This is a genomic window from Streptomyces sp. V1I1, from assembly GCF_030817355.1.
Classification (GTDB): Bacteria; Actinomycetota; Actinomycetes; order Streptomycetales; family Streptomycetaceae; genus Streptomyces.
This window is the reverse complement of the sequence record NZ_JAUSZH010000001.1, coordinates 6,582,501-7,034,914: the sequence shown is the minus strand read 5'-3', so window position 1 is coordinate 7,034,914 and position 452,414 is coordinate 6,582,501. Positions and strand designations below refer to the sequence as shown.

404 protein-coding genes, 8 tRNA genes, 2 rRNA genes, 18 pseudogenes and 1 riboswitch (2 of these 433 cut by a window edge) are annotated in these 452,414 nt (G+C 70.4%); of the genes and pseudogenes, 154 read left to right on the top strand and 278 right to left on the bottom strand.

What is annotated here, in order from left to right:
* The 3 genes in view from QFZ67_RS32980 to ribD are tightly spaced (each overlapping or abutting the next) and all read right to left on the bottom strand, a layout consistent with a single transcriptional unit that may run on beyond the window.
* Window positions 1–214: the 5' end (the start) of a nicotinamide mononucleotide transporter family protein gene (locus QFZ67_RS32980; protein ID WP_307664689.1), read on the bottom strand. Its footprint begins 440 nt before the window's first position; the window shows 214 of its 654 coding nt (coding positions 1–214); its start codon is at window positions 212–214; the stop codon falls past the left edge of the window.
* Entirely contained in the window at window positions 211–819 is a 609-nt protein-coding gene (locus QFZ67_RS32975; protein ID WP_307664688.1) for a riboflavin synthase, read from the bottom strand. Before QFZ67_RS32975 ends, QFZ67_RS32980 begins: the two co-directional genes overlap by 4 nt.
* Window positions 820–1,905, bottom strand: coding sequence for a bifunctional diaminohydroxyphosphoribosylaminopyrimidine deaminase/5-amino-6-(5-phosphoribosylamino)uracil reductase RibD (gene ribD, locus QFZ67_RS32970; RefSeq protein ID WP_307664687.1), 1,086 nt, complete (start codon window positions 1,903–1,905; stop codon window positions 820–822).
* 153 nt (window positions 1,906–2,058) lie between these two features.
* A riboswitch (FMN riboswitch) is annotated at window positions 2,059–2,189 on the bottom strand.
* A 213-nt stretch (window positions 2,190–2,402) separates the two neighbouring features.
* Here ribD and QFZ67_RS32965 point away from each other — a divergent pair.
* The gene (locus QFZ67_RS32965; protein WP_373430156.1) at window positions 2,403–2,789 is read left to right on the top strand and encodes a hypothetical protein; all 387 of its coding nucleotides are present in this window, start codon (window positions 2,403–2,405) and stop codon (window positions 2,787–2,789) included.
* A gap of 43 nt (window positions 2,790–2,832) precedes the next feature.
* Here QFZ67_RS32965 and QFZ67_RS32960 read toward each other — a convergent pair whose 3' ends face one another.
* The gene (locus tag QFZ67_RS32960) at window positions 2,833–3,996 is read right to left on the bottom strand and encodes an ROK family transcriptional regulator (RefSeq protein WP_307664686.1); all 1,164 of its coding nucleotides are present in this window, start codon (window positions 3,994–3,996) and stop codon (window positions 2,833–2,835) included.
* An 89-nt stretch (window positions 3,997–4,085) separates the two neighbouring features.
* Between QFZ67_RS32960 and QFZ67_RS32955 the strand changes: the two genes are divergently transcribed.
* Window positions 4,086–5,300, top strand: coding sequence for an MFS transporter (locus tag QFZ67_RS32955; protein WP_307664685.1), 1,215 nt, complete (start codon window positions 4,086–4,088; stop codon window positions 5,298–5,300).
* 136 nt (window positions 5,301–5,436) lie between these two features.
* On the opposite strand, the gene QFZ67_RS32950 is transcribed toward QFZ67_RS32955, so the two are convergent.
* On the bottom strand, window positions 5,437–6,720 hold the full coding sequence (locus QFZ67_RS32950) for an alginate lyase family protein (protein ID WP_307664684.1): 1,284 nt from the start codon (window positions 6,718–6,720) through the stop codon (window positions 5,437–5,439).
* 236 nt (window positions 6,721–6,956) lie between these two features.
* Between QFZ67_RS32950 and QFZ67_RS32945 the strand changes: the two genes are divergently transcribed.
* Complete coding sequence (locus QFZ67_RS32945) at window positions 6,957–7,634, top strand: DUF5995 family protein (RefSeq protein WP_307664683.1); 678 nt, start codon at window positions 6,957–6,959, stop codon at window positions 7,632–7,634.
* Between the two features lie 75 nt (window positions 7,635–7,709).
* On the opposite strand, the gene QFZ67_RS32940 is transcribed toward QFZ67_RS32945, so the two are convergent.
* The 7 genes from QFZ67_RS32940 to QFZ67_RS32910 form a co-directional block, all read right to left on the bottom strand.
* The gene (locus QFZ67_RS32940) at window positions 7,710–9,416 is read right to left on the bottom strand and encodes an NAD(P)/FAD-dependent oxidoreductase (RefSeq protein WP_307664682.1); all 1,707 of its coding nucleotides are present in this window, start codon (window positions 9,414–9,416) and stop codon (window positions 7,710–7,712) included.
* 54 nt (window positions 9,417–9,470) lie between these two features.
* Window positions 9,471–10,334, bottom strand: a complete 864-nt coding sequence (locus QFZ67_RS32935; RefSeq protein ID WP_307664681.1) for a carbon-nitrogen hydrolase family protein — start codon at window positions 10,332–10,334, stop codon at window positions 9,471–9,473.
* Between the two features lie 167 nt (window positions 10,335–10,501).
* Window positions 10,502–10,957 (bottom strand): Lrp/AsnC family transcriptional regulator, encoded by a 456-nt coding sequence (locus tag QFZ67_RS32930; protein WP_307664680.1) that lies wholly within the window; start codon window positions 10,955–10,957, stop codon window positions 10,502–10,504.
* Window positions 10,958–10,967: 10 nt separating this feature from the next.
* Entirely contained in the window at window positions 10,968–12,434 is a 1,467-nt protein-coding gene (locus QFZ67_RS32925) for an amino acid permease (protein WP_373430155.1), read from the bottom strand.
* A gap of 245 nt (window positions 12,435–12,679) precedes the next feature.
* Window positions 12,680–13,048, bottom strand: coding sequence for a DUF742 domain-containing protein (locus tag QFZ67_RS32920; protein WP_307664679.1), 369 nt, complete (start codon window positions 13,046–13,048; stop codon window positions 12,680–12,682).
* Window positions 13,049–13,051: 3 nt separating this feature from the next.
* A complete protein-coding gene (locus QFZ67_RS32915; protein ID WP_307664678.1) occupies window positions 13,052–13,504 on the bottom strand; it encodes a roadblock/LC7 domain-containing protein in 453 nt (150 codons plus the stop codon).
* Complete coding sequence (locus tag QFZ67_RS32910; RefSeq protein WP_307664677.1) at window positions 13,497–15,908, bottom strand: nitrate- and nitrite sensing domain-containing protein; 2,412 nt, start codon at window positions 15,906–15,908, stop codon at window positions 13,497–13,499. The genes QFZ67_RS32915 and QFZ67_RS32910 overlap by 8 nt, the downstream gene beginning before the upstream one ends.
* 150 nt (window positions 15,909–16,058) lie before the next feature.
* Here QFZ67_RS32910 and QFZ67_RS32905 point away from each other — a divergent pair, with 150 nt between their 5' ends.
* Window positions 16,059–17,096, top strand: a complete 1,038-nt coding sequence (locus tag QFZ67_RS32905) for a GDSL-type esterase/lipase family protein (protein ID WP_307664676.1) — start codon at window positions 16,059–16,061, stop codon at window positions 17,094–17,096.
* Window positions 17,097–17,143: 47 nt separating this feature from the next.
* The gene (locus tag QFZ67_RS32900; RefSeq protein ID WP_307664675.1) at window positions 17,144–17,542 is read left to right on the top strand and encodes an ATP-binding protein; all 399 of its coding nucleotides are present in this window, start codon (window positions 17,144–17,146) and stop codon (window positions 17,540–17,542) included.
* A gap of 158 nt (window positions 17,543–17,700) precedes the next feature.
* On the opposite strand, the gene QFZ67_RS32895 is transcribed toward QFZ67_RS32900, so the two are convergent.
* The 4 genes from QFZ67_RS32895 to rpe all read right to left on the bottom strand — a co-directional run bounded on the left by QFZ67_RS32895 (window position 17,701) and on the right by rpe (window position 22,172).
* Complete coding sequence (locus tag QFZ67_RS32895; protein WP_307664674.1) at window positions 17,701–18,516, bottom strand: RNA polymerase sigma factor SigF; 816 nt, start codon at window positions 18,514–18,516, stop codon at window positions 17,701–17,703.
* 200 nt (window positions 18,517–18,716) lie between these two features.
* Entirely contained in the window at window positions 18,717–20,159 is a 1,443-nt protein-coding gene (locus QFZ67_RS32890; RefSeq protein WP_307664673.1) for a GuaB1 family IMP dehydrogenase-related protein, read from the bottom strand.
* A gap of 216 nt (window positions 20,160–20,375) precedes the next feature.
* On the bottom strand, window positions 20,376–21,410 hold the full coding sequence (locus QFZ67_RS32885; protein WP_307664672.1) for a sugar-binding transcriptional regulator: 1,035 nt from the start codon (window positions 21,408–21,410) through the stop codon (window positions 20,376–20,378).
* A 75-nt stretch (window positions 21,411–21,485) separates the two neighbouring features.
* On the bottom strand, window positions 21,486–22,172 hold the full coding sequence (gene rpe / locus QFZ67_RS32880) for a ribulose-phosphate 3-epimerase (protein ID WP_307664671.1): 687 nt from the start codon (window positions 22,170–22,172) through the stop codon (window positions 21,486–21,488).
* Between the two features lie 134 nt (window positions 22,173–22,306).
* Between rpe and QFZ67_RS32875 the strand changes: the two genes are divergently transcribed.
* Window positions 22,307–24,502: an MMPL family transporter gene (locus tag QFZ67_RS32875; RefSeq protein ID WP_307664670.1), complete on the top strand. Its 2,196-nt coding sequence runs from the start codon at window positions 22,307–22,309 to the stop codon at window positions 24,500–24,502.
* A 339-nt stretch (window positions 24,503–24,841) separates the two neighbouring features.
* Entirely contained in the window at window positions 24,842–26,068 is a 1,227-nt protein-coding gene (locus tag QFZ67_RS32870; protein WP_307664669.1) for a branched-chain amino acid ABC transporter substrate-binding protein, read from the top strand.
* Between the two features lie 543 nt (window positions 26,069–26,611).
* Here QFZ67_RS32870 and QFZ67_RS32865 read toward each other — a convergent pair.
* Together QFZ67_RS32865 and fmt are read right to left on the bottom strand one after the other, a co-directional pair.
* Window positions 26,612–28,045, bottom strand: coding sequence for an RsmB/NOP family class I SAM-dependent RNA methyltransferase (locus QFZ67_RS32865; RefSeq protein WP_307664668.1), 1,434 nt, complete (start codon window positions 28,043–28,045; stop codon window positions 26,612–26,614).
* A gap of 122 nt (window positions 28,046–28,167) precedes the next feature.
* The gene (gene fmt, locus QFZ67_RS32860; RefSeq protein ID WP_307664667.1) at window positions 28,168–29,112 is read right to left on the bottom strand and encodes a methionyl-tRNA formyltransferase; all 945 of its coding nucleotides are present in this window, start codon (window positions 29,110–29,112) and stop codon (window positions 28,168–28,170) included.
* Between the two features lie 250 nt (window positions 29,113–29,362).
* Here fmt and QFZ67_RS32855 point away from each other — a divergent pair, with 250 nt between their 5' ends.
* Window positions 29,363–29,899: a hypothetical protein gene (locus QFZ67_RS32855; RefSeq protein WP_307664666.1), complete on the top strand. Its 537-nt coding sequence runs from the start codon at window positions 29,363–29,365 to the stop codon at window positions 29,897–29,899.
* A 275-nt stretch (window positions 29,900–30,174) separates the two neighbouring features.
* Here the strand turns inward: QFZ67_RS32855 and QFZ67_RS32850 are convergent, their stop codons facing one another.
* The 14 genes from QFZ67_RS32850 to pyrR form a co-directional block, all read right to left on the bottom strand.
* Window positions 30,175–32,319 (bottom strand): primosomal protein N', encoded by a 2,145-nt coding sequence (locus tag QFZ67_RS32850; protein ID WP_307664665.1) that lies wholly within the window; start codon window positions 32,317–32,319, stop codon window positions 30,175–30,177.
* A gap of 102 nt (window positions 32,320–32,421) precedes the next feature.
* Complete coding sequence (gene metK, locus QFZ67_RS32845) at window positions 32,422–33,645, bottom strand: methionine adenosyltransferase (protein ID WP_307664664.1); 1,224 nt, start codon at window positions 33,643–33,645, stop codon at window positions 32,422–32,424.
* A gap of 243 nt (window positions 33,646–33,888) precedes the next feature.
* Complete coding sequence (gene coaBC / locus QFZ67_RS32840) at window positions 33,889–35,091, bottom strand: bifunctional phosphopantothenoylcysteine decarboxylase/phosphopantothenate--cysteine ligase CoaBC (protein ID WP_307664663.1); 1,203 nt, start codon at window positions 35,089–35,091, stop codon at window positions 33,889–33,891.
* 112 nt (window positions 35,092–35,203) lie between these two features.
* Complete coding sequence (gene rpoZ, locus QFZ67_RS32835; protein ID WP_005319902.1) at window positions 35,204–35,476, bottom strand: DNA-directed RNA polymerase subunit omega; 273 nt, start codon at window positions 35,474–35,476, stop codon at window positions 35,204–35,206.
* Window positions 35,477–35,519: 43 nt separating this feature from the next.
* Window positions 35,520–36,083, bottom strand: coding sequence for a guanylate kinase (gmk, locus tag QFZ67_RS32830; RefSeq protein ID WP_307664662.1), 564 nt, complete (start codon window positions 36,081–36,083; stop codon window positions 35,520–35,522).
* 38 nt (window positions 36,084–36,121) lie between these two features.
* Complete coding sequence (locus QFZ67_RS32825; protein ID WP_307664661.1) at window positions 36,122–36,445, bottom strand: integration host factor; 324 nt, start codon at window positions 36,443–36,445, stop codon at window positions 36,122–36,124.
* Window positions 36,446–36,712: 267 nt separating this feature from the next.
* On the bottom strand, window positions 36,713–37,552 hold the full coding sequence (gene pyrF / locus QFZ67_RS32820; RefSeq protein ID WP_307664660.1) for an orotidine-5'-phosphate decarboxylase: 840 nt from the start codon (window positions 37,550–37,552) through the stop codon (window positions 36,713–36,715).
* Entirely contained in the window at window positions 37,549–38,658 is a 1,110-nt protein-coding gene (locus QFZ67_RS32815; protein ID WP_307664659.1) for a quinone-dependent dihydroorotate dehydrogenase, read from the bottom strand. Before QFZ67_RS32815 ends, pyrF begins: the two co-directional genes overlap by 4 nt.
* Before the next feature lie 55 nt (window positions 38,659–38,713).
* Window positions 38,714–42,022 carry a carbamoyl-phosphate synthase large subunit gene (carB, locus tag QFZ67_RS32810; protein ID WP_307664658.1) on the bottom strand — a complete coding sequence of 1,103 codons (3,309 nt, stop codon included), beginning with the start codon at window positions 42,020–42,022 and terminating at the stop codon, window positions 38,714–38,716.
* Complete coding sequence (gene carA / locus QFZ67_RS32805; RefSeq protein WP_307664657.1) at window positions 42,015–43,151, bottom strand: glutamine-hydrolyzing carbamoyl-phosphate synthase small subunit; 1,137 nt, start codon at window positions 43,149–43,151, stop codon at window positions 42,015–42,017. Before carA ends, carB begins: the two co-directional genes overlap by 8 nt.
* On the bottom strand, window positions 43,148–43,720 hold the full coding sequence (locus QFZ67_RS32800; protein ID WP_307664656.1) for a hypothetical protein: 573 nt from the start codon (window positions 43,718–43,720) through the stop codon (window positions 43,148–43,150). The genes carA and QFZ67_RS32800 overlap by 4 nt, the downstream gene beginning before the upstream one ends.
* Complete coding sequence (locus tag QFZ67_RS32795; protein ID WP_307664655.1) at window positions 43,717–45,003, bottom strand: dihydroorotase; 1,287 nt, start codon at window positions 45,001–45,003, stop codon at window positions 43,717–43,719. Before QFZ67_RS32795 ends, QFZ67_RS32800 begins: the two co-directional genes overlap by 4 nt.
* 2 nt (window positions 45,004–45,005) lie before the next feature.
* Complete coding sequence (locus QFZ67_RS32790; RefSeq protein ID WP_307664654.1) at window positions 45,006–45,986, bottom strand: aspartate carbamoyltransferase catalytic subunit; 981 nt, start codon at window positions 45,984–45,986, stop codon at window positions 45,006–45,008.
* Window positions 45,987–46,104: 118 nt separating this feature from the next.
* Window positions 46,105–46,683, bottom strand: a complete 579-nt coding sequence (gene pyrR, locus QFZ67_RS32785; RefSeq protein WP_307664653.1) for a bifunctional pyr operon transcriptional regulator/uracil phosphoribosyltransferase PyrR — start codon at window positions 46,681–46,683, stop codon at window positions 46,105–46,107.
* A gap of 233 nt (window positions 46,684–46,916) precedes the next feature.
* On the opposite strand from pyrR, the gene bldD reads away from it, so the two are divergent.
* A complete protein-coding gene (bldD, locus tag QFZ67_RS32780) occupies window positions 46,917–47,417 on the top strand; it encodes a transcriptional regulator BldD (protein WP_266489365.1) in 501 nt (166 codons plus the stop codon).
* 144 nt (window positions 47,418–47,561) lie between these two features.
* Here bldD and nusB read toward each other — a convergent pair whose 3' ends face one another.
* The 15 genes from nusB to QFZ67_RS32705 form a co-directional block, all read right to left on the bottom strand.
* Window positions 47,562–47,990, bottom strand: coding sequence for a transcription antitermination factor NusB (nusB, locus tag QFZ67_RS32775; RefSeq protein WP_307664652.1), 429 nt, complete (start codon window positions 47,988–47,990; stop codon window positions 47,562–47,564).
* A 2-nt stretch (window positions 47,991–47,992) separates the two neighbouring features.
* The gene (gene efp / locus QFZ67_RS32770; protein ID WP_307664651.1) at window positions 47,993–48,559 is read right to left on the bottom strand and encodes an elongation factor P; all 567 of its coding nucleotides are present in this window, start codon (window positions 48,557–48,559) and stop codon (window positions 47,993–47,995) included.
* A 59-nt stretch (window positions 48,560–48,618) separates the two neighbouring features.
* Window positions 48,619–49,725, bottom strand: a complete 1,107-nt coding sequence (locus tag QFZ67_RS32765) for an aminopeptidase P family protein (RefSeq protein ID WP_307664650.1) — start codon at window positions 49,723–49,725, stop codon at window positions 48,619–48,621.
* Between the two features lie 102 nt (window positions 49,726–49,827).
* Window positions 49,828–50,802, bottom strand: a complete 975-nt coding sequence (locus tag QFZ67_RS32760) for an AAA family ATPase (protein WP_307664649.1) — start codon at window positions 50,800–50,802, stop codon at window positions 49,828–49,830.
* 122 nt (window positions 50,803–50,924) lie between these two features.
* On the bottom strand, window positions 50,925–51,365 hold the full coding sequence (gene aroQ, locus QFZ67_RS32755) for a type II 3-dehydroquinate dehydratase (RefSeq protein ID WP_307664648.1): 441 nt from the start codon (window positions 51,363–51,365) through the stop codon (window positions 50,925–50,927).
* A complete protein-coding gene (gene aroB, locus QFZ67_RS32750) occupies window positions 51,362–52,453 on the bottom strand; it encodes a 3-dehydroquinate synthase (protein WP_307664647.1) in 1,092 nt (363 codons plus the stop codon). Before aroB ends, aroQ begins: the two co-directional genes overlap by 4 nt.
* Entirely contained in the window at window positions 52,450–52,935 is a 486-nt protein-coding gene (locus tag QFZ67_RS32745) for a shikimate kinase (RefSeq protein ID WP_373430251.1), read from the bottom strand. The genes aroB and QFZ67_RS32745 overlap by 4 nt, the downstream gene beginning before the upstream one ends.
* Window positions 52,936–52,973: 38 nt before the next feature.
* Window positions 52,974–54,158 carry a chorismate synthase gene (gene aroC, locus QFZ67_RS32740; protein ID WP_307664646.1) on the bottom strand — a complete coding sequence of 395 codons (1,185 nt, stop codon included), beginning with the start codon at window positions 54,156–54,158 and terminating at the stop codon, window positions 52,974–52,976.
* Between the two features lie 112 nt (window positions 54,159–54,270).
* Complete coding sequence (locus tag QFZ67_RS32735) at window positions 54,271–54,414, bottom strand: hypothetical protein (RefSeq protein WP_307664645.1); 144 nt, start codon at window positions 54,412–54,414, stop codon at window positions 54,271–54,273.
* Complete coding sequence (locus tag QFZ67_RS32730; protein WP_307664644.1) at window positions 54,411–55,250, bottom strand: shikimate dehydrogenase; 840 nt, start codon at window positions 55,248–55,250, stop codon at window positions 54,411–54,413. Before QFZ67_RS32730 ends, QFZ67_RS32735 begins: the two co-directional genes overlap by 4 nt.
* The gene (gene mltG, locus QFZ67_RS32725) at window positions 55,247–56,977 is read right to left on the bottom strand and encodes an endolytic transglycosylase MltG (RefSeq protein WP_307664643.1); all 1,731 of its coding nucleotides are present in this window, start codon (window positions 56,975–56,977) and stop codon (window positions 55,247–55,249) included. Before mltG ends, QFZ67_RS32730 begins: the two co-directional genes overlap by 4 nt.
* A 105-nt stretch (window positions 56,978–57,082) precedes the next feature.
* A complete protein-coding gene (gene ruvX / locus QFZ67_RS32720; RefSeq protein ID WP_307664642.1) occupies window positions 57,083–57,547 on the bottom strand; it encodes a Holliday junction resolvase RuvX in 465 nt (154 codons plus the stop codon).
* A gap of 4 nt (window positions 57,548–57,551) precedes the next feature.
* Entirely contained in the window at window positions 57,552–60,221 is a 2,670-nt protein-coding gene (gene alaS / locus QFZ67_RS32715) for an alanine--tRNA ligase (protein ID WP_307664641.1), read from the bottom strand.
* Window positions 60,221–60,571, bottom strand: a complete 351-nt coding sequence (locus QFZ67_RS32710) for a DUF6167 family protein (RefSeq protein WP_307664640.1) — start codon at window positions 60,569–60,571, stop codon at window positions 60,221–60,223. The genes alaS and QFZ67_RS32710 overlap by 1 nt, the downstream gene beginning before the upstream one ends.
* A gap of 6 nt (window positions 60,572–60,577) precedes the next feature.
* Window positions 60,578–61,015, bottom strand: a complete 438-nt coding sequence (locus QFZ67_RS32705) for a DUF948 domain-containing protein (protein WP_307664639.1) — start codon at window positions 61,013–61,015, stop codon at window positions 60,578–60,580.
* Window positions 61,016–61,173: 158 nt separating this feature from the next.
* On the opposite strand from QFZ67_RS32705, the pseudogene QFZ67_RS39190 reads away from it, so the two are divergent.
* Window positions 61,174–61,825, top strand: a pseudogene (locus tag QFZ67_RS39190) (AAA family ATPase); the annotation flags it as partial.
* Window positions 61,826–61,977: 152 nt separating this feature from the next.
* On the opposite strand, the gene rpsD reads toward QFZ67_RS39190, so the two are convergent.
* Complete coding sequence (rpsD, locus tag QFZ67_RS32690; protein WP_307664636.1) at window positions 61,978–62,592, bottom strand: 30S ribosomal protein S4; 615 nt, start codon at window positions 62,590–62,592, stop codon at window positions 61,978–61,980.
* 188 nt (window positions 62,593–62,780) lie between these two features.
* Here rpsD and QFZ67_RS32685 point away from each other — a divergent pair, with 188 nt between their 5' ends.
* The gene (locus QFZ67_RS32685) at window positions 62,781–63,539 is read left to right on the top strand and encodes a hypothetical protein (protein ID WP_307666057.1); all 759 of its coding nucleotides are present in this window, start codon (window positions 62,781–62,783) and stop codon (window positions 63,537–63,539) included.
* Window positions 63,540–63,627: 88 nt separating this feature from the next.
* Here the strand turns inward: QFZ67_RS32685 and QFZ67_RS32680 are convergent, their stop codons facing one another.
* The gene (locus tag QFZ67_RS32680; RefSeq protein ID WP_307664635.1) at window positions 63,628–64,977 is read right to left on the bottom strand and encodes a replication-associated recombination protein A; all 1,350 of its coding nucleotides are present in this window, start codon (window positions 64,975–64,977) and stop codon (window positions 63,628–63,630) included.
* A 45-nt stretch (window positions 64,978–65,022) separates the two neighbouring features.
* The gene (locus QFZ67_RS32675; protein ID WP_307664634.1) at window positions 65,023–65,655 is read right to left on the bottom strand and encodes a vitamin K epoxide reductase family protein; all 633 of its coding nucleotides are present in this window, start codon (window positions 65,653–65,655) and stop codon (window positions 65,023–65,025) included.
* A 137-nt stretch (window positions 65,656–65,792) separates the two neighbouring features.
* Between QFZ67_RS32675 and QFZ67_RS32670 the strand changes: the two are divergent.
* Window positions 65,793–66,185, top strand: a pseudogene (locus QFZ67_RS32670) (ATP-binding cassette domain-containing protein); the annotation flags it as partial.
* Window positions 66,186–66,200: 15 nt separating this feature from the next.
* Here QFZ67_RS32670 and hisS read toward each other — a convergent pair.
* Entirely contained in the window at window positions 66,201–67,463 is a 1,263-nt protein-coding gene (gene hisS, locus QFZ67_RS32665; RefSeq protein WP_307664633.1) for a histidine--tRNA ligase, read from the bottom strand.
* Window positions 67,464–67,475: 12 nt separating this feature from the next.
* Entirely contained in the window at window positions 67,476–68,183 is a 708-nt protein-coding gene (locus QFZ67_RS32660; RefSeq protein ID WP_307664632.1) for an MBL fold metallo-hydrolase, read from the bottom strand.
* 143 nt (window positions 68,184–68,326) lie between these two features.
* On the opposite strand from QFZ67_RS32660, the gene QFZ67_RS32655 reads away from it, so the two are divergent.
* On the top strand, window positions 68,327–69,118 hold the full coding sequence (locus QFZ67_RS32655; protein WP_307664631.1) for a peptidylprolyl isomerase: 792 nt from the start codon (window positions 68,327–68,329) through the stop codon (window positions 69,116–69,118).
* Between the two features lie 175 nt (window positions 69,119–69,293).
* A complete protein-coding gene (locus tag QFZ67_RS32650) occupies window positions 69,294–70,523 on the top strand; it encodes a DUF349 domain-containing protein (RefSeq protein WP_307664630.1) in 1,230 nt (409 codons plus the stop codon).
* Between the two features lie 77 nt (window positions 70,524–70,600).
* On the opposite strand, the gene QFZ67_RS32645 is transcribed toward QFZ67_RS32650, so the two are convergent.
* The 15 genes from QFZ67_RS32645 to pgsA form a co-directional block, all read right to left on the bottom strand.
* Window positions 70,601–73,162 (bottom strand): bifunctional (p)ppGpp synthetase/guanosine-3',5'-bis(diphosphate) 3'-pyrophosphohydrolase, encoded by a 2,562-nt coding sequence (locus QFZ67_RS32645; protein WP_307664629.1) that lies wholly within the window; start codon window positions 73,160–73,162, stop codon window positions 70,601–70,603.
* A gap of 258 nt (window positions 73,163–73,420) precedes the next feature.
* Window positions 73,421–73,963, bottom strand: coding sequence for an adenine phosphoribosyltransferase (locus QFZ67_RS32640; RefSeq protein ID WP_307664628.1), 543 nt, complete (start codon window positions 73,961–73,963; stop codon window positions 73,421–73,423).
* Window positions 73,960–75,072 carry a protein translocase subunit SecF gene (gene secF, locus QFZ67_RS32635; RefSeq protein WP_307664627.1) on the bottom strand — a complete coding sequence of 371 codons (1,113 nt, stop codon included), beginning with the start codon at window positions 75,070–75,072 and terminating at the stop codon, window positions 73,960–73,962. Before secF ends, QFZ67_RS32640 begins: the two co-directional genes overlap by 4 nt.
* A 1-nt stretch (window position 75,073) precedes the next feature.
* Window positions 75,074–76,831, bottom strand: coding sequence for a protein translocase subunit SecD (gene secD / locus QFZ67_RS32630; RefSeq protein WP_307664626.1), 1,758 nt, complete (start codon window positions 76,829–76,831; stop codon window positions 75,074–75,076).
* A 146-nt stretch (window positions 76,832–76,977) separates the two neighbouring features.
* Complete coding sequence (gene yajC, locus QFZ67_RS32625) at window positions 76,978–77,475, bottom strand: preprotein translocase subunit YajC (RefSeq protein ID WP_307664625.1); 498 nt, start codon at window positions 77,473–77,475, stop codon at window positions 76,978–76,980.
* A 166-nt stretch (window positions 77,476–77,641) separates the two neighbouring features.
* Window positions 77,642–78,721 carry a Holliday junction branch migration DNA helicase RuvB gene (gene ruvB, locus QFZ67_RS32620; protein WP_307664624.1) on the bottom strand — a complete coding sequence of 360 codons (1,080 nt, stop codon included), beginning with the start codon at window positions 78,719–78,721 and terminating at the stop codon, window positions 77,642–77,644.
* A gap of 31 nt (window positions 78,722–78,752) precedes the next feature.
* Complete coding sequence (gene ruvA, locus QFZ67_RS32615; protein ID WP_307664623.1) at window positions 78,753–79,376, bottom strand: Holliday junction branch migration protein RuvA; 624 nt, start codon at window positions 79,374–79,376, stop codon at window positions 78,753–78,755.
* On the bottom strand, window positions 79,373–79,903 hold the full coding sequence (gene ruvC, locus QFZ67_RS32610; protein ID WP_307664622.1) for a crossover junction endodeoxyribonuclease RuvC: 531 nt from the start codon (window positions 79,901–79,903) through the stop codon (window positions 79,373–79,375). The genes ruvA and ruvC overlap by 4 nt, the downstream gene beginning before the upstream one ends.
* Before the next feature lie 168 nt (window positions 79,904–80,071).
* The gene (locus tag QFZ67_RS32605; RefSeq protein WP_307664621.1) at window positions 80,072–80,824 is read right to left on the bottom strand and encodes a YebC/PmpR family DNA-binding transcriptional regulator; all 753 of its coding nucleotides are present in this window, start codon (window positions 80,822–80,824) and stop codon (window positions 80,072–80,074) included.
* Window positions 80,825–80,887: 63 nt separating this feature from the next.
* Window positions 80,888–81,487 carry a pyridoxal 5'-phosphate synthase glutaminase subunit PdxT gene (gene pdxT, locus QFZ67_RS32600; protein WP_307664620.1) on the bottom strand — a complete coding sequence of 200 codons (600 nt, stop codon included), beginning with the start codon at window positions 81,485–81,487 and terminating at the stop codon, window positions 80,888–80,890.
* On the bottom strand, window positions 81,487–82,401 hold the full coding sequence (gene pdxS, locus QFZ67_RS32595; RefSeq protein ID WP_307664619.1) for a pyridoxal 5'-phosphate synthase lyase subunit PdxS: 915 nt from the start codon (window positions 82,399–82,401) through the stop codon (window positions 81,487–81,489). The genes pdxT and pdxS overlap by 1 nt, the downstream gene beginning before the upstream one ends.
* A 161-nt stretch (window positions 82,402–82,562) precedes the next feature.
* A complete protein-coding gene (locus tag QFZ67_RS32590; RefSeq protein ID WP_307664618.1) occupies window positions 82,563–83,108 on the bottom strand; it encodes a hypothetical protein in 546 nt (181 codons plus the stop codon).
* Between the two features lie 328 nt (window positions 83,109–83,436).
* Entirely contained in the window at window positions 83,437–84,597 is a 1,161-nt protein-coding gene (locus tag QFZ67_RS32585) for a glycosyltransferase family 4 protein (protein WP_307664617.1), read from the bottom strand.
* The gene (locus tag QFZ67_RS32580) at window positions 84,594–85,490 is read right to left on the bottom strand and encodes a phosphatidylinositol mannoside acyltransferase (RefSeq protein ID WP_307664616.1); all 897 of its coding nucleotides are present in this window, start codon (window positions 85,488–85,490) and stop codon (window positions 84,594–84,596) included. Before QFZ67_RS32580 ends, QFZ67_RS32585 begins: the two co-directional genes overlap by 4 nt.
* Entirely contained in the window at window positions 85,490–86,155 is a 666-nt protein-coding gene (pgsA, locus tag QFZ67_RS32575; protein ID WP_307664615.1) for a phosphatidylinositol phosphate synthase, read from the bottom strand. The genes QFZ67_RS32580 and pgsA overlap by 1 nt, the downstream gene beginning before the upstream one ends.
* 264 nt (window positions 86,156–86,419) lie before the next feature.
* Between pgsA and QFZ67_RS32570 the strand changes: the two genes are divergently transcribed.
* Both QFZ67_RS32570 and QFZ67_RS32565 read left to right on the top strand, forming a co-directional pair.
* A complete protein-coding gene (locus QFZ67_RS32570; RefSeq protein ID WP_307664614.1) occupies window positions 86,420–88,627 on the top strand; it encodes an elongation factor G-like protein EF-G2 in 2,208 nt (735 codons plus the stop codon).
* Window positions 88,628–88,793: 166 nt separating this feature from the next.
* Window positions 88,794–90,449, top strand: coding sequence for a hypothetical protein (locus QFZ67_RS32565; protein WP_307664613.1), 1,656 nt, complete (start codon window positions 88,794–88,796; stop codon window positions 90,447–90,449).
* 22 nt (window positions 90,450–90,471) lie between these two features.
* On the opposite strand, the gene QFZ67_RS32560 is transcribed toward QFZ67_RS32565, so the two are convergent.
* Window positions 90,472–91,029 carry an HIT domain-containing protein gene (locus tag QFZ67_RS32560; protein WP_307664612.1) on the bottom strand — a complete coding sequence of 186 codons (558 nt, stop codon included), beginning with the start codon at window positions 91,027–91,029 and terminating at the stop codon, window positions 90,472–90,474.
* Window positions 91,030–91,096: 67 nt separating this feature from the next.
* Between QFZ67_RS32560 and QFZ67_RS32555 the strand changes: the two genes are divergently transcribed.
* Window positions 91,097–91,762, top strand: a complete 666-nt coding sequence (locus QFZ67_RS32555) for a potassium channel family protein (protein WP_307664611.1) — start codon at window positions 91,097–91,099, stop codon at window positions 91,760–91,762.
* A gap of 100 nt (window positions 91,763–91,862) precedes the next feature.
* On the opposite strand, the gene thrS is transcribed toward QFZ67_RS32555, so the two are convergent.
* From thrS to QFZ67_RS32540, 3 genes are all read right to left on the bottom strand, one after another.
* Window positions 91,863–93,839 carry a threonine--tRNA ligase gene (gene thrS / locus QFZ67_RS32550; protein WP_307664610.1) on the bottom strand — a complete coding sequence of 659 codons (1,977 nt, stop codon included), beginning with the start codon at window positions 93,837–93,839 and terminating at the stop codon, window positions 91,863–91,865.
* Between the two features lie 526 nt (window positions 93,840–94,365).
* On the bottom strand, window positions 94,366–95,586 hold the full coding sequence (locus QFZ67_RS32545) for a hypothetical protein (protein ID WP_307664609.1): 1,221 nt from the start codon (window positions 95,584–95,586) through the stop codon (window positions 94,366–94,368).
* Window positions 95,586–96,152, bottom strand: coding sequence for a DUF4365 domain-containing protein (locus QFZ67_RS32540; protein ID WP_307664608.1), 567 nt, complete (start codon window positions 96,150–96,152; stop codon window positions 95,586–95,588). Before QFZ67_RS32540 ends, QFZ67_RS32545 begins: the two co-directional genes overlap by 1 nt.
* Window positions 96,153–96,324: 172 nt before the next feature.
* Between QFZ67_RS32540 and QFZ67_RS32535 the strand changes: the two genes are divergently transcribed.
* Window positions 96,325–97,050: a 3'-5' exonuclease gene (locus tag QFZ67_RS32535; protein WP_307664607.1), complete on the top strand. Its 726-nt coding sequence runs from the start codon at window positions 96,325–96,327 to the stop codon at window positions 97,048–97,050.
* Window positions 97,051–97,120: 70 nt separating this feature from the next.
* Here the strand turns inward: QFZ67_RS32535 and QFZ67_RS32530 are convergent, their stop codons facing one another.
* Window positions 97,121–98,791 carry a carbohydrate binding domain-containing protein gene (locus tag QFZ67_RS32530; RefSeq protein WP_307664606.1) on the bottom strand — a complete coding sequence of 557 codons (1,671 nt, stop codon included), beginning with the start codon at window positions 98,789–98,791 and terminating at the stop codon, window positions 97,121–97,123.
* Between the two features lie 364 nt (window positions 98,792–99,155).
* Here QFZ67_RS32530 and QFZ67_RS32525 point away from each other — a divergent pair, with 364 nt between their 5' ends.
* Window positions 99,156–101,465, top strand: a complete 2,310-nt coding sequence (locus QFZ67_RS32525; protein WP_307664605.1) for a glycosyl hydrolase family 18 protein — start codon at window positions 99,156–99,158, stop codon at window positions 101,463–101,465.
* Between the two features lie 67 nt (window positions 101,466–101,532).
* Here the strand turns inward: QFZ67_RS32525 and QFZ67_RS32520 are convergent.
* Together QFZ67_RS32520 and QFZ67_RS32515 are read right to left on the bottom strand one after the other, a co-directional pair.
* A tRNA-Val gene (locus tag QFZ67_RS32520) sits at window positions 101,533–101,604 on the bottom strand.
* Window positions 101,605–101,643: 39 nt separating this feature from the next.
* Window positions 101,644–102,090, bottom strand: a complete 447-nt coding sequence (locus QFZ67_RS32515; protein WP_307664604.1) for an SRPBCC family protein — start codon at window positions 102,088–102,090, stop codon at window positions 101,644–101,646.
* 91 nt (window positions 102,091–102,181) lie between these two features.
* Between QFZ67_RS32515 and QFZ67_RS32510 the strand changes: the two genes are divergently transcribed.
* Entirely contained in the window at window positions 102,182–104,908 is a 2,727-nt protein-coding gene (locus QFZ67_RS32510; protein WP_307664603.1) for an SCO7613 C-terminal domain-containing membrane protein, read from the top strand.
* A gap of 57 nt (window positions 104,909–104,965) precedes the next feature.
* Here the strand turns inward: QFZ67_RS32510 and QFZ67_RS32505 are convergent.
* Together QFZ67_RS32505 and QFZ67_RS32500 are read right to left on the bottom strand one after the other, a co-directional pair.
* Window positions 104,966–105,037: transfer RNA gene (locus QFZ67_RS32505), tRNA-Val, on the bottom strand.
* A gap of 54 nt (window positions 105,038–105,091) precedes the next feature.
* A complete protein-coding gene (locus QFZ67_RS32500) occupies window positions 105,092–105,571 on the bottom strand; it encodes a TIGR02611 family protein (protein WP_307664602.1) in 480 nt (159 codons plus the stop codon).
* A gap of 190 nt (window positions 105,572–105,761) precedes the next feature.
* On the opposite strand from QFZ67_RS32500, the gene QFZ67_RS32495 reads away from it, so the two are divergent.
* A complete protein-coding gene (locus QFZ67_RS32495; protein WP_003959770.1) occupies window positions 105,762–106,175 on the top strand; it encodes an SsgA family sporulation/cell division regulator in 414 nt (137 codons plus the stop codon).
* A gap of 189 nt (window positions 106,176–106,364) precedes the next feature.
* Window positions 106,365–106,925: a CGNR zinc finger domain-containing protein gene (locus QFZ67_RS32490; protein WP_307664601.1), complete on the top strand. Its 561-nt coding sequence runs from the start codon at window positions 106,365–106,367 to the stop codon at window positions 106,923–106,925.
* Between the two features lie 3 nt (window positions 106,926–106,928).
* Here QFZ67_RS32490 and QFZ67_RS32485 read toward each other — a convergent pair whose 3' ends face one another.
* Together QFZ67_RS32485 and QFZ67_RS32480 are read right to left on the bottom strand one after the other, a co-directional pair.
* Window positions 106,929–107,081 carry a hypothetical protein gene (locus tag QFZ67_RS32485; RefSeq protein ID WP_215095580.1) on the bottom strand — a complete coding sequence of 51 codons (153 nt, stop codon included), beginning with the start codon at window positions 107,079–107,081 and terminating at the stop codon, window positions 106,929–106,931.
* A gap of 106 nt (window positions 107,082–107,187) precedes the next feature.
* Window positions 107,188–107,631: a hypothetical protein gene (locus QFZ67_RS32480; protein ID WP_307664600.1), complete on the bottom strand. Its 444-nt coding sequence runs from the start codon at window positions 107,629–107,631 to the stop codon at window positions 107,188–107,190.
* A 167-nt stretch (window positions 107,632–107,798) separates the two neighbouring features.
* Here QFZ67_RS32480 and QFZ67_RS32475 point away from each other — a divergent pair, with 167 nt between their 5' ends.
* On the top strand, window positions 107,799–108,323 hold the full coding sequence (locus tag QFZ67_RS32475; RefSeq protein WP_307664599.1) for a DsbA family protein: 525 nt from the start codon (window positions 107,799–107,801) through the stop codon (window positions 108,321–108,323).
* Here the strand turns inward: QFZ67_RS32475 and QFZ67_RS32470 are convergent.
* The 3 genes from QFZ67_RS32470 to QFZ67_RS32460 are packed head-to-tail and all read right to left on the bottom strand — an operon-like array spanning window position 108,320 to window position 111,089.
* A complete protein-coding gene (locus QFZ67_RS32470) occupies window positions 108,320–109,159 on the bottom strand; it encodes a GNAT family N-acetyltransferase (protein WP_307664598.1) in 840 nt (279 codons plus the stop codon). The genes QFZ67_RS32475 and QFZ67_RS32470 overlap by 4 nt on opposite strands.
* A gap of 43 nt (window positions 109,160–109,202) precedes the next feature.
* The gene (locus QFZ67_RS32465; RefSeq protein WP_307664597.1) at window positions 109,203–110,033 is read right to left on the bottom strand and encodes an aminotransferase class IV; all 831 of its coding nucleotides are present in this window, start codon (window positions 110,031–110,033) and stop codon (window positions 109,203–109,205) included.
* A complete protein-coding gene (locus QFZ67_RS32460) occupies window positions 110,034–111,089 on the bottom strand; it encodes a chorismate-binding protein (RefSeq protein ID WP_307664596.1) in 1,056 nt (351 codons plus the stop codon).
* Window positions 111,090–111,234: 145 nt separating this feature from the next.
* Here QFZ67_RS32460 and QFZ67_RS32455 point away from each other — a divergent pair.
* From QFZ67_RS32455 to QFZ67_RS32435, 5 genes are all read left to right on the top strand, one after another.
* Window positions 111,235–111,307 (top strand) — tRNA-Gly (locus tag QFZ67_RS32455).
* A gap of 33 nt (window positions 111,308–111,340) precedes the next feature.
* Window positions 111,341–111,414 (top strand) — tRNA-Cys (locus QFZ67_RS32450).
* Window position 111,415: 1 nt separating this feature from the next.
* Window positions 111,416–111,487 (top strand) — tRNA-Val (locus tag QFZ67_RS32445).
* Between the two features lie 20 nt (window positions 111,488–111,507).
* Window positions 111,508–111,579: transfer RNA gene (locus QFZ67_RS32440), tRNA-Val, on the top strand.
* 33 nt (window positions 111,580–111,612) lie between these two features.
* Window positions 111,613–111,687, top strand: a tRNA-Val gene (locus QFZ67_RS32435).
* 60 nt (window positions 111,688–111,747) lie between these two features.
* Here QFZ67_RS32435 and QFZ67_RS32430 read toward each other — a convergent pair.
* The 6 genes and pseudogenes from QFZ67_RS32430 to QFZ67_RS32405 form a co-directional block, all read right to left on the bottom strand.
* Window positions 111,748–111,873 (bottom strand): hypothetical protein, encoded by a 126-nt coding sequence (locus QFZ67_RS32430; protein WP_307664595.1) that lies wholly within the window; start codon window positions 111,871–111,873, stop codon window positions 111,748–111,750.
* A pseudogene (locus QFZ67_RS32425) lies at window positions 111,845–112,476 on the bottom strand (MFS transporter); the annotation flags it as partial. The pseudogene QFZ67_RS32425 and the gene QFZ67_RS32430, both read right to left, overlap by 29 nt.
* 134 nt (window positions 112,477–112,610) lie before the next feature.
* Window positions 112,611–112,901 carry a zf-TFIIB domain-containing protein gene (locus QFZ67_RS32420; RefSeq protein ID WP_307664594.1) on the bottom strand — a complete coding sequence of 97 codons (291 nt, stop codon included), beginning with the start codon at window positions 112,899–112,901 and terminating at the stop codon, window positions 112,611–112,613.
* Window positions 112,902–112,969: 68 nt separating this feature from the next.
* On the bottom strand, window positions 112,970–113,935 hold the full coding sequence (locus QFZ67_RS32415; protein ID WP_307664593.1) for a phosphotransferase family protein: 966 nt from the start codon (window positions 113,933–113,935) through the stop codon (window positions 112,970–112,972).
* Between the two features lie 538 nt (window positions 113,936–114,473).
* Window positions 114,474–114,680: a hypothetical protein gene (locus tag QFZ67_RS32410; RefSeq protein WP_307664592.1), complete on the bottom strand. Its 207-nt coding sequence runs from the start codon at window positions 114,678–114,680 to the stop codon at window positions 114,474–114,476.
* Between the two features lie 188 nt (window positions 114,681–114,868).
* A complete protein-coding gene (locus QFZ67_RS32405; RefSeq protein ID WP_215095562.1) occupies window positions 114,869–115,126 on the bottom strand; it encodes a hypothetical protein in 258 nt (85 codons plus the stop codon).
* Window positions 115,127–115,358: 232 nt separating this feature from the next.
* Between QFZ67_RS32405 and QFZ67_RS32400 the strand changes: the two genes are divergently transcribed.
* Entirely contained in the window at window positions 115,359–116,555 is a 1,197-nt protein-coding gene (locus tag QFZ67_RS32400) for a serine/threonine-protein kinase (RefSeq protein WP_307664591.1), read from the top strand.
* Between the two features lie 10 nt (window positions 116,556–116,565).
* Here QFZ67_RS32400 and QFZ67_RS32395 read toward each other — a convergent pair whose 3' ends face one another.
* From QFZ67_RS32395 to QFZ67_RS32355, 9 genes are all read right to left on the bottom strand, one after another.
* A complete protein-coding gene (locus tag QFZ67_RS32395) occupies window positions 116,566–117,384 on the bottom strand; it encodes an RNA methyltransferase (protein WP_307664590.1) in 819 nt (272 codons plus the stop codon).
* Between the two features lie 70 nt (window positions 117,385–117,454).
* Entirely contained in the window at window positions 117,455–118,693 is a 1,239-nt protein-coding gene (cobA, locus tag QFZ67_RS32390) for a uroporphyrinogen-III C-methyltransferase (RefSeq protein WP_307664589.1), read from the bottom strand.
* Window positions 118,694–118,843: 150 nt separating this feature from the next.
* Window positions 118,844–122,137 (bottom strand): nicotinate-nucleotide--dimethylbenzimidazole phosphoribosyltransferase, encoded by a 3,294-nt coding sequence (gene cobT, locus QFZ67_RS32385; protein WP_307664588.1) that lies wholly within the window; start codon window positions 122,135–122,137, stop codon window positions 118,844–118,846.
* A gap of 333 nt (window positions 122,138–122,470) precedes the next feature.
* Window positions 122,471–123,715, bottom strand: a complete 1,245-nt coding sequence (gene cbiE / locus QFZ67_RS32380) for a precorrin-6y C5,15-methyltransferase (decarboxylating) subunit CbiE (RefSeq protein ID WP_307666056.1) — start codon at window positions 123,713–123,715, stop codon at window positions 122,471–122,473.
* Between the two features lie 103 nt (window positions 123,716–123,818).
* A complete protein-coding gene (locus tag QFZ67_RS32375) occupies window positions 123,819–124,466 on the bottom strand; it encodes a GNAT family N-acetyltransferase (RefSeq protein ID WP_307664587.1) in 648 nt (215 codons plus the stop codon).
* Between the two features lie 147 nt (window positions 124,467–124,613).
* Entirely contained in the window at window positions 124,614–125,474 is an 861-nt protein-coding gene (locus QFZ67_RS32370; protein ID WP_307664586.1) for a MetQ/NlpA family ABC transporter substrate-binding protein, read from the bottom strand.
* Window positions 125,475–125,542: 68 nt separating this feature from the next.
* Window positions 125,543–126,214, bottom strand: coding sequence for a methionine ABC transporter permease (locus tag QFZ67_RS32365; RefSeq protein ID WP_307664585.1), 672 nt, complete (start codon window positions 126,212–126,214; stop codon window positions 125,543–125,545).
* Window positions 126,211–127,293, bottom strand: a complete 1,083-nt coding sequence (locus tag QFZ67_RS32360) for a methionine ABC transporter ATP-binding protein (RefSeq protein WP_307664584.1) — start codon at window positions 127,291–127,293, stop codon at window positions 126,211–126,213. The genes QFZ67_RS32365 and QFZ67_RS32360 overlap by 4 nt, the downstream gene beginning before the upstream one ends.
* A gap of 413 nt (window positions 127,294–127,706) precedes the next feature.
* A complete protein-coding gene (locus QFZ67_RS32355) occupies window positions 127,707–128,354 on the bottom strand; it encodes an HAD-IA family hydrolase (RefSeq protein ID WP_307664583.1) in 648 nt (215 codons plus the stop codon).
* Window positions 128,355–128,424: 70 nt separating this feature from the next.
* On the opposite strand from QFZ67_RS32355, the gene QFZ67_RS32350 reads away from it, so the two are divergent.
* Entirely contained in the window at window positions 128,425–128,784 is a 360-nt protein-coding gene (locus tag QFZ67_RS32350) for a hypothetical protein (RefSeq protein WP_307664582.1), read from the top strand.
* Window positions 128,785–128,786: 2 nt separating this feature from the next.
* Window positions 128,787–129,224, top strand: a complete 438-nt coding sequence (locus QFZ67_RS32345; RefSeq protein WP_307664581.1) for a hypothetical protein — start codon at window positions 128,787–128,789, stop codon at window positions 129,222–129,224.
* Here QFZ67_RS32345 and QFZ67_RS32340 read toward each other — a convergent pair.
* The 3 genes from QFZ67_RS32340 to QFZ67_RS32330 all read right to left on the bottom strand — a co-directional run bounded on the left by QFZ67_RS32340 (window position 129,221) and on the right by QFZ67_RS32330 (window position 131,540).
* Complete coding sequence (locus QFZ67_RS32340; RefSeq protein ID WP_307664580.1) at window positions 129,221–129,724, bottom strand: GNAT family N-acetyltransferase; 504 nt, start codon at window positions 129,722–129,724, stop codon at window positions 129,221–129,223. The genes QFZ67_RS32345 and QFZ67_RS32340 overlap by 4 nt on opposite strands.
* Window positions 129,725–129,760: 36 nt before the next feature.
* Window positions 129,761–130,291 (bottom strand): sigma-70 family RNA polymerase sigma factor, encoded by a 531-nt coding sequence (locus QFZ67_RS32335; protein ID WP_307664579.1) that lies wholly within the window; start codon window positions 130,289–130,291, stop codon window positions 129,761–129,763.
* Between the two features lie 91 nt (window positions 130,292–130,382).
* Complete coding sequence (locus QFZ67_RS32330) at window positions 130,383–131,540, bottom strand: glycerophosphodiester phosphodiesterase (protein WP_307664578.1); 1,158 nt, start codon at window positions 131,538–131,540, stop codon at window positions 130,383–130,385.
* Window positions 131,541–131,771: 231 nt separating this feature from the next.
* On the opposite strand from QFZ67_RS32330, the gene QFZ67_RS32325 reads away from it, so the two are divergent.
* Window positions 131,772–132,461: a 1-acyl-sn-glycerol-3-phosphate acyltransferase gene (locus tag QFZ67_RS32325; protein ID WP_307664577.1), complete on the top strand. Its 690-nt coding sequence runs from the start codon at window positions 131,772–131,774 to the stop codon at window positions 132,459–132,461.
* Between the two features lie 82 nt (window positions 132,462–132,543).
* Here the strand turns inward: QFZ67_RS32325 and QFZ67_RS32320 are convergent, their stop codons facing one another.
* From QFZ67_RS32320 to QFZ67_RS32300, 5 genes are all read right to left on the bottom strand, one after another.
* A complete protein-coding gene (locus QFZ67_RS32320) occupies window positions 132,544–134,091 on the bottom strand; it encodes an MFS transporter (protein WP_307664576.1) in 1,548 nt (515 codons plus the stop codon).
* Window positions 134,088–134,639, bottom strand: a complete 552-nt coding sequence (locus QFZ67_RS32315; protein WP_307664575.1) for a TetR/AcrR family transcriptional regulator — start codon at window positions 134,637–134,639, stop codon at window positions 134,088–134,090. The genes QFZ67_RS32320 and QFZ67_RS32315 overlap by 4 nt, the downstream gene beginning before the upstream one ends.
* Window positions 134,640–134,780: 141 nt before the next feature.
* On the bottom strand, window positions 134,781–135,614 hold the full coding sequence (locus QFZ67_RS32310) for an alpha/beta fold hydrolase (RefSeq protein WP_307664574.1): 834 nt from the start codon (window positions 135,612–135,614) through the stop codon (window positions 134,781–134,783).
* Between the two features lie 173 nt (window positions 135,615–135,787).
* Window positions 135,788–137,215, bottom strand: a complete 1,428-nt coding sequence (gene argH / locus QFZ67_RS32305; protein ID WP_307664573.1) for an argininosuccinate lyase — start codon at window positions 137,213–137,215, stop codon at window positions 135,788–135,790.
* 77 nt (window positions 137,216–137,292) lie between these two features.
* The gene (locus tag QFZ67_RS32300; protein ID WP_307664572.1) at window positions 137,293–138,486 is read right to left on the bottom strand and encodes an argininosuccinate synthase; all 1,194 of its coding nucleotides are present in this window, start codon (window positions 138,484–138,486) and stop codon (window positions 137,293–137,295) included.
* Between the two features lie 230 nt (window positions 138,487–138,716).
* On the opposite strand from QFZ67_RS32300, the gene QFZ67_RS32295 reads away from it, so the two are divergent.
* The 5 genes from QFZ67_RS32295 to QFZ67_RS32275 all read left to right on the top strand — a co-directional run bounded on the left by QFZ67_RS32295 (window position 138,717) and on the right by QFZ67_RS32275 (window position 142,653).
* Entirely contained in the window at window positions 138,717–138,842 is a 126-nt protein-coding gene (locus tag QFZ67_RS32295; RefSeq protein ID WP_307664571.1) for a hypothetical protein, read from the top strand.
* 43 nt (window positions 138,843–138,885) lie between these two features.
* Entirely contained in the window at window positions 138,886–139,470 is a 585-nt protein-coding gene (locus QFZ67_RS32290) for a pyridoxamine 5'-phosphate oxidase family protein (protein ID WP_307664570.1), read from the top strand.
* A 131-nt stretch (window positions 139,471–139,601) separates the two neighbouring features.
* Window positions 139,602–140,969 carry a ferredoxin reductase family protein gene (locus QFZ67_RS32285; protein ID WP_307666055.1) on the top strand — a complete coding sequence of 456 codons (1,368 nt, stop codon included), beginning with the start codon at window positions 139,602–139,604 and terminating at the stop codon, window positions 140,967–140,969.
* 38 nt (window positions 140,970–141,007) lie between these two features.
* Window positions 141,008–141,877 (top strand): FMN-binding protein, encoded by an 870-nt coding sequence (locus QFZ67_RS32280; protein WP_307664569.1) that lies wholly within the window; start codon window positions 141,008–141,010, stop codon window positions 141,875–141,877.
* Complete coding sequence (locus tag QFZ67_RS32275; protein ID WP_307664568.1) at window positions 141,877–142,653, top strand: FAD:protein FMN transferase; 777 nt, start codon at window positions 141,877–141,879, stop codon at window positions 142,651–142,653. The genes QFZ67_RS32280 and QFZ67_RS32275 overlap by 1 nt, the downstream gene beginning before the upstream one ends.
* 20 nt (window positions 142,654–142,673) lie before the next feature.
* Here the strand turns inward: QFZ67_RS32275 and QFZ67_RS32270 are convergent, their stop codons facing one another.
* From QFZ67_RS32270 to argC, 6 genes are read right to left on the bottom strand one after another with little or no spacing between them, the layout of a single operon-like run.
* Window positions 142,674–143,210, bottom strand: coding sequence for an arginine repressor (locus QFZ67_RS32270; protein WP_307664567.1), 537 nt, complete (start codon window positions 143,208–143,210; stop codon window positions 142,674–142,676).
* Window positions 143,211–143,217: 7 nt separating this feature from the next.
* A complete protein-coding gene (locus QFZ67_RS32265; protein ID WP_307664566.1) occupies window positions 143,218–144,414 on the bottom strand; it encodes an acetylornithine transaminase in 1,197 nt (398 codons plus the stop codon).
* Window positions 144,411–145,310, bottom strand: coding sequence for an acetylglutamate kinase (gene argB / locus QFZ67_RS32260; RefSeq protein ID WP_307664565.1), 900 nt, complete (start codon window positions 145,308–145,310; stop codon window positions 144,411–144,413). Before argB ends, QFZ67_RS32265 begins: the two co-directional genes overlap by 4 nt.
* A gap of 6 nt (window positions 145,311–145,316) precedes the next feature.
* Window positions 145,317–146,471 carry a bifunctional glutamate N-acetyltransferase/amino-acid acetyltransferase ArgJ gene (gene argJ, locus QFZ67_RS32255; protein ID WP_307664564.1) on the bottom strand — a complete coding sequence of 385 codons (1,155 nt, stop codon included), beginning with the start codon at window positions 146,469–146,471 and terminating at the stop codon, window positions 145,317–145,319.
* Window positions 146,468–146,590, bottom strand: a complete 123-nt coding sequence (locus tag QFZ67_RS32250; protein WP_307664563.1) for a hypothetical protein — start codon at window positions 146,588–146,590, stop codon at window positions 146,468–146,470. The genes argJ and QFZ67_RS32250 overlap by 4 nt, the downstream gene beginning before the upstream one ends.
* A complete protein-coding gene (argC, locus tag QFZ67_RS32245; protein WP_307664562.1) occupies window positions 146,587–147,615 on the bottom strand; it encodes an N-acetyl-gamma-glutamyl-phosphate reductase in 1,029 nt (342 codons plus the stop codon). Before argC ends, QFZ67_RS32250 begins: the two co-directional genes overlap by 4 nt.
* A gap of 270 nt (window positions 147,616–147,885) precedes the next feature.
* Between argC and QFZ67_RS32240 the strand changes: the two are divergent.
* The 4 genes and pseudogenes from QFZ67_RS32240 to QFZ67_RS32225 form a co-directional block, all read left to right on the top strand.
* A pseudogene (locus QFZ67_RS32240) lies at window positions 147,886–148,017 on the top strand (AraC family transcriptional regulator); the annotation flags it as partial.
* A complete protein-coding gene (locus QFZ67_RS32235; RefSeq protein WP_307664561.1) occupies window positions 148,014–148,430 on the top strand; it encodes a VOC family protein in 417 nt (138 codons plus the stop codon). The pseudogene QFZ67_RS32240 and the gene QFZ67_RS32235, both read left to right, overlap by 4 nt.
* 134 nt (window positions 148,431–148,564) lie before the next feature.
* Window positions 148,565–148,810 (top strand): hypothetical protein, encoded by a 246-nt coding sequence (locus QFZ67_RS32230; RefSeq protein ID WP_307664560.1) that lies wholly within the window; start codon window positions 148,565–148,567, stop codon window positions 148,808–148,810.
* Between the two features lie 282 nt (window positions 148,811–149,092).
* Window positions 149,093–151,492 carry an excinuclease ABC subunit UvrA gene (locus QFZ67_RS32225; protein WP_307664559.1) on the top strand — a complete coding sequence of 800 codons (2,400 nt, stop codon included), beginning with the start codon at window positions 149,093–149,095 and terminating at the stop codon, window positions 151,490–151,492.
* A gap of 9 nt (window positions 151,493–151,501) precedes the next feature.
* Here QFZ67_RS32225 and QFZ67_RS32220 read toward each other — a convergent pair whose 3' ends face one another.
* Both QFZ67_RS32220 and QFZ67_RS32215 read right to left on the bottom strand, forming a co-directional pair.
* The gene (locus tag QFZ67_RS32220) at window positions 151,502–152,212 is read right to left on the bottom strand and encodes an AAA family ATPase (protein WP_307664558.1); all 711 of its coding nucleotides are present in this window, start codon (window positions 152,210–152,212) and stop codon (window positions 151,502–151,504) included.
* Window positions 152,213–152,285: 73 nt separating this feature from the next.
* Window positions 152,286–153,815, bottom strand: a complete 1,530-nt coding sequence (locus QFZ67_RS32215; protein WP_307664557.1) for a SpoIIE family protein phosphatase — start codon at window positions 153,813–153,815, stop codon at window positions 152,286–152,288.
* Between the two features lie 220 nt (window positions 153,816–154,035).
* Here QFZ67_RS32215 and QFZ67_RS32210 point away from each other — a divergent pair, with 220 nt between their 5' ends.
* Both QFZ67_RS32210 and QFZ67_RS32205 read left to right on the top strand, forming a co-directional pair.
* A complete protein-coding gene (locus QFZ67_RS32210; RefSeq protein WP_307664556.1) occupies window positions 154,036–154,245 on the top strand; it encodes a YdeI/OmpD-associated family protein in 210 nt (69 codons plus the stop codon).
* A gap of 148 nt (window positions 154,246–154,393) precedes the next feature.
* Entirely contained in the window at window positions 154,394–156,613 is a 2,220-nt protein-coding gene (locus QFZ67_RS32205; protein WP_307664555.1) for an NADP-dependent isocitrate dehydrogenase, read from the top strand.
* Window positions 156,614–156,764: 151 nt separating this feature from the next.
* Here the strand turns inward: QFZ67_RS32205 and QFZ67_RS32200 are convergent, their stop codons facing one another.
* The gene (locus tag QFZ67_RS32200; protein WP_307666054.1) at window positions 156,765–158,423 is read right to left on the bottom strand and encodes an IclR family transcriptional regulator C-terminal domain-containing protein; all 1,659 of its coding nucleotides are present in this window, start codon (window positions 158,421–158,423) and stop codon (window positions 156,765–156,767) included.
* 163 nt (window positions 158,424–158,586) lie between these two features.
* On the opposite strand from QFZ67_RS32200, the gene QFZ67_RS32195 reads away from it, so the two are divergent.
* From QFZ67_RS32195 to QFZ67_RS32180, 4 genes are all read left to right on the top strand, one after another.
* Window positions 158,587–159,369 (top strand): CoA transferase subunit A, encoded by a 783-nt coding sequence (locus tag QFZ67_RS32195; RefSeq protein ID WP_307664554.1) that lies wholly within the window; start codon window positions 158,587–158,589, stop codon window positions 159,367–159,369.
* Window positions 159,369–160,016, top strand: coding sequence for a CoA transferase subunit B (locus tag QFZ67_RS32190; RefSeq protein ID WP_307664553.1), 648 nt, complete (start codon window positions 159,369–159,371; stop codon window positions 160,014–160,016). Before QFZ67_RS32195 ends, QFZ67_RS32190 begins: the two co-directional genes overlap by 1 nt.
* Before the next feature lies 1 nt (window position 160,017).
* A complete protein-coding gene (locus QFZ67_RS32185) occupies window positions 160,018–161,208 on the top strand; it encodes a thiolase family protein (protein ID WP_307664552.1) in 1,191 nt (396 codons plus the stop codon).
* Window positions 161,209–161,302: 94 nt separating this feature from the next.
* On the top strand, window positions 161,303–162,487 hold the full coding sequence (locus tag QFZ67_RS32180) for a 4-hydroxybenzoate 3-monooxygenase (RefSeq protein ID WP_307664551.1): 1,185 nt from the start codon (window positions 161,303–161,305) through the stop codon (window positions 162,485–162,487).
* 32 nt (window positions 162,488–162,519) lie between these two features.
* On the opposite strand, the gene QFZ67_RS32175 is transcribed toward QFZ67_RS32180, so the two are convergent.
* Window positions 162,520–163,899, bottom strand: coding sequence for an aromatic acid/H+ symport family MFS transporter (locus QFZ67_RS32175; RefSeq protein ID WP_307664550.1), 1,380 nt, complete (start codon window positions 163,897–163,899; stop codon window positions 162,520–162,522).
* A 319-nt stretch (window positions 163,900–164,218) separates the two neighbouring features.
* On the opposite strand from QFZ67_RS32175, the gene QFZ67_RS32170 reads away from it, so the two are divergent.
* Window positions 164,219–164,572: a YciI family protein gene (locus QFZ67_RS32170; RefSeq protein WP_307664549.1), complete on the top strand. Its 354-nt coding sequence runs from the start codon at window positions 164,219–164,221 to the stop codon at window positions 164,570–164,572.
* Window positions 164,573–164,580: 8 nt separating this feature from the next.
* On the top strand, window positions 164,581–165,807 hold the full coding sequence (locus QFZ67_RS32165; RefSeq protein WP_307664548.1) for an RNA polymerase sigma factor: 1,227 nt from the start codon (window positions 164,581–164,583) through the stop codon (window positions 165,805–165,807).
* Between the two features lie 78 nt (window positions 165,808–165,885).
* Here QFZ67_RS32165 and QFZ67_RS32160 read toward each other — a convergent pair whose 3' ends face one another.
* Together QFZ67_RS32160 and QFZ67_RS32155 are read right to left on the bottom strand one after the other, a co-directional pair.
* Window positions 165,886–166,461: a histidine phosphatase family protein gene (locus QFZ67_RS32160; RefSeq protein WP_307666053.1), complete on the bottom strand. Its 576-nt coding sequence runs from the start codon at window positions 166,459–166,461 to the stop codon at window positions 165,886–165,888.
* Window positions 166,462–166,581: 120 nt separating this feature from the next.
* Window positions 166,582–168,021 (bottom strand): PLP-dependent aminotransferase family protein, encoded by a 1,440-nt coding sequence (locus QFZ67_RS32155; RefSeq protein WP_307664547.1) that lies wholly within the window; start codon window positions 168,019–168,021, stop codon window positions 166,582–166,584.
* Here QFZ67_RS32155 and QFZ67_RS32150 point away from each other — a divergent pair.
* Together QFZ67_RS32150 and QFZ67_RS32145 are read left to right on the top strand one after the other, a co-directional pair.
* The gene (locus QFZ67_RS32150) at window positions 168,020–168,916 is read left to right on the top strand and encodes a DMT family transporter (protein WP_307664546.1); all 897 of its coding nucleotides are present in this window, start codon (window positions 168,020–168,022) and stop codon (window positions 168,914–168,916) included. The genes QFZ67_RS32155 and QFZ67_RS32150 overlap by 2 nt on opposite strands.
* Before the next feature lie 68 nt (window positions 168,917–168,984).
* Window positions 168,985–169,176 carry a DUF1918 domain-containing protein gene (locus QFZ67_RS32145; RefSeq protein WP_307664545.1) on the top strand — a complete coding sequence of 64 codons (192 nt, stop codon included), beginning with the start codon at window positions 168,985–168,987 and terminating at the stop codon, window positions 169,174–169,176.
* 39 nt (window positions 169,177–169,215) lie between these two features.
* On the opposite strand, the gene QFZ67_RS32140 is transcribed toward QFZ67_RS32145, so the two are convergent.
* Window positions 169,216–170,475, bottom strand: a complete 1,260-nt coding sequence (locus QFZ67_RS32140; RefSeq protein ID WP_307664544.1) for a glycoside hydrolase family 10 protein — start codon at window positions 170,473–170,475, stop codon at window positions 169,216–169,218.
* Between the two features lie 171 nt (window positions 170,476–170,646).
* Between QFZ67_RS32140 and QFZ67_RS32135 the strand changes: the two genes are divergently transcribed.
* Together QFZ67_RS32135 and QFZ67_RS32130 are read left to right on the top strand one after the other, a co-directional pair.
* Window positions 170,647–171,507, top strand: a complete 861-nt coding sequence (locus QFZ67_RS32135) for a 3-hydroxybutyryl-CoA dehydrogenase (protein ID WP_307664543.1) — start codon at window positions 170,647–170,649, stop codon at window positions 171,505–171,507.
* Window positions 171,508–171,692: 185 nt separating this feature from the next.
* Window positions 171,693–171,950, top strand: a complete 258-nt coding sequence (locus tag QFZ67_RS32130) for a hypothetical protein (RefSeq protein WP_307664542.1) — start codon at window positions 171,693–171,695, stop codon at window positions 171,948–171,950.
* 10 nt (window positions 171,951–171,960) lie between these two features.
* On the opposite strand, the gene QFZ67_RS32125 is transcribed toward QFZ67_RS32130, so the two are convergent.
* The 10 genes from QFZ67_RS32125 to infC all read right to left on the bottom strand — a co-directional run bounded on the left by QFZ67_RS32125 (window position 171,961) and on the right by infC (window position 183,004).
* Window positions 171,961–172,491, bottom strand: coding sequence for an NUDIX hydrolase (locus tag QFZ67_RS32125; RefSeq protein WP_307664541.1), 531 nt, complete (start codon window positions 172,489–172,491; stop codon window positions 171,961–171,963).
* Window positions 172,492–172,542: 51 nt separating this feature from the next.
* On the bottom strand, window positions 172,543–173,883 hold the full coding sequence (locus QFZ67_RS32120; RefSeq protein WP_307664540.1) for a transcriptional regulator: 1,341 nt from the start codon (window positions 173,881–173,883) through the stop codon (window positions 172,543–172,545).
* Window positions 173,884–174,178: 295 nt separating this feature from the next.
* A complete protein-coding gene (locus QFZ67_RS32115) occupies window positions 174,179–175,291 on the bottom strand; it encodes a PP2C family protein-serine/threonine phosphatase (RefSeq protein ID WP_373430154.1) in 1,113 nt (370 codons plus the stop codon).
* 195 nt (window positions 175,292–175,486) lie between these two features.
* Complete coding sequence (pheT, locus tag QFZ67_RS32110) at window positions 175,487–178,003, bottom strand: phenylalanine--tRNA ligase subunit beta (protein WP_307664538.1); 2,517 nt, start codon at window positions 178,001–178,003, stop codon at window positions 175,487–175,489.
* Window positions 178,003–179,127, bottom strand: a complete 1,125-nt coding sequence (pheS, locus tag QFZ67_RS32105) for a phenylalanine--tRNA ligase subunit alpha (protein WP_307664537.1) — start codon at window positions 179,125–179,127, stop codon at window positions 178,003–178,005. Before pheS ends, pheT begins: the two co-directional genes overlap by 1 nt.
* Before the next feature lie 166 nt (window positions 179,128–179,293).
* The gene (locus QFZ67_RS32100) at window positions 179,294–180,415 is read right to left on the bottom strand and encodes an ATP-binding protein (protein WP_307664536.1); all 1,122 of its coding nucleotides are present in this window, start codon (window positions 180,413–180,415) and stop codon (window positions 179,294–179,296) included.
* Window positions 180,416–180,514: 99 nt separating this feature from the next.
* Window positions 180,515–181,351, bottom strand: coding sequence for an RNA methyltransferase (locus tag QFZ67_RS32095; protein ID WP_307664535.1), 837 nt, complete (start codon window positions 181,349–181,351; stop codon window positions 180,515–180,517).
* A 158-nt stretch (window positions 181,352–181,509) separates the two neighbouring features.
* Window positions 181,510–181,902: a 50S ribosomal protein L20 gene (rplT, locus tag QFZ67_RS32090; protein WP_307664534.1), complete on the bottom strand. Its 393-nt coding sequence runs from the start codon at window positions 181,900–181,902 to the stop codon at window positions 181,510–181,512.
* Between the two features lie 109 nt (window positions 181,903–182,011).
* Complete coding sequence (rpmI, locus tag QFZ67_RS32085; protein WP_142216133.1) at window positions 182,012–182,206, bottom strand: 50S ribosomal protein L35; 195 nt, start codon at window positions 182,204–182,206, stop codon at window positions 182,012–182,014.
* 123 nt (window positions 182,207–182,329) lie between these two features.
* Window positions 182,330–183,004: a translation initiation factor IF-3 gene (infC, locus tag QFZ67_RS32080; RefSeq protein WP_307664533.1), complete on the bottom strand. Its 675-nt coding sequence runs from the start codon at window positions 183,002–183,004 to the stop codon at window positions 182,330–182,332.
* Between the two features lie 350 nt (window positions 183,005–183,354).
* Here infC and QFZ67_RS32075 point away from each other — a divergent pair, with 350 nt between their 5' ends.
* Entirely contained in the window at window positions 183,355–183,717 is a 363-nt protein-coding gene (locus QFZ67_RS32075; RefSeq protein ID WP_307664532.1) for a DUF1844 domain-containing protein, read from the top strand.
* A gap of 7 nt (window positions 183,718–183,724) precedes the next feature.
* On the opposite strand, the gene QFZ67_RS32070 is transcribed toward QFZ67_RS32075, so the two are convergent.
* Window positions 183,725–184,456, bottom strand: a complete 732-nt coding sequence (locus tag QFZ67_RS32070; RefSeq protein WP_307664531.1) for an SseB family protein — start codon at window positions 184,454–184,456, stop codon at window positions 183,725–183,727.
* 23 nt (window positions 184,457–184,479) lie between these two features.
* On the opposite strand from QFZ67_RS32070, the gene QFZ67_RS32065 reads away from it, so the two are divergent.
* The gene (locus QFZ67_RS32065) at window positions 184,480–185,067 is read left to right on the top strand and encodes a serine hydrolase (protein ID WP_307664530.1); all 588 of its coding nucleotides are present in this window, start codon (window positions 184,480–184,482) and stop codon (window positions 185,065–185,067) included.
* Here QFZ67_RS32065 and mycP read toward each other — a convergent pair.
* On the bottom strand, window positions 185,054–186,244 hold the full coding sequence (mycP, locus tag QFZ67_RS32060; protein WP_307664529.1) for a type VII secretion-associated serine protease mycosin: 1,191 nt from the start codon (window positions 186,242–186,244) through the stop codon (window positions 185,054–185,056). The two genes, QFZ67_RS32065 and mycP, sit on opposite strands and share 14 nt — an antisense overlap.
* Window positions 186,241–187,026 carry a hypothetical protein gene (locus tag QFZ67_RS32055; RefSeq protein ID WP_307666052.1) on the bottom strand — a complete coding sequence of 262 codons (786 nt, stop codon included), beginning with the start codon at window positions 187,024–187,026 and terminating at the stop codon, window positions 186,241–186,243. Before QFZ67_RS32055 ends, mycP begins: the two co-directional genes overlap by 4 nt.
* 628 nt (window positions 187,027–187,654) lie before the next feature.
* Between QFZ67_RS32055 and QFZ67_RS32050 the strand changes: the two genes are divergently transcribed.
* Both QFZ67_RS32050 and QFZ67_RS32045 read left to right on the top strand, forming a co-directional pair.
* Window positions 187,655–188,038, top strand: coding sequence for a hypothetical protein (locus tag QFZ67_RS32050; protein WP_307664528.1), 384 nt, complete (start codon window positions 187,655–187,657; stop codon window positions 188,036–188,038).
* A gap of 226 nt (window positions 188,039–188,264) precedes the next feature.
* Window positions 188,265–189,467 carry an amino acid deaminase/aldolase gene (locus QFZ67_RS32045; RefSeq protein WP_307664527.1) on the top strand — a complete coding sequence of 401 codons (1,203 nt, stop codon included), beginning with the start codon at window positions 188,265–188,267 and terminating at the stop codon, window positions 189,465–189,467.
* Window positions 189,468–189,517: 50 nt separating this feature from the next.
* On the opposite strand, the gene QFZ67_RS32040 is transcribed toward QFZ67_RS32045, so the two are convergent.
* The 4 genes and pseudogenes from QFZ67_RS32040 to QFZ67_RS32025 form a co-directional block, all read right to left on the bottom strand.
* Window positions 189,518–190,483, bottom strand: a complete 966-nt coding sequence (locus QFZ67_RS32040) for a DUF2510 domain-containing protein (protein ID WP_307664526.1) — start codon at window positions 190,481–190,483, stop codon at window positions 189,518–189,520.
* A 48-nt stretch (window positions 190,484–190,531) separates the two neighbouring features.
* Window positions 190,532–191,314: a 3-oxoacyl-ACP reductase gene (locus tag QFZ67_RS32035; protein WP_307664525.1), complete on the bottom strand. Its 783-nt coding sequence runs from the start codon at window positions 191,312–191,314 to the stop codon at window positions 190,532–190,534.
* Window positions 191,315–191,318: 4 nt separating this feature from the next.
* Complete coding sequence (locus tag QFZ67_RS32030) at window positions 191,319–192,728, bottom strand: aldehyde dehydrogenase (RefSeq protein ID WP_307666051.1); 1,410 nt, start codon at window positions 192,726–192,728, stop codon at window positions 191,319–191,321.
* A pseudogene (locus tag QFZ67_RS32025) lies at window positions 192,695–194,060 on the bottom strand (glutamine synthetase family protein). The gene QFZ67_RS32030 and the pseudogene QFZ67_RS32025 overlap by 34 nt, the downstream one beginning before the upstream one ends.
* 57 nt (window positions 194,061–194,117) lie before the next feature.
* Here QFZ67_RS32025 and QFZ67_RS32020 point away from each other — a divergent pair.
* The 3 genes from QFZ67_RS32020 to QFZ67_RS32010 all read left to right on the top strand — a co-directional run bounded on the left by QFZ67_RS32020 (window position 194,118) and on the right by QFZ67_RS32010 (window position 197,239).
* A complete protein-coding gene (locus tag QFZ67_RS32020; protein ID WP_307664524.1) occupies window positions 194,118–194,867 on the top strand; it encodes a FadR/GntR family transcriptional regulator in 750 nt (249 codons plus the stop codon).
* A gap of 202 nt (window positions 194,868–195,069) precedes the next feature.
* Entirely contained in the window at window positions 195,070–196,515 is a 1,446-nt protein-coding gene (gene eat, locus QFZ67_RS32015; RefSeq protein ID WP_307664523.1) for an ethanolamine permease, read from the top strand.
* Window positions 196,516–196,558: 43 nt separating this feature from the next.
* Window positions 196,559–197,239 carry a gamma-glutamyl-gamma-aminobutyrate hydrolase family protein gene (locus QFZ67_RS32010; protein ID WP_307664522.1) on the top strand — a complete coding sequence of 227 codons (681 nt, stop codon included), beginning with the start codon at window positions 196,559–196,561 and terminating at the stop codon, window positions 197,237–197,239.
* 251 nt (window positions 197,240–197,490) lie between these two features.
* Here QFZ67_RS32010 and QFZ67_RS32005 read toward each other — a convergent pair whose 3' ends face one another.
* On the bottom strand, window positions 197,491–198,429 hold the full coding sequence (locus QFZ67_RS32005) for a LysR family transcriptional regulator (RefSeq protein WP_307664521.1): 939 nt from the start codon (window positions 198,427–198,429) through the stop codon (window positions 197,491–197,493).
* Window positions 198,430–198,499: 70 nt separating this feature from the next.
* On the opposite strand from QFZ67_RS32005, the gene QFZ67_RS32000 reads away from it, so the two are divergent.
* Window positions 198,500–199,684, top strand: a complete 1,185-nt coding sequence (locus QFZ67_RS32000; RefSeq protein WP_307664520.1) for a TDT family transporter — start codon at window positions 198,500–198,502, stop codon at window positions 199,682–199,684.
* 33 nt (window positions 199,685–199,717) lie between these two features.
* Here QFZ67_RS32000 and QFZ67_RS31995 read toward each other — a convergent pair whose 3' ends face one another.
* The 5 genes from QFZ67_RS31995 to QFZ67_RS31975 form a co-directional block, all read right to left on the bottom strand.
* The gene (locus QFZ67_RS31995) at window positions 199,718–200,977 is read right to left on the bottom strand and encodes a S8 family serine peptidase (RefSeq protein ID WP_307664519.1); all 1,260 of its coding nucleotides are present in this window, start codon (window positions 200,975–200,977) and stop codon (window positions 199,718–199,720) included.
* Between the two features lie 235 nt (window positions 200,978–201,212).
* Entirely contained in the window at window positions 201,213–201,938 is a 726-nt protein-coding gene (locus tag QFZ67_RS31990) for a helical backbone metal receptor (protein WP_307664518.1), read from the bottom strand.
* A gap of 10 nt (window positions 201,939–201,948) precedes the next feature.
* Window positions 201,949–202,539 (bottom strand): helix-turn-helix domain-containing protein, encoded by a 591-nt coding sequence (locus QFZ67_RS31985; protein WP_373430250.1) that lies wholly within the window; start codon window positions 202,537–202,539, stop codon window positions 201,949–201,951.
* Between the two features lie 249 nt (window positions 202,540–202,788).
* Window positions 202,789–204,600, bottom strand: coding sequence for an ABC transporter permease/substrate binding protein (locus QFZ67_RS31980; protein ID WP_307664517.1), 1,812 nt, complete (start codon window positions 204,598–204,600; stop codon window positions 202,789–202,791).
* A complete protein-coding gene (locus QFZ67_RS31975; RefSeq protein ID WP_307664516.1) occupies window positions 204,593–205,729 on the bottom strand; it encodes a glycine betaine/L-proline ABC transporter ATP-binding protein in 1,137 nt (378 codons plus the stop codon). Before QFZ67_RS31975 ends, QFZ67_RS31980 begins: the two co-directional genes overlap by 8 nt.
* Before the next feature lie 287 nt (window positions 205,730–206,016).
* On the opposite strand from QFZ67_RS31975, the gene QFZ67_RS31970 reads away from it, so the two are divergent.
* The 5 genes from QFZ67_RS31970 (at window position 206,017) to QFZ67_RS31950 (ending at window position 210,989) form a co-directional block, all read left to right on the top strand.
* On the top strand, window positions 206,017–206,922 hold the full coding sequence (locus QFZ67_RS31970; RefSeq protein ID WP_307666049.1) for a 5'-3' exonuclease: 906 nt from the start codon (window positions 206,017–206,019) through the stop codon (window positions 206,920–206,922).
* A 51-nt stretch (window positions 206,923–206,973) separates the two neighbouring features.
* Window positions 206,974–207,816 carry a siderophore-interacting protein gene (locus QFZ67_RS31965; protein WP_307664515.1) on the top strand — a complete coding sequence of 281 codons (843 nt, stop codon included), beginning with the start codon at window positions 206,974–206,976 and terminating at the stop codon, window positions 207,814–207,816.
* A 332-nt stretch (window positions 207,817–208,148) separates the two neighbouring features.
* A complete protein-coding gene (locus QFZ67_RS31960; RefSeq protein WP_307664514.1) occupies window positions 208,149–208,733 on the top strand; it encodes a sigma-70 family RNA polymerase sigma factor in 585 nt (194 codons plus the stop codon).
* Window positions 208,730–209,476 (top strand): anti-sigma factor, encoded by a 747-nt coding sequence (locus QFZ67_RS31955; RefSeq protein ID WP_307664513.1) that lies wholly within the window; start codon window positions 208,730–208,732, stop codon window positions 209,474–209,476. The genes QFZ67_RS31960 and QFZ67_RS31955 overlap by 4 nt, the downstream gene beginning before the upstream one ends.
* Window positions 209,477–209,618: 142 nt before the next feature.
* Window positions 209,619–210,989 (top strand): deoxyribodipyrimidine photo-lyase, encoded by a 1,371-nt coding sequence (locus QFZ67_RS31950; protein WP_307664512.1) that lies wholly within the window; start codon window positions 209,619–209,621, stop codon window positions 210,987–210,989.
* A 10-nt stretch (window positions 210,990–210,999) separates the two neighbouring features.
* On the opposite strand, the gene QFZ67_RS31945 is transcribed toward QFZ67_RS31950, so the two are convergent.
* Window positions 211,000–212,289, bottom strand: a complete 1,290-nt coding sequence (locus tag QFZ67_RS31945; RefSeq protein WP_307664511.1) for a cyclopropane-fatty-acyl-phospholipid synthase family protein — start codon at window positions 212,287–212,289, stop codon at window positions 211,000–211,002.
* A gap of 188 nt (window positions 212,290–212,477) precedes the next feature.
* On the opposite strand from QFZ67_RS31945, the gene QFZ67_RS31940 reads away from it, so the two are divergent.
* Window positions 212,478–214,022 (top strand): amino acid permease, encoded by a 1,545-nt coding sequence (locus QFZ67_RS31940; protein ID WP_307664510.1) that lies wholly within the window; start codon window positions 212,478–212,480, stop codon window positions 214,020–214,022.
* Window positions 214,023–214,121: 99 nt separating this feature from the next.
* On the opposite strand, the gene QFZ67_RS31935 is transcribed toward QFZ67_RS31940, so the two are convergent.
* Window positions 214,122–214,754: a TetR/AcrR family transcriptional regulator gene (locus QFZ67_RS31935; RefSeq protein ID WP_307664509.1), complete on the bottom strand. Its 633-nt coding sequence runs from the start codon at window positions 214,752–214,754 to the stop codon at window positions 214,122–214,124.
* A gap of 161 nt (window positions 214,755–214,915) precedes the next feature.
* On the opposite strand from QFZ67_RS31935, the gene QFZ67_RS31930 reads away from it, so the two are divergent.
* From QFZ67_RS31930 to QFZ67_RS31905, 6 genes and pseudogenes are all read left to right on the top strand, one after another.
* Window positions 214,916–215,746 (top strand): urea amidolyase associated protein UAAP1, encoded by an 831-nt coding sequence (locus tag QFZ67_RS31930; protein ID WP_307664508.1) that lies wholly within the window; start codon window positions 214,916–214,918, stop codon window positions 215,744–215,746.
* Window positions 215,743–216,337, top strand: a pseudogene (locus QFZ67_RS31925) (urea amidolyase associated protein UAAP2). Before QFZ67_RS31930 ends, QFZ67_RS31925 begins: the two are co-directional and overlap by 4 nt.
* On the top strand, window positions 216,334–219,858 hold the full coding sequence (locus tag QFZ67_RS31920; RefSeq protein WP_307664507.1) for a 5-oxoprolinase/urea amidolyase family protein: 3,525 nt from the start codon (window positions 216,334–216,336) through the stop codon (window positions 219,856–219,858). Before QFZ67_RS31925 ends, QFZ67_RS31920 begins: the two are co-directional and overlap by 4 nt.
* Window positions 219,859–220,053: 195 nt before the next feature.
* Window positions 220,054–221,733: an allophanate hydrolase gene (locus QFZ67_RS31915; RefSeq protein ID WP_307664506.1), complete on the top strand. Its 1,680-nt coding sequence runs from the start codon at window positions 220,054–220,056 to the stop codon at window positions 221,731–221,733.
* Between the two features lie 167 nt (window positions 221,734–221,900).
* Window positions 221,901–222,317: pseudogene (locus QFZ67_RS31910) on the top strand (LLM class flavin-dependent oxidoreductase); the annotation flags it as partial.
* A 159-nt stretch (window positions 222,318–222,476) separates the two neighbouring features.
* On the top strand, window positions 222,477–222,872 hold the full coding sequence (locus tag QFZ67_RS31905) for a nuclear transport factor 2 family protein (RefSeq protein WP_307664505.1): 396 nt from the start codon (window positions 222,477–222,479) through the stop codon (window positions 222,870–222,872).
* Between the two features lie 76 nt (window positions 222,873–222,948).
* Here QFZ67_RS31905 and QFZ67_RS31900 read toward each other — a convergent pair whose 3' ends face one another.
* The 12 genes from QFZ67_RS31900 to QFZ67_RS31845 form a co-directional block, all read right to left on the bottom strand.
* Window positions 222,949–225,780 carry an RNA helicase gene (locus QFZ67_RS31900; RefSeq protein WP_307666048.1) on the bottom strand — a complete coding sequence of 944 codons (2,832 nt, stop codon included), beginning with the start codon at window positions 225,778–225,780 and terminating at the stop codon, window positions 222,949–222,951.
* A 94-nt stretch (window positions 225,781–225,874) separates the two neighbouring features.
* On the bottom strand, window positions 225,875–226,789 hold the full coding sequence (locus QFZ67_RS31895; protein ID WP_307664504.1) for a diacylglycerol kinase: 915 nt from the start codon (window positions 226,787–226,789) through the stop codon (window positions 225,875–225,877).
* A gap of 44 nt (window positions 226,790–226,833) precedes the next feature.
* A complete protein-coding gene (gene tatC, locus QFZ67_RS31890; protein WP_307666047.1) occupies window positions 226,834–227,733 on the bottom strand; it encodes a twin-arginine translocase subunit TatC in 900 nt (299 codons plus the stop codon).
* A 101-nt stretch (window positions 227,734–227,834) separates the two neighbouring features.
* A complete protein-coding gene (gene tatA, locus QFZ67_RS31885; protein WP_215091382.1) occupies window positions 227,835–228,128 on the bottom strand; it encodes a Sec-independent protein translocase subunit TatA in 294 nt (97 codons plus the stop codon).
* 215 nt (window positions 228,129–228,343) lie between these two features.
* Window positions 228,344–228,541, bottom strand: a complete 198-nt coding sequence (locus tag QFZ67_RS31880; protein ID WP_307664503.1) for a hypothetical protein — start codon at window positions 228,539–228,541, stop codon at window positions 228,344–228,346.
* Between the two features lie 18 nt (window positions 228,542–228,559).
* Entirely contained in the window at window positions 228,560–228,814 is a 255-nt protein-coding gene (locus tag QFZ67_RS31875) for a hypothetical protein (RefSeq protein WP_307664502.1), read from the bottom strand.
* Between the two features lie 15 nt (window positions 228,815–228,829).
* A complete protein-coding gene (locus QFZ67_RS31870; protein ID WP_307664501.1) occupies window positions 228,830–229,786 on the bottom strand; it encodes a YafY family protein in 957 nt (318 codons plus the stop codon).
* A gap of 17 nt (window positions 229,787–229,803) precedes the next feature.
* Window positions 229,804–230,760, bottom strand: coding sequence for a YafY family protein (locus QFZ67_RS31865; RefSeq protein ID WP_307664500.1), 957 nt, complete (start codon window positions 230,758–230,760; stop codon window positions 229,804–229,806).
* A gap of 115 nt (window positions 230,761–230,875) precedes the next feature.
* Window positions 230,876–231,250, bottom strand: coding sequence for an FKBP-type peptidyl-prolyl cis-trans isomerase (locus QFZ67_RS31860; protein ID WP_307664499.1), 375 nt, complete (start codon window positions 231,248–231,250; stop codon window positions 230,876–230,878).
* A gap of 71 nt (window positions 231,251–231,321) precedes the next feature.
* A complete protein-coding gene (locus QFZ67_RS31855; protein WP_307664498.1) occupies window positions 231,322–232,263 on the bottom strand; it encodes an FKBP-type peptidyl-prolyl cis-trans isomerase in 942 nt (313 codons plus the stop codon).
* Between the two features lie 110 nt (window positions 232,264–232,373).
* Window positions 232,374–233,735: a Pup--protein ligase gene (gene pafA / locus QFZ67_RS31850; protein ID WP_215091400.1), complete on the bottom strand. Its 1,362-nt coding sequence runs from the start codon at window positions 233,733–233,735 to the stop codon at window positions 232,374–232,376.
* A 9-nt stretch (window positions 233,736–233,744) separates the two neighbouring features.
* Window positions 233,745–235,013 carry an MFS transporter gene (locus QFZ67_RS31845; protein ID WP_307664497.1) on the bottom strand — a complete coding sequence of 423 codons (1,269 nt, stop codon included), beginning with the start codon at window positions 235,011–235,013 and terminating at the stop codon, window positions 233,745–233,747.
* Between the two features lie 135 nt (window positions 235,014–235,148).
* Here QFZ67_RS31845 and QFZ67_RS31840 point away from each other — a divergent pair, with 135 nt between their 5' ends.
* Together QFZ67_RS31840 and QFZ67_RS31835 are read left to right on the top strand one after the other, a co-directional pair.
* Window positions 235,149–236,234, top strand: a complete 1,086-nt coding sequence (locus QFZ67_RS31840; RefSeq protein WP_307664496.1) for a LacI family DNA-binding transcriptional regulator — start codon at window positions 235,149–235,151, stop codon at window positions 236,232–236,234.
* Window positions 236,235–236,301: 67 nt separating this feature from the next.
* Window positions 236,302–237,357 (top strand): hypothetical protein, encoded by a 1,056-nt coding sequence (locus QFZ67_RS31835; RefSeq protein WP_307664495.1) that lies wholly within the window; start codon window positions 236,302–236,304, stop codon window positions 237,355–237,357.
* A gap of 75 nt (window positions 237,358–237,432) precedes the next feature.
* Here QFZ67_RS31835 and prcA read toward each other — a convergent pair whose 3' ends face one another.
* The 5 genes from prcA to arc all read right to left on the bottom strand — a co-directional run bounded on the left by prcA (window position 237,433) and on the right by arc (window position 243,157).
* Complete coding sequence (prcA, locus tag QFZ67_RS31830) at window positions 237,433–238,206, bottom strand: proteasome subunit alpha (protein ID WP_307664494.1); 774 nt, start codon at window positions 238,204–238,206, stop codon at window positions 237,433–237,435.
* A gap of 62 nt (window positions 238,207–238,268) precedes the next feature.
* A complete protein-coding gene (gene prcB / locus QFZ67_RS31825; protein WP_307664493.1) occupies window positions 238,269–239,114 on the bottom strand; it encodes a proteasome subunit beta in 846 nt (281 codons plus the stop codon).
* 146 nt (window positions 239,115–239,260) lie between these two features.
* A complete protein-coding gene (locus QFZ67_RS31820; protein ID WP_215091412.1) occupies window positions 239,261–239,479 on the bottom strand; it encodes a ubiquitin-like protein Pup in 219 nt (72 codons plus the stop codon).
* 137 nt (window positions 239,480–239,616) lie between these two features.
* Window positions 239,617–241,128: a depupylase/deamidase Dop gene (dop, locus tag QFZ67_RS31815; RefSeq protein ID WP_356228988.1), complete on the bottom strand. Its 1,512-nt coding sequence runs from the start codon at window positions 241,126–241,128 to the stop codon at window positions 239,617–239,619.
* A 262-nt stretch (window positions 241,129–241,390) separates the two neighbouring features.
* Window positions 241,391–243,157: a proteasome ATPase gene (arc, locus tag QFZ67_RS31810; RefSeq protein WP_307664492.1), complete on the bottom strand. Its 1,767-nt coding sequence runs from the start codon at window positions 243,155–243,157 to the stop codon at window positions 241,391–241,393.
* A 253-nt stretch (window positions 243,158–243,410) separates the two neighbouring features.
* On the opposite strand from arc, the gene QFZ67_RS31805 reads away from it, so the two are divergent.
* Window positions 243,411–243,722, top strand: coding sequence for a ferredoxin (locus QFZ67_RS31805; protein WP_307664491.1), 312 nt, complete (start codon window positions 243,411–243,413; stop codon window positions 243,720–243,722).
* 4 nt (window positions 243,723–243,726) lie between these two features.
* On the opposite strand, the gene QFZ67_RS31800 is transcribed toward QFZ67_RS31805, so the two are convergent.
* The 3 genes from QFZ67_RS31800 to QFZ67_RS31790 all read right to left on the bottom strand — a co-directional run bounded on the left by QFZ67_RS31800 (window position 243,727) and on the right by QFZ67_RS31790 (window position 246,784).
* Window positions 243,727–244,296 carry a hypothetical protein gene (locus tag QFZ67_RS31800; protein WP_307664490.1) on the bottom strand — a complete coding sequence of 190 codons (570 nt, stop codon included), beginning with the start codon at window positions 244,294–244,296 and terminating at the stop codon, window positions 243,727–243,729.
* 184 nt (window positions 244,297–244,480) lie between these two features.
* On the bottom strand, window positions 244,481–245,368 hold the full coding sequence (locus QFZ67_RS31795) for a tRNA (adenine-N1)-methyltransferase (protein WP_142216178.1): 888 nt from the start codon (window positions 245,366–245,368) through the stop codon (window positions 244,481–244,483).
* Between the two features lie 165 nt (window positions 245,369–245,533).
* Window positions 245,534–246,784 (bottom strand): site-2 protease family protein, encoded by a 1,251-nt coding sequence (locus QFZ67_RS31790; protein ID WP_307664489.1) that lies wholly within the window; start codon window positions 246,782–246,784, stop codon window positions 245,534–245,536.
* 108 nt (window positions 246,785–246,892) lie between these two features.
* On the opposite strand from QFZ67_RS31790, the gene QFZ67_RS31785 reads away from it, so the two are divergent.
* Both QFZ67_RS31785 and QFZ67_RS31780 read left to right on the top strand, forming a co-directional pair.
* A complete protein-coding gene (locus tag QFZ67_RS31785) occupies window positions 246,893–247,753 on the top strand; it encodes a RecB family exonuclease (protein ID WP_307664488.1) in 861 nt (286 codons plus the stop codon).
* 14 nt (window positions 247,754–247,767) lie between these two features.
* The gene (locus tag QFZ67_RS31780; RefSeq protein ID WP_307664487.1) at window positions 247,768–248,439 is read left to right on the top strand and encodes a response regulator transcription factor; all 672 of its coding nucleotides are present in this window, start codon (window positions 247,768–247,770) and stop codon (window positions 248,437–248,439) included.
* A 77-nt stretch (window positions 248,440–248,516) separates the two neighbouring features.
* On the opposite strand, the gene QFZ67_RS31775 is transcribed toward QFZ67_RS31780, so the two are convergent.
* From QFZ67_RS31775 to metH, 3 genes are all read right to left on the bottom strand, one after another.
* Window positions 248,517–250,112: an ABC transporter substrate-binding protein gene (locus QFZ67_RS31775; RefSeq protein ID WP_307664486.1), complete on the bottom strand. Its 1,596-nt coding sequence runs from the start codon at window positions 250,110–250,112 to the stop codon at window positions 248,517–248,519.
* 440 nt (window positions 250,113–250,552) lie between these two features.
* Window positions 250,553–251,254 (bottom strand): HAD family phosphatase, encoded by a 702-nt coding sequence (locus tag QFZ67_RS31770; RefSeq protein ID WP_307664485.1) that lies wholly within the window; start codon window positions 251,252–251,254, stop codon window positions 250,553–250,555.
* A gap of 97 nt (window positions 251,255–251,351) precedes the next feature.
* Window positions 251,352–254,864, bottom strand: a complete 3,513-nt coding sequence (gene metH, locus QFZ67_RS31765) for a methionine synthase (RefSeq protein WP_307664484.1) — start codon at window positions 254,862–254,864, stop codon at window positions 251,352–251,354.
* Between the two features lie 237 nt (window positions 254,865–255,101).
* On the opposite strand from metH, the gene QFZ67_RS31760 reads away from it, so the two are divergent.
* The 6 genes and pseudogenes from QFZ67_RS31760 to QFZ67_RS31735 all read left to right on the top strand — a co-directional run bounded on the left by QFZ67_RS31760 (window position 255,102) and on the right by QFZ67_RS31735 (window position 261,325).
* Entirely contained in the window at window positions 255,102–255,866 is a 765-nt protein-coding gene (locus QFZ67_RS31760; RefSeq protein ID WP_307664483.1) for an IclR family transcriptional regulator, read from the top strand.
* Window positions 255,867–256,098: 232 nt separating this feature from the next.
* Entirely contained in the window at window positions 256,099–256,887 is a 789-nt protein-coding gene (locus QFZ67_RS31755) for an MIP/aquaporin family protein (RefSeq protein ID WP_307664482.1), read from the top strand.
* Between the two features lie 35 nt (window positions 256,888–256,922).
* Complete coding sequence (glpK, locus tag QFZ67_RS31750; RefSeq protein ID WP_307664481.1) at window positions 256,923–258,458, top strand: glycerol kinase GlpK; 1,536 nt, start codon at window positions 256,923–256,925, stop codon at window positions 258,456–258,458.
* A 6-nt stretch (window positions 258,459–258,464) separates the two neighbouring features.
* Complete coding sequence (locus QFZ67_RS31745; RefSeq protein ID WP_307664480.1) at window positions 258,465–260,075, top strand: glycerol-3-phosphate dehydrogenase/oxidase; 1,611 nt, start codon at window positions 258,465–258,467, stop codon at window positions 260,073–260,075.
* A gap of 72 nt (window positions 260,076–260,147) precedes the next feature.
* Window positions 260,148–260,618, top strand: a pseudogene (locus QFZ67_RS31740) (LLM class flavin-dependent oxidoreductase); the annotation flags it as partial.
* 35 nt (window positions 260,619–260,653) lie between these two features.
* Window positions 260,654–261,325, top strand: a complete 672-nt coding sequence (locus QFZ67_RS31735; RefSeq protein WP_307664479.1) for a FadR/GntR family transcriptional regulator — start codon at window positions 260,654–260,656, stop codon at window positions 261,323–261,325.
* A gap of 80 nt (window positions 261,326–261,405) precedes the next feature.
* Here the strand turns inward: QFZ67_RS31735 and QFZ67_RS31730 are convergent, their stop codons facing one another.
* The 5 genes from QFZ67_RS31730 to QFZ67_RS31710 form a co-directional block, all read right to left on the bottom strand.
* Window positions 261,406–262,434, bottom strand: a complete 1,029-nt coding sequence (locus QFZ67_RS31730; RefSeq protein WP_307664478.1) for an ABC transporter permease — start codon at window positions 262,432–262,434, stop codon at window positions 261,406–261,408.
* Window positions 262,431–263,945, bottom strand: a complete 1,515-nt coding sequence (locus tag QFZ67_RS31725) for a sugar ABC transporter ATP-binding protein (RefSeq protein ID WP_307664477.1) — start codon at window positions 263,943–263,945, stop codon at window positions 262,431–262,433. The genes QFZ67_RS31730 and QFZ67_RS31725 overlap by 4 nt, the downstream gene beginning before the upstream one ends.
* Before the next feature lie 2 nt (window positions 263,946–263,947).
* Entirely contained in the window at window positions 263,948–264,985 is a 1,038-nt protein-coding gene (locus QFZ67_RS31720; RefSeq protein ID WP_307664476.1) for a sugar ABC transporter substrate-binding protein, read from the bottom strand.
* 69 nt (window positions 264,986–265,054) lie between these two features.
* On the bottom strand, window positions 265,055–265,804 hold the full coding sequence (locus QFZ67_RS31715; RefSeq protein WP_307666045.1) for an SDR family NAD(P)-dependent oxidoreductase: 750 nt from the start codon (window positions 265,802–265,804) through the stop codon (window positions 265,055–265,057).
* Between the two features lie 98 nt (window positions 265,805–265,902).
* Window positions 265,903–267,222, bottom strand: a complete 1,320-nt coding sequence (locus QFZ67_RS31710; RefSeq protein ID WP_307664475.1) for an enolase C-terminal domain-like protein — start codon at window positions 267,220–267,222, stop codon at window positions 265,903–265,905.
* 255 nt (window positions 267,223–267,477) lie between these two features.
* Between QFZ67_RS31710 and QFZ67_RS31705 the strand changes: the two genes are divergently transcribed.
* Entirely contained in the window at window positions 267,478–268,473 is a 996-nt protein-coding gene (locus QFZ67_RS31705) for a PAC2 family protein (RefSeq protein WP_307664474.1), read from the top strand.
* 53 nt (window positions 268,474–268,526) lie between these two features.
* Here QFZ67_RS31705 and QFZ67_RS31700 read toward each other — a convergent pair whose 3' ends face one another.
* Entirely contained in the window at window positions 268,527–269,501 is a 975-nt protein-coding gene (locus tag QFZ67_RS31700; protein WP_307664473.1) for a superoxide dismutase, read from the bottom strand.
* A 260-nt stretch (window positions 269,502–269,761) separates the two neighbouring features.
* Between QFZ67_RS31700 and QFZ67_RS31695 the strand changes: the two genes are divergently transcribed.
* Both QFZ67_RS31695 and QFZ67_RS31690 read left to right on the top strand, forming a co-directional pair.
* Complete coding sequence (locus QFZ67_RS31695) at window positions 269,762–271,522, top strand: S8 family peptidase (RefSeq protein WP_307664472.1); 1,761 nt, start codon at window positions 269,762–269,764, stop codon at window positions 271,520–271,522.
* A 24-nt stretch (window positions 271,523–271,546) separates the two neighbouring features.
* Window positions 271,547–272,074, top strand: a complete 528-nt coding sequence (locus QFZ67_RS31690; RefSeq protein WP_307664471.1) for a hypothetical protein — start codon at window positions 271,547–271,549, stop codon at window positions 272,072–272,074.
* Window positions 272,075–272,145: 71 nt separating this feature from the next.
* Here QFZ67_RS31690 and mshC read toward each other — a convergent pair whose 3' ends face one another.
* The 4 genes from mshC to QFZ67_RS31670 form a co-directional block, all read right to left on the bottom strand.
* Window positions 272,146–273,375 carry a cysteine--1-D-myo-inosityl 2-amino-2-deoxy-alpha-D-glucopyranoside ligase gene (gene mshC, locus QFZ67_RS31685; RefSeq protein WP_307664470.1) on the bottom strand — a complete coding sequence of 410 codons (1,230 nt, stop codon included), beginning with the start codon at window positions 273,373–273,375 and terminating at the stop codon, window positions 272,146–272,148.
* 129 nt (window positions 273,376–273,504) lie between these two features.
* Entirely contained in the window at window positions 273,505–274,323 is an 819-nt protein-coding gene (locus QFZ67_RS31680) for an SCO1664 family protein (RefSeq protein WP_307664469.1), read from the bottom strand.
* On the bottom strand, window positions 274,287–274,877 hold the full coding sequence (locus QFZ67_RS31675) for a DUF3090 domain-containing protein (RefSeq protein ID WP_307664468.1): 591 nt from the start codon (window positions 274,875–274,877) through the stop codon (window positions 274,287–274,289). Before QFZ67_RS31675 ends, QFZ67_RS31680 begins: the two co-directional genes overlap by 37 nt.
* A gap of 106 nt (window positions 274,878–274,983) precedes the next feature.
* Window positions 274,984–275,682 (bottom strand): histidine phosphatase family protein, encoded by a 699-nt coding sequence (locus tag QFZ67_RS31670; protein WP_307664467.1) that lies wholly within the window; start codon window positions 275,680–275,682, stop codon window positions 274,984–274,986.
* A 59-nt stretch (window positions 275,683–275,741) separates the two neighbouring features.
* Here QFZ67_RS31670 and corA point away from each other — a divergent pair, with 59 nt between their 5' ends.
* A complete protein-coding gene (corA, locus tag QFZ67_RS31665; RefSeq protein ID WP_307664466.1) occupies window positions 275,742–276,734 on the top strand; it encodes a magnesium/cobalt transporter CorA in 993 nt (330 codons plus the stop codon).
* A 13-nt stretch (window positions 276,735–276,747) separates the two neighbouring features.
* On the opposite strand, the gene QFZ67_RS31660 is transcribed toward corA, so the two are convergent.
* Complete coding sequence (locus tag QFZ67_RS31660; RefSeq protein ID WP_307666044.1) at window positions 276,748–277,533, bottom strand: ferritin-like domain-containing protein; 786 nt, start codon at window positions 277,531–277,533, stop codon at window positions 276,748–276,750.
* Window positions 277,534–277,799: 266 nt separating this feature from the next.
* Window positions 277,800–278,849: an LLM class F420-dependent oxidoreductase gene (locus QFZ67_RS31655; RefSeq protein WP_307664465.1), complete on the bottom strand. Its 1,050-nt coding sequence runs from the start codon at window positions 278,847–278,849 to the stop codon at window positions 277,800–277,802.
* A gap of 130 nt (window positions 278,850–278,979) precedes the next feature.
* Here QFZ67_RS31655 and QFZ67_RS31650 point away from each other — a divergent pair, with 130 nt between their 5' ends.
* Window positions 278,980–279,963 carry an aldo/keto reductase gene (locus tag QFZ67_RS31650; protein WP_307664464.1) on the top strand — a complete coding sequence of 328 codons (984 nt, stop codon included), beginning with the start codon at window positions 278,980–278,982 and terminating at the stop codon, window positions 279,961–279,963.
* Entirely contained in the window at window positions 279,960–282,251 is a 2,292-nt protein-coding gene (locus QFZ67_RS31645; RefSeq protein WP_307664463.1) for an ATP-dependent RecD-like DNA helicase, read from the top strand. The genes QFZ67_RS31650 and QFZ67_RS31645 overlap by 4 nt, the downstream gene beginning before the upstream one ends.
* 171 nt (window positions 282,252–282,422) lie before the next feature.
* On the opposite strand, the gene QFZ67_RS31640 is transcribed toward QFZ67_RS31645, so the two are convergent.
* On the bottom strand, window positions 282,423–283,085 hold the full coding sequence (locus QFZ67_RS31640) for a hypothetical protein (protein ID WP_307664462.1): 663 nt from the start codon (window positions 283,083–283,085) through the stop codon (window positions 282,423–282,425).
* Window positions 283,086–283,132: 47 nt separating this feature from the next.
* Between QFZ67_RS31640 and QFZ67_RS31635 the strand changes: the two genes are divergently transcribed.
* The gene (locus QFZ67_RS31635) at window positions 283,133–283,321 is read left to right on the top strand and encodes a DUF5703 family protein (RefSeq protein ID WP_005319466.1); all 189 of its coding nucleotides are present in this window, start codon (window positions 283,133–283,135) and stop codon (window positions 283,319–283,321) included.
* 119 nt (window positions 283,322–283,440) lie between these two features.
* Here QFZ67_RS31635 and QFZ67_RS31630 read toward each other — a convergent pair whose 3' ends face one another.
* The 3 genes from QFZ67_RS31630 to QFZ67_RS31620 form a co-directional block, all read right to left on the bottom strand.
* Entirely contained in the window at window positions 283,441–284,463 is a 1,023-nt protein-coding gene (locus tag QFZ67_RS31630; protein WP_307664461.1) for a chaplin, read from the bottom strand.
* Window positions 284,464–284,606: 143 nt separating this feature from the next.
* Window positions 284,607–284,840: a chaplin gene (locus tag QFZ67_RS31625; RefSeq protein WP_307664460.1), complete on the bottom strand. Its 234-nt coding sequence runs from the start codon at window positions 284,838–284,840 to the stop codon at window positions 284,607–284,609.
* Window positions 284,841–285,006: 166 nt separating this feature from the next.
* Window positions 285,007–286,341 carry a M20/M25/M40 family metallo-hydrolase gene (locus QFZ67_RS31620; protein ID WP_307664459.1) on the bottom strand — a complete coding sequence of 445 codons (1,335 nt, stop codon included), beginning with the start codon at window positions 286,339–286,341 and terminating at the stop codon, window positions 285,007–285,009.
* A gap of 185 nt (window positions 286,342–286,526) precedes the next feature.
* Between QFZ67_RS31620 and QFZ67_RS31615 the strand changes: the two genes are divergently transcribed.
* A tRNA-Leu gene (locus tag QFZ67_RS31615) sits at window positions 286,527–286,614 on the top strand.
* Here QFZ67_RS31615 and QFZ67_RS31610 read toward each other — a convergent pair.
* The 3 genes and pseudogenes from QFZ67_RS31610 to QFZ67_RS31600 all read right to left on the bottom strand — a co-directional run bounded on the left by QFZ67_RS31610 (window position 286,593) and on the right by QFZ67_RS31600 (window position 288,563).
* Window positions 286,593–287,538, bottom strand: a pseudogene (locus tag QFZ67_RS31610) (carbohydrate kinase family protein). The gene QFZ67_RS31615 and the pseudogene QFZ67_RS31610 sit on opposite strands and share 22 nt — an antisense overlap.
* A 1-nt stretch (window position 287,539) precedes the next feature.
* A pseudogene (locus QFZ67_RS31605) lies at window positions 287,540–288,115 on the bottom strand (methionine adenosyltransferase domain-containing protein); the annotation flags it as partial.
* Entirely contained in the window at window positions 288,111–288,563 is a 453-nt protein-coding gene (locus QFZ67_RS31600) for an aminotransferase class I/II-fold pyridoxal phosphate-dependent enzyme (RefSeq protein WP_307664458.1), read from the bottom strand. The gene QFZ67_RS31600 and the pseudogene QFZ67_RS31605, both read right to left, overlap by 5 nt.
* A gap of 21 nt (window positions 288,564–288,584) precedes the next feature.
* On the opposite strand from QFZ67_RS31600, the gene QFZ67_RS31595 reads away from it, so the two are divergent.
* The gene (locus tag QFZ67_RS31595) at window positions 288,585–288,812 is read left to right on the top strand and encodes a DUF5360 family protein (RefSeq protein WP_307664457.1); all 228 of its coding nucleotides are present in this window, start codon (window positions 288,585–288,587) and stop codon (window positions 288,810–288,812) included.
* The gene (locus QFZ67_RS31590) at window positions 288,809–289,738 is read left to right on the top strand and encodes an RluA family pseudouridine synthase (RefSeq protein ID WP_307664456.1); all 930 of its coding nucleotides are present in this window, start codon (window positions 288,809–288,811) and stop codon (window positions 289,736–289,738) included. The genes QFZ67_RS31595 and QFZ67_RS31590 overlap by 4 nt, the downstream gene beginning before the upstream one ends.
* Before the next feature lie 14 nt (window positions 289,739–289,752).
* On the opposite strand, the gene QFZ67_RS31585 is transcribed toward QFZ67_RS31590, so the two are convergent.
* Window positions 289,753–291,216 (bottom strand): amino acid permease, encoded by a 1,464-nt coding sequence (locus QFZ67_RS31585; protein ID WP_307664455.1) that lies wholly within the window; start codon window positions 291,214–291,216, stop codon window positions 289,753–289,755.
* A gap of 225 nt (window positions 291,217–291,441) precedes the next feature.
* Window positions 291,442–292,143 (bottom strand): FadR/GntR family transcriptional regulator, encoded by a 702-nt coding sequence (locus QFZ67_RS31580; RefSeq protein ID WP_307664454.1) that lies wholly within the window; start codon window positions 292,141–292,143, stop codon window positions 291,442–291,444.
* 143 nt (window positions 292,144–292,286) lie between these two features.
* Here QFZ67_RS31580 and QFZ67_RS31575 point away from each other — a divergent pair, with 143 nt between their 5' ends.
* Both QFZ67_RS31575 and QFZ67_RS31570 read left to right on the top strand, forming a co-directional pair.
* A complete protein-coding gene (locus QFZ67_RS31575; protein WP_307664453.1) occupies window positions 292,287–292,802 on the top strand; it encodes a gluconokinase in 516 nt (171 codons plus the stop codon).
* A 14-nt stretch (window positions 292,803–292,816) separates the two neighbouring features.
* Complete coding sequence (locus QFZ67_RS31570; RefSeq protein WP_307664452.1) at window positions 292,817–294,214, top strand: gluconate:H+ symporter; 1,398 nt, start codon at window positions 292,817–292,819, stop codon at window positions 294,212–294,214.
* Window positions 294,215–294,262: 48 nt separating this feature from the next.
* Here the strand turns inward: QFZ67_RS31570 and QFZ67_RS31565 are convergent, their stop codons facing one another.
* Window positions 294,263–294,925 carry a cytochrome b/b6 domain-containing protein gene (locus tag QFZ67_RS31565; protein ID WP_307664451.1) on the bottom strand — a complete coding sequence of 221 codons (663 nt, stop codon included), beginning with the start codon at window positions 294,923–294,925 and terminating at the stop codon, window positions 294,263–294,265.
* Entirely contained in the window at window positions 294,867–295,532 is a 666-nt protein-coding gene (locus QFZ67_RS31560) for a molybdopterin-dependent oxidoreductase (RefSeq protein ID WP_307666043.1), read from the bottom strand. Before QFZ67_RS31560 ends, QFZ67_RS31565 begins: the two co-directional genes overlap by 59 nt.
* Window positions 295,533–295,677: 145 nt before the next feature.
* Here QFZ67_RS31560 and QFZ67_RS31555 point away from each other — a divergent pair, with 145 nt between their 5' ends.
* Window positions 295,678–296,100, top strand: coding sequence for an ASCH domain-containing protein (locus QFZ67_RS31555; RefSeq protein WP_307664450.1), 423 nt, complete (start codon window positions 295,678–295,680; stop codon window positions 296,098–296,100).
* Between the two features lie 125 nt (window positions 296,101–296,225).
* On the opposite strand, the gene QFZ67_RS31550 is transcribed toward QFZ67_RS31555, so the two are convergent.
* A complete protein-coding gene (locus QFZ67_RS31550) occupies window positions 296,226–297,881 on the bottom strand; it encodes an FAD-binding dehydrogenase (RefSeq protein ID WP_307664449.1) in 1,656 nt (551 codons plus the stop codon).
* Between the two features lie 96 nt (window positions 297,882–297,977).
* Here QFZ67_RS31550 and QFZ67_RS31545 point away from each other — a divergent pair, with 96 nt between their 5' ends.
* The 7 genes from QFZ67_RS31545 (at window position 297,978) to QFZ67_RS31515 (ending at window position 303,081) form a co-directional block, all read left to right on the top strand.
* Window positions 297,978–298,487, top strand: a complete 510-nt coding sequence (locus QFZ67_RS31545) for an NUDIX hydrolase (RefSeq protein WP_307664448.1) — start codon at window positions 297,978–297,980, stop codon at window positions 298,485–298,487.
* 48 nt (window positions 298,488–298,535) lie between these two features.
* On the top strand, window positions 298,536–298,934 hold the full coding sequence (locus QFZ67_RS31540) for a YidH family protein (protein WP_307664447.1): 399 nt from the start codon (window positions 298,536–298,538) through the stop codon (window positions 298,932–298,934).
* Window positions 298,931–299,248, top strand: a complete 318-nt coding sequence (locus QFZ67_RS31535) for a DUF202 domain-containing protein (protein ID WP_307664446.1) — start codon at window positions 298,931–298,933, stop codon at window positions 299,246–299,248. Before QFZ67_RS31540 ends, QFZ67_RS31535 begins: the two co-directional genes overlap by 4 nt.
* Window positions 299,249–299,318: 70 nt before the next feature.
* Window positions 299,319–299,615 (top strand): hypothetical protein, encoded by a 297-nt coding sequence (locus tag QFZ67_RS31530; RefSeq protein ID WP_307664445.1) that lies wholly within the window; start codon window positions 299,319–299,321, stop codon window positions 299,613–299,615.
* A gap of 95 nt (window positions 299,616–299,710) precedes the next feature.
* Window positions 299,711–300,622 carry an MBL fold metallo-hydrolase gene (locus QFZ67_RS31525; protein ID WP_307664444.1) on the top strand — a complete coding sequence of 304 codons (912 nt, stop codon included), beginning with the start codon at window positions 299,711–299,713 and terminating at the stop codon, window positions 300,620–300,622.
* A gap of 213 nt (window positions 300,623–300,835) precedes the next feature.
* The gene (locus QFZ67_RS31520) at window positions 300,836–301,858 is read left to right on the top strand and encodes a phosphotransferase family protein (RefSeq protein ID WP_307664443.1); all 1,023 of its coding nucleotides are present in this window, start codon (window positions 300,836–300,838) and stop codon (window positions 301,856–301,858) included.
* A gap of 8 nt (window positions 301,859–301,866) precedes the next feature.
* Window positions 301,867–303,081: an acyl-CoA dehydrogenase family protein gene (locus tag QFZ67_RS31515; protein WP_307664442.1), complete on the top strand. Its 1,215-nt coding sequence runs from the start codon at window positions 301,867–301,869 to the stop codon at window positions 303,079–303,081.
* A gap of 115 nt (window positions 303,082–303,196) precedes the next feature.
* Here QFZ67_RS31515 and QFZ67_RS31510 read toward each other — a convergent pair whose 3' ends face one another.
* From QFZ67_RS31510 to QFZ67_RS31500, 3 genes are read right to left on the bottom strand one after another with little or no spacing between them, the layout of a single operon-like run.
* A complete protein-coding gene (locus QFZ67_RS31510; RefSeq protein WP_307664441.1) occupies window positions 303,197–303,790 on the bottom strand; it encodes a TetR/AcrR family transcriptional regulator in 594 nt (197 codons plus the stop codon).
* Window positions 303,791–303,822: 32 nt separating this feature from the next.
* The gene (locus QFZ67_RS31505; protein WP_373430153.1) at window positions 303,823–305,475 is read right to left on the bottom strand and encodes a class I adenylate-forming enzyme family protein; all 1,653 of its coding nucleotides are present in this window, start codon (window positions 305,473–305,475) and stop codon (window positions 303,823–303,825) included.
* Window positions 305,472–306,236 (bottom strand): SDR family oxidoreductase, encoded by a 765-nt coding sequence (locus QFZ67_RS31500; protein WP_307664439.1) that lies wholly within the window; start codon window positions 306,234–306,236, stop codon window positions 305,472–305,474. Before QFZ67_RS31500 ends, QFZ67_RS31505 begins: the two co-directional genes overlap by 4 nt.
* Window positions 306,237–306,439: 203 nt before the next feature.
* Here QFZ67_RS31500 and QFZ67_RS31495 point away from each other — a divergent pair, with 203 nt between their 5' ends.
* Both QFZ67_RS31495 and QFZ67_RS31490 read left to right on the top strand, forming a co-directional pair.
* Window positions 306,440–307,708, top strand: coding sequence for a DUF1343 domain-containing protein (locus QFZ67_RS31495; RefSeq protein ID WP_307664438.1), 1,269 nt, complete (start codon window positions 306,440–306,442; stop codon window positions 307,706–307,708).
* Between the two features lie 185 nt (window positions 307,709–307,893).
* Window positions 307,894–309,201: a serine-threonine protein kinase gene (locus QFZ67_RS31490; RefSeq protein ID WP_373430152.1), complete on the top strand. Its 1,308-nt coding sequence runs from the start codon at window positions 307,894–307,896 to the stop codon at window positions 309,199–309,201.
* A 36-nt stretch (window positions 309,202–309,237) separates the two neighbouring features.
* On the opposite strand, the pseudogene QFZ67_RS31485 reads toward QFZ67_RS31490, so the two are convergent.
* Window positions 309,238–309,834 (bottom strand): annotated as a pseudogene (locus tag QFZ67_RS31485) (penicillin acylase family protein); the annotation flags it as partial.
* A 318-nt stretch (window positions 309,835–310,152) separates the two neighbouring features.
* On the opposite strand from QFZ67_RS31485, the gene QFZ67_RS31480 reads away from it, so the two are divergent.
* The 3 genes from QFZ67_RS31480 (at window position 310,153) to QFZ67_RS31470 (ending at window position 312,705) form a co-directional block, all read left to right on the top strand.
* Window positions 310,153–310,764, top strand: coding sequence for a hypothetical protein (locus QFZ67_RS31480; RefSeq protein ID WP_307664437.1), 612 nt, complete (start codon window positions 310,153–310,155; stop codon window positions 310,762–310,764).
* Between the two features lie 94 nt (window positions 310,765–310,858).
* On the top strand, window positions 310,859–311,620 hold the full coding sequence (locus QFZ67_RS31475) for a 3-keto-5-aminohexanoate cleavage protein (RefSeq protein WP_307666041.1): 762 nt from the start codon (window positions 310,859–310,861) through the stop codon (window positions 311,618–311,620).
* A gap of 14 nt (window positions 311,621–311,634) precedes the next feature.
* Window positions 311,635–312,705, top strand: coding sequence for an RNA ligase (ATP) (locus tag QFZ67_RS31470; RefSeq protein ID WP_307664436.1), 1,071 nt, complete (start codon window positions 311,635–311,637; stop codon window positions 312,703–312,705).
* A gap of 162 nt (window positions 312,706–312,867) precedes the next feature.
* Here the strand turns inward: QFZ67_RS31470 and soxR are convergent, their stop codons facing one another.
* Window positions 312,868–313,347: a redox-sensitive transcriptional activator SoxR gene (gene soxR / locus QFZ67_RS31465; protein ID WP_307664435.1), complete on the bottom strand. Its 480-nt coding sequence runs from the start codon at window positions 313,345–313,347 to the stop codon at window positions 312,868–312,870.
* Between the two features lie 189 nt (window positions 313,348–313,536).
* Between soxR and QFZ67_RS31460 the strand changes: the two genes are divergently transcribed.
* Complete coding sequence (locus QFZ67_RS31460) at window positions 313,537–313,998, top strand: MaoC family dehydratase (protein ID WP_307664434.1); 462 nt, start codon at window positions 313,537–313,539, stop codon at window positions 313,996–313,998.
* Here QFZ67_RS31460 and QFZ67_RS31455 read toward each other — a convergent pair.
* From QFZ67_RS31455 to QFZ67_RS31445, 3 genes are all read right to left on the bottom strand, one after another.
* Window positions 313,986–314,612 (bottom strand): TetR/AcrR family transcriptional regulator, encoded by a 627-nt coding sequence (locus tag QFZ67_RS31455; RefSeq protein WP_307664433.1) that lies wholly within the window; start codon window positions 314,610–314,612, stop codon window positions 313,986–313,988. The genes QFZ67_RS31460 and QFZ67_RS31455 overlap by 13 nt on opposite strands.
* A 106-nt stretch (window positions 314,613–314,718) precedes the next feature.
* Window positions 314,719–315,006, bottom strand: a complete 288-nt coding sequence (locus QFZ67_RS31450) for a YiaA/YiaB family inner membrane protein (protein WP_307664432.1) — start codon at window positions 315,004–315,006, stop codon at window positions 314,719–314,721.
* Window positions 315,007–315,081: 75 nt separating this feature from the next.
* Entirely contained in the window at window positions 315,082–316,233 is a 1,152-nt protein-coding gene (locus QFZ67_RS31445) for an acyl-CoA dehydrogenase family protein (protein WP_307664431.1), read from the bottom strand.
* Between the two features lie 63 nt (window positions 316,234–316,296).
* Between QFZ67_RS31445 and QFZ67_RS31440 the strand changes: the two genes are divergently transcribed.
* The 3 genes from QFZ67_RS31440 (at window position 316,297) to QFZ67_RS31430 (ending at window position 318,767) form a co-directional block, all read left to right on the top strand.
* Window positions 316,297–316,941 carry a TetR/AcrR family transcriptional regulator gene (locus tag QFZ67_RS31440; protein WP_307664430.1) on the top strand — a complete coding sequence of 215 codons (645 nt, stop codon included), beginning with the start codon at window positions 316,297–316,299 and terminating at the stop codon, window positions 316,939–316,941.
* Between the two features lie 72 nt (window positions 316,942–317,013).
* The gene (locus QFZ67_RS31435) at window positions 317,014–317,709 is read left to right on the top strand and encodes a helix-turn-helix transcriptional regulator (protein WP_307664429.1); all 696 of its coding nucleotides are present in this window, start codon (window positions 317,014–317,016) and stop codon (window positions 317,707–317,709) included.
* A 32-nt stretch (window positions 317,710–317,741) separates the two neighbouring features.
* On the top strand, window positions 317,742–318,767 hold the full coding sequence (locus QFZ67_RS31430) for a DMT family transporter (protein WP_307664428.1): 1,026 nt from the start codon (window positions 317,742–317,744) through the stop codon (window positions 318,765–318,767).
* On the opposite strand, the gene QFZ67_RS31425 is transcribed toward QFZ67_RS31430, so the two are convergent.
* The 9 genes and pseudogenes from QFZ67_RS31425 to QFZ67_RS31385 form a co-directional block, all read right to left on the bottom strand.
* Window positions 318,758–319,828 carry an isopenicillin N synthase family oxygenase gene (locus QFZ67_RS31425; protein WP_307664427.1) on the bottom strand — a complete coding sequence of 357 codons (1,071 nt, stop codon included), beginning with the start codon at window positions 319,826–319,828 and terminating at the stop codon, window positions 318,758–318,760. The two genes, QFZ67_RS31430 and QFZ67_RS31425, sit on opposite strands and share 10 nt — an antisense overlap.
* 100 nt (window positions 319,829–319,928) lie before the next feature.
* Window positions 319,929–321,269 (bottom strand): MFS transporter, encoded by a 1,341-nt coding sequence (locus QFZ67_RS31420; protein WP_307664426.1) that lies wholly within the window; start codon window positions 321,267–321,269, stop codon window positions 319,929–319,931.
* A 488-nt stretch (window positions 321,270–321,757) separates the two neighbouring features.
* Window positions 321,758–322,837, bottom strand: a complete 1,080-nt coding sequence (locus QFZ67_RS31415) for a Zn-dependent alcohol dehydrogenase (protein WP_307664425.1) — start codon at window positions 322,835–322,837, stop codon at window positions 321,758–321,760.
* Between the two features lie 19 nt (window positions 322,838–322,856).
* Window positions 322,857–324,251 (bottom strand): aldehyde dehydrogenase family protein, encoded by a 1,395-nt coding sequence (locus QFZ67_RS31410; protein WP_307664424.1) that lies wholly within the window; start codon window positions 324,249–324,251, stop codon window positions 322,857–322,859.
* A 94-nt stretch (window positions 324,252–324,345) separates the two neighbouring features.
* Complete coding sequence (locus QFZ67_RS31405) at window positions 324,346–325,692, bottom strand: ABC transporter ATP-binding protein (protein ID WP_307664423.1); 1,347 nt, start codon at window positions 325,690–325,692, stop codon at window positions 324,346–324,348.
* A 53-nt stretch (window positions 325,693–325,745) separates the two neighbouring features.
* Window positions 325,746–327,054: pseudogene (locus tag QFZ67_RS31400) on the bottom strand (MFS transporter).
* Window positions 327,054–328,451, bottom strand: a complete 1,398-nt coding sequence (locus QFZ67_RS31395; protein WP_307664422.1) for a CitMHS family transporter — start codon at window positions 328,449–328,451, stop codon at window positions 327,054–327,056. The pseudogene QFZ67_RS31400 and the gene QFZ67_RS31395 overlap by 1 nt, the downstream one beginning before the upstream one ends.
* A 120-nt stretch (window positions 328,452–328,571) precedes the next feature.
* Entirely contained in the window at window positions 328,572–330,785 is a 2,214-nt protein-coding gene (locus QFZ67_RS31390; RefSeq protein ID WP_307664421.1) for a molybdopterin oxidoreductase family protein, read from the bottom strand.
* Between the two features lie 416 nt (window positions 330,786–331,201).
* Window positions 331,202–331,816, bottom strand: a complete 615-nt coding sequence (locus tag QFZ67_RS31385; protein ID WP_307666040.1) for a TetR/AcrR family transcriptional regulator — start codon at window positions 331,814–331,816, stop codon at window positions 331,202–331,204.
* 82 nt (window positions 331,817–331,898) lie between these two features.
* Between QFZ67_RS31385 and hmgA the strand changes: the two genes are divergently transcribed.
* The 3 genes from hmgA to QFZ67_RS31370 all read left to right on the top strand — a co-directional run bounded on the left by hmgA (window position 331,899) and on the right by QFZ67_RS31370 (window position 335,342).
* Window positions 331,899–333,242 (top strand): homogentisate 1,2-dioxygenase, encoded by a 1,344-nt coding sequence (gene hmgA, locus QFZ67_RS31380; RefSeq protein WP_307664420.1) that lies wholly within the window; start codon window positions 331,899–331,901, stop codon window positions 333,240–333,242.
* Between the two features lie 13 nt (window positions 333,243–333,255).
* Window positions 333,256–334,005: a GntR family transcriptional regulator gene (locus QFZ67_RS31375; RefSeq protein WP_307664419.1), complete on the top strand. Its 750-nt coding sequence runs from the start codon at window positions 333,256–333,258 to the stop codon at window positions 334,003–334,005.
* Window positions 334,006–334,181: 176 nt separating this feature from the next.
* Window positions 334,182–335,342, top strand: coding sequence for a type ISP restriction/modification enzyme (locus QFZ67_RS31370; RefSeq protein ID WP_307664418.1), 1,161 nt, complete (start codon window positions 334,182–334,184; stop codon window positions 335,340–335,342).
* On the opposite strand, the gene QFZ67_RS31365 is transcribed toward QFZ67_RS31370, so the two are convergent.
* The gene (locus tag QFZ67_RS31365) at window positions 335,324–336,940 is read right to left on the bottom strand and encodes a N,N-dimethylformamidase beta subunit family domain-containing protein (protein ID WP_307664417.1); all 1,617 of its coding nucleotides are present in this window, start codon (window positions 336,938–336,940) and stop codon (window positions 335,324–335,326) included. The two genes, QFZ67_RS31370 and QFZ67_RS31365, sit on opposite strands and share 19 nt — an antisense overlap.
* 168 nt (window positions 336,941–337,108) lie before the next feature.
* On the opposite strand from QFZ67_RS31365, the gene QFZ67_RS31360 reads away from it, so the two are divergent.
* Window positions 337,109–338,302 (top strand): CaiB/BaiF CoA-transferase family protein, encoded by a 1,194-nt coding sequence (locus QFZ67_RS31360; protein WP_307664416.1) that lies wholly within the window; start codon window positions 337,109–337,111, stop codon window positions 338,300–338,302.
* A 36-nt stretch (window positions 338,303–338,338) separates the two neighbouring features.
* On the opposite strand, the gene QFZ67_RS31355 is transcribed toward QFZ67_RS31360, so the two are convergent.
* The gene (locus QFZ67_RS31355; RefSeq protein ID WP_307664415.1) at window positions 338,339–338,602 is read right to left on the bottom strand and encodes a hypothetical protein; all 264 of its coding nucleotides are present in this window, start codon (window positions 338,600–338,602) and stop codon (window positions 338,339–338,341) included.
* Window positions 338,603–338,861: 259 nt separating this feature from the next.
* Between QFZ67_RS31355 and QFZ67_RS31350 the strand changes: the two genes are divergently transcribed.
* The 4 genes from QFZ67_RS31350 to QFZ67_RS31335 all read left to right on the top strand — a co-directional run bounded on the left by QFZ67_RS31350 (window position 338,862) and on the right by QFZ67_RS31335 (window position 345,136).
* Window positions 338,862–340,397 (top strand): DUF4331 domain-containing protein, encoded by a 1,536-nt coding sequence (locus QFZ67_RS31350; protein WP_307664414.1) that lies wholly within the window; start codon window positions 338,862–338,864, stop codon window positions 340,395–340,397.
* A gap of 93 nt (window positions 340,398–340,490) precedes the next feature.
* Window positions 340,491–341,843, top strand: coding sequence for a hypothetical protein (locus QFZ67_RS31345; protein WP_307664413.1), 1,353 nt, complete (start codon window positions 340,491–340,493; stop codon window positions 341,841–341,843).
* Window positions 341,840–343,387, top strand: a complete 1,548-nt coding sequence (locus QFZ67_RS31340; protein WP_307664412.1) for a sulfite exporter TauE/SafE family protein — start codon at window positions 341,840–341,842, stop codon at window positions 343,385–343,387. Before QFZ67_RS31345 ends, QFZ67_RS31340 begins: the two co-directional genes overlap by 4 nt.
* Window positions 343,388–343,429: 42 nt before the next feature.
* Window positions 343,430–345,136, top strand: a complete 1,707-nt coding sequence (locus tag QFZ67_RS31335) for a serine/threonine-protein kinase (RefSeq protein ID WP_307664411.1) — start codon at window positions 343,430–343,432, stop codon at window positions 345,134–345,136.
* Here the strand turns inward: QFZ67_RS31335 and QFZ67_RS31330 are convergent.
* The gene (locus QFZ67_RS31330; RefSeq protein ID WP_307664410.1) at window positions 345,120–345,929 is read right to left on the bottom strand and encodes an SGNH/GDSL hydrolase family protein; all 810 of its coding nucleotides are present in this window, start codon (window positions 345,927–345,929) and stop codon (window positions 345,120–345,122) included. The two genes, QFZ67_RS31335 and QFZ67_RS31330, sit on opposite strands and share 17 nt — an antisense overlap.
* Before the next feature lie 170 nt (window positions 345,930–346,099).
* On the opposite strand from QFZ67_RS31330, the gene QFZ67_RS31325 reads away from it, so the two are divergent.
* The 5 genes from QFZ67_RS31325 (at window position 346,100) to QFZ67_RS31305 (ending at window position 350,835) form a co-directional block, all read left to right on the top strand.
* The gene (locus QFZ67_RS31325) at window positions 346,100–346,543 is read left to right on the top strand and encodes a hypothetical protein (protein WP_307664409.1); all 444 of its coding nucleotides are present in this window, start codon (window positions 346,100–346,102) and stop codon (window positions 346,541–346,543) included.
* A 359-nt stretch (window positions 346,544–346,902) separates the two neighbouring features.
* On the top strand, window positions 346,903–347,832 hold the full coding sequence (locus QFZ67_RS31320) for a glycosyltransferase family 2 protein (protein WP_307664408.1): 930 nt from the start codon (window positions 346,903–346,905) through the stop codon (window positions 347,830–347,832).
* On the top strand, window positions 347,829–348,863 hold the full coding sequence (locus tag QFZ67_RS31315; protein ID WP_307664407.1) for a glycosyltransferase family 2 protein: 1,035 nt from the start codon (window positions 347,829–347,831) through the stop codon (window positions 348,861–348,863). The genes QFZ67_RS31320 and QFZ67_RS31315 overlap by 4 nt, the downstream gene beginning before the upstream one ends.
* A gap of 20 nt (window positions 348,864–348,883) precedes the next feature.
* On the top strand, window positions 348,884–349,660 hold the full coding sequence (locus QFZ67_RS31310; protein ID WP_307666039.1) for a polysaccharide deacetylase family protein: 777 nt from the start codon (window positions 348,884–348,886) through the stop codon (window positions 349,658–349,660).
* 80 nt (window positions 349,661–349,740) lie between these two features.
* Complete coding sequence (locus QFZ67_RS31305) at window positions 349,741–350,835, top strand: DUF5925 domain-containing protein (protein ID WP_307664406.1); 1,095 nt, start codon at window positions 349,741–349,743, stop codon at window positions 350,833–350,835.
* Between the two features lie 77 nt (window positions 350,836–350,912).
* On the opposite strand, the gene QFZ67_RS31300 is transcribed toward QFZ67_RS31305, so the two are convergent.
* Window positions 350,913–351,287 (bottom strand): GntR family transcriptional regulator, encoded by a 375-nt coding sequence (locus QFZ67_RS31300; protein ID WP_307664405.1) that lies wholly within the window; start codon window positions 351,285–351,287, stop codon window positions 350,913–350,915.
* An 82-nt stretch (window positions 351,288–351,369) separates the two neighbouring features.
* On the opposite strand from QFZ67_RS31300, the gene QFZ67_RS31295 reads away from it, so the two are divergent.
* Both QFZ67_RS31295 and QFZ67_RS31290 read left to right on the top strand, forming a co-directional pair.
* Entirely contained in the window at window positions 351,370–352,299 is a 930-nt protein-coding gene (locus tag QFZ67_RS31295) for a GNAT family N-acetyltransferase (protein WP_307664404.1), read from the top strand.
* A complete protein-coding gene (locus QFZ67_RS31290) occupies window positions 352,280–352,771 on the top strand; it encodes a DUF402 domain-containing protein (RefSeq protein WP_307664403.1) in 492 nt (163 codons plus the stop codon). Before QFZ67_RS31295 ends, QFZ67_RS31290 begins: the two co-directional genes overlap by 20 nt.
* Here QFZ67_RS31290 and QFZ67_RS31285 read toward each other — a convergent pair whose 3' ends face one another.
* Genes QFZ67_RS31285 through QFZ67_RS31270 form a run of 4 tightly spaced genes read right to left on the bottom strand, consistent with a single transcriptional unit; the run spans window position 352,772 to window position 356,270 of the window.
* Window positions 352,772–353,248 (bottom strand): GNAT family N-acetyltransferase, encoded by a 477-nt coding sequence (locus QFZ67_RS31285; protein ID WP_307664402.1) that lies wholly within the window; start codon window positions 353,246–353,248, stop codon window positions 352,772–352,774. It lies immediately after the preceding gene.
* Complete coding sequence (locus QFZ67_RS31280) at window positions 353,245–354,741, bottom strand: tripartite tricarboxylate transporter permease (RefSeq protein WP_307664401.1); 1,497 nt, start codon at window positions 354,739–354,741, stop codon at window positions 353,245–353,247. The genes QFZ67_RS31285 and QFZ67_RS31280 overlap by 4 nt, the downstream gene beginning before the upstream one ends.
* A gap of 3 nt (window positions 354,742–354,744) precedes the next feature.
* Window positions 354,745–355,290 carry a tripartite tricarboxylate transporter TctB family protein gene (locus QFZ67_RS31275; RefSeq protein WP_307664400.1) on the bottom strand — a complete coding sequence of 182 codons (546 nt, stop codon included), beginning with the start codon at window positions 355,288–355,290 and terminating at the stop codon, window positions 354,745–354,747.
* Complete coding sequence (locus QFZ67_RS31270) at window positions 355,287–356,270, bottom strand: tripartite tricarboxylate transporter substrate binding protein (protein ID WP_307664399.1); 984 nt, start codon at window positions 356,268–356,270, stop codon at window positions 355,287–355,289. The genes QFZ67_RS31275 and QFZ67_RS31270 overlap by 4 nt, the downstream gene beginning before the upstream one ends.
* 140 nt (window positions 356,271–356,410) lie before the next feature.
* On the opposite strand from QFZ67_RS31270, the gene QFZ67_RS31265 reads away from it, so the two are divergent.
* Both QFZ67_RS31265 and QFZ67_RS31260 read left to right on the top strand, forming a co-directional pair.
* Window positions 356,411–357,088, top strand: coding sequence for a response regulator (locus tag QFZ67_RS31265; RefSeq protein ID WP_307666038.1), 678 nt, complete (start codon window positions 356,411–356,413; stop codon window positions 357,086–357,088).
* A 168-nt stretch (window positions 357,089–357,256) separates the two neighbouring features.
* Window positions 357,257–357,685 carry a hypothetical protein gene (locus tag QFZ67_RS31260; protein WP_307664398.1) on the top strand — a complete coding sequence of 143 codons (429 nt, stop codon included), beginning with the start codon at window positions 357,257–357,259 and terminating at the stop codon, window positions 357,683–357,685.
* Window positions 357,686–357,737: 52 nt separating this feature from the next.
* Here the strand turns inward: QFZ67_RS31260 and QFZ67_RS31255 are convergent, their stop codons facing one another.
* Window positions 357,738–358,544 (bottom strand): class I SAM-dependent methyltransferase, encoded by an 807-nt coding sequence (locus QFZ67_RS31255; protein ID WP_307664397.1) that lies wholly within the window; start codon window positions 358,542–358,544, stop codon window positions 357,738–357,740.
* A gap of 217 nt (window positions 358,545–358,761) precedes the next feature.
* Between QFZ67_RS31255 and QFZ67_RS31250 the strand changes: the two genes are divergently transcribed.
* The 3 genes from QFZ67_RS31250 to QFZ67_RS31240 all read left to right on the top strand — a co-directional run bounded on the left by QFZ67_RS31250 (window position 358,762) and on the right by QFZ67_RS31240 (window position 361,424).
* Window positions 358,762–359,010, top strand: coding sequence for a hypothetical protein (locus tag QFZ67_RS31250; protein ID WP_307664396.1), 249 nt, complete (start codon window positions 358,762–358,764; stop codon window positions 359,008–359,010).
* Between the two features lie 72 nt (window positions 359,011–359,082).
* Window positions 359,083–359,790: a DUF6454 family protein gene (locus tag QFZ67_RS31245; protein ID WP_307664395.1), complete on the top strand. Its 708-nt coding sequence runs from the start codon at window positions 359,083–359,085 to the stop codon at window positions 359,788–359,790.
* A 698-nt stretch (window positions 359,791–360,488) separates the two neighbouring features.
* On the top strand, window positions 360,489–361,424 hold the full coding sequence (locus QFZ67_RS31240) for a nitroreductase/quinone reductase family protein (protein WP_307664394.1): 936 nt from the start codon (window positions 360,489–360,491) through the stop codon (window positions 361,422–361,424).
* A 78-nt stretch (window positions 361,425–361,502) separates the two neighbouring features.
* On the opposite strand, the pseudogene QFZ67_RS31235 reads toward QFZ67_RS31240, so the two are convergent.
* Both QFZ67_RS31235 and QFZ67_RS31230 read right to left on the bottom strand, forming a co-directional pair.
* Window positions 361,503–361,627: pseudogene (locus QFZ67_RS31235) on the bottom strand (transcriptional regulator); the annotation flags it as partial.
* A 16-nt stretch (window positions 361,628–361,643) separates the two neighbouring features.
* A complete protein-coding gene (locus QFZ67_RS31230) occupies window positions 361,644–361,913 on the bottom strand; it encodes a DUF3817 domain-containing protein (RefSeq protein WP_307664393.1) in 270 nt (89 codons plus the stop codon).
* A gap of 435 nt (window positions 361,914–362,348) precedes the next feature.
* Here QFZ67_RS31230 and QFZ67_RS31225 point away from each other — a divergent pair.
* Window positions 362,349–363,360, top strand: a pseudogene (locus QFZ67_RS31225) (lytic polysaccharide monooxygenase).
* Window positions 363,361–363,429: 69 nt separating this feature from the next.
* On the opposite strand, the gene QFZ67_RS31220 reads toward QFZ67_RS31225, so the two are convergent.
* The 5 genes and pseudogenes from QFZ67_RS31220 to QFZ67_RS31200 all read right to left on the bottom strand — a co-directional run bounded on the left by QFZ67_RS31220 (window position 363,430) and on the right by QFZ67_RS31200 (window position 371,220).
* Window positions 363,430–364,287, bottom strand: coding sequence for a triacylglycerol lipase (locus QFZ67_RS31220; protein ID WP_307664392.1), 858 nt, complete (start codon window positions 364,285–364,287; stop codon window positions 363,430–363,432).
* Between the two features lie 132 nt (window positions 364,288–364,419).
* Window positions 364,420–365,400, bottom strand: a complete 981-nt coding sequence (locus tag QFZ67_RS31215) for a hypothetical protein (RefSeq protein ID WP_307664391.1) — start codon at window positions 365,398–365,400, stop codon at window positions 364,420–364,422.
* Window positions 365,397–368,877, bottom strand: a pseudogene (locus QFZ67_RS31210) (DNA polymerase III subunit alpha). Before QFZ67_RS31210 ends, QFZ67_RS31215 begins: the two are co-directional and overlap by 4 nt.
* Window positions 368,878–369,099: 222 nt before the next feature.
* Window positions 369,100–370,185, bottom strand: a complete 1,086-nt coding sequence (locus QFZ67_RS31205) for a S1 family peptidase (RefSeq protein WP_307666037.1) — start codon at window positions 370,183–370,185, stop codon at window positions 369,100–369,102.
* Between the two features lie 222 nt (window positions 370,186–370,407).
* Window positions 370,408–371,220 (bottom strand): slipin family protein, encoded by an 813-nt coding sequence (locus tag QFZ67_RS31200; RefSeq protein ID WP_307664390.1) that lies wholly within the window; start codon window positions 371,218–371,220, stop codon window positions 370,408–370,410.
* A 186-nt stretch (window positions 371,221–371,406) separates the two neighbouring features.
* On the opposite strand from QFZ67_RS31200, the gene QFZ67_RS31195 reads away from it, so the two are divergent.
* Entirely contained in the window at window positions 371,407–372,261 is an 855-nt protein-coding gene (locus QFZ67_RS31195; protein ID WP_307664389.1) for an alpha/beta fold hydrolase, read from the top strand.
* Window positions 372,262–372,437: 176 nt separating this feature from the next.
* Here the strand turns inward: QFZ67_RS31195 and fxsT are convergent, their stop codons facing one another.
* The 5 genes from fxsT to fxsA form a co-directional block, all read right to left on the bottom strand.
* Window positions 372,438–376,379, bottom strand: coding sequence for an FxSxx-COOH system tetratricopeptide repeat protein (fxsT, locus tag QFZ67_RS31190; protein ID WP_307664388.1), 3,942 nt, complete (start codon window positions 376,377–376,379; stop codon window positions 372,438–372,440).
* Window positions 376,363–377,703 carry a TIR-like protein FxsC gene (locus tag QFZ67_RS31185; RefSeq protein WP_307664387.1) on the bottom strand — a complete coding sequence of 447 codons (1,341 nt, stop codon included), beginning with the start codon at window positions 377,701–377,703 and terminating at the stop codon, window positions 376,363–376,365. Before QFZ67_RS31185 ends, fxsT begins: the two co-directional genes overlap by 17 nt.
* 112 nt (window positions 377,704–377,815) lie before the next feature.
* Window positions 377,816–378,592, bottom strand: coding sequence for an aminoglycoside N(3)-acetyltransferase (locus QFZ67_RS31180; protein ID WP_373430151.1), 777 nt, complete (start codon window positions 378,590–378,592; stop codon window positions 377,816–377,818).
* Window positions 378,585–380,792 carry a radical SAM/SPASM protein FxsB, inactivated metallohydrolase extension form gene (gene fxsB / locus QFZ67_RS31175; RefSeq protein ID WP_307664386.1) on the bottom strand — a complete coding sequence of 736 codons (2,208 nt, stop codon included), beginning with the start codon at window positions 380,790–380,792 and terminating at the stop codon, window positions 378,585–378,587. Before fxsB ends, QFZ67_RS31180 begins: the two co-directional genes overlap by 8 nt.
* 9 nt (window positions 380,793–380,801) lie before the next feature.
* The gene (gene fxsA, locus QFZ67_RS31170; RefSeq protein ID WP_307664385.1) at window positions 380,802–380,966 is read right to left on the bottom strand and encodes an FxSxx-COOH cyclophane-containing RiPP peptide; all 165 of its coding nucleotides are present in this window, start codon (window positions 380,964–380,966) and stop codon (window positions 380,802–380,804) included.
* A gap of 231 nt (window positions 380,967–381,197) precedes the next feature.
* Here fxsA and QFZ67_RS31165 point away from each other — a divergent pair, with 231 nt between their 5' ends.
* Entirely contained in the window at window positions 381,198–382,100 is a 903-nt protein-coding gene (locus QFZ67_RS31165) for a DUF4231 domain-containing protein (RefSeq protein WP_307664384.1), read from the top strand.
* A gap of 7 nt (window positions 382,101–382,107) precedes the next feature.
* On the opposite strand, the gene QFZ67_RS31160 is transcribed toward QFZ67_RS31165, so the two are convergent.
* The 8 genes and pseudogenes from QFZ67_RS31160 to QFZ67_RS31125 all read right to left on the bottom strand — a co-directional run bounded on the left by QFZ67_RS31160 (window position 382,108) and on the right by QFZ67_RS31125 (window position 390,340).
* Window positions 382,108–382,593, bottom strand: coding sequence for a hypothetical protein (locus QFZ67_RS31160; RefSeq protein WP_307664383.1), 486 nt, complete (start codon window positions 382,591–382,593; stop codon window positions 382,108–382,110).
* Window positions 382,594–382,720: 127 nt separating this feature from the next.
* Window positions 382,721–383,620: a S1 family peptidase gene (locus QFZ67_RS31155; RefSeq protein ID WP_307664382.1), complete on the bottom strand. Its 900-nt coding sequence runs from the start codon at window positions 383,618–383,620 to the stop codon at window positions 382,721–382,723.
* A 258-nt stretch (window positions 383,621–383,878) separates the two neighbouring features.
* The gene (locus tag QFZ67_RS31150; RefSeq protein WP_307664381.1) at window positions 383,879–384,691 is read right to left on the bottom strand and encodes a DUF1684 domain-containing protein; all 813 of its coding nucleotides are present in this window, start codon (window positions 384,689–384,691) and stop codon (window positions 383,879–383,881) included.
* 5 nt (window positions 384,692–384,696) lie between these two features.
* Window positions 384,697–385,998, bottom strand: coding sequence for an NtaA/DmoA family FMN-dependent monooxygenase (locus QFZ67_RS31145; RefSeq protein ID WP_307664380.1), 1,302 nt, complete (start codon window positions 385,996–385,998; stop codon window positions 384,697–384,699).
* Window positions 385,995–387,062: an LLM class flavin-dependent oxidoreductase gene (locus tag QFZ67_RS31140; RefSeq protein WP_307664379.1), complete on the bottom strand. Its 1,068-nt coding sequence runs from the start codon at window positions 387,060–387,062 to the stop codon at window positions 385,995–385,997. Before QFZ67_RS31140 ends, QFZ67_RS31145 begins: the two co-directional genes overlap by 4 nt.
* A gap of 133 nt (window positions 387,063–387,195) precedes the next feature.
* A pseudogene (locus QFZ67_RS31135) lies at window positions 387,196–387,627 on the bottom strand (ABC transporter permease subunit); the annotation flags it as partial.
* An 86-nt stretch (window positions 387,628–387,713) separates the two neighbouring features.
* Entirely contained in the window at window positions 387,714–389,480 is a 1,767-nt protein-coding gene (locus QFZ67_RS31130) for an FAD/NAD(P)-binding domain-containing protein (protein ID WP_307664378.1), read from the bottom strand.
* The gene (locus QFZ67_RS31125) at window positions 389,477–390,340 is read right to left on the bottom strand and encodes an amino acid ABC transporter permease (protein ID WP_307664377.1); all 864 of its coding nucleotides are present in this window, start codon (window positions 390,338–390,340) and stop codon (window positions 389,477–389,479) included. The genes QFZ67_RS31130 and QFZ67_RS31125 overlap by 4 nt, the downstream gene beginning before the upstream one ends.
* A gap of 400 nt (window positions 390,341–390,740) precedes the next feature.
* On the opposite strand from QFZ67_RS31125, the gene QFZ67_RS31120 reads away from it, so the two are divergent.
* The gene (locus QFZ67_RS31120; protein ID WP_307664376.1) at window positions 390,741–391,238 is read left to right on the top strand and encodes a GNAT family N-acetyltransferase; all 498 of its coding nucleotides are present in this window, start codon (window positions 390,741–390,743) and stop codon (window positions 391,236–391,238) included.
* Complete coding sequence (locus QFZ67_RS31115; protein ID WP_307664375.1) at window positions 391,235–392,179, top strand: ABC transporter substrate-binding protein; 945 nt, start codon at window positions 391,235–391,237, stop codon at window positions 392,177–392,179. The genes QFZ67_RS31120 and QFZ67_RS31115 overlap by 4 nt, the downstream gene beginning before the upstream one ends.
* 14 nt (window positions 392,180–392,193) lie before the next feature.
* Here the strand turns inward: QFZ67_RS31115 and QFZ67_RS31110 are convergent, their stop codons facing one another.
* Window positions 392,194–393,420, bottom strand: a complete 1,227-nt coding sequence (locus QFZ67_RS31110; protein WP_307664374.1) for a DUF5685 family protein — start codon at window positions 393,418–393,420, stop codon at window positions 392,194–392,196.
* A gap of 289 nt (window positions 393,421–393,709) precedes the next feature.
* Between QFZ67_RS31110 and QFZ67_RS31105 the strand changes: the two genes are divergently transcribed.
* Entirely contained in the window at window positions 393,710–394,147 is a 438-nt protein-coding gene (locus QFZ67_RS31105) for a cell division protein SepF (RefSeq protein ID WP_307664373.1), read from the top strand.
* Window positions 394,148–394,204: 57 nt separating this feature from the next.
* Here the strand turns inward: QFZ67_RS31105 and QFZ67_RS31100 are convergent, their stop codons facing one another.
* The gene (locus tag QFZ67_RS31100; protein WP_307664372.1) at window positions 394,205–395,395 is read right to left on the bottom strand and encodes an acyl-CoA dehydrogenase family protein; all 1,191 of its coding nucleotides are present in this window, start codon (window positions 395,393–395,395) and stop codon (window positions 394,205–394,207) included.
* An 81-nt stretch (window positions 395,396–395,476) separates the two neighbouring features.
* The gene (locus QFZ67_RS31095; protein WP_307664371.1) at window positions 395,477–397,117 is read right to left on the bottom strand and encodes an MFS transporter; all 1,641 of its coding nucleotides are present in this window, start codon (window positions 397,115–397,117) and stop codon (window positions 395,477–395,479) included.
* 434 nt (window positions 397,118–397,551) lie between these two features.
* On the opposite strand from QFZ67_RS31095, the gene QFZ67_RS31090 reads away from it, so the two are divergent.
* Window positions 397,552–398,535 carry a phosphatase PAP2 family protein gene (locus tag QFZ67_RS31090; protein ID WP_307664370.1) on the top strand — a complete coding sequence of 328 codons (984 nt, stop codon included), beginning with the start codon at window positions 397,552–397,554 and terminating at the stop codon, window positions 398,533–398,535.
* A 98-nt stretch (window positions 398,536–398,633) separates the two neighbouring features.
* On the opposite strand, the gene QFZ67_RS31085 is transcribed toward QFZ67_RS31090, so the two are convergent.
* The 6 genes from QFZ67_RS31085 to QFZ67_RS31060 form a co-directional block, all read right to left on the bottom strand.
* Window positions 398,634–398,849 (bottom strand): I78 family peptidase inhibitor, encoded by a 216-nt coding sequence (locus QFZ67_RS31085; RefSeq protein WP_307664369.1) that lies wholly within the window; start codon window positions 398,847–398,849, stop codon window positions 398,634–398,636.
* 377 nt (window positions 398,850–399,226) lie between these two features.
* On the bottom strand, window positions 399,227–400,186 hold the full coding sequence (locus tag QFZ67_RS31080) for a YafY family protein (RefSeq protein ID WP_307664368.1): 960 nt from the start codon (window positions 400,184–400,186) through the stop codon (window positions 399,227–399,229).
* Between the two features lie 53 nt (window positions 400,187–400,239).
* Window positions 400,240–401,031, bottom strand: coding sequence for a hypothetical protein (locus QFZ67_RS31075; RefSeq protein ID WP_307664367.1), 792 nt, complete (start codon window positions 401,029–401,031; stop codon window positions 400,240–400,242).
* Window positions 401,028–402,311 (bottom strand): glycosyltransferase family 4 protein, encoded by a 1,284-nt coding sequence (locus tag QFZ67_RS31070; protein WP_307664366.1) that lies wholly within the window; start codon window positions 402,309–402,311, stop codon window positions 401,028–401,030. Before QFZ67_RS31070 ends, QFZ67_RS31075 begins: the two co-directional genes overlap by 4 nt.
* Window positions 402,312–402,365: 54 nt before the next feature.
* Entirely contained in the window at window positions 402,366–403,649 is a 1,284-nt protein-coding gene (locus QFZ67_RS31065) for an ABC transporter substrate-binding protein (RefSeq protein WP_307664365.1), read from the bottom strand.
* Window positions 403,627–404,160, bottom strand: coding sequence for a hypothetical protein (locus QFZ67_RS31060; RefSeq protein WP_307664364.1), 534 nt, complete (start codon window positions 404,158–404,160; stop codon window positions 403,627–403,629). The genes QFZ67_RS31065 and QFZ67_RS31060 overlap by 23 nt, the downstream gene beginning before the upstream one ends.
* 120 nt (window positions 404,161–404,280) lie before the next feature.
* Between QFZ67_RS31060 and QFZ67_RS31055 the strand changes: the two genes are divergently transcribed.
* The 3 genes from QFZ67_RS31055 to QFZ67_RS31045 are packed head-to-tail and all read left to right on the top strand — an operon-like array spanning window position 404,281 to window position 407,978.
* Window positions 404,281–404,700 carry a hypothetical protein gene (locus tag QFZ67_RS31055; RefSeq protein WP_307664363.1) on the top strand — a complete coding sequence of 140 codons (420 nt, stop codon included), beginning with the start codon at window positions 404,281–404,283 and terminating at the stop codon, window positions 404,698–404,700.
* Window positions 404,701–404,703: 3 nt separating this feature from the next.
* Window positions 404,704–407,319: an ATP-binding cassette domain-containing protein gene (locus QFZ67_RS31050; protein WP_307664362.1), complete on the top strand. Its 2,616-nt coding sequence runs from the start codon at window positions 404,704–404,706 to the stop codon at window positions 407,317–407,319.
* Window positions 407,316–407,978, top strand: coding sequence for an ATP-binding cassette domain-containing protein (locus QFZ67_RS31045; protein WP_307664361.1), 663 nt, complete (start codon window positions 407,316–407,318; stop codon window positions 407,976–407,978). Before QFZ67_RS31050 ends, QFZ67_RS31045 begins: the two co-directional genes overlap by 4 nt.
* Here QFZ67_RS31045 and QFZ67_RS31040 read toward each other — a convergent pair.
* Complete coding sequence (locus QFZ67_RS31040; protein ID WP_307664360.1) at window positions 407,965–408,537, bottom strand: transglycosylase family protein; 573 nt, start codon at window positions 408,535–408,537, stop codon at window positions 407,965–407,967. The genes QFZ67_RS31045 and QFZ67_RS31040 overlap by 14 nt on opposite strands.
* A 101-nt stretch (window positions 408,538–408,638) precedes the next feature.
* Entirely contained in the window at window positions 408,639–409,283 is a 645-nt protein-coding gene (locus QFZ67_RS31035; protein WP_307664359.1) for a transglycosylase family protein, read from the bottom strand.
* 522 nt (window positions 409,284–409,805) lie between these two features.
* Here QFZ67_RS31035 and QFZ67_RS31030 point away from each other — a divergent pair.
* Both QFZ67_RS31030 and QFZ67_RS31025 read left to right on the top strand, forming a co-directional pair.
* Window positions 409,806–410,585 carry a hypothetical protein gene (locus QFZ67_RS31030; protein ID WP_307664358.1) on the top strand — a complete coding sequence of 260 codons (780 nt, stop codon included), beginning with the start codon at window positions 409,806–409,808 and terminating at the stop codon, window positions 410,583–410,585.
* A gap of 158 nt (window positions 410,586–410,743) precedes the next feature.
* Window positions 410,744–411,028: a hypothetical protein gene (locus tag QFZ67_RS31025; RefSeq protein WP_373430150.1), complete on the top strand. Its 285-nt coding sequence runs from the start codon at window positions 410,744–410,746 to the stop codon at window positions 411,026–411,028.
* Window positions 411,029–411,100: 72 nt separating this feature from the next.
* Here QFZ67_RS31025 and der read toward each other — a convergent pair whose 3' ends face one another.
* The 5 genes from der to aroH form a co-directional block, all read right to left on the bottom strand.
* Window positions 411,101–412,567 carry a ribosome biogenesis GTPase Der gene (gene der, locus QFZ67_RS31020; protein ID WP_307664356.1) on the bottom strand — a complete coding sequence of 489 codons (1,467 nt, stop codon included), beginning with the start codon at window positions 412,565–412,567 and terminating at the stop codon, window positions 411,101–411,103.
* A 70-nt stretch (window positions 412,568–412,637) separates the two neighbouring features.
* Window positions 412,638–413,348, bottom strand: coding sequence for a lysophospholipid acyltransferase family protein (locus tag QFZ67_RS31015; RefSeq protein ID WP_373430149.1), 711 nt, complete (start codon window positions 413,346–413,348; stop codon window positions 412,638–412,640).
* On the bottom strand, window positions 413,279–413,989 hold the full coding sequence (gene cmk, locus QFZ67_RS31010) for a (d)CMP kinase (protein WP_307664355.1): 711 nt from the start codon (window positions 413,987–413,989) through the stop codon (window positions 413,279–413,281). The genes QFZ67_RS31015 and cmk overlap by 70 nt, the downstream gene beginning before the upstream one ends.
* Before the next feature lie 258 nt (window positions 413,990–414,247).
* Window positions 414,248–415,333, bottom strand: coding sequence for a prephenate dehydrogenase (locus tag QFZ67_RS31005; protein ID WP_307664354.1), 1,086 nt, complete (start codon window positions 415,331–415,333; stop codon window positions 414,248–414,250).
* The gene (gene aroH, locus QFZ67_RS31000; protein ID WP_307664353.1) at window positions 415,330–415,692 is read right to left on the bottom strand and encodes a chorismate mutase; all 363 of its coding nucleotides are present in this window, start codon (window positions 415,690–415,692) and stop codon (window positions 415,330–415,332) included. Before aroH ends, QFZ67_RS31005 begins: the two co-directional genes overlap by 4 nt.
* Before the next feature lie 112 nt (window positions 415,693–415,804).
* Here aroH and QFZ67_RS30995 point away from each other — a divergent pair, with 112 nt between their 5' ends.
* From QFZ67_RS30995 to QFZ67_RS30980, 4 genes and pseudogenes are all read left to right on the top strand, one after another.
* Window positions 415,805–416,137, top strand: coding sequence for a DUF952 domain-containing protein (locus tag QFZ67_RS30995; RefSeq protein WP_307664352.1), 333 nt, complete (start codon window positions 415,805–415,807; stop codon window positions 416,135–416,137).
* Window positions 416,040–416,267: pseudogene (locus QFZ67_RS30990) on the top strand (hypothetical protein); the annotation flags it as partial. The gene QFZ67_RS30995 and the pseudogene QFZ67_RS30990, both read left to right, overlap by 98 nt.
* Before the next feature lie 51 nt (window positions 416,268–416,318).
* Complete coding sequence (locus QFZ67_RS30985; protein WP_307666034.1) at window positions 416,319–416,747, top strand: Rieske (2Fe-2S) protein; 429 nt, start codon at window positions 416,319–416,321, stop codon at window positions 416,745–416,747.
* Between the two features lie 23 nt (window positions 416,748–416,770).
* A complete protein-coding gene (locus tag QFZ67_RS30980) occupies window positions 416,771–417,520 on the top strand; it encodes a DNA polymerase beta superfamily protein (protein WP_307664351.1) in 750 nt (249 codons plus the stop codon).
* Here QFZ67_RS30980 and QFZ67_RS30975 read toward each other — a convergent pair.
* From QFZ67_RS30975 to QFZ67_RS30915, 13 genes and pseudogenes are all read right to left on the bottom strand, one after another.
* Complete coding sequence (locus tag QFZ67_RS30975) at window positions 417,452–418,204, bottom strand: DNA polymerase beta superfamily protein (protein WP_307666033.1); 753 nt, start codon at window positions 418,202–418,204, stop codon at window positions 417,452–417,454. The genes QFZ67_RS30980 and QFZ67_RS30975 overlap by 69 nt on opposite strands.
* Before the next feature lie 39 nt (window positions 418,205–418,243).
* Window positions 418,244–419,266, bottom strand: coding sequence for an ADP-ribosylglycohydrolase family protein (locus tag QFZ67_RS30970; protein ID WP_307666032.1), 1,023 nt, complete (start codon window positions 419,264–419,266; stop codon window positions 418,244–418,246).
* 5 nt (window positions 419,267–419,271) lie between these two features.
* Entirely contained in the window at window positions 419,272–419,991 is a 720-nt protein-coding gene (locus QFZ67_RS30965; RefSeq protein ID WP_307664350.1) for an NUDIX domain-containing protein, read from the bottom strand.
* Window positions 419,992–420,017: 26 nt separating this feature from the next.
* Window positions 420,018–420,209 (bottom strand): annotated as a pseudogene (locus QFZ67_RS30960) (hypothetical protein); the annotation flags it as partial.
* Between the two features lie 91 nt (window positions 420,210–420,300).
* A complete protein-coding gene (locus tag QFZ67_RS30955; RefSeq protein ID WP_307664349.1) occupies window positions 420,301–421,401 on the bottom strand; it encodes a pseudouridine synthase in 1,101 nt (366 codons plus the stop codon).
* Entirely contained in the window at window positions 421,401–422,003 is a 603-nt protein-coding gene (gene scpB / locus QFZ67_RS30950) for an SMC-Scp complex subunit ScpB (protein ID WP_373430148.1), read from the bottom strand. Before scpB ends, QFZ67_RS30955 begins: the two co-directional genes overlap by 1 nt.
* Window positions 422,000–423,181: a ScpA family protein gene (locus QFZ67_RS30945; protein WP_307664348.1), complete on the bottom strand. Its 1,182-nt coding sequence runs from the start codon at window positions 423,179–423,181 to the stop codon at window positions 422,000–422,002. The genes scpB and QFZ67_RS30945 overlap by 4 nt, the downstream gene beginning before the upstream one ends.
* A gap of 48 nt (window positions 423,182–423,229) precedes the next feature.
* Complete coding sequence (locus tag QFZ67_RS30940; protein ID WP_307664347.1) at window positions 423,230–423,820, bottom strand: hypothetical protein; 591 nt, start codon at window positions 423,818–423,820, stop codon at window positions 423,230–423,232.
* Complete coding sequence (locus QFZ67_RS30935; protein WP_307666030.1) at window positions 423,805–424,953, bottom strand: ParA family protein; 1,149 nt, start codon at window positions 424,951–424,953, stop codon at window positions 423,805–423,807. The genes QFZ67_RS30940 and QFZ67_RS30935 overlap by 16 nt, the downstream gene beginning before the upstream one ends.
* A 414-nt stretch (window positions 424,954–425,367) precedes the next feature.
* Window positions 425,368–426,483, bottom strand: a complete 1,116-nt coding sequence (ald, locus tag QFZ67_RS30930) for an alanine dehydrogenase (protein WP_307666029.1) — start codon at window positions 426,481–426,483, stop codon at window positions 425,368–425,370.
* A gap of 143 nt (window positions 426,484–426,626) precedes the next feature.
* Entirely contained in the window at window positions 426,627–428,672 is a 2,046-nt protein-coding gene (locus QFZ67_RS30925; protein ID WP_307664346.1) for a tetratricopeptide repeat protein, read from the bottom strand.
* 195 nt (window positions 428,673–428,867) lie between these two features.
* On the bottom strand, window positions 428,868–429,494 hold the full coding sequence (locus tag QFZ67_RS30920) for an NUDIX hydrolase (RefSeq protein WP_307664345.1): 627 nt from the start codon (window positions 429,492–429,494) through the stop codon (window positions 428,868–428,870).
* An 85-nt stretch (window positions 429,495–429,579) separates the two neighbouring features.
* Entirely contained in the window at window positions 429,580–431,229 is a 1,650-nt protein-coding gene (locus tag QFZ67_RS30915) for a CTP synthase (RefSeq protein ID WP_307664344.1), read from the bottom strand.
* Between the two features lie 409 nt (window positions 431,230–431,638).
* Between QFZ67_RS30915 and QFZ67_RS30910 the strand changes: the two genes are divergently transcribed.
* The 3 genes from QFZ67_RS30910 (at window position 431,639) to QFZ67_RS30900 (ending at window position 436,700) form a co-directional block, all read left to right on the top strand.
* Window positions 431,639–433,441 (top strand): glycoside hydrolase family 15 protein, encoded by a 1,803-nt coding sequence (locus tag QFZ67_RS30910; protein WP_307664343.1) that lies wholly within the window; start codon window positions 431,639–431,641, stop codon window positions 433,439–433,441.
* Between the two features lie 97 nt (window positions 433,442–433,538).
* Window positions 433,539–434,936, top strand: coding sequence for an FAD-binding oxidoreductase (locus QFZ67_RS30905; protein ID WP_307664342.1), 1,398 nt, complete (start codon window positions 433,539–433,541; stop codon window positions 434,934–434,936).
* Window positions 434,937–435,074: 138 nt separating this feature from the next.
* Complete coding sequence (locus QFZ67_RS30900) at window positions 435,075–436,700, top strand: PucR family transcriptional regulator (protein ID WP_307664341.1); 1,626 nt, start codon at window positions 435,075–435,077, stop codon at window positions 436,698–436,700.
* Window positions 436,701–436,754: 54 nt separating this feature from the next.
* Here QFZ67_RS30900 and QFZ67_RS30895 read toward each other — a convergent pair whose 3' ends face one another.
* The 6 genes from QFZ67_RS30895 to QFZ67_RS30870 form a co-directional block, all read right to left on the bottom strand.
* Complete coding sequence (locus QFZ67_RS30895) at window positions 436,755–437,846, bottom strand: glycosyltransferase family 4 protein (protein WP_307664340.1); 1,092 nt, start codon at window positions 437,844–437,846, stop codon at window positions 436,755–436,757.
* A 90-nt stretch (window positions 437,847–437,936) separates the two neighbouring features.
* A complete protein-coding gene (locus QFZ67_RS30890; protein WP_307664339.1) occupies window positions 437,937–438,716 on the bottom strand; it encodes a hypothetical protein in 780 nt (259 codons plus the stop codon).
* A 117-nt stretch (window positions 438,717–438,833) separates the two neighbouring features.
* Entirely contained in the window at window positions 438,834–440,594 is a 1,761-nt protein-coding gene (gene recN, locus QFZ67_RS30885; RefSeq protein ID WP_307664338.1) for a DNA repair protein RecN, read from the bottom strand.
* Between the two features lie 234 nt (window positions 440,595–440,828).
* Entirely contained in the window at window positions 440,829–441,746 is a 918-nt protein-coding gene (locus QFZ67_RS30880) for an NAD kinase (RefSeq protein ID WP_307664337.1), read from the bottom strand.
* Window positions 441,743–442,558, bottom strand: a complete 816-nt coding sequence (locus QFZ67_RS30875; RefSeq protein ID WP_307664336.1) for a TlyA family RNA methyltransferase — start codon at window positions 442,556–442,558, stop codon at window positions 441,743–441,745. The genes QFZ67_RS30880 and QFZ67_RS30875 overlap by 4 nt, the downstream gene beginning before the upstream one ends.
* 7 nt (window positions 442,559–442,565) lie before the next feature.
* Window positions 442,566–442,919: a hypothetical protein gene (locus tag QFZ67_RS30870; protein ID WP_373430147.1), complete on the bottom strand. Its 354-nt coding sequence runs from the start codon at window positions 442,917–442,919 to the stop codon at window positions 442,566–442,568.
* Window positions 442,920–442,961: 42 nt separating this feature from the next.
* Between QFZ67_RS30870 and QFZ67_RS30865 the strand changes: the two genes are divergently transcribed.
* Window positions 442,962–443,309, top strand: coding sequence for an SCP2 sterol-binding domain-containing protein (locus QFZ67_RS30865; RefSeq protein ID WP_307664335.1), 348 nt, complete (start codon window positions 442,962–442,964; stop codon window positions 443,307–443,309).
* Here the strand turns inward: QFZ67_RS30865 and QFZ67_RS30860 are convergent.
* The 4 genes from QFZ67_RS30860 to QFZ67_RS30845 form a co-directional block, all read right to left on the bottom strand.
* The gene (locus QFZ67_RS30860) at window positions 443,293–444,096 is read right to left on the bottom strand and encodes an ABC transporter ATP-binding protein (protein ID WP_307664334.1); all 804 of its coding nucleotides are present in this window, start codon (window positions 444,094–444,096) and stop codon (window positions 443,293–443,295) included. The two genes, QFZ67_RS30865 and QFZ67_RS30860, sit on opposite strands and share 17 nt — an antisense overlap.
* 35 nt (window positions 444,097–444,131) lie before the next feature.
* On the bottom strand, window positions 444,132–445,109 hold the full coding sequence (locus tag QFZ67_RS30855; protein WP_307666027.1) for an iron chelate uptake ABC transporter family permease subunit: 978 nt from the start codon (window positions 445,107–445,109) through the stop codon (window positions 444,132–444,134).
* Window positions 445,110–445,171: 62 nt separating this feature from the next.
* Window positions 445,172–446,173, bottom strand: coding sequence for an iron ABC transporter permease (locus QFZ67_RS30850; protein ID WP_307664333.1), 1,002 nt, complete (start codon window positions 446,171–446,173; stop codon window positions 445,172–445,174).
* A 101-nt stretch (window positions 446,174–446,274) separates the two neighbouring features.
* Window positions 446,275–447,303 carry an HAD-IIA family hydrolase gene (locus tag QFZ67_RS30845; protein ID WP_307664332.1) on the bottom strand — a complete coding sequence of 343 codons (1,029 nt, stop codon included), beginning with the start codon at window positions 447,301–447,303 and terminating at the stop codon, window positions 446,275–446,277.
* A 72-nt stretch (window positions 447,304–447,375) separates the two neighbouring features.
* Between QFZ67_RS30845 and QFZ67_RS30840 the strand changes: the two genes are divergently transcribed.
* Window positions 447,376–448,656, top strand: a complete 1,281-nt coding sequence (locus QFZ67_RS30840) for a DUF1015 domain-containing protein (RefSeq protein WP_307664331.1) — start codon at window positions 447,376–447,378, stop codon at window positions 448,654–448,656.
* 61 nt (window positions 448,657–448,717) lie between these two features.
* On the opposite strand, the gene QFZ67_RS30835 is transcribed toward QFZ67_RS30840, so the two are convergent.
* The 4 genes from QFZ67_RS30835 to QFZ67_RS30820 form a co-directional block, all read right to left on the bottom strand.
* On the bottom strand, window positions 448,718–449,377 hold the full coding sequence (locus QFZ67_RS30835; protein WP_307664330.1) for a tetratricopeptide repeat protein: 660 nt from the start codon (window positions 449,375–449,377) through the stop codon (window positions 448,718–448,720).
* Complete coding sequence (locus QFZ67_RS30830) at window positions 449,362–450,618, bottom strand: hypothetical protein (protein ID WP_307664329.1); 1,257 nt, start codon at window positions 450,616–450,618, stop codon at window positions 449,362–449,364. The genes QFZ67_RS30835 and QFZ67_RS30830 overlap by 16 nt, the downstream gene beginning before the upstream one ends.
* A gap of 255 nt (window positions 450,619–450,873) precedes the next feature.
* Window positions 450,874–450,990 (bottom strand): 5S ribosomal RNA (gene rrf / locus QFZ67_RS30825).
* Between the two features lie 109 nt (window positions 450,991–451,099).
* Window positions 451,100–452,414, bottom strand: a 23S ribosomal RNA gene (locus QFZ67_RS30820); it runs 1,808 nt beyond the window's last position.

The following is a 452,414-nucleotide window of genomic DNA, read 5'->3' as shown; positions in this document are numbered from 1 at the left end:
CCTGCTTGCCGGCGCTGCCGGTCAGATGCGCGGAGGCGAACGCGACGAGGAGGATGACGCCGGAGGCGAACTGAGCGGGCCAGGTCCATATCGAGCGCCGCCAGCCCAGCGCGAGGGCGATCAGGCCGACGATGTTGCCGATCATGTCGGACCATTTGATGTGCTGGTCGAAGGCCGTGAAGGCCTCACTGTTCAGCCAGTCGACTGCGCTCACTTCGCGCTCTCCCCGGCGTCCGCGCCGAGCAGCCGCTCGACGTACTTGGCGATGACGTCGACCTCGAGGTTGACCGGGTCGCCGGGCTGCTTGATGCCGAGCGTGGTCAGGGCGAGGGTGGTGGGGATGAGGCTGATGGTGAAGTAGTCGGGGCCGGCGTCGACCACGGTGAGGCTGACGCCGTCGACGGTGATCGAGCCCTTCTCGACGACGTAGCGGGTGAGGTCGGCGGGGAGGGAGATCTTCACGATCTCCCAGTTCTCCGACGGCTTGCGCTCGAGGACGGTACCGACGTTGTCGACATGTCCCTGCACGATGTGCCCGCCGAGCCGGTCCCCGACGGCCATCGGCCGCTCCAGGTTGACGCGGGAGCGTTCTTCGAGCGCCCCGAGGCTGGAGCGGTTCAGCGTCTCGGCCATCACATCGGCGGTGAACTCGCCGTCCCCGAAGTCGACGACGGTGAGGCAGACGCCGTTGACGGCGATGGAGTCGCCATGCTTCGCACCTTCGGTGACGAGGGGGCCGCGCAGTCGGAAGCGCGAGGCGTCGCCGAGGTTTTCGACGGCGGTGACCTCACCCAGCTCTTCGACGATTCCGGTGAACACTCAGCGCTCCTTCGGGGCTGTGGCGGGGACGGCGGTGATACGCAGATCGGAGCCGATGCGCACGGTCTCGCTCATGTCGAGCCGCAACGCTTCGCTGATCGTGGAGATTCCGGCGTCGGCGAGGGCGGCGGGGCCCGCGCCGAGGAGTACGGGGGCGAGATAACCGACGACCTTGTCGACGGCGCCCGCGGCGACGAAGGCTCCGGCGAGAGTCGGGCCGCCTTCGAGGAGTACGGAGCGGATGCCGCGCTGGTGCAGGGCGTTCAGCAGGGCCGGTACGGACAGGCCCCGGCCGGCCCTCGGTAGCCGTACGACATCGGGCAGTTGGGTCTCGGCGTCCTCGGCGACCGCGATGAGGGTCGGCGCGGCGTCGTCGAGGACGCGGGCGCCGGGCTGCACAGCGGTGCCTTCGGTGTCTACGACGACCCGCAGCGGCTGTACGGCGTCATCGATGCCGCGTACCGCGAGGTGCGGGTCGTCGGCACGCATCGTGCCCGAGCCGACGATCACCGCGTCGGCCTCGGCGCGCAGCCGGTGGACGTCGGCGCGGGACTCGGGCGAGGTGATCCATCGGCTGGTGCGGTCCCACGCGGCGATACGGCCGTCGAGGGTGGCGGCGTACTTCCACAGGACGTAGGGGCGGCCGAGGCGTACGGAGGTGAGCCAGGCGATGTTGCCCGCTTCGGCCTGGTCGGCGAGCAGGCCCTGCTCGACCTGGACCCCGGCTGCGCGCAGCGTGTCGGCGCCGCCGGTGGCCTGCGGGTTCGGGTCGCCGACCGCGTACACGACCCGGCTGATTCCGGCCTCGATCAGCGCCTGGGCGCAGGGGCCGGTGAGGCCCGTGTGGTTGCAGGGTTCGAGGGTGACGTACGCGGTGCCGCCGAGGGCCCGGTCACCGGCGTCGCGCAGGGCGTGGATCTCGGCGTGCGGACCGCCGGCGCGCTGGTGGTAGCCGGCGCCGGCGGGCTGTCCGGAGGCATCGAGGATGACGCACCCGACAACCGGGTTGGGGCTGGTGGAGCCGAGTCCGCGGGCGGCGAGCCGGATGGCTCGGCGCATGGCGTCTTGGTCGGCTGCGGTGGCCACCGGGTCCTCCTGCCTTTCGGGCACGGACTCCGGGGCCTGTCGATGACGACAGAGAGCGGGACAACGATTCACGAGGACGCCGGGACCGAGCACACCGATCGCCGACGGACGGCGATCAGCCACTACGGCCGGCATGCCGGAAACGGCCGCCCGCCGCGCACTGCCTCCCATCCGGACTTTCACCGTCGGTCCAGGAATTTCACCTGGTCAACCGGCCGCTGGATGCGGACGGGTCGCGGACTGTAACCGCCGGTTCGGAATTACACCGACCCCGGAGTGCGCTGCTGCTGATACAGGGCAAGTGTGCCACGCCCGCTCGTGAGCCATGCGAGTGAACGGCTGTGGGCTGGCTCACAAGCCTGGTCACAACCTGGCCGACAAGCGCCTGGGCAGGCTTTCTCGATCAGACCTATTGACGCTTTGGTCTAGTCCTTTTAGTCTCTGCGACACCTCCGCGGAGCGTGGGGTGTGGACCGCCCGGCGGCGGAAACCGGCCCTTGCCGCCGTCGGGCTTCGCACGCTCTGGCACGCTCCACGACCTGGTGCTGCGCCTGCTGGCGGGCGCGGCACGGCTGCCGGTGCTGCCGCTGCCCTCGGGGGTGAGCCTGCAGCCGATCGACTCGGGTGAAGTCGCCGACCGGCTGGCCGAGTTGGCCGTCGGGGCGCCCGCGGGACGGGTGGACGACATGGGCGGCCCCCAGATCCGCCCGCCGGCGGATCTGGCACGCGCTTGTCTGCACGCCACCGGGCGGCGTCGCCCGATCGTGCCGGTGCGGCTGGCCGGGAAGGCGTACGCGGGCTATCGCAGCGGTGCCCAGCTGACGCCCGAACAGGCCGCTGGGAAGGTCACCTTTGAGGACTTCCTGGCGCAGCGGCTGGGCTGACCGGGGAGGCGTTGAGCCTTCCGCGTCCGGCGTTCGGCTCCCTTCAGCGGGCGAAGAGGTCGTCCTGCGCCGCCTCGCGCGCGGTGATCAGGGCGCCGCTCAGGACCGCGGCGCCGCCCAGCTTTCCGGCGCGTACCTCCGTACGCAGCGGGGACAGCGCGGCCAGCCGGGACTCGACTCTGGCGGCCAACTCCGCGCCGCCCGCGTGGCCGACCTCGCCGCCGAGGACCACACAGCCCGGGTCGAGTACGGCGGCGACCGCGGCCACGCCGAGGGAGAGCCGGTGGGCGAGGTCGTCGAGGAAGCCGCCGTGCCCGGATGCCACGGCCTTGCGTACGAGCGCCGCGGCAGCGGGGTCCTCGGGCCGGTCAGCCTCGATGCCGTGCCGGGCAGCGAGCGCACAGACCGCGGCGGACCCGGCCAGCGAGTGGAAGCCGCCCTCGCAGTCGACCGCGGACGGAATTCCCTTCGTGCCGGGCACCGGCAGGAACCCGATCTCTCCCGCGCCGCCCGAGGCGCCCCGGCGGAGCCTGCCGTCCAGGAAGAGGGCGGCACCCACGCCGTGACCGAGCCACAGGAAGACGAACGTGTCGCGGTCGGCGGCCGCACCGAGGCGCTTCTCCGCGACGGCCGCCAGATTGGTCTCGTTCTCGACGATGACCCGGGCCGGCAGCCGTTCCTGGAGGGCGGCGACGAGGCTGCGGTGCCAGGCGGGCAGGCCGGTGGTGTCGCGCAGTTCGCCGCTGACCGGGTCGATCAGGCCGGGCGCGCCGATGCCGACGCTGTGCAGCCGGGCCGCGCCTGCCTCCCGGGCCGTGCGCTCCAGCAGCGCGGCCGCCTGCTCGACGGCGGGTTCGGTGCCGGTGTCGCCGTCGATGGGAAGCGAGGCCTCGGCGAGGGTGACGCCGAGCAGATCGGCGACGACGACGGTGACGCTCTGGGTGCGTACGTCGAGGGCGGCGAGGTGCGCGCGGTCGGCGACGATCCCGTACACCCGGGCATTGGGGCCGCGACGCTGCGCGCCCGCCTCGCCGACGACCTGGATCAGGCCGGACCCCTGCAGCCGCTCCACCAGGTCGGCGACGGTGGGACGGGAGAGTCCGGTCATGGTCTTCAGCTGCCCTGCTGTCAACGGGCCTTCCTGCTGAAGCAGTTGAAGCGCGATCCGGTCGTTGATGGCCCGGGCGGTGCTCGGGGATGCAGGCATGCCGGAATCCTTCCAGATCGCTTCCGTCACTATTTATCAGGCAGGGTTCCTGATAGTTTACGCACGACGTCGACGGGAGGGGCATCGGCATGGTGAACGAAGTGGTCCTCGGGCAAGGACAGTTGAAGCGGGCGCGGTACGCCGTCGCCGCGGTCTTCTGTGTGCACGGCGCGGTCACCGGCAGCTTCGCCACCCGTATCCCCTGGATTCAGGACCATGCGGCCGTCAGCGCCGGCCAGCTCGGTCTGGCGCTCGCCTTCCCCGCGCTCGGCGCATCCGTGGCGATGCCGCTGGCCGGAGCGGTCAGCCACCGCTTCGGCGCGCGAAACGCCCTGCGCGGGTTGCTCTCCCTGTGGACCCTCGCGCTGGTCCTGCCGTCCTTCGCCCCGAATCTCCTCACGCTGTGCGCGGCGCTCTTCATGTTCGGGGCATCGGCGGGGATGTCGGACGTGGCGATGAACGCCCTGGGCGTCGAGATCGAGAACCGCATGAACCGCTCGATCATGTCCGGGCTGCACGGCATGTGGAGCGCCGGCGCACTGATCGGCTCGGCGGGCGGCACGCTCGCCGCGCATCTTGGCAGCGACGCACGGCTGCACCACGCGCTCGCGGCCGGGACGCTGACCGCGCTCGGGCTGGTCGCGTGCCAGGGCGTACTGGATCTGCGCAGCGCGCCCGACGAGGAGCCGCCGCCGAGGTTCGCGCTGCCGCCCAGGTCGGCGCTGGTCATCGGGGCGATCGGCTTCTGCGCGGTGTTCGCGGAGGGCGCGAGTCTGGACTGGTCGGCGGTGTATCTGCGGGACGTGATGGACACGTCGGCCGGTCTCGCGGCGGCGTCGACCACGGCTTTCGCGCTGACGATGGCGGTGGCGCGGTTCGCGGGCGACCGGATCGTGGACCGCTTCGGAGCGGTGCGGACGGTGCGTGTGGGCGGTGTGCTGGCCACCGCGGGCGGTCTCCTTGTGGTCGTGGCGCCGCATCCGGCCGTGGCGATGGCCGGATTCGCCTTCATCGGGCTCGGTGTCGCCGTCGTCGTACCGCTGGCCTTCGCGGCGGCGGGGCGCAGCGGCCCCAACCCCAGCCAGGCGATCGCGGGCGTCGCGACCATCACGTACACCTCGGGACTGATCGCCCCCTCGGCGATCGGCGCGGTCGCCGACGCGACGAGCCTGGTGGTCTCCTTCGGCCTGGTGACGGCGCTTGCGTTCGGCCTGGTTCTTGGGGCGGGGGTGCTGCGGTCGGCGGGGCGGGAGAGCGCGAAGTCGGGTACGCCGAGTTCGGCCGTGCCGGAGCGGCGGGCCTGAGGTCCCCCACCCGCCCCTTCCCGAAACCGGGGCTCCGCCCCGGCCCCCGCGCCTCAATCGCCGGCGAGGCTTGTTTTCGGGGCTTCGCCCCGGACCCCCGTTGCGGGAAGGTGCGAGGTAGGCGACAGGCCCCGGATCAGCCCGCGATCGAGTCCAGCTGTTCCGCCGCGGGCCGCAGCGCCCACAGGTCTCCGCCCGGCGGCGTCTCCAGCCGCGGCACCGCCGCCTTGGCCCTGCGGTCCCCGGCGTCCGCGGCCGCGTGCACGACATCGCTCGCCGCGTACCGGTAGAACTCGAGCTCGGGGTGCGGCCAGCGGGCGGCCCCGGTCGCGGCGGGCAGCAGATAGTCGACCGCCTTGAACAAGCTCTGGCCGTCCGGGCCTTCGTACGACCACAGGTTGACGCCGACATGCCTGCCGATGTCGGCGAGCCGGGTGTACGCGACCAGGTCGAAGGTGGAGTAGTGCCAGCTGCGGGTCCGGGCGAGCTCCTGGGGCTGGCTGCCGTCGGCCGCTATCTGCGGGTCGATCCGCAGCCCGCGGGCGTCGCGGACGACCTTGCGCGCCAGCTCCTTGTCGCCGGTGGCGAGCGCGAGCGCGGCGACCTGCATGTCGTGGAAGGTGCCGTGGTTGTTCTTGGCCGCCGCTTCCTGCTTGCCGAAGGGCGAGTTCACCAGCCAGTCCAGGAAGGACACGTTCCAGGCCCGCATACCGGCCCGGTCGCTCCTGGACCAGCCGGGTGCCCCCGTGTCCAGGATCGCGATGGCGTCCAGGACGCTGGTGTATTGCTGCGAGAAGTCGATGATGCCGATGGCCCGGCCGTCGTACTTGCAGGGGATGAACTGCCCGTGGTTCAGCTGGGGGTTCATCCGGGTCGCGGGGTCCACGAACCAGGTGCGCAGGACCTTCGAGGCGTGCTCGGCGTACTGCTTCTTGCCCGTGTAGTACCACGCCAGGCTCAGCGTGGTGGCCGAGCCCACGACCTTGCCGATGTCAGGCCGGTCGGTACCGGTGTCGACCTCGGGATTGCGCTCGCCGTCGCGCTGGACGTACGGGCAACCCCAGGGATTCTCGGGCGTCTTGGGCTGCGAGGGCCACCAGTAGGGCGCCTGGCTCAGATAGTCGTGGGGGTCGCCGCTCGGCGCGGGCTTGGGCTTGTCCACGACCGTCCAGGGCCCCTTCCCCAGCCAGCCGTCCGCGCGGACGACCAGGTCCTTGGCCGCCCTGCGCAGCGCCGGATCGCCGTGGCCGAGCCGCGCCTTGGCCTGGAGGAGCCGCTTTCCGTCCATCACCACGGTCTTGGGCGCCCGGGGCGAGCTGGACGCCGCTGCCTGGGACGACGCGATCGGTACGAGGACGGTGACACAGGCGGCCACGGCGGTGAGTACAACTCCCAGGCGCCGTCGGGGACTTCCGGTCATCAAGCGCTCCCATCAGATATGTGAACGTTATTCATGAACGGGACCGTGCGAGCGTAGGGCTACCCGGTACGGGTGACAATGCCCCGCGCACGATTCACGGATGGGACTGCGCGCCAGCTGGACTCGGGGACCTCGGCGTACGGCGCCGGGGCCGACACCCATTCGCAGGTCCCCCGTTCTGGGGAAGCCCCGGCCCGGCACCACGTCGCCGAGCCCATGGCTGGGACGCTGCCACCATGGCGCACACGGAACAGGTCCCGCTCGACACCGTGGTGGAGCGGATGCACTCCTTCCGCTCCAGCTGGCCGGCCACGGACGGGGTGGCCGTCTTCAACCGCGTCTATCTGGCCGTGACGGAGGAGATCGACCGGTGCATCGACGGCGGTGAGTTCCCCGACCGGCGCGCCGCCGTGACGCTGGACGTCCTTTTCGCGCGGCGCTATCTGACGGCCGTGGACGCGGCGGCCGCGGGCCATCGCCCGCCGGCCTGCTGGCGGCCGCTGTTCCAGTACCGGCGCCATCCCGGTGTACGACCGCTGCAGTTCGCCCTCGCCGGCATCAATGCGCACATCGGGCACGATCTGGCCCTCGCGGTGGTGGACACCTGTCATGCCCTCGGCTGCGAACCGGCCGATCTGGAGGGCGAGTTCGACCGCGTGGGCGACATTCTCACCCTGCTGGAGGAGCGCATCCGCGAGGATCTGATGCCGGGCCCCGATCTGCTGGAGATCGCCGATCCGCTCACGCATCTGCTCGGCTCCTGGAGCCTGGACCGGGCCCGCGACGGCGCCTGGTCGGCGGCGCGGCTGCTGTGGGGCGTACGCGAACTCCCGGGCCTGGCCGAGGAGTTCACCGAGCGGCTGGACACCGGAGTCGGACTCGTCGGGCGCTGTTTGCTCACTCCCTGGCCCTGAGGCGCCTGATCGTTTGATAACCGTCCGGGGCCGGCCGGATCGCGGCCGGCCCCGGACGGAAGCTCAGTCCCGGACTCAGTCCTCCGGCAGCTCGACCGGAGCGATCTCGTCGTAGAGGTCGCCCGGACCCGGGTTGCTCGCGTCGGTCGTACCGCCGAAGTGGGTCATCACACCCCACACCGCGTTCAGCGCGGTCTGTACGGCGCCCTCGGCCCAGCCCGCCGTCCAAGAGATGTCGTCGCCGGCCAGGAAGACGCCGCGCTTGTCCTCGGGCAGCCGGTCCTGCATGAAGTGGGTGAACAGCCGCCGCTGGTAGCGGTAGTGGCCGGGCAGGTTCGCCTTGAACGCGCCCATGAAGTACGGCTCGTTCTCCCAGGAAACGGTCACCGGGTTGCCGATGATGTGGCTGCGGATGTCGACCTTCGGGTAGATCTCGCCGAGCGACTTGAGCATGACCTCCATCCGCTCGTTCGCGGACAGCGGCAGCCACTTGAGGCTGTCGTCGCACCAGGTGTACGAGAGGCAGATGACGGCGGGCTTGTCAGGCCCGCTGTCCAGCAGATACGTGCCGCGGGTCATCCGGTCGGTGAGCGTCATCGACATGACGTCGCGGCCGGTCGGATTCCCCCTGTCGTCAACGGCCTTGTCCAGCCAGAAGGGCCGGTCGACCGGAACGAAGAGCTTGGACGACTCCATGTAGTGGGTCCGCTCCATCGCCGTCCAGTGGTCGATGGGGAAGAGCGAGTCGTCGCAGGCGATCTTGGACAGCAGCATCCAGGACTGCGCGGTGAAGATGGCGGCCTGGTACGTGCGGATGTCGCCGGAGGCGTCGGTCACGGTGATCCGGTTGCCCGCGGTGCGGCGCAGCCGGGTCACGGCCGGGCGCGGGTCGCCGTCGTGGAGGGACTTCAGGGACGTGCCCTGCGCCCAGTGCACGATCTTCTCGGGCTCGCGCTCCCAGAGCCGCAGCGGCAGCTGCTGGCTGCCTTCGACGATGCCACGGTGGTGGTCGTCGGCCTCGGAGTAGACGACGCGCAGGATCTCCAGGATGGAGTTGGGGAAGTCGGTATCCCAGCCACCCGTGCCGAAGCCGACCTGACCGAAGATCTCGCGGTGCCGGAAGGACTTGAAGGCCTCGGACTCGCAGAGGAAGCCGTAGAAGGTCTGGTTGTCGAGCTTCTCCACCAGCTTCGCCCAGATCTCGCGGATGCGCGGAACATCGCGCTCGCGCATGGCGCGGTTCATGTCGGAGAAGTCGGCGCCCTCCTCCAGACAGGCGTTCCAGGCGTCCATCACATCGCGGTAGACCTGCGGCAGATCGTCGATGGTCTCGGCGTAGTGCGACTCGCCCTTGAGGTCGACGACGGTCGACGGGGTGCCGGGGGCGAGGGGGTTGGGGAAGGGCTCCGTCGTCAGGCCCACCAGGTCGATGTAGTGCTGCAGCGCGGTGGAGGAGGGCGGGAAGCGCATCGCGCCCATCTCGGCGGACAGCTCGGGATCGCAGCCCTCGAAGCCGACGGTGCGCAGCCGGCCACCGATCCGGTCCGCCTCGTAGACGACCGGCTTGAGGCCCATCTTCATCAGCTCGTACGCGGCGACCAGGCCGGAGAGCCCACCGCCGATCACCGCGACCTCGGCGCCGTGCTCGGTCGCCGGTATCTGGCCGAGGCCGGCCGGGTGGGCGAGGAAATCGTCGTACGCGTACGGAAAGTCCGGACCGAACATGGTGATCGGCGGCTGCGCTTCGGTGTGCTGGACAGCGGTGGGCACCGTGGACGTCATGAGGGGCGGACTCCTTGCACGGAAAGGTAAGCGTTGAGCGGGGCGGCGACGAGGTCAGACCAGGGAGGCGTACAAGCCGGGGCGGCGATCGCGCAGATACGGACTGGCCGCGCGCGAGGCGCTCAGGAAGGCTGGGTCCACCTCGCCGACGACCAGTTCCTCACCGCGTCCGGCGCGGGCGCGGGCCGCTCCGTCGGGGCCCGCGAGGCAGCTGAGTCCGATGAACTCGAACTCGCCCTCCGGTCCCGTCCTGTTCACGTACGCGATGTACATCTGGCTCTCGAAGGCCCGCACCGGGACGAGGGACTCGGCGACGAACTGGAAGGGGTGCATCTGGGCGGTGGGCACCACCAGCAGATCGGTGCCGGCGAGCGCGTGCGCCCGGACGTTCTCCGGGAACTCCACGTCGTAGCAGATCAGCATGCCGATCCGGATCCCGCCGAGCTCCACCTGGACGACGGGTTCCTCGCCCGGGGTGAACCACTGCTGCTCGAAGCAGCCGAAGAGATGGGTCTTGCGGTAGTTCGCGAGGCGCTCGCCGTCGGGGCCGATCAGCTGCGCGGAGTTGAAGATCCTCCCCCTGGGGGCACCTCCCAGCGGTAGCTGGGGGACTTCGGCCGAAGAGACCCCCATCTCGCTTCGCTCGTCCTCGCGCTCCGGGTATCCGTAGACGACGGCGATGCCGTGCCGTGCGGCGATCTCCGAGACGGACCGCGCACCGGCGCCGTCGGCGGGCTCGGCCAGCAGCGGCACGTCGTCCCCGATCGCGTACCCGGTCAGGAACATCTCGGGGCAGACCAGCAGCCCGGCGCCGGCGGCAGCGGCGCGGCCCGCGGCCTCGTCCAGCACCTTGAGATTCTCGGCGACCGAGCCCGGTCGGCCGGAACTCTGGAGCAGGGCGGTGCGCAGCGGCGGCATGGCTGACCTCAGGCTGTGTGCAGGGGTGAGGAAGACATCTAAAACGGTACGGTCCGGCCATCCACCGGACAAGGCGAGAGCGTTGCGCGTGGATGGTCGATCCATTGCGCAATCGGCGGCCGCGGCGGTGATTCATTGCGCGGGCCTGACCCTCCCGGTTCTGCGGCTCAGCCGGGCGCGCCCGAAGAGAACCGCCGCAGAAGCGGGGAGAGCACCAGCACCGACTTGGTGCGCTCCACGAACGGCTCGCCCGCGATCCGCTCCAGCACACGCTCGAAGTGGCGCATGTCGGAGGCGAAGACCTGGACGATCGCGTCCGCCTCACCGGTGACGGTGGAGGCGGACACGACCTCCGGGTAGCGCTCCAGGCCTCGGCGGATGTCGTTCGGCGAGGTGTTGTGGCGACAGTAGATCTCGACGAAACCCTCGGTCTCCCAGCCGAGCGCCGCCGGGTCCACCCGTACGGTGAAGCCGGTGATGGCACCTTCGGCGCGCAGCCGGTCGACCCGCCGCTTGACGGCGGGGGCAGAGAGGCCCACCTCGGCGCCGATGTCCGCGTAGGAGCGGCGGGCATCCTCGGCGAGGGCGTGGACGATGCGTTCGTCGAGATCGTTCAGTCGCACAGCGGGCGGATCACTTCTCTGCCGTGGCCAGTCGGGAGCGGCGCATGCCGTATCCGAAGTAGAACACGAGGCCTGCGATCATCCAGGCTCCGAAAACCGCCCAGGTGGAGCCCGGAAGGCTGAACATCATGTAGAGGCAGAACAGGAGGCCCAGGATCGGGGTCACCGGGAACAGCGCCACACGGAAGGTGCGCGACATGTCGGGCCGGGTGTAGCGCAGGATCACGACGGCCACATTGACCAGCGCGAACGCGAAGAGCGTGCCGATGCTGGTGGCATTGGCCAGCTCGCCGAGCGGGACGGTCGCGGCGAGCACACCGCAGAAGAGCGAGACGATCAGGGTGTTGGCGCGCGGGCTCCCGGTGCGGGCGTCGACCTTGGCGAAGACCTTGGGGACCAGCCCGTCGCGGGCCATGGCGAACAGGATGCGGGTCTGACCGTAGAGGACGGCGAAGACGACGCTGGCGATGGCGACGACCGCACCGGCGGCGAGGACGACGCCCCAGAAGCTGTGGCCGGTGACGTCCTTCATGATCTGCGCCAGAGCGGCCTCGGTGCCCTCGAAGTCCTGCCACGGCATGGCGCCGACGGCGACCAGGGCGACGAGGCAGTACAGCACGGTGACGATGAGCAGCGAGAGCATGATCGCGCGCGGCAGGTCACGCTTGGGGTTCGTGGCCTCCTCGCCGGCCGTGGAGGCGGCGTCGAAGCCGATGTACGAGAAGAACAGGGTGGCCGCGGCGGCGCTGATGCCGGTCACGCCGAGCGGGGCGAGCGGGGTGTAGTTGCCGGCCTTGATGCCCATGAAGCCGATCGCGCAGAAGATCACCAGGGTGACGATCTTGACGACCACCATGATCGTGTTGACCCGGGCGCTCTCCTTGGCGCCGCGCATCAGGAACACCATGGCGAGCAGAATGACGACCAGGGCCGGGAGGTTGATGAGGCCGCCCTCGCCGAGCGGCGCGGACACCGACTCGGGGATGGTGATGCCGAGCGTGCCGTCGAGCAGTTCGTTGAGGTATTCGCCCCAGCCGACGGCCACGGCCGCGACCGAGACGCCGTACTCCAGGATCAGACACCAGCCGCAGACCCAGGCGACGATCTCGCCCATGGTGGCGTACGAGTACGAGTACGAAGAGCCGGAGACCGGGATGGAGCCGGCCAGCTCGGCGTAGGAGAGTGCCGAGAACAGCGCGGTCAGACCGGCGATGACGAACGAGATCGCGACGGCCGGGCCGGCCAGCGGAGTGGCCTCACCGAGCACCACGAAGATGCCGGTGCCGAGCGTGGCACCGATGCTGATCATGGTCAGCTGCCACATGGACAGCGAGCGGCGGAGCGTGCCGCCCTCGCCCTGGCCGCCCTCGGCGACCAGGCGCTCGACGGGTTTGCGCCGCATCAGCCGGGTGCCGAAACCGAGGTTCCCGGCGCGCGAGGGATCGGTCGTGGGTGGGGCTTCGCCGTGGTCCAGCACTGCGGGGCTCCTTCGTGGCTGCGGGTCGGCGACGTGTGATCGGCGGCGGCCCGGGCATGACGGATGAGCCCGCGCATGAGGGAAAGGGACCGCCGAGCAGGCGATCAACGCCACTCCTGGTACGGGGCCCGAGCCTACGAGTCCGCAGCTCACGCCCGTAATGCAGCGTTGTTGCGCATCAGCGGACGTTCATTGCGCGATGACGGGCATCACGGGGAAACATTGCGCTCGAGTGAACGACAACGTCACAGCTCCCGCAGGCGCTCCACGATTTCGCGCAGCAGCTCGGGGTCGTTCATGCCCTCGTGGGTGACCGGTTGGGAGACGCGGACGAGTCCGGCTTCGACCAGATCGACGAGCAGGACGCGTACGACGGTCAGCGGCAGGTCCGCGTCGGCGGCGATCTCGGCGACCGGGCGCGGCTCGCGGCGTACCAGGTCGAGCAGTGAGCTGCGGGCATGGTCGAGCCGCGGCTCGGGACCCACCGGGTCGATGGCCGTGACCTGCGACATCAGGTCGATGGTGTGCTCGGAGGCGGGACGGGTCCGGCCCCGGGTGACGGTGTACGGCCGTACCAGGGGACCGGTCTCGTCCTCGTACCAGTGGTCGCTCACGGGCTAGGCGTCGGTGGCCTCGGCGGCCGAGCGGGTGGGGACGGCCATGTGCCGGCCAACTCGCCTGACCAGCAGCGCCATTTCATGGGCCAGCTGTCCGACGTCGGTCTCGATGTCGGAGAGCACCGCGAGCCTGCTGCCGTCGCCGGCCGGGGTGATGAAGAGGAACGCGTTGTCGAGCATGACCATGGTCTGGCGTACCTTCCCGGCCTCGAAGCGGTCGCCCGCTTCCTTGGCGAGGCTGTGGAAGCCCGCGCAGACCGCGGAGAGATGCTCGATGTCTCCCCTGACCATGCCCCGGGACGCGCTGCTGACCAGGCCGTCGGCCGTCAGCAGCACCGCCTGGCGGACGTGGTCGGTCCTGGCCAGCAGATCGTCCAGCAGCCAGCCGAGGCCCGACTGATCGCCGACGCCCTGATCGCCGGCGCTCTGGTCGCCGGTGTTTTCGTCAGCCATCGTCGTCCGTCCCTTCATCTGTGGTGCGGGGGCGCGGCTCATCTGTGGTGCGGGGGCGCGGCGCGGCGCTCGGGGACGCAGGGCCGACGGTATCGCCCTTGCGGCCGCGGTCGAGGCCTCGCTGGAAAGCTCCGAAGATCGAGCGCATCTCTTCCGGGGAGACGTCGCGCTCGGGGCCCTCGGCCGTGGTGGGGCGCGCCTCGCGGAGGGGGGCGGCGAGTGAGGCCTGGCGTACGCGAGTGGGCAGCCCGTAGGCCGGAGGCGTGTCCTCGGCGGGAGGCTCGGCCTGGGCCGGAGGCGCGTCCTCGGCCGACAGCTCGGCCTCCGTGGGCGGCGGGCCTGCCTCGGCGGGTGCGGCGGCGGGGTCCTCCGGGGCGCGGTCGTGCACCGCAGGGACGGACTCCAGCACCCGGCGCCAAGGCAGCGCCCGCACCGGCGCGCGCTTCTCCCCCGCTTCCGTACCGCTCCGCCGGTCGGCCGGCTCGACTGGGGCGAGGATCGTGTGCGGCACGAGCACCACAGCCGTGGTGCCGCCGTACGGCGACCTGGTGAGAGTCACCCCGATGCCGTGCCGCTCGGCGAGCCGGCCGACGACATACAGGCCGAGGCGCTCGTCCTGCGCCGGGTCGAAGTCCCGCGGGTGCGCCAGCGTCCGGTGAGCCAGAGCCAGTTCGTCCGCGTCCATGCCGAGCCCGCGGTCGTCGATCTCCAGCACAAAACCGTTGCGGGCATGCCCCGTTCGCATGGTGACCTGGGTGTGCGGCGGGGAGAACACGGCCGCGTTCTCGACCAGTTCGGCGACCAGGTGCACCACGTCGGCCACCGCCTCCGCGCTGATTCCCACCGCGGGCATCGGCGGCACCACGACCCGGGTGTAGTCCTCGATCTCGCCGACCGCCGCGGACACGATGTCGGCCACGGGCACCGGCTTGCGCCAACGGCGGCCGGGCGTGGCACCGGAGAGGATGATGAGCCCTTCCGCGTGACGCCTCATCCGGGTCGTCAGATGGTCGATCCGGAACAGGTCCTCCAGCGTGTCCGGATCGCTCGTACGCCGTTCCAGGGTGTCGACCAGCTTCGACTGACGGTGGACCAGCGCCTGGTTGCGCCGGGCGATGTTGAGCAGGACGGCGAAGACGCCCCGGCGCAGGGTCGCCTGTTTGACGGCGGCCTCGACGGCCGCCAGGCGGGCGGTGTTGAGCGCCCGGCCGACCTGGCCGATCTCGTCGATCCCTCTGGCCTCGTCGCCGAAGTCGAGCGGCGGGGCCGCCGCGGCCGCGTCGACCTCCTCGCCCGCGCCGAGCCGTTCCATCACCTCGGGCAGCTGACGGGTGGCCAGCACATCCGCGGCGTCGCGCAGTTCCTCCAGACGGCGCGAGATGCGCCGGCCACTGGCCACCGAGAACCAGATCGACAGGCCGACCGCGATCAGCCCGAGCACGCCGACGACCGCGGCCTTGATCATCTCGCGGTAGGCGAAGGCGCGGCCGCGGTCGGCGGTGTTGAGCGCCGCATCGGTGCACAGCAGCATGTACCGCTTGACCGCGCGGTCCGTCGTGGTCCGCCAGGACTCGGCCGCCATGGCTTCGCCCGCGTCCGCCGCGCCCGCCCGCAGCAGCGCGTCCTCCCCGGCGGTCAGCGCCCGGTACTCCTCGCTCCGCTCGAAGCCGGTGAACAGCCGCCGGGAGTCGTCCGGGAGGTCGGGGACATACGTACGGTGGAAGACCCGCCGGTCCTCGATGGTGGCGGTCAGCGTGTCGTACTGGCTGTCGGTGAGGTTCCCCGCGGCGCGCGCCCCGGCGACCAGCGCGTCCTCCCGTGAGACGAACTCCCTTACGCGCACCAGCTCGACGACGACCTGCGCCTCGCGGGCCAGCTGACCGGCCTGCAGGGCGGTGAGCGTGGACTGTACGTCGAAGGTCGGCTCGACCATGGCGGTGTACGCGCCGACCGCGCCGTCCCAGGAGATCGTCCGGGCCAGCACCCGCTCGCGAAGTTTCTCCAGCCCGTCGACGGCGCCGTTCATCGCGTCGAGGGACTGCCGCTGCCGGGCGGAGAGATCCTCGCGCCGCTCCTGGTTCGCGATCGCTTCCCGCATGGCGCGCACGGCCCGGTCGGTCGAACGCTGCTGCTGGGTGAGCGCGGCGACGGCGGACGGGCTGTCCTGCCGTCCCGCTCCCAGATACTCGGCGGAGATCCGGCGCTCGATCTGGATCTGGCCGACGGCGGTGTCGACCGGCGTGCCGAAACTCTCGTACACACCCTGCACGCGGATCAGGGCCCGTAGGTCTCCGGTCACCGACACCATGGCGAAAGTCCACAGCACCATCAGAGCGATGACGGGTATGACCGTCAGGGTCACGATCCGGCCACGGATCGTGGGGCGGCGCAGTCGCCGACGCATGGTCTCCCCAGAGCAATAGGACAACTGACTACCGGTGGTTACCCACCGGTAGGGGCAGTCAAGCTACGCGACGTGGCATGGACAACGCAATGTTCCTGCAGGTAACTGAGCAGCGGTAACTGAACAGCACCCCGACCCGCGGAGGTTCGCGTGACCTGGCTCGATCCCAGCCCCTTTCTGCGCGGGGTGGCATGGCTGGACGACGGGCGGGCGGTGCGCGCCGACCCGGCGGATCTGGCCAGGCTGCCGTGGGACGCCGGCGAGCGCGCGGCGCTGCCCATCGGCGTACGGCTGGAGTTCACGGCCGAGGGCGCTGAGGCGGTCGAGATCCGCTACCGCGCCTCGGTACCGGGTCCGACCGACGCGCTGCGGGAGATCGCCCACTGCTTCGCCCTGTGGGAGGGCGGCAGCTGTGTCTCCGAGACGATCGCCGAACCCGCCGAGGAGGCGGTTGTCACCCTCCGCCTCCCGGCCGGCGCCGAGGGGCCGTTCACCATCCATCCGCCCGAAGCCCAGTGCCCCGTGGTCCTGGGGCTGCGGGCCATCGGCGGGTCCGTCGCGCCCGCCCCGCGACAGCCGCGCTGGCTCGTCCACGGCGACTCCATCACCGAGGGCTGGTGGTCCACCCGCCCGGCCCACTCCTGGCCCGCCGTCGCCGGGCGTGCCCTCGGCCTGGACACGGTCAACCTCGGCTACGCCGGAGCTGCCCGCGGCGAACTGGCCACCGCGGAACAGCTCGCGGTGCTCCCGGCCGACGCGATCACGCTCGCCTTCGGCACCAACTGCTGGACGGGGATCCCCTTTTCGGGCCCGCTGCTGTACGAGACGACGCGCGCGTTCATCGCGCTCGTACGCCAGGGGCACCCGCACACCCCGCTGCTGCTGGTCTCCCCCGTGCTGCGCCCCGACGCCGAGCAGACCCCCAACCGCCTCGGCGCCACACTCGCCGAGCTGCGTACGGCGATGGAGGAGGCCGTCGTCGACCTCATGGGCGGCGGCTCCGGCTCCGGCTCCGGCTCCGGCTCCGGCGACAAGCGGCTCGCACTTCTGCCGGGACGCGACCTGATCGGACCCGGACAGCTGGCCGACGGCGTGCACCCCGACGACGAGGGCCATGCGGCACTGGCGGCCGCGGTCGCCGATGCGCTGCGTACGACACTCTCGTCATCCCGGTCGGGCGAGACGTAATGTGCACGGGCTGATAGAAGGGCGACAAGTGGGGTATGCGAGCCGTGATGAACGCAGAGCCGCACGTGGTGATTGATCAGTCGCCGCACAGAGACAGCGCGGGGGCCCGCCGGGCCGCCGCGGAATTCCTGCTGCAGCACTGCCCCTGGGCCGACCTCGACGCGGTGCTGCTGGTCGTCTCCGAGCTGGTCGCCAACGCGGCCCGGCACACCGCGGGCTGGTGGCAGCTGCATCTCACGGCAGGGCAGGACACGCTGGTGGTGAAGATGGACGACTCCAGCCCGCTGCCTCCCGTGCCGCGCGAGCCCGACTTCACCGGCGGCGGCGGATTCGGCTGGCACATGGTGCTGAAGCTCGCGGGACGGGTGGAGGTCTGCCCGCTGCCGCACGGCAAGCGGGTCCAGGCGACCTGGATGCGGCCGGTGGCAGCGCCGTCCCCCTGCTGACCCCGGACTCACCCACACCCCGGACACATGCACAACCGGACACACCCACAAGCCCGGACACACCCACAAGCCAGCCCGGACACACCCACAAGCGGCGTCCCGGCCGGCCGGGACGCCGCTTCTCCCGTGGGGGGATTGGGCTGGTACTCCGCGTCAGGTCACTCCACGGCCAGCAGTCCCGCACGCAGCCGCGACGTGATGCGCGTCAGCAGCCGGGACACATGCATCTGCGAGACGCCCAGCTCCGCGCCGATCTCCGACTGGGTCATCTCCTCGCCGAAGCGCATCCGCAGGATCCGCCTGTCCCGATCGTCGAGCTCCTCGATGAGCGGCTTGAGCGCCTGGACGTTCTCCGCGGTCTCCAGATCGGCGTCGGGCGCGCCCAGCCGGTCGGACAGCGGCACCGGAGCGTGGTCGGAGGCGTCGTCCATCGGCATGTCGATCGAGCCTGCCGTATAGCCGTTGCTGGCGACCACGCCCTCGATGATCTCTTCCTCGTCGAGCCCGAGGTGCCCGGCGAGTTCGGCCGTGCTCGGCGAGCGGTCCAGTTTCTGGGAGAGCTCGTCGGTCGCCTTCGCCAGATCGATCCGCAACTCCTGCAGCCTGCGCGGCACATGCACGGCCCAGCTGGTGTCGCGGAAGAACCGCTTGATCTCACCGATGATGTACGGAACGGCGAACGTCGCGAACTCCACCTCGCGGCTCAGCTCGAACCGGTCGATCGCCTTGATCAGGCCGATGGTGCCGACCTGGACGATGTCCTCCATCTGCTCGGCCCGGTTGCGGAACCGGCCCGCCGCGTACCTGACCAGCGCCAGGTTCAGCTCAATGAGCGTGTTGCGTACGTACTGGTGCTCGTGCGTTCCCTCTTCCAGCGAAGCCAGCCGTACAAAGAAGACCTTCGAGATCTCGCGTGCGTCGCTGGGAGCCACCTCCCCAGGATTGGGCACGTGCGGAAGGTCCAGTTCCGCCATGTTCGGGCACCGTGTTCCAGGCTGTGTGAGTTCGGTCGTAACCGTGCTCGCCGTGGACACTTTGTCCTCCCCTGCTCGTGGTCAGTGCAGGGCGCGTATACCCCGGTTGTCGCCACACATGCCTGCCCCCGGCGGGGAGTTGACGGGAAAAGCCGCGTCCGGCCGCCGCGGACCGCGGGGCCGGACGCTGATGGCTCGTACTAGTTCCAGCTGGCGTGCAGCGGCTTGCCCTCTGCGTAACCGGCAGCGCTCTGGACGCCGACGATCGCCTTCTCGGCGAACTCCTCGAGGGAGCCCGCGCCCGCGTAGGTGCAGGAGGAGCGGACGCCCGCGATGATCGAGTCGATCAGGTCCTCGACGCCCGGACGGGCCGGGTCGAGGAACATCCGCGAGGTGGAGATGCCCTCTTCGAACAGCGCCTTGCGGGCCCGGTCGTACGCCGACTCCTCGCTCGTACGGTTACGGACGGCACGCGCGGAGGCCATGCCGAAGGACTCCTTGTACAGGCGCCCGTCGGCGGTCTGCTGGAGGTCGCCCGGGGACTCGTAGGTCCCGGCGAACCAGGAGCCGACCATGACGTTGGAGGCGCCGGCGGCGAGCGCCATGGCGACGTCGCGCGGGTGACGGATACCGCCGTCGGCCCAGACGTGCTTGCCGAACTTCTTCGCCTCGGCGGCGCACTCCAGCACGGCCGAGAACTGCGGCCGGCCCACGCCGGTCATCATGCGGGTGGTGCACATGGCGCCGGGGCCCACACCGACCTTGATGATGTCCGCGCCGGCTTCGACGAGATCGCGCACGCCCTCGGCGGCCACGATGTTGCCCGCGACGATCGGCACCTGCGGGTCGAGCCCGCGGACCGCCTTGATCGCGCTGATCATCGACTCCTGGTGGCCGTGCGCGGTGTCGACGACGAGGGTGTCGGCGCCCGCGTCGAGGAGCTGCTTGGCCTTGCCCGCCACATTGCCGTTGATGCCGACGGCGGCGGCGATGCGCAGCCGGCCATCGGCGTCGACGGCGGGGCTGTAGAGGGTCGCGCGCAGGGCGCCCTTGCGGGTGAGGATGCCGGCGAGCCGGCCGTCCTTGTCCACGGCGGGGGCGTACCGGCGGTTGGCGTGGTCGAGCTTGTTGAAGGCGTCACGCGGGTCGATGTCCGCGTCGAGCAGCAGCAGGTCCCTGGACATGACCTCGGACAGCTGGGTGAAGCGGTCGACCCCGGACAGGTCGGCGTCGGTGACGACACCGACGGGCCGGTGGTCCGCGTCGACGACGACACCGGCGTCGTGCGCCCGCTTCGGCAGCAGGGACAGCGCGTCGGCGACGGTCTGACCGGGGGCGAGCACGATCGGGGTGTCCAGGACGAGGTGGCGCGTCTTGACCCAGGAGATGACGTCGGTGACGACCTCGATCGGGATGTCCTGGGGGATGACGACGAGGCCACCGCGGCGGGCGAGCGTCTCGGCCATCCGGCGTCCCGCGATGGCGGTCATGTTCGCGACGACCAGCGGGATGGTGGTGCCGGAGCCGTCGCGCGAGGAGAGGTCCACGCCCTGACGGGAGCCGACGGCCGAGCGGCTCGGCACCATGAATACGTCGTCGTACGTCAGGTCGTACGGCGGCTTCAGGTCATTGAGGAAACGCACGTGCAGAACATCCCAGTCGATCGGAGTTGGCCCCCGGGCATTTCAGCCGGGGAAATCGCACGTACTTCATTCTCCCATGGCGACGCGCATGCGAGGCCGGGAGAAAACTCCAGCTCACAGGGATGCCGTCGAGCAGATCCTCCAAATGATCCGCCCCCGGCCCCCGCCCACAACGTCTGCTGACGGCCCGCGCCGGCTCGGCCGCCCCCGGCCCGTTCAGTCGTCCGGGTCTGCCCGGTCCAGCGCCGGTCGCTGTCCCGGCGGGGCCTTCAGCAGCTGGTCCGCCGCCGCCGTGTCCGTCACCAGGCTGGTCACAAGCCCGGAGCGCAGTACGGCCCCGATCGCCTCCGCCTTGCGCTGGCCGCCCGCGATCGCCACCACCTCGGGGATACGGCGCAGCCGGTCCGCCTCGACCGTGATGCACCGCTCGCCCAGGTCACGGCCGACCCGTCGGCCCTCCGCGTCGAAGAGATGCGCCGACATCTCGGCCGCGACGCCGAGCGAGGCGTAGTGCGCGCGCTCCTCGTCGGTGAGCATGTCGTGCACGGTAGAGATGCCCGGCTCCCAGGAGCCGATGGAGACGGCCGCGACGGTGACCTTGTCGAAGTACTCGAAGGCGCGGGCGATACCGGTCTGGCTGCGCAGCGCCGCGGCGGTCGCCGGGTCGGGCAGCAGCATCGGGGCGTAGATGGGGTGGGCCTCGCCGCCAGAGACCTGGGCGGCGCGCCGGACCGCCTCGACCGAGCCGCGCTCGGCGGTCCCCGCGTCGTACACGCCGGTGAGCTGCACGACCGTGCACGGCGGCAGCCGGTCGAGCGCGGCGGCCATGTGGATGGTGGACCGGCCCCAGGCCAGGCCCAGCACATCGCCCTCGTTCACGAGCTCGCCGAGCAGATCGGCGGCCACTTCGCCGAGGTTCTCCGGGTCGGGCGACTCGTCTGCGCCCTCCGCGGGGGATTCGACGACGACCGCGTGCCGCAGTCCGTAGCGTGCGCGGAGCGCGTCGGAGCGCTCGGCGTCCAGTTCCGCGGGTACGCGGATCTCGATCCGTACGAGATCACGCTCGAGCGCCGTCTCCAGGACCCGCGCGACCTTGAAGCGGCTGACGCCGAACTCCTCCGCAATCTGGATCTTGGATTTGCCCTCGAGGTAGAAGCGGCGGGCCATGGCCGCCGCCTGCACCAGCTCCGCGGGTCCCATCCGCATGGCTGACCGGCCCGTCGACACCGCGATCTCCTCACTGCTGTACACACTCCGGATCCGTCATCCTGTCAGATCCGACGGTTCTTGATCAGCCCTGATGGGCTGAGTTCACTTGCTTGTGGCTCAGTGGTCGCACGCCCAAGCCGCCGAGGCCAGGGTCTGCTGCGCCTTCGTACGCAACGCACGCACCGCCTGTGCCGGGTCCTGGGCGCCGTAGACGGCCGAGCCGGCGACGAACACATCAGCGCCGGCCTCGGCGCACCGCTCGATGGTCGAGTCCGAGACGCCGCCGTCGACCTGCAGCCACAGCTCCAGACCGTGCTTGGCGATGAGCTCCCGGGTACGGCGGATCTTCGGCAGCATGATGTCGAGGAAGGCCTGGCCGCCGAAGCCCGGCTCCACGGTCATGATCAGCAGCATGTCGAGCTCGGGGAGCAGGTCCTCGTACGGCTCGATCGGGGTGGCGGGCTTGAGCGCCATCGAGGCACGGGCTCCCTTGGACCGGATCTCGCGCGCCAGCCGTACGGGCGCGGCCGCGGCCTCGATATGGAAGGTGACGGATCCGGCCCCCGCTTCGACGTACTGCGGGGCCCAGCGATCGGGGTCATCGATCATCAGATGGCAGTCCAGTGGGGTGTCCGTCGCGCGGCTGAGGGATTCCACGACCGGCACGCCCAAGGTGAGGTTGGGCACGAAGTGGTTGTCCATCACGTCGACATGGAGCCAGTCGGCGCCCTCGACTGCCCTGGCCTCCTCCGCCAGGCGGGAGAAGTCGGCGGAAAGGATACTTGGATTGATCTGAACGGCCATGTGCCAAGCCTGCCACGTTCCAGGGCTCTTCCCCTCCCCGGTATGTCTCTCGGTACGGACCAAAGGCTCCCGGGATCAGTACAGTCCGTGCAATCCTGGCGATTCGGCCCGTCGCGAGGGCTATTGGGGGCGTCATGCCGGACGCACAGGAGCTTCAGCCACCACCAAGACAGCGCGTCGCACATCTGGTCTGCGGGCGGCGCAGCAAGTGGGTGGTGGTGGTGCTGTGGCTGGCGGTGATGACGCTCGCCTTCCCCCTGGCACAGAAGCTCACCGACGCCCAGGACAACGACGCCTCGTCCTGGCTGCCCGGCAGCGCGGAATCCACCCAAGTCCTTCAGGAATCCGAGGAGTTCAGGCCCGAGGTCATCCCGGCGATCGTCGTGTACGCACGCGAGAGCGGCCTGACCGCGGCCGATCAAAAGCGCATCGCCGACGACGTCGCGGCCATCAAGGAGCTGCGGGAGCACGGGGTGCGCGGCGGTGAAGTCCGCGGTCCGGTGCTGGAGCGTCCCGACAACCCGCGGGCCGCCCAGGTCTTCGTACCGATCACGATGGACGAGCAGGGCTGGGAGCGGATCGCGCCCGCGGTCGACTCCATCCGCGACAAGACCGGCACCGGCGAGGCCGGGCTCGCAGTGCACGTCACCGGGCCCGGCGGCACCTCGGCCGACGTTTCCAAGGCCTTCGAGGGCATCGACTCCACGCTGCTGCTCTCGGCGCTCGGCGTCGTGATCGTGATGCTGCTGCTCACCTACCGCAGTCCCACCCTGCTGGTGATCCCGGTGATCTCGGTGGTCGGCGCGCTTGCTGCCGCACAGGCGCTGATCTATCTGCTGGCCGAGCACGCCGATCTCACGGTCAACGGGCAGAGCGCGGGTATCTTGACGGTCCTCGTCTTCGGCGCGGGGACGGACTATGCCCTCTTGCTGGTCGCCCGCTACCGCGAGGAGCTGCGCCGCCACGAGGACCGGCACGAGGCGATGGCTCTGGCGCTGCACCGCGCGGGCCCCGCGGTGCTGGCCAGCGGCGCCACGGTGGTGCTGGGCATGCTGTGCCTGCTGGCCGCGGAGATGAACTCCACCAGCGGGCTCGGCCCCGTCGCCGCGATCGGCGTCGCGGTCGCCCTGCTGGCCATGCTGACGCTGTTCCCCGCGCTGCTGGTGATCTTCGGCCGTTGGATCTTCTGGCCCGCCATCCCGAACTTCGGCTCGCCCGAGCCGACCGTGCGCGGCTTCTGGACCCGTACGGGAGGGCGCATCGCCCGCCGTCCGCGCGCGATCTGGGCCGCCACCGCGATCGTCCTCGCCGCCTTCTCCCTGGGCCTGATGCAGCTGAGGGCCGAGGGCATCGGCAACGCCGACTCCTTCACCGAGAAGCCCGATTCGATCGTCGGGCAGGAGGTCCAGAGCCGGTACTTCCCGGCGGGCAGCGGCGATCCGCTGGTGATCGTCAGCAATGCGGCGCAGGCCCGGCAGGTCGGTGAGACCGTCGCGGCGACCCGCGGTGTGGTGCCGCAGTCCATCGCCGTTCCGCCCGGCACCAAACCCGTGCACGACGGCCGGGTGCTGATCGAGGCGACCATGACGGATCCCGCGGACAGCGCGGCCGCCAAGGAGACGGTCGAGCGTGTGCGGGATGCGGTGCACGCGGTTCCGGACGCCGACGCGCGAGTGGGCGGCGGCACGGCCGCTCTGCTCGACATGGACGCCGCGACCACCCACGACAACTACCTGATCATCCCGCTGGTACTGGCGATGGTGCTGCTGGTGCTCACGATGCTGCTGCGGTCCGTGATCGCCCCGCTGCTGCTGATCGGCACCGTTGTGCTGTCCTTCGCGGCGGCCCTTGGCCTGAGCGCGCTCGCGTTCCGGTACATCTTCGACTACGCGGGCGAGACGACGGACTTCCCGCTCTTCGTCTTCGTCTTCCTGGTGGCGCTGGGCATCGACTACAACATCTTCCTGTCCACCCGGATCCGCGAGGAGGCCGGCCGCCAGGGCACCAGGGCGGGCGTGCTGACCGGCCTGGCGGCGACCGGCGCGGTCATCACCTCGGCGGGCCTGGTCCTCGCGGGCACGTTCGCGGCACTCGGCACGCTGCCGATGGTCGCCTTCGCGGAGATCGGCTTCGCAGTGGCGCTCGGCGTCCTGCTCGACACCTTTGTCGTACGGTCCGTGCTGGTCACGGCGCTGTTCCTGGACGTGGGACCGAAGGTGTGGTGGCCAAGCAGGCCGGCCCACGAGGAGGGGCCGCAGCAGCAGGGCGCGCCGCCGGAGCGGGCGCCCGCGGCGGGCGACACGGTGGGCGGTGCCCCGGCCGACGGCTGAGCGGCGCGCCTCAAGATGTACGCGGCGTGAGCCGCGCACCTCACACCGCGCGCCTCACCTGTAGGTTCGCGTTTCCGCTGTCCCATCCCAAGCCCGACCGGGCAGTCCGCGCCCGCCCGGCGTCCGCTGACTCGCTCCACCGCCGCAGGGTGACCGCGGATCCGGCCTGATGAAGGGAAGTCCTCCGCCTGAGCAGCGCCATAACAAGAGAATCACATCGGCTCGTCCCCTCTGCTCGCTTCGGTGAACGCCATCTAGAGTCACGCCAGCCGCCGCGCCAGCGGACCGATCTTCGGCCCTGACAACGCGGTCGGCGCCTCGAAGGGGAAAGGACCGATCGTGCGCAACCGTTCTCTCATAGCTGTCACCGCCGCGCTCGCCGCCGGAGCACTCTCGCTCACGGCGTGCGGCTCACGTGACGCAGGCAAGGCCGACGACGCCTCCGGCGGCGGCTCCACCGTCGTCACCATTGGTTTCGACGCGCCGTTGACCGGGGAGCTCTCCGCTCTCGGCCTCGGCATGAAGAACTCGGTCGACCTCGCCGTCAAGCAGGCCAACAAGAACAAGGAGGTGCCGGGCGTCACCTTCAAGATCGAGGCTCTCGACGACCAGGCACAGCCCTCCTCCGGCCAGCAGAACGCCACCAAGCTCGTGGCCGACAAGAGCGTCCTCGGAGTCGTCGGCCCGCTGAACTCCTCCGTGGCCCAGTCGATGCAGAAGGTCTTCGACGCCGCCCAGGTTCCCGAGGTCTCGGTGAACACCAACCCCGCCCTCACCCAGGGCGACAAGTGGGACACAGGCAAGAAGGCCCGGCCGTTCAAGACGTACTTCCGGACCGCGACAACGGATGCCATCCAGGGCCCGTTCGCGGCCGAGTACCTGTACAACACGGCCAAGAAGAAGAAGGTCTTCGTCGTCGACGACAAGAAGACCTACGGCGCCGGCCTGGCCGCTACCTTCTCCGCCCACTTCAAGAAGCTCGGCGGCGCGGTCGTCGGCACCGAGCACGTCAACCCGGAGGCCAAGGACTTCGGCTCCGTGGCCACCAAGATCAAGAGCTCGGGGGCGGACGTCGTCTACTACGGCGGTGAGTACCCGGTGGCCGGCCCGCTCAGCGCGCAGGTCAAGAAGTCGGGCGCCGCGATCCCGCTCATCGGCGGCGACGCGATCTACAGCGACGAGTACCTCAAGCTCACCGGCGCCCGGGGCGACGGCGACATGGCCACGTCCGTCGGCGCGCCCGTCGAGGACCTGCCTTCCGCCAAGAAGTTCATCGCGGACTACAAGGCGGCCGGGTACAAGGAGGCGTACGGAGCCTACGGCGGCTTCTCCTACGACTCGGCCTGGGCAATCATCCAGGCGGTGAAGGCCGTGGCAAAGGACGGCAAGCTGCCCTCCGACGCCCGCGCCAAGGTCACCGAGGCCGTGCAGAAGGTCTCCTTCGACGGAGTCATGGGCAAGGTCTCCTTCGACGAATACGGCGACGCCACCAACAAGCAGCTCACCGTCTACAAGGTCACGGGCGGTGCCTGGAAGGCGGAGACGACCGGCACGTTCGGAGGCTGACCGACCGCGCGGTCGCACGGCGGTACGAGGCCGGGCTGCTCCCTTCCGTACGGAGGGAGCAGCCCGGCCTCGCCGCTGCTCCGCCCTTGCCACCGGGCGTCCGAGCCACGAGGGCGCCGGACCCGAGGGGGTCGGCCCGCCTGCCGGTACGAACACCGGCCCGGTGAGGGTCATCGTCCAGATCACCACAGCGACGGCGGACGCGGCATACCGCCCAGGGCCCACCGGGCATCCTCGTATGTGCATGCTCATCCGTTCACCACCGCGGGCATCCACCCCGATACGACCGAGGCTCGGCAGGGCCCGCAACGGGCCCGCGGCCGAAAGGGTCACACGGGGCACAGGGTTCGAGCGCCGCGGGGCTCGGCGACTGCCCCAGGTGCGGGCGCGAGAAGCACTGGCGGGTGCGGCCCGCGCGCAAGGGTGGCTGGCGTCGCGGGCATGTTTGGCGGAGTCGGTGGCGTTTTCGACGGCACGCTCCCCCGGGTGCGCCGCCCCGACGTACAGCGTCTTGTCGGGCCGCCGCGGGGCCGGCCTCGCGGCTCAGGCCGTGCGACGCAGCAGCGCCAGATACATCGCGTCCGTGCCGTGCAGATGCGGCCACAGCTGTACATCGGGACCGTCGCCCAGCGCGGGCACGCCCGGCATCAGAGGCCTCGCGTCCACCCACTCGGCCTCGGCGGGCGGGCCGCCGCGTCCCTTCAGTACGTCCTCGACGACCACCCGGGTCTCGGCGAGATGCGGCGAGCAGGTCGCGTAGCCGACCACTCCCCCGATCCGTACGGCCGTCAACGCCTCGCGCAGCAACGCGCGTTGGAGCGGCGCAAAGCCTTCCAGGTCCTCGGGACGCCGCCGCCAGCGGGCCTCCGGACGCCGTCGTAGCGCGCCGAGGCCCGAGCACGGGACATCGACGAGCACACGGTCGAAGGAACCGTGCCGCCACGGCGGACGCGTGCCGTCCGCCGCGATGACCTGATACGGGCCGGGGTTGCCGGCCAGCGCCCGCTCGACCAGCCGGGCGCGGTGCGGCTGCTTCTCGGAGGCCAGCAGGGACGCGCCACGGCCCGCGGCGAGCGCGGCCAGCAGCGCGGCCTTGCCGCCGGGGCCCGCGCAACCGTCGAGCCACCGCTCGTCGGGGCCGTCCAGCGGCGCGTTGGCCAGCGCGATCGCGACGAGCTGACTGCCCTCGTCCTGGACGCCGGCCCGCCCCTCCCGTACGGCTTCGATGGCGCCGGGCTCGCCGCCCTCGGCCAGCCGCACGGCATACGGCGACCAGCGCCCTGGCAGCCCGGACTCCTCGCCCACCGCACCGAGCAGTTCAGCGGCCGTGGAGCGGCCCGGCCGTGCGACGAGCGTCACCTCGGGCCGCTCGTTGTCGGCCTCCAGCAGGTCCTCGATCCCTGCGCGCCCGCCGCCCAGCGAGTCCCACAGCGCGGAGACAACCCACCGCGGATGCGAGTGCACCACGGCCAGATGGTCCTCGGCGTCCTCGTCGTACGGCGGAGCGACCCGCTCCAGCCAGGCGTCCAGGTCGTCCTGCGCGATTTTGCGCAGGACGGCGTTGACGAACTTCGCCCGCCCGTCGCCGAGCACCACCCGCGCCAGCTCCACGCTCGCCGACACTGCGGCGTGGGTCGGGATCCGCGTCCCGAGCAACTGGTGCGCACCGAGCGCCAGCACGTCGAGCACCGGCGGGTCGACCTCGCGCAGCGGCCGGTCGATGCACGTCGCGATGATCGCGTCGTACGTGCCCTGGCGGCGCAGCGTCCCGTACACCAGCTCGGTGGCGAGCGCCGCGTCGCGGCCGTCGAAGTCGTCGTTCTCGCGGGCCTTCTTCAGCAGGGGCGGCAGTACGAGATTGGCGTACGCGTCCCGCTCGTCGACGGCCCGCAGCGCCTCGAAGGCCAGGATCCGCACGGGATCCTTCTTGGGGCGGCGGTACGGCTTGGGGGGACGGCGACGTGCCTGCTCGTTCAAAGGTGCTCCGCTGTTGCTGTGTCTTCCCGGGGGGACACCCCCGGACCCCGGCCGGAGGCAGGCCCGCGGGGCCGGCCGGCCCGGCATCGCGAGGTGAACCTCAGTGAAAGGGTCGAACCCTCTCAGCCTACGTCCGTGCCGCCCACCCTCTCGCCCGGGGCGATGCGCACCCCGCGCGCCCAGTCGGCGGCGCGCATCGGCTTCTTGCCCTGCGGCTGGACCCAGAGCAGCTCGACGGCGTGCGATCCGGTTCCGACGTACACGTTGTTCTTGCCGACGGAGAGCTCGCCGGGCGCGAGGTCCGTACGGTCGGGCACCAGCGCCGCCTGGATCAACTTGAGCCGTTCCCCGCGGAAGACCGTCCACGCGCCCGGCGCGGGGGTGCAGCCGCGGACGGCGCGGTCGACGCGGAGCGCCGGAGCGTTCCAGTCCACATGCGCGTCCTCGACGGTGATCTTCGGCGCGAGCGAGACGCCCTCGGCCGGCTGCGGCACGGCCTGCAGGGTGCCGTCCTCGATACCGTCCATAGTCGCGACGAGTAGTCCGGAGCCGGCGAATGCAAGCCGGGTGAGCAGGTCACCGCTGGTGTCGGTGGGCCGTACATGCTCGGTGATCACGCCGTACACCGGGCCTGAGTCGAGGCCTTCCTCGATCTGGAAGGTCGCGGCGCCCGTCATCTCGTCCCCGGCGAGGATGGCGTGCTGGACCGGTGCGGCGCCGCGCCAGGCGGGCAGCAGCGAGAAGTGCAGATTGACCCAGCCGTGCCGGGGCACGTCCAGGGCCACCTTGGGCAGCAGCGCGCCGTAGGCGACGACCGGGCAGCAGTCGGGCGCGATCTCGCGCAGCCGCGCCAGGAAGTCCTCGTCCCGCGGCTTGGCAGGCTTGAGCACCTCGATCCCGGCTTCCTCGGCGCGCTGGGCGACCGGACTGGCCACCAGGTGGCGGCCGCGTCCGGCGGGTGCGTCGGGCCGGGTGACGACGGCGGCGACTTCATGCCGGTCGGAGGCGATCAGGGCGTCCAGGGAGGGTACGGCGACCTCGGGGGTGCCTGCGAAGACGAGCTTCATCGGTGGCTGACTGCCTCTCAGGCTGGTATATGCAGGTAGCTGGTGGTGCGTACGGTGACGAGCAGCGCACCAGTCTATGGGCCGGGGGTCAGGGGGCGTACGGAGGACCGTGCGCCCCGCGCATATGTGCATACGCCCCCGAAGCGTGACCACATCGCCAGGTAGAGCGTTGGTCAAGAGAGATTGACCGAAACGGGCCGCCCCGGATGCGGCCCGACCCCTTTTCAACGCCGGTTCGAGAGGCTTGTCAATGGCCGACCACGCAACCCACGACGCTCAAGCCCGAGCAAGCCTGCATCTGTTGGTGCGGGACATCGAGCGGGTCCGCCGGCAGGTGGACGCATTGCGCACGCTCACCGCCCAGCTGGGAAATGTCTACCGCCCGCGCCGATCCGGCCCGTCCACGGGCTTCGTCGTCTACGGCAGGGCCCCGGCCCCGACCGTCCGTCTTGCGCAGGAGCTGCGGGACAGCGTCGAGACGCTGGTGACCGCGGCGGTGGACTTCGACCGTTCGCTGGGCTTCTCGTGGGACGCGGTGGGCTCGGCGCTCGGGGTGACCAAGCAGGCGGTCCACCGCCGTTACGGCGCGCGACGGGCCGCGCAGCAGTCGGGCCCGGCGGACATGGACCATGCCGCGGACCCGGCGCCGACCCGCACGCTGCCGATGGGCTCGGGGCTGCCGGCCGTCCCGGCTGCCCGCGCGATGCCGCCGCAGCCGACGGTCACCGCCCAATCCCTCCGCGAGGAGGCCCGCCCGAGCGCCTTCCCCGGCCCACGCAACGGCTGACCTTGCCCCCCGGCTGCCCCTGCCCGAGGTGGGCGGGGGCAGCCGCTTCTTCGCCGGGGCTCCGCCCCGGACCCGGCTCCTCAATCTCCCCCAGACTTCGTCCGGGGGACCTCCAGGGGCTGAAATTCAGCCCGTCCGGCGATTGCGGACATGCGGCCGAAGGTCGCATACGGGAGTCTGGGGGACTGCCCCCGGTTCGGGATGGGGGTACCTCCCAGGCGAAGCTCTCGGGGAGGGCCGGCGCTCGGGGAACAAGCCCCGCAGACGCGGCGACGTCAGCCGATGTCCGGCGGGTCGATCCTGATCCGTACCGGCTCGGTGCCGCCGCGGGCCAGCCGGGCTGCCTGTGCCGACTTCAGCGCGGCCGCCAGCGCCGCCCCGCTGCCCGGCGGCACCCTCAGCAGCGCCCGCTCCCACACCTCGCCCACCGGGGGGTCACCCGGCCGCCGTGGCCTGCCCGGATCGGTCACCCGCAGCGGCACCGGCCCCAACAGCTCCGCGTCGCCCGGCAGTTCGGCCGACGCCACAAACGCGGCTATCGCCTCCGCGCGGCCCGTCACCGACGCCATCCGGGAGACGGGCGGGAACCCCAGCTGCGCCCGCTCGCCCAGCTCGCGCTGCGCGTGCCCGACCGGGTCCCAGCGCACCAGCGCCTGGACCGGCCGCAGTGTCGGCTCGGCGACGATCACCACCGTGCCGCCCTCGCCCTGCCCGCGCACCAGCGATGCGGCGTCCATCCAGCGCCGCAGCGCGTCCTCGCCCGCCCGCAGGTCGGGCCGCCCCACCATCGCCCAGCCGTCGAGCAGCAGTGCCGCCGCGTATCCACCGTCGGCGACGGGCTCCGCGCCGGGCGTGCTCACCACCAGCGCGGGCCGCCCCGGCACGGTGTCCAGCACATGGTCGCGGCCCGATGTACGCACCTGGACCGCGGGGAAGGCCCGGCCGAGCTCCTCCGCCGTACGCCGCGCGCCCACGATCTGGGCCCGCAGTCTCGTACTGCCGCACGCGACGCAGTGCCAGTCCACCGCACCGCGCCCGCACCACCCACAGGTCAGATCCCGCTCGTCGGGCGCCTCCAGCGGCCCGGAACAGTGCCGGCACCGCGCGGGCGTGCGGCACCGCTCGCACGCGAGCCTGGGCACATAGCCCCGCCTGGGCACCTGGACCAGCACCGGTCCGCTCTTCAGCCCGTCACGGACGGTCTGCCAGGCCAGACTCGGCAGCCGCGCCGCCCGCGCCGCCTCGTCTCGCGCCAGCTCCCCGTCCCCGACCGTACGCACCAGGGGCGCGGCGCTGCGCACCTGCTCACGGTCGGCGATCAGCGGCAGGGCCCAGCCGCTCTCCACCAGCTGGGCCGCCTCCACCGTGCAGCTCGTACTCCCCAGCAGGAAGCCGCACTTGTCGTGCGTGGCCCGCAGCTCGAGGACCTCGCGCACATGCGGGAACGGTGCGTTCTCATCGCTGTGGCTGGAGTCGCCGTCGTCCCAGACGGCGACCAGCCCGAGATCCTGTACGGGGGCGAACATCACGGCCCTGGTCCCGACGACGGCCCGCACCGACCCGCGCCGCACGGCGAGCCACTGCCGGTACCGCTTCTCGGGCCCGGACTCGGCGGTCAGCACCGCATGCCGGCCCTCCCCCAGCAGCGCGGTGAGCGCGGCATCGACCCGCGCCGCACGCCGCCCGTCCGGGACGACGACCAGCGCACCCCGCCCCGAGGCGAGCGTCGCCACGACGGCCCGCGCCAGCTCGTCCGGCCACTGCGGCCCGGGCAGCGCGGTCCACACGGCCCGCGGCGCACCCCCGCTCGCGAGCGCCTCCACAAACGCCGCCCCGCGGCCGTATCGCCCCCAGCTCCCGGCGTCCGGCGCGGCGGGCGGCGACAGCGGCTCCGGCGAGGGCTTCGACTCGGCACGGCCGTTCCTGGGCGGGATGGCGAGCTGCAGCACATCCGCCAGGCTCCCCGCATACCGATCGGCGACCGCGCGCGCGAGGGCCAGCATCTCCGGGCTGAGCACCGGCTCGGGCGAGACGACATAGGCGAGCGCGGCGAGCGCTCCCCCGTAGTCCGTCTCGGCACGCCGCTCGATGAGAAACCCGTCGATCAGCCCGCCCCCTTCCCGCCGCCCTTCCCGCACCCGGTGCCCCCCGGCTCCGAACCGCACCCGCACCCGCACCCCGGGCTGCGCTTCCGCGTCCAGCTCCTCGGGCACGGCGTAGTCGAAGTACTGGTCGAGATGGAGCACGCCCTTGTTGACCATCACCCGCGCGACGGGCAGCTCCTTGGCCAGCGCGGCCCCTCGCCAGGTCCGCGGCTTGGCCTTCGGGACCTTGGCCTTGCGGACGGTCTCGCGGATGAGAGCAAGCTGCTCCGGCCCACCGGCGGCGGGCTCTTCGGGCTGCTTGTCGTCGCTGCTCACAGCCAAATTCCTACCAGACGCCACCGACAGCACGGCGGCCCCGGACCTTGTCGGTCCCGGGGCCACCGTGCTCGTGCAGTGCTTGCCGTGCGCGTGCCGTGCTTACAGACCCGCAGCCTTGCGCAGCGCGTCCACGCGGTCCGTGCGCTCCCACGTGAAGTCCGCAAGCTCGCGGCCGAAGTGGCCGTACGCCGCCGTCTGCGCGTAGATCGGGCGCAGCAGATCCAGGTCGCGGATGATGGCCGCCGGGCGCAGGTCGAAGACCTCTCCGATGGCCTGCTCGATCTTGTCCACGTCGATCGTGGCGGTGCCGAAGGTCTCGACGAAGAGGCCGACCGGCTCGGCCTTGCCGATCGCGTAGGCGACCTGGACCTCGCAGCGCGCCGCGAGGCCTGCGGCCACGACGTTCTTCGCGACCCAGCGCATCGCGTACGCCGCCGAGCGGTCCACCTTGGACGGGTCCTTGCCGGAGAACGCGCCGCCACCGTGGCGGGCCATGCCGCCGTAGGTGTCGATGATGATCTTGCGGCCGGTGAGGCCCGCGTCGCCCATCGGGCCGCCGATCTCGAACCGTCCGGTCGGGTTGACCAGCAGACGGTAGCCGTCGGTGTCCAGCTTGATGCCGTCGTCCACCAGCTGCTTCAGCACGTGCTCGACGACGAACTCGCGGATGTCGGGAGCGAGCAGCGAGTCCAGGTCGATGTCCGAGGCGTGCTGCGAGGAGACCACGACGGTGTCGAGGCGGACGGCCTTGTCGCCGTCGTACTCGATGGTGACCTGGGTCTTGCCGTCGGGGCGCAGGTAGGGGATGGTCCCGTTCTTGCGGACCTCGGAGAGGCGGCGGGAGAGCCGGTGCGCCAGGTGGATCGGCAGCGGCATCAGCTCGGGCGTCTCGTCGGTGGCGTAGCCGAACATCAGGCCCTGGTCGCCGGCGCCCTGCTTGTCGAGCTCGTCGCCTTCTTCACCTGTGGCGGACCCCTCGACGCGCTTCTCGTACGCGGTGTCGACGCCCTGCGCGATGTCCGGCGACTGCGCGCCGATGGAGACCGAAACGCCGCAGGAGGCGCCGTCGAAGCCCTTCTTCGAGGAGTCGTAGCCGATCTCGAGGACCTTGTTGCGAACGAGCGTGGGGATGTCCGCGTACGCCTTGGTGGTCACCTCGCCGGCGACGTGCACCAGGCCGGTGGTGATCAAGGTCTCCACGGCGACCCGGGAGGTCGGGTCCTCCCGCAGAAGGGCGTCGAGGATCGTGTCGCTGATCTGGTCAGCGATCTTGTCGGGGTGACCCTCGGTCACAGACTCCGAGGTGAACAGACGACGGGACACAATGCTCCCTGGGGTTGCAGCGGCTGCTGGCTGATCATTGGCGGACCGGCCGGAGGGCTGCGCCTCGCGACGGTCCATGAGCAGTTTATCCGTCACCCTCCGCCGCCGGTCTACCCGTCTCGCTCCGTGGGAGCTCTGCGACCAGGACTCCGGTCGGGTACGGCAGGGCGATAGACCCCGATCCTAGGGCGATACGTCGGATTTCACGTGATTTCGACCACTCGTCGCGGCGAAACCAAGAATTCACCCAAGCCGTGGGACGACCAGGTCCCAGACAGTGTCGGCGAGGGACTCCTTGGGCCCGTACGGCACCGGAGTCTCGCCGCCGTCCGCGGCGAGCACCACCGCTTCGTTCTCCTCGGAGCCGAACGTCTTGCGCTCCCCCACCTCATTGACGACGAGAAGGTCACAGCCCTTGCGGCGCAGCTTTTCGCGGCCGTTGGCGAGTACGTCGTCCGTCTCGGCGGCGAAGCCGACGATCACCTGGGCGGGGCGGGCCCGCTCGGTGGAGATCTCGGCGAGGATGTCGGGATTGCGGACCAGCGCGATGGGCGCGGGCTCCTGACCGTCCTTCTTCTTGATCTTGCCCGTGGCGTACGCGGCGGGGCGGAAGTCCGCGACGGCCGCGGCCATCACCACCGCGTCGGCTTCCGCCGCGGCCTTGAGCACGGCCTCACGCAGCTGGACCGCCGTGCCGACGTGGACGACGTCGACGCCCGCCGGGTCCGGCAGCCCGGTGTTGGCCTCGATGAGCGTGACGCGGGCGCCGCGGGCCGCGGCGGTGCGGGCCAGGGCGTACCCCTGCTTGCCGGAGGAGCGGTTCCCCAGGTAGCGCACCGGGTCCAGCGGCTCGCGCGTGCCGCCCGCGCTGACGACCACATGGCGGCCCGCGAGGTCCGGGGTGGCCACCCCGCGGGCGAGTACCCGGCGGCAGACCTCGAAGATCTCGTCCGGCTCGGGCAGCCGGCCCTTGCCGGTGTCTACGCCGGTGAGCCGGCCGACGGCGGGCTCGATGACGACGGCCCCGCGGCGGCGCAGGGTCGCGACGTTCTCCTGGGTGGCGGGGTGCTCCCACATCTCGGTGTGCATCGCGGGCGCGAAGACCACCGGACAGCGTGCGGTGAGGAGTGTGTTGGTCAGCAGGTCGTCGGCGAGGCCGTGGGCCGCCTTGGCGAGCATGTCGGCGGTGGCCGGCGCGACGACGACCAGATCTGCGCCCTGCCCGATCCGTACGTGCGGAACCTCGTGGACCTCGGACCAGACCTCGGTCGAGACGGCGTGTCCGGAGAGCGCCGACCAGGTCGCGGCGCCGACGAAGTGCAGCGCGGACTCTGTGGGCACGATGCGTACGTCATGGCCCGACTCCGTCAGCCTCCGCAGCAGCTCGCACGCCTTGTACGCGGCGATGCCTCCACTGACCCCCAGAACAACCTTCGGCTTGTCCACTGCTGCGTCTCCCGGCACTCGGATGCGTACTTCCCCATGACACACCACAGGCCCGGCGGTCGCGCCGCCAGGCCTGTGGTGAAGAACGTAAAACGCTGAAGAACGTAAATCGCTACTGAGCCGGGCCCTCGATGGCCTCCGAGGTCAGCAGACCCGCGTTGATCTCCCGCAGGGCGATCGAGAGCGGCTTCTCGTGGACGTGGGTGTCCACAAGCGGGCCGACGTACTCAAGCAGACCCTCACCGAGCTGCGAGTAGTACGCATTGATCTGACGCGCGCGCTTGGCCGCGTAGATCACGAGGCTGTACTTCGAGTCAGTTGCCTCGAGCAGCTCGTCGATCGGCGGGTTGATGATGCCCTCGGGCGCGGTGATGGAAGAGGACACGCTCTAGCCTTCCGAAGAAACTTCAGGGAAAAACAGAAAAAGATCAAACAACTTGCATCAAGGCTAGCAGCTCACGTGCTACGTCCTCGACGGAGGTGTTGACCAGGGTCGTATCGAACTCCGACTCGGCCGCCAGCTCCACCTTGGCCGCCTCCAGCCGACGCTCGATCACCTCGGGCGGCTCCGTGCCGCGGCCGGTGAGACGGCGCACCAGCTCCTCCCAGCTCGGCGGGGCCAGGAAGACCAGCAGCGCCTCCGGCATGGAGTCCTTGACCTGCCGGGCGCCCTGGAGATCGATCTCCAGCAGGACGGGCTCGCCCGCCTCCAGGCGATCGAGGACCGCGCGCCGCGGCGTGCCGTAGCGGTGGCCCGCGAACTCCGCCCATTCCAGCAGCTCGCCATTGGCGATCAGCTTGTCGAATTCTTCGTCTGTGACGAAGAAGTACTCAACGCCGTGACGCTCGCCGGGGCGCGGCTTTCTTGTAGTGGCCGACACCGAGAGCCATACCTCGGGGTGGACCTTGCGCATATGGGCGACGACCGTGCTCTTGCCGACCCCGGAGGGGCCGGAGAGCACGGTCAGCCGCGGACGTACCTCTGCTGCCATGCAGCGATTATCCAGGTTCTCGGGAGTGCCCGAGAACGTCAGGCGGCACCGCCGCCGAACTCGCGCTCAAGAGACGCGATCTGGTTCGAGCCGAGACCGCGCACGCGGCGGCTCTCGGAGATGCCGAGCCTCTCCATGAGCTGCTTGGCGCGGACCTTGCCCACGCCCGGCAGGGACTCAAGGAGAGCGGAGACCTTCATCTTGCCGATGACGTCGTTCTCCTGGCCTTGCTTGATGACCTCGTGGAGCGAGGCGCCGGAGTGCTTGAGTCGATTTTTGACCTCGGCCCGCTCCCGGCGAGCCGCGGCGGCCTTTTCGAGCGCGGCTGCGCGCTGTTCAGGGGTAAGGGGCGGAAGAGCCACGCCTACGTCACCTCGGATGTCGAACTGTCGGATACGGACCGGTGAGGAACCTAGTCGCCCCACACCAGGCGAGCAACGAGCAACGCAGTGCACGTTTGCTCTTCGACGGAGACTAGCGGGCATGACCGCTCCAGTCAGCGAGAACAGACGAAAAGTCCTGGTCAGCATCGACCGACCAGGACATTTCTGACATATCGACCCGCTTTTTTGGCCGAGATTCTGCCAATGCGGCCGCTGCGGAGGTTTTCGAGGCCCTCTACGGAAGCGCTAGGCCCCCGAAACGGCCGATCGCACCTCGTCCGCGAAACGTGCCGCCGACTCCCGCAGCGCCGTCGCATCCGGACCGTGCCGCAACACGCCGCGGCTCACGCTCGGCACGACATTGCCGACCGCCGGGCCGAAGACGCCGGGAAGGTCCGCCGGGGTCGCGCCCTGCGCGCCGATGCCCGGGGCCAGCAGCGGCCCGTTGATGTCGAGGTTCACACCCGCGTCGCCCAGCGTCGCGCCGACCACCGCGCCGACCGAGCCGAGCGGCTGCGCACCGGCGTTCTCCACGGTCATGTGGTCCAGCATCACCTGCGCGAGGGATCGCCCGTCCGCGGCGGTGGAGCGCTGCACCTCCGCGCCCTCCGGGTTGGAGGTGAGGGCCAGTACGAACACGCCCGCGCCGGAGACCGCGGCCGCGTCCAGCGCCGGACGCAGCGAGCCGAAGCCCAGGTACGGCGAGAGGGTCACCGCGTCGGAGAAGAGCGGCGAGTCCTTGTCGAGGAAGGTCGCGGCGTACGCGCCCATCGTCGAGCCGATGTCCCCCCGCTTGGCGTCCATCAGCACCAGCGCGCCCGCCGCCCGCGCCTCCTCGACCGCCTTCTCCAGGACGGCGATGCCGCGCGAGCCGAAGCGCTCGAAGAACGCCGACTGCGGCTTCAGGACGGCGACCCGGTCGGCCAAGGCCTCCACGGTCGTACGCGTGAAGCGCTCCAGGCCGGCGATGTCGTCGTTCAGGCCCCAGGCGGTCAGCAGGGACGCGTGCGGGTCGATGCCGACACAGAGCGGGCCACGGGTGTCCATGGCGTGGCGCAGGCGTGCACCGAACGGTTCGAGGGTCACTTGGCTGCCTTCCGGGTCTCGGCGCCGACGGCCTCGGCGAGGGTGGCGTACGGGGATGCCTTGAGCCGGGCGGCCAGGCCCTTGTGGATGGCGCGGGCGTAGAAGGGGCCCTCGTAGATGAAGGCGCTGTAGCCCTGCACGAGCGTGGCGCCCGCGAGGATGCGCTGCCAGGCGTCCTCGGCGTTCTCGATGCCCCCGACGCCGATGAGCGTGATCCGGTCGCCCACGCGCGCGTACAGGCGGCTCAGCACCTCCAGGGAGCGCGCCTTGACCGGCGCTCCGGACAGTCCGCCGGTCTCCTTGATCAGCGCCGGGTCGGACTTCAGGCCCAGGCCTTCGCGCGCGATGGTCGTGTTGGTGGCGATGATGCCGTCCAGGCCGAGCTCGAGGGCCAGGTCCGCGACCGCGTCCACGTCTTCGTCCGCGAGGTCCGGCGCGATCTTGACCAGGAGGGGGACGCGGCGGTCTTCGACGCTGCGGTCGGCCGCCTCGCGTACGGCCGTCAGCAGCGGGCGCAGCGATTCGGTCGCCTGGAGGTTGCGCAGACCGGGCGTGTTCGGCGACGAGACGTTGACGACCAGGTAGTCGGCGTGACGTGCCAGGCGCTCGGTCGACGTCACGTAGTCGGCCACCGCCTCCGCCTCGGGCACGACCTTCGTCTTGCCGATGTTGACTCCCACGACGGTCCTGAAGACCGCCTTCCGGGAGGCCAGCCGCTCGGCGACGGCCGCCGAGCCCTCGTTGTTGAAGCCCATACGGTTGATCAGCGCCCGGTCCGGTACGAGCCGGAACAGCCGCTGCTTGGGGTTGCCCGGCTGCGGCTGTGCCGTGACCGTGCCGATCTCGATGTGGTCGAAGCCGAGCATCGACATGCCGTCGATGGCGACGGCGTTCTTGTCGAAGCCTGCGGCGAGGCCGAACGGGCCGTGCATGCGCAGACCGAGCGCCTCGGTGCGCAGCTCCTTGTAGCGGGGCGCGAGCACGGCCGCGACGAACGTACGCAGGACGGGGATGCGGACCGCGAGCCGGATCCAGCGGAAGGCCAGGTAGTGGGCCTGCTCCGGGTCCATCCGCTTGAAGAGGAGATTGAAGATGAACTTGTACATGGTGGTGTCCTCACAAAGAGGGGGACACCGTTTCCGGTGTCCCCCTCCCCGATTGCTAGTCGCGGGCCGCGGTCAGGTGTTCAGCGTGTTCCTGGAGTGAACGCACGCCCACATCCCCGCGGTTCAGCGCGTCGATGCCCTGGACAGCGGCCGCGAGCGCCTGGACCGTCGTCAGGCAGGGCACGGAGCGCGCCACAGCCGCCGTACGGATGTCGTAGCCGTCGAGACGGCCGCCGGTGCCGTACGGGGTGTTGACGATGAGGTCGACATCGCCGTCGTGGATGAGCTGGACGATGGTCCGCTCGCCGTTCGGGCCCGCGCCCTCGCTCTGCTTGCGCACGATGGTGGCGTTGATGCCGTTGCGCTTGAGCACCTCGGCCGTGCCGGACGTGGCGAGCAGCTCGAAGCCGTGCGCGACCAGCTCGCGGGCCGGGAAGATCATCGAGCGCTTGTCGCGGTTGGCGACGGAGATGAACGCGCGCCCCTTGGTGGGCAGCGGACCGTACGCGCCCGCCTGGGACTTGGCGTACGCGGTGCCGAACACCGTGTCGATGCCCATGACTTCACCGGTGGAGCGCATCTCCGGGCCGAGGACGGTGTCGACGCCGCGGCCGTGGATGTCGCGGAAGCGCGACCACGGCATCACAGCCTCCTTGACGGAGATCGGGGCGTCCATCGGGAGCGTCCCGCCGTCGCCGCTCGATGGCAGCAGGCCCTCGGTGCGCAGCTCGGCGATGGTCGCGCCGAGCGAGATGCGGGCGGCGGCCTTCGCCAGCGGCACGGCGGTCGCCTTCGAGGTGAAGGGGACGGTGCGCGAGGCACGCGGGTTGGCCTCGAGGACGTACAGGATGTCCCCGGCCATCGCGAACTGGATGTTGATCAGTCCGCGCACCCCGACGCCGCGCGCGATGGCCTCGGTCGAGGCCCGCAGCCGCTTGATGTCGAAGCCGCCGAGCGTGATCGGGGGCAGTGCGCAGGCCGAGTCGCCGGAGTGGATGCCGGCCTCCTCGATGTGCTCCATCACGCCGCCGAGGTAGAGCTCGGTGCCGTCGTAGAGCGCGTCGACGTCGATCTCGATCGCGTCGTCGAGGAATCGGTCGACCAGCACCGGACGGGTGGGACTGATCTCGGTGGACTCGGCGATGTACGACTCGAGGCGGGCCTCGTCGTACACGATCTCCATGCCGCGCCCGCCGAGCACGTACGACGGGCGTACGAGGACGGGGTAGCCGATCTCGTCGGCGATGGCCTTGGCCCCGGCGAAGGTGGTCGCGGTGCCGTGCTTGGGGGCCGGGAGACCGGCCTCGGCGAGCACCTGGCCGAAGGCGCCGCGGTCCTCGGCGGAGTGGATGGCCTCGGGCGAGGTGCCGACGATCGGCACGCCGTTGTCCTTGAGCGCCTGCGCGAGACCCAGCGGGGTCTGGCCGCCGAGCTGGACGATGACGCCGGCGATGGGCCCGGCCTGCGACTCGGCGTGGACGATCTCCAGGACGTCCTCCAGGGTGAGCGGCTCGAAGTAGAGCCGGTCGGAGGTGTCGTAGTCGGTGGAGACGGTCTCGGGGTTGCAGTTGACCATCACGGTCTCGTAGCCGGCGTCGCTGAGCGCGAAGGAGGCGTGGACGCAGGAGTAGTCGAACTCGATGCCCTGGCCGATGCGGTTGGGCCCCGAGCCGAGGATGATCACTGCGGGCTTCTCGCGCGGTGCGACCTCGCTCTCCTCGTCGTAGGAGGAGTAGAAGTACGGGGTCTTCGCGGCGAATTCGGCGGCGCAGGTGTCGACCGTCTTGTAGACCGGGCGAATGCCCAGCGCGTGCCGGACCTCGCGTACGACGTCCTCGCGCAGCCCGCGGATCTCGGCGATCTGGACGTCGGAGAAGCCGTGGCGCTTTGCGTCCGCGAGCAGCTCGGGGTCGAGCTTGTCGGCGGCGGCGAGCTCGTCGGCGTACTCCTTGATCAGGAAGAGCTGGTCGACGAACCAGGGGTCGATCTTCGTCGCTTCGAAGACCTCTTCGGGGGTGGCGCCCGCGCGGATGGCCTGCATGACGGTGTTGATCCGGCCGTCGGTGGGGACCTTGGCGGCCAGCAGCAGCCCGCCCTTGTCGCCGGGATCGCCGGTGAAGGAGAACTGCGAGCCCTTCTTCTCCAGCGAGCGCAGGGCCTTGTTCAGCGCCTCGGTGAAGTTCCGGCCGATCGCCATGGCCTCGCCGACCGACTTCATGGTGGTGGTGAGGGTGGCGTCGGCGGAGGGGAACTTCTCGAAGGCGAAGCGCGGCACCTTGACGACGACGTAGTCGAGAGTGGGCTCGAAGGACGCCGGGGTCTTCTCGGTGATGTCGTTGGGGATCTCGTCGAGGGTGTAGCCGACGGCGAGACGGGCGGCGATCTTGGCGATCGGGAAGCCGGTGGCCTTCGACGCCAGCGCGGAGGACCGCGACACCCGCGGGTTCATCTCGATGACGATGATCCGGCCGTCGTCAGGGTTGACGGCGAACTGGATGTTGCAGCCGCCGGTGTCCACGCCGACCTCGCGGATGATCGCGATACCGACGTCGCGCAGCCGCTGGTACTCACGGTCTGTCAGCGTCATCGCGGGCGCGACGGTGATCGAGTCGCCGGTGTGCACGCCCATGGGGTCGAAGTTCTCGATGGAGCAGACGACCACGACGTTGTCGTGCTTGTCGCGCATCAGCTCCAGCTCGTACTCCTTCCAGCCGAGGATGGACTCCTCCAGGAGCACCTCGGTGGTCGGCGAGAGCGTGAGGCCCTGGCCGGCGATACGGCGCAGCTCGTCCTCGCCGTGCGCGAAGCCGGAGCCGGCGCCGCCCATGGTGAAGGAGGGGCGGACGACGACCGGGTAGCCGCCCAGCTCGTCGACGCCGGCCAGGACGTCGTCCATGGAGTGGCAGATGACCGAGCGGGCGGACTCGCCGTGGCCGATCTTGGCGCGGACGGCCTCGACGACGCCCTTGAACAGGTCGCGGTCCTCGCCCTTGTTGATCGCCTCCACATTGGCGCCGATGAGCTCGACGCCGTACTTCTCGAGCACACCCTGCTCGTGCATGGAGATGGCGGTGTTGAGAGCGGTCTGGCCGCCGAGGGTGGGCAGCAGCGCGTCGGGGCGCTCCTTGGCGATGATCTTCTCGACGAACTCCGGGGTGATCGGCTCGACGTAGGTGGCGTCGGCGATCTCCGGGTCGGTCATGATCGTCGCCGGGTTGGAGTTCACCAGGATGACGCGCAGGCCCTCGGACTTGAGGACGCGGCAGGCCTGGGTGCCGGAGTAGTCGAACTCGGCGGCCTGGCCGATGACGATCGGGCCGGAGCCGATGACCAGGACGGACTGGATATCGGAGCGCTTAGGCACGCTGGCCCTCCATCAGGGATACGAAGCGGTCGAAGAGGTACGCGGCGTCGTGCGGGCCCGCGGCCGCCTCGGGGTGGTACTGCACGCTGAAGGCCGGCTGGTCGAGCAGCTTCAGGCCCTCCACCACGTTGTCGTTGAGGCAGACGTGGGAGACCTCGGCGCGGCCGTAGGGGGTCTTGGAGACCTTGTCGAGCGGCGCGTCGACGGCGAACCCGTGATTGTGGGCGGTGACCTCGACCTTGCCGGTGGAGCGGTCCTGAACGGGCTGGTTGATGCCGCGGTGGCCGTACTTCAGCTTGTACGTGCCGAAGCCGAGCGAGCGGCCGAGCAGCTGGTTGCCGAAGCAGATGCCGAAGAGCGGGGTCTTGCGCTCCAGTACGCCCTTGACCACGGTCAGGTCGGCGGTCGCCGGGTCGCCGGGACCGTTGGAGAGGAACACGCCGTCGGGGTTCACGGCGTACACCTCATCGACCGTGGCGGTGGCGGGCAGGACGTGCACCTCGATGCCGCGCTCGGCCATCCGGTGCGGGGTCATGCCCTTGATGCCGAGGTCTATGGCGGCGACGGTGAAGCGCTTGGTCCCGATCGCCGGGACGACGTACGCCTCGGTGGTGGCCACCTCGGCGGAGAGGTTCGCGCCCTTCATCTGGGGGGCCTCCTGCACCCGCGCGAGCAGCGTGGCCTCGTCGGCGAGCGCATCGCCGGAGAAGATGCCGACGCGCATCGCGCCGCGCTCGCGCAGATGGCGGGTGAGCGCACGGGTGTCGATGCCGCTGATGCCCACCACGCCCTGGGCGACGAGCTCGTCGTCCAGGGAGCGCTGGGAGCGCCAGTTGGAGGGCACCCGCGCGGGGTCGCGGACGACATAGCCGGCGACCCAGATCCGCTTGGACTCGTCGTCCTCGTCGTTGACGCCGGTGTTGCCGACGTGCGGGGCGGTCATCACGACGACCTGGCGGTGGTACGAGGGGTCGGTGAGCGTCTCCTGGTAACCGGTCATGCCGGTGTTGAACACCGCCTCGCCGAAGGTCTCCCCCACGGCCCCGTAGGCGCGGCCGCGGAAGGTGCGGCCGTCCTCCAGGACGAGTACGGCGGGAGCCTTGGCGGCTCCCCGGGTGGAGGTCGTCATCGTCCGGTGCCTTCCGTCGTGCTGTTCAGAGTGCTCATGGTGTTGATCGCCTCGACCCAGGCGGCCTGCTCGGCCGCGTGGTCGGAGCGGAAGCCGGAGTCGATCAGCTTGTCGCCGTGCGCCCAGGTGACGATCAGCAGTCCGCCCTCGGCGAGGACCTTGCCCGCGATGCCCTTGTCCAGCCTGGCCTCGCGCAGGGCCGCCCGCGGGACGAAGAAGTCCCGCGCCCCGGGGCGTACGACTTCGAGGCCCGCGTCCGTGAGCCTGAGCTCGAGCCGGCTGCGTGCGCCCAGGCCTTGGGCCACGATCCGGTCCAGCCACTGCCCTGCGGTCGTCGAGCCGTGGTAGCGGCCGGTCAGCTCAAGTTTCGCCTCGCCCGGCGCCTCGGGCACGGCAGGCAGCTCGGGCAGGTCGGACTGGAGGCTGCCGCGCCACTTCCATCCCTGGCGCATCAGCCAGTAGACGAACGCGATGAACAGCAGCAGTCCGACGACCCAGCCGATACGGGCGGCCCAGTCGGTCACATCCGCCGACTTCTGCTCGGCGGCGATTTGGATGAGAGATGTCACGCGAGCTTCCCGTCGACGACCGTGGCCCGGCCCCGCAGGAAGGTGTGGGTCACGCGTCCCGGCAGCTCACGGCCCTGGTAGGGGGTGTTGCGGCTGCGGGAGGCGAAGCCCGCGGGGTCCACGAGTCCACGGTATGCCGGATCGACGAGCGTGAGGTTCGCGGGCTCACCTGCCGAGACGGGGCGGCCGTGGCCGTCCAGACGGCCGATCTGCGCCGGGCGGAAGGACATCCGGTCGGCGACTGCCGCCCAGTCGAGCAGCCCGGTCTCGACCATCGTCTGCTGGACGACGGAGAGCGCGGTCTCCAGGCCCACCATGCCCATGGCGGCCGCGGCCCACTCGCAGTCCTTGTCCTCGTGCGGGTGCGGGGCGTGGTCGGTGGCGACGCAGTCGATGGTGCCGTCGGCGAGGGCCTCGCGCAGGGCCAGGACGTCGGCCTCGGTGCGCAGCGGCGGGTTCACCTTGTAGACGGGGTTGTACGTACGTACCAGCTCGTCAGTGAGCAGCAGGTGGTGCGGGGTGACCTCGGCGGTGACGTTCCAGCCCTTGGACTTGGCCCAGCGGACGATCTCGACCGAGCCGGCCGTCGAGAGGTGGCAGATGTGGACACGGGAGCCGACGTGGGCGGCGAGGAGGACATCGCGGGCGATGATCGACTCCTCGGCGACGGCCGGCCAGCCGCCGAGGCCGAGCTCGGAGGAGACGATGCCCTCGTTCATCTGGGCGCCCTCGGTGAGGCGGGGCTCCTGGGCGTGCTGGGCGACGACGCCGTCGAAGGCCTTCACGTATTCCAGCGCGCGACGCATGATCACGGCGTCGTCGACGCACTTGCCGTCGTCGGAGAAGACCTTCACGCCCGCGGCGGAGTCGTGCATCGCGCCGAGCTCGGCGAGCTGCTTGCCCTCCAGGCCCACGGTGACGGCGCCGACGGGCTGCACATCGCAGTAGCCGGACTCCTTGCCGAGGCGGTAGACCTGTTCGACGACGCCTGCGGTGTCGGCGACCGGGAAGGTGTTCGCCATGGCGTGTACGGCGGTGAAACCGCCGACAGCGGCCGCCTTGGTGCCGGTGAGGACGGTCTCGGAGTCCTCGCGGCCGGGCTCGCGCAGGTGGGTGTGCAGGTCGACCAGACCGGGCAGCAGGATCTGTCCCTCGGCCTCGACGACGGTCGCGTCGCCGGCCTCGATTCCCGTACCGACCTCAGCGATGGTCTCGCCGTTGATCAGGACGTCCTGCGCCTCGCCGCCCAGCACCTTCGCGCCACGAATAAGGATCTTGCTCATGGTTACTTCTTCTCCTCGGTGCGGGTGGGGCTGACGGCGGGCTCGTTGCCGCCCAGAAGCAGATACAGGACGGCCATGCGGGTCGAGACGCCGTTGGCGACCTGCTCGACGGCCGTGCAGCGGTCGGAGTCGGCGACCTCGGCGGTGATCTCCGTGCCGCGGTTCATCGGGCCGGGGTGCATGACGATGGCGTGCTCCGGCATCCGGGCCATGCGGTCGCCGTCCAGGCCGTAGCGGCGCGAGTACTCACGCTCGGTCGGGAAGAAGGCGGCGTTCATCCGCTCGCGCTGCACACGCAGCATCATCACCGCGTCGGACTTCGGCAGCACCTCGTCGAGTGCGAACGACACCTCGCACGGCCAGTTCTCGACGCCGATCGGCACCAGGGTGGGCGGAGCGACCAGCGTGACCTCGGCGCCGAGGGTGTGCAGCAGCAGGACGTTGGAGCGGGCCACCCGGCTGTGCAGCACATCGCCGACGATCGTGATCCGCCGCCCGTCCAGGCCACGCCCTATCCCGGCGTCCGCGCCGACCAGCCGGCGGCGCATGGTGAAGGCGTCGAGCAGCGCCTGCGTGGGGTGCTCGTGGGTGCCGTCCCCGGCGTTGACGACCGCGCCGTCGATCCAGCCGGAGGTGGCGAGCCGGTAGGGGGCTCCGGACGCGCCGTGCCGGATGACGACGGCGTCCGCGCCCATCGCCTCCAGGGTCAGCGCGGTGTCCTTGAGGGACTCGCCCTTGGAGACCGAGGACCCCTTGGCGGAGAAGTTGATGACGTCGGCGGAGAGCCGTTTGGCGGCGGCCTCGAAGGAGATCCGGGTCCGCGTCGAGTCCTCGAAGAAGAGGTTGACCACGGTGCGGCCGCGCAGGGTCGGCAGTTTCTTGATCGGCCGGTCGGCGACCCGGGCCATCTCCTCGGCGGTGTCGAGGATCAGCACGGCGTCGTCGCGGGTGAGGTCGGCGGCCGAGATGAGGTGGCGCTTCATCTGGGTGTGCTCCGTTGTCTGGAGGTCGAGCGTCCGGGGTTGTCACCCGGACAGCACAGCGGCTTGCGGGCGCGCGGGTGGCACGTCCGTACGGGATTCGGAAGCGTACGGAGAGGTGCTACTGCTCGCCGGCCGGGGCGGTCTCGCGGACACCGAGCAGCACGGTGTCGCGACCGTCCTCCTCGGCGAGCTGGACCTTGACCGTCTCCCGCAGCGACGTGGGGAGGTTCTTGCCGACGTAGTCGGCGCGGATCGGGAGTTCGCGGTGGCCGCGGTCGACCAGGACGGCGAGCTGCACGGCGCGCGGCCTGCCGATGTCGCCGAGGGCGTCGAGCGCGGCGCGGATGGTGCGACCGGAGAAGAGCACGTCGTCGACGAGGACGACCAGCCGGCCGTCGACGCCGTCACCCGGGATCTCGGTGCGGGCCAGCGTGCGGGCGGGCCGCAGGCGCAGGTCGTCGCGGTACATGGTGATGTCGAGCGAGCCGACCGGGATCTTGCGGCCGGTGATCTCTTCGAGCTTGTCGGCCAGCCGGCGGGCGAGGTAGACACCGCGGGTCGGAATGCCGAGAAGCACCACGTCGTCGGCGCCCTTGGCGCGTTCGACGATCTCGTGGGCGATGCGGGTCAGTACCCGCGCGATGTCGGGGGCCTCGAGAACGGGGCGTGCCGCATCGGAGCTGTTGTGCGTGTCCATATGAAACGGACCTCCTTCTCCGCCTCGCGGGACGGACCTTAAAGGACGTCGAAATTGCGCCACCCACGTTACCAGCCCCTTGCGGGGCCCCGGTCACGGACCCCGGTCCCGCCGCTGGCGGAGACCGTACGGACCTTTTCGGCTTGACGCACCCAAGTAACGCTGCGTAACCTCACAGTGAGTGACCAGCCGCGCGGCGGAGCCGCACGTCGACACAGTGTCCGGGGAGCTATATGTCCAGCGAATACGCAAAACAGCTCGGGGCCAAGCTCCGCGCCATCCGCACCCAGCAGGGGCTTTCCCTCCACGGCGTGGAAGAGAAGTCCCAGGGCCGCTGGAAGGCCGTTGTAGTCGGTTCGTACGAGCGTGGCGACCGTGCGGTGACCGTGCAGCGCCTCGCCGAGCTGGCGGACTTCTACGGCGTCCCGGTGCAGGAACTGCTTCCTGGCACCACGCCGGGCGGGGCCGCCGAGCCGCCGCCGAAGCTCGTCCTGGATCTGGAGCGGCTCGCCCATGTGCCGCAGGAGAAGGCGGGCCCGCTGCAGCGCTACGCCGCCACGATCCAGTCCCAGCGCGGCGACTACAACGGCAAGGTGCTGTCGATCCGACAGGACGACCTGCGCACCCTTGCCGTCATCTACGACCAGTCGCCGTCGGTCCTGACCGAGCAGCTCATCAGCTGGGGCGTGCTCGACGCGGACGCGCGGCGCGCGGTCACCCACGAAGAGGGCTGACGCCACTTCAGGAGAAACGTCACGTCGGAGGGCGAACCCGCATGTGCGGGTTCGCCCTCCCTTGCGTCCGGCCCGGACATGCACCAGGCCCGAAGCGGAAGATTGTTCGTCTTCCGCTTCGGGCCCGGTGGAGCCGGGTGCGCGCTAGTCGCGACGCAGGCTCGGCTTGAGGTCCTTGAAGCGGCCGAGCAGGCCGTTCACGAACGACGGGGACTCGTCGGTGGAGAACTCCTTGGCGAGCTGCACCGCCTCGTCGATCACCACCGCGTCCGGGGTCTCGTCCACCCACACCAGCTCGTACGCGCCGAGCCGGATGATGTTGCGGTCGACGACCGGCATCCGGTCGATGGTCCAGCCGACCGAGTAGGTGGCGATGAGGTCGTCGATCCGGTCCGCGTACTGCGCGTACCCCTCGACGAGCTCCATCGTGTACTCGCCGACCGGCGGCTGCCGGTCGTCGGTCCGTGCGTGCCGCACCCAGTCCGCGAGGACCGTCTGCACGGACGCACCGCGCTGGTCGGCCTCGAAGAGGATCTGAAAGGCGCGCTTACGGGCCTTGTTCCGGGCAGCCACGGTTAGCTGTTCACCCGGCCGAGGTACTCACCGGAGCGGGTGTCGACCTTGATCTTCTCACCGGTGGTGATGAAGAGGGGGACACCGATCTCGTAGCCGGTCTCCAGCGTGGCGGGCTTGGTGCCGCCGGTGGAGCGGTCGCCCTGGACGCCCGGGTCGGTGTGCTGGATGGTCAGCTCGACGGCGGCGGGCAGCTCGACATAGAGCACCTCGCCCTCGTGCTGGGCGACGCTGGCGGTGAAGCCCTCGATCAGGAAGTTTGCGGCGTCACCGACGGCCTTGCGGTCGATGTGCAGCTGGTCGTACGTCTGCATGTCCATGAAGACGAAGTAGTCGCCGTCCATGTACGAGAACTGCATGTCGCGGCGGTCGACGGTGGCCGTCTCGACCTTCACGCCGGCGTTGAAGGTCTTGTCGACGACCTTGCCGGAGAGCACGTTCTTGAGCTTGGTGCGCACAAAGGCAGGGCCCTTGCCGGGCTTGACGTGCTGGAACTCGACGACGGACCAGAGCTGGCCTCCGTCGAGCTTGAGCACCATGCCGTTCTTGAGGTCGTTCGTGGAAGCCACGGTTGCGGAATCTCCTGGACTGACGCTGGTGGACGACCGAGGACGCGCGCTCAGCTGAGCTAGAGCGCGAGCAGCTCCTTGGTCGTGATGGTGAGTAGCTCGGGTCCGCCGTCCGCCTCCTGGCGCACGACGAGCGTGTCATCGATCCGGACACCGCCCCGGCCCGGGAGGTGGACCCCCGGTTCGACGGTGACCGGCACACAAGCGTCCAGTTTACCCATGGCTGCGGGGGCCAGCTGCGGGTCCTCGTCGATTTCGAGCCCGACGCCGTGCCCGGTGAGCGGCGGGAGGCCCTCGCCATGGCCCGCGGAGTCCAGGATCTGGCGGGCCGCATGGTCCACATCGCGATACGCGGCGCCCGGTGAGAGAGACTCGCGGGCGGCCCGCTGAGCGGTGAAGACAATGTCGTACAGCTCGATCTGCCAGTCCGCCGGGGTCGTCCCGATCACAAACGTACGGCCGATCTCGCAGCGGTAGCCGCGGTAGTTGGCACCCACGCAGACGGCGAGGAAATCCCCTTCCTCGACCCGGCGGTCGGTGGGACGGTGGCCGCCGCGGCCCGAGTTGGGTCCGGTGGCGACCGAGGTCGGGAAGGCGGGCCCGTCGGCGCCGTGGTCGACGAGCCGGCGCTCCAGCTCCAGGGCGAGATGCCGTTCGGTGCGGCCCACCAGGATCGACTCCAGCAGTTCACCGAGGGCTTGATCGGTGATCTCGGCCGCGATCCGCAGACAGGCGATCTCCTCCTCGTCCTTGACGATCCGCTGCTGCTCGACGGCGAGGCCGAGGTCGGCAAGGCGCAGCCGGGGCGCGACCGAGCCGACCGCCCGGTGCCTCGCGACGGTCAGATGGTGCTCCTCGACGGCGAGGCACTCCACGCCGACGGTCCGCGCGAGCTCGGCTGCCGCGACCGCCGGATCGCCGGCCGAGGTCGGCAGGACGGTCAGCCGCAGCTGCTCGTCGGGACGGCCGTCGGCGGGGTCGTCGGTGGGTGTACTGGGGCAGAGCAGGCTGTCTTCGCCGGGGCCGAGCAGCAGTACGGCTCCGGGCGGCGCGCCGCCCGCGAGGTAGCGGACGTTGGCGGGACGGGAGACCAGGACCCCGGCGCTGCCGGTGGCCGCGCACCGGTCACGCAGCCGGTCGCGGCGGATCCCATACACCTCTGACATGTCACGAGCCTACGAGCGTGGGCGCGGCTCGGCCTGGTCAGCGCGTCCGACCGGGGGTGCGCACGGGGGGTCGGGCAGGCGCCCGGCACGCGTGTGCCCGGGCTACCAGTTCGGCGGGCTCGCTATGGACCGGGCCAGTACGTCGTCGAGTACCCGGGCCGTGGTCTCCACGTCGTACTTGGAGTTGTCGATTATCGGCAGCCCGGATCCGTACCAGCCTGCCATCCGGCCGTGGATGCTGGCGACTTCCTCGTCCGACAGGCGGCGGTTGCCGCTGCGCTCGGCGTTGCGCTCCAGCACGATCTCGAGGCCGGGGAGCAGGACGACGGGCAGCAGGCCCGGGCCGACATGGCGCTTCCAGCCGCCGAGACCGACGACCGGCCGGTCCGGGAAGACCGCGTCGTCGAGGATGCAGGAGATGCCGTTCGCCAGGAAGTTGCGGGCGGCGAAGCCGCAGGTGCGGCGGGCGAGGCGGTACTGCGCCTCGGAGTGGTCGTTCCAGCCGGACTGGGGGTCGGCGAAGCCGGAGCAGACCCATTCGCGTACGTCGTCGAGGCTGATGTGCGCGGTGGGGACGCGGCGGCTGGTGGCCCAGTGCCGGGCTACGGTCGTCTTGCCCGCGCCCGCCGGGCCGATCAGCAGGACGGCGAGGGTGGTCACGCCGGTGCCGCTGTCGGCGGGCGGCGGGGCGGGTATGGGAACCGGACCGCCGGGCGGCAGCTGGATGTGCCCGGTCGTGTCACGGGACGCCGGCGCGGAGGCGTGCTGGGATGCGGGCCCTGACCAGCCGGGGGCGGGATGCCCGCCGTGCGGATGACTCTGCGGGTGCGGAGGCTCGGCGGGCGGCGGTCCGGCGGGCGGCTGGCCGACAGGCGGCGGTCCGGCGGGCGGCCGGCCGGCCGGCGGCGGTCCGGCGGGCGGCCGGCCCTGCGGCGGAGGTCCGGCGGGAGCCGCGGGAGGCGGTCCGGCGGGAGCACCCGGCGGCGGCCCCAGGTGCTGGGCGCTGTGTGTCCATCCGGCCGGTCCGTGCCCCGGTCCGTGGGGCGGCGGCAGCGGAGCCCCCACTGCGTGCTGCATCCGGTGCCACTCCGTCTCGTACGACTGACCCTGGTCAGGCGGCACTCGGCCGCCCTGCTACCGAACGGTACCTGCCCGTCCGCCCTCTGTGGGAACGGCCGGGGAAGGTCCAAAGTGCCCTGTCAGCCAGTCAATTCCTCAGCCAGGGCGCGCAGAGCGAGACGGTACGAGCCGATGCCGAAGCCCGCGACCGTGCCGCTGGCGACCGCCGCGACCACCGACGTGTGCCGGAATGCCTCACGCGAGTACGGATTCGAGATGTGCACCTCGATCAGCGGAGCGGTCCGCTGGGAGGCCGCATCGCGCATCGCGTACGAGTAGTGCGTGAAAGCACCGGGGTTGAGAACGACCGGAATTGAGCCGTCTGCGGCCTCGTGCAGCCAGCGGATCATCTCCCCCTCGTCGTTCGTCTCGCGTACGTCGACGTCGAAGCCGAGCTCCTTGCCGAGCTGCTGGCAGGTCTCCACCAGACCCGCGTAGGAGGTCGCGCCGTAGACGTCGGGCTCGCGGGAGCCGAGCCGCCCGAGGTTGGGGCCGTTGAGGACGAGCACCCGGCGGGTCATGCGGACACCTCTCCGTACGCGGCGAGCAGCACCGCCGGGTCCGGGCCCTCCAGCACGGTCGGCTTGGCGAGGCCGTCGAGAACGATGAAGCGCAGCAGATTGCCGCGGGACTTCTTGTCGACCTTCATGGTCTCCAAGAGCTTCGGCCACTGGTCGCCGCGGTAGGTGAGCGGCAGTCCGACGGACTCCAGGACGGAGCGGTGCCGGTCCGCGGTCGCGTCGTCCAACCGGCCTGCCAGACGGCCCAGTTCGGCGGCGAAGACCATGCCGACCGAAACGGCCGCGCCGTGCCGCCACTTGTAGCGCTCGTTCTTCTCGATGGCATGGGCGAGCGTGTGCCCGTAGTTGAGGATCTCGCGCAGCCCGGACTCCTTGAGGTCGTTGGAGACGACCTCGGCCTTCACCCGGATCGAGCGCTCGATCAGCTCGGCGGTGTGCGGACCGGCGGGAGTGCGCGCGCCCTGCGGGTCGGCCTCGACCAGGTCGAGGATCGCCGGGTCGGCGATGAAGCCCGCCTTGATGATCTCGGCCATACCGCTGACGTAGTCGTTGACGGGCAGCGAGTCCAGCGCGGCGAGATCGCACAGCACCCCGGCGGGCGGGTGGAAGGCGCCCACGAGGTTCTTGCCCTCGGCGGTGTTGATGCCGGTCTTGCCACCGACGGCCGCGTCGACCATGCCGAGCACGGTCGTCGGCAGGGCGATCCAGCGCACGCCCCGCAGCCAGGTCGCTGCCACGAAGCCCGCGACGTCGGTGGTGGCGCCGCCGCCGACGCCGACGATGACGTCGCTACGGGTGAAGCCGGTCTGGCCGAGTGCCTTCCAGCAGTACGCGGCGACTTCGACGGTCTTGGCCTCCTCCGCGTTCGGCAGCTGGATCGCGATCGCCTCGTACCCCTGGGAAGCCAGGTCCTCGCGGATCGCGTCGCCGGTGCCGGCCAGCGCCTCGGGGTGCAGCACGGCCACCCTCTGGGCGCGGCCGATCAGCCCGGGAAGCTCGCCGAGAAGCTGCCGGCCGACCAGCACCTCGTACGGATCGGAGCCTTCCGTACCGCCGACCTGGATACGGGTCACAGCCTGGTCCGTCATGCCTGCTTCTCCAGCTTCAGGGCGTCGAGGACCGCTTGGGCGACCTCTTCGGGGGTGCGGTCGTCCGTGGCGACGACAACGCGGGCGACTTCGGTGTACAGGTGGCGGCGTGCGTCCATCAGCTCCCGCCACTGGCGGCGCGGATTGACGGCGAGCAGCGGGCGCGCCTGGTTGAGGCCGACCCGCCTGACCGCCTCCTCCACGTCCAGCGAGAGATAGACGACGGGCAGCCCGGCCAGCAGCTCGCGGGTCGAGTCGTCGAGGATCGCGCCGCCGCCGAGGGCGAGCACGCCCGGGTGCTCGGCGACCGCGGCTCGTACGGCCTGCCGTTCGAGCTCACGGAAGTACAGTTCGCCCTCGTCGACGAAGATGTCCGCGATCTCCCGGCCCTGGGCCGCGACGATGTCGGCGTCGGTGTCCCGGTAGGGCACGCCCAGCCGCTCGGCGAGCAGCTCGCCGACGGTGGACTTGCCCGAGCCCATGGGCCCGACCAGGACGATCAGCGGCGTCAGCGGCCCGTTCACCGGATGTGCAGGCTGTCGAGGTAGGACCGCACATTGCGGCTGGTCTCGGTCACGCTGTCGCCGCCGAACTTCTCGGCGACCGCGTCCGCGAGCACGAGCGCGACCATCGCCTCGGCGACGATCCCCGCGGCCGGGACGGCACACACGTCGGAACGCTGGTGGTGCGCGGCCGCGACCTCGCCGGTGGCGACGTCGACGGTGGCCAGCGCGCGCGGCACGGTCGCGATCGGCTTCATCGCCGCCCGTACACGCAGCAGCTCGCCCGTCGACATGCCGCCCTCCGTACCGCCGGAGTGGCCGGAGGTGCGGCGGATCCCGTCCGCGGTCGGCACGATCTCGTCGTGCGCCTTCGATCCGGGCACCCGCGCGAGTTCGAAGCCGTCGCCGACCTCGACGCCCTTGATCGCCTGGATGCCCATGAGCGCGGCGGCGAGGCGGGCGTCCAGCCTGCGGTCCCAGTGCACGTGCGAGCCGAGACCGACCGGCACTCCGTACGCCAGCACCTCGACCACACCACCAAGGGTGTCGCCGTCCCTGTGGGCCTGGTCGATCTCCGCGACCATCGCCTTCGACGCGTCCGCGTCCAGGCAGCGCACCGGGTCGGCGTCGAGCTTCGCCTCGTCGGAGGGCTTGGGGTAGACGCCGTACGGAGCCTTCGCCGCGGCCAGTTCGACGACATGGGAGACGATCTCGATGCCCGTCGTCTCCTTGAGGTACGAGCGGGCGACCGCGCCCAGCGCGACGCGCGCGGCGGTCTCGCGGGCGCTGGCCCGCTCCAGGATCGGCCGGGCCTCGTCGAGTGCGTACTTCTGCATGCCCGCCAGGTCGGCGTGACCGGGCCGCGGGCGGGTCAGCGGGGCGTTACGGGCCAGCTGCGCGAGCTCGTCGGGGTCGACCGGGTCGGCCGCCATGACCTTCTCCCACTTCGGCCACTCGGTGTTGCCCACCATCACCGCGACCGGCGACCCCATGGTCAGCCCGTGCCGTACGCCGCCGAGGAAGGTCACCTCGTCACGCTCGAACTTCATCCGCGCACCGCGCCCATAGCCGAGGCGCCGCCGGGCAAGGTGATCCGCCACCATCTCCGTGGTGATCGGCACACCGGCGGGAAGACCCTCCAGCGTCGCCACCAGTGCGGGTCCGTGCGACTCCCCCGCCGTCAGCCAACGCAACCTGCTCAACGGTAATCCTCCTGCTCGCGCCTGGAACTGCCACGGCGCGACCGGGTGCGCGGCCCTGGCACGCCTGACTCGATCCTCCCACGTCCGCAGCCGTGACCTGGTCTCCGGTCCATCAGCCGGACGCCCGAGCCCGCCTCAGCCTCACCAGCAGCACGATCACGACGATGCCGACGGCCAGTCCGGCGTACATCTGTAGTGGCACCGTGCGCAGAAGGAACCTGACGATGATCTCCAGGGCGTTCCCGGCAAGACTCACACGGTTCCGCCGCTGGTCAGCGCCTTCTCGCCGGCGGCCCGCATGGCCGCGAGCGGCGCGGGGGTCCGCCCCGTCATCTGCTCGACCTGGAGCACCGCCTGGTGGACCAGGAGGTCGAGGCCGCCGACGACGGCCCCGTCGTGCCGCGACCAGGCGGCGGCGAGAGCGGTCGGCCATGGGTCGTACAGCACGTCGAAGAGCGTCCCGGGGCGGTCCGGTACGGCGTGCGCCAGCTCGTCGGTGGCACCCGCCGGAGTGGTGGCGATGACCAGCGGCGCCCGCAGCGCCACGTCGGCCTCCGCCCAGTCGGCGATGTGCACCTCGACACCGAGCCGCTCGCCCCAGCCCCGCATCTCGCCCGCCCGGGCGGCACTGCGTACATAGGCGGTGACAGGCCCCGTACAGATCCGCGAGAGCGCGGCGAGAGCGGACGAAGCTGTCGCGCCCGCGCCCAGCACAGCGGCCGATTCGACCTTGTCGACGCCCCGCTCGCGCAGTGCGGCGATCATGCCGGGGATGTCGGTGTTGTCGCCGACGCGGCGGCCGTCCTCGGTGAAGACAACGGTGTTGACGGCTTCGACCGAGGCCGCGGTGTCGCTGATGGCGTCGAGCAACGGCAGGATCGCGCGCTTGAGCGGCATCGTCAGCGACAGCCCGGCCCAGGAGCTGTCGAGCCCCGCCAGGAATCCCGGGAGCCCTGCCTCGTCCACCTCGAAACGGTCGTACGACCAGTGGGTGAGGCCGAGTTCCGCGTAGGCCGCGCGGTGCAGCACCGGGGAGAGCGAGTGGGCGATCGGCGATCCGAGGACCGCCGCCCGCCGCTTCAAGGTGCTCACTGGCCGTTCTTCTCCTGCTGTTCTTCGTACTTCCTGCGGTTGCGCTCGTGCTCCTCGTTGGTCACCGCGAAGAGCGTCTCGTCCTCGGTGATCGACACGAAGTAGTACCAGGGGCCGGACTCCGGCTTGAGAGCCGAGCTGAATGCGGACTGACCCGGGTTCCCGATCGGACCCGGCGGCAGACCCTTGATGTCGTACGTGTTGTACGGATCCTTTATCTTCCGCAGATCGTCGACCGCGCCGAGGTCGAGCTTGCTGTCGCTCTTGATGTAGTTGATCGTGGAGTCGAATTCGAGCCGGCCGACCGTCTCGGCGTTGTTCGGCTTGAGGCGGTTGTAGACGACCCGCGAGACCTTGTCGAAGTCGTGCTTGTACTTGCCTTCGGCCTGCACGAGGCTCGCGACGGTGAGCACCTGGAGCGGCGACTCGAGGCCCAGCCTGTCGGCCTCGGCCTTGAGGTCCTTCCTGCCGAACTCCTCGTTGGCCCGGGCCACCATCTTCTGCAGGACGGCTTCCGGTTTCATGCCCTTGACGACGGGATAGCTCGCGGGGAACAGGAAGCCTTCGAGCGGGTCCTTGATGTCCCGGTTGTCGGCGGCCCAGGCCGGTAGACCGAGCCGCTTCGCATTCGCCCTGGCAGCGGCCTTGGTGGTGCCTGCCTTGACCTCCAGGCGCTTGTCGATCTGCTCGTAGACCCAGATGTTCCGCTTGCCCTCGGGGATGATCAGGTTGTTGCGACTGGCCGGATTGAGCATCGTCTCGACCGCGCTGGCCGCGGACTGCTCCTTCTTGAGGATGTAGACGCCCGCCTGGATGGACTTGCCCTTCGGGTCGTCGTTGGCCGCCGAGACGAAGGCGCCCGAGCTTTTGACGACACCCGCTTCCTTCAGGATGGCGCCGATCTCCCCGAGGCCCGCGCCCTTGGGGATCACCACCTCAACGGTTGTGGCGATGCCAGTGCCCTTGTAATCCTCGGGCGCGCCGAACTGGCCCTGCCAGAACTGGTAGCCGAAATAGCCGACGCCGCCCAGGCCGCCCGCGAGCACCAGTGCGACGACCAGGCACGCGCAACCGTTCCTGCTCTTCTTCTTGGTCTTGCCGCGGCGCTCACGGCCGCCGCCCCGGCGCGCCTCGCGCGGGTCGTCGTCGTACTCGCCGTCGTCATCCCGGCCGTCGTCGCCGGTGAAGAAAGGGTGGGTCTCCTCCTGGGGCGCCTCGGCATCCCAGTCGGTCGTGGGCTCGGGCTCCGGCCGGCGGCGGCCCGGGGGCTGCGGCGGCGGGTAGGCCTCGGGCGTGGCGTAGTAGTCGCCGTTCTGGCCGCCGTAGCCGGGCTGGCGGCCACCGTAGGTGTCGGCCGGATTGGCTGCGTACGGCATTGCCGCATGCTGGCCGGTGTCCCAGCCGCCGTCGTACTGCTGCTGGTTGTACTGCTGCTGTTGTTGCTGGTTGTATTGCTGTTGTTGCTGGTTGTATTGCCTCTGTTGCTGGTTGTACTGCTGTTGCTGCTGGTCGTACTGCTGCTGTTGCTGCTGGTTGTACTGCTGCTGTTGCTGCTGGTTGTACTGCTGCTGGTACGGGTCGTGCTGGGTGCCGTACTGCTGCTGCGGCTGGCCACCATACGGAGTGTCGCCGGCTGCAGCCTGCTGTCCTCCCCATCCCTGGTCCCCGTACAAAGGGTCCTCGGGATGCCACGGTTCGGAGCCGGGGCCCCGGCCATACTCAGTCATCGATCCCCTAGGGCCGCGAGGCAGACGCTGCACGGTGCCGGCCTCTTTGCTGTGCGGCAGCTGTTCGAACACCGCCGCATCGCGCGGAACGTTACCGTATCGCGATCAGACAACCACTTCGACGCCCTCGCCCGGAGCAGCACCTGACGCCCGTTCGGACTCCAGAGCGTTCTGAAGGATCACCACAGCGGCAGCCTGATCAATGACAGATCGGCCCTTTTTGGACTTCACGCCCGAAGCGCGCAGCCCCTGACTGGCCGTCACTGTGGTCATCCTCTCGTCGACCAGCCGGACCGGAATGGGGGCGATGCCGCGCGCGAACTCCTGGGCGAAGCCGCGGATCTTGACCGCGGCCGGGCCTTCCCCGCCGCTGAGCGAGCGGGGCAGGCCGACGACGACTTCGATCGGTTCGTACTCCTCGACGAGCTGCTTCAGCCGCCGGTGGGCGGCCGGGACGTCGCGTCCCGGCACGGTCTCGACCGGGGTGGCGAGGACCCCGTCGGGGTCGCACGAGGCGACCCCGATCCGGGCGTCCCCGACATCGAGCGCGAGGCGGCGTCCGCGGCGCACAGCGTCAGGCCGTCTCAGCGACGAGACGCTCGACGGCGGCGGCAGCGTCGCCGATGGCGTCCGGGTTCTGGCCGCCGCCCTGGGCGACGTCCGGCTTGCCGCCACCGCCGCCGCCGAGGGTCTTGGCAGCGGTACGGACCAGGTCGCCGGCCTTGAGACCGCGCTCGCGGGCGGCCTCGTTGGTGGCGATGACGGTCAGCGGGCGGCCATTCGCCACGGTGAACAGAGCCACGACGGCCGGACGGTCGCCAGGGATGCGGCCGCGGACGTCGAGGACCAGCCTGCGCAGGTCGTCGGCGGAGGTGCCGTCCGGCACCTGGCCGGTGACCAGGGCCACGCCCCGTACGTCCTTGGCGCCCGAGGCGAGACCGCCGGCGGCGGCGAGCACCTTCTCCGCGCGGAACTTCTCGATCTCCTTCTCGGCGTCCTTCAGCTTGGCGAGCATGCCGGAGATCTTCTCGGGGAGCTCCTCGGGACGGCCCTTGACCAGCTCCTGGAGCTGGGCGACGACCGTGTGCTCCCTGGCGAGGAAGTTGTAGGCGTCGACGCCGACGAGGGCTTCGATACGGCGCACACCGGAGCCGATCGAGGATTCGCCGAGCAGCTTCACCAGGCCCAGCTGGGCGGTGTTGTGCACGTGCGTGCCGCCGCACAGCTCCTTGGAGAAGTCGCCGATGGTGACGACACGCACGCGCTCGCCGTACTTCTCGCCGAACTCGGCGATGGCGCCCTGCTTCTTGGCCTCGTCGATGCTCATGATCTCGGCCTGGACGTCGAGCTCCCGGGCGAGGACTTCGTTGATCTTCTGCTCGACGTCGGTGAGGACCGTGCCGGGTACGGCGGCGGGCGAGCCGAAGTCGAAGCGGAAGCGGCCGGGAGAGTTCTCCGAGCCGGCCTGGGCGGCCGTCGGGCCGAGAGCGTCGCGCAGCGCCTGGTGGGTGAGGTGTGTGGCGCTGTGGGCGCGGGCGATGGCGCGGCGGCGCTTGATGTCGATGGCGGCGTAGGCGGAAGCGCCGACTGTCACCTCGCCGACCTGTACCGAGCCCTTGTGGACGGAGACGCCCGGGACGGGCTGCTGCACATCGCGGACGTTGATGACGGCGCCCGTGTCGAGCTTGATGCGGCCCTGGTCGGCGAGCTGGCCGCCGCCCTCGGCGTAGAAGGGGGTGCGGTCGAGGACGACCTCGACCTCGTCGCCCTCGGAGGCGGCCGGCGACGGCATGCCGTCGACCAGCAGGCCGACGATGGTCGACTCGCCCTCGGTGTGGGTGTAGCCGGTGAACTCGGTGGTGCCGGACTGGTCGGCGACGAGCCGGTAGGCGGACACGTCGGCGTGGCCGGTCTTCTTGGCCCTGGCGTCGGCCTTGGCCTGCTCCCGCTGCTGCTTCATCAGGCGGCGGAAGCCGTCCTCGTCCACCGAGAGGCCCTGCTCGGCGGCCATCTCCAGGGTGAGGTCGATCGGGAAGCCCCAGGTGTCGTGGAGCAGGAAGGCCTTGTCGCCGGCGAGTACCTTGCCGCCGCCGGACTTGGTCTCGGTGATGGCGGTGTCGAGGATGTTGGTACCGGCCTTCAGCGTCTTGAGGAAGGCGGCCTCCTCGGCGAGGGCCACGGCCTCGATCCGCTTGCGGTCGGTGATCAGCTCCGGGTACTGCTCGCCCATGGTCTTGATGACCACGTCGGCCAGCTCGGCGACGACGGGCTCGGTGGCGCCCAGAAGGCGCATATTGCGGATGGCGCGACGCATGATGCGGCGCAGCACGTAGCCACGGCCCTCGTTGCCGGGGGTGACGCCGTCGCCGATGAGCATCACGGACGTACGGATGTGGTCGGCGACCACGCGCAGGGAGACGTCCGAGCCGTGCTCGGCGCCGTAGCGCACGCCGGTCAGCTCGGTGGCCTTGTCCATGACGACGCGCAGGGTGTCGGTCTCGTACATGTTCTGTACGCCCTGCAGGATCATCGCGAGGCGCTCGAGGCCGAGGCCGGTGTCGATGTTCTTGGACGGCAGCTCGCCGAGGATCGGGAAGTCCTCCTTGCCCTCGCCGGCGCCGCGCTCGTACTGCATGAAGACCAGGTTCCAGATCTCCACGTAGCGCTCGTCGTTGACGGCAGGGCCGCCCTCTTCGCCGAACTCCGGGCCACGGTCGTAGTTGATCTCGGAGCAGGGTCCGCAGGGTCCGGGGACGCCCATCGACCAGAAGTTGGGGCCCATGCCCAGGCGCTGGATGCGTTCGGCGGGCACGCCGATCACGTCGCGCCAGATCTGCTCGGCCTCGTCGTCCTCCTTGTAGACCGTGATCCACAGGCGCTCGGGGTCGAGGCCGTAGCCACCGTCCGCCACGGAGCTGGTGAGCAGCTCCCAGGCGTACTTGATGGCGCCTTCCTTGAAGTAGTCCCCGAAGGAGAAGTTGCCGCACATCTGGAAGAACGTGCCGTGCCGGGTGGTCTTGCCGACCTCTTCGATGTCCGGCGTACGCACGCACTTCTGCACGCTGGTGGCGCGCGGGGACGGCGGCTTGGCCTCGCCGAGGAAGTACGGCTTGAACGGCACCATGCCCGCGGGGACCAGCAGCAGAGTCGGGTCGTCCGCGATGAGCGACGCCGAAGGCACGACGGTGTGCCCGCGCTCCTCGAAGAAGCTCAGCCAGCGGCGGCGGATTTCAGCCGACTCCATCAGTGGTCCTCATTCCGGTTGTACGAGTTGTAGGAGTGCTTGTTGTCGGGGTGCTTGTTGTCGGGGTGCTTGGGGTAGTCGATCGCGGCGGGGCGTCGCTGTGCGGGCAGTTCGGGGTCGGCGGATGCCTGCAGGCCGAGCGCTTCACCCAGTTCGGCCTCGCGCTTGACCATGCCGGACCTGACGTCGAGTGCGAAGTCCTTGAGCTTGTGGCCCGCGTCGATCGCCTTGTTCGCGGCCTGCGCGGCGAGGCTCTCGGGGGTCAGCTGCTTCAGCTTGCGGTTGACCTTGGTGGTGGCCCAGACACCGGCCGCGGCACCCGCGGTGAACCAGAACGTGCGGCGGAACATCGTGCCTCAGCCTTTCCGCTTCTTACGTCGGGGAGCCGGCACCGTGCGGCCGACGACCACCGTGCGACGGGACGGTGCGGACGGCGCGGGCGCGTCCTCGCTCTTGCGGCTCATGGCCCGGCGTACGCCATAGCCGAAGGCGGCGACCTTGACCAGTGGGCCGCCGAAGGTCGAGGCGACCGTCGTGGAGAGCGCGGAGGCGTTGGAGGTGACCTCCTGGACGTCCGTCGCGATGGCGTCGACCCGGTCGAGCTGGGTCTGTGCGGAGCGCACCGTCGCGGAGGCGTCGGCAAGCAGCGGCACTGCCTGCTCGGTCACGTCCGCCACGAGTTTGGTGGTCGCCCTGAGCGTCTGTGCCAGCCTCACCAGCACCACGGCGAGGAAGGAGACCAAGATCGCCCAGAACACGGCCACCAGGATCCCGGCAACCTCTCCACCGGTCACTCTGCACCGCTCTCTAATCGTCGATGAATACGTCGAAAATCGTCCTCCGACCCTATCGCGCCCAGGGTCGCGCCCCATACCGCATTAGGGCCGGGGACGACGGGAGTTACGCAAGGCGATTGTACGGAGTGCTTATGAGTGGGTACGCCGCGTGTCCCATGCGCAGCGACCATCGCTCCTGCGCCTACCCCGACGATCAACCTCCGGTCCAGGGCAATCTCCCCGCAGAGCTGAACCGGTTCGTGGGCCGGGCCGAAGAACTGGCCGAGCTCGGCCGCCTTGTGGACGACTCCCGTCTGGTCACCGTCGCCGGGAGCGGGCGGCGTGGGCAAATCCCGGTTCGCGGCCCATGGCGCTGCCGCGCTGCAGAATCGGTACCGCGACGGTGTCTGGCTCACCGAGCTCTCCACCCTCCGCGACCCGGAACTGGTGGCCCACACCCTGGTCGAGTCGCTCGGCGTCACCGACCAGACCAGCAGGCCCCCGCGCGACGTCCTCCTCGATCACCTCGCCGGACGTCAACTCCTGCTCGTCCTGGACGGGTTCGAGTATCTCGTCGACGAATGCGCCGGGCTCGTACGCGACCTGCTGCGCCGCGCGCCCCGCCTCCAGGTGCTCGCCGTGAGCCGCATACCGCTGCGGCTGGACGGGGAAGTCGTCTTCCCGCTGGGCCATGGCCGATGCGGACGCCGTACGGCTCTTCGCCCACCGCGCGGCCTGCGCACAGCCGCACTTCCGGCTGACCGACGACAACCGCGCCTGGAGCGCTGCCGGCGTCTCGACGGGATCCCGCTCACGCTGGAGCTGGCCACGCGCGCTGGCCACACAGGACCGGGCGAGTCCGCAGCCGGGAAGGCAGCGCTCGGTCCGTCCGGCGGCCCTGGAAACGCGAGAGCCCGCCGGCTCCCCCACCGGTAAGGGCGGGGAAGCGGCGGGCTGAAGCGTGGTGGGCTACGCCTTGATCAGCGGGCGTAGTACTCGACGACCAGCTGCTCGTCGCAGATGACCGGAACTTCCTTGCGGTTCGGGTCACGGTCCAGGCGGAACGCCAGGGCCTTCAGGTTGACCTGCAGGTAGCGCGGGGTCTCGCCGTCGGCGGCGAAGCCACCCTCACGCGCGACCTGGAAGAGGGCCTTCTCACGGGAGCGCTCGCGGACCATCACGACGTCGTCGGGACGGACGCGGAAGGACGGCTTGTCGACCTTGCCGCCGTTGACCTCGATGTGGCCGTGGACGACCATCTGACGGGCCTGGTAGATGGTGCGGGCGATGCCCGAACGCAGGACCAGGGCGTCGAGACGGCGCTCGAGCTCGACGACCAGCGCCTCGCCCGTCTTGCCCTCGGCCTTCTTGGCGCGGTCGTAGGCGCGCGCCATCTGGCGCTCGCTGATGTCGTACTGCGCGCGCAGGCGCTGCTTCTCGAGCAGACGGACCTTGTAGTCCGAGTTCTGCTTGCGGCCACGGCCGTGCTCGCCCGGCGGGTAGGGGCGGGCTTCGAAGTACTTGACGGCCTTCGGCGTCAGTGCGATACCGAGCGCACGAGACTTCTTGACCTTGGGACGCGACTGGTTAGGCACGTTCTCCAGACCTCCGTTGTAGGTTAGGTTAGGCTCACCTTACTCAAGGAGATCGCATGTCTCGCCCTGGGAACACCAAGCGCATCACGGACAGCACAAAGAACGTCGACGCTGCGCAGAGCATCGAGGCGACGGAGGTCCGATCAGCTCATGGTCAGCCGCGTCCCAGCGGGCTTGAAATCACTCGGATGCCGTCAGCAGCCGAGCGCACACGAACTCTCGTACAGAGTACATCCTCCGCGGTACTCCTCATCCCGGGGGTGGAGGCGGCACGTCCCGAGCAGCTGACACCGCAGGCCCGGGCCGTGGGTCCGGACGGAGAGGTGTTCCTGCTCTTCCCCGCGGACTCACCGGCCGTACGCGCCGCCACGCACGCACAGGACGACGAGCTGTCCGCTGTGCTGGAGATCACCGATGTCGCGCCGGTCTCTGTGCCCAATCGTATCCGCGGCCGCGCCTGGGTCTCCGGCTGGCTGACCTGCGTGCCCGGCCTTGCCGAGCCCGGCCGGATGATGGTGCGCCTCGAGGTCGGCGAGGCGTGCGTGGACGATCTGTGGGGCGCCGACAACGTCGAGCCGGAGGAGTTCGCGCGGGCGTCCGTCGATCCGTTCGTCGCGCACGAGACGGAGCTGTTGCAGCATCTGCACTCCGCGCACAGCGAGCAGGTACAGGGCCTGTGCGGGCTGCTCGGCGAGCGAAGCGAGACGGGGATCCGCCCGGCCGAAGTCCCCCCGCCACCGCTGGGAGGTGCCCCCGGGGGGAGGCCGGAGGGGGCGTGCGCGAACGGGCAGCGGGCGGTGCCGCTGGCGCTGGACCGGTTCGGACTGCGGGTGCGGTTCGTCGGCGAGCGGTGCTTCGACGCGCGCTTCGACTTCCCCACGCCGGTGCGCGACGTCACTGAGCTGCGCCGGGCCATGCACACGCTGTTCGAGGCCGCGTCGCCCTAAGGCCGCGTCCGCCTGAAGCCGCGTCGCCCTCTGGCTGCGTCGCACTGAAGCCGCGCCGGGTGCGCGCTCCGGCGGGCCGTGGCGCGGATCAATCCCCGCGCAGCCTCTCACGGACCTTCTCGACCACATCGGCGTACCGCGCCTCGGCGCCATAGCGCGTGGGCTCGTAGTAGTGCTTGCCGTGCACCGCGTCCGGGGCGTACTGCTGGACGGCGATCGCACCGGGCACGTCGTGCGGATAGACGTACCCCTGGGCGTGACCGAGCTTGGCCGCGCCCTTGTAGTGGCCGTCTCGCAGATGCGGCGGGACGGGGCCCGCCAGCCCGGCCCGCACATCGGCGAGCGCCGCGCCTATCGCCGTGGTCGCGGCGTTCGACTTGGGGGCGAGCGCTAGCGCGATGGTGGCGTGGCTGAGGGTGAGCGCGGCCTCGGGGAAGCCGATCATGGCCACGGCCTGGGCGGCCGCGACCGCGGTGGGCAGCGCCGTCGGGTCGGCGAGGCCGATGTCCTCGCTCGCCGAGATCATCAGCCGGCGCGCGATGAACCGCGGGTCCTCCCCCGCCTCGATCATGCGGGCCAGATAGTGCAGCGCGGCGTCCACGTCGGAGCCGCGGATGGACTTGATCAGGGCGCTCGCCACGTCGTAGTGCTGATCGCCGTCGCGGTCGTACTTCACCGCCGCGCGGTCGACGGTCTCCTCCAGGGTCTGGAGGCTGATCTCCTTCTCGCTCTTGTCCATCGCGGCTCCCGCGGCCGCCTCCAGGGCGGTCAGCGCCCGCCGGGCGTCGCCGCCCGCGATCCGCAGCAGATGCGCCTCGGAGTCCTCGGGGAGGGTGACGGCGCCGCCGAGGCCCCGCCCCGCGGTGAGCGCCCGGCGGAGCAGTCCGCTCAGGTCCTCGTCGGTCAGCGACTCCAGTGTGAGCAGCAGGGAGCGCGAGAGCAGTGGGGAGATGATCGAGAAGTACGGATTCTCGGTGGTGGCGGCGATCAGCGTCACCCAGCGGTTCTCCACGGCAGGCAGCAGCGAGTCCTGCTGGGCCTTGGAGAAGCGGTGGATCTCGTCGAGGAAGAGGACGGTCTCCTTGCCGAAGCCGCCCGCGGCCCGGCGGGCGCCATCGATGACCGCCCGGACCTCCTTGACGCCCGCCGTGATCGCGGAGAGCTCCACGAAGCGTTTGTTGGTCGCTTTGGAGACGACGTACGCGAGGGTCGTCTTGCCGATGCCGGGCGGGCCCCAGAGGATCACCGAGGAGGGGCCGGCGGGGCCGCCGCCGCCCTCGCCGACGAGTCGGCGAAGCGGCGATCCGGGCTTCAGCAGATGCTGCTGGCCGACGACTTCATCGAGGGTGCGCGGGCGCATCCGGACGGCCAGGGGGCTGGCAGACGGGTCCTTCTCCTGGCGTTCTTCCGCCGCGGCGGTAAAGAGGTCGGGCTCCACGTCATGAAGCCTAAGTCAGAGCACTGACAACGCCCTCGGTGCCCGTCAGCCGGTCCAGAAGTCCCACCAGCGGGTCAGGACGAGCATCCCGATGATGCCGGTCCACAGCACCGGCGGCATCCAGTGGAACTCCAGCAGCCCCTTGCGCAGGCCCTCTGGGACCTTGATGATCCGGTGCTTGATGTTGTGCAGGGTGACGTAGCAGAACATCACGATGGTGGCGACCCAGGCCAGCGAGCACCACAGGCACAGCGCGTTGATGTTGTACAGCGACTGGTACTGGAGCCAGGTGCAGAAGCCGACGCCGAAGAGGGTGCCGGCGTTGAGACCGAGCCAGTACCAGCGCCGGTAACGCGCACCCGCGAGAAGCGCGACACCGATGGCGATCACCATCGCGTACGTGACAAGCCCGAGCATCGGATTCGGGAACCCGAACGCCGACGCCTGCTCGCTCTTCATGATGTTCCCGCAGGACACCACCGGATTCAGACTGCACCCCGGCGTGAAGGACGGGTCCTCAAGCAGCTTGAACTTGTCGATAGTGATGACCCACGAAGCCAGCAGCCCGGCAGCACCCGTGATCACCAGAAGCCACGCGAAGCCACGACTGCCGCCGATCGTGCCCTTGGAGCCGTTGTCGCGCTCGGAGGAGACATCGTCCACTGCTGCAGTCGTCATATCGCCGTTCCATCGCTCAGTAGCCTGTTGTGGCACCGTCATTCTGCCGCACCCCCACCTGTGTCCACCGTTCGATGGACATAAGGATGTACGGACGGCCGTCCCGCTGGACTCGGCCCGCGAGCAGGCTGATGGCCATGACAGAACTCGCGGTGAACGTACGCGGACTTCGCAAGCGGTACGGCGAAGTGACGGCGGTCGACGATCTCGACCTGGGCATCCGCCGGGGAGAGGTCTTCGGCATTCTCGGCCCCAACGGAGCGGGCAAGAGCACAACGGTGGAGATTTTTCAGGGGCATCGCACCCGGGACGCGGGCGAAGTGACCGTCCTGGGAGCGGATCCCGCGACCGGAAACCGCCTCTGGCGGTCCAGGATCGGCATCGTCTGGCAGGACGAATCCGCGCCCGCGGAGTTGACGGTGCGGGAGACGGTGTCCCATTTCTCCCGCTACTACCCGAAACCGCGTGATCCCGAAGAGGTCATCGCGCTGGTGGGTCTGGAGAAGAAGGCGACGAGCCGGATCAAGGCGCCCCCGGAATGGACGTCAGGCCAGGCGTTCGCGGATCGCGGTCACCGCGTCAGCCAGCGCCACCGGCGACTGGTCGCCGGACTCCATGTCCTTGAGCTGGACGACGCCTTCGGCGAGGTCGCGCTCACCGGCCACGATCGCGTACCGCGCCCCCGAACGGTTCGCGCTCTTCATCGCGCCCTTGAGGCCCTTCCCGCCGTAGCTGAAGTCCGCGGCCACCCCCGCCCGGCGCAGCTCGGTGACCACGCCGAACAGCACACGCCTCGCCTCCTCGCCCAGCGGCACCGCGAACACGCTTGTCGTGGCGGGGAGTTCGAGCTCGATGCCCTCCGCCTCCAGCGCCAGGACCGTGCGGTCCACGCCGAGCGCCCAGCCGACCGACGGCAGCGCCGGGCCGCCGATCATCTCGGAGAGGCCGTCGTAGCGGCCGCCGCCACCCACCGCGGACTGCGAGCCGAGACCGTCGTGGACGAACTCGAAGGTGGAGCGGGTGTAGTAGTCGAGGCCGCGCACCAGCTTCTCGTCGTCCTCGTACGCGACGCCCGCCGCGGTCAGCAGCTCACGCACTTCCTCGTGGTACGCCTTGCACGCGTCGCACAGGTAGTCGCGCAGCATCGGCGCGCCCACCAGTTGCTTCTGGACCTCCGGGCGCTTGTCGTCGAGGACCCGCAGCGGGTTGATCTCGATCCGGCGCCGGGTGTCGTCGTCCAGCTCGAGCCCGCGCAGAAAGCCCTGCAGCGCGTCCCGGTAGACAGGGCGGCACTCCTTGTCGCCCAGGGAGTTCAGCAGGATGCGGAACTGGCGCAGCCCGAGCGAGCGGTACGCCTGGTCGGCCAGGATGATCAGCTCGGCGTCGAGGGCCGGGTCCTCCGCGCCGATCGCCTCGGCGCCGACCTGCGAGAAGTGCCTGTAGCGGCCCTTCTGCGGACGCTCGTAGCGGTAGTACGAGCCCGAGTACCAGAGCTTGACCGGCAGATTGCCGGCCTTGTGGAGGTTGGCCTCCAGCGCCGCGCGGAGCACGGACGCGGTGCCTTCGGGGCGCAGCGCGAGCTTGTCGCCGCCCTTGGTCTCGAAGGCGTACATCTCCTTGGAGACGATGTCGGTGGACTCACCGACGCCGCGCGAGAACAGCTCGACGTTCTCGAAGCCGGGCGTCTCGATGTAGCCGTAGCCGGAGTTCTTCAACGGCGCGGAGATCGCATCGCGCACCGCCAGGTACTTCGCGGACGCCGGCGGGATCAGGTCGTACGTGCCCTTGGGGGCCTGAAAGGTGCTCACGGGAAACTCTCGTCACATTCCTCGTCGGGGAGCTTCGACGCTCCCGAGGCCGGCGGCCACATCGCGTAGATACGGATTGGCGGCGCGCTCACGGCCGATGGTCGTCTGGGGGCCGTGGCCGGACAGCACCACGGTCGAGTCGTCGAGCGGCAGGCACACACGCGCCAGCGACTCGAGCATCTCGGCCATGTCGCCGCCGGGCAGGTCCGTGCGTCCGATGGAGCCGGCGAACAGCAGGTCGCCCGAGAAGAACACGGACGGCACGTCCGCGGACTCGGGCATCCGGAAGGTCACCGACCCCTTCGTATGGCCGGGCGCATGGGCGACCGAGAAGTCGAGACCGGCGAGGCGCAGCTCGGCGCCGTCGGCCAGTTCCTTGACGTCGTCCGGCTCCCCCACGGTCAGCTCGCCCATCAGCGGCATCCCGATCGACAGGCCCAGCGCCTTCTCCGGGTCGCTCATCATGTACCGGTCGGCGGGGTGGATCCACGCCGGTACGTCATGGGCTCCGCACACCGGAACGACGGAGGCGACGTGGTCGATGTGGCCATGGGTGAGGACGACGGCGACGGGCTTGAGCCGATGCTTCTTGAGCGCTTCCTCGACGCCTTGGGTGGCCTGGTGGCCCGGGTCGATGATCACGCACTCCTCGCCTGCGGCAGGGGCGACCAGGTAACAGTTGGTCCCCCAGGCCCCGGCGGGGAACCCGGCAATAAGCACGATCGTCCTCTGTGTGGTCGTCGAGAGGGAATTGCTGCATCGAATTGCAGCAGATCAGAGCCTACCGGCGCTGCTCGTCCCACAGCCAACCCGTATACGGTACGGGGCACACTCGAACGTACGACGTACAAGGAGAAGACCCGGTGGTCAGCAGCGATCAGCGGCGGCGGCAGCTCGCCAGGGAGAAGTTCGAGCGCCAGCAGCAGCGTCGGCAGCAGTCACGTAAGAGGAAGCAGCGGAACACGATCATCGCGGCCGCGCTCGCCGTGGTGCTCGCCGCGGGCGCCGCGGCCTATGCCTCGGTCGGGCTGTCCAACGGGGACAAGGCCGACGGCTCGGCGGCGGGCGACAGCCAGTCCCCCAGCGCCACGCCGTCCCAGAGCGAGAGCACCGCGCCCGAGCCCGCCATGTCGATCGACAAGAAGGCGAAGTACTCGATGGCGCTCACGACGAACCACGGCGACATCAAGATCGCGATGGACGCGGCGAAGACCCCGCACACCGTGAACTCCTTCAAGTCTCTGGCGGACAAGGGCTTCTTCAACGGCACGAAGTGCCACCGGCTGACCACGCAGGGCATCTTCGTGCTGCAGTGCGGCGACCCGAAGGGCGACGGCACCGGCGGGCCCGGCTACACGATCCCCGACGAGAATCTGACCGCGCTGGGCAAGGCGGGCGCCGACGGCACCGTGACGTATCCGGCCGGGACCGTGGCGATGGCCAACACCGGTCAGCCGCACTCCGGCGGCAGCCAGTACTTCCTCGTCTACAAGGCCACCAAGCTGCCGCCCAGCTACACGCCGTTCGGAACCATGGACGCGGCGGGCCTGAAGGTCGTCGAGGCCGTGGCGAAGGGCGGCGTCTCGGGCGGGGCGCAGGACGGGGCTCCGAAGAAGGCAGTCACCATTGAGAAGGCGGCCGTACCGAAGGTGTGAGCGGGGGAATTCGGCCGTGCTGAGTGCGGACAGCCGGGCGGCCGGTCGCCTAGATTGGCGTTGTGCAGCGCGGGCCTCGACTCGCGCTGTGGAAGGCGGGCGAGGCCCGTCCAGGAAACTGTGGACGATGCCCGGGGGGCGCCCCCCCTCGCAGGCATCAGGTGGAGGAGGCGCTGTGAGCAGCGACCCGTGGGGCCGTGTCGATGAGACGGGCACCGTGTACGTGCGTACTGCCGATGGCGAGAAGGTCGTCGGATCGTGGCAGGCCGGTTCTCCCGAGGAGGCTCTGGCCTATTTCGAGCGCAAGTACGAGGGCTTGGTGGTCGAGATCGGCCTCCTCGAGCGGCGGGTGAAGACCACCGATCTCTCGGCCAAGGACGCCCAGACCGCCATCGACCATCTGCGGCAGCAGGTGGACGAGCATCACGCCGTGGGTGACCTCGACGCACTGGGAAAGCGCCTCGACGCGCTTGTCGCGACGGTCGAGAAGCGCCGCGAGGAGCGCAAGGTCCAGAAGGCGAAGCAGAACGACGAGGCGCGGCACGCCAAGGAGGCCCTGGTCACCGAGGCCGAGGAGCTGGCGCAGAGCGAGCAGTGGCGGGCGGCCGGTGAGCGGCTGCGGGCGCTGGTGGACACCTGGAAGGGCCTTCCCCGGCTCGACCGGAAGTCCGACGACGAGCTCTGGCACCGCTTCTCGCACGCCCGCTCGGCGTTCTCCAAGCGCCGCAAGGCGCACTTCGCCTCGCTGGACGCGCAGCGCGAGGAGGCCCGTAAGGCCAAGGAGAAGCTGGTTGCCGAGGCCGAGTCGCTCTCCGGCTCCACCGACTGGGGCACGACGGCCGCCCGCTACCGCGAGCTTATGGCGGAGTGGAAGGCCGCGGGCCGTGCCCAGCGCGAGGCCGAGGACGATCTGTGGAACCGTTTCCGCGGTGCGCAGGATGTCTTCTTCGCCGCGCGCAGCGGCGTCTTCGCCGAGCGGGACGCCGAGCAGGGCGAGAACCTCAAGCTCAAGGAGGAGCTCGCCGCCGAGGCCGAGAAGCTGGTGCCGGTGACGGATCTGAAGGCGGCGCGTGCCGCCTTCCGTTCGATCAACGAGCGCTGGGAGGCCATCGGCCATGTGCCGCGGGACGCGCGTCCCAAGGTCGAGGGCCGGATGCATGCGGTGGAGCGGGCGCTGCAGGAGTCCGAGGAGAACGAGTGGCGCCGGACGAACCCGGAGGCGCGTGCGCGTGCCGAGGGTCTGACGGGCCAGCTGCAGGCGGCCGTGGACAAGCTGCGCGGGCAGATCGACGCGGCGCGCGCGGCGGGCAACAACGCCAAGGCGGACAAGCTCGCCAAGGAGCTCGAGGGCCGGCAGGCGCTGCTCGATCAGGCGCTGAAGGGACTTGAGGAGTTCGGCGGCTGACAGCCACGACGAAGGGCCCCCTGTACGTCGCGTACAGGGGGCCCTTTCGTACGTCCGCTACGCGCGCCGTACGTCCCCTACGGGCGGCGCGCCGAGGTCACCCGGTACACGTCGTAGACGCCCTCCACGCCCCGTACCGCCTTCAGTACGTGCCCGAGGTGCTTCGGGTCGCCCATCTCGAAGGTGAACCGCGAGGTGGCCACCCGGTCGCGGGAGGTCTGGACGGCCGCCGAGAGGATGTTGACGTGCTGGTCGGAGAGCACGCGCGTGACGTCCGAGAGGAGCCTGGACCGGTCGAGCGCCTCGACCTGGATGGCGACCAGGAAGACCGAGGACTGCGTCGGCGCCCACTCGACGTCGAGGATGCGTTCCGGCTGCTGCGAGAGCGAGTCGACGTTCACGCAGTCCGCGCGGTGAACCGATACGCCACTGCCGCGCGTGACAAAGCCGATGATGGGGTCGCCGGGGACGGGCGTACAACAGCGGGCGAGCTTGACCCAGACGTCCTCGACGCCCTTGACGACCACGCCGGGGTCGGCGTTGGCACGCCGCTTGCGGCCGCGCGCGGGCGGTGCGCTCTCGGCGATGTCCTCGTTGGCCGCCTCCTCGCCGCCGAGGGCCTGCACCAGCTTCTGGACGACGCCCTGGGCAGCCACATGGCCCTCGCCGATCGCCGCGTACAGGGACGAGATGTCGGGGTAGCGCATCTCGTGCGCGAGCGTGACGAGCGAGTCGCCGGTGAGGATGCGCTGGATCGGCAGGTTCTGTTTGCGCATCGCCCGCGCGATGGCGTCCTTGCCCTGCTCGATCGCCTCGTCGCGGCGCTCCTTGGAGAACCAGGCGCGGATCTTGTTGCGTGCCCGGGGCGACTTGACGAAGCCAAGCCAGTCGCGCGAGGGGCCCGCGCCCTCGGCCTTGGAGGTGAAGACCTCCACCAGGTCGCCGTTGTCGAGGGTCGATTCGAGCGGTACGAGCCGCCCGTTGACCCGCGCCCCTATGGTCCGGTGGCCCACTTCCGTATGGACGGCGTACGCGAAGTCGACCGGCGTCGCGCCTGCAGGAAGCGCTATGACGTCGCCCTTCGGCGTGAAGACGAAGACCTCGTTGCGGGAGAGGTCGAAGCGCAGGGACTCCAGGAACTCGCTGGGGTCCTCGGTCTCCTTCTGCCAGTCCAGCAGCTGGCGCAGCCACGCCATGTCATTGACGGCATCGTCCTTGCCGGCCCGCTTCGGCACGTCCGTACGCACCTTGGAGGCGCCGGCAGAAGGCTCCTGCTTGTACTTCCAGTGCGCTGCGATGCCGTACTCGGCGCGGCGGTGCATGTCGAAGGTGCGGATCTGCAGCTCGACGGGCTTGCCGTTGGGACCGATGACCGTGGTGTGCAGCGACTGGTACATGTTGAACTTGGGCATCGCGATGTAGTCCTTGAACCGGCCGGGGACCGGATTCCATCGCGCATGGACGGTGCCGAGCGCCGCATAGCAGTCGCGGACGGTGTCGACGAGGACGCGGATGCCCACCAGGTCGTAGATCTCCGCGAAGTCGCGGCCGCGGACGATCATCTTCTGGTAGACGCTGTAGTAGTGCTTGGGCCGTCCCGTGACGGTGGCCTTGATACGGGCCGCGCGCAGATCGGACTGGACCTCGTCGGTCACTATGGCCAGATACTCGTCGCGCTTGGGCGCGCGCTCGGCGACGAGCCGCACGATCTCGTCGTACATCTTGGGGTAGAGGATCGCGAAGGCGAGGTCCTCCAGCTCCCACTTGATGGTGTTCATGCCCAGCCGGTGGGCCAGCGGCGCGTAGATCTCAAGGGTCTCGCGGGCCTTCTTCTCCTGCTTCTCCCGCTTGAGATAGCGCATGGTGCGCATGTTGTGCAGCCGGTCGGCGAGCTTGATGACCAGGACGCGCGGGTCCTTGGCCATGGCGACGACCATCTTGCGTACGGTCTCGGCCTGCGCGGCCTCGCCGAACTTGACCTTGTCCAGCTTGGTGACGCCGTCGACGAGGAGGGCGACCTGGTCACCGAAGTCGCGGCGCAGGGTGTCCAGGCCGTACTCGGTGTCCTCGACCGTGTCGTGCAGCAGCCCGGCCATCAGGGTCGCCGGGTCCATGCCGAGCTCGGCGAGGATGGTGGTGACGGCGAGCGGGTGCGTGATGTACGGGTCGCCGCTCTTGCGCTTCTGACCGCGGTGCCAGCGTTCGGCGACCTGGTAGGCGCGCTCGATCTGGCGGAGCGTAGAGGTCTCGATCTTGGGGTCGTTACTGCGCACTATCCGCAGCAGCGGCTCCAGGACGGGGTTGTACGGCGAGGAGCGCTGGACGCCGAGGCGGGCGAGGCGGGCGCGCACACGGTTCGACGAGCCGCCGCTCCTGGGCACGGCCGCGGGCGTGGGCCGGGGGGCGGGCGTGGGAGTCGGGGTGGGAGCGGAGACGGGGGCCGCACCGTTCGCTCGCTCGGGCGCCGCACCGTTCGAACTCTCCCGGACCTCGGCCGGGGGGACGCCCATCTCGCTACGCTCGGTCGCCGCCGGCTTCGGCTTCTCGGCTGGCTTCTTCTCGGGCGTGACAGAGGCTGCCGCGGCCTTTTCGGCCATCTGGTCGGGCTGCGCGGCGGCGCGGTGGGCCTCGTCTGGCAAGAGCGCTCCTCGTGCGGTTCCGGGTCCCCCGGTCAGGTCCGGAGAAGCCATGGTATCGACCTCGGCGTCCCGGTGCTCATGAGGCCGTGGGTCCGGACATGACAGATGAGACACACGAGCCTCTTCGGACGCCCTGTCGTCACTGCGCGCCACCGTACGGTCGCGGCCGGACGGGGCGCCGTGTGATCGCAGCAGCACAGAACGATGGGCGCCCCGGGACGATTCCCGGGGCGCCCATCGGTACTACGACGCATGGCGTCAGAGCGTTATCAGAGCCTCCAGTGGAGCCCCGCGCAGCGCAGGCTCCAGGCGCGCCCGGCCGCCGAGGAAGCCGAGCTCCATCAGGACCGCGACGCCCGCGACATCGGCTCCGGCGCGCCGGATCAGCTCCAGCGACGCCTCGGCGGTGCCTCCGGTGGCAAGCACATCGTCGATGACCATGATGCGGTCGCCCGCCCGCAGGTCCTCGGCGTGCACCTCGATCTCGGCTTGGCCGTACTCCAGCTCGTACGCCTGCGAGAGCGTCGCTCCGGGGAGTTTGCCCGCCTTGCGTACGGGAATGAAGCCGAGCCCGGCGCGGACAGCGACCGGAGCGCCCAGGATGAAGCCGCGCGCCTCCAAGCCGACGATCTTCGTGGCCTCATGGCGCGCGCACAGTCCGGCGAGCACGTCGGTGAGGGCCCCGAAGGCCTCCGGGTCCGCGAGCAGGGGCGTGATGTCCTTGAACACCACCCCCGGCTTCGGATAGTCGGCGACGTCCCGGATGCGGCTGAGCAGCAGCTCCTGCGTGCCGATCGTCATCGGCGCCTGCCCGAGGGACGGCCGCGGCCGCGGCCGCGCGGGCCCACGACGGCGCCGGCCGTCGCGGCGTCGTCCGTCGCGGCGTCGTCCGGCACCCCGTCCTGCGGCTGACCGGAGTCGTCCGCCGACTCGCCCTTCGCGGCGGCCGCCGCGCGCTTGGCGAGCACCCGCTTCTTCAGGGCCTTCATCTGCGGCTCGCGCTCCTTGAGGTCGGCGACGAGCGGCGTGGCGATGAAGATCGAGGAGTACGCACCGGCCGCCAGGCCGACGAACAGCGACAGCGAGATGTCGTTCAGCATGCCGGCGCCGAGGACACCGCCACCGATGAACAGCAGGCCCGCCACCGGCAGCAGCGCGACGACCGTGGTGTTGATGGAACGCACCAGAGTGCTGTTGATGCTGCGGTTGGCGACATCGCTGTAGGTCCAGCGGGTCTGCTTGGTGATGTCCTTCGAGCCCTCCTTGAGGGAGTCGAAGACGACGACCGTGTCGTAGAGCGAGTAACCGAGGATCGTGAGCAGACCGATCACGGTGCCCGGCGTGACCTCGAAACCGACCAGCGCGTACACACCGACGGTGATCGTGATGTCGTGGATCAGGGCGATCAGGGCCGCGACCGCCATGCGCCACTCGAACGCGATCGCGAGATAGATCACGACGAGGATCATGAAGATCCCGAGGCCGGTCCATGCCTTGTTGGCGATCTGCTCGCCCCAGCTGGGTCCGACGAGCTCGGCGTTGATCTTCTCCGAGTCGACCTTGAGACTCTCGGAGAGCTCGGTCTTGACCTTGTCGGCCTGCTGGGTGTCGAGCTCGCTGACCTGGATACGCAGTCCGCCGTTGCCGAGCTTCTGGACGATCGCCGGGTGACCGGAGGCCTCCTCCGCGGCGTTCTGCGCCTGGGAGACCGAGGCGCTCGTCTTCGGGGTGTTGAAGACGGCACCGCCCTTGAACTCGATGCCCATGTTCAGGCCTTGCACCGCCAGGCCGAGGATGGCGGTGATGGTGATCAGGATCGAGAGGCCGTACCAGATCTTCCGCTTGCCGATGAAGTCATAGCCGACCTCACCGCGGTAGAGCCGGGCGCCGAGATTGCCGAGTCGGGACATCTCACGCCTCCTTCGGGTCGGTGGGGGCGGAGGCGCGGCGGGAGCGGCGCAGCGGGGGCTTGGCGCCGAGCCGCTTCGGGTCCAGTCCGGACCACGGGTGGCCGTTCGCGAAGAACCTCTTGCGGGCGAGGAGCGTCATCACGGGCTTGGTGAAGAGGAACACCACGACGACGTCGAGCAGGGTGGTCAGACCCAGCGTGAACGCGAAGCCCTGGACCTTGCCGACGGTGACGACGAACAGCACCGCGGCGGCAAGGAACGACACGAAGTCGGAGACCAGGATGGTGCGCCGGGCGCGCGGCCAGGCACGCTCGACGGCGGGCCGCAGCGTACGGCCCTCGCGGATCTCGTCCCGGATGCGTTCGAAGTACACGATGAACGAGTCGGCTGTGATGCCGATCGCGACGATCGCACCGCAGACCGCCGGCAGGTTCAGCGCGAAGCCGATGGCCGGGCCGAGCAGCGCCATGATCGTGTACGTCAGGATCGCGGAGACGATGAGGCTGAGGATCGCGATCAGGGCCAGGCCGCGGTAGTACGCCACCAGGTAGATGATGACCAGCGCGAGGCCGATCGCACCGGCGATCAGACCCGCCTTGAGCTGCTCGCCGCCGAGCGCGGCCGTGACGGTGGTGACGCTCTGCTCCTCGAAGGAGAGCGGGAGCGCGCCGTACGACAGGATGTTGCCCAGGTCCTGCGCGGACTCCTGGGTGAAGTTTCCGGAGATCTCGGCGTTGGCGCTCAGCGCTGTGCGCACCGAGGGCGCTGAGACCACTTCGCCGTCGAGGACGATGGCGAACTGGTTCATCGGCGCCTGCTGCTGCGAAAGCCTGCTGGTGATCTTCTGGAACTTCTTGGCACCGCTGCTGGTGAAGTCCATCGTGACGATCCACATGCCACGCTGCTGGTCCAGCTGGCCCTTGGCGTCGTCGACGTCCTTGCCGTCGACCTCGGCCGGACCGAGGAGGTACTTCTCCCACTGGCCGTCCGAGTTCTGGCCGCAGCCGAGGGTCGGCTGGCTGGGCTTGACGTTCTCACCGACCTCGACGCGGGCCTTCTTGTTCGTGCAGTCGAGGGCCAGGAACGCCTTCTGCAGCTTGTCGGTGGCCGCCGTGTCGCCGGAGGGGGGCGGCTTCGGGGTCTCGGAGGACTTCGGCTTGCCCGACCCGGAGGCGGTCGGCGTGGGTGTCGGTGCCTTCAGGGCGTCGGTCACCGCGCGGCCCTGCGCCGTCGCAGTCGGCGAAGGGGTGCCGGACGGCGGGTTGGCCGTCTGCTTGCCGTCCTTGGCCTTGTCCTTGGCCTTGTCCGATGCCGAGGGGCTCGGGGAGGGCTGCGGAGAGGTGGGGCCGCCGGGGGCGACGGTCAGCACGGGCCGGAAGAAGAGCTGGGCGGTGGTGCCCACCTGCTCGCGGGCCTGCTGGGAATTCGTCCCCTTGGGGATGTTGACGATGATGTTGTCATCGCCCTGAGTCTGGACCTCGGCCTCGGAGACGCCCAGACCATTGACGCGGCGCTCGATGATGCCGACCGCGGTGTTCATGTTGGTCTCGTTGACGCCGTTCTCTTGGCCGGGCTGGTTCTTCGCCTTGAGCGTGATGGTCGTACCGCCCGCCAGGTCGATGCCCAGACGCGGCTTGAGCTGACCCGCCCAGAACATCCCGCCCGTGAGCGCGACCATGGCGATCAGAATCAGTACCAGGGCGCGCCCCGGCCTGCTCTGAGCCCCCGCGGGCCTTCGGCCCCTATTCGGTGCTGCCACCTTCTCGTTTCTCCCTGTCCAACCGCCCCGCGCCGGGTGTGCGCCGAAGCGGCCACGAAGTGTTGTGGGGACCTGCCCCCGCAGAAATCAACACGACCGGGGGACCGCCGGGCGCCGGTGGGCGCCCCTGCGGTCCCCTCGCATGGCTACTTCGCGTCGGTCTCGCCGTCGGCCTTGCCGTCCTTGGGCTCGGCGTCGTCCTTCGACTCGGCGACGCCCTTCGGCTCGGCGTCGTCGGCCGCGGGAGCCTCGGGCTTCTTGCCCAGGTCGATCTTGGCGTCGTCCGAGGAGTCGGAGTCGGCGGTCTCGGTCAGCGAGGAAGCGTCGTCCGGCACGACGGGGCCGTCGACCTTGAGGTGACCGTCGCCGTGCACGATGCGGTTGTACTCCGCGTCGTCGAGGACCGCGCCGATGGAGTTCTTGGCGTAGACGGCGTGGACGCCGGGAGCCACCTCAAGGAGGACGGTGTCGTCGTGAAGCTCCTTGACGGTGGCATACATGCCCCCGATCGTCCGGACGCCGGTGCCCGGCTGCATCTGGTCACGCATCTGGGCGGCCTGCTGCTGCTTCTTCTTGGCCGACCGGGTCATCAGGAACATGGCCCCGATGAGCACAATGAAGGGGAGGAGGGTCACGAGACTCACGGGACGGAACTTCCTTCGCACGACCGCACTGACGAGGCGGCCTTATCTACGGGGGTGGGTACGCCGACCTGTAGGGGCGGCATCGGCGGAGTCTAAGCGAGTCCGCATCATTGGAACAACGCCCAGCATCCCACTGTGGTTCCTGGCCCGGCGAGACTCCGCGCCGTCACGTCCCGAACAGCCCCTGTTGTCCGCTTGCGCCGGGGGCCTGCTGCGGCGGTACGAGTCCCAGGTGGGCCCAGGCGGCAGGGGTGGCGACCCGGCCACGGGGGGTCCTGGCCAGCAGTCCCTCCCGTACCAGGAAGGGCTCGGCCACCTCCTCGACCGTCTCGCGCTCCTCCCCGACGGCCACCGCGAGCGTGGACAGACCCACCGGGCCGCCGCCGAACAGTCCCAGCAGCGCCTGGAGCACGCCACGGTCGAGGCGGTCGAGTCCGCGGGCGTCGACCTCGTACACCTTCAGGGCGGCGGCGGCCACCTCGCGGGTGATCAGGCCGTCCAGCTTGACCTGGGCGTAGTCGCGGACGCGGCGCAGCAGACGGTTGGCGATACGGGGCGTGCCGCGGGAGCGGCCGGCGATCTCAGCGGCGCCGTCGGCCTCTATGTCGACGTCGAGGAGCTGGGCGGAGCGGTGGATGACGCGCTCCAGCTCGGCGGGGTCGTAGAACTCCATGTGCGCGGTGAAGCCGAAGCGGTCGCGCAGCGGGGGCGGCAGCAGCCCGGCCCGGGTGGTGGCGCCGACCAGGGTGAACGGAGGGAGTTCGAGCGGGATGGCGGTGGCCCCCGGACCCTTGCCGACGATCACGTCGACCCGGAAGTCCTCCATGGCCATGTAGAGCATCTCCTCGGCGGGCCGGGACATCCGGTGGATCTCGTCGAGAAAGAGCACCTCGCCCTCCTGGAGGGAGGAGAGGATCGCGGCCAGGTCGCCGGCGTGCTGGATGGCGGGACCCGAGGTGATGCGGATCGGGGCGTTCATCTCCGCAGCGATGATCATGGAGAGGGTGGTCTTGCCGAGGCCGGGGGCGCCGGAGAGCAGGACGTGGTCGGCGGTGGCGCCGCGCGCGAGGGCCGCTTTCAGGACAAGGTCCAGCTGCTCGCGGACCCGCTCCTGGCCGACGAACTCGTCCAGCGACTTCGGCCGCAGCGCCGCCTCGACGGCCTGGTCCTCGCCGTCGGCTGACCCGCCGACGAGCCGCTCGGCGGCGATGTCGTCGGTCGGCGGTGCGGTGTCGTCCCAGTTCACAGTGGATTGCCTCGCGGGGTCGGCTGGTTAATCAGCGGGTGCGGTTCAGGGTCTGGAGGGCGGCCTTGAGGAGCTGGCCCACATGCGGTGTGCTCTCGGCGGCCTCGGCCTGCGGCGCGACCGCGGCGACCGCCTCGTCTGCCTCACGGGTGGCATAGCCGAGGCCGATCAGCGCGGCATGCAGCTGATCGCGCCAGGCCATCGGGGCTGCGGCGGCGGTGGCGATGCCCTGCCTGCCGATGTGCGCGCCGACCGGTTCACCGAGCCGGTCCTTCAGCTCGAGCAGCAGCTTCTGCGCGCCCTTCTTGCCGATGCCCGGGACCGCGGTCAGCGCCTTCTCGTCGCCGGTCGCGATGGCGACGCGAAGGGCGTCCGGGGTGTGTACGGCGAGCATGGCCTGGGCCAGCCGGGGCCCGACGCCGCTCGCGGTCTGCAGCAGCTCGAAGATCTGGCGCTCGTCGTCGTCCGCGAAGCCGTAGAGCGTGAGCGAGTCCTCCCGTACGACCAGCGAGGTGGCGAGCTTGGCCTCCTTGCCGATGCGGAGCTCGGAGAGGGTGTTCGGCGTGCACTGGACGGCCATACCGACGCCGCCGACCTCGATGACCGCGGTGGTGGGGGCGAGGGCGGCGACCGGGCCGCTCACAAAGGCGATCATGCGGTACGGCCTTTCGATGCGTGCAGGGCGACGGCTTGCTGGAGGCGGTTTTGCGCGGGGGCGCGCCAGATGTGACAGATGGCGAGGGCGAGGGCGTCCGCCGCGTCGGCCGGCTTGGGCGGGGCATCCAGCCGCAGCAGCCTGGTCACCATCGCCCCGACCTGTGCCTTGTCGGCCCGGCCGCTGCCGGTGACGGCGGCCTTGACCTCGCTCGGGGTGTGCAGGGCTACGGGGATGCCCCGGCGGGAGGCGCAGAGCATGGCGACCGCGCTGGCCTGGGCGGTGCCCATGACCGTACGCACATTGTGCTGGCTGAACACCCGCTCCACCGCGACGACTTCGGGCCGGTGCTCGTCCAGCCACTGCTCCATGCCCTGCTCGATGGCGACCAGCCGGAGGCCCAACTCCGCGTCCGCCGGGGTCCGTACGACACCTACGCCGAGCATGGTCAGGGGACGGCCCGCGATGCCCTCGACCACGCCGACGCCGCATCGCGTCAGCCCTGGGTCCACGCCCAGCACCCGCATCGTGCCCCCTCCCCCCTTTGCGGCTAAACCGCCACCGCTCTCGCGGAGGGGGCTGCTCGCCATCGTGGTTTCTCAATTGATGGTTTCGGCCCTCAGGCTAACCGGCGCCTCTGACAACGACGGCGGGCCGACGGGGTGTGTCCCGTCGGCCCGTTCACGCATCGAGGGTCAGGCGTCGACCTTTTCCATGACCTCGTCCGAGACGTCGAAGTTGGCGAAGACGTTCTGCACGTCGTCGCTGTCCTCCAGCACGTCGATCAGCTTGAAGATCTTGCGCGCGCCCTCTTCGTCGAGCTCGACCTGCATGGTCGGAAGGAAGTTGGCCTCGGCCGAGTCGTAGTCGATGCCCGCTTCCTGGAGCGCGGTGCGGACCGCGACCATGTCGGTGGCCTCGCTGACGACCTCGTACGACTCACCCAGGTCGTTGACCTCTTCGGCACCCGCGTCAAGGACAGCCCCGAGGACGTCGTCCTCGGTCAGCTCGCCCTTGGGGACGATCACGACGCCCTTGCGGTTGAAGAGGTACGAGACGGAGCCCGGGTCGGCCATCGAGCCGCCGTTGCGGGTCATCGCGACACGTACGTCGGAGGCGGCGCGGTTGCGGTTGTCGGTGAGGCACTCGATGAGCACCGCGACGCCGTTCGGGCCGTAACCCTCGTACATGATCGTCTGGTAGTCGACGCCGCCCGCTTCAAGACCGGCGCCGCGCTTGACCGCGGAGTCGATGTTCTTGTTGGGGACGGAGCTCTTCTTCGCCTTCTGGATGGCGTCGACGAGCGTCGGGTTACCCTCGGGGTCGGCGCCGCCGGTGCGGGCCGCGACCTCGATGTTCTTGATCAGCTTCGCGAAGAGCTTGCCGCGCTTGGCATCGATCACGGCCTTCTTGTGCTTCGTCGTAGCCCATTTAGAGTGGCCGGACATCTGCCTGTCTCCTTCGCGTAACCCACTACTGCTGCGTTCGGCAGAGATCCTACCGGGATCACGTCACCCGGCCGCGCGCACCATGTCCACGAAGAGGCCGTGCACCCGGTGGTCACCGGTGAGTTCCGGGTGGAAGGACGTCGCCAGGGCATTGCCCTGGCGTACGGCGACGATGTGGCCATCGTGCTCGGCGAGCACCTCGACCTCGGCGCCCACCGACTCCACCCAGGGGGCCCGGATGAAGACGCCGTCGACCGGTCCATCGGTCACGCCGGCGACCTCGACGGCCGCCTCGAAGGACTCGTTCTGCCGGCCGAAGGCATTGCGGCGGACGATCATGTCGATGCCGCCGAGCGTCTCCTGGCCCGAGCGCGGGTCGAGGATCTTGTCGGCGAGCATGATCAGGCCGGCGCAGGTTCCGTAGACGGGCAGGCCCGCAGCGATCCGCTCGCGCAGCGGCTCCATCATGCCGAACAGCACCGCGAGTTTGGACATGGTGGTGGACTCGCCGCCGGGGATGACGAGGCCGTCGACCTCGGCGAGCTCCTCGGGGCGCCGGACCGGCCTGGCCACGGCGTCAGCCGCAGCCAGGGCGATCAGGTGCTCCCGTACATCGCCCTGCAGGGCGAGAACCCCGATGACAGGGGTGCCGGGAGTGGTCATTACCAGCCCCGGTTCGCGTAGCGCTCGGTCTCGGGGAGGGTGTCGCAGTTGATGCCGACCATGGCCTCGCCGAGGTTGCGGGAAGCGTCCGCGATGATCTTGGGGTCGTCGTAGAAGGTGGTGGCCTTCACGATGGCCGCGGCGCGCTTGGCCGGGTCGCCCGACTTGAAGATTCCGGAGCCGACGAAGACGCCCTCGGCGCCGAGCTGGCGCATCAGCGCCGCGTCGGCCGGGGTGGCCACACCACCGGCGGAGAACAGCACGACCGGCAGCTTGCCGAGCTCGGAGACCTCCTTGACGATCTCGTACGGGGCGCGGAGCTCCTTGGCGGCGGCGTACAGCTCGTTGTTGTCGAAGCCGCGCAGCTTGGCGATCTCGTTCTTGATCTGGCGCAGGTGACGGACGGCCTCGACGACGTTGCCGGTGCCGGCCTCGCCCTTGGAGCGGATCATGGCCGCGCCCTCGGCGATACGGCGCAGCGCCTCACCGAGGTTGGTGGCACCGCACACGAAAGGAGTCGTGAAAGCCCACTTGTCGCTATGGTTGACCTCGTCGGCCGGGGTCAGCACCTCGGACTCGTCGATGTAGTCGACACCCAGCGACTGGAGGACCTGGGCCTCCACGAAGTGGCCGATACGGGACTTGGCCATGACCGGGATGGAGACGGCGTCGATGATCTCTTCGATCATGTTCGGGTCGGACATCCGGGCCACGCCGCCGTCCTTGCGGATGTCGGCGGGGACCCGCTCCAGAGCCATGACGGCCACGGCGCCCGCGTCCTCGGCGATCTTCGCCTGCTCGGCGTTGACCACATCCATGATCACACCGCCCTTGAGCTGCTCGGCCATGCCGCGCTTGACGCGTGCGGTGCCGGTCTCGGGGGCCTGCGGGGTGGTGGGGAGCGTGCTGGACACGGAGGGACCTCACTCGATGACGACGTTGTGATGCGTTCCCGATGGAACAGCCGGGGACCAGTCCACTGCAAGGGCCAATGAACAGCCGGTGGATCGTTTTGAACCCTCAGGTGCCGAAGGTCAGTGCCGAAGGTCAGGTGCCGGGCGTCAGGAACCGAAGGTCAGGTGCCGGGGCGGTCGGCGAGGGCGGTCGGCGGCTCGTCGTCCATCTCGAAGGCCAGCGGGAAGGGCGCGTGCCCCGCCAGCCGGAACCAGCGGACCTTGCGGTGGCGGCGCAGGGCGCGGGCCGCGCGCACCGAGTCGTTGTGGAACCGGCGCGCCATCGGGACCCGGCGCACCGCCTGCGCGAGCTCACCCGCGGCCTCCTCGCCGCCCGGCACCTCCCGTACGGCCTCCACCTGCGCCGGCTCCCCGAAGACGGCCCGCAGCGCCGCGCTGAGCTCGCTCTCGGCAACCTCGCGCTGCTCCTCCTCCGCCTGGCGGGCGGCGTGGGCGGCTTCGTACAACACGATCGAAGCGGCCGGATCGAGCACGCCGGAGGTGGCTAGTTCCTGGGTGACCGAGGCGCGGCGCAGAAGTTGGGCGTCGAGCGCGGCGCGGGCGGCGTCGATACGGACGTGCAGCCGGTCGAGCCGGCCGGCGGTCCAGCTGAGATACAGGCCGATCGCGACGAGGGCGATGACGATCCAGATGAGGGTTTCGGTCACGGGCGGCAAGGCTACCGGGGGCGGGGCGGCGCCCGACGGGAGCCTGGCCTGCGGCGGGCTTGTTCCCCTGCCCTCCCCCTACGCCCTGGCGGGCGTGGGGGGACCCCCACTTCCCGAACTGGGGCAAGCCCCAGACCCCATACGCCCTTCGGGCGTTGTCCTCAATATCCCCCAGACTTCGTCCGGGGGGACCCCCAACGGGCTCCATCGGAGCCCCGCCGGCGACTGAGGCGCGGGGTCCGGTGCGGAGCCCGGGCTACGGGAAGGGGCGGGGTGGGGAACAGGCACCGCAGGCGTCAGGCGCGCGCCCCGGCCCCGAGGCGCGCGCTCAGTCGCGCGCCAGGCCGAACCTCGAGCGGAACCCCGATCTCTCGTCCGCCGCCACCACAGCCGCGCCGTGCGTCACCGTTTCGTACACCGCCAGGATGTCCGCCCCCACCGTCGACCAGTCGAAGCGCCGCACATGCGCGCTCCCCCGCGCCCGCAGCTCCGCCCGCCTCTCCGGGTCCCCCAGCAGCCGCACAGCCGCCGCCGCCAGCGCGTCCGCGTCCTCGTTCGCGAACAGCTCGCCCGCCGCGCCCTGGTCCAGGACCTGCGCGAACGCGTCCAGGTCGGAGGCGAGCACCGGCGCGCCCGCCGACATCGCCTCGACCAGGATGATGCCGAAGCTCTCACCCCCGGTGTTGGGTGCGACGTACACCTCGACGCTGCGCAGCAGCCGCGCCTTGTCCTCGTCGCTGACCATGCCGAGGAACTCGACCCGCGAGCGCATCTCCTTCGGCAGCGAGCCGACCGCCTCCACCGCGTCGCCGCGGCCCGCGACCAGCAGCCGCACGTCCGGGCAGGCTTCGACAATCTTCGGGAAGGCTGCCATCAGCACCGGAAGACCCTTGCGGGGCTCGTCGATGCGCCCTATGAAGCCGATCGTGTTGCCCTGCCACTCCGCCTTCGGCTCGGCCTTGTCGAAGAAGCCGACGTCGACACCGTTCGGGATGACGACCGCGTCGCCGCCCAGGTGCTCGACGAGCGTCCGGCGGGCGTATTCGCTGACCGCGATCCGGGCGCTGATCTTCTCCAGCGCGGGCTGCAGGATCGGATACGCGGCGATCATCGCGCGCGAGCGCGGATTCGACGTGTGGAACGTCGCGACGATCGGCCCCTGCGCCGCCCAGCAGGCCAGCAACCCCAGCGACGGCGAGGTCGGCTCATGGATGTGGATCACGTCGAACGTGCCGTCGTGCAGCCAGCGCCGCACCCGCGCGGCCGACAGGAAGCCGAAGTTGAGCCGGGCGACCGAGCCGTTGTACGGGACCGGAACCGCCCGGCCCGCCGAGACGACGTACGGCGGCAGCGGCGTCTCGTCGTCCGCCGGCGCAAGGACCGACACCTCGTGGCCGAGCCGGATCAAATGCTCCGCAAGGTCTCTGATGTGGAATTGGACGCCGCCCGGTACATCCCAGGAGTACGGGCAGACGATGCCGATCTTCACAGCGGCCGCTCCTCAAGGTCGGCGAGCCACAGCCGCTGCAGCATGTGCCAGTCCTCCGGGTGCTCGGTGATTCCAGTGGCGAAGGCATCGGCCAGCGCCTGTGTCATGGAGGACGCCTTCTCGGCCCGGGTACCTGTCTCGGGTACCTCGACCGGTGGGTGGATCTGCCCGCGCATGAGCGGAGCCTTGTCGTACCAGAGCGTCACCGGCATCAGCAGCGCGCCGGTCTGCTGGGCCAGCAGCGCCGGTCCGGCCGGCATCCGGGCCGTCTCCCCGAAGTACTTCACCTCGACGCCCGAGGCCGACAGATCACGGTCGGCGACCAGGCAGACCAGGCCGCCGGAGCGCAGCCGCCGGGCCAGCGTGCCGAAGGCCTCGCCGCCGCTGTGCGGCAGCACCTCCATGCCGAGGCTCTCGCGGTAGGCCACGAACCGGTCGTAGAGCGTTTCGGGCTTGAGGCGTTCGGCGACGGTGGTGAAAGGGATGCCCAGGATCCGGGTGGACCAGACGCCCGCGAGGTCCCAGTTCGCCAGGTGCGGCAGCGCGAGAACCACGCCGCGCCCCGCCGCGAGCCCGTCCTTCAGATAGTGGGCGCCCTTGATCTGCACGTTCTGCTCGACGCGCTCGGCGCTCCATGTGGGCAGCCGGAAGGACTCCATCCAGTACCGCATGTACGAGCGCATGCCGGCCTTCGACAGCTCGGCGAGACGCTCCGGGCTCGCGTCGGGCACCACCCGGGCGAGGTTGGACTCCAGCCGCAGCACGCTCTTGCCGCGCCGCTTCCACGCGATGTCCGCGATGGACCGGCCGAGCGCGGTGGCCACCGGCTCCGGCAGCTTCTTGACCGTGCTCCAGCCGAGTCCGTACAGCCCGTCGGTCAGCCGGTCCCGCATCACGTCGCCTCAGCCTCGTTCCCGTGCCCCGCGGCGGCATCGGCCTCCGCGGACTCCCGTCGTACCGTCACGACCCGCTGTCCAAGTGTCACCAGGCTGCCGACGGCAACGACCCACAGCGCGATCGGCAGCAGAACGTCGATCCCGGGCACCCCGAAATCATGCAGTCCAGCGAGTCCGGCGGCGACGAGGGAGATCACCAGTCGCTCGGCCCGCTCGATGAGACCGCTCACCGCGACCGGCAGGCCAATCGATTCGCCACGTGCCTTGGTGTACGACACGACCTGGCCGCTCGCCAGACAGAAAATGGCGACGGCGCACAACACGTTGTCGTTTCCGGTGCCCGCGTACCAGAGGGCGAAACCGGCGAAGATCGCGCCGTCGGCGACCCGGTCGAGGGTCGAGTCCAAGAATGCGCCCCAGCGGCTCGAAATCCCCGCCTGCCGCGCCATATTGCCGTCGACAAGGTCCGAGAAAACGAACAACGTGATGACGATCGTGCCCCAGAAGAACTCTCCCCGGGGGAAGAAGACCAGCGCACCCGCCATCACTCCGGCCGTGCCCACGAGGGTGACCGCGTCGGGACTCACCCCGCGGCGGAGCAGAAAAGCGGCGAACGGTGTGAGGACACGCGTGAAGAATGCACGCGCGTACTTGTTCAGCATGGCCTTCCCGAGGGTCGGTGGGCCGCATGGCCCCATCGGCCACCGGCTGGCCCATCGTAGCCAGGACCCACGGGGTCCAGCGCCGCGCACCCGACTCCCGCCGTCGCGCACGACGTATGGACGCACCGTGACGGGAGTGGAAAGCTCGAAAGACGACCGCGGGCATCGCCGGAGCTGCCCCCGGACGCTGTCCGGGACCTCCCTCATGGCTCCCCGCGCCCGCGGCCTCTCTCCTCACCGGGCAATCGATCGGGAGGCAAGATCATGGGCGACAAGGCGAACGCACACCCCGGAGCCGCCGGCAGGGCAACTACGGCCGACCAGCCCTCATCCGTACGGAACGTGGTGCTGGTCGGCCACAGCGGATCGGGAAAGACGACGTTGATCGAGGCCCTCGCGCTGACCGCGGGAGCGGTCAACCGGGCGGGCCGGGTCGAGGACGGCGGTACGGTCTCCGACTACGACGAGATCGAGCACCGGCAGCAACGTTCCGTACAGCTCTCGCTGGTCCCCGTCGAATGGGGCGGGTACAAAATCAATCTGCTGGACACTCCCGGATATGCCGACTTCGTCGGGGAGCTCAGGGCCGGTCTGCGAGCCGCGGACGCGGCCCTTTTCGTTGTGTCGGCGGCGCAGGAGGCCGATGCGGTCGCGAGTACGACCCGCATGGTGTGGGAGGAGTGCGCGGCGGTCGGAATGCCGCGCGCGATCGTCGTCACGCATCTGGAGACCGCGCGCACCGATTTCGAGGAGCTGACCCGGGTCTGCGGAGGCATTTTCGGCGGTGACGACCCCGATGCCGTACTGCCGCTGTATCTGCCGCAGTACGGGGCGCAGAATCCTGACGGCCATGCGCCGGTCACCGGTCTGGTCGGACTGCTCTCGCAGAAGATCTTCGACTACTCCTCCGGCGAGCGGAAGGAGATCCCGCCCGATCCCGAGCAGACGGCGCAGATCGAGGAGGCCCGCAGCCGGCTGATCGAGGGGATCATCTCCGAGAGCGAGGACGAGACGCTCATGGACCGCTATCTCAGCGGCGCGGAGATCGACCTCGACACGCTGATCGAGGACCTGGAGAAGGCCGTCGCGCGCGGCATCTTCCATCCGGTGCTGGCGGCCGCCCCCGCGCCCGAGGGCGCCAAGCAGGGGCTCGGCACGGTCGAACTCCTCGAACTGATCACCCGCGGCTTCCCGACCCCGCTGGAGCCGACGGCACCTGTCGTCACCACCCCGCAGGGCGCGGCGCGCCCGCAGATCACCTGCGACCCGGACGGGCCGCTGGTGGCCGAGGTGGTCAAGACCGCGTCCGACCCCTATGTCGGCCGGATCTCTCTCGTCCGGGTCTTCTCCGGCACCCTGCGACCCGACGAGACCGTGCATGTGTCGGGGCACGGCCTCGCCGACCGCGGTCACGAGGACCATGACGTCGACGAAAGGATCGGCGCGCTCTCCGCGCCCTTCGGCAAGCAGCAGCGGCCGCTGGGCCAGGTCATCGCCGGAGACCTCGCCTGTGTCGCGAAGCTGGCCCGCGCCGAGACCGGAGACACGCTCTCCGCGAAGGACGACCCGCTGCTGATGGAGCCCTGGACGATGCCCGATCCGCTGCTGCCGCTCGCGATCCAGGCGCACAGCAAGGCGGACGAGGACAAGCTCTCCCAGGGACTTTCGCGGCTGGTCGCCGAGGATCCGACGATGCGGCTCGAGCAGAACCAGGCCACGCACCAGGTGGTGCTGTGGTGCCTGGGCGAGGCGCACGCCGACGTCGCGCTGGAGCGGCTGCGCAGCCGGTACGGCGTCCAGGTCGACGTCGTACCGTACAAGGTCTCGCTGCGGGAGACCTTCGGCGAGGCGTCGGCGGGCCGCGGCCGGCATGTGAAGCAGTCCGGCGGCCACGGCCAGTACGCGATCTGCGAGATCGAGGTGGATCCGCTGCCCGCGGGGTCCGGCATCGAGTTCGTCGACAAGGTCGTGGGCGGTGCGGTGCCGCGGCAGTTCATCCCGTCGGTGGAGAAGGGCGTACGCGCCCAGGCGGCGCGCGGCGTCGCGGCCGGCTACCCCCTCGTCGACGTACGGATCACGCTGCTGGACGGCAGGGCGCACTCGGTGGACTCCTCCGACGCGGCCTTCCAGACGGCGGGCGCGCTGGCGCTGCGCGAGGCCGCCGCGGACGCGCGTATCCATCTGCTGGAGCCGGTGGCCGAAGTGCGGGTGCTGGTGTCGGACGAGTATGTGGGTCCGGTGATGAGCGATCTGTCGGGGCGGCGCGGCCGGGTGGTCGGCACCGAGCAGGCAGGAGGCTCGCGCACGCTCGTACGGGCCGAGGTACCGGAGATCGAGATCGGGCGGTACGCGGTCGATCTGCGGTCGATCTCGCACGGGACCGGGCAGTTCAGCCGCTCGTACGCACGCCATGAGGCGATGCCGCCACAACTGGCCGAAAAGCTCCGCGAACAGGCCGAGAACGGCTCGTAGTTGAGGATGCCGCCCGCCCGATCGCCCTACGGCGGGCGGCGTTTCAACGCCCACTGACGCAGGCGGCTCGCCCCCGATACGCTGTGGTGCCCAGCTCAGAAGGTGTGCGGGGCGCGGTAGTTGGGAACAGGCCGCAGTGCGGATGCTTGTGGCGATGGGGGCGGTAGTGGCGAACAACGTTTTCGACTTCACTCCGGGGGCTCAGGTTCCGCTCCTGGGCTCGGCCGGGCAGACGGCTGCGACGCATGCGCTCGCTTCCGCCGCGTACCGCGACAGCCCCCTCGACGAGATACTCAAAGCCAACAGCGAGTGGCACAAGACCGAGGTGAAGAAGGGCAAGTTCTCGCTCTTCGAGCCGAATCTGGGCGAGGCCTTCTCGCGGGCCGTGCAGGTGCGGATGCTCGGCGGAGCGCGCAAGGCGCTGATCCAGTCCTTCGGCACCGAGCCGCAGTCGGTGGTCGAGCACTGCCTGGCCGCCAACCGTATCCGCAAGGAGCGGGACACCAGGCTCACCGCCGTGATGGCGGTGTTCGGGCTGCTGTTCCTGCCCGGGCTGCTGCTCTGGCTGGCCGTCTTCCAGCTGCGCCGGACAATCGCGGGCGCGCAGAACAAGGGCGCCGGGGCGCTCGGCACACTGCTGCTCGTCGGCATCGGCGGCCTTGCCGTGATCTTCCTGATCAAGCTGCCGCTGGGCGGAATCTGGGCGTACTACATACGCGGCATGATCGTCGCCCCGGTCGTAGGCTGGCTGCTGGCCAAGCGGATCTGCGAGTCCACGGCGAAGGACATGCGTGCCAGTTGGGATTCCCTGCTCTCCGGCGGCGGCATCGGCGCCAAGGTGCCCGAGGCGGTGCCTGGGCACCCCAATGAGACCGCGCGCGAGCAGCTGCGCCAGGGCCTGGAGAAGCTCACCGCCGAGCAGCAGTCCAACTCGGTCTTCTACGCGGGGCCCAAGGGCATACTCGGGATGGGCACCCGCTGGGGCAGCTGGCAGATGGCCGAGGAACTGGTCTCCAAGGAGCCGGGCAAGGACATCAACCAGTTCCGCAGCTGGGACGTGATACGGGTGGTCCACGACAAGCTGAAGATGCTGGAGCGCGGCCCGCTGAACTCCGGCGGCTTCCCCACCCCGTCCGTCAAGCACTGGATCGTGGCTCCGGTCGGCGAGAACGCCGGGGAGGTGGCCCGGCCGGACGGCCAGGACGTGGAAGCCTTCCAGGTCAAGGGCCACGAGATACAGCGGATCTGCAACCACCAGCAGTTCGGAGGCGGCAACCGCCACTATCTGGGCGTCCAGTTCACCCTCTGGGACGGCCAGTTGGTGATCACCATGATGATCACCGTCACCGTGCTGCACGAGACGCTGCGCGTCGAGGTGACCGGGCACGCCCTCGGCCCGGTGCACTCCCTGTTCACCACCAAGCCCGCGCCCAAGACCGTGACGGTGAACAAGACGATCCGCTTCTGGGAGACCGTCGACCGGCAGCTCCCGCTGGTGGAGACACCCGAGGTGGTACGCCTCGCGGTGCGCGCGCCCTTCACCTGGTACCCGGCGCTGCTGGACTTCCTCGGCGGCAAGCTGGTCCTGCCCGAGCCCTTCGGACTGCGCCATGCCTGGGCGGAGAAGCCCTGGCGGCACCGGTTCATGGCGGACGACGCGATGCGCGCGGCCACGCCGGTGCTGCGCGTGACGCACGCCGCGGCCATGAAGGTGCTCGAGGAGAACGGCGTGGACACCGAGCGCTTCGGGAACCGCTCCATGGTCGTCAGCAGCTTCGTGCAGGACCCGGCACCGCGCAACGCCGACGTCTACGACGCGTGAGCGCGACGTCTGGCCCGTCGCCTCAGGCGGGCCAGGCCTCCGCCAGCATCTTGCGCGTATCGGCCAGGAGCTGGGGCAGCACCTTGGTGTGTCCGACGACCGGCATGAAGTTGGTGTCCCCGCCCCACCTCGGCACCACGTGCTGGTGCAGATGCGCGGCGATGCCGGCCCCGGCGACCGTGCCCTGGTTCATGCCGATGTTGAAGCCGTGCGCCCCGGCGGCGTTCCGCAGCGCGGTCATCGCGTGCTTGGTGAACGTCGCGAGTTCGGCGGTCTCCGCGTCGTCCAGCTCGGTGTAGTCGGCGACATGACGGAAGGGCACCACCATCAGATGCCCGCCGTTGTACGGGTAGAGGTTGAGCACCGCGTAGACGCGTGAGCCGCGGGCGATGACGAGCCCGTCCTCGTCCGACTTGGCGGGGATGGCGCAGAAGGGACAGCCGTCGCCGGCCCCCGGACCGGTCGGCTTGTTCTCCCCCTGGATGTAAGCCATGCGGTGGGGCGTCCACAGGCGCTGGAACGCGTCCTGCGTCCCCACTCCGATCTGCTGCTCCGGCTCAAGCGTCATGTTGTGCAGCATATGACTTCGCCCGTACGCGGCGTGTCGTCGGGGTTGAGCCCGGCCGCCGGGCGGCGATGCTGGGCCGATGGACGTCGACGATGCCACCGGCCGGGAGCGGCGCTGGGAGCAGCGCACCGAGCTGCCCCTCTTCGTGGCCTCGCTGCTCTTCCTCGGCGGATACACGGCAGTCGTGCTGGCGTACGACGCCGCCCCGGTGTTGTGGGATCTGGCGCTCGCGCTGATGCTGCTCACCTGGCTGATGTTCGCGCTCGACTACGCGGTGCGGCTGAAGCTGAGCGGAGAGGGACCTCGCTTCGTACGCACCCACTGGCTGGACACCCTCGTGCTCGTGCTGCCGCTGCTGCGACCGCTGCGCATGGTGCGGGTCTACACGGCGGTGCAGCGGCGCCGCGGCGAGCCGCGGCTGAGCCTGCACGCGCGCGTGATCACCTACGCGAGCATGTCGGCGGCACTGCTCGGCTTCTCGGGCGCCCTCGCCGTGTATCAGGAGGAGCGCTCCGCCCCGGGCGCGACCATCCGTACATTCGGTGACTCACTGTGGTGGGCCTGCTCGACATTGACCACGGTGGGTTACGGAGATGTGGCACCGGTGACCGCTCTCGGCCGGGTGATCGCGGTGGTGCTGATGGCCTGCGGGCTGGCACTGCTGGGCGCGGTGACCGGGTCGTTCTCGTCCTGGCTGCTGCAGACATTCGCGCGGGAGGACGAGAAGCGGTCCCCGGGGAACTGATGTCCCCGGGAACCGATCCCCGCGTGCACAGGGAGCAGAGACTCGCTAGCCCGTCGCCCCGCGGAATGCCGGGGTCATCCCCGCATACGCAGGGCGCACGTCACACCTGGGCCCGGCGCTCCACCACATCAACGAGCTTCGCCAAGGCGAGGTCGCGGGGAATGCCGTTCTCCTGCGAACCATCGCGGTAGCGGAACGACACCGTGCCCGCGTTCATGTCGTCGTCGCCGACGATGATCATGAACGGGACCTTCATCTTCTGCTGGTTCCTGATCTTCTTCTGCATCCGGTCCGAGGAGGCGTCGACCTCGACCCGCAGGCCCTTCTTCTTCGCCTCGGCGGCGAACTCCTGCAGATACGGAACGTGGGCGTCTCCGACCGGAATGCCGACCGCCTGCACCGGCGAGAGCCAGGCCGGGAACGCACCCGCGTAGTGCTCGAGCAGCACCGCGAAGAACCGCTCGATCGAGCCGAACAGCGCGCGGTGGATCATGACAGGGCGCTGCTTGCTGCCGTCCGGACCGGTGTACTCCAGGTTGAAGCGCTCCGGCAGGTTGAAGTCCAGCTGGACGGTGGACATCTGCCAGGTGCGGCCGATGGCGTCCTTCGCCTGGACGGAGATCTTCGGCCCGTAGAACGCCGCGCCGCCCGGGTCCGGGACAAGCGGCAGGCCCTGCTTCTCGGCCACCTTGCGCAGGGTCTCGGTGGCCTCCTCCCAGATCTCGTCCGAACCGACGAACTTCTCCGGGTCCTTGGTGGACAGCTCCAGATAGAAGTCGGTGAGGCCGTAGTCGCGCAGCAGGTTCAGCACGAAGGTGAGCGTCGAGTCGAGCTCGTCCGCCATCTGCTCCTTGGTGCAGTAGATGTGCGCGTCGTCCTGGGTGAAGCCGCGGGCCCGGGTCAGGCCGTGCACGACGCCCGACTTCTCGTACCGGTACACGGTCCCGAACTCGAAGAGGCGCAGCGGCAGTTCACGGTAGGACCGGCCGCGCGCGTCGAAGATCAGGTTGTGCATCGGGCAGTTCATGGGCTTGAGGTAGTAGTCCGTGCCCTCGTCGAGCTGCATGGGCGGGTACATGCCCTCGGAGTACCAGTCCAGGTGGCCGGAGGTCTCGAAGAGCTTCCCCTTGGTGGCGTGCGGGGTGTAGACGAACTCGTACCCCTCTTCCTCGTGCCGCTTGCGGGAGTAGTCCTCCATGACGCGGCGGACGACGCCGCCCTTGGGGTGGAAGACGGCGAGGCCGGAGCCGATCTGTTCCGGGATGGAGAAGAGGTCCAGCTCGTTGCCGAGCTTGCGGTGGTCGCGCTTCTCGGCCTCGGCGAGGAATTCGAGGTGCGCCTTGAGCTCTTCCTTGGAGGGCCAGGCGGTGCCGTAGATGCGCTGCAGCATGGGGTTCTTCTCGCTGCCGCGCCAGTACGCGGCGGCGTTGCGCATCAGCTTGAACGCCGGGATGTTGCGGGTGGTGGGCAGGTGCGGACCGCGGCAGAGGTCCTTCCAGCACAGGTCGCCGGTCTTGGCGTCAAGGTTGTCGTACATGGTCAGCTCGCCCGCGCCGACCTCGACGTCCGCGCCGTCGTCGGAGGACGCGGAGCCCTTGAGCCCGATCAGCTCCAGCTTGTACGGCTCGTCCGCCAGCTCCTCACGGGCGGCCTCGTCGGTGACGACGCGCCGCGAGAAGCGCTGGCCGCGCTTCTGGATCTCCTGCATCTTCTTCTCGATGGCCTTGAGGTCATCGGGGTGGAAGGGCTTCTCGACATCGAAGTCGTAGTAGAAGCCGTCCTTGACCGGAGGGCCGATGCCGAGCTTGGCCTCGGGGAAGAGCTCCTGCACGGCCTGCGCCATGACGTGCGCGGTGGAGTGGCGCAGGATGTTCAGCCCGTCCTCGGAGGAGATCTCGACGGGCTCGACCTCTTCGCCGTCCTTGATCTCGTGCGCGAGATCCTTCAGCTCACCGGCGACGCGGGCCGCGATGACGGTGCGCTCGCCGGTGAAGAGCTCGGCTGCCGTGGTGCCCGTGGTCACCACGCGCTCTTCCCGCTCGGAATCGCGTTGGATGATCACACGGACGTCTGACACCGGTCTCTCCTGACTGAAGGGGTACGCCGCATTCGTACTGCGCGCGCTACGAATCGTACCGAGCGGCTGGGGTCCGTCGCGAAACGGTTTGTTCCCCCATCCCGCCCCTTCCCGTAACTGGGGGCAAGCCCCCAGACCCCGGTACGTCCTTCGGGCGTTGTCCTCAATCGCCGGACGGGCTTGATTTTCCCGCCGGTCGGCCTGAATCTTCAGGCCGACCGGCGGAAATCAAGCCTCGCTGGCGGCTGAGGCGCGGGGCGCGGGCCGGAGCCCCGAATCCAGCCCCGCCGGCGTTTGAGGCGCGGTCCCGGCCGCGAAATTAAGCCCCGCCGGCGATTGAGGCGCCGTCCCGGCCGCGAAATTAAGCCTCGCCGGCGATTGAGGCGCGGGGTCCGGGGCCGAGCCCCGAAACCAAGCCCCGTGGGGGTCCCCCCGGACGAAGTCTGGGGGAGATTGAGGCGCAGGGCCCGGGGCCGAGCCCCGGCTGCGGGGAGGGCAACCCCGCACCGCGCGCCCCCGCGCCCCGTCACTCCTCCTGGCATGCCTCCTCAAAGAAGTCCAAATTCTCCTGTAGCGACTTCATCAGCCTGTCCCGCTCCGCCTCATCCACCTGCACCGGCACCACATTCGACGCGTCCGTCAGCCGCCGGAAGCCGCCGCGGCTCTCCAGTCGGCCCACCACCCGGATCGGCAGTCCGACCAGGTGCGCATGGCCCGCCGTGCGGTACGAGTCCTCGTCCAGCGCCACCCGTACGTGTGGCACCTCCGCCCCCGCCAGCACCCGCAGCCGGACCGTCCCCGCGCCCCGCGGGCCCGAGCGGCGCATGCGGACCACCGTGCCCGTGATCCGGACCGGCACCGAGGGCTCGTCCGTCAGATAGCGCGCGCCCGCCTCGCGCAGCGCGGGCAGGTCACCGGGCGAGAACTCCACCGGTTCGTTCCGCGGCGCGCACCCCTCCGGCACCCCCGCCGCTGGCGACCACTCCAGCGCGATCCGCGCCCCCTCCGCCCCGCGCACCAGCGCGATGACCGCCTCAGTCAGCTCCCGGCTCACGCCCGCCTCGACGGCCGCGTCGAAGGCATCCATCCCGCCGGTCGCCCGCTGGTAGTCGGCGGCCTCCCGGGTCGCCTGGAGCGCGTGGTAGAGCCGGACCACGACCGCGCGGCCGCTCTGCACCGGCACGAACGCGGTGAGGCTGCGCCCGCCAGGAGCGGGTCCCACCAGGACTCCTTCCAGCGAGGCCTGGGCCTGCCGCCGATGCCGCGCGCCGTAGTAGCCCGATCGGCCGCGCGCCGCGAGCGCTCCGGCCATCAGCATCTGCCGGGCGGCCGCCCGCAGTTGTTCCTGTACGGTCCACGAAACCGCGCCCGAAGGCCCCTGCGGCACATCGCGCCACCACCGGATCTCGTCGCTCGGCACCGTCAGCCCGACCAGCACCTCGCGGGCCGACGGCGCGGCGCTGCGCGCCAGCGCGGTCAGCGCCTCGCCCAGCAGATCCTCGCAGTCGGGAAAGGACCGGCTCTCAGGGACGAGCAGACTCGTCCCGCCCGCCGCATGCCCCGGCGGCGTCCAGCGCGCATAGCGCCCCGTCGTTCCCCCGCGCCGCCGCCACCCGTGCCGGTCGAGCAGCGCGCCCAGGACTACGGGGTCGACCTGGGCGGGGTCCAGCTCGCCGCCTCCGTACCAGGGACCTGGCACATCACCGGTCGGGTGTGGTCGTACTGACTCGTCGAAAGGCCGGTGCATCAGGGTCTCCCTCCCACCCCGACCCGGGTCATGATCTCGCAGAGCGCCCGGTCGTCGAAGATCCGCGAGGTCGGGATCCGCACAGTGGTCCTGCGCCTGCCCGTCACCGGGTGGCCGGCCAGGTTGGTCCAGTAGCAGCAGTGCCGCAGATCGAGCCGGTCGTGACTGGCCCGCAGCCACTCGTCCTGTGTCCGGGGGACGAGCATCACGACCAGGATCTTGTGCACGGAGACCGGGGTACGGGCCAGCTTCACCAAGTGGTCGTTGTCGAGCGTGAAGGAGAAGGCCGGACCCGGTGGGTGCGGGGGGATCTGGTACGTGCACTTGAGCTGCACCTTGATGGTCACCTCGTCGTCGACGGCGTGACCGGCCGAGCTGTGACTGACATGCCAGTCGATGCCGTTGTCCGGAAACGGCTGCGACAACGAGCAGCCGGCCGCGGCGGCGACCGCGTGCAGGTAGCCCACTTGGAGTGTTTCCATGCAGGCGGTGGTGGCGAGTGCGCCGCGCAGCGGTGCTGTCCGCTGCGGCAGCAGCCCGCCCGATTCGGGCTGCGCGAGCGCCATGGCTCCTCGTGCCTTCCGGGCTGTACCGATGAGTGTCCCCACGACGGGGCGTCAACTTCCCGGCACCCCATCTGTGTTGTCACCGCCCTGCGTACAGCGCAAACAGCCCGGGTATCACCGATTCGGGCAGGGGGACAACGCCATCTGCCAGGCATGTGCGAGGAGTTCGGGGATGACGCGCTGGTATGACGGCCCCCTGGCCGCATTTGACACAGAGACCACAGGAGTCGACGTCGAGGAGGACCGGATCGTTTCGGCCGCCGTCGTCGTCCAGGACATGACGGGCGGCCGGCCGCGCGTCACCCGCTGGCTGATCAATCCGGGGGTGCCCGTGCCGCCGGGCGCCACCGAGGTGCACGGGCTGACCGACGAACATCTGCAGCGCAACGGCCGCTGGCCCGCGCCGGTGATGGAGGAGATAGCGAGGGCGCTGGCCGAGCAGTGCGGCGCCGCCCGCCCGCTCGTCGTGATGAACGCGCCCTTCGACCTGACCATCCTCGACCGCGAACTGCGCCGCCACCGCGCCGCGTCGCTCGGCCGCTATCTGGAGAACGTCCCGCTGTGCGTGCTGGACCCGAGGGTCCTGGACAAGCATCTGGACCGGTACCGCAAGGGCCGCCGCACGCTCACCGATCTGTGCGCGCAGTACGAGGTCGTACTGGACGGAGCTCATGACGCGGCCGCGGACGCGACGGCGGCACTGGAGGTCACCCGGGCGGTGGGGCGCCGTTTCGCCTCCCGGATGGAGCGTCTTTCGCCGGCGGAGCTGCACACCCTGCAGGCGGTGTGGCACGCGGCTCAGGCGCGCGGCCTGCAGGCATGGTTCGCCCGCAGCGGCACTCCCGAGGTGGTGGACCCCGCGTGGCCGCTGCGGCCCGAACTGCCCGCCGCGGCCTGACTCCGGGTGGCGCCCCGCTGAAGGGCGCCACCCGGCAGGACCGCCGGAAGGGCCGCCGGTCCGGTCGGCGTCAGCCGGTGAATCCCGCGGTGATGGAGGTGAACTGCCAGTTGCTCTGGCTGATGCCGGAGCAGTTGCTCACCACTCCGCCGCCGGGGCAGGGACGGTCACGGTTGACCGACCAGTACGCGAGGCGGGCGATGTGGTGGGAGTTGGCCCAGTCCTTGATCTGGGTCCAGGTCGCCGGGCTGGTGAGTTCCTGCTGGTCGCTGAGACCGTTCATGCCCGAGATGCCGATATGGGCGTAGGCGGTGGCGTCCGACCAGCCGAAGGTGCTCTTCAGCTTGGTCTTGAGCCCCTCGGTGGCGTTCACGGTGTTGCCGTACATGTCGGCGCCGCCGCCGAAGTCGAAGGGCATGATGGTGAAGGCGTCGATGTCCGCTTGGAGTGCGCCCGCCCGCTCTATGAGCCGGTTGCCCCACCAGGTCGGCCCGGTGGTGCTCGTGCCGAAGGTGAGGATCGTCCGCAGGCCGGGGTTGTTCTGCTTGACGATCTTCAGTGCGCCGAGAATCCGGTCCTGGACGACCTCGTTCTCGAACTCGTCGCTGTTCTCGATGTCGACGTCGATCGCCTTCAGCCCATAGGCGTTGATCACCTTTTGATAGGCGCCGGCCAGGGCCTCGGGCGTGGAGCAGTTCGGGCCGAGCTTGTTGCCGCTCCACCCGCCGATGGACGGGACGATGTCACCGCCCGCGCCGCGGATCGCGTTGATGGTGGACTGATCGGTGCCACCGGCGAGCGGACGCGTGCCGTCCCAGGCGGGGTTGCAGCCACCGGAGGAGAGGATGAAGGCCATGGTGAACCACTTGATGCCGGTGGCGCTCATCACCGAGGTGGCACTTGGCGGGTCGCCCCAGCCCAGATAGAGGTACGGAGCCGCCTGCTTGAAGCCGGGGCCGCCGCCACCTCCCGCGTCGGTCGTCACACTGACGGCGGACGAGGCCGGGGAGAGATTTCCGGCCGCGTCACGGGCGCGGACGGTGAAGCTGTACGAGGTGCTGGCCGCAAGGCCGCTGACGGTGGCGCTGGTGCCGGTCACCGTGGTCACGTTGGTGGTTCCGCGGTACACGTCGTAGCCGGTGACGCCGACATTGTCGGACGACGCGTTCCAGGCCAGCGAGACACTTGAGGACGTCTTGCCGGTGGAGCGCAGATTCGTGGGCGTCGTGGGTGCCTGGGTGTCGCCGCCGCCTCCACCGCCAGGACCGTCGAGGCTGATGTCGTCGGCGTAGTAAGTGCCCTGCGCGTACCAGCCGTTGAGATAGATCTCGGCGGTGGTCTGGGCCGCGCCGGTGGTGAAGGAGACCGACAACTGGGTGTAGGCGGTGGCGGACGGGGTCCAGGTCGACGGCCCGCCGGTCACGCCGAGGTACACATAGTTGCCGCGCACCCAACCCGAGAGCGTGTAGGCGGTGTTGGGCTGCACGGCGACGGTCTGGGTGCACTTGGCGTTGTCGCTCGCGCTCGCGGCGCCGGCCAGCGCCTTCGTACCGCTGCGCACGGGGCTGCTCACCACCGAGCCGAGTCCGCCGGTGCAGGACCAGCCGGACAAGGAACCTGTTTCGAAGCCGGGATTGCTGAGCAGGTTGGCGGCCTGGGCCGTGCCGGGCACGGCGAGAGAGGCGGCTGCGGCGAGCAGTGCCGCGCCGAGGCCGGCCAGTAGTCGATTTCGGATACGCACGTGACCTCCCAGTGAGGGGCGGGTGCGGGTCGACGGACCTGACGCGGCGCCACGATTGGTCTGGACCTGCGAGGCGGATTGAAGCGGAGTGCCACACCCCCGTCAAGAGAAGTGACGAGACAACCGCCGCCACACGCCAGGGAGTTGCACCGCCAGGTCAAGGGGAGGCAAAATCGTCGGAGATTGGTCTAGGCCTTTCCGGGGGCAGGAGCGCGGCGAATCCCTTCCCGGCAGGCCATTGGTACAGCGCTCCCGCCCGCGGGGCCGTTGACGCGGTCGTGACACTTAAGTTTCTTGAGAAGCAGAGACACGGGACGTCCCTCCCCACCCCGCACCTGGGCCCCACCCCACACCTAGGAGAGCCGTGTCCACTGCAATCGGATCAAGATCCCTGCCGCCGCCCCGCCGCCGCCTCCTCGCCGTACTCACCGCACTCGTGCTCGCACTTGCCGGGCTCACCGGGCTGGCGGCCACCCCTGCACAGGCCGCGGGCCCGCTCACCGCCTCGTTCACCGGTGCCGACAACGGCTCCTGGTGGAAGGGCACCTACATCGTCAAGAACAGCGCCGGGACCCCGGTCACCGGCTGGACCCTCGAATTCGATCTGCCGCCCGGGGTGACGATCAGCCAGCACTACAACGGGACGGCGACGGTCAGCGGCTCGCACGTGACCGTGACGCCCGCCTACTACAACACCACCGTCCCGGCGAACGGCACCACCGAGCCGTACAGCTACTGGTTCGTCGCCGCCGGACCGATCACCGCACCGTCCGGCTGCCTCGTCAACGGCGACAAGTGCGACGGAAGCCCCGCCAGACCGCCGTCCGCACCGGGCGGCCTGGCCGTCACCGACACCACGGCCCGCACTGTGAGTCTGAAGTGGAACGCCGCGACCCCCGGCGACTTCCCCGTCGCCTCCTACGAGGTGCTGAGAGGCACCACCGTGGTCGCCGCCACCGCCACCTCATCGGCCACCGTCCGGGACCTGACCCCGGCCACGGCCTACAGCTTCACCGTCCGTGCCAAGGACACCCGAGGCAATCTCGGACCGGTCGGCGCCTCGGTCACCGCGACCACCGTCGACCCGGCGAGCGACACCGTCCCGCCCACCGCCCCCGCCAACCTGCGCAGCACAGCGGTGACTTCCAGCACCGTCGCCCTGTCGTGGAACGCCTCCACCGACAACAACCGAATCGCCGCGTACGACGTCTACCGGGGCACGGCCCTGGTCGCGGGCGTCCCGGCAACCTCCCTCAGCGCGACGATCACCGGCCTGGCGCCCGCCACCCGATACGACTTCACCGTCAGGGCCCGGGACGCGGCCGACAACGCATCCCCGGCGAGCAACACCCTGACCGTCACCACCGCCGACCCGGTCGGCGACGGCGGGCACGCGACCGTCGGATACTTCGTCCAGTGGGGCATCTACGGCCGCCAGTACTTCGTCAAGAACCTCGACACCTCCGGAGCCGCGGCCAAGCTCGATGTCGTCAACTACGCCTTCGGCAACGTCGATCCGGTCAACCTCACCTGCCTGAGCGGTGTCACCAAGGGTGTCTCGGGCAATCCGCAGGACCCCAATGAGGGCGACGGGGCCGGTGACGCCGAGGCGGACTACGGCCGTGCCTTCGCCGCGTCGCAGTCGGTGGACGGGGTGGCCGACGACGGCTGGGGCAAACTGCGCGGCAACTTCAACCAGCTGAAGAAGCTCAAGGCCAAGCACCCGCACCTCAAGGTCGTCATCTCGCTGGGCGGCTGGACCTACTCGAAGTACTTCTCAGACGTCGCCGCCACCGACGCCTCGCGGAAGAAGTTCGTGAAGTCCTGCATCGACCTGTACATCAACGGAGACCTACCCACGTACAACGGCGCCGGCGGAGCGGGCGTCGCCGCAGGGATCTTCGACGGCATCGACCTGGACTGGGAGTGGCCCGGCTCACCCGACGGCCATCCCGGCAACCACTGGAGCACCGCGGACAAGGCCAACAACACCGCCCTGATCGCGGAGTTCCGCAAGCAGCTCGACGCCCTGGGCGGCGAGCACAAGCTGCTGACCGCATTCACCCCGGCCGATCCGGAGAAGATCGACGCGGGCTGGGACCTGTCGAAGATCTTCGGCGATCTGGACATCGCCAATGTCCAGGGCTATGACTTCCACGGCGCGGGCAGCGACAACTCCTGGGAGCCGAACCGCAACGGCCACCAGGCCAACCTCTACCCCGACGCCCAGTCTCCGTACGCCAACGACTTCAGCATCGACGGCGCGGTGAAGGCGTACACCACCGCCGGAGTGAGTCCGCGGAAGCTGACCATCGGCTTCCCCTTCTACGGCCGCGGCTGGAAGGAGGTCGCCGCCGGCGGCGTCAACGGCGAATGGCAGAGCGCCAACGGCGCGGCCCCCGGCCAGTTCGCGGAGGAGGCCGGTACGCGCGGGTACCAGAACCTCGTCACCAGCGTCCCGAATCTCACGGTCGTCCACGACACCCAGTCGGTGGCCACCTACGGCTATCAGGGCGCGGGAGGCCAGTGGTGGTCCTTCGACGACACCTGGTCCATCGGCCAGAAGGCGGCGTACATCAAGTCGAAGGGGCTGCTGGGCGGGATGATCTGGGAGATGTCCGGTGACACTCCGGGCGGAGCCCTGCTCAGTGCCCTGCACAGCGGGCTCCAGTAACACCGCCAACACCGGCGCCCGAAAAGCGTCGAGGCCGGTCCGTCGATGACGGACCGGCCTCTCCCGGTGGGCGATACTGGTTTCGAACCAGTGACCTCTTCGGTGTGAACGAAGCGCTCTCCCACTGAGCTAATCGCCCGGGAACGGACTGAACCATACAGGCCCCCGCGGGCTTCCTTCAAACTCCCCCGAGGTACGCCGCAAGACCGCGCCGCCCGCCGCGCATCATCGCCGCGTGATTGGCGCGAAAGACCGGCCGGCAGGGCAGCGCCAGCCGCCTCATCAGCGGCTTGCACACCTCCACCTCCTGTTCGTACAGCGCCCGGGTGCCGCTGCCGCGCGCCGTGAGCGTCCACCGCGCCCAGCCCTTCAGGTCCCCGGCCATCCCTACTTCGAGCACCCCCGCCGCCGGGTCGAGCCGCTGAGCGCGGGCGGTGACGAGCAGTTCGTACGGAAGGAAGGAGCGGAAGCGCGCGGTGCCGGTGATCTCGTCGAGCGCGGTGACCTCGCGGACCTGTGGCCACCAGCGGGGGTACTCCTCGGCCCGTTCCAGCACCTCGTACACGGCCGCGGGTCCTGCGGTCAGATCCCAGACGCTGCGGAAGCGGTAGCGACACCAGTCCATACTCCAAGTCTGCGCCTGCGGGGGCGTACTCACCCGCGACCTGAGTATCCGCACCCATGCCATGCGGTGTGGCGCGGGCCACACTCCGACCATGGAGAACGTTCCGCCACCCGCCGAGGAACTGGCGATCCTCGACCGCGAGCTGGTCCAACTGGACGCTCGCCGCGCCCAGTTGCTGGCCCGCAGAGCCTGGCTGCTCACCGCGATACGGCAGTCGCAGCCCGCCGCCCCGCCGGTATCGGCGGCGCGGCCCTTCGGCGCGCCGCCGCCGCCCGAGACGTCCCCGCCAAGCGTGCAGAATCTGCTGCTCACCCTCGGCGGGATTCTGCTGACCATCGCGGCGATCGCATTCACGCTGGTCAGCTGGGGACACCTGGGTATCGGCGGGCGCTCCGCGGTGCTCGGCGCGGTGACGGTCGCGGCACTCGCCGCGCCGATCGCGCTGCTGCGCCGGGGGCTCGCCTCGACGGCGGAAGCGGTGGCCGGTCTCGGCCTGGTCCTGATGGTGCTCGACGCGTACGCCCTGCACCGGGTGGCGCTTCCGGACACCGGCGGGCTGGGATACGCGGCCTTCGCCTCGGCAGCGCTCGCCGCGCTCTGGTCCGCGTACGGTCTCTCGCTGGACCGGCTGCGCACTCCCCTGCCGGTGGCCGTGCTGACCGCTCAACTCCCGCTTCCGCTCTGGGCGCTGACCGCTTTTGCGGGCGCGCCGCCGATGGAGTGGGCCCTGCTGGCGACCGCCGCGCTCGATGTCGTGGTCGCGCTGTCGGCGAAGCGGGCGGGTGTCCGGGGAATCGCCACCACCGCTGCCGCGGCGACGGGCGGCTGGGCGCTGCTGATCGGCGCCTGGCAGTCGGTGACGGCGGCCGGCCCGTCGGCCGCGGTCGCCCCGGCCGTGCTGCTGCTCGTGGCGGCGGGTGTGGCGCTGTTCGCGGCCTTGCGGTCGCCTGCGGCTGCTACCGCCGCGTCCGTTGTGGCGGGCCTCGCCGCGATCGCGGCGGTCGGCGGCGTGGCTCGGGCAGGGGTGCCGGAGGGGTGGTCGGTCCTGGGGTATCTGCTGTGCGCGGTGGCTCTGCTGGGCCTTGTACGGATGGGAGTACCGCGGCGGCTGCGCCCGGGCCTGGCGAGCGCGTCGGCCGCGGTCCACGCCGCGGCGGCGCTCTCGGCACTGCCCCTGGTCGCCCTCACCCTGGCGGGCCCGCTGACGGTCCTGGACACCATCTGGTCGGGCACGCCGACGGACGCCCGCGGGGCGCTGGGCCTGGATCTCCCGGAATCGGGCCTGACGGCGACACCGCTGGTCCTGCTGATCGTGGCAGCGACCCTGACGACGGCCTCCCGCTGGTCACCCGCCATGGAGGGCCCGCCCGCCGGGGGTCTCGGAGCGGCCGCGGGGGCTGCCCCGCCTGCCGCAACCCCCGGCACGGCCGGAGCCCCCTCCGGCACCGCCGCCGGACCCCCGGAGGGCCACCCCGGCCACGTCGCCGGAACACGACCCACGCCCAACGGCCCGGCAAGCGACGCCCCGCGCCCCTCGGGCGCGCCCGCGCCGGAGGGCCACCCCGGCCCGCCCGCCGGACCCTCGCCCACGCCAACCGGCCCGGTCGGCGCGCCCGCCCCGGACCCAGCCGCACAGCCCGCCTGGGGGGCGACTCCCGGCCTGGTGGCCCCCGGCCCCGGGCTGCGAAGCCTCGCCGTTCCCGTGGCCCTCGGGCTCGTATGGGCCGCCCTGCTCGTTGTGCCGCCCGCGCTGGATCTCGGGTACGCCGCGACCGTGGCGCTCCACGTGCTCCTGACCGTCGCGGCGTCGGCCCTCACCGTGCGGCCCGCGTGGATCGCCCGGCACGCCCCGGCCGGCCCCGTCGTCGGCCTCGGCTGCGCCCTCGGAGGCGGCGTCAGCGTCGCGCTGCTGTCCCTGGCCACCCGCCCGGCCACGTTCGCGGTGCTTGGCACCCTGGCCTCCGTCCTCACCGCCGCCGCGGTCGCGACACGCGCCGGGCGCGCAGTGCAGGCCGTCCTCGCCTGCGCCGCCACCGGCTTCGCGACCGCCCTCGTCGGTGCTGTCGCCGGGACCGCCGAACTCCCGCCCCACCAGGCCGCGTTGGTGCTCCTCACCATCCCCGCCGCCGTGGCTCTCCTCGCCGCCCGGCTCGGCCGGCACCCTGTCGCACTCCCGATGGAGCTCACCGGTGCCGCCGCGGGCCTGCTCGCGGTCGGCCTAGCCGCCGGGGACCGCCCGTGGCTCGCTCTGGTGCTGGCGCTCTGCGGCGTGATCGCCGCGGGGACGGCGGTGCGGGCCGAGCGCCGCCGCGCGGCCGGGTATCTCGCGGCGGTGCTGTTCGTGCTGGCCACCTGGGTACGGCTGTACGCCTCGGACGTCGCGAGCCCCGAGGCGTACACCCTCCCGGTGACCGTCCCCGCGCTCGCCGTCGGTGTGCTGCGCCGCCGCCGCGACCCGGAGGCGTCGTCCTGGACGGCGTACGGCCCCGGTCTCGCCGCGACGCTGCTGCCGAGCCTCTTCGCGGCCTGGGGCGACGGGCACTGGCTGCGCCCGCTGCTGCTCGGCGCCGCGGCCCTGGCCGTCACGCTCACCGGCGCCCGGCTGCGCCTCCAGGCGCTGCTGGTGCTCGGCGGCGCGGTGCTCGCCCTCGACGCGCTGCACGAGCTCGCGCCGTACGTCGTCCAGGTCGTCGGCGCGCTCCCCCGCTGGCTGCCGCCGGCGCTCGCCGGACTGCTGCTGCTCGGCGTCGGCGCGACCTACGAGCAGCGGCTGCGCGACGCCCGCAAGCTGCGCGACACCCTCGGCCGCATGCGCTGAGGGCCGCGAAAACGCCGAAGGCCCGGAGACGTCAAGTCTCCGGGCCTTCGGTCCGGGTGGGCGATACTGGGTTCGAACCAGTGACCTCTTCGGTGTGAACGAAGCGCTCTCCCACTGAGCTAATCGCCCGGGCGCACCGCAAACATTACCCGATGTCAGCGGGTCCCCCTGACCATTTTCCGGTCACTCCTTGATCTTCCAGGGCATCACGATCCCGAACTTCCAGACGTAGATTCCGACCAGCACCACGATGATCACGAGACCGATTGTGGTGAGGATGATGTTCCGTTGTCGCACCTTGGGATCGAGCGCTCGCTGTGCCGCCTCGGTCACCTTGCGCTTGGTCCAGCGCAGCACCAATTGCGCCCAGACGAACTCGGTCGCCCAGATCGCGATGCCGCCGAAGATCACCAGCCAGCCGGGACCCGGCAGCGGCAGCATCACGATGCCGCCGGCGACCACCGCGAGGCCGACGATGAAAACGCCGACCTGCCAGCTCAGGTGCAGCGGCTTGGACCGCTTGATGAAGTGGGGCGCCTTCGAGCCGAGCTCCGGCTCTTCCGCGGCCACCACGTCCACCACGTCGCCCGTCCCGTCCCCCGTCGCGGGCTTCGGGTCCGTCGCCGCGACGGCCTCCCCCCGCTCGTCACTCTCCGCATTCATGGACTCAAACCTACCGGATTGAACCCGATCACTGGAATGGCCGTATAACACAAAGTGAGGCACCGCCGTACGAGCGACATGAAGGATCACAAAACGGTCAGAGGGGTTTACAACGGCACCGTAGGTGGCATGTCGATTTCGCCGACGTGCGAACCCCCGAGCGCACACTGAGCGAAAGGCCCTGGCGCTTATGAACACCACGGTCAGCTGCGAGCTGCACCTGCGCCTCGTTGTATCGAGCGAGTCTTCACTGCCTGTACCCGCGGGCCTGCGGTATGACACGGCCGATCCCTATGCCGTGCACGCCACCTTCCACACCGGAGCCGAAGAGACGGTCGAGTGGGTCTTCGCCCGCGACCTTCTCGCTGAGGGTCTGCACCGGCCCACCGGCACGGGCGACGTCCGAGTCTGGCCGTCCCGCAGCCACGGCCAGGGCGTTGTCTGCATCGCGCTGAGCTCCCCGGAGGGCGAAGCCCTGCTCGAGGCCCCGGCGCGGGCCCTGGAGTCGTTCCTGAAGCGGACCGACGCCGCGGTGCCACCGGGCACCGAGCATCGTCACTTCGATCTCGACACGGAGCTTTCGCACATCCTGGCCGAAAGCTGAGCCAGGCAGCGAGCTGCACGGCGCCGTCCTACTCGGGGAGACGGCGCCGCGCGGACAACCACATACGGAACACACCGGCGCCGTCACCGCGGATTCCATCGCGGCGACGGCGCCGGTGCGCTCGGCGCGAACCGCTAGAGTCAGCGCAATTCGGCGGGCACCGGCCCGCAGCAGGCCAGGGAGCGAATCGTGCTGATTCCCCATGACACCCGGATCGCCCTCAACACCGTCGTCGATCTGGTGAACACCGCACCGGAGAGCGAGCAGCAGGGCGACGGGCTCGCGGACGTCGCCGCGCTGTACGGCTTCGTGCGCAGCCACGACGTCAGCGGCGTGGGCGAACTGAACCAGCGGGACCTCAAGGCGGTGCACGGCGTACGGACCCAGTTCGCGGAGATCTTCGCGGCGCGCGACGGCCGCACCGCGGCCGAGCTGGTCAATGAGCTGGTGGCGGCCGCGGGGACCACCCCTCAGCTCACCGACCACGACGGCTACGACTGGCATGTGCACTACTTCGCGCCGGGCGCGTCGGTTGCCGACCATCTCGCCGCGGACTGCGGGATGGCGCTGGCCTTCATCGTTGTCGCGGGCGAGCAGGAGCGGCTGCGGCGGTGCGAGGCGCCGGACTGCGGGCGCGCGTTCGTCGATCTGTCGCGCAACCGCTCCCGCCGCTACTGCGACAGCCGCACCTGCGGCAATCGCCTGCATGTCGCCGCGTACCGCGCGCGCCGCAAGGAAGCGGCCGGCTGAGGCTCACAGCAGAAACAGATCGTGTACCGCGGCCATGAGCAGCAAGAAGCCGATCACCGCGAGGAAGATCATCAGGGGTGGTTGGGAGAGCGCGAAGAGGCAGCCACGGGGCTCTTCGGTCGGTGCGGGGGCCTGGCCCCGGGAGGTATCGAGCATCTCGGGGTGATGATGTCGCAGCCAGGCCCCTCATGATCGACCAACACGCCCCGCGACTGCGGGAGTTCATTCAGATCCCGTGCTGGATGCCGTGCTAGATGCCGTGCTAGATGCCGTGCTTCTTCAGGATCGCCTCGATGTCGCTGAAGTCGTCGCCGGAACCGGCGGCCTTCCGCTTCGCCACGGGCTGCGCGGCCGGACGGCCCGCCTGCCCCAGTGAGGGCGCGGACGCCTCGGGCGCGAGCGCCTCGCGCTGCGCCGACTTCGCGGCCTTGCGCTCCTTGCGGGTGCCGACGCCGCGCCGTTCGACGGGCCGGGTCGTCATGAAGAGCAGCCACGCGCCACCCAGCAGGCCGAAGCCGATCCACGCGGACGGGCTGAAGGCCGTGTCGACGGCCCATTCGACGGCGCCGGTCAGCACCAGGCCGATCGGGACCAGGGAGTAGGCGGCTATCCGGGTCGCGGCCAGGAAACGCTTGCGGTAGGCCGTGATCGCGGCGATGCCCAGGCCCGCCGCGGACACCGCGGAGAAAATGGTCTCGGCAATCATCCGGTCCTCCAGGCTTCGGCGGGCATGGGCGGGTACGTCCCTATCCATCGTGCACCGTCCGGCGGTGTGGGGGCCACGGTCCCGTACGACCTCAGGGAGATCTCCGGGACAGCCTCCTCCCCAGGTCCCGGTCGGGGGACACGCCGCAGGGCTGGGAGACTGGTCCCATGAGCGACTCCACCACTGCCCGCCCCGTCGTACTCGATGTCTGGTGCGAGCTCCAGTGCCCCGACTGCCGCAGCGCCCTGGATGATCTGCGGGCCCTGCGCGAGCGCTACGGCGACCGGCTGGAGCTGCGGCTGCGCCACTTCCCCCTCGACAAGCACAAGCACGCCTTCACCGCCGCCCAGGCCGCCGAAGAGGCTGCCGAACAGGGCAAGGGCTGGCCGTATGTGGAGGCCGTACTCGCGCGTACCGAGGAGCTGGCAGCGAAGGGCGAGCCGGTCCTGCTGGAGGTCGCGCGTGAACTGGGCCTGGACGCCGAGGAGTTCGACACCGCCCTGATCGACGGGCGGCACATCCTGATCGTCGACGCCGACCACGCCGAGGGCAAGGCGATCGGCGTCACCGGCACTCCGACGTACGTCATCGACGGCGAGCGCCTGGACGGCGGCAAGAGCCAGGAGGGGCTGCGGGCGCGCATCGAGGAGATCACCGACCGGCTGCTCGCCGGCTCCGGGTCCGACTCCTAGAGCAGAGGCTTGAAGAGGTTGACGGCGGTCGTTTCGTAGCCGAGCGACTCGTAGAGGCTGATCGCCGGTGTGTTGCCGGAGAAGACGTGCAGTGCGAGCAGGCGCATCCCGGCGTCGAGCGAGACCCGCTCGGCGAGCAGCATCAGGGAACGCCCGTGGCCCTGTCCCCGATGTCCGTCGACGACTTGGACGTCGTACACGAACGACGCCTGCTCGCCGGAGCACGCCTCGCGCCGCCCGACGAAGAGGTGGCCCACGATCACGCCGTCATGGACCAGGAAGCGCAGCGAGGCCCCTGGGGTGGCAAGGCCGTCGGGCAGGCTCTCGAGGTGGTCGGCCTCCGACTTGGCGCGCGCCTCCTCGGCCGGAACGCCGCGGTCGATCCAGCTCTGTGCGTAGCTCTCGACGGCCTGAGCCCGCCACTGCGCGAACTCCCCCTCGCTCATCGGACGGCCTTCGACATGCGCGGGCAGAGCGGGCGGCTCCGCGGGAAGCGCCTTGCGCATGCTGCGGCTGCGTTCGATGTAGCCGAGTGCGCTCGCCAGCCGCCGCGCGGCGGTGGCGGCGGGCGGTACGGATGTCAGTACCTGGGTGCACCCCCAGCCGCGCAGCACCTCTTCGGCGGCGAGGGCGGCGACGGTCCCGCGTCCGCGCCGCCGGTCAGCCTCGTCGATCCGCAGCGAGCGTATGGCACCGGCCTTGGCGCTGAGCGCCGGGAAAGTGGCGATCTCGATCCTGCCGACAGGACGGCCGTTCACGCAGACCTCGTACGCGCGTGACTTCGCGCCGTCGGCCTCGTGCCGAATCGGCCCGGTCGGCCGCAGGGTGGTGGTCATCAGGGGTGTTCTACCCGCCTCCGAGGCCACCCGTCACGAAGTTTTACGGAGCCTTCGGATCGCTGTCGGCGGCCGCGCGCTCCTCGAAGATCCGCATCGCCTTGGCGGTCACCGGTCCCGGCGCGTGCGCGAGTTCCCGCCCGTCGATCCGCCCAACCGCCTGTACGTCGCGGAGGGTGGACGTCAGGAAGACCTCATCGGCCCGGTCCAGCACGTCGAACGGCATGTCGGTCTCCCTGGCCCCCGCCCATTCCACGGTCAGCGCGCGAGTGATGCCCGCCAGGCAGCCGGAGGAGAGGGGCGGGGTGTACAACTCACCGTCGAGGACGACGAAGACGTTGGAGCCGGTGCCCTCGCAGAGCTGTCCGACGGTGTTGGCGAAGAGCGCCTCGGACGCCCCCTGCTCACTCGCCCTGGCGAGTGCGACGACGTTCTCCCCGTACGACGTCGTCTTCAGCCCGGCCAGTGCGCCACGCTCATTGCGCGTCCAGGGAACGGTGATCACGGCCGTGGTGTCGGGGCGCCGCTCGGTCTCGCCCAGCGCGACGACGAGGGTCGGACCCTCGGTGCCGCGGTCGGAGCCGAGGGGCGAGGTACCGCCGGTGTACGTGATGCGCAGCCGGCCAAGAGCCATGGGGTTGGCTTCCAGCACAGCCGCGCAGGCGTGCCCCACCTCGTCGTGGTCCGGGTCCGGCAAGCCGAGGCCGCGGGCCGAGCGGGTCAGCCGGTCGAGGTGCTGAGTGAGGGCAAAGGGCTGCCCGTGGACGGCCTTGACCGTCTCGAAGATGCCGTCGCCCACGGTCAGACCGTGGTCGAACACGGACACCCGGGCGTCGTCGGCCTCCGTGAGTGCGCCATTGACCCAGAGCTTCATCTAGCTGGTCCTTCCGCTCGCCTCGTACGCTCCCGACGCTACCGTGAGCAGCCGGGAAGCCTTCAGCTCGGTCTCCTCCCACTCGCGCTCGGGGTCGGAGCCCCAGGTGATCCCGGCGCCGGTGCCGAAGCGGAGTACCGGCCCGCCGACCGGGGAGCGGTCGATCCAGAAGGTGCGTATGCCGACGGCGAGCTCGCCGGTGCCGCGGTCGGCGTCGACCCAGCCGATGCCTCCGCAGTACGGTCCGCGGGGCGCCGTCTCCAGCGCCTCGATGATCTTCAGAGCACTGGACTTGGGCGCGCCGGTCACCGAGCCCGGCGGGAAGGTGGCTGTCAGGAGTTCCTGCCAGCCCGCCTTGGGCCCCAGCTCCGCGCGCACGGTGGAGACGAGGTGCACAAGACCAGGATGCGACTCGACGGCGCAAAGCGCAGGGACGGTCACCGTGCCCGTGGCACTGACCCGCCCCAGGTCGTTGCGGACCAGGTCCACGATCATCACGTTCTCCGCGTAATCCTTCTCCAGCAGATCATCGACGGTGCGTCCGGTGCCCTTGATCGGCCCGGACTCGACGGTCTGCCCGTTCCGGCGCAGATACAGCTCGGGCGACGCGGTGGCGATCTCCACGCCGTGCGCGGGCAGCCGCATGGTTCCGGCATACGGAGCGGGGTTGCCGCGCGCCAGCAGGGCGGTCAGCGCGTCGACGTCGGCGGCGTCCGGGTCGGGTAGCGGCGCGGAGAGAATTCGGCAGAGGTTCGCCTGGTAGACCTCGCCCTCCGCGATGTGCTCGCGGATGCGCCGGACGCCGGCGGAGTAGGCGGCGCGGTCCAGCGAGGACGTCCAGTCGCCCGCCGCCGGGCCCCGCCACCGCCCCGGCACGGGCTCAGGGACCGGCTCCGTACGCACATCGCCGAAGCGGGCGCAGGTCAGACCGCCCTCGAAGTCTGCGGCGACGGCCCAGAAGCCTGCGGAGTCGAGTGCTTCGGGGTCGCTGGTGACATCCCGGAGGTCTGTTGCGAGGAGGCTGCCGAAGCGGGCCAAAGGAGCGAGGTCATGCACGTCTGTGAGTCTATGGCGGGCGCCGATGTGCCGCTGCGGCGTGAACACACCTCAGCACGCTGCGGAAACGCGTTTTTGTGCTGGCCCAGGAATCCGCTAGAGTTCAACACGTCGCCGGGCCGCGGAAGCGGGCCGGAACCGACAAGCGGACGTGGCTCAGTTGGTAGAGCATCACCTTGCCAAGGTGAGGGTCGCGAGTTCGAATCTCGTCGTCCGCTCGAAGGGGGAGCTTCCCGAACCCCTGCACTCAGGGTGGAGTGGCCGAGAGGCGAGGCAACGGCCTGCAAAGCCGTCTACACGGGTTCAAATCCCGTCTCCACCTCCAAGGACGATTAGCTCAGCGGGAGAGCGCTTCCCTGACACGGAAGAGGTCACTGGTTCAATCCCAGTATCGTCCACTGGATCCGCGAGGATTCGCGCGCGATTAGCTCAGCGGGAGAGCGCTTCCCTGACACGGAAGAGGTCACTGGTTCAATCCCAGTATCGCGCACGCAGCACAACGCAAGACACGCAAGATCGTCCCGCGCGATTAGCTCAGCGGGAGAGCGCTTCCCTGACACGGAAGAGGTCACTGGTTCAATCCCAGTATCGCGCACCAGCCAGAACCCCCGGCCGCATCGACGGCCGGGGGTTCTGTCGTTGCCGGGGGCCCGCCCCCTCACCCCGTGAAGAGCTGGCCGGCTTTATGGATCAGCTCGTACAGGCCGTAGCCGAACGGCACGGCGACCCAGAGCCAGACCGCGGCGCCGAGCGCCCTACGACTCCTGGTGCTGGGGCTGCTCATGGAGCGTCTCCTCCTGCTGTGGCTCGTGGAAGCGGGGGTGGACGGGGCGTACGAGCTCGTTGGCGACGAAGCCCACTGCCAGCAGTCCGATCATGATGTACAGCGAGGCGGCGTAGAGGCTGGGGCCGGTGCGGCCGGCCGACTCCTGGGTGTCCGCGACCCAGTTGACGATCAGCGGTCCGAGGACGCCGGCGGTGGACCAGGCGGTGAGCAGCCGGCCGTGGATGGCCCCGACCTGGTGCGTGCCGAAGAGGTCCTTCAGATAGGCCGGGATGGTCGCGAATCCGCCGCCGTAGAAGGACAGGATCACCAGCGCGCAGACGACGAACAGCGGTTTGGAGTCATTGCCGAGCTGGGCGATCGCAGGTACATCAGCGCGCCGACGCCGAGGTAGACGCGGTAGATGTTCTTGCGTCCGATCAGGTCCGAGGTGGAGGACCACAGGATGCGGCCGGTCATGTTCGCGAGCTATAGCAGGGCGACGAACCCGGCTGCGGCGGAGGCGGTCACCGCGGCGGAGGTGTCGGCGAAGAAGTCCGTGATCATCGGGGCGGCCTTCTCCAGAATGCCGATGCCCGCCGTGACGTTCATGCAGAGGACCACCCCATGTCCATGACTAGATCGCGGACGAAATCTCGTCGACGGTATGCAATGCGGGCCCGGGTGGAGTGCCCGGGCCCGCAGCGCGGTTTCAGGGGTGGTACAGGCGGTGGTTCAGGTGGCCGTGCAAGGGTGGTTCAGGAGGAGAAGAGCATCCGGCCGAAGCCCTTCTGGCGGTGGTGCCCGCCGTGGTGTCCGCCGTGGTGTCCGCCGTGCTGCGGGGCGCCCCAGGCGGGCGCGGGGGCGGCCGGATAGGCCTGCGGGGCGGGCGGCGGGGGCGGGGCCTGGGTCCACTGCGACTCGAGGCGGGTCAGAGACTCCAGCTCGCCGTAGTCGAGGAATATCCCCCGGCAGCCGCTGCACTGCTCGATCTGGACGCCGTTGCGGTTGTAGGTGTGCATCGCTGCATGGCACTTGGGACACTGCATGGTCTGCTCAGCTCCTCGCCGTTCGGTCGACGTCGCCGGGATGCATGCCCGGTGACGAGGAGTTCAGACTACGACCCGGGCTCGAACTCCAACTCGGCTGGGAGGGCCGCGATTCGGGCACAGGCGTCGATCACGGCCTCCTCGACGTCGTCCGGATCGCGGTGTTCCGCGGCGGATTTCGCCAGGGCGAGAGCGGCGGTCTGGATGGTCAGTGCGCGGGCGGGGACGTCGAGTTGGGGCCAGGGGTCGGCGTCTGCGTGGACCGCCGGGCCGGCTGCGGCTGTGTACGCCCCGAGGAACCGCTGCCAGATCTCCGGGGGCAGCAGACCGGCGGCGTACCAGGCGGCGGGGCGGGCCAGGTCCCAGGCGGGGTCGCCGAGGCCGAGATCGTCGACGTCGATCAGCAGCCAGGGGCCGGCGGGGGCGGGGTGGCGGACGAGCTGGCCCAGGTGGAGGTCTCCGTGGCAGAGGGTGCTGTTGCGGGGCGATGGGGCCTCGTCGCGTGCCCAGGCGGGGAGCCGCTCCCAGGCCCGCTGGACGGTGGCGGCCGCGGGGTGGTCCCCCGCCGTCGCGCGCATCCGCGCGAGGGCCCTGGCGGCCTTGGCGGGGCCGCGCATGGGCGGGAGGGGGCCGGGGAGTTCGGCGAGGTCGACGCGGTGGAGCCGGGCGAGCAGAACCCCGGCGTCCTCCCAGGGGGCGGCGTCGGGGGCCGTGGGGTCCACGGGCACGCCGTACGGCCAGGCCGTGACGGGCCGGCCGCGCACATCCCGTGCCCGGAGCGGGAGGGGTGGAAGCAGGATCCCGGCGAGGCGCGGGTGCGCGGCGACGGCGATGCGGGCGCGGTGTCCGTCCGGGTCGGTGCCGGGTGCGTGCGCCTTGGCGACGGCGCCCCCGTGCCGTACGACGGCGCCGTCGTCCCGGTCCGCGAGCACGGCCTCGTCCCGCCCACAGGCCCGGCAGGCGGGGCGCGGACCTGGCAGATGCGCGGCGTCGCGGGCGGCGTCGGCGAGCGCGCGTACGACGGATGCGGTCATGGTGTCCCCCGGGGTGGTGCGGTCCGGCTGGGAGCGTACGCGGTGGGGCGGGGGGCTGTTTCCCCTACCCGCCCCTTCCCGAAACTGTGGGCTGACGCCCCCAGACCCCCCGGTGGGGGGGAAGGTTACGTGGGGGCTGACGCCCCCACACCCCCAAGGCGCCCGCTTCGCGGCGCAGGGGACCGCCCCCAGAGCGTGAGGGGCTACGCGGGGGCTGGCACCCCCCCAAGGCGCCGGCCTCGCGGCGCAGGGCACCGCCCCCAGGGCGTGAAGGGATACGCGGGGGCTGACGCCCTTTCACCCCCAAGGCGCCCGCTTCGCGGCGCAGAGCACCGCCCCTCCCGAGGGCGTGGAGGGATTACGTGGGGGCTGATGCCCCGACCCCGAAGGCGTCGGCTTCGCGGCGCTGGGCAGCGCGATGGCCGGTCAGCTCCCCAGCTGACCGGCCAAACGCTGCCGTCCGCCGCACCCCCGTCCCCACGGGGTTGTTGGCCGGATGTCCCCGTCCCGGACCGCTCTTCCGGGCCCGGAGCGCCGCTCAGCGCCCCAGCATCACGCCCACGGACGACGCTTGTGTGACCACCGCTTCCCAGCCGCCGAAGGCGACCACAAGCAGTGCCGCCAGAGGAAGGACCATGGCCGTCGCCACCAACGGGTGGCGCCTGCCTGACGGACGGCCGCCGAACGCGGCGAATGCCTTGCGTCCCTGCGTGCGGATGATGGTCCGCGATACCGTGTCCGCCATGGTCCCTCTCCTGTTCGTATGGGCAGCGGCGGGTGTCTGACCTCGGGGGACGAGTGCTGCACCCGCCGCTTGACTTCAAGATTAGGGAAGCGACAAGGCCCGGTCGTCATGCCCGCGTACCGATTGCCGGGCCTCCCGGAGGATGAGCCACCACCCAGCGACGTACTCCCCTGGGTGGAGACGTCGGCCTAGGCCTTGGGGTCTTCCCGGAGGGGACGCTCCGAGGAGTCCTCACGCGGTACCGGCTGCTCGACCAGCGCCAGCACCCGGGTGGCCATGAAGCGGGCCGTCCGCACCACCCCGCCGCTGCGGGTGACTTCGCTCACTTCCACCACCCCCCTGCGCACCGCCGTCTCGACCCTGCGACCCGCCCGGCTTGCCACCACTTCGTACGTACGAGTCGTGTCTCCAGCGTCCACGACTATCTCCACGCGGTCACCCTTCACTGATCCAATCCCCCTTCTGCGACGGACCTTTGAGATCTCGCACGGGCCCGGGGCGACGGATCTGCCATCCCCTGACCACTCTTCAAGTTTCCCACCCGGCACTGACAATCGATCGGGCCGTGAGGGCGCGGCCTATGAGCACACCGGGGCAGGGGTACGTAAGCTGTGCCACGTCAAACGGACGACCGTGGCAGCGGGGGTGGGGTCTCCCCACCGTAGGTAGGGGACGGACATGGCGATGATGCGGCTCCGGCGCGAGGATCCGCGTGTCGTCGGCTCGTTCAGGCTTCACCGGCGGCTCGGTGCGGGTGGCATGGGCGTCGTCTACCTGGGCTCCGACCGCCGCGGGCAGCGCGTCGCGCTGAAGGTGATCCGGCCGGATCTGGCGGAGGACCAGGAGTTCAGGTCGCGGTTCGCGCGCGAGGTGTCCGCCGCTCGGCGGATCCGCGGCGGCTGTACGGCACGGCTGGTGGCCGCCGATCTCGAGGCGGACCGCCCGTGGTTCGCCACCCAGTACGTCCCCGGTCCCTCCCTGCACGACAAGGTCGCCGAGGACGGCACCCTGCTGGCCGCCGAGGTGGCCGCGATCGGCGCTGCGCTCGCCGAGGGCCTGGTCGCGGTGCACGAGGCCGGTGTCGTGCACCGGGATCTGAAGCCGTCGAACATCCTGCTCTCCCCCAAGGGCCCCCGGATCATCGACTTCGGCATCGCCTGGGCGACGGGCGCGAGCACGCTGACACATGTCGGCACTGCGGTGGGCTCGCCCGGTTTCCTCGCGCCGGAGCAGGTGCGCGGCGCTGCGGTCACCCCGGCCACGGACGTCTTCGCGCTGGGCGCGACGCTCGCGTACGCTGCGACTGCCGACTCGCCCTTCGGACACGGCAGTTCGGAGGTCATGCTGTACCGGGTGGTGCACGAGGAGCCGCAGCTGTACGGAGTCCCGGACGCGCTCGCTCCGCTCGTCCGGGCCTGTCTGGCGAAGGACCCCGAGGAGCGCCCGAGCACGCTGCAACTGTCAATGCGGCTCAAGGAGATCGCGGCACGGGAGGCCCAGGGGCTGTCTGAGGCCCGGCCGCCGGCCCAGCGTGAGCGCATCGAGCAGGACCGTCCGACCTCGCGCTATACGGAGCGGACGGAACGCGCGGCGCGGACGGAACGCACGGAGCGGCGTACGGCGGGCACGTCCGCGCCGCGCCCGCAGCCGTCGCGCACCGGTGGCACCCGCCCCCAGGCGCCGCGCAACACCTCCCGCAACACCTCCCGCAACACCTCGCGTACGAACGGCCGTCAGGGCACCAGGCCCGGCGTCCGCACGACTTCGACCGGCCGACGGCCCGCCAACCCGCGGCTGCTGCGGCAGCGCATCATCGTCTTCTTCGTGGTGACGCTGATCGTAGCCCTGGGGATCGCGGCGGCCCAGCAGCTGTAGTCGGCCGGGCTCAGGACTGCGGGCGGCCGGTCGCCACCGCGTAGAAGGCGACCGCCGCCGCGGCGCCCACATTGAGCGAGTCCACTCCGTGCGCCATCGGGATGCGCACCCACTCGTCGGCGGCGACGAGCGCCTGGGTGGAGAGCCCGTCGCCCTCCGCGCCGAGCATCAGCGCGACCCGGTCGAGCCGGTGCGGGGCCGCCTCGTCGATCGCGGCCGCCTTCTCGTCGGGGGTGAGGGCGAGCAGCTTGAAGCCCGCTTCCCGTACGGATTCCAGGCCCCTCGGCCACGATTCGAGGCGGGCGTACGGGACGGAGAAGACCGCGCCCATGGAGACCTTTACGGACCGGCGGTAGAGCGGGTCCGCGCAGTCCGGCGAGAGCAGCACCGCGTCCATGCCGAGGGCGGCGGCGCTGCGGAAGATCGCGCCGATGTTGGTGTGGTCGTTGACCGCCTCCATGACGACCACGCGACGGGCCGACTGGAGGAGATCGTCAGCCGTCGGGAGGGGTTTGCGCTGCATGGAGGCGAGCGCGCCGCGGTGCACGTGGTAGCCGGTGACGCGTTCGGCGAGCTCGGGGCTCACCGCGTACACGGGGGCCGGGAGCTCGTCGATGACGTCGCGCATGACGTCGACCCACTTGGCGGAGAGCAGCATCGACCGCATCGCGTAACCGGCGTCCTTGGCCCGTCGGATGACCTTTTCGCCCTCGGCGATGAACAGGCCTTCCGCGGGCTCGCGCTTGCGCCGCAGCTCGACGTCGGTCAGGCCCGTGTAGTCGCGCAGGCGCGGGTCGTCGGGGTCCTCGACAGTGATGAGATCAGCCACAGGGCGATACTGCCTTCTCCGGGGTGCGGTGCCAACGGCTGGGCGCAGGTCTGTTACTGGCGGTTACGCGCTACGCGTTGCGCCGTGCAGACTGCGGGCCGACGGTGACGACTTCGCCGATCACAATGACCGCCGGCGGGCGTACGTCCTCGGCCCGCACTGTCTCGGCCACGGTCGCCAGGGTCGCGTCGACGCGGCGCTGGGCCGCCGTGGTGCCCTCCTGGACCAGGGCCACCGGGGTCTCGGGGCTCTTGCCGTGGGCGACGAGGGTCTGCGCGATCGCGCCGATCTTGTCGACTCCCATCAGGACGACGAGCGTGCCGCGGAGCCGCGCGAGGGATGCCCAGTCGACCAGCGAACGCTCGTCGTCGGGGGCGACATGGCCGCTGACCACCGTGAACTCATGCGCGACACCGCGGTGGGTGACCGGGATGCCGACAGCGCCGGGGACGCTGATGGAACTGGAGATGCCGGGGACGACCGTGCACGGAATGCCGGCCTCGGCGAGGGCTTCGGCCTCCTCCATGCCACGGCCGAAGACGAAGGGGTCGCCGCCCTTGAGGCGTACGACCGCCTTGCCCGCCCTCGCGTGCTCGATCAGGGCGTTGTTGATGGCCTCCTGGGCCATGTAACGGCCGTACGGGATCTTCGCGGCGTCGATCACCTCGACGTGAGGCGGGAGTTCGTCGAGGAGGTCGCGCGGGCCGAGGCGGTCGGCGATGACGACGTCCGCCTCGGCGAGGAGACGGCGGCCGCGGACGGTGATCAGGTCCGGATCGCCGGGACCGCCGCCGACGAGGGCGACGCCGGGGGTCCTGGTGCGGTGGTGGGGGGCCTTGAGCGTGCCGTCGCGCAGGCCCTCGACGATGGCGTCGCGCACGGCGGCGGAACGGCGGGGGTCGCGCCCGGTCAGCACCGCGACGGTCACGCCCTCGGACCGCCCGGTGGCCGGGGTCCAGGCGGTGGCGGCGCTCGCGTCGTCGGAGCGTACGCACCAGGTGCGGGTGCGCTCGGCCTCGGCGGAGGCGCGCTCGTTCGCCTCGGCGTCGGGGGTGGCGATGAGGGCGTACCAGGCGTCGGCGAGGTCGCCCTCGGCGTACGGACGCCGCTCCCAGCGGATCTCGCCGGCCGAGGCCATTGCCTCGACGGAGGGGGTCGCGTCCGGTGACACGAGGACGATCTCGGCGCCGGCCGCGATGAGCGCGGGGAGCCGGCGCTGGGCGACCTGGCCGCCGCCGAGAACGACGACGCGGCGTCCGGTCAGGCGGAGTCCGACGGGATAGGCAGGGTGCTCGGCATGCTCGGCCATGACGGTGCGGGCTCCTCGGGCGGGGTGGTGCGTGTACGGAGCCGCTGCGGCGATGAAGCGGCTGGTGGGGCGGGGTGTGAAGTCCCGGCGCCCACCTTACGGGCCGGGGGCGTTGGGGGCACGGTGCCCCCTGCCCCCACCCCCGCCGCGCTACTTCTCCGTCACGCCCGCCGAGTCGAACGTCGCCACCTCGTGCATCGCTCTCGCCGCGCTCTGCACCACCGGCAGCGCCAGCAGCGCACCCGTGCCCTCGCCCAGACGCAGGTCCAGGTCGACCAGCGGGCGCAGGCCCAGCTTGTTGAGGGCTGCCACATGGCCGGGCTCGGCGCTGCGGTGGCCCGCGATGCAGGCCGCCAGCGCCTCGGGGGCGATCGCACGGGCGACCAGCGCGGCCGCACCCGCCGAAACGCCGTCCAGCACCACCGGCGTACGCAGCGACGCGCCACCGAGGATGAAGCCGACCAGCGCCGCGTGCTCCAGGCCGCCGACCGCGGACAGGACGCCGACCGGGTCCGCCGGGTCCGGCGCGTGCAGCTGCAGTGCGCGGCGTACCACGTCGACCTTGCGCGCGTGCATCTCGTCGTTGATGCCCGTGCCGCGACCGGTGATCTCACCCGGGTCGATGCCCGTGTAGACGGAGATCAGCGCCGCCGAGACCGTCGTGTTCGCGATGCCCATCTCGCCGGTGAGCAGCGCCTTGTTGCCCGCCGCCACCAGGTCCCGCGCAGTCTCGATGCCGACCTCGACCGCCGAGAGGACCTCCTCGCGGGTCAGCGCGGGGCCGGTCGTGAAGTCCGCCGTACCCGGCCGGACCTTGCGCGGCAGCAGACCCGGCGTGGCGGGCAGGTCCCCGGCCACGCCCACGTCGATCACGCAGACCTCCGCGCCCACCTGCGTGGCGAACGCGTTGCAGACAGCACCCCCGCCGAGGAAGTTGGCCACCATCTGGGCCGTCACCTCCTGCGGCCACGCCGTGACCCCCTGCGCGTGCACCCCGTGATCGCCCGCGAAGATCGCGACCGCGGCGGGCTCGGGGATCGGCGGCGGGCACAGCCGGGACAGGCCGCTCAGCTGCGCGGAGATAATCTCCAGCATGCCGAGCGCGCCCGCCGGCTTGGTCATCCGCTTCTGCCGCTCCCACGCCTCGCCGAGCGCCTTCGCGTCCAGCGGGCGGATGTTGGAGACGGTCTCCTGGAGCAGATCGTGCGGCTCCTCGCCGGGCAGCGCGCGCCGGCCGTACGTCTCCTCGTGGACGACCCACGACAGCGGACGGCGCTTGGACCAGCCCGCCTGCATCAGCTCGGGCTCCTCCGGGAACTCGTCGACGTAACCCACGCAGAGATACGCCACGGCCTCGAGGTGCTCCGGCAGCCCCAGCGCACGCACCATCTCGCGCTCGTCGAAGAAGCTGACCCAGCCGACGCCGAGGCCTTCGGCGCGGGCGGCGAGCCACAGGTTCTCGACGGCGAGTGCGGAGGAGTACGGGGCCATCTGCGGCTGGGTGTGCCGACCCAGCGTGTGGCGGCCGCCCCGCGTCGGGTCGGCGGTGACCACGATGTTCACCGGGGTGTCGAGGATCGCCTCGATTTTCAGTTCCTTGAACTGCTTCGCCCGGCCCTTCGGCAACGACTTGGCGTACGCCTCGCGCTGACGCTGCGCGAGCTCGTGCATCGTGCGCCGGGTCTCGGCGGAGCGGATGACGACGAAGTCCCAGGGCTGCGAGTGGCCGACGCTGGGCGCGGTGTGGGCGGCCTCAAGGACGCGGAGCAGCACGTCGTGCGGGATGGGGTCGCTGCGGAAGCCGTTGCGGATGTCCCGGCGCTCGCGCATGACGCGGAGTACGGCCTCGCGCTCGGCGTCGTCGTACCCGGGTGCGGGCGCGCCGTCGACCGCGCGCGGCTCGGGTGCGGGCTCCGGTTCGGGTGCCGGAACTGACTCTTCGGCCACGACGACCTCCTCGGCGACCTCAACGACCTCGGCGACGACCTCGACGACCTCGACGATTTCGGGGTCCGCGACAGGCTCGGCCTCAGCAGCGGGCTCGGCGGTGGGCTCGGCGGTGGGCTCCGCGAGCAGTTCCGCACCGCCGTCGCGTGGCGCGGGCAGGGACACGGGCACGACCGCCTCGGGCACGGGCACGGGCTCGGGCGCGAAGGCCTCGGGCTCGGGCTCGGGCGCGACCGCCTCGGGCTCGGGCTCGGCGACCGCTTCCGCCTGTTCCTGTACGGGCTCGGGCTCGGGCACCGCTTCGGGCTCCGGCTGGGCTTCCGGCTCGGGCGCGGGCTCAACCATCACGGCGACCGGCGTCGGCGCCAGGTGAGGCGCGGCGGGGAGCGATCCCTCGACGGGTACGAACTGCCCGGCAGCCGAAGGCTCCGGCGTCGGCTGCGGCTCCGGCTCTGGTTCCGGCTGCGGCTCGGGTGCCGGGGCATGGGCCTCGGCGACCTCCGGAGTGGCTGGCGCGGCAGGTGTGACTGGAGCGACCGGCGTGTGCTCTGGGACGACCGTTTCTGCTGGTGCCGGCTGCGGCGTGTGGGACTGCGGAGGCTGCGGGTCCCAGGGGGCCCCGGCCTGCGGCGGGATCTCGCCCAGCTGCGGCCCCGGCAGCACCGCGCCCGCCTCGTCGCGCGGAATGTCGAGGTACTCCAGGCCGGCCGTGGGCGGCCCGGGAGTGTGTACGGGCATGGCGTGCGGTGGCGTCCCCGCCGGACCGCGGTCGGCGAGAGAGCGCACCACGCCGCCCGTGCTGTCGGGCATCGGCGGGCCCATGTGCAGCGGGCGTCGCGCGGGCGGAGGCGTCGGCGTGGCCGATGAGGGCGGGACGCGTGCGGCGCTGAGGTCCACGGAGCCGGAGTCACGGCCCCCGGCTTCGTGCGCGCCGGACTCGTTCGCGCCGGACTCGTTCGCGTCGTGGACGGGCACGACCGGCTCGACGACGGGCTCTTGCGCCGGAGCGAACTGCTCCTGCGCGAAGGCGGGTGCGGCGAGATCCGGAGCCGCGAACTCCGGGGCAACGGGCGCCTGGACCTGTACCTGCGCGGGCACCTGCACGGGCACCTCGACATGAGGCTCGGAGACAAAGGATCCGGACCCGTGGTGCTCAGAAACGGCGTGCTCCGAAACGAGATGCTGAGGAACGAGGTGCTCAGCTGCGACGTACTCCGGACCGGGCGTCTGAGCCACCGGCACCGGCATCGCCACCGGAGCCTGACCGCCGGCCCCCAGCCCCACCGGGCCCTGCTGGACAGGCTGTACGGGCTGCGCCGACTGCGGGTCGCTCCACGCCCCCTGCGCCCCCGGCATCAGGAGCAGATCGTCTTCTTCCGGACCGTTCTCGGAGGGTTCGAGGAAGGTGTACGCGCCCGGAGCGGGGATGCCCGGCTGCTCCACCATGCCTGCGTTCTCCGGCAGCCCCTCGCCCGGGATCTGGCCGGTGTCAGTCATGCGTACCCCTCGCCCATCGCTTGTGCTCCTTCGCCCATCGCCCGGGACATCCGATCGCGGCACACCTGACGCCCGTCAACAAGAACGAGCGTGTGCGCCGAGCGGCACGATGACCCACGGACCCCAAGCATTCTCGCGGCCGTTCGCCGCCGCGGCAGGGAGATCCGCCACGGTCCGCTGTGGGCTGCGCCACGTTGCGCTTCCCCCGGTTCCGACGTACCACATATGGGAGCCAAAGCGCCCCCTTTTTCCGGACATTGACGAACGAAGCGACGAACGACCGGGTGCGGTACAACGATCGGCCAGCCTACCCCGCGCCGCGCGGCGGCAGGGTCAGGGGGCGCGGTCCAAGCGCCTGCCGGAGAGCAGAAAGACGACGGAACGCTCCCGCTCCGCCCAGTCCGCGGTGTCCAGTTCGACGGACTGCAGCAGTGCGCACTCCACCGCGTATCCGCCCGCGGCCAGTGCCGCGCCGATCGCCTCGGCCTCGTCCCGGGTCGAGGCATGGGTCACGATGCGCTGCGGGCGCCGGTCGGCGCAGGCGGTCACCACGGGCACTCCCCCGCCCCCGATCCGTACGACATCGGGTTCGGGCAGCCGCTCCAGCACATGCGGCGCCCGGCCCTGGACGACTTGGAGCTGGACTCCCGAGTGCCGGGCCGTGGCGTCGGTGCGAGCGCAGGCGGCCGGTTCGGCGTCGACTGCGATGACCGCGGCGCCGAAGCGGGCCGCCTCCGCCGCGAGTGCGCCGCTGCCGGAGCCGATGTCCCACACCAGGTCGCCGATGCGGGGGCCGAGACGGGCCAGTTGGGCGGCGCGCAGCTGCACCGACTCCCCCTCGCCGAGGCCTTGGCCGTACGACTGTCCGTACGCCTGTCCGTACTCCTGGGAGGGCAGCGCCCAGCCGCGCACCGCCGGCGGGAAGCCGGGTTCGTGGCCCGCGATCCATCCCCCGCCGGGCACCGCAGGGGTCCCCGCGCCGCCGATGACGATGACGACATTCGGGTCGCGCCAGGCGTGGTCGGCGGCCTTGTCGGAGGTGATGACTGTGACCTGCTCACGGTCGGTGCCGAGTTCCTCACAGATGACGAAGGTGCGGTGCACGCCTTCAAGAAGCAGGGCGAGCTCGGCGGGGCCGGCGCCCGGGGAGGTGAGGACGGCGACCTTGGGGTGCGCCCGGCACACATTGACGGCGCGGCGCAGCGTACGGCGGTGGGCGACGACGATCTGGGCGTCGTCCCACGGCATGGCCGCCCTGGCGAAGGCGGTGGCGACGGACGAGACGGCGGGCACGACCTCGACCTCCAGGCCGTGCTCCGGGGCGCGCAGGGTGCGTACGACGCCGAAGAAGCCGGGGTCGCCGTCGGCGAGGACGACGGCGCTGCCGCGGTGGCTCGCGATCCGCCGGGCGGCGAGGTCGACGCTGCCGAGCCGGATGCGCTCGGCGCCCTTGGGCACCTCGGGGAGGGCCAGGTGGTGGGCCGCTCCTGCCACCAGGGTGGCGGCGGACAGGGCGGACCTGGCCGCAGCGGTGAGCGGCGATCCGTCCCAGCCGATCACCGTGACCCGGTCGGCCATCGTCGTCAGTCCCTTGGTGTCGTTGCAGGTCGGGGCAGCCCGCACGGGTGCAGGCAGGGTGAGAGTACCTGGCTCGGTGGTGGCCGGTCCTGACCGGCTGCCGTCAGTTCCAGTCGGTGAAGGAGGCGTAGCCCGCGTCCGCCATCTGGTCGGCGACGCCCTCTAGGTCCTCGGGCAGCAGGCTCCAGACGATCAGATCGGTGCGGATGTCGGCCCACCCGCCGTCCTCCGTCTGCGTGCGCGCTATCCAGGCGTTGCGCAGCACGCCCTCGCTGATGCAGCCGATCTTCTGCGCGACCTGCTGGGAGGCGGTGTTGTCGGCGGCCGTGCGCAGTTCCAGGCGCTCGAACCTCTGGTCGCGGAACAGCCACTGGGCCACGGCCAGCACCGATTCGGTGGCGTAGCCCTCGCCGCGCGCCCAGGGGGCGGTGACGTACGCGACCTCGGTGGCGAGCGTGCGCCAGTTGGTGTTCTGCAGATGGACGGTGCCGACGAGCCGCTGGGTGAGGAACTCAGTGACGGCCAGAACGATTCCACGGCCTTCGGCGCGCTCTGCAGGAGCGATCCTGCGGACCCATTCGGCGGCGTCGGCGGCTGTGTACGGGTGCGGCACCGAGGTCCAGGCGGTCACCTGTTCGTCGTTCATCATCTCGGTGTGCGCCGGGATGTCGGCTTCTTCGAAGGGGCGCAGCACCAACCGCTCCGTGCTGATGGACACGTCCGGGAAGGTGGTAGTCATGCGCAGCTCCATGCCGAAGACCGTCGTAAGGGTCGTAGCCGTAAAGGCACAGCATGCAGCATCGGGTGGGGGATGTGCATGGCCGGGTGGGCCCGCGACGAGGCCCCGCGCACCGGAACGCGGTGCGCGGGGCCTCGTCCAAGGGCCTTGCGGCGAGCGCTACTTGACGGCGCCGAAGGCCGCGACGATGGAGCCGGCGTACTTGTCGTCGATGAACTTCTTCACCTCGGGGGAGTTGAGGAGCTTCGCGAGCTTCTCCACGCGGGCGTCCTTCTCGTTGCCCTCCTTGACGGCGAGGAAGTTGGCGTACGGGTTGCCGTCGGCCTTCTCCAGCGCCAGGGAGTCCTGGGCGGGCTTGAGGTCGGCCTCGATGGCGTAGTTGCCGTTGATGACTGCGGCGTCGACGTCGTTCAGGGCGCGGGGCAGCGTGGCGGCCTCCAACTCCTTGAACTTCAGGCCCTTGCTGTCCTTGATGTCGGAGAGCTTGGCGTCGGTACCGGCGCCGGCCTTGAGGGTGATCAGGCCGTTGTCGGCGAGCAGCTTGAGCGCGCGGCCCTCGTTGGTGGTGTCGTTCGGGACGGCGATGGTCTGGCCGGCCTTGATCTCCTTGATGTCCTTGGACTTCTTGGAGTAGAGGCCCAGGGGCTCCAGGTGGACGTTGACGACCGGGACGATGTGGGTCTTGTTCTTCTTGTTGAAGTCGTCGAGGTACGGCTTGTGCTGGAAGAAGTTGGCGTCGACCTGGCCGCTCTCGGTGGCGGTGTTCGGCAGGACGTAGTCCGTGAACTCCTTGACCTCGAGGTTCAGTCCGGCCTTCTTCGCCAGGTTGTCCTTGATGTAGTTGAGGATGTCGGCGTGCGGCGTCGGGGACGCGGCGACGACCAGCGCCTTGGACTCGTCGGCCTTGGCGCCGGAGTCGGACTTGGCAGCCGGGTCGGACGCGGTGCCGCAGGCGGTGAGGCCGAGGGAGAGAGCGGCGGCTGCGGCGACGACAGCGGGGAGCTTGATGTTCTTACGCACGAAGAGTGCCTCTTTCTGGTGGAGCGGAACGGCGCCCGGACAAGGAGTGCGGGCTGTGCGGGATGAGGTCAGGAAGCGGTACGGCCCCGGCGCGCCAGGAGTCGTACGGCGCCGTCACCGATGAGCTGCACGGCGGTGACGAGGGCGATCAGGATGACGACCGTGATGAGCATGAACTGGGTCTCGAAGCGCTGGAATCCGTAGGTGACGGCCTTGGATCCGAGCCCCTCGCCGCCGACCGCGCCGGCCATCGCCGAGTAGCCGACGAGCACGATCACGGTGGTGGTGACGGCGGAGACGAGCGAGGGCAGGGCCTGCGGCAGCAGCACCTTGCGGACGATCGTCGGGATGGAGCCGCCCATCGACTGGACGGCCTCTACCAGTCCGTGGTCGACCTCGCGGATCGCCGTCTCGACGAGTCGCGCGAAGAAGGGAATGGCGCCCACGGCCAGCGGCACGATCATCGCGGTGGGACCGATGAAGGTGCCGACGACCAGCGTGGTGAAGGGGATCAGCGCGATCAGCAGGATGATGAACGGCAGCGAGCGTCCGATGTTCACGATCACGCCGACGACCTTGTTCACCGGGGTGTTCTGCAGCAGTCCGCCCTTGTCGGTGAGGACGAGCAGCACACCGAGCGGGAGTCCGCCGGCGACGGTGACGAGGGTGGACCACAACACCATGTAGAGGGTGTCGACGGTGCCCTGGCTCAGCAGTGGCTGCATCTCCGACCAGGTCACTTGGCACCTCCCTTGACCAGTGCGGGGCCGCCCTGCGCGGGGAGGGCGACCGGTTCGGCGGGGGCGGCAGGCTCATCGGGGTCCACGACGTCGACCTGGAGGCCCTGCTCTCGCAGGAAGCCGACCGGGACGACGTTGTCCTCGTACCGGCCCGGGAGTTCAATGCGCATCCGGCCGAACTGCTTGCCGGCGACGGTGTCCATCGCGGCGCCCAGGATCGAGATGTCGATGTTGTACGTACGCGAGAGCTGGGAGATCACCGGCTGGGTGGCGGCCTCGCCGTGGAAGGTGACGTCGATGACCGTGCTCTCGGGTCCTGAGGCCTCGCCGTCCACCGGGAACAGCTCCCGTGCCAGTTCGGAGCCGGGGGTCGCGAGCAGCTCGCTCACCGTGCCGGATTCGATGATCTTCCCTTTCTTCATCAGGGCTGCCGAGTCGCAGATCGTCTTGACGACGTCCATCTCGTGCGTGATCAGCAGAACGGTCAGTCCGAGCTGCTGGTTGAGGTCGCGGAGCAGCTGGAGGATCGAGCGGGTGGTCTCGGGGTCCAGGGCACTGGTCGCCTCGTCGGAGAGCAGCACCTTGGGGTCGCCGGCGAGCGCCCGGGCGATGCCGACGCGCTGCTTCTGGCCGCCGGAGAGCTGCCCGGGGTACGCCTTGGCCTTGTCGGCGAGGCCCACCAGGTCGAGGAGTTCCAGGGCCCTGCGCGAGCGCTCGGCGCCCGGGATCCCGAGGATCTCCAGGGGCAGTTCGACGTTGTCCTTGACGGTGCGCGAGGACAGCAGGTTGAAGTGCTGGAAGACCATGCCGATGCGGCTGCGCGCCTCGCGCAGTTCCTTGGTGGCGCCCGGGCCACGGCCGGCCAGCGCGGTGAGGTCCTGGCCGGCCACGGTCACGGTGCCGGAGGTGGGGCGCTCCAGCAGATTGACGCAGCGGATGAGCGAGGACTTTCCGGCGCCGCTCTGGCCGATGACTCCGAAGACCTCGCCCTCACGGACGTGCAGGTCGACGCCGTCCAGAGCGGTGACCTGGCGGCCTCGCGGCTCATAGACCTTGGTAAGGCCCGTAGTGGTGATCACAGGGGGTTTCCGTCACTGTCGAGTGCACGGCGCGGTGTCCGCCGGGCACGGGGCATTTCAGGTTCGGACAGTCAGGCGCGGCACGGCTGATTCGGCTGGTGGCCGGTGGGCAGCGCGTGCGCGGGGCAGCCTTGTTCCAATGCGGTCTTGGCGGTGCATCGGATTCGGCTCGGCTGTCGGGTCTCGCTTCGGGGCGCGAGTCCCCCAACCTTCGGCCGGGGGTGCCCCCACAGGCAGGGGCCCTCAGAAGGCGCACATTCGACACATACAACGAGCACCGGGCGTCGTGATCGCCTCGGTCGCAAGGGTGCGGCTGCTCGTCCTGGTCATGTCGGCAAGTAAAGCAGACAGGTGTAGGGAGCAAGCAGGACTGTCCGAATAGCGGACGTCTCTGACACGACATGTGGACAGGCTCAGCCGACCGTGACGATCTCCACCCCCGCGCCCGTGGCCTGCACGGACACGGCCGAGAGGTCATGTACGACCACATCGGCGAGCAGCTCGGAGGGCTCGTGAGTTGTGGCCAAGGCCACGGTTCGCATGCCCGCGGCGCGTCCTGCGGCCAGCCCCGCCGGGGCGTCCTCGAAGACCACACAGCGCGCCGGGTCCACGCCGAGCGTCCGCGCCCCGAGCAGGAAGGGCTCAGGGTCGGGCTTGCCGCGCGTGATGTCGTCGGCGGCGATCAGATTCTTGGGCCGGATGCCGACCTCTTCGAGCCGGGCCTCGGCCAGCCGCCGGGTCGCGGAGGTGACCACGGCCCAGCGGTCGGCGGGCAGCTGCGCCAGCAGTTCGGCGGTGCCCGGCAGCAGGACGACTCCCCCGGGCACGTCCTCGACCTCGAGCTGTTCGATACGGGCCACCGCCTCGGGCACCACGTCCGCGGGCAGCAGATCGGCGGCTATCTCGGCGGCGGGGCGGCCGTGCAGCTCGACACGGGCGAAGTCCTCCGCCGCGATTCCGTACTCCTGCGCCCACCTGGTCCAGCAGCGGTGGACGGACTCCAGCGAGGAGATGAGGGTTCCGTCGTTGTCGAACAGCAGCGCGTCGGCGTGGATCTTCATGGTCGTCGACCCTACGGGCCGCACGGGGCCGCGCGCATCAGGCCTTTTGGCCCGTAATACGCTCGGGGCCATGCTTGACGCCCTGACGGTCGCGGTCGCCGTGACCGCGCTCGCCCTCGCCGCCTGGTGCGGCTTTGCCGCCTACCGCGACCAGCCCACCAAGGACTGGCACTTCATCGGCATGGCCGTGGTGTCGGTGCTGGCGCTTGCGCAGCTGGTGGTCGGGATCGTGCAACTGGCGCGCGGTGAGAAGGCACACGAGGGCACCGCGATCTTCATCGCGTATCTGATCGGCTCGTTCGCGGCGGTCCCGGCGGCCGGCTTTCTGTCGCTGGCCGAGCGGACCCGCTGGGGGTCCGCAACGGTCGCAGCGGGCGCCGTGGTTCTCGCCGTGCTCGAAGTGCGGCTCTACGACATCTGGGGAGGCTGACGATGGCCGAGTCCGCCACCGAGGAGCAGGACCACAAGCACCGGACCGAGCTGGTGCAGGGACCCGGACTCCTGCTGGTCTGGCTGTACGGAGTGATGTCCGTCGGCGCCGTCTCCCGCTCGGTCTACCAGATCCTCACCGACTACGGCTCGGCGCCGCTGGCCCACACACTCTCCGCTGTGGCGGCCGTGGTGTACGCGTTCATCACGTACACCCTCGTACGCGGCGGGGAGACGGCCCGCAGGGCGGCGCTGGTGTGCTGCGCCGCCGAGCTCGCGGGCGTACTGATCATCGGGACCTGGACGGTTGTCGAGCCGTCCGCCTTCCCCGACTCGACGGTCTGGTCGGAGTACGGGATGGGCTACATCTTCATCCCGGTGCTGCTGCCGGTCACCGGAATGCTCTGGCTGCGCAGGTCCCGGCAGGGCCAAGGAACCTAGGCGCTGGCGACGTATGCCCGCGCCGACGCCTCCTTCTCCAGCGTGACCAGTGTGAGCTTCGGGCCGACCTGCTCGCTGGCCACCGGCACATAGCCGCGGCTGCGGTACAGCCGCAGATTGCTCTCGCTGCGGTGGCCGGTGAAGAGCTGGAACCGCTTGGCGCCCGGCTCCCCCGCGAAGCGCTCCTCGATCGCGTCGAGCAACCGTCCGCCCAGGCCATGGCGCTGCATCCGCGGATGCACGATCAGCTTGGCGATCCGGGCCGTGCCGCCCTCGTCGACCCTGCCGCGCACGGAGGCGACCACCTCGTCGCCGAGCCTGGCCACCAGGGCGTGGCCCTGGGCTATTTCGGCCCGCAGATCCTCGAGTGACTGGGTGAGGGGCTCGATTCCGTAGTCGCCGTAGAGCTCGGCCTCGGTCTGGTAGCACAGATACTGCAGCTTGAAGATGTGCTCCGCGTCCTGTGCTCTTGCCGCTGAGATGGTCACGCTCATGCCCATGTGCGCATGCCTCCCGCTCACCTGTCCGCCGGTTGTCTACCGCTCCTTTCCCCCGAGTTCAGGAGCCGCAACCTCTGCCGTCAGCATTCTGCGCAGGCATCCCAGGCAACGGGAACGCATCGGCCCCAGACTCCCTTGTGAGATTCCCAACTCTCCTGCGATTTCGCGGTAGGTGGGGTCGTCGGGGGACAGCATCGCGGTCAGCAGCCGGGGGCAGTTCCCCGGGGTGCGGGCGACCGCTGCCCGAATGACGCGGCGCCGCTCGGACCTCAGGGCGGCCCGTTCGGGGCTGCCTGCCGGGTCCGAAGGGTCATGGCCGTAGGGGAGTTCCCGGGCGGCTGTGCGACGGGCGCGGCGGGCTTCCGCGCGTACGGCCGACTTGACCCAGCGGGCGGCGTCCGGCGGCAGACCGTCCCCGCCGAGCCGCTCGAGGAGCCGTACCCAGACGGCCTGTTCGAGGTCACGGGCCTCCATCGCGGCGGCCGGCGCCTCCGCCCTCGCCTCGGCGCTCACCAGCGAGCGCAGCGCGCTGACCACATGGACGGCGGTTTCGTGGCGAAGGGTCATGCCCTGCGGGACGTGCTGTCGCGCGGCGGCGGTTGCCGCGCGACAGCACACTCACCCGTACGGACGGATGGGCTCCGTCAGCCGTCAGCCGTCAGCCGCGGAAGTCGGCTGCGGCGAGCAGCCCGGTGTCGGCGTTGTCGGTGAAGATGCCGTCGATGCCGGTCTCGAAATAGACCTTGAACGCGCCGAAAGCGTCGCCGTACGCGTTCGGGTCGGTGCCGCGCCGGAAGTCGGCGGGCAGGAAGCTGTTCTCGTTGCGCATCGTGTACGGGTGCAGGATCAGGCCCTTGGCGTGCGCGTCCCGTACCAGCGTCGTCGGCGTGCCGAGCTTGCCGCTCGCGTCCTTGGGGATGATCAGGTCGAGGACAGGCCCGATGCCCTGGGCGAAGCCCGCGATCCACTTCAGGCCCTCGGGCTTGACCAGATCGGCGACCGTGCGCGGGTCACCGGCCTCGCGGAAGTCCCATGGGCGGTCGTCCGCGGTCCAGAGCAGGACGACACGCGGCGAGGAGACGAGCTTGGCCATCCGCTCCATGCTGCTCGGCTCGAACGACTGGAGGAAGACCGGGGAGTCGTGGCGGTCGCGTCCGTACCGGCGCAGCAGCTTGGCCAGCCGCTCCTCAAGACCGAGCCCCAGCTTGCGGAAGTACGTGGGGTGCTTGGTCTCGACATGGAGCCAGACGGGACGGCCGCGCCGGCGGCCTTCCTTCTCCGCCCAGCGCAGCACCTCCTCGAAGGTGGGCACGGCCCAGCGGCCGTCGTAAAGGGTGTTCTCCTGACGGGTGCCGGGTATCCGCTCCTTGGCGCGCAGCGTCTTCAGCTCGGCGAGCGTGAAGTCCTCGGTGAACCAGCCCGTGAGGCTGACGCCGTCGACGGACTTGGTGGTCTTGCGGGAGGCGAACTCCGGGTGCGCGGCGACATCCGTGGTACCCGTGATGTCGTTCTCGTGACGGCATACGAGATGGCCGTCCTTGGTGGGCACCAGGTCCTGCTCGATGACGTGCGCGCCCATGTCGAGGGCCAGCTGGTAGGAGCCGATGGTGTGCTCGGGCCGGTAGCCGCTGGCGCCGCGGTGGGCGATGACGGTCGGACGGGGCAGATCCCGGTACGAGGATCCATGGCCGCCCTGGCGCTCGCCGGCCTCTGCGCGCGCCGCGGTGGCGCCGCCGACGCCGAGAGCGGCCGTGCCGAGCACCGCCGCTCCTAGTACCGTCCGGCGCCCCGGACTTGTGTCAGCACCCTGTGTCATCGACTTTCCTCCGTCTGTCCCGCGTGTGATGTCCCGCACCTGTCGAGCGACGCCTGATGCTAGGCGGCAACGCCTTACCTACGGCAGACCCTGGGCGAACTCAGCGAAAACACACGTCAACACTGCGTATCCGCTCCGTGAACCCGATGTGCGATCAGGTTGACCCACGAGTATCGTCCTCACCTGCAGAGACTTAGCCTGCCGCCACCGTCCGCCCCCACGACACCGTCCATGACACCGGAGGACCCGTTGTCCCGCTTGTCGCTCATCAAGGCAGTGCTCGGCCCGATCCTGCGCCTGATGTTCCGCCCCCGCGTGGAAGGTGCCGAGAACATTCCCGGGACCGGTCCAGTCATCCTCGCCGGAAACCACCTGACGTTCATCGACTCAATGATCATGCCGCTCGTGTGCGCCCGTCCGGTCTACTTCATCGGCAAGGACGAGTACGTCACGGGCAAGGGCTTCAAGGGCCGGCTGATGGCCTGGTTCTTCACCGGCTGCGGCATGATCCCGGTGGACCGCGACGGCGCCAACGGCGGTGTGGCCGCGCTGATGACGGGCCGCCGGGTGCTGGAGGAGGGCAAGATCTTCGGCATCTACCCGGAGGGCACCCGCTCCCCCGACGGCCGGCTCTACCGAGGCCGTACGGGCATCGCCCGGCTGACGCTGATGACCGGCGCGCCGGTGGTCCCGTTCGCGGTGATCGGCACGGACAAGCTCCAGCCGGGCGGAGCGGGACTGCCGCGGCCGGGCCGGGTGACGGTCCGCTTCGGCGAGCCGATGGAGTTCTCGCGCTACGAGGGGATGGACCGCGACCGCTATGTGCTGCGGGCGGTCACGGACTCGGTGATGGCGGAGGTCATGGAGCTGTCGGGGCAGGAGTACGTGGACATGTACGCGACCAAGGCGAAGGCGGCCTGACCGCCGCGGGGGTGTTGTCGGCGTGAAGGGCGGGCCCCGGTCGGGGCCCGCCCTTTCGTGTGCGGTGCGAGGACTTTCGGCCTTACGGGTGTTCGAGGCCGTCCTCGAGTTGCTGACCGCGCAGCAGGAACCACGCCGCCACCGCGGTGGCCAGGAGTACCGCCGCGCCGATGCCGGACGCGAGGCGCAGGCCGTCCGTGAACGCCTCCTGTGCGGCGGCCATCAGATCGGCGGCCTGCTGGCGCGGCAGCGTCGTCGCCGCCTCGACGGCGCCGCCGAGCGACTCGTGGGCCGCCGACACCGTACCGGCCGGGACACCCGCCGGGGCCGTGAACCCGCGGTACACGCCGGTGACGATGGAGCCGAGCAGCGCGATACCGAGCGCCGCGCCCAGTTCGTACGCCGTCTCCGAGACCGCGGACGCGGCGCCCGCCTGCTCCTTCGGAACGCTCGACAAAATGACGTCCGCGGTGACGGTGAAGGAGAATCCGGCGCCGACACCGACGACCAGCAGGGCCGCGCCGAGCAGTGGATAGCCGGTGGACTGGTCGAGCAGGGTCAGCACGGCGAGGGCGAGTCCGACGGCGGCGAGACCGCCGGCCACCACGGACCGTACGGAGAACCGGCGGGCGAAGGTGCCCGCGATCAGACCGGTGGCCACCGCGCCGATCGCCGCGGGCAGTTCGGCAAGACCCGCCTCCAACGGCTCCCGGCCCTGGACCAGTTGCAGGAACTGGGAGAGGAAGAAGACCAGTCCGGACAGGCCGAGGATGGTGAGCAGATCGGCGAGAACGGCGGCGGAGAAGCCGCGGTGCCGGAACAGCCGCATGTCGAGAAGCGGTGTCGGCAGCGTCAACTGCCTGCGTACGAAGCCGTACAGCGCAGCGAGACCGATCACCGCCGCGCCGCCGGCCTCCCAGCTCGCTCCGTGTGTCGCCGCCTCCTTGACGGCGTAGACCACACCGACCATGCCGACGAGGGACAGTACGACGCTGATCAGGTCCCAGGGGCCGGCCACCGGGTTCTTCGACTCGGGCAGCAGCTTGACGCCGACGAGCACCAGGACGGCCATGACGGGCAGGTTGATCAGGAAGACCGAGCCCCACCAGAAGTGCTCCAGCAGGAAGCCGCCGACGACCGGCCCGACGGCCGCGCCGGCCGAGGCCGTCGCACCCCAGATGCCGATGGCGAGGCTGCGCTCCTTGGGGTCGTGGAAGATGTTGCGGATCAGCGCGAGGGTGGAGGGCATCAGAGTCGCGCCGGCGACGCCGAGCAGCGCCCTGGCGAGAATCATCATCTCGGGGCTGGTGGCGTACGCGTTGAGGACGGAGACCGCGCCGAACGCGACGGACCCGAGCAGCAGCAGCTTCTTGCGGCCGATGCGGTCACCGAGGCTGCCCATGGAGACGAGCAGGCCCGCGATGACGAATGAGTAGACGTCACCGATCCACAGCAGCTGGGTGCCCGAGGGCTTGAGGTCCTCGCTGAGGAAGGGGGTGGCGAGGCCGAGGACGGTGGCGTCGACGGCCACCAGGAGGACGGCCAGGACGAGTACCGCGAGCGCGAGCCAGCGCCCGCGGCGGTATACGGTTTCGTCCGTCCCGCTCGTGCGCTGGAGGGTGCTGCTCATTTCTCCACACTCCGTCGTGCTCCGCCGAGCAGCAGCTCGGCGATCATGTACTGGAAGTCGTTCTTGGCGACCCGGCCGTCCATGACGGCCCAGGCGCAGCTGCCGATGAGGCCGTAGAGAGCCTCGGTCAGCCATGCGGGCGTCAGGTCGATCCGGAACTCGCCCTGATCCTGGCCACGCCGGAAGAGCGCGGACACCCGGGCATCGAGCCTGGCCCAGCCTTCGTTGACCTGGTCGCCCTCGAAGAGCTGGTTCTCGGTGACGAGAAAGGCCAGCAGATCGGCTGCGGGCTCCATCTCGGCGATGAGCCGCCGCAGCCCGTCACCGGCCCCACCCACCTCGAGCCGCGCCCGGTCGAGCGCGGCCTCGAACTCCTGGATGCCGAGCTGCTCCAGCGCCTTGACCAGCGCGTTCCGCCCGGCGAAGTGCCGGTGCAGGGTGGCACGGCCGATACCGGCGGCACGGGCGACCTCGTCCATGGTGGCGGTGGACTTACGGGCGAGCAGGGCAGCGGCTTCGTGCAGCACGTGTGTCCGGTCAACAGGCATGAGACAACTATACCCCTCGTGAGACATCTTTGTCTCATGAGGGGCTGCACTGTCTCACGACAGCGTTCGCCCAGGAACGCCGAAAGCCGCCTGACCGGCGACAAGGCTCCTCCGGTCAGGCGGCTGAAGGTCAGCCGAAGATCAGCCGACGGGCAGGCAGTCGGGCCGGAAGCCCGGGTCGGCGGGGCCGGACCGCCCCAGGGCATTGAGCACCCACTGGGCGACGACCGCATCCTTGGGTGCCTGGTCGTGCTCCGAGGTGTTGACCGGACAGGCGTCCTGGAGCAGCACATTGGTGACGTACCGGTCAGAGCCCGTGAGATACGCGCTGGTGTACGGCACCACGACCTCGTCGTACCGAGTCGCGATCTGGGTGTAGTCGGGGCCGGCCGGAGCCTCGGGGTCGGCGTTGAGCTTCGTCAGCAGCGGGGAGCCCGCAGTCTGGTCCACACAGGCCGGGCAGACGGTGGCACCGGCTGCGATCGCCAGCGGGTTGCTGGTGCCGTGGTTGGACGGCACGATGCCGACCAGATCGTCGACCTTTGTCGCGCCACCGAGGAACTTCACGTAGTAGCGCGGCATCATGCCGCCCTGGCTGTGGCCGACGAGGTCGACCCTCTTGGCGCCCGTTCGGCTGCGCACGGTGTCGACGAAGTCGCGCAACTGTGCCGCCGAGTCGGGGATCGGGGCAGTGGCCATGTCCCCGTAGTCGAACGCGAAGACGCAGTAGCCCTCGGCGGCCAACCGCGAGGAGAGCACGGCCCAGTTCTCGGCCATCGACTTGAACGTGCCGTTGACCAGGATGACCGGCTGCGGATGTGCCGCGTCCGGCTTGCAGGACCAGTCGTTCGCACCGGGCGGGGCGACGGCGGTGTCCGCGGCCGAGGCGGATCCGGATGCGGCGAGCCCCGCGGCGCCGAGAACCGCCACCGCGACGGCGGAGACCAGCGGGCGGATGAGGGTGCGCAGACGCATGACGTGGGGGCCTTTCCGTGCACCGGTCGACGCGGAAGCGTTCGGCAATGCCGACCGGGTTACGGAATATTTGCCTCCAAGTTACTGACACGTCAAGACTCGCGCCGTCCGCAAATGTCACACCGGCCAGGACGTACGCCCCGGCCGGTGCGGCTGCGATTCGCGTACGAAGGTCAGCGCTTGGCGTCCGCCCACGCCCGCTGTGCGGCCAGATCGGCCTTCACTTCGGCGAGTTGGACGGCCACCGCGGAGGGCGCCGTGCCCCCACGGCCGCTGCGCGAGGCGAGCGCGCCGGGCACATTGAGAACCTTGCGGACATCTGGTGTCAGATGCGGAGAAATCTTGGCGAACTGAGCATCAGTCAGCTGGTCCAGCTCGATCCCCCGCGCCTCGCACTCCTTGACGCACTCGCCCGCGACCTCGTGCGCGGCCCGGAACGGCACACCCTGCTTGACCAGCCACTCGGCGATGTCGGTGGCGAGAGAGAAGCCGGCCGGGGCAAGCTCTTCCATCCGCTCCCGGTTGACCGTGAGCGTCGCCATCATGCCGGTGAACGCCGGGAGCAGGACCTCCAGCTGGTCACAGGAGTCGAAAACCGGCTCCTTGTCCTCCTGGAGGTCGCGGTTGTACGCGAGGGGCAGGGCCTTCAGGGTGGCGAGCAAGCCCGTCAGGTTGCCGATGAGGCGGCCGGACTTGCCGCGCGCGAGCTCCGCGATGTCCGGATTCTTCTTCTGCGGCATGATCGACGAACCGGTGGAGAAGGCGTCGTGCAGGGTGACGAAGGAGAACTCCTTCGTGTTCCAGATGATGACCTCCTCCGCGATACGGGAGAGGTTCACGCCGATCATCGCGGTGATGAAGGCGAACTCGGCGACGAAGTCACGCGACGCCGTGCCGTCGATGGAGTTGCCCACGGAGCCGTGCTCGAAGCCGAGGTCCTTGGCCACCGACTCCGGGTCAAGGCCGAGGGAGGACCCGGCCAGGGCGCCCGAGCCGTACGGGGAGACCGCCGTGCGCTCGTCCCACTGGCGAAGCCGCTCGGCATCCCGGGACAGCGACTGGACATGGGCCAGCACATGGTGCGCGAAGAGCACCGGCTGCGCGTGCTGAAGGTGCGTACGGCCCGGCATCGCCACATCGGGGTGCGCCTCGGCCAGACCCACCAGCGCGTCCTGGAGATCGGCGATCAGGCCCCCGATGATCCGCGCGTGGTCCCGCAGATACATCCGGAAGAGCGTCGCGACCTGGTCGTTCCGCGAGCGCCCGGCCCGCAGCTTGCCACCGAGGTCGGGGCCCAGGCGCTCCAGCAGCCCCCGCTCCAGGGCGGTGTGCACGTCCTCGTCGGCGATCGTGCCCACGAAAGAGCCGTCCGCCACATCCGCTTCGAGCCGGTCGAGCCCGGCAAGCATCCGGGCCAGCTCGTCCTCGGTGAGCAGCCCCGCCTTGTGCAGCACGCGCGCGTGGGCGCGGGACCCCGCGATGTCGTACGGCGCGAGCCGCCAGTCGAAGTGGACGGACGCGGACAGCTTGGCCAGCGCCTCGGCGGGACCGTCGGCGAAACGGCCGCCCCAGAGCCGGACGTCACCGCTGTTGCTGCTCACTGCTGTGCTCCTCAAGGCTGTGGATGTACGACCGCCTCCCCACCCCGGGGGTGAGGAGGCGGAAATCACGCTACTGCTCAGATCAGGTCCCGCTTGGCGGCGATCTTCGACGACAGGCCGAAGAGTTCGATGAAGCCCTGCGCCTTCGACTGGTCGAACGTGTCACCCGAGTCGTAGGTCGCCAGGTTGAAGTCGTACAGCGACTCCTCGGACTTCCGGCCGGTGACGACGGCACGGCCGCCGTGCAGGGTCATCCGGATGTCGCCGGTGACGTGCTGGTTGGCCTCGTTGATGAAGCCGTCCAGGGCCCGCTTCAGCGGCGAGAACCACAGGCCGTCGTAGACCAGCTCGCCCCAGCGCTGCTCGACCTGCCGCTTGTACCGGGCGAGTTCCCGCTCGACCGTGACGTTCTCCAGCTCCTGGTGCGCGGTGATCAGCGCGATCGCGCCCGGCGCCTCGTACACCTCACGGGACTTGATGCCGACAAGACGGTCCTCGACCATGTCGATCCGGCCGATGCCCTGGCCGCCGGCCCGCTCGTTGAGCTGCTGGATCGCCTGCAGGACGGTGACGGGCTTGCCGTCGATGGCGACCGGGACGCCCTCCTTGAAGGAGATGACGACCTCGTCTGCCTCGCGCGGCTCCGCCGGGTTCGACGTGTACTCGTAGATGTCCTCGATCGGCGCGTTCCAGATGTCCTCCAGGAAGCCGGTCTCGACGGCCCGCCCGAAGACGTTCTGGTCGATGGAGTACGGCGACTTCTTGGTGGTCGCGATCGGGAGCTGCTTCTCCTCGCAGAAGGCGATCGCCTTGTCCCGGGTCATCGCATAGTCACGGACCGGGGCGATGCACTTCAGGTCCGGGCCGAGCGCGGAGATACCGGCCTCGAAGCGGACCTGGTCGTTGCCCTTGCCGGTGCAGCCGTGGGCGACGATGCCCGCGTTGTGCTTCTTGGCGGCGGCGACGAGGTGCTTGACGATCGTCGGCCGGGAGAGGGCGGAGACCAGCGGGTAGCGGTCCATGTAAAGGGCGTTGGCCTTGATCGCCGGAAGGCAGTACTCGTCGGCGAACTCGTCCTTGGCGTCCGCCACTTCGGCCTCGACGGCACCGCAGGCGAGCGCGCGCTTGCGGATGACGTCCAGGTCCTCGCCGCCCTGGCCGACGTCCACGGCAACGGCGATGACCTCGGCGCCCGTCTCCTCGGCGATCCAGCCGATGGCGACAGAGGTGTCCAGACCGCCCGAGTAGGCGAGTACGACGCGCTCGGTCACTGGTTTCTCCTTACGGTACAGTCGGTGATGGGTATAACTATGCAGACCTCCGTATGTTTTGTCAACGCGCTCTGTGGGCGTGCACATATTCGGCGGCGTCGGGCCATGCACCGCGCCTACGATTGGCGCTTCGCGGGCACGACCGGGGGGAGCGGCAGTGATCAGGGACTTTCGGACCAGGTGGGCGATGGCCGCTTAAGGCGCTGGCCGGTCCGGCGATCCAGCTGTGGGTGGTGCCGCCGGCCGGAGTGCCGCGCGGCGACGCCGAGGTGGCCGCGCTCCTGGACCGCTGCACGCATCTGTTCAGCGACTACGTACTGGCACGGCTGCGGCGGGAGTTGGGTATCACCGGGTGAAATCGAACGCGGCGGACGTCCCCGATCACCAATAATCCATGGCATGGGAAAGATCTATGAGCGGATAGACGGCCGACTGCGCACCTTCATCGAAGAGCAGCAGATGTTCTTCACCGCCACCGCACCACTCGGCGGTGACGGCACGATCAACCTCTCCCCCAAGGGCCTCACCGGCTCCTTCGCGGTCCTCGACGAGCAGACCGTGGCCTACCTCGACTTCGCCGGCAGCAACGCCGAGACCATCGCCCACCTCCGGGAGAACGGCCGCATCACCCTGATGTGGTGCGCCTTCCAGGGGCCGCCGAACATCGTGCGCGTGCACGGCCGCGGTGAGCCCGTCTTCCGAGACGACCCGCGCTTCAAGGAACTCCTCGCCAGCTTCCCCGACATCGATCCGACCAGGCACGGGCTGCGCGCGATCATCGTGGTGACAGCCGAACTCGTCCGCGACACCTGCGGATACGCAGTGCCCTTCATGACGTACGACGAGGACCGGGATCTGCACGCCAGGCGGTTCGAGCGCGAGGACGACGAGAGTCTCGACAGCTACTTCCACAAGAAGGAGCACATCGCCAGCAGCATCGACGGGCTCCCGGGGCTGCCGCTTCCGCTGCCGCCGACGCCCTGAGCCGTATCACCCGTTACTGACCGGGCCGGCGACTCACAGATTGCACAAGCGTCCCTCGAGTTGAACTCCACGCGCCTCGCATGCGTATCCCCGTACGCGAAAGTGGTACAGCCGAGGAGCTAGTCGTGGCGATGTTGCAGAGCGGTCGGGCCGCAAGACGCCAGACCATGCGGGCGATCCGCCCCCGGCGTGACCCGGCGGTGGCGCTGCTGGCCGTCGCCTGGGCGGGGGCGGTGGCCGTGCTGTCCCTGTGGTGGCAGAACACGGCGGTGGTGCACATGACCACAGCCGAGTGGCTGATCGGTGCCGGCAGGATCACCGGTCTGCTGGGCGGATACATGATCGCGCTGGTGGTGCTGCTGATGGCACGCGTCCCGGCGCTGGAACGGCGGGTGGGTTCCGACCGGGTGACGCGCTGGCACGCGATGAGCGGCCGCTATGCGATCAGTCTGATCGTCGCGCATGTCGTGCTGACCGTCTGGGGGTACGCCGTCCAGGCCCGTACCGGCCTCGTGGAGCAGACCGTCACCGTCGTCGTCGACTTCCCCGAAATGATCAAGGCGGCGATCGGCACCGGGCTCCTGCTGCTCATCGGCTTCGTCTCGGCCGGGGTCGTACGCCGACGGATGGCCTACGAGACGTGGTACTACCTGCACCTTCTCACCTATGTCGCGGTGTATCTGACCTTCTGGCACCAGCTGGCGACGGGTGCCGAGTTCGTGGCGAACCCGACGGTGCGCACTGTCTGGTACGTGCTGTACGGAGCGGTCGGCGCGCTGCTGCTCTGGTACCGCGTCCTCTCCCCCGTGCGGCTCAACCTCTGGCACCGGATGCGGGTCGAGTCGACCGTGGACGAGGCACCCGGTGTGGTCTCCGTGCTGATCAGCGGGCGACGGCTGCACCGGCTCGGCGCCGAGGCTGGTCAGTTCTTCCGCTGGCGGTTCCTCACCAAGGGGCTGCGCTGGAGTGCCAATCCGTACTCGCTCTCCGCCCCGCCGCGGCCCAATCTGATGCGTATCACCGTCAAGGCGGTCGGCAAGCACAGCACGGCCCTCTCCCGGCTGGAGCCGGGGACGCGGATCTGGGCGGAGGGCCCGTACGGAGCCATGACCGCCGGCCGTCGGAGCCGCAACAAGGTACTGCTGATCGCGGGCGGCGCCGGAATCACCCCGCTGCGGGCACTGTTCGAGACGCTGCCCGGCGGCCCCGGCGACCTGACGCTGCTCTACCGGGCCAGCAAGAAGCAGGACCTTGCGCTCTGGGACGAGCTCCAGCAGATCGCCGAGCGCCGGGACGCACAGCTGATGTACGCCGTGAACGGTCCTGACGGGGCACGGCCCGAGATCACCGCCGAGCGGCTGAAGGAAGTGCTGCCCGACATCGACGCGCACGACGTCTATCTCTGCGGGCCGCCCGGTCTCGCCGAGGAGTCGTACCAGGCACTGCGCGAAGCAGGAGTGCCGTCCCGCCGGATCCACCACGAGTCCTTCGAGATGTGAGGCCGTCCTTGAAGAGGAAACATCCGCTTCGCCGGATCATGATCGGCGTCGCCGCCACCGCGTCCAGTGTCGTCCTGCTGCTCGCACTGAAGCAGCCGGGGAACACCGTGGCCGAGGCGTCGTCGCAGGCAGGCTCCCAGGTTCCGCCCGCCGGCTCGGCGTCCGCCGGGAACGGGGCCGTGGCCGCGGGGGGAGAGACAGTGCTCGGTGACGTGGCCGCCACGCAGTACGGCGACGTCCAGGTCCAACTCACCCTCAGCGGCGGCAGAATCACCGGGGCGCAGGCGGTGAAGGCGCCCAGCGCCGACGCCAAGAGCCGGCAGATCGCCGCGGGCGCGATCCCCAAGCTCAACCAGGCCGTGATGACGGCGCAGAGCGCACAGATCGACGCGGTCTCCGGGGCCAGTTACACCAGCGAGGGCTACATCAAGTCCCTGCAGAGCGCGCTCGACAAGGCCGGGGCCGCGGGGGCGGTGGGCTCCGGTGCCGGGGATTCCGGCAGCGACGGGTCCGGCGCGCAGGCCGGGGCACAGCCCGGGGCAGGGGACTCGGGTTCGGGTGCGGCGTCGGGCTCCGGCTCGGACTCGGACTCCGGCTCCGGCTCGGGTTCCGGCTCCGGTGGCGCCCCGGCGGCGAAGACCGTCCTCGGCGACGTGGCCGACACCCAGTACGGCCCGGTGCAGGTCCGGATCACGGTCAGTGGCGGCAAGGTCACCGCGGCCGACGCCGTCAAGGCACCCGACTCCGACGCCAACAGCCGACAGATCGCGGCGGGCGCTGTGCCCAAACTGAACCAGGCAGCGGTCAAGGCACAGAGCGCGCAGATCGACGCGGTCTCCGGCGCCAGCTACACGAGCGAGGGCTACATCAAGTCCCTGCAGAGCGCGCTCGACAAGGCGGGCCTGTGATGCCCGGCGGCCCAGAGCGCCTGCGCCATGTCGAGCACTCCATGGGCACGGTCTTCTCGTTCGACATCCGTATCGCCGACAGCAGCGACTCTCCCAGGGTGCGCGCCGGACTCGCCGCCGCCGTGGCCGGTCTGCACCGCGTGGACGAGACCTTCTCGACGTACCGTCCGGGCAGCCAGCTCAGCCGGCTCGCCCGCGGCGAACTCTCGCTCGGAGACTGTGTCTCCGAGGTCGCCGAAGTGCTCGATCTGTGCGCGGACGCGGAGCGCGAGAGCGACGGCTGGTTCACCGCCCGGTACGCCGGCGAGCTGGATCCGACCGGTCTGGTCAAGGGCTGGGCGGTGGAGTGCGCGGTCCGCATGCTCGCCTCGTCCGGTGCGGATTCGGTCTGCCTCAACGGAGGCGGCGACATCCAGCTGTACGGCGGCCCCTGGCGGGTGGGCGTCAGTGACCCGCTGCACCCGGGCGAGCTTGTCACGGTGATCGAGGCCGACGAGGGCCTCGCCGTCGCAACATCGGGCCCGGCCGAGCGCGGCTGCCACATTCTCGATCCGCACACCCGCCGGCCTCCCGCCGAAGTCCTGGCGTCGATGACCGTCGTCTGCCCGGGGCTGACCCACGCGGACGCCAGGGCGACCGCCGCGTACGCCATGGGCGGGCGGGCCCGCGACTGGCTGGAGGAGCTGCCCGGCACCGAGGGCTTTGCGGTCAATGCCGACGGCAGCACCTGGCGGACCAGCGGATTCGCCCGGCACACGGCGAAGTTGACTGCCTGACGACCGGACCGCCGACGGCCTCAGCGGTCGTTCTGGGCCAGGCGCAGCAGATGGTCCGCGAGCGCCTGACCGCCCACCGGGTCGCGGCTGATGAGCAGCAGCGTGTCGTCGCCCGCGATGGTGCCGAGGATGTCGTGCAGTTCGGCCTGGTCGATGGCCGAGGCGAGGAACTGGGCCGCGCCCGGCGGCGTACGCAGCACCACAAGGTTGGCCGACGCCTCGGCCGAGATCAGCAGTTCGCCGGAGAGGCGACGCATGCGCTCCTCCTTCGCCGACTCACCGAGCGGGGCATGCGGGGTGCGGAAGCCGCCCTCGCTGGGCACCGCGTAGATCAGCTCGCCGCCGGTGTTGCGGATCTTCACCGCGCCCAGCTCGTCGAGGTCGCGGGAGAGAGTCGCCTGGGTGACGCTCAGTCCGTTGTCCGCGAGGAGCTTGGCGAGCTGGCTCTGCGAGCGCACCGGCTGCCGGTTGAGGATGTCCACGATCCGGCGGTGGCGGGCCGTACGGGTCTGCGGAACGGCGGGCCCGCCGTGCTCGGTGTCCTGCGCCTCGGTCATCGTCGTCTCATTCTCCGGATCGTCCATCCCCGCTTGCTGCGTCGAGAACGCCGGGCAGGGCCCCGAGGAACGCGTCCACCTCGGCCTCGCCGATGACCAGTGGAGGCATCAGCCGTACGACATCGGGGGCAGGCGCGTTCACCAGGAAGCCGGCGCTCTGAGCCGCCTGCTGCGCCTGGGGCGCGAGGGGCTCGGTGAGCACGATACCCAGCAGCAGGCCCGCGCCACGGACATGGGAGACCAGCGGGTGGCCCAGGGATTCGATTCCGTCCCGCAGTTTCTCGCCGAGGCGCTTGACCTCGTCGAGGGTTCCACCGGCCGCGAGGGTGTCGAGTACGGCGAGTCCGGCGGCGCAGGCGACCGGGTTCCCGCCGAAGGTGGTGCCGTGCTGGCCGGGCTTCAGCAGCTCGGCGGCCTCGCCGAAGGCGATGGTCGCGCCGATGGGGAGCCCGCCGCCGAGCCCCTTGGCGAGCGTGACCAGATCGGGCTCGACGCCCTGGTGGGCCTGGTGCTCGAACCAGTGTCCTGTCCGGCCGATGCCCGTCTGGACCTCGTCGAGCACGAGCAGCGTGCCGGTGGCCCGGGTGATCTCCCGGGCGGCCTCCAGATAGCCCTTGGGCGGCACGACCACGCCGTTCTCGCCCTGGATCGGTTCGATGATCACAAGCGCGGTCTCTTCGGTGACCACGGCCCGCAGCGCTTCGGCGTCTCCGTACTCAACGTGCGTGACGTCCCCGGGCAGCGGCAGGAACGGCTCCTGCTTTCCCGGCTGGCCGGTGAGCGCCAGCGACCCCATGGTGCGGCCGTGGAAGCCGCCGTGGGTGGCGACCATGTGCTTACGGCCCGTCAGCCGGCCGATCTTGAAGGCGGCTTCGTTGGCCTCCGCGCCCGAGTTGCAGAAGAAGACGCGTCCGGGGCGGCCGACGAGCTGGATGAGGCGCTCCGCCAGTGCGACGGGCGGCTCGGCGACGTACAGGTTGGAGACATGGCCGAGGGAGGCGATCTGCCGGGAGACGGCCCCGACGACGGCGGGGTGGGCGTGGCCCAGCGCGTTCACGGCGATGCCGCCGACGAAGTCGGTGTACTCGACGCCGTCCGCGTCCCAGACCTTGGCGCCCTCGCCGCGGACGAGGGACAGCTTCGGCGTGCCGTAGTTGTCGGTCATCACGCCCTGCCAGCGCTGCGCGAATTCCTGGTTGCTCATGATTCCCCCTGTCCGTCGGGCACGACCATCGTGCCGATGCCCTCGTCGGTGAAGATCTCCAGCAGGATCGAGTGCGGGACGCGGCCGTCGAGCACGCGGGCGGTGTTGACCCCGTTGCGTACGGCGAACAGGCACCCCTCCATCTTGGGGACCATGCCGCTGGAGAGGTCGGGCAGCAGCTTCTCCAGCTGGCTCGCGGTGAGCCTGCTGATCACCTCGTCGCTGCTCGGCCAGTCCTCGTAGAGCCCCTCCACATCGGTGAGCACCATCAGCGTCTCGGCGCCGAGCGCGGCGGCGAGCGCGGCAGCGGCGGTGTCGGCGTTGACGTTGTAGACGTGGTGGTCGTCGGCGGAGCGGGCGATGGAGGAGATGACCGGGATACGGCCGTCGTCCAGCAGCGCCTCGATGGCACCCGGGTCGATCTTGGTGATCTCGCCGACCCGGCCGATGTCGACCAGTTCGCCGTCGATCTGCGGCTGATGCTTGGTGGCGGTGATGGTGTGGGCGTCCTCGCCGGTCATGCCGACGGCGAGCGGGCCGTGCTGGTTGAGCAGCCCGACGAGCTCGCGCTGGACCTGGCCGGCCAGCACCATCCGTACGACGTCCATGGCTTCGGGCGTGGTGACCCGCAGGCCCGCCTTGAACTCGCTGACCAGGCCCTGCTTGTCGAGCTGGGCGCTGATCTGCGGGCCGCCGCCGTGCACGACGACCGGCTTGAGCCCGGCCTGGCGCAGGAAGACGACGTCCTGGGCGAAGGCCGCCTTGAGGTCCTCGTCGATCATGGCGTTGCCGCCGAATTTGATGACGACGGTCTTGCCGTTGTGCCGGGTCAGCCAGGGCAGCGCCTCGATGAGGATCTGGGCTTTGGGCAGTGCGGTGTGCTTACGAGTGCTCATGAGTCCTCAGGAGGAGTACGCGCTGTTCTCGTGGACGTAGTCGGCGGTGAGGTCGTTGGCCCAGATGACGGCGGACTCGGACCCGGCGGCGAGGTCGGCGGTGATCTTCACCTCGCGGTAGCGCATGTCGACGAGCTCACGGTCCTCACCTACGCCGCCGTTCTTGCAGACCCATACGTCGTTGATGGCGACGTTGAGCCGGTCGGGCTCGAAGACGGCCTTCGTGGTGCCGATGGCGGACAGCACCCGGCCCCAGTTGGGGTCCTCGCCGTGGATGGCGCACTTGAGGAGGTTGTTACGGGCGATGGAACGGCCCACCTCGACGGCGTCGTCCTCGGTCGCGGCGTTGATCACCTCGATGCGGATGTCCTTGGAGGCGCCCTCGGCGTCGCCGATCAGCTGACGGGCGAGGTCGTCACAGACGCTCTTGACGGCCTCGGCGAACTCCTCGTACCGGGGCGTGATCTCGCTGGCTCCGGAGGCGAGCAGCAGCACGGTGTCGTTGGTGGACATGCAGCCGTCGGAGTCGATGCGGTCGAAGGTCAGCCGGGTGGCGTCGCGCAGGGCCTTGTCGAGGGTCGCGGCTTCCAGGTCGGCGTCGGTGGTGAGGACGACGAGCATGGTGGCGAGGCCGGGGGCGAGCATGCCCGCGCCCTTGGCCATCCCGCCGACGGTCCAGCCCTCGCCCTCGACGACGGCGGTCTTGTGCACGGAGTCGGTGGTCTTGATGGCGATGGCGGCCTTCTCGCCGCCGTGCGGGGAGAGTTCAGCGGCGGCCTGCTCGATGCCGGGCAGCAGCTTGTCCATGGGCAGCAGTACGCCGATGAGCCCGGTCGACGCGACGGCGACCTCGCCGGCGCTGTGGCCGACAAGGACCTCGGCGGCCTTCTCGGCGGTGGCGTGGGTGTCCTGGAAGCCCTTGGGGCCCGTACAGGCGTTGGCGCCACCGGAGTTGAGGACGACGGCGGTGACTTCGCCGCCGCGCAGGACCTGCTCGGACCAGAGGACGGGGGCGGCCTTGACACGGTTGGAGGTGAAGACGCCTGCGGCGGCGCGGCGCGGACCGTTGTTGACCACGAGGGCCAGGTCCGGATTGCCGTTCTCCTTGATCCCGGCGGCGATGCCCGCCGCCGAGAATCCCTTGGCTGCCGTGACGCTCACTGCATCTCCTTGATCGCTTCTCCGCCCGCGCTGGGGGTACCGCCCGCCGAAGGCAGGGGGAGCAGCGGCGCGGCTTTCGAGGTTGTCTGCAGCCCGGCGGCTGCGCGTGCGTCGCTCACGGAGCGACTCCAATCGTGGAAAGTCCGGTGTCCTCGGGGAGCCCGAGGGCGAGGTTCATGCTCTGCACCGCGCCGCCTGCGGTGCCCTTGGTCAGGTTGTCCATGGCGCTGATCGCGATGATGCGGCCGGCTGCCTCGTCGTACGCGATCTGGATGTGGACGGCGTTGGATCCGTACACGGACGCGGTGGAGGGCCACCGTCCCTCGGGCAGCAGGCAGATGAACGGCTCGTCCTGGAAGGCCTTTTCGTACGCGGCCCGTACGGAATCGGCCGTCACGCCCTTTTTCGCCTTCGCGCTGCACGTGGCGAGGATGCCCCGGGGCATCGGCGCGAGGGTCGGCGTGAAGGAGACGCTGACCCGCTCCCCCGCAGCCGCGCTGAGGTTCTGGATCATCTCGGGGGTGTGCCGGTGGCCGCCGCCGACGCCGTACGGGGTCATGGAGCCCATGACCTCGGAGCCGAGCAGATGCGGCTTGGGCGTCTTGCCCGCGCCGGAGGTGCCGGACGCGGCGGTGATGACGGCTTCGGGCTCGGCGAGCCCGTCCGCGTATGCGGGGAAGAGCGCGAGCGAGACGGCGGTGGGATAGCAGCCGGGCACCGCGATGCGCTTGGCCCCCACCAGGGCGGCGCGAGCGCCCGGCAGTTCGGGGAGGCCGTAGGGCCAGGTCCCGGCGTGCGGCGAGCCGTAGAACGCCTCCCAGTCGGCGGCGTCCTTCAGCCGGAAGTCTGCGCCCATGTCGACGACGAGCACCTCGTCGCCGAGCTGCTCGGCCACAGCGGCCGACTGCCCGTGCGGGAGGGCGAGAAAGACGACGTCGTGCCCGGCGAGCACCTCGGCGGTGGTCGGCTGGAGCACCCGGTCGGCAAGCGGCAGCAGGTGGGGCTGCAGGCCGCCGAGGCGCTGTCCGGCGTTGGAGCTGCCGGTGAGGGCGCCGATCTCGACGCCGGGGTGAGCGAGGAGCAGCCGGAGTAGTTCCCCGCCCGCGTAACCGCTCGCTCCTGCCACTGCTGCTCGTACCGCCATCGAACCCTCCTCGTCGATGGCATGACTATACGCAGCCTCGTAGATTTATGCAATCCACTCCTGGCTGCGGGCCGAGGACATTTTGAGACTTAGCGCTTCAGTTGGCCAATTAGCGCTTGAGTTGGCCAGCCTGAGCGCGCGCAGGGTGGCCCTTCAGTGCTGCTAGCTGGGCGTTTCTATCGAAAACACCCATGGCGGTGACGAGGCTGGCTCCACTGGTCCCATGGAACGAGAGGTAACGCGGCCGGAGCTCGGGGCAGCGCCGGAGGCCCCAGCGCCTACCGGGCCCGCCGCCACGAGGCCGACGCCGCGATCCCGGCGTGCGTCGCCAAGATCCTCACGCGACCGGTCAGGATCGGAGAAGCGGAATCCGCCGCCGCCTCGGTAGCGTCTGAGGCATGAACATCAAGCTCGCACAGTGCTTCATCGCAGTCGACGACCATGACAAGGCGCTCGCCTTCTACCGCAACGTCCTCGGCCTGGAGGTACGCAACGACGTCGCGTTCGAGGGGATGCGCTGGGTGACCGTCGGCTCACCCGCGCAGCCGGACGTGGAAATCGTCCTCGAACCGCCGCTCGCCAACCCCAACGCCTCGCCGGCCGACAAGCAGGCGATGGCGGAACTGCTGGCCAAGGGCATGCTGCGCGGCGTGATCTTCTCCACCGACGACTGCGACGCCACCTTCGAACGCATCCAGGCCGCCGGCGGGGAGGTGTTGCAAGAACCGATGGACCAGCCGTACGGCGTCCGCGACTGCGCCTTCCGCGACCCGGCCGGCAACATGCTCCGCTTCAATCAGCCCCGCAAGCGGTAAGGACCGCCTGCGGTAGGGTCCCGGCCCATGGCTATGGAGCGCTCCGACTCCTGGGCGGCGCAGGCGATCCGGCTCCTCCGGGCGGACGGCGGGATGAGGCGGTCGCGCGTGGCGCCGTCACGGCCCGGACCCCGGTGATCGCGGCCACCGGTGGCGCGGTCGCCGTCGCGGGGGCGTACTTCGGCAGGCTGCTGGGGCTGGCGTTCACCGCGGTCGTACCGGCGAAGACGCCCGCGGAGATGCCGGCCGCGGAGCAGCATCCGGTCCCCGAGTGGATTGTCACCGGCGCCGGAACCGGGGCGACGTCGGCGGCGGTCGGGGGCCATCTGCGCCGCCCGCCCGACCGCGAGCTGATGCGCGACGGCCGCTGGTCGGTCTGACGCCTCGGCCGGGCGCGCCGCGTGGCCGGGGCCCGGACACTCCACGGGCCGAAGCGCCGCGGACGCCTTGGTTCTTGCGCCGAGCGCGACCCCGGCCCCGCGTCGGCCGGACGGGGTCGCGCCACCACGGCGGGCACGGCCGATCAGGTAGACAGCGGACGCCGTTGCCGCGGACCGCGCCGACGAAGTAGAACCAGACGTACTGCTCGACGCTGGTCAGATCGAGCCAGGCGACCCCGACGGAGACCGCGAAGGCGGCCCCGCCTCACAGATGGAGACACGATGAGCATGGCCACGAGGACGGACACGCAGTCGCCTGCGCTGCTCGCTGCCGACAGCCACGATCTGATCCGCGTGCACGGCGCGCGCGTGAACAACCTCAAGGACGTCAGCGTCGAGATCCCGAAGCGCCGGCTGACGGTGTTCACCGGCGTCTCCGGCTCGGGCAAGAGCTCTCTGGTGTTCGGCACGATCGCCGCGGAGTCGCAGCGGCTGATCAACGAGACCTACAGCGCCTTCGTGCAGGGCTTCATGCCGACGCTGGCGCGGCCGGAGGTCGACGTACTCGACGGGCTGACGACGGTGATCAGCGTCGACCAGCAGCGGATGGGTGCCGACCCGCGCTCCACGGTCGGCACCGCCACCGACGCCAACGCGATGCTGCGCATCCTCTTCAGCCGACTCGGGAAGCCGCACATCGGCCCGCCCGGCGCGTACTCCTTCAACACCGCCTCGGTCCGGGCGAGCGGTGCGATCACCGTCGAGCGCGGTGCCAAGAAAGCGGTGAAGGCGACCTTCAACCGCACCGGTGGCATGTGTACGCACTGCGAAGGCCGGGGCAAGGTCTCCGACATCGACCTCACCCAGCTCTACGACGACTCCAAGTCGCTCGCCGAGGGAGCGTTCACCATCCCCGGCTGGAAGTCGGACAGCCAGTGGACGGTGGGGCTCTACGCCCAGTCGGGCTTCCTCGACCCGAACAAGCCGATCCGCAGGTTCACCAAGCAGGAGATGCAGGACTTCCTCTACGGCGAGCCGACCAAGGTGAAGGTCAACGGCATCAACCTCACCTACGAAGGGCTGATCCCCAAGATCCAGAAGTCCTTCCTGTCCAAGGACAAGGAGGCGATGCAGCCGCACATCCGGGCGTTCGTGGAGCGGGCGGTCACCTTCACCACCTGCCCCGAGTGCGACGGCACCCGGCTCAGCGAGGGGGCCCGGTCGTCGCGGATCGGCGGGATAAGCATCGCCGACGCCTGCGCGATGGAGATCAGGGACCTGGCCGAATGGGTCCGCGGACTCAACGAGCCGTCGGTGGCGCCGCTGCTCACCGCGCTGCAGGGGACCCTCGACTCGTTCGTGGAGATCGGCCTCGGCTACCTCTCGCTGGAGAGGCCGGCGGGCACGCTGTCGGGCGGCGAGGCGCAGCGCGTCAAGATGATCCGCCACCTCGGCTCCTCGCTCACCGACATCACCTACGTCTTCGACGAGCCCACCATCGGCCTGCACCCCCACGACATCCAGCGGATGAACGAGCTGCTGCTTCGGCTGCGGGACAAGGGCAACACGGTGCTCGTCGTGGAGCACAAGCCGGAGGCGATCGCGATCGCCGACCACGTCGTCGACCTCGGCCCCGGCGCCGGTACGGCGGGCGGCACCGTCTGCTTCGAGGGCACCGTCGAGGGGCTGCGGGCCGGCGGTACCGTCACAGGCCGCCATTTCGACGACCGGGCCGCCGTCAAGGAGACGGTGCGGAAGCCCACCGGCACGCTGGAGATCCGCGGCGCGACGGCGCACAACCTGCGCGACGTCGACGTCGACATCCCGCTCGGGGTGCTCACCGTGGTCACCGGGGTCGCCGGCTCCGGCAAGAGCTCGCTCGTGCACGGATCGATCCCCGCCGGCGAGGGTGTGGTGTCGATCGACCAGGGCGCGATCCGCGGCTCGCGACGGAGCAACCCGGCGACGTACACCGGACTGCTCGACCCGATCCGCAAGGCGTTCGCGAAGGCCAACGGCGTGAAGCCGGCGCTGTTCAGCGCCAACTCCGAGGGCGCCTGCCCCACCTGCAACGGCGCCGGCGTCATCTACACCGACCTGGCGATGATGGCCGGCGTCGCCACCACCTGCGAGGAGTGCGAGGGGAAGCGGTTCGAGGCATCGGTGCTGGACCACCTCCTCGGCGGGCGCGACATCAGCGAGGTGCTCGCGATGTCGGTGACCGAGGCCGAGGAGTTCTTCGGCGCCGGCGAGGCGCACACGCCGGCCGCGCACCGCATCCTCGGCCGGCTCGCCGACGTCGGGCTCGGCTACCTCAGCCTGGGCCAGCCGCTCACCACGCTGTCCGGCGGTGAGCGGCAGCGGCTCAAGCTGGCCACCCACATGGCCGAGAAGGGCGGCGGCCGGTCCGTCTTCGTACTCGACGAGCCGACCGCCGGCCTGCACCTCGCCGATGTCGAGCAGCTGCTCGGCCTGCTCGACCGGCTCGTCGACTCCGGCAAGTCGGTCATCGTCGTCGAGCACCACCAGGCGGTCATGGCGCACGCCGACTGGATCATCGACCTCGGCCCCGGCGCCGGCCACGACGGCGGCAAGATCGTCTTTGAGGGCACCCCCGCCAGCCTCGTCGCAGCCCGCTCCACCCTCACCGGCGAGCACCTCGCGGCCTACGTCGGTACCTGACCGAGGCCCCTACGGGTCGACGATGTGCCGCAGATAGGCGTGTGGGTCGGCGAGATAGCGGCGCCAGTGGTCCACGACACCGAGCTCCCGCCAGGCGACCCTCCGCATGCCGTGCTCGCCGACCTCGATGATGTCCGCGCCCGGCAGGGCGGTCAGCAGCGGGGAGTGCGTGGCACAGATGACCTGGCCGCCCTCCTTGGTCAACCGGTCGATGTGGCCGATCAGTTCGAGGCACGAGGAGAACGAGAGCGCCGCCTCCGGCTCGTCCAGGACATAGAGCCCGGCGTGGAGGAACTTCCCCCGGAACGCCGCGAGAAAGCCCTCCCCATGGCTGACCGAGTCCGGCGAGAACCCCTCCCTGCCCAGGGCGTCCAGCGCGGTCTCGGCCCGCAGGAAGAAGCCCTTGCGGGCCGACCAGCTGGTTACCATCCGGCGCCCGCGCGCGGCCGCGTCGAACCTCATCCGCTCGCCGAGCGCCGACTTGCCACGCGGGGAGGCGTAGCGCCAGTCGTGGGAGCCACCGTAGGAGTCCAGACCGAACCCCTCCGCCAGCGCCTCGACCAAAGTCGACTTCCCCGAGCCGTTCTCACCGACCAGAAAGGTCACCGGCGCGGTGAAGGGCAGCCCTTGGTCGAGCAGCTGCCGGACGCAGGGCACTGACCAAGGCCAGGCGTTTTCGTCGTACGAGGAGAGGTGGGCATACGCGCGTTCGACAATCACCCGCCCAGTGTCGCCCAGGACTTGGAAGCCGTACGGCTCCCCAGCGGCCGGCGCCGGCACTGATCGAGAACTGCTACGCGTGTTCCGACCGGGGCGTGCGGCTGAGCACGGAGGGCAGCACTCGGGCGATGAGCAGCGCGACGTCGTCGTGGTCGCCGGGGTGGCGCAGGGTGTGCAGGAGCAGCTCGCAGGTTTCGTCCAGGGAGCGGTGGGGGTCGTCCAGGAGGGCGAGCAAATTGTCCAAGCATGCGTCGATGGGCTTGTCGCGCCTCTCGACCAGCCCATCGGTGTACAGGACGAGCTGGTCGCCCGGGTGCAGGGCGAGCGTGGTGGCGTGGAAGTCGCCCTCGCCGACGCCCAGCGGGGTTCCGGTGGGCAGCTCGAGCAGTTCGTGCTTTCCGTCAAGGCGAAGGAGGGCTGGGGGCAGGTGGCCGGCGAGGGAGATGCGGCACTGCGCGCCGTGCGGGTCGTAGACGGCGTAGACGCAGGTGGCGATGGTGTCCTGCTCCAGGTCCTCGGTGATGTGGTCGAGGTGCTGGAGAACCTGGACGGGGTCGAGGTCGAGGCCGGCCAGGGTGCGGGTGGCGGTGCGGAGCTGGCCCATGGTGGCGGCGGCGCTGACGCCGCTGCCCATGACGTCTCCGACGACGAGGGCGGTCTTGTCTCCGCCGAGCGCAATGACGTCGAACCAGTCGCCGCCGATCTCGCTGGCTGCCTGGGCGGGCAGGTACCGGGAGGCGACAGCCAGCCCCGGCCGTTGCGGTGGCGGGTGGGGCAGCAGGCTGCGCTGGAGGGTGAGAACGGTGCGGCGTTGCTGCTGGACGGCACGGTGCCGCTCGGTGACGTCCACGCTGGAGGTCACCACCCCCAGCACCTTTCCGTTGGGAGCTTCGAGCCGGTGGAAAGAGATCGACCAGGCATGCTCGTTGTCCGGGTCGGCCGGAGTGCGGCCGACGGTGTACTGGTCAGAGACCGGGGTGCCAGTAGCCAAGACCTTGCGCATCGTCGCTTCGAAGGACTCGTCCAAGAAGGGCAGCACCTCATGGACGTGCCGGCCCAGATGCTCGGCGGCAGGCACGCCGTTCATCCGCTCCTCCGCCGGGTTGACCGAGACGTACCGAAGATCGGTGTCCAGTACACCCAGTCCGATCGGCGACTGGGACACCAGTCGGGCGGACAGCGCCAGGTCCCGTTCGACCTGCCGCAGCGTTGACTGATCCGCGGCCAGCCCCAGGGCGAAGTAGTCCCCCTGGTCGTCCTGCAGCCGCATGTTGCGGAACTCCACCAGCCGCGTGCTGCCGTCCTTGTGGCGGACGGGGAAGACTCCGGCCCAGCTGCCGCCGCCTTCCATGACGTGGGCAAACAGGTTCAGCACGGCCTCCTGGTGCTCCTCATGGATCAGCAAGTGGCCCGCGAACTCGCCGAGGGCCTCCTCGGCGCTGTAGCCGAACAGGTCCTCGGCCTGCGGGCTCCAGAGATCGATCCTGCCCTCGGCATCGAGGAGAACGGCCGCCACGCTCAGCACATCGAGAAGGCCACCAGACGCGGTCGGAGCGACGCTCACCGTGTCGGGACCGCCCCGGAAGGACTCGGCTGCACACATCCCAGGCCCTCCTCACTGCACGCGCCGCCACCCAGTGGTGCCAGGGCGGCGACCCGAGCACGCGGCTCGGCTTGCGTGGCTCTGCCTCCCCCATCGTCTCCCTCCAGGGTGCCGCTCGCGCAGCTGTGTCCGTCGCCGGCAGCCGGCGACTCGGCCGCCGAGCCTCGCCGGTCTGCGACTCGGGAGCCGCGCTGACCAGGCGGGCGACAGCCTCGGCCGCATGGATGAGCTCGACGGAGTGGAGATCATCGCCTTCCCGGACGCCGAGGCGTTCGAGAGCTGGCTGGCCAAGAAGGCGTTCGAGGCGCTCGACAAGACCGGACGCTACCTGGTGATCCTGCCGTTGATTCAGGCGCTCACGCCGGAGACCAGGCAGGTTCGGCTCGACAAAGCCCTGCAAATGCTGGTGAATGGCGAAATACCGGGCTAAGCCAGTCATCCCGCCGGCATCCACGCCACCACGAGCCGGGACGACCTCCGTGCCGCCTGCCACTGTGGGGCAGGGCCCTGTCCAGAGGGGGTGGGTCACGAGATATCTTGATGTCGAGCAATGTTGCAGACGTGGAGCGGAGCACCCGGTGACTGACTCGACCATCATCTATACACACACTGACGAGGCGCCGGCCCTGGCGACGCATTCGTTCCTGCCTGTCGTCCAGGCGTACGCCTCGACCGCCGGGGTCAGTGTCGAGACGCGTGACATCTCTCTGGCGGGGCGGATCATCGCCAGCTTCCCTGAGCATCTTGAGGAGAGCCAGCGCATCGATGACGCCCTGTCTGAGCTCGGCGAGCTGGCCAAGACTCCCGGGGCGAACATCATCAAGCTGCCGAACATCTCGGCTTCGATTCCGCAGCTCAAGGCTGCGATCGCCGAGCTGCAGCAGCAGGGCTACGCGCTGCCGGACTACCCGGACGACCCGAAGTCCGACGAGGAACGGGACGTCCGGGCGCGCTACGACAAGATCAAGGGCAGTGCCGTCAACCCGGTGCTGCGCGAGGGCAACTCCGACCGCCGTGCGCCGGCGTCGGTGAAGAACTATGCCAAGGCGCACCCGCACAAGATGGGCGCGTGGACGTCCGGCTCGAAGACGAACGTCGCTCACATGGACGCCGACGACTTCCGCTCCACCGAGAAGTCCGCGGTCGTCGCCGAGGCCGGCTCGCTGCGCATCGAGCTCGTGGGGGACGACGGCAGCACCACCGTCCTGCGTGAGTCGGTTCCCGTGCTCGCGGGCGAGGTCGTGGACGCGTCCGTCATGCGCGTGGCGGCCCTGCGCGCGTTCCTTGACAAGCAGGTCGCACGCGCCAAGGCCGAGGGCGTGCTGTTCTCGGTGCACCTGAAGGCCACGATGATGAAGGTCTCCGACCCGATCGTCTTCGGCCACGTGGTGCGGACCTTCTTCCCGAAGACGTTCGCCGAGCACGGCGAGGCGCTCGCCGCCGCCGGGCTGAGCCCGAACGACGGACTCGGCGCCATCCTTAAGGGCCTGGAGTCGCTGCCCCAGGGCGCGGAGATCAAGGCGTCCTTCGAGGCCGAGATCGCCGACGGCCCCGCACTGGCGATGGTCGACTCCGACCGCGGCATCACCAATCTGCACGTACCGAGCGATGTCATCGTCGATGCCTCCATGCCGGCCATGATCCGCACCTCCGGTCACATGTGGGGCCCGGACGGCCAGGAGGCGGACACTCTCGCGGTCCTCCCCGACAGCAGCTACGCCGGGATCTACCAGGTCGTCATCGACGACTGCCGCGCGAACGGCGCCTTCGACCCGTCGACGATGGGCTCGGTGCCCAACGTCGGCCTGATGGCGCAGAAGGCCGAGGAGTACGGCAGCCACGACAAGACCTTCGAGATTGCTGCCCCGGGCACGGTGCGGGTCGTCGACGAGGGCGGCAACGTCGTGCTCGAGCAGGTGGTGGGCGCCGGCGACATCTTCCGCATGTGCCAGACCAAGGATCTGCCGATCCAGGACTGGGTCAAGCTCGCCGTCACCCGCGCCCGCGCGACCGGCGACCCGGCGGTGTTCTGGCTGGACAAGGGCCGCGCGCACGACGCGACCCTCATCGAGAAGGTCAAGACCTACCTCGCCGAGCACGACACCGAGGGCCTGCAGATCGAGATCATGTCGCCGGTCGAAGCGACCGCCTTCTCCCTGGAGCGCATCCGCCGGGGCGAGGACACGATCTCGGTCACCGGCAACGTGCTGCGCGACTACCTGACCGACCTGTTCCCGATCCTCGAGCTCGGCACGAGCGCGAAGATGCTCTCTGTCGTCCCGCTCATGAATGGTGGCGGGCTGTTCGAGACCGGCGCCGGCGGCTCCGCGCCCAAGCACGTCCAGCAGCTGGTCAAGGAGAACTACCTGCGCTGGGACAGCCTGGGCGAGTTCCTCGCGCTCGCGGTCAGCTTCGAGCACCTCGCGCAGACCACGGGCAACGCGCGCGCTCAGGTTCTCGCCGACACGCTCGACCGCGCGACCGGCAGCTTCCTCAACGAGAACAAGTCGCCCAGCCGCCGAGTAGGTGGCATCGACAACCGCGGCAGCCACTTCTACCTGGCGCTGTACTGGGCGCAGGAGCTGGCGAAGCAGACCGAGGATGCCCAGCTCGCCCAGGCGTTCGCCGCCCTCGCCAAGGCGCTGACCGAGCAGGAGCAGACGATCCTCGACGAGCTGCTCGCGGTGCAGGGCTCGTCGGCCGACATCGGCGGCTACTACCAGCCCGACGCGTCGAAGGCCTCGGCCGTCATGCGCCCGTCGACGACCTTCAACCAGGCCATCGCGACCCTCGGCTGACGCGACAGCTGCGGATGGGGGAGGGTGCAGACGACCGCCCCCCTTCCGCACCTGTACCTGTTCCGCCCCGGCCTGCATCACGCCCGGCCGGGGCGGTCCCGTCTTCGTTCCCGGACATCAGGTTCGTTCCCGGACGTCCGGTTCCCGGACTTCAGGCCGACGGGATATGCGTGAAGCGACCGGCGACATGGAGGTCGGCCTCGATCCTCGCGGCCGTGGCCCGCAGCTCCGGGAGCACCTCGGTCAGACACTGCGCGGCGGTGCGCCGGCTGCTGTGCATGGCGACGTTCACGGCGGCCACCGCCCGCCCCGCACGGTCGCGCACCGGTACGGCGATGGAGCGCAGGCCCTCCTCCAGTTCCTCGTCGACCAGGGCGTGTCCCTCCTGCCCCGCGCGGTCCAGGAGCGTGGCAAGCTCCGCCGGGGCGGTGACCGTGTGCGGGGTCAGGGCCCGCAGTTCGGTACTGGCCAGCCAGGCGGCTCGGTCCTTGGGCGGCAGGTCCGCCAGCAGCACCCGGCCCATCGAGGCCGCGTAGGCGGGGAAGCGGGTGCCGATGGTGATGTTGACGCTCATGATGCGGCCTGTGGCGACGCGCGCCGTGTACTGGATGTCGTCGCCGGTGAGCACCGCCAGGGACGCGGAATCATGCACTGTCTGGACCAGTGCGGCCAGATGCGGTGTGGCGATGTCGGGGAGTGTCGTACGGGACAGCGGCGCACAGCCGAGCGCCAGTACCTGTGGAGTGAGACGGAAGGTCCGGTCCCGCGAGGCGACGTAGCCGAGGTGCTCGAGGGTGATGAGGGCGCGCCGGGCGGTGGCTCTGGCGAGTCCGGTGGCCTCGGCGACGGCGGTGAGCGACAGTTCCGGCCGGCCTTCGCCGAAAGCGGTCAGTACGGTCAGGCCACGGGCCAGGGACTCCACGAACTCCGCGCCGAGCTCCTGCTTGGAGGCGGTGGTCCAGGCTGCGAGTCCCGCCGGGGGCGCCGACGGCGCGGGGCGGGCCTGCCGCAGCTCCCGTTCCATGGCGGCCACGGCCTTGCGCACCCGGGGCAGCAGTGACTGCCGCAGCGAGCCGACGCTGTGCCGGCTGGTGTGGCTGACCGCGCTCACGGCGCATACGACCTGGCCGTCGGGGCTGTGCACGGGCACGGCGAGCGCGATCAGGCCGGGCTCGATCAACTGGTCGTCCAGGGCCCAGCCCTGCTTGCCCGCCCGGGCCACACGCTCTTCAAGGCCGGGCCCGCCGTCGGTTGCGGTCCGCGGCGGTACGGCGGGAAAGCCGCGGTCCTCGGGGTCGGCCGCGCGGCGCTCGCGCCACCGTACCCACTCCTGCTCACTCCAGCCGGCCGCGAACAGCGGCCCTGGCGCGGTGCGTTCGGCGGGCAGCAGGTCGCCGATGCGGAAGGTGAGCGACATCGCACGGCGGCGGGTGGTCTGGTGCACGAAGCGGACGCCGTCGCCGTCGGGCACGGCCAGCGACACCGACTCGTCGAGTTCCTCTGCGAGCTGTTCGGTGAGCGGGCCGAGCAGCCGGGGCAGCTGGAGGCCCGCCAGATAGGCGTTGCCCAGTTCCATCAGGCGTGGGGTGAGGGCGGCGGAGTGGCTGTCCAGCCGGAGGTACCCCATGCGCGCGAAGGTGGCGGCGATCCGGTCCACCGTGGAGCGGGCGAGGCCGGTCGTGCGGACGAGGTCGCTGAGGCTCGTCCGGCCGCCCGCGTCGCTGATTTCACGCAGTACGGCGATCCCGCGCATCAGCGGGCCGACGGCCTCGGCCGGCGTCGGGGCATCGGTCAACGTCATCGCTGTCATCGGCTCTCCGGTACGGATCTCGCGGTACTCGCACAGCATGGGCGTTGACACACGTGGCAGGTGAACGCACACTCAGGGCGAGCAGATAATGAACTCTAGTTCATTTGGCGAACAAGCGGAATCACTCCGTACCACCCGCCGGTGTGCGACAAGGAATCCCTCCATGGACAAAGTCAAACAGAGCGCGGCCGATGCAGTCGGCGACATCGCGGACCATGCGTCGCTCGCCGTCGGCGGCTTCGGCCTCAGCGGAGTACCGGACACACTGATCGAGGCGGTACATGCGCGCGGCGTCGGCTCGCTGAGCGTGGTCTCCAACAACTGCGGCGTGGACGGCGCAGGGCTCGGCGTTCTGCTCGCCGAGGGCCGGATCGCCCGCGTCACCTGTTCGTACATCGGCGAGAACAAGGAGTTCGCCCGCCAGTACCTCGGTGGCGAGCTGGAGGTCGAGCTGGTGCCCCAGGGCACGCTCGCCGAACGGCTGCGCGCCGGAGGCTGCGGCATACCCGCCTTCTACACCCCGGCCGGTGTCGGCACCCAGGTCGCCGACGGCGGACTGCCCTGGCGCTACACCCCCGGCGGCTCCTCCCGGCCCGAGGCCGGGGCAGCCACCGTGGCCCTGTCATCCCCGGCCAAGGAGATCCGTGTCTTCGGCGGGCGCGAGCATGTCCTGGAGTACGGCATCACCACCGACTTCGCGCTCGTACGGGCGGCCAGGGGCGACCGGCACGGCAACCTCGTCTTCAACAAGGCCGCCCGCAACTTCAACCCGCTCGCCGCGATGGCCGGGCGGATCACGATCGCCGAGGTCGAGGAGCTGGTCGAGCCCGGCGGGCTGGACCCGGACACGGTCCACCTGCCCGGCGTCTTCATCCAGCACGTGGTGGCGCTCACCCCCCAACAGGCCTCCGCCAAGGACATCGAGAAGAAGACGGTGCGAGCCTGATGGCCTGGACGCGCGACCAGATGGCCGCCCGCGCGGCCGCCGAACTGACCGACGGCTCCTACGTCAACCTCGGGATCGGGCTGCCCACCCGGGTACCGGGCTTCCTGCCGCCCGGCGTGGACGTGGTGCTCCACTCGGAGAACGGCATCCTCGGTGTCGGCCCGTACCCCTACGAGGACGAGGTCGACCCGGACCTGATCAACGCGGGCAAGGAGACCGTCACCGTCCGGCCCGGCTCCGCGTACTTCGACTCCGCGCTCTCCTTCGGCATGATCCGCGGCGGCCATATCGATGCCGCGATCCTGGGCGCGATGCAGGTGTCCGCCACCGGCGATCTCGCCAACTGGTCCGTCCCCGGAAAGATGATCAAGGGCATGGGAGGGGCGATGGATCTGGTCCACGGCGCTCGCCGGGTGATCGTCCTCACCGACCATGTGGCCAAGGACGGCTCCCCGAAGATCGTCCAGGAGTGCAGCCTCCCGCTGACCGGCACCGCGTGCGTGCACCGCGTCATCACCGACCTCGGCGTCCTCGACATCACCGACGAGGGACTGGTACTCGTCGAGACGGCTCCCGGAGTCACCCCGGACGACGTACGGCAAAAGACCGCCGCCCCCCTGACCGACACCACCCGTGCAAGGAGCTGACATGACCGGCCGCCTGCGTGACGTCTATGTCGTCGACGCCGTCCGTACGCCGATCGGCAAGTACGGCGGAGCCCTGTCCGGTGTGCGCCCCGACGACCTCGCCGCCGGTGTGCTGGGGGCCCTCGTCTCCCGTACGCCCGGCCTCGACCCGGCCCGGATCGACGACGTCTTCTTCGGCAACGCCAACGGCGCGGGCGAGGACAACCGCGATGTCGCCCGCATGGCCGTGCTGCTCGCCGGACTGCCCGTCACCGTGCCGGGCAGCACCGTCAACCGGCTCTGCGGCTCCGGCATGGAGGCCGTGATCCAGGCGGCCCGTGCCATCGCGGTCGGCGACGCGTCCATCGCCGTCGCGGGCGGTGTCGAGTCGATGAGCCGCTCCCCCTGGGTGATACAGAAGCCCGAACGCGGCTTCCCCGCCGGGCATCAGCAGATGCACTCCACCACCCTCGGCTGGCGGATGGTCAACCCGCGCATGCCCGAGGAGTGGATAGTCCCCCTCGGCGAGGGCGCCGAACTGGTCGCGGAGCGATACGGAATCGACCGCGCGGCGCAGGACGCCTTCGCGCTGGCCAGCCACCACAAGGCGGCACGCGCCTGGCAGGAAGGGCTGTACGACGGCGAGGTCGTCCCCGTCGACGGCGTGGAACTGGCCCGCGACGAGTGCATCAGAGACGCCACATCGCCAGAGGCGCTGGCCAAGCTGAAGCCGGTGTTCCGGGCGGACGGCACGGTCACGGCGGGCAACTCGTCCCCGCTCAACGACGGCGCCGCAGCCCTCCTGCTCGTGGACGAGGACGGGCTGCGCGCCACCGGCCGCGAGCCGCTCGCGCGGATCGGCGCCTCGGCCGTCACCGGCATCGAACCCCGGTACTTCGGCGCGGGGCCGGTGGAAGCCGTACAGCGCGCGCTCAAGAAGGCCGGGCGCGGCCTCGGCAGGCTGCACACCGTCGAACTCAACGAGGCCTTCGCCGCCCAGGCGCTCGCCTGTCTGAGCCAGTGGCCGGGACTGGACCCGGAGATCGTCAACCCGCGCGGCGGCGCCATCGCCATCGGACATCCGCTTGGCGCGTCGGGCGCCCGGATCACCGGAGCCGTCGCCCACCGGCTCGCCGCAGCGGGCTCCGGGACAGGCCTCGCGGCGCTGTGCATCGGCGTCGGGCAGGGCCTGGCTCTCGTACTGGAGAGGTAATGCCAAGACCCGGACAACGCCGGTCCGTTCGCACCGGTCCGGGCGGGCACCGCGGCCGAACCACCACCCTGCCGACGCACCTGGAGGAACACTGATGCACGCCACCGTCGGCATCATCGGCGGCGGCCCCGCGGGCCTGCTGCTGGCCCGGCTGCTGCACAACGCCGGTATCGACAGCGTGGTCCTGGAGCGCCGCGACCGCGGCTACGTCGGGCGGCGGCAGCGGGCCGGCATCCTGGAACAGGCCACCATCGACGCGCTGCGCGCCGCGGGCGCCGGGGAGCGCATGGACCGCGAGGGCATGCCCCATGACGGCATCGAACTGCGCTTCGACCGCCGTTCCCACCGCATCGACTTCCCCGCCCTCACCGGCGGCCGGAACGTGATGGTGTACGCGCAGACCGAGGTGGTCCAGGACCTCATAGCGCTCCAGCTCGCCGACGGCGGCCCGCTGCTGTTCGACGCCGAAGTGCGGGGCGTGGACGGCGCCGACACCGACAGGCCCTCCGTCCGGTACGTACACGAAGGCCGCGAGCAGACGCTGACCTGTGACTACGTCATCGGGTGCGACGGCTTCCACGGGGTGGCCAAAAGCGCCGTCCCCGAGTCCGTACGGACGACGTACGAGCGGGTCTATCCGTACTCGTGGCTGGGCATCCTCGCCGAAGCCCCGCCCGTGTACGACGAGTTGATCTACGCGCATTCCGGGCGCGGCTTCGCGCTGGCGAGCATGCGCTCCCCGTCCGTCAGCCGGCTCTACCTGCAGGTCCCGGGCGGCACCGACCCGGCCGACTGGCCCGACGAGCGGATCTGGGACGAGCTGGACGCCCGCTTCGCCACCGACGCCGATCCCGGCTGGAAGCTGCACCGCGGCCCGGTCACCGGCAAGGCGGTCCTGCCGATGCGCAGCCATGTGACCGAGCCGATGCGGTACGGGAGGGTGTTCCTGGCGGGCGACGCGGCGCACATCGTCCCGCCGACCGGCGCCAAGGGTCTCAACCTGGCCGCCGCCGATGTGATCGTCCTCGCCCGGGCGCTGATCCATGAGCGGGACACCGGCTCGACCGAACTGCTCGACGCCTACTCCGACACGTGCCTGCGCCGCGTCTGGCGGGCCGAGCACTTCTCGTACTTCATGACCACGATGCTGCACACCGATCCGGCCCAGTCCGCGTTCGAGACCCGTCTGCAGCTCTCCCAGCTCGACCGCGTGGCGACCTCGCCGCACGCCGCGGCCGAACTGGCGGAGAACTACACGGGGTTGCCGCTCCCGGGGTGAGCCTCACCCGGTGAGGCTCACCCCCGTGAACCTCACCGGCCGGTGGCAGGCGACGTGCTCACCGTCGAGGCCCCGGCGGCGGTGCTTCGGCGGCCGCCGAGCCGGGCCGCGAGTGGGACGAAGGCGATGGCGGTGGCGCCGAGCAGTCCGGTCAGGGCGAACGTCGTGAACCCCCAGCTCTCGTTGCCGCCCGCCGCGAAGACGCCCCCCAGCCAGGGGCCGACGACCGCGCCGGTCCGGCCGACGCCGGTCACCCAGCCGAGCCCGGCGGCGCGTTCGCTGCCCCGGTAGACGGTGTTGGTGGCCGCGTAGACCATCACCTGGGCACTGAACAGCCAGATGCCGGTGACGGCGACCACGACGTACGTCGCCGCCAGCGGCAGGTGCCCCTTCAGCAACAATGCGCCGACCGCGGTGAGGACGAACCAGATGGCCGAGACCCTGACCGCGCCGAAGCGGTCGGCGGTGCGGCCCGCGATGAGCATGCCGACGATGCCACCCGCGTTGATGACCAGCAGGAAGCTGACGGAGGAGGACAAGCCGTAGCCGGAGGCGCGCATCATCTGCGGCAGCCAGGTGCTCACGCCGTAGACGAGGAGCAGACCGCAGAAGGACGCGAGCCACAGCAGCGGGGTCGCCCAGCGCGCCTCGGGCCTGAAGAGGGCGAGCACCGCGTCGAACCGCCCCTTGGCCCCGGCGGCCGGGGCCTCGACCAGGGTGGGCCGCGGCAGCCCGTAGCGGTCGGCGACGGCGTCCGCCTTCGCCTGGTCGCCGCGCGCGAGCAGTACGCCCGGCGATTCGGGAAGCAGCCTCAGCAGGAGCGGCACGGCGATCACCGCGGGAAGCACACCTGCCCAGAACACCCAGCGCCAGCCGGCGGACGGCGCCAGCGTCAGGCCGAGGGCTGTGGCCACCATGCCGCCCGCGTGGTACGAGGTCATCAGCAGGCCGGTGGTCAGCGCGGCGCGGCGCGGGGGCGCGAACTCCATCACCATGGCCAGGCACAGCGGCATGAGCCCGCCGAGCCCGAGCCCGGCGACGAACCGGCCGGCCCCGAACAGCGCCGGAGAGCCGGCCGTCGCACAGAGCGCGGACCCGAGGGAGAACACGGTCACGCTGCCGACCAGCATGGGGCGGCGGCCGAGCCAGTCGGTGATGTTCCCGGCGGTGAGTGCGCCGATGAGCATGCCGAAGGTGGTCCAACTGCCGATGGTGCCCGCGCTCGACGGCGTCAGGCCGAGTCCTGGGTCGTCAAGCATGTGCGGCATGACGGCGCCGTAGATGTTGACGTCCATGCCGTCGAAGAAGACGGCCAGCCAGCACAGGGCGAGGACGGGAAGCACTGAGCGGAAGGTGTGCGGAGAGGGGTGGGAGAGCGGGGATGGTGCCCCCGCCGCGCCGGTGGAAGTCATATCAGTCCCTGGATACGAGCGATCGTTCGCCTGGTGAACTTCAATTCACTATCGAGGTCGCATGAGTGTCCGGCGGGGTGGGCGGGGTGTCAATGAGCCTGCGCGCGGAGTTTTTCGTCGGAGCCGGCCGCCTGGCCGGGCGCGGTGATCGACGCGCCCGGGCGGTCCGCAAGGCGGTTTCGGCGCGGCCGGCCCCGCCCCCCGCCGCGCGAAAAAATCTTCCGGCCCGGCCGCGTCCGGTGTCGATCCGGCCGGAAGCCGTTCGTATAGAGGGTGAGAGGCGGGCACGATGCCGGCCACCACACCGAGGAGAGATGCCATGCAGCAGTACCTGCTCAGCATCTACCAGCCCGACGGAGACGCGCCGCCGCCCGAGGTTCTGGAACCGATCATGCGGGACCTGGAGGTGGTGAATGCCGAGATCAGGGCGGCCGGCGCCTGGGTGTTCTCCGGCGGCCTGTACCCGCCGAGCACGGCCACCGTGGTGCGGCTGAAGGACAGTGAGCTGCTCACCACCGACGGCCCGTACATCGAGGGCAAGGAGCACATCGGCGGGTTCACCGTCATCCAGGCGCCCGATCTCGACGCCGCGCTCGAGTGGGGCGGCAAGCTCGCCCGGGCGATCACACTCCCGATCGAGGTCAGGCCGCTGCAGTACGGAACCTGTGGGTGACATCCGGCATGCCGGACGTGCCCGCGTCGGTGACGGAGCGCGTGTTCCGCGAGGAGTACGGTCGCGCGGTCGCCGTCCTGGTCCGCGTCTTCGGTGACATCGACATCGCCGAAGAGGCGGTCCAGGACGCGTTCACCACGGCGCTGCAACGGTGGCCGTCGGCGGGGGTGCCGCCGCGCCCGGCCGGGTGGATCATCACCACTGCGCGCAACCGGGCGATCGACCGCCTTCGTCGGGAGGCATCCCGTCAGGACCGGCATGCCCAGGCCGCGCTGCTGCACTCCCCCGAGGCGCCGGCCCAGGAGGAGGATCCCGTGCACGACGACCGACTGCGCCTGATCTTCACCTGCTGCCACCCCGCGCTCGCCCCCGCGTCCCGGGTCGCCCTGACCCTGCGCCTCCTTGGCGGGCTCACCACCACGGAGATCGCCTCCGCATTTCTGGTCGCCGAGCCCGCCATGGCCCAGCGGCTGGTCCGCGCCAAGGGCAAGATCCGCGATGCGCGCATCCCCTACCGGGTCCCGCGCGAGGCCGACCTCCCGGACCGCCTGCGGGCCGTGCTCACCGTCGTCTACCTCATCTTCAACGAGGGCTACAAGGCCAGTTCGGGCGAGCGCCTCGTCCGCGAGGACCTGTGCGCGGAGGCCATTCGCCTCGGCCGGCTGCTGGCCGAGCTGATGCCCGACGAACCGGAGGTCAAGGGCCTGCTCGCGCTGATGCTGCTCACCGAGTCGCGCCGGGCCGCCCGCACCACGCCCGACGGCGACCTCGTCCTGCTGGCCGACCAGGACCGCGCCCGGTGGGACCGCGCGCTCATCGCCGAGGGCCAGGCGCTGGTCCGCCAGTGTCTGAGGCGCGATCAGCCCGGCCCGTACCAGATCCAGGCGGCGATCAACGCGGTCCACAGCGACGCGCCGATCGCGGCGGCCACCGACTGGGGCCAGATCCTCCAGTTGTACGACCAGCTGCTCGCCCTCGCCCCGAACCCGGTCGTCGCCCTCAACCGAGCGGTCGCGGTGGCCGAGCTCGACGGCCCGGCCGCGGCACTGGCCCTGGTCGACGACATGGACCTCGACGGGCACCACCTGTTCCACGCCATCCGCGCCGATCTGCTCCGTCGGCTGGGCCGCGACGAGGAGGCGGCCCGGGCGTACGCGGCGGCGCTCGCCCGCACCGCGAACGAGGCCGAGCGCGCATTTCTGCGACGCAAAATCGAGGCGCTCGGCGGAGGTTGACTGCGCGCCGTAGACCCCCTGCCGGCCGTCCCCGGCGAGCGGCTCCGGCCGTCGGCCAGTCGGCCCGCACGCGCAAGATCAGGCGGCCGTCTCCAGGCGCAGGCTCCAGCAGCCCGCCTGACCGGTGAGGGCGACGGTCGACAGCGGGCGGACGTCCACGTTCCAGTACGACGAGGGCGGCGCTTTGAGGGCATATACCAGTGCCGCTCGTACGACGGCGGGCTCGGCGACCGCGACGAGGGAAGCACCGTCGTCGGCCGGCCTCGTGTCCAGCCAGCCCCCTATGCGCGAGATGAACGCCAGCAGCGGCTCGCCGCCGTGCGGCGCGGAGCGCGGGTCGGCGAGCCAGGCGTCGACGGCCGCCGGTTCACGGGCCGTGACCTCCGCGAGCGTGAGGCCGCGCCAGCGGCCCATGTCGCAGTCGCGCAGCGCGGGCTGGGCGAGCGGAGCGAAGCCGAGTGCGTCGCCGGTCGCCCGGCTGCGGGCGGTCGGCGAGCAGTAGCGCAACTCGGCGGCGCTGAGCGGCACCAGCCGGTACGCGTTGAGCTGCACCTCGTGCCAGCCGGCCTGGTCGAGCGGCCGGTCGTCATCGAACCGCTCGGTGAGCAGGGAGGAACTGCGCGCGGCGGCGACCAGCGTGATCCGGACACTCATGGCGAGATCGTGGATCCGAAAGCCCCGCAGGTCAAGGGGGGATTTGTCCATCGTGGCCTGGATGCTGGGGATGGTGGCGGAGTTGCTCATGATCACCCGGTCCCGGACGGCTGACGGCGCTCAGCCCAGCACCTCGTCGCATGCCTTCCGCAGCCGTCGTACACCCTCGGCGATCTCTGCGGGGCCCGCCACTCCCGCGAAGCTCAGCCGGACATGTCCGGCCGGAGGCTCGGCGCAGAAATAGGGACGGCCGGGTGCCAGTGCCACGCCCGCGCGCAGAGCCGCGGCGAGCAGGGTGGCCTCGTCCGCGCCGTCAGGGAGGCGCAGCCAGAGGTGGTAGCCGCCGGAGGGGATGTACGGGAGGGACAGCTCGGGCAGTCCCAGGCGCAGCGCCGCGGTCATGGTGTCGCGACGGGCCTTCAACTCGGCCGCCACTGCACGCAGATGGCGGTTCCAGGCCGGTGAGCCGACCAGCTCCAGGGCCGCTTCCTGGAGGGGACGGGGGACGAAGAAGGTGTCGACGACATGGATGGCGCGCAACCGTTCAAGCACCGGGCCGCGAGCCGCCAGCATGCCCACCCGCAGGCTGGGCGAGGTCGCTTTGGTGAGCGAGCTGACGTGCACGACGACGCCGTCGTGGTCGTCCGCGGCGAGCGGGCGCGGCAGGGGCCCCGCGTCCTCGTGGACCATGCGACGGGCGAAGTCGTCCTCGACGACGAAGGCTCCGGCCTCGCGCGCGATGCGCAGCACGTCGGAGCGGCGTTCTGGCGAGAGCACCGCGCCGGTGGGGTTCTGGAAGAGCGGCTGGCAGACGAAGACCCGGGCGCCGGTGGCCTTGAAGGCGGCGGCGAGCAGTTCCGTACGGACTCCCTGGGAGTCCACCGGGACCGGCACAGGACGCAGCCCGGCGGCGCGGGCGATGGCCAGCATGCCCGGGTAGGTGGGGGACTCGACGAGGACGGGGGCGCCGGGCGGTGCGAGTGCGCGCAGGGCGGTGGTCAGCGCGGACTGGCCGCCCGCCGTGATCAGTACGTCGGCCGCGCCGATGCTGTCGCCGAGGCCGCGGGCGAACCACTCGCGCAGTTCGGGCAGCCCGTCGGTGGGCGGCCGCCCCCAGGCCCCGGGCCGCCGTCCCGCCCGGGCCAGCGCGGCGGCCATCGCCCGCTCCGGCTGGAGCGAGGCGTGCAGATAGCCGCCGTTGAACTCCACGACGCCCGGCGGCGGCGCGGCCAGCGTGGCCAGCACCCCGGAGGCATCCACGGCGCGCGGCACCAGCTCGGTGGCCGCGTCCGCGCTGAGGGTGACCTCCTGCCAGGAGGTGTCCCCCGGCGCAGGGGCGGTGTCGGTACGCGGCTGCGCCCGGTACGCACCTGCGCCGGGGCGGGTGACGACCAGGCCCTCGGCGGCGAGCTGGGCGAGCGCGCGGGAGACGGTCACCGGCGAGACCCGGTACCGCTCGACCAGCACCCGGCTCGACGGCAGCTTCCCACCAGGTGAGTAGCGGTCCAGCTCTCGCTTCAGGGCATTCGCCAATTCCGCCACACTGCTACGCTCTTGCATGACAGCACAGGATAGCGCTACCCGCACCAACTCGATAGCGGTCAGCAGCGGCACCCTCCTCGCCGCACTCGGCGTCATCGCGTTCTCGCTCACCTTCCCGTCCACCGTCTGGGGCCTGGAGAGCTTCGGCCCCTGGTCCCTGGTCGCCGTACGGAGCGCCCTCGCCGCCCTGATCGCCGGCGGTTTTCTGCTGGTGATGCGGATACCGCTCCCCGACCGCCGGCACTGGGCGGGCCTCGTCGTGGTGGCCGGCGGTGTGGTGGTGGGCTTTCCGCTGCTGACGACGCTCGCGCTGCGGACCTCCACCACCTCGCACGCCGCCGTGGTGGTGGGGCTGCTGCCGCTGACCACCGCCGCTTTCGCGGCCGTCCGCACCGGCCGCCGCCCCTCGCGCACCTTCTGGCTGGCCGCGCTCGCCGGCGCGGCCGTGGTGATCGCCTTCACCGTGCAGCAGAGCGGCGGCGCGCTCCAGACCGGTGACCTGTATCTCTTCGGCGCGCTGCTGGTCTGCGCGGCTGGTTACACCGAGGGCGGCAGGCTGGCGCGCCATATGCCGGGCTGGCAGGTGATCGGCTGGGCACTGATCCTCTGCCTGCCGCTCGCGCTGGCGGGATCGGCCCTCGCCCTGGCCTTCGAGCCGGTCCGGCTGACGGCGCACGGCGTGATCGGACTGCTCTGGGTCGCAGCCGGTTCAACCTTCTTCGGTCTGTACGTCTGGTACCGGGGCATGGCCTCCATCGGCATCGCCAAGGCCAGCCAGCTCCAGCTCGCTCAGCCGCTGCTCACCCTCGTCTGGTCGGTGTCCCTGCTGGACGAACGGCTCTCCCCCGCCGCCCCGGTTGCGGCCGTGGCCGTCCTGGTGTGCATCGCGGTGACGCAGCGGGCCCGAAGCTGAGGGTGCAACTCCCGGCCCCGGCCGTAGACTCGAAGCACGGACCACCGCCTTCGAGGAGGTCACTCCCGATGCAAGCAAACGTGGGCGACACGCTGCTGGTACACGGCAGGACCGTGGGACAGCACGACAAGACCGCCGAAGTCGTCGAGGTACTGGGGCAGAAGGGCAACCCCCCGTACCGCGTACGCTTCGACGACGGGCATGAGGCGCTGCTGTCTCCGGGCCCCGACACTGTCGTGCGCCACCACGAGCAGACCTGACCCGGACCCCTCGACCAGCCCCCTGACCCGGCTCGTCCCTCAGGCGGGCGGCAGCACCCTGGTCGGATAGTGGTCGGCCACCACCCTGGCCATCGCCCCGACCGGGTCCGCCATGACCTCTTTGGCCGAGAAGAAGCAGTGGCCGCTCACTTCGGCGTACGTGCGCGCCAGCGTGAGATGCCGGGAGAGCTCGGCAGGGTCCTGCCAGGGAGCGGGCTGGGCGGGGTCGCCCGCCTTGTAGAGGGCCTCACCGGCGTAGAGACGGACACCCGTGCCCCGTACGACGTCGCTCCACCAGGGCAGCAGCTTGGCGTAGTCGGCCGGGCCGAAGCCGATGTGCCAGTACAGCTGCGGTACGACGTAGTCGATCCAGCCCTGCTTGATCCACTTACGGGTGTCGGCGTGCAGATTGTCGTAGGTCTGCACGCCCGCCGTGGTGTCCGAGCCGAGCGGATCGGTGGCGACATTGCGCCACACGCCGAACGGGCTGATTCCGAACGCGACGTTCTTCTTGGCCTTCTTGATCCGGTCGGCCATCTCTCTGATCAGCCGGTCGATGTTGTCCCGCCGCCAGGCGGCCTTGTCCGGGAAGCCCGCGCCGTACCGGGCGTAGGTCTCGTCGTCGTCGAAGACCTGGCCGGCCACCGGATACGGATAGAAGTAGTCGTCGAAGTGGACCGCGTCGATGTCGTAGCGGCTGACGGCGTCCGTCATCGCGTCCTGGACGAAGGCCCGGACCTCCGGGATGCCGGGGTTGTAGTACAGCTTCCCGCCGTACGGCAGTACCCACTCCGGGTGCACCCGGGCCGGGTGGTTCTCGACCAGACGGAACGGGTCGGTGTGGGTCGCGACGCGGTACGGGTTGAACCAGGCGTGCAGCTCCAGATCGCGCAGATGGGCCTCGCGCACGGCGGTGCCCAGCGGGTCCCAGCCGGGGTGCTGCCCCTGTACGCCGGTGAGGTACTGCGACCAGGGCTCGTGCGGCGAGGGCCACAGGGCGTCCGCGGTGGGCCTGACCTGGAGGACCACGGCGTTCAGCTTGCGGGCGACGGCGGTGTCGAGGTGGTCGAGGAGTTCGCAGCGCTGCTCGTCTGCGGTGAGGCCGGGCAGGGACGGCCAGTCGCGATTGGCGACGGTCGCGAGCCACATGCCGCGGAACTCCGGGAGCGGCTTGTGCCGGCGCCGCGCGGCGCCGGCCGACGAGCCGACGGGCCGGGCGGCGGCGTCCCCGCCCGTCGCCAGCGCGGCCAGCACTCCGGCCGCCGTCAGCACGAACCCTCTTCTCCCGATACGCCCCATATGTCGCCCCGTTCGCGCCCGGTGCCGGTCACCGTATCCGCACAGCATGCCCGCCCCTGGCCACCGCGCACAGATGCATCCGGAGTAACGTCGTGGGGTCGAGGCGGGCACCGGAACCATACGGGGGCGCCTGCCGCAGAGATCAGCGAAAGGCACGAGGTGACGGACTCAATGGCCGACATTGCACGCGTCGGAGTCGTGGGCTGCGGCCAGATGGGCGCAGGCATCGCGGAGGTGTGCGCCCGCAGTGGCCTCGAGGTGAAGGTCGCCGAGACCACGGGCGAGGCCCTGGAGATCGGTCGCACCCGGCTCTACAACTCCCTCTCGAAGGCCGCCGAGCGCGGCAAGATCACCGAGGAGGAGCGCGACGCGACGCTGGACCGGCTCAGCTTCACCACCGACCTCGGGGAGTTCGCCGACCGCGATCTCGTCATCGAGGCCGTCGTGGAGAACGAGCAGGTCAAGACCGAGATCTTCCAGGTGCTCGACCAGGTGGTGACCCGCCAGGACGCGATCCTCGCCTCCAACACCTCCTCCATCCCGCTGGTGAAGCTGGCCGTCGCGACCTCCCGGCCCGACCAGGTCATCGGCATCCACTTCTTCAACCCCGCCCCGGTGCAGAAGCTCGTCGAGCTGATCCCGGCGCTGACCACCTCCGAGGAGACGATCAAGCGCTCCGAGGCCGTGGTCCAGAACGTGCTGGACAAGCACCCGATCCGCGCCCAGGACCGCTCGGGCTTCGTGGTGAACGCCCTGCTCATCCCGTATCTCCTCTCCGCGATCCGGATGTTCGAGTCGGGCATCGCCAGCCGCGAGGACATCGACAACGGCATGGAGCTGGGCTGCGCCCACCCGATGGGTCCGCTGAAGCTCTCCGACCTGATCGGCCTCGACACCGTCGCTTCGGTCGCCGACTCGATGTACGCGGAGTTCAAGGAGCCGCTGTACGCCGCTCCCCCGCTGCTGCAGCGGATGGTGGACGCGGGCCGCCTCGGCCGCAAGACGGGCTCCGGGTTCTACCCGTACTCCTGATCCGGACGCTTACTCCTGATCCGGACGGTCGCGTGACGGTTCCGTACTCCTGATTCACACGGAGTGTGCGGGGCGTGCCCGCATATGCCGTGCGCACACGCTCCCGCCCTCCGACCAGGGCGAGTTGACTCGGTTCCGCTCAGTCAAGGGTCCGCAGTACAACTTTGTCGAAGAGGAGCCCATCCGTGACCACCGACCCTGATCATTTAGTGGTCGTCGAAGAGTTCGCTGAGTTACGCCGCAGCCTCGACGTCGGCCTTGCCCGGATCGACGGGCATCTGGCACTGCTCGCACAGCGCAACGACCAGATCGACCGGGATCTCACCGATCTGGCCGCGCGCGTCGGGGCACTCGAGCACGCCAGGTGGCCGCTGCCCGCCGTCGCCGCGCTCACTGCGCTGGGAGCGCTGGCCGTGACCGTGTGGCAGGCCCTGGGCCGCTAGCCGCCGGGGGTCAGCCCAGCCGCAGATGGTGGAGCATCAGCAGCCCGGCCGCCATGTTGGCGGCCGGGACCTCACCGCGGGCGATCATGTCGGGCACCAGCTTGAGCGGTATCCACTCGCGGCGCGAGGACTCGAAGTCGTCCTCGGGGTGCCCGATGTACGTGGCGTCCTCGGCCCAGTAGAGGTGGTGCCGGGCATCGGTCAGGCCGTTGGACGGTTCGACGGTCAGGAGGTGCTGGAGGGGGCCGGGGCGCCAGCCTGTCTCCTCCTCCATCTCGCGGGCCGCGGCGGCCTCGATGTCCTCGCCGTCCTCGACGACTCCCGCCGCGAGCTCCCAGCCCCAGCTGTTGGTGATGAAGCGGTGCCGCCAGAGCATCAGCACCTCGTTGGCCCTGTTGACCGCTGTCGCTACGGCGACCGGGCGGAGCCGGATGAGGAAATGGTCCAGGTGCCGGCCGTCGGGGAGCACGACGTCCGCGAGGTTGACCCTGAACCAGCGGTTTTCATACACGGTTTGTTCGCTTAAGTTCGTCCACTGCACTTTTCTGCCACCTTCCGACAAGTAGATGGCAATATCGCAGCAGGCGCTCGGTCAGAGGGGAACGCGGAGTGCCCCGTCGATGAGTTCGGCCGCCTCGTCGGCATTGCTGCAACCGCTCGCCACGAGATGCTCGCGCACCGCGCGCAGCCGGTCCCTGAGCCGCTGCGACTCCATCCCCCTCGCCCGCTCCACCATCTCCGCAGCCGTCCGCGCCGCCCGGTCCACCTCGCCCTGGCGCAGCTCGATCTGGCTGAGCATGGCGAGCCGGTGGACCCGGCCACGGTCGTGCGCCGGAGTGTCGACGGCCGCCGTGGCGTGCTCGCGTGCCCCGGGCAGATCACCGAGGCTGAGCAGGGCCTCCGCGACCTGGACGTTCACCAGCCCCGGCTGGACGTAGCCGGTCTCGTCCGGCTCGGACCCAGGACGGATCCGCTCCGCCTCCGACTCCGCGCGCCGGATGCACCGCAGCGCGCTGCCGCCGTCGCCGAGATGTGCGTACGCCTTCGCCTGCATCGCATACAGATCGGCGGCCAGCGCCGGGGTGAGCTGCCGCCCGGCCGCCCGCAGCGCCGCCTCCGCGAAGGCCACCGCCTGCCGGTGCTCGGCCATGAACAGCGACTGGTTGACCAGCAGCGCGATGACATACGCGCCAAGTCCCCGGTCGCCACTGGCCTTTGCGAGCCGCAGCGCCTGATGGAAGTAGCGCTGGGCGAGGCCGTGCGCATCGGAGTCGTACGCGCAGATACCGGCGACCGCCACCAGACCGCCTGTCGCACGGTGCAGTTGGCGGCCCAGCGCGTCGCTGTAGGCGCCGCGCAGCAGAGGCGCGGTCTCGGCGTTGAGGAAGCCGACTATCCGGGCCCGGGTGGCGATGCCGCCCGCCTTGCGGTACATCAGCTCGTAGTGCGCCCGGGCGGCGCGCAGCATTTTGATGTCGGCCATGCTGACGCGCGTCTGCCCCGAGCGGGAGACGTCGGAGTCCTCCGGAGGGTTCTCCCACTCCCATACGGGCATCACCGCGGGCGTGCCGGTGACCGCGGGCGCCTCGATTATGTGCCGTCGTTGCTGTTCGTCGGAGCGCCACAGCGCGGTGGCGCGCTCCACGAAACCGGAGAGCGGCGAGCCGGGCGGCGTGACCGACTCGCCGGGCATACCCAGGCCGATGTCGCTCAGCGTTATGGCCCGGTGCAGTCGGCTCGCGAGCACCTCGCAGATCAGGTCGGGCACCTGGCCGCGCGGGCGCTGGCCCTTCAACCACCGTGCCACGGCCGTGTGTTCGTACCGCAGTGACAGGCCTCTGGCCCGGCCCGCCTGATTGACGCGGGCGGCGAGGCCCGCGTTGGAGATGCCTGCCTCGTCGAGCAGGGCGTCGAGCAGGGTATTGGGCTGCATGTGGCCCTCCGTTGGCTCGGTGCGCTCAGCGTAGTAGAGGGGGATTCGCACGGGGTGTGATTGGAGTGCCCCGATCTGTGCCTCGCGCGCTCTGCCGCCGTACCGTTCGCGCCGGTTGACTGAAATGCCTCTCATGGAGGCGGCCGGGCCGCCGGCTCCCCCTCGTACAGTGCGGCGGCCCTCGATCGCGTCGTCTGCCCTGCTGATCTGCCCGACACTCCGCGGCAGGGCGGGCGGCGCCGGCCGCACGGCAACCCCTTGGTTGCCGATCGCTGCACATGGCTGCAGATGACAGCTAGCGATTGGAGGGTTCCGGCCGGGTACGGCGCAGGGCGGTGTCCCCGCACTGCGCCGGCACCCGCGAGCGGTCGTTGCGCAGCACCAGCAGCGCCACATCGTCGGCGAGCCGCCCACCGGTGTGCCGCAGCAACTCCGAGTGAACGGTGGTGATCACGGCGGCGGGCGAGACCGGTGAGCCGAGCGCGGCATCGGCGAGCACGGCTTCCAGACCGAAGAACTTCCCCGACGCGTCACGGGCGTCCGCCGCTCCGTCCGTGTGCAGGAACAGCGCCTCGCCGGACAGCAGCCGCGCACACCGGTGCACGGGCAGTTCGGCGGGGAGCGGAAACATGCCGAGCGGCGGCAGCGGATCGCCGCAGGCGAGCGGCTTCGCCCCACGGCGACCGAGCCGATACGGCCATGGATGACCGCAGTTGAGAGCCACCACGCTCCCGTCCGTGCCGATCTCCAGCAGCAGTACGGTGACGAACTCCTCCGCCGACGGGCAGTGCGGCTCTCCCCCGCCGGCCGCCGGATGCTCGTCCCTGGCCCGCTCCCGCAGATACCGCTGCATCGCCCGGTCCAACCGCCCAAGGACACCGCCCAGTTCGGGCTCGTCGTAGGCGGCCTCCCGGAAACTGCCGAGCACCGCCGCGACCGCACCGATCGCGGCGAGACCATGGCCGCGGACATCGCCGATGACGATGCGGACGCCGTACGGGGTGGCCACCGCCTCGTACAGATCACCGCCGATCGCGGCACCGCGGCTCACCGACAGCTGGCCCGCGGCGAGAGCGAGACCGTCCAGGCGCGGCGGCGGCGGACGCAGCAGCACCCGCTGGGCGGCGTGGGCGACCGCGCGGACACGTCTGAGCTCGCGGCTCAACTGCCGCCTGATGCCGAGCACAAGCGCGGTGCCGACCGTGAAGAACACAACGCCGGTGACGATCCGTTGGCACAGGCTCTCGGGCTCGTCGGCCGGGCAGGCGATCTTCCAGGTGAGGGCCGCGACGCCCCAGGCGGTGGGAAGCAGCAAGGGGAGCAGCCGCCCTGCCCGTGAATCCTCCGCGCGCGCTGCCCTCGCCCACCGCGAGACCGGAAAGGGGCCCCGAGACCTGATACGGATCATGCGGATGGTCCCCTCGTAGACCTGTCCGGCGCGCAGGCCCGCCCCTACGGCTGGGTCGATTCTGTCGATCGACCGGGCCCGAAAGGAACGACGCCCCACGTTCTCACCCGAATGAGTGAGGTGGCGCCCCGCGCCCGGCAAAGGCGTAAGGGGCGCACCCGGTGTCCGGGTGCGCCCCTCAGGGATCGGGAGCGGTCAGGCCCCGCGCAGCACCGCCCCGGTGCGCTCGGCGGCGAGTGCGACGGCGGCGTCGCGGGCGGCCGACGCCTCCTCGACGGTCAGCGTCCGGTCCGGGGAGCGGAACCGCAGGGCGTACGCCAGGGACTTCTTGCCCTCGCCGATCTGCGACCCGACAAACACATCGAAAAGCCGGATGGATTCCAGCAGTTCACCCGCGCCCTCGGTCAGCACCTTCTCGACCTCGGCGGTCGGCACGTCCTCGGACACGACCAGCGCGACGTCCTGGGTCGCCACCGGGAAGGTGGAGATCCGCGGGGCCCGCAGGCTGCCCTCACCGGCCCGCTGGAGAAGGTCGAGCTCGACCTCCATCGCGCAGGTGCGCTCCGGCAGCCCGAGCGCCTTGATGACGCGCGGGTGCAGTTCGCCGGCGTGGCCGACGAGGGTCTCCTCGCCGTTCACGGTGGCGTACAGCGCGGCGCAGCGGCCCGGGTGCCACGGGGCGTGCTGATCGGCGCGGACGATGAGTTCGACGCCGGCCTCGCGGGCGACCGTACGGGCGGACTCGACCGCGTCGGCCCAGTCGGCCGGGCGCCCCTTGCCCCACCAGCCGGCCTGCTCGCGCGCTCCGGCCAGAACGGTGGCGACGCGGCGCGGCTGGTGCGGCAGCGCCGCGTTCAGCGCGGCGATCTCCTCATCGGTGGGACGGCGGTCGACGGGCAGCGTGCCGGGGACCGTCTCCTCGCCGGTCGGCCGGAAGACCAGACCCGTCTCGAAGAGGGCCAAGTCGTGCGAGCCACGGCCGTCGTTGCGCCGCAGCGCGCCGAGCAGGCCCGGCAGCAGCGTGGTGCGCAGCGCCGGCTCCTCGTCGGAGAGCGGGTTGACCAGCTTGACGACGGTGCGTCGCGGGTCGTCCGCTTCCAGGCCGAGCTGGTCGAACACGGCCTCGCCGACGAACGGGTAGTTCGGCGCCTCGACATAGCCGGCACCGGCCAGTGCGCGGCCGATGCGGCGGTGCAGCCGCTGGCGGCCGGTGAGCCCGCGACCGGCCGGCGGCTTGGGCAGCGTGGAGGGCAGGTTCTCGTACCCCTCCAGCCGGATGACCTCTTCGGCGAGATCGTTCGGCTCGGCGAGGTCGGGACGCCAGGACGGGACGGTGACGACCAGTTCGTCCTGCCCGTACACGTCGCAGCCGACCTCCTGGAGGCGGCGTACGACGGTCTCGCGGCCGTAGTGGACGCCCGCGACACGGTCGGGGTGGTCGGCGGGCATCGAGACCGTACGCGGCGCGGACGGCGCGATGATCTCGGTGACGCCGGCCTCCGCCGTGCCGCCGGCGAGCAGCACCAGCAGGTCGACGGTCCGCTGCGCGGCGGCAGAGGCGGCCTGCGGGTCGACGCCGCGCTCGAAGCGCTTGGACGCCTCGGAGGCGAGCTTGTGGCGCCGGGCCGTACGGGCGATGGACACGGCGTCGAAGTGCGCGGCCTCGATGACGACCTCGGTGGTGGCACCGGCGGTGTCGTCGTCGTGGTCGGCGATCTCGGTGTTGGCGCCGCCCATGACGCCCGCGAGGCCGATCGGCCCGCGGTTGTCGGTGATCACCAGGTCCTCGGCGTCCAGCACCCGCTGCACGCCGTCCAGGGTGGTGAGCTTCTCGCCGGGCTCGGCGCGGCGCACCCCGATCGGCCCGTCGAGACGGGTCCGGTCGTAGGCGTGCAGCGGCTGACCGACTTCGAGCATCACGTAGTTGGTGACGTCGACGGCGAGCGAGATCGGGCGCATCCCGGCCTTCTGCAGCCGGCGCTGCAGCCAGATCGGGGAGCGGGCCTCGGGCTCCAGGCCGACGACCGTGCGCGCGGTGAAGCGGTCGCAGCCGACCGGGTCGGAGACCTTGACCACGTACCCGAAGGAGTTCGGTGCGGGCACGTCCAGCAGCGCCGGGTCGCGCAGCGGCAGGCCGTACGCAATGGCGGTCTCGCGGGCGACGCCGCGCATCGAGAGGCAGTAGCCGCGGTCGGGCGTGACGGCGATGTCCAGGACCTCGTCGACAAGCTCGAGCAGCTCGATGGCGTCGGTGCCGACCTCGTGCTCCGGCGGCAGCACGATGATGCCACCGCTGCCGTCGTCGCCCATGCCGAGCTCGTCGCCGGAGCAGATCATGCCGTGCGAGGTCCTGCCGTACGTGTTGCGCGCGGCGATCGCGAAGTCACCGGGCAGCACGGCGCCGGGCAGGACCACGACGACCTTGTCGCCGACGGAGAAGTTGCGCGCGCCGCAGACGATCTCCTGCGGCTCGCCGGTGCCGTTGGCCATGCCGACGTCGACGGTGCAGAAGCGGATGGGCTTCTTGAACTCCGTCAGCTCCTCGATGGTCAGCACCTTGCCGACGACGAGCGGGCCCTTGAGACCGGCGCCGAGCTGCTCGACCGTCTCGACCTCGAGACCTGCCGCGATGAGCTTGGTCTGTACGTCGCGGCCGGTCTCCGTGGCCGACAGGTCGACGTACTCCCGCAGCCAAGAAAGCGGGACCCGCATCAGATCTCCATCCCGAACGGCCGGGTGAACCGGACGTCACCCTCGACCATGTCTCGCATGTCTTCTACGTTGTGGCGGAACATCAGCATCCGCTCGATGCCGAACCCGAAAGCGAATCCGCTGTACTTGTTGGGGTCGACGCCGCAGGCGATGAGCACCTTCGGGTTGACCATGCCGCAGCCGCCGAGCTCGATCCAGCCCTCGCTGCCGCAGGTGCGGCAGGGCCGGTCCGGATTGCCGACGGACTCGCCGCGGCACACGTAGCAGACCATGTCCATCTCGGCGGACGGCTCGGTGAAGGGGAAGAAGTTCGGCCGGAGCCGGGTCTTCATGCCCTCGCCGCCGAAGAGCGCCCGGACCATGTGGTCGAGGGTGCCCTTGAGGTCCGCCATGGTCAGGCCCTCGTCCACGGCGAGCAGCTCGACCTGGTGGAAGACCGGAGTGTGCGTGGCGTCCAGATCGTCGGTGCGGTAGACGCGGCCGGGGCAGATGACATACACCGGCGGCTCACGGTCGAGCATCGAGCGGACCTGTACGGGCGAGGTGTGCGTGCGCAGTACGACGCCGGAAGCGCTGCCACCGTCCGCGCCCTCGACGAAGAAGGTGTCGTGCTCACCGCGGGCGGGGTGGTCCGCGGCGATGTTCAGCGCGTCGAAGTTCAGCCACTCGGTCTCGACCTCGGGGCCTTCGGCCACCTCGTAGCCCATGGCTGTGAAGATGTCCTCGATGCGCTCGGAGAGCGTGGTCAGCGGGTGGCGGGCGCCGGCCGGAACGCGGTCGTAGGGCAGCGTGACGTCCACTGCCTCCTCGACCAGCACCCGGGCGTCGCGCTCGGCCTCCAGTTCGACCTGGCGGGCGGCGAGCGCCTTGCTCACGGCGCCACGGGCCTGGCCCACGCGCTTGCCGGCCTCGGCCTTGGCCTGCGGCGGCAGTGCGCCGATCTCCCGGTTGGCGAGCGCGAGCGGCGAGCCGCCGCCGGTGTGCGCGACCTTCGCGTGAGCGAGCTCGTCGAGGTCGCCGGCGGCGGCGAAGGCGGCGAGCGCCTCGTCCCGCATGCGCTCGATCTCTTCCGGTTTCAGTGCCTCGACCTCAACAGGGTCGTACGACTTATTGGGTGCGGACATCTCTTCCCGTACTTCCGATGGGCTGGCTGGGGCCCCCGCTCGTCGACCGAGGACGCAAAGGTGCCAAAGGTCGAGTCTAACGGGGTGTGGAGAGGCGAATGAGCCTGCGGGCGGCTAGGCCCTCCCGTCGCCCGCCACCGCCCTACCTGACGCTTCGCGAAACCTCTTATTTCAGGTAGGCCGGGGCGCCGACGGGCAGAATAAATCGGAACTCGGCGCCGCCGCCGGGTCCGCGGCCTACGGTGATCGTCCCGCCGTGCGCCTCGACGATGCCCTTGACGATGTAGAGGCCCAGGCCGGTGCCGCCGCGCTTGCTCCCCCGCCAGAAGCGGGTGAAGACACGGCCCATCGACTCCTCGGGGATGCCGGGGCCTTCGTCGCTCACGGTGACGGCCGTACCCTTCTCGTCGTCCTTCGCCGATGCCGGCGCCACCTCGATGGTGACCGTTCCGGCGCCGTGGCGCACCGCATTTTCCAGCAGGTTGCCGAGCACCTGGTCGATCTTGTCCGGGTCGGCCCACAGATCGGGCAGCCGGCGCTGGATGCGCACGAAGAAGCGGTCGGGAGACTGGCCACTGGCTATGTGCGACTGGATGTGGCGTCCGACGGCGGCCGCGATGTCGATGGGCTGGCGGCGCACTTCGAGCCGTCCGGAGTCGATACGGGAGATGTCGAGGAGCTCGGCGATGAGCCGGGTGACGCGGTTGGCGTCGGCGTCGACCGTCTCCAGCATCAGCCGCTTCTGGTCGTCGGTGAATCGCTCCCATTTGGCGAGCAGCGTCGCCGTGAAGCCCTTCACCGAGGTGAGCGGGGAACGCAGCTCATGGGCGACCGTCGCTATCAGCTCGGCGTGACTGCGTTCGGTGCGGCGCCGGGCCTCGGTGCCGCGCAGGCTGATGACGAGGCGGCGTACCGGCCCGGTGGGGCGCTCGCGCACATAACGGACGGAGACGAGGACCTCGCGGCCGCCGGGCAGCAGCAGATTGCGCTCGGGCTGGCCGACGCGGGTGGCGAGTCCGCCGTACGGATCGGTAAGCGTCCACCAGCGGCAGCCCTTGAGGTCCTCCAGCGGCAGCGCGCGCTCCAGCGGCAGGCCGAGCGCTTCGCCCTTGGACACGGCGGTGATCCGTACGGCCGCGTCGTTGAAGCAGATCACGCGGCCGTTCTCGTCGGCGACGACAAGTCCGTCGGGGAGGTCGTCGGGGTCGATCCCGAACGCGTCGAGGCCGCCGGACTGGCACAGCAACGCCCCGTGTGTCTCCGCGAGCCTGCTCGTCCCGACAGCCATCCCCGTACCCCACCTCTCCCGCCGCCGCAGTGGGCCCCCGAGCCCGTCACACTACTAGCTGGAAGTGACGGAGCGGACCCCCTGAGCGAGTACTCCCACTCAGTGAGTACCCACTGCGCGCTGGGCACGCGCCGAGGCATAGAGGCATACGGCTGCGGCGGTCGCGAGGTTCAGACTTTCGGCCTTTCCGTGGATCGGTACGCGCACGACGGCGTCCGCGAGCGCACGGGTCTCCTCCGGCAGCCCCCAGGCCTCGTTGCCGAAGATCCATGCGGTGGGTCCGCCCATGGTCCCGGCGTCGAGCTCGTCATCCAGGTCGTCGTCGCCGGCGCCGTCGGCGGCCAGTACGCGCACTCCGGCGTCGCGCAGCCCCCGCACCGCCTGCTCGACGGGGACGCCGACGGCGACGGGCAGATGGAAGTGCGAACCGACCGACGCGCGCACCGACTTGGGGTTGTAGAGGTCGACGGAGGCGTCGGTGAGGACGACGGCGTCGGCGCCCGCGGCGTCCGCGCAGCGCAGCACCGTGCCGGCGTTCCCGGGGTCGCGTACATGCGCGAGTACGGCGACGAGCTTCGGCCGCGCCGCCAGGATCTCCTCGAACGGCGAGTCGAGGAACCGGCAGACGCCGACCAGGCCCTGCGGGGTGACGGTCTGGGAGACCTCGGCGAGCACCGCGTCGGAGGCGTGGTGCACCCGGGCCCCGGCGGCACGGGCGGCGTCGACGATGTCCGCGTACCGCTCTGCGGCCTCGACGGTGGTGAAGAGCTCGACCAGGGTGGGCTCACCGCTGGGGCCGCGATGGGCGACCGCTTCCCGCACGGCCTGCGGCCCCTCGGCGATGAACAGGCGCTCCTTGCCCCGGAAGGCGCGCTTGGCAAGCCGCCGGGCGGCGGTGACGCGTGGGGAACGCGGGGAGATCAGCTCGGGGGCCATGTGCCTGCGGCTCTCTGATTCGGGTCCGGGGCCGACCCCGGAAGGGTCTGCACGGGGAAGGTCGGGGGCCGGGGGTGTCCCCCGATACAGCGCAGAACGCACCGGACCCGCAGGCCGAAGGCCTGCGGGTCCAAAAGCGGTCCGGCTGGACGCGGCCGTCAGGCCGCCGACGCGGCCTTCGGGGCGTTGACGTCGCTCGGAAGCGCCTTCTGGGCAACCTCGACGAGCGCGGCGAACGCGCCGGCGTCGTTGACCGCGAGCTCGGCCAGGATCTTGCGGTCCACCTCGATGTTGGCGGCCTTCAGACCCTGGATGAGGCGGTTGTACGTCATACCGTTCTGGCGGGCAGCGGCGTTGATGCGCTGGATCCACAGCTGACGGAAGTCGCCCTTGCGCTTCTTACGGTCGTTGTAGTTGTAGACCAGGGAGTGGGTGACCTGCTCCTTGGCCTTGCGGTACAGGCGCGAACGCTGACCGCGGTAGCCGCTGGCCTGCTCGAGAATCGCCCGGCGCTTCTTGTGGGCGTTGACTGCCCGCTTGACGCGTGCCACTTGTTAACTCCTTGTAGCGGGGCTGGGATTGAGAGTTCGACTCACCCCGGCCCGGAAACGAATTGGTCCCGGTCTCGGCGCGTGCCCCCGGTCACCGGGGACACATACGTCACTTGCCGAGAAGCTTCTTGATGGTCTTCGAGTCACCCGGGGCCATCTCGGCGTTGCCGGTGAGGCGACGCGTCAGCTTGGACGACTTGTGCTCCAGCAGGTGGCGCTTGCCGGCGCGCTCACGGAGCACCTTGCCGGAGCCGGTGATCTTGAAGCGCTTCTTGGCACCGCTGTGCGTCTTGTTCTTCGGCATAGCGCCGTTATCTCCTCGTCAGTGGCGCTCCCCCGGTGCGGACACCGGACGACAGGAGCGTCAGATCTTGGTTTGTGGGTTCCGGGCGGGACCCGGGGCTGCCTGGGTGGCAGCCCCATCAGGTCACGCCTCGGAGGGCGTCTCGGAAGGGGCCTCGGCCGGGGCCTGGGCGGCCTCGTCCGTGGTCTCCTCGTGCGCGTAGCCCTGACGCTCCGCCTTGCGGGCGGCCTGAGCCTCACGCGCCTCGGCCATGGCCTCGGTCTTCTTCTTGTGCGGGCCAAGAACCATGATCATGTTCCGGCCGTCCTGCTTCGGGTTCGACTCGATGAATCCGAGGTCCTCGACATCGGAAGCGAGCCGCTGCAGCAGGCGGAACCCAAGCTCGGGGCGGGACTGCTCACGACCACGGAACATGATCGTGATCTTGACCTTGTCGCCCTGCTTGAGGAACCGGACGACGTGACCCTTTTTGGTGTCGTAGTCGTGCGGGTCGATCTTCGGCCGGAGCTTCATCTCCTTGATGACCGTGTGCGCCTGGTTCTTGCGCGCCTCACGGGCTTTCATGGCCGACTCGTACTTGAACTTCCCGTAGTCCATGAGCTTGCACACAGGCGGACGGGCGTTCGCCGCGACCTCGACCAGGTCGAGGTCGTACTCCTGCGCAAGCTCGAGGGCCTTGGCAAGCGGAACAATCCCGACCTGCTCGCCGCTGGGACCGACAAGTCGCACTTCGGGAACGCGAATCCGGTCGTTGATGCGGGGCTCGGCGCTGATGGATCCTCCTAAGTAGCACCACACGGATGTCTGGCAGGCAGCCGCGTAACGTCTGTTTCGTGAGACCAACCGCACCGGAACGTGAAAAATGCCCCGGACGGAACACAGGCGGGAGCTCCTCGAATACCGGAACACCGCCGCGTGCTACCGCGGGGCTTATCGGGCGGCTCCATCGTCCGTACGGAACGATGGGCGCCGCCTGACCGGTGACCCGCCGTCCCGGAGGACAGCCAGGTGGGAGATCGGAGCCTCCACTTGTGGGCCGGGCACACAGGTGTCCGGCCGGTCGTTACACAAGGTTAGCAGCTCTGGCCGGAAGCGGCTAACCGGTGGCCGGAGACCGGTCCTCTGCGGCGGGGCATATCGTGTGCGTCATGAGTGACGCGACCACCCCCAATGAGTCCCCCGGCTTCGACGACATGACCCGCGACATCGCGGAGGTCCCCGCCGTCGAGGTGATCGTCACGGTCGCGGTGAATCTGATGAGCGCGGCCGCCGTGAAGCTCGGTCTGACCGAGGACGGCGCGGAGCACAAGGATCTGGACGAGGCGCGGAAGCTGGTGCACGCGCTGGCGGGTCTGATGGACGCGAGCGCGACCGAGATCAGCTCCTTCCACGCGGCGCCGCTGCGCGACGGGCTGAAGTCGCTGCAGCTGGCGTTCCGCGAGGCGTCGCTGGTCCCGGACGAGCCGGGCCAGGGACCGGGCGAGAAGTACACCGGCCCGGTGTACGGCTGAATTCTTCTTACCCGCGTACGAAGAGGGGCTCGCCCGGCGGGGTGGCCTCGGCCGGGAGCAGTGCCAGGTCGAGGCCCCGCACCAGGCGGGCCCTCAGTACGTCGTCGGCCGCCAGCGTCTCGGCGACGCGGCGGGCCGCCTGGGCCGGGACCGCGTCCGCGGCGAGGACCAGGGCGAGGATGCCGTCCGCGCGGCCGGGGCCGAGGTGGGCGCGGAGCACCGCGGGCTCGGCGGCGACCGCGTCCCGTACCGCGGTGGTGACCGCCGGGTCATCGAGCGGGTCGACGCTGGTGCGGCCCTCGGAGAGGGCGAGCAGCGCGCTGCCGGTCAGCTGGTAGGGGACGGGACCCGCGACGTCGAGCAGCAGCGTGTCGGCCTGCTCGTGGGCGACGGCCTGCAATGCCTGGTGCAGCGGTACGGCCACGGGGCGCGCGTGCGGGTCCCAGCGGGCCAGCGAGTCGATCGAGGTGAACGCGGGCAGCGCACGGCGGTCGCCCGCCGTCAGCGTGGGGATCGCCATGTCGCTGGTCTTCTCGCGGCGCAGGCCGTTCTCGTCCTCCTCGACCTCGCCGAGCAAGGCGACGACCGGGACCAGCAGCCGGGCGTCCTTGAGGGCTTCGAGCACCGGCTGCTGGGCCGTGCGGTCCGCGGACCAGTCCGCGAGGGCCGCCGTCAGCCGGGGATCGGCGGTGCCGTCGTCGTCGGAGAAACCGGGGTCAGGGATGTTCTTGAGCGCCACGCGTCGAGCCTAACCTCCCTGGTATGAGTGCCAGTGTCTCGGTCGCCGTGTCCGGCCTGTCGTACGGCGAGCAGCGGGCGTATCCCTCGGCGAGCATCGTGAAGGTCTCGATCCTGGCCGCGCTGCTGCTGGAGGGACGTCCGCTGACCGCGCGGGAGCGGGAGCTGGCGCGGGCCATGATCGTACGGAGCGACAACGACGCGGCGACGGCGCTGTGGGAGACGATCGGCGGCGCGCCGGGGCTGGACTCGGCGCATGCGCGGCTCGGGCTCGCCCAGACGCGGGCCGAAACTGCGTGGGGGCTGACGCGGACCACCGCGGCGGATCAACTCGCGCTGATGCGGGCCGTGTTCGACGGCCCGTATGCGTATCTCCGGGCCCTCATGGGTCAGGTGGTCGAGGGGCAGGACTGGGGGGTGTCGGCCGCGGGCGGCGCTTGGGCGCTCAAGAACGGCTGGATGCCGATGCGGGAGACAGGGCTGTGGGTCGTGCACTCGGTGGGGCGGGCCGACGGCCGGCTCATCGCGGTGCTCTCCGACGGGCATGAGACGAAGGAGGCGGGCATCGCGTGTGTCGAGGCGGCGGTGCGGGAGGCGGTCAGGCGCCTCTGACCCGGCCGCCGCGCCAGAGCACGACCGCACCCGCCAGCACGAGCGCGCCGATGCCGCCCGCGAGCGGGGCGAGCCAGCCGGCCGGCTCCACGTCCTTCTTCACGGCCGCGGGGCCGGGGCCGAAGTACTCCTTGTCGTAGCCCGAGGAGGCGGCCTTCAGGCCAGCGGGGCGCAGCTTCGCGCCCGCTTTGATCGCGGCGGCCGGGTCGACGATGCCGTAGCCCTTGGCGTCGTCGCGGCCGCCCTTGGGGCCGTTGCGGGCGGAGTCCGCGAGGAGCTTTTTGATCTGGGCGGGGGTAAGGCCCGGGTGGGCGGCGCGGACCAGGGCCACCGCGCCGGAGACGAAGGCGGAGGCCGCGCTGGTGCCCCAGCCCTGGTAGTACTTCTGGTCGGGGTCGGCCATGACGATGTCGACGCCGGGGGCGCTGACGGTGGCGTACCAGCGGCGGGTGGAGAAGGCTGCGTGGGTGCCGAAGCGGTCGACGGCTGTCACGGCGATCACGCCGGGGTAGGCGGCGGGGTACGAGATGTGGTCGCCCTTCTCGCCGCCGTTGCCGGCCGACGCGACGACGACGGAGCCCTTGGCGAGCGCGTACTGCACGGCGGCGTCCTCGGCCGCCTCGGGGTGCGCGGACTCGCTGTCGTCGCCGAGGGAGAGGTTGATGACGTCGGCGCCCTGGTCGGCGGCCCAGCGGATGCCCTGGGCGAGGGCATTGCCGCGGGAGTTTCGGGCCTTCTCGCGGGCCTTGTCAGTGCCTTCGAGGATGACCCGGACGGGGAGGATCTTCACCTCGGGCGCGATGCCCATGACGCCGTCCTCGCTGCCCGGGCCGTGGCCGTGGGCGGCGATGATGCCGGCCATGGCGGTGCCGTGGCGGGCCCAGGCGCGTTCGCCGCGCTGGGCGCCGAAGCCGATGAAGTCCTTGCCCTGCAGGACCGAGCCCGCGAGGTCGGGGTGGCGGTCGTCGACGCCCGTGTCGAGGACCGCGACGGTGATGCCCTCGCCTTTGGTGGTGCGCCAGGCCTGGTCGGTATTCATGGAGCTGAGCGCCCACTGCTGGGTCCGTATGCCGTCCGCGTGCGCGGGCGTCGCGGGCAGGAGCGCGAGGGCGGCGGCCGCGAGGGCGGCGGCGATGCGGTGGCGGGAACGGCGGGTAACGACGGGGCGGCGGGTCATTCGGGCTTCTCCGTGGCCGTGCTGACGGTCTTGCGCAGTCCGCCCTGGATACGGTCCGCGATGCCCTTGGCCTCATGGCCGAGGCCCGCCTGGGCGGGTGCGGACGTCGCGCCCTTGGCCTTGGCCTCGTCGGCGGGCTGCGGGTCGGTGACGGTACGGCCGTCGGCGAAGCCGGACACGGCGTAGACGACGACGGGCGCCTCGGTCAGGACGTTCACGGTCCAGCTGGCGCGCTGCCGGTTGCCGAAACCGGCGGCGACGGTGCCCTTGGCCGGGAGGGTGCGGGGCATCAGATCGGGGCGCTCGTCGAGGCCTTCCCCGGTGAAGCGGGAGGCCAGCGCGTGCATGGCGGCCGCGTCGGCCTCGGTGAAGATCAGCCCGACAGTGGTGACGCTGGTGGCCGTCGCGTCGGTGTAGGTGGCGCGCAGCACCCGGGCGCAGCCGACCGGCTGCAACGTCGTGACCAGCAGCGGGTCGAGGGCGCTCGCGCAGTCGCCGTCGGGCGCGACGGCGATCCGGGTCCAGACCCGGTCCGCGCCGCCGGGGCCCGCGTCCTCGCCCTTGAGGGTGCGGGGGAACAGGGTGTCGACGGGGACGCTGTGCCAGAGGGTGCGGGTCTCGGTGTACCCGGTACGGGCGGTGGCGTCGGCGCTGGAGTCGCCGGTCAGCCAGCTGCCGGTGGCCGCGCCGCCGATCAGGCCGAGCCCGAGGACGACACAGGCGACGGCGCCGAGGGTGCGCGCGGGGTGCCGGGTCCGTACGGGACGGAGCCGGGTGGTCATCTCGGCCGGGCTCTCCGGCGGCGCCCAGGACCGGCCGCCGGCTCCGGGGCCGGGGTGCGCGGGTCGTGTGCCGGGCCGCGGCGTGAGGTCGACGGACCCGACGGCCCTGCGCCGCGAGGGCGGACCGGCGGGCCGCGGCGGCACCTCGGGCGGCAGTGGCGCAGAGCCGGTACGGGGGCCGGGGGGCGTGGCGATGGGCCGCAGCCGGGCGGTGGTCTCGACGGGCAGGACGGGGGGCGCGGAGGCCTCAGGCCGGGGTGGGGCGGGGCGCTCGGCGGCGGCCGGACGCGGGGGCGCGGGTGCGCCGGAGCGGGCGGGCGGTACCTCCGGACGCGGCGGGACGCCGGACGACGGTTGCGGCGCGGGCGCACTCGGCGGCGGAACGGCGGGCCGGAGCCCGCTGTGGGACACGCCGGGCCGGGGTGGGGCGGGGCGCTCGGCGGCGGCCGGACGCGGGGGCGCGGGTGCGCCGGAGCGGGCGGGCGGTACCTCCGGGCGCGGCGGGACGCCGGACGACGGTTGCGGCGGCAGCGGGTAGGAGGACGGGCGGCGCCCACCGTCAGCAGACCCGTAGGCGGCGTCCGGCTCGGGCAGCCCGGCGGAGCCGCTGCCCGAAGACGCGGACCGCATGTCAGCAGACGCGGGGCGCATGTCAGCGGACGGCGTATCAGGGGTGGCCGCGTCCGGCTCGGTCCGAGCGGAGCCGCCGAACTGGGACGCGGGCCGGATCGCAGGAGCGGCCGGCCGGGCCTGGGCGTCGGCCGACGGCGCACCCGCCGGTGTCTCCGAGTGCGGCGGGGCGGCCGGGCGGGCCTGGGTGTCGGCGGACGGCTCGGCCGCCGGTGTCTCCGGATGCCGCGGGGCCCTCGGCCCCGGCGGTGGGAGCACCGGCTCCTGGGAAACCAGTTCCGTGATGCCCGATACCCGCAGCGTCCTCGGGGCCGGATCCGGCGGGACCAGCGCCTCCGTAATGCGGGACGTGCTCGGCGTCGGCTCCCCGTCGTCGGGCTGAGGCGAGGCCGGGCCGGGAGGACGTTGCGCCTCCGTGCTCATCCCGCCCCCTGAATTCTCGTCCACGTACACCAACGGATCGCCTCTCGGGGCAGGCCCGTTCGTCACCGCGTGTGCGTCACTCTACGGGCTGGAACACGCGTCGCGGCAACGAGACCAGGGGTCCGGGGGGATCTGCGCAAAACGTCCCCCTACCCTGCGGTAATTCGGTCTGGCAAGCTCAGGCCATGACTCCCCGTGCCGCTGACCGGGCCCGCTACGACAGGGCCACCGCCCATCTCGATGCGCCGCTCGCAGTCGTCGATCTCGACGCGTTCGACGCCAACGCCGATGATCTGGTGCGCAGAGCGGGCGGCAAGCCCATCCGGCTGGCGAGCAAGTCCGTGCGCTGCCGGGCACTCCTCGAACGGGTGCTGGCGCGGGACGGGTTCGCGGGGATCATGTCGTTCACGCTGGACGAGTCGCTGTGGCTGGCGCGGGCCGGGTTCGACGACGTACTGCTGGCCTACCCGTCCGCGGACCGGTCCGGGTTCGCGGAGCTCGCGGGCGACCCCAAGCTCGCGGCCGCCGTGACCGTGATGGTCGACGACGCGGCACAGCTGGAGCTGATCGACTGCTCACGGGCCGGCGGCAAGGAGGAGATCCGGGTCTGTCTGGAACTCGACACCGCGCTGCACCTGCTGGGCGGCAGGGTACGGATCGGGGCCCGGCGTTCGCCGCTGCGTGAGCCGGCCCAGCTGGCCGAGCTGGCGCGGTCGATCGCGCGCCGCCCGGGCTTCCGGCTGGTGGGGCTGATGGCGTACGAGGGACATGTGGCGGGTGTCGGGGACGCCGTGGCGGGCAGTCCGCTGCGTTCGCGGGCCGTCCGGCTGATGCAGTCCGCGGCCCGTAAGGAGCTGGCGGCACGGCGGGCCGCGGTGGTGCGGGCGGTGCGGGCCGTGACGCCGGGCCTGGAGTTCGTCAACGGCGGCGGCACCGGCAGCGTGCAGCACACCGCGGCCGAGGACGCGGTGACCGAGATCGCCGCCGGGTCCGGGCTGTATGTCCCTCGGCTGTTCGACAACTACACCTCGTTCACGGGGCGTCCGGCCGCGCTCTTCGCCCAGCCGGTGGTGCGCAGGCCGGGTGTGGGCGTGGTGACGGTTCTCGGCGGCGGCTACCCGGCATCGGGCGCGGCCGGCGCGGACCGGCTGCCCGTCCCGTATCTCCCGGAAGGGCTGCGCTACGACCCGCAGGAGGGGCCCGGCGAGGTGCAGACCCCGCTGCTCGGCTCGGCCGCCGACGATCTGCTGATCGGCGACAAGGTGTGGTTCCGGCACGCCAAGGCCGGGGAGCTGTGTGAGCGCTTCGACACGCTGCAACTGATAGCGGGCGACCGGGTGACGGGGACCGCGCCCACGTACCGGGGCGAAGGCCGCACCTTCCTCTGAAGCGGGCCACCGGCCTCTGAGGCGGGCCCGCCTCAGCCGCCCGGAGGCCGTTATGGGCCGATGCTGCTGCCGACTCCGCCGCTCGTGGAGTCGCCGATCGGGCGGATGCTCGCGGCGATCTTGTCCATGTCGGCGAGCTTCGGCCCGTCCGGACCCGCGTCGAAGGCGAAGCGGACGACGACCATCGCCCCGGTGCCCACCGTCGAGGGGAAGGCCAGCGACTGGACATACCCGCCGGGGCCCGCTCCGGTGGTGACCCGCCAGCGCACCAGATAGCCCGCCCGCCCGGCGACGGCGATGGACTGGGACTTGATCACGGCGTGGGACTTGATCCCGCCGTGGATACGGTTGCCGAGGGTGTCTTCCTCGTACGCCTTGTCCGCGGCCGTCACGATGTCCTGTTTGGCGAGCGCCGCGGGCGAGTTCACGTCGGTCTGGGTGGCGGTGATCGACGACACCCGGCCGTGCCGGCAGAGCGGGGAGCCGCCTCCCGGGCAGTCGTAGGTCTGGTCCGTCACCATCGTGGTGCCCGCGTCGAGGGAGCTGTCGGACTTCTCCCAGCCCTCGGGGACGGCCATGGTGATGCCGTTGAGCTGGTCGGTCAGCAGCGCGGAGTCGTCGCCCGTGGGCGGGGTGGCTGCCTGGCTGTTCTTCGGGTCCGCCGTCGTCGAGGCAGGTTCGGAAACGCTCGGCGCGGACTCGGGCTTCGTATCCCCGTCGTCCTTCCCGAGCAGCACCGCGCCGGTGGCCACCGCCGCGACGAGCACCACGCCCGCGGTGCCGAGCGCCACCAGTCGCGCCTTGCCGCCGCCTCCGGGTGCCGACTGCTGCATCGGCACGGTCGGCGGACCGAACCCGGCGGCCTGGGCCTGGGCCGCGGTCTGCGCCGGGGTCTGCGCCTGGACCTGCGCCTGGACCGCGCGCGCGTGCGCGGTCCAGGCGGCCCCGTCCCACCAGCGCTCGCTGCCCGGCACGTTGGGGTCCGGGTACCAGCCCGCCGGGGTCGTCATGCTCATCCGGCCACCCTAGGGGGGCGGCTTCCGTGCTTCTACACGGGAGTGCTTCTACACGGGAGTGACGTACGCGCCCGCGATTCCGCCGTCGACGAGGAAGTCGGTCGCGTTGATGAACGAGGAGTCGTCGCTGGCGAGGAAGGCCACGGCGGCGGCGATCTCGTCCGCATCCGCGAACCGTCCGGCCGGGATGTGGACCAGGCGGCGCGCGGCGCGCTCCGGGTCCTTGGCGAACAGCTCCTGCAGCAGCGGGGTGTTGACCGGCCCGGGGCACAGCGCGTTGACCCGGATCCCCTCGCGGGCGAACTGCACGCCGAGCTCGCGCGACATGGCGAGCACGCCGCCCTTGGACGCGGTGTACGAGATCTGGGAGGTCGCCGCGCCCATGACGGCCACGAACGACGCGGTGTTGATGATCGAGCCGCGGCCCTGGCGCTGCATGTAGGGGATGGCGGCCTTGCAACACAGGAAGACGGAGGTGAGGTTGACCTCCTGGACACGCTTCCAGGCATCCAGGCCCGTGGTGAGGATCGAGTCGTCGTCGGGGGGCGAGATGCCCGCGTTGTTGAAGGCGATGTCGACGCTGCCGTAGGTGTCGTACGCGGTCTTGAACAGCGCCTCGACCTGCTCGGCGTCGGTGACGTCGACGCGTACGAACGTGCCGCCGACCTCGTCGGCCGCGGCCTTGCCCGCGGTCTCGTCGATGTCGGCGCAGACGACGTTGGCACCCTCGGTGGCGAGGCGGCGCGCGGTGGCCAGGCCGATGCCGCTGCCGGCGCCGGTGATGACGGCGGTACGGCCGACGAGGCGGCGGCAGATGTTCTGGGCGGTCATTGCTTCAGGCCTCCGTGCTGATGAAGACGTTCTTGGTTTCGGTGAAAGCGGTGAGGGCGTCGGGGCCGAGTTCGCGGCCGAGGCCGGACTGCTGGTAGCCGCCGAACGGCGTCGAGTAGCGGACGCTGGAGTGGGAGTTGACGGAGAGGTTGCCGGCGGCGACGGCGCGGGAGACGCGGATCGCGCGGCCCACGTCGCGGGTCCAGATGGAGCCGGACAGGCCGTACTCGGTGGCGTTGGCGAGCCGGATCGCGTCGGCCTCGTCGTCGAAGGGGAGGACGACGGCCACCGGGCCGAAGACCTCTTCGCAGGCGGCGGGGGCGTCCGGCGCGAGGTCGGTGAGGACGGTCGGCGGGAACCAGAATCCGGGGCCTTGTGGGGCGGTGCCGCGGATCGCCTTCAGCTCGTCGGGGACGTAGGCACGTACCCGCTCCAGCTGCGCCTGCGAGATCAGCGGGCCCATCTGAGTGTTCTCGTCGGCCGGGTCGCCGACGACGACGGACTCGATCGCCGGGGCGAGAAGGTCCAGGAAACGGTCGTAGACCGAGCTCTGCACCAGGATGCGGGTGCGGGCGCAGCAGTCCTGCCCGCTGTTGTCGAGGAAGGACATGGGCGTGGCGGCGACGGCGGCTTCGAGGTCGGAGTCGGCGAAGACGATGTTGGGGCTCTTGCCGCCGAGTTCGAGGGTCACGCGCTTCACGCGGTCCGCGCACTTGGCCATGATCTGCTTGCCGACGCGGGTGGAGCCGGTGAACACGATCTTCGCGACGCCCGGGTGCTCGACCAGCGCGTTGCCCGCTTCGTCGCCCGCACCCGGCAGCACCTGGAAGAGGTGCTCGGGCAGGCCTGCCTCCAGGGCGAGTTCGGCCAGCCGCAGCGCGGTGAGCGGGGTGGTCTCCGCAGGCTTGAGGAGGACGGCGTTGCCGGCAGCGAGGGCCGGGGCCGTGCCCCAGGCGGCGATCGGCATGGGGAAGTTCCAGGGCGCGATCACGCCGATGACGCCGAGCGGTTCGAGGATGGTGATGTCGAGGCCGCCCGCGACGGGGATCTGACGGCCATTCAGGCGCTCGACTCCCCCGGCCGCGAAGTCGAGGAGGTCGCGGACGTTGCCGGCTTCCCAGCGGGCGTTGCCGATGGTGTGCCCGGCCTCCCGCACCTCCAACTGGGCGAGTTCTTCGAGGTGTTCGTCGACGACCGCAGCGAAGCGGCGCAGCAGCCTGGCCCGGTCGGCGGGTGCGGCGGCCGCCCAGCCCTGCTGGGCCTTTGCGGCCCTCGCGACGGCGGCGTCGACCTCGGCGGCCGTCGTCGCCCGGACGGTCTCGACGACCTGCCCGGTCGCGGGATTGAGCACCTCATGGTACGAGTACGGCAAAGCGTGCCTCACAGACGTTCGAAGGAGCGGCGGAGCTCCCAGTCGGTCACCGCGGCGTCGAAGGCTTCGAGCTCGACCCGCGCCATGTTGCGGTAGTGCGCGACGACTTCGTCGCCGAATGCGGCCTTGGCGATGGGGCTGTTCTCCCAGAGTTCGGCGGCTTCGCGCAGCGTGGTGGGCACCTGCGCGTAGCCGGCGGTGTACGCGTTCCCGGTGCACTCCTCCGGCAGTTCCAGCTGCTGCTCGATGCCGTACAGACCGGCCGCGACCAGACCTGCTACGGCCAGGTGGGGGTTGACGTCGCCGCCCGGCAGCCGGTTCTCGAACCGCATCGAGCGGCCGTGGCCGACGACGCGCAGCGCGCAGGTGCGGTTGTCGTAGCCCCAGGCGACGGCGGTCGGCGCGAAGGAGCCGGGCTGGAAGCGCTTGTACGAGTTGATGTTGGGCGCGTACAGCAGCGAGAAGTCACGCAGCGCCGCCAGCTGTCCGGCCAGGAAGTGGCGCATGACCTGCGACATTCCGCCGGGTCCGTCGCCCGCCATAACGTTCGCGCCGGTCTCGTCCTGGAGCGAGAGGTGGATATGGCAGGAGTTGCCCTCACGCTCGTTGTACTTGGCCATGAAGGTGAGCGAGACGCCCTCCTGGGAGGCGATCTCCTTCGCGCCGGTCTTGTAGACGGCGTGCTGGTCGCAGGTGACCAGGGCTTCGTCGTACTTGAAGGCGATCTCGTGCTGACCGGGGTTGCACTCGCCCTTGGCGGACTCGACGACCAGGCCGGCGGTCGCCATCTCGTTGCGGATCCGGCGCAGCAGCGGCTCGATGCGGCCGGTGCCGAGGACGGAGTAGTCGATGTTGTACTGGTTGGCCGGGATGAGATCGCGGTAGTTGCGGTCCCAGGCCTCCTCGTAGGTGTCCTTGAAGACGATGAATTCGAGCTCCGTGCCGACGTGCGCCGTGAAGCCGTGCTCGGCGAGGCGGTCCAGCTGCCGGCGCAGGACCTGGCGGGGCGCGGCGACGACGGGTGAGCCGTCGTTCCATGCGAGGTCGGCGACGAGCAGCGCGGTGCCCTCGTTCCAGGGAACGCGGCGCAGTGTGGTGAGGTCGGGGTGCATGGCAAAGTCGCCGTAGCCGCGCTCCCACGAGGACATCTCGTAGCCGTCGACGGTGTTCATCTCGGTGTCGACGGCGAGGAGGTAGTTGCAGCCCCTCGGTGCCGTGTTCCAGGACCTCGTCCAGGAAGAAGGGTGCGGCGAACCGCTTGCCCTGGAGCCGCCCCTGCATATCGGGGAAGGCCAGGACGACTGTGTCGATCTCACCGCTCGCGACGAGGGCGCGAAGCTCCTCGACCCCGAGCGGGGGTTTGCGGTCTGCCACGGGATTACGCCTCCTTGGGTCAGCCGGAAGCCATAAGGTATTACCGAAGACCATTGCATGGGAAGAGGGAACAGCGACGTGGCGAAGAAGAACGATGCGGCCGACCCGCTGACGCCCGTGCTGCGCCCTGTGCGCGCGGGCAACGGCTTCGAGGAAGCACTGGAGCAGATTCTTCAGCTGCTGCGCCTCGGACTGGTCGCCGGCGGCGAGCGGCTGCCCGCGGAGCGCGAGCTCGCGGAGCGGATAGGGATCAGCCGGGTCACGCTGCGCGAGGTGCTGAAGGTTCTCACCGACCAGGGGCTCGTGGAGAGCAGGCGCGGCCGCTACGGCGGAACGTTTGTACTGCACCGCCCCGACACCCACGGCGAGGACGAGCTGCGCCGACGCGTGGCGGAGGTGGACGTCGAGGACACCCTGCGCTTCCGCGAAGTGCTCGAGGTGGGGGCCGCCGGGCTGTGCGCCGCGCACGGCCTGTCCGACGAGGGCGCGGAACGGCTGCGTACGGCCCTGGCCGCGACGCACGACGCGCCGCTCACCGAGTACCGGCGCCAGGACACGCTGCTGCATCTGACCCTCGCCGAGCTCTCCGGCTCCCCCACGCTGACCGCGCAGTACGCCGCGGTGCGCGCCACGCTGAACGATCTGCTGGACTGCATTCCGCTACTCGTACGCAACCTCGAGCACTCGCAGCACCAGCACACGGCGCTGGTCGACGCGGTGCTCGACGGGGACGCGGACGCGGCGCGCGAGGTGATGCGGGAGCACTGCGAGGGGACGGCGGCGCTGCTGCGCGGCTTCCTCTCCTGACCCTCCCCTGCGCTCCTCGCCTGCTCCTCACCTGCTCCTCACCTGCCCCTCACCTGCCCCTCCCGTGACCCTCTCCTGGCCCTCTCCTGCCCCTCGACGGCGACCGAACCGTAACCGCAGCTTTACGCACAGGGCTTGCGCATCCCCGACACCTGCCGCAAAGGTGTCCGCACAAACCATTGACCTCTGCCAGGAGCGACTCATGGCCGAAGGCACCACCACACGCGACCAGTCCCCCGCCGACGACGTCTATCTGAACCGCCGCACCCTGCGCAGGGGCAGCGCCGGCTGGCTGCTCCTCACGGGGCTCGGCGTCGCCTATGTCGTCTCCGGCGACTTCTCCGGCTGGAACATCGGCCTGTCCAAGGGCGGCTTCGGCGGACTCGCGATCGCCACCCTGCTGATGGGCGCGATGTACGCCTGTCTCGTCTTCGCACTCGCCGAGCTGTCGGCGATCCTGCCGACGGCGGGCGGCGGCTACGGCTTCGCCCGTCGCGCGCTCGGCACCTGGGGCGGGTTCCTGACCGGCACCGCGATCCTCATCGAGTACATACTCGCGCCCGCGGCGATCGCCATCTTCATCGGCGACTACGTCGAATCGCTCGGCCTGTTCGGCCTGGAGTCCGGCTGGCCGGTCTATCTCGCCTGCTTCGCGATCTTCATCGGCATCCATCTGTGGGGCGTCGGCGAGGCGCTGCGCTTCAGCCTGGTGGTGACGGCGATCGCGGTCGCGGCGCTGCTGATCTTCGCGGTCGGCGCGTTCACGGACTTCAGCGCGGGCGGTCTGGACGACATCCCCGTCGACAAGGACGCGTTCGGCTCGGGCTCCTGGCTGCCGTTCGGCCTGCTCGGCATCTGGGCGGCGTTCCCCTTCGGCATGTGGTTCTTCCTCGGTGTCGAGGGCGTGCCGCTGGCGGCGGAGGAGGCGAAGGACCCGGTGCGCTCGATGCCGCGGGCGCTCGCCATCTCAATGGGGGTTCTGGTGCTGCTGGCCGTGCTGACGTTCTTCGCCGCGACGGGCGCGCAGGGCTCCGCCGCGATCCAGGAGGCCGGAAATCCGCTGGTGGTGGCGTTGCAGGGGAGCGGCGATCCGACGCCGCTGAGCCGCTTCGTCAACTACGCGGGCCTGGCGGGCCTGGTTGCGTCCTTCTTCTCGCTCATCTACGCGGGCTCGCGCCAGCTCTTCGCGCTCTCCCGGGCTGGCTATCTCCCGCGCTTCCTCTCCCTCACCAGCCGGCGCAAGTCGCCGTACCTCGGGCTGCTGATCCCCGGGGCGATCGGCTTCGCGCTGGCGGCGGGGACGGGCAACGGCGCGCGGATGCTGAACATCGCGGTCTTCGGCGCGACGATCAGTTACGCGCTGATGGCCCTGTCGCACATCGTGCTGCGCCGCCGCGAGCCGGAGCTCCCGCGCCCGTACCGCACGCCCGGCGGCACACTCACCTCGTCCGTCGCCTTCATCCTTGCGCTGTCCGCGCTGGTGGCGACGTTCCTGGTGGACAGGGACGCGGCCTTCATCGCGCTGGGCGTCTACGCCGTCGCACTCGCCTACTTCGCGATCTACAGTCGCCATCATCTGGTGGCGCGGGCTCCGGAGGAGGAGTTCGCGGCGCTGGCGGCGGCCGAGGCCGAACTCGAACGGGACTGAACCAGAAACAGGACGCAAGGGAACGGAACAGAACGGAGTCACTGTGTCCAAGCCGCTCATCGGCGTCACCACGTACCTGGAGCCGGCCGCGTGGGGCGTGTGGGAGATGCCCGCGGCGCTGCTGCCGGCCGGATACCCCCGCCTGATCCAGGCGGCCGGCGGCCTCGCGGCACTCCTCCCGCCCGACGACCCGGCGCAGGCCGAGCCGGTCGTGTCCCGGCTGGACGGCCTGGTGATCGCGGGCGGAGCGGATGTCGAGCCCGTACGGTACGGAGCCGAGCCCGACGAGCGTACGGGCCCGCCGGCGCGGGACCGGGACGCGTGGGAACTCTCCCTGATCCGGGCGGCGTTGGCGTCCGGGACGCCGCTGCTGGGGATCTGCCGGGGCCTGCAACTGCTGAACGTGGCGCTCGGCGGGACGCTGGTCCAGCACCTGGACGGGCACGTCGGGGGTGTGGGCGTTTTCGGCGCCCACACCGTCAAGCCGGTCCCGGGGACGCGGTACGCGGAGATCGTCCCGGAGGAGTCGTCGGTGCCCACGTACCACCACCAGTCGGTGGATCGCCTGGCCGACACCCTCGTGGCGAGCGCGCATGCGGAGGACGGCACGTTGGAGGCGGTGGAGCTGTCGGGGGCGGGGTGGGCGCTGGGGGTCCAGTGGCATCCGGAGGCGGGGGACGACATGCGGGTGATGTCGGCGCTGGTCGCCGCGGCGAGGCCGTGACGGGGCCTTTCCCGTAACTGGGGCTCCGTCCCGGACCCCGCGCCTCAAACTCCCCCAGACTTCGTCCGGGGGGACCCCCAAGGGGCTGCAAATGCAGCGCGTCCGGCGATTGAGGACACGCCCGAAGGGCGTACTGGGGGTCCCCCACGCCCGCAGGGCGTAGGGGGCGGGGCTGGGGGCTTGCCCCCAGTTCGGGAAGGGGCGGGGGGAACAAGCCCGCCGCAGGCGACCCGTGCCCCGGGGATCCGGCGTCAGCCGGACGTCGGGCGTCCCCTCGTCAGCGTGAGCAGATCCCTCGCCGGACCCGTCGGCCGGTGTGACGTCGGCCAGACCGCCCGGAGAGCGCGCCGGAGGTCGACCGAGGCCAGCGGGATGCTCGTCAGGCGCCGCGCCGTCAGTTCCTCCGCGATCGCCAGTTCGCTCAGGACCGCCGGGCCCGCACCGCTCACCGCCGCTGCCTTGACCGCCGTCGTCGAGGCGAGTTCGAGCAGCGGTTCGGCCAGGCCGCCGCAGGCGGACAGGGCCGAGTCGAGGACCTGGCGGGTGCCCGAGCCCCGTTCGCGCAGGATCAGCGGCGCGGCGGCCAGCTCCGCCGGGGTCAGCGGGGCGCGGCGGCGAGCCCATGGGTGGCTCGGGGCCACGACCACCAGAAGGCGGTCGTGGCCGATGACCGCTCCGTCGAGGCCGTCCGGCACGGACAGGCCCTCCACGAAGCCCAGGTCCGCCTCGCCCGCGAGCAGGCGCTGAGCCACCGCCGCGGAGTTCCCGGCCAGCAGCGAGACCGCCGTGCCGGGGCGCCCGGCCCTGAGCGCGATCAGCCACCCCGGCAGCAGGTACTCCGCGATGGTCATCGAAGCCGCCACTCGCAGCCGCGAATCGCGCCGTCCTCGCAGCGCCTGCGCCCCCGCGTCGAACGCCTCCGCCGCCTCCACGACCCGCAGCGCCCAGTCCGTGACCAGCGCCCCCGCGTCCGTCAGCCGGGACCCGCGCGGGGAGCGGTCGACCAGCGCAACCCCCAGCTGGCGCTCCATCGAGCGGATCCGGCTGCTCGCGGCCGGCTGGGTAATGCCGAGCTCGCGCGCCGCCCGCCCCAGGCTGCCGTGCCGCGCGACGGCCAGCAGCAGTTCGAGCGCGCCCAGGTCCGGTACCCGGTGCGCCAACGGCACCCGCTGTTCATCCTCGTCGGTCATAAATCCAGCTTATGGGCCCATAGGTGAGAGATCCCTGGTGGGGAGTCCAGGCCCAGGTGAGAGTGAAGACATGGTCACCGCCGTGCAGCCCCACCCCCGCCGCCGCACTGCCGCGTCCACCCTCACCACCGTACGGCTGCCCGCCCTCCGCCACCTCGGCCCCAACTGGTACGCGACCGTCATGGGCACCGCCATCGTCGCGAACGCCGGCGCCGCCCTGCCCCTCGGCATCCCCGGCCTGCGGACGGCCTGCACCGCGGTGTGGACGCTCTCCGCCGCGCTACTGGCCGTCGTCCTGGCCGCCCGCGCCGCGCACTGGGCTTACCACCGCGACCAGGCCCGCGCCCACCTCCTCGACCCGGCGGTCGCGCCCTTCTACGGCTGCCTGTCGATGGCGCTGCTGGCCGTCGGTATCGGCACCCTGACCATGGGCCAGGACGTGATCGGCGAACCCGCTGCCGTGGCGACGGCGACCGCGCTCTTCTGCGCGGGCACCCTCACAGGGCTCGCCGCCGCCGTAGTCGTCCCGTATCTGATGGTCGTATGCCACAAGGTCGCACCCGGCACTGCCTCACCCGTGTGGCTGCTGCCCGTCGTCGCCCCGATGGTCTCCGCGTCCTTCGGCCCTCTCCTGGTCCCGCATCTGCCGGCCGGGCAGTGGCGGGAGACGATGCTGCTGGCGAGCTATGCGATGTTCGGGGTCAGCCTGCTGGCCTCGCTGCTCATCCTGCCGATGGTCTTCGCCCGGCTGGTCCACCACGGCCCGCTGCCCCTCGCGCTCACCCCCACCCTCTTCCTGGTGCTCGGCCCGCTCGGCCAGTCGACCACCGCGGTCGGCAAGCTGGCGGATGTGGCCCCGGGCGCGATCCAGGCTCCGTATGCCGAAGGGCTCGCCGCCTTCGCCGTGATCTACGGCATCCCCGTGATGGGCTTCGCACTGATGTGGCTGGCGCTTGCCGGTGCGATGGTCGTGCGGGCCGCGCGCGACGGCATGCCGTTCGCGCTGACCTGGTGGGCCTTCACTTTCCCGGTCGGCACCTGCGTGACCGGCGCGGAGGGCCTTGCGCGCAACACCGGCCTGGTGGCCATCGAATGGCTCGCGGTCGGCCTGTACGCCTTCCTCGTCGCCGCATGGGCGGTGACCGGCGTCCGTACGCTGCGCGGCCTGTTCGGCGGAGCGCTGCTCGCAGCGCCTGTGAAGACCGGCTCGACGGGTGTGGGCGCGCACCGATGCCGGTGCGCGCCCACATCATGATTCAGGTGACGGCCGTCAGAAGGACGGCCGCCGTCAGAAGTTCGTGAGTTTGAGCAGGGGCTCCTTGGTGCCGTCGCCGTCCTGGGAGGGCCAGGTCCGGTCGAAGCTTCCGGCAGCCTGCAGAGCCGCCTTGACGGTCTGGGGCGATGCGGCGGGGTTGTTGGCCAGGTACAGGGCTGCGCCACCCGCGACGTGGGGCGCGGCCATCGATGTGCCGGACATCGTCGTGTAGCCGCCGGTGTTGGAGGTGGAGCGGATGCACACGCCCGGCGCGATCAGGTCGATGTCGGAGCCGTAGTTGGAGAAGTTGGCGAAGGTGTCGTCCACGTCGATGCGGCACGTCGGCTGGGCAAGACCCCCCGGTTTGCCGTTGAAGTCGGCGAGGGCGCTGACGGTGATCACTTCGTCGTATGCGGCGGGGATCATGTTCTTGGCGTCTGAGTGGTCGTTGCCGGCCGCCACCGCGTACGTGACGCCGGCGGCGACGGAATTGCAGATCGCCTGGTGCATGGCGTCCTTGTTGGTCTTGCCGCAGTTGCCGTCGTCGGTGCCCGATGCGCCCAGGCTCATATTGGCAACCTCGATCTCGTCGGCGTGCTCGGTGACGTGGTCGATGCCGCAGATGACGTTCGAGGTGCTGCCGCTGCCGAGGGGGCTGAGCACCTGCACCGGCCAGAGCCGGACGCCCGGTGCCGTACCGACCACGCCGGTGCCGTTGTCCAGGGCGCCGATGGTTCCGGCGACATGCGTGCCATGGCCGTGGAAGTCGGAGGGGGGCAGCAAGGACAGCCAGCAGCTCTTGCCGCCGGCCCGGTACACGTTCAGGTCGGGGTGGTTCGGGGCGATCCCGGTGTCGATGACTGCGACGTCGGCGTTCACCTGGGTGTCCACACCGTCGATGGCCGCGGTGGGGCTCTGGTCGGCCTCCACCCGGTCCACGCCGGTCGGGGTCGACTGGGCGGTGGCATGCACCACCCGGTCGGGCTCCACCGAACTCACCCGGGGGTCGTCGGCGAGCTTGGCTGCGACGCTGGGGCTCATGGACGCCGAGTAGCCGTGAAGGGCGTAGCGGTACACGTGCTGCACCCTGGCACCCAGGGTGGATGCCTGCTCGACAGCCGCGTCCACAGCCTCGTTCATATCGACACCCTCGGGGGCGGCTGTGTCCTTGAGGGTCACGATGTACCCGCCGGGGATCTGGTCGGACTGTGCGGGCGCCTTGGCCATCGCGGGGGTCGGTGATGCGGCCGCAAGCACGAGCGCAAGGAGGGCGATACCGAAAAGTTTGGGCATCCCGGACCTTTCTTGAGGGCATGTGAGAGCCGAGACTCAACCCGGTGTTTCTGGGGAGTTCATGGCATGTCTGCTTCGCTACCGCGTTCACAGCTAGCAGGTTTGCGGCGGTGCGGAAGCCCGACATCCGGCGGTCACCGGATTCTCTGACCACCTGTCAACCATGTGGTCCCGTCCGGCCCTCGCCGCTACGACGATCGGTCCGCCCGCCCCCAGCCGGTGGCACGGGCAGGTTTCAGCCCAGCTGCCGGGTTGCTCGTCGCAGCGCCGCGCCGAGCACCGAAGGCGCCTGGGCCAGCGACGGCCCGTACCAGGTCAGATGCCGGCCACTGACCAGCGCGGCCTGCATCGCCGGAAAGGCCTCGGGCCCGTCGTCCGCCGCGAAGCGGTACGGCTCGTCGGGCAGGACCGCCAGCTGGGCGCCGCTGTCCCGCAGTTCGTCCACCGGGATGCGTGGATAGCGCTCGGCGTGCCCCGCGTACACGTTCCGAACGCCGAGCCTGGCCAGCAGATCACCGGCGAAGGTGTCGCGGCCGAGCACCATCCACGGCCGCCGCCAGACCGGCACGACCGCCCGCCACTCGCCCACCGGCGCGATCGCGGACCACGCCTGCCGCGCCTCGTCCAGCCAGCGCGGCCGGGCCTGCCCGCAGACGGCTGCCAGCACCCGCTCCAGCTCGCGGAACGCCTGCTCCAGGTCGCGTATCTCCGTCTCCAGCACCTCTATGCCCGCAGCCCGCAGCGCGGCCAGATCGGGCGCGCGGTTCTCCTCCTCGTTCGCGATCACCAGATCGGGCCGTAGCCCGATCACCGCCGCCACGTCCGGGTTCTTGGTGCCCCCGATCCGTACGACAGCGAGCTCGGCGGGGTGGCTGCACCAGTCGGTGGCCCCGACCAGCCGTCCGGGCGCGCTGACGGCCACGGCCTCGGTCAGCGAGGGCACCAGCGACACGACGCGCACGCGGCCGCCCTCAGCGCCGGGGCTCGGGGCCCGCGTCGTCGATGTGGTCGGCGACCGAGACGACGAGGATCCGGGTGTCGGGGGCGGTGGCGCGCCACCGGTGCCGTACGCCACCGGAGAGGAAGAGGGTGTCGCCGCGCGCCAGCCGGTAGGCGCGGCCCTCCGCCTCGACCTCCGCGGCGCCGTCGGCGACGTACATCAGCTCGTCGTTGCGGTGCTGGAATTCGCGTCCTGGATCATGCTCCCCGGTGAATTCCAGGGCTTGCAGTTGATGGTGCCCCCGCACGAGCCGACGGGGCCTCGTGCCCGGCGGCCGTGCCCCTTCTGCTGCCGCGCGTACGACATTGACGGTGCGCGCTGCGTCGGACGCGGCGAGCAGCCGGCCGGGCGTGGTCTCCAGGGCGTCCGCGACCCGCTGGAGGGAGCGCATGCTGGGGCGGGCCCGCTCGTTCTCGACCTGGCTGAGGAAGGGCACGGAGAGGCCGCTGCGCGCCGCGACCGCGGCGAGCGTGAGGTCCAGGGCACGGCGGCGCCTGCGCACAGCAGCGCCCACCCGAAGGGGTTCGGTCTCCTTCGGGTCCTTCGGGCCCATCGCATCCATCGCGTCCATCGCGTCCTTCGCGCCTTTCGCGTCCATCTGCCGGGCTCCCCTTCCCTGGTCCAGTCTCACCTTACGCAGCTTCCTGCCCGGGCTTCCCTGCAAGTCCATCCCTGTGCGGGCCGGCCGGCCCGCAGACCGGAAAGCCACAAGGGGTGGCTCCGCCACTGGCGGGGCCACCCCTTGTGCATGTCGCGGGCTACTGCGGAGCCATCTTTTCCGCGATGCCCGGGTTCTGCTTCATCCAGGCCTTCACTGCTGAACTCTGGCGAGGGGAGTCCACTTGTCGGCGAGGCCCGGGTACTCCTTGAGCCAGGCGCGGACCGCGTCCTGCTCCTTGCCCTTGCCCGTCGTCTGGATCCTGGCTTCAAGGTCCGTGAGCTGCTTCTCGGTCATCTTGAAGTTCTTGAGCCACTTGCCGACCTGCGGGTTCTCGGCGGAGAAGCCCTTGCGGGCCAGGGTGTGCACGCCGTCGCCCTTGCCCCAGGAACCCTTGGGGTCCTTGAGCTTCTTCAGGTCGTAGCTGCTGTACGCCCAGTGCGGCGACCACAGCGTGGTGACGATGGGCTCCTTCTTGTCGTACGCACGCTTCAGCTCGGCCAGCATGCCGGGCGTCGAGCCGTCGACGACCTTGTACTCACCCTCCAGGCCGTAGTCCTTCAGGACCTTGTCCTTGAGGATGCCCATCATTCCGGCGCTCGGCTCGATGCCGATGACCCGGCCCTTGAACTGGCCCGACTTGCCCTTGAGGTCCTCCAGGGAGTCGATGCCCTTCATGTACGAGGGGACGGAGAGCTCCAGCGAGGTGGGGCCGTACCAGGAGCCCACGTCTTCCAGTTTGCTCTGGTACTTCTTCCAGTACTGGGCGTGGGTGACGGGCAGCCAGGAGTCGGTCTCGAAGTCGACCTGGCCGCCGGCCAGACCGGTGTAGAGCGCTCCGGCCTCCAGCTGCTTGGTCTCGACCTCGTAGCCGCGCCGCTCCAGCATTTCCTTCCAGAGGAAGGTGGAGGCGATGCCCTCGTCCCAGGGGATGTAGCCGATGGAGACCTTCTTGCCCTGGCCGACGTTCGAGGCGTCCGAGGCGCCTGCGGACTTGGCTTTGCCGAACATGCCCATGCCGCCCGCGACGAGCGCGAGGACGACGACGCCCACGACGGCGAGGGCAGGCTGCGGACGGTGGTTCCAGATCTTCCGCCCGCCGGTCAGGGACTTCGCCTTGGCGAGGGCGCGGCGGCCGAGCGGCGAGACCTGGCGGCCCAGCGCGCCGGTCATCCGGTCCAGGTACATGGCGAGGATGACGATGGAGATTCCGGCCTCGAAGCCGAGACCGACGTCGACATTGCCGATGGCCCGGTAGACGGCGGCGCCGAGGCCGCCGCCGCCGACCATGCCGGCGATGACCACCATGGACAGGCCGAGCATGATCACCTGGTTGATGCCGGCCATGATCGTGGGCAGGGCGAGCGGGAGCTGGACGCGCAGCAGGGTGTTGCGCGGAGTCGTGCCGAAGGCCTCGGCGGCCTCGACGAGCTCGTTGTCGACCTGGCGGATGCCGAGCTCGGTCATCCGTACGCCGGGCGGCAGGGAGAAGACGATCGTCGCGATGATGCCGGGGACCACGCCGACGCCGAAGAAGATGACGCCGGGGATCAGATAGACCATCGCCGGCATGGTCTGCATGAAGTCGAGCACCGGCCGGGTGATCTGGCTGACCGTGTTGGAGCGGGAGGCCCAGACGCCGAGCGGGATCGCGATCACCAGCGTGACGATGGTGGCGACGAGCACCAGCGAGAGGGTCGCCATCGCGTCGTCCCACAGCTCGATGGAGTCGATGAGCGCGAAACCGGCGAAGGCGAGGACCCCCGCGGACAGGCCGCGCAGCCACCAGGCGACGACGGCGAGTATGCCCGCGAAGAGCAGCGGCTCGGGGCCGGACAGTACGGCGTCGATGCCGTCGTACATGCCGGTGACGAGCGAGCTGATGGCGTCGAACAGCCAGGAGAGATGGGACTGGAGCCAGTCGACGCCGCCGTCGACCCAGTCGCCGAGATGGAGCCTAGGCACTGGCCACCTCCTTGGCGACACCCTGCGCGGGGCCCGCGGTCTGCGGCGGAATCGCTGCCGGGGTCATCGGCTCGCCGAGGACCGCGAGCAGCCGTGCGCGCGGTACGACGCCGATCAGCTCCCCCTCGTCGTCGATAACGGCGACGGCGACGCCGCTGCTGGAGCAGGGCGTGAACAGCTCGATGATCGGGGTGTCGGCACGGACGGTGACGGGCGCGGCGGCCAGCACGTCCCTGGCGTTACGCAGCTCCTTGCCGCTGTCCGTCCAGGTGCCGTACACCGTCTGCGGGTCGGCCATGATCGCGCCGGCGGTGAGCACCCGGGAGCGGTCGACGTCCTGGGTGAAGGAGGCGACGTAGTCGTTGGCCGGGGTGACGAGGATGTCCTCGGCGGTGCCGAGCTGGACGATCCTGCCGTCCCGCATCACCGCGATCCGGTCGCCGAGGCGCATGGCCTCGTTGAGGTCGTGAGTGATGAAGACGATGGTCTTCTTCAGCCGCTGCTGCAGTTCGAGGAGCTGGTCCTGCATATCTCGGCGGATCAGCGGGTCGAGCGCGCTGAAGGACTCGTCCATCAGCAGCAGATCGGCGTCGGTGGCGAGCGCGCGGGCGAGCCCGACGCGCTGCTGCATACCGCCGGAGAGTTCGTCGGGCCAGGACTTCTCCCAGCCGGCCAGACCGACCAGCTCCAGGGCCTCGGCGGCGCGCCGGTCGCGCTCGGGGCGCGGGACGCCCTGCACTTCGAGGCCGTATCCGGCGTTCTCCAGCACGCTGCGGTGCGGGAAGAGCGCGAAGTGCTGGAACACCATGCTGATCTTGGCGGAGCGTACGGTGCGCAGCTCGCGGGGGCTCAGGGCGGTCAGGTCCTGGCCGTCGAAGAGGACGCGTCCGGCGGTGGGTTCGAGCAGCCCGTTCAGCATGCGCAGCAGGGTGGACTTGCCGGACCCGGACAGACCCATGACGACGAATATCTGACCCGGCTCGACGGCGAACGAGGCGTCGATCACCGCTGCTGTCGTACCGTCGGTGCGCAGCTCGTCGCGGTCACTGCCGCCTTCGAGCTTGCGTACCGCTTCGTCGGGTCGTCTGCCGAACACTTTGTACAAGTGCTCGGCTTGCAGCCTGGACACATACACCTCACGCGTTGAACCGAAACGGCCCGCCAGCCCCCGCATGGGGTCTCCCCGCCGAAGGCAGGGGAAGGGCCGTGGAGCAGGGCGGGTTCGGCCCGCTTCTTTCCCGGCGAATTTGGTGAAATCGCCACGGGGTCCGCTCCGGGCCCGCGCCTTCCCTGGCCTTTCCAGGAGCAAACGCAACAGTGATCCACCTCACGAGGGCGGCGATCCATCGCACGAGGGCGGCGCGGGGGTGGCTGTCAGTGGGGTGCGGCATCATCAGGTCTGTGACGCGACGCCTGATGCTCCTCGACACCGCTTCCCTGTACTTTCGCGCCTATTTCGGGGTCCCGGATTCGGTCCGGGCCCCCGACGGCACCCCGGTCAACGCCGTGCGCGGGCTGCTCGACTTCATCGCGCGGCTGGTCCAGGACCATCGCCCCGACGACCTTGTGGCCTGCTGGGACAACGACTGGCGGCCGCAATGGCGGGTGGAGCTGATCCCTTCGTACAAGGCGCATCGCGTCGCCGTGGAGACGCAGACGGGTCCTGACGAGGAGGAGATCCCGGACACCCTGACTCCCCAGGTCCCGGTGATCATGGACGTGCTCGACGCGCTCGGCATCGCGCGCGTCGGGGCCGACGGGTATGAGGCGGACGACGTCATCGGCACCCTCACCGGGCGTGCGACCGGCCCCGTCGACATCGTCACCGGCGACCGCGACCTGTTCCAGCTGGTCGACGACGCGCGCCGGCGGCGGGTGCTGTATCCGCTCAAGGGCGTCGGGACGCTCCAGGTGACGGACGAGGCATGGCTGCGCGAGAAGTACGGCGTGGACGGCCCGGGGTACATCGACCTGGCGCTGCTGCGCGGCGACCCGAGCGACGGGCTGCCGGGCGTGCCCGGGATCGGCGAGAAGACCGCGGCCAAGCTGCTGGACACCTTCGGCGATCTGGCCGGGATCATGTCCGCCGTCGACGACAGGACCGCGAAGCTGACGCCCTCGCAGCGCAAGCGGCTGGACGAGGCCAGGGACTACGTCGCGGTCGCGCCGCAGGTCGTACGGGTCGCGTCCGACGTGCCGCTGCCCGACTTCGACCCCGCGCTGCCCTCCGAGCCCCGAGATCCGGCGACGCTCGACGAGCTGGCCGCCCAGTGGGGGCTCGGCGGCGCCCTGACGCGGCTGCTGTCCACACTCCAGCGCTGAGGTGTTAACTTAGGCTAGCCTAAGCAGCGCACGAGCCCAGGGGAGACCGCCGTGGCAGAACGACCGGCCCGCAAGGCACCGAAGCCCTACGAGGCGCGAGTGGTGCGCACCGAGCGGATCACCCCGCACATGGTGCGTGTCGTCCTCGGCGGTGAGGGGCTGGCCGGATTCGGTCTCGACGGGTTCACCGATCACTACATCAAGCTGCTGTTCGCGCCCGTGGGCGTGACGTATCCGGAGCCGTTCGACATCGAGCGGATCCGCGAGGAGTTCCCGCGCGAGCAGTGGCCCGCCAACCGCACCTACACGGTACGGAGTTGGGACCCGGCCCACCGTGAGCTCGCGGTCGACTTCGTGGTCCACGGCGACGAGGGCCTCGCGGGCCCGTGGGCGGCGACGGCGCGCGTGGGCGACACGATCCGGATCCAGGGCCCTGGCGGCGGCTACGCCCCGGACCCGGCGGCCGACTGGCATCTGCTGGTGGGCGACGAGAGCGCGCTGCCCGCCATCGCCGCGTCGCTGGAGCGGATGCCGGCGGGCGCGCACGTCCATGCCTTCGTCGAGGTCACGGGCCCCGAGGAGGAGCAGAAGATCGTCACGCCGGACGGAGTGGAGATCAACTGGCTGCACCGCGGGGCGCGGCCGGTGGGCGAGGCGCTGGCGGCGGCGGTGAGCGCGCTTGACTTCCCCGAGGGCGACGTCTGCGCGTTCGTCCACGGCGAGGCGGGCTTCGTGAAGGAGCTGCGCCGCCATCTGCGGCTGGACCGGCAGATTCCGCGCGAGCAGCTGTCGATCTCGGGGTACTGGCGGCTCGGCCAGTCGGACGAGGCGTGGCGCGCGGTCAAGCGCGAGTGGAACGAACAGGTGGAGCGCGAACAGGAGAAGGCGGCCTGACGCTCGCTCCTCTTGGCCCCCGGTTGCGCGATGCGGCGGGGGCTTTTGCGATGCGGCCGGGGACGTTTGCGATGCAGCCGGGGACTTTTGCGATGAGGTGTGGGGTTTTCGCCAAGCAGCGGGGGGCTTTGTCGACGACCAGGGCCCAAGTCCGCCCTTGCCAACGCCATGCGCCCAACTGGCGGCTCACGCCCGGATAGCCGCCTCGCCGCCGACCGTCATCCGGTCACGTGCAACCATCTGCGGACCCGGACCAATCCGCCGCTCCATGGGCTCCGAATGCCTGGTGGAATCTGTCCGGACGACATGCCCGCACAGTGGAGGAAAGCCGCGTGAACCAAGCCGTACACATCGGCGGACCCGCCTCGGCGGGGCCCGATCTGCAGCAGCTGCTCGGGCTGGTGGCCCGAGGCGACCAGGAGGCTTTCTCCCGGGTGTACGACGCGGTCTGCGGTCCGGTCCTGGGGCTGGTGCGCGCCGTGCTGCGTGACCCGGCCCAGTCCGAGGAGGTGACGCAGGAGGTGCTGATCGAGGTGTGGCGTACCGCGGCGCGCTTCCAGCCGTCCCGCGGATCGGCGATGACCTGGATACTCACGCTCGCCCACCGCCGCGCCGTGGACCGGGTCCGGTCGGCCCAGGCCGCCACCGACCGAGAGCGGCGGGCGGCACTGCTCGAGCAGACCCCCGCCTACGACGAGGTCACCGAACAGGTCGAGGCCCGGCTGGAGCGTGAGCAGGTACGGCGCTGTCTGCGCGGCCTGACCGAGCTGCAGCGGCAGTCGGTGACACTCGCGTACTACCGAGGGCTGGCCTACCGGGAAGTGGCCGAACTGCTCTCCGTGCCGCTCGGCACGGTCAAGACACGACTGCGCGACGGGCTCATCCGGCTGCGCGACTGCCTGGGGGTGAGCGCATGAACGCCGCTGATCTGCACACGCTGACCGGCGCCTACGTGCTGCACGCGCTGTCGCCCGACGAGCGCGCAGAGTTCGAACGGCACCTTCTGCTCTGCCCGGCCTGCGCCCAGGAGGTGCGCGAACTGGCCGCCACCGTCGGCAAGTTGGGACTCGCCATGGCTGTGACGCCGCCGCCTGCGCTCAAGCAGCACGTGCTGAGGAAGATCTCCGCCGAGCGCCAGGAGCCGCCCCGCGTCTCGCGGGCCCACCGAGGTGCCGCCCGCCGCGGCCGGGCGGCGTCGCGCTTCGTGCTGGCGGCCTGTCTCGCCGCCGCCGTCGCCTTCAGCGGGGTCGCCGCCTGGCAGCACCAGGAAGCTCGGGACGCACGCGAGGAGGCTCAGCGCTCGCAGCGGCAGGCCGAGGAGTTGGCCTCGGTGCTCGCCGCGCCCGACGCCAGGGTGAGCAGCTCGAAACTGCCGGAGGGGGCACGCGGCACGGTCGTCGTCTCGCACAGCAGGAACAAAGCGGCCTTCCTCACCTCCGGGCTGCCCAAGCCGCCGCAGGGCAAGGTCTACCAACTCTGGTTCGAGGACGGGGGAAAGATGCGTCCCGCCGGTCTGATGGACCCCGCCGTCACCGACAACGCCGTACTTATGGACGGACCGGTGGGCGCGGCTTCGGGCATGGGCCTGACCGTCGAACCGGCGGGCGGCTCCCCCGAGCCGACCACCGATCCGCTCGCCCTGATGCGCTTCCCCACCTGATGCGCTTCCCCACCTGATGGGCTTCCCCACCTGATGCGCGTTCTGATGCCCGTTCCCGCCTGATACCCGTTCCCCTGGATGCATTTCGCCGACTGCTGCATTTCCCCGCCTGATGCACTTCCCACCCGAGGAAGGACGGCTCATGAGCGTTGCGGTCATGCTCTTCACCTCCGATCTGCGGCTCCACGACCAGCCGGCGCTGCGCGCGGCCCTGCGCGGCGCCGATGCGGTGGTGCCGCTGTTCGTGCTCGACCGGGGCGTGCACCGGGCGGGCTTCGACGTGCCCAACCGCCGCGCCTTTCTTGCCGACTGCCTGGCCGCGCTGGACGCCGGGCTGCGCGAGCGCGGCGGCCGGCTGGTGATCCGTACCGGCGAAGTCACCGAGCAGGTCTGCCGGGTGGTCGCCGAGAGCGGGGCCCGCTCGGTGCATATCGCGGGTGGCGTCAGCGCCTATGCCGTACGCAGGGAAGCGCGACTGCGCGAGGCGCTGGAGGCGGTCCGGTGCGCCCTGCACGTCCACGACGGGGTGATCACCGCGCTGCCACCGGGGCACGTGACGCCCACAGGACGCGACCACTTCGCGGTGTTCACGCCGTACTTCCGCAGATGGGAGGCGGCCGGGCCGCGTGAGGCAATGGCCGCGCCGCGCACCGTGCCGGTCCCGGAGCTCGCCGGCCATCCGCTGCCGCGGCGCACCGCGGTTGCCGGGGTGTCGCCCGGGCTCGCCAGGGGCGGTGAGCCGGAGGCCCGACGGCAACTGAGCGGCTGGCTCCCCGACAAGGGCGGCGGCATCGCGGCGTACGAGCGGCGGCACGACGATCTGCCGGGCGACGCGACCTCCCGGCTCTCGCCCCATCTCCACTTCGGCACGCTCTCCGCCGCCGAAGTCGTCCAGAGAGCACGCGGCAAGGGCGGCCCGGGCTCGGACGCGTTCGTACGGCAGCTGGCCTGGCGGGACTTCCACCACCAGGTCCTCGCCGCCCGGCCCGATGCGGCCCACGCCGACTACCGTGCCCGCGGCGACCACTGGCGCAGGGACGAGAAGGAGATCGCCGCCTGGAAGGACGGCAGGACCGGCTGCCCGATTGTGGACGCGGCGATGCGCCAGCTGCGGTACGAGGGGTGGATTCCGGGCCGCGCGCGGCTGCTGGCGGCGAGCTATCTCACCAAGACCCTGTACATGGACTGGCGCATCGGCGCCCGCCACTTCCTGGACCTCCTTGTGGACGGGGACATCGCCAGCAACCAGCTCAACTGGCAGTGGGCGGCGGGCACCGGGACCGACACCCGCCCCAACCGCGTCCTCGATCCCCTCGCGCAGGCGAAGCGGTTCGACCCGCACGGGGATTACGTACGCCGCTGGGTCCCGGAGCTCGCGCAGCTGGCCGGAGCCGCTGTCCACGAGCCCTGGAAGCTCGACGGCCTGGAACGGGCCAGGCTCGACTACCCGGACCCGCTGGTGGAAGTGGCGGAGGGGCGGGCGCGGTTCGAGCGTGCGCGCGGCCTGGACTGATCCGCGCGGCTCAGGAGGCCATCTCTTCCTTGGTCAGCAGCACTTGCTGCACATCCAGACAGCCCGCGCTGAAACCGGCCTCCGAGTTGGCGAGATAGAAGGTCCACATCCGGCGGAAGGTCTCGTCGAAGCCGAGAGCTTCGACGTCGGCGGCGCGCTGCGTGAAGCGTTCACGCCACAGCCGCAGCGTCTCGGCGTAGTGCGGGCCGAAGCGGACCCGCTCGGCCGGCCGCAGCCCGGTGCAGCGGGTGACGATCTGCCCGATCGCCTCGGTCGATGGCAGCAGCCCGCCCGGGAAGATGTACTTCTGCGTCCAGGCGTACGCGGTACGGGAGGCCGTCAGCCGCTCGTGCGGCATCGTGATCGTCTGGAGGGCGACCCGGCCGCCGGGCGCCAGCAGCCGGTCCAGCGTCATGAAGTACTGCGGCCAGTGCTCCTGGCCGACGGCCTCGATCATCTCCACGCTGACAATCGCGTCGTAACGGCCGAGCACCTTGCGGTAGTCACGCAACAGGACGGTCACGCGATGCTCAAGACCGGCCTCGCGGACGCGCCGCCGCGCCAGTTCCTGCTGCTGCCGCGAGAGCGTGACGGTCAGCACGCGCGCGCCGCGCTGTGCCGCCCGGATCGCCAACTCGCCGGAGCCGGTGCTGATTTCGAGCAGCTGAGTGCCCGCGCCGACCCCCGCCAGGTCGAGCAGCCGGTCGATCTTGCGGTGCTGCGCGGCGGGGAGCAGGTGCTGCTCTGCCGGGAAGCCGCGGAAGAGAGCGGAGGAGTAAGTGAGGGTCTCGTCGAGGAAGAGCGCGAACAGTTCGTTGAGCAGGTCATTGGGCAGGTCGTAGGGCAGGTCGTCGGTGCGGTGTTCGGCAGGCTGCCGGGGCGGCCGGGCTCCGCGCAGCCGCCCGCGCGGCCCGGGGACGAACATGGCCGCGTGTTCGGCGAACACGGTCAGCACACCGACGAGGTCGTGGGCCTCCCACTCGCCCGCCATGTACGACTCGCCGAGGCCGACGAGGCCGCCGGAGCCGATGCGCCGGAAGAACGCGTGCGGGTCGTGCACCACCATGAGCGGTCCGCCCCGGCCGATCGGGGCGCCGCCGGCGAGGCGCACCCGCAACGGCAGCCTGCCGACGGCACGCCGGACGAGCCGTTCGGCGACGGCCGTCCGCATCCGGGGCGCCCGGGGCAGGGTGGCCACATCGGGCCACCGCCGGGCGTCGACGGACGCGGTTCGCTCGGACACCGAGGACGCTGGGGACGCTGGGGACGCTGGGGACGCCGGAGACACGGACACGCTCACTTCACACCCTCCAGGGAAAGCTGACGGGGACGGAGTTGATTCGGTGCAATAGCGGCCCCGGATTGGTCGAGTGGGAGATCTTTCGGGCGTGAGGACTTGGGCCCCGTTCGGATACGGGCGCGTGACGCCGGTGAAACAGCTCATCCCTAATTTCTGTCACCCGACAGGAAACAGCGACAGGGGCTGCCATGACCGCCACCGCAACCACGGACGTACGGCCCGATCCTCCGGAGACGGGCCAGGGCGGCGACGCAGCCGCGCTGGCCGGCTTCGGCTACCGCCAGGAGCTGCACCGCAGCATGGGGCGGTACGCCTCCTTCGCGGCCGGGTTCTCCTTCATCTCAGTCCTCACCACCGTCTTCCAGTTCTTCGCGTTCGGCTTCTCCTTCGGCGGCGCGGCCTTCTTCTGGACCTGGCCCGCCGTGCTCGTGGGCCAGTTGCTCGTCGCGGCCTGTTTCGCCGAACTCGCCGCCCGCTACCCGCTGTCGGGCGCGATCTACCAGTGGTCGACGCGGCTCAGCACCCCGTCCTTCGGCTGGTTCGCGGGCTGGATCATGGTGATCGGCCAGGTGGTCGTGGTCGCCGCGGCAGCCCTGGCACTCCAGGTCGTACTCCCGGCGATCTGGTCCGGCTTCCAGCTGTTCGGCGGCGACCCGTCGCCGATCACGCCCTCGGGCGCCGCGAACGCCGCGGTGCTCGCGGTCGTACTCCTCGCCCTTACAACGCTGGTGAACCTCCTCGACAACCGCGTCATGTCGGCGGTGAACCGCATCGGTGTGACCGCCGAGATCATCGGGGCGGTACTGATCGTCGTACTCCTCCTCACCCACTCCGAGCGCGGCCCGGGCGTCACCCTGCACACCGGCGGCCAGGGCGGGGCGATCGGCGCGCTGCTCATCGGCTCCTTCACCGCGGCGTACGTCCTCATCGGCTTCGACAGCGCGGGCGAGCTGAGCGAGGAGACCCGCAGCCCCCGCCGTACCGCCCCGCGCACGATCCTGCTCGCACTCGCCTCGGCGGGCGTCCTCGGCGGGCTGCTGCTGCTCGGCGGGGTACTGGCCGCGCCGAGCCTGACGGACGGGCGGCTCGCGACCGAGGGTCTGTCGTATGTGCTCACCAGCAGCCTCGGTGACGGCGTCGGCAAGGCGCTGCTCGTCGATGTGGTGATCGCGATCGCCGTGGCAACTCTGGCCATCCAGACGGCGGGAGCCCGGATGCTCTTCTCGATGGCGCGCGACGGGGTGCTGCCCTGCTCGGCCCGCCTCGCGAAGGTCTCCCCGCGCACCGGAATGCCGGCCGGACCCGCCCTGGTCGTGGGCGCCGCGGCCGCAGCGCTCGGTCTGCTCAACCTCGCGTCGCCGGAGGCCTTCCTCGCCATCGGCACGACCTGCATCGCGATGCTGTACCTGGCGTACGCGATGGTGACGGGCCCGATGCTGGTCCGCCGCCTGCGCGGGACCTACGGCCGCGACACGGGCCTGGACGAGGCGGGCAAACCGCTGTTCTCACTGGGGCGTTGGGGCCTGCCGGTCAATGCACTGGCCCTCGTGTACGGACTGGCGATGACGGTCAACCTCGCCTGGCCGCGGGCCGCTGTGTACGACCCGTCGGGCGGCCACTGGTACTTCCAGTGGTTCACCGTGCTGTTCCTGGTGGTCACGGTCGGACTCGGAGCGGCGTGGCGGTGGCGGATGACTCGGGGAGCACAGCGTTACGACGGCCGCGGCGCATAAACGCCGTGTGCGGGCCGGACAGGGTCAGCGTCGCAACGAGGCCTGGGCACCGCCCGGTTTCGGAAGGGGGCGGAGTGGGGTAAACCCAACCGCCCCTCGTTACCGAACCGCGCCCACAATCCTCAGCGCCGCGTCCGCCGTCGCCCCCGCAAACGCCCCCACCGCCCTCTCCGGGTCCGATCTGTGCACCAGGATCACGCCCTCTATCAGCCCGAACACCAGGTCCGTACGGAGCACCCGCTCCCCCTTGTCCAGCGCACCCCCCGCCGCCGTCGCCCCCAGCAGCTGCCCGTATGCCGCCTTCAGGTCCGTCCGCACCCGGTGGAAGCTCGTGAAGCGTTCGCCCCGGACCTCCGGGAGCAGGTACAGCGCGCCCAGGTTGTGCGGGCCGCCGCACAGCAGTTCCACGTCCGCGCGGCACAGCTCCCACAGGCGTTCCTCCGCCGGGCGCGCGTCGTCCGCGAGCAGCCGGAGTGCGAGCGTCAGGGACGGGGCCACCGTCGACTCGAGGAGCTCAGCGAGCAGGTCCTCCTTGCCGCTGAAGTAGTGGTACATCGTCGCCTGCCGCATGCCCGCGCGCTCCGCGACCGCCCGGGTCGTGGTCGCCGCGTAGCCGCTCGAGGTGAACAACTCCGCTGCGGCCAGGAGGAGTTCGTCCCGCGCGGACATCCCGCTGTCCGGCCGCTGCGTCGCGCGCGGCCGGCCGACCCGTCGTCCCGTGGTGGTGCTCATGCTGCCGATCGTCGCACACACCCCGGACACCCCCTGCGCCGCGATCACGGTGAGCGTTCCGTAACCGTCCGGCAACGGACGGGCAATGGCACGGACTTCCCCTCCCCCTAATTTCTGTCGCGCGACAGAAATGACCGCCGAGCCGGAGGAGGCACACCGCCATGGCGACCGCGACGAGGACGACATACGGGGCCCGCGATCACGCCCGCGCCCAGGAGGGCGCACGCGCCGAGGCCATGCCCGTGGTGCCTGCCACCGACTGGCCCGAGCCGCCCTGCGAGGCCGGGTATCTGGTGTGGGCGGAGACCGTCGCCGGCGGCAACTACACGCACCGCGTCCTCGCCCGGGGCACTGAGCTGCGCCTCACCGACCCGGGCGGGGACGCCTGCGCCCATCTGCTCCTGTACGTCGACGGCCGCCCCTGGGAACGCCTCAACGCCGCCGACACGGTCAAGGTCCAGTGGAACGCCTACCTCCGCGCCGGCGGGCTCCTGCTGTCCGACCAGGGGCGAGTACTCGCGACCCTGATCGCCGACACCGCCGGCCGCCACGACGCGCTGTGCGGCACCTCCACCCTCGTACGGAACACCCACCGGTACGGAGACGGGACCCCCCAGTCCGCATCCCCCGCAGGCCGCGAGCTCCTCACACTCGCCGCGCTCAAGAACGGCCTGGAGCCGCGCGATCTGCCGCCCTCCCTCTCCTTCTTCCAGGGCGTGGAGGTGCGCGACGACGGCACCCTCGAATTCACCGGCTCCGCAGGCCCCGGCGCCTCGGTCACGCTCCGCGCCGAGCAGGATCTGACCGTGCTGATCGCGAACGTCCCGCATCCGCTGGACCCGCGCCCGTCGTACGTCAGTACCCCGCTGGAGGTGCTGGCCTGGCGCGCCGCCCCCACCACGCCCGGCGACCCGCTCTGGGAGGCCACTCCCGAGGGCCGCCGCGCCTACGCGAACACCGCCGATTTCCTTGCCGCAAGGGGCCAGTCATGACAGTCGTACCCGCACACGCCGCCTGGTCCGCCGTCGTCCGCGCCGGCGAGCAGCTGACCATCACCGATCTGCACGGCAACCAGGCCGTGGACTTCCTCGTCTACGACGCCCATGACACCGCGGTCCGCTACAGCGCCGCCGACACCCGTCCACGCCCAGGGCAACATCTTCCTCACCACGGGCAGCGTGCTGATGTCGAACGAGCACACCCCGCTGATGACCGTCACCGAGGACACCTGCGGCCGCCACGACACAGTCGGCGGTGCCTGCTCCAAGGAGTCCAACACCCTTCGCTACGGCCACCACACCTGGTCGCAGCACGCGTGCGTCGACAACTTCCTCGCGGAGGGCGCGCGTTACGGCCTCGGCAAGCGCGATCTGGTCTCCAACATCAACTGGTACATGAACGTGCCCGTCGAGAAGGACGGCACGCTCGGCATCGTGGACGGGATATCCGCCCCGGGGCTGCGGGTGACCTTGCGCGCCGAGAGGGACGTCCTGGTCCTCGTCTCCAACTGCCCGCAGATCAACAACCCTTGCAACGGCTTCGAGCCGACCGCCGTGGAGATGACGATTGGGACGACGGCATGACCTTCGACACGCTGCTGGTCGCCAATCGCGGCGAGATCGCCGTACGCATCATCCGCACCGCCCGCCGCCTCGGGCTGCGTACGGTCGCGGTCTTCTCCGACCCCGACCGCTCCGCGCCCCATGTCCGGCTCGCCGACGAGGCGGTACGGCTCGGGCCTGCGCCCGCCAAGGAGTCGTACCTCGACGCCGATCTCGTACTCAAAGCCGCGAAGGACACCGGCGCGGGCGCCATCCACCCCGGTTACGGCTTCCTTTCCGAGGACGCGGACTTCGCACGCCGCTGCGAGGATGCCGGGATCGTCTTCGTCGGGCCGACCGCCGAGCAGTTGGAGCTCTTCGGCGCGAAGCACACCGCACGGGCCGCAGCCGAGGCCGCCGGCGTGCCGCTTGCCCCCGGTACCGGGCTGCTGACCGGGCTCGACGCCGCGCTGGTGGCCGCGGACCGGATCGGCTTTCCCGTCATGCTCAAGGCCACGGGCGGCGGCGGAGGCATCGGCATGCAAGCGGTGTACGACGCCGAGGGCCTGGCCGACGCGTGGGAGCGCGTGCAGCGCGTCGCCGCGGCCTCCTTCTCCTCGGCCGGGGTCTTCCTGGAGCGACTCGTCGAGCACGCCCGCCATGTCGAGGTGCAGGTCTTCGGCGACGGTGAGGGCCGGGTCGTCACCTTCGGCGACCGCGACTGCTCGCTCCAGCGCCGCAACCAGAAGGTGGTCGAGGAGGCCCCGGCGCCGGGCCTGACCGACGCCGTACGGTTGCAACTGGCCGTATCCGCACGGAAGTTGTGCGCATCGGTCGACTACCGCTCGGCCGGCACGGTCGAGTTCGTGTACGACGCGGCCCGCGAGGAGGCGTACTTCCTGGAGGTCAACACCCGCCTCCAGGTGGAACACCCGGTGACCGAGGAGATCTACGGCGTCGACCTCGTCGAGTGGATGCTGCGCCTCGCGCAGGGCGAGACCTCGGTCGTACGAGAGCCCGGCGCACCGCGCGGCCATGCCGTGGAGGCGCGCCTCTACGCCGAGGACCCCAGCCGCGACCACCGTCCGAGTGCCGGGCTGCTGACCCGGGTGGCCCTCCCCCAGGAGTCCCCGAGTCCCTCGGATCCCTCGGGCGTTCGCGTCGACGCGTGGATCGAGACGGGGACGGAGATCACAACGGCGTACGACCCGATGCTGGCCAAGGTCGTGGCGTACGGAACCGATCGCGCCGACGCCCTCGCCCGGCTGGACTCCGCGCTGGCGGCGACGCGCGTCGACGGCATCGAGACGAACCTGGGCCTGGTGCGGGCGGCGCTCGCGGACGCGTCCGTACGGGCCGCCGGGCACACCACCGCGACCCTGGCGACCATCGCCGACCCCACGCCACGTATCGAGGTCATGGCATCGGGCACCCTCACCACCGTCCAGGACTGGCCTGGCCGCACCGGCTACTGGCAGGTCGGCGTCCCACCGTCCGGGCCGATGGACGACCGCTCCTTCCGTCTCGGGAACCGGTCGCTCGGCAACGACGAGGGCGCGCCCGGTCTGGAGTGCACGCTCCAGGGCCCGACGCTGCGCTTCAGCCACGCGACGACGGTCTGCGTGACGGGCGCGCCGGCGCCGGTCACGGTGGACGGCGAACCGGCCGCGCAGTGGGAGCCGTTCACCGTCCCCGCGGGCGCGTCGCTGGCCATCGGCGCGCCCGCCGACCGTGGCCTGCGCACCTATGTCCTCTTCGCGGGCGGCGGCCTGGACGTGCCGGACTTCCTGGGCAGCGCGGCCACGTTCACGCTGGGCCGCTTCGGGGGACACGGCGGCCGTCAGCTGCGTACGGGCGACGTCCTCCACGGCGGCGCGGCCACGCCGCCGGGCGCGCACGTCCCGCACTCCGACCGCCCGTCCTTCAACGACGTCTGGCACATCGCGGCGGCCGAAGGCCCGCACGCCGCGCCCGAGTTCTTCACCGAGGAGGACATCCACGACTTCTACGCCGCCGAGTGGAAGGTCCACTTCAACTCGGCGCGCACCGGGGTACGGCTGATCGGCCCGAAGCCGCGCTGGGCACGCACGGACGGCGGCGAGGCGGGCCTGCACCCCTCCAACATCCACGACACGCCGTACTCGGTCGGCGCGGTCGACTACACCGGCGACATGCCGGTCCTGCTGGGCCCGGACGGCCCGTCGCTCGGCGGCTTCGTCTGCCCGGCGACGATCCTGAAGGCCGAACGCTGGAAGCTGGGCCAGCTGCGCCCGGGCGACACGGTCACCTTCCTGCCGGTGACGGCCGACGGCGCGCCGCGCCCGGACATCCTCGACGGCGGGATTCTGGGGCGGGGCGAGTCGGTCACGTACCGCCGCAGCGGAGACGACAACGTACTGGTCGAGTACGGCGAGATGCAGCTCGACCTCGCTCTGCGGATGCGGGTCCACGCGCTGGCCGAGGCAGTGGCGGCGGAGGGCCTGCCGGGTGTGGTGGACCTGACCCCGGGCATCCGCTCGCTCCAGATCCACACCGACCCCGACGTCCTCCCGCAGCGGACGCTGCTGTCCGTGCTGACCCGCATCGAGTCCAGGCTCCCGCCCACCGATGCCCTTGTCGTCCCTTCTCGCACAGTCCATCTCCCGCTGTCCTGGGACGATCCGGCGACCCGGGAGGCGATCGCCCGCTATATGGCGGGCGTACGGGACGACGCGCCCTGGTGTCCGTGGAACATCGAGTTCATCCGCCGGGTCAACGGCCTCGACTCGGTCGACGACGTGTACCGCACGGTCTTCGACGCGGAGTACCTCGTACTGGGGCTGGGCGACGTCTACTTGGGCGCCCCGGTAGCCACTCCGCTGGATCCGCGCCACCGCCTGGTGACGACGAAGTACAACCCGGCGAGGACCTGGACCGCGGAGAACTCGGTCGGCATCGGCGGCGCGTATCTGTGCGTGTACGGCATGGAGGGGCCGGGCGGCTACCAGTTCGTTGGCCGTACGACCCAGGTGTGGTCGCGCTGGCAGGAACGACCCTGGCTACTGCGCTTCTTCGACCGGATCAAGTGGTACCCGGTGGACGCGGAGGAACTCCTGGAGCTACGGGCGGACATGGCGGCGGGCCGGTTCACGCCGCGTATCGAGGAAGGGACGTTCTCCCTGGCGGACTACCGGCGCTTCCTCGCCGACAACGCACCCTCGATCGCCTCCTTCCGCAGCCGCCAGGCACGCGCCTTCGCCGAAGAACGCGACGCCTGGGAAGCGTCGGGCGAATTCGCCCGAGCGGCCACGTCCACCGCGCCCCCTGCCCCGGACGCCGAACTGGACGTCCCACCGGGCAGCCAGGTGCTGGAGGCCGAATTCGCGGCATCGGTCTGGCAGTTGAACGCCGAACCGGGAGCGGAGGTCTCGACGGGCCAGCCACTGCTGACCCTGGAGGCCATGAAGATGGAATCCCGCATCCGCGCTCCGTACGCGGCGCGTGTCACCCGCTTCCTGGTCGCCCCCGGCACCCAGGTGGAAGCGGGCACCCCGCTGGCCATCCTGACCCCGACGAACCCCTGAACCGGGGCTCCGCCCCGGACCCCGCGCCTCAATCGCCGGCGGGGCTGAATTCAGCCCGTTGGGGCCCCCGGACGAAGTCTGGGGGAGATTGAGGACTGGGGTCTGGGGGCGAAGCCCCCAGTTCAGGGAAGGGGCGGGATGGGGGACATCCCCAGCCGCACCCCAACCGCCCGCACCCCCAAGGAGCCGCCCCCCATGCCCACCCCCGCCCTCACCCGCATCCGCGCCGCCTACGACCTCATCCACCGCACCGACCGCACCGACATCTGGATCACCCTCCGTCCCCGCGCCGACGCCGAAGCCGACGCCCGCGACATCGACGACCGACTCGCCGCCGGCGCGCACCTCCCCCTCGCCGGGCGCACCCTCGCAGTGAAGGGCAACATCGACGTCGAGGGCCTCCCCACCACCGCCGGCTGCCCCTCGTACGCGTACGACCCACCCGCCGACGCCCCCGCCGTCGCCCGGCTCAAGGCCGCCGGCGCCGTCGTGCTCGGCAGCACGAACATGGACCAGTTCGCCACCGGCCTGGTCGGCACCCGCTCGCCCTACGGCGCGGTGCGCAGCGCCGCCGACCCCACCCGCGTGGCCGGCGGATCCAGTTCCGGATCCGCCGTCGCCGTCGCCCTCGGCATCGCCGACATCGCGCTCGGCACGGACACCGCAGGCTCCGGCCGCGTCCCCGCCGCGTTCAACGGCATCGTCGGGCTGAAGCCCACCCGCGGCCTCGTCACCACCGACGGCATCGTCCCCGCCTGCGCCAGCCTCGACTGCGTCAGCGTGTTCGCCCGTACGCTCCCCGAGGCCGAGCTCGCCCTCGCCCTCATCTCCACAGGTCCGGCCCGCGAACCAGCGCCCCGCACCCCCGGCCCCTGGCGGATCGCCGTGCCGTCGACCGAGCAGCTCGGGGAGATGGACGACGGCTGGGCAAAGGCGTACGAAGCGGCGGCGGCACGCCTCGCGGCCGCCGGGGCGCAGCTCGGAGCCATCGACCTCACGCCCTTCACCGACGCCGCCGCGATGCTCTACGAAGGCGCGTTCGTCGCCGAGCGCTACACCGCCGTAGGCGCATTCATCGACAAGGCGACAAACGACCTCGACCCCATCGCGAACCCCACCGCCACCCCCACCCTCGACCCCACCGTCGCCGCCATCATCCGCCGCGCCCGCGACATCCCCGCCCACCAGCTCTTCGCCGACCAGGCCGGCCTCGCCACCCTCCGCGACCAGGCTATGGCCGCCCTCGCCACCACAGACGCGGACGCGCTCCTGCTGCCCACCGCCCCCGGCCACCCCACCCTCGACGACGTCGCCGCCGACCCGATCGGCGCCAACGCCCGCCTCGGCCGGTTCACCAACTCCACGAACCTCTTCGACCTCGCCGCGGTCGCAGTCCCGGCCGGCGACGTGGACGGCCGCCCGTTCGGCGTCATGCTGGTCGGCCCGGCCGGCACGGACGACCGACTCGCCCGGATCGCGGCGAACCTCACCCCGCCCACCCGCCTCGCCGTCGTCGGCGCCCACCTCACCGGCCAGCCGCTCAACCCCCAACTCCTCGTCCTCGGCGCGATGTTCAAAGCCACAACCACAACCGCCCCCGCCTACCGGCTCTTCGCCCTGCGCACCGACCCGCCCAAGCCGGGCCTCGTCCACGTGGGCACGGACAACGGACAGTCAATCGAGGCCGAGATCTGGGAGCTGCCCCCGGAAGGCCTCGGCGCGCTCACCGCCGCCCTCCCCCGGCCCATGGCAATCGGGCGGGTAGAGCTCGCCGACGGCACCACCGCCCCCGGTTTCCTCTGCGAACCCGCCGCCCTCGACGAGGCAGAAGACATCACCGAGTACGGCGGCTGGCGGGCCTACAGGAACAGTTGACTCGGCCCCAACGCACCTGTCCCACTGGGCATATGCGTCCTCGGCTGCGGCTGGTCACCCGCGACCACATCGACTTCGGTCGTGTGTAGTCCGCCTCGTGTTGCCTCTGACGGCTCCACACCGACCAACCCACCACGTCATCGCATCGCGAGATATGAGGCCGCACCATGCCCGTCGAGTTTCTCGGCATCGCAGCAACCAATGAAGGCTCCGAAGTCACGGCCCGCTCCGGCCCGTCCTTCGACAAGGAGTACACACTCAAGCTCGCCCGGGCCCATGAGGACCACGGCTGGGACCGCGTCCTGTTCACGTACGGCTCCGGTTCGCCCGACCCGTCCCCCGCCGCGGCGTGCACCGCGGCGCGCACCGAGAAGCTCCAGATCCTCGTCGCGCACCGCCCGAACGTCTCGTACCCGACCTTCGCCGCGAAGACTTTCGCCACCCTCGACCTGATCAGCGACGGCCGGCTCGCCGTCCACTTCATCACCGGCGGCAACGACCACGAGCAGCAGCGCGAGGGCGACTTCCTCACCAAGGACGAGTGGAGATCCTTTCCGCCCGCGGCTACGACGTGCTGGACGACGCGATCGACTTCGGCCGCCACGTGATCCCGATCGTGCGCGAGGAAGTCGCCGAGCGGGACGCGGTCACGTCCGCCGCGTGACGCCTGCGTGGACAGCCCTCCACACCCGGCGGAGGATGTAGGAAAGGGGCATTCATAGGGATGAAAGGGGTGAATCACTATGGCTGAACACCCGGACTGCGCCCTTGTACGCCAGGGTTACGCAGCGTTCGTGTCGGGTGACATGGAGACACTCGGCTCCCTGATGACGAAGGACGTCGTCCACCACGTGCCGGGCAACAACCCGCTCTCCGGCCACCACAAGGGCCTCGATGCCGTTCTCCAGCTGTACCGCAGGCTCGGCGAGGAGACCGACGGGACGATGCAGATCCAGCTGGAATCGGTGCTGGCCGACGGGCGCGGGCACGCCATGTCACTTCACACGATGCGGGCCGACCGCGGCGACCACGGCATCGAGATCCGCGAGGGTCTCTTCTTCACCATCGTCGGCGGAAAGATCACCGACATCGACGAGTGCACCGAGGACCTCGACGAAGAGGACAGGTTCTGGGGCTGACTTCCCGGAGCCGACCGGACGCTGACGGCCCGGTTCACCGGCTTGCGGTGAACCGGACCGTCGTACGTATCGCCGCTCAGCCCACGGAGCTGTACGCCACCACACCCCGCAGCAGAGCGTCGACCGCCTTGCGGGCGTTCTTCGCGACTGTGCTGCCCTCACGTGGCGCCGCCGCCGCGATCTGTCCAAGCACATCGATCACTTGCTTGCACCAGCGGACGAAGTCTCCGGCGGGCATCTCCGCCTCGCGCAGCACCTCGTCCAGGCTCCGGTCGGATGCCCACTGGTACGCGGCCCAGGCGAAGCCGAGATCGGGTTCGCGCTGTCCGACGCCCTCCGCCTGGTTGATCTTGAACTCTTCCTCCAGGCCGTCCAGCCGGCCCCATATGTGGATCATCTCGCCGAGCGCGGCCTTCGCCTTGCCCGCCGGGACCTTGGGCGCGACCGCGTCGTCCGCCTGCCGCGCCTCGTACACCAACGCCGAGACGCACGCGGCCAGTTCGGCCGGGCTGAGCCCCTCCCACACCCCGTCGCGCAGGCACTCGCTGGCCAGCAGATCCAGCTCGCCGTAGAGCCGCGCGAGGCGCTTGCCGTGTTCGGTGACCTCGTCGCCGCGCAGATAGTCCAGCTCGGTGAGCAGCGCCACGATGCGGTCGAAGGTACGGGCGATGGTGTTCGTCCGGCCCTCGATGCGCCGCTCCAGCTGCCGGGTGTCGCGCTGCAGCCGGTGGTACCGCTCCGCCCACCGCGCATGGTCCTCGCGCTCGTCGCATCCGTGGCAGGGATGCGCGCGCAGCTCGGTGCGCAGCCGCGCGATCTCGCGGTCGTCGGCGGCGGCCGCCCGCTGTTTGCGGTGCCGCTCGGGCACTATGTGCCCGGCTTTCGTCCGCAGCGCGGAGGCCAGATCGCGACGGGACTGCGGCGAGCGCGGGTTGAAGGACTTCGGGATCCGCATCCGCTCCAGCGCCTCGACCGGCACCGGGAAGTCCATCGACGCCAGCCGCTTGACCTGCCGTTCAGCGGTCAGCACGAGCGGCCGGGGTCCGTCGTGGTACTCGAAGCCGCCGCGGTGTCCGTTGGTGCGGCCCGCCGGGATGCCCGGGTCGATGACGAGCGCAAGGCCCGCGAACTTGCCGGTGGGGACGTGGATGACATCGCCGGGCTTCAGCTTCTCCAGCGAGGAGGCGGCGGCGGCCCGCCGCTGGGCCGCGCCCTGCTTGGCCAGTTCCGTCTCGCGGTCCTTGAGCTCGCGGCGCAGCCGCGCGTACTCCTCGAAGTCGCCCAAGTGGCAGGTCATGCCCTCGCGGTAGCCCTCGAGTCCCTCTTCGTTCTTCTGCACCTGACGGGAGATGCCGACGACCGACTTGTCCGCCTGGAACTGCGCGAACGACGTCTCGAGCAGCTCGCGCGAGCGGTGCCGCCCGAACTGCTGCACAAGGTTGACCGCCATGTTGTACGAGGGCTTGAAGCTGGAGCGCAGGGGGTAGGTGCGGGTGCCCGCGAGTCCCGCGAGCGCGGCCGGGTCCATCGCCCGCTGCCACAGCACCACGGCGTGGCCCTCGACGTCGATGCCGCGCCGTCCTGCCCTGCCGGTGAGTTGGGTGTACTCGCCGGGGGTGATGTCGGCGTGCTGCTCGCCGTTCCACTTGACGAGCTTCTCCAACACCACGGAGCGGGCAGGCATGTTGATGCCGAGCGCCAGCGTCTCGGTGGCGAAGACGGCCTTCACCAGACCGCGCACGAAGAGCTCTTCGACGACTTCCTTGAACGTCGGCAGCATGCCGGCGTGGTGCGCGGCGATGCCGCGCTCAAGGCCCTCCAACCACTCGTAATAGCCAAGGACATGCAGGTCCTCGGTGGGGATGACGGCGGTCCGCTCCTCGACGATCTCGCGCACCTTGAGCCGCGCGTCGTCGTCGTTCAGCCGCAGTCCCGCGTACATGCACTGCTGTACGGCGGCCTCGCAGCCCGCCCGGCTGAAGATGAAGGTGATCGCGGGCAGCAGCCCTTCGGCGTCGAGCCGCTCGATGACCTCGGGCCGCCCTGGCGTCCAGATCCGGGTGCGCTGGCGCCGCTCCCGCTCACGGTCCGCCTCGCGCACCATCTTGCCGCGGCGGCGGTCCTTGGGGTTGTACGTGCGCTGGTTCTCCATCCGCGCCAGGCGTACGAGATCGGGGTTGACCTCGCGCCGGGCGGAGCCGCGGCCGCCGTGGTCGGTCTCCTCCTCGAAGAGGTCGTACATCCGGCGGCCGGCCATGACGTGCTGCCACAGCGGGACGGGCCGCTCCTCGGAGACGATCACCTCGGTGTCGCCGCGGACGGTGTCCAGCCAGTCGCCGAACTCCTCCGCGTTGGAAACAGTCGCCGACAGTGACACCAGCGTCACCGACTCGGGGAGGTGGATGATCACTTCCTCCCACACGGCGCCGCGGAAGCGGTCGGAGAGGTAGTGCACCTCGTCCATCACCACATGGCCGAGGCCGAGCAGCGACTGCGAGCCCGCGTAGAGCATGTTGCGCAGCACCTCGGTGGTCATCACGACCACGGGGGCTTCGGAGTTGACGCTGTTGTCGCCGGTGAGCAGGCCGACCTTGTCCGCGCCGTAGCGCCTGACGAGGTCGGTGTACTTCTGGTTGGACAGGGCCTTGATGGGCGTGGTGTAGAAGCACTTGCGGCCCTGCTGAAGGGCCAGGTGGACGGCGAATTCGCCGACGATGGTCTTGCCCGAGCCGGTGGGCGCGGCGACGAGCACGCCCTTACCCGCCTCCAGGGCCTGACAGGCCTCGATCTGGAAGGGGTCCAGGTCGAATTCGTACATCGCGCGGAAGGGGGCCAGCGCAGTGGCCTCCTCAACAGCGCGGATGCGGGCGGCGGCATAGCGCTCAGCGGGAGAGAGGTCCTCGGTCATCTTGCTCACGAGCCTACCCGTCACCTCTGACAGTGAGCGCGACCTTTAATTGACCGGGCAATCACCCGGCAATCACCGGGCAATCACCGGCCGATCACCGGTCGATCGCCGGGCTACGTACCGGAGCGAGCACCCGCACGGCGCCCGGAACGCACTCCGCGGTCAGCGGCAGCGCGCCCATCGGTTCGCCGTCGGCATACCCGGTGACTCCCTCCGCCTGGAGCGTGATCGTGCGGACGCGATGGGTGGTCACCTTGGGGTGGTTGAGGTGCGTCCCCTTGTAGACCTGCGGAAAGACCTTGAGCAGCGTCGTACGCGTACAGTCCCCGACCACGGTCACGTCGAACAGCCCGTCGTCCACGCGCGCGCCGGAGCAGATCCGCATGCCGCCGCCGTAGGAGGATCCGTTGCCGACGGCGACGAGGGTGGCCTCGATCTCGCGCACCTCCCCGTCGTCGAGGGTGATGCGGTACGGGATGGGCTTGAAGGCCGCCAGCTCGGCGACCATCGCCAGGTCGTACTTGAAGCGCCCGCTGGGCCACCGCATCCGGTTCCCGCGGTCGTTGACACGCGAGTCGAACCCGGAGGCGAGGATGGTTCCGAACCACTTCCGCCCCACGCGCCCGAGGTCCACGTCCCGGATCTGCTCGCCCTTGAGCGCCTCGGCCACGATCCGCCCGGCGGCGGCAGGCTGCCGCACGGGCAGCCCGAGCGCGCGGGCGAAGTCATTGCCGGTCCCGACGGCGACGACACCGAGCGGCGTCCGGGTCCCGGCGACGGCTTGCAGGGCGAGCGACATCATCCCGTCCCCACCGACGGCTATGAGAGCCCCGGTCCCCCCACCGACGGCTTCGCGCGCCCGCCGCAGGGCATCGTCGGCGTCCTCGCCGAGGACGGTACGCACGGAGAATCCGGCCTCGCGCAGCACACGAGCGGCCGGCTGCGCGGCATGAGCGCCCCGGCCGCGTCCCGCGGTGGGATTGACGAAAAGGGTGATCTCGCTGGTCACTGGGGGTCCCCCTGGACGGAGTCTGGGGGGAGGACCATACAAGATCAGGTGATGTCGTCGTAACCGTTGAGCCGGTGGGAACGTCCGTCGGCCTCACCGCTCGCCTGCTCGGGCAGGGCCCTGGAGGCTGATACGGCTTCGATCTCGCCGACAGCTTCGGGAGCGAGGTCGAGCTCGGATGCCTCGTCGTCGTCGAGTTCGGCGTCGGGGTCGTGACGGCGTCGCCGCCGGTCGTTGAGCAGCGCGATGCCCACCGCGATGAAGTACAGCACGATGATCGGTCCCGCCAGCGCGATCATGCCCAGGGGGTCGGTGGACGGGGTGGCGATCGCCCCGAAGACGAAGATGCCCATGACGACACCGCGCCACCAGCCGGCCATCCGGCGTCCGGTCACGACGCCTGCCGCGTTCAGCATGATCAGCAGCAGCGGCAGCTCGAAGGAGAACCCGAAGATCAGCACCATGCGGACGGCGAAGTCCAGGATCTTGTCGACCTCGAGGAAGTTCGCGGCGGTGTCGGGGGTGATGCTCAGCAGCACACTCATGCTCACCGGCATGATCACGAATGCGAGATAGGCACCCGCGGCGAAGAGCGGAACGGCCGCGGCGGCGAAGAAGTAGGTGTACTTCTTCTCTTTCTTGTGCAGGCCCGGGGCCACGAAGGCCCACAGCTGGTACAGCCAGACCGGGCAGGCCGCGATGATGCCGGCCATCATGACGACCTTCACCGTGGTGGTGAACGGCGACAACAGGTCGGTGTACACGATCGTGGCGCACTTGCCGCCGGTCTGAAGCTGTCCCTGTTCACAGGCGTGGACCGGCGAGGCCAGGATCCGCATCAGGTCCTGGCTGTAGAACGCAGCCACGACGGACGCGATCGTGATCGCCAGCATCGCCTTGGCAAGCCGGTTGCGCAGCTCACGCAGATGGTCCGCGAGTGGCATGCGCCCTTCGGGGTCCTTCTCCTGCTTCTGTTTCGAGCGGGCAGGCTTGAGCAACCCACGTCCTCATCTCGTGCGGCAGGCCGTGATCGGCGGCCTTGGGGTCAGCGCTGGGGGGTGGTGTCGGTGGGCTCGTTGACGGGGCGAGCGCTCGTCACGTCGCCGGGCGACGCCTGGATCGTACGAGGGGCGGCCTGACCCTGGGCCGGGTCCTGCGGCGGGTCGGCCGGAGTGGCGGCCGGCTGGCCCTCGGACTTCATCGCCTTCGCTTCACTCTTCAGGATCCGGGCGGACTTACCCAGCGAACGGGCCATCTCGGGAAGCTTCTTGGCCCCGAAGAGCAAGACGACGACGAGAAGGATGAGACTGATCTCAAGGGGACCGATCTGTCGGAACATAGCTGGTGTCTACCTTCTCAGCGAGGCGGCATGGGGCTGAGCTGCTGATCGCGGTGGACTGGTGTCCGAACCGCGACCGGCTGCGATCGTAACTCTCACGGGTAAACGCAGGGCAATCCCCTTGCATACTCCCGTCGCGGCCGGCGCCTCATTGCCTGTTGCCGCCACTTATCAGCCTACCGCCCGAGTCGCCCACGCATCAGGGTGCACCCGCCTTACCGCAAGGCCTCGCCCGTGCGCGCCAGATCCGTCGCCGCGTTCTCCAGATCCTCCGCCGCACGGTTGATCCGCTCAGTCGTGCGGGCCACCTCACGGCCCAGCCGCTGGGCCTCGATGAAGACCCGGATGCCGAGGATGCCGAGCACGGCGATCCCGAGGAAGCCGAGGGCGATGGCGAGCATGGGCCAGAGCATGGGCAGAGCCTAGACGTCTCAGAGGGAGGAGTGGAGGCGAAGCGTCCGCACGCCGCCGCCGGTGAGGAGTTCGACGATGCGCTCCCCCGCCGGCTTGCGGACCGCCGACCCGCACTCCGGGCAGGTGAAGGAGTAGAACGTGGTCCGCGCGCTCGCGCCGATCGCCAGTCGCAGGGCCCCCGCCGAGAGCTCGAAGCGGGCGCGGCAGTCGGGGCAGGCGGCCTTGAAGAGGACCGGTCCCACGTGGGCCGCGATTCCTGACATCACAGACATATGGCGCGAGTCTCCCTATTCCTGACCGTCGTAGGCCGCGAGCGCCGCGCGCGCCGCCAGCCGGGCGCTGTCCGCCAGGTCCTGCGGCGAGACGATCCGCCCGTCCTGCCCCAGCCGCAGCGCCAGCCGGCGCAGCGAGGCAGGCTCAGGCGTACGCAAAGTGATCCGCAGACCGCCGTCCGGCAGCTCGTCCGCGCTGTCGTGCGGGTAGTACTCCGCGACCCAGCGCCCCCCGGGTCCGACCTCGACCACGACCTCGGGATCGTCCGCGGACGGCTGCACCAGCCCCTCCGACAGATCGCGCAGCTCCAGCTCGGGCGGGGCCGCGGGCGCGTCCAGCAGCCTGATCTCCGCCACCCGGTCGAGGCGGAAGGTCCTGCGCGCCTCGGAGAGACGGCACCAGGCCTCCATATACGTGTGTCCCACGGCGAAGAGCCGGATCGGGTCGACCTCGCGCTCGGTGAGCTCGTCACGCGCGGGCGAGTAGTACTTCAGCCACAGGCGCCGCCGCTCCGAGATCGCCCGGTCGACGTCGGCGAAGACGCCGCCCTCGGACTCGAAGGTCACCGACAGCCGGGAGCTGGCGCCCGCCGCCTCGCCCGCCGCGGTCTCCAGCTTGGCGGTGGCCCGCAGCAGCGCTTCCCGGTCGCTCTCACGCAGCCCCGGCAGCGTGGCCACGGCGCGCGCGGCGACCAGCAGTGCGGTCGCCTCGTCGGCAGCGAGCCGCAGCGGCTCGGCGACATCGTCGGGGTTGTGCCACCAGATGCGCTCACCGTCGGTGTCGATGTCGAGCAGATCGCCGCCGCGGAAGCTCGTCCCGCACATCGGCAGTACGTCGAGGTCGGAGATCAGCTCGTCCTCGGTGATCCCGAAGGCGCGGGCGACGTCGCCGACGCGCGCGCCGGGACGCTCCCGCAGATAGGTCACCAGCGAGAGCATCCGCCGGGTCTGGTCAATGGCATTGGCGGCCATGGATGTACGAGTCCCCCTCAGCCCTTGGCCACGGCGCGCAGCCGGTCCACCACATCGGCCCGCAGATCCGCGGGCTCCAGTACGACGACGTCCGGGCCGAACTCCACAAGCCAGGCATCGAGCCCGTGTCCGTACGGAATCTCCAACTCGTCCCAGCCGTCCCCGAGTTCCCGTATCGACTGGGCTCTTGAGCGCAGCGGATAGCCGCAGTCCGTGCGCAGCCGGATCCGCGCGGAGCGGGTCGCGGTCTCCCCCGCCCAGCTCTCGACGGTCTCCCGGACGGTGACGACGTCGGGCACGGGCGCGGTGAAGGAGCCGGCGCGCGAGCGGACCCGGCCGGTGATGCGGGAGAGACGGAAGACCCGCTCGGCGCCGCGGTCGCGGTCCCAGCCCGCCAGATACCAGTGGCCGCGCCAGCACTCGAGCGTCCATGGCTCGACATGGCGCGGCTCGGGGCGCGCGGCGTTCGCCTTGCGGTAGTCGAAGACGACCGGGCGGCGGTCGCGGCAGGCGAGCATCAAAGGCTCGAAGGCGGCCTCATGGACGGGGATGCGGGGTTCGAGTGCACTGTGGTGCGCCTCGTACGAATCCTCGGCCTCGGGCATGCCTGCCGCGCGCAGCTTCTGCAGGGCGCCGCTGGCGGCTCCGGCGAGCCGCGCCTGCTGCCAGACCTTGGCGGCGAGGCCGAGGGCGGCGGCCTCCTCGGCGTCGAGCGTGATGGCGGGCAGCCGGTTGGAGTCGCGGCGGGCGAGATAGCCGGTGTCGCCGTCGAGATTCTCCACCGTCTCGATGACCAGGCCGAGTTCGCGCAGATCATCCTTGTCGCGCTCGAACATCCGGTTGAAGGAGTCGTCGGAACCTGCCTCGAGGTAGGCCTCGATGGAACCGCGCAGTTCGCGCTTGCTGAGCGGGCGGCGGGTCCCCAGCAGGCACAGCGCCAGATTCATCAGCCGCTCGGCCTTGGCAATGGCCATCGACGCCCTTCCTCAAAGTGCTTCCGATCGTTGACCGTACCGCTCGGGAGCGCCGGGGCAAAAGCCGAGGGCCCATGCCACAAGGCATGGGCCCTCGTTCACTGTCCGTACGTGGTCAGACGGCGACCAGGTCACAGACGAAGATCAGCGTCTCGCCGGGGGCGATAGTGCCGCCACCGGCGCCGCGGTCGCCGTACGCGAGGTGCGCCGGGATGATCAGCTGGCGACGGCCGCCGACCTTCATGCCCTGCACGCCCTGGTCCCAGCCGGAGATGACCTGGCCGACGCCGAGCTGGAACTGCAGGGGAGTGCCGCGGTTCCAGGACGCGTCGAACTCCTCGCCGGTGGAGAAGGCCACGCCAACGTAGTGGACGGAGACGGTGTCGCCCGCCTTGGCCACCGGGCCGTCACCCTCCCAGATGTCCTTGATCTCCAGGTCGGCCGGCGGCTCGCCACCCGGGAAGTCGATCTCGGGCTTCTCGATGCTCACTGAACTGCTCCTCTAAATGATGAACGGGGCAACCAGGACAGTCTTACACCTTCGTGCCGACCCCTTGGTGCTTACACCTTGGTCAGCAGGTCCACGGCGAAGACCAGCGTCGAGTTCTTCGGGATGCCCTGCTGCTCCTTGTCCCCGAATGCCTGGTCCGGCGGGATGACGAGCAGGATGCGGCTGCCGATCTTCTTGCCGACGACGCCGTCCTTGAGGCCCTTGAGCGTCACCTGCCCCAGCGGGAAAGTCTGGGTCTTTCCGGCCTGATAGGTGCTGTCGAACTTCTTGGCGCCGTCCCAGAGGTACGCCTCGTACTTCACGACGACGGTGTCCTTCGCCGTCAGCACGGGGCCCGTGCCCTCAAGGACGTAATTGGAGACGAGCTTCTTCGGCGCGTCGGCGGACTTGGGGAAGGTGACCGAGGGGGCCTTGCCGTCGGTGTTGGTGCCCACCTTCGGCAGGTCGATGTTGTCCTGGGCGACCTCGGTGCCCTTGGCGGACAGCGGCACGGGGGTGGACTTCAGGATGTCGATGACGAAGACGAGGGTCGCGTTCGGCTTGATGTCGCCCTGGCCCTGCGCGCCGTAGCCGAGCTCCGGCGGGATCGACATCTCGATACGGCTGCCGACCTTCTGGCCCACGAGGCCCTTGTCCCAGCCCTGGATGACGCCGCCGGCGCCCAGCGTGAGGTCGAACGGCTGCTTGCGGTCGAAGCTGTTGTCGAAGGGCTTGTCCGAGTCCCAGCTCTGGCCGAGGTAGTTGACCTGGACCGGGTCGCCCTTCTTCAGCGTCGCGCCCTTGCCCTCGCTGATCGTCTCGACCTTCAGCTCCTTGGGCGGATCACCTTCGCCCTTCGCCAGTGTCGGCTTCTCGCCGAACTTGGCTCCGGCGGTGATCGCGGGCAGTCCATTCTTGGACGAGATGGAGTCGGAGCCCTTGTCGTCGCTGCCGCACGCCGCTGTGGACAGCAGCAGCAGGGGGACGACGAGAAGGCCGGCAAGTCGGCGCACGTGTTCCTCAGATCTCAGACGGCACAGTAGTTGCCCGACACTCTAGGGCGTGCCAAGGGCCCCGCACGAGGAACGTACGGGGCCCGAGTGGCGTTGCACCGGCTTGTGGGCTACATGCCGGCGATGAGCTTCTCCACCCGGTCGTCGACCGACCGGAAGGGGTCCTTGCACAGCACGGTGCGCTGCGCCTGGTCATTGAGCTTGAGGTGCACCCAGTCGACGGTGAAGTCCCGCCGCTGCTCCTGCGCCCGGCGGATGAAATCGCCGCGCAGCCGGGCCCGGGTGGTCTGCGGGGGCACGGACTTGCCCTCGAAGATCTTCAGGTCGTTGCAGATCCGGGCGGCCTGGCCCTTGCGCTCCAGCAGGTAGTACAGCCCGCGCCTGCGGTGGATGTCGTGGTAGGCGAGGTCTATCTGGGCGACTCGCGGATGCGACATGGTCATGTTGTGCTTGGCGCGGTATCGCTCGATGAGCTTGTACTTCATGACCCAGTCGATCTCGGTGCCGATCCGGTCGAGGTCCTCGGCCTCGATCGCGTCGAGCGTGCGACCCCAGAGCTCCAGGACCTGCTCGACGGTGCCGGTGCGGATCCCGCGCCGCTCGACGAAGTCCACGGCCTTCTCGTAGTACTCGCGCTGGACTTCGAGGGCGGAGGCCTCGCGGCCGCTGGCCAGGCGCACCTTGCGCTGGCCGGTGATGTCGTGGCTGACCTCGCGGATCGCCCGGATGGGGTTCTCCAGGGTCAGATCGCGCATCACGGTGCCCGCCTCGATCATGCGCAGTACGAGATCGGTCGCGCCGACCTTCAGCAGCATCGTCGTCTCGGACATGTTCGAGTCGCCGACGATGACATGGAGGCGGCGGTAGCGCTCGGCGTCGGCGTGCGGCTCGTCGCGGGTGTTGATGATCGGGCGCGAGCGGGTGGTGGCGGAGCTGACGCCCTCCCAGATGTGCTCGGCGCGCTGACTGACGCAGTAGACCGCGCCCCGCGGGGTCTGCAGCACCTTGCCCGCGCCGCACAGCAGCTGACGGGTGACCAGGAACGGAATGAGGATGTCCGCCAGCCGGGAGAACTCTCCGTGGCGGGCGACGAGATAGTTCTCGTGGCAGCCGTAGGAGTTTCCCGCCGAGTCGGTGTTGTTCTTGAAGAGATAGACGTCGCCCGCGATTCCCTCCTCGTGCAGGCGGCGTTCGGCGTCGACGAGCAGGCCTTCGAGGATGCGTTCGCCGGCCTTGTCGTGGGTGACCAGTTCGGTCACGTTGTCGCATTCGGGAGTTGCGTATTCCGGATGCGAACCCACGTCGAGGTAGAGGCGGGCGCCGTTCCGCAGGAAGACATTGCTGCTGCGGCCCCATGAGACAACACGGCGGAAGAGGTAGCGCGCCACTTCGTCAGGTGACAGTCGGCGCTGTCCCCTGAACGTGCACGTGACGCCGTACTCGTTCTCCAGCCCGAAAATGCGGCGGTCCATGTCTGAACATTACGCCTCACGGCCTGAGCTGAAACCGGGTTCGGCAGCACCGTTTCGATCATTTTCCGATGAGCCTGCGATGTCCTTGCTACGGCCGGGAACTGCGAGGACCCGCTGAGTGCCCGTCAGAACCAACAGTGCGGCGATACCTCCGGCTCCCGCGACCGCGAAGCTCCAGGCGGTGCCGCCGAGCTCGACCGCCGGACCTGCGACAGCGGTTCCGACCGCGGCGCCGACGCCGAAGGTGGTGACGAGCCAGGAGAACGCCTCGGTGACGGTACCGCTCGGGGCGTGCCGGTCGACGACGATGAAGGCGCAGGCGATCGCGGGCGCGAGGAAGAGGCCGGAGACGGCGGCGAGCACGGTCATGGCGACCACACCGGGAGTGAGCGCGAGCGGCAGATAGCCGAGCGCGAGCAGACCGACGATGACGCGGAGGCGGCGTTCGGGGGCGCCTGCCCACTGGCGGGCGCCGTAGGCCACGCCGCCGATGAGCGCGCCGAGGCCGAGCGCCGCCATCAGCCAGCCGTACACCGACTCGCGGCCCTGGTCGTCGGCGTACGCGACTCCGGCGACGGTGATCGAGCCGAGCGCCAGGCCGACGAAGAAGAAGGACCCGAGGAGGGCGAGCAGGCCGGGCGAGCGCAGTGCGCCCAGCCAGTGGGCCTCGCGGGGTGCGGAGCGCCAGCCGCGGGAGGGTTCGGAGAGTACGACGGAGAGCGCGCCGAGAACGCCGATGACGTTGATGACCAGGAGGGCGGCGCCGGCCGACCAGAGCGAGACCAGCAGGGTGACCAGCAGCGGGCCGACGGTGAACATGATCTCCTGCGCGACGGCGTCCATGGCGTAGGCCCGGTGCACCCGGTCCTCGCCGCCCAGGACGCTGGGCCACAGGGCGCGCAGTCCGCCCTCGAGGGGCGGGGTGAAGACCCCCGCGACGGCGGCGGCCGCGTACGCGACGGGCAGCGCGCCGATGCCGGCGGCGGCGAGCAGCACCATGCCGAGAGCGGAGACGACGGCGGCGGGGAACTGGACGCGCGGCTGTCCGTGCAGGTCGACGGCACGGCCGAGGAGGGGCTGGCCTATCGCGGTCGCTATGCCGTACACGGCGGCGAGCCCGCCGGCGAGGCTGTAGCTGCCGCCCTCGGCGCGGGTGAACAGGACTATGGCCACGGGGGCGGTGGCGTTGGGCAGCCGCCCCACGAGCGTCCCGGTGAGCAGCCGTGCGGCGTGCGGCGCCCTGAGGATGTCTGCGTAGCCGGTGGCTCCCGCGGCCATGTTCCGCCCCTCTCCCCCGGCGCGACCCGAGGTTTTACGTATAACGTCCTCGGTCATACGTACCATGTCGACAGTCCGCGGGTCCACCGCGGAGGCGTACCTGAAACAAGTGGCTTGCGGCTGAGGACGGCACCGATGGCACATGGGTCCCCCAAGGACCACCCCGCGGCATCGGGCCAGGAGGCGGCGCCCCAGGCGGTCGGGCCCCGCGTCGGCACCCCCCGGCCCACCAGCCGGGATGTCGCCCGCGTCGCCGGTGTATCGCAGGCCACCGTGTCCCTCGTCCTCGGCGAGAAGTGGCGCGGCCGGGTCTCCGAGCGCACCGCCGGGCTCGTACGGGATGCCGCGCGCCAGCTCGGGTACCGGCCCAACCTCGCCGCGCGCAATCTGCGGCTCGGGCGGACCAGGACCGCGTTGCTCGTGGTGCCGGCCCTCACCAACGAGTTCTTCGCCCGCGTCTACACGGGCGCGGCCACCGTGGCTTCCGAGCACGGCTTCGGCGTGGTGCTCTACCCCTCCCCCGAGGGCGTCGGCCCCGCCAAGGACCCCTTCGCCTCGGCCCGCGCCGCGCTCGACGGTGTGATCGCGTCCTCCATGGCCGCCCAGGCCCTGACCGCCATCCGCGGTACGGATCTCCCGCTGGTGATGCTCGACAGCGACCCCGCCGACCCGGGCGCCGCGGCCCACGTCAATCTCGACATCGCCGACGGCATGCGGCAGATGTCGGCCCATCTGCTGGCGCTCGGCCATCGCCGCTTCATCCATCTCGCGTCCGCCGTGTCCTCCTGGACCTTCGACGTACGGGCCCGGGCACTCACCACGGCACTGCGCGGCATCCCCGACGCGGTCGTACGGACCGTCCCGGCACCCCTCGACGTGGCCGGCGCGCGCGAGGCCGCGGAGCGGGCGCTCACCGGTCCGGGGCCGCGGCCCACCGCGATCGTGTGCGACGACGACATCCTGGCCGCCGGGGCCTGCAAGGCCGTACGGCGACTGGGCCTGCGGGTCCCCGATGACGTGTCCGTCACCGGCTTCGACGACCTCGCGCTCGCCACCGCCGTGGAGCCGGAGCTCACCACGGTCAGCCTGCCCGCGGAACGGGTAGGCGAGCGCGGCATGTCCGCCCTGCTCGCGGTCCTCGAAGGCCGTCCGCCCGAGGAGGGCGACCTCCCGGTCGAACTCGTCGTACGCGGCTCCTCGGCCCCCGCACGGACCGTCTGAACTCGTCCGGATGGTCCGTACCCAGCAGCCTTGAGCCCACGACACCCGCCGTGGAACGATCACGATCATGACGAGTACGGCCGAGACCCCGATCGACGCGACGCTGATCGGGACGGTCCCCGCGACAGGCTCCGTAACACCGCTCTCCCGGGACCGGCTGGTCGTCAGAACCGATGAGCGGCTGGAGATCCACGACGCGGAGACCTTTCTCTCCGGCACCCTCACCCCCGCGCACACCCTGCGCCTCCCTCCGAGCGCCGCCGCCTCCCCGCTGCCCGGCGGAGCCCTCGTCGTCGCCGAGGGCTCCAGGATCCGCGTCGTCGGCCCCGACGGCACCACCCGCTGGGAGCTGCGGCACGTCGGCTGGCACGGCGGGCACCGGGACCCGCGCCCGCCCGGCCCGCCCGCCGTGAGCCCGGACGGCAGTCTCGTCAGCGTCCTGGTGCCGACGCTCGCCATCGGCGAGCGCGCCGCGATACTGGTCCAGGACACCCCGCCCCGGCATCGCTACGCGCGGGACACCCTGCTCCTCCTCGACGCCGCGTCCGGCGACCTCCGGGCCCGCCGCCCGATCGGGGCCGTCGCCTCGGACGTGACGCAGCGGTGGCATCCGGACGGCTCGCTGCTCGCGCTCTCCTGCTGGACGGCCTGGTACAGCTGGTCGACCTGGTGGATCGAGCCGCGCCACGACGGGCTGCACATCCGCGGCGGCACGACGATGCGCGAGGTGATCGACTTCCTGCCCGCCGCGTCCCGGGTGCTCACCATCCGGCGCGCCGAGGGGATCGCGTACAACGACGACCGCGACGAGCTCGCGTCCCACGATGTGGGCGCCGACGACCCGGCCGTGCTGTTCGACCTCGGCGAGCTGGCGGTCGACCGCGACAACGACGAGTTCGCCGGCGCGTACCTGATCGACGGCGCACATGTCCTGGTCACCGGCCGGATCTATCTGCCCGGGCGGCCGGTGTCGGTGCGTCACTGGCTGTGCGACGCGGCGACGCTCCTACCGCTGGGCCGGGTGCGGTATCCGGTGGCGGTCGGCGGCGATGTGACCCCCCTCGGCGACGGCACCTGGCTCACCCGGGACCGCTCCCGCCTCCACCGCTGGGCGCTCCCCTGACCTGGGCATACGGCTGCGCCCCGGTCCGCACGGGCGGTCCGGGGCGCAGCCGGCTCAGCGGCAGGGGCCGACGGGCTACTCCTCGCCGCCCTCGGTCTCCGCGGTTTCCTCGGTGTCCGACGGCGCGTCCGTCGGCGTCGATGCGGCGCCATCGGCCTCCAGCAGCCGGGACAGCTGCCGTCCGACGATGCGCTTGAACTTCCGGGCCTGCGGTCGCGTACGGTCCAGCACCGCGACCTCCAGCCGGTCCGCGGGGATCTCCCGCTCGCTGCCGTTGGTCTGGTTGGACAAGGCCTGTACGGCCAGCTTCAGGGCCTCGGCCAACGACATCCCGTCGCGGTGCCGCTGGTCGAGGAAGGTGCTGATCTGCTCCGCGCTGCCGCCGACCGCGACCGAGCCGTGCTCGTCCACGATCGATCCGTCGTGCGGCAGCCGGTAGATCTGGTCGCCCTCGGGAGTGGCGCCGACCTCGGCGACGACCAGCTCCACCTCGTACGGCTTCTCGGCCGCGCTGGAGAAGATAGTGCCCAGCGTCTGGGCGTAGACATTGGCGAGACCGCGGGCCGTCACATCGTCACGGTCGTAGGTGTAACCACGCAGGTCGGCATAGCGCACGCCGCCGATCCGCAGGTTCTCGTACTCGTTGTACTTGCCGGCGGCGGCGAAGCCGATCCGGTCGTAGATCTCACTGAATTTGTGCAGCGCACGGGACGGGTTCTCACCGACGAAGACAATGCCGTCGGAATACTGCAGCACGACGAGGCTGCGACCACGGGCGATGCCCTTGCGGGCGTATTCCGCCCGATCGGCCATGGCCTGCTGGGGTGACACATAGAACGGCGTCGACACCGGCTATCCGTCCCTTTCTGTCAGTAGCGAGGGGGCACCTCCCAGCGGTAGCTGGGAGCATCTCAGAGCAGCGCGGCGCGCGGGCCGTCGGGCTGTTCGAGGCGGCGCTCCAGAATCGAGCGGGCGATCTCGGAGGACTCGGCCTCGGTGAGCCTGCGGAAGCCCTCGTCGGTGATGACGGTGACGATCGGATAGATCCGCCGGGCCACATCGGGCCCGCCGGTCGCCGAGTCGTCGTCGGCCGCGTCGTACAGCGCCTGGATGACCAGGGTGGTGGCCTGCTGCTCCGTCAGGTCCTCGCGGTAGAGCTTCTTCATCGCTCCGCGGGCGAAGATCGAACCGGAACCGGTGGCCGCGAATCCGTGCTCCTCGGAGCGGCCGCCTGTGACGTCGTACGAGAAGATCCGGCCCTTCTCGCGGTCGACGTCGTACCCCGCGAAGAGCGGCACCACGGCCAGGCCCTGCATGGCCATGCCGAGGTTGCTGCGGATCATCGTGGAGAGCCGGTTCGCCTTGCCCTCCAGGGAGAGTTGGGCGCCTTCGACCTTCTCGAAGTGCTCCAGCTCCAGCTGGAAGAGCTTGACCATCTCCACGGCGAGGCCGGCGGTGCCGGCGATGCCCACGGCCGAGTACTCGTCGGCCGGGAAGACCTTCTCGATGTCGCGTTGCGCGATCATGTTGCCCATGGTCGCCCGCCGGTCACCGGCGAGCACCACACCGCCGGGGAACGTCGTCGCGACGATGGTCGTGCCGTGCGGTGCCTCGATGGCTCCCTGTACGGGCGGCAGGACGCGCTTGCCGGGCAGCATCTCCGGGGAGTGCTGGCCCAGGAAGTCCATGAACGAGGACGAGCCGGGCGTCAGGAAGGCTGCCGGCAGACGCCCGGTGCTACGAGGGTTGGCTTCCACGCGTTTCCTTCCGGATAGGCGGCGGCCCGCCATGTTCGGGCGCGGGCCGATCTTTCGAACTGTGCACGGACCTTACCCGCGCCGTCGCCGGTCATCCGCCCCGGTGCCACCGGCTTTCGCCGACGACCCGGGACGGACAACGCGCTCTACTCTCCGCCCTTTTGGACGAAGGAACGCACGAAGTCCTCGGCGTTCTCCTCGAGGACGTCGTCGATCTCGTCCAGTACGGAGTCGACGTCGTCCGACAGCTTGTCCTGGCGCTCCTTGAGGTCCTCCGAAGCCTGCGCCTCCTGCGTCTGCTCCTCGGTCTCCTCAGTGGAACGCGTGGCTTTCTGCTGCCCGCCGCCGGTGTCCTTGGTCGCCATATCCCTCACCCCGCTCGGTTTGCCCTGACGTGAGTTCGTTCGGTCAAGATCAGACCCTACAAGCAGGGTCCGACATCGGCCCCGCACTTGCCTCAACGTCCGGGGACCACCTCGATGATTCCCGGACGAGAACCATTTCAGCCCCCGGACAGCACCCGGACCAGGTCTTCCGCGGTGCGACACCGGTCCAGCAGCTCCTTGACGTGGTTGCGCGTACCGCGCAGCGGCTCCAGGGTCGGCACCCGCTGCAGCGAGTCACGGCCGGGCAGATCGAAGATGACCGAGTCCCAGGAGGCCGCGGCCACATCGTCGGCGTACTGCTCCAGGCAGCGGCCGCGGAAGTACGCCCGGGTGTCCTCAGGGGGCTTCGTCCCGGCCCGTACGACGTCCGGCTCGTCCAGCAGTCGTTTCATCTTGCCGCGGGCCGCCAGCCGGTTGTACAGGCCCTTCTCGGGGCGTACGTCGGCGTACTGGAGGTCCACCAGGTGCAGCCGCGCCGCGTCCCAGCCCAGGCTGTCCCGCCGCCGGTAGCCCTCCATGAGCTCCTTCTTGGCGATCCAGTCCAGCTCTCCGGACAGGCTCATCGGGTCGTTCTCGAGCCGGTTGAGGGTGTCCTCCCAACGGACCAGGACGTCCTTGGTCTGGTCGTCGGCGTCCGCGCCGAAGCGCTCCTCGACGTACTTGCGGGCCAGCTCGAAGTACTCCATCTGAAGCTGGACTGCGGTGAGTGTCCGGCCGCTGCGCAGCGTGACCAGGCGCTTGAGGGTCGGATCGTGGGAGACCTGGTGCAGGGTGCGTACCGGCTGGTCGACCGCCAGGTCAACCGCGATGAAGCCGTCCTCGATCATCGACAGGACCAGAGCCGTCGTGCCCAGCTTGAGGTAGGTCGAGATCTCGGACAGGTTCGCGTCGCCGATGATCACATGCAGCCGGCGGTACTTCTCGGCGTCGGAGTGGGGCTCGTCTCGGGTGTTGATGATGGGCCGCTTCAGCGTGGTCTCGAGCCCGACCTCGACCTCGAAGTAGTCGGCGCGCTGGCTGATCTGAAAGCCGTGTTCATGGCCGTCCTGGCCGATTCCGACCCGTCCGGCGCCGGTGACGACCTGCCGGGAGACGAAGAACGGCGTCAGGTGGCGCACGATGTCCGAGAAGGCGGTCTCCCGCTTCATCAGGTAGTTCTCGTGCGTGCCGTAGGACGCGCCCTTGTTATCGGTGTTGTTCTTGTACAGGTGGATCGGCTGGGCGCCGGGGAGCTGGGCGGCGCGCTCGGCGGCCTCCGCCATGATCCGCTCGCCCGCCTTGTCCCACAGGACGGCGTCGAGCGGGTTCGTGACCTCGGGTGAGCTGTACTCGGGGTGCGCATGGTCGACGTACAGCCGTGCACCGTTGGTGAGGATCACATTGGCCAGGCCGATGTCCTCGTCGGTGAGCTGGCTGGAGTCGGCGGCCTCGCGGGCGAGGTCGAAGCCGCGGGCGTCCCGCAGCGGATTCTCCTCCTCGAAGTCCCAGCGGGCGCGCCGCGCCCTGTGCATCGCCGCCGCGTAGGCGTTGACGATCTGGGACGAGGTGAGCATGGCATTGGCGTTCGGGTGGCCAGGGACGGAGATGCCGTATTCCGTCTCGATGCCCATTACTCGCCGTACGGTCATGCGGCCCTCCTTGCCCGGCGGCGCTCCCCTCCGGGAACGGCGCTCAAGTACCGCTGTCTCTCCGGTGCCTGTGCGGTGCCCGTCCCCGCACTGCGCGACTCGGTGGTACCGAAGAGCCTAGAACGCCTCTGCACTGGTGGGGAGATCAATTTCGTCATTGCTCCGGCTATGGCTGGACCTGTCGGAAAAGCATTCGGCTGCGGATGCCCCGCCCCCCTGCTTTCGGCGGGGGGGCCTCCAGCATCCGCAGCCGGTCTGCGTTCTACAGGTACTGACCGGTGTTCGCCACCGTGTCGATGGAACGTCCGGTGTCCGCGCCCTGCTTTCCGGTGACAAGGGTGCGGATGAACACGATCCGCTCGCCCTTCTTTCCGGAGATCCGGGCCCAGTCGTCCGGGTTGGTGGTGTTCGGCAGGTCCTCGTTCTCCTTGAACTCGTCCACGCATGCCTGGAGGAGGTGGGAGACCCGAAGGCCCTTCTGGTTGTGGTCGAGGAAGGCCTTGATGGCCATCTTCTTGGCCCGGTCGACGATGTTCTGGATCATCGCGCCGGAGTTGAAGTCCTTGAAGTACAGGACTTCCTTGTCGCCGTTGGCGTACGTGACCTCGAGGAAGCGGTTCTCCTCGGATTCCGCGTACATCTGCTCCACGACGGACTGGATCATCCCGTGCGCGGCGGCTTCCTTGGAGCCATTGTGCTCGGACAGGTCGTCCGAGTGCAGCGGCAGCGAGGCCGTCAGGTACTTGGCGAAGATGTCCTTTGCGGCCTCCGCGTCCGGACGCTCGATCTTGATCTTCACATCGAGCCGGCCGGGGCGCAGGATCGCGGGGTCGATCATGTCCTCGCGGTTGGAGGCGCCGATGACGATGACGTTCTCCAGGCCCTCCACACCGTCGATCTCGGCGAGCAGCTGCGGGACGATGGTGTTCTCCACGTCCGAGCTGACGCCGGAACCACGGGTGCGGAAGAGGGATTCCATCTCGTCGAAGAAGACGATGACGGGGGTGCCCTCGCTCGCCTTCTCCCGGGCACGCTGGAAGACCAGGCGGATGTGCCGCTCGGTCTCACCGACGTACTTGTTGAGGAGCTCGGGGCCCTTGATGTTGAGGAAGTAGCTCTTCCCCGCGGGCTGACCGGTCACCTCGGCGACCTTCTTGGCAAGGGAGTTGGCGACGGCCTTCGCGATCAGCGTCTTGCCGCATCCGGGCGGGCCGTAGAGCAGGATGCCCTTCGGCGGCCGCAGTTCGTGCTCCTTGAAGAGGTCCGGGTGGAGGTACGGAAGCTCGACCGCGTCGCGGATCATCTCGATCTGGCCGCCCAGACCGCCGATCTTGTCGTAGTCGACGTCCGGGACCTCTTCGAGGACGAGCTCTTCGACCTCGCTCTTCGGGATCACTTCATAGACGTAGCCGGAGCGGGGTTCGAGCAGCAGGGCGTCGCCGGGGCGGATGGTGGTGTCCAGCAGCGTGTCCGCAAGCCGCACCACCCGTTCCTCGTCGGTGTGCCCGAGCACCAGGGCGCGCTCGCCGTCCTCGAGGATCTCCTTGAGGGTGACGATGTCCCCGGCGCGCTCGAACTCCATGGCCTCGACCACGTTGAGCGCCTCGTTGAGCATGACTTCCTGGCCCCGCCTGAGCTCGTCGAGCTCGACGCTGGGGCTGACATTCACCCGGAGCTTGCGGCCCCCGGTGAAGATGTCGCAGGTGCCGTCCTCATTGGCCTGCAGGAAGACACCGAAGCCGGCCGGCGGCTGAGCGAGCCGGTCGACCTCCTCCTTGAGGGCCACGATCTGGTCGCGGGCCTCACGGAGCGTATTGGCGAGCCGCTCGTTCTGTGCGGAGACGCCGGCCAGGTTGGTCTGCAACTCGACGATCCGCTCTTCGAGAATCCTCGTATGACGCGGAGAGTCGGCGAGCTTGCGGCGCAGGACGGCGATTTCCTGCTCGAGATAGGCAACCTGACCGGCGGGGTCTTCAGACCCTCGCCCCGGCCGGATGCCGCGGTTGATGTCGTCGTCGTGGGCTGCCACGGTCCTCACCTCCTCCATGGGGAGCTGGACGCTTCCTGACCCTACCTGGGCGGGTGGTGATTGAAACCCCTAGATCACAAAGACGGTAGGGGTGTGTCCGATCTTCACCCTTGCGCTCTCCCTCACGCCAGGGGAATACCCACCCATCAACATCGGAAAGCGGGCGGTTGTATCGTCGAAGCGTTCAACACCCGTCAGGGCTGGCACGACTTGCTTCACATTGCTACACCCGAAGAAGGAAACGGCAGGAGATATGACCGTGCAGCACGAGGCTCCCACCGAAGGCATCGGGGAGGCCCTGGAGGTCTGGATCGACCAGGACCTCTGCACCGGGGACGGGATCTGTGCGCAGTACGCCCCCGAGGTCTTCGAGCTGGACATCGACGGGCTCGCGTATGTGAAGAGCGGCGAGGACGAACTGCTCCAGAACCCGGGCGCCACAACGCCCGTACCACTGCCGCTCCTGAAGGACGTCGTGGACTCCGCGAAGGAGTGCCCGGGCGACTGTATCCATGTGCGTCGCGTTTCGGACAGCGTCGAGGTCTACGGCCCCGACGCAGAGTGACAAATCACATACTGCGCGCTTGCGCCGGGGCGCTGCGGACGAACTTCCCGCCCTGCCACCGCCACTTGACCTTCTCCTGCTGGTCGGGGCAGCAGCTCGGCACGTCCGGCGAGGAGTAGCCGAGCAACGTCGCCGTAACCGCTCCGTCACGTACAGCGAAGTCTTTGACGGACTGCTTCTCCAAGGGCTCGAGCAGCGTCGCGACGACGCGCGGACCCGTACCCCTGCCCTGGGTCAGTACGAACACGCCGCTCGGCGGAGTGCCGGAGCCGGCGTCACAGCGGGCTACAGCCACAGTCTCGGGGCTGCCGTCGCCGTCGAGATCGCCCGAAGCCTTGCCGGTCACGACGGTCTTCGCCCCGCCGCACTCCAGCGGGAGCTGCACGCCTGCCGGATCGGGGGCCGCGGCGGCAGCGCTGCCCGTGCCGGGAGCGCCCGCCTGGGACGCGGTGGCGGCCCTGGGCTGCAGCAGTCCGGCGGCCGCGACGACCGCGGCCATCGCCGTCGCCGTGGCCAGCCAGTGCACCGGGCGGGCGTGGGTGTGCGCGAGGTCCGGGACGGCGGAGGTCTGCACGCGGGATGTCTCCTGTGACGGCGGTCCGGTGGGGGTGGCCTGCATCGTGCCATACGTCACAGTGAGTGCGGAACAGCGGGGTCCGAATGCGCTCGTCAAGAAACGGTCAACGTAAAGACGCCGCCGCCGAGTTCCCTGCGATGTCGCGGGAACTCGGCGGCGGCGTCCGTGCGTTGTGCGGGTGTCAGCCCTTGTTGGGGCCTTCGTAGTCCTCGCCGTAAGCGCCCTTGGCGGGACGGCGGCGGCGCATCGGGGGCTCCACACCGTCGGCGAGACGGCGGGCGGTGACGAGGAATCCGGTGTGGCCGATCATCCGGTGGTCGGGGCGGACGGCCAGACCTTCGACGTGCCAGTTGCGGATCATCGACTCCCAGGGCTGCGGCTCGGCGAAGCAGCCGATCTCGCGGATGGATTCCACGGTCCGCGCCAGCTGGGTGGTGGTCGCGACGTAGCAGCAGAGGATGCCGCCGGGCACGAGCGCCTTGGAGACGGCCTCCAGGCACTCCCAGGGGGCGAGCATGTCCAGGATCACGCGGTCGACGTCGGCGTCGGTCAGGTTGTCCTGGAGGTCGCCGACGGTGAGCTGCCAGGCGGGGTGCGGGCCGCCGAAGTAGCGCTCCACGTTCTGCTGGGCGATCTCGGCGAAGTCCTCGCGGCGCTCGTAGGAGTGCAGCATCCCGTGGTCGCCGATGGCGCGCAGCAGGAAGGCGCTGAGCGAGCCGGAGCCCACCCCCGCCTCGACGACGCGGGCGCCGGCGAAGATGTCGGCGAAGGCCAGGATCTGCCCCGCGTCCTTGGGGTAGACCACGGCGGCGCCGCGGGGCATGGACAGGACGTAGTCGGGGAGCAGGGGGCGCAGCGCGAGGTAGGCGACGTTTCCCGTGGTACGGACAACACTGCCCTCGGGAGCACCGATCAGCTCGTCGTGCGGGAAGGAACCCTTGTGGGTGTGGAAATTCTTCCCGGCCTCGAGCGTGAACGTGTAGTGGCGTCCCTTGGGGTCGGTGAGCTGGACCTGGTCCCCGACCTTGAAGGGCCCGCGTCGGCGGGCGGCACCGGTCGGTTCGGACATGTGACCAGCCTACCGGCCCCTGTCGGCCCCGGGGACCACGAGGACCTGGGTACCCGCCCCGGCCGCCGGGCGAGCGCACCCTGAGCCGACTGAGCGCTCGCCTCGGCAGCGTCTTGGGAGCCCCGTGGGGGTCCCCCCGCCGAAGGCAGGGGGAGAACCGAGCCTCTAAGAAGCAGCCGGCCGTGCCATCGCCGCTACGAAGGCGCGCTCCACGTCCGCCGTGGACAGTACGCCGTAGATCTCGCCCGTCTTCTCGACCACCAGGTACTCCGTCGCCGGGGACGCCCTCAGCTTGTCGAGGAGGGCCTCGCCCGCGAGTTCGGCCGAGACCTTCATGCCCTCCGTCAGCTCCTGGGCGAGGCCGCTGACCGCGACCCACGGCCGGCGGTGTTCCGGGACGCCGACGATCGCCGTCTCGCGGACCAGGGCCTTCGGCTCACCGTGGCCGTCGACGACGACCAGCGCGCGGGCGCCCGCCTCGTTGGCGCGGCGCAGGGCCTCGGAGAGCGGGGTGTCGGACTCGACGGGGACGGCGCGCCTGGTGAGCGTACGGGCCTCCAGCTCGGGGAGGTGTTCGCGCAGCCGGGCCATACGCAGGCTGTTGCCCGCACCGGTCCAGATGATCGCGGCCAGAATCGCGGCGAGCAGCGCGTCGGTGACCGTCTCCATGCCGCCGATGTCTTCGGTGGCGTTGCCGAGGGCGCCGGTGTGGGTGAGCAGCGGCAGACCGATGAGGACGGCGACGGCCAGCGCCCGGCCGACCCAGGCCGCGGCGACGGTGCCCGCCATCGGCTTGCCGGTGATCTTCCAGACGACGGCACGCAGCATCCGGCCGCCGTCGAGCGGCAGCCCGGGCAGCAGATTGAACGCGGCGACGATGAGGTTGGAGATCATCAGGCCGGCCAGCAGCACACCGGGGACCGTGCCGGGCTCCACGGCCTGCAGGCCGAGGTAGAAGACGCCTGCCAGCACGAGCGAGAGCAGCGGCCCGACGAAGGCGAGGATGAACTCGCGGCCCGGAGTCTCGGACTCCTTCTCGATCTCGGAGACGCCGCCGAAGAACTGCAGCTGGATGCGGCGCACCGGCAGTTTGAAGCGCAGCGCGGCGATGGTGTGGGCCAGTTCGTGGACGAGTACGGAGGCGTAGAAGGCGACCGCGAAGAAGAGGGAGACGAGATAGCGCGCACCGCCGAGTTCGGGGAGCACGCGGTCGAGCTGACCGCCGAAGACCCAGGTGATGAGGGCCGCGACCATGAACCAACTGGGGGCGACGTAGACCGGCACGCCGAAGGGACGGCCCATCAGAATGCCGCCGCCGGGGCCGTCGGAGCGCCGGGGCTTGCCGCCCTCGGGCTCCGCTCCCCCCGTACCGGACTGCGGCCGCTTGCGCTCACCGCTCGTGTCGTCCTCTTTCACGGGTCCCCTTCATTGCGAATGCGTCGCTCGCTCGATCATGCAGTGCGCGAGGGTCTGAGGTCGATGGTATTCCGCTCGCTGTCAGTGGCGGGCCGTAGGGTCTGAGTCATGAGTACGAGTCAGCAGCCCACCTCGCTGTCGCCGTCGCGGGCGAGCGACTTCATGCAGTGTCCCCTGCTGTACCGGTTCCGGGTGATCGACAAGCTGCCCGAGAAGCCCAGCGAGGCGGCTACCCGCGGCACGCTGGTGCATGCGGTGCTGGAGCGGCTCTTCGACGCCCCGGCGGCGGAGCGCACGGCTCCGCGCGCCAGGGCGCTGATCCCTGGCCAGTGGGACCGGCTGCTCGAGACCAAGCCGGAGCTGGGCGAGTTGTTCGCCGAGGACGCCGAGGGCGAGCGGCTGACGCGGTGGCTGGGCGAGGCGGAGCAGTTGGTCGAGCGGTGGTTCTCGCTGGAGGATCCGACCCGCCTGGAGCCCGCCGAGCGGGAGATGTTCGTCGAGACGGAGCTGGAGTCGGGGCTGCGGCTGCGCGGGGTCATCGACCGGGTCGATGTGGCGCCCACCGGCGAGGTGCGGATCGTCGACTACAAGACGGGCAAGGCCCCGCGCCCGGAGTACAGCGAGGGCGCGCTGTTCCAGATGAAGTTCTACGCGCTGGTGATCTGGCGGCTGAAAAGCATTGTGCCGCGCCGGCTGCAGCTGGTGTATCTGGGCAGCGGCGATGTGCTGACGTACGACCCGGTCCCGGCGGACCTGGAGCGTATGGAGCGCAAGCTGCTGGCCCTGTGGGACGCGATCAGACAGGCCACCGAATCGGGTGACTGGCGACCGCGGCCGACGAAGCTGTGCGGCTGGTGCGACCACCAGGCGATGTGTCCGGAATTCGGCGGCACTCCCCCGGTATACCCGCTGAGCATTTCCCCGACCGCTTCGGCCGAGGATGGCCAGGGCAGAATGGGCCCGGTCTAAACGAAGGAGTACCCGTGGCTATCCGCGTCCTACTGGTCGACGACCAACCGCTGCTGCGCACCGGCTTCCGGATGATCCTGGAGGCGGAGCAGGACCTCGCGGTCGTCGGCGAGGCCGGGGACGGCCTCCAGGCCCTCGACCAGGTGCGGGCGCTGCAGCCTGATGTGGTGCTGATGGACATCCGGATGCCCCGGATGGACGGCGTCGAGGCGACCCGGCAGATCACCGGCCCCGGACGCGACGGCCCGGCGAAGGTGCTGGTGCTGACCACCTTCGACCTCGATGAGTACGTGGTGGAGGCGCTGCGGGCCGGCGCGAGCGGCTTCCTGCTGAAGGACGCGCCCGCCAATGAGCTGGTCCAGGCGATCCGGGTGGTGGCGGCGGGCGAGGCGATGCTGGCGCCGAGCATCACGCGCCGGCTGCTCGACAAGTACGCGGACCATCTGCCGTCCGGCGAGGAGCCGGTCCCGGACACGCTGCACACACTGACCGACCGCGAGGTGGAGGTGCTCAAGCTGGTCGCGCGGGGGCTGTCCAATGCCGAGATCGCCGCGGATCTGTTCGTCAGCGAAACCACGGTCAAGACGCATGTGGGCCATGTGCTGACGAAGCTGGGCCTGCGCGACCGGGTGCAGGCCGCGGTGTACGCGTACGAGAGCGGTCTGGTGCGCCCCGGCGCGCAGTGATCCCACCGACCTGACGAAACGCAGTCGGCGGCGGGCCACGGCCCGCCGCCGACTGCTTCATCCGGATACCGCGGGGGTCATTCGGTGCCGCTTCCGAGCTCCCAGAGCTGCAGGTCCGAGCTGGAGTTGAGCACCCGCTCGACGCCGGTGACGCCGGTGCGGGCGGCGACGTACTGCTTGCCCTGCCACAGCGGCAGGAACGGCACGTCGGTGGCGACGATCTCCTGAATCTGCGTGAAGGCGTCGGACGCGGCGGTCCGGTCGGCGGCGCGGCGCGACTGCGGGATGAGCTGCCGCGCCACGGTGCTCACGTACGGGGTGTTGAGGAAGTTGCCCTTGTCCAGGAACGGAGCGATGTAGTTGTCCGGGTCCGGGAAGTCGGGGAACCAGCCAAGGCCGTAGACGGCGTAGTCGCCGCGCTTCTGGGCCGGAACGAACTTCGCCCACTCAGTGCCCTCGACGGTGACGTCGAAGAGCTTGGTGGCGTTCAGCTGGTTCTTGAGCGCCTCGAACTCCTTGGCCGTACCGGCGCCGTAGTGGTCGGTTGTGTAGTGGAGCTTCAGCTTCACCGGCGTGGTGATGTCGGCGTCGCGCAGGATGTCCGCGGCCTTCTTGCGGCTCGGCTCGCCGTACTTGTTGTAGAAGGAGTTGGTGTGCGCCGCGATGGTCGTCGGGATGAGCGAGTAGAGCGGCTCGGCGGTGGCGCCGTACACCTGGCCCGCGATCTGGCCGCGGTCGACGACGGCTGCCATGGCCTGCCGGACGGCCTTGTTCTTCACCGACGGGTCATTGGTGTTGAAGGCGAGGTAGCGGATCTCCAGACCCGGCATCTCGGTGAGCTCGATGCCTTCCTTGGGGTTCTCGGACAGATCCCTGATCTGCTCGGGAGACATCGCACGGGTCATGATGTCGATGTCGCCGGATTCGAGCGCCTTGCCCATCGTGTCGGCGTCCGGGAAGGACCGCAGCTCGACCTTGTCGTTGCGGAGCTTGATGTCGCCCTGGTAGGAGGGGTTCTTGGTGAAGATGACCTTGGCGATCTGACCGCCCTTGGCCTCGGTCTTCATGGTGTACGGGCCGGAGCCGTCGACCTCGAGGCCCTCGCGGAGCTTCTTGCCGTCGTAGTGCTTCTTGCTGACGATGGCGGCGACGGGTGTCGAGAGCTTGTACGGAAAGGTCGCGTCCGGCGTGGTGAGGTGGAAGACCACCTCGTCGCCGTTGGCCTCGATCGTGTCGATGTTCGCAAGGAGGGAGGCCGTGCCGCTGTCGGGGTTGATGTCCAGGACACGCTGGATGGAGAACTTCACGTCCTCGGCGGTGATGGCGCTGCCATCGGCGAACTTCAGCCCGCTGCGCAGCTTGCAGCGGTAGCTCTCGCTGACCTTGTCCGTGAAGCTGCAGGACTGGGCCGCTTCGGGCACCGGCGCGCCGCCGCCGCGCGGAGCGTGCATCAGCGTCTGTACGGTCTGCCGCAGCACGCTCCACGAACCGGTGTCGTACGCGTAGGCCGGGTCGAGGGGCGCGGGCGCGTCCGCGGTGGCGATGAACTGGTCCGTGGTGCCCACGACAATGGCATCACCGCCGCCGGACCCGCCGTCCGTCCCGCCGCAGGCGACGAGCACGGGCGCGAGCAGGCCGACCACGGCCGGCAGCACCAAAGTCTTACGGTTCATCCTGGACGTTCTCCTCATCCGGCACTGGGTTACAGCGATGGTTTGGGCACTCCGCCGCGGCCGCCCGTTCGGAGCGGTGCGATCGGGCCGGGAAACAGAGCGATCGGCACTGACTTCCGGATGGCTTGGGCAACCGCCGGGATACATCCGTGAGCGGCGAAGTACTCGCGATGAGATTAGTCGGAGACGTCAGGACAGCGTGACCAGGGCAGAGTTGGGGTCGTAATCACTCCGTGATCAGTCATGCCCGCGAGTGAGCGAGCATGCGACGGAACGATTCGTACACCACTCCACCAATGCGGACACAAAGGCAGGCCCGGCACCCCTGGTCAGGGTGCGCAGCGATCCGGACCCACCTGTGCGTGACCACTCAGAGTGATGAAAATCACGCAACGAAACCCATTGACGGATGCACGGGGGAAATACGGACCGTATATGCCTCAGTTCATCGTGGTGATGAGGGTGCGTAGGAAACCAAGGTCCACTTCTTCGAGCGAACGTACGACCACCCGGCCGTCGGCGGCCGCGATCGGCGCCACGGACGGTACGGCGACCACCCGGCAGCCGGCCGCCTCCGCGGCCGCCACACCGGTCGCCGTGTCCTCGATGACGGCGCATCTCGCCGGCTCCGCGCCAAGCCCCCGGGCGGCCAGCAGATAGGGGTCCGGGTGCGGCTTCGTACGCGAGACCTCGTCACCCGCGACCGAGAGCGCGAAGTGCTGGGGACCGAGCGAGGCGAGGACGCGGTCGATGATGCGGCGGTGGGAGGCGGAGACCAGGGCGGTGGGCACCTCGTGCGCGGCGAGCTCGGCGAGCAGCCTGGCAGCGCCCGGCATCAGCGGCACACCGCGCCCGATGCGGTCCTCGAAACGGTCGTTGAGCAGCACGGTCAGCTCGGCCAGCGTGATGTCTGCGCCGGTCGCCTCGATGAGATAGCCGGCGCTGCGCGTCATGGGGCCGCCGACCACCACATCCCGCCATGCCTCGTCGAGCGCATGGCCGAGATCGGCGAAGACCTCCACCTCCGCGTCCCACCAGAAGCCTTCGGTGTCCACGAGGGTGCCGTCCATGTCGAGAAAAACAGCCTGCAGGGCAGAGCCCTCGGCCGAACGGGTCAAGGACGCGGGGACCGTGCTGGTCATCCGGCACACCTCCACTGAGGGACGAGAAGGCCGGTCGCCTCCCAGATGGGGAAGGCGACCGGCCTGCACTGGACCGACCAGTGTACGACTCGGCCGACTAACGTGCGTTGAAGTACTTCGCTTCGGGGTGGTGGATGACGATGGCGTCGGTGGACTGCTCGGGGTGGAGCTGGAACTCCTCGGAGAGCTGGACACCGATCCGCTCCGGCTGCAGCAGCTCGGCGATCTTCGCCCGGTCCTCCAGGTCCGGGCACGCTCCGTAACCGAGCGAGAACCGCGCGCCGCGGTACTTGAGCGCGAACATGTCCTCCACGTCGGCCGGGTCCTCGCCCGCGAAGCCGAGCTCGGCGCGCACCCGGGCGTGCCAGTACTCGGCGAGCGCCTCGGCCAACTGCACGGACAGGCCGTGCAGTTCGAGATAGTCCCGGTACGAGTCCGACTCGAAGAGCTCGGCGGTGGCCTCACCGATCTTCGAGCCCACGGTCACGACCTGGAGCCCGACCACGTCGGTCTCGCCGGATTCTTCGGGGCGGAAGAAGTCGGCGAGGCACAGGCGGCGGCCGCGGCGCTGGCGGGGGAAGGAGAAGCGGGTGCGCTCGGAGCCGTCCTCGTTGAGCAGGATCAGGTCGTCGCCCTTGGACACGCAGGGGAAGTAGCCGTAGACCACGGCCGCCTCCAGCAGGTTCCTGGTGTGCAGCTGGTCCAGCCAGCCGCGCAGCCGCGGCCGGCCCTCACTTTCCACCAGCTCCTCGTACGTCGGGCCGTCGCCGGTCCGGGCCTGCTTGAGGCCCCACTGGCCCTTGAACAGCGCGCCCTCGTCCAGCCAGGACGCGTACTCCTTCAGCTGGATGCCCTTGATGACCCGGGTGCCCCAGAACGGCGGCTGCGGCACCGGATTGTCGATCGCGACATCCGAGCGGACCGCGCCCTCCGGCTCCTGGACCTCCAGCACCGCAGTGTCGCGCCTGGCCACCCGCCGCTGCTTCAGCTCCGGCAGGACGGCCCCGGGGACACCGCGCTTGACCGCGATCAGGGCGTCCATCAGACGCAGCCCCTCGAACGCGTCACGGGCATAGCGGACTTCGCCCTCGTAGATCTCGTGCAGATCCTGCTCCACATACGCCCGCGTCAGCGCCGCCCCGCCGAGAATGACCGGGTAGTCGGCGGCCAGCTTGCGCTGATTCAGCTCCTGCAGGTTCTCCTTCATGATCACCGTGGACTTCACCAGCAGACCCGACATGCCGATCACATCCGCGCGGTGCTCCTCGGCCGCCTCCAGGATCGCCGAAACCGGCTGCTTGATACCGAGGTTGACGACGTTGTAGCCGTTGTTCGACAGGATGATGTCGACGAGGTTCTTCCCGATGTCATGGACGTCACCACGGACCGTGGCAAGGACGATGGTGCCCTTGCCGTCCGCATCCGACTTCTCCATGTGGGGCTCGAGGTAGGCCACCGCGTTCTTCATCACCTCGGCGGACTGCAGCACGAACGGCAGCTGCATCTGGCCCGAGCCGAACAGCTCACCGACGACCTTCATGCCCTCCAGGAGTGTGTCGTTGACGATTGCGAGAGCCGGGCGGGTCTGGAGCGCCTCGTCGAGGTCGGCCTCCAGGCCGTTCTTCTCGCCGTCGATGATCCGGCGCTTGAGCCGCTCCTCCAGCGGCAGGGCCAGGAGTTCCTCGGCCTTGCCCGCCTTCATCGACTTCATATTGACGCCCTCGAAGAGCTCCATGAGCTTCTGCAGGGGGTCGTAGCCTTCGGCGCGCCGGTCGTAGATCAGATCCAGGGCGACCTTGACCTGCTCCTCCTCCAGGCGGGCGATCGGCAGGATCTTCGAGGCGTGCACGATCGCCGAGTCCAGTCCGGCCTTCACGCACTCGTCCAGGAAGACGGAGTTCAGGACGACCCGGGCGGCGGGGTTCAGGCCGAAGGAGATGTTCGACAGGCCCAGCGTGGTCTGCACATCCGGACGGCGGCGCTTGAGTTCACGGATCGCCTCGATCGTGGCGATGCCGTCCTTGCGCGACTCCTCCTGGCCGGTGCAGATCGTGAACGTGAGTGTGTCGATGAGGATGTCGGATTCCAGCACACCCCAGTTCCCGGTCAGATCGTCAATGATCCGCTCGGCGATCGCGACCTTGTTCTCGACCGTGCGCGCCTGGCCCTCCTCGTCGATGGTCAGCGCGATGAGCGCCGCACCGTGCTCGACGGCGAGCTTGGTGACCTTCGCGAACCGCGACTCGGGCCCGTCACCGTCCTCGTAGTTGACGGAGTTGATGACCGCACGGCCGCCCAGCTTCTCCAACCCGGCCTGAAGGACGTCGACTTCGGTCGAGTCCAGCACGATGGGGAGAGTGGAGGCGGTGGCGAACCGGCCGGCCAGCTCCTCCATGTCGGCGACACCGTCCCGGCCGACATAGTCGACACACAGGTCGAGCATGTGCGCGCCCTCGCGGATCTGGTCCCGGGCCATCTCCACACAGTCGTCCCAGCGGCCCTCCAGCATGGCCTCACGGAACTTCCTCGACCCGTTCGCGTTCGTACGCTCACCGATCGCCATGAAGGACGTGTCCTGGCGGAACGGCACCGTCTGGTAGAGCGACGCGGCGCCCGGCTCCGGACGCGGCTCACGCTCGGTCGGAGCGAGATCACGGACGCGCTCGACGACCTGCCGCAGATGCTCCGGCGTCGTACCGCAACAGCCACCCACCAGCGACAGCCCGTACTCGCGTACGAACGTCTCCTGCGCGTCCGCGAGCTCACCCGCCGACAGCGGATAGTGCGCGCCGTTCTTACCGAGGACCGGCAGCCCGGCGTTCGGCATGCAGGACAGCGGGATACGAGAGTGCCGGGCGAGGTAGCGCAGGTGCTCGCTCATCTCGGCCGGTCCCGTGGCGCAGTTCAGGCCGATCATGTCGATGCCCAGCGGCTCCAGCGCGGTCAGCGCCGCGCCGATCTCCGAGCCGAGCAGCATCGTCCCGGTCGTCTCGACCGTCACCGAGCAGATCAGGGGGAGGTTGGTGCCGGTCGCGTCCAGGGCACGGCGGGCGCCCAGGATCGCGGCCTTCGTCTGAAGCAGGTCCTGCGTCGTCTCGACCAGCAGCGCGTCCGCGCCGCCCGCGATCATGCCCTCCGCGTTCTGCTGATAGGCGTCCCGCAGCTTCACATACGGCGCGTGGCCCAACGTGGGGAGCTTGGTGCCCGGCCCCATCGAGCCGAGCACCCACCGCTGCTGCCCCGTCGACGCCGTGAACTCGTCCGCGACCTCACGCGCGATCCGCGCCCCGGACTCGGAGAGCTCGAAGACCCGCTCGGGAACGTCGTACTCCCCCAGCGCCGCGAGGTTCGCGCCGAACGTATTCGTCTCGACACAGTCGACGCCGACCTCGAAATACGCCTCGTGGACCGACCGCACGATGTCCGGGCGCGTCGCGTTCAGGACCTCGTTGCAGCCCTCGAGGTTCTCGAAGTCCTCGAGCGTCGGATCCTGCGCCTGGAGCATCGTGCCCATCGCCCCGTCGGCCACGACGACTCGCGTGGCGAGGGCTTCGCGCAGGGCTTCGATTCGGGTCCGGCTGTCAGCGGAAGGGGTCGGCAACAAGGCCATGGATGTGCTCCCTGGAGTGCGACGGCTGTCGGCTTTGCGTCTTCCGGTGGAAGGCGCACGGGGCCAGCGTAGCCGGGCGGGCCGACGAAGGGGTGGGCGTCCCACGGGCCGGACGGCATCATGTTCCCGGCCCATGTGATGACTTTCGGCCACGAAGATCTCGCACTGCGGTAACCAAGGTCGACATCGACCGATAGTGTTCAGCATTGTCGAACCGCAGTGGAGAAGGGCCGAGAGATGGCGAAGAACATCCAGTCGCTCGAGCGAGCGGCAGCAATGCTGCGGCTGCTCGCGGGCGGGGAGCGCCGGCTCGGCCTGTCCGACATCGCGTCCTCGCTCGACCTGGCCAAGGGCACCGCCCACGGCATTTTGCGCACACTCCAGGCCGAGGGCTTCGTCGAGCAGGAGCCGGCGTCCGGCCGCTACCAGCTGGGGGCAGAACTGCTCCGGCTCGGCAACAGCTATCTGGACGTCCACGAGCTGCGCGCCCGCGCCCTCGTCTGGACGGACGACCTGGCGCGCTCCAGCGGCGAGAGTGTCCACCTCGGGGTGCTGCACCAGCACGGCGTCCTCATCGTCCACCACGTCTTCCGGCCCGACGACAGCCGGCAGGTCCTGGAGGTCGGGGCCATGCAGCCACTGCACTCCACCGCGCTGGGGAAGGTGCTCTCGGCGTACGACCCGGTGGCGCACACCGAGGTCCTCGAGGTCGAGCGCAAGGTCTTCACCCCGCGGACCGTTACCGGTCTGAAGGAGTTCGAGTCGGTGCTCCACCACACCCGGGCCCAGGGCTGGGCGGCCGACGTGGAGGAGACCTGGGAGGGCGTCGCCTCGGTGGCAGCGCCCATCCACGACCGGCGCCGCATGCCGGTCGGCGCGGTTGCCATAACGGGTGCCGTGGAGCGGGTCTGCAACTCCGGCGAGCTGCGTTCCGAGCTGGTCGCGGCGGTACGGGACTGTGCCAGGGCGGTTTCCAGGGACCTCGGCGCCGGGCGCTTTTGAGTCTTTTGTCAGTCCATCGGTAACGATCGAGTCTCTCGGCCACAAGCCCTTGACGTCCTGTTAACCAGAGGGCAAAACTTCCGTTCATCGGTCGGCATTGCCGAACACCTACCGGCAATACGCGTTAGAGTGTGGCGATGCCAGGGCCGGTAACGCCCTCACCTGAGGGCGCGGACCACCGGAGGGACCCGGGGTTCGGCTTCCCCTGGAACGAAGGACAAAGGAGTCGCGGGTGTCCAGCTCCGACATCTTCATCGGCGAGATCATTGGTACCGCCGTACTCATCCTGCTCGGCGGAGGCGTGGTCGCCGCCGTCGTACTCAAGCGCTCGAAGGCTCAGAACGCCGGCTGGCTGGCCATCACCTTCGGGTGGGGCTTCGCGGTCATGGTCGCCGTCTATATGACGGGCACCCTGTCCGGCGCCCACCTCAACCCGGCGGTCACCGTCGGCATCGCGATCAAGGACGGGGACTGGAGCAACGTTCCGGTCTACATAGCCGGGCAGATGCTCGGCGCCATGCTCGGTGCCGCTCTGGTCTGGATCACGTACTACGGACAGTTCCAGGCCCACCTCACGGACCCGGAGATCATCTCCGCGCCGCCGCACGAGGAAGGCCTGGTCAGCGAGCAGGCCGCGCCGAAGGCCGGACCGGTGCTCGGTGTCTTCTCCACCGGCCCCGAGGTCCGTGTCGTGTGGCAGAACCTGGCCACCGAGATCATCGGCACCGTGGTGCTGGTCCTGGCCGTGCTCACCCAGGGCCTCAACGACAGCGGCAAGGGCCTGGGCGTCATCGGCGCACTGATCGTCGCCTTCACCGTCGTCGGCATCGGCCTCTCGCTCGGTGGCCCCACCGGCTACGCCATCAACCCCGCACGTGACCTGGGCCCGCGCATCGTGCACGCCCTGCTCCCGCTGCCGAACAAGGGCGGTTCCGACTGGGGCTACGCCTGGATTCCCGTCGTCGGCCCGCTGGTCGGCGGAGCGATTGCCGCGGGTATCTACAACATCGCGTTTGCCTGAGCCGACCGACACCTACAGCCTCCAGGAGCACACCCGTGAGCGACGCACACACCACCGGCCCCTTCATCGCGGCCATCGACCAGGGCACCACCTCCAGCCGCTGCATCGTCTTCGACACGGACGGCCGGATCGTCTCCGTCGATCAGAAGGAGCACGAGCAGATCTTCCCGAAGCCGGGCTGGGTGGAGCACAACGCCGCCGAGATCTGGACCAATGTCCAGGAAGTCGTCGACAGCGCCGTCGCGAAGGCGGGCATCACCGCCGCCGACGTCAAGGCGATCGGCATCACCAACCAGCGCGAGACCACCGTCCTTTGGGACAAGAACACCGGCGAGCCGGTGCACAACGCCCTCGTCTGGCAGGACACCCGCACCGACGCGCTCTGCAAGGAGCTCGGCCGCAACGTCGGTCAGGACCGCTTCCGCCGCGAGACCGGCCTGCCCCTGGCCTCGTACTTCGCCGGCCCGAAGATCCGCTGGCTGCTCGACAACGTCGAGGGCCTGCGCGAGCGTGCCGAACGTGGCGAGATCCTCTTCGGCACCATGGACTCCTGGGTGATCTGGAACCTGACCGGCGGCGTCGACGGCGGCCGCCACGTCACTGACGTCACCAACGCCTCGCGCACCATGCTGATGAACCTGCACACCCTCGACTGGGACGAGAAGATCCTCCAGTCGATGGACGTCCCGGCCGCGGTGCTGCCGGAGATCCGTTCCTCCGCCGAGGTGTACGGGACCGCCAAGGGCGGCGCCCTCGCCGGTGTGCCGGTCGCCTCGGCGCTCGGTGACCAGCAGGCGGCCCTGTTCGGCCAGACCTGTTTCGCCGAGGGCGAGGCCAAGTCGACGTACGGCACCGGCACCTTCATGCTGATGAACACCGGTCACGAGCCCGTCAACTCGTACAACGGCCTGCTGACGACCGTCGGCTACCGGATCGGCGACCAGGCACCGGTGTACGCACTTGAGGGCTCCATCGCCGTCACCGGTTCGCTGGTGCAGTGGATGCGCGACCAGATGGGCCTGATCAACTCCGCCGCCGAGATCGAGACGCTGGCCTCCTCCGTCGAGGACAACGGCGGCGCGTACTTCGTACCGGCCTTCTCCGGTCTCTTCGCCCCGTACTGGCGTCCCGACGCCCGCGGTGTGATCGCCGGCCTGACCCGATATGTCACCAAGGCGCACATCGCCCGCGCCGTTCTCGAGGCCACCGCCTGGCAGACCCGCGAGATCAGTGACGCAATGACCAAGGACTCCGGCGTCGAGCTGACCGCGCTCAAGGTCGACGGCGGCATGACCTCCAACAACCTGCTGATGCAGACCCTCTCGGACTTCCTGGACGCACCGGTGGTGCGCCCGATGGTCGCCGAGACAACCTGCCTCGGCGCTGCCTACGCCGCCGGTCTGGCCGTCGGCTACTGGCCGGACACCGACGCTCTGCGCGCCAACTGGCGCCGGGCCGCCGAGTGGACCCCCCACATGGATGCGGACCAACGGGACCGCGAGTACAAGAGCTGGCTCAAGGCCGTCGAGCGGACCATGGGCTGGCTCGAAGACGACGCTGACGAGGAGTAATTCGAGATGACCACCCTGCAGAGCGTCCCTTCCCTTGGGACGCACCCGGCCTCCGGCTCCCTGCCGAGCCGCGCCGAAACTCGGGAGCAGCTTTCCAAGGCGACATACGACCTCCTGGTGATCGGCGGGGGCATCCTGGGCATCTCCACCGCCTGGCATGCTGCGCAGTCCGGGCTGCGGGTGGCTCTGGTGGACGCCGGCGACTTCGCCGGCGCCACCTCCTCCGCCTCCTCCAAGCTTCTCCACGGCGGTCTGCGCTATCTGCAGACCGGCGCGGTGAAGCTGGTCGCGGAGAACCACTTCGAGCGGCGCGCGGTATCCCGTCAGGTGGCTCCCCACCTGGCCAACCCGCTCACCTTCTATCTGCCGGTCTACAAGGGCGGACCGCACGGCGCGGCGAAGCTCGGGGCGGGCGTCTTCGCCTACTCCGCGCTCTCCGCGTTCGGCGACGGCGTCGGCCATGTGATCAGCGCGGCCAAGGCACAGCGTGACGTTCCCGAGCTGCGTACGGAGAACCTCAAGGCCGTTGCCGTGTACGGCGACGACCAGATGAACGACTCCCGGATGGCGCTGATGACGGTCCGCGCGGCCGTCGAGTCGGGCGCGACCGTGCTCAACCACGCCGAGGTCACCGGGCTGCGCTTCACCAAGGGCCGGGTGACGGGCGCTGAGCTCAAGGACCGTATGGACGGTACGGAGTTCGGCGTCAGCGCGCGCCTGGTGCTCAACGCCACCGGACCGTGGGTCGACCACCTGCGCAGGATGGAGGACCCGAACGCGGCTCCGTCCATCCGCCTGTCCAAGGGCGCGCACCTGGTGCTCAAGCGCACCTCGCCGTGGAAGGCCGCGCTGGCGACCCCGATAGACAAGTACCGCATCACCTTCGCCCTCCCCTGGGAGGACATGCTGCTGCTCGGCACGACCGACGAGGAGTACGAGGGCGATCCGGCGGATGTCGCGGTCAACGACAAGGACGTCACGCAGATCCTGGACGAGGCCGCGTTCTCCATCCGCGACCAGCAGCTGTCCCGCGATCTGATCACGTACTCCTTCGCGGGTCTGCGGGTGCTGCCGGGCGGCCCCGGCGACACCTCCAAGGCCAAGCGCGAGACGGTCGTCACCGAGGGCAGCGCCGGCATGCTGTCGGTGGCCGGCGGCAAGTGGACGACCTTCCGCCACATCGGCCGTACGGTGATGAACAAGCTGGCCGCCCTGCCCGGGCAGCCGCTGGCCGAGGACATGGAGCCGATCTCGCGGCTGCCGAAGAAGCTCCCGCTGCCGGGTATTGCCAACCCGAACGCGGTCGCGCACCGGCTGCTGGTCGACGGCGGAACGCCCGGCCCGCGGATGGCCGCGGACACCGCTCGGCACCTGGCCACGCACTACGGCTCGCTCTCCTTCGACATCGCGCGCCTCGCCAACGACAACCCGGCGCTGGGCGAGCGGATACACCCGGACGCGCCGGAGATCTGGGCGCAGGTCGTGTACGCGCGCGACCACGAGTGGGCCGAGACGGCGGACGATGTACTGCGCCGCCGTACGACGCTGACCATCCGGGGCCTCGCGACGGACGAGATCCGCGAGAAGGTCGACAAACTGCTCGTCGACAAGGACTGATACCGGTCAGGGACTGACACCGGTTGATGAGTAAGGGGCGGCCTCCCAGGAGGCCGCCCCTTCTCGTGCCATACGGCAGCTTCAATCCAGCCGCGTGAGGCGTACGCGAAGCTGATCGCCCACTACCGCGAGCGCTTCGAGGCGTACGGCCACGACCCCGCGGGCGCCCGGGTGGCGGCGGGCTCCGGGGGGCTGCTGATCGCCGACTCCTCGCGGCAGGCGGTGGAGCGCTTCAAGGAGCTCTACGAGGCGAAGGTGGCGCAGACCTTCAAGCCTCACCTGGAGGGCAAGGCGGGCTACAACACCCCCTTCCGCACCATCGAGGACGCCATAGCGAACGGGCCGCAGCTCATCGGCAGTCCGCAGCAGATCATCGACAAGATCCTGAGCTATCACGCGGTGTACCGGCATGATCTGCAGTCGATCACGGTGGACGGTTTCGGGCTCGACCGGGCAGAACAGATCGAAACGCTCCAGCGATTCGCCGAGGAGATCGCCCCAATCGTGCGGAAGGAGGCTCCGACCACCCTTTGGGACGCATAATGGGGGCCGATACATCGGATGTATGGAGGTCGCCCATGGCTGTCACCGACGAAGCCATCGAGAAGATCAAGGGAATGATCGTCTCGGGTGCGCTGCGCCCAGGCGACCGCCTCCCCAAGGAGAGCGAACTCGCCGCCGAGCTGGGCCTGTCACGCAACTCGCTGCGTGAGGCGGTGCGCGCGCTGTCACTGATCCGCATCCTCGACGTACGGCAAGGCGACGGCACCTACGTCACCAGCCTGGACCCGCAGCTGCTGCTGGAGGCCCTGAGCTTCGTCGTCGACTTCCACCGGGACGACACGGTGCTGGAGTTCCTTGCCGTACGCCGCATCCTGGAACCGGCCGCCACCGCGATGGCCGCCACCCGGATCAGCGAGGGCGAACTGGACGTGCTGAGCGCCCAGTTGGACGCGCTCGGTCCGCAGCCATCGGTGGAGGAGCTGGTCGCCGCCGACCTCGAGTTCCACCGCGGCATTGTGCAGTCCTCGGGCAATTCGGTGCTCTGCTCGCTGCTCGACGGGCTGTCCGGCCCGACGACCCGGGCGCGGGTCTGGCGCGGTCTGACGCAGGAGGACGCGGTCAGCCGTACGCTCCACGAGCACCGGGCGATCCTGTCGGCGCTGCGGGACCGGGATGCGGAGGCGGCGCGGTCGTGGGCGACGGTGCATATCGCGAGCGTGGAGCAGTGGCTGAGGTCGACGCTGTAGCGCCTGCGGCGGGCTTTCCCCTACCCGCCCCTTCCCGAACTGGGGCTCCGCCCCCGGCTACGGGAAGGGGCGGTCGCGGGCTAGTCCTGCTTCTCGCCGCTCGCGAAGCGCGAGATCACCAGCGCCACGATGATGATCGCGCCGTTCAGGAACTGGTTCCACAGTGCCGGCACTCCCCCGAGCGTCATCACATTGACGACCAGTTGCAGCGTCAGCACCCCGGTCAGCGCACCGAAGAGCGTCCCCCGCCCCCCTTTGAGGCTGATCCCGCCGATCACCGCCGCCGCGAACACCTGGAAGATCCAGCCGTTGCCCTGGGTGGCCGCGACCGAGCCGTAGTGGCCCGTGTAGAGGATGCCCGCGAACGCGGCCAGCAGCCCGCCGATGGCGAGCACGATCCAGGTGATCCGGTCGACGCGGATCCCCGCCGCCCTGGCCGCCTCCGGGTTGCCGCCGATCGCGTACAGCGCACGTCCGTGCCGCAGATACGCCAGCGCCGCGCCGCCGATCGCGAACAGCGCCAGACAGATCCACACTGCGGCTGGCGCGCCGAGCCAATCGGTCTTGCCCAGGTACCGGAAGGACTCCGGGACATCGGTGATCGACTTGCCCTCGGTGATGCCGATGTGGAGGCCGCGCAGCATGGTGAGCATGCCGAGCGTGGCGATGAAGCCGTTGACGCGCAGCTTCAGCATCAGGAAGCCGTTGACCGCGCCGATGGCCATGCCGACCAGGAGACAGACCGGGATCGCCATCCAGACGGGCAGCAGTTCCAGGCCCGCGAAGCGCCCGCCCTCGGTCGGCAGGACCAGCCACATGGCGATGACCGGCGCGATGCCGATCGTCGACTCCAGCGACAGGTCCATCCGGCCGCAGATCAGGATCAGCGCCTGCCCCAGCACCAGCAGGCTGAGTTCGGAAGACTGCTGGACCACGCTGATCAGGTTGTTGGAGGTGAGGAAGACCGGCGAGACGATGAAGCCGATCACCATCAGCACCAGGATCACCGGCACCAGCGAGAAGTCGCTCCACCGAATCAGCTTCAGCCGGTTCAACGGGCTGTCGCTCTTGGTCTCGTCGGCCGTCAGCGGCCGTATCGTCCCGGTCATCCCTGCTCCCCCACGCCTTCCATGGCGGCGACCAGTTCGCGGTCGGTCCACCCGCTCCCGAACGTCGCGACCACCCGCCCGTGGAAGAGGGCGAGCACCCGGTCGCAGACCCGCAGATCGTCCAGCTCGTCCGAGATGATCACGGCCGCGCTGCCCTGGTCCGCCACCCGTCGTACGACGGACAGCAGCGAGTCCTTGGACTTCACATCCACGCCCGCGGTGGGCCGCAGGGCCACCAGCGCGCTCGGCCTGCGGGCCAGCGCGCGGGCGACCACGACCTTCTGCTGATTGCCGCCGGAGAGCCCGGAGACGGGCTGCTCGGGACCCTGCGTCTTGATGTCGAGCGAAGAGATCACGGACTGGGCGAATTCCCTTGTACGAGACGGCAGTACGGTCCCCCAGGGGCCGAGCTGGTCGGTGACCGTGAGCGTGGCGTTCTCGGCGACGCTGCGGCCCACGACAAGCCCCTGGAGGTGGCGGTCCTCGGGGATGTAGCCGATGCCTGCGTCGAGCGCATGCGGGACGCTGCCGGGCTTCACTTCCCGGCCGCGTACGGTGATCCGCCCCGCGCTCGCCCTGCGCATGCCGACCAGGGTCTCGCCGAGGGCGGTGTTGCCGCTGGCCGCCGCCCCGGCGAGCCCCAGCACCTCGCCCGGGCGCACCGAGAGGTCGAGCGGCTCGAACTGCCCCTCCAGGGTGAGCCCTTCAGTACGGAGCACGGGCTCCTCGTCGCGGATCGGCCCGGCAGGGGCGTGCCAGGTCGACGGGCCGCCGGTGGACTCGCCCGTCATCGCCGTGACCAGGTCGTCCTTGGTGAGGTCGGCGACGGGCGCGGTGACCACATGGCGGGCGTCGCGGTAGACGGTGACGGCGGTGCACAGTTCGTACACCTCCTGCAGATGATGGGAGATGAACAGGAACGCCACTCCCTGGCTCTGCAGTTCACGCAGCTTGTCGAAGAGCCGCTGGATGCCGCGGGCGTCCAGCTGGGCGGTCGGCTCGTCGAGGATGATCAGCCGCGCGCCGAAGGAGAGCGCCCGCGCGATCTCGACGAACTGCCGCTGCTCCACCGCGAGATCCTTCGCACGGGCACCCGGGTCGACGCTCACTCCGTACCCGACGAGCAGTTCTTCGGCGCGCCGCCGAAGCTGCCGCCAGCTGATGAATCGGCTGCTTGTGTCGAAGCGGTTCAAGAACAGGTTCTCGGCGACCGTGAGATCGGGCACGACCATCGACTTCTGGTAGACGCAGGCGACCTTGGACTGCCAGGCCGCCGAGTCCCCGAAGGCGGGCGCGGGCTCGCCGCTGAAGGTCACTGTGCCCGCGTCCGGCTTGTGCAGCCCGGTCAGAACGCTGACGAGGGTGGACTTGCCCGCGCCGTTGCGCCCGACGAGTGCGTGCGACTCACCGGGCGCGACGGCCAGGCGTACACCGTCGAGCGCCACGGTCGGACCGAAGCGCTTGACGATTCCCTCCGCCTCCACGGCGGCTGGTGGGACCTGGTGCGCCATGGCTAGCTCTTCTTCTCCAGCTGGTTGGCCCACAGCTTGGGGTCGTCCACGTTTTCCTTGGTCACCAGCGGCGCGGGCAGCTGGTCCTCGAAACCGTTCGGGATCTTGATGATGGTCGATTCATGGTCGGTCGGACCCGCCTTGGGGGTCTTTCCGTCCAGCGCCTGCTTGGCCCAGTACAGCGCGTACTTGGCGTACAGGTCGGCGGGCTGGGAGACCGTCGCGTCGATCTTCCCGGCCTTGATGGCGTCGAGCTCCTCCGGGATGCCGTCGTTGGAGATGATCGTGATGTGGCCCAGGGTGCCCGGGGCCTTCAGCAGCTTCTTCTGCTCCAGCAGCGCGAGAGTGGGCTGCAGGAAGACGCCGCCGGCCTGCATGTAGATGCCGTTGATGTCGGGGTGCGCGGCGAGCGTGGACTGGAGCTTGGCGGAGGCGACGTCGCCCTTCCAGTCGGTGGCCAGCTCGAAGACCCTGATGCCGGGGAAGCGCTTGACCATGCAGGACTTGAAGGCCTCGGAGCGGTCGCGGCCGTTGATGGAGGACAGGTCGCCCTGGAACTCCACGACCTTGCCCTTGCCCTTCAGCTGCTCGCCGAGGTACCTGCATGCCTTCTCGCCGTACGCGCGGTTGTCGGCCCGGACCACCATGTAGACCTTGCCCTTGTCGGGCCGGGTGTCGACGCTGACGACGGGGATCTTCTTGTCCTCCAGGCTCTGCAGCGACTCGGCTATCGCGCCGGTGTCCTGCGGGGCCATGACGACGGCCTTGGCGCCCTGGTCGGTGAAGGTCTGGACGTTGGCGACCAGCTTTCCGATGTCGTTCTGGGAGTTGGTCAGGGACAGCGCGTCGGCCTCGCCGTCCTTGACGCCCTTCTCGATGTACTGCTGGTACGAGTTCCAGAAGTCACTGTCGCTGCGGGGCAGATCGATGCCGACCTTGCCGCCACCGGACCCGCTGTCCGAGTCGCGGTTGCAGCCCGCGAGGGCCGTCACGGCCAGCAGCACCGCGCAGGCCGCGGCACTTGTCGTACGCACTCTCATTGGTGTCCCGTCCTTCGGTGGTGTCGGCTCAGGTCGCGCTTGGTTCGGAGGGGCTTGGTTCGGAGGCGCTCATTTCGAGGGGCGCAGGCGCAGGCCCTGCATTCCGCCGTCGACCGCGAGTGCCGTGCCCGTGACAGCGGCCGCGGCGGGGCTGGCGAGGTACACGATGGCGGCGGCGACCTCGTCGGCCGCGACCAGCCGTCCGGTGGGCTGACGGGCCTCCAGGGCGGCACGTTCGGCCGCGGGGTCGTCGGCCTGGTCGAGCAGGCGGCCGATCCACGGGGTGTCGGCGGTGCCGGGGTTGACGCAGTTGACGCGGATGCCCTCGCGCACATGGTCGGCGGCCATGGCGAGGGTGAGGGAGAGGACCGCGCCCTTGCTTGCGCTGTAGAGGGCGCGCTGGGGCAGCCCGGCGGTGGCGGCGATGGAGCAGGTCTGGGTGATGGACACCTGGCCGGGGCGGTCCGCGGCGGAGCGCCGCAGATGCGGCAGGGCGTGCCGGGCGACGCGCACCATGCCCAGCACATTGATGTCGAGGACGCGCTGCCATTCGTCGTCGGCGTTGTCCGCGACGGTGCCGATGGCGCCGATGCCGGCGTTGGACACGACGGTGTGCAGGGCGCCGAACTCCGCCGCGGCGCCGTCCACCGCGGTGCGTACGGCTTCGTCGTCGGTGACGTCGGCCTTGAGCGCCAGGACACCGTCGGGCGCTCCCGAGGTCTCGCGGTCGAGTACGGCGACACGGGCCCCGCGCCGGAGCAGCAGCGTCGCCACGGCGGCCCCGATGCCCGACGCGCCGCCAGTCACCAGGGCGGACATTCCCTCGAAGTCCCGTGCCTCGAAGTCCCGTGCCGCCAAGTCCCGTGCCGCCAAGTCCTGTGCCGCCAAGTCCTGTGCCGCGAAGTCCCTTGTCCCCGTCATGAGTTGACCTCCTCGGTGGTGCGTCGGGCCTGCCAGACGGGCCCTTCCGGATAGCGGTGGGCAGCGATCGACTCGGGGAGCATGCGGGCGGAGAAGCCCGGGGCGCGCGGGGCGACGTAGCGCCCGGAGGCGATCTCGGCGGGGTCGGCGAAGTGCTCGTGGAGGTGGTCGACGTACTCGATGACGCGGTCCTCCCAGCTGCCGGAGACGGCGACGTAGTCGAACATGGCGAGGTGCTGGACGAGTTCGCACAGTCCTACCCCACCGGCGTGCGGGCAGACCGGGACGCCGTATTTGGCGGCGAGCAGCAGGATCGCGAGGTTCTCGTTGACTCCGGCGACCCGCGCGGCGTCGATCTGCACAAAGTCGACGGCCCCCGCCTGGAGCAGCTGCTTGAACACGACGCGGTTGGCGACATGTTCGCCCGTGGCGACCTTGACCGGCTGGCCCGCGCGTACGGCGGCATGGCCGAGGATGTCGTCGGGGCTGGTCGGCTCCTCGATCCAGTGCGGCTCGTACGGCGCGAGCGCCTTCATCCAGCGCACCGCGTCGTCGACGTCCCACCGCTGGTTGGCGTCCACGGCGATGCGTACGGAGGGTCCGACGGCGCCGCGGGCGAGCTTCATGCGCCGGATGTCGTCGTCGATGTCCCCGCCGACCTTCAGCTTGATCTGGCCGAAGCCGTCGGCCACGGCCTCCTTGGCGAGCCTGACCAGCTTCTCGTCGGAGTAGCCGAGCCAGCCGGGTGAGGTGGTGTACGCGGGATAGCCCTGCTCGCGCAGTCGCCCGGCCCGCTCGGCCCGGCCGGGTTCGGCAGTGCGCAGGATCGCCAGGGCCTCGTCCCGGGTCAGTACGTCGGTCAGATAGCGGAAGTCGACGAGCGAGACGAGTTCTTCGGGGGTCATCGAAGCGAGGAACTCCCACACCGGCTGCCCGGCGTGCCGGGCAGCCAGGTCCCAGGAGGCGTTGATGACCGCGCCGGCTGCCATGTGCATCACGCCCTTCTCCGGGCCGAGCCAGCGCAGCTGCGAGTCATGGGTCAAGTCGATGTGGAGCGCGGCGAGGTCGGCTGCCGCGCGGGGGGCCGGGCGCCCGATGACGTACGGACGCAGCGCCTCGATGGCCGCGGCGGTGACATCGTTGCCACGCCCGATGGTGAAGCAGAAGCCGTGCCCCTCGGCCCCGTCGGACGCGCGTATCACCACATAGGCGGCGGAGTAGTCGGGGTCGGGGTTCATGGCGTCGGAGCCGTCGAGCTGTTCCGAGGTGGGAAAGCGGATGTCGTGAACCTCGTACTCCGTGACGGTCTGACTCATGCACGCCCCCACTAGAAGAACATCGGACCTCTCTTGGTCATCCGATGTATAGCGCCGCCCACGCGGCAACGTCCAGGGTCGGGACGAAAATTCTCATGCACAGCTCGGATGAATCGATGGCCGGATGCCCTGGTTCTCCGACGTACGCCCTGTCGCGCGGAAGTTCACCCCGGCCGTGCAAGGGGGCTGCGGCCCGGCACCCCGTAAGCCGTAAGGTTGGGGCGTAGACAAGGGAACTTCGGAAGGAGGCACTGGGTGATCGAGCTCGAGGCGGTTCCCGAGCTGATCGACCCGGTCATGGTGGCCGCGTTCGAGGGCTGGAACGACGCCGGCGACGCTGCCTCCACCGCGGTCGCACACCTGGACCGGGAATGGAAGGGCGAGGTGTTCGCAGCGCTCGACGCCGAGGACTACTACGACTTCCAGGTCAACCGGCCCACGGTGTGGCTGGACGGCGGGGTACGGAAGATCACCTGGCCCACCACCCGGCTCTCCGTCGTCCGCATCGGCGGCGACAAGCCGCGCGACCTGGTGCTGGTCCGCGGCATCGAGCCGTCCATGCGCTGGCGCTCGTTCTGCAACGAGATCCTGGGCTTCGCCCATGAGCTGGGCGTCGAGATGGTGGTGATTCTGGGCGCGCTGCTCGGCGACACCCCGCACACCCGTCCGGTGCCGGTCAGCGGCATCACCTCCGATCCGGATCTGGCGAGGACCATGGATCTGGAGGAGACCAGGTACGAGGGGCCGACCGGCATCGTCGGCATCCTCCAGGAGGCGTGCACGCACGCGGGTGTGCCGGCAGTGAGCCTGTGGGCCGCGGTGCCGCACTATGTGTCGCAGCCGCCCAACCCCAAGGCGACGCTGGCGCTGCTCAACCGCCTCGAGGACCTGATCGGCCTCCGGATTCCGCTGGGCGAACTGGCCGAGGACGCACGGGCGTGGCAGCTTGGTGTGGATCAACTGGCCGCCGAGGACAGCGAAGTGGCGGAGTACGTACAGACGCTGGAGGAGGCGCGGGACACCGCGGAGCTTCCCGAGGCGTCGGGCGAGGCTATCGCCCGCGAATTCGAACGGTATCTGCGCAGGCGCGACGGCGGTCCCGGGCATGCGACGGACGGCGGCGAGGGCAGCTCGTACCTGCGCGACACCTCCAGTGGGCGGACCCGGCCGCCGATGCCGCCGCGGGCGGAGCCGGATCCCGGGGCGGAGCCTGAGGCTGAGGCTGAGGACGAAGATTCCTCGGATGACTGAGGTAGGGGAATGAAGAGCGGGGCGGCGCCGACCGGGCGCCGCCCCGCTCGGACTCAGCGTCGGACCTGATCCACCGCGACCACGTCGTACGTCGTGTCGGGTGTCGGCTCGACATCGAAACGGGCGTTGGGCAAGTAGATCCGGTCGCCCCAGGCCGCGGCCGTCGTGGGGATCTTGAAGCGCTCCGGATCGGTGATGCGCGCGATCGCCGTGCCCCGGGTGCCGGACTCGTTGAGCCGCAGCGCATCGACGGCGTTCTGCTGCTGCTGTACGACATAGAGGGTGCGGCCGAGCAGCAACAGGCCGTCGCCGTTGGGAAGCCGGGTGCCGCCGATGTCGACGCTGCGGGCGACTCCGGTGCGCGGGTCGACGCGCATCAGGCCGCCGCCCCCGGCCACGGTGTTGACCAGGAGCAGCGCGCCGCCGTCCGGCGTGCGCTCGATGCCGTTGCCCGTGAAGGACGGCCCCTGCTCCCAGTCACCGGTCAGCGGGACGGTCGTGACCTCGTCGCCCGGCTGGCCGTGCCGGCCGAGCGGAAGCCGGTAGATCTGCGGTTTGAACGAATCCGTGAACCAGGCGGCCCCCGGGGTGAGGATCACGTCGTTGACGAACGTGCCGTCCGAGCCGACGGTGAAGGTCTTCAGGAGCTTCCCCGAGCGGACGTCGGCCACCCGGATCTCACGGCTACCGCCGCCGCTGAGGAACAGCAGCCGCTCTCGCCGGTCGATTTTCAGACCTATCACGGGGTGCTCGGCTCCGAGCCCCTGGCTGATGACGTGTCCCCGGCCCGTGGCCAGGCTCGCGCGGTAGACATCGCCGTTCGCTATCGACCCTAAGTAGGCATACGGACTCGGCCCGATGGTGATTCCTTCGGGCCGGAAGCCGTTCGGCAACGGGAAACGTGTGGGCCGGCGCCCACTGATGGATCCGGCCGCCCGGGCGACTCCGCCCAGAGGGGAAAGGAGCGCCGCGCCGCCGAGTGCCGCGACCGCGCCGAGAACTCTCCGACGTGCGAAGGAGCGTTGCATGGACCGTCCTTCCGACAAGTGTTCAACAGTCGCTCTCACCTCAACACACGGCAGGCGACTCCGCAGCGTTTGGCCGAATTGCGGCGTGACATCGTCTTCAAGACGAAATGCACGGGGTGCCCAATCAGCTTGATTTCAAACGTAGTTCACGCAAGCGGGGTGGACGTCCGGCGGTGTCGGTAGCAGGGTGGCGGCCACGGCACGACACGCAAGCACAGCCAAACCACGGAGCACGGCACCCGAAGGGAGCGGTCGTAGCGATGACCGATCAGGCACTCCCAGGTCAGGGCCCCGGAACTACGGGCCCTGGACCCGACGGAGCTGGATTCACCTATCAAGGAGCCGAGCCGGAGCTGATCGTCGTCGCACGGGCTGAGGCCCGGCTGCGCGCCGGCACGGACGGCGTACGGTCGGCCTCGGGGACGGACATCTCCGCCCTGAACATGTTCCTGAGCGACGAACAGCTCGCTCTGGAGCCGCTGTTCGGCAATGAGGAGCGGAGCAGGACCGCCCTGCCCTCGCAGCCCGCGGAACCGGTCGGCGGCCGGGGCGCGATGCCCGACCTCTCGCTCTTCTATCGCGTACGGGGCGGGGGCGACCGGGCACAGGAGCTGACCGCCCGGCTGGCCGCACTCCCCGAGATCGAGACGGCGTACGCCAAACCCGGCGCCGTACCCGCGCGGACCTCGCCCCATGGCACCCTGACCGAGGAGGCCAAACGACTCAAGGAGGGCGCGCCCGCGACACCCGACTTCACCGGCCGCCAGGGCTACCTGACGCCGGCGCCCGAGGGCGTGGACGCGTACTGGGCCTGGCAGCGACCGGGCGGCTCGGGAGCGGGCGTCACCGTCGTCGACGTCGAGGGCGCCTGGCAGTTGGGCCACGAGGACCTGGCGGACAAGCTGGCCGGCATCGTCGTCGGCAATCCGGTCCAGGACATCGCGTGGCGCAACCACGGCACGGCGGTCCTCGGCGTCATCGGCGGCGACCGCGACGAGAAGGGGATCACCGGGATCGCGCCGGAGGCGGTGACCGCGGCGGCGTCGTTCCAGGGCATCGGCTCGGCCGCGGCCATCCACGCCGCCGCCGAACGGCTCTCCCCCGGCGACATCCTGCTGATCGAACTCCACCGCCCGGGACCGCGGTTCGACTTCGAGAGCCGCGACGACCAGCGCGGCTACATCGCGCTGGAGTGGTGGCCCGACGACTGTGCGGCGATCCGCTGGGCGACGGCCATGGGCGTCCTGGTCGTCGAGGCCGCGGGCAACGGCGGCGAGAGCCTGGACGACGCGCTGTACGAACGCAGGCCCGACGAGTTCCCCGAGTCGTGGCGCAACCCCTTCAACCCGTCGAACCAGTCATCCGGGGCGATCCTCGTCGGAGCGGGCGCTCCCCCGCCCGGGACGCACGGCCGCGACCACGGTCCCGACCGGTCGCGGCTGGCGTTCTCCAACTACGGGGCGCGCATAGACGCCCAGGGCTGGGGCCGCGAGGTCACCACGGCCGGCGGCTTCTGGGACCGGGCGGGCGATCTTCAGGGCGGCGCCGAGGAGATCGCCTGGTACACGGACACCTTCTCGGGCACCTCGTCCGCGTCGCCGGTGGTGGTCGGCGCGCTGGCGTGCCTGCAGGGCATCCTCAAGGCCGCGCGGCTCGCGCAGATGAGCCCCGAGCAGGCGCGCGACGTACTGCGCAGGACGGGGTCGCCGCAGCAGGACGCACCCGGGCGGCCCGCCTCACAACGGATCGGCAACCGTCCCGACATCAAGTCGGCCGTCACCCAGCTGGTGCCGTCTTCGGTCGGCTCCGGCCGGGCGGAGCGGTACTGGGACGAGTTGATGCCGTATCCCCGTGAACTTCCGCCGCGCCTGAGGCTGTTCGTGGCCGGCGAGTGGCGCAATCTCAACCATCCCGCCCCCGATATCCGCCAGGCGGTCCATGCCGCCTTCGCGGGGGGACGGCCGGACGTTCGCGTCTGGTACTCGGACGACGAGGTCGTGGGCCTGGTCGTCGCCGGATGAATCGAAAGGGAAGGTGAACAGGACATGAGCACCACCCCGCAGATGAACCCCAGCTCCATGAGCCAGCAGTACGGGCAGCCGTACGGCCAGCAGCAGTACGGCCACCAGCAGTTCGGACAGCAGCAGCACGGGCAGCAGGGCGCGAGCACCGCCCCGCCGCCGTCGATGCAGAGCCCGCAGGGCCAGCAGGGCCAGTACCCGCTCGCGCAGGAGCTGCAGCAGCTCGGTCAGCAGCAGCCGTACCAGCAGCTGCTCCAGCAACTCGGCCAGCAGCAGTCGCAGCACCAGCAGCCGCTGTTGCTGCCGAGCGCGGTCGACAACCAGGCCGTCACCAGCGGTATCGCCACGAAGTTCTGGGACGTCGTCACACCGCTGCCCGGCCAGCCGTCGATCCTGTACCTGTTCATCAACAACGGCTGGCGCCGTCTGGTGAACCCGAACGCGGTGACGCATGACACGGTCCAGGAGGCCTTCGCCTTCGGGCAGCAGGTCATCGGGATCTACGAGTCGACGAACGACGTCATCCAGGCCGTCATCGTCAACAAGCAGTAGGGGCAACTCCCGCACCGAGGGCGCCGGGTGGGCACAGACCCGCCCGGCGCCCTCTCAGGCGCGTCCGGGCTTTACAGCGCTACTCCCAGCAGAGCGTCGACGGCACGCGAGACGAGACCGGGCGCGCCCTCGTCCGTCCCGCCCTCGGACTTCTGGAGCGCGGCCCAGCGGTCGACGGCGGCCAGCGCGGCCGGCGCGTCGAGGTCGTTCGCGAGGGCGGCGCGGATCTCCTCGACGAGGGCGTCGGCGGGCGGCCCGTCCGGCCGGGACACGGCCGCGCGCCAGCGGCCGAGACGCTCGACGGCGTCCTGTAGGACCTGGTCGGTCCACTCCCAGTCGGCGCGGTAGTGATGGGAGAGAAGGGCGAGCCGGATCGCGGCGGGGTCGACCCCGTCGCGGCGCAGCTTGGACACGAAGACCAGGTTGCCCTTGGACTTGGACATCTTCTGGCCGTCGAGCGCGACCATGCCGGCGTGGACGTACGCCTTGGCGAAGGGGTACTCGCCGGTGAGCACTTGGGCGTGCGAAGCGCCCATCTCGTGGTGCGGGAAGGCGAGATCGGAGCCGCCGCCCTGTACGTCGAAGCCCATGCCGAGGTGGTCCAGGGCGATGGCCACACACTCGATGTGCCATCCGGGCCGCCCGCGCCTGAGGGTGCCGCCGTCCCAACTGGGCTCGCCCTCACGGGCGGCCATCCACAGCATCGGGTCGAGGGGGTTCTTCTTGCCAGGGCGGTCGGGGTCGCCGCCGCGCTCGGCGGACAGGAGCCGCATCGCCTCGGCGTCCAGGTTGGACACCTCGCCGAAGTGCGGGTCGGCCTCCACGGAGAAGTACACGTCACCTTCGAGCTCGTACGCGGCACCCGCGTCCCGGAGCCGCTCGACGAGCGGCACGATGCCGGGTATGGCCTCGACGGCGCCGATGTAGTGCTGCGGGGGAAGCATCCGCAGTGCGGTCATGTCCTCGCGAAAGAGCGCGGTCTCGCGCTCGGCGAGCTCGGTCCAGTCGTGCCCGTCGCGGATGGCGCGCTCGAGGAGCGGGTCGTCGACGTCCGTCACGTTCTGGACGTAGTGAACCTGCCGCTTGGTGTCGAGCCACACGCGCTGAACGAGGTCGAACGCGTTGTAAGTCGCCGCGTGACCCATGTGGGTCGCGTCGTACGGGGTAATGCCGCAGACATAGATACGGGCGACGGGACCGGGGTCGAGGGTCACAGGACCACCGGTCGCGGTGTCGTGGATCTGGAGGTCGCGGCCCTTGCCAGGCAGGGCGGGGACCTCAGAAGCGGGCCAGGCATACATGACATGAGCGTAACCGGACGTCCGTTCCGCATACGAACCGGATCAGGCGACGGCTTGCCCGGTTAGGCGGTCTTCCGGGTTGCGCGCGGATGTGTTCGCGGTCCGGGACTGGGGAACAGCCCCAGCACCTCACACCGGCGGCCAGGGAATCGCCGGCCACTCCCCCGACGGCACCGGATGCCTCCCCGTCCCCAGCAGCGCCCCCACTCTGGACCGCACCGCCTCCACTTCCGCCCCCGTCAGCAGTTCCGCCAGACGGGTGCACAGCTGTTCGCCCTCGCCCAGCGCCGCCGCCAGCGCGGCCAGCGCCGAGGTCGCCTCCGGCGGCAGCGGGTCCCCCGCCCAGCCCCACAGCAGCGTCCGCAGCTTGTCGTCCACGTTGAACGTGACACCATGGTCGATCGCGTACAGATGGCCGTCCACCGTCGGCAGCAGATGCCCACCCTTCCGGTCACCGTTGTTGATCACCGCGTCCAGCACCGCCAGCCGCCGCAGCCGCACATCGTCCGCGTGCACCAGCAGCGCCGTACGCCCTTCGCCCACCTCCGCGAAACCGACCGCCTTCCAGCCCTCTCCCGGCTCCTCGTCCTCGACCAGCGCGAGCAGCGGTGCCGACGGGTCCGCCTCGATCCAGAGCTGGACCATGCCCTCGCCGTACGGGCCGTCCCGCAGAACCGTCGGCGGCACCAGGCCCCATCCGGTCGCCTCGGAGAGCTCGTACGCCGCCACCTCGCGCTGCGCCAGCGTTCCGTCCGGGAAGTCCCACAGCGGCCGCTCCCCGGCGATCGGCTTGTACACGCAGTGGGCCTGCTCGCCCTCGTACGAGACGGAGCAGTACAGGACCGCGTTGGACGCCTCGCGGACCCGTCCGCGCACGGTGAGCTCGCCCTTGGCGAGGAGATCCCGCGCCGTCAGGCTCCGCGGCGGTATCCGTTCTGGCGCGGGCATACGTGTCCTTCCGGATCGAGCGGCAGGCTGCACAGCGGGCACGGCGGCCGGCCGGCGTTCACCACGTCCAGCGCGCGTTTGGCAAAGGCCCTCGCCTGCGCCCCGGACAGCCGGACGCGCAGCATCGGCGGGCCGTTCTCCTCGTCCTGCAGCAGCCGTTCCTCGGCCTCCGCGAGGTCCTCCTCGGAGTCCGCGTCCAGCTCCACCAGCGCCTGAGCCTCGACGATCATGCGCTGTTCCTCGCCGTCCCACGCCAGCGCCATCGTGCCGACCCGGAACTCCTCCTCGACCGGAGCGTCCAGCGGTGCGGTGTCCGCGACGTCGGCGGGCGCGACGGCCGGCACCGGCGCGTTGCCCCCGGTACGGCGTACGACCTCGTCCAGCAGCTCGTCGATCCGCTCGGCGAGCGCGGCCACCTGGGTCTTCTCCAGGGCTACGCTGGTGACGCGCCCTGCGGCCGAAGCCTGCAGGAAGAACGTACGGCGTCCAGGCAGCCCGACCGTGCCGGCCACGAAACGGTCCGGCGGGTCGTAGAGGAACACCTGACGGGACACGTTCTGTCTCCCTCGGGATCGTGGGGTCGGTCGGTATCGGCTGCAGTGGACGACTGTCGGGCGGGCATACGGGTTTTCGGCCCGTCTACCCTACTGCGGGGAGCGATCACGGGGCGCCCGCGCCGCCCCCGACGACCGCGGTCCCGCCACCGTCGTTCCCGCCACCGTTCCCGCGCGGCGCGAGCGAGCCGAAGTCCCCGGTGTCACCGAGGCGCAGAAGAAATGGACGGGTGCGGGTGTAGCGGATCGCGGTCACGGAACACGGCTCCACATGAACCCGCTGGAAGAGATCGAGATGCATGCCGAGTGCGTCCGCCACCAGGGACTTGATGATGTCGCCGTGCGAGCACATCACATACGCTGCGTCCTCGCCGTGCGCCGCGTCGATGCGCGCGTTCCATTCGCGTACGGCGTCGACGGCGCGCGCCTGCATGGCCCGCATCGACTCGCCGCCGGGGAACGCCGCCGCGGACGGGTGCTGCTGCACGACCTCCATGAGCGGCTCGTCCGCGAGCTCGGCGAGCTTGCGGCCCGACCAGTCGCCGTAGTGGCACTCGCCGATCCGCTCGTCGGTCTGCAGTTCAAGGCCGGGCCGGGCGTCCAGCAACGGCTGCATGGTCTGCAGACAGCGCTCCAGGGGGCTGCTGACGGCGGCGGCGATCGGCACGTCGGCGAGCCGGTCGGGCAGCGCGGCCGCCTGCGCGGCGCCGCGCTCGTCGAGGAAGACACCAGGGGTCCAGCCGGCGAGCACCCCCGCGGTGTTGGCGGTGGAGCGTCCGTGGCGTACGAGGATCAGCGTGGCCATGACCGTCAGCCTAGGCGGACCCGCGCACGAGGGTGCGCCGGGGCCGTATGCAAGGAAGAATGCACGCCGTGATCGTGGACTGTGCCATCTACCGCGAGGGGTGCCGCACCAAAGGCCCCGCCGACTTCTCCGATGCCCTGGACGAGGCTCGGGCGACCGGTGACGCCTTTCTCTGGATCGGTCTCTACGAGCCGACCGAGAAGGAGTTCGATCACGTCTCGGCGGAGTTCGGGCTGCATCCGCTGGCGGTGGAGGACGCGCTCAACGCACACCAGCGCCCCAAGCTCGAGGTGTACGACGACTCGCTGTTCGTGGTTCTCAAGCCGGTGGTGTACGAGCCGGAGAGCGACGCCGTCACCACTGACGAGCTGATGGTCTTCATCGGCGACTCGTTCGTGGTGACGGTCCGGCACGGTGAGGGCGCGCCGCTCGCGGCGGTGCGCCGACGGCTCGAAGCCGAGCCCGAGGTCCTCAAGCACGGCCCCACTGCGGTTCTGTACGCCATCAGTGACGCGGTCGTCGACCACTACATCGATGTCGCCGCCGAGCTCCAGGTGGACCTGGAGGAGCTGGAGACCGATGTCTTCGCACCCGCCGGCGGCGACGCACGCCACAGCGCGGCGCGGATCTACACCTTCAAGCGGCAGGTTCTGGAGTTCCGCCGCGCCGCCGGGCCGCTGTCGGCTCCGATGGCCCGTCTTGCGAGCGCGGGTGTGCCGTTCGTCCATGAGCATGCGCAGCCGTTCTTCCGGGACGTCAGCGACCATCTGACACGAGCGAACGAGCAGGTGGAGGGGTTGGACCGGCTGCTGTCGGACGTCCTGTCCGCCCATCTCGCGCAGATGGGCGTGCGGCAGAACGACGACCTGCGCAAGATCTCGGCGTGGGCGGCCATGGTCGCGGTCCCCACCATGGTCGCGGGGATCTACGGCATGAACTTCGAGCACATGCCGGAGCTGCGGTGGGTGTGGGCGTATCCGGCGGTGGTGCTGCTGATGGCCGGGGCGGTGTACGGCCTGTTCCGGCTGTTCAAGCGCCGCGGCTGGCTGTAGGCGCCCGCCGCTCTCAGAAGGCGGGAGCGGCGGCGGGAGGCCCGTCGAGGGCGCCCCGGCGCTCGGGCATCCTCAGGCTGACCATCCGGTGCCAGCCGCCGAACCGTTCGTACGCGTACATGGCGTGGATGCCCGCGGCCAGCGTCGCGGACTTGGCCTTGGGCCAGTGCAGCAGCCGTCCCATGTGGTCCATCACGGCGAGGCTCACATCGCGGTAGACCTTGATCTCGGCGAGGGCGCTCTCGCGCAGGACCCGCTGGATCGCACGGCCGTGCCCGGCGGCGGCCAGCCGCAGCAACTCCTCGTGGCAGTAAGCCAGGTGGTTGTCCTCGTCGTTGCAGATCATGGTGATGGCCCTGCCCAGTTCGGGATGGTTCCCGAAGTACTTCACGAGCATGTCCATCTGGTCGGCGGCCCGCTGCTCGGTGACCCTGCTGTGCGAGAGGTAGACGACGATGTCCCCCTCGGTCAGCGGCTCGTCGCGGCGCAGCTTCTCGTGGGTGAGTCCGATGCCCTGCTTTTCGAGCAGCATCGTGTAGTCGGTCTCGGGCGGGACGGGGACCGGTGTCAGCCCGCGCTTCTTGAGCAGGGCGTCGAAGAGCCGTCCGTGCTTGTCCTCGTCGGCGCCGTGCCGGGTGATCTTGGGCGCGAGGGCGCGCATGCTCTCGGGCACCAGGGCGGCGATACGGCCGTTCTCCCAGCCGCCCTGCGCCTCACCGCTGGCCGCGATGGAGCAGAAGAGCTGGAAGGCGTCGTCACTGTCGACGATTTCCTGGAAGAGACTCCGGGCCGAGAGCATCACTGCCACCTCCATGAAGACATCCGCAGAAGACATCCGCAAAGAACGAGTCAAATGCGCTACGGGAGGCGAGGCAACAGGTAGGTCGCACAACTCCGCCGAATGGAGGACGGCGACGCGGGTGCCGGCCGTAACCGGAGCCCGCTTTTCGGCGTTGTGATGCATGACGGCCGTGGCGGGGAAGACCCCCGAGCCCCCACCACGGCCGCAGACTTGCCCCCTTGTGAACGGGGGCTTCGGCGCAGGCAGGCCGTTCAGCGGCCGCTTTACGCGAGCCCGGCGCGCTCCAGGGCCTCCGTGCCCGCCCGCAGGGCCGTGAGCCGCTCGTCGAGCGTGAAGCCGGCCGGGGCGAGGGTCAGCGTGGTGACGCCGGCCGCGGCGTACGCCGCCATCCGCTCGGCGATCCGCTCCACCGGGCCCAGCAGCGTCGTCTGGTCGATCAGCTGGTGCGGGACCGCGGCGGCCGCGCCCTCCTTGTCGCCGGACAGGTACTTGTCCTGGATCTCGGCGGCTTCCTTCTCATAACCCATGCGCTGCGCAAGCTGGTTGTAGAAGTTCTGCTTGCGGCTGCCCATGCCGCCGACGTACAGCGCGGTGTAGGGACGGAACATGTCGGCAAGGTCGCCCACGTCCTCGCCGACCGCGAGCGGCAGCGTCGGGCAGACGTCGAAGCCCTCCATCGTCTTTCCGGCCTTCTCGCGGCCCGCCCGCAGATACTTGATCGCGGTGTCCTCGAGGTGGTCCGCGGACGGGAAGATCAGCAGCGCGCCGTCGGCGATCTCGCCGGTCTGCTCCAGGTTCTTGGGGCCGATCGCGGCGATGTACAGCGGAATGTGCTCGCGCTGCGGGTGGACGGTGAGCTTGATCGGCTTGCCCGGTCCTTCCGGCAGCGGGAGCGTCCAGTGCTCGCCCTCGTACGACAGGCGCTCGCGGGCCATCGCCTTGCGGACGATCTCGACGTACTCGCGGGTGCGGGAGAGCGGCTTGTCGAACTTGACGCCGTACCAGCCCTCGGAGACCTGCGGGCCCGAGACACCGAGGCCGAGGCGGAAGCGGCCGCCGGAGAGGGAGTCCAGGGTGGCGGCGGTCATCGCGGTCATGGCGGGCTGGCGGGCCGGGATCTGCATAATCGCGGAGCCGACGTCGATGCGCTCGGTCTGGGCAGCGACCCAGGTGAGCACGGTGGGCGCGTCGGAGCCGTACGCCTCGGCGGCCCAGCAGACGTCGTAGCCGAGCTTGTCGGCCTCCTTGGCGACCGCGAGATTGTCGCCGTCCATCCCCGCGCCCCAGTAGCCGAGGTTGATGCCGAGCCGCATAACCGCTCCCTCTTACTGATCAGTAACGTCCCTGTTCCGCGGACTCTAGCGCGGGTTCCGGCGATCCGTCAGGGGGAGGTTGTCCACAGGCTCTCTCAGGGTGGGCCCCTGGCCAGTAATCTCAGCGCCCATGGAGCAGAGGCAACTCGGCCGTACCGGCCTGCGCGTGTCCCGGATCGGGCTCGGCACCCTCACCTGGGGCCGGGACACCGATGAGCACGACGCTGCCGACCAGCTGAAGGCGTTCTGGGAGGCGGGCGGGACGCTGGTCGACACCGCTGATGTGTACGGCGGCGGGGATGCCGAGTATCTGCTGGGCCAGCTCGTCGAGCGGCTCGTCCCACGGCGCGATCTGGTCATCGCCACGAAGGCGGGCAGCGTTCCCGACCCGGACCGGCGCTTCGACGGCTCGCGCGGGCATCTCCTCGCCGCGCTCGACGCGTCGCTGGAGCGGCTCGGGACGGATTACGTCGACCTGTGGCAGGTGCACGCCTTCGATCCGGACACTCCGTTGGAGGAGACGCTCCAGGCGCTGGACATAGCGGTGAGCAGCGGGCGCGCGCGGTACGCGGGCGTGTCGAACTTCTGCGGCTGGCAGCTGGCGAAGGCCGCGACCTGGCAGCTGGCCTCGCCCGGGGTGCGGACGCGGCTGGCCAGTACGCAGATGGAGTACTCACTGTTGCAGCGGGGGGTCGAGCGGGAGGTGCTGCCCGCCGCCCTGGACCTGGGGGTCGGGCTGCTGCCGTCGTCGCCGCTCGGCCGCGGGGTGCTGACCGGGAAGTACCGGCATGCGACTCCGGCGGACTCGCGGGGTGCGTCGGAGCAGCTGGCGCCGTTCGTGGAGCCGTATCTCGACGAGGCGGCGAGCAGCATCGTGGACGCGGTGACGACGGCGGCGGACGGGCTGGCGGCGACGGCACTTCAGGTGGCGCTGGCCTGGGTGCGGGACCGTCCTGGGGTGGTGGCCCCGATCGTCGGCGCGCGCAATGCGCAGCAGCTCACGGCCGCATTGTCAGTGGAGGCGCTTAGTCTTCCTGACGAGATCTGCCAGGCGCTCGACGATGTGTCGGCGCCCGTGCACCGATATCCCGACCAGGACTGGAGCACGCTGTGACTGCGCCTTCCGAGGGGACGCCGCCCCCAACAGCCGCTGAGCGGCGGGCCGAACCCCCGGCCGAGGACCGCGCCCCCGCGGACGAGGCCGCTGCCCCGGCACCGGAGGCCGCCGAGCCGGACGCGCCCGAGGCCGCGGACCAGGACGCCGCGGACGCAGACACCGGGGACCAAGACACCGCGGACGCAGACACCGCGGAGGCAGACACCGAGGCAGACGCCGCGGACTCTGCCGACGAGGCCGCCGCTGGTGCGGAGGGCACCGAGAAGGCGGGCGAGCTCTCCGAGGCCGAGGCCGAGCTTGCCGCGCAGCGAGAGCTGCGGGCCCGGATCGAGCAGCGCAAGGCCGAGAAGGCCGGCTCCATCGAGGCCGGCACCAAGCTGAGCGGGACGGCCGCCGATCTGCTCGCTGCCGTACGGGCCGTGGAGAGCGGCGAGAAGTCCGGCACCGCGTTCTTCGACTCTCCCCCTCGCTCCGCTGGGGGGACCCCCACCCCTCGCTCCGCTGGGGGGACCCCCACCCCTCGCTCCGCTGGGGGGACCGCGCCCGCCCCGAAGCGACCCGCGCCCGCGGCGGCCGAGCCGGTACGGCCGCGGGCTCCGGAGACCGCGCGGGCACCCGTGGCCACCGCGCCGGAGACCGTCACGGCCGTACGGACCGTGCTCACCGAGGGCGGTGCGCCCGAAGCGCTGGCGCCACAGGTGGCGGACGCGCTCGGGGAGCGGGCCGCGGAATTTTTGCGCGAGGACCCGTGGCAGCTGCTGTCCGTGCCCGGCCTCCGGCCCGAGCAGGCCGACGGCTTCGCCCGGGCGCTGCTCGGCGCGGAGTGCGGCCCGGGCGACGAGCGCCGGACGGCGGCCCTGGTCACCTGGCAGTTGGAGCGCGCTGCGCTTCAGGGCCACACCGCGCTGGAGTCGTCCGCGGTGCGCGGGGCGCTGGCCGAGCGGTCGGTACCCGATCCGGACGAGGCACTGCAACAGGCCATCGCAGACGGCGCGGTGCTGGTGTTCCAGGACGGCATGGAGGAAGAGACGGCGGACGGCGAGGAGCCCGGGCCCGTACCGGTGCTGCTGGGGCTCGACCGGTACGCCCTCGCGGAGGAGAGCCTCGCGGACGGCCTGGCGCGGCTGGCCAAGACCGGCACCGACGCCAGGTGGGAGGCGGCGGAGCCCACCGAGCTGGTCCGCGCGGTGGTGGCGAGCGGCCTGGTGGCGCACACCGGCGGCGAAGCGGCGCGCGCCGAGCCGGTCGCGCTGGCCGAAGCCGCCGGTGCGCTCGGGCTGCGCGCGGTCGTCGCGGTCCACAGCGAGAACGGCCGCCGGCGGCTCGGCCCCGAAGCGGTCACCGTCAGCGGGCTGCTCTCCGGCGCGGAGGGACCGGGCAGGGACGGGGAGGGGGCGTTCGCGCTCGACCTCCTGGTCGTGCTGGACGCGCCGCAGCTGGACGTGGAGAGCGCCGCGATGCTGGTCGAGTCGATGCCGGACGGCAGCCGGCTGGTGCTGAGCGGCGACCCCGGTGTCCTCAGCTCCGCGGGCGCGGGCCGGGTATTCGCGGATGTGCTGGCCGCCAGGGTCTGTCCGCAGATCGCCTCCCGTACACCGGACCCCGGCCCGATCGGAGAGCTGGTCTCGGGCATCGGCATCGGCGAACTGCCCCAGGTGGAGGCGCCCGGCAAGGAGGTCGTCATCGTCCCGGTCCGGGACGGGGGCGAGGCGGTCCACCGTGCGGTGCAGCTCGTCGCCGACTCCGTGCCGCGGGCCATCGGGGTGCCGCCCGAGCAGACCCAGGTGATCACCGTGGGGCACGGCGGATCCGCGGGCACCCGCGCCCTCAACACGGCGCTCAAGCAGCGGCTCAACCCCGGCCCGGGCCGGTTCGGCGGCTTCGACCCGGGCGACCGGGTCGCGTACGCCCCGGCGCTCGGCCGGACGCTGCCCGGGACCGTCATCTCGGCGGACGCGGAGGGCCTCCACATCGACTGTGAAGGCACGCGCGTCGTCGTACCGCAGGAGCGCGTCGAATCGACGGTGCGCCACGGCTGGGCGCTCACGGCGCACCAGGCCGCGGGGATGCGCTGGCCCGCGGCGGTCGTGGTGCTGCCGGGTGACGCGGCTCAGGGGCTGAGCCGGCCGTGGGTCTACACCGCGTTCAGTCGCGGCGAGCGCCATCTGTCCGTGGTGCACGGCGTCGACCAGGCACTGCCTCGAGCCGTGGCGGAGATCCCGTCCCAGGACCGCACGACGCGCCTGCGGACGCTGCTCGAGGGGCTGCTCGCCACGACACCGTGAGCGAGGGCACCGTGGCCGAGGGCGCCGTGGCCGAGGGCGCCGTGAGCGAGGGCGCCGTGACCGAGCGCGCCGTGACCGAGCGCGCCGTGACCGAGCGCGCCGTGGTGACGACATGCGACAGGCCCCCGTCGCTCGGACGTGACAGGGGCCTGCGCTACGGAGCGGGTGCTGTCAGGACTCCGCTTCTTCGTCGAGGTCGTCCAGATCCTCGCTCAGCTCGTCCTCGTCGAAGACCGAGCTGACGTCGAAGCGGCACACGATCCGCTGCGGATCCGCCTGGTCGAACGGCGTGCTCAGCCACTCGCCCGGCTCCGGGATCTCGTCCGTTGCCGACACCCACAGCGTGGAGTCGCCCTCCTCCAGGCCGAACTCCTTGTGCCGGGAGGCGATTTCATCCGGCTCGTACTCCCCGAAGAGCACCCCGAGCGCGGCGTGCACACTCGTGCCGACCACCGGGGCATTCTCCGGGCGGTCGTCCTCGGGGTCCAGGTCGGCGATGCGTTGTGCCTGTGCGAGCAGCCGCTGCGGCTCGACCACCGCGTAGTCCCGGCGGATCAGCACGCTGAGCGCGTTCGGCTCCTCGGGGCCCGCGTACGGCGGCAGCGAGTCGTCCGCGCCCGGGATCTCGAAGGGGGTCACCTCGTCATAGCGGTCATAAAGGCGCTCGTCGTACGCCTCCGCCGCCGAGGCAAGGCTGTTGAACGCGGCATAGACGGCCGGGTCGTCCTCGCCCGTGCGGTTCTCGACCGCCGCGAGGTGACGGTCCAGTGCGGCTTTGACCGCCTCGGCGGCGGCACGTACCTCGGCAGCGGTGGGCTGCGCAGCATCAGACATAGTGCAGACGCTATCCGTACAGGGGCTCTGCCCGCACAATAGATGCGATGCCGGAATACGAATTTGTCGACGTGTACGTACCGCGCGGGGTCTCCCGCAAGGAAGCGACCCGTCTGCTGACCGACCATGCCGAGTACGGACACTGGGAGTTGGACCGACTGAGTTTGCATCGGGACGGCAGCCGCAGGGTGCGGCTGCGCCGACGCATCATCCGTCAGGTGCGCGCCACCTGGTGACCGAGTAAATGGGACGGAGCGAGCCCCGCGACTGCGGGACCCGCTCCGTTTTATCCACTTTCGTACCGCTCAGCACCGCCCCGCGAGTCACACAGCCTCGTTCAGCGGTGACCGCGCGGTTACGCCCTGGCGCGGCCGCGGCGGTACAGCACCGCGCCCGCCAGCAGCAGACCCGCGCCCGCCGGGATCAGCGTGTCGAGCGGACCCGAGCCGGTCTGCGCGAGCTCGTCGGTAGTCCCGGGCGAGGTGCCGGTCTGCGCACCGGGGGTGTTCGGAGCGACCGGCTCCGGCGCGCTGGGGGTAGTGGGCTCAGTCGGCTGAGCGGGGGTCTCGGGCTGACCCGGCGTGACCGGCGGCGTGACCGGCGGCGTGACCGGGGTGCCGGGCGGCGTAACCGGGGTACCGGGCGGCGTGACCGGGGTGCCCGGCGGCGTAACCGGGGTACCGGGCGGCGTGACCGGGGTGCCCGGCGGCGTAACCGGAGGGCCAGGCGGCGTAACGGGGGGTCCCGGCGGCGTCTCGGCCCCGGGCGTCGTGCCGTTACCGCAGTCGTTGCCCGAGACCGCGTTGCCGAGGCCGCCGATGGTGACGGCGTTCCCGCAGGCGTTCACGGGGACATGGACCGGTGCCTGGATGTTGTTGCCGGAGGCGATGCCGGGAGAGTCAGTGGTCTGCCCGCCGGCCTGGGCTCCGGTGCCGGGCGTGCCGCCGTCCGACGTGTTGCCGCATTCGTTGGCGCCGGCGGGGTTGAGCAGCCCGACCACATTCACTGTGTTCCCGCAGGCGTTCACGGGGACATGGACCGGTGCCTGGATGTTGTTGCCGGAGGCGACGCCGGGAGAGTCACTGGTCTCCCCGTACGCCTGAGCTCCGCCGCCCGGCGAGCCATTGTCGGATCCGGACGTGTTGGCGCATTCGTTGCCGCCGGCGGGGTTGAGCAGCCCGACCACATTCACGGTGTTCCCGCACGCATTGACGGGGATATGCACGGGGAGCTGGACCGAATTCCCGGACGCGACGCCCGGTGAATTCGACGCGTTTCCGGTCGCCCCGGCATCCGCGTACGCATAGCTGCCGCCGAGGGCGAGTACGCCGCCCGCGGCCGCCATGGTGATCAGGCCCTTGCGAGTGACCTGTCGCATAGGTTGGTTCCTTGCCTTCACGCTTCAGGAAAACCTCCGGACTCGTGCCCGGAGGCGGAATACCCGGCGGTCCCGGAGTGCATGGCGCGCACTCCGGGACCGCCCGGGTTCAAACCCGAACCCTTATGGGTCGAGTCACAACATCACGAGTTCTCGCAGGTGTTGCCGAAGGTGGGGTTCAGCAGCCCGATCACGGAGACCGTGTTGCCACACGCGTTCACCGGCACGTGGAGGGGCGCCTGGATGACGTTGCCGGAGAGCACACCGGGGGAGTTCACAGCGGCACCCTGGGCACCCGCGTCGGCCATGGCAACGCCCGCACTCGCGAGCACCAGACCGCCAGTGGCAGCCGCAGCAGCGACGACCTTCTTGATCATTGTTCCTCCTTGTTGGCAATGCGGTCCCAGCCGCGGACCGCATCACCTGTAACGAGGAGGAGTGAGGGGGGCTACGAGGCTACGGCCCCTTTCACCCTTTTCAGTCAAGTACGCACACACTGACGATTATTGGAGTTTCGTCTCAGCACACTTCACCCGGTGCGGCTCAGCACCGGTCCAGGAATCGGTCAAGCACCCGTACACCGAACTTCAGCCCGTCGACCGGCACTCGCTCGTCCACCCCGTGGAACATTCCCGCGAAGTCCAGCTCCGGCGGCAGTTTGAGCGGCGCGAAGCCGAAGCAGCGGATGCCCAGGTCGTCGAAGGACTTGGCGTCGGTGCCGCCGGAGAGCATGTACGGGACGGCCCGGGCGATCGGGTCCTCCGCCTTGAGCGCGATCTGCATCGCGTCGACGAGGTCACCGTCGAAGCTGGTCTCCAGGGCCTTGTCGCCGTGCACGTCCTCCCGCTTGACGCGCGGGCCGAGCAGCCGGTCGAGGTCGGCCAGGAACTCGTCCTCGTACCCGGGCAGGAAGCGCCCGTCGACGTGCGCGGTCGCCTGCCCGGGGATGACGTTCACCTTGTAGCCGGCGCCGAGCATGGTGGGGGCCGCGGAGTTGCGCAGGGTCGCGCCGATCATCTTCGCGATGCCGCCGAGCTTGGCGAGCGTGGCGTCCATGTCCTCAGGGTCGAGCGGCGTACCGAGCGCGTCGGAGAGCTCGTCCAGGAAGGACCGTACGGTCTTGGTCATCCTGACCGGCCACTTGTGGCGGCCGAGACGGCCGACGGCCTCGCAGAGCTCGGTGATGGCGTTGTCGTTGTTGGTCATCGAGCCGTGCCCGGCGGTGCCGTCGACGGTGAGGCGCATCCAGTGCATGCCCTTCTGCGCCGTCTCGACGAGATAGAGCCGCAGGTTCTCGTTGACGGTGAAGGAGAAGCCGCCGACCTCGCCGATGGCCTCGGTGACGCCCTCGAAGAGATCCGGGTGCTTGTCGACCAGATGCCGCGCGCCGTAGGTACCGCCGGCCTCCTCGTCGGCGAGGAAGGCCAGCACGATGTCGCGAGGGGGCTTTCGGCCGCTGCGCAGCCTGTCGCGTACGACCGCGAGGGTCATCGCGTCCATGTCCTTCATGTCGACGGCGCCCCGGCCCCACACGCAGCCGTCAGCGATCTCGCCGGAGAAGGGGTGGTGCGTCCAGTCGTCGGCGTTCGCCGGTACGACGTCGGTGTGCCCATGGATGAGCAGCGCCGGCCTGGACGGGTCCTCCCCCTCGATCCGGGCGACGGTGGAGGCGCGTCCCTTGTGGGATTCGAAGATCTGCGGTTCGAGCCCGACCTCGGCGAGCTTCTCCGCGACGTACTCCGCGGCGGCCCGCTCCCCCGGACCCGAGTGGTCGCCGTAGTTGCTCGTGTCGATCCGGATCAGCTCACGACAGAGGTCGACGACCTCGTCCTCGCCCGTCACGGGCTTGGACTTGTCTGCCCTGTTCGACTCGCTCACGCTGTTCCTCCCGCTGTCGCTGCTGGTGGTTCCTGCTCATCCTCCCGCGAGCTGGGCCCGGACCCCAAGGGCGACTGTCCGCCGTCATACGGCCGTCACACGGATCGGGCCGTGATCGGGCACAGCCGAATGTTTGCTATGGTTTTCCACGTCGGAACGGCCTACGGCCGTGAGACATACACCTGGTCCGGGTGGCGGAATGGCAGACGCGCTAGCTTGAGGTGCTAGTGCCCTTTATCGGGCGTGGGGGTTCAAGTCCCCCCTCGGACACCAGCAAGATCCCCACGGATTCCCGTGGGGATTTTTTTGTAGCCCTGGGTGCCGTGCGTCTCCAGTACGCGGGTGGCCAGCGCGCAGCCGAAGCGGGCCGCCCGCTCCTGCGGCCACCCGCGCGCGATGCCCGCGAGGAAGCCCGCACGGAAGGCGTCGCCCGCGCCGGTCGGGTCGACGATGATCTGCGGCGCCACGGCGGGCACGTCGACCGGCGGTGCGTCGGCACACACGATCCGGCAGCCCTGCTCGCCGAGCGTGGTGATCCAGGTGCCGACCCGGGCCAGCACCTGCTGCTTACTCCATCCCGTCCGCTCGCGCAGCAGCGCGGCCTCGTAGGCGTTGGTGAAGAGGTAGCGGGCGCCGTCCATCAGCCGGCGCGTCTGCGGGCGGTCCAGTCTGGCCAGTTGCTGAGAAGGGTCTGCCGCGAACGGGAGGCCAAGGGTCCGGCAGGTCTCGGTGTGCTTCAGCATCGCCTCAGGGGCGTCGGCGCACACGAGTACGAGGTCGAGGCCTCCGGTGCGCCGGGCCACAGCCGCGAGGTCGATCTCGCCGGCCTCGGCCATGGCGCCGGCGTAGAAGGTGGCGATCTGGTTCTGGTCGGTGTCCGTGGTGCAGATGAAGCGGGCGGTGTGCAGGGTCTCGCTGATCCGGACGGAGGCGGTGTCGACACCCGCGGCGCGCAGCCGGGCGCCGTAGTCGGCGAAGTCCGTGCCTGCCGCTCCGACGAGCGTCGGGCGGTGGCCGAGGATGGCAAGGCCGTAGGCGATATTGGCGGCCACCTCCGCCGTGGTGGATCTCGAGCCGGTCGGCGAGGAAGGAGAGCGAGACGTGTTGGAGCTGGTCCGCGAGGAGCTGGTCCGCGAAGCGGCCGGGGAAGGTCATCAGATGGTCGGTGGCGATGGAGCCGGTGACGGCGATCCGCATGTCAGATCCCCGCAGCCCGGCGCAGGTCGTCCGCCCGGTCGGTGCGTTCCCAGGTGAAGTCGGGCAGCTCGCGGCCGAAGTGTCCGTACGCCGCGGTCTGCGCGTAGACGGGACGGAGGAGATCGAGGTCGCGGATGATCGCGGCCGGGCGGAGGTCGAAGACCTCGGTGACGGCATTCTCGATGACGGACTGGGCGACCACTGCCGTCTCGAAGGTCTCGACGAACAGGCCGACGGGTTCGGCGACGCCGATGGCGTAGGCGACCTGGACCTCGCAGCGGCGGGCCAGCCCGGCCGCGACGACGTTCTTGGCGACCCATCGCATGGCGTACGCGGCCGAACGGTCCACCTTGGAGGGGTCCTTGCCGGAGAATGCGCCACCGCCGTGGCGGGCCATGCCGCCGTACGTATCGACGATGATCTTCCGGCCGGTGAGGCCCGCGTCGCCCATCGGGCCGCCGATCTCGAAGCGGCCGGTCGGGTTCACCAGCAACCGGTAGTCCTCGGTCTCCAGCTTGACGCCCTCGTCGGCCAGTTCACCCAGGACGTGTTCCACCACCGACGAACGGACATCAGGGACTGATCAGCTCGGCCTCTTCCGCGAACGCCTCGATGACCCGGTCCAGTTGGTCGACGGTGTGGGTGGCCATGAAGCTCGTACGCAGCCGAGGTGAGGCGGCGGGCGGCAGGACCGGGTTCACATAGATGCCGCGTTCGATGAGCCGGTGCCAGGTGGAGAGGGTCTCCATGCCCCCGGGCGTCGGTATCGGGATGATCGGTGTGGTGCTCGCCCCGGTCTGCACTCCGGCGGCGGCGAGACCGCGGCGTACATGGTCGGCGTTGGCTTGTAAGGAGTCGACGAGTTCGGGCTCGTCGCGCAGGATCCGCAGCGCGGTCAGCGCGGCCGCCGTGCTGGCCGGGGTCATCGAAGCACTGAACATCAGGCTGCGGGCGTGGTGCTTGAGGTAGTGGATCGCCTCTTCACTGCCCGCGACCGCGCCGCCGAGGGCACCGGCGGTCGGCACCGGCCCGCCTGGCGGCCCCTGATGCTCATCTCTCTGACGCTCACCAGCACCGCAGGACTCCAGGCCGTCGCCTTCTGGGCGCTGCGTGGCGACTGGTCGCCGACCTGGTGGATCCCCAATCTCTTCCTGCTGCTCTTCCCCATTCCGGCGGTCGTGCTGCTGCTCCGGCACGACGTCGGCTCCACGGCGGCCGCCCCGGCCCCCGTTCCGCAGACATCCGATGCAGTGGGCATACAGTCACGTCGGTGAGACGCAGACGCAAGGCCCCGCCCGCGCCGCTCCCCCAGCGCGACGGCATCGACCCGGTGCGGCTGCGGCTGCCCGCCGATCCGGAGGGCATGTGGAAGACGGTGTACGACCATCTCGCCACGCGGTACGCCGACGCCATCGGGGCGGAGCAGGTCGACGCCATGTTCCGGGAGGGGCGCATCGTCTCCGCGGACGGTCCGGTCGCCGCCGACGAGCCGTACACCGCGGGGCGGTATCTCTGGTTCCACCGGGACTTCGCGCCCGAGGAGCGCGTCCCCTTCGAGGTCGGGATCGTCCACCGGGACGAGCGTCTGGTAATCGCGGACAAGCCCCACTTCCTCGCCACCACCCCGCGCGGCCGGCACATCACCGAGACTGCGCTGGCCCGGTTGCGCCGCGATCTGGAGCTGCCCGAGCTGCAGCCCGCGCACCGGCTGGACCGGCTGACCGCGGGGCTCGCACTCTTTGTCGTACGGCCCACGGACCGGGGCGCGTACCAGACGCTGTTCCGCGACCGGCTGGTGCGCAAGGAGTACGAGGCGGTGGCGGGGTACGACCCGGCGCTCGCCCTGCCCGTGACCGTACGCAGCAGGATCGTGAAGGAGCGCGGGGTGATGGCCGCCCGCGAGGAGCCGGGCGAGCCGAACAGCGAGAGCCGGATCGAACTCCTCGGGCACCGGGCCGGGCTCGGCCGGTACCGGCTGCTGCCGGCCACCGGCCGAACCCATCAGCTGCGGGTCCATATGAACAGCCTGGGGCTGCCGCTCCTGAACGACCCGGTCTATCCGGTCGTCCAGGAGCCCGGGCCCGACGACTACTCCCGTCCTCTTCAACTCCTCGCGAAAGTGCTGGAGTTCACCGATCCGGTGACGGGAGAGCCGTACCGCTTCGAGAGCCGGCTGCGGCTGAAAGCGGCGCCGGTTTAGGCGCAAAGAAGGTGTCAGGCGTCCTGGCGCTCCGCCGCGAGGGCTTTCACCCGGCCGCGTACGACGAACCAGCCGCCCACCAGCGCCGCCGCGATCAGCGGCAGGCACATCACGGTCGTACGGCCCACGCCGCCGCCCCACCACATCAGGAACGCCACGGAGGCGAGGAAGAACAGCGTGACGATCTGGGTGTACGGGGCCCAGGGCAGCCGGTACGAGGGCCGTGTGACCCGGCCGTCCTGCGAGCGGTGCCAGAACAGCAGCGAACAGAGCATGATCATGCCCCAGGTGCCGAGGATGCCGATCGAGGCGAAGTTCAGCACGATCTCGAAGGCCTGGCCGGGCATGAGGTAGTTGAGCCCGACGCCCAGCACTCCGAAGCCGGCGGTCAGCAGGATGCCGCCGTAGGGCACCTGGCCCTTGTTCATCCGGCCGGTGAACTTGGGCGCGGAGCCCGACAGGGCCATGGAGCGCAGGATGCGGCCGGTGGAGTACAGCCCGGAGTTCAGGCTGGACAGGGCCGCGGTCAGCACCACGAGGTTCATCACGCCGGCCGCGCCCGGGACCCCGAGCTTGTCCATGACCGTGACGAAGGGGCTCTGGTCCCCGGAGTACGCCGTGTACGGGAGGATCAGCGCGAGCAGCACCACGGAGCCGACGTAGAACAGACCGACGCGCCACATGATCGAGTTGATCGCCTTGGGCATGATCTTCTCGGGGTTCTGGGTCTCGCCCGCCGTGACGCCGCACAGCTCGACGGAGGCGTACGCGAAGACGACGCCCTGGATCACCAGCAGCATCGGCAGCATGCCCATCGGGAAGATGCCACCGTTGTCGGTGATGGTCGAGAAGCCGGGGGTGTGGCCGTCGACCGGGTGCTGGGTGACCACCAGGAAGATGCCGACGAGCATGAAGGCGACCAGCGCGGCGACCTTGATGATCGCGAACCAGAACTCCATCTCGCCGAAGTACTTCACCGAGATGAGGTTGGCGGTCAGGACGACCGCGAGCGCGATCAGCGCGAGGACCCACTGCGGGATGTCGCTGAACATCGCCCAGAAGTGGGCGTACGTGGCGGCCGCGGTGATGTCGGCGATCGCGGTGGTCGACCAGTTGAGGAAGTAGAGCCAGCCGGCCGCGAAGGCGCCCTTCTCGCCCATGAACTCACGCGCGTACGAGACGAAGGCGCCCGAGGACGGCCGGTAGAGGACCAGCTCGCCGAGCGCACGTACGACGAAGAACGCGAAGACGCCGCAGACGGCGTAGGCGATGGCGAGGGAGGGGCCCGCGCCGGCCATCCGGCCACCGGCGCCGAGGAACAGGCCGGTGCCTATCGCCCCGCCGATCGCGATCATGTTGATGTGGCGGGACTTGAGGTCCTTGCTGTAGCCGGCGTCGCCGGCGTCCACGTGGGGGGAGTTCGTCGCCGGTGCCCCGGCGGCGAGCGTGTCGGCCGCAGTCGTGGTGCGGTCAGTCATGGAGCTGTTCGCCTTCGTGAGGGGACGGTGGTCGGTCCCGGCCGTAAGCCGGTGGGGGGTCGTCACCGTGGCATGGCCCGACGGGCACATAATCAGGGCAACCCTGCGATTTTGGCAGTGGCCAACGTCACGCAGGGATAGATCTGAGGTGTTTCAGAGGTTACGGCGCAGTAAACCAAGGTCACGCCGGGACTCGCCACTCAGGGTTCCGCGCCCGCCGGATTCTCAGGGCGCCAGTACGTCCAGCTCCGCGAGCGCCCCGACGGCGATCTGGCGGGTGATCTCCTCGGCCCGTGCGGCGTCGCCTTCGCGGACCGCCTCGGCCACCTGGACATGCAGGGTCACGGCCGCCGGATCGGGATCGTCGAACATCACCTGGTGGTGCGTACGGCCCGCGAGGACCTCGGCCACCACATCGCCGAGGCGCGCGAACATCTCATTGCCCGAGGCGTTGAGCACCACGCGGTGGAAGGCGATGTCGTGCTCCAGATATCCCTCGAGCTGGTGTCCGCGCGAGGTGGCGACCATCCCCAGGGCGCACTCGGTGAGCTCGGCGCACTGCTCGGGGGTGGCGTTGCGGGCGGCCAGCCCTGCCGCGACCGGCTCGATCGCGGAGCGGAGCACGGTGAGGGAGCGCAGCTGGCGCGGGCGGTCGGCGCCGGCCAGCCGCCACCGGATGACGCGCGGGTCGTAGACGTTCCACTCCTCGGTGGGACGCACGGTCACGCCGACCCGGCGCCGGGACTCCACGAGGTGCATCGACTCGAGGACACGGACCACTTCGCGGACGACGGTGCGCGAGACGTCGAAGCGCTGTGCCACCTCGTCGGTGCGCAGAACACTGCCCTGCGGGTACGCGCCCGCGGTGATCGCGAGACCGAGGGTGTCCAGCACATGCGTATGAAGCCCCTGGCCCTCTGTGGTCATGGGGCAAGAGTACGGGGCACGGTTCGGGAACAAAAAGTATGACGTTTATATCCCGACCTCTTGAATACGTCGTACCTAATGGGTTTCAGTAGCGCGACGGCCGGAAGTCGACACCGATGTCGGCGAAGACAGCGAGGTACGTAATGAGCACCCCCCACGTCGTTGTGGTGATGGGCGTGGCAGGCACCGGCAAGACCACGATCGGTCCCCTGCTCGCCGCCGCACTGGGCGTCCCGTACGCCGAGGGCGACGATTTCCATCCCCCGGCGAACATCGCCAAGATGTCCGCCGGCATCCCGCTCGACGACGCGGACCGGTGGCCATGGCTCGACGCCATAGGGCAGTGGGCGCACGGGCGGGCGGGCCTCGGCGGAGTGGTCTCCAGCTCCGCGCTCAAGCGGAGCTACCGCGACCGGCTGCGGGCCGCCGCACCGGAGGCCGTCTTCCTCCACCTCACCGGCGACCGCGCGCTCATCGAGCAGCGGATGTCGGAGCGCAAGGGCCACTTCATGCCCGCCGCGCTGCTGGACTCGCAGTTCGCCACGCTGCAGCCGCTGGGCGGCGACGAGGCGGGCGTCGCCGTCGACGTGTCCGGCACCCCCGAAGAAATCACCGAACGGGCCGCCGCCGCGCTGCGCCGGCTCGGCAGCGCTCGATAGCTAAGGAAGCCACCGTGACCAGTCTCAGCGTCGAGACGCTGGCAGCGGACGCCACCGAAACGATCACTTCGGCCGGCAACGCGCAGTTGGGCATAGCCGTTCTCGCGGGCATTGCCGTCATCGTCCTGCTCATCACCAAGTTCAAGGTCCACGCCTTCCTGGCGCTGACCATTGGCTCACTGGCGCTCGGCGCGTTCGCCGGCGCCCCGCTGGACAAGACCATCGTCAGCTTCACCACGGGTCTCGGCGCCACGGTCGCCGGTGTGGGCGTGCTGATCGCGCTCGGTGCGATCCTCGGCAAGCTGCTCGCCGACTCGGGCGGCGCGGACGAGATCGTCGACACGATCCTCGCAAAGGCCGGCGGGCGCGCTATGCCCTGGGCGATGGTGCTGATCGCCTCGGTGATCGGGCTGCCGCTCTTCTTCGAGGTCGGCATCGTGCTGCTGATCCCGGTGGTGCTGCTCGTCGCCAAGCGCGGCAACTACTCCCTGATGCGGATCGGCATCCCGGCGCTGGCCGGTCTCTCCGTGATGCACGGGCTGGTTCCGCCGCACCCCGGACCGCTGGTGGCGATCGACGCCATCGGTGCCAACCTCGGCGTCACGCTGGCGCTGGGTGTGCTGGTCGCCATCCCGACCGTGATCATCGCGGGTCCGGTCTTCTCGCGGTACGCCGCGCGCTGGGTGGACATCCCGGCGCCCGAGAAGATGATCCCCACCCGGCCCTCCGAGGACCTGGACCGGCGTCCCGGTTTCGGCGCGACCGTGGCCACCGTGCTGCTGCCCGTCGTCCTGATGCTGGTCAAAGCGCTGGTGGAGATCGTCGTCGACGACCCCGAGAGCGGCATCCAGCGCGTCACCGACGTCATCGGCTCCCCACTCATCGCAATGCTCGCCGCGGTGATCGTCGGCATGTTCACGCTGGGCCGCGCGGCCGGCTTCACCAAGGACCGGATCTCCTCGACCGTCGAGAAGTCGCTCGCCCCGATCGCGGGCATCCTGCTGATCGTCGGCGCGGGCGGCGGCTTCAAGACGACCCTGATCGACGTCGGTGTGGGCCGGATGATCCTGGACATCTCCAAGGACTGGGCGATTCCGACGCTGCTGCTGGCCTGGCTGATCGCGGTGGCCATCCGGCTCGCGACCGGCTCGGCGACCGTGGCGACGATCTCCGCAGCCGGACTTGTCGCGCCGCTCGCGGCCGACATGTCGACCTCGCACGCGGCCCTGCTGGTGCTGGCGATCGGCGCGGGCTCGCTCTTCTTCAGCCATGTCAACGACGCCGGGTTCTGGCTGGTGAAGGAGTACTTCGGGATGACGGTCGGCCAGACGATCAAGACCTGGTCGGTGATGGAGACCATCATCTCGGTCGTCGGCATCGGCTTCGTCCTGCTGCTGTCGCTCGTCCTGTAGCTAAGAAGCTACTTAGCTATGTAGCTACTCGTCGTGCTCCTCGCCGAGCTACTCGTCCTTCAGCCACAGCGGGTGCTCCCGCTCCGCCCACGGGCGCTCGACCGACCCGGTACGCATACCCCTCCGTGCCTCCGGGTCGGCGAGCGCCATTCCAATGTGTCCGAAGAGCACGATGCCGACGGCGAGCGACAGCCAGTCGTGCACAAAGGTCGCGCTCGTACGCCACACCAACGGCGCGAGCGAGGTGAACCACATCAGCAGCCCGGTCGCGAGCATCACCAGGACCGCGCCCGCGATCCACGCCGAGTAGACCTTCTGCCCGGCGTTGAACTTGCCCGCGGGACGGGACTCGGGCCGGTGGTCGCGCCGCCTGGCCGCGCGCAGCCACGTCCGGTCGTGCCGCCCGAAGCGGTTCAGTCTGCGCAGATCGGCCCGGAAGGCGCGCGAGCCGAGCCCGAGCAGGAACGGCACGGGGAGCAGCAGCCCCGACCACTCGTGGAGGGTGACCACCAGATAGCGGCGGCCGACGAGTTCGGCGATCTGCGGTACGTACAGGGCCGCGGCGGTCGCCACACACAGCAGCATCAGCCCGGCGGTCGTGCGGTGTACCCAGCGCTCGGCGCGGCTGAACCGCCGTACGCGCGCGGGCCGTTCAGACGGTGGGGGTGTCGCTGCGGCCGTTGGACCGGCCGACCCAGGCGTCGACGTCATATCCCCGCTCCTCCCAGTAGCCGGGCTGGACGTCGGAGGTGACGGTGATCCCGGAGAGCCATTTCGCCGACTTGTAGAAGTACATCGGCGCGACATACAGCCGGACCGGGCCGCCGTGCGAGTGGCTGACCGGCTTGTCCTGCATCTGCAGACAGACCAGCACATCGTCGCGGCGCGCCTGCGGGAGCGTGAGGCTTTCGCTGTAGGCGCCGTCGAAGCAGGTGAAGCGGATCGCCTTGCCCTGCGGGCGTACGCCGGCGGCGTCCAGCAGCAGCGACAGCCTGACACCCGAGAAGGGGGTGTCGGGGACGCGCCAGCCGGTGACGCACTGAACGTCGCGTACGACACGGGTCTGCGGCAGCTTGCGCAGCGCGTCGAGGGTGTACGTCGCGGGGCGGTCGACCAGCCCGTCGACGGTCAGCCGGTAGCTCTGCTCGTCCTTGTGCGGCACGGAGGAGGCGACCGAGTAGTAGCGGAAGCCGCCGCCGTTGGGCAGCAGCCCGGTCAGCCCGGTCGGGTCCTTGTCGGAGGCCGCGCCGAGGAGGGATTCGAGCCCGCGCTGCAGATACGGAGCCCCCGCGACGCCGGCCGCGCCGAGCCCGAGCATGCCGAGCACCAGGCGGCGCCCGACGGGGGCGCCCTCGGTGTCGGGTTGGTGTGTGGTCACGCTTCGATTCGAACACTCGGGGCTGCTCGACGCCAGGAAAATCGGCTACGCGTCAGACTTCCGTCACACTTCGTACGCTGGCCCCATGGAGAACCGGGAACCGCTGAAGCCGTATCTGCTCGCCTACCCCGGGCCGCTGCGCGACCAGTTGGTGGCCGCCGTGCTGTCCGGCCAGAAGGTCTCGACGACAGGGCTCCTCGCGGAGTACGAGGCGGAGAAGGAGGAGCTGCCGCCGGTCGGCGAGCGGTCGGCGCTGATCGACTCGGACGGTCGGGAGGTCGCGGTGATCGAGCTGACGGAGGTACGGGTGCTGCGGCTCGGGGAGGTCGATCTGCAGCACGCGCTGGACGAGGGCGAGGGGTACACGTCGGTGGCGGAGTGGCGCGCGGGGCATGAGGCGTTCTGGCACGGGGATGAGATGCGGGAGGCGCTGGGGGAACCGGGGTTCGTGGTGGACGACGGGACGCTGGTGGTGGCGGAGAGGTTCCGGGTGGTGGAGCGGTTCTAGGGTGTGCGGTGGTTCTCCGCTACCCTCCCCTTCCCGTAACTGGGGCTCCGCCCCAGACCCCGCGCCTCAAACGCCGGCGAGGCTGAAATTGGGGCTCCGCCCCAAGCCCCGCACCCGCGCCCCGGCTATGCGACCGCCTTCGCCGCCGCTCGCCCCGCCGCGCGCCCCGAGAACATGCAGCCCCCCAAGAACGTCCCCTCCAACGAGCGGTACCCATGCACACCCCCGCCGCCGAAACCCGCCGCCTCGCCCGCCGCGTACAGCCCCGGCAGCGGCTCGCCGCCCTCCGCCAGCACTCGCGAGGCGAGGTCCGTCTCCAGGCCGCCGAGCGACTTGCGGGTGAGGATGTTCAGCCGTACGGCGATCAGCGGTCCGGCCTTGGGGTCGAGGATGCGGTGCGGTGCGGCCGTGCGGATGAGCTTGTCGCCCAGATACTTGCGGGCCCCTCGGATGGCCGTGACCTGGAGGTCCTTGGTGAACGGGTTCTTGATCTCCCGGTCCCGCGCGGTGATCTCGCGCCGCAGCTCGGCCTCGTCGATCAGCGGCTCCTTGGTGAGCGCGTTCATGCCCCGTACGAGAGCGGCGAGGTCTTTCTCGACGACGAAGTCCACGCCGTTGTCCATGAACGCCTTCACCGGTCCCGGCACATCCGCCCTGGCGCGCCCGATCACGTCGCGGATCGACTTGCCCGTCAGGTCGGGGTTCTGCTCGGAGCCCGACAGCGCGAACTCCTTGCCGATGATCTTCTGGTCGAGCACGAACCAGGTGTAGCCGTAGCCGGACTTCATGATGTGCTCGAGCGTGCCGAGGGTGTCGAAGCCGGGGAAGAGCGGGACGGGCAGCCGCTTGCCGCGCGCGTCCAGCCAGAGCGACGACGGGCCGGGCAGGATCCGGATGCCGTGCCTGGCCCAGATCGGGTTCCAGTTCTCGATGCCTTCGGTGTAGTGCCACATCCGGTCGCGGTTGATGTGGCTCGCGCCGGCTCGCTCCGCGATGCCGAGCATCAGCCCGTCGACGTGTGCGGGGACGCCGGAGAGCATCTTGTCGGGCGGGGTGCCGAGCCGGTCTGGCCACTGGGCGCGTACGAGATCGTGGTTGCCGCCGATGCCGCCCGAGGTGACGATCACCGCCTGGGCCCGGAACTCGAAGGCTCCGGCGACCTCTCGGCTGCTCGCTGTGCCTCGCTCGGCGTCGGACGGCTCAAGGACCTCGCCGCTCACTGTGTCCAGCGCGCCGGCGTTGCTGCTCAGGCCGGTGACGCGGTGGCGGAACTTCAGCTGGACGAGGCCGTGCGCCACGCCTTCCCGGACGCGCCGTTCGAAGGGGGCGACGACGCCGGGGCCCGTCCCCCAGGTGATGTGGAAACGCGGTACGGAGTTGCCGTGGCCGGTGGCGTCGTAGCCGCCACGCTCGGCCCAGCCGACGACCGGGAAGAACCGCATCCCCTGCGCGTGCAGCCAGGACCGCTTCTCGCCGGACGCGAAGTCGATGTACGCCTCGGCCCATTGGCGCGGCCACCGGTCCTCGTCGCGGTCGAAGCCCGCCGTGCCGAGCCAGTCCTGGAACGCGAGTGCCCGGCTGTCCTTTATCCGCATCCGGCGCTGCTCGGGCGAGTCGACGAAGAACAGTCCGCCGAAGGACCAGTGCGCCTGACCGCCGATCGACTGCTCCGGCTCCTGGTCGAGCAGGATGACCTTGCGCCCGGCGTCGACGAGCTCCGCGGTGGCCACCAGGCCCGCGAGACCTGCCCCGATCACGATCACATCAGCGTCGTACGCCATGGGTTCCATCCTTGTCCGGGGGCCGGAGTGCGATGGGACCGATCTTCTGTACGGGGCAGTAACTCGTCAACCGTTCGCCGGTGATTGGATTGGAGCATGACTCCCGCTGACGAAATCCTGGACATCGTCGACGAGCAGGACGAGGTGATCGGCCAGGCGCCCCGCGGCGAGGCGTACGCGCGCGGAATGCGTCACCGCTGCGCGTTCATCCTGGTCAGGGACGCGCAGGGCCGGATCTTCGTCCATCGTCGTACGCCGACGAAGCTGGTCTTCCCTTCGCTGTACGACATGTTCGTGGGCGGCGTCGTCGGCGCGGGCGAAAGCTACGACGCGGCGGCGCTGCGCGAGGCCGAGGAGGAGCTGGGGGTGTCCGGACTCCCCCAGCCCGCACCGCTGTTCAAGTTCCTTTACGAGAGCGGCGATCAGACCTGGTGGTCGGCTGTGTACGAGGTGCGCTGCGAGCTGCCGGTGAACCCACAGGCCGAGGAGGTCGCCTGGTACGACTTCCTGCCGCCGGAGGAACTCGAGCGGCGACTCACCGAGTGGGAGTGGACGCCGGACGGACTCGCTGCGTACGAACGGCTGCGGGCGCACGGCGCGGGTTGAGTCGGGCTCACCGGGGCCGCTGACAAATCCGCAGGTAGGGTGCGACGCGTGAGCGACTTCGGACAGAGCCTGCGGCTGTGGTTCGCGCCCCGGCGGGTGCGTGAGGAGGGCGAGACCCCCGACTACCGGTTCTCGCTCGCCAATGAGCGGACCTTCCTCGCCTGGCTGCGTACGGCGCTCGCGCTCATCGGCGGCGGGTTCGCCGTCGATCAGTTCCTGCCGGACCTGCCCTGGGGAGTGCGGGCGGGGATGGCGCTCGGGCTGCTCGGCGCCGGGGTGCTGTGCGCGCTGCGGGCCGTCAATCACTGGGTGCGCTGCGAGCGCGCCATGCGGCGGGGTGAGGATCTGCCCGTGTCCCGGTTCCCGGTCCTGCTGAGTGTCGTGGTGGCCGTCGTGGCGGTGGCGATGGTGGTTGTCGTGCTGTTCGGCTGGGAGGGCGGCCGTTGACGGCCGTGCCCGAGCGGGATCCGGGGCTCCAGCCCGAGCGGACCCGGCTGGCGTGGCGCAGGACCACGCTGACATACACCGTGGCGGCCGTGCTCGCGGCCCGGCAGGCGGCGGGCGGCGATCTGAGCGCGGCCGGTTTCGTCGCGGTGGCGCTCAGCGCACTGGTCTGGCTGGGCTTTCTGCGGGTGGCTCACCGGCGGGTGCACGCGCTGGGCGCCCGGCCCACGCCGCAGGTGCTGTCGGCGCGGACGGCGCTGGCGGCCGTGGCCTGTACGGTCGCGCTGGCCGGGTTCGCCGTCGCGATGGTGGTGTGACGACAGGCAGGGCGTCGAAGACTAGCCTGGACAGCGATAAATGCCGTGAATCGCATCAAAGGTGAGCACCATGGCGGTTCCCCACCAAGAACACCCCACGCACGAGCACAATCACGGACCGACCTGCGGGCATCCCGAGATCGCGCACGGCGATCACGTCGACTACGCGCACGACGGCCATCTCCACAAGGCGCACTCCGGCCACTGGGACGAGTGCGAGCCCGGCGAGCATGTCTCGCACAGCGGGCACGTCCACGAGCACGGACCCCACTGTGGCCACCCCGCCATGGAGCACGGGGACCACGTCGACTACGCCCACGACGGACACCGGCACGCCGAGCACGACGGGCACTGGGACGACCACTGAGCCGACCCCGTGAGCCGACTCGTCCAACTTCCCCCGGGCCGGGCCGAGTGGCAGTCTCCTCCTGACCGGTTCGGCCTTGACTCGGGGGAGCGCAGTTGTCCGCGACAGATCCGTACACCGTCCAGCTCACGCCAGAAGTGCACGCCTACGTCCAGCCGGACGGCGGCTGGTGTCTCAACAACGCGGGATTCGTCAGCGACGGGGAATCGACACTCCTCGTCGACACCGCCGCCACCGAACGGCGCGCGCGGGCGCTGCGTGAAGCGATCCTCGAGGCGGGCTTCCCGCTGCCGCGCACCGTCGTCAATACGCACCACCACGGCGACCACACCTACGGCAACGGAGTCTTCCCCGAAGCCGTGGTGATCGGGCACGACTCCTGCCGCAGCGAAGTGCTCGCGGCCGGGCACCAGCTCCATCTCCTGTGGCCGCAGACCGACTTCGGCGACATCACGATCGCCGCCCCCACCATGACGTACAGCGACCGGCTCACCATCCATGTCTCGGACGTCGAGGTGCGCCTCATCCACCCCGGCGGCGTGGCGCACACCCCCGGTGACACGGTCGTGCATCTGCCGGGACAGCGGGTGGTCTTCACCGGGGACCTGATCTTCCAGGGCGGCACCCCGTTCATCCCGATGGGCTCGCTGAGCGGGTCGCTGCGGGCGCTGGACGTGCTGCGCTCGCTGGACGCGACGACGGTCGTGCCCGGCCACGGCCCGATCACCGACCCGTCCGCGTACGACGCCACGGAGCGTTATCTGCGGTACGTCGCGGAGCTGGCCCAGCAGGGGCACGCCAAGGGACTCACTCCGCTGGAGACGGCGCGCGAGGCGGATCTCGGGGTCTTCGCCGAACTGCGGGAGAGCGAACGACTGGTGGCGAATCTGCACCGGGCGTACGCGGAGCTGGACGGGAAGCCGGAGGGCTCGCCGCTGGACGCCGCCGCCGTGTTCGGCGACATGGCCGAGATGAACGGCGGGGTTCCTGTGGCCTGCCACGCCTGAGTCCCGCCCCGCCGTGGTCCTGCCCCGCTTGAGTCCTGCCCCGCCGTGGTCCTGCCCCGCTTGAGTCCTGCCCCGCTTGAGTCCTGCCTGCCACGCCCGAGTGGTGCCCCGCCTGTGATCCAGGCCTGGGTTCCGGCCACGCACTGGACTACATACCGACTGGTCGGTCATCATGACCGGGACCGGTCCACCCGCGCCCCGGAGGTGCCCCCAATGAGCTCAGTCCCGCCGCCAGGCCTCGATCCCGAGCAGCTGCGCGGTTATCTCGACCGCGAGCGGCCGGGTCTGGTGAGCGGACCGCTCAGCGTCCGGCTGATCCAGGGCGGCCGCTCCAATCTCACGTACTCCGTCACCGACGGCACCGGCCGCTGGATCGTCCGCCGGCCCCCGCTCGGGCACGTACTGGCCACCGCGCACGACATGAAGCGCGAGCACCGGGTGATCAGCGCGCTGTACCCGACCGCCGTGCCGGTGCCCGAGCCGGTGCTGTTCTGCGAAGACGAGTCGGTGATCGGATCGCCGTTCTACGTCATGGAGTTCGTGGACGGCACTCCGTACCGCACGGCCGAGGAGCTGGCCCAGCTCGGCCCCGAGCGCACCAGGGACGCGGTCCTCGGCCTGGTCGACACCCTGGTCGAACTGCACGCCGTGGACCCCGAGTCGGTGGGTCTCGGCGACTTCGGGCGGCCCGAGGGCTTTCTCGACCGGCAGCTGCGCCGCTGGGGCAAGCAGCTGGACGCCTCCCGCAACCGCGAACTGGCCGGTATCGACGAGCTGCACGCCGCGCTCGGCCGCGAGCTGCCCGCGTCCCCCGCTCCCACAGTCATCCACGGCGACTACCGCTTGGACAACGTCCTGGTGGGCCCGGACGACCGCATCAAGGCGATCCTCGACTGGGAGATGTCGACGCTCGGCGATCCGCTGACCGATCTCGGGCTGCTGGCGATGTACAGCGTCGAGCTGGAACTGCCCGACTCCCCCGTCAGCACCACCGCGGGCGCGGCCGGCCACCCTGAGGCGGCCGAGCTGATCGAGCGGTACGCCGCGCGGTCCGGCCGCGACACCTCCGCCATCGCCTGGTACACGGCCTTCGCCTGGTTCAAGCTCGCCGTGATCCTCGAGGGCATCCACTACCGCTACACCCTCGGCCAGACCGTCGGCTCCGGCTTCGACCGGATCGGCGATCTCGTGCCCCTCTTCATCGAGCACGGCCTCACCACCCTCCAAGAAGGCTGAGTACACCCATGGACTTCGCATTCGACGCGCGCACCGAGGAGCTGCGGGCCAAGCTGCTCGCCTTCATGGACGAGCACATCTATCCGGCCGAGGCCGTCGAGCACGAGCAGCGCGCGAAGCTTGCCTCGCCCTGGGACACTCCGGCGATCTTCGATGAGCTCAAGGCCGAGGCACGCAAGCAGGGCCTGTGGAATCTCTTCCTGCCCGACGCGGAGTACGGGGCGGGGCTGACCAATCTCCAGTACGCGCCGCTGGCCGAAATCACCGGCCGCAGCCCGCACTTGGCACCCACCGCGCTGAACTGCGCCGCCCCCGACACCGGGAACATGGAGGTGCTCACGCAGTTCGCCACCGACGAGCAGAAGAAGCAGTGGCTGGAGCCGCTGCTCGCCGGCGAGATCCGGTCCGCCTTCGCCATGACCGAGCCGGAGGTCGCCTCGTCGGACGCGACGAACATCCAGACGCGGATCGAGCGGGACGGCGACGAATACGTCATCAACGGCCGTAAGTGGTACATCTCCGGGGCGATGAACCCCGACTGCAAGATCTTCATCGTGATGGGCAAGACCGACCCGGACGGTGCGGACATCCGCCGCCAGCAGTCGATGATCCTGGTGCCTCGCGACGCCCCGGGCCTGGAGGTCCGGCGCGCCATGCAGGTGTACGGCTACGAGGACCACTCGCACGGCGGCCACGCGGAAGTCGTCTTCGACAACGTCCGGGTGCCTGCGTCGAACCTCATCGGCGAGGAGGGCGGCGGCTTCGCCATCGCCCAGGCGCGCCTCGGGCCGGGCCGCATCCACCACTGTATGCGGCTGATCGGTATGGCCGAGCGGGCCATTGAGCTGATGTGCAGGCGGGCCGTGTCCCGTGAGGCGTTCGGCAAGCCGATCGCCCAGCAGGGTGTTGTACAGAACTGGATCGCGGATGCCCGGGTCACGGTGGAGCAGCTGCGGCTGCTTGTGCTGAAGACGGCCTGGCTGATGGACACGGTCGGCAACCGCGGTGCGCACACCGAGATCCAGGCGATCAAGATCGCCACTCCGCGCGCGGTCGCGGAAATCCTCGACAAGGCGGTGCAGGTGCACGGCGCGGGCGGTGTCAGCCAGGACTTCCCGCTGGCGGAACTGTGGTCGGCGGCGCGGACGCTGAAGCTGGCGGACGGTCCGGACGAGGTGCACCAGCGGTCGCTGGCGCGGCGGGAACTGAAGAAGTACGCCTAGGCATTCGCCGGGGCTCCGCCCCGGACCCCGGTCCTCAATCTCCCCCCAGACTTCGTCCGGGGGCCCCAACGGGCTTGAAATCAAGCCCGTTGGGGGATTGAGGACACAACGGCAACTACGGCCGCAGCGCCCGCAGCAGCATGTCCGCCAGGTGGTCCGCCACCTGTTGCGGGGTCAGCGGGCCGTCCGGCCGGTACCATGTCGACAGGTGGTGGACCGACCCGAAGTGGTAGTCCACCACCAGGTCCGCGGGAGTGGCCGAGGAGAAGACCCCACTCTGCTGGCCCTCTTCGACCAGTGCGCGGAACCGCTCGTGGTAGCGGCGGCGCTCGGCGCGCACCTGCTTGTGCTTCTCCGGGCTCAGATGGTGCATGGAGCGGAAGAAGATCGCGGCGTCGTCGAGGTTGTCGATGGTTGTGACGACCACATCGGCGGCCGCGCCGCGCAGCCGCCGCTCGACCGGCTCGTCGGCGTCCGCGAACGCGTCGAGCCGCTCCTGCTGGAGCCGCAGCATCCGTGCGTAGACCTCCTGGAGCAGGTCTTCCTTGGAGCCGAAATAGTGGTACAGCGCGCCCTTGGTGACGCCGGCCGCCTCGACGATCTCCTGGACCGAGGTGCGGTCGTATCCTCGCTCGGCGAAGAGCCGGGTGGCGGCGGCCAGCAGCCTCTGCGGGACGGGGGTGCCGTCCCCGTCCGTCGTCCTGGCCATTGCCGCCACCCGCCTCTCGTCAGTTCCTTGATTCACCCGGGGAAACGCAGTTCCCGCCTGAGGATCTTCCCACTTGGGGTCTTCGGCAGCTCCGGCAGGATCTCGACTTCGCGCGGGTATTTGTACGCCGCCAGTCGCTCCGCACAGTACGCCGAGACCTCAGCCGGTTCGGCGGCGGCCCCCGGGCGCAGACTCACATACGCCTTGACCGTCTCGCCGCGGTACTCGTCGGGTATGCCGACCACGGCCGCCTCGCGGACCGCCGGGTGGGTGTACAGGACGTCCTCGACCTCGCGCGGCCAGACCTTGAAGCCCGACGCGTTGATCATGTCCTTCTTACGGTCGACGACATAGAGCCAGCCGTCCGCGTCCATGAAGCCGATGTCGCCCGTGCGCAGCTCGCCGTCCGGGAACGCCTCGGCGGTGGCGTCGGGCAGCCGCCAGTAGCCGGGCACCACCTGGGGACCACTGACGGCGATCTCGCCGGGCTCGCCGAAGGGAACGTCCTGGCCCTTCTCGTCGACGATCCGCACCAGCGTGTCCGGTCCCGGCAGGCCGACGGAGAGGGTGCCGGAGGCCGGGTCTACGGGGGCCTCCTTCTCCGGCGGCACGGCGGCGCAGGGCGCGGTGCACTCGGTGAGGCCGTAGCCGTTGCGGAGGTAGGGGCCGAAGCCCTTACGGAACTTCTCGACCAGCGCGGGCGGCACCGGGGCCCCTCCGGAGGAGATCACCTGGAACGAGTCGAAGTGCTCGGGGGTGGCCGAGGGGTGCGCGGCGAGCGCCATGAAGGCGGTGGAGGGGCCGACGGTGTACGCGGGCCGGTGCTCGGCGAAGGCGTCGAGGACGACGCCCGCGTCGAAGCGGTAGGCGAGGGCGAGGGTGCCGGCGTTGGCGATGCAGGCGGCGAGCTCGCAGACCATGCCGGTGATGTGGAAGAGGGGCGCGAGCGCGAAGTAGCAGGCGCCCTCGGGGATGGGGTGGCCGGTGCGCTGGCGCTCGGCGTTGTGGACGATGCCTCGGTGCAGGTTCATGGCGCCCTTGGGGGTGCCGCTGGTGCCGGAGGTGTAGCTGATCAACGCCACATCGGTGGAGGTGAGTTCACGATCCTGAGGCGCGGCGAGACCCTGCCGGGCCACCGTCACCAGGTCGTCGGCGTCGTCCGGCGGCGCGAGCCGCTCGAAGCCGAGCACGCGGGCGTCGTCGCGGCTCTGCAGGTCCAGTTCGCAGGCGGTGAGGGCGATGCGTACGGACGACTCGGCGGCGCTGTCCCGCAGATACGCCTCCCAGGCGCGGTCCGTGCAGATCAGCGCGGTGACCTCGGCGTCGCTCAGTACGTGCGCGACCTCGGCCGACTTGTACATCGGGTTGAGCGGTACGACGGTGGCTCCGGCCTTCCAGGCACCGAGCAGCGCGATCACGAAGTGCGGGGTGTTCTGCAGCATGATCGCGACGCGGTCGCCGCGCTGGATGCCGCGCTCGGCGAGATGGCCCGCGACGGAGTCGGAGAGCGCGTCGGTCTCGCGGTAGCTCAGCCGCCCGTCGAAGTAGGCGAGGGCGGTGTGCTCGGGGGCCCTGTCGACGGCGGCGCGGAATGAGTGCACGACGGTCGCCGGCGGGGTGATGTCGGCGCGCTGGGCATCAGTGAGCTGGGAGAGCCACGGCTTGGTGGCGTAGATCGAGGTCACTGGACGGTCCCTTCCCACTTCTGCTGGATGTGGCTCATACCGGCCAGCCAGCGGTCGGGAGTGGCGGCGCGAGCCTGGTAGTACCCGGCGACCTCGGGGTGCGGCAGGATCAGGAAGCGGTCGGACTCGATGCCTTCGAAGAGCGCGTCGGCGACGTCCTGGGGCTCGATAGCGGTCGGCGCGAGGACCAGTTTTCCCGCCGAGCCAGCCGCGGTGAGCATGTCCGTACGCACGCCCTGCGGGCAGATGGCGTGCACCTTGAGGCCGCGGTGGCGGTAGGTGAGGGAGAGCCACTCGGCGAAGGCGTACGCGCCGTGCTTGGAGACGCTGTAGGGGGCCGCGCCCACCATGGTGAGCAGCCCGGCGGCGGAGACGGTGGAGATGAAGCGGCCGCTGCCGCGCTCCAGCCAGTCGGGCAGCAGGGTGCGGGCGGCGCGGACGTGCGCCATGACGTTGACGTCCCAGGCGGCGGCCCAGACTTCCTCGTCGGCGAAGGCGTCGCCGGGCGAGGCGAGGCCCGCATTGGCGCAGTAGACGTCGACGGTGCCGTCCAGTGCGTCACGGGCCGCCGCCACGATCTCGGAGGCGTCGCCGGGCACCGCGGTCGCGCCGATCTCGTCGGCGACCGCCTTGGTCCTCGTAGGATCGATATCGTTGACCACGACGCGGGCGCCCTCCGCCGCGAACCGGCGGGCCAGTGCGGCGCCAATGCCGCCGCCCGCGCCCGTGACCACCACTCCAGCGCCCTGCATCGAACTCATCAAGCTCCGCCTCTCTGCGTGCCGACTACCCGTGCAGACTAACCAGTCGGTATGTAACTGGGGAAGGGGCAGGCAGGGGCGGGTACGGTCGGTGCCGGGCCGGGGTGCCGGACGCGAACCGTGGGCGCCGGGGTCGTTCCCCGCGCCCGCCGTGCGCGCTAGCGTGCGTGGCCATGACAGACAGCGATCGCGGAGGTAACCCGATGAGCCTGTCCAGACGGGGTTTGCTGGCCGTCGGCGGCGCGGTGACTGCCGCCGGCGCGGTCGCTGCCTCCGGCGCGGTGGGAGCCGCGACCGCATCGACCGCCTCCGCCCACTCGGGCCGCGGCCGGGTCCGCACCGGCTTCGACCGGCTGGCTGCCGACGGCTACCGGCTGCTGTCCGGCGAGCGGGTCGGAGTGGTCACCAACCCGACCGGGATCACCCAGGACGCGCGGCACATCGTGGACGTGATGCATCCGGACGACCGGGTGAACCTGGTCGCCGTCTTCGGCCCGGAGCACGGCTTCCGCGGCACGGCCCAGGCGGGCGGCTCCGAGGGCCGCTACGACGACCCGGCGACCGGGCTGCCCGTGTACGACACGTATCTCAAGAGCGGGCAGCCGCTCGCCGACATCTTCACCGCGTCGGGCGTGCAGACGATCGTCTTCGACATTCAGGACGCCGGCGCGCGTTTCTACACGTACATCTGGACGCTCTACGACTGCATGCATGCGGCCGCGCTCGCGGGCAAGCGCTTCGTGGTGCTGGACCGGCCGAACCCGGTGACCGGGCGGGCCGCGCTCGGTCCCGTACTGGACAAGGCCTTCGCGACCTTCGTGGGCCGCGAGCCGATCGCGCAGGCGCACGGCATGACGGTCACCGAGCTGGCACTGCTGTTCAACGGCGAATTCCTGACGCGGCCCGTGGAGCTGGAGACGGTACGGATGTCGGGCTGGCGGCGTTCGGACTTCTTCGACGCGACGGGCCTGCCGTGGGTGCCGCCGAGCCCCAATATGCCGACGCCGGACAGCGCGCTGGTGTACTCGGGCACCTGCCTCTTCGAGGGCACGAACCTCTCGGAGGGGCGCGGCACGACGCGTCCGTTCGAGCTGCTGGGCGCGGAGGGCATCGACCGCCGCTGGGCTCAGGCTGCGAACGCCCTGGAGCTGCCGGGTGTCCACTTCCGCGAGGCGTACTTTGCGCCGACGTTCTCCAAGTTCCAGGGCAAGACCGTCGGCGGGGTTCAACTGCACGTCCACGACCGGGAGTCGTACGACCCGGTGCGCACGGGCATCGCCCTCCTGGTGACGGCGAAGCGGGCGTGGAGCGGCTTCGCCTGGCGGCCGGACAACTGGATCGACAAGCTGACAGGCTCGGCGAAGGTCCGCACGATGATCGACGCGGGAGCGGGGACGCACGAGGTGGTGGGCGCGTGGCGGGACGAGCTGGCCGCGTTCCGGGCCGTACGGAAGAGGTATCTGCGGTACTGAAGAGGTATCTGGTACTGACGGGGCACGGGACCTGCCCGGGTCCGCGCCGCCGACCAAGTCTGACCGTCCGGGACCGGCCGCGACCGAGCGCGGCCGACTGCCGCCGCAGGTATGGCCGTCTCTCCCCTTGCGCAGGATGCTGTGGCACAAGGGGCTGCAACGGGGACAACGGGGAGGGGCGGGCCATGCCGCAGATGAGTGTGCATCCGTACCGGGAAATCACCTTCGACAAGGACGGCGACGTCGACATCGCGCAGCGCGAGCGATTGGCCGAAATGGACGTCACCGATCTGGTCATGTTCGCGCACGGATGGAACAACTCGCCCGCCATCGCCAACCGGCTGTACTCGGCCTTCTTCGCGCCGTTCCCGGGGCTGCTGGCGGCCACTCCCGAGGTGCGGCTCGGATATGCGGGCGTCGTATGGCCGTCCATGAGGTTCACGGACGAGCCGATCCCCGACTTCCAGCCGTCGGCCGCCGGCCCGCTGCCGGGCTCCGGTCTTGACAAGGCGACGCGGGACGCCCTGGTCGAGCTGTTCCCCGGGCACGACGGGACGGTGGCGCGGCTGGCCCAACTGCTCGACGAACAGCCCGAGTCCGATGAGGCGTTCGCGGAGTTCGGCGCTCTGGCGAGGCAGTTGGCCGAGGCGCCGCACGGCGGTCTGGAGGCCGGCTTCAGCGACGATCTGCCGTATGACGAGCAGGGCCCGCCCGCCGTGCTGTACGAGGACGCCCTGACGATGTGCCGGAGGTTCGCGCTGGCGCTGGAGGAGACCGGAGAGGTGACCGAGAAGGAGCCCGCCCTCTTGTCCTTCTCCTTCGGTGGCGGGCTCAAGAAGGTGTGGAAGGGCGCGAAGGAGCTGCTGCGACAGACGACGTACTACGCGATGAAGCGGCGCGCCGGGACGGTCGGTGAGCTGGGCCTGGGCCCGCTGCTCGGACAGCTGGCCCGGTCGTCCCCCGATGTGCGGGTGCATCTGGTCGGCCACAGCCAGGGGGCGCGGCTGGTGTCGTTCGCGCTGCGCGGACTGCCCGACGGGGTACGCAACGTAAAGTCGCTGACGCTCCTTCAGGGAGCCTTCTCTCACTATGCGTTCGCGCAGAGCCTGCCGCATTCGACGCACAGCGGCGGAGCTCTGCGCGCCATGGAGCAGCGGGTCGACGGTCCCGTGGTGGCCTGCTATTCGCGGCACGACAGTGCGCTCGGGGTGATCTATCCGCTGGCGTCGAGCCTGGCCGGGGACGACGCGAGTGCGGTCGGGCTCGACAAGCGGTGGTGGGCGATGGGGCACAACGGCATCCAGGCCGTCCGGCCGCTGGTCCGGCTCACCCTGGAGGAGGCGCTGCGGCAGGGGATTCCCGGCTCGGGGTGCGTCAGCCTGGACACGGCGTCGGTGGTGCGGCGCGGCGGGCCGCCGTCGGGTGCGCACAGCGACATCTGCCATGAGGAGCTGGCTCGGGTGGTGCTGGCCGCAGGCCGCATCGGACGCTGAGTCACCACTCAACGCCCCTGCGGCCCACGGTTGTTGTCACCTGTGAAACGGGAATTCGACGACCTGCTGATACGTCGGCCGGTTCTGCCAGCTGATCGCCGGGTGGGTGATGCCGCCCAGCGCGCGGTGGATGATCGCGTCCGAGCACCACTGTTCCCCGGCCTTGCAGCTGTCGTCGACGGGGTAGACGTCGGTCGCCGGCTTGACCGTCGCGTGCTTCAGCGTGGCGAGGAGCGCGTCACGGCAGGCGGCGAGCTCGCCGCCTCCGCAGTACGTCTTCGCCAAGGAACCCTGGACCGGCTGTCCGAGCACCTGGCGCAGATCCTCGTCGGCGAAGGCCCACCAGCCGTACTGGAAGGCGGAGCCGCTGTGCGCCCCGGTCGCGCCGTGGCTCGCCGCCGGGGACTCGTCGATCGCGAGGTTTCCGTTCAGCGCGCGGTAGAGGTCGTCGCCGGGCCCCGGTTTGAACTCGACCTCGATCAGCACTGGCCACCAGGCGTCCAGGCGCACGGCGTCCGGGTGGGTGTGGCTGAGGGGTTGGCGGCCGCGGCCTGTGGCAGGGGGCCGGCAGACCGGCGGCGAGCGCGAACACCGCGGCGGCTGTGGCAGTTTTGAGTCTTCCAGTGCGTCGTCGCATGGATGCTCCTCGGGAAGGCCGATGCGCCGGGCGCCTATGGGCGGTAAGGCTCGCGAGTAAGGTGAACATGCGTCACCTCTTCCGAATCACGACACCGCTGTCCGTATTCGTCAACTGGTGTGCGGTCAGGGCGGGATGGCGTGCGTTGCGCCTGGTCACGCCGGTGCAGTGAAGATCGAACCCTCCCCCGCCACGCCCGGCGCCATGGACGAAATCCGGCTGATGACTGCCATCGAATTTTCGATGGAGCCGGATCGGGCACACGTACGTCCATTCCATGACGCCGATGTACGAGCGACGGAGGTGGCAGGGCGATGGCCGGTTTCCGGAGTCTTGCGAGACAGGTGCGCGACGCGCGGTGTGATCTGGCGCTCAGGCGCTATTCGCTGCGCAAATGCCTGGAGCGATTTGCCCCCTATGGGCACCGGGCGACCTGGGATCATCTGTGCGCGAGGCACAGCATCGAGCCCGAGGACCGGGCACCCGATCCGGCGCGGCTGGTGGCCGCGCTCGAGGAACTGGAGCAGGCGCGGGCGGTCTGGCTCGCGTATGAAGAGGGTTTCGCGGACCGCCGAAAGCGCGAGAAGCACGACGGGCTGCGGCGGCCGGCGTCCATCGACGACTGGCACCGGCGGACCTGGGGCGGGAACGGCGTCGCGCGTTGCGACAGGCCGGCCGCGCATCCTTCGGCGCCGCTCGACGAGGTGCTGCGGCGGCTGATAGCGGCGCTGGAGACGGAACCGGGAGTGGCATGCCCGGTGTGCGGGGGGACGCACATCGTGTGGCGGCAGGATCTGGCGAACGAGCCGTGGTTCGGGCCGGTGTGCACGGGCTGCGGCATTGTCGTGCCGCAGCCCGTTCTGACGTCCGAGGCCATGGCCGCGGCCAAGCGGGCGGGGCGCAAGGAACTGGCGTCGGTCGCCTGAGGCGCGCGGGGGCGGTCGACGCAGTCGCTGAGCCCCCGCGTTGTCAGTGGCATTGTCGGTGGCTTTGTCAGTAGTGGCTGGCACCATCGACGGCATGATCCAGGTCTGCTTGAACGGGCCCCGTTCGGCCGGTGACGGCGCTGCCGTGCCGCTGTCGCCCGGGGCGATGGCCGAGTCAGCGGCGGAAGCCGTCGCGGCCGGCGCCGCCGAGGTGCATGTGCACCCGAAGACACCGTGCGGCGACGACGCCCTCTCGCCGCGCGCCGTGGCCGAGGTACTCATGGCGATACGGGCCGTGGTGGAAGTTCCCGTCGGGGTGACCACGGGCGCCTGGGCGGAGCCCGATCCCGACCGCCGGGTGGAGCGCGTCCGCTCCTGGACGGTGTTACCCGACCACGCCTCGGTGAACTGGCACGAGCCGGGCGCGGAGTTGGTCGCGGCCGCCCTGCTGGAGCGCGGGGTCGGCGTGGAGGCGGGCCTGTGGTCGGGGACGGACGGGCCGCGGCGCTTTCTGGCGTCCCCCCTGGCCCCGCGTGTGCTGCGGGTGCTCGCCGAGGTGGTGGACACCGATCCCGGCACGGCCGAGGAGTCGGCGCGCTCGCTCCTTGCCGAGTTGGGCACGGCCCATGGGATACCGCTGCTCCTGCACGGCGAGGACGGCGGGGCGTGGCCGGTGCTGCGGCTCGCGCGGCAGTCGGGTCTGGACACCCGGATCGGCCTGGAGGATGTGCTCTTCCTGCCGGACGGGCGGCGTGCCGCGTCCAACGCCGAACTGGTGCGCGCGGCCCGGGACGTCGCGGATATTCGGTGGCCGCGGGTTGGCCGTGACCCGCACAGTGGGTGCGGAAATCCGTAACCGAGGAGACGCCGATGTCCACGCTGCGTGTCACCGCAGAGCTGCTGACCGTCCACGAGCACCCGAACGCCGACGCGCTCGAGCTGGCCCAGGTGGGTCTGTACCGCGCGGTCGTCGCCAAGGGGGCTTACCGCAGTGGTGACGCGGCCGTCTACATCCCGGAACAGGCCGTGCTCCCGGCTGGGTTGATCGAGGAGCTCGGGCTGACCGGACGGCTGGCCGGGAAGGCGTCCGACCGGGTCAAGGCGGTGCGGCTGCGCGGCGAGCTGTCGCAGGGCATCGTGTGCCGGCCGCGGGCGCTGGCGGATGTAGATCTGCTGCGGGCGGCCGCCGACGGCACGGACTTCGCCGAGCTGCTCTCGATCACCAAGTGGTCGCCCCCGATCCCGCCGACGATGGACGGAGAGGTGGAGCGGGCGCGCGATCTGCTGCCGTGGGTCGACATCGAGAACATCCAGCGCTACCCCGACATCTTCGCGCCTGGCGAGCCGGTGGTCCTGACCGAGAAGCTGCACGGCTCGGCCTGCCTGCTGACGTACAGCGTCGCGGACGGCGGGAAGGTGCAGGTGTCGTCGAAGGGCTTCGGCGCGAAGGGCCTCGCGCTCACGGAGGACCCGCGCAATCTCTACTGGCGCGCGGTGCTGGCCCATGACGTCCCGGCGGTCGCGGCACGCCTCGCCGAGAAGCTGGGGGCGAGCCGGGTAGGGCTCTTCGGCGAGGTGTACGGAGCGGGGGTGCAGGACCTGGGTTATGGGGCCAACGCCCGTTCCGAGGCGCTGGGTTACGCGGTCTTCGACGTATCGGCGGAGATATCCGGCCAGGTCCGCTGGCTGGACCCGGCAGAGCTGCTGGAGGGCGAACTGCCGCTGGTGCCACGGCTGTACGAGGGTCCGTACGACATCGGCAAGGTGCTGGAGCTCGCGAGCGGCCGGGAGACGGTGTCGGGGCGCGAGCTGCATCTGCGCGAGGGCGTCGTGATCCGCCCCGCCGTGGAGCGCTACAGCCCGGTGGTGGGCGGTAGAGCGATCGCGAAGGCGGTGAGCCCCGCGTATCTGACGCGGAAGGGCGGCACGGAGTACGAGTGAGCCCGCCGGACTGCGCGGGCCCGCCCACGGGGGTGCGGGCCCGCGCACGATCCGCGGAAAGGGTGGGCCCGGCACGGGGGTGCGGGCCCACCTTTCACGTCGTACGCCCGCTCTCGCCTGAGTCGCCGCCCTGCGGGCCGCCCTCGCGCAGGCGCACTCGCCTCAGGCCTTGCCCTTCCCCGGCTTCCGGCCCTCCGGGAGCAGGCGGGAGCCCGTCATCCGGTCGCCGAAGATGTCGTCCGGGTTGGACAGTACGCAGGTCTCCAGCGAGAGGCAGCCGCAGCCGATGCAGTCGGTGAGGTGGTCACGGAGGCGGCCGAGTTGCTGAATGCGTGCGTCGAGTTCCGTGCGCCATGCCTCGGACAGCCGCGCCCAGTCCTCCCGGTCCGGCGTGCGCTCCTCCGGGAGTTCGGACAGGGCCGTCCTGATCGTCGCGAGGGGGATGCCAACGCGTTGCGCGGCACGGACGAAGGCGACGCGGCGCAGTGCGTCCCTGCTGTAGCGGCGCTGGTTTCCGCTGGTCCGGCGGCTGCTGATCAGGCCCTTGGACTCGTAGAAGTGCAGGGCGGACACCGCCGCGCCGCTGCGCGCGGACAGCTGGCCGACCGTGAGCTCGTGAATCGTCTCGGGAATCTGTGGCACTCCTCGAAGCCTACTGGTGGTTCGCCTCTCTTCGTTCGCCACTGGTCGTTCGCCACTGGTCGTTCGTCACTGGTCGTTCGTCACTGGCCGTTCGCCGTTCGCCGTACGTTGACAGAGCGCCCTCACCCAACCATGCTGAGCAAGCGCTTAGACACGAGCTTGAACGCTTGAGAGGCAGGGACCAGGGACATGGCTGAGCCGAGGATCTTCACCTCCGCCGACGAACTGCGCGCCGGGGTCGGCGAGCAGCTGGGTTACAGCGACTGGCTGGAGGTCGAGCAGAAGCGGATCGATCTCTTCGCCGAGGCCACGGGCGACCACCAGTGGATCCACGTGGACCCCGAGCGCGCGGCGAGCGGCCCCTTCGGCACGACGATCGCGCACGGCTATCTCACGCTCTCGCTGCTGCCGGTCCTCGTGCCGCAGGTCCTGCGCGTCGAGGGCATGAAGATGGGCATCAACTACGGGGCCAACAAGGTCCGCTTCCCCGCCCCCGTGCCGGTGGGCTCGCGGCTGCGCGCCACCGCGGTCCTGCAGAACGTCGAGGAGGCGGGTGGCGGCGTGCAGGTGACCGCCCTCGTCACGGTCGAGCGCGAGGGCGGCGACAAGCCGGTGTGCGTGGCCGAGTCGGTGTCCCGCTACTTCTTCTGAGCGCCGACCATACGCAGGACGAGGTCGGCGTAGAGCGCGCCGACCTCGTCGGGCGTCCGGCGTCCCTTGGTGCTGAACCAGCGGGCCACGTCGATGCAGAGCGACAGCACCGCGACCGTGGTGCCGGGAATGTCCGGGACATCGAACTCCCCCGACTCCACACCGTCGCGCAGAATCCCGCGCACGACGGCGTCGCTCCGGCGGCGCAGCTCGAGGATCTCCGTACGGTGGCCGTCAGAGAGGGCGTCGATCTCGTACTGCACCACATGCGCGGTGTCGTGCCGCCCGGCGTGCCAGCGTACGAACGAGCTCACCGCGTCGGCGAGCCGCTCGGAGGGCGTGCCTTCGGCGTCCGCCGCCGCCGAAAGGATCTCCAGGGCCTTGTCGTGCCCGATCCGACTGATCCGGTGGAGCAGCTCTTCCTTTGTCTTGTAGTGGATGTAGAGCGCGGCGGGGCTCATCCCCGCGCGGCCCGCGATGTCCCGGGTCGTCGTCGCGTGGTAGCCGCGCTCGGCGAAAGCCTCGACGGCGGCAACGAGCAGCTTTCGTGCGGCCTCGGGCGTGACCTCGTCCCACGGCATGTCCTCGCCCGCCGTGTCCTCCGCCGTACTCATCGCTCGCCCCTTCCGTTCAGCAGAAGGCACACCCTACCCCGACGGTGAGCAAGCGCTTAGCGATTGAGGTCAGAGCAGAGGGTCAGAGCTTGCGGTCAGCTTGCGGTCAGAGCTTCTGGAAGGGGTCGTGTTCGGCGAGCATCTTCTCCAGCCTGGCCTGGTCGACGCGGCTGACGATCTGCCCGGCCTCCTGACGGTCTCTGATCACCTTGGCCAGGGTGAACGCCGACGTCGTGAGATAGAGGACGGCGATGGCGAGAAAGCCGCGCACCCAGGCGTCCGCGTCGAGATAGAGGATGCCGAGGCCGACGGCCGCCAGGGCCACGGCGAAGGAGGCGACCGACTGTCCGTAGAAGGCCGTCGTGCTCTGCTGCTTGACCGGTGTCTCACTCATGCCGCCAGGATCGGCGACTGTGCCCCGCGCCACATCCGCTCCCGTACTCACTCACCTACTCAGTGCCTCAGGGACTCAGAAGGCGGAGACTCCGGTCAGCGCGCGGCCGATGATCAGTTTCTGTATCTGGCTGGTGCCTTCGTAGAGGGTCATCACACGGGCGTCGCGCAGCAGCTTGCCGACCGGATACTCGTCGATGTAGCCGTAGCCGCCGAAGACCTGCAGAGCGTTGTTGGCCGCGCGCACTGCCGCCTCGGAGGCGAAGAGCTTGGCCTGGGACGCGGCGGTGGCGAAGTCCTCGCCGCGGTCGATCAGGTCGGCGACCCGCCAGGTCAGCAGGCGGGCCGCGGCCACGTCGACGGAGATGTCGCTGATCAGCTCCTGGACCAGCTGATACGAGGCGATGGACTTGCCGAACTGCTCGCGTTCTCCCGCGTAGCCGACGGCCGCGTCGAGGGCGGCCTGGGCGATGCCGACACAGCCCGCCGCGACCGACATCCGCCCCTTGGCGAGCGCGGACATGGCGATGGAGAAGCCCTTGCCCTCGGGCCCGAGCATGGTGGCGGCGGGCACCCGGACGCCGTCGAGCACCAGCTCGGCGGTGGCCTGACCGCGCAGGCCGAGCTTTCCGTGGATGGTGCGGCGGGTCAGCCCGGGGGTGTCCGTGGGCACCAGGAAGGCGGAGACGCCTCTGTGTCCGGGCGTGTCATTGGTACGGGCGAACAGGAGCACCACATCGGCCCAGGTGCCGTTGGTGATGAACATCTTCGAGCCGTCGATGACGTAGTCGTCGCCGTCACGCACGGCCTTTGTGGTCAGATTTCCGGCGTCGGACCCGGTCTCCGGCTCCGTGAGCCCGAAACAGCCGAGCGCCTCGCCGGACGTGAGCCGTGGCAGCCAGTGGCGCTTCTGCGTCTCGTCGCCCCAGGCCGCGACAGCCTTGGTGACCAGCCCCAGCGATACCGACACGATGCCGCGCACCGATGAGTCACCGCGTCCGAGCTCCTCGGTGACCAGGCAGTACGCCAGATGGTCGCCGCCCGAGCCGCCGTGCTCCTCGTCGATCGTGAGCCCGAGGAAGCCGAGCGCGCCCAGCTTCTTCACTATCGACCTGTCGACGCTCTCGGCACGGTCCCATTCGACGACGTTCGGGGTGATCTCGCGGTCGACGAAGTCCTTGGCCAGCTGCCGTACGGCTGCCTGCTCCTCGCTGAGCTCCAGGTTCATGCGCCACACCCACTTTTAACTATCACTGCTAGTTTCTTGTTGGCAGGCCCTACTATGTGCCGCATGGCCCGCCCGCGCAAGCCCCTCCTCAGCAGAGAACGCATCGTCGAGACGGCGAGCGCGCTCGTGGACGCCGAGGGTCTCGACGCCGTCTCCACCCGGCGGCTCGCGGCCGAGCTCGGCGTCAGCGGCCCCTCCCTCTACAACCACTTCCGCAACAAGGACGAGATCCTCGACGCCGTCGCCGACGCGGTCAGCGCGCAGGTCGATCTGTCGATGTTCGAGGCGGACGACGAGCGCGACTGGCGCACCGCGCTGCACGACTGGGCCGTCTCCTACCGCGCGGCCCTGACCGCCCACCCCAACACCGTCCCGGTCCTGGCCCGCGGCCCAGGACGCCGCCCGGCCGGCCTCAGGGTGGCCGACGCGGTCTTCGGCGCGATGGTCCGCGCGGGCTGGCCACCGGCCCAGGCGACGTACATCGGCGCCCTGATGCGGTACTTCATCACCGGCTCGGCGCTCGGCTCCTTCGCCCGGGGCTTCGTCGACGACGAGACGGCGTACGACCCGGCCGACTATCCGCACCTCGGCCAGGCGCATCTGCTGGCCGAGCGGCAGCAGAAGGTGGACGAGGGCGCTTTCGAGACCGGGCTGCGCGCGCTCATCGACGGCCTGGCCGTGCAGTACGCGGCGCTTGCGCGCGCCTGACCCGCGCGGCGCACGGGGATACGACGGGACTCTTCGGCTGCCGCCGAACGATGAATGGCGGATCCTGGGGACATGCAGTCCAGAGACCTCGCCGCCCTGGCCGCGCTCCTCGCCGACGAGACGCGTGCCGCCTTCTGTCTCGCGCTCCTCGACGGTCGTGCCTGGACCGCCGGCGAGCTCGCGCGGCAGTCGCGCGTGGCGCCGTCGACCGCCAGCGAGCATCTGGGCAAGCTCGTCGCGGGCGGGCTGCTCACCGAGGAGCGGCAGGGGCGGCACCGCTATGTGCGCCTCGCCGACGAACGCGTTGCGCATCTCGTCGAGGAGCTCGCCTCGCACTCCGCGCCCGCGCCGGACGGGCCTGCCGGAACGCTGCGGGCGGCGAGCGCGCGCAGCGCCATGGCCCGGGGGCGTACCTGCTACGACCATCTCGCCGGACGGCTCGGCATCGCGATCACCGAGGCGATGACCGCGCGCGGGCTGCTGCACCAGGACACCGGATTCGCGCTGACCTCCCAAGGGGTGGGCTGGTTCGGCGAGTTGGGGCTCCCGCTGGAGCGGAAGGGGCGGCGGCCGCTCGTACGGTCGTGCCTGGACTGGACCGAGCGCAAACCGCATCTCGCGGGGACCGCGGGAGCCGAGCTGTGCCGCCATGCGCTGGAGGCCGGCTGGTGCGTACGGATCGGGTCCGAGCGGGCCGTGAAGGTGACCGCGGACGGCGAGCGGGCGCTGCACGACCTGCTCGGCATCGAGCCGGGGATATTGCGGTGAGCGCCGAAGGGTCGAAGCCGTACGGTCGGCCCATGACGAACCACCCCTCGCCCTCCGCCGACCGTTCGCAGTGGCCCGCCCTGGCCGCCGCGGGCGTCACCGTCGTCCTGTGGGCCTCCGCCTTTGTGTCGATCCGCAGCGCCGGTGAGGCGTACTCCCCCGGCGCGCTCGCCCTCGGGCGGCTGCTCGCCGGGTCCCTGGCTCTCGGCTGCGTCCTGCTGATCCGGCGCGAGGGGCTGCCGCCGCGTGCCGCCTGGCCCGGGATCGCCATATCCGGGCTGCTCTGGTTCGGCGTCTACATGGTGGTCCTCAACTGGGGCGAGCAGGAGGTCGACGCGGGCACGGCGGCGATGGTCGTGAACATCGGTCCGGTCCTGATCGCGCTGCTCGGCGCGCGGCTGCTTGGCGAGGCGCTGCCGCCGCGGCTGCTGGCCGGAATGGCGGTGTCCTTCGCGGGAGCAGTGACCGTGGGACTTTCGATGTCGGGCAAGGGCAGTGCCTCCACGCTGGGAGTGCTGCTGTGCCTCCTGGCGGCGGTGGGGTACGCGGGCGGGGTGGTGGGCCAGAAGCCGGCGCTGGCGCATGCGAGCGCACTCCAGGTGACGACGTTCGGCTGTCTGGTCGGTGCGGTGGCCTGTCTGCCGTTCGCCGGGCAGCTGGTCTCCGAGGCGGAGCGGGCGCCGCTGTCGGCCACACTCAACATGGTCTACCTGGGCGTGTTCCCGACCGCGCTGGCGTTCACGACCTGGGCATACGCCCTGGCCCGTACGACAGCGGGCCGGATGGGCGCGACGACCTATGCCGTACCGGCGCTGGTCGTGCTGATGTCGTGGCTGGCGCTGGACGAGGTGCCGGGCCGGCTGACTCTGGCGGGCGGCGCGCTGTGCCTGGCCGGAGTGGCCGTCTCGCGCAGCCGGTCCCGGCGAGTGGCCAACCCGGCCAACCCGGCCAACCCGGTCACGCCGGCGAACCCGGTCACGCCGGTCGTCGCGCCGTCGGACACCGCAACGAGTACGCGGGGGACCGGAGCGTCCGACGTCGGGGGCCGTCAGGGCTGATCTGCGGCCTCCCGCAGCTGGGCCAGCCTCAGCAGACCACCCTGCTCGTGCAGGCGGAGGGTGGTGATCCGCTCCGGATAGCAGCGCATGAACATATGGGTGAAGTGGGTGCCGTAGTGCAGCCGGTTCTCGTCGTCCGGCACGACCGCGGCGCCTGCGCTGTGAGCGTGCGGCAGCGGTTCCACCCAGGCCTGGAAGTTGGGCTCGTGGAAGTACGCCATGGCATAGCGCTCGCGGTCGGCGAGCCTGACCTTGTGCGGGGTGGACAGCAGATAGCCGCCGGTGAGGAGCTGGAGGATGTCGCCGGGGAAGACGGTCAGGGTGCCGGGGACCGGGTCGACGAAGGTCCAGGGCTGCTCGTTCTCGTACATCCCGGCGCTGCTCTCGTTCTCCAGCCAGTTCCGGTTGCGGTGTTCACCAGCGACCGGCGGCCGGATCCAGAGCCCGCCGACATCGTCCTGCGCGGCGATGACGAGCAGTCCGTAGTCGGTGTGGGCGCCGATACCCCGGCTGCTCGCCCGGGATTCGGCGGGGAAGCGCAGGACGCGCATATGGTGCCAGCCGTCGTCGGTGAGCTTGGTGAGCGCAGCAGGGTCCTCCAGGCCCAGGCCGAGCGCCGTGAGGCTGAGCAATGTCTCGCCCAGGGAGCCCAGTTCGGTCATGAAGGCTTCCATCGACTGCTTGTACGCGTCGTCCGGCCAGGGCACCGGGCCGTGACAGGGCCAGCCGTCCACCGACCGGATGTCGTTCCGGGAGACGTCCTTGCAGACCGTGAAGATCTCCGAGTAATCGGCCTCGCCCGCGGTGACCTCCTCACCGGAGGCGATGTACCCGCTGTAACTGGTGGTGCTTACGTGGCGGGCCTTGTCCTCCAGCGGTCTCGCGAAGAATTTTTTGCTCGACTCGATGGCCCAGTCGGTGATCTGCCGCCCGGCCGGGTCGGTGGCCAGGTAGAAGATTCCATAGGTCCGCCAGGCATCCACCATCGCAAGCCCCAGGGCCCGGTCCGCGGGTGATCCGGTGACGAATTCCGGCAGTTGGAAGACAGGCAGGTCGGCCATTGCGGTCCTCGCATCTCGCTCGTGAGTGAATGCGGCCGCCCCGCGGGGGAAGACGGGACGGCCGCACACAGGGGTCTCACGTGCGTGAATCGGGACCGGTTCACTCCTGGGCGACGGCCCCTTCGGCAGTCCGGGCGGCGGCCCGAGCGGCCAGAATCTTGATCGAGACGAGAGCGACGACGGCGAGGCCGATGATGTAAGCGGAGACAGCCATCGACGTGCCGGTGGCCTCCAGGAGCAGGACCATCATGAACGGAGCCAGTCCGCCGCCGAACACCGCCGCGATCTGGTAGCCGAGCGAGGCTCCCGTGTAGCGCATCTCGGCGGTGAACAGCTCGGCGAAGAGCGCGGCCTGCGGGCCGTACATGATGCTCAGGAAACAGCTGGTGACGAAGGTGCCGACGCCCAGCCAGAGCAGCGACTTGGTGTCGATCAGCAGGAACATCGGGATCGCCCAGACCAGCAGGCCGACCGCGCCGAACGCATAGATACGCAGCCGCCCGACGCGGTCGGAGAGCGCGGCCGCCGCGGGTATCAGCGCCAGTTGGGTGAGGCTGACGCAGAGCGAGACGGTGAGCACGGCGCTGCGCTTCATGTCGAGTTCGCGGGTCGCGTAGTCGAGTACGCCGGTGATGATGATGTAGAAGGTCGCGGTGTTGACCGCGAACGAGCCGCCGGCCAGGAAGACAGTGCCGAGGTGCTCCCGCAGGATCGTGCGCAGCGGCGAGCGTGGTTCGCTCTTCTCCTGTGCGGCCAGGGCGCGTTCGGCCTCGCGGAACGCCGGGGTCTCCTCCACCCGGGTGTGGATGAACCAGGCGAGTGCGAGCACCAGGAAGCCGACGAAGAAGGGGACTCGCCAGCCCCAGGCGGCGAAGGTGGAGTCGCTGGTGACGGCTCCGGCGACCAGGAAGACGGTGTTGGCGCTCACCACGCCGATGGGGACGCCGAGTTGGACGAGGCTGCCGTACAACCCCCGCTTGCCCTCGGGGGCGTACTCCGTGGCCATCAGCATCGCGCCGCCCCACTGGGCGCCTACCGCGATGCCCTGGACGACGCGGAACAGCACCAGCAGCACGGGGGCGGCGATGCCGATCGTCTCGTATGTCGGGAGCAGTCCGATTCCGACGGTGGCGAGGCCCATCAGGACCAGCGCGAGGACCAGCATCGGCTTGCGGCCGCGCTTGTCGCCGAGCTGGCCCGCGATGATGCCGCCGACGGGGCGGGCGAGGAAGCCGACGGCGAAGGTGGCGAAGGCGGCGAGCACGCCGACCGACGAGCTGCCGGCAGGGAAGTACAGATCGCCGAGGACGAGAGCGGCGGCGATGCCGAAGACGAAGTAGTCGTACCACTCGACGGCGGAGGCGAGGGCGGCGGCGGTGGCCACGCGGCGGCGATTGGGATCGGTGGGGGTGGGGGCGGTGAGTGATGGGGTCGTGTCCATGTTGTGCACACTCCGGTGGGTGCGGGGACGAGGAGTGCGGGGACCATACCGACCAGTGGGTATGGGGTCAACGGTTTGCGCAGGCGGTTGGTCTTCCCCCACCCCGCCCCTTCCCGTAACCGGGGGCGAGCCCCCGGGCCCCCGTACGCCCTTCGGGCGTTGTCCTCAAGCGCCGGACGGGCTTGATTTCCGCCGGTCGGCCTGAAGATTCAGGCCGACCGGCGGGAAATTCAAGCTCTGTGGGGGTCCGCCCGGACGAAGTCTGGGCGGACCCCCACGGACGAAGTCTGGGCGGACCCCCACGGACGAAGTCTGGGGGAGATTGAGACGCGGTCCCGGACGCGAAATTCAGCCCCGCCGGCGATTGAGGCGCGGGGCTGGCGGCGGGGCCCCAAAAACAGCCCCGTGGTCCCCCGGACGAAGTCTGAGGGAGATTGAGGCGCGGGGTCCGGGGCGGAGCCCCGGAAATCTGCCCCGCCGAGCCCCGGTCAGAAGACGACCAGCGCCCGGCCGCCCCTGCCCGCGAGCATGTCGTCGAACGCCGCAGGAATCCCGGCGAGTCCGATCCGCGCGGTCACCAGGCCGCCCAGGTCCAGGCGGCCCGCGCGAACGTGGTCCGCCAGCACCGGCAGGTCACGGGACGGGTCGCTGTTGCCGTACACGCAGCCGGAGAGCGTACGGCCCCAGTGGAAGATCTCCAGCGCGTTGAAGGTGACCTGCTGGTCCTTGCCGCCGATGCCGACGACCGTGGTGCGGCCGCCGCGGCGGGTGGATTCCCAGGCGGTGCGGATGGTGGCGGCCCGGCCCACGCACTCGATCGCGACGTCCGCGCCCTGGCCGCCGGTGAGCGCCCTGATCTGCTTTGCGGTGGTGTCGGAGGCGACGACGTACTCCGTCGCGCCTGCCTGCCGCGCCAGCTCCTCCTTCTCCGGGGACACATCGACGGCGATGATCGTCGACGCGCCCGCGATCCGGGCGGACTGGAGGGTGGCGAGACCGACGCCGCCGACGCCGAAGACGACCACCGACTCGCCCGCGCGGACGCGCGCGGAGTGGTGGATCGCGCCGTACCCGGTAAGGACCGCGCAGCCGAGCAGCGCGGCGTCGGTGAGCGGGACGCCGTCCGGGACCGGCAGGACGCAGTTCGCGCCGACGACACTCTCCTCGGCGAAGGCCGCCACGTTCAGACCGGGATGCAGCTCGGCGCCGTCGGCGGTGCGGGCGTAGACGCTCGCCGCGCCCGCCAGCGCGTTGGCGCACAGCCAGACCTCGCCGATCCGGCAGTGGCGGCAACTCCCGCAGGAGGGGGCCCAGTTGAGGACGACCCCGTCGCCGACGGCGACATGGGTGACGCCCTCGCCGACGGAGACAACCGTGCCCGCACCTTCGTGGCCGAGGACGCAGGGCGTCGGCACGCGCATCGTGCCGTTGGACAGGGACAGATCGGAGTGGCAGACCCCGGCGGCGGCGAGGCGCACCCGCACCTGGCCGGGGCCGGGCTCGGGCAGCTCGATGTCGGTGATCTCCAGCGGGGAGCCGACGGCGGGCAGTACGGCAGCACGGACCATGATGCGTGAGACTCCCGGCTCAGAACTGGAGGGACTTGGTCTGGAGGTACTCGGACAGACCGTGCGGGCCGAGCTCGCGGCCCACACCCGACTGCTTGTAACCGCCGAACGGGGCAAGGGGGTTGAAGCGCCCGCCGTTGATGTCGACCTGTCCGGTGTCCATCCGGCGGGCGAAGGCGACGGCCTCCGCCTCGTCCGCCGCCCAGACCGCGCCCGCGAGGCCGTAGACCGTGCCGTTGGCGATACGGAGCGCGTCGTCCTCGTCCGCGTACTCGATCAGGGAGACGACAGGGCCGAAGATCTCCTCCTGGGCGATGGTCATATCCGGGGTGACATCGGCGAAGACGGTGGGGCTGACGTAGTAGCCCGTCTCGTGCGGGGCGGCGGGACCGCCCGCGACAAGGCGGGCGCCCTCCGCGACGCCCTTCTCGATATAGCCGCGTACGCGCTGCTGCTGCTTGGCGTTGACCAGCGGGCCGACCCGCTCGCCCGGTACGTATTTGGCGACCGCGGCAGCCGCGAGTGCCACCGCCTCCTCGTACTGGTCCTTGTGGACCAGCATCCGGGTCCACGCGCTGCACGTCTGGCCGGAGTTGGACATCACATTGGCGACGCCGACGTTGACGGCCTTGGCCAGATCGGCGCTCGGCAGGATGACATTGGCGGACTTGCCGCCGAGCTCCAGGGCGACCCGCTTGACGGCGGCCCCTGCCGTGGCGCCGATCTGCCTGCCGACCGCCGTGGAGCCGGTGAAGGAGACGAGATCCACGTCCTCGTGCGCGGCGAGGGCCTGTCCGGCGACCGGCCCGAGGCCCGTCACCAGGTTGAACACCCCGGCGGGCAGTCCGGCCTCGTCGACGGCCTCGGCGAAGAGCTGCGCGGTCAGCGGGGTGTCCTCGGCGGGCTTGAGGACTACGGTGCAGCCCGCCGCGAGAGCGGGCGCCACCTTGGCGACGACCTGGTGCAGCGGGTAGTTCCAGGGCGTGATGGCGCCGACCACGCCGACCGGCTCCAGCAGCACGGTGGAGTTGCCGATCTTCTCCTCGAAGGAGTAGGAGGCGGCCAGCTCCGCGTAGGAGCCGGCGACCAGAATCGGCACGCCCGCGTGGACCGACTGCGACAGGGCGAGCGGCGCGCCGAGCTCGGCGGTGACGGTCTCGGCGATCTCGTCCACGCGTGCCACAAGCACATCGCGCAGTGCGGCGATCCTGGCCGCGCGCTCGACCGGCCCGGTGGCGGCCCAGCCGGGGAACGCGGCGCGGGCGGCGCGCACGGCGGCGTCGACGTCCTCGGCCGTGCCGGCCGGGACATGGCCGATGACCTGCTCGTCCGCCGGGTTCACCACGGCGATGGTGTCCGGGCCTGCGGCTGGCCGCCACTGGCCGCCGATGTACATCCCGTCGTGGGCCTTCATCGCACTCCTCCAGAAACTGCGGTAGTCGTCCACACCCCAAACTAGCGGTGTTAGTTTTTGGACGCCAGGGGCACCTGGAGCGTAGCCGGGACCCTCAGGCGTCCAGGCCCGGGAGGTCCGTCGGAGCAGGGCAGATCCTGCGGCCGTGGTGGTCGAAGACGTACAGATGCGCGAGGTCGACGAGGAGCGGCACCTGAGCGCCGGTGCGCAGCCGCACATCGGGTCCGGTCCGCACGACCAGATCGCTCGAGGCGACGGCCGGGCGCTCGGCGGCGACGGGACGAGGCCCCGGCTCCGGGTCGTCGAGCGCCACCACGGGCCCCGAGACATGGGCGAACGCGCGCTCCTTCATCCGGGTCAGGACGCTCGGGCCGCCGCTTCTACTTCTGCGCCTTCGCGCGGGGGCCTGCGGCCTGGGCGACTCAAGGTCGGCGACCACGGCGGGCTGCGAGCCGGTGTTGAAGTGCACCAGCGCTTCATGCCCCTGGTACTCCATGTGCTCGACGATCCCGGTAAGGGCGACCTCGCCGGGGCGGGCCTGGCTCGGCGGGGCGATCCGGGTGGCTTCGGAGCGCAGGCCGACGATTATCTGCCGGCCCTGCTGGATGCGGAGCAACTGGTGGTCGGTACTGAGGGGTTCGGGCAGCGGCAGCCGCTGTTTGCCGAGGTCGATCGACATGCGGCCGTCCAGCGGCGCGTAGACGACGGCCTGCAGCAGATTGATGCGCGGCGTGCCGATGAACGCGGCGACGAAGACGTTCTCGGGCAGGGCGTACGTATCGCGTGGGGTGCTCACCTGCTGGAGCACCCCGCCGCGCATCACGGCGACCCGGTCGCCGAGCGACATGGCCTCGGCCTGATCGTGCGTGACGTAGACGGTGGTCACCCCCAACTCGGCGGTGAGCTGGGAGATTTCGGCCCGCAGATGGTTGCGCAGCTTCGCGTCGAGGTTGGACAGCGGCTCGTCCATCAGGAAGACGGAGGGCCGCCGGGTGATGGCCCGGCCCATCGCGACCCGCTGGCGTTCGCCGCCGGAGAGCTGGTTGGGGTATCGGTCCAGGACGTCCTCGATGCCGAGCATCCGGGCGGTGGCCTCGACCTGCGGGTCGCAGTCCAGCCGGGGGTTCTCCAGCCGCAGCGGGAAGCCGATGTTCTGGCGGTTGGTCATGCTCGGGTAGAGCGCGAAGTTCTGGAACACCATGGCCATGCCGCGGTCACGGGGCGGGACGTGGTTGGCGTACTCGCCGTCGAGCAGCAACTCCCCCTCGGTGATGTCCTCGAGACCGGCGATCATGCGCAGCACGGTCGACTTGCCGCAGCCCGAAGGGCCGAGCAGCACCACGAACTCCCCCGGCTCGATGTCGAGGGTGAAACGGTCGACGGCTCGAGCGGTGCGTTCGTACCTCTTGCTGACACTGCGAAGCGAGATGGCGCGACTCATATGGTTCCGCCGAGGGGAAGAGGGGAGCGACTGAGACGCCTGAAACTAGCCGACTACTCCCGGTCAGGGAATGACTCGCGCGCAGGTTGGGGCTGGGCTTTTTGTACGGAGCCGTCCGCACCCGGCGGGCGTGGCAACCCACCTGCCCTGGGGCAGTCAACTCCCGGATGATCCCTGCGGCCCGGCTGCCGCGTGGCCAGTCCGGCCGCTGCCAGAAGCAGTACGCCCAGCATGGCGAAGGGCGCCGCCGTGCCCGCGACGCCCGCGACCAGTCCGGCGGAGGCGGGCGCGGCGACCTGGCCGAGGCGGTTTCCGGTCAGTCTCAGGGCGAGCGCGGTCGATCGCGCGTCGGCCGGGGCGGCCTGGACGACCGTCGTCATCGACAGCGGCTGGCCGACGCCCAGGCAGAAGCCGAGGACGGCGAGCATCAGGGCGAGCGCCCAGACCGGGACGGGCAGCGCGATGCCCGCGCACAGCAGTCCGCCGAGCAGACAGGTCACGGTCATCAGCGCCGTGCGGCCGAGCAGACGGATCATCGGGGTCATCACCAGGCGGCAGGCGATGGTGGCGGCGGCGCGCAGGCTCAGCAGCAGGCCGATGGTCGCGGGTGCGATGCCGCGGTGCTCGCCGATCACCGGCAGACAGGCGGTGAGGATGTCGGTGGCCGAGAGCACGGCGAGGCTGATGAAGTTCCCGGCCGGGACGCCCCGTGCGCGCAGGATGCGGTGGACGGGGACCTTCGGCTTTCTGTCGCGGGCCGCGGGTGCGTCCGTACGGCTTTCGATGCGCCACAGCGAGGTGAAGGAGACGGCCGCGACGGCCGCCGAGACGACCAGGGCGAGTGCGCTCGTACCGGCCATGGCGCCGCCGATCACCCCCCGCCGCGATCGGTCCGACGAGCTGGCCGAGCGAGGCGCCGATGGTGAAGTGGCCGAAGTTGCGGTCCTGTTCGGCGGGTACGGGCTGACGGGCGACGATCGACTGCGCGCCGATGACGAAGCAGAGATGGCCGAGGCCCTCCCCCAGCCTTCGGCCGGGGGGACCCCCATTCGCTTCGCTCCCCGCTCCAGGCCGCCATGGCGAAGAGCGAGACCGCCGAACCGCTGAGGGCACACCCGCCGGAGATCAGGACGACGCCGATGGGCAGCAGGGTGCACACCGCCCGTGGTCCGTCTTGCGCCCCAGCGGTACGGCGGCGAACAGGGGAAGCAGCGCGTACACACCGGCGATCACACCGATCGCGCGCTCGTCCGCGCCCAGGGCCAGCGCCCGGTAGGAGACGGCCGGCCGCCCCATCGACACCGCCGCCTGCGCGAAGCCGAAGGCGATGACGAGGCGCAGCAGCCAGCCGCTGGAAGGCATCAGATGATGCCGAAGAGGATTCCGGAACCGAGCACGATGAGCGAGGTCAGTGCGGCCCACTTGACGACAAACCTTGTGTGGTCGCCGAATTCGACCTTGGCCATGCCGACCAGGACGTACACCGCGGGAACGAGCGGACTCGACATGTGCAGGACCTGGCCGGTGAGCGAGGCGCGGGCGATCTCCAGCGAGGAGACGCCGTGTGCGGCGCCCGCCTCGGCAAGGACCGGCAGGACACCGAAGTAGAAACCGTCGTTCGACATGAAGTAGGTGAGCGGGATGCTCAGGACGCCGGTGACGAGCGCCATGTGCGGGCCCATCCCCTCGGGGATGGCGCCGACGAGCCAGTCAGCCATGTGCTTGACCATGCCGGTGCCGGTGAGGACTCCGGTGAAGACGGCGGCGGCGAAGACCATGCCGGCGACATTCAAGACGTTCTCGGCATGGGCGGCGATCCTCGCCCTTTGGTCGGTCATCTTCGGATAGTTGACCGTCAGGGCGAGCGCGGCGCCGAGCAGGAACAGCACCGGGATCGGCAGCCATTCCATGATCATTGCGGTGAGGAGAGTGACGGTGAGTGCCGCGTTGAACCAGTACAGCTTGGGGCGCAGGGTCGCGCGGTTCGGGTCAAGGCCCTGGAAGCCCTCGTCGTCTTCATCCTGCTGGGGAACGTCCGCACCAGAACCGGCAGTTCCGGAGGCGGCTCGCCCCTCACTGTCGCCGCCACCCGCCTTGACCAGCACCGTCTCGGTCTCCGGCTCCAGCACCTCGTCGAGCGTGAGGACGCCCAGGCGCTTGCGCTCGCGCCGGCCCAGCACGTAGGAGAGGACGAAGACGAAGAGCAGTCCGACGCCGAGCGCCGGGATCATCGGGACGAAGACGTCGCCCGCATCCACCTTCAGCGCGGTCGCCGCACGGGCGGTGGGGCCGCCCCAGGGGAGGGTGTTCATCACGCCGTTGGCCATGGCGGCGACGCCGGTCATCACGACCAGGCTCATCTTGAGGCGCTTGTAGAGCGGATACATCGCCGAGACGGTGATCATGAAGGTGGTGGAGCCGTCGCCGTCGAGAGAGACGATCGCGGCCAGCACCGCCGTACCGACCACGACGCGCAGCGGATCCGCCTTACAGAAGCGCAGAATTCCGCGGACGATCGGGTCGAACAGCCCCACGTCGATCATCACGCCGAAGTAGACGATCGCGAACATCAGCATCGCCGCGGTGGGGGCGAGCGTGCCGACCCCTTCGATGACGTAGTCGCCGAGGTTCGCGCCCTTTCCCACGAATACGCAGAAGAGGGCTGGGATGAGGACCAGCGCCGCGATCGGCGACATCTTCTTCATCATGATCAGGACCAGGAAGGTCGCAATCATGACGAAGCCGAGGATTGTCAGCATTTGGGACACCTAACGTTCACCCTTGAACTCCCACCGGATCGGCGGTTCGGATGACGTTAGGTCGCGCCAAAGGTCGTTAACAAGATGTTGACGCGTGAGCAATACGAGCAAAACCCCAGGTCATCGCGTAGGTGATAGTTCGACGGGGAAGCCGTTGAGCACGGCGGTGCCGGACAGCGGGTCGAGCCGAGAGCCGTCGAGCAGCTGATTGACATTGACTCCGGGGCGCGCGGCGGCCACCGACATCCGGGTGCCCGGCCGGCTGTGTCCCCAGCCGTGCGGCAGGCTCACCACTCCGGTCCGTACGGCGTCGGTGATCTCCACCGGCGCTTCGAGCTCCCCTCCGTCCGCCGTGATACGGACCTGGGCGCCGTCCTCAAGACCGAGCCGGGCCGCATCGGCCGGGTGGACCTGAAGAGTGCAGCGGTTGGAGCCGCCGTTGAGCGTGGCGACGTTGTGCATCCAGCTGTTGTTGGAGCGCAGATGGCGGCGGCCGACGAGGACGAGGGCGGCGGGCCGCTCTTCCAGGGCGCGCCGCAGCCTCGGCAGATCGGCGGCGATGGGCTCCGGCAGCAGCTCGACGCGTCCGCTGCGGGTCTTGAGGACCTGCGGGATCCGGGGCTGAAGCGGGCCGAGGTCGATGCCGTGCGGGTGCTCCAGGAGCTTGTCGAGGGTGAGGTCGTACGGGCCGAGGCGCAGCATCATGTCCAGTCGCCGCTCCGGCCCGCTGTGGCCGGTGAGCTGCGCGGTCAGCTCCTTCACGTCATGGCCGTGGACCGGGGAGTGCGGATCGGCGACGGCCTTGGTGAGGGTGCGCTCGATGACCATGTCGTCGACGGCGCCCGGGTCCGCGCCATGCATGCCGCCGACGGCGAGCACCAGACGGGCCTGGATCTCGCACTCGCCGAGGCGGCCCTCCTCCAGGGGGACGACCGCCGGGCTGTAGCGGGCCTGGTTGTGTACGGCGAAGGCGTTGAAGGCGAAGTCGAAGTGCGCGCTCTGGGAGGGCGGCGGCGGGGGCAGCAGCACGTCCGCGTGGCGCGAGGTCTCGTTGAGGTACGGGTCGACGCTGACCATGAAGTCGAGTCCGGCCAGCGCGTGGTCGAGCCGGTCACCGTCGGGCGCGGAGAGCACCGGGTTGGCGGCGAGCGAGATCACCGCGCGGATCCGCCCGTCCCCGGGGGTGTCGATCTCCTCGGCGAGCGCGGCCATGGGCAGTTCACTCTTGGCCTCGGGGTGGCCGCTGACCCTGCTCGTCCAGCGGCCGAGGGCGAAGCCCTTGCCGGGGGCGGCGGGGCGGGGTGCGCGGTCGGTGGCGGAGAGCGGGAAGAGCGCGCCGCCGGGGCGGTCGAGGTTGCCGGTGAGCACATTGAGGACGTCAACCAGCCAATTGGTGAGGGTGCCGTACTCCACGGTGCTGCTGCCGACGCGTCCGTACACGGCGGCGGTGGGCGCGGCGGCGAGCTCGCGGGCGATCGTACGGATCTCCTCGGCGCCCATGTCGCAGGCGGCAGCGACCGCTTCGGGCGTGAACTCCCTTACCGCTTCGGCGACTTCAGCCACTCCCTCGACATGCGCTTCGAGCGTTCCGAGGTCGGCGAGCTTCTCCTCAAAGAGGGTCTGGGCGATGGCGGCGAGCAGCAGGGCGTCGGCGCCGGGCCGGATGGCGATGTGCCGGTCGGCGAGCTGCGCGGTGCGGGTGCGTCGCGGGTCGACGACGGTCAGCGTGCCGCCGCGCCGGCGCAGCGCCTTGAGCTTGCCCGGGAAGTCGGCCGCGGTGCACAGGCTGCCGTTGGAGTCGAAGGGGTTGGCGCCGAGGAGCAGCAGATGGTCGGTGCGGTCCAGGTCAGGGACGGGGATGGCGACGGGGTCACCGAAGAGCAGCCCGCTGGAGACATGCTTCGGCATCTGGTCCAGGGTGCTGGCGGTGAAGAGATTGCGGGTACGCAGCAGCGAGAGCAGTACGGGCGGATAGAGCGCGCCGGCCATGGTGTGGACATTGGGATTGCCGAGGAGGACGCCCACGGCATTCGGTCCGTGCTCCTCGATCAGCGGCCTGATCCGGGCCGCGACCACGTCGAAGGCCTCCTCCCAACTGGTCTCCTGGAGCTCGCCGTTCTTGCGTACGAGGGGGGCGCGCAGCCGGTCGGGGTCGGCGTCGAGCTCCCCGAAGGACGCACCCTTGGGGCAGATGAAGCCCTTGCTGAATATGTCGTCGCGGTCACCGCGGGCGCGGGTGACGCGGGTGCCCTCGATGGTGAGGGTCAGTCCGCAGGTGGCCTCACAAAGGGGACAGATGCGCAATGCGGTACGGGTGGCAGCTGTGTGGGACATGGGCCCTCCCCGGGGCGACGGCGGTGGCGCGCGGTTCAGAGTCGAGCATACCGACCGGTATGCACGGAGGGGAGGGGTACGAGCAGTCTTCCCGTAACCGGGGCTCCGCCCCGGCCCCCGCGCCTCAATCTCCCCCAGACTTCGTCGGGGCTCCGCCCCAGACCCCGCTCCTCAAACGCCGGAGGGGCTGATTTTGGGGCTCCGCCCCAAGCCCCGCGCCTCAAACTCCCCCAGACTTCGTCCGGGGGACCCCACGAGGCTTGAATTTCGCCCCGTCGGGAAATCAAGCCCGTCCGGCGATTGAGGACAACGCCCGAAGGGCGTACCGGGGTCTGGGGGCTTGCCCCCAGTTCGGGAAGGGGCGGGTAGGGGGCAAGTCCGCCGCAGGCGACCCCCGCCCCCACCCCGGCACCCGCCTAATCGAGGACCCGTCCGAGATACGCCCGCAACAGCTCCCGCGTCTCCGCGACGATCCCCTCGTCCCCCGCCGGCTCCACCCGAAAGGCGAGTTGCAGCAGCGCGTCCGCCGCCTCGACCGAGACCAGCACCGCCCGGCGCAGTTCCTCGTCGACGCCGCGGCCCAGATGGCCCGCGAGCAGCGCGGCGAGGCGGTCGGCCACCTGATGGTTCGCTCCGACCGCAGGCGCGCCCATCGGGATCCGGTAGCCGAAGTCGATCAGCGCGAAGCCGGGGACGGTGCGCTTCATCGCCAGGTACTCGTCCAGTACGGCATCGAGGGCGCCGCGCCAGTCGCCCGCGCCGAGCGAGGCGATACGGCCGCTGATCCGCTCGGCGTAACTGTCCAGATTGCGGTGGGCGAGAGCGTCGGCGAGGGCACGCTTATTGCCGAAGAAGCGGTAGACGGAACCGATGGGGACGCCGGCCCTGGCAGCCACCGCGCGGGTGGACAGCTCCTCGTAACCGGTCTCGTCGAGGAGTTCGGCACAGGCGTCCAGGATCCGGGCGAGCCGCTCGGCGCTGCGCTGCTGCACGGGCGTACGGCGGAGATGGGCTGGAGACACGCGGTACATCATGCCGCCCTGTTGCCGTTGACGGGGCGGTCCCGCAATCCTACGGTTATACATAGGAATCCTTCAGCACCGGGAGCGGACGATGAGCGGCATCGAGCAGGCGCGCAAGACCGCCGAAGGCCTTGGGTACTCGCCCGGCTTCGGCAATGAGCACAGCTCGGAGGCCGTGCCGGGCGCACTTCCGCACGGGCGCAACTCACCGCAGCGGGCACCGCTCGGGCTGTACGCGGAACAGCTGAGCGGCAGCGCGTTCACCGAGCCGCGCGCCCACAACCGCCGCTCCTGGCTGTACCGGATCCGCCCGTCGGCCGCCCATCCGCCGTTCGTCCGCATCGGCAACGGCGGCGTACGCAGCGCGCCCTTCGCCGAGTCCGTCCCCGACCCCAACCGGCTCCGCTGGAACCCCCTGCCGGAGCCCGCGCCCGGCACAGACTGGCTGGCCGGTCTGTGGACGCTCGGAGGCAACGGCGACGCGAGCCAGCGCACCGGCATGGCCGTGCACCTCTACCACGCCAACGCCTCCATGACCGACCGGGTGTTCAGCGACTCGGACGGCGAGCTGCTGATCGTGCCCGAGAGCGGCGGCCTGCTGCTCCGCACGGAGCTGGGGCTGCTCGCCGCCCGGCCCGGCGAGGTGGCGCTGATCCCGCGCGGCGTCCGCTTCCGGGTCGAGCTGCTCGCCGCTGTGCCTGATGGCGGGCAGAGCCCGACCGCCCGCGGCTATGTCTGCGAGAACTACGGGCAGCCCTTCCAGCTCCCCGACCTCGGGCCGATCGGCGCGAACGGCCTCGCCAACGCCCGGGACTTCCTCGCGCCCGAGGCCGCGTACGAGGACGTGGAGCGTCCGGTCGAGGTCGTGAACAAGTTCTGCGGGAACCTCTGGGCCGCGACCTACGACCACTCGCCGCTCGATGTCGTCGCCTGGCACGGCAATCATGTTCCGTACGTCTACGACCTGCGCCGCTTCAATGTGATCGGGACGATCTCGTACGACCACCCGGACCCGTCGATCTTCACCGTGCTGACGTCGCCGAGCGACACCCCGGGCCTGGCCGGGGTCGACTTCGTGGTCTTCGCGCCGCGCTGGCTGGTCGGCGAGGACACCTTCCGGCCGCCGTACTTCCACCGCAATGTGATGAGCGAGTACATGGGCCTGATCGAGGGCGCGTACGACGCCAAGGCCGAAGGCTTCGTGCCGGGGGGCGGTTCGCTGCACAACATGATGTCCGCGCACGGCCCCGACCGGGAGACCTTCGACCGCGCCAGCGCCGCCGAGCTGAAGCCGCAGAAGATCGACGACGGGCTTGCGTTCATGTTCGAGACGCGCTGGCCGATGACGGCGACCGCGCAGGCGGCGAACGCCGACCATCTGCAGAAGGGGTACGACGACGTGTGGCAGGGTCTTGAGCGCCACTTCCGGTCGTAGTACGGAGTACCCCGTGACCGCCTTTGCCCCCGACTCGCTGGTCCTGAACCGCAAACTGCCGCTGTGGTACCAGGTCTCGCAGTCCCTGCGCGCCTCCATACTGGGCCGAGCGCCCGAGGCGTCGCTGCGGCTGCCGACCGAGGAGCAGCTCGCCGCGCACTACGGCGTCAGCGTGCTGACCATGCGCCAGGCCCTCAAGGAGCTGGAGGAGGAGGGCCTGATCAGCAGGCACCGGCGGCGCGGCACCTTCATCGAGCCGGGGGCGCGGCGGGGCGCGCCGAGGCGGCTGCTGGGCTCGATCGACGCGATCGTGGCCCAGCAGTCGGGCGAGCGGACGACGATCCTGGGGCACGGGCCCGAGACGGTGCGGGGCGACCTCGCGGAGTACTTCCCCGACGTGGCCGAGGTCGTGACGTACCGGCGGCTGCGCTGCGACGGCGATAGCGGTGAGCCGACCAACTGGGCGGAGAACGCGGTGCACCCGGATGTGGCGGCGGGGCTGGACGTCGCGGATCTGGAGCGCTGGCCGATGACGAAGGTGCTGCGCGATTCGCTGGGGGTGCGGATCAGCAGAATCACGGACACGGTGGAGGCCCGGCTGGCGGACCCGCCGACGGCGGAGCTGCTGAGGGTGCCGTTGCTGAGCCCGATCCTGCATTACACGGGGGTGACGTACGACGAGGGCGGGCGGGTGGTGGATGTGGCACGGATTCGGTACAGGGGGGACCGGTTCTCGTTCTCGGTGACGGTCGACGCGGAGTGACCGTCCGGTCGGGGGTGCGGGCCTCGGGGGACGGGCGTCCGTGGTACGGGCCTCGGCGGTACGGGCGTCCGTGGTACGGGCGTCTGCGGTACGGGCGTCCGTGGGCGAGTCGTCCGCGGTGCGGGTCTCGGGGTGGGCCCGGGACGGGCCTCCGGGCCCCCGGTTAGCATTTCGGCATGCCGATGCTGGACGAGCTCATGCCATGGGGCGTCCCCCCATTGCGGCTGGGGCGGGCCTGGGTGATGGCCCCGGATGCGGGCTCTCTCAAGGCCCGGTGGGATGCTCTTGTGCGCGTTGAGGGCGTCGAGCGCGATGCCTTGTTCGGGTGCACTCGGGCCCGTACGCCGCGCAGTGCCGTTGCCCAGTTGCCCGGGCAGACCAGCGGGACGGGCAGGTTCGTCCGGGAGGACGGGCGGTGTCCCGCGCCGGTGCGGGTGCTGCACGGGGCCTTCGACGAGCAGTGGCTGATTCCCGACCACCGGCTCATCGACTCCGCCCGGCCCGAGTTGTGGCGGGTCGCCGATGAGCGGCAGGTGTTTGTCGTCGAGCAAGGGTGGGTGGCCGACGCGTCGGGGCCTGCCGTGGTCGTCTCCGCCCTGTTGCCGGACGGGCGCTCGCCCGCGGGAAGGCCCGGGCGGATTCGTCCGCTCTACCGGCGGCCCGGTGGCGTCGAGCCCAATCTCGCGCCCGGGCTGCTGTCCGCCCTGGGGAGCCGGTACGGACGCGAGGTCGAGACCGACGACGTCGTTGCCTGGATCGTCGCGGCCGCCGAGACGTCGGCAGCGGGATGCGTGGTGCCGCTGCCCGCCGACCCCCACGTGTGGGTGAGCGGTGTGGAGTTGGGGCGGCGGATGATGGAGGTCCAGCTGCGCGGGGCCCGGGGCGGCGAGCGGCCCCGGCTGCCGGGCGGTCGGCGGCCGTATGTGAGGGCCGCCGTGCCCGCCCGGCCCGACGCGATCGCGTACGACGCCGAGGAGGAGGTGCTCAGCCTCGGGACCGGCCGGATCTCACCCGTGCCCGCGGCCGCCTGGGACTTCGAGGTGGGTGGCGTACGCGTGCTGGAGCTCTGGTTCGAGCGCCGTACCGCCGAGGCCGAGCCCGGGACGCTGGAGGCGATCCGGCCCGCGGTGTGGCCGCAGGAGTGGACCTCCGAGCTGCTGGAACTGATCACCGTGCTGGCATTGCTGGGTCAACTCCGGCTCCAGAAGCAGGAGTTGAAGGGGATGGAGAGCACCGAGCTCCCTGGTGTTCTGCCGCCGAGCGACGTAACCCGGCGGCCCGCCTCCGTACTCGACCATCATGAGGAAGGGCCGGAGGGTCAGTTCGCCCTGCTGTGACGGGCGTTGTGAGGGGCGAAGGAATCGGCCAGATTGTCATGCGCGGGTCTCGCGTCCCCCGCCGGCCCCTGCGCGAACGCCCGCAGGACGTTGGCCGTCACGGTACGGGTGAAGTTCCCGGCCCGCTCGTCCAGTCCGTGATTCGCCTTGCCCCCGCCCGGGCCGGTCGCCTCCAGCGCCTCGACCCAGCGCATCGTGCCCGTGGCGAAGACGCCCGCCCCGCCGGGCAGGGAGCAGTAGGCCATGTCGGCGTACGAGGGGCGTCCTTTGCACACCACCGGCGAATGCGCCAGGATCTCGATCGGCCGAGGCGTGGGATGAGCCGGGTTCACCCGGTCGTACTCGACGCCCACCAGGTGAGGGAAGGAGTCGCCCAGCCGCACCCCGGTGCCCTCCAGCAGCCAGTGATCCGGATGGGACACCACGAACGGCGCGTCCACCGGGTAGCCGTCGTAGATGACCCCGAGCAGGGAACTCTCGGGCTCGGGTGCGGGCATTCGCCGGTAGTCGTTCGTCGGAGGGCACCCGCGCTGGAACCCGGGGTCCTTGGCGTAGTCGCCCTTGTAGCAGACCACGATCCGGTCCGCTCCCACGGCGGACGGCTCGAAGCGGACACGCCGGTAGCAGCAGTTGGCCCCGAGCACGGCCAGGTTCATACCCCCGTCGCGCGCCGAGGCCACGTGCCGCCGCTGCTCGGGACTCCAGTACTCGTCGTGCCCGAGCGAGAGCATGGCCACGGCCTCGCCCAGGAACCGCGGCTCACGGGCCACGTCCACTCCCGTGGCGTACGCCAGCGGAAGCCCTGTCCGCTCGGCCAGCGCGACCAACGGCGCCTCGTAGACGAGGTACTGGCCGGCCCCATGACCGCCCGAGTAGGGACGGTCGAATGACACCGCGAGGGATCGCGAACCCTTCTTGCCGGTCGTGCCCTTGTACAGGTCGGCGCCACCCCACCGGTTGTACGCCTGCCAGGTGGCGACCGAATTGACCACCACCACACGGCCGGCTGCGGAAGAAGACCGGATCGTGAGCGGTACGAACCTCTGCCCCCGGCCGTCCTCGGCGTCCAGCCGCAGCAGGTAGCAGCCCTCCGGCCAGCCCGAGGTGTCCACTTCCGCCGTCCGCCGCCAGTCGGCACGCGCCATCCGCGTGTCGGCATCGAGCAGCGCCGGAGGCTGAAGCACCCCCGGCAATAGGCCCGAGCTCCAGACGAGACGAGCCCTCGCTCCGCCGTACCAGCCCATCCTGTACGCAGAAACGGTGTAGGCCGCAGCCGTCGTCGACACGCGCAGCGCGACGACCTCCCCCGAGCGCACACTGACGCGCTCGGCGAAGCCTTGAATGGCACCAGCCGCACCCGCCCGGGTGATCCGCCAGTCACGAGCTCCCGGCCGGGAGTTCTCGGCACGCACATCGAGCCCGGACTCCTCCGGCACGTCCCCGGGCCGGCCACCGGGTACCGCGCCGGGCTGCGCGGCCGATTCCGTACCGAGCCACGGCTGCGACGACACGAACGTGGCTGCGGCCAGCCCCAGCACCCGCCTGCGCCCGAACCACCCCGGGTACCCCGCCTCGTCCGATACCTCACGCTGCGTCATCGCATCCCCTCGGCCGAACTGGATCCGCGTACGTTGCTGTGTCAGCCAGAAGATCACGGCACGGGCGCGATCCGATCCATCGGACACGCCCTACGCCGCTTCGCACAGAACGGCCGGTAAGCGGTCCAGGGGATGACAAAGGTGGTACGTACACGATAGGCACGGCTCATGAGCCACCCTCTCCCCCTCGACGGGATCACGGTCGTCGCCGTCGAGCAGGCCGTCTCGGCGCCCTTCGCCACGCGCCAGCTCGCCGATCTCGGCGCCCGCGTCATCAAGATCGAGCGCCCCGACGGCGGCGACTTCGCGCGCGGCTACGACACCGCCGCCCGCGGGCTCGCCTCGCATTTCGTCTGGTGCAACCGCGGCAAGGAGTCCATCGCCGTCGATCTGAAGGACCCGCGGGGCCTGGAGATCGTGCGTCAACTCGTCGCGGACGCCGATGTGTTCGTGCAGAACCTCGCCCAGGGCGCGGCCGCCCGGCTCGGTCTGGACGCGGAAACTCTGTGCGCCGCGCACCCGCGGCTGATCGCCGTGGACATCTCCGGATACGGCGCGGAGGGGCCGTACGCCCACAAGCGCGCGTACGACATGCTCGTGCAGTGCGAGGCGGGCCTCGTGTCGGTGACCGGGACCGCGGAGCAGCCCGTCAAGGCGGGCATTCCGGCGGCCGACATCGCGGCGGCGATGTACGCCTTCTCGGGGGTGCTGGCGGCGCTGCTGCGGCGCGGGACCACGGGCGTCGGCGGCGCTGTGGAGGTCTCGATGCTGGAGTCGCTGGCGGAGTGGATGGGGCATCCGCTGCACTACGGGATGCATGGGGGTGAAACCCCGGCGCGCACGGGGGTCGCGCACGCCGTCATCTCGCCGTACGACGCCTACACGACGGCGGACGGCGGGCAGGTTCTGCTGTCGGTGCAGAACGACCGGGAGTGGCGGCGGCTGGCCGACCAGGTACTCGGGCGGCCCGAGTTGGGGGGCGATCCGGTCTTCGCGACCAACACGGCCCGTACGGCGAACCGGGAGAAGACCGATGCGGTGGTGGCCGAGGCGCTGGCCCGCCTCGACACACGGGAGGCGATCAGTCGGCTGGAGGCGGCGGGAATCGCGTGCGCCCGGCTCAACAGCGTGACGGATGTGGCCGGGCATCCTCAGCTCGCCGCGCGGGACCGCTGGCGGGAGGTGGACTCACCGGTCGGGCCGCTGCGTGCGCTGCTGCCGCCGATCACCCTGCCGGGCGGACCGGAGGCGCGGATGGGCGCGGTTCCCGCACTCGGCGAGCACACCGATGCGCTGCTGAAGGCCCTGGGAATGACGGATGAGGGGACAGCGGCGCTGCGCCGGGACGGTGTGGTCGCCTGAGCGCGTTCGCGTAGGAGAGAACGTCCTGGGGGTCGGTCAGCCGCGGCTGCCGAACAGTGAGCGACGCAGCCGCCGGAGCGGCGCGAAGAGCGAGACACGCGCGCTCTTGCTCTTGCGGGTGTGCGCGACATCGCGTGAGGTGAGCTCGCGCATCAACGACGTCGCCTCGGCCGACTCACCCTGCGGGACGGCAGGGCCGCCGAGCACCGAGAGATGTCGGTCGAGACGCGTGCTGGTCGCACTGCTCCCACACGTGATTGCAGGCACTCGCGCCCTGCTGCGCACCGTTATCTGTTCCATGTCACTCCCCACCCGTACGAGGGCACCCGGTCCGGGCAGGTTAACCCTATCGTCCCGCGGTGACACTCGTGTATTCCGGTCACAGGATTCACCACACCCGTACGCGAGTTGACGACTACTCACCGAATCCACGTGATTCCAGGGCGAGTTGGACAGTGCGTCAGGAAAAACTTTCCCGGACTCCCGACCAATCCGAACAGCCCTCCGCACCGAATGGCTTGCATCGAAGCAAGACCAGCACTCGCGAAGGACGGATTCGATGACCGCAATGAGCAGCAGCGGGCGGGGGCCCAGGAGGCTCGCCGCTCTTACCTGCGTCGCGCTGGCCGCCGGGACGCTCGTGGCTTCCGGTGTGACCGGGCTGGAGCCGGGCACGGCCGAGGCTTCCAGCCACCGCGAGGCCCCGCTGATCTCCGGGCAGCCGCAGTACGACAACACGGACGTGTACGCGTTCGTCAGCCCCGACAAGCCGGACACCACCACGCTCGTCGCCAACGTGCTGCCGTTCCAGGAGCCGGCCGGCGGCCCGAACTTCTTCAAGTTCGCCGACGACGCCCAGTACGACATCCACATCGACAGTGACGGCGACGCCCAGGGCGACCTGATCTACCGGTGGACCTTCAAGGACCACGTCAAGAACGGCAATACGTTCCTTTTCAACACCGGCGCCGTCACCTCCCTCGACGACCCGGACCTCAACATCACGCAGACGTACGACATCGATCTGCTGAGGCTGAAGAACCAGCATGTGAAGCACAGCACAAAGATCGCCGACGATCTGCCGGTGGCACCGTCGAACGTGGGCAAGGCGTCCATGCCGGACTACCAGGCCCTGCGCGACCAGGCGGTCAAGCACCTCCCGGGCGGCTCCATGGCGTTCGCGGGCCAGGCGGACGATCCCTTCTTCCTCGACCTGCGCGTCTTCGACCTGCTCTACGGCGGCAATCTCTCCGAGGTCGGCAACGACACGCTCAAGGGCTACAGCGTCAACTCCATCGCCCTGCAGGTGCCGACCGCGTACATCCAGGAGTCGGAGGAGCAGCCGATCGTCGGCATCTGGTCGACCACCCAGCGCAAGAGTGCGAGCGGTCACTGGACCCAGGTGTCCCGGCTCGGTATGCCGCTGGTCAACGAGGTCGTCATACCCGTGAAGGACAAGGACAAGTTCAACGCGTCCGCCCCCTGGAACGACGGTGACTTCCTGAACTTCGTCACCAAGCCGGAACTGCCGAAGCTGATCGAGGGCATCTACAAGATCAAGGCCCCGGCCGAACCGCGCAACGACCTGGTCTCGGTGTTCCTGACCGGGGTCGACAAGCTCAACAAGCCGCCGCAAGTCCGTCCCGCGGAGATGCTGCGGCTCAACACCTCAATCCAGCCGAGTGCCGAGCCCAAGAGGCTGGGCGTGCTGGACGGCGACAACGCCGGATTCCCCAACGGGCGGCGGCTGACGGACGACGTGCTGGACATCGCGCTCCAGGTCGTCGAGGGCGAACTCCTCGGCCAGAAGAACGACTTGGGCGACGCGGTCAACGAGAACGACCAGAAGTTCGGCAAGGCCTTCCCGTACGTGGCACTCCCGACGGCCGGCTCCCGGGGGCCGCTCGCCAAGGAAGGCGGCACCAAGGACGCCCAGGGCAATCTGCTCTCCGGTGGCGCGTCGTCTGCCGCCTCCAACAGTGACGCCACCAGCACCACGCTGATCGCATCCGCGGTCGCCGCGGGCGCGGGGGTACTGCTCGTCGCCCTGGGCCTCAACTGGTGGCGGATGCGGCGACGGAATCCGTACAGCTGAGCCGTACGCATCTGAGCCGTACGCATCTGAGCCGTACGCAGCTGGCCGTACGCATCTGGCCGTACGCATCTACGAGCGGAAAGGGCAAGACACATGTCCCTGCGAAGGGAATCAGGGGCGGGCGCCCGGCGCTGGGGAATCCTCCTTCCCGCCGGCGTGATGGCCGTCGCGCTCACCGCGGGTGCTGTCGTGGCCGGCCGGGGGGACCAGGAGCCCCCGGCGGCCCGCACCGCAGCCCCCGTGGCGGACGCGCCGTTCGACCGGATCGGCACCGGTGACCTCGGCCGCGGGGTCACCGGCCTCCAGGCGCATCTGCGGGCGCAGCCCAAGGACGCCCGGGGGTGGGCGGCGCTGGGCGCCGCCTATGTCGAGCAGGCCAGGACCGGCGGCGACCCGACCCGGTACCCGCAGGCGGACAAGGCGCTCGCCCGTTCACTGGCTCTCCAGCCGCAGGGCAATGACGCGGCACTCGCGGGTCGTGCCGCGCTCGCGGCGGCGCGGCACGACTTCCGCGGCGCGCTGCGGGAGGCGGAGGCGGCGCTGAAGGTCAATCCGTACGGCGAGCGGGCACTGGCCTCCCGGATCGACGCCCTCGTCGAACTGGGCAGCTATCCAAAGGCGTTGGCGGCGGCCGAGGAGGCCGACCGCCGCCGCCCCGGTATTCCCGTCTTCACGCGCTATGCGTACGTACTGGAGCTGCGCGGCGACATCGCGGGAGCCCGCCGGGTGCTCGGACAGGCGCTGGAGTCGGCCTCCTCCCCCGGTGACACGGCGTATGTGGCGACTGCTCTGGGCCAGCTGGAGTGGAGCCAGGGTGCGTACGCCATGGCCCTGCGGCACTTTGCGACCGCACTGGAGGCGGACCCGGCGTATCTGCCCGCGCTCGAGGGCCGTGCCCGCACGCAGGCCGCTCGCGGGGACACCAAGGCCGCCGTGTCCGGGCTCGAAGCGGTGGTGAACCGGCTGCCGCTGCCCGGACAGCTGGTGGCCCTCGGTGAGCTGTACGAGGCCGGTGGGCGCAAGGCCGATGCCCGTGCCCAGTACGAACTCATCGGCACCTGGACCGAGTTGGCCCGCGCCAATGGCGTGGACACCGACCTGGACACGGCTCTCGCGCTGGCCGACCACGGTGACCGGGCCCAGGCCCTGGACGCCGCACGCGCCGAGTGGCGCAAGCGCCGCACCGTGCACACGGCGGACGCGCTCGCCTGGGCCCTGCACGTCAACGGCCGTTCCGCGGAGGCCCTTTCGTACGTGGGGACGTCCGCACCGACCGGCTGCCGCAACGCCGTGTTCCTCTACCACCGCGGCATGATCGAACGCGCTGCGGGCAGGACAGCGGCGGCCCGCGGTTCGCTGGCCACCGCCCTGAAGATCAACCCCGGCTTCTCCCCCACCGGTTCACGCGCGGCGCGGACCGCGCTGCAGGCTCTGGAGGCGTCATGAAGAGGCGTACGACCGCCGTCGGCGCGGCGGTCCTCGTCGCCGGGGCGGCGCTCGCCGTGCTGCCCGCGGGGACGGCCGCCGCGCATCCCCTGGGGAACTTCACGGTCAACCGTTACGACGGGCTCCTCGTCTCGCCCGGCCGGCTGAGCGTCGACCATGTCGAGGATCTGGCGGAGATACCGGCCGCCCAGGCGCGTTCGAAGATCGACCGGGACGGCGACCGCGAGATGTCCACCGGTGAACTGTCCGAGTGGGCTCAGGTCCGCTGCGGTGACGCGGCGCGGGACACCAAGGTCGTGGTCGGACGCCGCGTGGTTCCGCTCACGCCCGGCGCGGGCCACGCGGAGGTACGCCCCGGGCAGGCCGGGCTGCCGACGCTCCGCGTCGAGTGCAGGCTGACGGCCGAACTGCCCGACGGGCGGCAGACGATCGCCTTCCGTGCGGCGGGCGGCGGCCAGGGGCCGGGCTGGCGGGAGATCACGGCCGGCGGCGACCGGATGACGCTCACCTCGTCCGACGTACCCAAGGCGTCGGCATCCCAGCGGCTGGCGCGGTACCCGGAAGGGCAGCTCTCCTCACCGCTGGACCGCAGGACGGCCGGCCTTTCGGTCACTCCCGGCGGGGCGCCGGCGGCGGACCGGTCGGAGGCGGCCGCGCCCCCGGCCTCCGTGCTGCCGCGCGGGACCGACCGCTGGACGCAGGCGCTGACCGGGCTGGTGTCCCGGCGTGAACTGACCGCGGGATTCGCCGCGCTGGCACTGGCGACGGCGGTGCTGCTCGGCGCGCTGCACGCACTCGCGCCGGGTCACGGCAAGACCGTGATGGCAGCCGCCGCGGCGGCGGGCGGTCGCAACTCCCTGCGCGACGTCCTCTCGCTGGGAGCATCGGTCACGATCACGCACACGCTCGGAGTGTTCGCGCTCGGCGGCCTGATCGCGCTGGGCTCGGCGGCCGCACCGTCGGTGGTGGCGTGGCTGGGCGTCGCGAGCGGGGCGCTGGTGGCGGTGGCGGGAGCGGTGCTGGTACGCAGGGCGTGGAGAAACCGGGGCGATGTGCATGGGCACAGCCATGGGCATGGGCACAGCCACGGTCACTCCCACGGCCACGACGACAGCCACGACGACAGCCACGGGCACGGGCACGGGCACGATCACGGCCACTCCCACGGCCATGCGCACTCGCACAGCCACGACCACCGCCCCCTGGGCGTCCGTTCAACCCTCCTGCTCGGCTTTGCCGGCGGACTCGTCCCCAGTCCGTCCGCCGTCGTCGTGCTCGTCGGCGCCGCCGCGCTCGGGCGGGCCTGGTTCGGTCTGCTGCTCGTCATTGCCTACGGCGTCGGGCTCGCCCTCACTCTCGCCGTCGCAGGCTTCGCCGCGGTCCGCCTCGGTGATCGCGCCGCCCGCCTGCTGGCCGACCGGAGCCGCCGCAAGGGACGGGTCTTCTCCGCCGCGCAGCGCGCGATGCCGCTGGGCACGGCCTGCATCGTCCTCGCCCTCGGATGCGGATTGGCGCTCAAGGGGGCGGCAACAGCTCTTGCGTGAGCTAACTTGGGGTAGTTGCTCTGCTACCGATGGGGGCTCGCTGTGAGCGAAGTGCCGGGCGATGAGCGGCTGGTCGCGGGACGCTACCGACTGCTGAGCCCCTTGGGCGAGGGCGGGATGGGCGTGGTGTGGCGCGCCCGCGACGAACTGCTGGCCCGCGAGGTGGCGGTCAAGGAGGTGCGCGCCCCCGCCGCTCTCGGCACTACGGACGAGCAGCGGCTGTACGCGCGTCTGGAGCGGGAGGCGTGGGCCGCGGGCCGGATCTCGCACCGCAATGTGGTGACCGTCTACGACGTGGCGACCGAGGACGGCCGGCCCTGGATCGTGATGGAGCTGGTGCGCGGCCTGGCGCTCTCCGATGTGCTGGACGCGGAAGGGCCCTTGCCCCCGCAACGCGTCGCGTACATCGGAGCGGAGATCCTCGCCGCTCTGCGCGCCGCGCACGAGGCGGGCGTACTGCACCGGGATGTGAAGCCGGGGAACGTACTCATCGCCAATGACGGCCGCGTAGTGCTCACCGACTTCGGCATCGCCACGGTCGAGGGGACCTCCAACCTCACCATGACCGGCGAACTGATCGGCTCCCCCGAATTCCTCGCCCCCGAGCGGGCGCTGGGGCGTACACCGGGGCCGGAGTCGGATCTGTGGTCGCTCGGGGTGCTGCTGTACGCCGCGGTCGAGGGCAACACCCCGTTCCGCCAGGACACCCCGCTGAACACGCTGCGGGCCGTCGTCGACGAGGAACTGCCGCCGCCGCGCAGGGCCGGTGCGCTGGCGCCGGTACTCGCGGGGCTGCTGCGCAAGGATCCGGCGGAACGGCTCTCGGCGGAGGAGGCCGAGCATCAACTGCGGGTCATCGGCGCGGGCGGCGGCGCGCGTACCGTTCCGCCGCCGCCCGGCCCGTACAGCCCCACCGTCTCGGCCGCGTCCCCCACCCCCGCCACTCCCCCGACCCCGTTCGTGCCGCATCCCGTGCCCGGTACGGCCACCACGGCCACGACCGGTGTACCGCCGGAACGCGCGCGGCGGGCAGCGATGGTGCTGGTCGCCGGGGTGGCCATCCTGCTGCTCGCGGTCGGCGGACTGGCCTGGGCGCTGGTCAACAAGGGCAAGGACCAGGGCGGCCGGGACGACAACGGCGGCGGCTCGGTCCCTGCGTCGGGGACTTCGAGCGCAAGCACGGGCAGTACGGCGTCCGCCCCGGGCGGAGGGACGGACGGCGGCACGACCGACGGAGGCGACGGCGGGGGCGACGACGGCGGCAACGGCGCGGGCAATGGCGGTACAGTCACGCCGCCGCAGACCGTGAAGGTGTACGTCGAGACCGTGCACGGCAGTTACTCGGGCGCCTGCCCGCCACCGGAAGCGGAGGCTCCGGCCTTCCGGGCGACGATCACGGTCGGCCGCACCCCGGCGGCTGTCGACTACCGCTGGGCGACCAAGAGTGGCGAGAGCTCCGGCTCCGGCTGGAAGACGCTGCACTTCGCGGCCGGGGGCCCGAAGCAGAAACAGGTCAGCCACACCGAGCTGACGTACAAGGCGAACGAGACGCACCACGACCGGATCCGGGTGGAGGTCCGGAGCCCGGTCGAGGTGCGCTCGAATTGGATCGACTTCTCGGTCACCTGCGAGCAGGAGCTCCCGACGGACGAGAGCTCCTACACACCGGACGCCGCGAACACACCGAACACACCGAGCGTCGCGAACACTGCGAGCGCGGCGAGTTCCGTGTTCAGGCGTGCGAGGTGAACACCGACAGGTAGCCGCCGGACTGTCCGGAGGCGGTGGGGTGGTAGGACTCGCCGATGTTGAGCCAGTTGACGCTGTGCAGCCAGGCCGACCCGGAGCAGATCTCGTGTCCGGTGAAGGCGGGGGTGACGTCCGCGAAGTCGTAGCCGTGGTCGGCCGCGCGCTTCGCGGTGGCGACGTTGAGGTAGTCGGCCGCGCCGTTGATCGCGGCCCGTTCGTTCTCGCTCAGCCCGGCGGCGCAACTGCCGCTGAGCTTGTAGAAGCGTGGGTAGCCGAGGACGACGACCTGGGCCGCCGGAGCCTTGGATCTGATGGCCGAGTACACGGAGTCGAGCTTGCCCGGCAGGGTCGAATCGACGTAGCTCTTCGCCTGGTTGATGCGGTTGATGCAGGTGGACTCGGACTGCAGGACGCAGGTGGTCATGACGTCGGCGAAGCCCGCGTCATTGCCTCCGACAGTGATGGATACGAGGTCGGTCGCGGAGCTGAGGGGGGCGAGCTGACCGGCTGTGACATCACCCGTACGAGCGCCCGAGCAAGCGGTGAACGCGAACGACGAGGGTGAATGCGAGGCCGCCCAGAGCCTGGGGAAGGCACGGCTGCTGCGCTTGCAGTTGCCGCTGCCGCTGTCGTAGCTGCCGGCCCCGACGCCCGATGAGTACGAGTCGCCGAGGGCGACATAGTCCAGTGCCAGGGCGGTGTCCGAGGCCTGTGCCTGGCCGGCTCCGGTGAGAGCGAGAACGGCGCCGAGGAGGAGTGAGGATGAGAATGCCGCGATTCGGGACAGTTTCATGGAACCTCCCTTTAGCAGGATCTCTGCCACAACTGTCGTAGCAAGGCCCATACTTCACCGGAAGTGTCCATGCCAAGAAGATTCGGTGAGGACATCTGGCTTCTTGACGGAGCGTCGCCGACTGCCCAGCATTGAGACTCGGAAACCGGCACCGGGGGGCAAAGTCCGTCATGCAGATGATCAAGGACAAGCCGTCCGCAGTCCGGACGGATCTACTGCCGGCTCTCGCGGGCGTCGCGTCCGCCATCTCGGGGGTCGGAGTCGCACTGACGCTCACCGGCGCCCAATCGCCGCTGCGCGCGCCGTTCATCCTCTTCTTCCTGTTCGCGGGGCCGGCCGGAGGCCTGGCCGCCGTACTTCACCGGCTGGAGCCGGCCGCGCGTGCCGCCGTGGCCGCGACCGGCGCGGTGGCCATCGATCTGCTCATCGCCCAATCCCTGTCGTCGCCACGGGTCCTGACGGCCAATGGCGGGATTACGACAATCGCCGTGATCACCGCTCTTCTCTTCCTCTGGACACCGGTACGGCGTATCCGGAATGCGGAACACATCGATCCGGTAGACCGGTTGATGAAAAGGATCAAGAGAATCCGATCGGGACGCTTCCGTATCTGACCACCGAATCGGTATCAAAAAAGTAAAAAAGTGAGTCCCCGTTCCAGGTCTTGCCATACAGTCCTAATCATCAATACCGTCGTACATCCACCCGCAACGGTCCATCATGCAAAGCGGCTCTAGGGGAGGGCTCAGGCGTCGCGATGGATCCGGAGCGGGGCGCGGTAGGGGGGTGCCGTGCTCGGTTTTCGCGCTCAATCCGAGCCGTACGCCGCGCGGCCAGTTTTGCCAGCTCACCCACCAAGTACGGAGTGCTATGCCGTCATGGCCGGGGTGAGAACAACCCCCCTTTCGAACCGGAAACTCATCCGGACTGCCCGGGGGCGGGCAGTCCACCGGTAGAGAGGGAAGTCAGACTCATGAGCTCAGTCCTGCACCCGGCCGCTCCGGGGCAAGATCCGTTCATTGCACCGTCGCACCATGGCAACACCGCCGAATCAACCGGGGATTCAGCCACACAATCCGCGGCTGCCCACTCAGCAGGCGCCGGATCACAAGCGCAGGGAGCCGGCCGAATAGCCGCTGCGTACCGGCCGATCTCCTCACATCTCGCGATCACTCCGCCGGTGAGCGTCGTGATCCCCGCCATGAATGAGGCGGAAAATCTTCCGTACGTCTTCAAGACCCTGCCCGACTGGATTCATGAAGTCGTCCTGGTCGACGGGAATTCCAGCGACAACACCGTCCAGGTCGCCCGCGAGCTGTGGCCGGACGTCAAGGTCGTCAAGCAGGTCGGCAAGGGCAAAGGGGATGCCCTCATCAGCGGATTCGCCGCCTGCACCGGCGACATCATCGTGATGGTCGACGCGGATGGCTCGGCGGACGGCCAGGAGATCGTGTCGTACGTCTCGGCACTCGTCTCGGGCGCCGACTTCGCCAAGGGCTCCCGCTTCGCCAACGGCGGCGGCACCGACGACATGACCCCGATCCGCAAGCTCGGCAACTGGGTTCTCTGCACCGTCGTCAACGCCAAGTTCGGGGCCCGTTACACCGACCTCTGCTACGGCTACAACGCCTTCTGGAAGCACTGCCTGGACAGGATCACCCTGGACTGCACCGGCTTCGAGATCGAGACCCTGATGAACATCAGGGTGGTCAAGGCGGGACTGCGGGTGCAGGAGGTCCCCAGCCACGAGTACCTGCGCATCCACGGCGTCAGCAACCTTCGAGCCGTCCGGGACGGGTTGCGTGTCCTCAGAGTGATCCTCAAGGAGAAGGGCGTGAGCAGAGCCGCGCGTCGCCGTCCGGCGGCGCTGAGCATCGGGATCCCGCGGGGAGGGGCGTCTTGAGCGATCGGCGCTTCTCCGTGGTGATCTGCGCCTATACGGAGGACCGCTGGGAGGACATCCTCGCGGCCGTCGACTCCGTACGGCGGCAGTCACTGCCGGCCCTGGAGACGCTGCTCGTGGTCGACCACAATCCGGCGCTGCTCGACCGGCTTGCCAAGGAGTACAAGGAGTACGGCGAGCAGAGTGAGAGCGCGGCGGACGGGGAGAAGGTGCGGGTGCTCGCGAATGCGGGCCCCCGCGGCCTCTCCGCGGGCCGCAACACCGGAATCGCGGCGGCCCGCGGCGAGTTCGTGGCCTTCCTCGACGACGACGCGGTGGCCGAGCGCGACTGGCTGCGGTACTTCGCCGAGGGGTACGACGACAGGCGAGTGATGGCTGTCGGAGGGCGGACCATGGCCGCCTGGGCGTCCGGGCGCAGGCCGGTCTGGTTCCCCGAGGAGTTCGACTGGGTCGTCGGCTGTACGTACCGCGGCCTGCCGCCCGGCAAAGTGCGGGTGCGCAATGTGCTGGGCGGTAACGCGTCGTTCCGGCGCAGCGCGTTCGACGCGTCGGGCGGCTTCGCCACGGGGATCGGGCGCGACGGCGACAAACGGCCGCTGGGCTGCGAGGAGACCGAGCTGTGCATCCGGCTCGCCGAGGCGCTGCCCGACGCCGTGCTGCTCATCGACGACCGCGCGGTGATCCACCACAAGGTCCCGGCCGCGCGGGAACGGTTCGCGTATTTCCGCACCCGCGCGTATGCCGAGGGCCTGTCCAAGGCGCTCGTGGCCCGGAGCGTCGGCGCGGACAAGGGCCTGGAGTCGGAGCGCCGTTACACCACCCGGGTGCTCCCGGCCGGAGTCGTACGCGGGTTGCGCGACGCGGTGCTCGGCCGCCGGGGCGGCGCGGGGCGGGCGGGCGCGATCGTCACCGGCGTGGCTGCGGCGGCGGGCGGCTACGTGGTGGGGAGCGTGCGGGCGCGTGGGGGCGGGACGACATTCTCGTCAGGACCGATCGCGGCCGCGCCGAGCACAGGAGGTACATCCGGGTGAACCGGCCTGTCCCCATCCTGATGTATCACGCCGTCGGACACCGGCCGGCCAAGGCCACGTACGGACTGTCCGTCTCGCCCGACGCCTTCGCCGAGCAGATGGAGCTGCTCGGCGAGCGCGGGTTCACTCCGCTGACCACCGCACAGCTGGGGAACGCCTGGCGGGCGGGCGGACGGCCGTTGCCACGGCAGCCGGTGCTGATCACGTTCGACGACGGCTACGAGGGCGTGCACCGGCACGCTCTCCCCGTCCTCGCCAAGCACGGCTTCGCGTCGACGCTCTTCGTCTCCACGGGCTGGCTGCGCGGCGCGCACGACGAGGGCGGCGCGCTCGACACCATGCTCGACTGGGACCAGGTGCGTGAACTGGCCGCCGCGGGCACGGAGATCGGCGGGCACACGCACACCCATCCGCAGCTCGACCAGCTCGACGACGACCGGCTTTGGTACGAGACGGTCCGCTGCCGGGACATCATCGCGGACGAACTGGGCGCTGTGCCGTTCTCCTTCGCGTATCCGTACGGCTACTCCAGCCGCCGGGTGCGGCGTACGGTCCGGGCGGCGGGCTTCGCACAGTCGCTCGCCGTGGGAAACGGCCTCGCCCTGCCCCGGCAGGGGCCGTACGCCCTGCAGCGGGTGACCGTGCGGCGCGCCACCGGCATCGAGGAGTTCGAGCGGCTGGTCGAAGGCCTCTCGATCCCGCGGAACTTCGCCAAGGACCGTGCGCTCACCAAGGGCTACGCCCTGGTGCGCGGGGTTCGCCGGGCCGCCGGGCTGATCCGCCGGGGCGGGGGTTGACGGGCGAGCCGGTCGCGCGCCGGGCGCGTCACCGGTCAAAACACCGTGCGCGCGGCGGTCCCGTGCCAGATCATGGGCGCATGTCTGCCAAGCCTCAGGACGCTCTGCCGATCCGGCTCAACGTCGACGACAGCGATTCACCTTCGGACGTCGTCGACGCGCTGTTCCTCGGCCGTTTCGCGACGGGCGAGCAGCCGTACTCCCACAGCTCCACCATCGACCGCGTCAAGCCGGGGGCCACGCTGCTGCCGCCGGCGGCGTCCGTGCTGCGCTCCGCGCGCGACGACGACCGCAGCGCCATACTCGCCGAGGGCGAGGGCTGGACGCTGCTCGTCTCCCGCTGGAACCGCGGCGCGGACATCACGGTCACCGCCGTCACCTCCGAGCTCGCGGAGAAGGTCCTGGGGCAGGCGACGGACGGCGCCCACGACGAGCCGGAACCGCAGCCGGAGAACGTCACCATGGGCTTTTGGTACGTGTCGCCGCGGCGCGGTCCGCATCGCACCACACGCCAGATCGCCGCGGGGACCTGGGAGGAGGTCCGGCCCAACTACACGGCGCCGGTGGCCGATGCGATGGACCGGTTGATGAAGGTGACGCCGGACGACATCGCTGGCCGGCTGCTCCTGCTGCACGGCCCGCCCGGCACCGGGAAGACCTCGGCGCTGCGCACGCTGGCCCGCTCCTGGCGGGACTGGTGCCAGGTCGACTGCGTACTGGACCCGGAGCGGCTGTTCAACGACGTCGGCTATCTGATGGACATCGCGATCGGCGAGGACGAGGGCACGTCGAAGGGCCGCTGGCGGCTGCTTCTGCTGGAGGACTGCGACGAGCTGATCCGCGGCGAGGCCAAGCACACGGCGGGCCAGGCGCTGTCCCGGCTGCTCAACCTCACGGACGGCCTGCTGGGCCAGGGCCGCAACGTCCTGGTGGGCGTGACGACCAACGAGGACCTGGAACGCCTCCACCCCGCGGTGGTCCGCCCGGGCCGCTGCCTGGCCCGTATCGAGGTGGGCGCGCTGACCCGCAATGAGTCGGTGAACTGGCTCGGCACTGAGGAGGGCGTGGGCCGCGAGGGCGCGACACTTGCGGAGCTGTACGCCCTGCGCCGCGGCCACAGCCCGGCCTCGGTGCCGGCGCAGAACGACGGACCGGACGCGGGCCTGTACCTCTGAGAAATCCGGGAAATCAAGCCTGTCCGGTGTTTGAGGACATGCGGCCGAAGGTCGCCTGTGGCGAAAGGCCCCAGGCGTCAGCTCCCGTATGCCGCGCGCAACGCGTCCTGCACCGCCGACAGCGCGTCGGCACGCGTGAGGCCGAGCCGATGCGCCTGCTCGGCATAGGCCGCCGCGGCCGTAGCCGCCTGCCGCTCGGCCGCATCACCCGCCGCGGCGACGAAGGTGCCGTTGCGGCCGCGCGTCTCGATCACCCCGTCCGACTCGAGCGCGCGGTACGCCTTGGCCACCGTGTTGGCCGCGAGCCCCAGTTCCTCGGCGAGCCCCCGTACAGTCGGCAGCTTGTAGCCGACGGGCAGCCGGCCCGCGCGAGCCTGCGTCGAGATCTGGGCGCGCAGCTGTTCGTACGGCGCGGTCGCCGAGTCCGTGTCAATGACGATCTTCAAGGTCACGGCCCGATTGTCCCCCACCGCCCGGCGGGCCGCCGGAAAATGGGGGGCGGCCGCGCCGGGCCCGCGCGTAACGTGCCGCCCCATGACCGTGATCGTCCGTGACTTCCGTGCCCATGATGCCAAGGACGCCCAAGCCGTGGCCCGGGCCCGCCGTGCCGCCATACCCTTCGAGGTGACGACCCCCGCGTCCATCCTCTTCGGCGTGCGGACCGCCAACCCCGCCAAGAAGTACCGGCTGTTGATCGCCGAGATCGACGGCGAGATCGTCGGCACGGCCCACGTCGGCATGGCGTACGACAGCGTTGAGCCCGGCCAGTCGTACGCCACCCCCCAGATCCACCCCGACCACCGCGGCCATGGAGCGGGGTCGCTGCTGCTCCGCACCGCCGAGGAGCATCTGGCGGCCGAAGGCGCGGCGAACGTGTACGCCTGGGTGATGGACACCCCCGAGTCCCGGGCCTTCGCCGAGAAGCGCGGTTACCGGCCCACCCGCCCAGCCCACTTCCAGCGTCTTGACCTGGCGAACGGCACGCTGCCCCCGCTGCCGGAGCTGCCCGCGGGCGTCGAGCTGCGTACCGCCGCGGACTTCGAGGCCGATCCGCGGCCGGTGTTCCAGGCCGACGCCGAGGCCACCTCGGACGAGCCCAGCGACATCAGCATGGACTTCGACGACTACGACGACTGGATCCGCCACACCTGGAACAACCCGCTGCTGGACCGTGAGCTCACCACGGTCGTGCTGGTGGACGGCGAGGTCGCGGCCTTCACCGCCGCACAGTCGGACGGCGGCACCCGCTATATGTCCGGCATGACAGGCACGCTGCGCGCCCACCGCGGGCGGGGCTTTGCGAAGCTCGCCAAGACGGACTCGCTGCGCCGCGCCCGCGCGGCGGGCTACACGGACGCGTTCACCAGCAATGACGCCGACAATGGCCCCATGCTGGCCATCAACAAATGGTTCGGTTACGAGATCTGCGCGACGGAGGTACGTCATGTCCGCACGCTCGGTTGAGGTGGTCCTGGTCAAGGCAGGCCGGACCAAGATCCGCTACGCCGCCGAGCTGCTCGCGGACGACGGCACCCATCTGGTGGTCCGCGCGCCGTGGGCGGGCGAGGGTGCGCGCGATTTCGGCTTCGTACGCTTCGAGAGCGGCGATGTGTTCACCGAGCACTACTGGCGGGACCGCTGGTACGCGGTGAAGGAGGTCCGTACCGGCGACGGCGCGCTCAAGGGCTGGTACTGCGACATCACCCGCCCCGCCGTCCTCGACGGCGACAAGCTGACCGTCGAGGACCTGGACCTGGATCTGTGGGTGTCGGAGGACGCTTCGTCGGTGCTGCGCCTGGACGAGGACGAGTTCGAGGCGAGCGGCCTGCGGGAGGCGGACCCGGCGGCGGCCTGGCAGGCCGTACGGGCCCTGGACGAGCTCGAACTTCTTGCCCGCGAGGGCAAGTTGACGGCGCTGCTCGCTCACACCGGTTAGTCAGTAGTGGGCGAGCGACTTGCGGTAGTGGAAGCGGTCGTACGGGCCTTCCACGCGGCGCTCCACGAGCTCGTATCCGAACCGTGGGTAGATCTTCTGGTTCTCCCACATCAGCGCGTTCGCGTAGAGCCGCACCTCGAAGAGGCCCAGCTCCCGCGCGTGCTCGTCGACGAACTCCAGCAGGCGGCGGCCCACCCCGCGCCCGTGGGCGTCGGGGTGGACCGCGATCGACTCGAGCAAGAGATGGTCCTCGTGCGGGACGAGGACCAGGACTCCCACCACCGGATCCCCGGTGACATACACCCTGCCGGCCGCCACATCCGCGGCGTGGTCCGCGTCCATCGGCACGGGGCGGCGCCCGATGCGCTCGATGTAGCGGTGGTACGCCGCGTCGGTCACCGCTTTGACGGCGGGCACGTCGGCGGCGACGGCTGGGGGTCCCCCCACCGAAGGTAGGGGGAGGATGTCATGGGTCATGCCGATACGTTACGGCGGCGCGTGATCAGCTTCTTCAGCCAGGGCCAGGCCAGCAGGACCACGATCACGGCGTACACCGTCACCGAGAACGGCGTGTTGAACAGGCCGGTCACGCTTCCGTCACTGATCTGGAGAGCACGGCGCAGCTGCTGCTCCGCGGCCGGACCGAGGATGACGCCGATCACCGCCGGCAGCACGGGAAGTCCGTACCGCCGCATACCGAAGCCGATCAGACCGATGATCAGCAGGATCACCAGGTCGAGCGCCTCGCCACCGACCGCGTACGCGCCGACCGCGGCGAAGAACATGATTCCGGCGTAGAGGTACGGGCGCGGGATGCGCAGCAGCTTCGCCCAGACCGGCGCCAGCGGCAGGTTCAGCGCGAGCAGCAGCACCATGCCGACGAAGAGCGAGGCGATCAGGCCCCACACCAGGTCCGGCTCGCGCTCGAACAGCAGCGGCCCGGGCTGGATTCCGTACTGCTGGAAGGCGGCCAGCATCACGGCCGCGACGGCGGTCGTCGGCAGACCGAGCGTCAGCATCGAGACCAGCGTGCCCGCGGCCGACGCCGAGGCCGCCGACTCCGGCCCCGCCACACCTTCGATGGCTCCCTTTCCGAACTCCTCCTTGTGCTTGGACAGCCGCTTCTCGGTGACGTACGACAGGAACGTCGGGATCTCCGCGCCGCCGGCCGGGATCGCGCCGAACGGGAAGCCGATGACGGGCCCGCGCAGCCAGGACTTCCAGGTGCGCCTGACGTCGGACTTGCCGAGCCAGGGCCGGCCGACCGGGATGGGTTCGCCGCTGCTGCGCCGCAGATGGGCCGCCACCCACAGCGCCTCGCCGATCGCGAAGAGACCGACCGCGACGATGACGACGTCGATGCCGTCGGCGAGCTGGAGCGAGCCGAAGGTGAGCCGCTGCTGGCCCGTCATCTGGTCCAGGCCGACGAGCCCGAGGGTGAGCCCGATCAGCAGGGACGCCAGCCCGCGAATACGCGACGAACCAAGTACGGACGTCACCGCGATAAAGGCCAGGACCATGATCGCGAAGTAGTCGGGCGCGCCGATGTCGACGGCCAGTTCGGCGACGGTCGGGGCGAGCACGACCAGCAGGATGGTGCCGATCATGCCGCCGGCGAAGTGACCGACGGCGGCGGCCGCGAGGGCTTGTGCGCCACGTCCGGCTTTCGCCATCGGATTGCCTTCGAGGGCGGCGACCACGGCCGCGCTCTCACCGGGGGTGTTGAGCAGGATCGATGTGGTGGAGCCGCCGAACATCGCTCCGTAGTAGATGCCGGCGAACATGATGAACGCGCCGGTGGGTTCAAGGCCGTACGTCACCGGCAGCAGCAGCGCCACCGCCATCGCGGGGCCGATTCCGGGCAGTACGCCGATCGCGGTGCCGAGCAGCACGCCTATCGCCGCCCAGAGCAGATTGACCGGGGTCAGCGCGGTGCCGAAGCCGTCGAGGAGTGAGTTGAGAGAGTCCATCGGCTAAAGCACTCCCATCAGCGGGCCACCCGGCAGCGGAACACCGAGCAGGTTGTTGAAGACGAAGTAGGTGACCAGGGAGAGGACCGCGGCGATCAGCGGGTCGCGGTGGAGGTGGCGGCTGCCGAGTGCGAAGGCCGCGCCCCAGAAGAGCAGGGCTCCGGCGATCGGGAAGCCGACCGGGCCTATGAGCACGGCGAAGGCGAGGAAGACGCCCGCGAGGAGCAGCACCGTACGCCAGTCGCTCGGCTCGCTGAGGTCGATGTCCTCGCCGCCCTCGGCCTCGCCGCGGCCGCCGCGCAGTACGTCGACGGCGAGCAGTACGGCGACGAGCAGCAGGCCGATGCCGACGACGACGGGGACAGTCTTGGGCCCGATGGGCCCGCGCTGTGCGATGTCGACGTCCATCGTCAGCGCGTCCGTCAGGACGAGCACGCCGATGACGAACAGCAGGGCGCTGACGCCGAGTTCGGAGTACTCGCGCAGCCATTCCTGCCAGGAGCGGCGCGGGGCGGGGGTTTCGGTCTCTGCTTCCGTCTCTGTCGTCACAGCCCGAGCTCCTTCAGCACCGAGTCCACGCTCTTGTCCTGCTCGTCGAGGAAGTCACCGAACTTGTCGCCGGTGAGGAAGGCGTCGTCCCAGCCGTTCTTCTTCAGCGACTCCTTCCACTGGGGGGAGTCGTGCAGCTTCTCGAGGAGACCGATGAGCTTGTCGCGCTCGGCGTCGGAGAGGCCGGGAGGGGCGACGACGCCGCGCCAGTTGGTGAAGTCGGTGTCGAGTCCGGCCTCGCGCAGGGTGGGGGCGTCGAGGCCCGGGACCCGCTCGGGGCCGGTGACCGCGAGCAGCCGGAGCTCGCCCGACTTGATCTGGTCGAGGTACTCGCCGACGCCGGAGACGCCGAAGGCGACCTTGTTGCCGAGGATGGAGGCGAGGAGCTCGCCGCCGCCGTCGAAGGGGATGTAGTTGACGGTCTTGGGCGCGATCCCGGCGGCCTGCGCCATCAGCATGGGCGCGAGGTGGTCGGGGCCGCCGGGCGACGACCCACCGCCGACCGGCAGCTTGCCGGGGTTCTTCTTCCAGGCCGCGAGCAGATCCTGGATGGTCTTGTACGGGGAGTCCTTGCTGACGACCACGATGTCCTGCTCCTCGGTGAGCCGGGCGATCGGGGTGGTGTCGGCGAGGGTCTTGGGCGACTTGTTGGTGTGTACGGCGCCGACGACGCCGAGGCCCATGGACATGGCGAGCCTGCCGTTGCCGTGCTCGCCGACGAGACGGGCCAGACCGACGGTGCCGCCGGCGCCCGGCAGGTTGAACACCTCGATGTTGTGGGTGAGCTCGGCGTCCTCGGCGTTCTTGGCGGCCGTACGGGCGGTGATGTCATAGCCGCCGCCGGGCGTATTGGGGACCATGAAGCGCAGGCCGGGGATCTGCGTACCGGTGTCGGAACCGCTGCCTGCGGTGAGCAGCGGCGGCCCCACGAGCACCAGCAACGCCGCCCCGAGCAGGGCGAGGGGAGTGCGCAATCGCACGCGAGCCGCCTTTCGAAGGAGAGTAAGGAACGTGTGAAGTGGCCCACATGTTGCCTGCGCGTTAAGAAGCTGTCTCTCTTCCGGAATCAACGGACGTTGTGGTCGTTGTGGTCGCGGCCTAGCGTGTCGGCGTGACGAGTGTGCTGGTGGTGGACGACGACTTCATGGTCGCCAAGCTGCACAGCCGCTATGTGTCCGCGACGGAGGGCTTCACGGTCGTCGGGGTGGCCCACAGCGGCGCCGAAGCGCTGCGCGCGGCCGAGCGGCTTCGGCCGGATCTCGTACTGCTGGACATCTATCTGCCCGACATGGACGGGATCAGCGTGCTGCGGGAGCTGCGTGCGACGGAGGAGCGCGACGGACGTGCTTCCGTGGACGCCCTGTTCATCACGGCCGCGCGGGATGCGGGCCTAGTGCGGGCGGCACTGCGCGCGGGCGCCCTCCACTACCTGATCAAGCCCTTCACCCAGGCGGCGCTCCAGGAACAGCTGCGGCATGTGGCCTCGCTCCGCTCCCGCTTCGACCGGCTGGGCGAGGCCCGCCAGGAGGACGTCGACCAGATCTTCGGCACCCGCCCGCCGGGGTCGCGCGAACTCCCCAAGGGCCTGGCGGCCCACACCGCGGAACTGGTGGAACGGATCCTTCGGGAGCACCCGGGCGAGGACCTGTCGGCCTCGGAGTGCGCGGAGGCGGGCTCCCTGTCCAGGGTCAGCGCGCGCCGGTACCTGGAGTACTTCGCGGAGACGGGGCGGGTGGAGGTGACGCTGCGGTACGGGGGGACGGGGCGGCCGGAGCGGCGGTACCGGCGGATCGGCTGAGGTGGCTCGGGGCGGGCCTGAGCCGCCGAGTGGTCCCTCGCATCACATGCGAGAGCATGTCCATGTCTAAGTCCATGTCCATGTCCACGCTCATGGGCAGGAAGTCTTGGAGGGGGCATCGCAGTCGCTGGGGAACTCTGGGCATCGGTCTTGTCGCTCAGTGGTGTTGTGCTCGGCAGTGGGCTGACGGCGTTCGCACAGCGCGCCACCCAGCGGTCCGCCGAGAGAACGGAAGAACGGAAGCAGGCTGCCGCCACCGCAGAGGCTCGCCGGGCAGAGCAGTTGCAGGCGATCAAGGACTTCATCGCGTGCGCCCAGGCGGCCGAACGAGCCGCCTATCGCCGTCCCGAACCGTGGGGTGACGACGAGGAAGGCTGGATGACACAGACCCAGCCCATGATGACCGCGCTGTGGACCGCGGAGCGGACGCTCATGCTGCTCTGCGACGAGGCCGTGCAGGACCCCGTCCACGTCTACGGCCGTGCGCTCAACCAGGCAGTGTGGCGAGACATCGGCGACGCCGGGGTGAACGAGCACCTCGAGACGCCCAAGGCCACCTTCATGGCGGCAGCGCGCACCAGCCTCGCCTCCCGCTGAACGGCCTGGCCGCGGTCGGGTCAGGCAGGTGACACGGTCGGGCACGGTCGGGTCAGGTGACCCGGTCGGGCGTGGGATGGCTGACCCGGAGCTTCGACTGGCCGTGCGGCAGTCGCTCCCAGTCGTCCATGAAGCAGGCGACGAGACCGTGCTTCTCGGCCAGCCGGATCATCGTCTCCGTGCGGTAGTAGAAGTCCTCGCCAAGCACCTGGTGCTCGCTGCCTTCGGTGCGGTCGTAGGTGAAGTCGAAGAAGCCGCCGGGGGCCAGCACCCGTCCGACGTGCGAGAGGCATTCGTCGATGACCTCCAGCGGTGAGTGCGAGAACACGCTGTGCGCGTGCACCACCGTGAACCAGGCATCGGGAAGGAAGTCCAGCGTCAGGTCGTCGACGGGTGTCAGGTACGGCATCTTGTCCTGGAGGCCGTACTGGACCAGGGTCTTCTTGGCCTCGATGAGGATGTCGGGCGAGATGTCGATGCCGACGTAATGGCCGGGCTCCAAATGCTCGATGAACCGCCACCCGGCCCGCAGGTTGCCGCACCCGATCTCCAGCATCCGGTCCTGCGGATTCAGGCCGTGTCGCACCAGGTAGTCGTACTGCAGCTGTCCGATGGCCAGCCAGCGGTCGTGCGACGGGCCGCCGCCGACCGCCGCCTCCGGACTCCTCGCCGTGTCCGACGCCATCACCGCCCGGTAGTACGCGATGTGACTCCCGCGGTGCCGGAACCGGAGCCAGCCGTCCCGGCTCGCCCGTCGCAGGTACGGGAGCACGCGCTGGGGATGCCGCAGCGCGTAGCGCACCTTGTGCCCCAGCCGTGAACGGTTCCTCGACAGCCGCGGAGCGGGTGTCTTGTGCATGACGGCCTCCCGTGCCATCCGTGGGCTGCCCCTGCGCGGATGCTAACCACGCGGGAGATGACACGCTTCCCCGGCCGCCTGCCCCTGTACTCCCGCCCGTACTCCTGACCGTACTCCTGCCCCTACGCCGCGCGTCCGCGCGCGCGACGCCGCCCGGCCTGACGGGCCCGCCCCCGGAAACCGCCGTCTCACTCGTTCGGGAAAGCCGTTCGGCCGAGTGCCGCGCAGGCCTCGTTGGCCGCGGCAACCACTCGCAGCGTGGACCGACGGCGTCTCCCTGACCGACAGCCATCTCGGCCTGGGCCTGGCCGTGCTCGGAGGCCTGTTCGCCCCGGTCTCCCCGGTGGACGCCGCCGAGATCGTCTGCGTCTTCATGCCCGCCTTCATGCCCGCCTTCATGCCCGCCTTCATGCCCGCCGCCTTCGACCGGATATTCGGTTTCAGGTCACCCGCCCGGTGGGATTAGTCACGGCTCGGCTGCCGACCGACCGTAGACATGCGGAAGACGAAGTTCCCAATTGCGTCTGGAGGCCGTCCGATGAGATCCGTCAACAAGTTCCACGGCGCTGTCCTGGCCGGAGCCGTGCTGGCAGCAGCGGCGGTGGCAGTGACCACCACTCCAGCCGTAGGTACGGCCCAGTCCCCCAAGAACGCGCCGCTGGTCGAAGCGGTCTCCGAGCTGAACCGATCGACACAGTGGAATCTGGCCGAGCGGATCAAGCTGAACTTCCCAACCCATCACCCGCAGGGCTTCGCCCGTGTCGGGGACCGGCTCTTCCTGTCCAGCGTGGAGATCATCGAGCCGCCGCTGAAGTACCCGCAGCCGGTCGACGGGTACGACCGGACGCCGGGCAAGGGCCGCGGGCATGTCTTCGTGCTCGACCTGAAGGGCAACCTGCTGAAGGACATCGTCCTCGGAGAAGGAGACGCCTACCACCCTGGCGGAATCGACGCCGATGGGACGTCGCTGTGGGTTCCGGTCGCGGAGTACCGGCCGTACAGCCACTCGATCGTCTACCGGATCGACCTGGCCACCCTCGAGGTGCATGAAGAGTTCCAGGTCGCTGACCACGTCGGCGGCATCGTGCCCGATCCCAGGACCGGCGAGCTGCACGGAGTGACGTGGGGATCCCGGGAGTTCTACACCTGGAGCGGCAAGGGCAGGCAACTGGCCCACTCGGCCAACTCCAGCCACTTCGTGGACTACCAGGACTGCGCGTACACCAAGCGTGAGCTGATGCTGTGAGGCGGAGGGCAGCAAGCTGCGGATGTGGGCGGCTCCCGACGACGGCGAAGAGGTGTCCGGCACCGAGATCCTCATCTACGAGGCCAAGGTCGGCTGATTCGGGGTGCGGGGGCGTGCGCGGTCCTGGCCGGGGTGGTCGCCGGTTGTACGGCACCCGCACCGGAGGTCGACCTCACGCTGAGGAAGGCAGTCCAGCCGCTGCGGCGGTCGGTGCACGGCTGCCACACCCCCCGCGACCGCAGGCCAGCGAACCGCGTCCGCGCGCGTTCTTCCGCATTGACAGGCGACTACCGGCTGGTTGTAATGGTGCGCGTGTCGCGTGACACCGGCCAAAGAGCAGTGGGCAGGCCGGTGATCGGGCGGACACCATTCACCAAGGGGCCATGCCATGAGTTCACACTCAGCGATCTGCGCCTGACGTAAACGCGTCCGCGCGTCGTCCCTTGTCGTCCGCGGTGTCCTGCACCGCCGTGTGACGTCTGTACGCCTTGCCTCCCGAGCCTCCGACGGCCGCCGCATCCCGGCGACCGTCCACTGCTCCACGGCTCCGCGTGCTCGATCGACTATCGATGTCCGTCTCCGGGCGAGGGCTCGCGCGCGGTCACCACGCGCTGCGCGCATCACTGTCATCCACCATCACCGCGGTCATCCACCGTCACCGCGGACCACGCACTCTTCACCTGGAGATTCGACACCGTATGCCCACGTCCTTCAACCAATCCGTCATCGAGGAGTTCCGCGCCAACGAAGGAAAGGTCGGTGGTCCCTTCGAGGGCGGCGACCTCCTTCTGCTGACCACCACCGGCGCGAAGTCGGGGAAACAGCACACCACTCCCCTCGGCTACGTCCGTGACGGCGACCTCCTGCTGGTCGTCGGGTCCAACCTCGGCGCGCCAAGTCATCCCGCCTGGTACCACAACGTGCTCGCCCATCCCCAGGTGCAGGTGGAGATCGGCACCGAGTCGTTCGCAGCGATCGCCGTCCCCGCCGAGGGCGCTCGGCGCGAGCGGCTGTTCGCGCACGTGGTGCGCGCGGTGCCCGGATACGGCGACTACCAGACCCGGACCACCCGAGCCCTGCCGGTCGTGGCGCTGGAGCGGGCCGAGCCCGAGGAAGGGGCAGGTCCCCGCGAGGTCAACAACCTCGCCGACAAGCTGATAGAGGTCCACACCTGGCTGCGCTCGCAGTTGCGGCACGTGCGCGCCGAGGCCGACGCCCACTTCGCCGCGCAGGCGGCCCACCACGGCTCCGACGAACCGCCGGCGCCAGGGCTCGGCCTGCAGATCCGGCAGCACTGCCTCGCGTTCTGCCAGTCCCTGGAGTTCCACCACACCAGCGAGGACGGGCACCTGTTCCCCGCGATCGCGAGCTACCACCCCCACCTGCGCGACGCCATCGACCGGCTCCGCGACGAACACCGGACGGTCACCCGTGTCCAGGGCGAACTCCTCGCCCTGCTGGCCGACATCAGCACCGCTGACCCGCGGCGTTTCCGCACCGAGCTGGACCGGATGTCGCAGGAACTGACGGCGCACCTCGACTACGAGGAGGAGTCGCTACTTCCCGTGCTGGCGGAGATCCCGTGGCCCCCGGCACTGCCGGTACCCGACACGGCGGAAAGCGCCACCACCTGACGGGTGACCGCAGGAGGGCGGTGCGGCGCCGGCCCGTCACCGCGCTCCCTCACCCTGCGGATACCGCACGCCCGCCGGCTCCTCGGCCGCGCAGCTCTCGGCGATCCGCAGGACCTGGTAGCCATCCGCGAGCCGCCCCTGGTGACTGTAGCGCGGGCGGCCTCCGCCCAAAGGGGCGGCCGTCGCTCGGGCACGGGGATGTGGCCCTAAGCAGGCCGGTCAGGCCGGCCGCGCGTACCTCGTGGCGAGCCGCCGCAGGGCGAGCATGCCCCCGATGCCGGGGACGGCCGAGAGTGCGGTGGCCGTCCGGTCCGGGCCTGCCTCGCGGGCCGTCGCGATGATGACGATCAGATATGCGCAGCCGTGCAGGGGGCCGATCGCTGAGGCGACGGCTTGCAGGTGCAGCACGCTGACATTGGCCAGCAGGACTGCCAGGGAGGCAAGTTCGAGGGAGGCGGTGACCCGGAGGAGTCTGCTCGGTCGGTTCATGATCAGGCTCCTGTGGTGGATCCGGGGCGGACGATCATCAGGACGGTCACGGTGATGCTTGCGCCATGCGTACCGTGGCTGTCCTCGCCCTGGACGGAGTCATCCCCTTCCACCTGTCCACCCCGATCGAGGTGTTCGAACGAACGGCCTCAGGCGATCGCACCCGGACGGTGATGGAGAGCCGATCCCCGTTCCGCCGCTGGACAAGCGCGCACGACCCAACTTCCTGAGCGCCCTCTTACCCCCGCCTTAAAGCGAGCATAAGGATCGCCATCACCCCCTCCCAGCAGGCGATTTCGCGGTTGCGAGCGGCTAGCTTGCTGATCGCCGGGGCCGGTTCGAGCGGTCGGCGCTGTGGTCCTACGGGGGGCCGCGCCGCCAGTTCGAGCCTGCCTCGGGACCCCCCATATGCCGCTCTTGAAGGAGTACGTCACCATGACCGCTCGCCGTAAGGTCACCTCGGTCGCCGCCCTCGGGTTCGCGCCGCTCGCGCTCGCCGGTCTGGCTGCCGCGCCGGCCGTCGCGCACGGGTCGATGACGGACCCGGTCAGCCGGGTGTCCGCCTGCTTCGCCGAGGGGCCCGGAGAGTCCGGATTCGGCGGCGTGCAAGGCGGCGGTCGCGGCCAGCGGTACGCAGGCCTTCTACGACTGGAACGAAGTCAACATCGCCAACGCCGCCGGAAACCACCAGCAGTTGATCCCGGACGGAAAGCTGTGCAGCGCCGGCCGCGACAAGTACAAGGGGCTCGACCTGCCCCGCGCCGACTGGCCGTCCTCCAAGCTCGCGTCCGGCAACCGCACCTTCCGCTACAAGGCGACCGCCCCGCACAAGGGTTCCTTCGAGCTGTACCTCACCAAGGACGGCTACGACCCCACCAAGCCCCTCAAGTGGTCGGACCTGGAAGAGAAGCCGTTCGCGAAGGTCACCAACCCCACGCTGCAGAACGGTGAGTACGTCTTCGACGGCGTCGTCCCGAACAAGTCCGGCCGGCACCTCATCTACTCGATCTGGCAGCGCTCGGACTCTCCCGAGGCCTTCTACACCTGCTCCGACGTGGTCTTCGGGCAGGACAACGGCGGCGGTGCGCCCGCCCCGACCGCCTCCGCACCCTCCGAGGAGGACATCGCGGACGGCGCGGACAAGTCCACCGTCGATCACGGTGGCCACGGTGGCGATCACGCGGAGGCGACCGACGCAGCTGCGGCCGACAAGCCTGCCGAGAAGCCTGCCGACAACAACGCCGGCAACAACGCTCCCGAAGCGAACAGCGTCGCCAAGCCCGCCGCCGCCCCGAACCCCGCCGGCGACAACCTCGCCGAGACCGGCGGCGACGGCAACACCCCGTACATGGCGATCGGCGGCGCCGCCGCCCTCGCCATCGGCGCCGCGGCGATGTTCGGCACCGCCCGCCGCAGGGCGACCGCCGGCGGGCGTCACAGCCGCTGACGTATACGACGAAGAGGCAGGGCTGCGGCCCGCTCCCCCGAAAGGGAGCGGGCCGCAGTTGCGCTTTTCTCAGTCGAATACCGACGCGCACGTCGTCGGCGTCGCATGCGCCGGATCCAGTGCGTTCGTCACCTCGTGGTACGCGATCCGGTCGAACAGCCCTATCGCCACATGCTCCGACAGGTCGACCGCGCACAGGGCCTGGAGCAGCACATTCTGTACGCCCGGACCTGCCAGGTACTGCGAGCGGTACGGCGTGACCACCTCGTCGTAGCGAGTGGCGATGACCGTGTAGCGCACGCCGGGCACGGTGTCGCCGCCCGCGTTGAGCTTGGTGAGGAAGGCGGAGCCGGCCATCTGGTCGGCCAGCCCCGGAGTGGCGGCGCTGAGCAGATCCTCGGCGCCCGGGAAGTACGGCAGCAGCTTGGTAAGGCCGTTCAGCGTGGTGCCGTGGTTGTCGGGTGCGAGGCCGATCAGCGCGTTCACCTTGTCGGCCCCGCCCAGGAACTTGAGGTAGTGGCGCGGCATCATGCCGCCCTGGGAGTGGCCGACGAGGTCCACTTCGGATGCGCCGGTCGCGGCGAGCACCTTGTCGACGTACGTGTCGAGTTGCTCGGCCGAGTTGTCGATCGGGCCGAGGCCGTGGAAGAAGGGCACGCCGGGGAGCTGCCCGTAGTCGAGGGAGAAGACGCAGTAGCCGCGTCTGACCAGGTACGGGGCGAGGGCGAGCCAGTTGTCGACGGAGTTCCCTAAGGTTCCGTGGACGAGGACGACGGGGCGGGGGTGGGCGGCGGATGGTTTGCAGGAGTAGTTGTTCCAGCCGCTGCGGGGCGCTGGGTCGGCGTTCGCGACGGCAGGTGTGAGGGCGACAGACACGGCCAACAGCAGGGCGGCGACCGGTCTGAGGGCACGTTTCCAGGGCAGCATCGGGCAATCTCCTTGCGGCTCAAGGGAGTAGCGATGGCTGGATTTGTGGTGCTCAAGCCAACTTACGCACGAGTAAAGAAAGATTGGAAGTTACGCGCCGGTAAAAACTGACCCCTGGTCAACACATAGGCGCTATGCGGCGAGTGAGCCCGGAACCACCGCCCGCGGCCCGAACTTCGCCCGCGCCCGGTCCGCCACCGCCTCGATCCTGCGCGCCCGCTCGTCCGCCGGGTCGAACGTCAGCTGCCGGGCCGCCCGTTCGACCGGCGTCAGGTCCTCGGCGCGCAGCGACAGGCTCCGCACCCGGGCACGCTGCAGGCCGAGCGACTCATGGATCCGGTACGCGACACCGGTGAGCGCCGCGGAGTGGGCGGTCGGCTCGCGCAGGGTGCGCGCCCGCGTGGTCGTGGACCGGTCGGCGTACCGCACGGTGAGGGTAAGGGAGCGGCACACCTGGCCCTCGGCGCGCATCCTCAGCCCCAGTTCCTCGGCGATCGAGAGCAGCGCCGTGCGGTGCCGTACGGGGTCCAACTCATCCCGGTTGAAAGCCCGTTCGGCGGCGATCGAGCGTGCGGCGGCGTTCGGAACGACAGTCGTACGGTCGATGCCGCGCGCCCGCTCCCACAGCTCGCGCCCGGCCTTCGCGCCGACGATCCGCTGGAGCACGGCGAGCGGCGCTTCGGCCACGCGGCCGACGCAGTCGAGGCCGTACGCGCACAGCGTGCGGGCCGTCGCCGTCCCGACGCCGTCCAGCGCGGCGACCGGCTTGTCGGCCAGGAACCCGGCCGTCTCGTCGTCCGTCACCACCAGGGTCGTCCCGGGCACGGCCTCCCGCGCCGCCATCCTGGCCAGCATCGGGCTCGGGCCCGCACCGATCGCGCAGTCCACCCCGCAGTGCGCGAGCGCCCGCACCCGCAGCAGCGCGGCGAGCTGGGCCGCGTCCCGCTCGAAGTACCGTTCGGCGCCCTGGACATCGATGAGCGCGGCGTCGGGCGGGAGCGCCTGCACGACGGGGCTGATGTCCTCGGCCAGGCCGAGCAGCGCGGGCAGCGCCGCCTCGACCCCGCCCGTCTCAAGCGCCGGGGCCAGTCGGAAGCGTACGTAGAGGATCATCCCGCGCTCCCCGGACTCTGGTGCCACAACTTCCGTCCGGTCGGGGTCCCCTCACCCGGCGGCTGGAGGTCCGCCCAGGGGTTCAGCTCATAGCCCGTCGACAGCTGGATCCGCCGGCCACTGTCCGCCGGAGCCTCGGCCGGCCCCTCCTTCTCCGGGACTTCCGCAAGCCGCGCCGCGACCGCGTCGAGCCCGCCCGTACGCCGCAGCTCCACCAGCTCCGCCAGATTCCAGGCCGCCGCGCCGACCACGCTGAGGCTGCGCGGCCCGCGCCGCTGCACCACCCCGCGTACCAGCAGCAGCCAGGAGTGGAAGACGGTGTGCGCGCACGCGGCGTGGCTGTCGTCGAAGAAGGCGAGGTCGACCAGGCCCGTACCGTCGTCGAGCGTGGTGAAGATGACCCTCTTGCCGGACCTGATCGGCGGTGTCTGGGTGGCCGCCTTCGCGCCCGCGACCAGCACCGTCTGCCCGTGCCGTGCCGCGCGCAGCCGCTGCGCCGAGACCACTCCGAGCTCTTTGAGGAAGGCATGGTGATCCCCCATCAGATGGCGGGACGCGTCCATACCGAGGACGCCGAGCTCGGCGCTGAGGCGTTCCGCGTCGCCGAGGTCGGGGAGTCCGACCGGGGCGGTCTTCTGCCCGTCGCCCAGGGGGAGTTGACTGCCGTACGGCCCCGAGCCCGCCCGCGAACCGGATCCCGGACCGCGCTGCCCGCGGTGGAGTTCGGCGAGGTGCAGCAGCAGGTCGCGGCGGTTCGCGCCGAAGGCGTCCAACGCGCCCACCTGGGCGAGCCGTTCGGCGACCGGACGCCCGGGACGGGCCCGCTGCCAGAAATCCAGCAGCGAGGAGTAGGGCTGCCCGGCCTCGATCCGCGCGGTCTCGGCCTCGCTGATGCCATGAACGTCCGAGAGGGCGAGCCGCAGCCCCCACCGATCAGGAGTACCGGACACCAGTTCGATTCGATGGGCGGCCGCCGACCGGTTCACATCCAGCGGCAGCACCGGCACCCCGCGCCGCCGCGCGTCCGCCAGCAGCAGCCGCTTCGGGTACATTCCCGGGTCGTGCGTGAGCAGCCCGGCGTAGAAGGCCGCCGGGTGGTGCGCCTTGAGCCACGCCGACTGGTACGTCGGCACCGCGAAGGCCACCGCGTGCGCCTTGCAGAAGCCGTACGAGCCGAAGGCTTCGATGATCTCCCAGGTACGGGCGATCACTTCGGGTCCGTACCCCCTGGCCTCCGCGTGCTGCGCGAACCAGACCTTGATCTTCCCCTGCGACTCGGGGTGGGAGAGTCCGCGTCGCACCCGGTCGGCCTCACCCCGGCCGCAGCCGGTCATGATGTTCACCATCTCGATGATCTGCTCATGGAAGACGACCACTCCGTACGTCTCCTTCAGCGGCCCCTCCAGATCCGGATGCGGATACCGGACGGGCGTCCGGCCGTGTCTGGCCTCGATGAACGGCCGCACCATGTCGGCGGCGACCGGCCCCGGCCTGTAAGAGCGAGATGTCGACGACCAGGTCACCAAAGGTGGAAGGCTGCAGCCGGCCGACCAGGTCGCGCTGGCCCGGCGACTCGATCTGGAAGCAGCCCAGTGTCTCGGTGGACTTGATGAGTTGATACGTCGCCGGGTCGTCCGGCTCCACCTGCTCCGGGTCGTCAAGGTCGAGCTCCTCCCCCGTCGCCCGCCGCAGCTCGGCGACCGCGTGCGCCATCGCCGACTGCATCCGCACCCCCAGGACGTCGAGCTTGAGCAGCCCGAGGTCCTGCACGTCGTCCTTGTCGAACTGCGACATGGGGAAGCTCTCGCCGCTGGTGGGCACCACCGGCGTACGCGCGAGGAGCGTGGCGTCCGAGAGCAGCACCCCGCACGGGTGCATGGCGACGCCGCGCGGCAGCGCGTCCAGCGCCTCGACCAGCTCCCACAGCCGTCCGTACTTGTCCCCTTCCCGCTGAAGCTCCCCTGCCAGTTGGCGCAGTTCGGGCAGCTCCTCCATGGCGGCGCGCGCGTCGCGGGCGCGGATGTGCGGGAAGGACTTGGCGATCCTGTCGATCTCGGCGGGGTCCATGGAGAGCGCGGCGCCCACGTCCCGTACCGCATGGCGCACCCGGTAGGTCTCGGGCATGGCGACGGTCGCGACCCGCTCCTCGCCGAAGCGGCCGATGATCGCGCGGTAGACCTCGAGCCGGCGGGCGGACTCCACATCGATGTCGATGTCGGGCAGCACGGAGCGCCGGGTGGAGAGGAAGCGCTCCATCAGCAGCCCGTGCTCGACGGGGTCGGCGTGCGCGATGCCGAGGAGATGGTTGACGAGCGAGCCGGCGCCGGAGCCGCGCGCCGCGACCCTGATGCCCATCTTCTTCACGTCGTCGACGACTTGGGCGACCGTCAGGAAGTACGAGGCGTAGCCGTAGTACGCGATGATGTCCAGCTCGTGGTGCATCCGCTCCCAGTACTCACGGCGGCCGTCGTAGCCGCGCAGCACCATTGCGGCGGCGGCGCGGGAGGCGAGCACCCGCTGCGGGGTGCGGCGCCCGGCGCCGACCAGATGCGGCTCCGGGAAGTGGACGGCGCCGATCCCCAGATCGTCCTCGGCGTCGACCAGGCACTCGGCCGCCGTCTCCTCCGTCATGGCGAGCAGCCGGTGTGCGGTGTCGCGCCGGAAGCCTGCGGCCTCGGCGACCCGCTCGGCGGTACGGGCCATCTCGGCCGGTTCCTTGAGCCAGCGCTCCCCGCTGTCGAGGCCCTTGCGCGGGTCTATGGGTACGAGCCGGCGGGCGGCGTCGAGGACGTCGGCGACCGGACCCTGCCCCGGGTCGGCGTACCGGACGGCATTGGTGAGCACGGCCCGCACGCCCTGTTCGGCGGCGAAGCCGAGGGTGCGGGCGGCGTGCCGCAGCGAGCCGGGTCCGGTGCCCATGAGGCCGTGGTGCACGACTTCCAGGCGCAGCCGGTCGCCGTAGCGCTCCTGCCAGGGCACGAGCAGCTTCGCCGCGCGGTCGGGACGGCCGGCGGACAGCGCCCGGCCGATCTCGGAGGTGGGGCCGAGCAGCGCGGTCAGCCCCTCGCCGTGGTTGTCGTCCCAGGACAGCAGCGGGCTGCCGTCGTCCGCCGCGTGGGCGGCGGTCACCAGTCGGCAGAGCTCGGCCCAGCCCTCGCGGGACCGGGCGAGGAAGACCGTACGGGGAGCGGACTCGTCCACGAACGCGCCGCCGCGCACCGGGGTACGCCGCCGCTCGGTGGGCCCCTCCTTGCGCGCCCGCTCACCGACCGCGAGGCCCACCCCGAACAGCGGCCGCACTCCGGCCTCGGCGCAGGCCTTCGCGAAGCGGACCGTGCCCGCGACGGTGTCGCGGTCGGTCAGCGCGAGGGCGTCCATGCCTCGCTCGGCGGCGCACTCGGCAAGCCGCTCCGGGTGCGAGGCCCCGTATCGCAGGGAGAACCCGGAAACGGTGTGCAGATGCGTGAACCCGGGCACCCGCACCTCCTGGATCAGTCCGTCTCACCTCCCCCACCTCCACCATAGACCAAGTTTCGAACATTCGTGCGACACGTCGCGCATCAGCCATTCGACCCCGCCCCACCTGCGTGAACACCGGGCACAAGGCTTCTTCGGCGCGATCAAGGACGTAAAAAAGAGGTCCGGCCCGCCATGGAGCTCTCCATGGGCGGGCCGGACCGGAAAGAGACGAGGGAGCCGTCAGCCGATCTCGGCTCCGAACGCGCTCAGTGCTTCCGGCACCGGCTGGAAGAAGGTCTCGCCACCCGAGGAGCAGTCACCGCTGCCGCCCGAGGTCAGACCGATCGCGGTGTCGCCCGCGAAGAGCGAGCCGCCGCTGTCGCCCGGCTCGGCGCAGACCGTGGTCTGGATGAGACCGTTGACGATGTCGCCGTTGCCGTAGTTCACGGTGGCGTCGAGCCCGGTGACCTCACCGTCGTGCACCTGGGTGGTGGAGCCACTGCGCTGCACCTGCATGCCGACGGTCGCCTCACCCGCCTTGGTGATCGCCTGCGAGCTGCCGTTGTAGAGGTTGACCTCGCTCGGGTGCTCGGTGCTGCCGCTGTACTTGACGAGCGCAAAGTCGTTCTCGGGGAACTGCGAGTCGACCATCGAGCCGATCGCCGGGCCGCCCGCCGAGTCGGACCACTCGCTGCCGGCCTGCCCGCAGTGTCCGGCGGTGATGAAGTGCGGCTCGCCGTCCTTGACCACGTTGAAGCCGAGCGAACAGCGTCCGCCGCCGGAGTGGATGGCGTCGCCGCCCGCGATCAGGGGCTTGAACTCCCCGGCGGACTTCTTCAGTTCGGCCTTGCCGCCAAGGCCCTTGACGACCTGGCTGAGCTTGTCCCACGCCGCACCCTTGACCGTACGGTCGGCGGTGACGACGACCCTGTTGGTGACCGGGTCGACGGCCCAGGAGGTGCCGGGGATGGTCGCCTTGACGGTGAGGGTCTGCCGGGCGGTCTTCAGCTCGGCGAGGGTGTTCTCCACGATTCTGGCCTTGCCGCCCGCCTTGCGCACGGTCTCGGCGGCCGTCTCGTCGACGACGTTCACCACGAGGGCCTTCGTGTCGGCGTCGTAGTACGTACCGGCCGCGTCGGTGCCCAGATCCTTGCTGAGGGTGGAAGCAAGGTTTCCGGCCGCTACCGCGGACAGCGTCTTGGCGACGAACTGGTCAGTGTCGTCACTGGCGTTCGCACTCTGGAAGGTGAGGCCCGCGGCTACCAGCGCGACGACCGCGCCGCCTGCGATCGCCGCTTTCCTTTTGGGCATGCGTCGGTGCTTCAACATCGACCTCCTGTGGGGGCCGTGTCCGGGCAAGTGGGGTGCCAGGACACGGAGGATGGGGCGCCCACTATTCCGATACCGATCGGTAGCACACAAGGTCGACTTCAGGACGCGCACACGACAACGCGGGTGCGTTCACAGTGCCTTCACAGAAAGCGTCCCCACTGGTCGGTTTCGTTTGCGAACACCGCGTGCAACCAGGCCATGGGCAGCGCGTAAGGACTAGTCCTGTCCTGTTTTCGCTTCCGCGGGACCGGGCTCCGCGGGCGGCAGCGGCTGCTGGGCCCGTTCCAGGAAGCGCAGCAGCTCCACCGGGAAGGGCAGCACCAGGGTGGAGTTCTTCTCCGCGGCGACGGCTACCACGGTCTGGAGCAGCCGCAGCTGAAGCGCCGCGGGCTGCTCCGACATCACCCCGGCCGCCTCCGCCAGCTTCTTCGAGGCCTGCAACTCCGCGTCCGCGTTGATGACGCGGGCCCGCCGCTCACGGTCCGCCTCCGCCTGCCGCGCCATCGACCGCTTCATCGTCTCCGGCAGTGAGACGTCCTTGATCTCCACCCGGTCGATCTGCACGCCCCAGCCGATCGCCGGACTGTCGATCATCAACTCCAGCCCCTGATTGAGCTTTTCGCGATTCGACAGCAGATCGTCCAGATCGCTCTTGCCGATGATCGACCGCAACGACGTCTGCGCCATCTGCGAGACCGCGAACCGGTAATCCTCCACCTGCACCACGGCATCGGCGGCGTCGACGACCTTGAAATAGATCACCGCGTCGACCCGCACCGTCACGTTGTCCCGCGTGATGCCGTCCTGCGCGGGCACCGGCATGGTCACGATCTGCAGATTGACCTTACGAAGCCGGTCCACGAACGGCACGATCAGCGTGAGACCCGGGCCGCGTACCGAGGACTTGAGCCTTCCGAGCCGGAAGACCACACCCCGCTCGTACTGCTTGACCACCCGGGCCGCCGCCATCACATAGACGACGCCCGCGGACGCGACGGCCACGCCGGCCGTCACCAGTGCCTCAACCATCACGGCCCCCTGGGGTGCGATGTGGACGCGCCTGCACGTACCTCTTCGACGGTAACCCCCAAATGACTACAAAGGCAGTCCCGGTGAGGGCCCTGATGGGTAATCATCGAACCGGTGGGGAATGCCAAGGCTCACATGCCTGCACGGGGCACTTACGACGAAGGGGGCTCGGGAGTGCGACGTCGGATGCGCACGGCGGACGGGCGGCATCTGATGGTGGAACGGCTGGGCGATCCGCACGGCAGACCGGTGTTCCTGCTGCACGGCACCCCCGGCAGCAGGCTGGGCCCGGCGCCGCGCGGCATGGTGCTGTACCAGCGCGGCACACAGCTGATCGCGTACGACCGCCCCGGCTACGGCGGTTCGGACCGGCTGGCGGGACGCAGCGTCGCCGATGTCGCCCAGGACGTACGGGCGATCGCCGACGAGCTCGGCCTGGAGCGGTTCGCCGTGGTGGGCCGCTCGGGCGGCGCACCGCACGCGCTGGCCTGTGCGGCCCTGATGCCGGAGCGGATCACCCGTACCGCCGCTCTGGTGACGCTCGCGCCCAGGGACGCCGACGGACTCGACTGGTTCGAGGGCATGGCCGCGTCCAATGTCCTGGAGTACACCAGCGCGTCGGACGACCCGGCAGGGCTGACCGAGCGGTTCATCCTGCGCTCCGCCGAGATCAGGAAGGACCCGATCCGGCTGCTCGACGATCTGCGCAGGGAGCTGACCGAATCCGACCGGATGGTGGTGTCGGACGCGGGTGTCAGGTCCATGCTGCTTCGCAACTACCAGGAGGCGCTGCGTAGTTCCGCGTACGGCTGGATCGACGACGCACTCGCCTTCTGCAGCCCCTGGGGCTTCGACCCCGCCGACATCAAGGGCCCGGTGATGCTCTGGCACGGCGAGAAGGACGTCTTCTCACCCGTGGGCCACTCCCGCTGGCTGGCGCAGCGCATCCCGGGCGCGACGACCGTACTCGAACCGACCGCCGCGCACTTCGACGCGCTGCATGCGTTGCCGCGGATCTTGACGTGGCTGCTCGAGAGGTGACGGGGTGACCGGGGCCGCCCGGTAGCCGGTTCGTCCTCAATCTCCCCCAGACTTCGTCCGGGGGGACCCCCACGGGCTTGATTTCCCGCCGGTCGGCCTGAAAGTTCAGGCCGACCGGCGGGAAAGTCCAGCCCCGCCGGCGATTGAGGCGCGGGGTCTGGGGCGGAGCCCCAGGGTCAGACGGAAAGCGGCTCCAGATCGCGGTGCACCCTGCGCTCGTCCCGCGCGATCCTTGTCAGCGCATGCTCCTCACCGAGCAGTCGCTGCAGCTCCACCACAGTTTCCGCCCGCACATGCGCCGCCTCGTCCTTGCGGCCGAGCAGGCCGAGCGTGACGGACATGTTGGAGACGATGCCGAGCACCTCGGGATGGTGCGAGCCCAGTACCTCGCGCAGTCGGCTCACGGTCCGCTGCTCGATCTCCAGCGCCTCCTCCAGACCACCCAGATCCGCAAGCGCGTTGGCGAGGTTGATGGTGCTGTACAGGGCGTGCGGATGGTTCTCGCCCAGGACCTCCCGCATCGTCCTGGACGCCTTCACCAGCAGCTGTTCCGCGGCCTCCGGAGCGCCACAGCCCCACTGGAAGATGCCCAGGTTGTTGACGGCGGCGAGGGTGTACGGGTGCCGCTCCCCCGGCACCCTGATGTACTGGTCGACGACTTCCTGCGCCAGATCCCGCGCCGCGACCGGCTCCCCTGCCGCGAACAGGTCGGCCGCCAGATTCAGATCGCAGGCGAGCGAGTCCGGGTTGGCCGATGTGTACTTGGCTCGATAGCGGTTGCGGGTGGCTGTCGTCAGCCGCCGCGCGTCCTCGATCCGCCCGGCCCTGCGCAGCGAGACGGCGAGGCTCTTGGCCGCCGCCAGCGTGCCCGGGAAGGTCCTGCCGAGCTGCTCCTTGTAGAGCTCGTACGTCCGGCTGAGCAGCGCGGCAGAGTCCTCGTACCGTCCGACCTCCCGCAGGTCACGGGCGAGGTTCATGGCCGAGGAGAGGGTGTACGGATGCTCCGTGCCGAGTACTTCGGTGCGCCGGTCGAAGACCTCCTGGTCGATCTCGCGGGCTCGCGCGTACTGGCCGACCATGCGCAGATTCAGCGCCAGGTTGTTGGCGGCAGCGAGCGTACGCGGATGGGATTCGTGGAAGATCTGGCTGAATCCCTCGTGCGCTTCGGTCGCCAGCTCCATCGCCCTGCCGTACTGGCCGAGGGTGCCAAGGTCCATCGCGAGACCGCTGGTGGTCATGTACGTATGCGGATGGGAGGTACCCAGCACCGCCTGCTGACGCTCCAGGGTCACCTCGTCCAGCTCCTTGGCCTCCACATAACGGCCTTGCGAGCGAAGGATGTTGGAGAGGTGGAAGCGGAGGTAGAGATACTGCAGATCGTCATTGCCCAGCATCTCGCGCCAGATCTCGCGCAGTTCGTCGGCGAGCGTGTACGCCGCGTTCAGGTCGCCGCGCTTCCACAGATAGCGCACCCGGTCGATCATCAGCCGGCGCGTCTCGGGCTCCTTGCAGAACCTGGCCTCTGAGGTGCCGAGGTGCGGCCAGATGCTGGCGAACCGCGGCCACGTCTCGGGGTTGTCGATCGGCTCGTCGTCGTCGGGCCGGGCGCCCGCGAGGACCCGGTGGACGGCGTGCCGCGCGTCCTGCTGCTCCTGTTCGGTCAGCTGGGCCCGGATGACCGCCTGCACCAGTCGGTGCACCTGGATGCTGTTGGAGACCTGGTCGACCTTGGCCAGCGCGAACCGGCCGATCTCCCGGATGACCCGGCCGAGCACCAGCTTCTCCTGCAGCGAGGAGTCGTACGGCTTGAGCGCTTCGATCATCTCCTTGCTGTAGAGGAGGTTCGCGGAAATCGGCTCGGGGGCGAAGAAGGCGCAGAGCTGGAGGAGGCGCACCGCGGCGGGCGAGCGCTCCTTGAGCCGTTCGATGGAGACGTTCCAGGTCGCGGCGACCGGCTCGGGATAGCCGGGGGGCTGGTTGAGCGCGAGGACGCTTGCGGCCTGTTCCTTGAGCTGTTCCAGATACGCGGCGACGGGTGTGGCGGTCTCCGCGATCCAGGCCGCGGCCTGTTCGACGGCGAGCGGCAGGTCGCCGACGGCGGTGGCGACCTGGTCGGCGTCCTCGATGCTCAGCCCGCGGGCCCGCCGCTGGAGGTGCTCGATGGACTCCTCGCGCAGGAATACGTCGACCGGCAGCGCGTCCCCGTACTGCGACCAGGTCTGGTTCCTGGAGGTGACCAGGATGTGCCCGGGCCCCTGCGGGGGGAAGAACCGCTTGAGCTGCTCGGGGTCGTCGGCGTTGTCGAACACCAGCAGCCAGCGGGAGGACGGCACTCCGCGCCGCAGCAGGTCGATGGCCTCCTGCGAGGCGGCCGCCATGTCCTCGCCGCCCTGGGCGCCGAGCCGGACGGCCAGTTCGGCGAGTCCGGCAACCACGTCGTCGGGCTGCTCGGAGGAGATCCACCACACCAGGTCGTAGTCGGCCATGAAGCGGTGGACGTACTCCAGGGCAACCTGGGTCTTGCCGACGCCGCCGAGTCCGTACAGGGTCTGTGGCTGGGGCAGCACCGCGGCCACCGCCATTCCGCCGCCGAGCTGGTCGCGCATCCGCTCCAGCACCACCGAGCGTCCGGTGAAGCCGGAGTTGCGGGGCGGCGCGTTCCAGATCTTCGGCACGGTCCCGGGGAAGCGCGGCCCCGGCGAGGCGCTGTCGTGGAGCTGGACCGGGCGGTCCAGCGCGCGCAGCAGCGCGGTGGTGGCGTGCACCTCGTCGAGCCGGAAGAGGTCCACCGGGTTGCGGTCGATGTACGGGGTGGTGAGCCGGACGTCGCCGACCCGGATCGGCAGCAGATGGTGCCTGCCGCCGCCGGGGTCCTCGGCCGCGGCCCGCGACCAGAGCTCCACCGCGCGGGCGGACTTGAGATATGCGGTGGACAGGAGCACCACGGTGCGGGCGGCGTTCTCCGCGGCGAGTTCGTCCGGGTCGGCCGAGTCCCGTTCGACCGAGACGTCGCGTGGCACGACCCGGAAGCCGGCCCTGGTGAGCAGGGACTCCACCCAGTCGGCCCACATGCGGTTCTCGGCGACATAGCTGAGGAAGAGGTCGGCGGGCAGGGCGGGCCGGCGGCGGGTGAAGGCATCCCTGATCCGGAGCCTGACCTCTTCGCCGATGGCGGGCATCGAGGTGATCCGCTGGTCGGTGATGACGGCGGTGAGCCGTTCGAAGGCGGAGAGCAGGGAGTTGGTCAGGCCCGCTTCGTCACCGAAGGTGGCGAGGGTTTCCTCATAGGCGTAGTAGGGCCGGTACGGAATCTCCACCGCGCCCCAGTAGGCGGTGAGGTCCTCCCCGGCGAGGCCGGTGGGGAAGCGGTCGAACTTCAGCCGGGCCAGCGCGCGTCCGGCGTCAGCCTTCTCCTTCTCGCCCTCGTCGATACGCATCGGGACCGGGAAGATCCGGATGCCCCGGCCGCCGTACCGCTCGTCGATCTGCCGGGCCACCGAGGCTGCGCCGTCGATGGACTGGTCGCTGAGGGTGAAGCAGTCGACGAGGATGTCGGGCAGATGGACGGTGCAGATGTCGGCGATGTCGCTCAGGCCGGTACGGCTGTCGATGAGGACGTAGTCGTAGTTGGCCTTCATGTCCTCACGCAGCGCGTCGAAGAAATGGCCGCCGCCTAGCCGGTCGTAGAAGTTGTCCCAGTCGAAGGTGGAGACGGTCGCCGAATACTCGCGGTTCTGCTTGCCCGCGGAGACGAAGTCGAGTGTGCCGCCGTCGGGAAACTCCCAGCCGAGGCTCTCGGGGGTGAGGGAGACGGCGTGCGGCTGGATGCGCGCGTAGTCGAGATGCCAGTCGTCGCGGCGCGGCTCGGGGCTGGTCGCGGCCCAGGCGTACTCGGTGATCAGATCGATGACCCCGGTGGTGGCGCCGAGCGTGGAGGGGTCGAGGAAGGGGTGGAAGAAGCGGTGCAGGCCGGGCGCTTCCAGGTCCCAGTCGACTGCCAGGACCCGCTTGCCGTTCGCGGCGAGTATCCAGGCCGTGTTGGCCAGGGCCATCGTGCGGCCCGTACCTCCCTTGTACGAATAGAAGGTGACGATGCGTCCGTCACGACTGGCCGTCATCCGTGTCCTCCGCATCGGGGGCGATGTCACGCGTGTTCGGGACGTAGTGGGTGGTGCCGTACTCGGCCATCGGGCCGCGGAGCCTGGGCCGTTCGGAAGAGCGGGCTCCGGGAGGCGGAGGCGCCGCGGGCGGGAAGACCTCGGCGTGCCGCAGATACTCCTGGGCAGCCGACTCCACCACTTGGGGCAGGATCTGGCCGAATGCCTCCATGCTGAGCACGCCTCTGGCAGCGGCCCGGCAGGCGGCGCGGCCCTGGCGCATCTGGTGGGGCATCGTGCGCTCCAGCTTCTGGACCAGCTCGGCCTCGGACACCCGGCTCTGCGGGTCGTCGCGGTTCCAGGGGACGACGACGCTCACCCAGGGGCGCGGCTCCGCGTCGAAGTCGGCGAGCCGCTGGCGCCGGTCCTCGTCCTCCAGCGCCCAGCGGTCGACGAGAAGTATCTCGGGCCGGGTGGGTGGCTGGCTCAGATCGGGCGGCGACTCATGGTCGAACGAGGAGACCGTCGCCTGGTAGTTGAGCGAGCGCACCAGGTCCTGGGCCACGTACGCCAACGGCCGTGCCGAGTCCGGGTGGTACGGATTCCAGTCCTGGGACTGCTTGCCGTAGTAGTCGGGTGTGCGGCCTTCGGGCAGCTCGTGACTGGTGGGCGCGGCGACGGTCACATGCATCGGGCGGGGGCCGCCGGTGGGCTTGCCGAAGGCGCTGGGCGCCTGCCGGTAGTCGACGGGGCTGCCCGAGCCGACGCGCGTAGTGTCGGCGACGCTGACAATGCGTTTGGCGAGTTCATAGACGGCGGCCTCGTACTCCTCTGCGAATATCCGGAGTTTGATCAGCCCGTAGAGGCCGTCGGTGACGTAGCGGTCGCCGAAGGCCCGGTGGTTGAACTGCAACCGCTCGGCAGGGCCCGGAAGTTGCTCCGGCGGCATCGGCACCCACAGCGCGGGCACTATCGCCTCCGCGGGCCTGTTGCTCTTGGCCTGGTGGTAGATCGCCCGCTGGGCGAAGGCGTACCACTCCTTGCCGCACATCTCGCTGGCGAAGTACCGCGGCGAGAACAGGGGCACGAACACCCGGCAGGTGGCCAGTACTTCACCCAGACGCTCCGACCAGCCCTCCCCCGAGCGGATCTCCCGGTCCATGAACCCTGCTGGAGCACCGGCCGGCAGATCGGTCATGGCCATTACATGGCCGCACAGATCGCGGAAGAGCCGCTCCACCCACATGTCCGGGTCGGGGCCCCCGGCCCCGTACCGCGGCGTGTGCGCATAACTGAGAAAGAAGTACGGCCGATGGTCCGCCGCTCGCTGCGCTAAATCTGCCACACGACCCCCGTCCTGTGCGAACGCCCGCCCCGGCACCCGGCATCGATGAGAGATGCGAGCGAATTAATCATTCCGGAGCCCGACACACTCCATCTCCCCGACGTTCAGTCAGTCAACACCGCTTTTCGGTCATCCAGCTCTCCGCATGGTCGACCGCGTCCTTGATCGAGAACAACCTTGCGGACCTTCCTCCCAGTTGTCCCTTCTGTTCCATGCCCCAACTGAAGGCGGCGCCGATCGCGTCGAAATCGCTGTCGTCCAGGTCGACGTCCTCGTACTCCGTCCATTTCTTACCCCCGCCAGGTCGCTGCACCACACAACGGTAGGTGCGCAGAGGCGATCCGGTGCGATATTCGGCGAGATGGAATGCGGTGCAGACGGCGAAATCCACATTGATCATCAACACCTGTGCCCGCGCCCGGTAGAGAGCGCCGAGCGGTGAGTCCTCGCCAAGATGGGAAGTCAGCGGATGCGGGGAGAGGAGTTCCGCTGCCCGCCGCCCCAGCGCCGTGAAAGAGGTCTGCGGATGGTTACTGCGCACGGCCCCCTCGGCGGTGCGCACGGACTCGGCCAACCGGCCCATCCCCTGACTCGGGCTGGCCGCGGCGTCGAAGGCCGGCATTTCCGCCCGGAAGGCCGCCGCCTGCTCGGGTGTCATCCCGCGCACCCGGGCCAGGTACGAGTGGGACGTGTCGGAGTTCTCCATGGTGAACGCGGGCAACACCAGTGTGCCGTCCGCGCCCAGCACGTCCAGCAGCGCGTCGCGGACGGTGTCGGCGCGCAGCCCGGTGGCGCGCAGGGAGGCATGGACGAGCAGCGTCATGCCGTCCTGTACGCCCAGCCCGCGCAGCGTTTGGGCCAGCCCGCGGCCGCGCCCGCCCTCAGCCACGGCCGGCCTCTTTCCAGAGCTCGTCCAGCAGGCGCCGCCCGCCGGCGGTCAGCTCCGCCGCGCGCTCCAGGGTTTCCAGGGCGCGCTCGGCGTGGTCGGCGCCGGCCGGTTCGAAGGCCGCGAGGCCCACTCGTTCGTACGCGCCGGCCAGCAGCTCGGACGCCGCAACGGGCTCGTCCTGCCAGGGCGCCGGATGGCGCCACCAGCCGTCCTGTGCATAGAGATCCGTGACCTCGACCAGCGCGTGCAGCTTCGCCCGCCTGAATCCGCGCAGCAGCGCGGGCGCCAGCTCTTCGGGGCTGTCGGGCAGCGCGATCGCCAGCGCACCGTAGCCGTGCCGGCCCAGTGACGGCTCTCCCGAGACCAGCGGCGTCAGGGTGGTGAGACAGTCCGCGGCCTCCGTGGCCTGTTCGGGTGCGGCCTGCCGCAGCAGCTCCCAGGCCACGGCCAGCCGCTCGCTCCAGTCGGCTACTTCGCCCGCGCCGAGCCGCTCCCGTACGGGGACGCCGAAGCAGTTGCGGTACGGGTCGAGGTCGTCGAGCCGCAGTGCGGGCGCCCCGTCGCCGCCGAGCGTGCGCACGGGCCGCCAGCCGTCGCTCTCCTCGTCGGTGCGTACGTGCACCGGCGCACGTCCGTCCACCCGCACCTGGAAGCCCTTCTCGGCCAGGCGCACCTCGGCCTCGCCCGGCTCTCCGGGACCGGTCAGCCGCAGTTCTCCGAGCGTGGGGAGCCAGAGCCTGCCGTCCCGGTACGGCATCCGGACGGGGAGGTCGAGCCCGCCCCGTACGACCGCCGCGGCGAGGTACGACGCCAGCCGGAGCGCGAGTGGGACCGCCTCCGGCCGCCCCGTCCGCAGCGCGGCCAGCGTGTCCTGCAGCCAGGTGTAGGTGTACGGATGGCCGAACACCGCGTCGAGCACATCGGCGTGCCCCTCCAGGGCGCCTGCCAGCTGCCAGACCTCGTCCCACTTCTCGCCGCCCCGCCCGTCGAGCTCCTGATGGAGCTCGGCGAGCAGTGTGCGGGTCAGGTCCTGGTGCTCGGCCATCAGCACGCCCGGGTCCGTGACCGCGGGGGACACCGTCGAGGGGGCCGTGCGCTGCTCGATGCCCCGGATCAGCGCCTCGAGGTCGGTGCAGTAGACGGAGGTGTTGTCGAAGCCGTTGCCGGAGCTGTAGCGGTGGGTGTAGAGCCCGCCGCCGCACGACCGTACGACCGGACACTGCCGGCACGTCTCGCTGACTCCCGCGAGGCCCAGCTGGCGCGCCCTGACGCCGGGGTGGGCGGCGACGTCGTCGAAGGGGTGCGTGAAGACGTCGAATCCGGTGGCTGCCGCGCCTTCGTAGGCGCTTTTGAGCGAGTCGACCTGCTCCAGGGTCCCGTCGGTCTCGACGACGACGAGGTCGGTGGGGGCGAGGCCGAGGGATTCGGTGAGGCTGGGGCCGCCGCCGAGCGTGGAGAGCACGGATTCGAAGAGCCGTACCGGCACGTTTCTGCCCTGCGCCTCCCAGCGGTCGAAGACGGCGAGGATCCAGTCGGCGTACGCGGTGGGTGAGCCGTCGGGGCGGGCCGGCGGGTCGTCCCAGGTGGCGTGCGGGAGCAGGAAGTCGATGAGGGGAGGGTCCAGCTCGGTGAGCGCGTCATACACGGCGATCGGGTCGTTGGCCACGTCGATCGTGCAGAGAAGGCCGAGATAGAGGTGGCGGTAGCGCTCCTGCCGGAGCAGTTCGACGGCCCTGAGGACCAGCGGATGGCTGGTGCGTCCGTCCGCGAAGCGGCGATGGCGGTCGTTCGCGCTTCGGTCGCCGTCGAGGGAGATCCCGACCCGGACGTTGTACTCGCTGAAGAGGTCCAGGTAGCGCGCGGAGAGCTGTAAGCCGTTCGTATGGATCCGAAGGTCGAGCTCGGCCACTCCGTCGAGGGCTGCGGTCAGCTCCTCGCAGATACGTCGCAGTCGTGCGGGTCCTGCCAGAAGAGGCTCCCCTCCGTGCAGGATCACTGACACGGAGGGCAGGGCATGACTCTTGGCATGCTCGGCCAGTCGCAGAGCTGTCCAGGAAATCGCATCGTCAGAGATTGCCTTTGGGCGGGTACGCCAGCTCTGATCAGCGTGTTCATAGATATAGCAATGGTCACATGCAAGATCACATCTGCTGTGAACCTTCAATACGATCTCGCGGAATGGGACCGGGGGTCCAGTCATTCCGCCAGTCTAGAGCGCCGAGTTGAACGTGGAAGCACGCAGAGTGCGATCGGCGGCGGCAGGAAGGACGCGGGCCAGCTTCCTGGCGGTATCGGTGCTACGCACATCGATCTGTGCCAGCGGAACGCGGTTCTTCTTCGCAGCCGCGAAGGACGCGGAGGTCTGAAACGTCATGGGGGCCGTCCTTGATGTTGTGTCCAGCACAGATACCACGCACCGTTGCGATGCCGGCGGCACGACTTTACTCTCATGGCCACTCGCAGCAACTCAGCACGTGGAGACGGAACAAAAGAGTTGCATCGCATTCTCGCAGGAGAGTACGGAACAAGCCATTCCGCCTAAAGAGTGAAGACAAAACTGCAGACAGGGGTGCGCATGACCGTGTTTCCCGGCCCACTGCAAAGCATGGTCTTCAGAAACACTGATCTGCCGGTTCTCTTCCACCACACGGACGCGATAGCCATCTCGCGCCAGCGCGAGGCCGTCGGCGCCACCCGCTACCAGCTGCTGCTACTGGTCGTCGGCGCGGCCCTGGCGGCGCTGCCGTCGTCACTGAAGCTCGGCGACACCTTCCAACTCCCCGGCGCACTCAGCGCGTTGGCGTATGCCTGGGTGCTGATCCTCAGCTACCGCTCATCGAGGCGCAGAGCAAAGTCGCATTGGCAACTCAACCGCTCCGCAGCGGAGTTCATCAAGTCGATGTGCTGGCGCTACGCGGTCCATGGAGCACCCTTCGACTCCAACTCCACTGATGCGGACGAGCTGTTCACCGTGCGGCTGGAGGAAGGGCTGCGGGAACTGACCAAGGTCGGCTGGCAGGACCCGCGCCCGAGCGTGCCGGAGGTGGCGGCCGGGGAGCTGATCACCACACCCATGCGGCTGCTGCGCGCCAAGGCCTTCAGCGTCCGCAAGGAGACGTATGTCAGGGACCGGCTGATCGAGCAGCGCAACTGGTACCACCGCCGCAAGGAGATATCCCGCCGCGCGACCGTCCTGTGGTCCGCCTCGATCGGGCTGCTCACCCTGCTCGCGCTGCTCTTCGCGCTGCTGCGTACCTTCTCGCTCGCCGAATCCGTCGAGATGGCAGGGCTGTTGTCCTCGGCGGCGGCCGCGTGTCTGGCGTGGAGCGAGATACGCCGTCATCAACCTCTCATCGCGGCCCACTCGCTGGTGGAGGAGGACCTCGCGGCGATGCATACGGCGATGGAGACCACCGTGAGCGATGTGGAGTGGCCGTCAGCGGTGTACGAGACCGAGCGCATCGTGTCGCCTCAGCACACCGACTGGCTGGTAAGACACCGGAGTTGATGGCCGATCAGATCCAGTGGCGCTCAAGGCCGTCGCGCCAGATGACCGTCACGGGCTTTCCGAGATCGCGTGCGTAGCGGACGATGTCGGCCGTGCCGCCGTAGCCACGGGCGGGACGGCCGTCCCAGACCGCCAGAAGGCGGTCGCAGTTGTCGGCGATGTAGGCGCCTGCCGCGTAGTAGGCCTCGTCGGTGGAGTACGGGAAGGCGAGCTTGATCTCCCGGGTGGCCCGGCCCTTGAGGCGCTGGTAGCGGGCCAGCTCGTCGGGGGCCGTGAAGCCGTCCTCGTAGTTCCCGCTGGGGATGACCACGGTCAGCTCCGCGCCGCAGGCCAGGGCGATGTCTGCGAAGAGCTGATCGGCTCCGGCCGCGAGGCTGGACAGGGCCTCCATCGAGCCGTCGTGGCCGCAGAGCACGGCGTGCATTCCGGCGCGGATATGGGCGTAGGCCTCGGGAGGGATTCCTCGGTGGCCGGTCACTCCAATGCGTTTCACTGACCGCAACTCCCCGTCCCTCCATGCCCGACCGCTCTGACATCCTCTCAAAAGGGGACGCGACGTCGAGCCCCCGTCCTGTCATACGGACGAGGGCTCGACTGCTGCCGACCGTGAAGGTGGTGCGTCAGTAGACGCTGACTCCATAGGCGCTGAGCGCCTCGGTGACCGGCTGGAAGAACGTCGTGCCGCCGGAGGAGCAGTTGCCGCTGCCGCCGGAGGTCAGGCCGATGGCCCTGCTGCCGGAGTAGAGCGGGCCGCCGCTGTCGCCGGGCTCGGCGCAGACGTTGGTGCGGATCATGCCGTAGACGACGTCGCCGCCACCGTAGTTGACCGTGGCGTTGAGACCGGTGACGGAGCCGCTGTGGGTGCCCGTGGTGGAGCCGCGGCGGGTGACGGACATGCCGACCGTGGCGTTGGTTGCGCTGGTGATGTCCTGGCTGCCGACGGTGCCCGGGTGGGACAGCGAGGTGTTGGAGTACCTCACGATGCCGTAGTCGTTGCCTGGGAAGCTGGATCCGGCCGTGGGACCGATGCTCGTGGTGCGCGAGGAGTTGGTGTACCAGGGCGGGTTGCCGTCGGTGCAGTGGCCGGCGGTCAGGAGGTAGTAGGTGCTGCCGCTGCGGACGTTGAATCCGAGGGAGCAGCGCCAACTGGTGGCGTAGATGGCGTCGCCGCCGGAGATGAGCTTGGAGAACGTGCCGGGGGTGCGCTCGACGCGCAGCGCACCGGCGTTGGACCCGGCCTCTTGCTTGATCTTGGCTATTTCGGCCTGGGAGACGGTGCTGTCGGCCGTGACGACCAGGGTGCCCGCGGCCTTGTCGATGTGCCAGGCGGTACCTGCCACATCCGCGTCGAGTACGGCGTCGCTCGCGGCGGTGAGCTGGTTGGCGCTGAAGGTCTGGGCCTGGTTGGCGTTGGCGGCGGGGACGGCCAGCGCGGCGGCGGCGATCAGGCCAGTGGTGACGGCGAGCAGACGCGTACGTCTCGCCGTGCCACTGCGTGGGGTGGTGCGCTTGATCCTCACTTGTCGTTCCTCCAGAGGGGAATCGGGGGCCCGTTGTGGGGTTCGGGGCCCGTGAGGCGCAGCCATGAAGCACGTTCGATGAAGCACGTTCGATTTTCGGACAAGCCGTGCTCCTGACAAGCGCTGTTCGGGAGTATTCGGGGCGTCAACTAGCCGCGCAAGGGCGCCTTTCGGCCGCTCCGCGCACCCACGGCACAGTGCCCCGGTGGCTCGGTGGCCGCCGGGGCCGTGCCGTACTTGTCCGGCCGGTAGGACGGCTCAGCCGCCCAGGAGGTTCCGTTCGCCCGCGGGGACGCCGGCCTCCAGGGTGTTACCAGGGGGCGGGAAGGGGCAGATGAAGTGGTCCGCGAAGGCGCACGGCGGCAGCAGCGAACGGTTGAAGTCGACGGTCACCGTGCCGTCCGCGGCCGGTGCGGAGGGCCGCAGAAACCGGAAGCGGTAACTACTGTTTCCGCTGGTGGCATCGGCGAAGACCGCCCACAGCGAGCCGTCCGGCTCGACGGCGACCTGGAGGGTGCGCGCCTGGCCGTCGATCTCGAAGACGATCTCGCCACCGAGGCCGAGGCCACGCTCGCGCCCGTCGGCGTTCTCGACCCGTACGCTGCGGTGTTCCTCGTACGGGCGAAAGCGCCCCGGCAGCGTCCAGCGGGCGTCGTACGCGGTCGCCTCGATGCCCTGGAAGGCCTTGCGCGCCGGCGAGTCCGGGTCGAAGTCCCGTACCGCCCACAGGCCTTCGCGGCGCGGCACGACAAAGCGCCGCTCGCCGTGCGCGACCCGGGCGTCGGGGATCGCGCCGTGGTCCGCCGTCAGCCGGACGTCGCCGGTCAGCGGCTGTCCGTCGACGGTCAGACCGTCCTCGGCGGCAGCGGACAGCACCACTTCGTCGCCGTCATCGCGCCACTGGCCCGGGACGGCCGGAATTCGACCTTCCGGGTAGTCCGAGAGCCAGTGCGTGCCGGTGAGGGACAACGGTCCGTACGGCGCCGAGACTGTCGCGGTGCGGTGCTCGTGCCAGCTCCTCCAGTCCTGCGCGGCTTCCGCGTCTGCGTCCGCGTGGGCGTCTGTGCTCATGGTGATCAACCTTTCCACACCGGCTCGGCGAGCCCGAGGTGCGATCGCAGCGTCGTGCCGGTGTACTCCGTGCGGAAGGCCCCGCGCTCCTGGAGGAGCGGCACGACCTGCTCGACGAAGTCGTCGAGGCCACCGGGGGTGAGATGGGGGACGAGGATGAAGCCGTCGGCCGCGTCCGTCGACACGAACTCGTCCATCGCGGCGGCCACGCTCCGCGCGGTGCCGATGAAGGACTGCCGGCTGGTCGTCTCGATGACGGTCTGCCGGATCGACAGCCCCTTGGCCTCCGACAGGGCACGCCACTTGGCGGCGACAGCGAAGGGGTCGCCGTGCCTCACCCGGCCCTGGACGAGCGCGGAGCCGGGATCCGGATCGATGTCGGGGAGCGGCCCGTCGGGGTCGTACGAGGAGAGGTCGCGGCCCCAGACCAGCTCCAGGGCGAGGATCGCGTTCTGCGGGGAGACCTGTCGGCGACGGATCTCCGCGGCCCGCTCCTGCGCCTCGGCGTCGCTGTCGCCGAGGACGAATGTGACACCGGGCATCACCTTGAGGTCGCCCGGGCGGCGGCCGTGGCGGGCGAGGCGCTGCTTGACGTCGGCGTAGAAGGCGCGGCCCTCCTCCAGCGTCCCGTGCCTCGTGAAGATCACATCCGCGGCGGACGCTGCGAACTCCCGGCCCTCGTCGGAGTCGCCCGCCTGGATGACGACGGGGTGGCCCTGTGGCGCTCGCCGGACCGTGAACTCGCCCTCTACTTCGAAGTGTTGGCCGCTGTGGGCGAAGGGGCGGGCTGTCCCGGTCGGCGTCCAGGAGTCCCAGAGTCTGCGGGCGACGGAGACGAACTCGGCGGCCCGCGTATAGCGGTCGGCCCGGTCGAGGAAGCCGCCGCGCCGGAAGTTCTCCCCGGTGAAGGCGTCGGAGGAGGTGACGACGTTCCAGGCGGCGCGGCCGCCGCTGAGATGGTCCAAGGAGGCAAGCCGGCGGGCCAGTTCGTACGGCTCGTTGAAAGTGGCGTTGACGGTGGCGGCGAGGCCGAGTCGGTCGGTGACGGCGGCGAGCGCGTTCAGCACTGTGATCGACTCGGGGCGGCCGACCACGTCCAGGTCGTGGATCTCGCCCTTGTGCTCACGCAGCCGCAACCCCTCGGCGAGGAAGAAGAAGTCGAACAGGCCGCGTTCGGCGGTGCGGGCGAGATGCTCGAAGGAGGAGAAGTCGATCTGGCTCTTCGAGTGGCGGTCGGCCCAGACGGTGGTGCTGTTGACGCCCGGGAAGTGGGCGGCGAGGTGTATCTGTTTGCGTACGGCGGTCATGTGGTTCCCCCGGCGTGGGCGTACTGGTTGGCGGGCCTGACGAGGCCCAGGTGCTCGCGGAGCGAGCCGCCCGGATAGAAGGTGCGGAACAGACTGCGGTGCTGGAGCAGCGCGACCGTGCCGTTGACGATCCGCTCCAGGTCCCGGTGGGGTGCGATGGGCGCCAGATGGAAGCCGTCCGCCGCCGCCTGACCGTGCCACCGGGTGATCAGCTCGGCAAGGTCGACCGGGCCGCCGCTGTAGTGCGGGCCGCCCCCGGCGAGCTGCGGGCCGCTGTCGAGGCCGGGCTCCGGCGCGGACTCGCTCTCGCCGAGGTCGACGACGAGCGAGACCAGCACCCGGAGCGTGTCCGGGTCACGGCCGTGTGCCTCGGCACGCCGGCGTATGTCGTCGCGGAGGGCGGCGGCCTGGTCGGGTGCGCCCGCCCGTACGAGAACGACATCGGCGTGCCGGGCGGCGGCTTCCCTGCCCGGCTCCCCCGTGCCGTCCACGACGGTGACTGGGTGGCCCTGCGGCGGCCTGGGAACGATCGACGGGCCGCACACACTGAACGTGCCGCCCTCGAAGTCGACGTGGTGCAGCTTGGCGCGGTCGATGAACCGCCCTGTCGATATGTCGCGTATCTCGGCGTCGTCCTCCCAGCTGTCCCACAGCCGGGCGGCGACGTCGGCGACATCGGCGGCCTCCCGCCACACCGCGTCGGCGGGCGCTGCCGGGCGGCGGCCGAAGAGCCGGGCCTCGGCCTCGGTGGTCGACACGTCGACCTGCCAGCCGGCCCGGCCGCGGCTCACCCAGTCGAGGGTGGCCACGGCCGTGGACACATGGAAGGGCTCGGTGTGGGTGGTGGTCACGGTCGGCACCAGGCCGATCCGTTCGGTGACGGGCGCGACCCTCGACAGCACGGCGAGGGCGTCGAGCCCGGGCCGGGCGAAGGAGTCGCCCAGGGTCACGAAGTCGAGTGCGCCCCGCTCGGCGAGCCGGGCGAGGCCGACGTAGTACGCGGCGTCGTACTGCGCCGGGCCGTCGAGGGCGACGGCCAGATGAAGAGGCCGGGTGGCGGACATGGCAGAAGTGCCTTTCTGGCGCTGGTCAGTTCTTGGGCTTGGGCAGGCCGGGCGGATTGATCTCCGCCTTCGGGACCGCCTCGCTCGAGAGCCCCCAGCGCTTGAGCACCTTGGCGTACGAGCCGTCCTTGACGAAGGGGATCCCGAACTGCCGCTCCTTGTAGAGATAGGCGAGGTTGAACCAGAACAGCAGCTGCACGATGAGCGGGATGGAGCGGAACGCCCAGATGTAGGCGACGGCCACCGAAACGAGGAAGCGGCTGGCCGACAGGCGCATGAAGGCGAGCAGGATGCCGAGGGCGAAGCCGAGCACCGTGCCGTAGAAGGTGAGCTGGAGGCTGACCCAGACCGCCTTGAGGATCGTCTCCGCTGCGAAGAAGCGGGCGAAGACGTCCCACTCCCAGGCGGGGTTGGTGGCCAGTCCGTGCAGGAACTGCGCGACGAGTACGGCGGTGGCGGCGACGGCGACCCAGCGCCAGGGGTGGCGTACGGGCACGACCTTCAGCGCGCCGTAGTCCTCGGTGGCGACGACGGCCGCCTTGGGTGGATCGCTGGTGAGCGACATGGGGTTCCTTCGAGTTCCGTGAGGTCCGCGATGTTCCGTGAGGTCCGTGATGTTCGGTGATGGGCGTACGAGAACGGAGTCCGCGATCACGCGATGAGGCGGCTGTGACACGAGAGGTCACGCAGTAGGGCGAGCGCGGTACGCGCGGTGGCGTCGTTCTGCGCGAAGGCCGGGCCTCCCGTGCGCGGCCGGGTGAAGGCTCCGCTCGCCCGGGCGGCGGTGTGCGGACCGAGGGCGAAGCGGCGCGGATGCGGCCGGCCCGAGCGGTCGAGCACCCGGCCGTCCTCGGGGTCCACCGAGAGCAGTCCGGTGGGGGTCGCGGCGGCCCCGTCCGCGTACAGCGCGCGCAGCAGAGGGCTGCGGGTGCGCTCGAGCGAGGGCGCCGGCAGCCGGGCCTCGACCAGAGCCCGCGCCTCGATCCACTCCCCCGGCACGCTGGCGCTGCCCGCCCGGAAGATGCCGCGCTTCTCGTCGGCCTCGACGGTGATGCCCGCGCCGAGGAAGCGGACGATTCCGGCGCTGGAGAGGGCGAGGAGCTGGCGCAGCCGGGGGCCGGGCGGGCCGGATGCGAGATAGTTGAAGAACCCGTGCCACCAGCCGCCTATGTCGCCGAGCCGGATCAGCTGCCCGTAGACCGAGAGCAGTCCGAGGAAGACGGCGAGGTCCTCGCTGTGCGCGGGATCGTGGCGGCGGTCGAGGTCGGCGGTGATGTAGCCGCGCAACCCGTCCTGGAGCGCGTCGTACGAGCCGAAGCGCACGCCGTCGAGCGGGTGGTCGAGCGCTTCGAGGTCGAGGCGGTCGGCCGGGTCGGGAACGGAGGCGGCGACCAGCGTGTGCAGCTCCGGGCTGCCGGCCTGGGCGGCTGCGTACTTCTCCTCGAAGTCGGGCCAGTTGACCGCGGTGGACTCAGGGTGGGCGGTGAAGAGCCGGTGGTAGTGGGCGTAGCCGAGCTCTTTGTCGACGAGGGGCCATACGTCGCGGCGGAAGTCGACGGGTCCGCCGAGCAGCGCGTCGACCTGGGCGGGGCCGAAGAAGCGTGGCAGCGGGGGCCGTTCGCTCTGCGGTCCGTAACCGATCTTGGAGTGGTACGGGACACCGCGCCGCGATCCGACGTACAGGACGGGCTCCCGGCCCGATGGCACATATTCGCCGTTCTCGTACCGTCCGCCGCGACCCTCGGTGAGCAGCACCATCAGATCGATGAAGGCCAGTCCGAAGCCGCGGACGATGACGGGCTCAGCGGCGGGGAGCCCGTCGAGGTCGCTGTCGGCGGTGAAGTCCGGCGGCAGATGGAGCAGTGTGTGACGCCGTGCGAAGTCGGCCAACTCGTGCTGCTCGTCGTCGAGTTCGGCGTCGAGGTGGCCGAGGGTGAGCACCACCAGATCGGCGGTCAGCGGCTCCGTACGCCCTTCGAGCCAGACGCGCTGGCGGCCTGCGCGCGGACCGCCGACGCGCACGGCGGTCGCCCGGTGCTCGTGCACCGTGACGGTCGGCGGCAGGGCAGCCACCGCCTCCTCGTACACCCAGCGCAGATACGCCCCCTGCTGCTGCCTGCTGGGAAAGGTCTGGCCGTCGAGACCGGCCCACTCGGCGAGCGTGGGGCCAGGCCGCACCGGACCCCGCTGCTCGACCGTGTCGTCGGTGAACATGGTGACGTCCTCGGCCATGGAGTTCATCCAGAGCAGCGGGGACTGCTCGTGGCGCCAGATCCGGCCGCCGCCGGGCGGATGCGGATCCACCAGATGGATGTCCAGGGGCAGATCGGCGTACTGCTCGGGGGCGTTGGCGGCCAGTCGCTCCAGGAATCCGGTCCCCCGCGGACCGGCTCCGATCACGACGATGGACGGTCTCATCGCGCACCCGCCGTGCCGCGCGCGTAGTACCGCTCGACATAGTGCTGGCCGACGCTGAGCAGAGAGGTCACCACGACGTACCAGATGGTGGCGACGAGCAGCAGCGGCACGACCTGATAGGTGCGGTGGTAGACGAGCTGCACCGAGTAGAGCAGGTCCTGTACGGCGATCACGCTGACGATCGAGCTGCCCTTCAGGGTGCCGATGAGCATGTTCCCGGCGGGCGGCACGATGGAGCGCATGGCCTGCGGCAGCACGATCCGGCGCAGTCTGCGCAGGCGCCCGAGGCCGAGCGACTCGGCGGCCTCGATCTGTCCGCGCTCGACGGAGAGGATGCCGCCGCGCACCACTTCGGCGGCGTACGCGGCCTCGTGGAGCGTGAGCCCGATGATCGCGATGGTGACCGGGCTCAGCAGATTGACCGTCTTGACGCCGAGGATCTGCGGGTAGAGGGCGCCGATGTTGAACCAGAACAGTAGCTGGACCAGGATCGGCGTCGAGCGCAGCAGCCAGGTGTATCCCCAACTGACGTTTCGCAGCACCGGGTTGGCGGACAGCCGCATCACGGCGAGCAGCGTGCCGAGCACGAAGCCCAGCACCATGACGACGGCGGTCAGCCAGAGGGCGAGGCCGAGGCCGCGCAGTACGGAGGCCGAGGTGAAGTAGTCGCCGACGACGTCCCACTGGAAGGCGTCGTTGCGTACGACGGAGCTGACGGCGCCCGCGAGCAGCAGCAGTACGACAACTGCCGCCGCCCACTGGCCTGTTCGGCGTACGGGCACGATGCGCGGCTGCACGGCGTCGGTCTTGGCCGGCCCGGCCGCGGATGATTCGGGGATGGTGTCTGTGGACACAGCCATGCGAAGGCTCCGTGGATGCAGAGATCGAACACGGGAATGCCTTCACTGGAAACACAACGTGGACCGAGCCCCTCAGCACGATCCGCTCCCGAGGCTAAAGGGTCGAGGCGGCCCACTGTCAAGCCTGTCCAGACTGTGAGCCGTATGTCTCACGGCAGTTGACGCGGAAACGGATGCCTGTTCCACTTAAGCCATGCATCCGCAGCAGTGGCTGGTCACGCGCTCCCACATCGACTTCGGTCGAGTGTGGTCCTCTTCCTGTTGAGCTGACCCCCGCTGCTTCTCGGCGTTCGCGCGCTTTCGCGCCGTTTTCTGCTTTTCGCGCCTTCACAAGCACAGCACGCGCATCTCCCCCCTCGCCGTACCCCGCTTCCTCCTGCCTGCTCGAAGAAGGGCACGCATGACGTTCACCCCGAGTCGTGGCTCCGCGCTGTCCGTAATCCGGACCACGGTCGACGACCCCCTGGCCCGCCCGCTCCTGGAGGAGCTGGCGCACGAATACATCAGCCGGTACGGCTCCGCCTTCGATCTGGAGCACTACCCGTCCGAGGAGTTCACCCCGCCCGGCGGCGCGTTCCTGCTGCTCCTGGAGCAGGGCCGGCCGGTGGCCGGCGGCGCGTACCGCCGCTACGACGCAAGCACGGCCGAGCTCAAAAGGATCTGGACGCACTCCGCGCACCGCCGCCGTGGCCTTGCCCGGCGCGTGCTGCGCGTGCTGGAGCGAGAGGCCGCCGACCGCGGCTACTCCCGGATCCATCTGACCACCGGACCGCGCCAGCCCGAGGCCAAGGGCCTCTACCTGGCCGCCGGATACCGCCCTCTCTTCGATCTGTCCGCAGATCCGGAGTCGATCGGCCCGCTGCCGTTCGAGAAGCACCAGGAGACCCCAGCATCATGAGCAGGACACGCCACGCCGTCGCCTTCGCGCTGATCACAGCCGCCGCGCTGACACTGACCGCCTGCGGCTCCGGCGACCCGGCGACCGCCGGCGTCGGCGCCAAGCCGGGTGTGAAGCCCGGCAAGCTCCCCACCACCGATGTGGTGTCCTCGGTCGCGAAGGACGAGGCGATCGCGAAGCTGCTGCCCGCGGACGTACGCGGCAGGGGCACCCTCACCATCGCCAGTGCCGTCGGGGGCAGTCCGCCCGGCGCGACCTTCCTGGAGGACGGCAAGACGGCCGTCGGCCAGGACATCGACTTCGCCGAGGCCGCCGCCAGGGTGCTGGGGCTCAGGCTCAAGCGCGAGGTGGCGAGCTTCGAGGCGATCCTGCCGGCGCTGGGCAGCGGCAAGTACGACCTGGGCACCGGCAACTTCGGTGTGACCGACGAGCGCCGCAAGACCATCGACTTCGTCACCTACATCAACGACGGCCAGGGCTTCGCCGCGCTCAAGAGCAGCAAGCTGACGAAGATCTCGGCCTTCACCGATCTGTGCGGACTCAATGTCGCGATGGGGGCCGGCACCACCTTCGAGGCGTCCCTGGAGAAGAACAAGGGCGTCTGCGCCAAGGCGGGCAAGAAGCCGTACAAGGTCCAGACGTACGCCGAGCCGGGCGCGGTCTGGATCTCCCTCCAGCAGGGCCGCAGCGATGTGGTGATGAGCACCATCAACGGTCTGCGCTACGCCGTGACCCAGCTGGAGGGCACGAAGTTCCTGAATGAGTTCAAGCGGCTCGACGTCGGCATCGCCTTCAAGAAGGGCACCCCGCTGGCGCCCGCCTTCCAGGCGGCGGTGAACAAGCTCAAGACGGACGGGACGTACGACCGGATCCTGAAGAAGTGGGGCACGACCGAGTCGGCGATCGCGAAGTCGCAGATCTCGCCGCCCGAGATCAAGTGATCCGACGCGCCAGGTCAGCAGTCACAGCTGCAGCAGTCACAGCAGTCGCAGTCGCACTTGTGGCAGCAGCCCTCGCGCTTCTTGCGGGACCAGGGACCTTCGTACTCTTCGGCGCAGCACAGCTTGCAGGTGCAGCACAGCCCGACGAAGGCGGCGCAGCCGGCCCAGAAGCCGCGCCTGCCCGGCTTCTGGGGTTCCTGGTGGAAGCCGGGCGGCATACCGCCGGGCCCACCAGGACCGCTGGGGCCGCCCCCGCCGTAGGGGTTGTCGGAGCCGTACGGTCCCTGATCGTAAGGACCCTGGCCGTACGGTCCCTGGCCGTACGGACCGCCCTGTCCCTGGTGCGGGCCCTGCGGCGGGCCTCCGTACCCCTGGTGCGCGCAGGTCGTCGTCCCGAACGCCCGGTTCACCGAATTCTGCAGCTCGTGCGCCAGCAGCACGTGCACCAGCTTGTCGTCGGCGAAGCGGGCGTCGCGCAGCGCGAGCCGCACCCCGTGCACCGCGTCGTCGGCGAGCCGTCGCGCCTCGGCCGGCGAGGTGCCGGTGGCGGCGAGAGGGTTCCAGGCACCCGACGCTGCGTCAGCTTCCCTGTCCTCGACGGCATCCAGCAGATGCGCGAGCCGTCCGAAGAGCTTCCCGGCCTCGGCCAGCGGCGCGATGTTCTCCGGCCGTCCGGCCAGTACGGCGGTATGGGCGAAGGCGGCCGCGGTCGCCGTCTCGGTCGGCTCGGTGACGGTCAGCAGCGGGGTGCCCGGCCCGGCCAGCGCCTCGATCCCGCTCTGCCTCTCGATGGCGTCGAGCAGCACCGCGGTGTCGAAGCCGAGCTCCGCGCCGGTGCGCGCCCCGGCCCGGTCCCAGCCCGCGGCGACCCGGAGGGCGGGGGCCGCCACCGGCCTGCGGGCCAACACCCCGTCCCGGTCGGCGACGTGGTCCCGAATCTTCGCCGACGCCAGCACCAGGGAGACGGCTGCCGCCAGGCGCGCTCCTTCACCCCGGGCGACGGGTGCGGTGCGCATGGCGCGCAGCGGGCAGGGGCCCGCGGTGCGCCGGGAGGCGGGGGTGCGCTCGGTCTGAGCCTCCGTCAGAACCGAGACGATCAGGCCGTCGTAGTTGGTCACGACCCGGGCGAACTGGCCGTGGTCGGCGCGAAGTGCCAGACAGAGTCCGCACAGATGGGCCATCCACTCGGTCTTGAGCCCATCGGTGAGGCGATGAGTGCATGGCCTGACGATTCCGAACACGACGGTCCCCCGAGAGTCGTTCCACAGTGCGGCACGCATCGTATCGAGTGATCCGTTCACCCGGACGCGCCCACCGTCACCCGCGTGACACGACTTTCATATTTTGGGCCCGCAACCCCCCGTACACAGGAAGAATATTGACGAATCGCCACATCTTGTGCACCAGTACCGTCACGAATACCCTGCGCGGCGACTATCTACTTGGCGCGCGATCCGCATCATGGACGACCATAGGGATGCGGAACGAGAAAAGACCGCAATGAGCGGACTGGAGCGGAAGGAGGCGTCCATGGGATCTGTGCGCAAGGCAAGCGCCTGGCTGGGACTCGTCGAGGACAGTGACGAGCGTTACTACGACGACGAGTACGCCGAGGGTGCTGAGACGGGTGACGCGTGGGTCACCGACCCGCGGGTGCGCGTGGCCTCCGAGTCCGCCCAGGAACAGGGCCGCCGGATCGCCACGGTCTCCCCGGACAGCTTCCGGGACGCCCGCGGCATCGGTGAGCTGTTCAGGGACGGCGTCCCGGTCATCGTGAACCTCACGTCCATGGAGCCCTCCGACGCCAAGCGCGTCGTGGACTTCGCCGCAGGGCTGACCTTCGGGCTGCGCGGCTCGATCGAGCGCGTCGCCACCCGGGTCTTCCTGCTGAGCCCCGCCGACACACAGGTCGTCAGCGGGGAAGCCGCGAGCCGTTCTTCGCAGGACGGCTTCTTCAACCAGAGCTGAGCAGGGCGCTCGCCGAACGCCGGCCCGTCCGGCGTCCGAGGACAACAGGCCGCCGGGTCACCGGAAGGCGTCCAGGCCGGTGAGCGCCTTGCCCAGCACCAGCTGGTGCATCTCGACGGTGCCCTCGTAGGTGAGCACCGACTCGAGGTTGGTCGCATGGCGCATCACGGGGTACTCCAGCGAAATCCCGTTCGCGCCGAGGATGGTGCGCGAGGTGCGGCAGATCTCGATCGCCTCCCGCACATTGTTGAGCTTCCCGAAGCTGACCTGCTCGGGGCGGAGCTTCCCCGCGTCCATGCGGCGGCCCAGATGGTGGGCGAGCAGGATCCCCTTGTGCAGTTCCACCGCCATGTCGGCGAGCTTGGCCTGGGTGAGCTGGAAACCGCCGATCGGCCTGCCGAACTGCTCGCGCGTCTTCGCGTACTCCACGGCGGACTCGAAACTGGACCGCGCCGCCCCCATCGAGCCCCACACGATTCCGTAGCGGGCGTGCGTGAGGCAGCTCAGCGGGCCCTTGAGACCGGTGACGCCCGGCAGTACGGCGTCGGCGGGCAGCCGTACCTCCTCCAGGACCAGCTCGCTGGTGACGCTGGCGCGCAGCGACCACTTGTGCTTGATCTCAGGGGCGGAGAAACCGGGGACGTCGGTCGGTACTGCGAAGCCGCGGATGCCCTCGTCGGTCTGCGCCCACACCACGGCGACCCCGGCCACCGAGCCATTGGTGATCCACATCTTGCGGCCGGTGAGCACCCAGTCCGAGCCGTCCCGCTTGGCGAAGGTCCGCATGCCCGCCGGGTCGGAGCCGTGGTCGGGCTCGGTGAGGCCGAAGCAGCCGATGATCTCGCCGGCCGCCATGCCGGGCAGCCACCGCTGCTTCTGCTCCTCGGAGCCGAAGCGGTGGATCGCGTACATGGCGAGTGAGCCCTGGACAGAGACGAGCGAGCGGATACCGGAGTCGGCGGCTTCGAGCTCAAGGCAGGCGAGGCCGTACTGGACCGCCGTGGCGCCCGCGCAGCCGTATCCCTTCAGGGACATGCCGAGCGCGCCGATCGAGCCGAGTTCGCGGGCCAGTTCGCGGATGCCGGGGAGCTCGCCGCGCTCGTACCAGTCGGCGATGTGCGGCAGGACGCGGTCGGCGGCCCAGCTGCGGACGGTGTCGCGGATCGCGAGGTCCTCGGGGTCGAGCAGATCGTCGATGCCGAGGGGGTCGCTGGGGTCGAAGGGCGGCAGCTTCGAGGGTGCGGACATGGGCGTGGCCTCCGGCGGCGCTCACACAGCGGAACACAGAAAACTAGCAGTGTTAGTTACTACTCCGGCTGACGTTACGGCTCAGTGTGCCGCGCGTCCAGACCCGGCCGCCTCGGCAGCTTTGCGGCTCGCCGGGAGCGAGACTTCCGGGCGCCTCGGCTTCGGGCACTTCTCGGCGGTGACAGTCGCGCAGTCCATGACCTTGGGCAGCCGCAGCGCGGCGAGCGCGCCGAGCAGCAGCAGGCCCGCGCTGACCAGGAGCGTTATATGGAGGCCGTTGACGAAGGAGTGGCGCGCCGTGCTGCGCACCATCGCGCCCGCCGGGCCGCCGAGCCGGTCCGCCACCTGATAGGCCTCGCCCAGCGAATGGGAGGCGGCCGAGCCCGCCGAGCCCGGGACGCCGGTGAGCGAGGCGAGCGCGGGCGCGTACGCCGCGTTCATGACGCTGCCGAGCAGCGCGATGCCCATCCCCGCACCCAGTTGGTAGGAAGTCTCGCCGATCGCGGCAGCTCCGCCCGCCTGGTCCGGCGGTGCCTCGCTGAGCATCGACTCGTACGCGGCGAACAGCGTGGTCTGCAGTCCGAAGCCGAGCAGCACGAAGCCCGTGGTGAGCAGCCAGGGCCGGTCGTGCTGTCCCATCAGGGTCAGCAGGAGCACGGCCGCGGCGGTGAGCACGAAGCCCCAGCCGACCATCCGGCGCGGGCCGATGCGGTGCAGGGTGTGCGAGCCGGTGGCGCCGGCGGCCATCGCCGCGAAGGTCAGCGGCAGCAGCCGCAGGCCGGTCTCCAGCGGGCTCAGCCCGAGGACGAGCTGGAGGTACTGGACGGCGATCAGCTCCAGGCCGACCAGCGCCAGCATGGCGAGAATGATGCAGCCGACCGAGGTGGAGAAGGCGGCCCTGGCGAACATCCGCATATCGATCAGCGGATGCTCGCGGCGCTTCTGCCGCCGTACGAACAGGGCGAGCAGCACACCGCCCAGCAGCAGCGGCCCCGCCGTCCTGATGTCGAGAACAGTGTCGCCGGCGCCCAGCCGCTTGATGCCGAGGACCGCGCCGAGCACACCGGCCGCGGCCATCAGTGCGCCGAGTACGTCCCAGGGCCCGTCGGCGCCGCCCCTGGACTCGGGCAGCAGCCAGCGGCCGACGGGCAGGATCAGCGCCATCAGCGGGATGTTGATCAGGAAGACCGAGCCCCACCAGAAGTGTTCGACGAGAAAGCCGCCGAGGACCGGTCCGGTGGCGGCGCCGACCGCGGCGACCGCGGTCCATATGCCGATCGCCGTCGCCCGCTCCCGCCGGTCGGGGAAGACCGCGCGGAGAATCGAGAGCGTCGCGGGCATGATCATCGCGCCGCCGACGCCGAGCAGGGCGCGCGCCCCGATCAGCACCTCCGGGGTGGGGGCGAACGCGGCGGCCAGGGAGGCGACGCCGAAGATGCCGTAACCGATCAGCAGCACACGGCGGCGGCCGACCCGGTCGCCGAGCGTGCCGAAGAGGATCAGCAGCGCGGCACAGATGAGGGGGTACGCGTCCACGATCCACAGCAGCTCGACCCCGCTGGGGCGGAGGTCCTCCGTGACGGCGGGGACGGCGACGTGCAGCACGGTCGCGTCCAGCGCGACGAGCAGCAGGCTGATACAGAGGACGACGAGAACGACCCAGCGGTTCGCACCGCCGCCGGCGGCACGCAGCCGTGCTCCGGCCGTGATCGTCCCGGACATGTACGTACCTCCCAATGAGTCCCTCGCGCTCGGCGGGCCAGCCGGGGACGGTGCTGCTGTCCCACAGGGCGGTCCGGCATCGACGGGCGAGTGAGCCGCCAGCGTACGCGAGTTCCGGCGTGTGGCGCGTGGTCCATCTCTCACCTGGTCGGGCATGCGCGTGTGGCGTACGCCACGCCACGCCCCCAACCGGAGCCGATCCTGGACGTCCGCCAACGAGGGGGAAATTCCGTACGGGGAAGTGGTGAACTGTTATTTGCGCCCCGGATAGAACCCCATGGTGACGGGCTCGCGGGCAATAGAGCGCAAGGTCATCGGAATTTCCGAATTGGCCCGGAGTAAAACTCGATCTGAGACATAGTCCACATCACATCGTCATCACGAACCCGCGGGAACGACCTGGGCGGACACTCACTCGCTGTAACGTCGATTGGGTGCGTACCGACATCTTTGCCCGCCTGGACCGGGAGCCGGAACCGCCGAAGATAGAGATCCCGCGGATGAGCCGCACCCGTCTCGCCCTCTTCGGCGGGACGTCGGCCTTCTATCTCGCCATCGTCGTGGCCGTGTTGGCCTCGACATGGCTGGTGATCATCGACTGGAAGGTCATGCTCTTCCGGCCCTACCAGCAGTGGCCGGACCTGCACGCCTTCCTCGACTACTTCGTGGTTCTCGGCCAGCGCGGACCCACAGCCGTGATGGTCGCGGCCTGGCTGGGCTGGCGCTCCTGGCGTCAGCACACCCTGCGACCCCTGCTGGTGCTCGGCGCCTCGCTGCTGCTGCTCAACGCGACGGTGGGCGCCGTCAAGATCGGACTGGGCCGTCTCGGCCCCCACTACGCGACGCAGATCGGCTCCGCCGAGCTCTTCGCCGGCGGCGATATATTTCCCTCCGGGCACACCGCGAACGCGGTCGTGACCTGGGGAATCCTGGCGTATCTGGCCACCACTCCGCTGGCCAGACGCTATCTGTCGGCCCTGTCGGCGGTGGTCTCCCTCGGCGTCGGCCTGACCACCGTGTACCTCGGTACGCACTGGTTGAGCGATGTGCTACTCGGCTGGGCGGCCGGGCTGCTGATCCTGCTCGCACTGCCCTGGTGCGAGCCGCTGATCGGCCGCGCGGAGGCCTGGATCCTCTCGCTGCGCGAGCAGTTGCGTGCGCGCCGCCGGCTCGCTCCCTCGCTGCCGGTCGCGGCAGGTGGCCCAAGGCCCGGGATATTCCCGCAGCGTGAGCCTTCACAGGAGCAGGATCCGCCCCGCGAGCCGGTGGCCGCCGTCGGTGGCCGGCCGGCTTCGAACGGCAGGACCACGGCGCAGCTCACCCAGCCGAGGTCGCACACGGTGCGCTCCGAGCGGACGCCCATGACCCCGTCCGGCAGCCGCCGTCCGCCGACCTCGCGGCCGGTGACGGGCGGCTGAGTCAGTGTCAGTGGGTTCCGCGGGAAACCCGGCGGAACGTACGGCGAAGGCCCCGACCATGACGGTCGGGGCCTTCGCCGTACGCGTGCGGGGGCCTGTCAGCCCGGCCAGCAGCGGATGACGGTGCCGCCCTCCACCTCGAAGTTGAGCCGGCCTGCCAGGTACTCCATCGTGATGATGGCGCCCGGCGGCAGCGATCTGACGGTGCTCCAGCCACGCTCACGAGCCAGCCGCTCGGCGCTGTCTGCGGCGAGGCCGACATACGCGTCGGGGGCGTCGTCGGGCTGTGCGGGAGGGGTCGGTATGGGTGCCATGACACCCACCGTAGGCGGCCGCGGACGGTGACGGAAGCCGGGGCCGAAGGGATGCTTCAGCACTCCCACGTACCTCACCGGTCACGCTTCTGTCACAGGATCACGACACGCGTTTAGCCCATACACAGTCACTCGAACGTGCAGTTCAACGCCGCCCGCACGGTAATTCCACCGGCCTTACTGATCATACCGAATTCCCCCCTGCGGAATTGTCCGCGCCAGGTACCGGAGGGCGAATTGAAGGACGGTGAAGAATTCACCGGTTCATTACAGAATCCCCCCACGCGTCCGAACAGTCTTGGCGCGCAATGAGACGAAGTCCGAGCCGCGGACAGCGAGGGACAGTGATGGGTACGGAGACCGCCGGGGGGAGGCGATCAGTCCAGGGCACGGGAAAGCCGGTCCCGGACCGTCCTGATGTGCTCGGTCAGCTCCTGCGGCTCGATCACATCGAAGTCCACGCCCATGAGCATCACATGGATCACCAGCACATCCAGGCTCGCGGCCCCGGTGCGCAGCAGACACGTCTTCTCGTCGACCGCCTCGATGGCGCCGTCGGACGGACCGACGAACTCGGCGGCCAGTTCGGCCGAGGAGTGCAGCCGGATGACCGCCTGGGCGGCGTAGGCGTGTGTGGAGACGCCCTTGGAGACATACGCGGCCAGGTCCTCGGCCGGCGGGGTGCGAGCAGCGAAGCGCGGGCCGTGCGGCGGCTTCGGGGTGATCCGGTCGGCACGGAACGTACGCCAGTCGCCGCGGTCCAGATCCCAGGCGACGAGATACCAGCGCCGCTCGGTGCACACCAGACGGTGCGGCTCGACGGTGCGGCGGGTGGCGGAGCCGCCGTGGTCGCGGTACTCGAAGCGCAGCCGCTCGCTGTCCCGGCAGGCGTTGGCCAGTTCGGTCAGCACGCTCGCGTCGACGGTGGAGCTCTGCGGGCCCCGCAGCATCGGCACGGTGAAGGCGTTGAGCGCGCCGACCCGGCGGCGCAGCCGGTTCGGCAGCACCTGCTCCAGCTTCGCCAGGGCGCGTACGGAGGTCTCGCCGATGCCCTCGATGCCATGGCCCGCGGCGGTGCGCAGGCCCACCGCGACGGCCACCGCCTCCTCGTCGTCGAGCAGCAGCGGCGGCAGCTCGGCCCCGGCGCCGAGCTGATAGCCGCCGCCCGTACCGGGGCTTGCGTTGACCGGGTAGCCGAGCTCGCGCAGCCGGTCGACGTCGCGCCGGACCGTACGCGGCGTGACGCCGAGGCGGTCGGCCAGATCTGCGCCGGACCATTCGCGGTGGGCCTGGAGCAGCGAGAGCAGGCGCAGCAGTCTTGCCGAGGTCTCCAACATGGTGTCGAGTCTGCCAGCGATCGAGGACAGCCACTGTCCTCAAATGCCCTACGTCAGGGCGCTTCGGTGAGGCGTACGCAGAGTTCGTTGTCGCTCGTGTAGCAGGGGGCGGCCAGCCAGTTGCCGGACGGCAGCTTCGGGTACACGAAGATGTTCCTCCGGTCCCAGACGTCGTCGAGGATGCGGGCGATCCGTATCCAGGCGGCGTCCGCCGTGGGCCGCAGCCACATGTCCCACAACTCCTGCTTGCCGAGGTGCTGCTCCGCCAGCGGGCCGTACGGCAGGGTGAAGCCGAAGGCTCCGCCGTCGCCGCCCGTCACCGGCACCCGATGCGCCTTGTCGGAGCCGCGCAGCCGTGCCTCGGCGACGGCCCCTTCGCCCAGTTCGGCTCCGTAGAGCACCCCCTCCACCGTCATCGCGCCACGCTCCGGCGCGAGGCCGATCTCCCCGGCCTCGGCGTGCGGCGCCCGCACCCAGCAGCGCACCGCCAGCCGGCCGTCCTCCGTCGGGTAGGGCACGCGCGCGGCGATCCGGTCGGCGTCGGGCGTGCGGTCGACCAGCGTGCGCAGGTCCCGGATGCCGGGCTCGACGGCCTCGTCACCGACATACGCGTCCCAGCGGCCCTCGGCCAGCTCGACCGTGCTGGGCAGTACGGCGCGCGAGCTGCCCTCCCCCGTGGGGGTCAGCGGCAGCCGCGTCTCGTCCTGTGGGCCCGACCCACCACGCAGCTTCAGCACAAGCACGGCGTCCGGCGCACCGGCCCCCGCGATGTCGAAGGTGATGCCCCCCGCGGAGTCTGCGATGCAGTCGGCCCGCGGCACCCGCCGCTCGGTGGACGTGGTCATGAGGACTTCTTCCCTTTCCGGATCACGTCGGCGCCCAGATAGCGCAGGGCGTAGGCCCCGTCGTACAGCGCGCCCCGGGCGTGGTGCAAGGCGTCCCGCAGCGCACTGCGCGAGCGGCCTTCGCCGCGCGCGACCAGCTCGGTGAACAGAGCCTCATGGCGCTCGGCGATCCGCACCGGGTCGAAGCGGGCCGAGGCGGCGAGCGCCGCCTGCCCGGTTCGCCGACGCAGCTCGTCGTCCTCGATCAGCCCGAGCAGCGCGTCGGCGATCGCGTCCACGTCGCCCACCGGCACCAGACGGCCGTCGACGCCGTCCTCGATGATCTCCCCGGGTCCGTGCGGGCAGTCGGTGGAGACGACCGGCAGGCCGCAGCGCATCGCCTCGACGATGGTCATGCCGAACGACTCCAGGCTGGAGGTGACGGCGGCGATCGAGCCCTTGACCCACTCGGGTTCGAGCGGGTTGGCGGGGCCCATCAGGAAGACATGGTTGTGCAGCCCGCGCTCATCGATGAGGGCGCGCAGCACGTTCCTCTCGTTGCCGGTCGCGTCTCCGCTGCCGTAGATCCGCAGCCGCCAGTCGGGACGCGCGGCGACCACCTTGGAGAAGGCCTTGACCAGCAGGTCGTACCGCTTGACCCTGGTCAGCCGGCCGGCCGCGACGATCCATTTGCTGGAGACGTCGGCGGGCCGGAGGGTCGGCGCGGGCACGCTGTTGGGCACGCACTCGATCCGTACGCCGGGCAGTTTCAGCTTGGAACGGTAGGACCGGGCGTCCGCCTCGGTGACGGTGGTGATCGCGTCGAGGAGGGGGTAGCGGTGCCCGATCTCGCGGCGCAGCCGGTAGCCGTGGCTGTCCAGCGTGAGGTGTTCCTGGCCGACGCGGACCGGGCCGCGCCGGGTCTGGCGGGCGATGTGCACATTGAGCCCGGGGCGGGTGCCCACGACGACATCGGCCTCAACGGATCCCAGGTGGGCGGCGATCCGGGCGTCGGTGAGGCGGCTGTACTGCTTGTGGCGGCCGTCGCCGCGCGGGAAGACCTTGGCGGGGCGCTTGTAGTCCGGATGGTCGCCGTCGTAGCCGGGGCTGCTCTTGCGCAGATCGACGAGGTGCTTCATGGTGACGCCGGCCGGCGCGCCCATGGTGGGTTCGTCACGGTGGCGGAAGACGGAGACGATCTCGACGTCGTGCCGCTCGGCCAGGGTCTGGGCCAGGTTGAACGTCGTCCGGATCGTCCCGCCGATGCCGTACACGTTGTGGAGCAGAAAAGAGATGTGCATACGCCGCAGCGTCCCCCAGTCTTCATGTGTGCCGCAGTGGACTGTACCTGTCTGTTACGGCTGATAAGGGAGTTGGGGCACGGTGAAGCAGTTCTCGGTCATCTCACCGCCCTGCGTCACCCAGCCCTTGTCGTCCTGCCAGCGGGCGACGGACAGACAGGTGCGGCGGGTCTTCGGTGGCTCGGCCAGTTTCTCGTAGCCGACGGGCAACAGCAGGCCGCGGGCGGTGTACGGCTCGGGGCGGTTGACGAACCGCTCGACGCACGCACGCGTGAGATCCGCCGCGCAGGACCGGGCGGCGTCGGTGAACCACATGGCCGCCGCCCAGCCTTCCAGTTGCCACTGGGAGAGCTCGCGGCCCTTCATCGCCTCGCGGAATTCACGTACGGCCGGATGGGTGACGTCGTCGTGGTTGCGGCTCGATCCGGTCACCCACAGGGCGTTGCGGCAGCTCGGCGCGTTCTTGAAGTCCTTCGGTACGGACGAGGCCCAGTTCTGCACATTGGTGACCTTGGCGGTGACGCGTACGCCGACGGCGTCCATCGCCTCGCACAGCTGGGCGTTGCCGTGCGTGTCCATCGCGTCGAAGACCAAGTCGGCGCCCTGCTGCCGGAGGTCGGCGGCGACGGCACGGAAGTTCGGTAGGGCGAAGTTGACCTGTTCGCCCACGACGCGGTAGCCCTCGGCCTTCAGGCCCGCGGTGATCAGCCGGGCGTACGCGGCGGATGCGGCCTGGTTGTAGGAGACGACGGCGGCGGTGCGGGCGCCATGTTCGCGGGCGAAGTAGCGGTAGACCTCGGTACCGCCGTAGAGGGTGCCGTTCCAGCCGGGCTTGCCGCCGTTGCGGGGGGCGAGGCTGCCGTAGATCCCGTACAGATGCGGATACGTGTCGTACGCGGGGCCGATCGGCTGGCCGCCGATGTCGGGGACGCCGGCCTTGGCGACGAGGGGCGCGCCCGCGTAGTCCAGCGCGGTGGTGGCGACGAGGGCGAAGACTTTCCGCTCGTCGAGGAGCTTGTGCACGCATTCGTTGTTGCCGACGCCGCTGCCGCCGTCGTCACAGGTGACGACCTCGATACGGCGGCCGTCGATACCGCCCTTCGCGTTGAGCGCGTCGAAGTAGGCCTTCGCTCCGTCGCCGGGACCGCTGAAGGCGGCGCCGCCGACCGGGCTGGTGGCGCTGCTGATGATGCCGACGCGGATCGGCTCGGCGGCGTTGCTGTGGGTGGGGGACGGTGGGCTGTCGAAGTCGCTCTCGGGCAGCCGGCTGCCGCAGGCGGCGACCCCGGTCAGGAGCGCCGCGAGCAGCAGGGCTTCAGCAGCCCGGCGCGGCCGCATTGCCGCTGAGCTCGACCAGGGCGCAGAGCGTCTTCACAGAGACCTTCCAGGTCTGGTCCTGGTAGACCGAGGTGCCCTTGGTGCCGGGCAGGGCTGGGGCGCCACCGACCAGCAGGTCATAGGTGACGGTGGCTTCGGTGGCGGAGGTGAACTGCACGTCTGTGACCCTGGCCGAGGACTGCGCGGCGTTCTTGTCGCCGCTGAACGCGGCGAGCAGCGGCCGCAGCGCTTCGCCGTTCTCCAGCGCCTTGACCTTGGCGTCCGTGGCCGCCTTGGGGTCGAAGAACGTCGTCCAGTTCTTCTCGATCTCGGCCTTCGCGGCGGCGGGGTCGGCGGGGCCGTCCGCGGCCGGGGCGCTGGGCGACGGCGTCGCAGGGGCCGTCACCGACGGGGTGGGTGAGGACTTCGAGCCGCCGCCGCTGTCGTCCGAGCATCCTGCGGTGGCTGGTACGAAGGCCAGGATCGCGGCGGCCGCCCATGCCGCGGTTGTCTTGGGCCTGACATGGACCATCTGGCTCACCACCGGTTGTCGGCTTCCAGCGTCTGTCCGTTCAGGGCATAGTGCAAGGAATCGGCGTACATCACCAGTGCCATGACCAGACCGGTGCCAGAGCGGCGGGAGGGCCCCCGGATGCCGACTTGCCGACTGCTGTGGTGGGGCGGGCTCGCAGCCGCGACCGGTGGCGCGGTGCTGTGCGTGATCGGCTGGTACGGGGTGTCCGGCGAGCGCTTCGCCGAGCGGCAGATCCCTTATCTGGCCTCCTGCACGATGCCGGGTGCGGCGTTGCTCGTGGCGGGGGCGGTGCTGGTGGCGGCGGCTTGGCGGGCCGCGGGGGTACGGGGAGAGGCCGAGGCCGGGCCGGAAGAGTCCTCGCCCTTCAGGGACGTACCGGCCTGGGATGCGCCGTCCTCGGACGAACCGCCGCTGTGTGTGCCCGGCGGAACGCTGGCGCACCGCCCCGACTGCCCGTTGGTGGCGGGCAAACCGGAGGCCGAGCCGGTCGGCGACCGGGAGCTCGGCCCGTGCCCCGTCTGCGAGCCCCGGGTCTGACGGGTGAGTTCGCTGACGTACGACCTCACCCTCGCGGGGCTCGCGGTCGGCAGCGCGGCCGCGCTCACCGGGATCGGGCTGATCGTCACCTACCGGGCGACGGGCGTGCTGAATCTGGCACACGGTGCGATCGCGATGGTCTGCGCGTATGTGCTGCGGCAGTTCGCGGTGGAGTGGGGCTGGCCGCTGCCGCTCGCCGCGGCGGTGACGCTGCTGGTCGTCGCCCCCGGGATCGGGCTCGTCCTGGACCGTCTGGTCTTCCGGCCGATCGCCGTGCTGGACATGGACCCCGGGCGCGCGCTGGTCGCGTCGATCGGAGTGTTCGTCCTGCTCGTCGGGGGCGCGGCGCTGGTGTGGGGCGGCGGGGCGCGGGCGGACGCGCCGGTGCTGCTGCCGGACGACCCGTGGGTGCAGTTGTCGGCCGTACTGCTGCTGGCCGGGCTGGTCACGGCGGTCACCCGGTGGACCCGCTTCGGCCGCGAGCTGCGCGCCGTCGTCGACAACCGTGCGCTCGCGGCGCTGGGCGGGATCGACGCGGACAGGGTGTCGGCGGTGGGCTGGGCGTTCGGCTCGTTCACGGCCGGTGTTACGGGTGTGCTGCTCGTTCCGTACGTACGTCTCGATCCGTACGGGCTGCCGCTGCTTGTCGTCGAGGTGATCGCGGTCGCGGTGATCGCCCGGATGCGGAGCCTGCCGGTGGCGGTGGCCGCGGCGCTGGCGATCGGCGTGGCCCAGGCGCAGTTGACGCGGCTGCACCCCTCGGGGTGGGGCGAGCCGTTGCTCCAGGCGGTGGGCGCCAACCTCTTCGTGGTGGCGCTGCTGATCGCGGCGCTGGTGCTGCCGGGGGTGGGGGCGCGGGACACCCTCGCGCGCCCCGCCGCGCCCGCGGTACGGGTGCCGGGCGTGGTGTGGCTGGTGGCCGCGATCCTGTTCCTGCTCCCCCTCGGCTTCGCGGGCTCGGACCTGCACACCTCGATCCAGGTGCCGGCGCTGGCGGTGATCCTGCTGTCGCTGGTGGTGGTGACGGGCCGGGGCGGCCAGATCTCGCTGGGCCAGGCGGCGTACGCGGGCCTGGGCGCGCTCTTCACGGCGCTGCTCGCGGCCGGGCGCTTCCCGGGGCTCCCGGCGATGCCCGAACTCCTCGCGCTGGTCGTCGCGGTGCTGCTGGTCGCGCCGCTGGGCCTGCTCACGGGCTGGCCGGCGATCGGCCGCCACGGGCTTGCGCTGGCGCTGGCGACGCTGGCGGTGGGGGTGGGCGTGAGCCGCTTCGTCTTCGCGCAGCCGTACGCGACGGCGGGGCTGTCGCTGTCCCGCCCGGCCGGCCTGTCGTCCGACCGGGCTTTCTACGTGGTCGAACTGGCCGTCCTGGCGGGTGCGCTGCTCGCGGTGGGGGCGCTGCGCCGGGGCCGTACGGGTCGCGCGCTCGCGGCCATGCGCGACCACGAACCGGGCGCGTCGGCGGCCGGCGTCCCGGTCCCCGCGCTCAAACTCCTGGCCTTCGTCACCGGCGCGGCCCTCGCGGCGCTGGGCGGCGGCCTGCTCGGCATGGGCCTGCGCGCCTTCGACCCCTCGGCGTACGACCCGGTACGCGGCCTGCTCTGGTTCGCCGCGGTGGTAGTCCTGGGCGCGGACAACCTGGTGGGCCCGCTTGTCGCGGCGGCCCTGCTGGTGGGCCTCGACGCGGGAGCCCGCGGCGGCGTCGCGGCGGCGGTCATCGGCATCCTGGCCATCCTGATCGGCCGCTTCCCGGACGCCCCGAGCCGGACCCTGCGCCGCCTGGGCCTGACGGAGGCGGGAAGGGGCACCGCGGCAGGGCTGAGCGGCCGGGCCAAGACCCCGGCTGCCAGGAGGCGTCCACCCGGGCCTGGCGAAGACGGCCCCGGCGCGACCGGGCCCACCCCCGCCCCGGGCACGCCCGCGCACCGCCCCTCCCGGAGCCTGCCGACCGCCCCCCAGCGGCAGCCAACTCCCCACGCCCACACCCTCGTCGCTCGACGCGTCCGGCTCGACTACGGCGACTACACCGCCCTCGACGGGGTCGATCTCGTCCTCCCCTCCGGGCAGGTCACCGCCCTCATCGGGGCCAACGGGGCAGGGAAAAGCACCCTCTTTCACTGTCTGTGCGGGACCCTCCGGCCCGATTCCGGGCGGGTCGAGCTCGACGGCGTCGACATCACCCGGCGCGCCGCTCACGCGCGCACGCGGCTCGGAATTGCCAGGACGTTCCAGCAGCTCGCCGTGTTCCCATCGTTGACCGTCGAGGAGAACGTACGCATCGGCGCCGAGCAAGGACGCCGACGCGACCCCGAGGCCGTCGGGCCCGTGCTCCGGCTGCTCGGGCTCGACGGGCCCGTCCGGCACCGGGCCGCCGCCGGGCTGTCCACCGGGGCGTTGCGGCGTACCGAGTTGGGACGGGCGCTCGCCGGGGGGCCGCACACGCTGCTGCTCGACGAGCCCGCCGCGGGACTCGACGCCGTGGAGGCGGAGGGGCTCGCCCGGATCCTCAGCGCGCTCGCCGCTGACGGGATGGCCGTGCTCGTGGTCGAGCACGATCTCGATCTCGTCGCGCACATCGCGCACACCGTGCATGTCATGGCGGCGGGGCGGATCGTGCGATGACCGTCGAGATCGAGCTGCGCGCCGCCCGCGTACGGTACGGCCCCCTGGAAGCACTGCACGGCGTCCACGTCCCCGTACCCGCCGGCGCCCTCACCGTACTGATCGGGCGCAATGGCTCCGGCCGTACCACCGCGCTGCGCGCCCTCGCCGGGACCGTGCCGCTCGCCGCCGGCCGGGTGGTGTGGCGCGGCAGCGACGTGACCGGTCTGCGCGCCGACGAACGGGCCCGCCGGGGCCTGTGCTTCGTACCGGATCTGCGCGCGGTGTACGGCACCCTCACCGTCGCCGAGAATCTCGAACTGGCCTCGGTGGACGGGGACTTCGCCCCGGCCATCGACGGCTATCCCGCGCTCCGTCCGCTCCTCGGGCGGCGCGCCGGCACCCTCTCCGGCGGGGAGCAGCGCATGCTCGCGGTCTCCCGCGCCCTGCTCTCACCCGCTCGCGTCGTCCTCGTCGACGAGCCCGCCCAGGGCATGGCACCGCCCGTCGCGGCCCGTACGTACGAACTCCTGCGCGCCCTCGACGCCGCCGTCGTCATCGCGGAACAGCGCCTGCCATCCGGCCTGAGCGGCGTCCGGACACCCCCGGTCCTCGTCCATGAACTGCGCCGCGGCTCCGTCGTATTCAGCGGAGAGCCTGCCGAGCTCAGCCCGGAATGACCAGCATCATGCCCACCTGGAGCAAGCGCGGAGAGCTGCCGATCGTGGCCTTGTTCGCCGCGTACAGCGCCTGCCAGCCGCCCTTGACACCGAAGCGCCCGGCGATCGCGAAGAGCGTGTCGCCGGGCTGAACCGTGTGGACGCGGCCGCTGAGGCCGTACTTCTTGGCGCAGACGGGCCACGCTTCCCATCCCTGCGTACGCAGCACCTCCTCCGCGACCTTGATCTGCTGCTCGCGGGTGGCGAGGTCGGCGCGCGGCGCGTAGACGAGGCCACCGTGCTCCTCCCAGGTGGGCTGCCAGAACTGCAGTCCGCCGTAGAAGCCGTTGCCGGTGTTGGCGTTCCACCGACCGCTGCTCTCGCACGTGGCGAGACAGCTCCACGGCCATCCTCTCGCGACACAGGCGGCCGGTCCGGAGCCGACGCCGACGCCGATGCCGGGGCTTCCGGGTGCGGGCGGCGGCGGAAGCGGGGGCGCGGGGTACGCGCCGCGCAGGGGCACCAGTGCCAGCAGCAGCGCGGCAGCCGTCGTCGTCGGCCAGAAGCGGATCTTCGACATCGGGTCACGCTAGGCAGCGCGGCTCCACGAGAGCCGGTGCCGCGCGCGGGCGGCAGGCAGCCCCACCCGGTCGGACCCGGGCGGGGCTGCCGAAGGGCATCTCAGAGCGCGAGCCGCTGCCCGGGCACGATGAGGTTCGGGTCACCGCCGATGACGGCCTTGTTGGCGGCGTACAGGTCGCGCCAGTCGATGCCGTGCGCCGACGCGATCCCGCTCAGGGTGTCGCCGCGCCGGACGGTGTAGTCGCCGCCCCGGGCGCTGCCGCGTTCGGTGTGGGCGGCTGCCCGCTTCGGCGCCTTTGCCGGAGCCGCGGACGTGCCCTTCGTTCTGGCCTTGTGGGCCGTGGACTTGGGAGCGTCGGCCTTCTGTGCCGCCGGCGCCTTGCCGTATGCCCCGGCCCGCGCCGCGCAGGTGGGCCATGCGCCCCACCCCTGCGCCCGCTGGACCTTCGCGGCGACAGCGATCTGCTGCCCCTTGCTCGCCCGGTCCGCGGTGGACGCGTACGCCCCGCCGCCGTAGGCGCGCCAGGTCCCGGCGGAGAACTGCAGCCCGCCGTAGTAGCCGTTGCCGGTGTTGATGTGCCAGTTTCCGCCGCTCTCGCACGCTGCGATGCGGTCCCATACCCCTTCGTCCGCGGCCCGGGCCTCGCCCGTCGTCGCAGCGAGCAGAGCCAGCGGCGCCACCAGTGCGGCGCTCACCAGCGCCGCGGTGTCACGCCTGCGTATGGAACGGGAACTCGTGAACATCAAATCCCTCTCGAAGGACCCGGGGTCCCCCTGGGCGGTGCCGACTTCGGCGCATCCGGCGCCGTGCGTCAGCTCCGCCTCGCCCACCTGAGGTCAGTCGTTCTGTGCTGCTGCTGCGCCGTACTGGCTGTACGGCCGGCGGGCTGTCCCGGGCGGTGCTCTCTGCACACGGCGGAGGAATCTAGGCAGCTCAACGGTGCGGCATCAACCAATCCCCTGTCATTCCAGGCCAGTTGCCCGTTACTCGCAGTATCGGCGAAATTCGGCGACCCACTTGATTCGCTGATTTCATGATTTGTCGACCTGGCGGCGAAGGGGTCTGTGACCCGCTTCACCGGAGCAAGTTCCGTGTAATCAGCAGCTGTTGACATGGAGTAACCGATTCCGCCCGCCGTTTCACTGCCTGCGTCGGATGGTGCGATTCCGTTCCATTTCACGCGTGACTCCGGCCACAGATCACCCGTTGAACCTTTACGAGCCGGGAACCGCCCGGCGCACGCAACAAGTCCCGAGGAGCCACCCGTGCCGCGCATGCTCGACGTCAGCGAGGACGTACGCGCCGAGATCGGCGACGAAGAAGCCGACCGGCTGCTCGCCGGCGAGAACGCCCCGGGCAGCTACGACTGCACCTCGTGCCGTACCCCGGGCGACTCCGAGCAGGAACGCACCAGTACCGTGCTGTTCGTCGGCGAGGAGACCGCCGTTCTCGCCTTCGCCCACGCCACCTGCATCCCCTCGCAGGTCGTCCAGGTCGCCGAGGACCAGCTTCAGGGCGCCGTTCGGTCCATCACCGGCGACGAGTCACAGGTCCCCGGCGGCGGTCCGCAGCAGGCCGTCCTCGGCATCACCAGCGGTCTCGTACTGATCGACGGCGATCTGCACCCCGCCCTGGTCGTCGAGCCGACCGCGCCCATCGCCCGCCCCGGCACCGCCGGCTTCGGCGGCGACGACTTCCTCCCGCTCCTCATCGAGCAGGGCTTCCAGCCGGTCTCCGACATGAACCGGCGGCCCGGCCGGCTCCCCGGCTGGTCCGTCCTGGTCGCCATGGGACAGCTGCACGCCGTGCTCCAGCCCGGCACCGGCGGCGGCAGCCCGGTCGCCTGGTGGCAGGCCCATCAGCCGCTCCAGGTCACCGACGGCTGGCGCGCGGCCGCCAACAAGTCGCACACGGTGCTCGTCTTCGCCGCCCCGGTCGGCTCGATCGGCCAGCAGCCGCGCGAGGACCTGCTGCGCGAGGCGCTGGAGAAGGCCGCGGCGGGCGGGCGCCTGGTGGCCGCGGCGATGCCGCTCGCGGGCACGTGACGGCGCCAGGGTGCGGACACGTACCCCGGGCGCACGTTTCGTACGTCCCTCGGAAGAATGCGGCTTCGCGCCCGCATCCGTCCGGCGGCGGGGGTCGTTGCAGGTACGTGCACTCATACGACCCCTCCCGCCAGCCGTACCAGAGTCAGATCCCCGCCATGCGCCCCGCGCGTGACGCAACGGCCGGCCACTCGCCCACGCCCATCTACGACACGCTGTACTCCGAGTACCGCAGGGCGTTCAGGGCGCTGCCGGGCGACCGGAGCGGCGAGGAGGATCTCGACTTCAGGGCCTTCGGCACCGGGCTGCACAGCAGCCGCGGCGGGTCATCGGGCCATACGAGCCACCCGGGGACGGGCTGGCAGCCGTACCCGCTGAGCCGGCCGCACAACGGGAACCATGTCCCGGCGGCGCTGCCGCCGGGTCCCCGCCGGGGTCTGTGACCCCGTTTGACGACATGGCGCTGCCCCGGACCGTTCAGCGGTCCGGGGCAGCGCCATTGCCATGCGTTCACATCACTTCTTGCGGCCGCGCTTCTCGCGCACCCGCACCGACATGTGGATCGGGGTGCCCTCGAAGCCGAACTCCTCACGCAGCCGGCGCTCGACGAAGCGGCGGTAGCCGTGCTCCAGGAAGCCGGAGGCGAAGAGCACGAACCGCGGCGGCTTGGTGCCGGCCTGGGTGCCGAAGAGGATGCGGGGCTGCTTGCCGCCGCGGATCGGGTGCGGGTGGGAGGCGACGATCTCACCGAGGAAGGCGTTCAGCCGACCGGTCGGGACACGCGTCTCCCAGCCCGCGAGGGCCGTCTCGATCGCCGGGACCAGCTTCTCCATGTGGCGGCCGGTACGGGCGGACACATTGACCCGCGGCGCCCAGGCGATCTGCCCGAGCTCGGTCTCGATCTCGCGCTCCAGGTAGTAGCGGCGCTCCTCGTCGAGGTTGTCCCACTTGTTGAACGCGACGACCATCGCACGCCCGGCCTCGACGGCCATGGTGATGATCCGCTGGTCCTGGACGCTGATGGACTCCGTCGCGTCGATCAGGACGACCGCGACCTCCGCCTTCTCCACGGCGGCGGCGGTACGCAGGGAGGCGTAGTAGTCCGCGCCCTCCTGGAGGTGGACCCGGCGCCGGATGCCGGCCGTGTCGATGAACTTCCAGGTGACACCGCCGAGTTCGATGAGCTCGTCGACCGGGTCGCGGGTGGTGCCGGCGATCTCGTTGACGACGACCCGGTCCTCGTTCGCCACCTTGTTGAGCAGCGAGGACTTGCCGACGTTCGGGCGGCCGATCAGGGCGATGCGGCGGGGGCCGCCGACGACGTTGCCGAAGGTCTGGGCCGGGGCGTCGGGCAGCACCTCCAGGACGGCGTCGAGCATGTCGCCCGTACCGCGGCCGTGCAGCGAGGAGACGGGGTGCGGCTGGCCGAGGCCGAGCGACCACAGGGCGGTGGCGTCCGCCTCGCCGCTGGGTCCGTCGACCTTGTTGGCGCAGAGCACGACGGGCTTGCCGGCCCGGCGCAGCAGCTTGACGACGGCCTCGTCGGTGTCGGTCGCGCCGACCGTGGAGTCCACCACGAAGACGACCGCGTCGGCGGCCTCGATGGCGTACTCGGCCTGGGCGGCGACGGAGGCGTCGATACCGAGGACGTCCTGCTCCCAGCCGCCGGTGTCGACGACCTTGAAGCGGCGGCCGGCCCACTCGGCCTCGTAGGTGACGCGGTCACGGGTGACGCCGGGCTTGTCCTCCACGACGGCCTCACGGCGGCCGATGATGCGGTTCACCAGGGTCGACTTGCCGACATTGGGGCGGCCGACGACGGCGAGGACGGGCAGCGGGCCGTGACCGGCCTCGCCGATCGCGTGCTCGACGTCCTCGACGTCGAAGCCCTCATCCGCGGCGAGCTCCATGAACTCCGCGTACTCGGCGTCGCCAAGCGCTCCGTGCTCGTGCTCGTCGCCGGAGTGGATCTGGTCGTTCATGAAGTGCTTACCTCGTTAAGTTGCATCATCGATGGACCGCTTGTCGCGCGATCCACTACTCAAGTCTCGCCTAGCGCCCGGTGAGGCGCTTGGCGTTTTCCAGGTGGGCGGTCAGCCGATCCTGGATACGCACAGTGGCGTCGTCCAGCGCCTTGCGCGTGCGGCGGCCGCTGCCGTCGCCCGCCTCGAAGGCGTCACCGAAGACGATGTCGACCCGGCTGCGCAGCGGAGGCAGTGCCCGTATCAACCGTCCGCGGCGCTCCGTGCTTCCCAGCACCGCCACCGGGACGATCGGGGCGCCGGACCGTACGGCGAAGTACGCGAGCCCGGCGCGCAGCGAGGCGAAGTCTCCCTCGCCCCGGGTGCCCTCGGGGAAGATCCCGAGGACGCCGCCGTTCTCCAGCACACCGAGGGCGTTGGTGATGGCGGTGCGGTCGGTGCTCGTACGGTCCACCTTCAGCTGACCGATTCCCAGCAGGAACGGGTCGAGGGGGCCGACGAACGCCTCTTTCTTGATCAGGAAGTGCACGGGACGGGGCGCGGTGCCCATCAGCATCGGCCCGTCGATGTTGTGCGAGTGGTTCACGGCGAGGATCACGGGCCCGGTCGCCGGAACCCGCCAGGCGCCGAGCACCCGCGGCTTGAACAGTCCGTACATGAGCCCGATGCCGATGCCCCGACCGACCGCCGCGCCCTTCTTCGAGGGTACGGTCACCGGGCGGCTCGCTTCTCTGTGTTGTCGGTCGCGCTCCGCCGCTCCTCGACGAGGGTGACGACGCACTCGATGACCTGCTGCAGGGTCAGGTCGGTGGTGTCCACCTCGACCGCGTCGTCGGCCTTGGCGAGCGGGGACGTCTTACGGCTGGAGTCGGCCGCGTCCCGCTTGATCAGGGCTTCCTTGGTGGCCGCGACGTCGGTGCCCTTCAGCTCCCCGCTGCGGCGGTCGGCGCGGGCCTCGGGCGACGCGGTCAGGAAGATCTTCAGGTCCGCGTCCGGCAGGACGGTGGTGCCGATGTCGCGCCCCTCGACGACGATGCCGGTCTCGGCGGCCGAGGCGATGGAGCGCTGCAGCTCGGTGATCCGGGCCCGCACCTCGGGGACGGCGCTGACCGCGCTCACCTTGGAGGTGACATCGGGCGTACGGATCGGCCCGGCGGCGTCCACGCCGTCCACGGTGATGGTGGGGTTGGCGGGATCGGTGCCGGAGACTATGGCGGGCTTGCCGGCGGCGGTGGCGATCGCGGCCGGGTCCTGGAGGTCGACGCCGTTACTGATCATCCACCAGGTGATCGCGCGGTACTGGGCGCCGGTGTCGAGATAGCTCAGCCCCAGCGCTGCGGCGACCGCCTTGGAGGTGCTCGACTTGCCCGTGCCGGAGGGGCCGTCGATGGCGACGATCACGGATTCCACGGTGTCGGACACCTTCCTGGTACGCGGAGAGGGCAGGCGGAATTGCCGGTGGGCCCTGAACAAGGTTACCGAGTACTTGGGCCCGCCTTTACACACGGATGGCGGCGCCACTGGGGCTTCGCCCCGGACCCCAGTCCTCAATCGCCGGAGGGGCTGAATTTCAGCCCGCCGGCGGTTGGAGTCAGGGCGCCGTCCGGCTCCGGGGAACTCCCACCCCGGACCCCCGCTCCTCAATCGCCGGAGGGGCCTGATTTCCCGCCCGGACCGTGGTCACTGGCGGATCGACCAGCCCCGCTCCCGCAACGACGCCGTCAGCACCGTCGCCGCCGCCGGCTCCACCATCAGCTGGACCAGGCCCGCCTGCTGGCCCGTCGCATGCTCGATGCGGACATCCTCGACGTTCACACCCGCCCGGCCCGCATCCGCGAAGATCCGCGCCAGCTCGCCGGGCTTGTCGCTGATCAGGACCGCCACCATCTCGTACGACGTCGGGGCCGCGCCGTGCTTGCCCGGGACGCGGACGCGGCCCGCGTTGCCCCGGCGCAGGACGTCCTCGATACCCTCCGCGCCGTCCTGGCGCTTGGACTCGTCGGAGGACTGAAGGGACCGTAGCGCCTGGACCGTCTCGTCCAGGTCCGCCGCGACCCCGGCCAGCACGTCGGCCACCGGGCCCGGGTTCGCGGAGAGGATCTCGACCCACATCCGGGGGTCCGACGCCGCGATCCGGGTGACGTCACGAATGCCCTGGCCGCAGAGCCGTACCGCCGTGTCGTCCGCGTCCTCCAGCCGGGCCGCGACCATCGAGGAGATCAGCTGCGGGGTGTGGGAGACGAGGGCCACCGCCCGGTCGTGGGCGTCGGCGTCCATGACCACCGGGACGGCCCGGCAGAGCGCGACCAGCTCGAGGGCGAGGTTGAGCACCTCGGTGTCCGTGTCGCGCGTGGGCGTCAGCACCCACGGGCGGCCCTCGAAGAGGTCCGCGGTCGCCGCCAGCGGACCCGAGAGCTCCTTGCCCGCCATCGGATGCGTGCCGATGTACGCGCTCAGGTCCAGGCCCAGAGCCTCCAGCTCGCGCCGCGGCCCGCCCTTGACGCTCGCCACGTCGAGGTAGCCGCGCGCGGTCCCGGCGCGCATCGCGTCGGCCAGCGCGGTGGCGACATGCGCCGGTGGTACGGCGATGATCGCGAGGTCGACCCGGCCCTCGGGCGGGTCGTCCGTCCCCGCGCCGAGCGCGGCGGCGGTACGGGCCCGCGCCGGGTCGTGGTCCACCAGGTGCACGGCGACTCCGCGCCCCGCCAGGGCGAGGGCCGCGGACGTGCCGATCAGGCCGGTTCCGATGACGACGGCGGTTCTCACTGGGCGATGTCCTTGCGCAGGGCGGCCGCGGCACCGAGGTACACGTGCGCGATCTCCGACTTGGCCAGATCCGACTCGACGTGCGCGAGGATCCGTACGACACGGGGCATCGCCCCGACGATGTCCAGCTCCTGCGCGCAGATCAGTGGTACGTCGACGATGCCCAGCTTGCGCGCGGCCGCCGCCGGGAAGTCGCTGTGCAGATCCGGCGTGGCCGTGAACCAGACGCTGATCAGATCGTCCGTGCCCAGCCCGTTCCGCTCCAGGATGGCGGTGAGCAGTTCGCTGACCTGCTCGTCCATGTGTCCGGCCTCGTCCCGTTCCAGCTGGACAGCTCCCCGGACCGCTCGTACCGCCACGTCGTGCTCCTTAACTGTGCGAGTGCTCCGTTCAGCGTAGTCAGGGACCGGGGTGCACGGCTGCGACGACCACCCTTCGAGCACACGGCAGCCCTGCGCTACAACTGGCGGCATGCTCTTTCATGTCGTTCCGGTGGACCAGTGGACGGCGGACGTGGACCGTCCCTACGCCCCGGCCTCCCTGGCCACCGAAGGCTTTGTGCACTGCTCGCCCGACGAGTTGGCCGCGCTCGCCATCGCCGACGGCCTCTACCGGGACGTGCCGGACCTGCTGGTCCTCCAGATCGACGAGGCGGCGCTCGCCGCAGAGATCCGCTGGGAGGGTTCTGAGGACATGCTCTTCCCGCATGTGTACGGGCCGATCGAGCGGGCCGCCGTCACCGCGGTGCTTGCGGTGTGCCGGGACGCGGACGGGCACGCGCGGGATCTCACCCCCTGGGCCTGACGGCCCCGTCCGGAGGACCAGGGCTGGACGCCGGCCCTTCCGCGGCCGTCGCGGACTGGGCTGTCAGACGTACAGCGCGCGCCTGATGCGGCACACGCTGCCCGGTTGCTTCGTCTTCGGCGCTTTGAGCGCCAAGATGCTCGGTGATCCGGCTGAAGGTCACGACAACAGGGAGACAGCCATGGACGCGCGACGAAGGACGCTTCTGGCGGCGGGCGCGGCGGGCGCCGCCGCTCTGGTGTCGGGCTGCGGCGACGAGGACGGGGGCGGCGGCACGACCGGCGAACAGCCGACCAGCGGAGCGCCGAGTGGCTCACCGGCCGGCGCCGAGCTCGCCAAGACCGCCGACATCCCGGTCGACGGGGGCAGGGTCTTCGTCGACGAGAAGGTCGTGGTGACCCAGCCGGAGGCAGGCGAGTTCAAGGCGTTCTCGGCCCTCTGCACCCACCAGAAATGCCTCGTCAGGACGATCGCGGCCGGCACCATCGACTGCCCCTGCCACGGCAGCAAGTTCCGCATCACGGACGGCTCGGTCGCCGAGGGCCCCGCCACCACACCGCTGCCCGCGAAGCAGATCGCCGTCTCCGGGGACACCATCCGGCTGGTCTGACCCCCTCACGTACCCTCTCGCGCATGACGCCCGAGGTGACGCCCGAAGCACTCGTCCGCGAACACACCGTCTACTCCTGCGTGATGGGCTCGCGCGCCTTCGGGCTGGCCACGGACGGCAGCGACACCGACCGCCGAGGGGTCTTCCTCGCCCCGGCCGCGCTCTACTGGCGCTTCGACAAGCCTCCGACGCATCTCGATGGCCCGGCCGACGAGCAGTTCTCCTGGGAGCTGGAGCGCTTCCTGAAGCTCGCGCTGCGCGCCAACCCGAACGTCCTGGAGTGCCTGCACTCCCCCCTCGTCGAGCGCGTCGACGACACCGGCAGGGAACTGCTGGCCCTGCGCGACGCGTTCCTGTCCCGGCAGGCCCACCAGACGTTCGTGCGCTATGCGGTGGGCCAGCGCAAGAAGCTGGAGGCGGACGTCCGCCGGCACGGCGCCCCGCGCTGGAAGCACGCCATGCATCTGCTGCGGCTGCTCGGCAGCTGCCGGGATCTGCTGCGTACGGGCGAGCTGGTCATCGACGCCGGCGCCGACCGCGAGCGGCTGCTCGCGGTCAAGCGGGGCGAAGTGCCGTGGCCGCGGGTCGAGGCTTGGATGACGCACCTCGCGGACGAGGCGGACGCGGCGGCGCCGGGCTCACCGCTGCCGCCCGAGCCCGACCGGGCACGGGTCGAGGACTTCCTGTTCCGCACCCGCCGGGCGTCAGTACTCCAGGCGTACGCGGACCACGAAGTCGCGCAGGGCGTCGTACGCGGTGGGTTCGTCGGGTAGCCGCGAGGCCAGCCGCGCCTCCTCCAGGACTGCGTGCAGCGCTTCGACGTCGGCGCGCACCCGCTCCCGGTCGACGCCGGAAGCGGGGCCGTGTTCGGCGTCCGCCTTGGCCGCGATCAGCTGCGGCAGATGCCCCGGGGCGTCGACCTCCCCGAGGAGGGTGGGCAGATGGGCCTGCACTTCGCCGCTGCGCATCAGATGGATGCCGGTGAGCAGCGCGCGGAAGGTGTACAGCAGCGGTTTGAGCTCCCCGGTCTTCTCGAAGAGCCGCCACTGGGTGTTCGCGAACCCCCGGTAGTGGTGGGCGTGGTGGCTGGTGAGCACGCCGGGGGCGAGCGCGGCCAGCTCCGCGTGCGCGTCCGAGGTGTGCACCACCAGCGGTGAGAGCAGTTGTTCCAGCACATAGCCGTTGCGCCGCAGCATCAGCCGTACGAACTTGCGTACGTCGTGCGTGACCAGGTCCATCTCGACGCCGTCCCGGTCCCACATCCGGGACCGGGTCTCGTCCGGCTCGCTCAGCCCCAGCAGGTCCTCGACGGGCAGCAGATGGACCCCACGCAGGTCCACGTCCGAGTCCCGGGACGGGAATCCGTACAGATGCGCCCCGGAGACGGTGACGAAGAGCAGCGGGCCGGACTGTTCGTCGACGACGGAGCCGAGCTCCATGTCCAGCGGATCAGTCAGCGGGCCGGTCAGCGGATCAGTCAGCGGGTCAGTCATGGATCAAGAGTCCCAGAGGGCGCCGAGCGACATCAGATCGCTGCGGTACTCGATCCGCTCGGACCACTCCTTGGGCCAGACGCCCGCCCCCAGATGCGCGCCGGCGAGCGCTCCCGCGATGCAGGCGATCGAGTCCGAGTCGCCCTTGGTGCAGGCGGCCCGGCGCAGTGCCATGACCGGCTCCTCGGGGAAGAGCAGGAAGCACAGCAGGGCGGTGGCGAGGGCCTCTTCGGCGATCCAGCCGTCGCCCGTGGCCAGGCACGGGTCGGTCTCCGCGTTGGCAGTGCGCACCGCGGTCGCGAGCCGCTCCAGGACCTGCAGGCACTCGTCCCACCCCCGCGCGATGAACGCCTCGGGCGTCGGGTCGTGGGAGTAGGTCCACAGATTGCCGAGCCAGTGGTGGTAGTAGTGGCTGCGCATCTCGTACGCGTACGAACGCAGCTGGCCGACCAGACCCATCGGCTCCGCGCCCTGCGCAAGCAGGAACACCGCGCGCGCCGTGAGGTCGCTCGCCGCGAGGGCCGTCGGATGGCCGTGGGTGAGCGCGGACTGCAACTGCGCGGCGCCCGCCCGCTGTTCCTCGCTCAGCCCCGGTACGAGACCGATCGGCGCGACCCGCATATTGGCGCCGCAGCCCTTGGAGCCGATCTGGCTGGCCTCCTGCCAGGGCCGGTCGCTGTCGAGCGTCTGGCAGGCGACCATGCAGGTGCGGCCCGGGGCGCGGTTGTTCTCCGGGGAGTGGTACCAGTCGACGAACTCCTCGCGCACCGGCCGGGTCAGCCGGGAGGCGACGAGCAGTCCGCGGTCCATCGCGGTGCGTATGCCGCGCGCCACGGCGAGCGTCATCTGAGTGTCGTCCGAGACGATCGCGGGCCTGGGCAGGTTCATCTCCCGCCACGGACCGCACTTGGCGAGGATCTGGGGCACGTCGTCGAACTCGGTCGGAAAGCCCAGCGCGTCCCCGAGCGCGAGCCCGATCAGCGAGCCGGTGGCCGCTTGCTTGGTGATGGTCCTCGTGGTCCTCATGGCGGTCATGCCTGCCGTCCTTCCGGTCGCAGGAGTGGAGGGTGCAGGGCCGAGGCGGCCCCCGCCCGGTACAGTGCGGCCGGTTTCCCGCGGCCGCCGGTGCGGCGCGGCGGGCCCTCGACCGCCTCGACGAAGCCGGGTGTGGTGAGGACTTTGCGCCGGAAGTTGGGCCGGTCGAGGTCGACGCCCCAGACCGTCTCGTACACCTGCTGCAGCTCGCCGAGCGTGAACTCGCACGGGCAGAAGCTGGTGGCCAGGCAGGTGTATTCGAGCTTGGCGCCGATCCGCTCGTGCGCGTCGGCGAGGATCTGGTCGTGGTCGAAGGCGAGCCGGGCGTCGGCGAGAGGCATCCACTGGGCCAGCGCCGCGTCCCCGCCGCCGCGCGGCTCCGGGAGATCCGGCAGCAGCGCGGTGTACGCGACGGACACGACCCGCATCCGCGGGTCGCGGTCGGGGTCACTGTAGGTCCGCAGCTGCTCCAGGTGGAGGTCGGCGACGGTCTCTCGCGACAGGCCGGTCTCCTCGGCCAGTTCGCGGCGTGCGGCCTGCCCGGCGGACTCCCTGGGGCGTACGAAGCCGCCCGGCAGCGCCCAGTCGCCCTTGTACGGGTCCTCCCCGCGCTCGACGAGCAGGACGTTCAGCCGTCCCTCGCGGACGGTGAAGACGGCGAGGTCGACGGTGACCGCGAAGGGCGGGAAGGCGCCGGGGTCGTAGCCCTGCATCATCGTTTCTCCGGAATGGGGGGCGCGAGGGTCCCCGCCACCCCCGCCGCGAGCGCGGCGTCGGAACCTGGTCCACCCCCGTGGGTCCAGGTCCACCAGCCGTACACGGCGGGGGTGGCGATGCGCGGGCGCGCGACGAGCCGGACGCAGAGCGCGCCGCTGCCGAAGCCGAGGAGTTCGACGATGTCCGAGAGACCCACGCCCGCCCCCTTAATAGTCATGTTGACTATAAAGGCGAACGGGCCTGTCCCACAAGATGCGTGAAGCCCGCGGCCGAAGGTGACCGCGGGCTTCGTGCGAGAAGTGGTGTGACTACAGGCCGACTTCCTTCATCAGCATGCCGACCTCGGTGTTGGTCAGGCGGCGCAGCCAGCCCGACTTCTGGTCGCCCAGCGCGATGGGCCCGAAGGAGGTCCGTACGAGCTTGTCGACCGGGAAGCCGGCCTCGGCGAGCATCCGGCGCACGATGTGCTTGCGCCCCTCGTGCAGCGTCACCTCGACCAGGTAGTTCTTGCCGGTGTTCTCGACGACCCGGAAGTGGTCGGCGCGGGCGTAGCCGTCGTCGAGCTGGATGCCGTCCTTGAGCCGCTTGCCCAACTCGCGCGGGAGCGGACCCTGGATGGCGGCGAGGTAGGTCTTCTTCACGCCGTACTTGGGGTGGGTCAGCCGGTGGGCCAGCTCGCCGTGGTTGGTGAGCAGGATGATGCCCTCGGTCTCGGTGTCGAGCCGGCCGACGTGGAAGAGACGGGTCTCGCGGTTGGTGACGTAGTCACCGAGGCACTGGCGCCCGTCCGGGTCTTCCATCGTGGAGACGACACCGGCGGGCTTGTTCAGCGCGAAGAAGAGGTGCGACTGGGTGGCGACGGTCAGCCCGTCGACCTTGATCTCGTCCTTGTCGGGGTCTACGCGCAGCCCCTGCTCGACGACGATCTTGCCGTTGACCTCGACACGGGCATGCTCGATCAGCTCCTCGCAGGCGCGGCGGGAGCCCATACCGGCCCTGGCCAGCACCTTCTGCAGCCGCTCGCCCTCCTGCTCGGCGCCGGGGAAGGTCTTGGGGGTCTTGATCTGCGGCTTGTCGGCGTACCTGTCCCGGTTGCGCTGCTCGATCTTGGCGTCGAGCTCACGGGGGCGGGCCGGTGCGCCGCGCCGGGAACCCTGAGGCTTCTGCGCAGGCTTCGGGCCGCCCTTGGCGCCGCCGCGCGCGGACGCGCCGCGGCCCTTGCGGGCGCCGCCGCCTTCCTCGGTGGAACCGCCCACGTCGTAACGGCGCTCCTCGGGCCGGGGGCGGCGGGGGCGCTGCCCCTGCTTGTCGTCGCGCCCCTTCCCGCCGGCGCCCCGGGAGTCCCGGTTCCCGCCGACGCCCCGGGAGTCCCGGTTGCCGCTTCCGCTGTTCCTGCCGCTGCTTCGCATCAAAATTCCGTCTTGTCGTCTGCGTCGGTGTCCGGTGCGTCCGGATCGAACGACGGCACACCCTCTTGCGTCTCGGCCTCGATCGCCTCCGCCTCAGGGAGAAAGGGCGCGAGCTCCGGAAGCTCGTCCAGGCCGCGCAGGCCCATCCGCTCCAGAAAGTAGTTCGTCGTCCTGTACAGGATCGCACCTGTTTCAGGTTCCGCGCCCGCCTCCTCGACCAGACCGCGCTGGAGGAGGGTGCGCATGACGCCGTCGCAGTTCACTCCGCGTACGGCCGAGACGCGCGAACGGCTGACCGGCTGGCGGTATGCGACGACCGCGAGGGTCTCCAGGGCGGCCTGGGTGAGCCGGGCCTGCTGCCCGTCGAGTACGAAGCGCTCCACGGCGTCGGCGTGCTCGGCCCGCGAGTAGAACCGCCAGCCGCCCGCGACGAGCCGCAGCTCGAAGCCGCGGCCCTGGACCGTGTACTCGTCCGCCAGCTCCCGCAGCGCGTCGGCGACGGCCCGGCGGGGCCGCTCCAGGACCTTGGCGAGGTGCTCTTCGGTGGCCGGCTCGTCGACGACCATGAGGACCGCTTCGAGCGCGGGCTTGAGATCGCTCACGCCTTCTCCTCCTCCTGGTTCTCGCGAACCTCTTGATCGAATTCATCGGTGACAGTCGCATCCGACTCGCCGCCGGTCCACTTGACCACGAGTTCCCCCAGGGCGTCGTCCTGCTCCAGGACGACGGCCTTGTCGCGGTACAGCTCCAGCAGCGCGAGGAAGCGCGCGACGACGGTGAGGGTGTCCGGCGCGTCCGCGGCGAGCTCGCGGAAGGTGACCTCACCGGCCTCCCGCAGCCGCGCCACGACCACCTCGGCCTGCTCGCGCACGGACACGAGGGGGGCGTGGATGTGGTCGATGTACACCTGCGGCTTGGGCCGGGGCTGCATCGCCTTCACGGCGAGCTTGGCGAATCCCTCGGCGCCGATGCTGATGACGACTTCGGGCAGCAGCTCGGCGTACTGGTCTTCGAGTCCGACGGTACGGGGGTATCGCTTGCCCTCTTCGTCCAGCCGCGCGCTGAAGATCTCGGCGATCTGCTTGTACGCGCGGTACTGCAGCAGCCGGGCGAAGAGCAGATCCCGCGCTTCGAGCAGCGCGAGGTCGGCCTCGTCCTCCACCTCGGCTGTCGGCAGCAGCCGGGCGGCCTTGAGGTCGAGCAGGGTGGCGGCGACGACGAGGAACTCGGTGGTCTGGTCGAGGTCCCAGTCGTCGCCCATGGCCCGGATGTGCGCCATGAACTCGTCGGTGACCTTGGAGAGGGCGACTTCGGTGACGTCGAGCTTGTGCTTGGAGATCAGCTGCAGCAGGAGATCGAAGGGCCCTTCGAAGTTGGCAAGCCGCACCTTGAACCGCCCATCGTCGACGGCTTGCTCGGTGGGGACACCTTCGACGGCTTCGGGCTCACCCGGGGCTCGGGGCTCACCCGGGGCTCGGGGCTCACTCGGGGCCTCGGGCTCACCCGGGGCCTCGGGCTGTGCCGCGTCGGTCTCGCCGGGAGCGTCCGTCGCGCCCGCCTCCGGCTCGCTCGGGGCTTCGGGCTCCGGGGCCTCGGTCTCACCCGGCTGGTCGGTCTCGGCCGCCTCCGGCTCGCCCGGGGCTTCTGGCTCTGCGGCCTCCGCCTCGCCGGGGGCGTCCCGCGCGCCCGGGCCGCGGCCCAGCGAGCGGCGGGGTGAGCGAAACGAGCCGGCGCCCCCGGCCGAAGGCTGGGGGCTGGCGGAGTCATCGGTCGGGGGCATCGCGGTCCAGGGGCAAAAGGAGCAGGCAGGGCAGCGCGCAGGCTACCGTCAGCGCCCGCGCAGACGTCGTACGAGAATGCTCGCCTCGCCGCGCTGCTCAAGATCCGCCAGTACCACCGCCACCGCCTCGCGGACGATCCTCCCGCGGTCGACGGCCAGCCCGTGCTCGCCACGCAGCACCAGCCGCGCATGCTCGAGGTCCATCAGTTCCTCGGCCGAGACATAGACCGTGATCTTCTCGTCGTGCCGTTCGCGGCCGCTGGGCCGGCGGTTCGCGCCACGCCCCCGGCGGCGCGTCTGTCCGGTCGGCGAAACGGCGGCGGCTCCCGCTGAGGCCGCCTCCTGCGGGCGACGGGCCTTCGGCACTGCTTCGGCTTCGGCCCCCCGGCTGCGCCCCTCCGCGGAGGAGTCCGCGTCCGCCGTGGAGTGTTCCTCCGACGACGAGGTGGACGAAGTGGCGGACGAGGACGGTTCGGACGCGCCATCGCCGGCCGGATCGCTCTCCCCCGCCGGCGCCGGCACCCTCGGCTCGCCGTTCGCCTTGCGGCGCTGCGACGCAGGGGAGGAAGCCTGCAGCGCCATGCCCCCGGTCGTACGGAACAGCTCGTCGGCCCCGGGCAGACTCACTCGGCGTGACACCGGGCGAGCACCTCCCTGGCGAGCTGACGGTAAGCGGCGGCGCCGACGGAGTTCGATGCGTACGTGGTGATGGGCTCACCGGCGACCGTCGTCTCCGGGAAGCGCACGGTCCGCCCGATCACCGTGTGGTAGACGTGGTCGTCGAAGGCCTCGACCACCCGCGCCAGCACCTCACGACTGTGCACCGTGCGCGAGTCGTACATCGTGGCGAGGATGCCGTCGAGCTCCAGGTCGGGGTTGAGCCGCTCCTGGACCTTCTCGATCGTCTCGGTCAGCAGCGCCACCCCGCGCAGTGCGAAGAACTCACACTCGAGCGGCACGATCACCTTGTGCGCGGCGGTCAGCGCGTTCACCGTGAGCAGGCCCAGCGACGGCTGACAGTCGATCACGATGTAGTCGTAGTCCGACATCAGCGGCTTCAGCGCGCGCTGAAGGGTCGACTCGCGCGCGACCTCGCTCACCAACTGCACTTCCGCGGCCGAGAGATCGATGTTGCTCGGCAGCAGGTCCATGTTGGGCACCGCGGTCTTCAGGAGCACCTCGTCCGCCGCCATGCCCCGCTCCATGAGCAGGTTGTAGACGGTGAGGTCGAGCTCCATCGGGTTGACGCCGAGGCCGACCGACAGGGCTCCCTGCGGGTCGAAGTCGACGAGCAGCACACGCCGTCCGTACTCCGCGAGCGCGGCGCCCAGGTTGATGGTCGACGTCGTCTTGCCGACGCCGCCCTTCTGGTTGCACATCGCGATGATCTTCGCGGGACCGTGGTCGGTCAGCGGGCCCGGGATCGGGAAGTACGGCAGGGGCCGCCCGGTGGGGCCGATCCGCTCGCGGCGCTGACGCGCGGCGTCAGGGGCGAGGGTGGCCGCGTACTCGGGGTCTGGCTCGTACTCGGCGTCTGGGTCGTAGAAGTGCCCCTCGGGGACTTCCTCGTAGGCGGCGAAGTGGGTGGACTCTCGGCCACTCTCGTTGCCGGCCATGGCGTTCACGTGTTGGCCGTCCATCATCTTCATCGTGTGGGCTGTCGTGATGTGCGTCGTGTGCTGGCGTGTCGCGGAGGTTCGGACAGCGACGGAGCCGACAGCCTCGAGCCCGGGCTGCTCTGTTGACGGGACTCGGCCCCTCGCTGGGGGCACCTCCCCCACGCCCCCAGGGCGTCGGGGGGGAATACCTGGTTGACCACCCCCGGGAGTAAATGTCGACTCATTCACAAGTCGTCTTACCTCCTTGGACGTGACCAGGAAACTTTATCGATAGGTCAGCGTGGCACCATGCCGACGGTTGGCGACTCTATGGCGTGTCACCGGTCCGCAGCAACACAATCCGCCGGACCCGGCCCGATGTGTCGGCAACCGAACACCCTTCTGTCAAGAGTGCTCAGGACTTCCGGCGTGACCTGGCCCTCTGGTTTCGGTGGTGCGCGAAACGGCTAAAGGGTTACGTTCGACGCGAGTTGAGCGAGCGTCGCAAAAAGGTCGGATACACATCCGGCCGGACCTTGCTCGGCAAGGTCCGGCCGTGGGATTGATGTTGACGACGCGCGTTGACGCCTAGCCGAGGAGCGCGCTCAGTTCGACGCTCTGAAGGCCGTGAGCCTCTGCGACCGGGCCGTAAACGACCTGGCCGTCATGGGTGTTGAGACCCTTGGCGAGCGCGGGGTCGCGGCGCAGCGCCTCGACCCAGCCGCGGTTCGCGAGCTCCACGATGTACGGCAGCGTCGCGTTGGTGAGCGCGTACGTGGAGGTGTTGGGCACCGCGCCGGGCATGTTGGCGACGCAGTAGAAGACCGAGTTGTGGATCATGAAGGTCGGTTCGGCGTGAGTGGTCGGACGCGAGTCCTCGAAGCAGCCGCCCTGGTCGATTGCAATGTCGACAAGTACACTTCCGGGCTTCATCTTGGCGACGAGCTCGTTGGTGACCAGCTTCGGGGCCTTGGCGCCCGGGATGAGAACGGCGCCGATGACGAGGTCCGCCTCGACGACGGCCTTCTCCAGCTCGAAGGCGTTGGAGACGATCGTCTTCACCTTGGTGCCGAAGACCTTGTCTGCCTCGCGCAGCTTGTTGATGTCACGGTCGAGCAGGGTGACGTGGAAGCCCATGCCGACGGCGATCTGCGTGGCGTTCCAGCCGGAGACGCCGCCGCCGATGACTACGGCCTCGCCGGCCGCCGCGCCCGGGACGCCGCCCGGCAGCACACCGCGGCCGCCGACCGAACGCATCAGGTGGTACGCGCCGACCTGCGGGGCCAGCCGGCCCGCGACCTCGGACATCGGGGCGAGCAGAGGCAGCGCGCGGTTCGCGGTCTCCACCGTCTCGTACGCGATCGCGGTGGTGCCCGACTCCAGCAGGGCGTCCGTGCACTCGCGGGAGGCGGCGAGGTGCAGGTAGGTGAAGAGCGTCTGGTCCTTGCGGAGGCGGTGGTACTCCTCGGCGATGGGCTCCTTGACCTTCAGCAGCAGGTCGGCGATGGCCCAGACCTCGTCGGCGGTGGGCAGGATCTGCGCACCCGCGGCGACGAACTCGTCATCCGTGATCGAGGAGCCGACACCGGCGTTCTGCTCGATGAAGACCTGGTGGCCGTGGCGCACGAGCTCGTGCACGCCGGCGGGGGTGATCGCCACCCGGAACTCGTTGTTCTTGACCTCGCGGGGGATGCCGACCTTCACGTCGATCACGGTCCTTGGCTCAGGGGATACAGGGGGCATTGCCATACATACCCGGATACGCATGACGCACCGGATGACACCACGAGAACACGTGGCGGAGCCAGTCTAATGAAGGATTTCTCGCTGTCTAGCCTTACAAAGCATCAATCCTTGGCTGAAGTGCTACGGATTTCGTAGGTGGAACCCTCCTCTTCGAGCAGTCTTTCCGCAGCGGAACGGTGCAGCCGGGCTGCCGCCGGGTCGCCCAGCCGGTCGAGGGTGTCGGCCAGCCTGAGCTGCAGAGCAGCCTGCAGCCGTACGTCCCCGGCCTGCCGCGCCCAGTCCACCGCCTCCTTGCAGGTGTGCAAGGACTCTTCCGGCCGGCCCGCATATTCCTGTACGCGAGCCGCCTCGCTCAACGCTCGTGCCTGGGACGGGAGATCGCCGACTCTGCGGTAGCCGGCCACCGCGGCCCGCCAGCTGCGCAGCGCGTCGCCGTACCGGCCGGCGTAGGTGTGCGCGGCGCCGAGCCGGCCGTACAGCCGTGCCTCGTCGGCCCGCTCGCCGCGCGCCTGGCGTTGGGCCAGCGCCCGTCCGTACCAGTCGGCGGCCCGCTGCCAGTCCCCCAGTTCCTGGTAGGCGCCGCCTACGGATTCCATCGCGCGGCCGGTCGCGTACGGGTCCTTCGCGGCCCGTCCGGCGTCCAGCGCGGCCCGGTAGCGGGCCAGCGCCGCCTCGGTGCGGCCGGTCTGCGCATCCAGATCGGCGAGATTGAGCAGGGCCGCTGCCTCTTCCCGGTGCAGCCCGCGTCGCGCGGCGACGCCGAGAACCAGCTGGTGCAGGCCGTAGAGCTCGGGAGCGGCGGCCTCGGTGCCGCGGTGCGCGGCCAGTGCCCTGACCAGCGCCGCAACCAGCCGGCGCGCCAGGGTGTCCAGCCCGCCGTCCTCGACAGCCAGGCGTGCGGATGCCAGCAGGGCGGGCAGCCGCGCGCTCAGCCACGCGGCCGCGGCGGGCGCGGTCGGAAAACGCAGCGCGCTCGGCAGCTCGGCCAGCTTCTTGCGCGCCGGGGAACCGTCCGGCTCGGTGATGGCACGGCAGGACTGCAGCTGTCGTACGGTTCGCTCCAGCATCCGGGCGCGGGCCAGCTGCACCTCGGCAGGCCTGTCCTGTGTCTGCAGCAGGGCGCGCAGCATCGGCAGGAGACAGCCCGGCACCACGTACTGCCCTTCCCCTGTCTCCGGTAGAGGGGCACCCACCGAGTGCAGCAGGCGGAGGGCGACGAAGTCGTCCAGCGTGGACTGGGCGGCCGAGAGCGAGCAGCCGGCCAGCGCGGACGCGGTGTGCGCGTCGGCGAGCCCGCCGGGCGCGAGGGCCAGCAGTCGCAGAATCCGGGCAGCCGACTGCGGCAAGGACTCGTACACCAGCCGGAAGGCCCGGGCCAGCGGCCTTGCGCCCCTGGGCTGCGCCCCGTCGTCGGGCAGTGCCCGCAGCCGCTTGGCCACGTCGGCGACGGACGCCCTCGGCCTGCCTGCGAGCCAGCCGCCGACCAGGACCAGGGCTGCGGGAAGCCCGCCGCACTCTTCGGCGACGGACTCGGCGGCCTGCGGGTCGACGGTGATCCGCACCGACCCGGTGAAAGTGCTGAGCAGTTCGATCGCGGACTTCGCGTCCATCCCGCCGAGCGTGCACGGCCGTACGTCGGGGATGCCGGTCAGCGGCCCCTCGGAGACCGCCACGGCCAGGCAGTCGGGGTTGTCGGGCAGCAGCGGGTCGACCTGCTCGGCGTCACCGGCGTCGTCGAGGAGCAGCAGCGTCCGGCGTTCCGCGAGCGCCTCGCGGACCATCTCGGTCAGCTCGTCCTCGTCGGCGCCGGGCGGCGATGCGATGCCGAGGGAGTCGAGCAGTTCGCGGGCGGCGGAGTCCATCGGGACGCGCCGCCCGCCGGGTTCGGTCAGCCGGGCTCGCAGCACCCCGTCGGGATAGTCGTCGGCGAGCCGGAAGGCGAGTTCCTCGGCGAGTGCGGTGCGTCCGGATCCGGGCCGCCCGGCGATCAGGAGAACGCGGGCGCGGGGTGCCTTGCGTCCGGACAGGGTGTTCAGGCCGGCCCGTTCGATATCGGCCCGCAGGGACTTCAACTCCCGCTGCCGCCCGAAGAATTGGTCCCGGGACGCCCCGGCCCGGCCGCCCGAGTCCACCGCTTGATCCGCCACGGGCCACGCTCCCGTCCAGTCCGCGCACGAGCCGAGCCCGCCGGGACTCCGCACGGGCGTTCCGAGCGTAGTTCACTCTCTGCGACGATCCCTGCAGAGCGCGGCGGGGGCATCGCCCAATCGGATCAGCAGGTCGTCGGAACAAAGCCCCCGATCGGACCCGATGGGACCCGATGGGACCCGATCGGACCTCGCTCAGGCCTCGAAGGGGCGGGCGGGCCAGGGGGCCTCGGCCGGGCGCAGCGAATCGAAGCCGTCGCCCGCCAGTACGGCGGTGGCCGACAGGAGGCCCACGACGAGGCAGTTGTTGTGGAGATCACCGGCGAGCACGCCACGTACGAGCTCGTCGAGCGGTACCCGCGCGAGCTCCATGTCGGCCTCCTCCTCGGAGACCTCGAAGCGCTCGCCCTCGGCCTCCGACAGATCACGGGCGAGGAAGATCCGTACGGCCTCGTCGCAGCCGCCGGGCGTGGTGTAGACGTCGACCAGCACCCGCCAGTCCTCGGCCTTGACGTGCACCTCCTCGTACAGCTCGCGCTGCGCGGCGTGCAGCGGGTTCTCACCCGGCACGTCCAGCAGGCCGGCCGGAATCTCCCAGAGCCTCTGGCGCACGGGGTGCCTGTACTGACGCAGTACGAGGACACGGCCCGTGTCGTCGAGCGCGAGCACCGCCACCGAGCCGGGGTGGACCTGGTAGTCCCGCCGCGCGACCGTGCCGTCGGGCATGACCACGTCGTCGGTGCGGACGCTGGTCTTGTTGCCCCGGAAAGGCGTCGCGGTAGCGGCGACGTGCCACTCCTCGGGCGTGTCCTTGATGGTCATGAAAAAGTCCTCCCACCACACACAACAGAAAACCGGGGTAGGCGAACCCAAAAGCCCCGTACCCCGGCAACCGTATCGCCTGCGATTACTTGCCCGTCTTGCGCTCCACCGCGGCCTTCACCAGGCCCGCGAAGAGCGGGTGCGGGCGGGTCGGGCGGGAGCGCAGCTCCGGGTGCGCCTGGGTGGCGACCAGGTAGGGGTGCACGTCGCGCGGGTATTCGACGTACTCCACGAGCTTGTTGTCGGGGGACGTGCCCGAGAAGAGGATGCCCGCCTTCTTCTCCAGCTCGGCGCGGTAGGCGTTGTTCACCTCGTAGCGGTGGCGGTGGCGTTCCTCGACGTAGGGCTGGTCGCCGTAGACCTCGCGCACGATCGAGCCCTCGGCGAGCTTCGCCGGGTAGAGGCCGAGGCGCATCGTTCCGCCCAGGTCGCCCGCGCCCTCCACATACGCCAGCTGCTCCTCCATGGTGGAGATCACCGGGTGGGCGGTGGCGGCGTCGAACTCGGTGGAGTTCGCCTCGGGGATCTCGGCGAGGTTGCGCGCGGCCTCGATCACGATGCACTGCAGGCCCAGGCAGAGGCCGAGCAGCGGGATCTTGTTCTCGCGGGCGAAGGTGATCGCGCCGACCTTGCCGGTCACGCCGCGGTCGCCGAAGCCGCCGGGGATGAGGATCCCGTCGACGTCGCCGAGTTGCTTCTGCGCGTCCGCCGGGGTCTTGCAGTCGTCGGAGGTGACCCACTTGACCTTGACGCGGGCCTTGTTGGCGAAGCCTCCGGCGCGCAGCGCCTCGGTCACCGAGAGGTAGGCGTCGGGCAGGTCGATGTACTTGCCGACCAGTGCGACCGTGACCTCGTGGTCGGGGTTGTGGACGCGGTCCAGCAGATCGTCCCAGGTGGTCCAGTCGACATCGCGGAACGGCAGGTCCAGCTTGCGTACGACATAGGCGTCGAGGCCCTCGGTGTGCAGCACCTTGGGGATGTCGTAGATCGACTTGGCGTCGATGGCCGCGACCACGGCCGCCTCGTCGACGTCGCACATCAGAGAGATCTTGCGCTTGATCGCGGTCGGCACGTCGCGGTCGGCGCGCAGCACGATCGCGTCCGGCTGGATACCGATGTTGCGCAGCGCGGCGACGGAGTGCTGAGTCGGCTTGGTCTTCAGTTCGCCGGACGGGCCGATGTACGGCAGCAGCGAGATGTGTACGACGAAGACATTGTCGCGGCCGACCTCGTGGCGGACCTGGCGGACGGTCTCCAGGAACGGCAGCGACTCGATGTCGCCGACGGTGCCCCCGACCTCGGTGATCACGACATCGACGTCGTCGGTGGCCATGCGGCGGATGCGGTGCTTGATCTCGTTGGTGATGTGCGGGATGACCTGGACGGTGTCGCCGAGGTACTCACCGCGCCGCTCCTTGGCGATGACCGTGGAGTAGACCTGACCGGTGGTGACGTTGGCCGAGCCGTCGAGGTCGACGTCGAGGAAGCGCTCGTAGTGGCCGATGTCCAGGTCGGTCTCGGCGCCGTCGTTGGTGACGAACACCTCACCGTGCTGGAACGGGTTCATGGTGCCCGGGTCGACATTGAGATACGGGTCGAGCTTCTGCATCGTGACCCGCAGGCCCCGTGCCTTGAGCAGCGCGCCCAGGCTGGAGGCCGTGAGGCCCTTGCCGAGGGAGGAGGCGACACCCCCGGTGACGAAGATGTGCTTGGTCGTCATGGATTTGGGCGGCATCGCCAAGAGGGGGCTCCCGTGGTCGCGAGGTGAGGTGCGTACCGGCGTGCCTCCGAGGGGGTTCGGGGGGGTGCCGTCGCTGCGGTTTCGGGGCCCCTGTTTCACACAGGACGGCCACCGGTCCACGGGGTACCAGGGTATCAGCGACAGCGCGTGACCGCTTCCGGCCACGCATGGTCTTATAGGCACACCCATCACCGGGGACTCACCCTTGGCTCACCCGTTCGGCCGTCTCAGGTTGTCGGGAGGGCCGCGCGGATCATCAGGGTGCGTCGTATCCTGCTCGGACACTCGCTGCCGAGCGATGTACAAGGGCGCGGGCGAAGCGCATCGAGCAGGACTCGTCAACGACCCTTGACTGCAGTAAGCGCCCCTCGGGGCGGACGTGGCCGTTCGACTGGAGATGCACGTGGCCGGGCGCATCGAGGATTACGCACTCATCGGGGACATGCAGACCGCTGCCCTGGTCTGCAGGGACGGCACAGCGGACTGGCTGTGCCTACCCCGCTTCGACTCGCATGCCATTTTCGCCGGCCTGCTCGGCACCGGGGAACACGGCTTCTGGCGGCTCGGCCCGGCGCACGCCGCGGAGGCCGAGCCCCCGGCGGCCGACCGGCGCCGCTACCGCGGTGACTCGCTGATCCTCGAATCGGAGTGGGACACGCCGCGCGGCACGGTCCGTGTGACGGATTTCATGCCGCCTCGCGATGGCGCGCCGCAGCTGATCCGGATCGTGGAGGGCGTGAGCGGGCGGGTGCCGATGCGCTCGGCGCTGCGCATGCGGTTCAGTTACGGGCGTGTGGTGCCGTGGGTCCACAAGGTCGACGGGCGTACGGTCGCCGTCGCCGGGCCCGACTCGGTGTGGCTGGACGCCGAGACCGAGACGTACGGCAAGAACCTCACCACGTACTCCGACTTCACCGTCGCTCCCGGTGAGCGGATCGCGTTCACGATCAGCTGGCAGCCCTCGCACCACCACCCGCCGGCGCTGCCGGACCCGGAAGGCTCCCTGGAGGCGACCTCCGACTTCTGGCGGGAGTGGGTCGAGCACTGTACGTACCACGGGCCCTACCGCGAGGCCGTGGTCCGCTCACTGATCACGCTGAAGGCGCTGACGTACGCGCCGACGGGCGGGATCGTTGCCGCGCCGACGACGTCGCTGCCGGAGGAGATCGGCGGCGTACGCAACTGGGACTACCGCTACACCTGGCTGCGCGACGCGGCGATCACCCTCTCGTCGCTGCTGCGCACCGGCTACCGCGAGGAGGCCCGCGCCTGGCGCGAGTGGCTGCTCCGCGCGGTCGCGGGCGACCCGGAGAACCTGCAGATCATGTACGGGATCGCGGGTGAACGGGAGCTGGGCGAGGCCGAGTTGGACTGGCTGCCCGGCTACGAGAACTCCGGCCCTGTCCGCGTCGGGAACGGCGCCGCGCACCAGCTTCAGCTGGATGTGTACGGCGAAGTCACCGAGGCGCTGCATCTGGCCCATATGACGGGTCTGGCCCGCAACGACTACGCCTCGCTGCTGCAGCTCAAGCTGATCCGCTACCTGGAGAAGCACTGGGACCAGCCGGACGAGGGCATCTGGGAGGTGCGCGGGCCGCGCAGGCACTTCGTGCACTCCAAGGTCATGGCCTGGGTCGCGGTCGACCGGACCATCAAGCTGATCGAGTCCGGGGACGCGGACGGGCCGATCGAGCGGTGGCGTGAGCTGCGCGACGACATCCACCGCGATGTCTGCGAGAAGGGTTACGACAAGGAGCGCAACACCTTCACACAGTCGTACGGCTCCAAGGAGCTGGACGCCTCGCTGCTGCTGATTCCGCAGATGGGCTTTCTGCCGCCGGACGACAAGCGCGTCATCGGCACGATCGAGGCGATCCAGCGGGAGCTGTCGACCGAGGACGGTTTCGTGCTGCGCTATCCGACGGCCGGCGAGGAGGCCGGCGTCGACGGCCTCGAGGGCGACGAGGGCGCGTTCCTCGCCTGCTCGTTCTGGCTCGCCGACGACCTGGCGATGATCGGGCGGGTGGACGAGGCGCGGCGGCTGTTCGAGAAGCTGCTGTCGCTCCGTAACGACCTGGGGCTGCTGGCCGAGGAGTGGGATCCGAAGCTCCAGCGTCAGGTGGGGAACTTCCCGCAGGCGTTCAGCCACGTCCCACTGATCGACACGGCGCTGCGGCTGACGGCTTCAGGGGCGTACGGAGGGTAGCCGGGCGGCGCGGCTGGGCCCTTCTCCCGACTGATCACGTCCCGCCCCGCGGGACTACGATGAGAAAGTCCTGTCGCGCCCTCGAAAGGGGGCCACTATGGCGCCCCAAGACATAGCGGACACGGCTCTGGCCCGTTTCCGCCAAGAACTGACCGGGGAAGCAATCACCCCTGGTGACAAGGGATACGACGAGGCCCGCGCGGTCTTCAACGGCATGATCGACCGGCGGCCCTCCGTGATCGCCCAGTGCGAGACGCAGGCGGATGTGGCCCGGGCGATCCGCTTCGGGAGAGATCAGGAACTGGAGATGGCGGTCCGCGGCGGCGGCCACAGTGTCGCGGGCATGTCGCTGACCGACGGCGGGATCGTGATCGATCTGCGCCGGATGCACACCGTGATCGTCGATGCCGGATCCCGTGCGGCACGCATCGGCGGCGGCGCCACCATGAGCGACCTCGACCGCGCGACACAGCCGTACGATCTGGCAACCACGGGCGGACGCGCGTCGACCACCGGCGTGGGCGGCTTCACGCTGGGCGGCGGATCGGGCTGGCTGGAGCGCAAGTACGGACTGGCCTGCGACAATCTCATCGCCGTCGAGTTGGTGACCGCCGACGGCAGCACGGTGCACGCGAGTGAGGACGAGAACCAGGAGCTGTTCTGGGCGCTGCACGGCGGCGGCGGCAACTTCGGCGTGGCCACCTCGATCACCCTGCAACTGCACGAGCTGCCCGCGATGAGCATGGTCATGCTGGTGTTCCGGCCTGAGGCCGGACCCCAAGTGCTGCAAGCCTTCCGCGACTTCGGGGAATCCGCCCCGGATGAGGCCGGCGGTGGCTGCATCTACCTCACCGGGCCGCCGGAGCCGTTCGTCCCCGAGCAGCTGGTGGGCGAGCTCATGCTCGTTGCCCTGGTCACCTACGCGGGCAGGGAGGCGGAGGCCCGCGAGGTCACCGAGCCGCTGCTGAGGCTCGGTCATGAGGGCGAGGTGATCGCGGAGCTCCCGTACGCGGAACTGCAGTGCATGCTCGACGACCCGCCCGGGTTGCGGAACTACTGGTCCGCCGAGTACCTGGGGAGCTTCCCGGACGAGGCCGTGGAGGTCTTCTGCTCCCATGCCTCCGCCATGCCGGTGCCCTCGAATTCGCAGCACATCCTCTTCCCGGTGGGGGGCGCTGTGGCGAGGGGCCGGGCGGACTATCCGGTGCCCTGGCGCGCATCGCCGTGGGCCGTCCATCCCTTCGGCATCTGGGACAGCCCGATGGACGACGAACGCGGCAAGCGGTGGGTCCGCGACGTCCGGGCCGACTTCGCGACCTGGTCCAGCGGCACGGTGTATCTCAACTTCATCGGGCAGGAGGGCCGGGAGCGGGTGATGTCCAGCTTCGGCACCGACAACTACAAGCGGCTCGCCGCGGTCAAGGCCGAGTACGACCCCGACAATGTGTTCCGGCTGAACCACAACATCCAACCGGCCTCGCCGAACGGCGCGTGACACCCGCCGTATCCGTCAGGGGGCCTGGCAATCGCCCACGCGCGCCGGCACGGTAGCGTCCGAATCCTGGGCGACGCCGCCCTTCGTCGAAGGCGGCGCCACCCGTCCGGCCCGAGTGAAATCGCGAGGCGAGAGTCAGTGGAGACCCAAGGCGGAATCACGGTGCAGCGGGCGCTGGAGCTGCCCGGGCTGCGCGGCGGGCTTCCGGAGGTCGTCGCCGGCGCGGACCGGCTGCAGCGCACGGTGCGCTGGGTGCACGCCGGCGAGGTGCCGAACATCGCCTCGCTGCTGAAGGGCGGCGAGCTGCTGCTCACCACGGGCCTGGGCCTGGGCACCCGGCCGGCCGAGCAGCGTGCCTTCGTACGGCGGCTCGCCGACCGCGGGATCGCCGCGCTGGTGGTGGAGCTCGGGCCGCGCTTCGACCGGCTGCCCGCGGCGATCGTGGAGACGGCGCGGGCGGCCGGGCTGCCGCTGGTGCAGCTGCATCGCGAGGTCGCCTTCGTCTCGGTGACGGAGGAGATCCACACCGAGATCGTCAATGGGCACTACGCCTTGCTGCGGCAGGCCGAGGATGTGCACCGGCGGTGTACGGACGCACTGCTCGGCGGGGGCGGGGTGCCCCAAGTGCTCCGTATCCTCGCGGACTTCACCGCGAACCCGGTCTTCCTGGAGACGGCGGACGGGCAACTGCTGTACGCGGCAGGCTCCGAGTCGGGGCAGGCCGGTGCGGATCCGCTCCAGGTGTGGGACGGGCTGCGCGGGCAGCGGGCCGTGCGGGAGTCCCCGCCGGCCGGAACGGTCCTGGTGGACGTCCCCGGGGGCGGGCAGGGTGCGGCTTCGGTGCGCGCCCGGCTGGTGCTGCTGTCCGTCGGCTCCCCGCTGCTCACGGTGCACCGGATGGCGGCGGAGCGGGCGGCCGGGCTGCTGGCGGTCGTCCTGATGCAGGCCCGCCAGGAGGAGGAACTGGCGGCACGCGGCCGCGGCGACTTCCTGACGGACCTGGCGGAGGGCCGCATCACGGCGGAGGACGCGCCGGCCCAGGCCCGCGTCCTGGGCTTCAAACCGGGCGAAGGACCGCTGCTGCCGGTCGTCATGCGTCTGGCCCCCGAGCTCTCCCCCTCCGGGAACTGGGCGCTGCTGGCCCGGGCCGTACTGGAGGAGCTGTCCTCGGTGGGCGTACCGGTGCTGCTGGGCGTACGCCCCGTGGAGGGCCGGGTCCCGCTGCTGCTGGGCCTGCGCTCCGAATCCGAACGCACAGCGGTCGCGGACCGGGTCGCGGCGGCGCTGCGGGCAGGCGTGGAACGGGCGGGCCTGGAGAGGGCCGGCGCGCACCCGCCGGTCGTGGTGGCCGGCATGGCGGGCGGCTGGGCGGCGGCATCGGCGGGCCTGCGCCACGCGGCGGAAACGGCGACGGCGGCGCAGGGCCTGTCCGACCGCCCGTGGTACGACGCACGCCGCCTGGACATCGACCTGCTGCTGTGGCGCCTACGGGACCACCCGGACCTGGCGGCCTTCGTGGACCGCGCGATCGGCCCGCTGCGCGACCACGACGCGACGTCCCGTCCGCCGCTGCTCCCCACGCTGCAGACGTACCTGGCCCACGCGGGCCGCAAGGCGGAAACGGCCCGCGAGCTCCACCTGAACCGCCAGACGCTGTACAACCGTCTGGCCCGCATCTCCGAACTCCTGGGCACGGACTTGGACGACCCCCAGACGGTGCTGGCCCTGAGCCTGGCACTGAGGGCGAGGCGTCACGTGCTGTGAGGGTGAGACGGGCCCGGGGGGTGCGTGGGCGCGGCGTCGGGCTGCGCTCCGGGGTCAGGCGCCCCGCCCCGCCACCACCTCGTCGTACACGCTCAGCACCTGCGCAATCGTGTCGTCCTCCGTCGGCCACGTCCCTGCCTGCGCCCGCCCCGCCGCCACGAGTTCCTCCCGCCGCCCCGCGTCCCCCAGCAGCCGCGCCACGGCCTCGCCCAGCGCGGCCGCGTCGCCGTACGGGACCAGTTCCGCCGCCTCGCCCACCAGTTCCGGCACGCCGCCGACCGCCGTCGCGACCAGCGGGACGCCCAGGCGCAGTGCTTCCTGGGCGAGCACGGAGCGGGCCTCCCAGCGGCTCGTGAGCAGGGCCACGTCCGCCGCCGAGAGCAGGTCGGCGATGTCGTCGCGGCGGCCGATGAGCCGCACCGGCAGATCCTCCGCCTCGATGCGGCGCTGGAGCGCGCCCCGTTCCCGCCCCTCCCCCGCGATCACCACCAGCGGCATCGGGTCCAGGCCCCGCCACAACCGCGCCGCGTCCAGCAGCGTCCCGTACCCCCGGCGCGGCTCCAGGCTGCCGACGGCCATCAGCAACGGCTGGTCCACCACGCCCAGTTCGGCCCGGGCCTTGCCCTCGATCGCGTCCGCCCAGCCCCGCGGCGCCGGTGCCGCGACCGGTGCGAGCCTGGCGTCACGGGCGCCGCGGACGCGTGCCCTGTCGACCAGCTCGGAGCAGGTGCCGAGCACAACTGCCGCCGCCCGCACGGCCCTTCGCTCCAGCAGCTGCAGCAACCGGCCACGCGCCCGCGCCGCGTCGTCGTGGGTGCGCGTGTGCCACGTGACGACGAGGGGTACGTGCTGCCCCCTGAGCGCCAGCGTGGTGCGTACGGCGGCATGCAGCCCGTGTGCGTGCACCACGTCCGCCCCCGCGCACGCCACGCGCAGCGCCCCGACCGCCGCCGGGTCGCTCCGCCGCGGCACGGGCGCGAAGTGCGCCCCGGCGCCCGGGAAGTCGTAGACGTGCTCCAGTTCGGCGGGCGCGCACACCGTCACCCGCACGCCCCGTGCCACCAGCCCCGCGGCCAGCGACCTGACGTGCGCGCTGCTGCCCGCACTGCCGCCGCCCAGCACCTGGACCGTACGCAGCTGTGTCACGCGCCAAGGATGCCAGCCCGTACGCACGTTCCGGCACCGTCAGGATGTCGCCGCCGTGTCAGGTACCGGGCGGCCGTGTCGCGGGATCACTCACATGGGGGAACCGGCAAGTCGGCTGACCTCGTCCCCGTGGGCCGCCGCCGCGATCAGACCCGCCGCGTGAACGGCCAGTCCCGCGCGGCCGTTGCCCGCGGCGATCGCGGCGCCGAGGGCCGCGCCCAGGGCGTGGGCGCCGGTGTCGCCGATCATGGTCCGCTCACCCAGGTCCTCGGTGAGGATCGCGGCGGCGGCTCCCATGGGCGCCGCTGCGAGGGCGCCCGCGCCGCCGCGCCGCAGCAGCCCGGGTGCGCCGATGCCGAGCACGGCGAGGGCCGCCCGCCCCGGGGCGACGTCCACGAGGTTGACGAGGTGCGCGGTGCCGGCGATCACGATCCCGGCGAGGAGCTTGTCGGCCGGCCGTTCCTTGAGCAGCGCGCCCGCGGCCAGCCCGGCGGCCCCGATCCCGAACAGTTTGACGGCCCCGCTGGTCACCTCTCCCTGCCGTAGCGCGGCCAGATGCGCCCGGAACCCACGGCGCGGGTCACCGGCCCCGGCGATGTCGTCGTACGCCCCGCACGCCCCGGCCACGACCACCGCGAGCCCTGCCGCGCCCCGGGTCCGGGCCGGAACGGTCCCGAGCGCGGCTCCGACCGCCGCGGCGGGCCCGGCGTAGAGGTCGACGGTGCGGCCCGCGTAGTTCTTGCGCTGCCACTGGGTGGGATCTCCCGGCGCCCGCCTACGCAGCGCTTCGTAGACGCCGCGAGTCGCGCCGAGGGCGGTGACGAACGCGGCAACACGGCCACCGGGCCCGGGGTTCTGGGCTGCTCGCATACGACCCACCCTAGGGCGGGCCACCGGTCGGCCCTCCGCCCGGCCCCAGCCTCACCGTCCGCCCCAGCCTCACCGTCCGCCCCGGCTATCCGTCGGCAGGGCTCCCCGTCCGCAGGGCTACCCGTCCGACCGGGCCGTCGCCAGCAGTTCCTCCGCGTGCGCCCGCGCCGTCTGGGAGTCCTCCTGGCCCGCCAGCATCCGCGACAGCTCGCGCACCCTGTCCTCGCCCTCCAGAACCGTGACGCCGCTTCGCGTCACCGAGCCGTCGTTGGTCTTCTCGACCAGCAGCTGACGGTCGGCGAACGCCGCCACCTGGGGCAGGTGCGTCACGACCACCACCTGCGCCGACTTCGCGAGCTTCGCGAGCCGCCGGCCGATCTCGACCGCCGCCTTGCCGCCCACGCCCGCGTCGACCTCGTCGAAGAGGTAGGTGGGCACCGGGTCGGTCCCCGCGAAGACGACCTCGACCGCGAGCATCACGCGCGAGAGCTCACCGCCGGATGCCCCCTTGGCGATCGGCCGAGGCGGCGCACCGGGGTGCGGGGCCAGCAGCAGCTCGACCTCGTCGACGCCGGACGGGCCGTACGCCACCGGGCGGCCGCCGACCTCCACACCGGAGGCCTCGTCGACGGACTCGGTCTGGCGGATGTCGAACGACACGCGCGCGTGCGGCATGGCGAGCGAGGCCAGTTCCGCGGTGACGGCGTCGGCGAACCGCGCCGCCGCCTCCGTACGGGCGTCGGTCAACGCCTGGGCCAGACCCGACAGTTCACCCCGCAGCGCGTCCCGCTCCGCCGTCAGCTCATCGATCCGCTCGTCGTCGCCGTCCAGCTCGGTGAGGCGCTCGGCGCTCTCCTCGGACCAGGCCAGGACCTTGTCGATACCTTCACCGGTCTCGCCGTACTTGCGCGTCAGCTGTGTCAGGGCCGCCCGCCGTTCCTCCACCGCAGCCAGCCGCAGCGGATCGGCGTCCAGATTGTCGGCGTACCCGGCGAGCTCTCCCGCCACATCGCCGAGCAGGATGGAGATCTCGCCCATCCGGTCGGCGAGCGCGGCCAGCGCCGGGTCGTGAGAGCGTACGGCGTCGAGCGCCCGCCCCGCGCCCGCGACGAGCGTCGTCGCGTCGACGCCCTCCGGGTCCTCGGGGTTGCCCGCGAGCGCAGCGTGCGCGACGGACGCGGCGGACGCGAGCGCCTCCGCGTGGCCCAGCCGCTCGGCCTCGGCGGCGAGTTCGACGTCCTCGCCCGCCCGCGGCTCGACGCCCGCGATCTCGTTCAGCCCGAAGCGCAGCAGATCGGCTTCCTGGGCGCGCTCGCGGGCGCGCGTGGTCAGCTCGTCCAGCTCGGTGGATACGGCGCGCAGCCGCCGGTACGCGGCCGCGTACTTGGCTTGCGGCCCGGTGACCGCGCCGCCCGCGTACCGGTCGAGCGCCTCCCGCTGCCGCGCGGGCCGCAGCAGTCCCTGCTGGTCGGTCTGGCCGTGGACGGCAACGAGCTCGTCGGCCAGCTCGGACAGCATGCCGACCGGCACGGACCGCCCGCCGAGGTGGGCCCGTGAGCGCCCCTCCGCGGAGACAGTCCTGCTGATCAGCAGGGTGCCGTCGTCGAGTTCGGCGCCGGCCTCCTCGGCCCGTACGGCCGCGGGGCCGTCGGCGGGCACACTGATCCGCCCCTCCACCACCGCCGACTTCGCGCCGATCCGCACCAGGGCGGGGTCGGCGCGTCCGCCGAGCAGCAGCCCCAGGCTGGTGACGACCATGGTCTTGCCCGCGCCCGTCTCGCCGGTCACCGCGGTGAAACCGGGCGACAGCTCGACGACAGCGTCGTCGATGACTCCGAGCGACCGTATCCGCATCTCCTCCAACACGGACCTGACCATACGAGGTTTCCCCCATCCGATGCGACGTCGCCCCGGCTCCCTGCACGGTATGCGGGGAAACCGGTGCCGGGGAGGCACCGGGCGGGGAGTCACTCTTCGGTGCGCGGCTCGTTGACCGTACGGCTCCCCGCCCGCGCGGGGATGGTCCGGTTGCCTCCGTTTTGGCCGAGCTCCGGATACTTTGCTCCCCACACACGCGGGGATGGCCCCAGCCCCCTCACCACGGCGCAACGCTCAGCTCGGTGCGCCGCGCCAACCCGAGACCGGCAGCGCGAACTTGGCCACCAGACGGTCGGTGAACGACGCGTGGTGCAGCCGTGCGAGACGTACGGGAACGGCCCCTCGCCGCACCACCACCCGTGCCCCCGGCGGCAGTTCGACGGTCCTGCGCCCGTCGCACCACAGCACCCCGTGCGGAGTGTGCGGCTGCACCTCCACCGCGAGCACCGAGGTCGGCGAGGTCACCAGCGGCTTGGCGAACAGGGCGTGCGCGCTGATCGGCACCATCAGCAGCGCCTCCACCTCCGGCCACACCACCGGCCCGCCGGCCGAGAAGGCGTACGCCGTAGAGCCGGTCGGCGTCGCGCACACGATGCCGTCGCAGCCGAAGGCGGTCACCGGCCGCCCGTCGATCTCGAGCACGACCTCCAGCATCCGGTCGGGCGAGACCTTCTGCACGGCCGCCTCGTTCAGCGCCCAGTCCCGGTGCACGATGTCGCCGTTGCTGTGCACGATGACATCGATGGTCATGCGCTCCTCGACCTCGTAGGCGCGCGTGACGACCCGGTCGACGACCTTGTCGAGGTCGTCGCGCTCGGCCTCCGCGAGGAAGCCGACGCGCCCGAGGTTGACGCCGAGCATCGGCACCCCGGAGGCTCGGGCGAACTCGGCGCCGCGCAGCAGCGTCCCGTCCCCGCCGAGCACGACCAGCAGCTCGCAGCCCTCGAGTACGTCGGGGGTCGCCTCGCGGACCGTCTCGACGGACGGCGGCAGCGGCAGATCGACCGCCTCGGCTTCAAGGACGCGTACGCCCAGACCGCAGCGCAGCAGTCCCTGTACGACGAGTTCGGCACTGCGGATCGCCGCGGGCCGCCCGGTGTGTGCGAGCAGGAAAACGGTGCGCGCTGGTGTCGCTGCTGGTTTCGTTGTCAACGAGGTCCCTCCGCCACTGCACGGTCGACATCCGCCGGATCGAGCTCGGGCGCTCCGGCCCGGAGCCACAGAAAATACTCGACATTGCCGGAGGGGCCCGGTAGCGGACTGGCGGTGACGCCCAGCACACCGAGTCCGAGCTCCGCCGCCTTGCGCGCCACGGCCCGCACCGCGTCCGCCCGCAGCTCGGGACTGCGTACGACCCCGCCGCTGCCGAGCCGCTCCTTGCCCACCTCGAACTGCGGCTTGACCATCAGCACCAGGTCCGCGTCGGGAGCCGCGCAGCGCACCAGGGCGGGCAGCACCAGGGCGAGCGGGATGAAGGAAAGATCCCCGACCACCACGTCCACCGGCTCTCCATCGATCGCCTCCAGCGTCAACTCGCGTACATTCGTACGGTCCTTGACGGTGACGCGTTCATCGCTCTGCAGAGACCAGGCGAGTTGTCCGTATCCGACGTCGACCGCGACCACATGACCGGCGCCCGCCCGCAGCAGTACATCCGTGAATCCGCCGGTCGACGCGCCCGCGTCCAGCGCCCGCCGTCCCTCGACCTTCAGACCGAGCGGTACGAATGCCTCCAGCGCGCCGGCGAGCTTGTGGCCGCCGCGCGAGACGTAGTCGGGGTCGCCGTCGTCCGCGGCGACGACGATGGCCGCGCTGGTCTCGACCTGAGTGGCGGACTTCGTCGCGGTGTTGCCGCCGATGGTCACCCGCCCCGCGGCGATCAGCTGGCTCGCGTGCTCCCGCGAGCGTGCGAGGTTGCGGCGTACCAGCTCGGCGTCGAGGCGGCGGCGGGCCACTCCTGCCACGTTCGGTTCAGCTCCTGTGGTTGTACGAGGGTGACGGCTGGGGGCGTGCGTCGAGCGCGGTCAGCGCGTCGCGCAGCCCCCTGTGTACATCCTCGTACACCTCGAGGTGTCCGTCCGCCGGAAGGTGGTCGGCGTCGGCCAGTCGCTCGAGCTGGGCGTCCACGCCGGCGTCGCCGGTGGGTACGCGCTGCACGCGGAGGGGCGCGGGCGCGGCGGGTTCGTACGCCTGGGCGGCGGCCGCCGCAGGCGCAGGGCTCATGGGCGCGGGGCTCACGGCCTCGGGGTACCCGGGCTCGGGGCTCTGTTGCGCCTCCTGGATCCCCTGCTCGTGGATCTCCGGGCCCGGCATCGAGTCGCTCATGCCCAGACGCTATCGCGAAGCCCTGAGGTACGGTCGATCACGATGGCGACAACGGAAGAGTGCCGCACCGCACTCGACAAACTCTCGGACAACCTGGCACAGGCGGACGGCGACGTGCGTGGCGCGGCCGCGCTCGACCGATCCCTCAGCTGCCACATCAAGGATCTGGACATCACCTTCACCGGCCGTCTGGAAGACGGCCGGATCGCGGTGGCCGACACTTTCCCGGGCCCGCCGCGCGACAGGGCGGAAATCCGCCTGGCGATGAATGGGGACGACCTGGTGGCGATGGTCAACGGCGACCTGAACTTCGCGAAGGCCTGGGCATCGGGCCGGGTCAGGCTCGAGGCCGGCTTCCGCGATCTGCTGCGCCTCAGGACACTGCTGTAGCGGCACGCCTCCGGGCCGCCGGCACCACCAGCGGCGTCCCGGACTCGGGGTCGTCGATGACCTGGCTCTTCACCCCGAAGACCTGCTCCACCAGCTCGGCGGTGACCACATCCGCGGGCGCGCCCTCGGCGACGACCTGCCCGTCGCGCAGGGCGACGAGGTGCGTCGCGTAACGGGCGGCCTGGTTGAGGTCGTGCAGTACGGCGACGAGTGTCCGCCCCTGCGTCTCGTGCAGCTCCGCGCACAGGTCGAGCACTTCGAGCTGGTGCTGGATGTCGAGGAACGTCGTGGGCTCGTCGAGCAGGAGCAGCGGGGTCTGCTGGGCCAGCGCCATCGCGATCCATACGCGCTGCCGCTGCCCGCCGGACAATTCATCGACATAGCGCTCTGACAGTTCGCCGACTCCGGTCGCGGCCATCGACTCCTCGACAATCCGCTCGTCCTCGGGCGACCACTGGCGCAGGAGTCCCTGGTGCGGATAGCGGCCGCGCGCGACCAGGTCGGCGACCGTGATCCCGTCCGGCGCGATCGACGACTGCGGCAGTAGGCCGAGCGTCTTGGCGACCTTCTTCGCGGGCAGCGAGTGGATGACCTGCCCGTCGAGCAGTACCCGGCCCTGGGTCGGCTTGAGCATCCGGGACAGGGCGCGCAGCAGAGTCGATTTTCCGCAGGCGTTGGGGCCGACGATCACCGTGAAGGAGTTGTCGGGGATCTCCACCGAGAGGTTCTCTGCGATGACGCGCCGGTCGTAGCCGAGGGTGACCGATTCCGCGGTGAGGCGCTGCATAGGGGTCGTACTCCTGGATCGGGGGTTCACGGGGTTCATATGCGTCCCGCCTTGCGTTCGGTGACCAGCAGCCAGAGCAGATAGCAACCGCCGAGCACTCCGGTCACCACACCGACCGGCAGCTGGCGCTCGCCGAAGGCGGTGGTGGCCACCCAGTCGGCGACCAGCAGCAGCGCGGCGCCCATCACCGCGGCCGCGGCGAGGTTCGGCCCCGGCGAGCGGGTCAGCCGACGGGCGAGCTGGGGTGCGCTCAGCGCGACGAAGGCGATCGGCCCGGCGGCGGCGGTGGCGACCGCGATGAGCACAACGCCCGAGCCCATCAGCACCACGCGGGTGCGCTCGACCGGCACGCCCAGTGCGTACGCCGCGTCGTCGCCCATCTCCAGCATCCGCAGGGGCCGCCCGTACATGAACACCAGCGGGACCAGGACGGCGCACATCCCGAGCAGCGGCCAGAACTCGGCCCAGTCGCGGCCGTCGAGCGAGCCGGTCATCCACAGCGTGGCCTGGGTGGCGTCGACCAGGCTGGCCTTGGTCAGCAGATAGTGGTTGGCGGCGGTGAGCATGGCGGCGATGCCGATGCCGACGAGGACCAGCCGGTAGCCGTGCACGCCGCGCTTCCACGCCAGCAGGTAGACCGCGACGCCGGTCAACACTCCGCCGACGACCGCGCCCCCCGCCACCGCGACCGCCCCTGCGTCGAAGATCACGATCACGCTCAGCGCGCCGACGGTCGCGCCCTGCCCGAAGCCGATCACATCCGGACTGCCCAGCGGATTGCGGGAGATGGACTGGAAGATCGCGCCGCTGAGGGCGAGCGAGGCGCCGACGAGCAGTCCGACGAGCGCCCGCGGCAGCCGCAGGTCCTGGACGATGAACTCCTGCGCCGGAGTACCGTTCCCGAGGAGCGTGGCGATGACCTCGCCGGGCGAGATCGGGAAGTCGCCGCTGCCGATCAGTACGACTCCGGCGGCCGCGACGGCCGCGGTAAGGAGCAGGACGACGGCTGCCATCCTCGGATCGACCCGTACGGAGAGCCCGCCGGGGGTGCGTATCGCCTTCACGGTCTTCGCGTTCACAGCTGGGCCATCCTCTTGCGGCGTACGAGATGGATGAAGACGGGCCCGCCGATCAGCGCGGTGACGACGCCGACCTGCAGCTCGGAAGGGCGGGTGACGACCCGGCCGAGAACGTCGGCGCCGAGCAGCAGGACGGGCGACAGGACGGTTGCGTACGGCAGGATCCACCGCATGTCGGGTCCGGTGATGGTGCGCACGAGGTGCGGGATCATCAGGCCGATGAAGACGATCGGCCCGCAGGCTGCGGTGGCCGCCCCGCACAGCAGCGTGACGGTGAGCATCGCGAGTGCGCGCGTACGGTTCAGATGCGCGCCGAGCGCGCGGGCGGTGTCGTCGCCCATCTCCATGGCGTTGAGCGGCCGCGCGAGCAGCAGCGCGAGCACCACGCCGACGCCGATGAACGGTGCGACCTTGCCGATGGTCGCCATGTCGGCCGAGGCCAGCGAGCCGACCGTCCAGAACCGCAGCCGTTCGAGGGCGGCGGCGTCCAGCAGCTGTACGGCGTTGATGTAGCCGTAGAGCGCGGCGGTGGCCGCGGTCCCGGCGAGCGCGAGCCGTACCGGAGTCGCGCCGCGGCTGCCGCCGAGGACGTACACGAGAACGGAGACTGCGGCCGCGCCGAGGAACGCGAACCACACATAGCCGGTGAGCGATGTGACGCCGAGAAAGCTGATTGCGGAGACGACGGCAGCCGACGCTCCCGCGTTCACGCCGAGCAGTCCGGGTTCCGCCAGCGGGTTGCGCGTCAGCGCCTGCATCACGGCGCCCGCGAGGCCGAGAGCCGCGCCGACGATCAGACCGAGCAGGGTCCGCGGCACGCGCACATCGTGGACGATCACGTCATTGCCGGCACCCGCGTTGTGGAACAGGCCGTGCCACACGTCGGAGAGCGGAATCGACTTGGCACCGACGGCGATGCTCGCGACACAGACCAGCAGCAGGAGGCCGATGGACACCAGCAGCCCGGTGGCGCGCACCGCGTGGCGGTTCCGGGACACAGCTAGGGATATCGGCTCCGCGCTCTGTTTGGGGGGACTGTCGACCAACACGAGGTTAGGTTAGCCTACCCTCCCACCGATCAAGCTCCTCCTGACGCGGCCTACAGCCCCAGCCGGGACAACGCCTTGCCCGCGTCCAGCGTGCACACACCGTCCCCGGCCTGCGTCCACACCGCCGCGCACAGCGCCCGCAGCCCGTCCAGCGGCTCACCCTCGCCGTCGAGTGCCGGCTCCTCGTCTCGTACGTACGCGGTCCACCCGCCGCACGTGAACCCGCCGTCCGCCTCGGCCACTTCGGGCTGCCCGGTCAGCATCCCGCGCAGATCGGCGTCCACATAGGTCGGCCGGTGCTGTGGCGGCGCGGCCAGCAGCTGCGCGCCGTCGGTCACCCCGGTCAGTACGAGCAGCGAGTCCACGCCCCCGTTGAACGCCCCCTCGATGTCCGTGTCCAGCCGGTCCCCGACCACCAGCGGCTTGCGCGCGCCCGTCCGCAGGATCGTCTCCTTGTGCATCGGCGGCAGCGGCTTCCCCGCCACCTGCGGCTCCGCGCCCGTCGCGATCCGTACGACCTCGACGGCCGCACCGTTGCCGGGCGCGATCCCTCGCGCGCTGGGAATCGTCAGGTCGGTGTTGGACGCGAACCACGGCACACCCCGGGCGATCGCGTAACACGCCTCCGCGAACCGCCCCCACGCCAGATCAGGACCGCCGTACCCCTGCACCACCGCCGCCGGATCGTCGTCCGCCGACTCGACCGGCTCAAGGCCCCGTTCACGCAGCGCGACCCGTAGTCCATCGCCGCCGATCACCAGCACGCGGGACCCGGCCGGCACCTGCTCGGAGATCAACCGGGCGACCGCCTGCGCCGAGGTGATGATGTCCGACGCATCGGTCGGTACACCAAGCTCGGTGATGTGCGCGGCCACGGCCTCGGGCGGCCGCAGCGCGTTGTTCGTCACATAGGCGAGGTGCATTCCCCGCTCCCGCGCCGTCAGCAGCGATTCCACGGCGTACGCGATCGCCTCACCGCCCGCGTACACCACGCCGTCCAGGTCGAGCAGTGCCGTGTCGTAAGCCTCGCTCAGCGCCGTCGCGCTGCCGCTCGGCCGGTTCCTGCTCTGCTGGCTCATTCGCTTCCGCTCCTCACTCGGTGCCGCTCCCCCCGATCATCGCTTATCCGCGCACCCACATACGATGCACAAATGAACAACGAAGGTCCCGCGGCCAACGACGGTCTGCACCTGATCCCGTTCCGCGGACTGCGCTATGTCCCCGAGCGGGTGGGCAGCCTCGCCGCCGTGACCTCGCCGCCGTACGACGTCGTCGTCAGGCCCGACGGACTGCTCCACCTGGAGTCGGCGGACCCGCACAACATCGTCCGGCTGATCCTCCCGCAGGCGACGACCGCGCAGGCCCGGCACAAGCAGGCCGCCGAAACCCTCACCCGCTGGCTGGCCGACGGCATCCTGGCCGCGGACCCCGAGCCGGCGCTGTATGTGTACGAGCAGCGCCGGGGCGACATCCTGCAGCGCGGCGTCATCGGCGCGCTCGCCCTGTCCGAACCGTCCGAAGGCGTCGTCCTCCCCCACGAGGACGTGATGCCGGACATCGTCGCGGACCGCGCGGCCCTGATGCGTACCACCGCCGCCAACCTTGAACCACTGCTCCTCACCTACCGCAGCATGGGCAACGGGAGCGGCGCGACCGCCGTCATCGAACGCACCGTCCTGCGGCCCGCGCTGCTGGCCACCACCACGGAGGACGGCTTCAGCCACCGCCTGTGGTCGGTGACGGACCCCGCCGATCTGGCCGAGATCCACGCCGACCTGTCCGACCGTCAGGCCCTGATCGCCGATGGCCACCACCGCTGGGCGACGTATCTGCGACTGCGCGCCGAACACCCCTCGAACGGCCCGTGGAACTACGGCCTCGTCCTGCTGATCGACACGGCCCGCTACCCGCTGCGGGTCCGCGCCATCCACCGCCTGCTGCACCGCCTCCCGGTCTCCGAGGCACTCGCCGCGCTGACCGGCTCCTTCCGCGTCCAGCGCCTGGAAGTCCCGCTCCCGGAGGCGCTGGAGGCCCTTGCGGACGCGGCAGCCGAGGGAAATGCCTTCCTCCTCGCGGGCGACGGCGCCTTCCACCTCGTCGACCGCCCGGACCCGGAACTGCTGTCACGCACAGTGCGCGCCGACCGCCCCGAGGCGTGGCGCACGCTCGACGCGACGGTCCTGCACTCGACGCTCCTGGACGACATCTGGCGGATCCCGGACACCCCGGATCACATCGCATACATCCACGACACCGAGGCGGTCGTCACCCAGGCCGAACTCCGCGGTGGTACGGCGGTGTTGATGCATCCGGTACGGGAAGAGGTCGTACGGGATCTCGCCCGCGAGGGTGTCACGATGCCCCGCAAGTCCACGTCGTTCGGCCCGAAGCCGGCGACGGGCCTGGTGCTGAGAAGCCTGGCGCTGGACTAGGACGTACGCATACGAAAGGGCGGCACCCGCTTGGGGTGCCGCCCTTCCTTGTTACGTACTGCTACTCGGACTTGTCACCTTCGACATCGCCGGACGCGTCGTCATCGTCGTCCGCATCATCCGTGTCGCCCTTGTCGATGGCTTCGTCCGTGTCGATGGCGTCGACGAACTCCACACCGTCCAGCTCGGCGAGCCGGTCCGAGGCGTCGGTCGCCCCGTCCTTGTCCGCTTCGAGCGCCTTGCCGAACCACTCACGCGCCTCAGCCTCCCGCCCGGCCGCCAGCAGCGCATCGGCGTACGCGTAACGCAGCCGCGCGGTCCAGGGCTGTATGGAGCTGGACGCCAGCTCGGGGCTCTGCAGGGTCACGATGGCTGCGTCGATCTGCCCCATGTCCCTGCGCGCGCCGGCCGCGACCAGCCGCATCTCGACCTGACCCGCCTTGTCGAGCTTCTGCACCTCGGGCTCACCGGCCATCGCCATCGCCCGCTCGGGCCGCCCGAGCCCACGCTCGCAGTCCGCCATGACGGGCCACAGCTCAACGCTCCCGGTCATCCGCCGGGCCGCCCGGAACTCGGCCAGAGCCTCGGCGTACTTCTGCGTCGCGTACGCGGCGAAGCCCGCGGCCTCGCGTACGGCAGCCACACGCGAGGCAAGCCGCAGCGCGATCCTGGAGTACGCGTACGCCTGCTCCGGGTCCTCGTCGATCAGGTTGGCGACCATGACGAGGTTCCTGGCGACGTCCTCGGCAAGGCCCTTGGGCAGGCTCTGCAACTCCTGCCGCACATCCTTGTCGATCTCTTCGCCCGTGACGTCCTCGGGAATCGGCAGCCGCTTGATCGGCTCACGGTCCCCGCGGTCGCGGTCACGGTCGTCACGCCGCCCGTAGCCACCACGGTCGTCCCGGGACCCGCGATGACCACCGCGGTCGTCACGCCGGTCATCGCGTCGGTCGTCACGCGGCCCGCGGTACCCACCGCGGTCGCTGTCGTCACGGCGCCCGTAGCCACCGCCACCAGCGGGACGTCCACCAGTGGGACGTCCACCACTAGGACGTCCACCGCGGTCGTCATCGCGACGCGGCCCACGGTCCCTGTCGCGGTCGTCGCGGCCTCCGTAGCCGCCGCCGCTGCTGCTGGGGCGAGAGCCACGGTCGTCACGCTGCCCGCCGCGGTAGCCACCACGGTCGTCGTCGCGTCGGAACGACGGACGGTCGTCACGCCGGTCATCACGGCCGCGGTCGTCACGACGGAACCCACCCGAACGGTCATCACGGCCCCGGTCATCACGTCGATCGTCACGCCGGTCGTCGCGCGGACCGCGGTACCCGCCGCCGGAACGGTCATCACGCCGGAACCCGCCGCCACCGCCACCGCTGGGGCGAGAGCCGTACCCGCCGCCGCTGGGGCGAGAGCCACGGTCGTCACGCTGCCCGCCGCGGTAGCCACCACGGTCGTCGTCCCGACGGAACGACGGACGGTCGTCACGCCGGTCATCACGGCCGCGGTCGTCACGGCGCCCGTAGCCGCCGCCACCAGTGGGACGTCCACCACTGGGCCGTCCACCACGGTCGTCATCACGACGCGGCCCGCTCGGCCGGTCGTCGCGACGCCCAGAGCCACCGCCCCCACCGGAGCGGTCATCACGCCGGAACCCGCCGCCACCGCCCCCACCGGAGCGGTCATCACGCCGGAACCCGCCGCCACCGCCACTGCTGGGGCGAGAGCCGTACCCGCCGCCGGTGGGGCGAGAGCCGCGGTCGTCACGCTGCCCGCCGCGGTGCCCACCGCGGTCATCGTCCCGACGCGGACCACGGTCGTCACGGCCGCGCTCGTCACGGCCCCGGTCGCGGTCATCACGACGGAACCCACCCGAACGGTCATCACGGCCGCGGTCATCACGCCGATCGTCACGCCGATCACGGTCGTCGCGCGGACCGCGGTACCCACCACGGTCGTTGTCACGACGCGGACTACGGTCGTCACGGCCCCGGTCGTCACGGCCACCGCGGAAGCCGCCCCGCTCACCACCGTCCCTACGACGCGGCTCGCGCTCCGGACGATCGTCGGGAGAGTTGGTGGACATCGGCGTGACTCCTGTCTTCGGGTACTGCAGTCATTCTCGCGCAGCCGGCCTTCGGACGCGCTTCGGAAAAGCAAGCAAAACAAAAAGGACCCGTGGTCCAGCATGAACGCTGGACCACGGGTCCTTGAAAGATTGTTCGGCGGCGTCCTACTCTCCCACAGGGTCCCCCCTGCAGTACCATCGGCGCTGAAAGGCTTAGCTTCCGGGTTCGGAATGTAACCGGGCGTTTCCCTAACGCAATGACCACCGAAACCCTATCGGGCTCTAGCGAACAAGCACACTCTTCAATTAAGTAGTGAAACTAGTTCAACCGGTGCGACTGTTCGCAACCCGGGAACTACACAGTGGACGCGAGCAACTGAGGACAAGCCCTCGGCCTATTAGTACCAGTCAGCTTCACCGGTTGCCCGGCTTCCACATCTGGCCTATCAACCCAGTCGTCTACTGGGAGCCTTACCCTCTCAAGGAGGTGGGAGTCCTCATCTCGAAGCAGGCTTCCCGCTTAGATGCTTTCAGCGGTTATCCTTTCCGAACGTAGCCAACCAGCCATGCCCTTGGCAGGACAACTGGCACACCAGAGGTTCGTCCGTCCCGGTCCTCTCGTACTAGGGACAGCCCTTCTCAAGACTCCTGCGCGCGCAGCGGATAGGGACCGAACTGTCTCACGACGTTCTAAACCCAGCTCGCGTACCGCTTTAATGGGCGAACAGCCCAACCCTTGGGACCGACTCCAGCCCCAGGATGCGACGAGCCGACATCGAGGTGCCAAACCATCCCGTCGATATGGACTCTTGGGGAAGATCAGCCTGTTATCCCCGGGGTACCTTTTATCCGTTGAGCGACGGCGCTTCCACAAGCCACCGCCGGATCACTAGTCCCGACTTTCGTCCCTGCTCGACCCGTCGGTCTCACAGTCAAGCTCCCTTGTGCACTTACACTCAACACCTGATTGCCAACCAGGCTGAGGGAACCTTTGGGCGCCTCCGTTACCCTTTGGGAGGCAACCGCCCCAGTTAAACTACCCATCAGACACTGTCCCTGATCCGGATCACGGACCCAGGTTAGACATCCAGCACGACCAGAGTGGTATTTCAACGACGACTCCCCCTGAACTGGCGTCCAGAGTTCACAGTCTCCCACCTATCCTACACAAGCCGAACCGAACACCAATATCAAACTGTAGTAAAGGTCCCGGGGTCTTTCCGTCCTGCTGCGCGAAACGAGCATCTTTACTCGTAGTGCAATTTCACCGGGCCTATGGTTGAGACAGTCGAGAAGTCGTTACGCCATTCGTGCAGGTCGGAACTTACCCGACAAGGAATTTCGCTACCTTAGGATGGTTATAGTTACCACCGCCGTTTACTGGCGCTTAAGTTCTCAGCTTCGCCACACCGAAATGTGACTAACCGGTCCCCTTAACGTTCCAGCACCGGGCAGGCGTCAGTCCGTATACATCGCCTTACGGCTTCGCACGGACCTGTGTTTTTAGTAAACAGTCGCTTCTCGCTGGTCTCTGCGGCCACCCCCAGCTCAGAGTGCAAGACTCATCACCGGTGATGGCCCCCCTTCTCCCGAAGTTACGGGGGCATTTTGCCGAGTTCCTTAACCATAGTTCACCCGAACGCCTCGGTATTCTCTACCTGACCACCTGAGTCGGTTTAGGGTACGGGCCGCC

Excerpts from the sequence above, each read along its gene's own strand:
- QFZ67_RS32960 (WP_307664686.1), bottom strand. The coding sequence starts at position 3,996 with ATGCCTGCATCCCCGAGCACCGCCCGGGCCATCAACGACCGGATCGCG.
- QFZ67_RS32955 (WP_307664685.1), top strand. The coding sequence starts at position 4,086 with ATGGTGAACGAAGTGGTCCTCGGGCAAGGACAGTTGAAGCGGGCGCGG.
- QFZ67_RS32950 (WP_307664684.1), bottom strand. The coding sequence starts at position 6,720 with ATGACCGGAAGTCCCCGACGGCGCCTGGGAGTTGTACTCACCGCCGTG.
- QFZ67_RS32945 (WP_307664683.1), top strand. The coding sequence starts at position 6,957 with ATGGCGCACACGGAACAGGTCCCGCTCGACACCGTGGTGGAGCGGATG.
- QFZ67_RS32940 (WP_307664682.1), bottom strand. The coding sequence starts at position 9,416 with ATGACGTCCACGGTGCCCACCGCTGTCCAGCACACCGAAGCGCAGCCG.
- QFZ67_RS32935 (WP_307664681.1), bottom strand. The coding sequence starts at position 10,334 with ATGCCGCCGCTGCGCACCGCCCTGCTCCAGAGTTCCGGCCGACCGGGC.
- QFZ67_RS32915 (WP_307664678.1), bottom strand. The coding sequence starts at position 13,504 with ATGGCTGACGAAAACACCGGCGACCAGAGCGCCGGCGATCAGGGCGTC.
- QFZ67_RS32910 (WP_307664677.1), bottom strand. The coding sequence starts at position 15,908 with ATGCGTCGGCGACTGCGCCGCCCCACGATCCGTGGCCGGATCGTGACC.
- QFZ67_RS32900 (WP_307664675.1), top strand. The coding sequence starts at position 17,144 with ATGAACGCAGAGCCGCACGTGGTGATTGATCAGTCGCCGCACAGAGAC.
- QFZ67_RS32895 (WP_307664674.1), bottom strand. The coding sequence starts at position 18,516 with ATGGCGGAACTGGACCTTCCGCACGTGCCCAATCCTGGGGAGGTGGCT.
- rpe (WP_307664671.1), bottom strand. The coding sequence starts at position 22,172 with ATGGCCGTTCAGATCAATCCAAGTATCCTTTCCGCCGACTTCTCCCGC.
- QFZ67_RS32875 (WP_307664670.1), top strand. The coding sequence starts at position 22,307 with ATGCCGGACGCACAGGAGCTTCAGCCACCACCAAGACAGCGCGTCGCA.
- fmt (WP_307664667.1), bottom strand. The coding sequence starts at position 29,112 with ATGAAGCTCGTCTTCGCAGGCACCCCCGAGGTCGCCGTACCCTCCCTG.
- QFZ67_RS32855 (WP_307664666.1), top strand. The coding sequence starts at position 29,363 with ATGGCCGACCACGCAACCCACGACGCTCAAGCCCGAGCAAGCCTGCAT.
- gmk (WP_307664662.1), bottom strand. The coding sequence starts at position 36,083 with ATGGCAGCAGAGGTACGTCCGCGGCTGACCGTGCTCTCCGGCCCCTCC.
- QFZ67_RS32815 (WP_307664659.1), bottom strand. The coding sequence starts at position 38,658 with ATGTACAAGTTCATCTTCAATCTCCTCTTCAAGCGGATGGACCCGGAG.
- carA (WP_307664657.1), bottom strand. The coding sequence starts at position 43,151 with ATGACGACCTCCACCCGGGGAGCCGCCAAGGCTCCCGCCGTACTCGTC.
- QFZ67_RS32795 (WP_307664655.1), bottom strand. The coding sequence starts at position 45,003 with ATGAGCAAGATCCTTATTCGTGGCGCGAAGGTGCTGGGCGGCGAGGCG.
- QFZ67_RS32790 (WP_307664654.1), bottom strand. The coding sequence starts at position 45,986 with ATGAAGCGCCACCTCATCTCGGCCGCCGACCTCACCCGCGACGACGCC.
- pyrR (WP_307664653.1), bottom strand. The coding sequence starts at position 46,683 with ATGGACACGCACAACAGCTCCGATGCGGCACGCCCCGTTCTCGAGGCC.
- bldD (WP_266489365.1), top strand. The coding sequence starts at position 46,917 with ATGTCCAGCGAATACGCAAAACAGCTCGGGGCCAAGCTCCGCGCCATC.
- QFZ67_RS32765 (WP_307664650.1), bottom strand. The coding sequence starts at position 49,725 with ATGTCAGAGGTGTATGGGATCCGCCGCGACCGGCTGCGTGACCGGTGC.
- QFZ67_RS32760 (WP_307664649.1), bottom strand. The coding sequence starts at position 50,802 with ATGCAGCACGCAGTGGGGGCTCCGCTGCCGCCGCCCCACGGACCGGGG.
- aroQ (WP_307664648.1), bottom strand. The coding sequence starts at position 51,365 with ATGACCCGCCGGGTGCTCGTCCTCAACGGCCCCAACCTCGGGCGGCTC.
- aroB (WP_307664647.1), bottom strand. The coding sequence starts at position 52,453 with ATGACGGACCAGGCTGTGACCCGTATCCAGGTCGGCGGTACGGAAGGC.
- QFZ67_RS32745 (WP_373430251.1), bottom strand. The coding sequence starts at position 52,935 with ATGGGCTCGGGCAAGTCCACCGTCGGCGAGCTGCTCGCCGAGCGGCTG.
- mltG (WP_307664643.1), bottom strand. The coding sequence starts at position 56,977 with ATGACTGAGTATGGCCGGGGCCCCGGCTCCGAACCGTGGCATCCCGAG.
- alaS (WP_307664641.1), bottom strand. The coding sequence starts at position 60,221 with ATGGAGTCGGCTGAAATCCGCCGCCGCTGGCTGAGCTTCTTCGAGGAG.
- QFZ67_RS32710 (WP_307664640.1), bottom strand. The coding sequence starts at position 60,571 with ATGTTCCGCCGCACGTTCTGGTTCACCGCGGGTGCCGCGGCCGGTGTC.
- QFZ67_RS32685 (WP_307666057.1), top strand. The coding sequence starts at position 62,781 with ATGCCGTCAGCAGCCGAGCGCACACGAACTCTCGTACAGAGTACATCC.
- QFZ67_RS32675 (WP_307664634.1), bottom strand. The coding sequence starts at position 65,655 with ATGACGACTGCAGCAGTGGACGATGTCTCCTCCGAGCGCGACAACGGC.
- QFZ67_RS32640 (WP_307664628.1), bottom strand. The coding sequence starts at position 73,963 with ATGACGATCGGCACGCAGGAGCTGCTGCTCAGCCGCATCCGGGACGTC.
- secF (WP_307664627.1), bottom strand. The coding sequence starts at position 75,072 with ATGTCCCGACTCGGCAATCTCGGCGCCCGGCTCTACCGCGGTGAGGTC.
- ruvA (WP_307664623.1), bottom strand. The coding sequence starts at position 79,376 with ATGATCGCCTTTGTGAGCGGCCCGGTCGCCGCCCTCGCCCCCACCACC.
- ruvC (WP_307664622.1), bottom strand. The coding sequence starts at position 79,903 with ATGCGGGTGCTGGGCGTGGACCCAGGGCTGACGCGATGCGGCGTCGGC.
- QFZ67_RS32605 (WP_307664621.1), bottom strand. The coding sequence starts at position 80,824 with ATGTCCGGCCACTCTAAATGGGCTACGACGAAGCACAAGAAGGCCGTG.
- pdxT (WP_307664620.1), bottom strand. The coding sequence starts at position 81,487 with ATGACCACTCCCGGCACCCCTGTCATCGGGGTTCTCGCCCTGCAGGGC.
- QFZ67_RS32580 (WP_307664616.1), bottom strand. The coding sequence starts at position 85,490 with ATGCGGGACCGGCTGACCGACGGGCTGTACGGACTCGGCTGGAGCACG.
- pgsA (WP_307664615.1), bottom strand. The coding sequence starts at position 86,155 with ATGCTGAACAAGTACGCGCGTGCATTCTTCACGCGTGTCCTCACACCG.
- QFZ67_RS32570 (WP_307664614.1), top strand. The coding sequence starts at position 86,420 with ATGGGCGACAAGGCGAACGCACACCCCGGAGCCGCCGGCAGGGCAACT.
- QFZ67_RS32560 (WP_307664612.1), bottom strand. The coding sequence starts at position 91,029 with ATGCTGCACAACATGACGCTTGAGCCGGAGCAGCAGATCGGAGTGGGG.
- QFZ67_RS32555 (WP_307664611.1), top strand. The coding sequence starts at position 91,097 with ATGGACGTCGACGATGCCACCGGCCGGGAGCGGCGCTGGGAGCAGCGC.
- QFZ67_RS32545 (WP_307664609.1), bottom strand. The coding sequence starts at position 95,586 with ATGCACCGGCCTTTCGACGAGTCAGTACGACCACACCCGACCGGTGAT.
- QFZ67_RS32540 (WP_307664608.1), bottom strand. The coding sequence starts at position 96,152 with ATGGCGCTCGCGCAGCCCGAATCGGGCGGGCTGCTGCCGCAGCGGACA.
- QFZ67_RS32535 (WP_307664607.1), top strand. The coding sequence starts at position 96,325 with ATGACGCGCTGGTATGACGGCCCCCTGGCCGCATTTGACACAGAGACC.
- QFZ67_RS32515 (WP_307664604.1), bottom strand. The coding sequence starts at position 102,090 with ATGGACTGGTGTCGCTACCGCTTCCGCAGCGTCTGGGATCTGACCGCA.
- QFZ67_RS32510 (WP_307664603.1), top strand. The coding sequence starts at position 102,182 with ATGGAGAACGTTCCGCCACCCGCCGAGGAACTGGCGATCCTCGACCGC.
- QFZ67_RS32500 (WP_307664602.1), bottom strand. The coding sequence starts at position 105,571 with ATGAATGCGGAGAGTGACGAGCGGGGGGAGGCCGTCGCGGCGACGGAC.
- QFZ67_RS32495 (WP_003959770.1), top strand. The coding sequence starts at position 105,762 with ATGAACACCACGGTCAGCTGCGAGCTGCACCTGCGCCTCGTTGTATCG.
- QFZ67_RS32485 (WP_215095580.1), bottom strand. The coding sequence starts at position 107,081 with ATGCTCGATACCTCCCGGGGCCAGGCCCCCGCACCGACCGAAGAGCCC.
- QFZ67_RS32480 (WP_307664600.1), bottom strand. The coding sequence starts at position 107,631 with ATGATTGCCGAGACCATTTTCTCCGCGGTGTCCGCGGCGGGCCTGGGC.
- QFZ67_RS32475 (WP_307664599.1), top strand. The coding sequence starts at position 107,799 with ATGAGCGACTCCACCACTGCCCGCCCCGTCGTACTCGATGTCTGGTGC.
- QFZ67_RS32470 (WP_307664598.1), bottom strand. The coding sequence starts at position 109,159 with ATGACCACCACCCTGCGGCCGACCGGGCCGATTCGGCACGAGGCCGAC.
- QFZ67_RS32465 (WP_307664597.1), bottom strand. The coding sequence starts at position 110,033 with ATGAAGCTCTGGGTCAATGGCGCACTCACGGAGGCCGACGACGCCCGG.
- QFZ67_RS32430 (WP_307664595.1), bottom strand. The coding sequence starts at position 111,873 with ATGAGCAGCCCCAGCACCAGGAGTCGTAGGGCGCTCGGCGCCGCGGTC.
- QFZ67_RS32420 (WP_307664594.1), bottom strand. The coding sequence starts at position 112,901 with ATGCAGTGTCCCAAGTGCCATGCAGCGATGCACACCTACAACCGCAAC.
- QFZ67_RS32415 (WP_307664593.1), bottom strand. The coding sequence starts at position 113,935 with ATGACCGCATCCGTCGTACGCGCGCTCGCCGACGCCGCCCGCGACGCC.
- QFZ67_RS32410 (WP_307664592.1), bottom strand. The coding sequence starts at position 114,680 with ATGGCGGACACGGTATCGCGGACCATCATCCGCACGCAGGGACGCAAG.
- QFZ67_RS32400 (WP_307664591.1), top strand. The coding sequence starts at position 115,359 with ATGGCGATGATGCGGCTCCGGCGCGAGGATCCGCGTGTCGTCGGCTCG.
- cobA (WP_307664589.1), bottom strand. The coding sequence starts at position 118,693 with ATGGCCGAGCATGCCGAGCACCCTGCCTATCCCGTCGGACTCCGCCTG.
- cobT (WP_307664588.1), bottom strand. The coding sequence starts at position 122,137 with ATGACTGACACCGGCCAGATCCCGGGCGAGGGGCTGCCGGAGAACGCA.
- cbiE (WP_307666056.1), bottom strand. The coding sequence starts at position 123,715 with ATGGCCGACCGGGTCACGGTGATCGGCTGGGACGGATCGCCGCTCACC.
- QFZ67_RS32375 (WP_307664587.1), bottom strand. The coding sequence starts at position 124,466 with ATGGAGCTGCGCATGACTACCACCTTCCCGGACGTGTCCATCAGCACG.
- QFZ67_RS32355 (WP_307664583.1), bottom strand. The coding sequence starts at position 128,354 with ATGAAGATCCACGCCGACGCGCTGCTGTTCGACAACGACGGAACCCTC.
- QFZ67_RS32350 (WP_307664582.1), top strand. The coding sequence starts at position 128,425 with ATGCTTGACGCCCTGACGGTCGCGGTCGCCGTGACCGCGCTCGCCCTC.
- QFZ67_RS32345 (WP_307664581.1), top strand. The coding sequence starts at position 128,787 with ATGGCCGAGTCCGCCACCGAGGAGCAGGACCACAAGCACCGGACCGAG.
- QFZ67_RS32340 (WP_307664580.1), bottom strand. The coding sequence starts at position 129,724 with ATGGGCATGAGCGTGACCATCTCAGCGGCAAGAGCACAGGACGCGGAG.
- QFZ67_RS32335 (WP_307664579.1), bottom strand. The coding sequence starts at position 130,291 with ATGACCCTTCGCCACGAAACCGCCGTCCATGTGGTCAGCGCGCTGCGC.
- QFZ67_RS32330 (WP_307664578.1), bottom strand. The coding sequence starts at position 131,540 with ATGACACAGGGTGCTGACACAAGTCCGGGGCGCCGGACGGTACTAGGA.
- QFZ67_RS32325 (WP_307664577.1), top strand. The coding sequence starts at position 131,772 with ATGACACCGGAGGACCCGTTGTCCCGCTTGTCGCTCATCAAGGCAGTG.
- QFZ67_RS32320 (WP_307664576.1), bottom strand. The coding sequence starts at position 134,091 with ATGAGCAGCACCCTCCAGCGCACGAGCGGGACGGACGAAACCGTATAC.
- QFZ67_RS32315 (WP_307664575.1), bottom strand. The coding sequence starts at position 134,639 with ATGCCTGTTGACCGGACACACGTGCTGCACGAAGCCGCTGCCCTGCTC.
- QFZ67_RS32310 (WP_307664574.1), bottom strand. The coding sequence starts at position 135,614 with ATGCGTCTGCGCACCCTCATCCGCCCGCTGGTCTCCGCCGTCGCGGTG.
- QFZ67_RS32290 (WP_307664570.1), top strand. The coding sequence starts at position 138,886 with ATGGGAAAGATCTATGAGCGGATAGACGGCCGACTGCGCACCTTCATC.
- QFZ67_RS32285 (WP_307666055.1), top strand. The coding sequence starts at position 139,602 with ATGTTGCAGAGCGGTCGGGCCGCAAGACGCCAGACCATGCGGGCGATC.
- QFZ67_RS32280 (WP_307664569.1), top strand. The coding sequence starts at position 141,008 with ATGATCGGCGTCGCCGCCACCGCGTCCAGTGTCGTCCTGCTGCTCGCA.
- QFZ67_RS32275 (WP_307664568.1), top strand. The coding sequence starts at position 141,877 with ATGCCCGGCGGCCCAGAGCGCCTGCGCCATGTCGAGCACTCCATGGGC.
- QFZ67_RS32270 (WP_307664567.1), bottom strand. The coding sequence starts at position 143,210 with ATGACCGAGGCGCAGGACACCGAGCACGGCGGGCCCGCCGTTCCGCAG.
- QFZ67_RS32265 (WP_307664566.1), bottom strand. The coding sequence starts at position 144,414 with ATGAGCAACCAGGAATTCGCGCAGCGCTGGCAGGGCGTGATGACCGAC.
- argB (WP_307664565.1), bottom strand. The coding sequence starts at position 145,310 with ATGAGCACTCGTAAGCACACCGCACTGCCCAAAGCCCAGATCCTCATC.
- argC (WP_307664562.1), bottom strand. The coding sequence starts at position 147,615 with ATGGCGGTACGAGCAGCAGTGGCAGGAGCGAGCGGTTACGCGGGCGGG.
- QFZ67_RS32235 (WP_307664561.1), top strand. The coding sequence starts at position 148,014 with ATGAACATCAAGCTCGCACAGTGCTTCATCGCAGTCGACGACCATGAC.
- QFZ67_RS32225 (WP_307664559.1), top strand. The coding sequence starts at position 149,093 with ATGAGCATGGCCACGAGGACGGACACGCAGTCGCCTGCGCTGCTCGCT.
- QFZ67_RS32215 (WP_307664557.1), bottom strand. The coding sequence starts at position 153,815 with ATGTGTGCAGCCGAGTCCTTCCGGGGCGGTCCCGACACGGTGAGCGTC.
- QFZ67_RS32210 (WP_307664556.1), top strand. The coding sequence starts at position 154,036 with ATGGATGAGCTCGACGGAGTGGAGATCATCGCCTTCCCGGACGCCGAG.
- QFZ67_RS32200 (WP_307666054.1), bottom strand. The coding sequence starts at position 158,423 with ATGACAGCGATGACGTTGACCGATGCCCCGACGCCGGCCGAGGCCGTC.
- QFZ67_RS32195 (WP_307664554.1), top strand. The coding sequence starts at position 158,587 with ATGGACAAAGTCAAACAGAGCGCGGCCGATGCAGTCGGCGACATCGCG.
- QFZ67_RS32190 (WP_307664553.1), top strand. The coding sequence starts at position 159,369 with ATGGCCTGGACGCGCGACCAGATGGCCGCCCGCGCGGCCGCCGAACTG.
- QFZ67_RS32185 (WP_307664552.1), top strand. The coding sequence starts at position 160,018 with ATGACCGGCCGCCTGCGTGACGTCTATGTCGTCGACGCCGTCCGTACG.
- QFZ67_RS32180 (WP_307664551.1), top strand. The coding sequence starts at position 161,303 with ATGCACGCCACCGTCGGCATCATCGGCGGCGGCCCCGCGGGCCTGCTG.
- QFZ67_RS32175 (WP_307664550.1), bottom strand. The coding sequence starts at position 163,899 with ATGACTTCCACCGGCGCGGCGGGGGCACCATCCCCGCTCTCCCACCCC.
- QFZ67_RS32170 (WP_307664549.1), top strand. The coding sequence starts at position 164,219 with ATGCAGCAGTACCTGCTCAGCATCTACCAGCCCGACGGAGACGCGCCG.
- QFZ67_RS32165 (WP_307664548.1), top strand. The coding sequence starts at position 164,581 with ATGCCGGACGTGCCCGCGTCGGTGACGGAGCGCGTGTTCCGCGAGGAG.
- QFZ67_RS32160 (WP_307666053.1), bottom strand. The coding sequence starts at position 166,461 with ATGAGTGTCCGGATCACGCTGGTCGCCGCCGCGCGCAGTTCCTCCCTG.
- QFZ67_RS32150 (WP_307664546.1), top strand. The coding sequence starts at position 168,020 with ATGACAGCACAGGATAGCGCTACCCGCACCAACTCGATAGCGGTCAGC.
- QFZ67_RS32155 (WP_307664547.1), bottom strand. The coding sequence starts at position 168,021 with ATGCAAGAGCGTAGCAGTGTGGCGGAATTGGCGAATGCCCTGAAGCGA.
- QFZ67_RS32145 (WP_307664545.1), top strand. The coding sequence starts at position 168,985 with ATGCAAGCAAACGTGGGCGACACGCTGCTGGTACACGGCAGGACCGTG.
- QFZ67_RS32140 (WP_307664544.1), bottom strand. The coding sequence starts at position 170,475 with ATGGGGCGTATCGGGAGAAGAGGGTTCGTGCTGACGGCGGCCGGAGTG.
- QFZ67_RS32135 (WP_307664543.1), top strand. The coding sequence starts at position 170,647 with ATGGCCGACATTGCACGCGTCGGAGTCGTGGGCTGCGGCCAGATGGGC.
- QFZ67_RS32120 (WP_307664540.1), bottom strand. The coding sequence starts at position 173,883 with ATGCAGCCCAATACCCTGCTCGACGCCCTGCTCGACGAGGCAGGCATC.
- QFZ67_RS32115 (WP_373430154.1), bottom strand. The coding sequence starts at position 175,291 with ATGATCCGTATCAGGTCTCGGGGCCCCTTTCCGGTCTCGCGGTGGGCG.
- pheT (WP_307664538.1), bottom strand. The coding sequence starts at position 178,003 with ATGCGGGTCCCGCTTTCTTGGCTGCGGGAGTACGTCGACCTGTCGGCC.
- pheS (WP_307664537.1), bottom strand. The coding sequence starts at position 179,127 with ATGTCCGCACCCAATAAGTCGTACGACCCTGTTGAGGTCGAGGCACTG.
- QFZ67_RS32100 (WP_307664536.1), bottom strand. The coding sequence starts at position 180,415 with ATGGCTGTCGGGACGAGCAGGCTCGCGGAGACACACGGGGCGTTGCTG.
- QFZ67_RS32095 (WP_307664535.1), bottom strand. The coding sequence starts at position 181,351 with ATGGCCCCCGAGCTGATCTCCCCGCGTTCCCCACGCGTCACCGCCGCC.
- rpmI (WP_142216133.1), bottom strand. The coding sequence starts at position 182,206 with ATGCCGAAGAACAAGACGCACAGCGGTGCCAAGAAGCGCTTCAAGATC.
- QFZ67_RS32075 (WP_307664532.1), top strand. The coding sequence starts at position 183,355 with ATGAGTGACGCGACCACCCCCAATGAGTCCCCCGGCTTCGACGACATG.
- QFZ67_RS32065 (WP_307664530.1), top strand. The coding sequence starts at position 184,480 with ATGAGTGCCAGTGTCTCGGTCGCCGTGTCCGGCCTGTCGTACGGCGAG.
- mycP (WP_307664529.1), bottom strand. The coding sequence starts at position 186,244 with ATGACCCGCCGCCCCGTCGTTACCCGCCGTTCCCGCCACCGCATCGCC.
- QFZ67_RS32055 (WP_307666052.1), bottom strand. The coding sequence starts at position 187,026 with ATGACCACCCGGCTCCGTCCCGTACGGACCCGGCACCCCGCGCGCACC.
- QFZ67_RS32050 (WP_307664528.1), top strand. The coding sequence starts at position 187,655 with ATGTCAGCAGACGCGGGGCGCATGTCAGCGGACGGCGTATCAGGGGTG.
- QFZ67_RS32045 (WP_307664527.1), top strand. The coding sequence starts at position 188,265 with ATGACTCCCCGTGCCGCTGACCGGGCCCGCTACGACAGGGCCACCGCC.
- QFZ67_RS32040 (WP_307664526.1), bottom strand. The coding sequence starts at position 190,483 with ATGAGCATGACGACCCCGGCGGGCTGGTACCCGGACCCCAACGTGCCG.
- QFZ67_RS32035 (WP_307664525.1), bottom strand. The coding sequence starts at position 191,314 with ATGACCGCCCAGAACATCTGCCGCCGCCTCGTCGGCCGTACCGCCGTC.
- QFZ67_RS32020 (WP_307664524.1), top strand. The coding sequence starts at position 194,118 with ATGGGAAGAGGGAACAGCGACGTGGCGAAGAAGAACGATGCGGCCGAC.
- eat (WP_307664523.1), top strand. The coding sequence starts at position 195,070 with ATGGCCGAAGGCACCACCACACGCGACCAGTCCCCCGCCGACGACGTC.
- QFZ67_RS32005 (WP_307664521.1), bottom strand. The coding sequence starts at position 198,429 with ATGACCGACGAGGATGAACAGCGGGTGCCGTTGGCGCACCGGGTACCG.
- QFZ67_RS32000 (WP_307664520.1), top strand. The coding sequence starts at position 198,500 with ATGGTCACCGCCGTGCAGCCCCACCCCCGCCGCCGCACTGCCGCGTCC.
- QFZ67_RS31995 (WP_307664519.1), bottom strand. The coding sequence starts at position 200,977 with ATGCCCAAACTTTTCGGTATCGCCCTCCTTGCGCTCGTGCTTGCGGCC.
- QFZ67_RS31985 (WP_373430250.1), bottom strand. The coding sequence starts at position 202,539 with ATGGATGCGATGGGCCCGAAGGACCCGAAGGAGACCGAACCCCTTCGG.
- QFZ67_RS31970 (WP_307666049.1), top strand. The coding sequence starts at position 206,017 with ATGCTCCTCGACACCGCTTCCCTGTACTTTCGCGCCTATTTCGGGGTC.
- QFZ67_RS31955 (WP_307664513.1), top strand. The coding sequence starts at position 208,730 with ATGAACGCCGCTGATCTGCACACGCTGACCGGCGCCTACGTGCTGCAC.
- QFZ67_RS31950 (WP_307664512.1), top strand. The coding sequence starts at position 209,619 with ATGAGCGTTGCGGTCATGCTCTTCACCTCCGATCTGCGGCTCCACGAC.
- QFZ67_RS31940 (WP_307664510.1), top strand. The coding sequence starts at position 212,478 with ATGACCGCCACCGCAACCACGGACGTACGGCCCGATCCTCCGGAGACG.
- QFZ67_RS31935 (WP_307664509.1), bottom strand. The coding sequence starts at position 214,754 with ATGAGCACCACCACGGGACGACGGGTCGGCCGGCCGCGCGCGACGCAG.
- QFZ67_RS31930 (WP_307664508.1), top strand. The coding sequence starts at position 214,916 with ATGGCGACCGCGACGAGGACGACATACGGGGCCCGCGATCACGCCCGC.
- QFZ67_RS31920 (WP_307664507.1), top strand. The coding sequence starts at position 216,334 with ATGACCTTCGACACGCTGCTGGTCGCCAATCGCGGCGAGATCGCCGTA.
- QFZ67_RS31915 (WP_307664506.1), top strand. The coding sequence starts at position 220,054 with ATGCCCACCCCCGCCCTCACCCGCATCCGCGCCGCCTACGACCTCATC.
- QFZ67_RS31905 (WP_307664505.1), top strand. The coding sequence starts at position 222,477 with ATGGCTGAACACCCGGACTGCGCCCTTGTACGCCAGGGTTACGCAGCG.
- QFZ67_RS31900 (WP_307666048.1), bottom strand. The coding sequence starts at position 225,780 with ATGACCGAGGACCTCTCTCCCGCTGAGCGCTATGCCGCCGCCCGCATC.
- tatC (WP_307666047.1), bottom strand. The coding sequence starts at position 227,733 with ATGCCACTCGCGGACCATCTGCGTGAGCTGCGCAACCGGCTTGCCAAG.
- tatA (WP_215091382.1), bottom strand. The coding sequence starts at position 228,128 with ATGTTCCGACAGATCGGTCCCCTTGAGATCAGTCTCATCCTTCTCGTC.
- QFZ67_RS31880 (WP_307664503.1), bottom strand. The coding sequence starts at position 228,541 with ATGCTCTGGCCCATGCTCGCCATCGCCCTCGGCTTCCTCGGGATCGCC.
- QFZ67_RS31875 (WP_307664502.1), bottom strand. The coding sequence starts at position 228,814 with ATGTCTGTGATGTCAGGAATCGCGGCCCACGTGGGACCGGTCCTCTTC.
- QFZ67_RS31870 (WP_307664501.1), bottom strand. The coding sequence starts at position 229,786 with ATGGCCGCCAATGCCATTGACCAGACCCGGCGGATGCTCTCGCTGGTG.
- QFZ67_RS31865 (WP_307664500.1), bottom strand. The coding sequence starts at position 230,760 with ATGGCCATTGCCAAGGCCGAGCGGCTGATGAATCTGGCGCTGTGCCTG.
- pafA (WP_215091400.1), bottom strand. The coding sequence starts at position 233,735 with ATGGACCGCCGCATTTTCGGGCTGGAGAACGAGTACGGCGTCACGTGC.
- QFZ67_RS31845 (WP_307664497.1), bottom strand. The coding sequence starts at position 235,013 with ATGGCCGCGGGAGCCACCGGCTACGCAGACATCCTCAGGGCGCCGCAC.
- QFZ67_RS31840 (WP_307664496.1), top strand. The coding sequence starts at position 235,149 with ATGGCACATGGGTCCCCCAAGGACCACCCCGCGGCATCGGGCCAGGAG.
- QFZ67_RS31835 (WP_307664495.1), top strand. The coding sequence starts at position 236,302 with ATGACGAGTACGGCCGAGACCCCGATCGACGCGACGCTGATCGGGACG.
- QFZ67_RS31820 (WP_215091412.1), bottom strand. The coding sequence starts at position 239,479 with ATGGCGACCAAGGACACCGGCGGCGGGCAGCAGAAAGCCACGCGTTCC.
- dop (WP_356228988.1), bottom strand. The coding sequence starts at position 241,128 with ATGACCGTACGGCGAGTAATGGGCATCGAGACGGAATACGGCATCTCC.
- QFZ67_RS31805 (WP_307664491.1), top strand. The coding sequence starts at position 243,411 with ATGACCGTGCAGCACGAGGCTCCCACCGAAGGCATCGGGGAGGCCCTG.
- QFZ67_RS31795 (WP_142216178.1), bottom strand. The coding sequence starts at position 245,368 with ATGTCCGAACCGACCGGTGCCGCCCGCCGACGCGGGCCCTTCAAGGTC.
- QFZ67_RS31785 (WP_307664488.1), top strand. The coding sequence starts at position 246,893 with ATGAGTACGAGTCAGCAGCCCACCTCGCTGTCGCCGTCGCGGGCGAGC.
- QFZ67_RS31775 (WP_307664486.1), bottom strand. The coding sequence starts at position 250,112 with ATGAACCGTAAGACTTTGGTGCTGCCGGCCGTGGTCGGCCTGCTCGCG.
- QFZ67_RS31770 (WP_307664485.1), bottom strand. The coding sequence starts at position 251,254 with ATGACCAGCACGGTCCCCGCGTCCTTGACCCGTTCGGCCGAGGGCTCT.
- metH (WP_307664484.1), bottom strand. The coding sequence starts at position 254,864 with ATGGCCTTGTTGCCGACCCCTTCCGCTGACAGCCGGACCCGAATCGAA.
- QFZ67_RS31760 (WP_307664483.1), top strand. The coding sequence starts at position 255,102 with ATGGCGAAGAACATCCAGTCGCTCGAGCGAGCGGCAGCAATGCTGCGG.
- QFZ67_RS31745 (WP_307664480.1), top strand. The coding sequence starts at position 258,465 with ATGACCACCCTGCAGAGCGTCCCTTCCCTTGGGACGCACCCGGCCTCC.
- QFZ67_RS31735 (WP_307664479.1), top strand. The coding sequence starts at position 260,654 with ATGGCTGTCACCGACGAAGCCATCGAGAAGATCAAGGGAATGATCGTC.
- QFZ67_RS31730 (WP_307664478.1), bottom strand. The coding sequence starts at position 262,434 with ATGACCGGGACGATACGGCCGCTGACGGCCGACGAGACCAAGAGCGAC.
- QFZ67_RS31725 (WP_307664477.1), bottom strand. The coding sequence starts at position 263,945 with ATGGCGCACCAGGTCCCACCAGCCGCCGTGGAGGCGGAGGGAATCGTC.
- QFZ67_RS31720 (WP_307664476.1), bottom strand. The coding sequence starts at position 264,985 with ATGAGAGTGCGTACGACAAGTGCCGCGGCCTGCGCGGTGCTGCTGGCC.
- QFZ67_RS31715 (WP_307666045.1), bottom strand. The coding sequence starts at position 265,804 with ATGTCCGCCCTGGTGACTGGCGGCGCGTCGGGCATCGGGGCCGCCGTG.
- QFZ67_RS31710 (WP_307664475.1), bottom strand. The coding sequence starts at position 267,222 with ATGAGTCAGACCGTCACGGAGTACGAGGTTCACGACATCCGCTTTCCC.
- QFZ67_RS31700 (WP_307664473.1), bottom strand. The coding sequence starts at position 269,501 with ATGCAACGCTCCTTCGCACGTCGGAGAGTTCTCGGCGCGGTCGCGGCA.
- QFZ67_RS31695 (WP_307664472.1), top strand. The coding sequence starts at position 269,762 with ATGACCGATCAGGCACTCCCAGGTCAGGGCCCCGGAACTACGGGCCCT.
- QFZ67_RS31690 (WP_307664471.1), top strand. The coding sequence starts at position 271,547 with ATGAGCACCACCCCGCAGATGAACCCCAGCTCCATGAGCCAGCAGTAC.
- mshC (WP_307664470.1), bottom strand. The coding sequence starts at position 273,375 with ATGTATGCCTGGCCCGCTTCTGAGGTCCCCGCCCTGCCTGGCAAGGGC.
- QFZ67_RS31680 (WP_307664469.1), bottom strand. The coding sequence starts at position 274,323 with ATGCCCGCGCCAGAACGGATACCGCCGCGGAGCCTGACGGCGCGGGAT.
- QFZ67_RS31670 (WP_307664467.1), bottom strand. The coding sequence starts at position 275,682 with ATGGCCACGCTGATCCTCGTACGCCACGGACGCTCCACCGCCAACACC.
- corA (WP_307664466.1), top strand. The coding sequence starts at position 275,742 with ATGCACGCCGTGATCGTGGACTGTGCCATCTACCGCGAGGGGTGCCGC.
- QFZ67_RS31660 (WP_307666044.1), bottom strand. The coding sequence starts at position 277,533 with ATGCTCTCGGCCCGGAGTCTCTTCCAGGAAATCGTCGACAGTGACGAC.
- QFZ67_RS31655 (WP_307664465.1), bottom strand. The coding sequence starts at position 278,849 with ATGCGGCTCGGCATCAACCTCGGCTACTGGGGCGCGGGGATGGACGGC.
- QFZ67_RS31650 (WP_307664464.1), top strand. The coding sequence starts at position 278,980 with ATGGAGCAGAGGCAACTCGGCCGTACCGGCCTGCGCGTGTCCCGGATC.
- QFZ67_RS31640 (WP_307664462.1), bottom strand. The coding sequence starts at position 283,085 with ATGTCTGATGCTGCGCAGCCCACCGCTGCCGAGGTACGTGCCGCCGCC.
- QFZ67_RS31635 (WP_005319466.1), top strand. The coding sequence starts at position 283,133 with ATGCCGGAATACGAATTTGTCGACGTGTACGTACCGCGCGGGGTCTCC.
- QFZ67_RS31630 (WP_307664461.1), bottom strand. The coding sequence starts at position 284,463 with ATGCGACAGGTCACTCGCAAGGGCCTGATCACCATGGCGGCCGCGGGC.
- QFZ67_RS31625 (WP_307664460.1), bottom strand. The coding sequence starts at position 284,840 with ATGATCAAGAAGGTCGTCGCTGCTGCGGCTGCCACTGGCGGTCTGGTG.
- QFZ67_RS31595 (WP_307664457.1), top strand. The coding sequence starts at position 288,585 with ATGCTCATCTCTCTGACGCTCACCAGCACCGCAGGACTCCAGGCCGTC.
- QFZ67_RS31585 (WP_307664455.1), bottom strand. The coding sequence starts at position 291,216 with ATGACTGACCGCACCACGACTGCGGCCGACACGCTCGCCGCCGGGGCA.
- QFZ67_RS31580 (WP_307664454.1), bottom strand. The coding sequence starts at position 292,143 with ATGACCACAGAGGGCCAGGGGCTTCATACGCATGTGCTGGACACCCTC.
- QFZ67_RS31575 (WP_307664453.1), top strand. The coding sequence starts at position 292,287 with ATGAGCACCCCCCACGTCGTTGTGGTGATGGGCGTGGCAGGCACCGGC.
- QFZ67_RS31565 (WP_307664451.1), bottom strand. The coding sequence starts at position 294,925 with ATGACGTCGACGCCTGGGTCGGCCGGTCCAACGGCCGCAGCGACACCC.
- QFZ67_RS31560 (WP_307666043.1), bottom strand. The coding sequence starts at position 295,532 with ATGCTCGGGCTCGGCGCGGCCGGCGTCGCGGGGGCTCCGTATCTGCAG.
- QFZ67_RS31555 (WP_307664450.1), top strand. The coding sequence starts at position 295,678 with ATGGAGAACCGGGAACCGCTGAAGCCGTATCTGCTCGCCTACCCCGGG.
- QFZ67_RS31550 (WP_307664449.1), bottom strand. The coding sequence starts at position 297,881 with ATGGCGTACGACGCTGATGTGATCGTGATCGGGGCAGGTCTCGCGGGC.
- QFZ67_RS31545 (WP_307664448.1), top strand. The coding sequence starts at position 297,978 with ATGACTCCCGCTGACGAAATCCTGGACATCGTCGACGAGCAGGACGAG.
- QFZ67_RS31530 (WP_307664445.1), top strand. The coding sequence starts at position 299,319 with ATGGCGGTTCCCCACCAAGAACACCCCACGCACGAGCACAATCACGGA.
- QFZ67_RS31520 (WP_307664443.1), top strand. The coding sequence starts at position 300,836 with ATGAGCTCAGTCCCGCCGCCAGGCCTCGATCCCGAGCAGCTGCGCGGT.
- QFZ67_RS31515 (WP_307664442.1), top strand. The coding sequence starts at position 301,867 with ATGGACTTCGCATTCGACGCGCGCACCGAGGAGCTGCGGGCCAAGCTG.
- QFZ67_RS31510 (WP_307664441.1), bottom strand. The coding sequence starts at position 303,790 with ATGGCCAGGACGACGGACGGGGACGGCACCCCCGTCCCGCAGAGGCTG.
- QFZ67_RS31500 (WP_307664439.1), bottom strand. The coding sequence starts at position 306,236 with ATGAGTTCGATGCAGGGCGCTGGAGTGGTGGTCACGGGCGCGGGCGGC.
- QFZ67_RS31495 (WP_307664438.1), top strand. The coding sequence starts at position 306,440 with ATGAGCCTGTCCAGACGGGGTTTGCTGGCCGTCGGCGGCGCGGTGACT.
- QFZ67_RS31490 (WP_373430152.1), top strand. The coding sequence starts at position 307,894 with ATGCCGCAGATGAGTGTGCATCCGTACCGGGAAATCACCTTCGACAAG.
- QFZ67_RS31480 (WP_307664437.1), top strand. The coding sequence starts at position 310,153 with ATGGCCGGTTTCCGGAGTCTTGCGAGACAGGTGCGCGACGCGCGGTGT.
- QFZ67_RS31475 (WP_307666041.1), top strand. The coding sequence starts at position 310,859 with ATGATCCAGGTCTGCTTGAACGGGCCCCGTTCGGCCGGTGACGGCGCT.
- QFZ67_RS31470 (WP_307664436.1), top strand. The coding sequence starts at position 311,635 with ATGTCCACGCTGCGTGTCACCGCAGAGCTGCTGACCGTCCACGAGCAC.
- QFZ67_RS31460 (WP_307664434.1), top strand. The coding sequence starts at position 313,537 with ATGGCTGAGCCGAGGATCTTCACCTCCGCCGACGAACTGCGCGCCGGG.
- QFZ67_RS31455 (WP_307664433.1), bottom strand. The coding sequence starts at position 314,612 with ATGAGTACGGCGGAGGACACGGCGGGCGAGGACATGCCGTGGGACGAG.
- QFZ67_RS31450 (WP_307664432.1), bottom strand. The coding sequence starts at position 315,006 with ATGAGTGAGACACCGGTCAAGCAGCAGAGCACGACGGCCTTCTACGGA.
- QFZ67_RS31445 (WP_307664431.1), bottom strand. The coding sequence starts at position 316,233 with ATGAACCTGGAGCTCAGCGAGGAGCAGGCAGCCGTACGGCAGCTGGCC.
- QFZ67_RS31440 (WP_307664430.1), top strand. The coding sequence starts at position 316,297 with ATGGCCCGCCCGCGCAAGCCCCTCCTCAGCAGAGAACGCATCGTCGAG.
- QFZ67_RS31435 (WP_307664429.1), top strand. The coding sequence starts at position 317,014 with ATGCAGTCCAGAGACCTCGCCGCCCTGGCCGCGCTCCTCGCCGACGAG.
- QFZ67_RS31430 (WP_307664428.1), top strand. The coding sequence starts at position 317,742 with ATGACGAACCACCCCTCGCCCTCCGCCGACCGTTCGCAGTGGCCCGCC.
- QFZ67_RS31425 (WP_307664427.1), bottom strand. The coding sequence starts at position 319,828 with ATGGCCGACCTGCCTGTCTTCCAACTGCCGGAATTCGTCACCGGATCA.
- QFZ67_RS31420 (WP_307664426.1), bottom strand. The coding sequence starts at position 321,269 with ATGGACACGACCCCATCACTCACCGCCCCCACCCCCACCGATCCCAAT.
- QFZ67_RS31415 (WP_307664425.1), bottom strand. The coding sequence starts at position 322,837 with ATGGTCCGTGCTGCCGTACTGCCCGCCGTCGGCTCCCCGCTGGAGATC.
- QFZ67_RS31410 (WP_307664424.1), bottom strand. The coding sequence starts at position 324,251 with ATGAAGGCCCACGACGGGATGTACATCGGCGGCCAGTGGCGGCCAGCC.
- QFZ67_RS31405 (WP_307664423.1), bottom strand. The coding sequence starts at position 325,692 with ATGAGTCGCGCCATCTCGCTTCGCAGTGTCAGCAAGAGGTACGAACGC.
- QFZ67_RS31395 (WP_307664422.1), bottom strand. The coding sequence starts at position 328,451 with ATGCTGACAATCCTCGGCTTCGTCATGATTGCGACCTTCCTGGTCCTG.
- QFZ67_RS31390 (WP_307664421.1), bottom strand. The coding sequence starts at position 330,785 with ATGTCCCACACAGCTGCCACCCGTACCGCATTGCGCATCTGTCCCCTT.
- QFZ67_RS31385 (WP_307666040.1), bottom strand. The coding sequence starts at position 331,816 with ATGTACCGCGTGTCTCCAGCCCATCTCCGCCGTACGCCCGTGCAGCAG.
- hmgA (WP_307664420.1), top strand. The coding sequence starts at position 331,899 with ATGAGCGGCATCGAGCAGGCGCGCAAGACCGCCGAAGGCCTTGGGTAC.
- QFZ67_RS31370 (WP_307664418.1), top strand. The coding sequence starts at position 334,182 with ATGCCGATGCTGGACGAGCTCATGCCATGGGGCGTCCCCCCATTGCGG.
- QFZ67_RS31365 (WP_307664417.1), bottom strand. The coding sequence starts at position 336,940 with ATGACGCAGCGTGAGGTATCGGACGAGGCGGGGTACCCGGGGTGGTTC.
- QFZ67_RS31360 (WP_307664416.1), top strand. The coding sequence starts at position 337,109 with ATGAGCCACCCTCTCCCCCTCGACGGGATCACGGTCGTCGCCGTCGAG.
- QFZ67_RS31355 (WP_307664415.1), bottom strand. The coding sequence starts at position 338,602 with ATGGAACAGATAACGGTGCGCAGCAGGGCGCGAGTGCCTGCAATCACG.
- QFZ67_RS31350 (WP_307664414.1), top strand. The coding sequence starts at position 338,862 with ATGACCGCAATGAGCAGCAGCGGGCGGGGGCCCAGGAGGCTCGCCGCT.
- QFZ67_RS31345 (WP_307664413.1), top strand. The coding sequence starts at position 340,491 with ATGTCCCTGCGAAGGGAATCAGGGGCGGGCGCCCGGCGCTGGGGAATC.
- QFZ67_RS31340 (WP_307664412.1), top strand. The coding sequence starts at position 341,840 with ATGAAGAGGCGTACGACCGCCGTCGGCGCGGCGGTCCTCGTCGCCGGG.
- QFZ67_RS31330 (WP_307664410.1), bottom strand. The coding sequence starts at position 345,929 with ATGAAACTGTCCCGAATCGCGGCATTCTCATCCTCACTCCTCCTCGGC.
- QFZ67_RS31325 (WP_307664409.1), top strand. The coding sequence starts at position 346,100 with ATGCAGATGATCAAGGACAAGCCGTCCGCAGTCCGGACGGATCTACTG.
- QFZ67_RS31320 (WP_307664408.1), top strand. The coding sequence starts at position 346,903 with ATGAGCTCAGTCCTGCACCCGGCCGCTCCGGGGCAAGATCCGTTCATT.
- QFZ67_RS31310 (WP_307666039.1), top strand. The coding sequence starts at position 348,884 with ATGTATCACGCCGTCGGACACCGGCCGGCCAAGGCCACGTACGGACTG.
- QFZ67_RS31305 (WP_307664406.1), top strand. The coding sequence starts at position 349,741 with ATGTCTGCCAAGCCTCAGGACGCTCTGCCGATCCGGCTCAACGTCGAC.
- QFZ67_RS31295 (WP_307664404.1), top strand. The coding sequence starts at position 351,370 with ATGACCGTGATCGTCCGTGACTTCCGTGCCCATGATGCCAAGGACGCC.
- QFZ67_RS31290 (WP_307664403.1), top strand. The coding sequence starts at position 352,280 with ATGTCCGCACGCTCGGTTGAGGTGGTCCTGGTCAAGGCAGGCCGGACC.
- QFZ67_RS31285 (WP_307664402.1), bottom strand. The coding sequence starts at position 353,248 with ATGACCCATGACATCCTCCCCCTACCTTCGGTGGGGGGACCCCCAGCC.
- QFZ67_RS31280 (WP_307664401.1), bottom strand. The coding sequence starts at position 354,741 with ATGGACTCTCTCAACTCACTCCTCGACGGCTTCGGCACCGCGCTGACC.
- QFZ67_RS31255 (WP_307664397.1), bottom strand. The coding sequence starts at position 358,544 with ATGCACAAGACACCCGCTCCGCGGCTGTCGAGGAACCGTTCACGGCTG.
- QFZ67_RS31245 (WP_307664395.1), top strand. The coding sequence starts at position 359,083 with ATGAGATCCGTCAACAAGTTCCACGGCGCTGTCCTGGCCGGAGCCGTG.
- QFZ67_RS31240 (WP_307664394.1), top strand. The coding sequence starts at position 360,489 with ATGCCCACGTCCTTCAACCAATCCGTCATCGAGGAGTTCCGCGCCAAC.
- QFZ67_RS31230 (WP_307664393.1), bottom strand. The coding sequence starts at position 361,913 with ATGAACCGACCGAGCAGACTCCTCCGGGTCACCGCCTCCCTCGAACTT.
- QFZ67_RS31220 (WP_307664392.1), bottom strand. The coding sequence starts at position 364,287 with ATGCTGCCCTGGAAACGTGCCCTCAGACCGGTCGCCGCCCTGCTGTTG.
- QFZ67_RS31215 (WP_307664391.1), bottom strand. The coding sequence starts at position 365,400 with ATGATCCTCTACGTACGCTTCCGACTGGCCCCGGCGCTTGAGACGGGC.
- QFZ67_RS31200 (WP_307664390.1), bottom strand. The coding sequence starts at position 371,220 with ATGGTTGAGGCACTGGTGACGGCCGGCGTGGCCGTCGCGTCCGCGGGC.
- QFZ67_RS31195 (WP_307664389.1), top strand. The coding sequence starts at position 371,407 with ATGCGCACGGCGGACGGGCGGCATCTGATGGTGGAACGGCTGGGCGAT.
- fxsT (WP_307664388.1), bottom strand. The coding sequence starts at position 376,379 with ATGACGGCCAGTCGTGACGGACGCATCGTCACCTTCTATTCGTACAAG.
- fxsB (WP_307664386.1), bottom strand. The coding sequence starts at position 380,792 with ATGACTGGACCCCCGGTCCCATTCCGCGAGATCGTATTGAAGGTTCAC.
- fxsA (WP_307664385.1), bottom strand. The coding sequence starts at position 380,966 with ATGACGTTTCAGACCTCCGCGTCCTTCGCGGCTGCGAAGAAGAACCGC.
- QFZ67_RS31165 (WP_307664384.1), top strand. The coding sequence starts at position 381,198 with ATGGTCTTCAGAAACACTGATCTGCCGGTTCTCTTCCACCACACGGAC.
- QFZ67_RS31150 (WP_307664381.1), bottom strand. The coding sequence starts at position 384,691 with ATGAGCACAGACGCCCACGCGGACGCAGACGCGGAAGCCGCGCAGGAC.
- QFZ67_RS31145 (WP_307664380.1), bottom strand. The coding sequence starts at position 385,998 with ATGACCGCCGTACGCAAACAGATACACCTCGCCGCCCACTTCCCGGGC.
- QFZ67_RS31140 (WP_307664379.1), bottom strand. The coding sequence starts at position 387,062 with ATGTCCGCCACCCGGCCTCTTCATCTGGCCGTCGCCCTCGACGGCCCG.
- QFZ67_RS31130 (WP_307664378.1), bottom strand. The coding sequence starts at position 389,480 with ATGAGACCGTCCATCGTCGTGATCGGAGCCGGTCCGCGGGGGACCGGA.
- QFZ67_RS31125 (WP_307664377.1), bottom strand. The coding sequence starts at position 390,340 with ATGGCTGTGTCCACAGACACCATCCCCGAATCATCCGCGGCCGGGCCG.
- QFZ67_RS31120 (WP_307664376.1), top strand. The coding sequence starts at position 390,741 with ATGACGTTCACCCCGAGTCGTGGCTCCGCGCTGTCCGTAATCCGGACC.
- QFZ67_RS31115 (WP_307664375.1), top strand. The coding sequence starts at position 391,235 with ATGAGCAGGACACGCCACGCCGTCGCCTTCGCGCTGATCACAGCCGCC.
- QFZ67_RS31105 (WP_307664373.1), top strand. The coding sequence starts at position 393,710 with ATGGGATCTGTGCGCAAGGCAAGCGCCTGGCTGGGACTCGTCGAGGAC.
- QFZ67_RS31100 (WP_307664372.1), bottom strand. The coding sequence starts at position 395,395 with ATGTCCGCACCCTCGAAGCTGCCGCCCTTCGACCCCAGCGACCCCCTC.
- QFZ67_RS31095 (WP_307664371.1), bottom strand. The coding sequence starts at position 397,117 with ATGTCCGGGACGATCACGGCCGGAGCACGGCTGCGTGCCGCCGGCGGC.
- QFZ67_RS31085 (WP_307664369.1), bottom strand. The coding sequence starts at position 398,849 with ATGGCACCCATACCGACCCCTCCCGCACAGCCCGACGACGCCCCCGAC.
- QFZ67_RS31080 (WP_307664368.1), bottom strand. The coding sequence starts at position 400,186 with ATGTTGGAGACCTCGGCAAGACTGCTGCGCCTGCTCTCGCTGCTCCAG.
- QFZ67_RS31075 (WP_307664367.1), bottom strand. The coding sequence starts at position 401,031 with ATGACCACGTCCACCGAGCGGCGGGTGCCGCGGGCCGACTGCATCGCA.
- QFZ67_RS31070 (WP_307664366.1), bottom strand. The coding sequence starts at position 402,311 with ATGCACATCTCTTTTCTGCTCCACAACGTGTACGGCATCGGCGGGACG.
- QFZ67_RS31065 (WP_307664365.1), bottom strand. The coding sequence starts at position 403,649 with ATGCGGCCGCGCCGGGCTGCTGAAGCCCTGCTGCTCGCGGCGCTCCTG.
- QFZ67_RS31060 (WP_307664364.1), bottom strand. The coding sequence starts at position 404,160 with ATGGTCCATGTCAGGCCCAAGACAACCGCGGCATGGGCGGCCGCCGCG.
- QFZ67_RS31055 (WP_307664363.1), top strand. The coding sequence starts at position 404,281 with ATGCCGACTTGCCGACTGCTGTGGTGGGGCGGGCTCGCAGCCGCGACC.
- QFZ67_RS31045 (WP_307664361.1), top strand. The coding sequence starts at position 407,316 with ATGACCGTCGAGATCGAGCTGCGCGCCGCCCGCGTACGGTACGGCCCC.
- QFZ67_RS31040 (WP_307664360.1), bottom strand. The coding sequence starts at position 408,537 with ATGTCGAAGATCCGCTTCTGGCCGACGACGACGGCTGCCGCGCTGCTG.
- QFZ67_RS31035 (WP_307664359.1), bottom strand. The coding sequence starts at position 409,283 with ATGTTCACGAGTTCCCGTTCCATACGCAGGCGTGACACCGCGGCGCTG.
- QFZ67_RS31025 (WP_373430150.1), top strand. The coding sequence starts at position 410,744 with ATGCGCCCCGCGCGTGACGCAACGGCCGGCCACTCGCCCACGCCCATC.
- der (WP_307664356.1), bottom strand. The coding sequence starts at position 412,567 with ATGAACGACCAGATCCACTCCGGCGACGAGCACGAGCACGGAGCGCTT.
- QFZ67_RS30995 (WP_307664352.1), top strand. The coding sequence starts at position 415,805 with ATGCTCTTTCATGTCGTTCCGGTGGACCAGTGGACGGCGGACGTGGAC.
- QFZ67_RS30985 (WP_307666034.1), top strand. The coding sequence starts at position 416,319 with ATGGACGCGCGACGAAGGACGCTTCTGGCGGCGGGCGCGGCGGGCGCC.
- QFZ67_RS30980 (WP_307664351.1), top strand. The coding sequence starts at position 416,771 with ATGACGCCCGAGGTGACGCCCGAAGCACTCGTCCGCGAACACACCGTC.
- QFZ67_RS30970 (WP_307666032.1), bottom strand. The coding sequence starts at position 419,266 with ATGAGGACCACGAGGACCATCACCAAGCAAGCGGCCACCGGCTCGCTG.
- QFZ67_RS30965 (WP_307664350.1), bottom strand. The coding sequence starts at position 419,991 with ATGATGCAGGGCTACGACCCCGGCGCCTTCCCGCCCTTCGCGGTCACC.
- QFZ67_RS30955 (WP_307664349.1), bottom strand. The coding sequence starts at position 421,401 with ATGCGAAGCAGCGGCAGGAACAGCGGAAGCGGCAACCGGGACTCCCGG.
- QFZ67_RS30945 (WP_307664348.1), bottom strand. The coding sequence starts at position 423,181 with ATGCCCCCGACCGATGACTCCGCCAGCCCCCAGCCTTCGGCCGGGGGC.
- QFZ67_RS30920 (WP_307664345.1), bottom strand. The coding sequence starts at position 429,494 with ATGACCATCAAGGACACGCCCGAGGAGTGGCACGTCGCCGCTACCGCG.
- QFZ67_RS30915 (WP_307664344.1), bottom strand. The coding sequence starts at position 431,229 with ATGCCGCCCAAATCCATGACGACCAAGCACATCTTCGTCACCGGGGGT.
- QFZ67_RS30905 (WP_307664342.1), top strand. The coding sequence starts at position 433,539 with ATGGCGCCCCAAGACATAGCGGACACGGCTCTGGCCCGTTTCCGCCAA.
- QFZ67_RS30890 (WP_307664339.1), bottom strand. The coding sequence starts at position 438,716 with ATGCGAGCAGCCCAGAACCCCGGGCCCGGTGGCCGTGTTGCCGCGTTC.
- recN (WP_307664338.1), bottom strand. The coding sequence starts at position 440,594 with ATGGTCAGGTCCGTGTTGGAGGAGATGCGGATACGGTCGCTCGGAGTC.
- QFZ67_RS30870 (WP_373430147.1), bottom strand. The coding sequence starts at position 442,919 with ATGAGCGACTCGATGCCGGGCCCGGAGATCCACGAGCAGGGGATCCAG.
- QFZ67_RS30865 (WP_307664335.1), top strand. The coding sequence starts at position 442,962 with ATGGCGACAACGGAAGAGTGCCGCACCGCACTCGACAAACTCTCGGAC.
- QFZ67_RS30860 (WP_307664334.1), bottom strand. The coding sequence starts at position 444,096 with ATGCAGCGCCTCACCGCGGAATCGGTCACCCTCGGCTACGACCGGCGC.
- QFZ67_RS30855 (WP_307666027.1), bottom strand. The coding sequence starts at position 445,109 with ATGGCAGCCGTCGTCCTGCTCCTTACCGCGGCCGTCGCGGCCGCCGGA.
- QFZ67_RS30845 (WP_307664332.1), bottom strand. The coding sequence starts at position 447,303 with ATGAGCCAGCAGAGCAGGAACCGGCCGAGCGGCAGCGCGACGGCGCTG.
- QFZ67_RS30840 (WP_307664331.1), top strand. The coding sequence starts at position 447,376 with ATGAACAACGAAGGTCCCGCGGCCAACGACGGTCTGCACCTGATCCCG.
- QFZ67_RS30835 (WP_307664330.1), bottom strand. The coding sequence starts at position 449,377 with ATGGTCGCCAACCTGATCGACGAGGACCCGGAGCAGGCGTACGCGTAC.